The organism is Gluconobacter roseus NBRC 3990 (assembly GCF_006538885.1).
Classification (GTDB): Bacteria; Pseudomonadota; Alphaproteobacteria; order Acetobacterales; family Acetobacteraceae; genus Gluconobacter; species Gluconobacter roseus.
In genome coordinates this window covers 1-461,373 of the sequence record NZ_BJLY01000002.1, presented here as the reverse complement: position 1 = coordinate 461,373, position 461,373 = coordinate 1, and the positions used below count along the sequence as shown (strand labels likewise).

The following is a 461,373-nucleotide window of genomic DNA, read 5'->3' as shown; positions in this document are numbered from 1 at the left end:
CTTTTCTCCCACGCATCGTAGAGGGCATTTTCGTGATCGACGGGGACGAAGCTTTTTTCGAGCATGGTTATCCAGGATAGTCAGAACAGCAGGCGGAAGAACGTGCTTCCACCGCCCTTCTTACTCTCGCGGACGCAGACGGGCAATTTCCGCGCGCACAAGAATTTCAACCAGTGACGGCAGATGAGCATCCAGCCATGTGCGCACCATGCTCCGGACTTCTCCACGGACCATATCTTCAATGGTCAGGCCACTACTGCGGCTGATGACGGTATCGGACGCAAGCGGCTTTGTTCCACTGAAAGCTGCGTGCAGTTCGTCCAGAGAGCGTTCTGCTGCTGCCACAGTCTGAGCATTCATGAGATCATCTTTGCTCTGTTGAGTTTCGGTCTCAGGCGGAGCAGAGGCAACAGACGATGTCATCGTCGTTTCAGCCTCTTTGGACTGTGCAGGAGGTGTGACCATCATGGAGCTATCCAATGTCAGTTCGTCTTCCTGGGATGGCATGTCGGGTGCGTCCTCGGCTGCTGGATGCTGGGCTGCGGCAGGGTCATCGTGAAGAATGCGCCTGATTGAGCTCAAGGCATCTGTCACTGTTGTATCGTCTTGGTGATCATGCTGGACCGAGTCAGAAGATGTCATGGACTGTGAGTATTCCGTTTTACTGAAAAATTTATCGACCAGGCTGATTGATTGCGTAATCGCTCAGACCCCAGAGCTTGTTCTTGACTGCGTTGTAATAGGCTTTTTCGTCATAAAGCGGCACACCAAGTTTCAGGTCGACTGCCGTAAGACGTCCGATCGCTGCCGCAACGGCATAGGAAGAAGTGACAAGATTCGAAAGATGCTGAACGAGCATCCGCTGGGACTGTAGAAGGGTCTGCTGTTGCTGAAGAACTGCAAGGGTCGTACTCGTTCCCACCAGGGCCTGCCGTTCGACACCATCCAGTGCGATTACGTTTGCGGAAATGGCCATACGGTCGCTGGAAATGGACTGCTTGTAAGCCACCATCTGCTGCCAGTTTGAGGCGGCTTTCTGGAGAGCTGTCCTGCGCTGGACATCAACTTCACGATGCGCTGCCTGAGCATCCTGCCGCGCTCCCCGGATTGACGCGTATTCTGATCCACCCTGATACAGAGGTACGGAAAACTGGATTTCTCCATACTTGTTATCCTGCAGCGAATCTCCGTAAGCCTGATTGACCGAACGCTGGTAGTTCAGGCTGGCAGAAACTTTCGGCATGATCTGGGAAATTTGAACAGAGATATTGTCTTTGCGTTGGGCTTCGGTGAAGAGCGCATTGACAACCTGAGGATTATTCTGGACTGCGACGCCAACAGCTTCCTGTTCGCTGTGCACTGGAAGGTTAAGAGGCTGAGGTGCTTCCAGATTGGGTGCTGCAGCAATTCCTATAACCTGAAGATAGGTCGCCTGTGCGCTTTGAAGTGTTCCTTCAGCCTGCTGTCGCTCAGCAGTAGCGCTTGCTAAAGCAGCCTGTGCCTGGGCAACGTCAGTCCGGGTGATTTCCCCGGCATGGAAACGTTCTTGTGTTGCCTCAACCTGTTGCTGCAGTACGTGCTCATTGTTAATAGCGATTTGCAGTAGCTGTTCGTCTTCAATAATCCCGACATAGGCATTGACGACGTTGGTGAAAACATCCTGTTCAGTTTGGATCAGGTGGGCACGTTCAGCCATAATCTGATTAGTGGCGGCATGAACGCTGGCAACGGTTTTTCCACCTTGATAGAGCGGCTGGGTGATGCCAACGGTTCCCAGATACCCAGGCGTCTGATAGCGGCGCGAACTGCCGAGATATCCGCCTGTTGAGGCATAATTGGTACTACCATCATAGTAGGTCAGATTCATGCCGGTCTGGACAGTCGGACGCCAGCCGGCAAGCGCGGTTGGCAGCTGTTCGTCTGTTGCCCTTAGATGTGCCCGCTCTTCACGAAGCGTTGGGTTGGTCAGATAGGCCGTCGCTAGCGCTTCTTGAAGCGTATGCGGGACAAAGTTCGGTGAACCGCTGCCGTCATATTTCTGGGCAAGAGCAGTTCCGCTCAGGAGAAGCGATAGAAGACCAAGCCCGAGTGGAGCCGTCAGTTTCATCGCGCCGTTGCATCCTGAAGTCATGAGTTTTCCTGCTCTTTAAGTATGCATCATATCACAGCATTATGTGAATCAGTCCTTAATAGCCTGTTGAAGGGCAGAAGAAAAATCCTTCTGCAGATCAATTATCGGTCTTGACCCAACGGGCTCCAGAGGGGATATAGCGCCTGTCTCCATCGAGGTCCGGTGGCAGAATGGTGATGTAGCGGACTGCAAATCCGCGTATGTGGGTTCGATTCCCGCCCGGACCTCCAGAGATATCCTCCAGAAATCCAGGTTTGCTTCTATTTTACGGATGAGCTTCTGCATATGCAGCCGCTGCACCAAACAGGCCGGGCTGCGGGTGCGTGATGATCTTGACCGGCATTTCGGTCATCATGGCTTCAAAGCGGCCCTTTGCCACGAAGCGTTCGGCGAATCCGGAATGACCGAGGCTGTCGGCAAGCCGCAGTCCCAGCCCTCCCCCAATGACCACGCCCCGTGCACCATGCGCCAAGGCCAGATCGCCGGAAATGGCCCCTAGACTGAGGCAGAAGCGTTCCAGTGCAGCTGCTGCGACAGTGTCGGAGCCTTCAAGTGCATTTTTCCACAATGTCCGGTTGTCCCGCAGGGTAATGGGCCAGCCCTGCATTTCTGCAATGACTTCGTACAGATTGGTCAGGCCGGGACCTGACACGATCCGCTCGGCGGAAACGCGGCGGAAGCGCAGGCGCAGGGCACTGAGAATTTTGTCTTCCAGTTCATCGAGCGGCGGGTAATCCAGATGGCCGCCTTCGGTCTCCATAACAAAATACTGGTCCTTGCGACGCAGCAGGCAGGCGGCTCCCAGCCCTGTGCCAGGACCGACAATCGTAATGGCGCCTTCGGTCGGGAGATCGATGTCTGGCCCACACAGATGCCGCATATGCGACGAATCGACCTGTGCTACGGCGTGAGCCACCGCGCCGAAATCATTGACGAGCACGAAATTATCGAGATGCAGCCGTGATGCCAGCTGGCTGGGCTGGATGATCCAAGGATTGTTGGTGAGCTTGAGGATTTCACCACTCACCGGACACGCCACCGCAATTCCGGCTTCGCGCGGGAGTGTACGGTTCAGGGAGCGACCGAATGTCTCCCATGCAAGGGCGAGGCTGCCATGGTCTGCACATTTCAGCGTCGTGGCCTCACCCAGTGTGACGACCTTGCCGTCCTCAATGGTCGCAATTGCAAACCTTGCGTGCGTTCCACCGATATCGACGGCTACGATTTCCCTCATGGCACCTCAAATCCTCTGGTGATGCTGACCGATGGCCCGCGCTTTTTCTCATTCGCAGCAGTTGCCTACCGTTCCGGCTGCGTCAAGTTCAGGATATTTTTAAGATTTTCTTCAACGCGCAGGACGCTGCCGCACTTCCGCAGTTCTGAGCAGTCGGTGGACGATGGCGCGTGGCACAATCATCTCGACAAACCTGGCGATCGCGAAGGGCCATGGGAAGAGCAAATGGGCCCGTCCCTGCCCGATGGCGCGGGCAATCATCTGCGCGGCACGGCGAGACGACACCAGAAACGGTCTGGCTCCTTCAAGACGCTGACTCATGGGCGTATCGACATAGCCGGGGGAAATCAGGGTGACAGAGACATGATGCGGGGTCATGGCCGCGTGAAGCGCCGTGCTGAACCGGGCCAGACCGGCTTTTGAGCCACTATAGGCTGTGGCGATCGGCAGGTCGTGGAATGCTGCGACCGAGCCCACGAGTGCGATACGTCCACCTTTGCGAGCGGCCATGCGCGAAGCCATCTCGGTCGCAAGCGTTGCGGGGGTCGTGAAATTAACCAGGGAAATGTTGCGGACTTCCTCGGCCTTTTCCGTGAGCGCGCCTTCAGGGCGGATATCTCCGAGGCCTGCTCCCAAGATCAGGATATCAATTTGCCGCGCATCATCCGTCTTTCGGAGTTCTGCCAGGGCATCGTCCGTCTGGCACAGATCGAGCGAAAGGGTATCGGCCGTTGCTCCCTTGCGCACAACCTGTGCCGCAACTTCGGTGAGACGTTCGGGGTTGCGCCCCCAGAGCGTCAGATGTGTTCCCGGGCGGGCATACTGGAGGGCCAGGGCGGCACCGATGCCGCTCGATCCTCCGGTAATAAGAACGTGAAACGGGGCGCTGGAGGGAGAAACAGAAGCATCTGACATGGGAAACCGCTTTATTCGTGGTCGGATCGGGGCTGGAAGGGTATAGCCCTCCCATGCAACAAGATGCGACCCCGTGCCGTACTGGCACATCACCCCGTCTGACGGGATGTTTTTTTCGATCAGAGGTTCACCTGCCATTATGACACTGCCCGACAGGACTGACATCCCTGCGCCACATGATGATCTTGTGGTCCGGCCAGTGACCACGCGGGCGGACCTCAAGCTGTTCATGACCCTGCCGCGTCGCATCTATGCTGGCATGGCTGGCTTTGTTCCAGCTTTCGACATGGAGCAGGACGACCTGCTCAACCCGAAAAAAGCACCGATTTTCCGTCATGCAAGCATCCGGTATTTTCTGGCCTGGCGCGGCAACACGGCCGTAGGGCGCATTGCCGCGATCGTGGATCATCGTGCCATTAAGCACTGGGGCATGAAGATCGGCTGCTTTGGGGCCCTGGATGCCATTCCGGAAGGAAGCATCGTCAGCGCCCTTCTGGACATGGCACGGAACTGGCTGCGGCTGCAGGGCATGCAGACGATGCGCGGCCCTGTCACACTGAGCGGTAACGGCGAATCCGGCCTGATGATCGAAGGACAGGACCAGCCCCTGATGGTTGCCATGCCCTGGCATCCGCCTCTGCTGGGCAAACTGGTTGAAGAAGCGGGCTATACTCCTGTTGAGGATCTGCTCAGCTACAAGCTCGATCTGGATGACCAGACGGAGTCGCGCTTCAAGGTTCCGGGCGATCTGAAAATCGGTGAAGGCCGGCTGGGCGCCATCGCCATCCGGCGTCTGTCAAAGAAACAGATTGCCCAGCAGGGCGAGATCCTGCGCCAGCTTTACAATGATGCCTGGAGTGACAAGTTCAATTTCGTTCCGCTTCAGGATTACGAAATGAAGGCCATGATCAAGCAGCTTGGCCCGGTCCTTCGCCCGGAACATTACGTCCAGATCGACCAGAATGGTGAGCCTGTCGCCATGGCTCTGGTCGTGCCCAATCTCTATGATATCGCAGGCGATCTTGGTGGTGCTCCCTCGCCTCTCGGCTGGGTGAAGCTCGCCGCGCGTCTGGCAACGCATCGCTTCCATTCAGCCCGTGTCATTCTGCTTGGCGTGACGCAGCGGCTGCGTGGAACGGTTCTGGGAGCGCTTCTTCCGTCACTGGCCATTGCCGAACTGATGCGTCGGAGGAAGTCCCTGCCCTATTCCTGGGTGGAACTGGGCTGGATCCAGGCATCTGACTCCAACATGCGCAATCTGGCCGAGAGTATCGTGCCAGAGCCGTACAAGCGTTACCGGCTCTATGAGCGGGCTATCGAAGATCCCGCCTGAGGCTCTCTACTCACAGGGTGGCTGTCAGAAATGCTGCCAGCCGCCCTGTTCCGGGATAATGTCCCGTCCCTTTGCGTCCAGAACACGCACGCCTGTACCAGAACGTACCGTTCCAATGCGATGGACCGGGATGTTGGCAGCCTGACACGCGGCCTGAAGGGCTTCTGAGCATTCAGGCGCGCATGTGAGAAGCAGTTCGTAATCGTCGCCGCCGCACAGGCGTCGCATGAGCCAGTCATGTCCCAGTGAGGCCGCAGCAGAAGAAACCGGAACGGCGTTCGCTTCAATAACAAGCTGAACGCCTGATTCCTCGGCGATATGGCCGCAGTCCTGAATCAGTCCGTCCGAAATATCCATCGCAGCGCTGACGATACCATGCAGGTGAAGTCCTGTTCTGGGCCGGGGTAGATGATACCGCTCTGCCAGGAAGCCCGATGGATCCCGCAACTTGCCCTGCAGGACAAGCAGCCCCAGAGCGGCATCCCCGATCGTGCCTGTGACCCAGACATCGTCTCCGGGACGGGCGGTGTTGCGACGGAGCGCCGTATTGTGCCGAAGCAGTCCAAATACGGTGGCGGAAAGGACCAACGGTCCGGAAATGGACGTGGTATCGCCACCAATCAGTTGAATGCCATAGACCTTCTGGTCTTCGGACAGTCCACGTGAGAAGGCGGCAAACCAGCTTTCATCATGCCGTCCGCCACGTGGAACCGTGACGTTCAGCGTATAGGCATGAGGCCGTGCCCCCATGGCGGCCAGATCCGAAAGATTGCAGCGCAACAGCTTGCGCCCGAGTGTTTCGGGTGGATCGTCAGGAAGGAAATGGACGTTCTCGACCATGGTGTCGGTCGAAATGGCGAATTCCTCGCCTGCGGGACAGCGCATCAGGGCGCAGTCATCCCGCAGGTCGAGGCTCTCTGGCCCGGCCAGGGGCCGGAAATGACGGGCGATGAAGCCGAACTCGCCTGCTTTCGTCGCTTCGGCCCCTGACGTGCCCGTCATGGATCAGACGTTGCCGTCGCTGCCGCGGCGGCTGAGCGTATCGAGGATACCGTTGACCATCTTGGGCTCGTCTCCCGAGAAGAAGCCGTGAGCGACATCCAGATATTCGTTGATGATGATCCGGTCGGGCGTATCCGTGGCGATCAGTTCAAAGACGGCAGCGCGCAGAAGCGCCCGAAGGACGGGGTCCAGACGCGGAAGCGGCCACTGCTCGGGTAGGACGTCGCTCAGCTTCGCATCAATATCGTCCTGACGGCGCGTAACACCGAGGACGATTTCCTGAAACAGCTTCAGATCGGCATCGGGGATATGTCCATCGTCGAACGAAGCGGTGGAACTGACGCGGCGGTGACGGATGAACTGGCTGATGACGGTTTCCGCCGTGTCGCCGGACTGTTCGCATTGGAACAGTCCCTGGACGGCCGCAACGCGGGCAATGGTCCGGCTGCGGCGCGTCGGGTTCGTGGCGGGGGCGTCGGTGGCGGTCATGGTGTCTCCTGGGAGTCGTCGGGGGATGGTGTGTCCGCATCCCCGGGAATGGGTTTCATGTCGGCGAGGATTTTCGAGAACGCCTCGACCTCGCGGAAGTCGCGGTAGACGCTGGTGAAGCGGACATAGGCCACACCATCCACTTCGCGCAATGCGTCCATCGCAAGCTGGCCGATGCGATGGGAAGAAATCTCGTGTTCCCCGGAAGCCTCAAGCTGTCGGACCAGTCCGTTGACCAGACGCTCCTGACGTTCTTCGGGAACCGGGCGCTTGCGCAGGGCAACGCGGATGGAACGGGCAAGCTTGTCCCGGTCGAAAGGCACGCGCCGTCCGTCCGCCTTGGTGACGGAGAGTTCGCGGAGCTGCACCCGCTCCACGGTGGTAAAACGTTGCGTACATGCCGAACAGACGCGCCGGCGACGGATGGCAACGCCGTCTTCCGTGGAGCGGCTGTCCTTGACCTGGGTATCGTCATGTCCGCAAAAAGGGCAACGCATTCGCGATCCTGAGTGTTCGGGCCTTGTCGTGGCCGGGGAAATGGGAGCACTTTACCGGATGATGCGTTCCGGCCCAAACGGGCTTCGTGAGATCGCGCGCAACACCGGGAGACTGTCGTTGAAACGGGTATCTGTCCTGACCGCCCTCTTTGCTCTTTCCACTGCCTCTGCCATGGCCCAGCAGGTTCCAGCGGCTGCGGCACCGGATGCCGATCATAATGCACAGCGGGTCGTGGTCATGGACGGGACGTTCCGTCCTTCAGCGTATTTTCCGAACCGAGGCGCCGGCTATTTCACGATTCGCAATGATGACAGTGTCGATCACCTGCTGAAGGGCATTTCGTCTCCGCTCTGTCAGAACGTCGTTGCCCATCATACGAACCAGCAGCAGACCGATGGCGCGAATGACCTTTTCACGCATCTGGCCCTGCCGCACAATTCGACGATGATCTTTCCGCGGTCTGGCTACCACATGATGTGCATGGGGATCCGGCAGATGCCAGCGAAGGGAGACAAGGTGCCTTTCACGTTTGATATTCTCAATGGTGGCAGCATCACCGTCAGTTTCACCGTGACCGAGCCTGACGAACTGACCCACGACTGACTTTTCTTTGGTGGGCGTTCAGTGAGCCGTCGCAGGCTCACGGATCTCGCGGAGTACGGTCAGCACTGCGGCGCCGTAGCGGTCCAGCTTTGATGCGCCCACACCTTTGATGGTTCCCAGTTCTTCGCGGCTGACAGGCTGCTCTCGGGCAATGTCACGCAGGACAGAATCATGAAAAATGACATAGGGCGGAATTTCCTGCTCCCGTGCCTCTGACAGGCGCCACTGACGCAGCGCATCGAAATACGATTTTTCGTCTGCTGACAGGCGATCATTTTCCGTATGGCCATCCGAGCCCGCGCTGGCAGTCAGGGCTGCTTTGGCTTCAAGCCTGAGGGCTACGCGTTCCTCACCGCGCAGGATCGGGCGGGCGATCTCGCTCTGCAATGCCAGGCTGCCGTATTCGCCGTGCATCCGGATGGCACCACGTGCGATCAGCTGACGAATGACAGCGCGCCACCACTGCTCACTATGATCCTTACCGATCCCGAACACCGAAAGGTGCTGATAGGCATTGCGCTCGATGGTTTCGTTGAGCTTTCCGCGCAGGACATTGGAGAGCTGGACTGCTCCAAGACGCTGCCCGGTGCGATAGATCGCCGAGAGAACCTTCTGGGCCGCCTGTGTGCCATCGAAGGTCGAGACCGGGCTGATGCAGTTGTCGCAGTGGCCGCAGGGCTGAGGAAGGTTTTCTCCAAAGCACGCCAGCAATGCCTGCGTGCGGCAGCCCGTGGTTTCCGTGAGCGCGATCATGCTTTCAAGCCGCGCCTGCATGACGCGCTTTTCATGATCTGGCGCGCTGGACTGTTCGAGCCAGTAACGGGCCCGGGCCATGTCCTCGCCGCCATAGAGCAGGAGCGTATCGGAAGGTTCACCATCGCGCCCTGCCCGTCCGATCTGCTGGTAATAGGCTTCCGGCGACGAGGGCATGTCCAGATGGACCACGCAGCGCACGTCGGGCCGGTCTATTCCCATGCCAAACGCAATTGTCGCGACGATCACCATTTCCTCGCCTGAACGGAAGCGCAGCAGGGTCGCCCGTTTCTCGACCGAGGACAGACCTGCGTGGAACGGAAGAGCAGTGAGGCCTTTGTCCCGCAGCATTGTCGCGACACGTTCCGTTTTGTTGCGGCTGCCGCAATAGACGATGGAGGCCCCCTCACGATGGCTCTGCAAGGTCTCGAGAAGCTGCCGGCTTTCGCTGGCCTTGGCTCTGGCTTCCACAATCAGGTTGGGGCGGTGAAAGCTCGCCATCAGAACACGCGCGTCGGGCATGCCAAGCGCGTTCAGAATATCATCCCGCGTCCGGGGATCGGCCGTGGCCGTCAGGGCAATGCGCGGCACACCCGGAAACATCTCCGGCAGGCTGGCAAGTGCACGATATTCCGGTCGGAATTCATGCCCCCAGGCCGAAATGCAGTGCGCTTCGTCGATCGCAATCAGCGAGATCTGGCGCTTTGACAGGAAATTCGCGGTTGAGGGCTGAAGGAGACGCTCTGGCGAAATGTAGAGAATGTCGATCCTGCCACCGCGAAGATCGCTTTGCAGTGCATCACGCTCGTCCGGTTCAAGTCCGGAATGCAGGGCTGCTGCACGAACTCCCAACTGTCTCAGGCCAGCAACCTGATCGTCCATCAGGGCAATCAGCGGGGAAATAACCAAGCCCATGCCATCGCGGCAAAGAGCTGGCACCTGATAGCACAGGCTCTTGCCACCACCGGTCGGCATGAGAACAAGTACGTCCTCCCCCCGCATAACCGTCTCTACAGCCTCCTGCTGGAGGCCGCGGAAACCGGGAAAACCGAAAACTTCCGCGAGCACACTTTCAGGCGTGGAAGGCGGATGTGATCCCGGGGCGACGGGAGGGCTGTTCTGCGCCTGCGTCATCCCGGGCGCCGGATCAGTGGCCCGGAACGATGGTGATGGAGACGCGACGCAGGGCGACGTGGGAATCCTCAAGCTCGCTCGGCGTGTACGGCGTCATTTCGATCTTGGCGCCGTTGATCCCGTCATTGCTGAGCTGGGTGGCGACGGTCTGGGCGCGGCTCGTGGCCAGTTCCTTCAGAACCGCGGCGTCACCGTTTGCACCGGCCGAACCCGAGACGCGGACGACGGAGGCATGTTCAGCGCGGGCGGCTGTGGCAGCCTTGGTGACAACAGCCTGTGCGACAGGGCTGAGCGTTACGGATTCACGGTCGAAGAAAACGACGTAGCTGTCACGCGACGGCTGCTGGGCGCATCCAGCCAGCGCAGCTGACAGAACGAAAACCGGGGCCGCGATGCGGACGAAGGAGAGGAAACGTGCCATGGCGTAGCGTCCTGTCAGGGTAAGTAAGCGTGAAGCTGGATCGGCGCGGGCCGGTCAGCACGCACTGGAAATAACCTGTCCGTCCTCGAGGCGCCAGATGCGGTCAAGTTTTTCCATACCGGTCAGACGATGCGCAATCAGCAGGACGCTTCGTCCCTCGGTCGCATTGTTCAGCGTTTCGAGGAAGGCCCGCTCGGTATCAGCGTCCAGTCCGGTTGCCGGCTCGTCGAGAACAAGGATAGGAGCATCGGACAGCAGGACACGGGCCAGAGCGATGCGCCGTCCCTGCCCGCCCGAAAGTTTCGAGCCGCCCTCACCGATCCACGTGTCCAGACCATCCGGAAGCTCGCGGACAACATCAGCGATCCTCGCTTGCTCAAGCGCAGCCCAGAGTGCGGTGTCGGAGACGTCGGTCCGTCCGAGAAGCAGATTGCCCCGAATGGTATCATCAAATAGGTGACTGGCCTGTGACAGCCACGCGATCTGCGAGCGCAGATCGCTGTCACGCAGTGTGGTGATGTCCGTTCCTCCCAGCAGGATCCGTCCCTGTTCCGGGGACGCTGCCTTGAGGATCAGCGCGGCCAGACTGGACTTTCCTGCGCCGGAAGGCCCGATCAGGGCTGCGCGCTCGCCCTGCCGGAGTGTGAGGTTCAGGTCACGAAAGATCGGTGCACGTTCCGCTGTCCAGCGGAACGTCACATTCTCCAGTCGCAGATCCCGTCCAGCCGGAAGTGGCGCGTTGCCTTCCGGAGCCGGGGGAGCGCGGTCGGCAATCTCGACAATGCGTTGTGCCGCGTGACTGACCTGCCCGGTGAGCAGTCCTGCCCGGGCCAACCCTGTCACGCCTTCAAGAGCCGTAATGGCGACGAACAGCGCCGTGATGCCAGCAATGGCTGGAGCCTGTGGAAACAGGATGCCAGCGACCGCACACAGGATAACTGCAATCCCGGCCTTGGCGATCAGGCCCGCGAAACCGTGCATGAGTGCCATACGGGTCTGCTGACGGCGCTGGGCCCTGAACAGGGTTTCCTGACGGTCCGTCACTGCGGCGGCGAGAACGTCCTCAGCGCCGAAAGCCCGGGCTTCGCGGAGGCCGGATGTGAGATCAAGAGCGGCAACCCGGAGGTCGGACTCCGCACGAAGGATGTCCGGACCGAAACGACGGGACAGACGCGCGCCCATCAGAGGCAATATGAATGCGAGGACAGCAAACAGCGCGCCGGTCAGAAGGCCTGCTTCCACCCCGGCCCGCATCCAGACGAGTGTTGCGATCGGAAGTGTCAGCAGGGCTGAAATCAGCGGAACAAGAATGCGCAGATACAGGTTGTCCAGCGTCTGGACGTCGGACACCAGACGCGACAGGAGGTCCCCTGAACGCTGGAAACCTAAGCCCGCCGCAGCGCCACCCGCAAGCTTGCGGTAGAACCAGACCCGCAGGTCCGCCAGCGCGCGGAACATGGCGTTATGGGTGTAGAGGCGTTCGCAATAGCGCAGGACGATCTGTGCCAGGCCTGAAAGACGCAGCAGAAGATAGGCAGCCCCTGCTCCGATCGCGGCACCGGCGACTCGACCACCTGCCTGCCCCATCAGGGCCAGCCCGGCACAGACAGCCAGTTCAGCTATGACAATGCCGGTAATAAGACGCGTATACTGGGGGCGCCAGACCTGCAGAATGCGGGAGAGCGCCGTCTCGCTGTTCGGGTTTGAAACCGGACTGGTTGGCAGCGGGGTGCTCATGCAGCTTCTCCCGTAAAGGCGACAGCGCGACCGCCATCAAGGACAAGATGACGGCCGTGGAACTGGCGGGCCTGAGCGGAATGGCTGCACAGGATGACAGTCCGGCCCCTGGCCAGTTCTTTCAGGCTGATGAGGATTTCCGCCTCTGTTTTCGGATCGAGATGGGATGTTGGCTCATCCAGAAGCAGAAGCGGCGCGTCCTTGAGATAGGCACGTGCAATGGCAATACGCTGTGCCTGTCCACCGGAAAGTCCAAAGCCCCCCTCGCCGATCCGCGTTTCCAGACCATCCGGTAGGGACGACAGATACTGATCGACGGCCGCAGCTGCGACGGCATGTTTCAGATCTTCGGCCGAGGCATCCGGGCGTGCAAAGAGAATGTTTTCCCGGATCGTACCGGCAAACAGAACAGGCTTCTGTCCGATCCAGCTGATCCGTGACGAAATCTGGCGTGGAGACAGGGTCTGCATGTCCTGTCCGTCGAACAGGATACGACCCTGTGAGGGGGCAACGAAGCCGAGCAGCAATTCCAGAAGCGTGGATTTACCTGCGCCAGAGGCTCCTTCAAGGATCAGGGTCGATCCAGCCGGAAGAGCAAAGCTGACATCATGAATAACTGTGCCGCGCTGCTCGTCCCAGGCAAAGGAGACATGCTCTGCAGTCACTGAAATTCCGCCATCCGCATGAACGATATCCGGACCAGCAGATGTCCGCTCGGTCAGCGGTGCGAGTTCATGCATGGCTTCTGCGGCAGCCGTGGCATGGGCCCGGTCCTGATAGGCGGCAGACAGGGCACGGAAGGATGCAAACGCTTCCGGTACCAGCAGAACGGCATAAAGGGCACGGGTCAGAACAGCGTCCGAAGGGTGTCCCATCAGCGTATTGGCCTGTGTCACGACAATCAGCACAAGCGCCACCACCATGGCGACATCAGTCGTGGCCGACGCCACAAAAGCGATCCGCAGAACCTTCATGGTGCGCTGGCGGAGGTCATCGGCGCTCTGGGCCAGAGCCTGTGTCTCACGATCGGTGCCGCCGGACAGGACGATGGTCGCAATGCCTTTCACCCGGTCAAGGAAGCGCGTCTGAAGCCGCGTCATGGCCAGAAACTGCCGGCGGGACGCAACAGCGGTGGCGATTCCGAAAACAGCTTGGAAGATGGGAAGTGACGCACAGCAGGCGGCGAGGATCAGGCCTGCCTTGTGATTTTCCAGATACAGCGCAATGACAACCAGCCATTGTGACACCAGCCACAGCGATGCGGCCGGCAGCCAGCGGGCAAAATAGCCGTCCAGCGCCTCGATCCGATCAACCAGAGTCGCTGCGATGGCCGCACTATGGTGGCGGCGCAGCAAGGCCGGCCCCTCGCCAATGATGCGATCCAGCACCTCACGGCGCAGACGGCGCCGGGCATGGATTCCCGCTGCCGCAGCCGTCATATCCTGCACGGTGGAAAGGATGACCCTCAGCACACAGGCCAACAGGAAAACGGCGATGGCTGGCCCGGTACTGTCCGTATCCCGCGTCAGGACAGACGCCAGCGTTCGTGCCAGTGCCCAAGCCTGCAGCAGTCCCAGCAGGGTCGAGAGCAGTCCTAAAAATACGACGACAGAGGTCCGGGAGCGGCTTGCTCGTCCCTGTGCCTTTACCCACGCTTTTGCGATTGTCTTGTCGGCCTTCATGATCCCTGCATATAGGTCGCAAAAGCTCTACAAGACAGTGCTTCACACAATTCTTGCCGCTTATTTAGATTTTTTCGTGGATTTTCGGGCAGAACCTTGAAGGTGACCGACCTTTACAGGCCCGAGTCTTTTCCGTGACTGATCGCTTTGCGGGCCATCGCCAAGGCCGTAAGCGACGGCTGTTCCGGAACAAAACGCAGGGTATACCAAGTCCCGTTTTCATTGCTGACTATCATCTCGGCGTTGATCTGCCGTGCGAACCCACGGATGAGCTGCATCCCGATGCCTTCCCGACGTGTGCGGGACTCGGTGGCCTGGCCAGCATTGATACCGATGCCGTCGTCTCCGAGCTTCAGTTCGACCAGCCCCTCCTGTTCAGGAGGCGCCGGTATGACCTTGTGCAAGGCGATGACGATGTGCCCTGCCCTGTCCTTCGGGAAGGCATACCGGAGGGCATTGCTCACGACCTCGGTGACGATCAGGGCGATTGGCACGGCCTGATCGGGTGAGATCAGGACATGCTCGATGTCGAGTTGCAGACGGATGCGCGTCTGGGTGTTCATCCCGTTCGCAGACAGTAGAATACTGCAGAGCTCTTCCAGAAAGCTCTGGACGTCCAGCGCAGAGAGGCCGCTCTCGGAATAAAGGTAACGGTGCAGGGTTGCGAGCGCCCTGACACGATCGCGGACGAGACGGAACTCTTCACGGGCTTCATGAGAGCGAATGCGGCTCGCCTGAAGGTTCAGCAGGGACGCGACAACCTGCAGGTTGTTTTTGACGCGGTGATGGATTTCGCGAATCAGCATGTCCTGGTTGCGTGCCGACTGTTCCAGATCCTGTTCGTGTTGGCTCAGTCGCCGCGTTGCCCGAAGGAACGCTTTCTCCAGATGCCGGATTTCCAGCGGTATGGAATGGCTGATCCTTGGTGCGAATGGCGCTCCCCGCCGCCAGTCTGCGACGGCTTGCGCCAGCCTCTCCAGCGGGTCGACCAGAAAGAGCCTTGCGCCCAGGGCAACACCCAACAGCTCAAGAACCAGCAATCCGACAATAAGACTGACCCGGATCAGGAAGATATTAAGCGCGTGGCTCTCTTCTGCCGTGCGCTCGGTCGCAACAATCAGGCTTACAGGGCCATAGGCATTCTGAAAGGCATAGGTGATGCCCCGGCTTGTAAAGACATCATGCAGGTTAAGCGACGACATATCGCGCTTTAGGCGTGCCAATGCTTTAGGCGGTAATGTCGCATCTATTGGGCGATCGGGAAACAGCGAGTAAAGAGAACCATCTGGCATCGCCAGAAAATGCTGGGCATTGTCTGCTGTCCCAAGAAGAAGACGGCTGTCCCCTTTCGGGAGATGACTGCGCTGCCAGCCAAGCGTCCGCACGGCAATAATGTAACCGGAAACGGAATTGTTGCTGAGAATGGGAACAACAAATTTCAGAAGTGGACCGCGATCCCCCTTCAGAACATCAACCCCGACAACAGGAAGCTTTGCAGGCGTCGATGTTAAAGAAGGATCAGCCAGTTCGGGAGAACGGCATATTGCTGCCTCCTGTGTTGAAGCAGGTGGCAGCACGACCGATGGACGTCCTGCAACATCTGTCAGCATCAACAGGCAGTAATGGTGCTGCGAAACCGTCTGGACGAGCGCGAACTCCCGCAGAGCATTACCCGAGGAAATATCGCCATCGGCGAGCATGTCCAGAAGTGTATGGGTCTGATCGAGATCGGTCGTAATTTCCGAAATCGCGAGTTGGGTATCACGTTCGGTGCGCAGGGCCCCGTTACCGACATTCTGCTGATAACTATGCCAAGCGAGAAAAGCAGCGATAATGGCAAGCGGAAGAGTCGTCGCGACGATCAGCGCCATAACCCGGGCGCCGACAGTATCCAGCATCCGGATATGGCGAAGGGCGTTCCGTCTGTACCACAGACGACGCCAGCGCCGCGGACTCAGGTCTGGCAAACCAGACCGGGTAACAGTCACTTGTTTCGGTCTTCCTCGATCAGTCGGAGAAGCTCATCGGGAATCGGCTCGTTTGCAACATCATCAAAAAGCTGATGCAGGCCCCGGCTCAGCCAGATACCAAAAGGCGAGTCCTTCTCCTCTTCTCTGGTATCGCTGACTGAGGACTTCCGCTTGTCTCCTGCGGTCATTGGCTGGTCCTGAACCTTCCTGTGACGTCAGAAGATGCAAATCCTGCACCCCTGATACTGACTATGGCGCGAACTCCGGTTTTCCTTCTGGAGAAGCCGCTATGAGATGAACTGCCAATCCAGTCTTACGAAAACAAGTCGTTTTCTGCAATCGCTGCCAAAGCGCAATGGACGCAGATTCCACTGGTTGTGAGCGATAAGTTCAGGAAAGCATCAGGTCATCAGAGGACTGGCCAGCACGATGACGGGCGTCCATGGCGTCACGCAGAGCCTTGACCTTCACGCGCAGCTTGTCGTTGGTAGGCAGCTCGCCGCTCATCCAGGCTTCCAGTTGACGACGGGCGCGGAACACGCGGCTTTTCGCTGTGCCAACGGCGCAATCTGTTGCTTCAGCCAGAGCCTCATAGCTCATTCCCTGAATCACGACCATGACAAGCGCTTCACGCTGATCGGCCGGGAGACGGGACAGAGCCATGGACAGATCCTTGAGAGCAAGGCTGTCTTCATGCGTTGCCGGGCTGGCAAAGGAAGATGCGGGCACATCGTCAATGTCAGTTGTCTCACGACGCTTGCGGAGATCGGAAATGAAGCGGTTACGCAGAATGCGATGCATCCAGGCCGAAAAGTTTGTTCCCGGGATGAAGCTGTTCTGGGCAGCCAGAGCGTTGCACACGGCGTCCTGTACGAGATCCTCCGCAGCGGCACGATTGCGGGTCAGGGAAAGGGCCTGAACACGCAGCTTCGGAAGAATGGCAATGACCTGATCGTGGAACGTCATGGAACTGACTCCTGATTTCGTTCTGTTTTCATGGGATCAATGAACGGCCGAAAGAAAACGTTGCATCAGACCGGAGAAAATCTTCTGAAGGACGAAGCCGGTTGATCAGATTATGCAGAAAACTGCCAAAAATCAGACGATATTTTTTTCAGATTCAGGTTGCGGATCAGCGCTGTTTTCTGCCGCCAGATCAGCAAGCTGTGCTCTGGCCCGGGAAACGCGGGCTCTCATTGTTCCCGCCGGAACGTTGCAGACACGGGCTGCATCCTCATAGGACAGCTCCTGTGCTCCTACGAGGATGAGGGCTTCACGCAGAAGGTCAGGTAGCTTCCAGAGCAGTTCGCCCAGATCCTGAACCGCATCACGTGCGTGCTGTCGTGATGGTGCCGCAGTGGAAGGCCGCATATCGAATTCGATATCCTGCATGATTTCCTGTTCGCGGCTGCGTCGACGGTTCTGTTCATAAAATGCATTTCGCTGAATTGTGAACAGCCAGGCTTTCAGCGCTGTGCCTTCCTGAAACTGGTCCTGTGCCGCCAGAGCGCGAACAATCGTATCCTGAACAAGATCGTCGGCGGCGGCCGTGTCCCGCGTCAGAAAACGTGCAAAGCCTCGCAGATCCGGCAGGGTCTGGAGCAGGCCCCGATGGAAATTACCTTTTTTCGTAACAGGGCTGGATGGGTGGCCCTCGGGCGCTGGTGTGCTCAGAAGAAGATCCTTCACGCGACATTGCAGGCGACCGGGGTGGCCAGGAAGACTATACGAACATTGGGCATCGTGTCATGATTATTCAACCTTCATAACAAGATGCATCCCACTCGGGATGGGTCGGCAGCTATCTTTTCAGGAGGCCACGGACACATGACTGATCTGGCACGTCAGGAGCTCGTCAAGGCACTTCCATATGCACGTCGCTTTGCCCGCGCGCTGGTTGGTGATCAGGAAACGGGCGATCAGCTTGTGGCCGCGGCCCTGAAAGAGCTGATGGAAAAACCGCCCCGAAGTGGTCTCTCAGCACGTCAGGCCCTTTATGGACTGCTCGTGAACGTATTCATGCGACAGCACGGAGCGGATGCTACGGCAGGTATGCCGTTGCGTCAGCGTGCACTTCTGCTGCTGACCTCGCTGGAAGAACAGTCACTTGCATCCAGTGCACAGGCTCTGGGTATCAGTGATGAAGAAGCCGCGGCCGAGCTGAACAAGGCCCGCCAGGGGCTTCAGGGAATTGCGCAGACCAACGTCCTCATCATTGAAGATGAGCCGATCATCGCCATGGATATTCAGGATCTGGTCGAACGCTGTGGTCACAAAATCGCCGGTGTAGCCCATACTGAGGCAGACGCCGTTGCGCTTGCTGCAAAGACGAAACCCGGCCTTATCCTTGCAGATATCAATCTTGGCGGTGGCGGTGATGGCATGCAAGCCGTGGGACGTATCCTGCGCACCCATGAAGCCCCGGTCATTTTTGTGACTGCCTATCCAGAGCGTCTGCTGACCGGTGAGACGCAGGAGCCCTCCTTCGTCATCACCAAGCCGTTCGAGCCGATGACGCTGGCCGTTGCGACCTATCAGGCCGTGACAGGCGGTGTAACGCCCGTCTGAGAGTTTTATTCGGGCAGAGGCGTCTTGCGGCAGACGTCAGGCTGCGACACATAGGATGCCATGTCGGCACCCATTCTTTCTCTTCAGAACATTACCTACACTCTTGGTGGACGCCCGCTCCTCGATGGAGCAGAGCTAGGCGTTCTGCCCGGTGAGCGGATCTGTCTGGTCGGGCGAAACGGCTCGGGAAAATCCACGCTGCTGAAAATCGCCTCTGGTGATACCATTGCAGACTCTGGCGAGCGGTTCGTCCAGCCCGGAACGAAAGTTCACTATCTGGCGCAGGAGCCGGATCTCTCCGCCTATCCCACTACGTTCGATTATGCGTCTGAAGGCCTTGATGAGACCGAGACCTATCGGGCGCGCTCGATGTTGGCCGAACTCGGCATGACGGGTGAAGAAAGCTGTCAGAACCTTTCGGGGGGCGAAGTCCGTCGCTGTGCCCTCGCCCGCGCCCTTGCAGCCGAGCCGGATCTCCTGCTGCTTGATGAGCCGACGAACCATCTGGACCTTCCATCCATTACCTGGCTGGAAAAAGAGCTCGCTGCCACCCGCTGCGCCATGATTGTCATCAGCCATGACAGACGTCTGCTGGAGACGCTGTCTCGCAGCGTGGTCTGGCTTGAGAATGGTGTCACGCGCCGGCTGGATCAGGGATTTGCCCGTTACGAGAGCTGGCGGGATGAGGTTCTGGAACAGCAGGAGCGTGATGCGCACAAGCTGGACCGCCAGATTGCGCGCGAAGAAGACTGGATGATTTACGGCGTGACCGCACGCCGGAAGCGGAATGTCCGTCGCGTCGGAGAACTGGCAGCACTCCGGGCGCAGCGCCGGGAACTGGCGTCCCGTGGCAAGGGGACGCTGCGTATGGCAGCTACGGAAGCCGAGAGCGCAGGCAAGATCACCATTGCAGCCGAGGGTGTGAACTGGGCCTATGATGACCGCGCCATTGTCCGGAATCTCGATCTGCGGGTCCTGCGTGGAGACCGGCTCGGTCTGGTCGGTGCCAATGGCGCCGGAAAGACAACGCTCCTGCGTCTGCTGACCGGCAAGATGGAGCCGCAGTCCGGAACCGTGAAGATGGGGCCGTCCGTAGCCATGGTCACACTGGATCAGCAGCGGGAAAGCCTTGATCCTGCAAAGACCCTAGCTGAAACCCTTGCGGGCGGCAGCGGAGACATGGTGCAGGTTGGCGATGAGAAGCGTCATGTCGTTGGCTATATGAAGGACTTTCTCTTTCGGCCGGAGCAGGCCCGCACTCCCGTAGGAAAGCTCTCGGGCGGTGAGCGCGGACGGCTTGCACTGGCCTGTGCTTTGGCCAAGCCGTCCAGTCTTATGGTGCTGGACGAGCCGACCAACGATCTCGACCTTGAGACACTGGATCTTCTACAGGATATGCTGGCCGATTATGCGGGCACGGTTCTGCTGGTCAGCCATGATCGTGATTTCCTCGACCGGGTCGCAAGCTCGGTGCTGGTTTCCGACGGTGGTGGAGACTGGATCGAATATGCAGGCGGCTACTCCGACATGCTGATCCAGCGTGGGGATGTTCCGGCCGGACGTGAAACTTCGCAGTCGGAGGCGGAAGAAATTGCGCCAAAATCTGCTTTGAAAACAGAAAAGAAGCCGAAAAAGCTTAGCTATAATGACAAGCGGGCCCTGGATCTTCTTCCGCAGAAAATGGCGGAACTGGAAAAGAAGATCCAGACATACCGTGACGTTCTGGCTGACCCCGGTCTCTATAGCCGGGATGCTGCAAAATTTCAGAAGACCACGCAGCTTCTGGAGGCTGCCGAACAGGATCTGACCCGATCCGAGGAAGAGTGGCTCGAGCTGGAAATGAAAAAAGAAATCCTCGAAAATCAATAATTTGACAGGATAAAATCATTTAGGCTTTCAGGAAGGGATCAGGCCCGAAAGCTCCATGATCTGCCGGGACTGCCGGATGCTGTCCGTCACCCGGATGGCGGCATCCAGTGCCCTGATCCCCGCCTGGGCGTCCACCAGTACGGGCGCACCATGAAGACATGACGCTGCAAAGGCTTCATGTTCGACTGCAAGGTTATCGTGATCCTTCCAGCTTATGGCTTCGCGCCGGAAGCCACCTGTGCCGGGAAGCGGTACGCCGCGCTCACGCCCAATGAAGCTCAATTTGCGCTCCATGAAATCGGCGGACAGATAACCGTCTTGTGAGAAAAGCCGCATACGCCGTTCTGTTTTCAGGGAAATCCGGCTGGCGGTAATCGTGGCTACGCAGCCGTTCTCGAAGCGGACGCGGGCATTGGCGATATCTTCATGCGCACTGGAAACAGCCGCTCCCAGAGCATCGATTTCCGCAATCGGGCTGTCTACGATTGCCAGAACGAGATCAAGATCATGGATCATGAGATCCAGAATGACCGATACGTCCGTTCCCCGCGGCTTATAAGGCGCAATGCGGGTGGCTTCTATGTAAAGCGGCGCCTTGATCCGCTCCGTAATAGCCCGGTGTTCTGCCGAATAACGCAGCAGGTGGCCGACCTGAAGGACCTTGCCGGTGTCCCGGGCAAGATCGGCAAGGGCATGCGCTTCGTCCAGCGTGGCCGCGATGGGTTTTTCGACTAGAACATGCCGTCCGGCCTTGAGAGCCTGACTTGTCAGGGCAAAGTGATACTCGGCTGGTGCAGCGATGATGACGGCATCCACCTGCTCCAGAAGATTTTCATAGCTTGTGGCAATTCCGCAACGAACTTCCCGTGCCACGACCGCCGCGCGGGCCGGATCGGGATCGTAAAGCGCGACAAGCTGTTCGGCCGGGTTTGCGGCGGACTTGAGGGCATGAAACCGTCCGAAATGGCCGGCCCCGACGATGCCGACCCGAAGCTGTTGCGCTGTATTCATGCTAACAGGCTTATCAGCCACGGCGATCCTCGCAAAGACAGTGTGCCCTCAAAGAGGCAAAAGGTTGCATCGGCATGGCGGAAACGGCATGGTCCCGCCCTGAAAATGATCTGAAAAACGATCTGTCCAAATCCGCCGAGGACGTCTCGACCTGATATGATGTATTACAGCCGGCTCAGACTGCTGGGCGTCGCGGGCATCTGCCTGATTGGCGTGCTCCTGTGTCTGCCCAATTTTCTGCGTTCTCCCTCACCGTCCCTGCCCTGGCGGCAGATCCATCTGGGGCTCGATCTGCGGGGCGGGTCCTACCTTCTCCTTCAGCTCGATCTGAAATCCCTTGAGCATGACCGCCTTCAGTCCCTTCAGGATCAGGCGCGCCAGACGCTTCTGGACCGCTCTCTGGGCTATCGCGATTTTGCCCGCGACGATGCAACCGCCAGCCTGAGCTTCATGCCACGTTCGGATGCCGAACGTGATTCCGCGCTCAAGGCCATGCAGTCCCTGCCCCCGGTGGTACCGAACGAGTTCACAACGTCTGAAAAGGACGGACGCATCGTCCTGACGCTTCAGCACGACGCGATGCTGGCTCGTGCCCGTGAAGCTGTGGCGCAGTCGATCGAGATCGTCCGTCGCCGTATTGACGCAACGGGTGCGATTGATCCGAGCATTGCGCGTGAAGGTGACGACCGGATTGTCGTGGAGCTGCCGGGCGTCAGTGATCCGGAGCGGATCAAGAGCCTGCTGGGAACGACTGCCCGTCTGACCTTCCGTCTGCTGGCCCCGAACCCGAGCGTTGCAAGCCCCGGCTCGACGATGCTCGAGGACGAGAGCGTGCATACGCAGGTCGCAGTTCAGGATCATGTCGATGTGGATGGTACGGACCTGACCAATGCGGGCGCCGTGATCGATCAGCAGAGCGGTGGCTGGGCTGTGACGTTCCAGCTCAACAGCGCGGGTGCGACGGCGTTCGGGAACGTGACGCGCGCCAATGTCGGCAAGCGCTTTGCAATCGTGCTGGATAACAAGGTCATCGAGGCTCCGAACATCATCAGCCCGATCACGGCTGGAAACGGCCAGATCACGGGTGGCTTCGATGCCCGCAGTGCGTCTGACCTTGCGCTTCTTCTGCGTGCCGGTGCTCTTCCTGCTCCGCTTTCAGTCGTAGAGCAGCGGACGATCGGTCCGAGCCTTGGCGCAGCGTCCATCCATGCCGGTATCATCAGCCTTCTGACCGGGCTGCTTCTGGTTATCGTGTTCATGGTGCTGTTCTACGGGCGGTTTGGCCTGTATGCAGACGTCGCCCTTTTTGCGAACCTGATCCTGATGGTGGCGATCCTCTCGCTGTTCCAGGCGACGCTGACCCTGCCGGGCATGGCGGGTATGCTGCTGACCCTGGGCATGGCTGTCGATGCCAACATTCTGATCAACGAGCGCATCCGTGAAGAAGTAAAGCGTGGCCGTGGTCCGCTTCAGGCCCTGCAGGCCGGTTTCGACCGCGCGACTGGTACGATCATCGACAGTAACGCCACGGCATTCCTGGCGCATGTCATGCTGTTCGTGTTCGGAACGGGCCCTGTCCGTAACTTCGCCCTGACGATCACCATCGGTATCGTTACGACACTCTTCACGACTCTCCTGCTGTCACGCCTTCTGGTCGTGCGGTGGTACGCCCTCGCCCGTCCCAAAGAACTTCCGGTCTGATCGTCATGCTGTCACGTCCCCTTTTCCGTTTTGTCCGTGACGATCGGCGCATCAACTTCATGCGCGGCCGTCACATGGGGCTGATCGTTTCGGCGGTCCTCTCCATTGCTTCCGTCATCCTGTTCTTCCAGCCCGGCCTGAAGCTCGGACTGGATTTCCGCGGTGGCATCATCGTCGAAGCCCAGACTCCTGGCCCTGCCGATTTCGGCAAGCTGCGCGCAGCTCTCGATCATGCCGGCATTCATCCGGATGCCGTGCAGGCGTTTGGATCGCCGCGGGATGTGCGTATCTCGATCAATGCTCCGGAAGGTGCGGATCGCGAGGCACAGACCCAGAAGCTGGTTGATGGCGTCAAGAGCGCCATTTCGGCTGCCGAACCCGGGACGCAGGTTCTTCGTGCCGACGCCGTAGGCGCCTCGGTTTCGTCCGAACTGTTCCGCGATGGTCTGCTGGCGCTTGGCTTCAGCCTTGCGATGATCCTGATCTATATCTGGGTCCGCTTCGAGCGCGAGTTCGCCATCAGTGCCGTGGTAACGCTCATTCTCGATCTGACCAAGACGGTCGGTTTTCTGGCCATTACGCGCTTCGAATTCGATCTTGTGATGGTCGCAGCCCTGCTCACGATCCTGGGCTACTCCACGAACGACAAGGTGGTGGTCTATGACCGGATCCGCGAGAACCTTCGCAAATACCGCACGATGCCGCTGCGGGAACTGCTGGATCTGTCCATCAACGAGACCCTGAACCGGACACTCGGCACGTCCATGACGGTCTTTCTGGCCGCTCTGCCGCTTGCCCTGTTCGGTGGCAGCACGCTGACCGGTTTTGCAACGGTCATGCTGTTCGGCATTGTAGTCGGAACGTCTTCCTCGATCTTCATTGCAGCGCCCCTGCTTCTCCTTATGGGTGAGAAGCGGTTGCGCAAGGAAACTGACGCAGGCTGATTACGTCTGCTCCAAGCACAAAAAAGCCGGCGTCCCTTAGGGGAGCCGGTTTTTTTTGTGTCTGTTCTGCCGGATTTCGTGGGAGCGGCGGTGTCTTCTGCGGAAGATCTGCCAGCAGGTTGGACAGCGCCTGATCGGCCTGCCGGTTGGCTGACGAGCTTTGCAGCTTCAGGGCGTTCACGGTGGCCTGCTGTGCGGCCTTGTCCAGAGTGACGAGCCGAACCAGTCCCTCGGGGCCAATCTGGCCGGTCATAACCGCACCCCGTGCCATGCCATGTGCAATCAGATAGGCATAAAGACGTGAGTTCAGCGATGGCGGCAGCCCTGTCATGACAGGGCGTGCCACACATCCGGCCAGAAGGCTCCCTGCTACCAGCAATGCGGCCGTAGAGCGCCAGACTGCGGCAGAGGAAGCCTTCAGGTTGTTCATCAGACGCTCTTTTTTGCCAGAAGATCGCGGATTTCCGTCAGCAGAACTTCTTCCTTGGTCGGAGCTGGCGGAGCTGCCGGTGTAGCTTCTTCCTTGCGGTGCAGCTTGCTGAGGATGCGCGTCAGCCAGAAAATGAAGAAGGCGACGATCAGGAACTGGATCACGGCATTCAGGAAGACGCCGATATTAACGGTGACAGCACCCGCCTTCTGGGCTTCGGCCAGAGTATCCTTGACCGGGCCTTTGAGGGTGATGAAGAGGTTCGAGAAATCGACACCTCCCGTCAGCAGGCCGATGAATGGTGTCAGGATATCCTTGACGGCACTGCTGACGATTGCGCTGAACGCAGCACCGATCACGACACCGACGGCAAGATCAAGCACGTTGCCGCGCATGATGAATTTCTGGAAATCGCCAACCCAGCCCGGGGTGTGAAGTGTATGTTTGGTTTCGCTCATATCAAACCTTTCTCGGTATCCGTGAAACCACGGTCGCAGGCCTGACATTCGAGCCTGCACTCATTTCAAGGGATAAACGGACTCATATGATCCAGTAAAGGCCACTTTCATCCGGGAGCGGTTTCCGTTATACGCGCCTGATGATTCGCTCCGGTCGGCATCGGAGCTTTCTTTATGGAGTAGAAATTCATGAAATCCGGCATCCATCCCGACTACCACGAGATCACCGTCATCATGACCGACGGGACTGAGTACAAGACGCATTCCTGCTACGGCGAACCGGGCGCAACGCTGCGTCTCGACGTTGATCCGAAGTCTCATCCCGCCTGGACTGGCGTCCAGCGCATGCTGGATACCGGAGGCCAGGTCGCAAAGTTCAACAAGCGCTTTGCTGGCATCGGTACGCGCACGAAGTAATTCGTCGCCCCTCCTCCCGTCTCCTCTTGAAGGCGGCCAGGTCGGAACCTATCTGGAAAACCAGTCGCGATGCCGTTCGGGTCGCGGCTGGTTTGACCATAGCATTTTGCCATACCGGGAAATGCGCCAGATGATTCCTGCCAGAAGGAGGTTTCAGTGACCTACGATTTTACCCCGCTGTTTCGCAGCGCGATTGGTTTTGACCGTCTTGCCAGAATGGCCGGCAATGTTGCCAACGCCCAGGCAATTCCAAGCTATCCCCCTTACAATATCGAAAAAACCGGCGAGACGAACTACGTCCTGACGATGGCTCTTGCGGGCTTCCGGCCAGAAGATGTGGAAGTTCTTCAGGAAGAAAACACGCTTGTCGTGCGCGGCAGCGTCCCCGAGAACAGCCGTGACCGGGACTGGCTCCATCGTGGCATCGCCACGCGGGCATTCGAGCGCCGTTTTGTTCTGGCCGACCATACGGAAATCGATCAGGCAGATCTGGTGAATGGACTGCTGTCCATTGCCGTTCGTCAGGTCGTGCCGGAAGCTGCCAGACCACGCCGTATTCCTGTCCGGACAGGATCGGAGAACATTGCACCGGCAGAAACTGTGCAGGCAGCCTGAACTTCAGAAAGGGAGCATCCTAAAAGCGCTCCCTTTCTTTTTGGTGCTTGACCACTGCGGCGTCGGTGGCCCATACCCGTCTGCATTATCGCAGAGCATCCAGCAGGTGCCGCGATCATATCCCGGGCGGGATTGGTTCCTCGCCGGATACGCCCGATCGGTGCCTGCGGAAGCCGGCTCCATCCGTGTCCCAGCAAGGAACGCACCGACATGACCCTGCCTTTGATGCCCAAGGCCACGGCCGTCTGGCTGATTGAGAAAACCGGTCTTACCTTTACCCAGATCGCAGAATTCTGCGGCATGCATCCGCTTGAAGTTCAGGCGATTGCAGATGGCGAAGTTGCTGCCGGGATCAACGGCTATGATCCGATCAAGAACCATCAGCTTGCAGAAGCCGAAATCAAGCGCTGCGAGGCAGATACCAACGCACGCCTGAAGATCATGCCGACGGCCAGCCCCGTGAAGCGTCGTGCCAAGGGTGCGCGCTATACCCCGGTTGCCAAGCGTAATGACCGCCCGGACGCCATTGCATTCGTCCTGCGTCAGTTCCCGCAGCTGTCCGAAGCCCAGATCGTCAAGCTGCTCGGTACGACCAAGGACACCATTACGAAGGTTCGTGACCGCCAGCACTGGAACAGCGCGAACATCAAGCCGCGCGATCCCGTGATTCTCGGCCTGTGTACCCAGACCGATCTGCATGCTGCTGTGACAGCCGCCAATGACCGTCTGGCTCGTGAAGGTCATGCACTTCCGGTTGTGGACGCCTATGTGCCAGACAGCGACAGTCATGCCTGATTGCGGCATCCGGACGGCCTTGTGAAGGGCTGGTCCGGATGAATGCCTGACGGGCACTGGTCCGCTGCCCGTCAGGCATGATACTGCAATGAAAAGAGTGGAAAGAATCAGTCTCTCCACAACGCCTGACCGTTCTCCGGGACCGGATGCCATGATGACTGACGACAATGCCATGCTGAAACGTCTGCACGAACTGCGCAGCGAGCATCGCGACCTTGATACCGTCATCGAGCGTCTCGTCCATCATCCCCTTAACCAGCTGCAGCTTCAGCGTCTCAAGAAGCGCAAGCTCCAGCTCAAAGATGAGATTTCGTGGATCGAGACCCGTCTCATCCCGGATAATATTGCCTGAATGAGCCAGATCCTCTCCGCCGACGAAACCCTTCAGGACGACATGCCGATCCGTGTTGGTGTGATCATGGGAAGCCAGTCCGACTGGGATACCATGCGGCACGCCTGTGATATCCTCGACGATCTTGGAATTGCCCATGAGAAGCGGATCGTCTCGGCTCACCGCACGCCTGACCGTCTGGTGGACTATGCAAAGACGGCCCGTCAGCGCGGCCTTCATGTCATTATCGCCGGTGCCGGTGGTGCGGCACATCTTCCGGGAATGTGTTCCGCCTGGACAAGCATTCCCGTTCTTGGCGTCCCCGTGCAGAGCCGTGCCTTGAACGGGCAGGACAGCCTGCTTTCGATCGTGCAGATGCCGGGCGGCGTGCCGGTCGGGACCCTGGCGATCGGCAAGGCCGGTGCGATCAATGCGGGGCTTCTGGCAGCATCAATTCTTTCGGTTTCGGATGGCGAGGTCATGGCGCGTCTGGATGCCTGGCGGGCGACGCAGACTGCGGCTGTTGCGGATGTTCCGGTCGAATGAAGACGCAGGTTTTTGCTCCCGGCAGCACGATCGGGATCATTGGCGGCGGACAACTCGGTCGCATGTCGGCTGTGGCAGCGTCGAAGCTTGGCTTTCATGTCCATTTATTGAGCACTGAAACGCCAAGCCCGGCCACGGAAGTTGCAGCGTCTGTAACTGTCGGAGCCTATGACGATCCGGCGGCGCTTGAGGATTTTGCCTCGCGCTGTGATGTTGTGACGTTCGAGTTCGAGAATATCAGTGCCGAGGGGCTGGCCCTGCTGGAGAAGCACCGGCCGGTGCGACCTGCGGGGGAAATCCTGCGGATCAGTCAGGACCGGATTACGGAAAAGACGCGCCTATTCGAGATTGGCGTCAATCTGGCTCCTTGGCGGGCGGTCAACGGGCCCGAGGATCTGGCAGGGCTTGAGACGCTTGGTTTTCCGCTCATTCTCAAGACGACCCGCTTTGGTTACGACGGAAAGGGGCAGTTCCGGGTGCCGGATGCCGAGGCCCTCGCAGCCCTGAAGGATCTTCCCTACCCGCTCGTTGCGGAGAAGATGATCGATTTCGAGCGTGAGCTCAGCGTGATGGTGGTCCGTGGTCTGGACGGGACCGTGCGGTGTTTCGATACGGTCGAGAACCGGCACCGCAACGGTATTCTGGACGTGACGCTGGCCCCGGCCCGCGTGATGCCGGATCTGGCTCTGCAGGCTCAGGATATGGCGGCCTGCATTGCTGAAGCGCTGGGTCTGGTCGGGATCATGGGGGTGGAGATGTTCCACGCTGCTGATGGCAGCCTCATGGTGAACGAGATCGCCCCTCGCCCGCATAATTCCGGGCACTGGACCATGGATGCGTGTCTGGTGGATCAGTTTGAGATGCATGTGCGGGCGGTGACAGGTCTGCCGCTGCCGCCTGCACGTCGGCACTCCGATGCGGTCATGCACAATCTGATTGGTCCCGAGGACATGGCGCGTGTTCCGGCCATTCTTGCAACGGATGGGGCATCACTGCATCTGTACGGCAAGGCGGAAGCGCGCCCGGGACGCAAGATGGGGCATGTGAACACCATTTTCCCGCACGGTGCCCTCCCGGGCGAACTGGCGCTCGAAGGACTTCTGCCGCCGCGCGGCTGAAGCCTCAGAGCAGGTTGCTACGACGAAAGCTGGTGTGTCGGCCATTGCCGATGATGAAGTGATCCGCGATCGTAACGCCGACCACTTCGAGCGCCGCCTGAACCTGCATGGTCATCTGAAGATCGGCTTCCGAGGGCGTAGGATCGCCGCTCGGGTGGTTATGGACCAGAACGAGTGCGGTGGCGCCAATTTCCACCGCGCGTCTTGCGACTTCCCGCGGATAGACGGGTGTGTGATTGACCGTGCCTCTGGCCTGAGCCTCGTCGGCGATCAGGCTATTCTTTTCGTTGAGAAACAGGATACGGAACTGCTCGATATTCTCCCGCGCCAGACGGGCCGTGAGGTAGTCGAGCAGTTTCTGTTCGTTGTCGAGGACATCTTCCGGTGGCAGACGCGCGCGGTTGTAGCGAAGTGCTGCTTCCTGAAGCACACGGATCATGGGGAGCATATGCATGCCCATATCCGAGATGCTTTCGAGTTCCCGGTCCGTAGCGGACAGGACGGCGGCCAGAGAGCCGAAACGCGCAAAGAGGTTGTGAGACAGCGCGACGCTGCCCGTTTCCCGTCCGGTAAACAGCACGGTCAGGAGGTGTAGCAGGGCTGTATCGTCCAGATGTCGCCCCCGTCCCGTCAGCAGGGCAAGCGGCGGCTCCATTTCTGGAAGAGTATCCGTCAGTGCCGTGATCTGTCGCAGATCGGCTGACGACAGGCCTATCATGCCGTCCGAAAATCCGGTTTTTTCAGTGCCCCTGTCGTCCATCTTACAGCAGCCCTTCCTGACGCAGGCTTGACGGGCGCCCGTCCCCTGCAATGAGTACGTCGTGAAGCGTGATGGACAGGGGACGCATCGCGAAGTCCAGTTGCCGGGCTGATTGTGACAGATCTGCAGAACGGTCTTTAGGACGAATGTGAAAACCGATCAGGGCCGTGGCGTGTAGTGCGAGGGCTCGGATGGCGATGGCGCGGTTGCGGTCCGCAAGAGTTTCAGCTTCGGGCGTGGCTTCATCTGCCAGCAGTCGGTTGCGGTTATCAAGATAGAGCAGCCGGAACTGTCCCGGGATGCCGCCTTCAAGCGCCTGATCAAGATAGGCCATGAGCTGTTCCCAGTTGCTCAGTGTCGGACGTTCGCGCTGTTCGGAAGAGGCCAGCCGTTCGGCTGCAACGCCGGGAAGGCGCAGGACCCTGATGGCGTCATCTTTCAGTCCTGCGGCGCGCAGGGCTTGTGTGGGGGCGCGGAAAACATCCACCAGACTACCGAAATGGCCGATCAGTCCCTTGGCAAGCGGTTTCGTGTCTTTGCGTGGAACACCTGCGAAGAGCAGCATTTCGAGGATTTCATAATCGGCGAGTGTGTTGGCGCCGTTGGCCAGCACGCGGGCGCGCATTCTGGCGCGGTGTCCCTGAGGTCCTGTGCCGCGCGTGAGATCGATCCGGGGATATGTGTTGGCCATGACGGTATCTCACTCTATATCGGGAGGGTGCCGCAAGACCTACCCTCCCCCACTCCCGAGTATCTCTCCCGCCTCAATCCGGAGCAGAGACGTGCCATCGAGACAACCGAAGGACCGCTCCTCATTCTCGCAGGTGCGGGAACGGGCAAGACGCGCGTCCTGACGACGCGGTTTGCCCATATCCTTCTGACAGGCCGCGCCTATCCGAGCCAGATTCTGGCCGTGACGTTCACGAACAAGGCTGCGCGAGAAATGCGCGAGCGTGTCAGTGCGATTCTGGGCGAGCCGGCCGAAGGACTGTGGCTGGGAACGTTCCATTCGATCTGCGCACGAATGCTGCGACGTCACGCGGAATATGTCGGGCTGACGAGTAGCTTCAATATTCTCGATACGGATGACCAGATCCGGCTGCTCAAGCAGGTCATGGAACCGTGGAAGATCGACACCAAACGCTGGCCGCCGAACCAGCTCATGGGGATCATCCAGCGCTGGAAGGATCGCGGGCTGACGCCTGACCGGGTAACGCCGGCCGAAGATTCCGATTTCGCGAATGGTCATGCGCTGGCGATTTACCGGGCGTATCAGGAGCGTCTTATTGCGCTCAATACATGCGATTTCGGCGATCTAATGCTGCACATGACGGAGATCCTGCGCAACCAGCCCAATGTGCTGGCGCAGTATCACCGGATTTTCCGCTATATTCTCGTGGACGAGTATCAGGACACGAATACGGTTCAGTATCTGTGGCTGCGTCTGCTGGCCAAGCGTGAGCATGGACCGTCCAACATTGCCTGTGTAGGTGATGACGATCAGTCCATCTATTCCTGGCGCGGGGCCGAAGTTGAAAACATCCTGCGTTTCGAGAAGGACTTTCCGGGAGCGGAAGTCGTGCGTCTGGAGCGGAATTACCGCTCGACGGCACAGATCCTCGCCGCTGCTGCCGGACTGATCGCTCATAACGAAGGACGGCTAGGCAAGACGCTGCGGCCCGGACGCGATGATGCGCAGGGCGAGAAGGTCCAGATCATCGGGGTACGCGATTCGGACGAAGAAGCGCGGATCGTAAGCGGCGCCATCGAGCGTCTGCGCGGTGACGGGCATCCGCTGTCGGAAATCGCCATCCTGATGCGCGCTGGCTTCCAGACGCGGCCGTTTGAAGAGCGGCTGATGATGATCGGCATCCCGTATCGCGTCGTGGGTGGACTGCGATTCTACGAGCGCTCCGAGATCCGGGACTGTCTCGCGTATCTGCGCGTGCTGTCACAGCCCGCGGACGATCTGGCGTTCGAGCGGATCATCAATGTTCCCAAACGTGGTGTGGGTGCCGTGGCGGTGCAGAAGCTGCATGCTCAGGCGCGTGCACTGCCCGGCCCGCTGACGGCGGCGGTGATGTGGCAACTTCAGGAAGGGCTGCTCAAGGGCAAGTCGAAGGACGCTCTGGACGGTCTGATGGCTGCGTTCCAGCGGGCCAAGGCAACGCTTGAGACTGAAGGCCATGTGGTGGCCGCCGAGCAGCTTCTCGAGGACAGTGGCTATCTTCAGATGTGGCGGGATGACCGCTCCGTCGAGGCGCCGGGGCGTCTGGACAATATCCGCGAGCTTCTGCGGGCTCTCGGGGAGTTCGGGACGCTTCAGGGCTTTCTGGAGCATGTCGCACTCGTCATGGATACCGAGAGCGAGACGTCCGATGACAAGGTCAGTCTCATGACGCTGCATGGCGCCAAGGGACTGGAGTTCGACACAGTATTCCTCCCGGGCTGGGAGGAAGGCGTGTTCCCATCCCAGCGTTCGCTTGACGAGGGCGGGAACCGGGCACTCGAGGAAGAGCGGCGGCTGGCCTATGTGGGGCTGACACGCGCGCGGCGTCGGGCGATCGTGCTACATGCGGCGAGTCGACGGATCTATGCAAACTGGCAGTCCTCGATGCCGAGCCGCTTTATCGAGGAAATCCCGTCCGAATATGTGCAACTGACAGGACAGGCGTTTGAGACACGCCGGCAGGCCGCAGCGGCGCCGTCCATGTTTGCGTCCGGACCGCTGACCAGTACGCGGCCACCGAGCTTTCGGGCGCCGCGCCCAAAAATTCATGATGTGAAGCCAGCGCCGACGGTCGCCATCGGGACCACGGTGTTTCATCACCGGTTTGGTGAGGGCACGGTAATCGGGGCCGATGGGCCGCAATTGCACATCAATTTTGAAAACGGTGGCGTCAAGCGCGTCATGTCAAACTTCGTGGAGATCAGATCGTGATGGCACCCCGCAGCATTGGCCGTCGCCATGCCAGTGCGCTCGAAACCCTGTCCATCACGGTGGAAGAGCCCTTTGTTCCCCTGTTCGAGCAGGCCCTGATGTGTGCCTGCGAGACTGTTGGTATTTTCGAGGCCGATGACGCGCAGAAATACTGGCGTGTGGAAGGCGTAAAGGACACGGGCTTCAAGGAAGACGAGCTCGAAAATGCTCTGACGGTGGCGCGGATGCTGACCGGCTGTGAGGCGGAGCTTGAACGTGTTCCGACAGAATCCGAGGGCTGGCTGGCTCGGACATACGAATCCTTCCCGCAGCAGAATGTCGGCAAGCGTTTTGCCATTCGCGGCACCCATCTGCATGGCGCGCCGGACCAGTCGCGTCTGACGATCACGCTGGATGCAGGAATTGCGTTCGGTTCGGGCGAGCATGGCTCCACGCGCGGGTGTCTGCGGGCGCTGGAAATGGTGGCGTATCGCAAGCCGCAGCGTATTCTGGATATGGGCTGCGGGTCCGGTATTCTGGCGATGGCTGCGGCGAAGCTGCTGCACCGTCCGGTTCTGGCCGTCGATATCGAGCCCTGGTCCGTGCGGACGGCCAAGCTCAACGCGCGGCTGAATGGTCAGGGCAATCTGCTGGACTGCCGTTTTGGCAATGGCTGGCAGACCGAGGCCGTGCGCGCCAAGGCGCCATATGATCTGGTCTTCGCCAACATTCTCGCACGCCCGCTATGCCGGATGGCGCAGTCCCTGGCGCTGAACCTTGCGCCGAACGGGACGGCCATTCTGGCTGGTCTGCTTTACAGTCAAGCGCGGATGGTGCTGGCAGCACATCAGCGTCAGGGTCTTGTGCTGGAGCGTATCCTGCGTGAAGGCGACTGGGCCACGTTGATCCTGCGCCGTCGCGGCTGATGGGTGTGCCGGGATCATTGCCGTTGATCCGGGACGCCGTACCTGATGATCTGCCGGCTATTCTGCGGATCACTAATGATGCCATCGAGAACACCGATGCGCTCTGGATCACGACGCCTTTTACGCTGGAGCAGCGGCGTCAGTGGTTCGAGGACAGGCTGGCGCAAGGCTATCCGGTGCTTGTTGCTGTCGATGCGGCTGGCGTGATTGCGGGATACGGTTCCTATGGGTCTTTCCGGGCCTACGAGGGATATGCGCGGACTGTCGAGCATTCGGTGTATGTGGCACCTAACTATCAGCGCCGGGGCATTGGCCGACTGCTTCTGCGCGCGCTGGTCGAGCGTGCAAAGGCGGCAGATTTTCATGTGATGGTGGCCGGGATTACGGCGGACAACGCGGCGTCCGTCGCCATGCATCGCGAACTTGGTTTCCGGAACTGTGGCACACCGCCTCAGGTTGGACGCAAGCATGGGCGATGGCTTGATCTGCTGTTCATGACGCTCTGCCTTGACGATATTCATACTGTGGAAAAGGACTTTTCATGACCCTGTCCTCCATCCCGCTCAACGAGCGCCCTGCCCTCGTCCGCAAAGCCTGCAAGACACTGGGCGCTGACGGTTTCATCATCCCGCGCGGTGACGAATATCTGGGCGAATATGTTGCCCCCTGTGCCGAGCGTCTGGCCTGGCTGACGGGTTTTACGGGAAGTGCAGGACTTGCGGCGATTCTGCCGGAAACAGCCGCCGTGTTCTCCGACGGGCGTTATACGGTGCAGATGGAAGAGCAGGTTCCCCATGACCTGTGGGAGCGTCGCCATGTCGCGCTGGAACCGCTTTCCGACTGGCTGGCGGAACACGCGAAGGGGCTGAAAATCGGCTATGATCCGCGTCTGGTCAGCCGGTCCATGCTGGCCTCGTGGCAGACGGCTGGCGTGGAGCTTGTCCCGCTGCCGCGCAATCCTATTGATCAGGCCTGGACGGATCGTCCTGCGGCTCCAGCCGGCCCGGTCGTGCCGCAGCCGCTTGAATTCTCGGGCGAAAGCAGTGCGGACAAGCGCCGGCGTCTGGGACAGGCGCTGCAGGCAGCCGGACAGGATGCGGCGGTGATTGCGGATTGCACGTCCCTTGCCTGGCTGCTGAATATCCGGGGGAGTGATGTGCCTCTTACGCCGGTGGCGCATGGTTATGCGATTCTGCATGCAAATGGCTCGGCAGAGTGGTTCGTTTCCTCGGATCGTCTGACAGATGGCGTGACGGAGGTCTGTGGTGATGGCGTCACGGTCCATGCTCCTTCGGAACTGGCAGCCCGTCTGACGGCGCTCAGGGGCCGGACAGTGCGTGTGGATCCGGTGACAACGGCTGTGTGGTTCGACACGACGCTTGCGGCGGCTGGTGCAACGGTCGTGGATGGAACCGATCCCTGCACGCTTCCAAAGGCCATCAAAAACGGGACCGAGCAGGAAGGTTCGCGGAAGGCTCATGCCCTTGATGGCGTGGCCATGGCCCGCTTCCTGTATTCACTAAAAGTCTCGGGAATCGGGCAGCACGAGACGGATCTTGTGACCCGGCTGGATGGTTTTCGTGCCCGTTCCGGCGATTATCGGGAACAGAGCTTTGATGCCATTTCTGCCGTTGGGCCAAATGGTGCTTTCCCGCATTACAGGGCGCAGGTGGGCAAGGATCGCGTTCTGGAAACGGGCAGCGTCTACCTGATCGACAGTGGCGGACAGTATCCGTTTGGCACGACTGACATCACGCGGACGCTCTGGGTGGGGGATCAGGAGCCGCCGGCTCATATCCGCGAGGCGTTCACGCGGGTTCTGAAGGGTAATATCGCCCTCTCCCGCATCCGCTTCCCGCCCGGCACGACCGGTCATCGTCTGGACGTGCTCGCGCGTGCGGCGTTGTGGCAGGTCGGCATGGACTACGATCATGGCACTGGACATGGGATCGGGAGCTATCTGTCGGTCCATGAAGGTCCGCAGAATATCTCGCCTGCTCCCCGTCCGGTTGCGCTTGAAGCTGGCATGATTGTTTCCAACGAACCTGGCTATTATGAGCCCGGACAGTATGGAATCCGGATCGAGAACCTGATGCTGGTGCGGCCGTCTTCTTTCAAGGGAAGCAAGGGGACGTTCCTTGAGTTCGAGATCCTCAGCTATACGCCGATCGACCATCGCCTCATCGACGTCTCGCTGCTCAATGATGCCGAGCTGAACTGGCTGAATGCATATCACGCCGAGGTTCAGGCGCGGGTCTCACCGCAGGTCGAGCCAGAGCTTGCAAACTGGCTGGTGGAAGTCTGCAAACCGCTCGTGCGATAAAGTTGCACGCATAACCTAATTTTTACCTTTCCCGATCATATACAGGACGATGATCGGGAAAGTTCTCTTCTCTGCTGCTGTCACGACGCTTTCGGGCATGCCTACGGCGTTCGCCTATGATGCGTCTTCGGTCTGTCGTGTGGCGGCACAGGCTGCGGAGCAGCAGGCCGGGATTCCGGCGCGTCTGCTTGACGCCATCAGCCGTGTGGAAAGTGGGCGCCGCGATCCCAATGGATCGGCGAATGTCGCTTGGCCCTGGACTGTCAATGCGGCTGGGAAAGGCTATTTTTACGAAAGCAAGGACGAAGCCATTGCGGCCGTGCGGGATTTTCAGGCGCGCGGAATCGTTTCGATTGATGTGGGTTGCATGCAGATCAACCTTCATCATCACCCGGACGCCTTCTTCTCGCTGGACGATGCCTTTGATCCGTTCAGCAATGCCCGTTATGGCGCCCGTTTCCTGTCCGGACTGCACAATCAGCTTCAGGGCTGGCCTGCTGCGACGGCGGCCTATCATTCCCTGACCCCTGCTCTGGGCGCCGAATATGCCCGGCATGTGCTGGCGATCTGGAACGGTCAGCCGGACAGCTACCGGCCGCCAGACTTTCTGCCGCAGGTCGTGATGACGGCAAACGGTCTGCAGGCCATGCTTCCAGAATCCAGACCGCCTTCCTATTTTGCTGCTGGCAGACAGTCCGGATTTTCTCCGCCCTCTGCGCCGCGTACGGGCAATCTACCATCCGTTCACATGGTGTCTTACGCACCGCCGCCTCGCATCATCCATCACCCGATCAGTGCAGCAGGTGGGGGTATGCCGCAGCAGATGGGTCGTAGTCTGGCGTCCTATCGGGCTATGCCGGTCCGGCTGGCCTGGCGTCAGCGCTAATCAGTATCCGGACCAGCCACTTCCCGCTCCGGCATAAGCTCCGCGAGGAGACGCATGATGCCGAGAAATGGGCGCGCTGCCGTCATTGGATGTTCGGGCGCATGCGGCAATTCCAAGAAGCAGGGCCAGAGCCACTATCCGAAAATTCATATCAAACCTGCCTTTACACTTTGAAACCGGCGCTTGCGGCAACCCGTACCATTCTGGTTCGTTTTCGAGCTTCATGACCGGAGAAATATCATGAAGTTCCTGTTCTGCCTGATCCTGGGCGCCATGACCGCCCGCGTGTGGTTTCGCGTTCTGGCCAATACCTATTCACGCCCTTCGCTTATTGGAAGCCGCAGTGCGTGAGTGCCTAACATCAAGTCAGAACAGGTCTGACCTGTCAGGGCTGGAGGCGTCGAGCCAGCCCTGGAGCATGTAGGCTGCGGCCATCTTGTCCACAACTTCGGCGCGACGTCCTCGCGTCATGTCGGCATCCTTGATCAGGAAACGGTTGACGGCGCTTGATGACAAACGCTCGTCCCACAGACCTGCGGGAATCCCGAGCTTTTCCGACAGGGCCTGTGTCCAGTCCGATGCGGCGCGTGCCGCCGGCCCAAAAGATCCATCCAGAGACAAAGGTAATCCGACGACCAGAGCGCCGATATCCTGTGCGCGGACGATCTTGGCCAGTTCCTGCGCATTTTCGCCCAGTTTCCGGCGTTTGAGGCCGATCAGGGGGGATGCCAGCATGAGCGAGACATCCGTCAGGGCGACGCCGATGGTCTTCGATCCGGGGTCGAGACCGAGGACGCGCTGACCGGACTGAAGAAGATTACGGAGATCATGTGGATTGAACAGGGGCATAGCACGGCGTTATGATCCCCCTGACGGCTGAAAAGCCACCATAAAATTTCCTCTTGTTCAGGAATATTCATGTCGCTCGACGCGAAAACGGTTACGCGCATCGCCAGACTGGCGAGGATTGGTCTCCAGCCCGGAGAGGTTGAAACTCTCGGGAAGGACATGGGCTCCATCATTGATTGGGTGGAGCAGCTCAAGGAAGTGGACGTCACGGGCGTCGACCCCATGATCGGCACGGGTCTCGCAAAGCCCCGCCTGCGCGAAGACCGCGTTACGGATGGCAACTGCCGTGACAAGGTTCTTTCCAACGCTCCCGAGCGGGAAGGCCCGTTCTATACAGTTCCGAAGGTGGTCGAATAATGTCCGGCATTCACGATTTTACGCTGGCTTCGGCCCGGGACGCGCTCAAGGCGCGCAAAATTTCTGCAGTCGAACTGACGAACGCCCATATTGACGCGATCGAGCGTCTGGACGGACAGCTCAATAGCTTCATTACCCGCACACCCGATCAGGCTCGCAAGGCTGCCAAGGCTTCCGACGAGGCTCTGGCGAAGGGTGAAGGCGGCAGCCTTTGCGGTATTCCGCTTGGCATCAAGGATCTGTTCTGCACGAATGGTGTCCGCACCACAGCTGCCAGCAAGATCCTCGGCAATTTCGTGCCACCTTACGAAAGCACGGTAACGGCCAATCTGCTCAAGGATGGCGCGGTCTTTCTGGGTAAGCTGAACCTTGACGAATTCGCCATGGGGTCTGCGAACCTGACTTCTGCGTTCGGGCCGGTGGAAAATCCCTGGAAGCGCAAAGACTCTGACGCGAAGCTGGTTCCGGGTGGCTCTTCTGGCGGTTCCGCGGCTGCTGTAGCGGCCGGGCTTGTTCTGGGTGCCACGGGTACGGATACGGGTGGCTCCATCCGTCAGCCGGCGGCCTTCACGGGTATTGCCGGGATCAAGCCGACTTATGGTCGCTGCTCACGTTTTGGAACGATCGCCTTCGCAAGCTCGCTGGATCAGGCCGGTCCAATGGCGCGTAATCTTCAGGACTGCGCCATTCTGCTTGAGTCGATGGCAGGGTTCGATCCGCGCGATTCAACGAGCGTTGATACCCCTGTTCCGCATTATGAAGCGGCGCTCAAGCGCGGTGTGAAGGGTCTGCGCGTTGGTATTCCCAAGGAATATCACGTTGAAGGCATGCCGGCTGAGATCGAGGCACTCTGGCAGCAGGGCATGACCTGGCTGCGCGATGCTGGTGCGGAAATCGTCGAGGTTTCTCTGCCGCATACGAAGTACGGTTTGCCGACCTATTATATTGCGGCTCTGGCCGAGGCGTCGTCCAACCTTGCCCGTTACGATGGTGTCCGGTTCGGTGAGCGCGTCAGTGCCCCGACGCTGGATGGTCTGTATGAAGCCAGTCGTGCCGCCGGCTTCGGGGACGAGGTTAAGCGCCGCATCCTGATCGGGACGCATGTGCTGTCGTCGGGCTATTACGACGCCTATTACCTGCGCGCGCAGAAGGTTCGGACGCTGATTCAGCAGGACTTCCTCAAGGCGTTTGAGAATGTCGATGTGCTTCTGACGCCGACGGCTCCTTCCAGTGCTTTTGCGCAGGACGAAAAGCCGAGCGATCCGGTGCAGATGTATCTCAATGACGTCTTCACGGTTCCTGCCAGTATGGCGGGTGTCCCTGCCCTGTCCGTCCCGGCTGGTCTGGATGCGCGTGGCGTGCCGCTTGGCTTGCAGCTTATCGGTAAGTTCTTCGATGAAGAGACGCTGATTGCGGCTGGTCATGCCATTGAGCAGGCTGCGGCATTCCATCACAGACCCACCATTCATGCAGGAGTGTCGGCATGAGCTATCGTATCACCGGCAGCACCGGCGAATGGGAAATCGTTGTCGGTCTTGAAGTGCATGCCCAGGTCGTCAGTGAGGCCAAGCTTTTCTCCGGCGCTTCAGCGGAATATGGCGGCGAGCCGAATACGCATGTCAGTCTCGTCGATGCTGGTTTTCCAGGCATGCTTCCGGTTCTGAACCGGGAATGCGTGGCGCAGGCCGTCCGGACAGGTCTGGGGCTTGAAGCCGAGATCAATCTGTTCAGCCGCTTCGATCGCAAGAACTACTTCTATGCCGATCTGCCCACCGGATATCAGATCAGCCAGTTCGCCCATCCGATCATCGGCAAGGGCAAGGTTCTGGTTGATCTGGCAGATGGCAGCACGCGCGAAATCGGTGTGACGCGTCTGCATCTGGAACAGGATGCGGGTAAGTCGATCCATGATCAGGATCCGACGCGCTCCTTCATTGATTTGAACCGAGCCGGTGTTGCTCTGATGGAAATCGTCAGTGAACCGGATATCCGTTCGCCTGAGGAAGCTGGTGCCTATCTGCGCAAGCTGCGCCAGATCCTGCGTTATATCGGCACCTGCGATGGCAACATGGAAGAAGGTTCCATGCGTGCCGATGTGAACGTGTCGGTCCGCAAGCCGGGTGAGACCGAGTATCGCACGCGTTGCGAGATCAAGAACGTCAACTCCATCCGTTTCGTGATGATGGCGATCGAGGTCGAGGCACAGCGTCAGATCGAGGTCTGGGAAGCTGGTGGAACCGTCGATCAGGAAACGCGCCTGTTCGACCATGTGCGTGGCGAAACCCGCTCCCTGCGGAGCAAGGAAGATGCGCATGACTATCGCTACTTCCCCGATCCGGACCTGCTGCCGCTGGTGATCGAGCAGGCTTGGGTTGATGAACTCAAGGCGGCTCTGCCGGAACTGCCGGAAGCCAAGCGCGCCCGTCTGGAGCAGGAATACGGCGTCAGCCGTTATGAGTCTTCCGTGCTTTGCGTGGAACAGGCGATCGCGGATTTCTATGAGACTGTGGCGCGTGGTGCGGATGCCCGTCTGGCAGCCAACTGGATGCTGGGAGACTTTTTCGCAGCGCTGAACCGCACGGGGCGTTCGATCGAGAACAGCCCGGTCAGTGCGGAAGGTCTGCGGGAACTGCTGGGTCTGATTTCCAATTCCACGATCAATGGCAAGATCGCCAAGGAAGTTCTCGAAGATATGGTCGAGACGGGTGATTCCGCCTCTGCCATCGTCGAGCGCAAGGGCCTGCGTCAGGTGACTGATACGGGAGCGATTGAAAGCGCCATCCGTGAAATCCTGGCCGCAAACAGCGATAAGGTCGAGGAATACAAGGGCGGCAAGGACAAGCTTTTCGGCTTCTTTGTCGGTCAGACGATGAAGGCCATGAAGGGCAAAGGTAACCCTGCCCTCGTCAACGAAACCCTGAAGAAACTTCTTTCAGAGTAAGACAAAAAAAATGTTCTTGGGGGTTTGACCACAGCGCGGTTACCCCCTAAGAACACTCCTGCATACGCCGTGCGAACCGCGTAAAAGAGCGGAGGGGTGGCCGAGAGGCTGAAGGCGGCGGATTGCTAATCCGTTATACGATGCAAGTCGTATCGTGGGTTCGAATCCCATCCCCTCCGCCAGCGCGATCCAAGAAAATCTAAATTTCCTATTTGAAATCGAAGATCTTTGTTTCAAGGCGCTCAACCTGCGTTCTGAAACAGACGCATCCGAGACTTCATTGTCGTTTGCATTCATGGGGTAATTTTGTTGGCCTTTGGTAATGCCGTTGCCTGCTTCTGCTGATAATGCTACCGAGCAGCGCCGCGGCTTGCAAAAGGATAGATAAGTGAAGCGCCAGTATTTTCCACTTATTGATCTGTTACGTGCTTTTGCTGCGCTTAGCGTTGTCGTTTATCACGTTATTAATCATTTTAACTGGAATGATTTCCCGACCAGTGGACCATTGTGCTGGTTCCGGATTGGATGGATGGGGGTCGACCTTTTCTTTGTGATTTCCGGTTTTGTCATTGCTCTGACAACAATGCGGACATATGATAGAAGTCCAAGCTATTCCCAGTTCTGCAAAACGTTCCTGACCCATCGCTTCGCCCGTATCATTCCACTTTATTACCTGACCTGCTTTTTATCCATAACTGGTTTATTACAGACCAAGGTGCGATCAATGGTGTGAACTGGTCGTTGGGCGCTGAGATGCAGTTTTATCTTCTGATGATGCTGGTCGCGCCTTGGCTTGCAAAAGTACCCTGTTGGCTGATCGCGCTTTTGACGGTTGCGATTTCCTGGTGCTGGCGCGCTGTGGTTTTTCATTTTGCTACGGCACATGGTGCGCCAGACGTCTATCATGAATTTGTTTATGCGACGCAGATGCCGGCCATGTTGGATGAATTCGGCTTTGGTATTCTTGCTGCCCGTTTCGTGACGAGTGATCTGGGTGGGCGCATCATGGACAACAGGTTTTTCTCCAGCCTCTTCTTGCCCGCAGTCGCAGTCGGGTTAGTTCTGCTCGCAAAATTTGTGTTCTGGCGGCAGGCAGATTACTGGCAGTCTGCTCCGATGGTTATTTGTTTCCGTACCCTGCTGGCTACGGCATGTGTCGCTGTCATTCTGCTGGTCTGCAGCATTGGTCGGAGTGACGCATTTTGCAAGTTTATGCGCCCGCTTACCTATATTGGCACGATTTCATACGGGATTTACCTTTGGCATCTTTCAGTCATTCTGCCGCTGCATAATCTTGACTGGATGACGGGTCCACGGTGTGTCTGGATCGTGCTGATAGCGTCCATGATTCTTGCCGCTCTCTCATGGCACTTTTTCGAGCGCCCAATTTATCAGCGTTTCGCGCGAAAGCCTGCACCTGACAAGCCAGCTGTATCTTCTAAAGGGTAATGTCCCGCTGGTATGGACCTGTAGGGCGAAGGCTTTAATGCAGGCAATCTTACGACTTATACAGTCCGTAAGGCTTTTGTCCCTAACGCCAAGCGTGTAGAGGCTATGCCCCATGTCAGGACATTCCATCCCAGTTTATCTGGCGGGGGATCTGGTTTTCCGTCCGGAAGCCCTCTCCCTTTTCGTGCGGCTGAAGTCGATCTGTGCAGAATACGGTCTTGAGGGCGTGGCGCCTTTTGATGGCCAGGCCGAGGCGCGTCTTCTCCCTCCGGGCCGGGAAACCATCCTTGCTTTCGTGCGCGCTGATCGGGATCTGATGGATCAGTGTGCGGCCGGATTGTTCTGTATTGATCCATTTCGTCGTTCGCCTGAAATGGATCCGGGAACGGCGGTTGAGATCGGTTACATGATGGGGCTGGGCAAGCCAATGGAAGCCTATACCGTTGATGGCCGGCTTTATTCCGAAAAGGTTGAGGCGTACTGGCGCGAGGCCTGGCATGAAACTTTGCAGGAACGGCCGGAGAGTGACGCACCGTCTTCAGGCAGTCTGGAAGATCCGGACAAAATGCTGGTTCATTCCGAGGGGCTGCTTCAGAATGGCATGGTTGAAGGCTTTGTCGGCATGACTGGCGGCAGCGTCTCCATTGACCCGGATTTTTTCCAGGCCTTTCGGAGAGCTGCCGAGCGTCTTTCGGGACGACTTCGCAAAAAAAACTGACGTTTCTGGCGTCAGTTTTTTGCGTAAAGGCCCTGCCGACAGCGGGGGGCCAAGCCACAGACATTGCAGACAACGGTCATTGAGGGATCGTCGTTGAATGCACAGGATGCCGGACGTTCCATGGCATAGCCCTGTGGCGGGGGCTCAGTCTGGAATGCAGTAACGATCCGCGTCATCCAGCTCTGGAGTTGTTGTGGAAGTTCGTCATCGTGATGAGACCAGCGCAGGATATCATCGGTTGTACGCCCAATCTGTTGCGCAAGCTGGTCGGGAGACCATTGGGTCACTTGCAGAAAATCAGTCAACGTCACGCCAGGCACGTTACAGCCTTCCGAAAGTGTAAAACAGAAGTCTCCTCTAACGAGCTTCTGTTTTATCGTCAATAAATCATTAAAGTGACGTTGATAAAATAAAGTAACAATGTTTTCAAATGGCAAACATTGCGACATGGAGCTTTGATGTATTTCAGACAGTAACAACTGTATTGTTTGTATGATGCTTAGTCTTGGGCAGTAGTAGATTTAGAAACAGCTTTGCGTTTCAAAAAGCGGCGCAAGCCGTTTTTTCCAATTTTTTCGAGGATCGGAGTACTGAGCCGCAGAAGCCAGGGCATCATCAGGCAGGCATGTCCAAAAATCCCGTCTATTTTTGGTAGGAAAACCTCACGCCCCGCCCCTTTACTGATCTGGACGATCGTTCTGGCAACATTACGGGCAGACAGGGGCTGACTTACGAAATTCAGGACAGATCCACCATCCTGTGTCTCCTGCTGCAGCATCTGTGTGTCGACCGCTGCAAGAAAGATGGAGGAAATCCGTAGTATTCCGGGCTTGAACTCCAGTGCGAGCGATCGGGCAAAGCCTCTGAGGCCGAACTTTGTGGCACTGTAAACCGCACTTCCCTGCAGCGGCATAACGCCGGCAATGGAATTGACGAAAATAATATGACCGTTGGAAGATAGCGCAGAGAGCAACTGACTGGTCATGAGAATGGGCGACGTCAGATTGATTGTCATCTGTGCGTCGAGACTAAAAGACGTGATGTCCTTGGTCAGCTCAGGCTGGATTTTCCCGGCACAGTGAATCAGAAGCCCTATAGGTTTGTTTCGACGCAGGATTTCGGCGCTGATCGACTGAAGACTTTCAGGCTTTGCCAGATCACAGAAAACAGCTTCAAAGCGCCCGTTGCTTCCGGAAAACTGTTCCCTTGCTCTCTCAGGCTGGCGTGTCAGAAGGATGACCTCCCATCCCTGCTCCAGAAGAAGGGCGGCAATTTCACATCCAATGCCACCTGTTCCACCTGTCATGACGGCGAGTGACGATGACATTGCGCTCTTTTTGGCGGAAAAAAGACTCATGTATTACGCAGACCGGTCTGAACTGATGGCATCGTGAAGTGCATGGTCGACTTTCTCAAGAGAATGGCTGCATCTTCATAACGCCACCGCTTTGTATATCCTATGTTTTTGATCTCCATATCCGAAAGTATCAGTGCCACGTCATTACGGCTGACCGGGTTCAGGAGTGTTCCCCGATCAGATTATGTCTATCCCGTGGATCATTTACGACATTGGGAATGGTGGCTGGCCATTGGAGGCAGTAACTCCACCATCTACCGGCATGATAAGACCTGTAATGTAGGCGGCGTCATCACTGGCAAGGAAGGTGATGGCCGCAGCCATGTCATCAGGTTCTCCCAAACGCTGTAGTGGGACGCGTGCCTGAACGCTGGTAACGAACTCCTTGTTCTCAAGTGCATCAGCAGTCATGGCTGAACGCGTGACCGAGGGGCAGATCGCATTGACGCGGACCCCATCCTTGCCGTGATCCATGGCCATGGCCCGGGTCAGGTTTACGACACCACCCTTAGCGACGTCATAATAGGCCGTATTCCAGTCTCCTCTCATCCCTGAGACAGATGCTGTGTTGACGATATTCCCTTTGGTCTCAATCAGCAGAGGCAGGAAAGTGCGACTGACATTAAGTGGGCCGGTCAGCGTCGTGGCGCAGACAGTGCCCCATGTTGCCAGATCACAGTCCAGCACTGTGCCCATGGCAGTCACGCCAGCATTGTTAACAAGGATATCCAACGTCCCGAACTGCGTTTTAACAAAAGCATACAGGGCCTGGACCTGCTCAGGAGATGAGATGTCCGTCAGGGACGCAAAAGCCTGCTGTGAGTCCAATGTCTTCATGACGTCGTCGAGTTTTTGTTTGTCCCGATCAACGAGGATGACCTCCGCGCCCTCTGCCAGAAAACGAAGCGCAGTTGCACGTCCGATTCCGGAAGCAGCGCCTGTTACCAGAACTTTTCGACCCTTAAATCGTGATAAACCCTGAAGAGGCATGAATAGGATTCCTTTATGTCTAGAGACATAAAGTCCAATTCAAAAGAATGGTTGCTGACAGAAATCTAGGGGATGAATTTCACTCAAAAAATTTTGATTTATTTTTCCAGAATAATTCACTTCTAAATTTTAGACTCACCATGCGGCAATGACATTTTCATAAAAATTTTAGGATATTTGAGTGTGATCATGAATCACACTCAAATATTTCTTATAAATCTTTGATATATTTAGCCATGAGGGCGAAAAACGACCTTGGTGCAGCGGTCGGTCTTGTCCCGGAATTTTTCATACAGCGCTGGCCCGTCCTCCAGATTGGAAGACCGATGGCTGATGACAAAGGACGGATCAATTTCCCCTTTCTGGATACGTTCCAGCAAAGGCTTGAGATATTTCTGTGTGTTTGTCTGGCCTGTCCGCAAAGTCAGACCCTTGTTCATGAGAATACCGATCATGACTGGCCCGAGGGCTCCGGCATACACGCCTGGCATGGAAAGAATTCCGCCCGGGCGGCATCCGAGAATAGCCTGATTGAGGGCGAATGGCCTTTCCAGCGTCGTGGCGGAGAGCAGTGCTGACCCGACTTTCTGCATCATGGTATCTGCGCCATGTGCTTCCATACCGACAGCTTCGATGACAGCATCAGGTCCGAGACCGTCTGTCATTTCGACAAGAGCTTCCTGAATGTTCTGGGTCCGAAAATCTATGGTTTCGGCACCTGCAGCCCGTGCCATGGCCAGCCTCTCCGGAACCTCGTCGATGGCAATGACGCGCTTTGCACCAAGAAGAAAGCACGAACGTATTGCCATTTGCCCAACCGGCCCACATCCCCAGACTGCAATGGTCTTTTCGGCTTCCGGAGTGATCTCGCAGTTTTCTGCGGCCTGATAACCAGTGGGAAAAATATCGGACAGGAAAAGGACCTGCTCGTCTTCAAGGCCTTCGGGGACAATGATGGGCCCGACATCCGCGTAGGGAACACGCAGATATTCAGCCTGGCCGCCTGAAAAGCCGCCAGTGATATGTGAATATCCGAACAGGCCGGCAAGAGGATAGCCGAATGTTTCGGCCTGCTGACGCCCGTTAGGATTTGTGCGCTCGCAACAACTCCAGTTGCCCCATTTGCATTGTCTGCATTCACCGCAGGAAATCGTGAACGGAACGACGATACGGTCGCCGACCGAGAGGCGTTTATTGTCTTTTCCAACCTCGACGACCTCTCCCATTGTTTCATGCCCGAGAATGTCTCCACATTTCATGGTCGGCATGAGACCGTCCATCAGGTGCAGGTCAGAGCCACAGATGGCGCAGGCCGTTACCTTGATGATGACGTCACGGCCCTCGATAATTTCGGGGTCAGGAACGCTTTCACAGGTAATCTTGCCCTTTTTCTGCCAGGTCAAAGCTTTCATGAGAGGTCGTCCTGTTCTTGAGAGATACAGGAGAGACGCCCGGTAAGGTTGATAGTTTGGAGGGTTCCTCCCAACAAAACTTGATGCAGGTCTCGGAGTTGTGAGTGAACGATTTCTCCAATGTTACGAATGCTTCTCCTCTCAATTACAGATTTCGATCCAGTATTCCGACGTATCTTCCCGCAAATGTCATCGGAGACGTCATGCAACTCCCCTGCCTTGCGCGGTCTATCCCTTCAGCCGAGGGAGAAGTGTCATGACAAATCGTTGGATTATTTTGCTCGTAGCCGTGGCGATTGCGGCAACTCTGATGATGATGCTGTTGGTGAGGCGCCCGGACCCTGTTACTCCTGCGACAAATCATACGGAGCATGCAGCACCGCAGGCGATGCTCTGGACGAATGACCGCAATAAACGGGTCTGAAACGGCATATTGAGGTTTCAACAAAAACCCGGCCTGTGCCGGGTTTTCTGTATCACCGCGTCAGATTGGGCGGCTCCTGCATGGGAGGAGGGTTTTCTCCGGGCGGCGGATAGGGATTGGGCAACTCGCTAGCATGGATCACGGTCATGGTCGGCTCCCATCGAGGTTGTGAAATATTGTAAAGACCAGCCCTCATCCGGGTTCCCGAGAAAAGATATCGGGTTGAGCCATATGTTGCGCTGCGTCGCTGCGTAGTCGCCCGAAAATGAGCCCAAGGTCAGGCGCCTGATCGATGCAGCCGCTCCTCACCTGAAGCCGCTGCTGACGTTCCTGGTCGGAACAGGCGTCAGGATGTCCGAAGCGTTGGACCTTGAATGGAAGGACGTGGATCTCCGTGGGAAACAGGCAGTCGTCTGGCAGAAGCAAGGAAATGAACGCAGACTGGATCTTGTGCCGGTAGTGATGGAAGCGCTCGAAGCCCTGCCCCACCGCCACGGCCATGTTTTCCGGCCAGTCCAGATCCGTAGGCGATTCAAAGGTGCCGATCCGGAAAGGATCACTGGCGACCGCTACCATAACAACGGCCGAACTAGCGGCGGTCAGATCAAATCAGGCTGGGCGGCCGCATGTCGCAAAGCCAAGCTGCCGGCAAATTCCGTGTCTGGATCCCCAAAGGCGAAACCACAGAACGCCGCGTATTCGTCCCAGACATCACGCCACACGATCTCCGCCATACTTGGGCCACCTGGCACTACTGCCTACACAAAGACCTCCTCCGCCTGAAAGACGAAGGAGATTGGAGCACGATCAATATAGTGGCGCGGTATACGAAGAAGGTGTATCTAAATAAAAAGGCAATATAATATTATTGAATAAGCAAGTTAGTATAAGATTATTTACTATTTTTCTTTGATTTTCCTGCCATAGAAGATACTCTGATCGAGAAAACTTCAGTTAATATATTATCAATATCATTTATATTATTGGTAGATACTATTCCACCAAAATCTTCCCCAAAATCAAAAGTATATTTGGCTTCTTTATCTTCGTAAAAATCAAATAATCTTCCTGCGCGCTCTTTTTTAAAGAAAACAACAAATTTTCCCTTATAGTCCCTATAATCAATACCATCTATCGAATCATATAGCTCGTCCGATTTGCATAAATATGCAAGCCTGCGTTTTGTATGCTCGTATACGGATAGCTCTAATTCAGTTGTGATGATGCCATTGTCCAGTTTTGCTTCAGGTTCTATCTTTTGGTTATCGAGAAGCGGTATGGGCTTCTCGACTTCTTTTTCTTTAGATGGAAGATCAAGTCTTTTAAGTATACGGTTATTAATAAATTCACCAAATGCGCTTTGGGTTAAAGAGATATATTCAGTCATTGCCTTAGCTCTGACATGGCTCATTCCAATGTTTTGCAATAGCAATCTTACGAAAGGCTCGCTTGGTGTAGTAGATAGCTCTTCTATTTGTTGAACCAGATTCTGGAAAACTAATTTTCTTTTTGCTTCTGCTCCGATATTTTCGGGATCAAAGCTATCTTTATGAAGGCTATTCAGTCCCCCTATGACAGAATCTTCGATTTTCCCTTTGGAAATTTCGTTTAAATCGAAAGTCAGAAATGCGTTTGCATCCATCATATTGGGTTCATCTGAATCAGCATAGAATTCGTAAACGAGGCCGTCAGTGATTACTCCCATCTTAACCGTGGGAGCAGCATTGAAATAAGACCGAAGTTGTCCGCGATCATCTTTTAAGGCCGCTCCTCGCGTCTTGCATTCAATTGCTATAACTGGATTTCCAGACTTCATTATTGCAAAATCGACGCGATTTTTATACTTATCAGAAAAATCTGCATTATGTTCAGGACACACTTCGTCAGGGTTCATGATATCGTAACCCAAAAAGCTTAGTAGTGGCAGAACAAGAAACATTTTTGTTCCTTCTTCATTCGTGCATCTAGGAGCTATTCCGACCATACGGCTAGCAAATGACTTAAATTTCTGCCGGAAATCGTCTGACATGATTAATTCCATAAAAGTTATATGTTTATTTTAGGAACGGTAGCACAGTCAGAATTTTCGACAATTCGATATTGTTATTCTTTGTCACTAATCGCAAAAAAGCTGTTCATTAGGAGAGTTTCATTTCCAATACGAGAAACCCTTTTATATTGGGTATAGATTCGGGATGTGTCCGGAATTTGACCTCTTTTTCCTGAGGGAAGTCGATCCGAAATGGGCAAAAATCCTCTCTAGAAAATACAATGAGAGGTAGTAAATATAAATTTTCAGAGATTTAGGATGGTGGGCGCGACAGGGATTGAACCTGTGACCCCTGCCGTGTGAAGGCAGTGCTCTACCGCTGAGCTACGCGCCCATCCGCTGGACCGGCTTCTAGCAAGGGGATGTTGGGCTGACAAGACCTTTTCTTGGGAAGCCGCAGGTCTGTTGCGACTTCCCCTGGTGAAGCGTTCAGAAGCCGAACATGTGATCCAGCGAGAAAGCGCCTTTCCCATTTTCAAGCCCGTGATAACCGAACAGACGGCAGGTCAGGTCACGGATGAGAATGTAGCCGCCCTCCCCTGCATGATCGATCTGGGCGGCTTCGAACAGTTCATGGGGGCGCACCATGAAGGAGCCGTTGGGGGCGATCCGGATGGTTGTCTGTGCAAGGAGTGCTCCGTTTGCACCATGCAGCAGGAGGACCGTCTCGGATGCTTCCGTTCCTTCGACGGAGGCCGGGTGGATCAGGCAGCAGAAGCTGCGCAGTGTGTCATTATCCGTCTTCTGGCCCAGTTTCAGGAACAGGCGCGTGGTCAGGCCCGGCGGGGGACCGGAATAGGACTGCGGCTCCGAGCGCCAAGTCATCAGCGTGTTGAAGATATGGGCGCCGAAGCTGGTTTCAGCGGCGTGGTCGCTTTCCCGGTTCCGATAGCGCATCAGGGCATGGAGCCAGCCATCGGCTTCGCCACCATCGCGAAAATCGTAAACCAGATCCGCATGACCCGGTCGATCCGTCAGGGTATGCAGGGCGACTGCGGTGTCATGGTTGCGCGGCAGATTGCCCAAGAAGTGAGACCCGATTTTTTCGCCTGCCTCGTCAAACAGGTCCAGCCGCACGGGAAGAGACTGGAGTGCTTCGGACATGGGATTGGGCTGGAGGAACGTCTCAAAATGGCTGGGGTCGAGGATCGGGAATGGCAGCAGGAAGCCACGGCCCAGCGACGGTGGGAACTGACGGATGGCGGGGTCAGGTCGCAGATTGTCCCGCTCCACGTTCAGATGGGCGATGCGGGTGCGACCGCGCTGGGTGATTTCATAGCGTGGGCGGACAAGATGCCGACCGGAGCGCATTTCAAGCTGTGCTGGCCAGTGCAAACCGGGGAAAAGCGCACCGACATCAACGGCGACAGTTTCGAACGATCCGACCGGTCGGTCGAGCGGATGCGGCGTGTCTTCACCCATGCGGTTGAAGGTAATGCCGCCAGCCGGGATCGTCGTTGCATGGCTGTTCTGTACCCAGACGGTCAGCGTCTCGTCCTGCTCGGGAGCCGGAAGTGTTGCGTATCGCACGGAGGGCCAGGCATTGGCGTCATGCGTGACGGACAGGCTCGGATCACCATTTTTGCCCCAGCTGTCGAGAGCATATTTGACGACGTCATGGCCGCGCGCACCCAGAACATGGATGAAAAGCTGTCCCGTGAACTCCGGCAGATCAAACCTGTGTCGCACCTCGGCGCTGTCGATCGTGATCCCGGCGCCAGCTTCCGTGACAGGCTGTTCCCATTGGGCCAGCACCTTACCCGCCCCATCGTAGAGCCGCATCCAGTAGCGCAGGTTCTCGGCGGCATAGTTTGACCAGTAATTGGCAGTCACAATCCGGCAGGAAAACTGTGTCGTCTCGCGGAAGAAGGCGAAATTGGTCGCGAAGTTCAGCTTGTCCAGATAGGGGCGCCCCTTGACCAGCATGTCACCCGGCAGGCGCGCCGGAGCAAGGGTGTAAAGGTCCCGGCCATTCATCAGGCCCTTCAGGCGCGTCCGCATCTTCGCATCTTCGAAAGACAGGGCAAGAATGGCATCGGCTTCTGTTGCAGGAAGATCGACAAGGGCGCGCAGTGTTCCGCCGAAGCCGTCCGGCTTGCCGACCTGCTCGGTGTCATGGACATAGACGCAGGTGGGTTTCAGCCCCGGATACAGTGCGGCCAGTGTGCGGGCAGCATCATCGGGGTCGTAGAGGGCGATCGTCCGCCCGGCGAATTCGGCTTCTATCCGGACAAGGGCTTCCGCAGCCAGCGGATGCGCCAGCGCCTTGTAGAGAACATTGCCACCCTGCGGACCAAAGGTGCGGATATCGAGCATACAGGGGCCCTTTCAGAGCTTCAGACGTCGGCGCATTTCTCTCGCCACGAGGGGGGTATCGTCAAGCGGGGCGGTTTCCCAAGGGGGCTGGTCCGGATCGAACCACTTCACACGCCCTGCGCTTTCCAGTGTTTTAACGAAACGGGAGATGCGACTGGAGCGCCCGGGCAGCGGAAGGATCATCACGGATGCGGATGTTGCCGCCGCTTCGGAAATCATCGAGACACTATCGGTCGTGACGGCAATCATATCCGCGCAGGCCAGCATGCCCATATAGGGATTGTCGTCGCCACTTCCTGTCAGGACAGCGATCCCGTGAGGCTCCAGTCGCTCGCGAAAAATGGCGACAGCTTCCGGGTCCGTGCGGCGGGATGGCGTGAGGACTGCCTGCATGGCGTTGCGCATCGTAAAGGCGATGATCCCTTCTGCAATTTTTTCCGCTTCGGCCGGTCCCAGCGTAAAGCGACCATTCGCTCCACCGATCAGAACGGATAGCAACGGACGTTCATCCTGTTTCAGCCGCCCTTCCCACTTGCTACGAGCCAGGTCGAGCTTCTGCGGCGTAACGGGATGAAGCGCATTGCGGGAGATCAAAACATTGTCCCCGCTAATGCCATCATGTGTGTTGGCGATCACCAGATCGAATTTTCCGACCGGCATCCGGGGGTTCTGGATCTGCACGACTGGCAAGCCTTCGCGCTGTGCCACTGCCCTGCCAATCACGCCACCTGTGCCGCCGATACAGATGATGAGGCCGGTATCTTCGGGAATCCTGATCGGATCGACCCTCCGTAGGGGAGATGGCCAGTAACGTGCAGGAAAACGGGACCAGAACGGTTTGATGCGCACGGGACAGAAATCCCATTCAAGATCGGCCTTTTCCGCCAGTCCTGCCCCCTGGGCACGCATGCCGGCGAAGTCCTCCGCGATGATGGTGGCTTTCATGAAGGAACTCCGCAAAAAGGAAGGTATTTCCCGAACTGCGAGAAATTTGGCAAGAAGCGCTCATGACAACGCCACAGACGCCGACCGAAACGCCGACCACCCCTGCCCCGGGATTTGAAGAGCTTGGGCTGATTGCCCCCCTGCTGGCAACTCTTGCCCAGGCTGGACACAAACGCCCGAGCCTGATTCAGGCGCAGGCTATTCCTCCGCTGCTCAAGGGAAGAGATGTTCTGGTCGGCTCCCAGACGGGAAGCGGCAAGACGGCTGCTTTCGTACTGCCGATCCTCCAGAAGCTTCATGAAGAAGGTGCGGCACCCGGCCCGCGTGCGCTCATTCTGGAACCCACCCGTGAGCTCGCCGCCCAGACTGCGTCCGTCTGTCGGCAGCTTGGACGCAGGCTTTCGCTCAAGACACGGGTCATCTGTGGCGGGACGTCGCGCGAGCAGCAGGTCCAGTCCGTCAGCGATGGCGTGGATATTGTGGTTGCGACGCATGGGCGGTTGCTGGATCTGGTCACGCAGGCCGATCTCGTGCTGGAGCATCTGACCTATCTGGTTCTTGATGAAGCCGATCGTCTGCTGGACGAGGATTTTTCTGCTAGCATGACCGCGCTCATTCCGTACTTTCCAGACCAGCCTCCCCAGACCGTCTTCTGTTCGGCGACCCTGCCGGAACCGGTCATGGATCTCGCCAAGCGTGTGACGCGAGATCCTGTTCGCGTGGAAATCACGGCCGAGTCCTTCACGCCGAAGAATATCCGCCAGCGGGCCATTTTCGTTGAAAAAGATGACAAGCCCGAGACCGTTGTGCGTCTTCTGAAGCATTTCGAGGGGCGCAGTATCGTTTTCGCGCGCACGAAGAACACGGTGGATGCGCTTGCCAAGGTTCTGCGTCGGCAGGGCCTTCGGGTTGAAACGCTGCATGGTGACCGTACGCAGGGCGCCCGCAACAAGGCGCTCGACCTGTTCCGTCAGGGACGCGTTCCGGTTCTGGTCACGACCGACATTGCCTCGCGCGGGCTCGATATCCCGGATGTGGATCTCGTGATCAACATGGACATGCCCGAGACGCCTGAGGCCTATGTCCACAGGATCGGCCGGACGGCGCGTGCAGGGCGCAAGGGTGTTGCGTTCTCGCTTATCAATATCGATGAACGCACCTTCCTGCGTGATGTCGAAAAGCACATCGGCTATCGGGTCCGGATCGCAACGGAAGATTCGCTCGACCGCTAGGACGCGTTGCCGCTGGCGAGGATATTCCTTGCCAGATTTTCCCATTCCTGCCCGCTATCGACGTGGGGTCGGATGGGTGGCGGATCTTGGAGAATATGGTCCAGCGCCTTGGCAATCGCTGCCGGATCGGGCTCGCATAGTATAGCCTGTGTATCGTCGGCAAACTGTTCAATCAGGCCGCCAACCCGGGTAGCGACGACATAGCGTCCGCTGGCAATTGCCAAGGCACCCACGCCACTCTGGGACGCCTCGCGATAGGGCAACACTACGATATCCGCCCAAGCCACAAGCTGTGGCAGTTCGTCTTCGGGCACCCAACGGTTTTCGACACTGACATGCGGCAACCCCGAAAGTGCCCGAAGTTCCGGGCTGTCCGGTCCCTGCCCGACGACACAGCATTCGATCGTCCGCCCAACCTGCGGAAGAGCTGCGGCCAGCAGGTCCAGTCCCTTGTATGGTAGCAGACGCCCGAACATCAGGATCCGTGGCGCTCCTTCATGGGCGAACGGTGCCGTAGTTGCTCCGCCAATGAACGGGGGATGTGTAAGAGAGACGACAGGGCAGCGCACTGCATCGGGCCCGGATGTCAGGCTGTTTGCGACATGACGACTGAAAGTAACGATCTGATCGGCATAGCGGATCAGGTGGCGTTGTAAGGTCGCCTGAAAAGGATATCCATCGCCAGGATGAGGCTGTGCGTCATGAATGACCACTATGATCCTGATGGCCGCTAGGTGCAGGACATGCACCATCAGTAGGTCAAGCGGCCCCGGCATGGCGCAGACTGCCACAGTCGGCCGGAAGTTCCTGACGATGCCTGTGAGCTGTTTCAGAAGCCTTGGTGCGCTGAACAGACGCCCTATCAGCCCCCAGATCGAATTGTAGGTCGTGATCTTGAGCACGGCTGTCGGAGCATTGCGGCTGTGCAGGATTTCGGCGCGGTCCGACAGGCAGAGCATAACCTCTGTTTCCGGCAGCCGTCTCAGTCCGTCGGCCAGATCTACCGCAATTCGCGGCCCGGCTCCCCGCCGTCCCCATTGCCAGACCAGAACGCGTTCGGACGGCTTTGTCACGTCCCGACCCCGATGGCTCGGGCCGCGTTCAGGAGCGATGCGCCATTCAGGCGGCTGGCAATCCGATCCGTAGCATTGGAGGCAAGCCGCGCCCGCAGATCCGGATCATCCGCCGCGGTCTGCAGGGCATGCACGGCGGATGCCATATCCGGAAGCGCCCATTTGGTGGCAGGCATATCCCAGATCCCGCGAGGGTCCTGAGCCGGAACCAGTGTATAGGCGACCGGCAGGCCACAGGTTTTATCCAGAAATTCGGTGGTTGCGGACCAGTCCGTCGCAATGACGCACCGGCCGAGCGCCATGGCTTCCGCCACGACCAGTCCGAATCCTTCGCTGCGATGCAGGGACAGGACGATGTCTGCACAGGCCGTCAGGGCGAGTCTGTCAGGCCCGCTGAGCTGTCCGGTTTCGATCCGGATATTGGGCGCGCCTGCGATAGCCGCACGGATCGCTGCCAGATCGTCGGGATAATGCTCGGTATGGCCGATTTTCATGACCAGGAGCCTGTCCGGCCTGTCACCAAAGGCCTCCCGAAAGGCGCGGATGGTTTCAATCGGGCTTTTGCGGACCATGCTGGAGGCAAGGCTGAACGAAACAAGAACAACAACACAGTCTTCCGGCAGCCCGAACGAGGCACGGTTGCGATCTGACGGTTTCTGTTCCGCCAGTCCGACCGGATGCTCGACAACCCTGACCGGTCGCCCCAGCGGGCGCAGGGCATTCGCCGTAAAGCGCGATGGCGCCCAGATCTCATGCACATGGCGCCGGGCATGACGCCATGTTTCGGGCACGACTGGCAGTTCCCAGGCCCAGTAGCCGATGACGCGCCGTCCGGTACGCAGCGTCCGTGGCATGAAGAGCTGGGCATAAGGCAGCATCGGCGCATTCACATGCATGACCAGCGGAGCGCCCGGCCCGGTCGCATCGCCTTCAAGGACCCGCCGGTCGATGTCCCAGGTTGCGCAGGGAATGTTCATGTCCCGCAACGCCCGGACCATCAGCCGCGCCCCCTCGCCTAGGCCGGAACTGCGACTGAATTCCCCGGCCACAATGATCCCGTGTGCGGATACGGCTTTCACGGGCCTGACGGGAGGGACAGCCAGAGCGGTGGCCCAGGCAAAAAAACGTCGCCGGGATTCAGCAGGAAGCCGTTGCCACACTTTGTGAAAAATGGAGAGAGACTGTTTCATCGTCCGTTCAGGTGCCCGTTTCCGCTTCAGGTGTTACTGCTGGCATGCGCCGTAACCTGCGAAAAATCCTGCGGATAACGGAACATGGACGCGCCAAACCAACCTCGGCGAAAAGTGACTTTCGTCAGGCACGGACAAAGAAAAAGGCGTCATTCCCTCTCTGGCGACCTGTCCTTAACGTGCTTACACTACAACCCATGACCGATCCATGTCCTATCCTCAGCGATGCAGGAATGGCTCCGCCGGGTGACCGGATGGGGAATGGAAGGACTTGTTCCGTAAGGCCCAGATATCAGTCAATGGATCGTCAGAGCCCATGAGCTGCAAGGCGGGACAGCGGCACCATCCGCTCCGGATCCGTCAGCCCCGCCTGTCGGAAACACTGCCCGGGATCGGTCGCCCGCCTCCCGTCTTCAAGGTTGCCCTTACACCTCCGGATCTGTCGGCCTGGCGCGCACCGCCTTCGGGTGTCCCCGGTGTCTGGATTTTCGACTCGGGCCGTCCGGGGCCGGAAACCGTCATTACGGCTCTGGTGCATGGAAATGAATATGCCGGTGGCTGGGCGCTGGAAAACCTGCGCAGGCAGGCGCCGGTTCCGTCTTCAGGACGTCTGACCCTGATCCTGGCCAATCTGGAGGCTTTCGAGCGTTTCGATGCCACAAATCCGGTGATGGCCCGTCATGTCGACGAGGATCTGAACCGTCTGTGGCACAACATGCGGCTGAACGGACGGGATCACTCCAGCGAACTTGACCGCGCACGTCAGCTTCAGCCCTTCATTGCGCGCGCCGATCTTCTGCTGGACCTGCATTCCACGCTCTGGCCGTCCGAGCCGCTGTTCATCGCGCCTCCCCGCCAGCGGTCTGCCGAATTTGCCTGTGCCCTGGCGGCGGGCGAAGGCCTTCCCCGGACCGTCCTGACGGATCTCGGCCATCACGGGGGCTCACGCCTGATCGAGCATGCACATTTCATGTCGCCGGGCGGCACGGGACGCAGCTGTCTGCTGGAAGCAGGCCCTCACTGGGAGGCGGCCACCGTTACGGTCATGGAAAGCGCCATCGAGCGCCTTCTGGCGCAAGCCGAGACCATCCATCTTTGCGGACAGGCCACACAGGAGTCCTGCGAGCCTGAAATGGCGGTCGTGACGGACAATATCATCGCCCGGAATGCGGATTTCAGTTTTATCAGGCCATGGGAGGGCGGGGTTACGATCCCGGAAGCCGGAACGCCCCTCGCCCATGACGGGCATGATCTGATCTACACACCCTATGACGAGTGTATGTTGATCATGCCCAATCTTCGCCCCCGCCGGGGGCAGCTTGCGGTCCGCCTGGCCAGACGGACCGCAGCACCGCTCAGGTCTTAGGCAGACGCGCGGTCATAGATCGGGAAGCGGCGGCACAGGGCCTTCACTTCCTCATGCACGCGGGCCGTCACGGCCTCGGCATTATGCTCTTCAAGGGCTGCCGTCAGCACTTCGTCGATCATGCGACCGACTTCGCGGAACTCGGCTTCCCCGAAACCACGCGCCGTCGCCGCCGGGCTGCCCAGACGGATGCCGGAGGTTACGAACGGCTTTTCCGGATCGAACGGAATGGCGTTCTTGTTCGCCGTAATGCCGGCGCGCTCGAGGATGGCTTCGGCCAGCTTGCCCGTCACCTTTTTCGGACGCAGGTCCACGAGGATCAGATGGCTGTCCGTGCCACCCGTGACGATGTCGAAGCCACGGTTCTGAAGCTCGTCCGCCAGAGCGCGGGCGTTGGCAAGAACGCGCTTCTGGTAAGCCTTGAACTCATCCGAAAGTGCTTCACCGAAAGCAACGGCCTTGCCCGCGATCACATGCATGAGCGGACCGCCCTGCAGGCCCGGGAATACGGCGGAGTTCACCTTCTTCGCCAGATCAGGGTTGTTCGTCATGATGACGCCACCGCGCGGGCCACGCAGCGTCTTGTGCGTCGTGGATGTCGTGATGTCGGCAACCGGAACCGGGTTCGGATACAGGCCAGCCGCAACCAGACCGGCGAAGTGCGCCATGTCCACCATTAGATACGCACCGACTTCATCGGCGATCTTGCGGAAACGGGCGAAGTCGATGACGCGCGGATAGGCGGAGCTGCCAGCCACAATGATCTTCGGCTTGTGCTCGCGGGCCAGTGCTTCCATCTGGTCGTAGTCGATCAGCCCGTCCTCGGCGCGCACGCCATACTGCACGGAGTTGAACCACTTGCCCGAATAGTTCGGAGCAGCGCCATGCGTCAGATGTCCACCAGCGGCGAGGCTTAGGCCCAGAATCGTGTCGCCCGGCTTGGCCAGTGCCATGAAGGCGGCCTGGTTGGCATTGGCGCCGGAATGCGGCTGCACGTTTGCGAACTCCGCACCAAACATCTTCTTCAGACGATCAATGGCAAGATTCTCAACGCGGTCTACATCCACGCAACCGCCATAATAGCGCTTGCCCGGAAGGCCTTCCGCATACTTGTTCGTCAGCACTGAACCCTGTGCTTCCATGACGGCAAAGGAGGCCATGTTCTCCGAAGCGATGAGCTCGATGCCATCCTGCTGGCGCGTCAGCTCCTCGTTCAGGATGGTGGCAACTTCGGCATCAACCTCCTTGAGGGGGGCATGAAAGAAACGATTCAGCGTGGACTGGCTGGCGTGTTCCGACATCGTGGTCCATTCTCCAGGGTGAGTTCGGCATGTGACTAGCCCAGATTGCCTGCCTCGGCAAAAACAATCCGCCTATCAAACGAGGATCCTTCATGACCACTCCGCTCTGGCGGACCAAACCCGTATCTTCCGCAGCTGACAGCCAGACTGGCCTCAAGCGTGTCCTCGGCCCGTGGCAGCTCGTTGCCTTGGGCGTCGGTGTGACGATCGGTGCTGGCCTTTTTTCTCTCACGGGCGTCGCCGCCGGCCAGAATGCCGGCCCGGCCGTGACCCTCTCTTTCGTCATCGCAGCGGTGGCCTGCGGCTTTGCGGGACTGTGTTACGGCGAGCTCGCCAGCATGATCCCCTCAGGCGGTTCAGCCTATTCCTACGCCTATGCCTCGATGGGCGAGCTGATCGCGTGGATCATCGGCTGGGACCTCGTGCTGGAATATACCGTGGGTGCCGCTGCCGTTGCGTCCAGCTGGTCGGGCTATCTTGCGTCTCTTCTCGGGGGCTGGGGCCTCCATATTGATCCGCGCCTGCTGGCAACGCCAATGACGCCTGTCACGATGCCGGATGGAAGCATGGCCTCGGCCTGGTTCAACCTTCCGGCTGTCTGCGCGCTTTGGGGTGTCACGGCCCTGCTCATGCGGGGCGTGAGTGAATCCACGACCATCAATACGATCGTCGTCTGTATCAAACTCGCCGTCATCGTCGCCGTGATCGCGGCCTGCGCGCCCCATATCAGCTTTGAGCACTACCATCCCTTCATCCCGCAGAATACCGGCACATTCGGACAGTTCGGCATATCCGGCGTCATGCGGGCTGCTGGAATGGCATTCTTCGCCTATCTGGGCTTCGACATCGTCTCCACCACGGCACAGGACAGTCGCAACCCGGCGCGCGACATCCCGATTGGTATTCTGGGAAGCCTGCTCGTCTGCTCCGTGGTCTATGCCGTGTTCTCGATGGTCCTGACGGGCGTGGTCGATTACCGCGCCATGGCCAATGACCCGAGCCCGGTTGCCACGGCCATCGATGTCGCCGGCATGCCCTGGCTGGCCAGTCTAGTAAAACTCGGCATCACGGCTGGTTACATCTCCGTCCTGTTCGGGCTGCTGATGGGGCAGGCACGCGTCTTCCTCATCATGTCCCATGATGGTCTGCTGCCGCCCGTCTTCTCGAAGCTCAATGCCCGCACCCACACGCCCTGGACGTCCCATCTGATGTTCGCAGCGCTGACCAGCGGGCTTGCCGCGGTGCTTCCGATTGGTCAGCTCGGCAACATGACGTCCATCGGCACCCTGCTTGCCTTCATTATCGTTTGCATCGGTGTCCCTGTGCTGCGCGCCAGATATCCTGATGCGCCGCGACAGTTCCGCGTTCCGGGTGGTCTGCTTGTTCCTGTACTCGGCATTCTGTCCTGCGGTGCGGTAATGGTATCGCTCGACAGGCTGACCTGGATCCGGCTTGTTGTCTGGCTTGCCATTGGACTTGCCGTTTATTTTGCTTACGGCATCCGCAACAGTCGACTTTGCAGACGCGAAAGTTAGGAGCATGATCGGGGGTATGAGCAATGCAGCATACCCCCTCTCCCGTCCGCGGCGTAATCGCCACGATGCTTTCACCCGCCGTCTGGTGCAGGAACATCGCCTGCATGTCGACAACCTGATCTGGCCGATCTTTGTCTGCGAAGGCGAAAACCAGCGCCAGAAGGTTGACTCCATGCCAGGCGCCGAACGTGTCAGCGTGGACAATGTCGTTGAACACGTCCGGCAGGCCGTGGACCTTGGTGTCCCGGCCGTTGCCATTTTCCCGGTGACGCCCATGAGCGTCCGCGATGCCACAGGCAGCGAAGCCCTCAATCCGGACAACCTGATGTGCCGTGCCTCGCGCACCATCAAGGATGCCTTCCCTGATCTGGGTATTATCGGCGATGTGGCGCTGGACCCGTATACCGATCATGGTCATGACGGCGTGATCGAGAACGGCCGTATCCTCAACGACGCCTCCGTCGAGATCCTGCGCCAGCAGGCCCTCAATCAGGCCCGTGCCGGCAACGATATCATTGCCCCGTCCGATATGATGGACGGCCGCGTCAAGGCCATCCGCGAAACGCTCGACGGCAACGGTTACGATACGACGCGCATCATGGCCTACACGGCCAAGTATGCCTCCGCATTTTACGGTCCGTTCCGTGATGCGCTGGGGTCCGGCGATCTCCTCAGCGGAGACAAGAAGACCTACCAGATGGACCCTGCCAATTCCGACGAAGCCATGCGCGAAGTCGAGCAGGATCTGCGTGAAGGTGCGGACATGATCATGGTCAAGCCGGGCATGCCGTATCTCGATATCATCCGCCGTGTCCGTGAGCGCTTCGAAGTGCCAACCTTCGCCTATCAGGTGTCGGGTGAATACGCGATGCTGATGGGGGCCATCCAGAACGGCTGGCTTGATCGGGACCGCACGATCATGGAGAGCCTGATCGCCTTCAAGCGCGCAGGCTGTAACGGCATCCTTACCTATTTCGCTCTGGATGCAGCCCGTCTCCTGCGGGACGAACGCTGAAAAACCGGCAGATACGCGGCGTTCAGTCCTATTACACGGGACTGAATGCTGAAAACATTGCAGCCCGCCTCCTTGAGGAGCGCGGGCTGACAATTCTCGCACAGAGACTACGAACGCCTTATGGCGAACTCGATCTTCTGGCGGCAGATTCTGAATGGCTGATTGCCGTTGAGGTCAAGCAGAGACGCAGCCTGCGGGAAAGTGCGTCATGCCTGACAGCCAGACAGTCTCAAAGGCTGATGGAAGCCTTCAACTATATCCTGCTGACAAAACCGGAGTGGAACAGGCCCAGCACCCGGTTTGATCTGATCGTTGTTGACCCGTCAGGTCAGGCGCGACGCATTCAGGATGCGCTACGCCAGTTCTGAAGGATCAGGTCCGGCGAACGCGGGCGTGACGGTGCGCGGATGCGACTGCAACGCGCGCATGAGCGACAGCATGCGGACGATAGGCGACGTTACGGACAACAGCGTGGGAGTTATTCCAGGCAAGAGCCGTATGATGCGTCGTCGTGCGATGTGCGAGAGCGTGATGAAAAACAACGCGGTGATAAACCGGCGTTGCGGTCAGTGCGTCGAAGGTCAGCTTGCTGGCTTCGTAATCGGTAATGGCCGGACGGGCATGAGCCTTGCCAGCTCCCATGCAGATACCGACACCCATGATCCCAAGAGCAATTCTGCCGACCCAGTTACGCGCCATTGACGTTCGTCCCATCCCGTTCTGATGGAACCAGCCTATGCGCTGAACTCGGGGTTCGACAACCCCTGTTGGGAAAGTTTCCGAAAAAATCAAGGTCCTGCCACTTTTCGCCGCTTCATGGCTGAAATGTGGCAGGAGTAATGCTTAAAAAACGCTGAATTCAGCGCTTCTCGTCATGACAATGCCCAAATCAGGCGTTGGCCGTCGTGATACCCTTGTCGGCCAGAAGAGTCTCAAGCTCGCCGCTCTGGTACATGTCGGTCACGATATCGCAGCCGCCGACGAACTCGCCCTTGATGTAGAGCTGCGGCACGGTCGGCCACTGGGAGAAATCCTTGATGCCCTGACGCAGTTCGGCGCTCTCAAGGATGTTGCAGGTCTCGAACGGAACGCCGAGATGCGTGAGGATCTGCACTACGCGGGCAGAAAAGCCGCACTGCGGGAAGAGCTTGTCACCCTTCATGAACAGCATGACCGGATTGGCGTCGATCAGGTTCTGGATATGCTGGAACACGGTTTCGGACATTGGATTTTCCTTGTTTCGGCAGGGCGGACGAAAAATCCGCGCCTGCTGTCTCAGTGCTCGTCTGGAAAAAAGGACGTCAGCCCCGGCTCTTAAGGGGTGAGCGTCTTGAGGGCCATCGCATGCAGTTCAGTGCCCATGCGGGTTCCGAAAGCATCATAGACCAGTTTGTGCTGCCGCACACGAGAAAGACCACGGAAGGCCTCACTCGTGACCGTGCAGGCATAGTGATCCCCATCTCCGGCGAGATCCTCGATCTCGATCCGGGCATCGGGAATGGCGGCAAGGATCGTGCGTTCGATTTCAGAAGCTGCCATCGGCATGAAAATCAGGCCCCCTCACCCATGAACCGCGGGAAGAATGCGGCATTGATCTCCCGGAGACGCTCGGCACTGACGCGGACAGTGCCCGGAAGCTCCAAATCGGTGCCACCCGAACGTCCCAGGCGCATTGCCGGAACGTTGGCCTTCTCCGCCGCTGCGACAAGGGCTGCGCCATCGGAAGTTGCAATAACGTAGCAGCCCTGGTCCTCACCGAACCAGAAAGCATGCGCCGCAACACCTGCGGGAGCGGCTTCCAGCGTGCAGCCAACGCCGCTCGCCATCACCATTTCCGCCACCGTCACCAGCAGACCACCATCGGCAATGTCATGACAGGCCGCAACCGTACCCGCTGTGATCTGGCTGCGCACGAAGTCACCATTGCGACGCTCGACCGCAAGATCGACCACCGGCGGCGCACCGTCTTCACGCTGGCAGATTTCGCGTAGCCACAGCGACTGCCCGAGTTCGCCGCGGATGGAGCCAACCAGCACCAGATCATGGGCATCCGGCATCGCAAGCCCGATGGACTTGGACGCATCGGCCAGCACACCAAGTGCACCGATGGCCGGTGTCGGCAGGATCGCCTGTGCCTCGCCAGACGGTGAGCGCGTCTCGTTATACAGCGAGACGTTGCCGCTCACGACCGGGAAGTCGAGCGCACGGCAGGCATCGCCCATGCCTTTGATGGCATCGGCAAACTGCGCCATGATTTCCGGACGTTCCGGATTACCGAAGTTCAGGTTGTCCGTCACGGCCAGCGGGGTTGCGCCCGTTGCCGTGATGTTGCGCCATGCTTCGGCTACAGCCTGTGCACCACCCGTCTTCGGATCAGCCTGGCAGTAGCGCGGCGTGCAGTCCGTCGTCAGGGCCAGGCCCAGACGCGTGCCTTCAACGCGCACAACAGCCGCATCGGCCGCACCCGGACGACGGGCCGTATTGCCACCAACCGAACCGTCATACTGGTTCCAGACCCAGGCGCGGGACGCCAGATCCGGGCAACCGATCAGCGTCAGAAGCGCCTTCTCGATCCCTTCCGGATCAGCGGGGGTCTCGATCCGCGCCGGTGCTGTCAGAGGCACAGTCGGACGGTTATAGACCGGAGCCTCATCTGCCAGCGGGGTCAGCGGAATATCAGCCTCGACTTCGCCCTTGTGGCGGATCGTGATGCGCCCCGTATCGGTCAGTTCACCAATGACGGCAAAATCCAGCTCCCACTTCGCGAAGATCGCGCGGGCGACTTCGGTCCGCTCGGGCTTGAGGACCATGAGCATGCGCTCCTGGCTCTCGGACAGCATCATCTCGTAAGCCGACATGTTCGGCTCGCGCTGTGGAACGGCATCGAGATTGAGCTCGATACCCACGCCCCCCTTGCCCGCCATTTCAACGGCAGAAGACGTCAGACCCGCAGCACCCATATCCTGAATGGCGACGATCGCATCCGTTGCCATCAGTTCAAGGCAGGCTTCGATCAGCAGCTTCTCGATGAACGGATCGCCAACCTGAACGGTCGGACGCTTGGATGCGGCTTCCTCGTCGAACTCCGCCGAAGACATGGTCGCGCCATGAATGCCGTCACGCCCCGTCTTGGAGCCGACATACACGACCGGATTGCCCACGCCAGCCGCAGCGGACAGGAAGATCTTGTCCTGCTTGGCCACACCCACCGTCATGGCATTGACGAGCGGATTGCCGTCATACGCCTTGTGGAAGTTGACCTCACCCCCCACGGTCGGAACACCAACGCAGTTGCCATAACCGCCCACGCCACGGACAACGCCATCGACGATGCGACGCGTTCCCGCATGTTTCGGATCGCCGAAACGCAGGGCATTGAGGTTCGCAACCGGACGCGCGCCCATCGTGAACACGTCACGCAGGATGCCGCCCACGCCCGTCGCCGCCCCCTGATAAGGCTCGATGAAGGACGGGTGGTTGTGGCTCTCCATCTTGAAGACGGCGGCCAGACCCTCGCCGATATCCACGACACCTGCGTTTTCGCCCGGACCATGGATGACCCACGGCGCCTTGGTCGGCAGCGTCTTGAGATGGATGCGGGACGATTTGTAGGAGCAGTGCTCGGACCACATGACGGAGAAAATCCCGAGCTCCGTAAAGCTCGGCGTCCGTCCCATGATCGTGACAAGCTTGTCGTATTCCTCGCCGGTCAGTCCGAAAGACTGGGCAAGCTGGGCATCAATCGTCACACTCATCCGACAAGAGCCTCCACAAGGCCTTTGAAAAGCGGCACGCCGTCGGTTGCGCCAATTTCGGGGTCAGTCAGGTTCTCCGGGTGCGGCATCAGGCCACAGACACGGCCATTCTCGCTCAGGATACCGGCGATGGAGCGCGTGCTCCCGTTGGGGTTGGTCGTCCGGTCATCGTCCGAAACCGTGCCGTCCGCACCGCAATAGCGGAACGCCACGCGGCCCTCGCCTTCAAGGCGCTTCAGCGTCTCGGGCGAGGCTGTGTAGTTGCCGTCACCATGGGCGAGTGGCGCACGGAACACGTCGCCGCGCGTCCAGCCCTGCGTATAGGGCGAAGACGCGTTCTCGACCTTCAGGTGGCAGTCCTGCGACAGGAAGCGCAGACCCGCATTACGCAGAAGCGCACCCGGCAGCAGATGGGATTCCGTCAGGATCTGGAAGCCGTTGCAGACGCCCAGAACATGACCGCCCTTGCCTGCGAACGCCTTGACGTCACGCATGATCGGCGAGTGGGCGGCCATGGCACCACTGCGCAGATAATCCCCGAAGCTGAACCCACCCGGCAGCACCACGAGGTCCAGATCCCCCAGAGAGGCCTCCCCGTGCCAGATCAGACGCGGCGCCTGCCCCGTAACCAGCTTCAGGGCATGGACCATGTCGCGCTCCCGGTTCGTGCCGGGAAATACGACGATACCTGCCTTCATTTCTGGCCCTCCGCGGGAGCGGAGGCATGGCACGGATAGGTGTCATGCAGGGCGCGATAGACGGCCTTGCCTGCCGGTTCCGTCAGGGCATCGTTATGCGCATGCAGCCAGGCCACGACCAGACCACGCACCTGCGGTGCAGTCTGCTGGGCCGGAACGCAGAACGCTACCGGAGCGGATTCATCATGCGCGAAGCTGTCGTACTTCTTGGCCCAGGCCTCACCGTCCATCAGACCGGACAGATAGGCATCACACATGCCGATGGACGACTTGCTGGAGCACATCTGGCCCAGAGCCTTGCCCGAAACCTTGGAGACACGCTGCGCGTGAGCCGGGGCTGCAACGAGAGCCGGCGCGGCCACGAGACCGGCCAGCAGGAACATCGTGGAAAGCCGGGTCATGCTGCCACCTCGACGCTGAAATCTTCAATGACTTCATTGGCCAGCAGAGCGCGCGCCATGGCTTCACCCTGCGCCAGTGCATCGGCGGCATTGTCGGCTGGAACTTCAAGCTCGACGACGCGGTTGATGCGGACTTCGCCCAGGCCCTTGAAGCCGAGGGTTTCGAGAGCATGGCCCACGGCCTTGCCCTGCGGATCGAGAACGCCGTCTTTCAGGGAAACAAAAACACGGATTTTCACTGAACTGCCTCCGGACCCTTGAGGTCACCATTCCCGGACTCGGGCAGGATCCCGAGACGCTTTGCCACTTCCTGATATGCTTCCTCGACGCGACCCATGTCACGGCGGAAGCGATCCTTGTCCATTTTTTCGTTCGTCTTGGAATCCCACAGACGACAGTTATCCGGCGAAATCTCGTCCGCCAGAAGGATGCGCATCTCCTCGCCTTCCCAGATCCGCCCAAATTCCAGCTTGAAATCGACAAGCGTGATGCCAACGGCCGTGAACATTCCCATCAGGAAATCGTTCGTCCGGAGCGCCAGCTGGTTCATGTCGTCCATGTCCTGCGGCGCGGCCCAGTTGAAGGCGGCGATGTGCTCTTCAGAGACCATCGGATCGCCGAGCGCATCGTTCTTGTAATAGTACTCGATGATCGTGCGCGGCAGGCGCGTCCCCTCGGGGATGCCAAGCCGCTTGGCCAGAGAGCCCGCCGCCACATTGCGTACCACGACTTCAAGCGGAATGATCTCCACTTCGCGGATGAGCTGCTCGCGCATGTTCAGTCGGCGGATGAAGTGGGTCGGGATGTTGATCTCGTGCAGCTTGAGCATCAGGTATTCACTGATGCGGTTGTTCAGCACGCCCTTCCCGGTGATGATGCCGCTCTTCGCGCCGTTTCCGGCGGTGGCGTCATCCTTGAAGTACTGAACGAGTGTGCCGGGTTCTGGGCCTTCAAAAAGAACCTTGGCTTTGCCCTCATAGAGCTGGCGGCGGCGAGCCATGAGCAATCCTTAGCGTTGCGCCGTCCTGACAGGAAATGCGGACGGCTGGAGCAGCGACGAATTGTGGTTCCATAGCATTGCGGAACCGGAACTGCGAGTGTGCGGGGCGCAGGAAATCCACGCCCCGCAGACCTCTCAGTCAAAGATACGGGCGAAGATACGATCCACGGCGCGCAGATGCTGAGCCGGATCGAACGCCTGATCGAGAATATCCTTGCTGACACGACCGGAGACTTCCGGATCGGCCTCAAGGTTTTCGCGGAAGGTTTTGAAGCCCAGCTTGCCCAGCTTCGTCCATGTTTCCATGGCATTACGCTGCACGATACGGTAGGCGTCCTCGCGCGAAATGCCCGCACGGGCCAGTGTCAGCAGTACTTCGCCGGAATGGACGACGCCGCCGAGGCTCTCCATGTTGGCGATCATCTGCTCGGGATAGACGACCAGCTTTTCCATCATTCCGGCCAGACGGATCAGCGCAAAATCCAGACCGATCGTCGCATCGGGGCAGATGTTGCGCTCGACGGCGGAGTGGCTGATGTCCCGCTCATGCCACAGCGCGACGTTTTCCAGCGCCGGAATGACATGCGAGCGGATCAGGCGCGCCAGACCCGTCAGGTTCTCCGACAGGACAGGGTTGCGCTTGTGCGGCATTGCCGAGCTGCCCTTCTGTCCCTTGTGGAAGAACTCTTCCGCTTCCCGGACTTCCGAACGCTGCAGATGACGGACTTCGACGGCCAGACGCTCGATGCCGCTGGCGATCACGCCGAGCGTGCAGAAGAACGCGGCATGACGGTCACGCGGAATGACCTGCGTGGACACGCTCTCGACAGCCAGACCCAGCTTGTCCGCCACATATTCCTCGATCTCCGGATCGATATGGGCATAGGTGCCGACAGCGCCGGAGATGGCACAGACCGCGATTTCCTTGCGAGCCTGAATGAGGCGCTCGCGGTTGCGGGCGAATTCGGCGTAGTGTCCGGCGATCTTCAGGCCAAAGCTGGTCGGCTCGGCATGGATGGCATGGCTGCGGCCGATCGTGACCGTGTTGCGGTGCTCGTAGGCGCGAGCCTTCAGCGCAGCGAGAACGCGATCCAGATCTTCCAGCAGCAGATCGGCGGCCTGCGTCATCTGGACGGACAGGCAGGTATCCAGCACGTCCGAAGACGTCATGCCCAGATGGACGAAACGGCTGTCGGGACCGACCTTTTCCGCAAGCCAGGTCAGGAACGCGATGACGTCATGGCGCGTTTCGGCTTCGATCTCGTCGATGCGGGCCAGATCCGCATCGGAGAACGCGGCCATGGCGGCGTCGCCCTTCTCGCGGATGGTCTTTGCTGATTCGGCGGGAATGTCACCCCGTTTCGCCATGGCTTCGCAGGCAAGGGCTTCGATCTCGAACCAGATGCGAAAACGGTTGGCGGGAGACCAGATGGCAGTCATCTGCGGACGGCTGTAACGGGGTACCATGGGAACTCCGGATGCGGGGTGGGTCTTTACGGAGGCTGCTTAGACCAAATACGAAGATATTGCACGGACCCCTTTTCGGAAGAATGACACCTTGGCCCCTGACTCTCTGCTTCATGCCCTGATCGCCCTCGGCCAGATCACCCTGATCGACATCACCCTCGCCGGCGACAATGCCGTCGTGATCGGGATGGCCGTCCGCAATCTCGAAGGGCGGCAGCGCCGTCTGGCCATCCTGTTCGGAACGGGTTTTGCAGCCATCCTGCGTGTTGGCCTGGCCCTGCTGGCAACAACGCTCCTTTCCGTGGTGGGGCTGACGCTGGCCGGTGGTTTTCTGCTGCTGTGGGTCTGCTGGAAAATGTACCGTGAACTTCGTGTTGGCGAGCACCACGAGGACGTCGAACCCGCTCCGCCGCGCCTTGGCCCCGCCGTGCTCCGGATTGTGGTGGCCGATCTGTCCATGAGCCTTGATAATGTGCTGGCTGTTGCCGGTGCCGCAGTCGGGCATCCGTGGATTCTTGTTTCGGGGCTTGTGCTCTCGGTCCTGCTGATGGGGCTTGCGGCATCTGTCATCGCCAATCTTCTGGCCCGTTACAGCTGGATCGCATGGATCGGTCTGCTGGTGGTTCTGGGGGTCGCAATCGAACTTATCATCCGCGGTGGCGGAGAGGTCTGGCATCATGTTCTTCCGACATAAGAAAGCCCTCCTGACCGGCCTGACGGCGCTTCTTGCGGCGTCCTCAGGCCTCGCCGCTACACCGTCAGCCCCGCCTGCCCCACCCGTGCGGGATCGGCTGGCGGAATGGCTGGTCCTAGTCGGGCCGGGTGGTACGGGCCTTACGGCACAGCGCTATGCGGATTTTCTTCGCCAGACACCCCAATGGCCGCAGAGAGCCCGGATGCTGTGGCGGTATCAAAACGTGCTATCCCGCACATCCGATCCGCAGATCCTGAACACACTTTGTCCGTTATATCCTCTCACGCTGCCTGCGGCGTTCAGTACCTGCATGGACCATCTGCCGGACGCCGCCTCAATCGCGCGCCGTCTCTGGCTGTCGGGCAATGCCCTGACCGCTGCGGAAGAACAGGTTCTGCTCCAGCGTTTCGGTCAGGTTTTCACGGATGCTGATCAGTGGACCCGCTATGAAGCGCTGGAACTGCGGGGGCAGTTCTCTGCCGCATCCCGCCAGATTGAGCGTCTGCCTGCGGATCAGCTGCCTCTGGCCCAGGCGCGTCTGGCCGAACGTCTGGCTTCGCCCGATGCCGATTCGCGCTTTGCGTCCCTGCCCGCCAATCTGCAATCCGACCCGACCCTGATTCGTTACCGCCTGCGTGCCCTTCGCCGCGGAGACCGACTGGATGAAGCATTTGCCCTGTGGTCTGCACAGGGCGCATCCCTCCAGCAGGCCAATCCTTCGCATGACTGGTCGTCCGAACGCATCAGTCTCGCCCGGGCCCTGTTGCTGGCGGGACGCCCAAAAGAAGCTGCGGAGCTCGCAGACGATACTACGCTTGCTCCCGACACGACGGACCGTCAGGAAGCCGCGCTGCTGAGCGGGATCATCGCCCTGAGGGAGCTTCAGGCCCCGGCCCGCGCGCAGAAATTCTTTGAGCCTCTGCAAAACGCGACCTCGCTCCAGATGCAGGCCCGCGGCTATTACTGGACAGGCCGCGCCCTGCAGGCTGCCAGCCAACAGCAACGGGCTGAAGCATCATTCCGCAAGGCCGCCGCGTTTCCCACAACCTTCCCCGGACAGCTCGCTCTTGCCGCCATGACAGGGGATAACGGGATTCTGACAAGCGGGCAGTCATCCCCGGCCTTCGATAATGCACTGCTACAGGCCCTTCAGTCCCTTCCCGCACCGCAGGCCGGAACACTCAATCGCCCGGACCTGCTTGAGGCGGCCACTGATCTTGTTCAGGCGGGCGATCCCGATCATGCCCGGGATTTCCTCATGATGCTGGAAGTGGTCAATCCGTCGCCCGAGGGGCAGAAAGCTGTCGCCGACGCCGCTGCCAGTCTCGGGGTGGCAGCACCGGAAGTGTTTGCGTCCTACGCTTTGGCCCGCAAGGGAATTGCCCTGTATCCGCAGGGCTTCCCTGATCCTTACCCTTCCGCCTCGACCGTGCCGGAAGGCCTCCTGCCCGCTATCATCCGGCAGGAAAGCGGTTTTGATCCGGATGCGCTCAGCGGAGCGCATGCGGTCGGACTGTTACAGCTTCTCCCGGCTGCGGCGAAGGATGTGGTGCGCAAGGCCCATATGGGGCCAATCAATGTGTCCGCAGCGGCCCTGACCGATCCCCAGACGAACCTGAAGGTGGGCAACGCTTATGTCTCACAGCTTCTGCAGCGTTTCGGGAACGTCATCCCCTATGCGCTGGCGGCGTATAATGCCGGTCCGCACAGGGTGGACCTCTGGCTGAAAGCTGACCCGCCGTCAGATCCGCTCTCCGAAGACGGTCTGCTCGACTGGATCGAGCGTCTGCCTTATCGCGAGACGCGTCTTTACATCGAAAATATCGAGGCAGGCATGATGATCTACCGTGTCAGGAATACCCGTGCCGGATAACGGGATCCGCATACTCGCCGAGCAGGTTCTGGATCATCTGCGTCAGTCCGGCCGCAGACTGGTGACCGTGGAAAGCTGCACGGGTGGATTGATCAGCGCTGCCCTGAGCGACATTCCGGGCTCATCCGACGTACTGGAAGGTGGTTTCGTGACCTACTCCAATGCGCTGAAAATGAGTGCAGTCGGTGTTCCCGAGGCCATTCTGGCTCAATACGGCGCTGTCAGTGTCCAGACTGCCGAGGCGATGGCGACAGGCGCGCTTGAGCATGCGATGGATGCGGATCTCGCCGTCTCAGTGACAGGCATAGCGGGCCCAGGTGGCGGGACCGATCTCAAGCCAGTTGGAACCGTATGCTTCGGACTGGCGCTCCGTTCAGGACCAGTCATAACGGCGCAATGCCATTTCACGGGTGCTCGTAGCAGCATCCGCACCCAGTCCGTCCAGCAGGCTCTCCGGATGGTCCTGAACAGCTGATATAAAAAAACGGCTTCCGAAAAGACGGAAGCCGTATTCGTAGAAACTCGGACAGACCTGAAGTCTGCCTGTTGCTTCAGTTGCCCTGCGTCGGAGCCGGCATCGTGGATGCAGGAGGAGCCGGCGGAGCAGCCTGGAGGCTCGGTGCGGTCGGAACAGCCGTCGGGGCTGCCGGGGGAACGGCGGCGGTCGGTGCCATCGGGGAAACCGGCGTCTGGGCCTGCTGCAGCGAACGGGCGTTCAGGGCGTCCGTTGCGGACTCGCCGTCGGTCTTGTGCTGCTGACCCATCTTGTCGTGATGCTTGCCGTGGTGGTGATGGTGCTCAGCCGCGATGGCGGGAGAAGCTGCTGCAACCAGAGCAGTCAGGGCGAAAGCGCCGAAAGAAATCTTTTTCATAACGTAATCCTTTTCATATCACCATGACGGTGCTTGAGACCTGAAACGGTTCACGCACCGGATGGTTCTTGAAACACTACGAAATTTTACGTCCTTTGGGAAAGGCTTGGTGTCGAAGGGGAATTCTTCGTGCCCTGCGTCCCGTAAATGTCCCGTGCCCGCTTGATGAAGGCGGAGACCATCAGGCGTACGCCTTCATTGAATACGACGCCCATCGCATTCTGCAGAAGCCGTGAGCGGAATTCGAAATCCACGAAGAAATCGACCAGACAGCCTCGTGGATCGGGTGTGAACGTCCAGACGTTGTTCAGGTAACGGAAAGGGCCCTTCTCATAGCGCACGCGGATGCGCGATGGCCGTTCCAGCGTTACGCGGCTGGTAAAGGTTTCACGAAACGGACCAAATCCGATCGTCAGATCCGCCACCAGTTCCTGTTCCGTCTGGGTGCGGATGTTGGCCTTCACGCACCACGGCAGGAACTGCGGATACTTCTCCACATCCGCCACGAGATCAAAAAGCTGGTCCGGCGTGTAGGCGATCAACCGTTGCTCGGCATGTGTCGGCATCAGAGACTTTCTTTCAGACGGCTGTTCCGCGCAGCCTGAAGCTTCGCGAAGTCGCTGTCCGCATGGTAGGAGGACCTGGTCAGCGGACTGGCACTGACCTGAAGAAATCCTTTTGAACGGGCAGCAGAAGCATAGCCGTCAAACTCTTCGGGCGTAACAAACTTTTCGACAGCGGCATGCTTCACGGAAGGCTGGAGATACTGCCCCAGAGTCAGGAAATCGACGTCCGCGATCCTGAAATCATCCATGACCTGAGACACCTCCATCCGCTCCTCGCCAAGCCCAAGCATCAGGCCAGACTTGGTGAAAATGGAAGGATCCAGTTTCTTTACCCCGTCCAGAAGACGGACCGACTGGTAGTAACGCGCACCGGGTCGAATGGTGGGGTAAAGGCGGGGTACGGTCTCGATATTGTGATTGAAAACGTCCGGCCGAGCCGCCACCACGACCTCCAGGGCGCCCTCCTTGCGAAGAAAATCAGGCGTCAGGATCTCGATCGTGGTCTGCGGAGAGGTCTCGCGGATCGCATGGATGACCCGTGCGAAATGCTCCGCCCCCCCATCTTCCAGATCATCGCGGTCTACGGAGGTGATGACGACATGCCTGAGGCCAAGCTTTGCCACGGCCTCTCCGACACGTCGCGATTCATCCGCATCAAGATGCTTCGGCAGACCGGTCGTGACATTGCAGAATGCGCAGGCCCGGGTGCAGATCTCGCCCATGATCATCATCGTCGCATGACGCTGCGACCAGCATTCCCCGATATTGGGACACGCCGCTTCCTCGCACACTGTCACCAGCCCTGCATCCCGCATGAGCGCGCGGGTCTCGTGATAGACGGGATGGTTCGGCGCCTTGACCCGGATCCAGGACGGTTTGCGCTGGATCGGGTTGTCAGGCCGGTGCGCCTTCTCCGGATGCCGGACAGGTGCCTCGCGATGATCGATGGTGATGCGCTGGGACATAGTGCTCAGATATGGAGCGGGCCGTCGAAGGCCGCCAGGGTTGCCTCGTGCATGGTCTCGGATATGGTCGGATGCGGGAAGACTGTTTCGATCAGTTCCGCCTCCGTCAGTTCGCCCGTGCGGGTGATGACGTAGCCCTGGATCATTTCCGTAACCTCGGCACCGATCATGTGGGCGCCCAGAAGCTCTCCGGTCGTTGCATCAAACACGGTCTTGACCATGCCATCCGTCTCGCCCATTGCGACGGCTTTGCCGTTGGCAATGAACGGGAAACGGCCGACCTTCACCTTGTGGCCGGCAGTCATGGCCTTCTCTTCGCTGAGCCCCACAGAGGCGATCTGTGGACGCGAATAGGTGCAGCCCGGAATATTCAGCGGATGGAGCGGCTGCGGCGAACGACCCGCAATCTTTTCCACGCACAGAATACCCTCATGGCTCGCCTTGTGAGCCAGCCACGGAGCTCCCGCGACGTCGCCGATCGCATAGATGCCCGGTTCGCCGGTGCGGCAGAAGCCGTCCGTCACGATATGGGTCCGCTCGACCTTAACCTTGGTGCCCTCAAGCCCCAGATCCTCGACATTGCCGACGATACCGACCGCGCAGATCACGCGATCCACCGTCAGATCGATCTTGCCCGTCGGGCTTTCGATCGTCGTGGAGACCTCGTTTTCACCCTTGTTCAGCGGCCCGACCTTCGCGCTGGTGATGATCTTCATCCCCTGCTTCTCGAAAGCCTTGCGGGCAGCAGCACTGATTTCCGGATCTTCGGCGATCAGGATCCGGTCTGCGACTTCGGCAATCGTGACCTCACTGCCCATGTTCCGGTAGAAGGATGCGAACTCGATGCCGATAGCGCCCGAGCCGATGACGAGGAGCCGCTTGGGCAGTTCCTTCGGCGTCATGGCCTCGCGTGCGCCCCAGATCAGGGTGCCATCCGTCTCCAGACCCGGAAGCTGACGGCCGCGCGCACCCGTTGCAAGGATGACATGCGGCGCCTTGATGGTGGCAACCGCAGCGCCATCCTTGGTGATGGCGACCTGATGCGCCTCGCCAGAACGACCAGCCAGCTTTGCACGACCGTCAAACGTCGTGACCTTGGCCTTCTTCAACAGATGCGCAATGCCGCCGCCCATCCGGCGCGCGATGCTGCGCGAGCGGCCAACGATCTTGGACAGGTCAAATGAGATGTTGTCCGCGGAAAGTCCGAACGTGCCCAGTTCATGCAGCAGATGGTGGATTTCCGAAGACCGCAGAAGTGCCTTGGTCGGAATGCAGCCCCAGTTGAGGCAGACACCGCCGAAATGCGTGCTTTCCACGAGTGCCACGCTCATGCCGAGCTGGCTGGCGCGAAGGGCCGCCACATAGCCGCCGGGGCCGCCGCCAACAACAATCAGATCGAAAGTATCGGACATGGTTCAGACCACCAGAGTGTAAGGGTTCTGCACGATATCGCGCAACGCATTCAGCCATTCGGCCCCAAGGGCGCCATCGACCGCACGATGATCGACCGACAGCGTCGCCGTCATCACGGTCGCAACCGCGATTTCCGAACCGCGCACAACGGCACGCTTTTCGCCGGATGCAATCGCTAGGATACCAGCCTGCGGCGGATTGATGATCGCCGCGAATTCACGAACGCCGAACATGCCCATGTTGGAAATGGAGAACGTCCCGCCCTGGAATTCTTCAGGCTTGAGCTTTCCGGCACGTGCGCGCTTGGCCAGATCCTTGGCTTCAACGCTGATTTCCCGCAGGGACTTGCGATCGGCATCGCGGATGATCGGCGTAATCAGCCCATCCGGGATCGACACGGCCATCGAGATGTCCACGTTCTCGAAATGCAGCGTCTCGGCATCCGTGAACTGGACGTTCACGCCCGGCACCTTTTTCAGAGCCAGAGCGACGGCCTTGATCATCATGTCATTGACGGAGATCTTGAAGCTGTTTTCCTGCGCCGTGGCGTTCAGCTTCGAGCGCAGTTCCAGCAGCGCATCCAACTCGATATCGACCGAGACGTAGAAATGCGGAACCTGCGTCTTGGACTCCGTCAGGCGGCGCGCGATGACCTTGCGCATCGTCGAGTTCGGAACGCGGCGGACCGTCTCTTCCGAAGTCGTGACGGGAGTAGCCGCAGGAGCCGTTTTCGGGGCCGTCTTGGGGGCGTTCGGACCTTTTTCAACATCGCGCTTGAGAATACGGCCATTCGGGCCGCTCCCCGTCAGCGCGCCCAGGGCAATGCCCCGCTCACGCGCCATGCGCTTGGCCAGCGGAGAGACAAAAATTCGCTCGCCCTTGTCCTCGCCCGGAGCCTTCGCCGTCGCGGAAGCAGGTTTCGCCTCCGCAGGCGCCGCCTCGGCCTTTGGAGCCGCTGTTGTCTGCGTGGAAGAGGCTTCGGGAACGGCCTCGCCCTCTTCCACCAGGACAGCGATCGGCGTGTTGACCAGAATGCCCTCGGCGCCTTCCTGAATCAGGATGCGGCCAAGAATGCCCTCGTCCACGGCTTCCACTTCCATGGTCGCCTTGTCGGTCTCAATCTCGGCGATCACGTCACCAGCGGAGACGGTATCGCCCTCGGCTTTGAGCCAGCGGGCCAGTTTGCCCTCGGTCATGGTCGGCGACAGCGCCGGCATCAGGATATCGGTAGCCATCGTTGTCAGTCCCGCAGCTGCTTGCGAACGGCATCCACAACCCATTCAGGTTTCGGAAGCGCCAGTTTTTCGAGATTGGCCGCATAGGGCATCGGCAGGTCGAGCCCGCAGACACGCGCTGGCGGTGCATCGAGCCAGTCAAAGGCCTGCTCGACGGCCACGGTGCAGATTTCCGCACCGATGCCCGCTACCGGCCAGCCTTCCTCAACGGAGACGATCCGGTTCGTCTTCTTTACGCTGCGCACGATCGTCTCGGTGTCCAGCGGACGGATTGAGCGCAGGTTAATGACTTCGGCCGAGATGCCTTCATCCGCCAGGATTTCCGCGGCTTCCAGCGCCACGCCGACCATGATGGAAAACGCCACCAGCGTTACATCCGTCCCTTCCCGCTCGATCTTTGCGCGACCGATCGGCAGAATGAAATCTTCATCCACCGGGCACGGGAATTTCTGACCGTACAGGATCTCGTTTTCCAGAACGATGACCGGGTTCGGATCACGGATGGCCGCCCGAAGCAGCCCCTTCGCATCCGCGGCCGACCAGGGGGCGACGACTTTCAGGCCCGGAATATGAGCATACCAGCTCGCAAAGCACTGTGAATGCTGCGCGCCCACGCGGGCCGCCGCACCATTGGGTCCACGGAACACGATGGGGCAGCCCATCTGACCGCCGGACATGTACAGCGTCTTGGCTGCGGAATTGATGATGTGATCAACGGCCTGAAGCGAGAAGTTCATGGTCATGAACTCGACGATCGGCTTCAGACCCGTGAGAGCCGCACCAACGGCCATGCCCGTAAAGCCATGCTCGGTGATCGGCGTATCGATGACGCGCTTTTCGCCAAACTCTTCCAGCAGACCCTGGCTGATTTTGTAGGCGCCCTGATACTGCGCCACTTCCTCGCCGATCAGGAATACGTCCTCGTCACGACGCAGTTCGGCCGCCATGGCATCACGCAGCGCCTGACGAACGGTGATTTCGCTGGTTTCGCCCCAGTCGCGATCATCCTCGGCCTGTGCCACTTCCGGCGCTTCGGTGATGGCCGGGTCGGACGGTGTCTCGATAGCGACAGGCGCACCGACTGCCGGATCGGAAGACCGCACAACATCATCGGCAGCAGAAGCATCCTCGCCGTCCGCCAGAAGCACGGCAATCGGCGTATTGACCGCGATGTTCTGCGTGCCCTCATCCACCAGCGTCTTGCCGATCACGCCTTCGTCCACGGCTTCGACTTCCATCGTCGCCTTGTCGGTCTCGATCTCGGCAATCACGTCACCGGCCGCAACGGTATCACCGGCCTTCTTGACCCAGCGGGCCAGCGTCCCTTCGGTCATGGTCGGCGAGAGGGCCGGCATCAGAATCAGAGATGCCATGGATCAGGCCTCCACCAGAATATCGGTCCAAAGTTCGGACACGTCCGGCTCCGGACTTGTCTGCGCAAATTCGGTCGCGTCCGCCACGATGGCTTTCACGTCCGTTTCAATGTCCTTGAAGACACTCTCTTCGATGCCGCTGCGCAGCATTTCGGCCTTCAGCGTCTCGATCGGATCGCGCGTGCGGCGCATTTCCTCGACTTCCGCGCGCTGACGGTATTTTGCCGGATCGGACATGGAGTGCCCGCGATAGCGATAGGTTTCCATCTCAAGCAGGAACGGCCCCTTGCCCGAGCGGCAGTATTCCATGGCTTCCTGCGCGGCTTCATGCACGGCAAAAATGTCCATGCCGTCCACCTTGCGGCTGGCAATGCCCCAGGGCTCGCCATTACGCGACAGATCCTTGGAGGCCGAAGCGCGCTCGATGGATGTGCCCATGCCGTAGCGGTTGTTTTCGATCACATAGATGCAGGGCAGCTTGTGCAGGGCAGCGAGATTGAAGCTCTCATAGACCTGTCCCTGAGCGGATGCGCCCTCGCCAAAATACACGATCGAGACCTCATCCGTACCACGATACTTGTTCGCAAAAGCCAGACCCGTGCCAAGTGCCACCTGTGCACCGACGATACCATGACCGCCATAGAACTCCTTTTCACGGGAGAACATGTGCATGGAACCGCCCTTGCCGTGCGAATATCCACCGGAGCGGCCCGTCAGTTCCGCCATGACACCGCGCGGTGTCATGCCCGCCACGAGCATTTGCCCATGGTCGCGATAGGACGTGATGGACTTGTCGCCCTGCTTCATGTTGAGGCCGATCCCGACCACAACGGCTTCCTGCCCGATATACAGATGGCAGAAGCCGCCGATCAGACCCATACCGTAAAGCTGGCCTGCCTTTTCCTCGAAACGGCGAACGAGAAGCATATCCCTGTAAGCGCGCTTCATGGTCTCCGGCGAAAGGGCCGGACCGTTGCTCCGGCTTGAAGCGGACGAACTGTCGTCCATGGCGGTCTCCTGATGGAAATGCACAAAATCCTGCAAGCTCTTAACGGCAGAAGCCTTCAAAAGCCAGACCATGCCCCTGCACTTGCAAAGGCGCTGGCCCACAGGATGTGACGTGAAAAAACGTGTCAGACCGCCACAGCGGGCGGCCTGATCTCAGACGAAACCCAGCAGACGGCGCGCAGCCACACCCGGATCGGGCTCACGCAGCAGACTTTCACCGACCAGAACTGCGCTGGCTCCGACCGCACCGACTTTCATCATGTCGTCCTGGGTACGGATACCACTTTCTGACACAACCAGACGATCGGGCGGCACCAGCGGCGCCAGATCGATCGTTGTCTGAATGTCGGTCTTCAGCGTGCGCAGGTTGCGATTGTTGATGCCGATCAGGAATGTGTCCAGAGCCAGCGCCCGGTTCAGTTCCGCCTCGTCATGGACTTCGAGCAGCACATCCATGTCCAGACCGCGCGCAATCGCAATCAGCTCGGCAGCCTGCGTCTCCGTCAGGACGGCCATGATCAGCAGGATGCAGTCTGCCCCGATCAGACGGCTTTCATGGACCTGCCAGGGATCAAGGATGAAGTCCTTGCGCAGGATCGGCAGGCTGCACGCCTCGCGTACAGCGCGGATATCGTCCGTGTTGCCGTGGAAGCAGGAGCTTTCCGTCAGAACGGACAAGCAGGTCGCACCAGCAGCCTGATATTCCTGTGCAATTTCCACCGGCTTGTAGTCAGGGCGCAGGATACCTGCGGACGGCGAAGCCTTCTTGATTTCGGCAATCAGCCCGACCTGACGATCTGCCGTAAGATGCTGCAGTGCCTGTCCGAAACCCCGCGTCGGTGTCGTGACCTCCCGCGCCCGTGCGGTGATTTCCTTGAGGGACATGATCTGCGAGCGCTGCTCGATGTCCACCCGTGTCCGGGCACAGATCCGTGCCAGAACGTCACTGCGGTCAGCAGCAGTTTCCGCTTCCGGATTCTTGATGGGAGGGGTCGTCGTTTCCGGAACTTCCGGGTCCGGGAACTGTTCCGTTCCTTCAGGCGAATATGTCATCGCCGGTCGATGGTACATGAATGTCATGATCGTCCTGCGTCTGTGGAAGCAATGGAGGGAGCTGACATGCGCGCACGTTCGAGCGCGGCACGGGCAAGGCCCCGGTCGATGGAGTCTGCCGCCAGTCCTACATTGCGACGGAAAGCCGGCGCGTCAATTGCACCGTCCTTCACGATATCGCCGCGTCCTGCCACATGCAGGGCTGCGGCAGCGTTGAGAAGAACCGTATCCCGATAGGCACCACCGGCACCATCGAGCAGGGAAATCAGCGCGGAAGCATTTGTCCGGGCATCTCCGCCCCGGATGGCGGAGATCGGAGCGGCCTGAAATCCGGCCATTTCCGGTTCGATCCCGAATGAAAAAAGCGCATCATTCTGCCAGGCCGAAACCTGAGACGGGCCAGCCAGCGTGAGTTCATCGCTGCCGCCTTCTTCGGTTGAGCCATGCACGACCCAGACCGAAAGACTGCCCAGTGCGCCAAGCGCACGGGCTACGGGTTCGCACCAGCGACCATCAAACACACCGATCAGCTGGTGGCGCACCTGAGCGGGATTGCATAACGGTCCGAGCAGATTGAACAACGTACGAAAGCCTAGTGCTTTGCGCACTGGAGCTGCATGTCGCATGGCTGGGTGATGCTGCGGCGCTGCGAGAAAGACCAGCTTGTCTTCCCGCAGGCGCCTGCCCTGAAGTTCTAGATCATCAGTGGGCGGGATACCCAGAACTTCGAGAACGTCTGTGGCCCCCGTCGCCGAGGACAGGGCGCGGTTGCCATGCTTGGCCACCGGAACACCAAGCCCCGCCAGCACGAAAGCCACGGCGGTCGAGACATTGAGCGTTTTCAGCCCGTCTCCACCCGTTCCACAAACATCGATCGTGCCTTCCGGAACATCCGGAAGAACCGTCATGTGGTGACGGACTGCCTGTACGGCTCCAGTCAGTTCGGCAAACGTCTCGCCGCGCAGTTTTAATGCTGTCAGGAAAGCGGAGAGATGAACCGGGTCGACCTCTCCCGCCATGATGGCATGGAAAGCCCCTTCCGTCTCATGGCTATCGAGCGGCTGTCCGGAGGCCACCTTGTGCAGAGGGACCGTAAAATCCACACTCATTGTCATGCGGCCTGTGAGGTGGAAACCGGGATTCCTGCAATTTTCAGGAAATTGGCCAGAAGATCCCGTCCCGCCACAGAGGCAATGCTTTCCGGATGGAACTGTACGCCATGCACGGGATAATCGCGGTGGCGTATGCCCATGATGATGCCATCTTCAGTCCGGGCATTGATCACGAGGGTTTCGGGAATGCTGTCCGGTGCCAGCGTCAGGCTGTGATAACGCACAACATCCACGGGATTGGGCAGTCCGGCGAAGACCCCTGTGCCGTCATGTTGCACTGCGCTGATCTTGCCATGCATCGGTACGGGCGCGCGCACGACCTTGGCACCAAAGACCTGCCCGATGGCCTGATGTCCCAGACAGACACCAAAGACCGGCACCTTTCCTGCGGCAGCGCGGATCAGGTCGCAGCAGATCCCGGCACCATCCGGCGCACAGGGGCCAGGCGAGATCACGATTGCGGACGGCTTGAGCGCCAGCGCCTCCTCGACACTCAGCGCGTCATTGCGCCGCACGTCACATTCCACACCAAGTGCACCCAGATGGTGAACGATGTTGAAGGTGAAGCTGTCGTAATTGTCGATGAGAAGGATCATGGCAGCAGAATGACCTTCGCGTCTGTTTTCGTCAAATACATCGCAGTGCTCCGGGCGCCTTCAGGCTTTTGAAGCCGTGGTGACCGCGATTTCCGCTGCCCGGAACAGCGCGCGGGCTTTTGCCTGTGTCTCGCGGAACTCGGCGTTCGGATCGCTGTCTGCGACCACACCACAGCCGGCCTGCACATACATGTTCCCGTCCTTGAGAACGGCCATGCGCAGCCCGATGCAGGTGTCCATTTCCCCGTCGGCACCGAAATATCCAACGCAGCCGGAATACGGCCCGCGCCGTGTCGGTTCCAGTTCGTCAATGATTTCCATGGCGCGGATCTTGGGGGCGCCTGTCAGTGTCCCTGCCGGGAAGGCTGCGATAAGTGCATCCATCGCCGTTTTGCCGTCCTTGATGCGGCCGGTCACGGTTGAGGAAATATGCATGACGTGGCTGTAGCGCTCGACGACGAATTTCTCCGGAACCTCGACGGTCCCGAGCTGTGAGACACGCCCCACATCATTACGCCCCAGATCGATCAGCATCAGATGCTCGGCCAGTTCCTTGCGGTCGGCGAGAAGCTCTTTTTCCAGAGCCAGATCCTCGTCGCGGTCCGCTCCGCGCGGACGTGTGCCCGCCAGCGGACGTACCGTGACTTCGCCGTCGCGCAACCGCACGAGGATTTCCGGCGAGGAACCGACCAGAGCGTAGTCCTCAAGCTCCATCACGAACAGGAACGGTGCCGGATTGACGCGGCGCAGGCTGCGATAGAGCGATAGCGGCGATAGCGGGAACGGCGTCGTGAAGCGCTGGCTCGGCACGATCTGGAATGCATCGCCCGCGGCGATATAGTCCTGCGCCTTGCGGACATGGTCCTCGAACTGCTGCTGCGTCATGTTCGAAACTGGTGGCGCCAGTTCCGTGCCGGCTAGCAGCGTCTCGCGCGTATCCCCCAGCGGCGCTGCCAGAGCGGCTCTTGCTTGATCCAGAAGCGCGTGGGCCTCCGCATCCGTCGTCTTGCCCCGCACCGGCACGGCCAGCGTGAGTTCGTCCCGCACAGAATCGAAGACGGCGAACAGGCGCGGACGGATCATGATGCCTTCCGGCAGTCCCAGATCGTTAACCGGCGCGTTCGGCAGGCGCTCCATCTGGCGCACCATGTCATAACCCAGCACACCGAACACACCGCCGATCATCGGCGGCATTCCAGCCGGTAGATCCATCTGGCTTTCGTCCACGATGGTCTTCAGCGTCTCAAGCGGCACGCCATCGACAGGCTTGCCGTCCAGTGTGACCTTCCCGTCCCGGCACTTCCAGACCAGATCCGGCAGAAGCGCGATTACGGAATAACGCCCGCGGGCCGCACCGCCCTCGACGCTTTCGAACAGCAGCCGGTACGGATCGTCCGAGAGTTTCGAAAGCCGCAGAAAGGCCGAGACTGGCGTGAGAAGATCGGCGGCCTCGATGCTATAGACAATACCCATTACTGCGCCCCGTTTCCTGCTGCCGGCGCGGCCGCCGTCACGACCTGATTATAGAGCGCCATGTTGATATGCGACGGCGGAACTGCCTTTTCCATGGCCGCATTCAGGGCGACCGGAATGTCGGAGCGCATGGACTGGACATACTCGCCTGAGAGCTGCCCGCCCAAAGTTTTCATGTCCTCTGCCGAAGCTGGCTTGTCTGCCGTTACATTGACCAGCCAGAACGCGTCCGGCGTCTCGAACATGCCGCTCGTGCCCGGCTTGAGGCCAAAGACGCCGCGCAGGACGTTCTGTGGCAGGCTCTGATCCGGATGAACCCGCGATACCATGACGTCCTGACGCAGGGCTGACGCTTCAGGCTGGCCTTCAAGCGCCTTGCGCAGCGTGCCAGCCTTGGCGGCGTTGAACAGTGCAGTGGCGCGCAGATCAGCGGCATGGTGCTTCTGCTCTGCCGTCCAGGCCTGCACTACCTGATCGCGCACGCTGTCGAACGGCTTGAGTGTGCCCGGATGCACTTCATCGACGAGCAGCGAGAATGCAGTGCCATTCGGGCCGTTGACGACGGCCGGCTGGGCCCCCTTGGCCTGCGTGAAGATCTGATGGACGATCGCCTGACGCAGTGCGGCATCTCCGGGGATCGGCGCGGGCAGGCCATCCTGCGTCATGCCGTTGGAATCCAGCGTGCCAGCGGCCGGGATGGCGCCGAGATCGCTGGGGATCTGCTCCAGCGTCGAGGAGCCGGCGACGGCGTCCTGAAACTGCTTCTGGCGGGCCTGAAGGGCTTCCCCGGCTTCCTGATTCTGGACCTGGGTTTTCAGATCATTCTTTGCCTGCTCGAACGTGGTCTTGTGAGGCGCGATGACAGCGGAGATGTTGAAGACGACCCAGCCCATGCCGGTCTTTTCCGGACCGGAAATCCGGTCTGCCGGAGCGGCAAACGCGACCTTGGCGAGCTCGGGGTTCGGGATGTCGCTCTGACGGACGGATGGCAGCGAGACAGCGGCGGCTTCAGGGAACTTCTTCTGGATGTCGTCCCAAGATATTCCGCCCTTCCAGGCGTTTGCGGCGGCCTCGGCTTTCGCCTGATCCGTGAAGGTCAGCACCTGAAGCGTCCGCGTCTCGGGGACATCATAGGTCCGTGCCTGGAAATCATAGAGGCGGTGCAGGACGTCGTCGGGAACCTCGATCGTCTTTGCGACGCTTTCCGGCGTCATGACAACCATTTTCGCGTGTCGGTATTCCGTCGTGCGGAACATCTGCGGATGGTTGTCATAGAAACGGTGCAGTTGGTCATCCGTCGGTGCGGCCGGGACAGTGCCGCTGGCGAACGGGATCTGCACCAGATCAAACACGCGCTGGCTGGCGTCGAAAGACAGCATCCGCTCCGTCAGGGACGACGGCGCGACAACGGACTGGCCCATGCCCTGCAGAAGCCCGCGGGAAGCAATATCTTCGCGGATGGCCTGAAGCAGCTTGCCTTCGGAGAGCCCGATCCGGGCCAGGCGGTCATTGAAGACGCTGCGGTCGAATTTTCCGGCGGCATTGTGGAAAGCAGGAATGGCAAAGATTTCCTGGCGGACCAGTTCGTCAGGCACCACCATGCCGGCACGGCCTGCTGCAAGTTGGGTCTCGTTCTGGATCACGAGATTTTGAAGCGTCTGGCGGGCGACCTGTTCCACCTCGCCTTTCGGCAGCTTGGATGGATCGGCGAGACCGATCTGTTTGGCAACGACCGGAAGCTGGGCCGAGAGTGCACGGCTGAAATCATCCGGCGTGATGCTGCGCTCACCCACGCGCACCACTTCATTGGAGCTTGCCGTCCCCATGTTGGAATACACGTCCCCGACGCCCCAGCCGATGAAAGCCAGAAAGATCAGCAGCGCGGCGGCACGGCCGGCCCAGGAGTCAACGAAGAGGTGGCGGAGCGTGGTAATCATAGGGTCAGGGCAGATCCGGATGACGGGATGGTGCGGGCACGGAAGGCCCGCTAGAACTTGCGGCACCATAATGTCGTGAGAACGGCTTGACCAGAAGCAGACCGGAACGAGATCTGTCGTTGAGTGTTCTGTTGGTTCGGAGCCTGCGATACCGCAGCCATTTCGCAGTCCGTCCCCGGGACGATGCAAGGAGGAAAAGTGCCCCCATTACCCAGGCTTGTCGTAGGGAACTGGAAGATGCACGGCCTGCGCGAGCAGTCCACGAGATTGGCGCGTGCCGTCGCTGAGGGCGCGCAGTCCCTTCCCGATGATGTCCGGCTCGTCCTGTGCCCTCCCTTTACGCAGCTCTCCAGCGTTCACGGCATCATCAGTGCTGCGGGACCGCAAACGCCTGTCTGTCTCGGGGCGCAGGACTGTCACATGACGTCCTCCGGCGCTCATACCGGAGACATTTCGGCTGAAATGCTGGCCGACCTTGGTGTCCGCTATGTCATTCTCGGTCATTCCGAACGCCGTCAGGCCCATGGCGAGACTGATGCGCTGATTCGCCAGAAGGTCGAGACTGCCGAGGCTGCGGGTCTTGTTCCCATCGTGTGCATTGGCGAGACCATGCAGGAGCGGCTTGAAGGCCGGACGACCACCGTTCTGGCCACGCAGGTCGAGGGTTCCCTGACGGATGGCTTCAGCGGCGTGCTGGCTTACGAACCCGTCTGGGCGATCGGAAGTGGCACCGTTCCGCCGATCGACGAGCTTGAGCGGACCCTTTCTTTGCTGCATGGACTGTTGCAGTCCCGTCTCAAGACGGATGACATTCGTGTCCCGATCCTGTATGGCGGCTCCGTAACACCGGCTCAGGCGCCGACCATCTTTTCCATCGGGTCGCTCGGAGGGGTGCTGGTCGGCAGTGCCAGTCTGGAAGCAGAGCGCTTCCTGCGCATCGCCGAAGCAGCGTCTTTCCGCCTGACGTCCCAACCATTGTCCGGACCCTATCGTTCATGACCACTCTTCTGCTTGCTCTCAATCTGCTGGTCACACTGGCGCTGATCGGGGTGATCCTCATCCAGCGCAGCGAAGGCGGCGGCCTCGGCATTGGCAGCGGCCAGGGCATGGGCTCCTTCATGAGTGGCCGCGGAACGGCAACGCTGCTGACGCGTGCCACATCCGTCCTCGCCGGTATCTTTATGCTGCTGTGCCTGGTGCTGGCCGTCATGAACCGTGGCGCCTCTTCCGGCGTCGGCTCGCATGACATTCTGGCTGAGCCGCCTGCCACCACCCAGACGACTACCACCACAACCCCGGCGGCACCTGCCGCTCCGGCTCCCGCACCCGCTCACTGACCGGGCCTGAAAATCCCCGTTCAAACTTTTTAACGGGGATCTTTCTTACAGACGCGTCTCTCCGCTTCCCCTGCCCCATGTCGGCAGTGTATGAAGACCGCCCATGACGCGTTTCGTATTCATCACCGGCGGTGTGGTATCTTCTCTCGGCAAGGGCATCGCTTCAGCGGCCCTCGCTGCTCTCCTCCAGGCGCGCGGATACAAGGTCCGCATGCGCAAACTGGACCCCTATCTCAACGTGGATCCGGGCACCATGAGCCCGTACCAGCACGGTGAGGTGTTCATTACCGATGACGGGGCCGAAACCGACCTCGATCTCGGTCATTATGAACGCTTCACGGGTGTCCATGCGTCACGTGCTGACAACACCACGACGGGACGGATCTATTCGGATGTGATCGCGCGCGAACGCCGCGGCGACTATTTGGGTGGAACCGTGCAGGTCATCCCGCACATCACGGACGCCATCAAGGACGTCGTGGTCACGGGCACCGACGACTATGATTTCGTCCTCGTGGAAATCGGCGGTACGGTCGGCGACATCGAGAGCCTGCCTTTCCTCGAAGCCATCCGTCAGCTGCGCAATGATCTCGGCCATGCCCAGACCATGTGCGTGCACCTGACCCTCCTGCCCTATATTCCGGCAGCCGGCGAGCTCAAGACCAAGCCGACGCAGCATTCCGTCAAGGAGCTGCAGAATGTCGGTATCCAGCCGCAGATGCTGCTGTGCCGCTCGGACCGTCCCATTCCGGACAACGAGCGTCGCAAGATTGCCAATTTCTGCAACGTCCGTCCGGAAGCCGTTATCGCGGCGCTCGACGTGGACACGATCTATGCCTGCCCCATTTCCTATCACAACGAGGGAATGGATCAGGAAGTCCTGCGCTATTTCGGTCTGCCCTATGACAGCAAGCCGGACCTCTCACGCTGGGAAAAGATCGTCCATGCGATTCGCGAACCCGAGGGGGAAGTCCGGGTGGCCATCGTCGGCAAGTACACGGCCCTGCTTGACAGTTACAAGTCGCTGGCCGAGGCCCTGCTGCATGGTGGCATCGCCAACCATGTGAAGGTGAAGCTCGACTGGATCGAATCGGAAGAGTTCGAGAAGAACGGCAACATTGCCGAGCGCCTGAAGGATGCGGACGCTATCCTTGTTCCGGGCGGCTTTGGTGAGCGTGGTGCGGAAGGCAAGATTCAGGCTGTCCGCTATGCCCGTGAGCACAATATCCCGTTCCTGGGCATCTGCTTCGGCATGCAGATGGCCGTGATCGAATGTGCCCGTTCACTGGCAGGTCTGCCCAAGGCCTCTTCCACCGAGTTCGGTCCCACGGACGAGCCTCTGGTCGGTCTGATGACCGAATGGGCTCGTGGCAGCGAAATGCTCCGCCGTCGTGAAGGTGGCGATCTGGGCGGTACGATGCGTCTGGGTGCTTATCCGGCCAAGCTGGTTCCGGGCTCTCGCGTGGCGGAAATCTATGGCCGCACGGAAATCCGTGAGCGCCATCGTCACCGCTGGGAAGTCAATGCTCATTACAAGGACCGCCTTGAAAAGACCGGTCTGCGGTTCTCCGGCCTGTCGCCTGATGGTGTGCTGCCGGAAGTGATTGAGTACCCGGATCACGCCTGGTTCGTGGCTGTGCAGTACCATCCGGAACTGCTTTCCAAGCCTTTCGACCCGCATCCGCTGTTCGCAGGCTTCATCGCCGCGGCCGTTAAGGAGGCTCACAGCAAGTGAGCTTCCGGATCGGAGACCTTACGGTCGGCCAGGATCAGCCGTTCACGCTGATCGCTGGTCCCTGCCAGATCGAATCCCGCGAGCACGCAACGGAGCTGGCTGATGCCATCTCCGGCATTTGTCGCGAGCTTGGCATCGGGCTGATCTACAAAAGCAGCTTCGACAAGGCGAACCGCAGTTCGGTCAATGCCGCGCGCGGTGTTGGCATGGATGCCGGTCTGGACATTCTCGCTGGCATCCGCGAGCGCTTTGGTGTTCCTGTCCTGACCGATGTCCACACGGCCGAACAGTGCGCGCCTGCGGCCCAGGCCGTGGATGTGCTTCAGATCCCGGCCTTCCTGTGCCGCCAGACGGATCTGCTGCTGGCGGCTGGCGAAACGGGCCGTGCTATCAACATCAAAAAGGGCCAGTTCCTTGCCCCGTGGGACATGGCCAATGTCGCGGCGAAGATCGCGTCCACGGGCAATGAGCGCATCATGCTTTGCGACCGTGGCACGAGCTTTGGCTACAACACGCTTGTGAGCGACATGCGTGGTCTGCCGATCATGGCGCAGACCGGTTATCCGGTCGTGTTCGACGCCACGCACTCGGTTCAGCAGCCGGGCGGTCTTGGTGCATCAACGGGTGGACAGCGTGAGTTCGTCGAGCCACTCGCCCGCGCTGCCCTGTCCATCGGCGTGGCTGCCGTCTTCATTGAGACGCATCAGGACCCGGACCACGCTCCGAGCGATGGCCCGACCATGGTGCCGCTCAGTGAAATGCACGGTCTCCTGACGCGCCTGAAAGCCTTTGACGCTCTGGCGAAGTCCTTCCTGTCCTAGGTGCCGGATGGTGCCAGAGCCGCCAGAAACAGGCTCAGGACTACGATAGCCGTAAGGCCAGTCCGAAGCGGCAGATAGCCTGGGGGAAGAGCGCCTTTCCTCCAGGCTTCCCGCTCCACAAGAAATGTTCCGACAAAACCGATGATTTCCAGTCCGAAACCGGCACGGACATGTCCCAGCACACCCACACAGAGCGCGAGCCATGCCCAGAGCGCAGGGCAGACGCCCAGCACGAGGCGCTGACGGTCCCGCTGTGACGTCCCGCCTACCGTGATGATGTCCGGCCGCTCCATGGCCAGCCCCCAGTGCACGGCTCCCAGAAACGACAGGATGCAGGCCCCGTACGCCAGCAGAATGATCTTCAGATGTGGTAGCGGCGTAAACAGCCCGGCCAGGAAGATCCAGCCGCCGAGCGTCACAAACGGGATCAGTCCGGCGATGCCGAGCACGAAAACGGGAAAAGGAAGGCGCATGTCGTCGTTGACCTCACGGCGTGATTTTGAGACTTGAAATAGCTGTTCCATTCCGAACGGTCACGAGCCACCCCGGTTCACGCATATCCAGGAGAGCTTCCATTGAGCGCCATCGTTGATATCACCTCCCGCGAAATCCTGGACAGCCGCGGCAATCCTACCGTCGAGGTCGAAGTCGAGCTGTCCTCCGGTGCCCGCGGCCGCGCCGCTGTCCCTTCTGGCGCATCCACAGGCGCTCACGAAGCCGTGGAGCTGCGTGATGGTGACAAGTCCCGCTACGGCGGCAAGGGCGTCCTGAAGGCCTGCAGCCACGTTGAAAACGACATTCTCGAAGTTCTTCAGGGTGCCGAATCGGAAGACCAGATCGCTATCGACAATGCGATGATCGATCTGGACGGAACGCCGAACAAATCCCGTCTGGGTGCGAACGCCATCCTCGGTGTTTCTCTCGCTGTCGCCAAGGCTACAGCCGAGGAGCTGGAACTGCCGCTGTACCGTTATGTCGGAGGCGCCTACTCCCATCTTCTGCCGGTTCCGATGATGAACATCGTCAATGGCGGTGAGCATGCCGACAATCCGATCGACATTCAGGAATTCATGATCCAGCCCGTTGGCGCGCCGACGGTTGCTGACGCGATCCGCATGGGTTCAGAAATCTTCGCACGGCTGAAGAAAGGTCTTTCCGAAGCCGGGTACAACACCAATGTCGGCGATGAGGGTGGCTTCGCACCGAACCTGAAGTCTGCTGACGAAGCTCTTGGATTTATTGCTAAATCCGTTGAGGCTGCCGGTTACAAACTCGGCGAGGACGTAACCTTCGCGCTCGATTGCGCTGCCACCGAATTCTATGCGGATGGCCGCTATAACCTGAAAGGTGAAGGCAAGGAATTCGATGCTTCGGGCATGATTTCTTACCTCGAGGATCTGGCCAACCGTTACCCGATCGTCTCCATTGAGGATGGTCTTGCGGAAGACGACTGGGAAGGCTGGGCAGAGCTCACCACCCGTCTGGGCAAGAAGCTTCAGCTTGTTGGTGACGATCTGTTCGTAACCAACCCTGACCGTCTGCGCCGTGGCATCAAGGCTGGGACGGGTAATGCCCTTCTTGTGAAGGTTAACCAGATCGGAACGCTGACCGAGACGCTTGAAGCTGTCGAAACCGCACACAAGGCCGGTTACGCCTGCGTCATGAGCCATCGTTCAGGTGAGACGGAAGACTCCGTCATTGCCGATCTTGCTGTTGCTACGAATTGCGGTCAGATCAAGACGGGCTCCCTCTCCCGCTCCGATCGTACGGCAAAGTACAACCAGCTGATCCGGATCGAGCAGCAGCTCGGCAGCGCAGCCCGTTACGCTGGTCGCGGCATTCTCAAGAACTCCTGAGTTCTGCCAGACGGTCCTGTTTTCCTGTGAGACTGGGCCGTCTTCTTATCCCGGATATGAAAGATATCCGTATCATTCATTGTCTGGTCACAGATGACTGATATAGATTGACGCAGTCATTCAAAACGGAGTTTGCACGACGTGACACTGGTCCGACTCATCAAGCGTGGTGTCCGCGCCGTTGCTCCTCCGGCTTTCTTCCTGTCCCTGACCGTTTATTTCGGTTGGAATGCGCTTCACGGTGCGCATGGCATTCATGCCTATCAGGAACAGACGCAGCTTGAGAAAGACGCCGTTCAGGCCAGACAGGATGCCGAAGACGAGCAGAATGTCTGGCGCCGCCGTGTCGTTGCTCTCAAGGAAAAGGCGCTGGACGCTGATATGCTGGACGAACGGGCCCGCGCTACGATGAACCTGACGCGCAGTGGTGATCTGGTTGTCCCCTACGGCCCGCATGACAAACTGTTCTGAGCAGCGATCAGGAAATCTGTTTCTTTAGATACAAAAAAAGCGGCCAAAGGCCGCTTTTTTTGTGAAGACTGTCTGAACAGTCTTACTTGATCTTGGCTTCGCGGAACACGACGTGCTTGCGTGCAACCGGGTCGTACTTGCGCACTTCCATCTTTCCCGTAGCGGAACGGGCATTCTTCTTCGTGACGTAGAAGTAGCCGGTTTCGGCTGACGAAACGAGCCGGATCTGAATAACGTTGCTCTTTCCCATGATACCCTCGGGCTTTCGCCATACTGATGCCGCTCGAAGGTGTCGATGCAGCATGTTGATCTCTAGATTGGGCGCACCATGCTGATTTGTGCCTCAAAGGTCAAGAGCTTCCCGCACGATTTCGCAGTTTTGCTCTGTTTTCAAAGGCTTTCGCTGCCAGGAAATCTTATCAGTCATCCGTGTGTCCCCTGCTCTTTTGCTTGTGAGGCAACAGAGAGGAACCTATAAGGAACAAATGCAGGATGCGTCTCATTCTGCAGTTTTTACGACCTGCCTCCGCCGAGGCGCATGGGAGCGCCTGTATGCTGACCCGCAAGCAGCACCAGCTTTTGCTATATATCGATGATCATCTTCGCCGGACGGGATATTCCCCCTCATTCGACGAAATGAAGGACGCCCTTGAACTGCGTTCGAAGTCCGGCATCCATCGCCTGATTTCCGCTCTGGAAGAGCGTGGCTTCCTGCGCCGGCACCATCATCGCGCCCGTGCCCTTGAAGTGCTGCGTCTGCCTCATATGGGAACCGAAGCGCCTGCCGCCTCGTCTGCTGGAGCGGGATTTGTTCCGGCTGTTATCAGCCAGCACCAGACAGAGCTCGAAGGGGCTTTCTCCGAGGCCAGTGTGGCCAATGACCGTCAGACCGTCACCATTCCTCTTTATGGGCGCATTGCAGCCGGTCTTCCGATCGAGGCCATGCAGGATGACAGTGACCGCATCGAGGTTCCGATTTCCCTGCTCGGGACCGGCGAGCATTACGCCCTGACGGTTGCGGGCGATTCCATGATCGAGGCAGGAATTCTGGATGGAGATATCGCGATCATCCGCCGGCGTGAGACGGCCGAGAACGGACAGATCATCGTTGCCCTGATCGACGGACAGGAAGTGACGCTTAAGAAGCTACGTCGGCGCGGTTCGATGATCGCGCTGGAGGCGGCCAACCGGGAGTATGAAACTCGCATTTTCCCGGCGGAGCGTGTGCATATTCAGGGGCGTCTGGTTGCACTTTTTCGGCAGTACTAAGTGCCGATCCGAGTAAAATGGCGGCTATAAAAGCCGCCATTTTTTAGGTTACTTTGGGACTGCGGGTATGCCGTGAACCACTTTTACGCTGCCGTCCGGAGCAATCAGCGTGCTCGTGCCGTCCCCGTTCGGGATGACAATGGTCTTGCTTGGGTTCTTGTTCAGGAAATGGCCAGCACTATCTGGGACAGAGGACGGGAGTGTCGGAATGACGTGGCTATGGTCGTGACTCACGCCCTGATGGGTATCAGTGCTCTCGCCGACTGATATGCTCTGTCCCTGCATAAGCTGCGAGCCTGATGCGCCCAGGGCACCTTTGCTACCAATACCGCCCATGAAGGTTTCATCAATGGCGGCGCCACCGAAATAAGTCGCCGGATCGCCCAGGGCATGACTGAATGTGCTGTTTGGGTTTTCCACATCCTTGAGAGTCGGAAGCGGTTGTGGAGGACCCGGCCAGATATTGCCGTTTTCGGGGAAAATCGGAGTTTCAGCGAACTTCTCACCACGTGCACGGTGAATATTTTCACTGTCGCCGTGGGGACCATTGGGATTATCGAGCGCGGTCCATACCATCGTATCCTGGATATACTTGCCCATGCCCGAACAGCCGCTCAGAGCGAGAGGTAGTGCCAGCAGAGCGGCCTTCCGCATTTCTTACTCCCACAAGATCAATAAATGACCTTTAGCGGTCCTTGTCACAGAACGCCAGATGAAGACACTCAGATACAGCTACAATTCTTTCGCCGAACGGCATCAGAAGCTGATCTTGGACGATTTACGTGACTGCCCTGCCATGATGCGTGCCAGACCCGCAGTCAGATAACCCCAGCCGCTGATCACGGTCGGGATGACCGAGAACCAGAGCAAAATCCCACCAATCAGGGTTGCAGGCAGGAAGGAGAGGCCCAGTATTCTGGCCGCGCCATCGCCACCAATCAGGAAGCCGATGGCGACCATCTGGATGCCGGTCTTCCATTTCGCAAGCCGCGTCGATGGCAGCGTCTCCCGCTGGGACGCCATATATTCCCGCAGACCGCTGACCAGGATTTCCCGGACCATGATGATGATGCCCGCGTAAAGCGAGAAGACAGGAAGCTGCGTCAGGCCTGCCAGGGCCAGCAGAAGTGAACCCACCAGCAGTTTGTCGGCGATGGGGTCCATCATCCGGCCTAGTTCAGATAGCTGATGCCAGCGGCGTGCCAGAGCCCCGTCCAGATAATCTGTGATGCACGCGGCCGTGTAGACCACGCAGGCAATCACGTTCGCGGTTGGCGAATGCACGGAGAGCAGCGCGACCAGCACGGGAATGGACGCGATACGTAGCAGTGTCAGAATGTTTGGCAGATCTGTCAGCATTGCGACCAGTCTAGAACAGTTTCCTTCTCTCCGGTATGCGCCAATGTGTCCGCAAAAGATGTATTTTTCGTGTAAATTCTGACAGACGTTCTAATGGCTGCGATCGTCAACCGAAGCCTTCTGGACCCATTCCGGGTGAAAATGCCCGTAGATCGCGGTCGCCGTGCCGGAACTGATGCCCGGCGCATTTTCCAGTTCCTCCAGACTGGCCTGCCTCACCGACTTCGCCGAGCCGAAATGATTGAGCAGTGCTTTTTTCCGTGCGGCTCCGATTCCCGGGACGTCGTCCAGTTCCGAACTCCGTAGCCCCTTGGACCGCCCTGCCCTGTGCGTCGTGATTGCGAATCTGTGGGCCTCGTCGCGTAGACGCTGCAGATAGTAAAGCACGGGATCACGCGGCGGCAGCTGGAATGGCGGCTTTGTTTCCGTAAAGAACCATTCCCGTCCTGCGTCTCGGTCCGGCCCCTTGGCGATGGCGACAATCGGGATTCCGGTCACGCCCATATCGGCGAGAACGGCCCGCACGGCGTTGAACTGCCCGAGGCCACCATCAATGAGAAGCAGATCCGGCCAGTCTTCTGGTCGTTCCCCATTTTCGGGACGACGTCCAAACCGGCGCTCCATCACTTCTCGCATCATGCCGAAATCGTCGCCCGGCGTGACCGGGCCCTTGATACTGTATTTGCGGTAGGCGCGCTTGTTGAAGCCTTCCGGTCCACCCACGACCATGACACCATAGGGCGCCTGTCCCATGATATGGGAGTTGTCGTAGGTTTCGATCCGCTGGGGCGTTTGCGGCAGGCCAAAGACTTCGGCCACACCTTCGAGCAGTTTGCGCTGTCCGGTGTTCTCCGCCAGCTTCCGCTCCAGCGCTTCGCGGGCATTGAGCGCTGCGTGCTCGACGACGTCTTTCTTTTCGCCGCGCTGGGGCCTCAGGATTTCGACCTTCTGTCCCCGCCGGATGCTGAGGGCTTCCTCGACAAGTTTCAGTTCCGGGATCTCGCAGTTCACGAGGATGGTCGGTGGCGGCGGTTTGTTGTCGTAAAACTGGATCATGAAGGCTGACAGCACGTCTGCTGCGCTCTCTTCCTCCAGATGTGCTGGATAAAACGCCCGGTTGCCGTTATTTCGGCCGCCACGGATGAAGAAGATCTGAATGCAGCTCTGGCCGGCTTCCTGCCAGATCGTCATGATGTCGGCATCATTGATCGTGGACGGATTGATTGTGCTGGAGCCCTGAATGCTGGCAAATCCGCGGATCCTGTCACGAATTGCAGCGGCGCGCTCGTAGTTCATGTCCTGCGAGGCCTGCTCCATTTCTGCCGCCAGACGCTGCTGTAGTTCGGTGCTATGGCCCGACAGGAACTGCCGCGTCTCGCTGACCAGTTCGGCGTAATCCGTCTTGGAAATCCGGTCCACACACGGCGCGGAGCAGCGCTTGATCTGGTACAGCAGGCACGGCCGCGTCCTGCTGTTCAGGACCGCGTCCGAGCAGGACCGCAGCAGAAAGCTGCGCTGCACAAGATTCAGGGTCTGATTGACGGCCCAGGCATTCGCGAACGGGCCCCAGTATGTCGCGCCTTTGACCGGTTTGCCACGCTGCTTGGTGATCTGCGGAAACTCATGGCTCTCCGTCAGCATCAGCCATGGATAGCTCTTGTCGTCGCGCAGCAGGATGTTGAAGCGCGGCTTCATCCGCTTGATGTAGTTGGCTTCCAGAAGCAGGGCTTCCGCTTCCGTCCGCGTAATCACGATCTCCATCGACACTGTCATCGACACCATGCGCCGCAGCCGCTCCGGCAGCTGGTTGAGGCGGGTATAGGACGACACGCGCTTCTTCAGGCTCAACGCCTTGCCAACATAGAGAACCTCACCCTTGGCACTCAGCATGCGATACACGCCAGGGCTGTAGGGGATGGTCTTCAGCGCTTCCCGGATGGCTTCCACGCCCTGCTTTTTTTGTGCAGGAACAACGGGTTCGCCATGATCGCTCGCAGGGTCGATGTCGTGTGGAGGAAGGTCGGTCATTCGGCTTCTTCAGTCATCCACTGAACCTGTGGAAAAGTCTGTGGGCTGCTCCGTGACAGAATCATGAAACCCCCGGTTTGCCAGACCTGCCATCAGATTGCCCAATTTTTAATCATGTTTTGCAAGTCATTGAAAACGCTTGCATCTTGCTTTCGTTCCCGGAGAGTTAACTTCACTCTAGAGACAAAGATCGACCGCAAGGTGGTCGTAGAACATGTCAGCGGATCATGGTGGACGAACCGGCTCCTCTTTCCTCCGCCATGATCATGTTCTGTTCTTTCGGAAGGCAGAAGGAATACTCCATCCCGCCCCCGATTAGGCCTGTGTCGCAGCCTTCTCGGCAGTTTCTAGCAGGCGCAGCATGTTACCACCCCAGATGGCAGCAATATCCTTGTCACTGAATCCGGCGGCCTGAAGCGCGCGTGTCACGTTTGCGGTTTCAGTCGCGTCTTTCCAACCCGGGATCCCGCCGCCACCGTCGAAATCGGAAGAAATACCGACATGCTCCACACCGATCCTGTCTGCAATGTACGAGACATGGCGGACCAGATCTTCGACGGTTCCGCCCCCGCCTTTTTTTAGAAACGAGCCCATGGCCGTGACCTGAATCAGGCCGCCTGTCTCTTTCAGGCGATCAAGCTGTTCGTCATCCAGATTGCGCGGATGGTCACACAGGGCGCGCGCGCAGGAATGGCTGGCGAAAACCGGCGTGGTCGAGACTTCGGTGGCCTGCATCATGGTTGACTTGGCCGCGTGGGACACATCCACTAGAACGCCGGAACGGTTCATCTTAGCGATGGCCTCACGGCCCAGATCCGACAGACCCTCGTGAAGGGTTTCGCTATCTTCCAGATCCTTGCGGGGAATGGCGGCATCGGCCAGCGCGTTATGCCCGTTATGGGTGAGCGTCATGTATCGCACACCATATTTGCGGGCGAGTTCAGTAATCCGCTCGGGCTGGCCGCCAAGAGCGTGCCCGTTCTCGATCGCGGGAATGACAGCCAGATCATCTGCTTCATAAGCGGCCCGCACGTCTGCAGCAGTCCGGCACACGCGAACGCCCTGACCGCCTTCGAGGCCGGAAATGACATTCAGCATAGCCTGAACCCGGAACCAGCCTTCGGCATGCCCGTCGTCGTCACGCGGGCCTTGCGGAATATACGCAGCCAGGCACACAGCCCGCAGTCCGCCTTTGCGCGTCTTGGGGACGTTTACCTGCCGGGAGGTTTCCTCTGCCCAAGCATCCTGCCGGTCTGGCCAGGGGATATCGATATGGGAATCAAGGGTCAGGAGCGTGTCGTGAAGATCAGTCATGGTTTGTTCTAGATCGGACGGGAACGCGTCATGCGCAAGAGGGCGCTTGTCAAAACGACCGATCCGGTCGATCCCTTTTTTCATGCGTCTTATTACATGGAATATCAATTCCCTCCGACTCAGGCTGCCTCTGCTGAAGCAGATCGTCGAACAGGAAAACCCGGACATCGTCTGTCTGCAGGAAACGAAAGTCCCGGATCCCCTCTTCCCGGCCCAGGCCCTGACGGGAATGGGTCTGCCCCATCAGGTCTATAAAGGCATGAAGGGTTATAACGGCGTGGCAATCCTGTCGCGGCATCCGCTAGAGAGTGTCGCTGACATGCCGGACTGGTGCAGCCGTTCCGACTGTCGCCATGTGGCGGCCCGTATTGCCACGCCGGCTGGTCCGATCCTGCTGCATGATTTTTATGTGCCAGCCGGGGGTGATATTCCCGACCCTGAAGAAAACGAAAAATTTGCCCACAAGCTCGCCTTCGTGGACGAGGCGACTGGCTGGTTCACCGGCACCCCGCCTGCCCGCAGTATCCTGGTGGGCGACCTCAATATCGCGCCTCTGGAGCATGACGTCTGGAGTCACAAGCAGCTTCTGAAAATCATTAGCCACACCCCACCCGAGATCGAGCGTTTCAAAGCATGGATGGCAACGGGATTTCAGGATGCCATGCGGACGATCACACCAGAGCCCGAAAAGCTCTATACATGGTGGTCATATCGCAACAGGGACTGGAAGAAGTCCAACCGCGGACGGCGGTTGGATCATGTCTGGATGACGCCCGACCTTATGCCGGGTCTGCGTGATGTCCGGATCCTGCGGGACGTGCGCGACTGGGAAAGCCCGTCCGATCACGTCCCGGTCGTGCTGGATTTTGATCCAGCCTGAACCGGAACCTGCCCTGTCAGCTTTCAGGCTGACAGGCTGTCGGACCCGATGACGCCACGTCCTTCCGGATCGAGACGATAACCGCCTCCTTCCGTAATCAGCAGCGATGTGCGGGCCGGATCGGGCTCGATCTTCTGGCGCAGACGATAGATATGTGTCTCGAGCGTATGGGTGGTCACAGCGGCGTTGTAGCCCCAGACCTCATTCAGGAGAACCTGACGCGCCACCGGCCGCTGACCTGCACGGTAAAGATACTTCAGGATCGCCGCTTCCTTCTCCGTCAAACGGATCCGGCGGTTGCGGGCGGTTTCGACCAGAAGCTTGGCGGACGGGCGGAATGCATATGGACCGATTTCGAACACAGCATCTTCGCTGTTCTCGAAAATCCGAAGCTGGGCGCGCAGACGGGCCAGAAGCTCACCAATGCGGAACGGCTTGGCGACATAGTCATTCGCGCCGGCGTCCAGACCGCGCACGACATCATGCTCGTCATCGGATCCGGTCAGGATGATGATCGGCATGCGGACGCCTTCGCGTCGCAGCTCAGCACAGAAATCGCGGCCATCACCATCCGGAAGGGTGATGTCCAGCAGCATGGCGTCATATCGGGCACCGGGCTTTGCAAGAAGCTCACGTGCTGTAGCGACGGAGGTTGCCTCGACAGCCTCCAGCTCGCCACCGTGCTGAAGCTGCTCGGCCAGCAGACGACGCAGTGTATCGTCATCGTCTACAATCAGGATGGGGCGGGGACCTGCCATAGTAACCTGTCTCGTTCTATCACGACGGAAAAGAAGTCACATCCGCAAAGATCGGCGTTCGTAACTCAACATCCAGTCTTTCAGCCTGTGAAGGCAAGGTAAAGAGCTGAATGCTTACAAGTCAGACTATGGCAAGGACAGCGGCAAAAGGAAACAGGATTATGGCTAAAGCTATTTTGAAAACCGCTGGAGACCGCGCTTTTCTTCACTTCCAAGGGGAAATCGTTCCGGCTTTGATTGGTCGGTACGGTCTGACTCTTGACAAGACTGAGGGAGATCTCCGCACCCCCGTCGGGGAACTGCCGCTCAGGCGTATTCTCTATCGTGCGGATCGCACAGTACGCCCAGTTTCCGGCGTCGGATTGCCTGTTGAGCCCATCGCCCCCAATGACGGCTGGTGCGACGATCCATCCCATCCTGACTATAACCGGGCCGTCACTCTCCCTCACCCCGCTTCCTGCGAAAATCTCTGGCGGAAAGACCATGCTTACGATCTCTGCATTGTGATGGGATGGAACGATGCCCCGGCCGATTCGGGACGGGGTTCGGCGATCTTTCTCCATCTGCCATCCGCCAGCGGTTATACCGAAGGCTGTATCGCCCTGGATGAGAAAGACCTGCGTGCGTTTCTGAAAGCCGGTCTCTCGCACATTACGGTGGAGGCACCGGCCTAGGTCTCGTTAAACCAGTTCGGCTGGCGGGGGCACCATGGAGACCATGTAGTCCCCCGCTTGGGGCACGGCCTTGTCGTTGTCCTCGGCCGAGCGGATCAGGATGCCGCCATCACGCCGGACCACGAGGATATCGAGCCTGTTTTCATCCGTACCGAATGACGGAGCGGTCTCTTCCGTGGCTTCCACTGCTACGAACCGCCAGCCCTGCTCGAACAGGGTGTCGAACAGGGTGTAATTCCAGGCAGGCTCGCCGAGGACCTTGCCGCGGGCATCGCGTGATAGACCATGATAGAAGTCCAGCCGCGCCACGCCCGGACTGATCTGATAGACGCGCTGACGCCCCATGGTTGGCGCTAGATGCCCACACACCATTCCGTTATAGATACCGTCCCCTGTCGTCGCGATCAGGTAATCAGCGGGACGTTCCTCGAATGATTCCTGACCATGCTGGGACAGAAGTTCTGCCCGCAGGACGGGAATATCCTGCCGTGTCGCAGGAATAAGCGCGCTGGAGCGGTTGTCCACCAGCAGAACCGGAACGCCAGCCTGCCGCAGGCATCGGGCGAAATTGATGGACCATGCGCTGGCGCCGAGAATGGCGATTGCCGGCTCGTTGGACAGCGTCAGTTTGAGCAGCCTTGCGATGGGACCAAGCGAAAACCCATGCAGGATCATTGTCACCGCAATGACTGCAAACACGGCCGGCATGATAAGGTCGGCGGACTGGTATCCTGCTTCCTTGAGACTGATCCCGGCTTCACCCGCCACGGCCGCCGCCACGATACCGCGGGGCGCAATCCAGCCGACAAACAGCTTTTCCTTCCACGGCATGCTTGTGCCCAGTGTGGAGAGGAAAATGCCCACTGGCCGTACGACAAACAGTACCACGACTGTCAGTGCGAAAATCGGGATGGAGAGCTGCGCCAGAACATCCCGATGCAGATCCGCCGTCAGCATGATGAAGAGAACCGAGACGACCAGAACTACCAGTGATTCCTTCATGCGTCGCAGTTCCGCAACGCCCGGGATCTGAAGGTTTGCCAAGGCCATGCCGAAGATCGTCACCGCCATCAGCCCCGCACCGCCCATTTCGAGATTGCACAGGGAGAAGATCACCAGCGCCATCGAAATCAGCACCGGTGTCTTGAGAATTTCCGGCATCAGATCGCGGGTGAACAGGTAGCGGATCAGATAGGCCGGCAGGATCCCTGCGGACAGCGAGACCGCAATCGCGCCCAGAAGATCGGGCAGTGTATGCGTGAAGAACACGTCCGCATGAACGTCCACATGCAGCATCATCAGCTGAAGCACGACGGCCGCCAGAATGGCGCCCAGCGGATCGTTAACGATGGCTTCCCAGCGCAGGAACGCCGCCACGCGCGGCTGAAGTTTGGCACTGCGCAGCAGCGGCAGAACGACGGTCGGCCCTGTGACGACGACGATCGCGCCGAACAGCATGGACGTGCCCCATTCCAGATGCGCGACATAATGCGCTGCCAGCGAGCCGAGCACCCAGTTGATCGGCAGTGCAAGCATCGTCAGGCGGGCGACGCCCTCACCGGCTTCGCGCAACTGGCGGAAATCCAGCGCCATGCCCCCTTCGAACACCACCAGTGCCACGAGCAGCGACACCAGCGGCCGGAACATCCACCCCATCGTCTCGGACGGATGAAGGATACCCAGCCCAGGTCCGAAGATCAGGCCGAGCGAAAACAGAAGAACAATAGCTGGAAGCCGGAAGCGCCAGGCGACCCACTGGGCCAGCATCCCCGCTCCGAAAGTCGAGGCAATGCCGATGAGAATGTCATATTGCATGGATGTTCGGGACGGGCTCCGCGTTATGGATATGAAGCGGTATCATATCGCACATCACGCTACGCGCCTAAAATGCGGAAGAATGGCCGATCATGACGACCTTGCTCCACCACACTGAAACGGATCTGCTGATCCGTCCCGCCCAATCTTTGGACCGCGAGGGCATCTGGCGGCTTCTGTCCCCCGTTCTTCGTAAAGCCGAGACATATGCCCTGCCCCGCCACTGGGGCAGACGGCAGGCACTGGCGTACTGGATGGATGTCGAGCATCGTGTCTATGTCGCGCAGACCCGAGACCATGAGATCGTCGGGACATTCTATCTTCACGCCAACCAGAAAGGTGGTGGCGCGCATATCGCCAATGCCGGTTTCATCGCCCGGTCCGGATTTGGCGCGGGCCGCCTCATGGCCGAACATGCTCTGGCGGAAGCCGTAAAACTCGGCTTCCGCGCCATGCAGTTCAATTTCGTCGTCAGCACGAACCAGCGTGCCATAGCCCTGTGGAAGTCACTGGGCTTCCGAGTGATCGGCACGCTCCCCGGAGCATTCGATCACCCGTCCCAAGGCTATGTAGACGCGCTGGTTATGTGGAAGGACCTTCTGCCTCCGGCGTCGTAGCCGCGGCTTCAGCCATCCCGGTCGTCTCTTCAGGCTTCACATCCGCCACGACCCGCTCCAACACGCAGGCAAAGAACCCGTCCGTTCCATCCCGTAGCGGCGTCAGCGAAAACTGCGCCTTGTTTCGCAGTTCGGTAGGCAGAAGTTCGGACATCTGTTCTTTCGGCAGACGCACAAAATCCGTGCGACGCTTGAGGAAGGCATCGATCTGCTGTCCGTTTTCGCAGGCCAGAAGCGAACAGGTCGCATAGATCATCCGTCCACCCGGTTTCACCAAAGATGCTGCACGATCAAGGATCTGCGCCTGTTTGATGACAAGTTCCTGAATGTCTTCGGGCGTCAGGCGCAGCCGTGCATCCGGGTTCCGGCGCCAGGTTCCGGTCCCCGAGCACGGCGCATCGACCAGCACCCGGTCGAAGCTGCCTGCTCGACGCTTGGCCCATTTGTCCCCTGACACAAGCAGATGCCGCTCGACATTATGAACGCCTGCCCGACGCAGCCGCTTGACCGCTCCGTCCAGACGTTTCTCATGCACATCACAAGCCACGATATGCCCGCGGTTTTCCATGGTCATCGCCAGTGCCAGCGTCTTGCCGCCCGCACCCGCACAGTAATCCAGAACCCGGTGCTCGCCGCGCGCATCTGCGGCCGCAACCACAAGCTGGCTGCCCTCGTCCTGGATCTCGACCAGACCATCCTTGAACGCCTGCGTCGCCGTGACAGGCTGGCGACCATCAAGTCGCAGACCCCATGGCGAAAGCTTTGTCGGTTCGGCCTGAAGCGATTCGCGGCGAAGCTCGCGGATGGCCGCCTCACGGCTTCCCTTCAGCAGATTGACGCGCAGATCGAGCGTCGGCGTTCCGAGCATGGCTTCCATCTCGTCCGGAAGCCGGTTGCCGAACGTCTCGCGCAGTGCACTGTCCAGCCAGTCCGGATATTCAAGTCGCACCGCAATAGGCTGCTTCTGGGTGGAAAGTTCTTTTCCTTCCAGTCCCTTGAGCGCCATATCTTCACGTGACGTCAGAGGCTTCTGCGCATAACGCTCGCCACTGAACAGCTTGCGGACGTTCTCCATCGTTTCCCCACCAAGGAGAAGCGATGCCGAGCACAGCAGGCGTGGTGAAATATCGCCGGAAATATCCTTAAGATGCCATTGCAGCCGTCTCCAGCCCCGCAGGACGTCCCAAACGATTGTGGAAATGGCTCGCCGGTCACCACCACCGATATAGCGGCGCTCGCGGAAAAAGGCGTTGGCTGTGGCGTCGGCTGGACGGCGGGGCGCGTTCTGGATCGCACAGAGCAGATCGATGGCGCCTGAAAGACGGGCTGCGGGGGTCATAGCGCCCCCGTAGCCCGTTTGGCCTCTCAATGCGAGAGGCTTTGATGCGGGAAGGTTCAGTCCCGGCGGTAGTTCGGGGCTTCCCGGGTAATCGTCACGTCATGGACGTGGCTTTCCCGCAGGCCTGCATTCGTGATGCGGCGGAACATGGTGCGGACCTGAAGATCAGCCACCGTGGCCGAACCCGTATAGCCCATGCCGGCCTTCAGCCCGCCGACGAGCTGATGGATGACCGGGGCCATGCTGCCCTTGTAGGGAACCTGGCCTTCGATGCCTTCCGGAACCAGCTTGAGCGTGTCGCGGACTTCCGCCTGGAAGTAGCGGTCCGCAGAGCCACGGGCCATTGCCCCCAGTGAACCCATGCCGCGATAGGCCTTGTATGACCGGCCCTGATACAGAAACGTCTCGCCTGGGCTTTCATCCGTGCCGGCAAGCAGCGAGCCCACCATGACGACATCCGCACCTGCGCCGATGGCCTTGACGATATCGCCGGACGTCCGGATGCCGCCATCCGCGATTGCCGGAACATCCAGTTCATGACACGCAGCTGCCGTTTCCATGACGGCGGAGAACTGCGGCACACCGACGCCAGCCACGACACGCGTCGTGCAGATGGACCCCGGACCGATGCCGATTTTCACGCAGTCAGCGCCAGCTGCAATCAGGGCGCGTGCGGCCTGTGGCGTTGCAACATTGCCGGCGATGATCTGAAGTCCACTGTGACGGCTCTTGAGCGTTTCCACGGCCGTCAGAACGCCCTGGGAGTGACCATGGGCCGTATCAACGACGATGACGTCCACGCCAGCTTCGGCGAGGGCTGCAGCCCGCTTGAGGCCATCTTCGCCGACGCCGACCGCAGCGGCACAGCGCAGACGTCCCTGGGAGTCCTTGATGGCCAGCGGGTGCGCGATGGCCTTGTCCATGTCCTTGACGGTGATCAGCCCGATGCAGCGCTGGTTTTCGTCAACGACCAGAAGCTTCTCGATCCGATGGCGGTGCAGAAGCGTGCGGGCTTCGTCCGGAGCTGCACCATTGAGGACCGTCACGAGGTTCTCATGCGTCATCAGGTCGCGGACGCGGGTATTCGGGTCGGTCGTGAAGCGCATATCGCGATTGGTCAGGATACCGACCAAGACGCCACTGCCGTCTTCAACAACCGGCAGACCGGACACGCCGTGGCGCACCATGATGGCCTGAACTTCAGCCAAGGTCTGGTTTGGTCCGACCGTGACCGGATTGACGACCATGCCTGATTCGAAGCGCTTGACGCGACGGACCTGCTCGGCCTGCTCCTCAATGGAGAGGTTCTTGTGGATGACGCCCATGCCGCCCTGCTGCGCCATTGCAATGGCCATGCCGTCTTCGGTCACGGTATCCATGGCGGACGACATCAGGGGGATGTTCAGTTCGATGGAGCGTGTCAGGCGGGTCCGGGTCGAGGTCTGCGCCGGTAGGACCGACGATTCAGCCGGTTCGACGAGTACGTCGTCGAATGCCAGCGCCTCGCGGATGCGCTCATTAAGATGTGTTGTGCCGGAAGATGATGTCATGCCCGCTTGCCCCCGTTACGTCATGCGTCGTGACGACGCGATGTGTGTGAACCGGAGACCAAGAGGCCGTCCGGCCGTTGGCGGGTCCTCATAGAGCACTTTACCCCCTGAGGGGAAGTCTCTTTTTTGCGGTATTTTCTGAGGATTTCTTGGCTGGGAGACCTGGATTCGAACCAGGGCTGACCGGGTCAGAGCCGGTAGTTCTACCGCTAAACTATCTCCCAAGCGGTGAGAGGGTGTTTATCAATCGCCCCCATGTGGCGCAAGAGGGATAAGGACATTTTTTTGAAAAAACGGATATTTTTCTTGCGGGTAGGGTCCCGGGGGCCGCATGCTGCTTTTCCAAGGTCCCAGATCACGGGCAAGCGGGAGCCGAAACACATGATAAGGTATGGAACGGATCACAACCTGTCAGGCCCGGTGCCTGTTCATGCGTCTGCGCGACGTACGGGTCCGTTCTTTGGTGCCATTGATCTTGGCACCAATAACTGCCGTCTCATGATTGCGGCGGGAACGCCCAATGGTTTCCGTGTCGTGGACAGCTTCAACCGCTCGGTCCGTCTGGGTGAAGGTCTGCGGGCCAGTGGTCGTCTTGCCGAAGAGTCCATGAAGCGCGCACTGGATGCCCTGCGCATCTGCGCGGAGCGTATGAAGCAGTGGCCTCTTGTCCATATGCGTGCGGTTGCGACGGAAGCCTGCCGTCAGGCGGCCAATGGTCGCGAGTTTCTGGCGCGCGTCCAGCATGAAACAGGTCTTACGATTGACATCATCACGGCGCGGGAAGAAGCGGAGCTTGCGCTAGAAAGCTGCTCTCCCCTTTTCCGTCAGCCGGAGCACAAGCCCGTTCGCGCCGATCGTGGCGTGCTGTTCGATATTGGCGGTGGGTCGACAGAAGTGGCATGGGTCCGGATCGATCCGGAACGCCAGACCCAGACCCTGATCGGCACCACCAGTGTTCCTGTGGGCGTGATTACCCTACAGGAAATGTTCGGTGAAGGTCATGGCGCATCTTATGAAACCATGGTGCAGCACGTTCAGGATTATCTGAAGGGTTTCGAGAATGTTCACCGCATCCGGCGGGAAGTGACTCATGGCAAGACGCGCCTGATCGGCACGTCCGGCACGGTGACCACGCTTGCCGGAGTTGCACTGTCCCTGCCCCGCTACAACCGTACGGCTATTGACGGTCTGACGTTGCCCGGCCTCAGCATGATGGACGCTATTGGCAGTCTGCGCAGTCTGGATCGTGATGAACTCGCGAACCATCCGTGTGTGGGAGCAGAGCGTATGAAACTCGTTCTGCCGGGCTGCGCAATCTTTGAAGCAATTCACCGCCTGTGGCCTGTTGAAGACGTAACGATTGCGGATCGGGGGTTGCGCGATGGGATGTTGCTGCGTATGGCCCGCGATCATGGTCAGCGTTCCGGCAAGGGACGTCACACGACCAGTCGCCATGCCACGCCCCGGTCACGGGGCCCATTCGGGACATATGCCACAATATGAAGCCGCCAAGATCCCGCTCCGGTTCCAGCAAGGACACGGGACCGAAGCGTATTCCGGGCAAGGCCCTGAAAAGCGCCTCCAACCCCGGTGAAAACGACGCAACGCTCGATTCCGCGACGTCACGCACTGCAAGAAACAAGACGGTCTCGCTCAAAACAGCCCGCGGTCGGACCACGGCCCAGCAGCGCTGGCTCAATCGCCAGCTGAACGATCCTTACGTCGCGGCTGCCCGCAAGCAGGGCTGGCGTTCACGCGCCGCCTTCAAGTTGATCGAAATCGACGACCGCTTCAAGCTGATCGAGGAAGGTACGCGGATCATTGATCTGGGTGCGGCTCCCGGCGGCTGGACACAGGTTGCCGTCAAGCGCGGTGCCAAAAATGTTGTCGGGCTTGACCTGCTTCCGGTTGATCCCGTCGCGGGTGCAGAAATCATCGAGGGGGATTTCACCGATCCCGAGATGCCAGACCGACTAAAGGACATGCTGGGCGGACCTGCCGATCTGGTCATGTCCGACATGGCACCGAACACGACCGGGCACGCCGCAACCGACCATATGCGCATCATGGGGCTTGCCGAAGGCGCGCTGGATTTTGCGTTTCAGGTTCTGGCCGAGGGTGGCAGCTTCATTGCCAAGGTTTTCCAAGGCGGTTCGGAAAAGGACATGCTCGCTCTGATGAAGACGGCCTTCGCGAGCGTCAAACACGTCAAGCCGCCTGCTTCGCGCAAGGAGTCCAGCGAGCTTTATGTGGTCGCGACCGGCTTCCGGCCGGAGCGTCTGGCTGAAAGCAGCAAAGCGGTTTGATGGTCCGTCTAACTGTTTCTGGCGTCTGAACGCTGATGGCGCCAGCTGGTTAGTTTCAGGCCCTATTGAGTTTTGGTGGAGGCTTTGTTTTCAGGTTCTGTAAAGAGACTGAAGATAAAAAGTCTATATTGACGAACGACCAGACAGATTGTCTGCAATTGTTTGTTTTTAGAAGCTATGGCTGTCTGCGCGTAGATAATTTCTGCTTGTTGAATGCAGTCATTTTTACAAGCCGTAGTGGTTTGCGCTGGCGTAATAACCTCAGCAATTCGGTTTTAAGATTTTCTCCTTAACCATCTGATTCGACACTATCTTATATTCTAGTGATGCATTCTGAGCCCAATAAAAGAAAGTATGAATTAATACCTCAGAAACAATAGCCTGATTAATAAAATATCTACTATCGGCTATTCATATAAAAATCCTATTTCAAAATTATGAAATTATTTTCCTATCATTGTGGTTGGGTATATTTTCAAATTATATATTTGTAGGATATGTTTCGGAGCAATTCAGCATGGATAAGGGGTGGATACCTTTCCCCTGATGTTGTTTGGGATATGTTTTTGGAAAGTTTCGGATACGATATGGATGCTGCCAATAATTCTTCTGGTGTCGCGAGATCCTGAGTTGTGTGATGCCGGATTGAAGCAGGAAATAGACCACCTGCCTCTTCATCCAACCACCAAAAATAATCCCTGTTCGGTTGAAGTCACTGGTAAAAATGAGTTTTGCCTAGTGCGTCTCGACTCTGTCGCTCTATAAAATAAGGAAAATTATCTTGAATATTATGAAAAATACACTCCGTACTCTTCTGGTTCCTGGGCTATTCTGCCTTGCATCGTGCGGTGGCGGAGAACCTTCCAAAGCCGAAGTTAAAAAATTACTCATCGAAAACGGTATTCAGCAGGCTTTTTTATTCCAGAACCCGACGCAGCAACAGAGAGACCAAGCTATCGCAACTTTGGAAAAGAAGATTGATTTGCAAAGTGTAGCTTGTAAACCTGTTGAAGGTTTCAAGAAAGTCTGGGATTGCACTGTGAATTACATGCTCAACGATGCGCCTCAGTCTGATAAAATGCGCTTCCACAGGCAGAATGATGATCATCTGGCTGTTGCTGAGGTTCCTGCTGGTACAGGAGAATAAAGTAATACTTCGATATGGAAAATCGGTTATAGTTCTTAAACAAACAAAAGCATAAAAAGAATTACATCTGCCTTCCTGTTGTAATTTAAAATAGTCTTCGTCAGGAGACTATTTTATGAAAGATATGAAATGAAAAAGCTCTTTCTCTTCTCAGCATTGGTTTTCTGTCCACTGTCGGTAAATGCTGAAGATGTGCATCAGGCAGCAACCAGGTTTGGTATTGTTGATGGTAGTGAAAGTATCATAAAATTTCATGGAAAAGTGGTTTCTCCAGAAATAGATGGTAATTTTGTAGAGAAAATAACGGAATCTGGTGGGGCAGATTATCTTCTTTTGACCCAAATGGGTGGAAGGTACTGCGATGCAATGTACCTTATAGCGAAGGTGACATCCGCAGGTGTAACCAGCCAGAAAGAGTTTGGAAATTGTTCTGAACCGAAAACACATGTGATTCCAAACAAAAGTATTGTCTTGGACTTCCCTCCTTACCAGAAGGACCCAGCAATTACGGTTGTGTACGATATCCCGACTGGGACGTTGACCCAAAATGGGAAAACAATAAAATAATTATTAGTCTTATTGTTGGATAAATAGATGTACAGATAAGTCATCTGTACATCTATCATTCACACGGAACTCTAACTGCCAAGCTTCTTGCTGAGCCTGAACAAGTTTCTTCTTTTTAAATTAATAGGCCATGCAAGAGGCAATTTCTAGCGCAGCTGTCTTTCAGGCCTGAGGTGGATTGGCCTGCAGGAATGATGTCATGGCGCGCTGTGCGATAGCCGCTTCCTTGCCCAGACGGATCAATTCACCAATCTGTAGCGGATGCCGCAACAGGGAACCCATCAAGCCTGGCACATAGACCGCGCCATCCTTGACGCTGGTCTTGACCGCGGGCGGAAGATCCCGTGTTGCGTCGTCACAGACAACACGCAAAACAGCAAAGGGAACGCCTGCATCGGCAACGACGCCACTCTCCATATCCACTGCCAGGCACTTCGTCTGCGAAAAATACCAGGCTTTTTCCAGACCCAGTTCGACCAGCACATCGCTGTGCAGAATGCCGCCACGTCGGGCATAGGCTGAACCGAATACCTGGCTCAGACCCGGATCGCAGGAAATGTCACGGTCTTCATAGCGGACATGGTCCGCCACGATGACCGTGCCAGGCGCGGCATCTGGTGAAAGGCTTCCCGCACATCCGAAAGACAGAAGCTCAGTCGCGCCTGCTTTCAGCAGACGTTCCACGCCCCTGCGCGCGCCCTCTGGCGTGGCATTGCTCAATGCCACGGGAGCATTCGGCAGAAAACGCCGGATCAGACGCGCTTCCTGTTTCAGACCTGCGAGAACACCCAGCATCAGAACCCGTACTCCACCTTGCCGCTGTTGCTCACACCGAGATTACGGTAGCGGGCCAGCGCAGTCAGCGGGAAGAACTGCTTGTAGCCGTGATAGCGCAGATAGAAGACCTTCGGGAAACCGACAGCGTTATAGGCCTCTTCCTGCCACTCGCCCTTTTCGTTCTGCTGCGAGACCAGATACGCGACACCGCGCTTGACGGCTTCGCTCTCGCGACGACCGACGGCCATGAGAGCCAGAACAGCCCAGGCCGTCTGGGATGGCAGGCTCTTCTTGTACATGCCTGCGGTGCCGCCTTCGTAGGTGGCGCAGTCTTCACCCCAGCCGCCATCAGGACGCTGAACGCTCTCGAGCCAGTTCACGGCGCGCAGAACCATCGGGTCATCATGCGGGACACCGGCGATGTTCAGTGCACACAGGACAGACCAGGTTCCGTAGATGTAATTCGTGCCCCACCGGCCAAACCAGCAGCCTTCCGGCTCCTGCTCGGAGCGCAGATAATCGAGTGCCTTGAGGATAACCGGTCGGTCGTCAGGGTCACCCAGCTGCGCCAGGAAGGAGATGCAGCGTGCAGAGACGTCGGCCGTCGGCGGGTCCAGAAGCGCGCCGTGATCCGAAAAGGGAATATGGTTGAGCAGCTCGTGATCATTGTCGATGTCGAAGGCGCCCCAGCCACCATTCGTGCTCTGCATCCCGATGATCCATTCCCGCGCACGGGAGATGGCTTCACGGTTGCCTTCCGGATCGACACGATGCAGCAGCATGCCGACAACGGCAGTGTCGTCCACATCCGGATAGTAATCGTTCTCGTACTGGAACGCCCAGCCACCGGGACGAAGGTCTGGCGCGTTGATGGCCCAGTCCCCCTTGACGTCAAGGATCTGGTGATCCCGCAACCACTCGGCACTTTTCTTCAGGGAAGCAATGGTTTCTTCGCGTTTGGTCCCAGCCGGTCCGGTTGCGGCTTCCATCATTGCCAGACCGGACAGGCCTGTATCCCAGACCGGCGAGACGCAGGGCTGGCAATAGATCTCGTCGCCATGATCGACCAGAAGATCCTGGATTGCATCCCAGGCGGTCTTTGCGCGCGGATCAGTGTCCGGAACACCCTGCGCGCGATACATCATCACGACATTGGCCATGGCCGGATAAATGGCGCCCAGCCCTCCCCGGCTCAGGCGCGGCTCGATGAAGTCGCTTGCGGCCTTGAGGGCCTTTTTATGAACGCTGCGCGGGATCAGCGGTAGAACCGGACGCAGGGCAGAGTCCAGATGCTTGAAGAGGCGGCCCCATACGGAACGATACGGTCCACGTATCCAGTCTGTGACCTCAGACGGCGGCTTTACGAACAGTTCCTGCACATGAATACCGCGCGGATTGATGGCCTTGGGCCGGAGCGCGTTGAGTACCAGCAGCGGCGCAATGACAGCGCGTGACCAGTAGGACATGTTCCAGACCGAGAAGAACGCCTTGCGTGGCAGGAGCATGAGCTCAACCGGCATCACGGGCGTTGCATCCCACGGAACTTCCCCGAACAGTGCGAGCTGGATCCGCGTGAACACGTTCGTCCGCGCTGCGCCGCCGTGATCGAGAATGGCTTCGCGTGCGATGCGCATGTGAGGAGCGTCAATATCGTCCCCGATGGCCTTCAGCGCGAAATAGGCCTTTACAGTCGCGGAAAGGTCGAACCCGCCGTCATGGTAAAGAGGCCAGCCCCCGTGGTCACCCTGAATGCGGCGCAGATAGACGCCGATCTTGGCTTGTTTCTCCGGGTCGATCCGGTCAAGATAGTGCTCGAGCAGAACATACTCGGCCGGGATCGTGGCATCCGCTTCGAGCTCATAGACCCAGTGTCCGTCCGACTTCTGCTTCCCGCCCAGCGCAGCCTGTGCGCCTTCGATGGCAAGATTGATCTCATCGGGTTCGACGGATTGGCGGGACAAGGTCTCGCTCACGCGGTCCTCCTTTTCCAGAATATCAGAATAGATCAGCATTGCTCGGTTCTCCCGACACAGGCAGTCCTGAAAGGCGGGAGCTGTGTTACAATCATGACAGTGTGAGTGCTCATCACGATCCCGTGTGCTCAATGGCGGACCGGAACCCAAGCGCCGAAACGGCCTGCAGGCCTGACTGGATCGAACCTTCGATTGTCGAGGGCAGTCCTGTCGCAGTCCAGTCCCCAGCCAGAGCCAGATTTACGAGATCCGTTTGGGGTCCGGGGCGCAGGCGGTTCTGCTCGGGCGTTGCGGCGAACGTGGCACGCTTCTCCCAGATCAGACGGGCTGGCGGCATGGCGACCGGAAGCGGCTGCGAGAGCACGGGATCAAGAGCGCGCCTGATCTCGGACCAGATTGTTGCCAGCAGCTCGCTGTTCTTGCGGTCGGCATAACGGTTGGCTGCACTGACAGTGACGGACAGCACATCACCCTTCAGGAAAATCCATTCCGAAATGCCTCCGACCAGTCCGACAAAACCGGCCTGCGCCACGACGCCGCGCGCCTGTACCGTTTGTGGAAGGCGGAAATGCGCGTTGGCGATGCTTTCGAATGCGTCCGGCGCTGGCAACGCTGGCATGAGCGACTGCGCGACAGGGCCCGGTACGGCCATGATGACCTGATCTTCCGGGCCCAGTTCGATAGGGCCGTCCGATGTTTCCAGTGCTGTGGCGCGGCCGTTCTGCTGCGTGATGGTGCTGACACGAACACCTGTGCGCACGTCGCCATGGAAGCGCCTGAGATACGCCACGGCGGGATCGATCAGCGTTTCGGACAGTCCGACTGCCGGGAACCACGGACAGCAGGCCATGCCTCCCTTGGCCAGAGACTTGCGGATCACGTTTCCAAGCAGTTGCGCGCTGCCGGTGTGGATATCCGTATTGAGGACGGAAATCGCGAACGGGATCAGCAGCCTGCGGCTCAACTGGCCAGAACTAAGGCAGGTCTCCACCGTCGTGTCCTCGCCGGCACGCAGGAAGCGCCCCAGTGAAGCCAGTTCGGAGAGTTTCATACCCGGGACGCGCCGCCCTCCCGGAAGGGCCCAGAAGGGAAGCTTTCCTTTCGAAAGGCGCAGCGTCCAGGCGAGGCTGTCCTCGAGGTCGTAATACGGAAAGATCGGCAGGCCCGGACCCGTCAAGGTGTGACGAGCGCCGATGATGTCCAGATAGCGGAATGTCAGATCATTCGCGGACAGGATCAGATGATTGCCGTTGTCGATCCGTGTATCGAGAGACCGGTCATGAAACGAACGGGCCCGGCCGCCACAGGCTGGGCCTGCCTCGTACACCGTGACCCGCGCCTGTGCTGCCAGTTCGACTGCGGCGGAGAGGCCAGCCAGACCGCCGCCGATGATGTGGACATGGCTCATGGGACTTACTTCACATATGCCGCGAGTGTACGGAGCTTTCTCCAGGGTTTGGAGACCTTTGGAGCAATATCAGGCGTTTTCCAGCCGCGTTTTTCCAGTGCGGACAGGATGGGCGCATAAGAGGCGGCCATCATGCGCGCCGGACGCATCGCCCTGCTGTTACACATCTGCATGGCCGCTCTCGCCGCCCGGAAATGGTCCTTTGCCCGCTCGGCTAGGATACGGGCGACATGATCCAGACCATGAGCATAGAGCGCTTCATGTGGGTCTTTGGGAACATCAAACCGGGTCAGAAGCTCGGAGGGAAGATACAGTCTGCCACGGGCTGCGTCCTCCGCAATGTCGCGTAGGATATTCGTGAGCTGAAGCGCACGTCCAAGATGATAGGCCACGCGCCGTGCATTGTCGGACGAGTCACCAAACACGCAGACCGAAAGCCGCCCGACCGCAGAGGCCACGCGGTCGCAATACAGATCGAGCGTCGCCTCATCCGGTGCCACGATCGGCGCGCCGCAATCCATGGCCATGCCGTCGATGACGTCGTGAAAATCCTTGGCCTGAAGCTGGTAGCGGTGAATGGCGACGATCAGGGTGCGGTCGAGCGCATCCGTGGCCACACCTTCATAGAGCCGGTCGATCCGCTGGTGCCAGTCCTGCAGGGCCGCCATCGGGTCTGCGACACCGGCGTCACCGTCCGCGATGTCGTCCACCTGACGGCAGAAGGCATAGACCGCAAACATTGCCTGACGCCGGTCTGCCGGAAGAATGCGCATCCCACGGGCGAAAGAAGTCCCGGAGGCCGTGACGATCCTCTCGACATGGTCCAGATCGGCCTGCGCGCAGGGAAGACCGGAAGAAGCGCGCATCCTGCTGAAAACCATGTCTGACCCCTGTCTCGTTTCAGAAGATCAGGGTTCTAGCCCCAAATCCCCCCGAGACAAAGACGACCTGAACGGAAAGCATGGCCATGCGTTATGGTGATGCCAAAAGGCAACACCTGAAAAGGAGTCTTTCGCCATGCGTTTCCTCGCCCTCGCGACCCCGGTCCTTCTCGCAGGCGCAATACTGGGAGGAACACTCTCAGCGCCATCTGCCATAGCGCAGACCTCATCACCCGCAACCGCCAGCGGTCATGCCGATCATCTTCTGGCCGATGATCATTCCTGGAATGGCACGCCTTACGCCCATTATCCCACGACACGCCCGATGCTCAGCATGATCCGGCTGACGATCCCGGCGCATTCCGCCCTGCCCTGGCATGTCCATCCCTATCCCAATGCCGGATACGTGCTGGAAGGAACCCTGACGATCGAGGATCGGGAAAGCGGCAAAAAGCGGACCTTCCATCAGGGTGAGGCCTTTGCGGAGTCGGTCAACGACGTTCATCGTGGCGTGACCGGAGACAGCCAGACGGTCCTGCTGCTGACCTATGCCGGATCGCCCGGAAAACCTACTTCCATTCCCCTGCCCGGCCAGCAGAAAGAATACTGAAAATATTGTCCGGGCCTGCTTTGACAGGGAAAACGTTTCGGAATTAACATGTTCCGGCCCTAGTCTGGAGTATGGCCCACAATGACCAGTCCCCTCTCTCCCGCCGCCCGTAGCGATCTTCTTGCCCGGGGATATTCCCGGCGCAGCTTCGGCCGAATTGCCACGCTTCTGGCAGCAGGCGCGACCGCACATGCCCTGACGAATTCTGCGAAGGCCGCCATCCTTCCGTCGGGTATCGATTTTGAAGGCATGACGCGTCTTGGCAGCAATGAATGCTGGACAGGACCCTTTCCTGAAGCCGCGCAGGCTGGTGCGTCCTCCGTATTCCAGAGCAACCGCTATGACCCGACTGGTCACATGCGCGACGATCTCATCAAGGCCGCGTCGGACGTCGAGGGGATCCCGCAGACTCATGTCATGACATGGTGCGGCTCATCCGACCCCCTCGCCCGTGCCATCGTCACATTCTGCTCGCCTACCCGTGGTCTTGTAACGGCAGATCCCAGCTATGAAGCGGGTTGGGTCGCGTCGGAATGGCTGAAGATCCCGCTGGCCCGTGTTCCGCTATCGGCAAAGAACGGATACCGCACGGATGTGCGTGCCATGCTGGCCGCCGATCCCAATGCTGGCGTCTATTACATCTGCTCTCCGAACAACCCGACCGGCACGCTGACGCCGCTGCGTGATATTGCCTGGCTGGTTGAGCACAAGCCGAAGGGTTCGGTCGTTCTGGTGGATGAAGCGTATATCCACTTCTCCCATGCCCCGAGCGCTGTCGAACTCGTCAGCAAAAACAAGGATGTGGTTGTCCTCAGAACATTCTCCAAGATGTTCGCCATGGCGGGTATGCGGCTTGGCCTGACATTCGCCAGACCCGACCTGCATGAGAGCATGATGCGCTATGATGGCAAGAGCGCGACCGCGATGCTTCCGGTGCCGGCGATGGCCTGTGGCACGATGAGCCTCACCATGAAATCCGCCATTGATGCGCGTCGTCAGGAGATGGTCGCGGCACGCAACATGACGTTCCAGCACCTGCGCAAGCGCGGCATCCATTTCATTCCGTCAGAAGCGAACATGTTTGTCATCGACTGGAAGAAACCGGCAGAGCCTATCAAGGACGCCTTCCTGCAGCAGAAGGTCGTAATCGGGCGCTCCTGGCCGATCTGGCCGAACGCCTCGCGGATTACCGTAGGCTCGATGGATGAAATGAAGACCTTCTGTACGGTTCTGGACCGGATCATCGCCTGATCCGGTCCAGCCCTGCCGTATGGATCAGCCTGCGGCCGGGAAATAACGCAGGGCCCGGAACAGGGCCTTCGCCCCGTCCGTTTTCGTCAGGGCCACGCGCTCCAGCAGCGGGTCCTGACGACGAAGACGCGCTGCCAGAATGTGGCACAGTTCAACGATGACGGCTGCTTCCAGCCGCATCCGGCGGTCGCGGATGAGATGCGGCAGTGCCCTCGCCTGCCTGTTGAGGCTGTCAACGCCATCGAGCATCCGGTTGAAAACACGCCGGACGCCCGGCTTGCTCCGGACCAGACGCAGATCGTCCACGCAGACGCCTTCTTCTTCCAGCCAGGGCCGCGGCACATAGCACCGGTCGAGGTCTTTCAGGTCCCCTGCAACATCCTGAAGATGATTGACGATCTGAAGCGCGGAGCACAGCGCATCGGATGGAGCCAACGTTTCCTCGGCTTCCCCATGCAGCAGGAGCAGGAAACGGCCGACGGGATTTGCCGAATATTTGCAGTAATGCAGCAGTTCGTCCCAGCTGTCGTAGCGGGTTTTTTCCGCATCCATGCAAAATGCTTCAAGAAGATCCGTCGCCGTGTCCAGTGGGACACCTGTCTTGAGCAGCACGTCGCGCAGTTTGACCGCGGTTTGCGCATCGGCGCGCTGTGGGGCCGTGATTTCTCCGCGGATGACGCCGGCCATTCCCTTGAGGCGGGCGATCTTTTGATCCGGCGTCAGTTCGGTCGTGTCCACCATGTCATCCGCGACGCGCGCGAAATTATAGTAGGTATGGACATAAGGCCGGAGCCGCGGCGCAATCAGGAGTGAGCCAACGGGAAAGTTCTCGTCGGATTTGCCTTTGGCAGAGGTGACGTCTTTCGTCCCCCAGATGCTGTCTGTCACGATGCTTCATCCGTGTAGGAACGATTTTTCCAGCGCACGCCCACTCCGCGATGGTGGTCAATGGCCGATCCGATGGTTGCCGCCATGTAGAAAGCCGCAACGAATGGCAGAGGAATGGCACGCCACAGCGGCAGGCCAAAACGGCGGAGTGTTGGCACGAATGTCAGGCACGAGACCAGATAGGTCAGAAGCCCGACCCGTCGCTCCCGTCCCTTGCCGAACAGGGCCAGATAGGCTGGCAGGAGCCAGATCATGGCCATGCCGATGATCGTTGCGATTAGCAGGACCGGCGAATACCGCAGCTGCACATAGGCGGTCCGGGCAATCATCTGCCAGACATCCTTCATGCCGCGATATGGCCGCACGGACCATGCCAGCGCACTGTGACCCAGATAGAGCCGCCCGCCCGAACGCTTCACATGCGCGGCCAGCGTGCAGTCATCGATCAGGGCGCCGCGCAGGGCGGCGATCCCGCCAATGCGTTCCAGGGCTCGCCGCCGCAGAAGAATGGTGCCGCCCGCCGCACCTGCGATCCGGGAATGCTCGCTGGCAATCCGCGAAAATGGATAGAGCATTGCAAAGAAATAGACGAAAGCCGGGACCAGAAAACGCTCCGCGCTGCTCTCGCAGTTCAGCGCCACCATTTCCGAAACAAGATCCAGATCATCTTCCCGGGCTTTTGCGACCAGTGACGCCAGATGACCCGGCGCATGCATGATGTCCGCGTCGGTCAGAAGGATATAGCCATAGGGGCCGATCCGCGTCAGGGCTTCCTGTTCGCCCTGCTGGACGGCCCAGAGTTTGCCGCTCCATCCCGCAGGGCGCTTTTTGCCCGCGATGACAGTCAGACGCTGGTGCGGATCGGGCAGAGTGCGCGCGATGTCACCCGTTCCGTCCGTGCTTTCATCATCAACAAGAATGACGGAGAGACGGCCGTCATAATCCTGTTCCAGAAGCGAGGTCAGGCAGGCCTGAATGGACTCTGCCTCGTCACGCGCCGGCACCACGACGGCGACATCGGGTGCGGATGCGGGTGTGGGTTTCTGGGGGAGAATGGGACCTTTCTGCCAGAACTTCCCGTGAAACAGCGAAAGATAGATCCAGGCTCCCAGACTGGTCAGTGCAGTTCCGAACAGCATTATTTCATCCGTCCGTGCTGACGGAACCAGGCAATGGCATCTGTCACGGCATCGCGGGCCGGGCGTGGGGAATATCCGAGTTCTTTCTTCGCCTTGTCAGAAGAGAAGAACATGAGCTTCTTGGACATGGCTAGCGTCTCACGGGTCACCCGGGGCTCAATGCCGAACCCGCGTGCGAGCCATTCGGAAACAAGGGCCACAGGGTAAAGCCAGGACTGTTTGAGCTTTATGCCGGGAGGCTTCACACCGGCGATCTGGCTGACCATGCGGAACAGGTCACCCAGCATGATGTTCTCACCGCCGAGAATGTATTTCTCGCCGATCTTTCCCCGCTCAAGCGCCAGGGCGTGACCTTCGGCGACGTCATCGACATGCACGATGTTCAGCCCGGTTTCGACATAGGCCGGCATGTTTCCGCTGGCGCAGTCGAGGATCATCTGCCCCGTCGGCGTCGGCTTGATGTCTCTCGGGCCAACCGGTGTTGAGGGGTTTACGATGATGGCCGGAAGGTTCTTTTCGCGGACCAGGCGGAGGACTTCCTGTTCGGCGCGGTATTTCGAAAGCTTGTAGATCCCGATGACCTGGCTTTCGGAAACCGGCGTGGTTTCGTCCGCCGGCACCCCGTCGCTGCGCAGTCCCAGAGCCGCAACCGACGAACAGTAAATGATCTTTTCGACCCCGGCCTCCATGGCGGCCAGCATCAGATTGCGCGTGCCTTCCACATTGGCCTTCATCATGACTTCCGGATCCGGAACCCAGAGTCGGTAGTCGGCGGCAACATGGAACAGGGTTTTGACGTTCTTCAGAGCCGGGATCAGCGTATCCGGATTGGAAAGATCGCCCACGACGAGTTCAGCATTGAGCTCAGCAATATTTGAACGGTCGGATGTCGGGCGGACCAGAAGCCTCAGGCGGTGTCCACGTTCTTCCAGGACGCGGGCGACGGCGGAGCCGACAAACCCGGTAGCCCCCGTAACGAGTGTGACATCGTTCATGGTGGCAGTGTCTCCTTGGGTCATCAGCAAAAAAGGTAGCAATGTGTGACAGCATAATCCCCCGGGCTTTTCGGGGAAAGCGTCTGCAAGGGTGGAATATTCACCCTGTGTGCGATAGAGCGTGTGCAAACGGCATGTGACGAAGACGTTGAAAAAAACTCTCCCAGTTCTCCTTTCCCTTCTTGGGGTGGCCCTGTTCACCTTCATTGCGGCCAAGGCGGGTATCCATCCCGTCATGGAAGCACTCTCTAAAGTCGGGGTCGGCGGTTTCCTGCTTCTCGCGGCCTTCCAGCTCCTGATCGACATCGGCCTTGGAATTGCATGGCATGCAGCGGTGCCAATGCTGGGCGTACGACGCCTGATCGGGGCACGTCTGGTTCGTGACAGCGCCGGGGCATGTCTCCCCTTTTCCCAGCTTGGCGGAATGGTCATTGGTGTCCGCGCGACGCTCGCCGGTGTTGATCCGCGCACGACCAAAGGGGAAGAGCTGCACTGGCCGGAAGGCGTGGCAGCCAATCTGGTGGACATCACGACAGAAGTGCTGGGACAGATCGCCTTCGTCCTGATCGCCCTTCTCTGTCTGATCGGTCATCATGGTGCCGGAAAATTCGTCTGGCCGCTGATTGGCGGCATGGTGCTGCTGAGCTTGGGTATTGCAGGCTTTATCTGGACCCAGCATCGCGGCGGCGCGATGATCCGCAAAGCCGCGGCTTTTCTTGGACGCCATATCGCTGCCGAATGGCGCGAGGCCCTGATTGGCAATACGGAAACCTTTCAGTCACGACTCGAAGATCTCTGGAGCCGTCCGGACAGGATTTCCCTTGGTGCGCTCTGTCATCTGGTATGCTGGCTGGGCAGTGCAGCCATGACCTGGCTGGCGCTTCAGCTTCTTGGCGCACATGTCGGGTTTTTCTCCTCTGTTGCCATCGAGGGTGTGGTCTGCGGCATCATGTCGGCCGGTTTTCTCGTTCCCGGCGCGCTCGGTGTGCAGGAAGCGGCCTATGTTGCACTGGGCATGATCTTCGGGATCGATGCCGAGATTTCCCTCAGTCTTTCCCTGCTGCGTCGCGGACGTGACATCCTCATCGGCATTCCGGTTCTGCTGGTCTGGCAGATCATCGAAATGCGTCGTCTCCGTCATGAACGCAACGGCTCAACAAAGAAGAGTGAGCCCGCTCAAGTGCCTGCGCGGAAGAAAGGCATTACCCCGGCTGTGACGGCACTCGCTGGCAATATCAAGAAAGAGACCACGTCGCGGGACGGCAAGAAACCCGAAGACAATTCCTTTGCGACGGCTCCGCGAGTCCTATGACACCACTTTTCAGGTCTCTTGCGGTTATTGGTCCGGGACTCATCGGATCATCCGTCCTTCGCCGTGCCCGGGAAACAGGCACCATCGCTGGAACCCTGATTGCAGCGGATACGAGCTCCCGTGTCCTTGAGCGAGTTCGTGAGCTTGATATCGCCGATGTCACGACAGCTGATTTGGCTGAAGCCGCACAGGCAGACTGCGTCATGATCTGCGTGCCGGTCGGCGCGGTGGAACAGGTGGCCCGACAGCTTCTTCCGCATATGAAGCCGGGCAGCATTTTGACGGATGTGGCATCCGTCCGAGGGCAGCTTGGTCCGAAGATTACGGCGATATTGCCCGAAAACGTGGCTTACGTCCCGGGGCACCCGATGGCGGGCACCGAGCATTCCGGCCCGGATGCAGGCTTTTCAACACTATTTGAAGACCGGTGGGCACTTCTGGTACCGCCCGAGGGCGCAGATCAGAACGCTATTACGACGATCGAGAAGCTCTGGACGCTGTGTGGCGCCCGCACGAAGATCCTGACTGATGACGAACATGACCGGATCTGTGCCATGGTCAGCCATCTGCCGCATCTGCTGGCCTTCACGATCTGTGATACGGCCGACAATCTTTCTGACGAATTGCGAGCCGCCGTGCTGGATTACGCAGCCTCGGGTTTTCGCGATTTTACACGGATTGCTGCTTCGGACCCGGTGATGTGGCGGGATATTTTTCTTGCCAACCGCGAGGCCCTTCTGGGCACGCTCGACAGGTTCGTGGCTGATACGCAGGCGATGGCGGATGCGATCCGCAAGGGCGATGAAGCCGGCATCATAAACCGGATCGAGCGTGGGCGTGCGATCCGGCGGACCCTGATTGAAAACCGTCAGGCCTGATACAGGATGTTATTGCTGCGGAGGCATGCCCCCGCAGCAGATAAGGTTTAGGCTGTGACGACACGAAGGGTATTTGTGCTGCCGGAATGACCGTACGGCAGACCTGCCAGAACCAGAACATGGTCGCCCGTCTTGCAGAACTTCATGCTGCGCGCCAGATCGGCAGCCGGGCCAGCAAGGTCCTCGATCCCGTGAGCCGTCTGCTCACGATCCACGACATGCGGGAATGTTCCCCACACGACGCACAGGCGTCGTGCGACGTCCAGTTCTGGCGTCAGGGCGATGATCGGGCAATGGGGCCGCTCGCGGGCCATGCGCATAGCCCCGCCGCCACCACGCGTATGCGACGCAATGGCGCCTGCATGCAGCGTCCGGCTGACCTGCCAGGCGGCCTGAACGATCGCGCACTGAACGCTCTCGTCCGGTACGGGACGCAGCCGGTCCATCCGGATGCGCCATTCGTGATCCTGCTCAACCCGTGCCGCAATCCGGGCCATCATCGAGACGGCTTCGAGCGGATATTTACCAGCCGCACTCTCCGCCGACAGCATGACTGCATCAGCACCATCATAAACGGCGTTCGACACGTCAGAGACTTCGGCCCGGGTCGGGGTCGGGCTTTCGATCATGCTTTCCAGCATCTGTGTTGCCACGATGACCGGACGGCACTGCTTGCGGGCTTCGGCAATGGCACGCTTCTGTGCAACGGGTACTTCCTCCGGGGGGAGTTCCACGCCCAGGTCGCCACGGGCCACCATGATGGCGTCTGACAGATGTACGATGGCCGCCAGATCGTCCATGGCCTGCGGTTTCTCGAGCTTCGTCACGATCGCAGCGCGACCTGCTGCGATCTCGCGCGCTTCCTGCACATCTTCCGGGCGCTGTACGAAGGAGAGCGCTACGAAATCCACGCCAAGCGACAGCGCGAAGTCGAAATCACGGCGATCTTTCTCGGTCAGGGCCGGAATGGGCAGGGTGACGTCCGGAACATTGACGCCCTTGCGCTCGGAGAGCTTGCCGCCGATTACGACAACCGTTTCAAGAAAACCTTCCCCGACATTCGTGACGCGGAGCTTGAGCTTGCCGTCATCCAGCAGGAGATGGCTTCCCTGCTTTGCAGCGGAAATGATTTCAGGGTGCGGCAGGCAGACACGCTCGGTCGTGCCCGGTGTGCGGTCCAGATCCAGACGGAAAGGCTTGCCTTCCTCAAGAATGACCGGGCCGTTTTCGAACACACCAACGCGCAGTTTCGGTCCCTGCAGATCTGCCAGAATGGCCAGCGGATGACCCACTTTCTCTTCCGCAGCCCGGATGGCGGCATGGCGTTCACCATGGTCCTCATGCGCTCCGTGGGAAAAATTAAGGCGGAAGACGTTCACGCCTGCCTGCGCAAGGGAAAGAATCATCTCGGGCGAGGATGAGGCCGGACCCAGAGTAGCGACGATCCGCGTACGGCGGTGATGGGAACTGGATGTCATATACGGCGTCCTCGATCGAAAAATCAGTTTGGTTGAATCGTCTCGCCGGGGAGCAGTCCCCAGAAAAGACGGCGTGGCAGCCAGCCTTCGTAGCCTTTCACGCTGACGCGGCACCATTGAGAGTTCTGCGGGCACAGCTTGATATTGCCGACCGTTCCCTGCTCCAGCACCGCGATGACGCTGCTATCTTCTTCCGGATGGCTCATGAGGAGCACATCATTTTTATGTGCCCGTGCCTCCTCCTGGGTGGCGACACGGGCAAGAATACGGGCATCGGCCTTGCCGATATGGTCTCCTGCCTGCGCACTGGCCTCTCCCGCCTGCGCCTTCACACCTTCGGGAGGAAGGCCGGGGATGACGAAGGTCCGGCTGCCATAGAGCGTTGCCTGATGAACCCAGCCCTTCTGGCCGTCGGAATCTTCCACAAGCCGCCAGACATCGAACTCACGTTCGATTTCCACAGGCAACCCACGGCGATGATAGACCCAGTCGATCGGATACCGGTCTCCGGGTCCACGGCGCATATAGACCTTGTCGGCTCTCAGTGCGGCGTAGCGCGGCAATGGCAGACCCGTATTGCTGCCCTTGTCCGTATTTTCGGGCGCAGGCGGAACTGCCGGTGCCGCAGGCTGGGCCGCTGCCCCTGCTGCGGCACCAGCCGCGCCAGCAGCAGCACCCGCTGCGACTGCCGGAGCGGCATGCTTCAGGGCCGCGTGATGCGTTGCCTTGTGCTTTGCGCCTGATGCCGCGGGTTTCGCTGCTTCCGCCTTGTGGTGTTTCTTGGCAGGCGCATGCTTGTCCGCGGTTTTTTCAGCCGTTTCCCCATGCTTCTTGTGGTGATGGGCAGCCCACGCGCCGGGAGCGGCGAGCAGGACCGTGCCGGCCAGAAGCGCGCGAAGAAGAGCGGAATGGCCTTTGGCAGGACGCAGAGGGAAGACAGACATTCTCATGAGCGCATCCCTGCCAAGGGCCGAGGGTTTCGGCAAGTCATCAAAACGGGAAAGACATCTTAAAAATCGTATGTTTGGGGCAACTTACAGCGCAAGGATGGGATTGTCTCCCGCCAGTTCGAGAAAGCTGACAATTCCCGCAACTGAAACTCCGTCCAGAAGGTCCGTCGGGGGCAGCGAAGCCAGTTTCAGACCGGTCTCACAGGCCATCACGTCTGCGCCGAGTTCCATGATTGCATCCCGAAGCTCGCTGAAGCCCGTTACGCCCTGTGCCGCGAGTTCGGAGTCAGGACGTACGCCCTGAAGTGCGGACCAGTCCTTTGCAAAAGCCAGCACACTGCGTCCTCCGGCAAAGATTGTAACGTCCCGTCCGAGCGACAGGCCCCCAGCTGCGACGATGAGCGCATAATGGGCCCGCTGCCATGAATCGTCGGCCAGAGTCAGGAACATGGGACCACTCATGCCGACGGACCCTCTTCATGATGGGCCGGACAGGCCGGATCCCGGTGCAGCACGAAGCTCTGTAGTGTGCCTGACAGGGCGTCCCACATGGAGACGCGTGTCTCGTCCCGCCCCTCCAGTCCGATGATCTCCCGCATGACTTCAACGGCCATCAGGCTTCCCATGACACCGGTTGCCGCACCCAGAACGCCTGCCTCTCCACAATTCGGAGCAGACGTCCGCTCGGCGTCGGGAAACAGGCAGCGATAGCAGGGACCGCCTTTCTGGGGACGGAAAACTGCAAGCTGTCCGGAAAATCCCTGTACTGCAGCTGAGACCAGAGTACGTCCATGACGGACGCAGGCATCGGAGACTGCCAGCCGTGTGGCAAAATTATCCGTGCCGTCACAGACCAAGTCATAGTGCGGGACGAGTTCATCCAGTGTCGTTTCCGTTGCCCGCATTGGATAAGGGCGGAGTTCCACCAGCGGATTCAGTGCTGCAAGCCGGGCTGCGGCGGCTTCAACCTTGGGGCGGCCGATATCGTCCGTGCCGTAAAGAATCTGACGCTGGAGATTGCTGAGATCCACCTGGTCATGATCGATGATCCCGATATGCCCGACTCCTGAAGCGGTGAGCTGCTGAAGCAGCGGAGCCCCCAGACCACCAGCTCCGACCACAAGAACGGCGGCTTTTCGCAGTCGCGCCTGCCCTGTCGCTCCGACCTGAGGCAGAAGAATGTGGCGGGAATACCGCTCCAGTTCCTGATCGGAAAAATTCATGTCCATGACATGATGATAATTGCTGACTTTCACGGGTGAAAGACGTTAGCGTCACTATCATCCATCACTGTCCTGGTGTCTCACAGGACCCGAACAGAGAAGTCATCATGAAAAACGGTTTTCGCAGGGTCATGCCGCGCGCATGGCAGGGACTTGGGGTCAGTGCCGGTGCTGTTCTGGCAGCGTATGCGGTGTCGCCATATCTGGCCCTATGGGATATCGACCGGGCCATGAGCGGGAACAATCCCTCACGCCTCGCCCCGCATGTTGACTGGGCCTCGCTGAGCCATTGCCTGAAAGAGCAGTTCACGCCCGCGGCGCCGGCTGATGACGATCTTCCGGGCTTTGGAAGCTCATTTGCGGGTCAGGTTGTCTCGAATGCGATTGACACGCACCTCACGCCAGCCACGCTGATGACGACTGCCCATCAGGTGATGCCCCATAGTGCACCAACCGCGAGCTGGCTTGGAATGTGGCATTCCATGCACGCCCATTTCGTCAGCGCGGGTAAATTCGAGGCGAGCCTGGACCAGCCGGGACAGACACCGTTCGTCCTGCACATGAAGTTCGAGCACTGGGGCTGGAAAATCACGCGATTCGAGATGCCTGCTCCGGCTCACGCCGCCTGAAAATTCAAGCGGCCGGAAGGTCTTCTTCCAGCACCGTGATGTGGATGGCGTAGGACACTTCGCCCTCGTCCTCGTCACGGTGCACCGTGCCAATCACTTCCCCAGCCACGGCCAGTTCAACGCTCATGCCCTTGCGGCTGGGCTTGTTGACGGTCAGTTTCGGAGAGCCCAGCAGGCGCTGGAGCGTGGTCTGGAGGCGTGTCACCTCGGATGGGGTCATGTCGGCCATTGATGGCATTCCTGTGCTGCAAGGGAACTGCCCTGTAACCCATCATCCCGCACAAAGGAACCCGCCTCCTCTATCCCCGTCCGGGATGGTGTTGTAGAAACAGGACACTTCACATCTGATTGTGACCTGTTCGTCATGAATCGTTCCGGGTCTGCAGTCTGCTCCCCATGATGCGCAAAGGAGACATGATGCGCCCGGTTTTCACACGGATGGTCGTTGCCCTGACGGCGACCGCGGCCCTCTCGGGATGTGGCTATTTCGATTCCCGCAGTGCTCACAAGGCACAGTACGAAATGGTTGGCATGACGAGCTATGATCTGCAGGCCTGCGCCGGTATTCCGGCTTCCACGAAGAAGCTGAACGATACAACCGAGATCTGGCAATATGACGGGAGCAAGGCCCTTCCGACGATGCCTTCGGATTCCGGATTCATCCCTGTCCAGTCGGCCATCAGCATCTATCAGTCCGCATTTGGCGGCGGCGGGACGGCATGCCGTATGCTGGTCCGCATGGATCATGACCGGGTTTCCGAAGTGCATTACACCGGCAATGACGACGAATATATCGGAACAGACGGCATCTGCTCCATCATCACCCGCGGCTGTGCCCGTCAGCGTGAATCCACGATGCGTCGTGTGAATGGTGGCCCCTTCGGTCCCGTCTCCGGTTTCCACCCGCCGCGTACGCCAGCGCAGAGTGGAACAGCCACTTATTCCGACCAGTCCGGGAAATACGTTCCCAAGTTTACGAACGACGACACCCAGCCGGTTATCCAGCCGGTCAAGTAAGCCTCAAAAAAGGCCGGAATGGTTTCCATTCCGGCCTTTTTTGTCAGCTGTTGATCAGGCTTTTCATTTTTCGGACTGCGGGTCCGAGACCATCGAAAATCGCCTGCCCGATCAGGAAATGTCCGATATTGAGTTCAACGAGGTCGGGCAGCGCGGCAACAGGCCCGACATTGGCATAGGTCAGTCCATGTCCGGCATGGAGTTCCAGACCGCATGCCGCAACAGTGTCAGCCGCCGCCTGCAAGCGCTCCAGTTCATGTGCGCCTCTATGCGCATAGGCCCCGGTATGAAGTTCCACCACAGGTGCACCCAGAGCCGCCGCAGTCTCGATCTGACGGGCATCAGGGTCAATGAACAGAGAAACCCTGATGCCGGCGTCTTTCAGCCGGGCAATCCGGGGTGCAAGGGCTTCCCGCTGTCCTGTGACATCCAGCCCCCCTTCTGTCGTGACTTCCTGACGTTTCTCCGGGACCAGACAGCAGGCATGCGGACGCAGGTCGCAGGCGATCCTGACCATCTCATCGGTCGCGGCCATTTCGAAATTCAGCGGGGCGGACAGGGCCTTAAGGCGCGGCATGTCGGCATCCCGGATATGCCGGCGGTCTTCGCGCAGATGTGCCGTGATTCCGTCAGCGCCTGACGCAATGGCGAGTTCGGCGGCCTTTACGGGATCAGGAAATGTGCCGCCCCGGGCGTTTCGCAGTGTGGCGACGTGATCGATATTCACTCCAAGACGGATCATCACCCTCTCCTCTCCCGATAAATGCTCATTTCGCCAGCCAGACGGATGGCGGCCAGAAGGCTGGACACATCGGCCCGGCAAAAGCCTGTCACAGGCCCTGCAATATCGAAAGCGGTTCCATGATCCGGTGACGTGCGGATGATCGGCAGGCCGAGGGTCACGTTCACGCCTTCTGCCATATCGAGCGTCTTGAGCGGAATGAGCGCCTGATCATGATACATGCAGATCGCGGTGTCGTAATTTGGCCGGGCATTGGCGCTGAACATCGTGTCCGGCGGTAGAGGGCCCTGACAGTTGATGCCCTGAGCCCGAAGCCTGTCGATGGCGGGCTGGATGATTGTTGTTTCCTCCTCGCCCATCATGCCGTGTTCGCCGGCATGGGGGTTCAGTCCCGCAATCGCCAGTCGCGGTGCAGCAATGCCGAAATCCCGCTTCAGAGCTGTGTTTGCAGCCTTTGCCACACTTACAATGCGATCGGTCGTCAGCGTATCCAGGGCCCGCCGGAGCGAAACATGAACCGTCACGGGCACGACCTTGAGCTGTGGCGATGCCAGCATCATGATTTCTTCCCCGGGACAGGCGCAAAGAGCCGCCAGGAACTCCGTATGCCCCGGATAGGGAAAGCCGGTAGCGGCCAGAACATGCTTAGCGATCGGGTTTGTCACAACACCGCCCGCCCGCCCTGCGAGCACATATTCAACCGCCAGACGGATGCTGCTGATCGTCGCCCCGGCGTTACGGGAATCTGGCCGTCCCGGAACGACATCCGCTTCACAGAAGACCGGCAGGACAGGCAGGCTGTCACTGAAAACAGCGCCTGCTTCCTTTGGGCTACCGATGCAGGTGACCGGAACCGCGCTTTCCACCAAGCGTGGATCACCCAGCCAGAAAAACGCCCCCTCGCCCGAAAGCCGCAGCCTTCGCCATGCCTCGACCGCGAGTTGGGGTCCGATCCCGGCCGGGTCTCCTAGCGTCAGGGCAAGCGGTTTCAGGGTTTTCATTGTCAGCCTGCGTTTGCCAGTGCCGCAAGGACCCGCACCCATGAGCGGATGCCCTTATGGAAGGAATCCAGTCCGTACTGTTCGTTCGGAGAATGGATCCGGTCGTCATTCTGGGCAAAACCGATCATCAAGGCATCCAGTCCCAGTGCATCCCGGACTTCGCCCGCAACCGGGATGGAACCACCGGAGCCCACGGTTGCGGCGGGGACGCCCCATTCGTCCGTCAGGGCTTTCAGTGCAGGCGCCAGAAAGCGGCTGTCACGGGAGACTTCAAAGCCGGGCGAACCGCCATGGCCTGTGAAGGTCACGTGAGCATCGGAAGGCAGGGCTGCACGGACATGGGCACGGAAGGTTTCACGGATGCGGTCGGGGTCCTGCCCTGGCACGAGGCGAAAGGACACCTTCGCCATGGCCTTTGCAGGAAGAACCGTCTTGAACCCCTCGCCTTCATAGCCGCCGGAAATTCCATTGATTTCGCAGCTTGGGCGGCACCATGTCTGTTCGATGGCGCTATAGCCCTTTTCGCCAGCCGCGACTGACAGTCCTGCTTCTTCCAGCAGGGACCGGTCATCGGGAAACAGCTTGCTCCACTGTGCCCGCGTCGCAGGTGCCGGATCCCGGATGCCGTCATAGAAGCCGGGCAGTGTCACGCCCCCTTCTGCGTTCCTCAGCGTTGCCAGAGCCTGGCAGAGAACGGCAATCGGGTTCGCCGCAGCATTGCCATACAGACCGGAATGCAGGTCATGGCTGGCGCACTGAATAACCACTTCCTCAGCCATCATGCCGCGCAGAGATGTTGTGATGCCCGGTGTCTTGCGATCTGCCATCCCCGTATCACAGACAAGCGCCACGTCTGCTTTCAGCTCGGCCGCATTTTCCTTGAGGAACGGGAGCAGGTTTGCACCGCCGCATTCTTCTTCACCTTCCAGAAGGACACTGACCTTGACCGGGAGTGAACCCGTCACCTGTTTCCAGGCGCGGCAGGCTTCCAGAAAGGTCATGACCTGACCCTTGTCGTCGCTTGCCCCACGCGCGACGATGACCTTGCGACCTGTGGCGTCTTCGACCAGCCGCGGCTCGAAGGGAGGCGCGTTCCAGAGCGCTTCTGGGTCCGTCGGCTGGACGTCATAATGGCCGTAGAACAGGACGTGCGGTCGATGATCCTTATCCCCGGCAGCCACTTCATGGCCAACAACCATCGGATGTCCCGGAGTGGCCCAGTGGACGTCACGGATGTCAGCCGTCATTCCAAGCTGTTCGAGTTCCCGCTGCATCCACCCGGCTGCTTTCCGGCAATCCGCTGCATGTGCCGGCTGTGTAGAAATGCTGGGAATACGGAGGATTTCGAAAAGACGCGCAACTGAATCGTCCAGATGGGTGTCGACATTCTGGAGAACGGCATCAAGTTGTTTGGAAGGTGTGGTCATTTTGTTCTCCATATTCACTTACCTGATGGCTGGAGACAGCGCGGGAACAAAATCAGCTTGGCTGTCATGTTCACACGCTGCGTTGCGGCCATTATTTTTCTCAGTTACTGCCAGCAGGTATCCGACGTGGCTGTAGCCTGATCGGCGCCGGGGCAAACTTACTATCGGTCTCGGACGGTTTGTAGATCCGCAAAGGCGCCGTTGAAGCTTCAAGAGGGGTTATACCGGCTGCCATGGCGAGAACTTCTTGCAACCCTTCATGGAGACCTGAATGTGCAGCATCATTACGTATCCGGTCCTGCGCTCCATGACTGATCGTATTCCACAGATCCATATCCGTATACAGACGGATCATGGCCTCAGCGAACCTGCCCGGATCATTGAAGCCGCCCGACAGGCAGGTTTTCCCGTCTTCCAGGCCCAGTGTCTGGCAGACAGTTTCTGAAAGAACGGCAGGCAGCCCAGCTGCTGCTGCATCAAGGATCTCACGCGGAGCTGCCGCCAGAACACGTGCGGGCTCTACAAGGATGCGACGTGATCTGTAGAGGGCCTGCATATCGCTTTCGTCAGGGAAAGCTTCCAGCCGCCGATACCTTGTATACGAAGACAGATCGACCTGCTCAGCCTTGTAACCTGCCAGCAGAACGCTTGCGTCCGGGGGAAGAGCGCGATCCAGCTTTGAAAGCACTTCATGGACAAACCAGTGAATACCGTCATGGACCGCATCGCCGCTGGTATGGACGGGCAGAACAAGCAGGATACCCTTACGCTCACTGAACGCGGGCCCTGAAGTTGCCGGAATTGGAGGCGACCCTACGACACGGACATTCGTCAGGCCGAGCGCTTCCAGATTGGCTTTTTCTTCTGCTGTACCTGCAACCACCGACTGCGTCAGCCATGCCTGATCGGTATCAAGTGCGAGTTCGTTCAGGAAACGCTCGCGATCATTCACAACCCCGACAAGCCTGCGATAATGGGATTCCGTGGAATGATTTCCTTGGACATCCACGATCATACCAAGTCTGGGTAGGGACAGCGGGTGCTGTTGCAGGATCGGGGCAGCGCGCTGCAGTGTTTCGATACCTCCAATCCATACATAGTCAAAACATCCTGCCCGTTCTTCCAGAAAATCCGGGAGTTCGGACTGGTCGCAGTCATCCATCAGTTCGATATCAGCAGGGAAATCCAGCGCAGTGGCAACACAGTCATGAAGACTGCCGTCGAGCGGAAAGACGGTTATTTGATATCCGAGCTGGCTGAGGCCGATCATCATATCGCGATGACGAAGATAGGGCGTACCCAGAGCCGTATGGGGCAATCGCTCGCACAGAAACAGGATACCTGGCGAACCACATGCAGAACGCGCCCGCATGATATTGGTGCCTGGAAGTGGTCGTCTTGAAAGCAGCCCTGCAAAGCGGCGCCTCAGCCATGCTTCATTGCGGGCACGTATTTCCGGAGCGACAGCAATGTCTGGAGCTGACCGGTCGAGTACATCCGGGTCATAGAGGATTTTTCCGCCTGCCTGTCGCAACGAGCAGCAGATGGCGATCATCTCGGCTTGCGGGCCAATACAGTCGGAATTCAGGCGGCTATGTTTATGTAATGGAAGACGTCGGCAGAACAGAAGGCCTCCGCTTATGGCATCAACCCATCGGCGAAAGGCGATTTCGGGCTCATTGGCACGCATCCCTTTGCCGAACGGTGTGAACGATGCATTTCTCCACAAAACGCTTCCAGCTTCCCTGACCCTGCTGTCCAGTCCTAAAGACTGGCCACCTACAGCCCAGATATCTGGATTTGCAAAGGCTTCAAGTGCAATTCTCAGGCTTCCAGGAAATGGCTGGATTCCGGCAGGTAGCAGCAGAACGACATCTGCACGCGCGAGTTCAAGTCCGAGCGCGATCTGTTCCGCATGCGTTGTGCGATATGGTGGTCGCACAATATGGATGCCACGGACGAACCTTTCGATCTGGGCCGTCTCGTCTGTAGAGCCTGCATCAATCAAAATGATCTGAAGACTACGATCATTGTTTGCATACAAGGCAGCAAGTGTAGAGAGCGTCTCCTGAAACTGGTTTGATACCGGCATGATGACGGTCACATCCGGTAGAGTTACAGGACGGAAATCCAGCGGCTCGCGAACCAGTGAGGGAATCAGCGTCTGTGCCCGTTGCAGGTCCAGAACCTGACACTGATCCTCCGGTATTTCCGTAACTATATCCTCTAGCGGACTTCCTTGAGATTTGACCCAGAGGGTGAAGATATCCGGTATGCCTGGACGACGCAGGCGGCGTTGGACACCACTTTGCCGGAGAAAGGCTGCAAGATCGACGCCGGTCTGAGGCCGGCGCTTTTCAGCAATACCAAAACGGACAAAATGCTCATATCCGTTTCGGAAACCGCCGCGGGACACGATATCACCCACGTCCGGATACTGTTCTGCGTAAAAAGATTCGCTGAACCATGAATTGGGATCGTAGGCTGTTGGATTGCCGTTGGTGAGGTAATGGTGGAGCGGACTCTGATATCTGTTGTTTTCCAGAGCTTCAGCAACTTCCGGATAACGTTCGAGATACCAGACCGGATCAAAATACCATGAACTGCGCCGCCGTCCGGCTGCAGAAAACCTGATGAACTGAACGAAATCACCGATTCCGAAATCATAGTGCTGTCTCTCGGCCATACTGGCGGCGCGGAAGACCTCCGGATCAAAGAATGCATGGGATTTGCGGTGTTCCTGATCGCCGATCGCAAGGTAATGGTCATAACCGTTGCAGAAACCTTGTGACGCAAGGACGTGCGGGCTCAGGTCAGGATTGCATCTGAAGTAGTTCTCTTCAGAAAAAAGCCAGTGAGGAGAGCGGCTTCTAAAGCCACTCTCACAGTAATGCAGGAAGCCGCTGTCAAAAATCCCCAGATTAATGCCTTCACGGACATCCGGGTTCTGTCGCAGATACCATTCTTCATCGAAGAAACGGTTGGGAGACAGTCCGGCTCTGGCTCCCTTCTCTTTCCAGTGGCGTTCCAGTCCCGCATCGCTCAGATCAAGCTCAGAGGGCTCTCCGCTTTCCTTGGCTTCCGTACGCAGGCGCAGCCCATATCTGGTGCGGTACCATTCTGCATCAAATGTTGCCCACAGGGGCGGTCGATCACCTGCAAAGGCCGGGGATGCAAGGATATGATCTTTCATTGATGCTGGGTCCTCTGGAGCTGCCTGCAGAACGGCTAAAAGGTTTTACCGCTGCTGTGTCCGTCGGCTCTGCCAGAGCGCATGAAAGTCTATGGGTTGGATATTGGGAGATGGGAAACCCGCCTCACGAACGGTGTTCAGCATGGCGCTGCGTGCCGGGGGAAACAGGAAGCGTGGAGCTTCAACCAGCAGCAGGGGCTCGACTGCGTCTTGTGGAATGCGGCCCGTTAGACCGAACAGGCCTGCGTAGGACAGGCTGATTTCATACAGGACTTTCGGATTGGGAGCATCCTGCGTCGGGGCGCTTTCAAAGCCCTGAGCCCGAATAACGAGACTGACTTCGAATGTCGGCTGATCTCCGAGCTGGCGTCCCGTGACATCCACCATCATTCCGATATGAGGCTGAGAAGGAAGATCCCTGTAGACGTCAGGAGTATTCTGCACATCAATGGATAATGCACGGAGGTACTGCGAACCGACAACAAGAGCTGAGGAAGAAGGCAGGGAATCCGAGACATCCAGGTTTTCTGCACTACCCGTCACGGTATCGGTATATGTCTGATCCATTTGCATCCTCATGCGGTCATCAAATCATTCATTTCGTATTGCACTGAAATGCAAGGAAATGTGGCTCTTGGCAGTCTGTCACGATGTGCGTGTTTTGACCAGCGGGACAGTTTTCAGATGAGCTTGCCCCGAAGCATTCCCAGTGCTGGAAGGGGCGTCCAGTTCCGTGGAAGATCCGAACGCTTTATCTTTTCGATCCGATATACGGGAATACTTTGCTTTTCGGTTCGCAGAAACAGGCTGTAGGCGCTGACCTGTCCAACACGCCACTGCCGGTCAGCTTCGGCTTCGCTGTGGGTCATGTAGATGTTTGCGATGACCGTGCGCTTTCCCTGTGACGCAAGAACCGCCCAGAACGTATCACTTTTCGGAAGCGCGGGCCGTAACGGAATGATTTCAGACACTGCAATCCCTTTCGGTGATACGTTGGGAATGATATCGCCACCCTGCGCAATGTCAGCACCGGCGCATGATGCCGCCTGCACAGGACATCATGATTGCTGACAGGGAATCAATCTTCCTGCCCGCACGTCTTGTTGCGCTGCAGGTAGCACGATAGGACCATGTTCATGCTCAGACTGCTCATTCTCGTCATTCTTCTTGCGGTCCTGATCGTTTTTGCCCTGAGCAATACGGATCTGGAACCCATCTGGCTGGTATCTTTCGGCTGGCATCTCTCCATCGGTACGCTCGTTCTAGGCGTTGGTGTCGTCGCCCTTCTGTTCGGCTTCCTGATCGGCCTGATCGGTGACATGCAGCAGCGTTCACGCGCCCGCCGTGCTGAACAGCATGTTCGCACGCTGGAAAGCCAGCTTGTCGAGCTTCATCAGCGTCTGGATCGCCTTCAGAACTCGGTTGGCACCCCCCTGCCCGGCACGGTTCCGGTCCAGCCAGAACAGAAGGTCTGAGTACCAGTATGTCCAACCGCACGAAACTGATTGTTGCTCTTGATACGGCCTCCCGCGCTCAGGCACAGCACTGGGCTGACAGTCTTAAAGATCATGTTGATGCCATTAAACTGGGGCTCGAATTCACCTATGCCTGCGGGCTGGATGCGGTGAAGACGGTTTCTGCAGGGCACAGGCTGTTTCTGGATTTAAAACTGCACGATATTCCCCATACTGTTGCTTCAGGCCTCTCTGCTCTTGCTCCGCTCCACCCGACGCTCACAACAATTCACGCCAGTGGTGGCACGGAAATGATTGCCCGTTCGCGGGAAGCTCTTGAGAATGCTTTCCCTAATGGAACGGACCGTCCGAAGCTTTTGGCAGTCACCGTTCTAACCAGCATGAACGCCGCTGGCCTTCATGAAATTGGCGTTGAGTCTACGCCTCAGGAACAGGTGGTCAGACTTGGAAAGCTGGCCATCAAGGCGGGTGCTGATGGACTGGTCTGCTCGGCCCATGAAATTGCTCCTCTAAGGGATGCGCTTGGTAATGATCCTGTTCTCGTTGTTCCAGGAATCCGGCCTGCGGGCAGTGCAACTGATGATCAGAAGCGCATCATGACGCCTGCACAGGCTGCTCGCGCTGGCGCAGACTGGATCGTGGTAGGCAGACCCATCACAAAGGCAGCCGACCCGGTTCAGGCCGCCAGAGCGATCATGGTCGAACTGGCTGGCGCATGACGGGGGTCAAGATCTGCGGCATCCGCGATACCCGGACTATGGAGCTCTGCGCAGGTCTGAAAGTGGACTGGGTCGGATTTGTTTTCTGTGAGGCGTCACCTAGGTTTGTGACCGCTGAAGAAGCGTTGTCTCTCCACGATAGTGTGCCAGCCTCGAGCGAAGGCGGCCCTTTTCGGGTCGGTCTGTTCGTAAAGCCGGATGACAGGCTGATTGAGCAAACCGTGAAGAAAGTGCCGCTGGATGTTCTTCAGATCTATGACACACCAGCGCGTGCGATAGAAATTCAATCGCGGTTCGAGCGTCCCGTCTGGCGAGCCTGTGGCATTGCCAGTCAAGCCGATCTTCCTACCGATCCGCGACTGTCAGGATACGTCATTGAGGCCCCCCGGCAGGAACAGGATAGTCGCCCTGGTGGCCTTGGACGCACCTTTGACTGGTCTCTGACCCAGAACTGGACATCACCATCATTCTGGATGCTTGCCGGTGGACTAAACCCACTTAACGTCCAGCATGCCATACAAGAAAGTCAGGCGCCTGCAGTCGACGTTTCGTCGGGAGTTGAGGCGTCACCAGGTCATAAATCTTCCGAACTTATTGAAAAATTTGTCCGCAATGCCCGAAAGGGACTTGATCTCATGCGGAAGCTCTCGTAAACACCGCCTCGCTCGACAGGAGAGATGGCCGAGCGGCTTAAGGCGCACGCTTGGAAAGCGTGTGTACGTTAATAGCGTACCGTGGGTTCGAATCCCACTCTCTCCGCCAGATCCCCTTCTCAATCAGTCTCATGTTGTCTCAAAGCCTTGGTATATCCAGCGTTTTGCGCCATTCTCTTGTCTCATTCGTTCTCGTTTTGTCTCATCCTGTCTCGTTCTGGACCGGGTAGACGGCGGGTATAATTTGGAAAGAGACCGGGTAGAGCCAAATGCTGACAGACTCGCAGGTCCGTGCGGCCAAGCCAAAAGACAAAGCCTTCAAGCTCACGGACGGCGGAGGCTTGTATCTGCAGGTGACGCCATCGGGCGGCAAGCACTGGCGTTGGCGTTATGAGATCGAGGGCAAGGAAAAGACCTACACGATCGGATCATACCCGGACGTTCGCCTTCCTGATGCCCGGTCTGAGCGTGATGAGGCCCGTAAGGTTTTGCAGGCCGGTCGGGACCCGGCAAAAGAAAAGAAGCTCCTCAAGGCGATTGGCAAGGTCGATCCTACCCAGACCTTCATTGCGACTGCCCGGGACTGGTTCGCTCAGCGAAAGGATCTCTGGACCGAGCGGCATGCTGCGGATGTGTGGCGCAGTCTGGAGCGCGATGTGCTGCCTTCCGTGGGCCATATGCCGGTCAATGACCTGACACCCCCGATCGTGCTTGCTGTCCTGCGAGAGATTGAAACGCGCGGGGCGGTAGAGTCTGCTCATCGCACCCGCCAGCGCATGTCAGACATTTTCGTCCATGCCATTGCCTGCGGCTACGGGGCAGCGGACCCAGCCGCCATTGTCGCCCCTGCCCTGCGTCCTGTGGTTAGTGGTCGTCAGCCAGCCATCACGGATCTGGATGAGGCCCGCGCCATGATCCGCAAGACCGAAGGCGAAGACGCGCACCCGGTCACGCTCCTCGCGTTGCGGCTGCTGTACCTGACCGCCGTCAGGCCGGACGAACTGCACTATGCGATGTGGGACGAGTTCGAGGACCTGGACGGCCCCGAGCCGCTGTGGCGTATCCCGGCAATTCGAATGAAGAAGAAACGGGAGCATCTGGTACCGCTCTCACGCCAGGCTGTTGAACTGCTCGAAGCATTGCGCCCCCTGTCTGGGCGCTGGCCGCACCTGTTTCCGAATGCACGCCACCCAAAGCAGGTCATGAGCGAGAACGCGATCGGCTATCTGCTGAACAGGGCTGGTTACCATCAGCGGCATGTTCCGCATGGGTTCCGGGCTACCTTCTCAAGCTCGATGAATGAGCGGTTCCCGGAAGACCGGCAGGCCATCGATCTAATGCTTGCCCATGTCATGAAAGACAAAGTGGAGGGCGCCTACAACCGAGCCCTGTTTCCTGCGCGACGTCGAGAGTTGGCGCAGATCTGGGTCGACCTGATCTTGGAGAAGCAAGCTGGCCTCAAAGAATTGGTGAGCACGAGCCGCAAAGCCCGCTCCTTATAGGACGGACTCGCTCTGTTCCTTCCAGGCATCCGTTCCAACGCGGATCAGCTCCTCAATATCGCGCTGATCCCACCGGACTGAACCGGATGACAGGCGCCGCGGCTTCGGAAACTGACCTGCGCTCATGTGCCTGTAGATCGTCGCCCTGCTCCATCCAAGGTGCGATTGCACTTCCTTTACGGTCAGAAGTTGTGAAGTCTCACTCATCCTGATCCTCCGCGCCCGTGACACATTTCGCTTTTATCTTGGCAATCTCCCGCGCCAGTATCCGTTTTGACCAGCGGTCAACTACCCATGATTCCAGCGTTCCTATCCCCCAGAATGCAATTCCAGCGTCCATCATCGGCGGTGAAAAATGGCGCCCTCCAATTCTGAAAACTTCTTCGATAACGACTACACTCCTAACTATGAGGAGGGCAAGGTAACCACTATTCGCCCATGATACCATTCGATAGGGATTGCGCTCTGTATCTGCCTCCCCGCTCATGCCGGGTTTCCTGCGGGCTTCCAGCTCCGGGCCTTAACCGCTTCGTATTGAAGGAAATGCTGGTAGCAGTGTCGCTGCGCTTCATCCGAATATCCAGATGCGGTCAGGCACCCAGACATGAACTGACGGCACTCAAAGGAAAGCGGCAGTGGGGCGAGCCATATCAAGACGTCGATACCAAACAAGGCGGCCATACAGATTGCAAAAACTAGCCCCGATCTATTGCGCTTATCCATCATTCCGCTCCCTCACGTGTAAGGGAGGAATGAGGCAACGGGGTGCTCTCTTTCTCACATGCCCCCTGAACGAGCAGTCTGGCCTGGTCAAAAAGCTCTCGATGCACCTCTTCTCCGAAGCGCTGCTGAACCAGTTGGCACACTCTTCGATGAACAGTGCGCTCGGCCGCGACTGACACAATCTGGAGCTGGGTCTGCGCATTCTGTGCTGCAGCTGCAGCTGCAGCTGCAGTGCGCCGGGCGGCGGCTTCGGTTCGGAGACGCTTCTGCTCCTCGATTTCGTAGGCTCAGGACTCATAGCCAGCAGATGACGGTTGCGGCAAGGCAGATGGCGGAGAAGAATACGGTCGGGCATCTGTCATAGCGTGTTGCAATACGCCGCCAGTCCTTGAGCCTTCCGAACATCATCTCGATGCGATTGCGGCGTTTATATTTTCTCTTGTCGTATTTGACCGGCTTTCCGCGGGATCTCCGTCCTGGAATGCAGGGCTTGATCCCTTTCTCTTCCAGGGCATCCCGGAACCAGTCGGCGTCATACCCGCGATCTCCCAGCATCCATTGTGCTGTAGGAAGACTGTCCAGCAAGGCAGCGGCACCGGTATAATCACTGACCTGTCCTGCTGTCATGAAGAAACTCAGCGGTCGTCCGTTCTGATCGGTGAGCGCATGCAGCTTCGTGTTCATGCCACCTTTTGTCCGTCCGATCAGGCGGCCTGGATCCCCTTTTTTAGCCTCAGGCTCGAAGCCGTGCGGTGCGCCTTGAGATACGTCGCATCAATCATAATCGTCTGCGGCTCTGCCTTGCTAGTAGCCAGACCGTCCATCATCCGGGAAAAGAAACCCATGGCGCCCCAGCGCTTCCAGCGGTTGTACAGTGTCTTATATGGACCGTATTCCCGAGGCGCATTACGCCAGCGCATCCCATTGCGGTTCACAAAAATGATGCCGCTCAGCACACGGCGGTCATCGACGCGAGGTTTGCCGTGGCTCTTGGGAAAGAACGGCCGCAGACGCTCCATTTGTTCGTCCGTCAGCCAAAACAGATCGCTCATCTTCAGTCTCCTTGCAGAGCCTGAATCAGATTTCTGTAATCAAATCAATGGGTCCTGAGCCTAGCGAAGTGCCGTTTTCATAACACCAAGCCTGTTGGTGTTGAAATCTGATCGCCAGCGCCAGCATTTTTATTCCTCCGCTTTTAGGCATTACGGCCATTATGGTCGGCGCGGAATAAGACCTATGCGTGGAGTGAGTGCTAGATTGAAGCCGGAGGGGAGCCTATTCAAATCTGCTCATTCGAGAGAGCGCCGCGTTCAAGCGCTATAAATAGCTGCGATGCTGCCTATAATAAGGTAACACTGTTGTTACGAATGATCCAAAATAGTAAAATAATTCTATTTAGTGGTATCCATAATTACATAGAAATAACTATCCTGTCCGTTCAGGTATTTTTCGGTCAGAGCGACGAATCTTGTAATTTACTTATGTGCATTCAACCAATGAAAATTATGAGAAATTCTAGGTCCGTTTCGGAATGTTTTATAGAATTTCTGTATCTTTAATGTTTTTTTGATGGTTCCGTTGATTGATTCCACATTCTTCCTGATCGTATAAGGCATAAATATTCTCAACAACCTCAATGGTTTGTTGTTTCTCGCCTTTTCCCCAGTGATTATCTGCGAGTTTCAACAAATCCGAAATTTTTGAGCACATGGCAGGCAACTCGCATCGTTTAAAATTGTTAAGGTCAGAAACGCTAGGAACGTTCCGCACACATTGCGGCAAAAAAGTGATCGTGCAAGAGCAACTAAGGCGAATTGCGGTCAAATTTTGTTTCGTGAAAAGGTTTTAAATATATGCAAAATTTGACCAAAATCATTGCGCAAAACGTCAAAGCTCTACGCCTTGAACGTGACCTTACGATCTCAATGTTTGCTACTAAAACCTTTCTATCCGAAAAGTTAATTAGTGAAATTGAAGAGGGTATTCACCGTCCTACCCCTGAAGAACTTCTTCAAATTTCAGAAGCATTCCAGATCTCTCCTTCACGTCTACTATCCGACCATTAAAGAAAAGAGTTTCCCCACCTTGGAGTGTCGCTCGATCAAGGTGGGGAAAAACGAGGCATCGCATTAGGAGTGCTGGGCCAAGGTCACTTTACTTTCAGAACGTTAATAATAGAACAACAAAATTAGAGAATCGAGATTTTTTAGGCAGGGGTTAAATGCGAACAACCGCCTGGAGTGATCCAAGCGGTTCTGCAGATCGAACAACGTTGTTCGGACTTCCTTGCTACTCTCCCCACTGTTTCCAAATCGTTAGCAACTAGCAGCAGAATTTAGCGAAACCAATTGGAAAATTATCCAATGAAATCAATGGTTATCGCTTTTGGTTCAATATGCCATCCTTTGCTTGCCTTATTTCTGACATCATCTGTTGCATTAGGATCGCCAGAAATATGATTTATGGTTTGTACAGGCTGATTTTGACTTTCGCATCTTTACGATTTCCAAAGTAGGTAAATAAAAAAGTTGCGCCGACAAGAAATACTGTTCTCCGGTCACATATATTTTGTATGGTATCCCATTGCATGATAAGGAAAATCCTATGTTAATATTATTAGGAACTCTGGTGTTTTTATTTTTGTTTACTTTAGTATCTTTTAATTTTCATTCAAGCAAGAAAGAGTTCGATTCCCTAAAGAGGGGGCAGTGATTGCAAAATTTATTCATTTTCTAACATTGGGTTAGCATCTTGTTTTCTAAAAGCTTTTTTTCTTCATAAACTTAGCCAGCCTTGTCGTGTAGTATGCCGATAACAGCGACTACCAAAGCGACTAATTGTGCCTCGGCCTTGCTGGTCCACCTCACGAATAAGGTATTTGCTGCATCCAGTGCAGCCATGGCTGTCGCATGCTGGATCGGTCCTGAGCATTGGATATCGGTTCAATGGTTGGATGCGGGTGGACCTACCACTTCCCACATTGCGCTCCCGCTCCTGAACGAGACAGTGCTACGGCCGGTAGATTTTCACCGTGTCACCGCATCCAAGGCGAGCGTAGCAGACTGGCGAGCTGTCAAGGAATGCTTGACGGTTCGGTTTGATGTTACGGCGAAAAAAATCAGACCGGGCATCAAGCCGGGATTTTCAATTTATCAAACTCTATATATCCCTGTTTTCAATAAGATGGCACATAGGTGTGACAGAAACTCTCCCGTCATGAGGAAATTTTCCTAATAAAAACAGGCACTTAGTTGCTCACAGCATCACCTTTGTGTTGACTGTGCGTCACTGGTTCAGTGTCATTATCCGTGATGACTTGCCCCTGCCCTTAACTGCTAGAAGTTGGGCATGAACGATATGGCTAATCTGACCGAGAGGCATGGAAGCTACTATGTGCGCTTCATTGTGCCCAAGGAGCGCTGGCGGGACGTTGGCGCTGTACTAGGCTCAAGCACGGGTCTGCGCAGAGACGTTCTGAAGTCCTTACAGACCAAAGATCGCAAGACGGCTTTTAAGCTGCGTGATGCGGCTCTGGAGGCCATCAGGCGTTCGCTTAATCTCAAGCTGGCTGAGGCTGGATTGCCTCCCCTGCACGGTGATGTGGTCCCGGACTGGATGAGCGAGGACTGTATCTTGTCCGAGGCACTGGAAGTCCGGTGGGAGATAGCATCCACCTCAGACAGGACTGACGGTGGTGACAGGCAAATGGGCCCTACAGACCCCAGACGCCGCCTGATTGAAGGCATGGATACTTTCTGGAAGATCGAGCCGAACAGCTTGAGAAGGCTGGAAAGGCCCCTTCAGGCTATGTGAGGCGCTTCCGGGAAACCGCGGTAGGCGAGCAGCAAACCCTTTTTGCTATCGTGCTCGATAGGTGGATGAAGGATCGTGAAACCTATGCATCTCAAGCCGCCATATCTCTGGACCGCGCTACGCTAAATCACTTCAGCCGCTATCTGGCCGATGTGCAGGATCTTGCAGAGTCGCCTGAGAACCTCATTGGCTTAGGGATGCTTACCCGCAATGCTTCGGGCAGGATGTTTTTCACGTCTTTCAGTGCCGGATAACGCGCAAACGCGGGGCCTGTAATCTCCTGAGGCTAATGCTCTCTCGAACTGCTGGGGGCGTCTTCTGCGGTCATTTCTGAGGAGCCTTGCCAGTCTGCCAAAACGGGACGAATCAGCGCTTGATGGCGTCCCGATGGGTCTCTTCAAGGCCCGGAAGGGCATAGAGATCACCCTCAGTCGCTGGAGAGCAAAGAAGAACCAGAGCAATGGATAGGTAGGACGCCGACCCTAGTTTGTGATCCAGCTCGGCGAGCTTATGCCAATCGCTCGTTAGGTCCGCCTTAGCGCGATTCCACTGCATACTGCTTTGGAGTGACCCCGAAATACCGACGGAACTGATTGATGAGATGGCTCTGGTCATAAAAGCCAACGCTCGTTGCTGTTTGCGCAGCACTTACGCCTTTCGCGAGCAGTGCCTTGGCGTGACCGAGCCGGACTTGTGTCAGGAATTGATGGATGGAAAGTCCAGTCGCAACACGAAAACTGCGCATGAGATGATATTGGCTGATCCCAACGGCCGAAGCGACTGCATCGATGCTCAGGTGTCCGTGAAATTCGTCTGCGAGAAACGCCTGTGCCTTCCGGATATCAGCAGGGCGCGAAACTGCCCTAACCGATCGTCCGGTTCGTTCACCATAACGCGCGATGATATTCCCCAACGCTTCATAGACAGCACATTGCCGCTCGAGCGGATCCAACGATCCTGAAGCAAAGAATGAAGCCTTCAAGAGCCCATCGGCAAGGCCAGTGTTGTGGCGGAGAAGGTCGCGTCCGAAGTCAAAATTTCCTGCTCCCGGCAGGATGTCTGTCGCCAGTGCGTCGACAAACTGGGCAGTCGGATAGAAAGCGCAGTAATCCCATCCCAGATCGCATTCTACAGCTTCGCCAGTGTGCACTTCTCCAGGCGGAATAATCATGACGGTGCCTGGCTCGGCAATGCCTTGATATCGCGCAATGCGGTGGTGTTGAGCGCCGCGAACGAATGCAGCGATGACGAACTGGTCATGGGAGTGGGCGGGATAGCGATAGTCGAAACAGGATGCGCGCAGTAAGTCCATTCCGCCCGGCAGGGTGGAATCGTGCCACAATTTCAACCTGTCTCGTGTCTTCGCCATCAGTCTTTCATTCCAATCAATGCCGTATGACGCATCAGAGCAGGATTTTCCAATGCGGCCCCGGATGCATCGATTAGGCATGATACATAGTATTAGGAGACGAGCTTCCAGATATGAATCAGATTTTATCTCAACGCCCTTTACGCCAGAAGGTCATCGGCATCCTTGGCGGCATGAGCAATCAGGCGACAGGCGAATATTATCGCATGCTCAATGAGCGGCTGAACCAGCATTTCGGTGGCTGGGACAACGGCGAGATCATCATCTCGTCGGTCAATTTCGGGAACATCCAGTATTTCGTGCGCGGGGACCGTTGGGACGAGGCCACGGCCTATCTGGAGGACAAAATCCTGCGGCTCGAAGCGGCAGGTGTTGATGTCATCGCCTGCGTCTCCAACACCATGCACCGTGTCGTAGAGCCTGCCATGGCGGGACGCATGACGCCGTTCATCCATATCGCCGATCCGACCGGTGAAGCCATGCGCAAGGCCGGGATAGGTCGCGTAGCCTTGCTCGGTACGATGCCGGTTATGCAAGCAGAGGCGTTAGGCAAACGCTATCGTGAAAAATTCGATGTAGAGGTGATTCTCCCGAACGAGACGGACAAAGAGCTTGTCGACCGCATCATTTTTGATGAACTGGTGCGTGGTGATCTGAGGCCTGAATCCAAAGCTGAATATCTGCGTGTGGTCGAAGCCCTGCGGGGCGAGGGCGCTGAAGGCGTGATCTTGGGGTGCACCGAGATATTCCTGCTTATCAACCAGTCGGATTTTCCAGACTTCCCCGTCTTCGATACGACCGATCTGCACATTCAGGCTATCGTAGACTTTGTTCTGGCAGGATGACCAGCAACGCTATCGGTTCATGGGAAACGTGCCGGATTTGATCCGGCGAGTATGCGCCGTTGTGCCGAATAAACCTGTCATCGTGGCGGGCCCGCTCGATCGGGTGGAGCGTATTCGCTCCTCCACCTCTAAGGATGCTCTGGGCTTTACGGTTGGAACAGCACTGCTCGACAGCGCTTTTCCTACATCACCCGATTTGGCCCAACAGATCGGCTACGTCCAAACTATTGTTAGATAGCTCTATCGGAAGAAACCAATAAAAAAACAAACCTGGCTCAGGCTTTCACGACATTTTTCGATTACTCCAGCCCTCGTGTGGCCGGTGAATTCATCATTGTTCCGCATGGTGTCGAGCATTGTCCCGAAGCTTTAGGCTCGGGACTTATAGCCAGCAGATGACGGTTGCGGCGAGGCAGATTGCCGAGAAGAATACGGTGGGACATCTGTCATAGCGTGTTGCGACCCGTCTCCAGTCCTTGGGCCTGCCGAACATGATCTCGATACGGTTGCGTCTTTTGTATTTCCGCTTGTCGTATTTTATGGGTTTCCCTCGGAATTTTCGGCCAGGAATGCAGGGTTTGATCCCTTTCTCCTCCACGGCCTCTCTGAACCAGCCAATATCATAGCCCGGTCTGCCAGTATCCATTCGGCTGGTGGGAGATCGTCCAGAAAGGCAGCCGCACCGGTATAATACTGATCTGGCCTGCTTGTCATGAAGAAGTCGAGCGGGGACGTCCGCTCCGGTGGGTGACGGCATGCAGCTTCGTATTCATCCCGCCTTTGGTGCACCCAATCGGACAGCCTGGAGGCTTTTTTTAACCGCAGGCTTGAAGCCGGGCAATGGGCCTTGAGAGAGGTCGCATCAGTCATGATCGTCTGAGGCTCTACCGTGCCGGTAGCCAGTCCCTCCATCATGCGGATGAATATCCTCATGGCACTCCAGCGCTTCCAGCGATTGTAGAGCGTCTTGTGTGGACCGTATTTGCAGGGTGCATCACGCCAACGCAGACCATTTTTTGTTCACGAAAATGATCCCACTCAATACACGGCAATCATCAACACCAGGTTTGCCATGGCTCTTCGGGATAAAAGGGCTGCAGACGATCCATCTGTTCGTCAATCAGCCAGTACAGCTTACTCATCTTCAGTCTCCTCAAGGAGCCTGAATCACATCCTGCCGCCCATATCAATGAGGCCTGAGCCTAGGTCACGCTTCAACGATTTCATGGCAGCCTATAATTTCGAGCGAAGGCTCAAGACCTTGAGCGGCCTTACGAATACGGCTGCAAAGTCTGGATTTCAGAGCCAGAAAAATTCATCATCAATCCAACCCATCAAATCGCAGGGCCAAACACCTAAGCGCAAAAATCAAGCTGTGAGAAATTCAAATAGCGGTTTTTCGACCCCTTCGGATTGGAAATCGGATTCAAAATCAGCGATAGGGCTACATTGCAATTAAGTGAATATTTACGAATTTTAAGCAGAAAGTTGTTTTCCTGAGATTTGCGTCAGGTTCTGGTCAGATTGCTTACATATCTCTTCTTTCAGGCCGAAACGACCATGCGAACTGCGACTGCAGGGAATGGAAATTTCGGGCAAGAGGGTAAGTAACGCCTTGCTCTCTGATCGCAGATTTTCTGGTGTGGAGAGCAGTATGTCCACCGTTGATAGCTACAACACTACATTTAGCCCGACGAGCACGGGCGACCTCAACACTTCAGCGACCGGCCAGAACCTGAGCATGGAAACGGCACAGGAAATGGAGCAAGCCCTGATCCAGCTCCTGCAGGAAATGGAAGCCAGCGGCAACGCCTCGGGTACGGGTTCGTCCGACACAGGATCTTCGACGCCCACACCTGTTGGAAACACGGGCCTGTCCCTGACCGGCAATCTCAGCGATGATATGAAAACGCTGAAGACGCTCGTTGACATGAACGGCACGAACGGAAACACCCTTCAGCAGTACGCCCAGGCTGTTTCGTCAGAAGCCAGCCAGCAGGGTAACGGCCTCGACTCCTCCGTTGCAGGCAATATCGGCCGCAGCCTGTCAGATGGTACCTACGACCAGGGCGGCAGCAGCAATGCCATCAAGCAGGCTCTTCAGGGCAACAGCGTCGATGCGCTGAGCAACAACGTCGACACGATTGCGGACGCCCTGCAGTCCGGCAAGTCCGGATCGGATGAGTTCAACAATCTCAATGCCCTGGCCCGCGAAGCCTCGAACGCCGGCAACAGTAACCTTGCCGATGTCGCGAAGATGCTCGCCAGCGAAATTCAGTCCGGCACGTTCAGCAGCAACTCTGCTGCATCCGAACTGAAGTCCGCACTGGGTTGACGCCTGGCATTCTGCCTGGCGCGCCTTCAGGGCGGCGGGAGAATGCAGAGCGTGTACAGGCGTTCGTTACGAACGTCACGGTTTTCGGGAGTTCATGTGGGCTTCCGGATGGCGCCAGGAGAAAACGGCGCTGTTTTCAGTCACCAACAACGTCATGGAGAATAAAATGAGCGGTTCCATTTCTGCCAGCAGCGACTCAACCATGCAGCAGATCATGCAGGAGTCCGAAGCCATGGAAGACCAGAACCTGCAGAAGCAGGAACAGATGTCTGAAATCTCCAACGCCCAGACATTTGCAAACGACTTTGCCCAGACGATGGAAAGCAACGCGAAGTCCGCCTTCACGAAGGACTGATTTCCGCATCGTCGGACATGGCCTGCATGCCGGGGGCAGACCCCGCCGTGCGGGCCATTTTCCGTTTTTGCCACCAGGAGGATCTGTCCTCCCAAGCAGGGATGCATCATGCTGGTTGTTCAGAACGGATTGCACAGCGATGCCGTCATGACGCTTGGCACGGAGCCTGTTATCATCGGTTCCGGCCCGCAGGCGACCATGGCGCTGCTCGATGAGGGCATCGCAGCGCAGCATGTTTCGATAAAGCCGCAGCCTGAAAGAGCCTTTTTGCTTCAGGCCCTCGCACCGGATGTTGTTGTGAATATGGTGCCTCTCCCGTCTGGCGAGAGCACGATCGTCACAGCCCCTGCGACGCTGCGGCTTGGGCCTGTTTCCCTTCATCTGGGTTCTGATGACATCCTCGCGTCTTCGCCAGAAACGTTTACGCGCGCCGTCGAAGATATTCCCACCACAAAACGGAAAATCAATCCCACCCTCATGATTGTGGGAGGAATGGCAGCAGTCCTGATGCTTGTTGTGATACAGGCGCTGTCGCATTCGGCGCCCCCCGCACGCAGGACAGACATGGCCTCCGTGTCTCACACGCCGGATCCGTCAGCAGCCCAGCCCGTCCCACAGTTGGTCAGCGATGCGGAACTGGGCCATCTCGTCGTGCGAGAGCTGACAAAAAACAATCTTCCCGAGCTGAGGGTCAGTGCCTCTTCCGGCGTCATCATTATTGACGGAAGCCTCTCGGCTCAGGAAATGAAGACGTTCCGCGAGGTTGAAAAATGGTTCGATGCCTCCTTCGGAACACAGGCCGTATGGGTTTCGAACGTCTCGCCCGCCCCGGCCATAGCGCCGGTTGATGTGCCCATTCAGGCCGTCTGGACGGGGAAAAATCCCAATATCGTCGTACATTCTCAGCGCTACCGGGTGGGCACTGAAATTGTCACAGGATTGTCGCTTTTCGAGATACGGAAACATACCGTAATAATGCACAAGGGTTTACAACCTATTAACTTCAATTACTGATCTGCGGTCCCCCGCAGATGAGGCGGAGACAGGACAGATGGTTCAGAGAGTCTGGTCCGAAGGGACTGTCCGTCTCGACCGTGCCCTGCAGGACCTGTCGCTCCAGCATGATGACAGTCTGCTGAACGCCGAAGTTGCCGCCCTTCGCCAGACACTGGCGCCTGAGAACGCGCTGTCCGAAACCATCGACCCACCCACCGTTATCGGCGCGGTCTATGCCCATATCATGCCGCATCTCCGCAACCCGGCGGTTCTTCTGCCATCCCGCAGGCAGGACCTGCTGCGACGGCTGGAAGAACAGGCCTCCTCGCGCTCAAGCTCGGCTCCTGTCGTCCCTGGTGGGCTGGAAACACTCAGACATGAACTTGCGGCTCTGGAGCAGTTGCTCAAGGCGTCCAACAGTCTGATCGGCGGCTGAAATCGTGGAAAGCGATCAACGCGATCTTTTGCTGTCCCTGGCCTATCTCTACATCTGCTGCGGACGGCCCTGGCGGGCTCTGCCCATGTTGCTGCTGGTGCTCGCGCAGCGCACGGGAGATCATGAATGTCTGCGGATGCTGGCGCATGTCTATACCGTCATCCGCCGCGGTGAACTCGCCCTTGTTGTGCTCGACTGTCTCGACAGGCTTGAGACCACTCCCGATCCGGGCAATGCCCTTCTGAGAGCGCGGGCGCTGCATCAGCTTGGTCGGCTCGACGAAGCGCGCACCTGTTTTGCGCACTATACGCGGCACGCTGCGGCATGAAACATCTCGCGCCCTTTTTCCGGGTCATGAGCCAGCGGCAGGATCTGGCACTCGTTCTGGTGCTGGTCCTGACGATCGGCATGCTCATCATGCCGCTGCCTGCGGCCTTTGCGGATGTGCTGATCGGATGCAATCTCAGCCTGTCGGTCCTGCTTCTGATGGTGGCCGTCTATCTGCGGTCGCCGCTGGATCTGACAGCGCTTCCCGGCATGATCCTCGTCTCGACCGTGTTTCGGCTGGCGCTTGAAGTCACGGTCACGCGACTGATCCTCACGACGGCGGATGCCGGGGCGATTGTTGAAACGTTTGGCGAATTCGTCATCGGCGGAAACATCGTCGTCGGTCTCGTCGTTTTCGCCATCGTTACCACGGTCCAGTTCATCGTTGTCACAAAAGGCACCGAACGCGTTGCCGAAGTGGGCGCACGCTTTACACTTGATGCCATGCCCGGCAAGCAGATGAGCATCGACAGCGATCTGCGGTCAGGCGATATCGACGCGATCGAGGCCAGGCGCCGGCGCACGGAACTCGCCAGCGAAAGCGCCCTGCACGGCGCAATGGATGGTGCCCTGAAATTCGTGAAGGGCGATGCGATCGCCGGGCTGATCATCATCGTGGTCAATCTGGTCGGGGGGATCGGCATCGGTGTGGCGCAGCACGGTATGGCGATCGGCCAGGCCATGCAGACCTATACGCTGCTGACGGTTGGCGATGCTCTGATCTCGCAGATTCCGGCCCTTCTGCTGTCCATCACGGCGGCCGTCGTGGTCACGCGCGTGGGCGGTCATGGCATGGATCTTGGCCGCGATATGGCGACCCAGCTTACGGCAAATAGCAGCGCCCTGCGCGTGGCGTCGGTCGTTCTTCTGGCGATGGGGCTTATTCCCGGCTTTCCCAAACCCGTCTTCCTCATTCTGGCGGCAATTTTCTTCTGCGGCAGTCGCCCGGACTGGAAGGGCCTGACGAACCGCGTTTTCCGACGCTCCGCCGAACCGCATCCCGGCGCGCAGGACGATGTCTTCTCCGCCGCCTCACCGGCGGGACAGGCCAGCATGACCCTTCAGGAAAATTTCACCCCCCTGATGGCGATTACTCTCAGCCAGAAGCTGAACGCCACTCTGGACCAGGGACGCCTGACCCGTCTTCTGGCGCGCGTCAGCATGGAAATCGGCAACGATCTGGGCTTCCAGTTTCCCCCGCCTACCCTCCGTCAGCGCGACGGCAGCGGGGAGCTGCGGTTTTCAATTGATCTGGAAGACGTTCCCATCGAGGAGCATGAACTGCGCAGGGATTTCCTTCTGCTGCACGACGATCCGGTTCATCTGGAGCTTGCTGGAATAGATGGCGAGGAAGACGTCGCTCTGCTGACCAATGATCCGTCCCTCTGGGTTCCCTCCGTCAGCGAGGGGCGGCTCCGGGCGGCGGGGATCGGGTTTTACGATCATGCCGGGATCATTGCTTTCCGCTTCCGTGCTGCGTTGCGTCGCCATGCCGGGCGTTTCCTCGGGCTTCAGGAAACGCGGCAGATCGTCCAGCGCGTGGAGGCACAATATGCCGATCTGACGCGCGAGGCCACGAAACTGGTGCCCGTCCAGCGTCTCGCCGAAGTTCTCAGGCGTCTCGTGGAAGAGGACGTGTCGCTGCGCAACATGCGCCTTATTCTGGAAACGCTCGTGGAATGGGGCGAGACCGAAAACAAGGTGCCGATGCTGGCCGAACACGTCCGCAATGCCCTGTCCCGTCAGATCTGCCACCGTTATGCGACGAACCACAGGGCGATCCCCGCGATCGTTCTGTCGCAGGCAACGGACCAGCTTCTGCGGCAGTCCGTCCGCGAGACGCCTGCCGGCTCGTTTCTGGCGCTGGAAGTGGATGCGTCCCAAAAACTTCTGGAGGCCGTCCGCGAGCGTCTGGCCAACGCGCCCGGAAAATCCGGCGCGGAAGCGGAAACCACCAAACCCATCATCGTGTGTTCGGTCGACACGCGACGGTTCGTCAGGGGATTCCTGATCCGGAACGGCTTCGACAACCCCGTTCTCTCGTATCAGGACCTTGCCGACGAATTCCCGGTCCATCCCATCGCGTCCATCGGAACGGACGTGTTCGGGGCCGATGCAGTCATTGCCAGACAACAATGACGGATCAACGGATTTTGCAGGAGAAACGCACATGAGACTGATGATCATGTCCCCCGATAGCGGGTATGCAGACGGCCTTGCCAAAAACCTTCAGAGCGCCGGTTTCGGCGCCGATGTTTTCACGACACTCGACGATGCCAACGAGGCCCTGACGGCCTCGAATTACAGCCTTGTCCTGCTGGATTCCACAAGTAGCGATGGCGTCTACAGCGTCTGGTGGCAGGCGCGCTGTCGCTGTCGCTGCCGGCGACATGACGGCGACGAATTCCTCGTGCTCATCGCCAATTGTCAGGACGAGCGGATCGCAGCCCTCGAAGCGGGCGCGGATGATAGCGTGACGCGTGATGTAAGCCCGCGCGAACTGGTTGCGCGTGTTCGCACCATCATGCGCCGTCCGCGCATCCGGTCGGCAGAGCAGCACCAGTTCAGCGACCTCACCCTCTGTACTGCCACACGCGAAGTGCGGGTCGGCAATCTCGAGCTCACGCTCCAGCGCCGAGAGACGCTGATCCTGGAATCACTGATGCGTCGCAGGGGTCATGTTGTGCCCCGGGCTGGACTTGAGCACGACGTCTATGGCGCGCAGGCCGAGTACTGTCCGAACTCCCTTGAGGTGCGTGTCAGCCGGATCCGGCGGCAACTGGCAAAGGCACGCTCTCTCGTGACGATCGAATCCGTCCGCGGGGTGGGCTACCGCCTTGCAGCACGGCTCGACAAGGACATGGGAATGGCACAGTCGCAGGAACTCACTGCATGACGAACGGGGACAGTTTTTCAGTATGATTTCAGGCCGTTCAATACATCGCACATGGTTCTGGCGAATTGCCCGCACAGGCGCCGCATTGCAGGGATCTTTTCTGCTCATGGGCGCAGTCGGCATCGGGCTGACCACACAAGACGCAGCCGCGCAGGTACAGGCCGCCCGGCACAGCGGGACCATGACGCTGGCTGTCGGAGGAGCGCAGTTGATCCAGCTTCCCCGTGCGGCAGGCAATGTCATGATCGCCGATCCGAAAATTATGGACGTGCAGTACACCGATAATGACGGCCTGTTCATCTTCGGCAAAAAGTCCGGCCATACGACGCTCATTGTGTTGGACCAGAGCGGCCAGAAAATGATTTCCGGCGATGTGACGGTAACATTCAACATGGACGCGATGCGCACCATGATTGCAAAGGAAGGCGGCCGGAATGTCCAGGTCCAGATGTCGCCTGAAGGCGTTGTCCTGTCCGGCTCCGTTCCGGATGCCAAAGCCGCCGCGCATCTTGAGGCGCTTGCCAGACAATACGGCGGAAACGGCGCGAAACTGATCAACCGTCTGACAATTGGCGAGCCGGTTCAGGTCAATCTTGTGGTGCGGGTCGCGGAAGTGCAACGGCAGCTCTCGCAGGATCTGGGCTTTAACTGGACAACGGTTTTCAACGGTGTGGGCTCTTTCGCCATCGGTGCCGCAACGGGCGGACTGAGTGGCGTCCCCAGCGCCATCAAGGCCCTGTCGAGCGCAACCAATGCGCTTTCGGGGAGCTATACGAGCGGAGGGTCTTCCGTGACGGGCACACTGGACGCCATGGCGACGGAGGGGCTCGCGACCATGCTGGCGGAGCCCAACCTCACTACCATGTCCGGCGAGACAGCCAAGTTCCTGTCCGGCGGCCAGTTCCCGGTTCCGATCCCGCAGGGTCTGGGTACTGTCGGGATCACCTACAAAAATTATGGTGTCAGTGTTGATTTTACGCCAACGGTCCTGTCTGACGGGACCATCAGCATGCATGTCGCACCTGAAGTAAGCTCCGTTTCCACCGAAGCGTCGGAAGGTGCGTATTCCATTTCCGGCAGCAGCGTTGTTCCCGCCATCCGCACCAACCGGGCCGATACGACCATCCAGCTTGCCTCGGGTCAGAGTTTTGCCATTGGCGGCCTGATTTCAAACGACGCCAGCAATACCATCTCCAAGGTGCCGGGGCTGGCGGATATTCCAGTGCTTGGATCGCTGTTTCGCTCCACGTCGTTCCAGCGCAACGAGAGCGAACTGCTGATCGTCGTCACGGCCTATATCGTTCACCCGTCCGATCGTGTCCCGGCGCTGCCGACCGATTATATTCGTCCGACATCCGCAATCGAGGCGCTGCTGCTCCGACGCTCGGCGGCCGCTGCAATGGATGGGCCCGATCCCACACGCATGCCCCATCTTCAGGGTGCGGCCGGGTTCCTTTACGAATGAGACACGCGCTTTCCGCCCTTCTTGCACTGTCGCTGGCCGGATGCACATTCAGCGGCACCCGTTCGTCCGGCTCGCCGCCTCCGCTTCTTCTGGGCGTCAACCAGCATCGCATTCCTCTTGATGCCGCCAACGCAGACAGTGCGCTCGATACCGCGCTCACCAGACTGGGCGATCCGCGCGCCGTCCACGCCACGATCAACGGTGCGGACCCGCAGATTACGGCTCTGGTGACGCACGCGCTCGTCCGTGCCGGGGTGGAACCGGCACGGATCCGCATCGTCCATGACGTGTCGGACACGCTCGTCCTCAGGGCGTATGTCGTAGCCCAACCCGATTGTCGTCAGGCCATCCGACCGTCCTGGACCGGAGACAGGTCCGAAAGCCTTTATCCCCTTGGACAGTGCCTTCAGGCGGCAGCGCTTGCGGCGGAAATCGCCAATCCGGGAGATCTGCTAGAGCCCGCACATCTGCAACCGGTCAATGGTGCGAGGTTTGGCCGCATTGTGGAATTGTGGGAGGCGGGAATAGATCGCAATTCGCAGAACAGAACGCCTGCGACGTCGACCTTCCCATCGGCCATGAGCGGCGGCGGAACCGGGGGCAGCAGTTTCACACCAACGACCGGAAGCGACAGCACGGCAGCGCCTTCAGAGGCCACGACACAGAACGATGCGTCTCAGTCCCCCGTTGCGGACGAGGCGGCATCCACGCCCTGAGCGGCGTGCAAGAGCGTATAGAACCGCATATTTTGCTGGATCTGTTCGCTGCTGAGCGCGGCCGAACGTGCGGATTGCCGCGCGTCCGACAATTTGCCTTCAAGAGCGTAAACAATCGCCAGATTTCCGTCGATCGTGGAGAGCGAGGCCGCTGATGCCCCGCGCTCGACGGCCTGTGTCCGGAGGGCCAGAAGCTCGGTGCGCGCCTGCTGCGGCTGCCCCCCCCCCAGAGCTTCCGAAAGGGCGAGATCATTGGCGGCGGCGATGTTGGCGGGGTCGATCCGCAGCGCATCGCGATAACTCTGGCGCGCGCCCTGTGCATCTCCGGAAATTTCATAGGAAATTCCCAGCGCCACACGCAAAGGAGCGGAATTGGGGTTCTGCTGGATTACGGGGAGAAGAACCCCGATCGCTTCCTGTGACCGCTGTGCGGTATTGAGCAACTGGGCGAGCAGCAGCGCAAGACGCACACGCTCGGCAGACGTCGCGTTGGCCTCGGCACCATGAATGGCTTCGATTGCCTCGTTCGTCCGCCCCTGATGCATGAGCGCTTCGGCATAAGGCCCGACATAATCCGGCTGTCCGGGGCGCAGTGCAACGGCCCGGCCGTAAAAGGCTGCGGAAGTGGTCCAGTCTCCGCGTGCGCGCGCACTGTCGCCGACTTTCATCATGGTCTCGGGGTTTCGCGCCGCCTGCCGCTCCCGCGCAACATCCTGTGCGTTATGCGAAGCGTTTGAAACACAGCCGGCAAGAGGAACCGTCAGCGTGAAAGCAAGGACCACAGCATGTGACGGAAAAGAAACCCGCATGAAAAAACTTTCGTAACGAAGCGCAGAACAGGTCTAGAGGGCGCAATCTACCAAATCTATCAGACGCTGACGATTTCAGGACACATCCTGAAATATGGATTTTTTTTGACAGGCGGCAGGAAGCGGGATTTCCGTCAGAATGTTATCGTTACGTGAAAGCGGAACCGTGCTTTGCGAATGTCAAAACCAGATCAGGATAAAGACAGACTGCTCTCCTACAGAATGAAAGCACGCCGATTTGTCCCTCTGTCCCGGTCTTTCAGCATTTCGGTGATGAGCGCAACATTGAATTATGGAGAGAGCCAGAGATGCCCGGTAGAATCGGATCCAGCGAAATTGAGCCCCATACGCCTGTAACCCACGCGGGCGGCAGCACCTCCACCCCGCAGAGCGAAATTACGGGTTTCAACGAAACCCTTCACAACACGGCGCCGAGACCCAGCAGCTCCATTTATTCGCAGAGTTCAGAAATACAGCCTACATCGGTCGCGTCTGAGCATGTGCCTACCGCGCACACCCCTCATACTGAAACCGACACCGTTACCGCAGAACCAAAAGCAAAGCCTGCCAAATCCAAAAGCGACACAGCGAAGGATTTTGGCGATAAGTTCGACAAGATCCTGAAGCCTCTTACCGTCACGCTGGGGTCTACCGCACAGATTGCCAGCCTGATTTCTTTCGGTCAGGCTCAGGAAGCCAAGAACAAGGACTCTTCCAGCAGCTCCAGCGCAACCAGCGCGAAGGACACGGGAACGAGCGGCGACACTTCGGGAACCGATGCCTCCGGCACGACTGGACAACTGCCGGATCTGGCCCCCATTCCCTCGCAGCAGACGTCCTGAAATCTGGGCGCACCTCTCTCCCCGGTCACAATTTCTGACCGGGGAGCAATTTCATATCCGTTCGTCAAAAATGTCCCGATCTATTTCGAGGCTTCCTGAACGGCACTTCCCCGGAAAATCCTGACTGTCCGATGACCTGCGCCCGGTCCGCTGAGGGACTGGATCGTCTGGCTGATGCGATCGCGCAGATCGGGCGGCCCGAAGACGCTGACGGAACGCCCGCGATCATCAGTGTGGACCGAATAATGCGGCTCGAGCATTTTCTTCGCGTCCACAACCCGCATCAATGCCGCATAAGACACACCACCCAGCGGAAAAGACTGTGTGTTCGTCGCGGATGATGGCGTAACGTGCAGCGTGTTGCCGTCATAATACCAGTCCAGCCTGTATTCGGCGGCCAGTGCATTCAGGAATGCCAGCGGCGTCTCGGCGGTAAAGCCAGAGCGCACATTCTCCTGAATGGACGGGTCCACGACGACGCGCAGGTTCACGTCTTCACAGAACTGGGTTAGGACATCGGGCAAAGTCTGATGGATGACCGTATAGCGTCCCTGATCGGGTAGCGGGAGCGGCTCGGCCCGGACGCTGTGCGGCAGTGCCAGCACCACAGAGGCCAGCAGAACGCCGGAAAGAAATCGCCGGTGCAGCATCGCCGTCTTTTCCGAACTGCAATTAGAGTTCTGCTTCATCTGTTCTTCTATAGACCGCGCGCAGAGGCCCGACAATTCTTGCCGGACGCCTGAAAAACACTTTCGGACAGCCCGTTTAAAGGTCAGGTTCAGATCAGCTTTCGCCCCTAGACTTGATTCCGATAGGTCCGGGCCTGTTGCAGGAAATTGTTCGGGGTCGCAGGTATGACAGGCATTACGGGATTGGATGCGACAGCGCTGGCCCAGCGCTCCCTCACCGACCAGACAAGCAACATGGCAGCAGGATCATCTGCGCCCGGCGACGATCAGGTTGCCTTCCTGCAAAGCACACCTGTGCGTCAGACATACGAAACGCAGGCCCTCTCCACGACAGACACACTGGGAGACCAGATCCTGTCCGGACTGGGACGGATCAGCAGCGCTTTTTCAACGCTCAATACGCTGGCGCCGACCGTTATTCCTTCGACAGGGACGGAACATCTGGCGCTCCCGCAGGGTAGCGTCGGAACAGCGGGGCTTTCGGGCACTTCCAGTGTCGCTTCCGCAGGCAAGACGGATGGAAAAACCGCCCCCTTGAACAGTCTGTTCGAGAAAGTCGAGCAGGAGGGGATTGCGATGTACAACGAGGCCCTGACGCGACAGATGGCATTCACCAATTCCGAATTCGAAACCCATATCATCACCGTGTCGTCACAGAACATGACCTCCACGCTGAAGAGCCTCCTTACACAGGGAGGCTGAGACCATGTTCCGTATCCGGCGTCTGTTTCTCACCCTTCCTGTCCTGTCCCTTCTCCTCTCCCTCACCGCGTGTCAGACCGTGCTCTACACTGAGCTTTCGGAACGTGATGCGATGGAGATGATCGCCATCCTTTTGCAGCACGGGATTTCCGCCACCCGTCTGATCGCCAAGGACGGCAGTTCCACCGTGGAAGTGTCGGAACGGCATGTGGCGGATGCTGTCTCCATCCTGCGCAGCAGTCATTATCCCCGCAACGGATATGACAGCATGGACAAGATCTTCCAGCAGCAGGGCATGATCAGCACTCCCATGGCCGAGCGCGCCAAGCTGTATTACGGCATTAGTCAGGAGCTTGGGCACACGCTCAACGATATTGATGGCGTGATTGATGCGCGTGTTCATATCGCGCCTGCCGCGAGCGATCCGGTGACGGGTGTAGACAAACCGGCGACGGCATCGGTTGTCATCCGGTACGATTCCGGAACGGCTGTGTCAGGACTGCTGCCCAAGATCAAGCTGATGGTCGCCAATGCCGTTCAGGATCTGGCCTATGACCGGGTGTCCGTCATTCTTCTGCCGGTCGCGGTTGCCCATCTTGCGCCGGTTCAGACGGAATGGATGAGTCCGCTCGGCTGGACCGGATGGTTTTTCGCTTTCGCCTTCCCTGCCGGATATGGCGCCAGCCTCCTGTGGCGGCGCTTTCGCAGAAAACCTGTTCCGACCACGACGGAACTGGCCATCGTGCCGCGTGAGGCTGCGTGAGTACACCACACGGCATGGGCGCGTCTTCTGGACCAGACTACAGTCAGATGCTGGCGAGTATTCATCCGTCTCATCTGCAACTGCGCCTGCCGATGCTGCAACGTGATACGATCCAGAAACTCCAGACCTGTTCAAGGCTTTCGAACCGCCTGATTGAGATGCTGGACTGTCAGAACCTGCCGCCGGCTCATCTGCCCCAGGACGCGCTGGAAACCCTGGCGCTTCAACCCGATGACGTTCTGCAGAAGGCGGGACGACGTATGGGGGCTGTCGTTCACTGGCGCAGTCTGGCCAAACAGGTGGACCGTCAGGCGATTACGGTCCTTGATGCCGCGTTGGGCGAAGGCGTCAGGCTGTTTGGTATCCGCAACGGGGCTCACTGGGCGCAGGCCGGTCTGTCAATTCCGTCCGCAGGAACACCGACCGAACCCGACACGGACCTTCCCGGCCTCGCAAGAGCCGTCACCGACTGCGGCTGGTCTTGTCTGATCCGATGGCGCGACAGTCTGGCCGGAGATTACGGGCGCCTCGCCACGCTGAAACTGCCCGCAAGGACTCTTCTGCCCGCGGCATCAGGCGCGTACGACCCGATCATCCTGAAGGTCGCGGAAGGGATTGCCACGCATGTCTGAGCGGATGTTTTCGCGGATGCGCCCCTCCACGACGGTTTTGCCTCCCGAGGAAATGAGCGCCTGGTGCGACGCGTCCCTGGCCTATGACACCGCCATCCGAAACGCCACGATGCTGCTCTCCGCTACGCGGAACGCCTATGATGCGGAATGTCGGCGAGGCTATCAGACCGGTCATGACAAAGCCTCCGCGGAAATGGCGCGTCGTCTTCTCGTGACCGATGAAGCGGTTGCAAAAGTGCTCCGGGATTTGGAAACGAACCTTCCGGCCATTGTGACGGATGTCGTGACGGATCTGTTCGGGCGGCTTGATATCGAGAGCGCTCTTCCAGCCGTCATCAGGCATACACTGGGAAAAATCCGGCATGGCACGCTTGCCACGCTGCGGGTGGCATCCGACTGCGCTGACATCCTGCGGCCGGTCGTGGAAGACCTGACGGTCCATAATCCCGGCCTGCGTCTTGAGATCGACCCAATGCTGTCGCCCGGACGGTGTGTGCTGGAGAGCGAACTGGGCGTGGCGGAACTGGGCGTGGACGCCCAGCTTGCCGTGCTACGGGAGCATCTCAGCGCACAGTGGATACAACATGACTGACATCCCGCTCATGCCGTCCTCTCAGGCTCCGGACGACACGGTTTCCGCGAACGGCCTCATGGAGGGCGCGCGTCCGGCTGTGTCTCTCGCCAGTGCGCTGGAAGCGGATTTCGTCCGCCTGCACATGTTTCAGAGGACGGAGAAAACGCAACCCGAGCAGGACCTCCCTCCCGAAGACGCGGAACAGGCCGTTTCCCGTCCCGGTCCCGAAACACAAGACGCCCGAGCCGATCAGTCCGGAGCGTCTCTCATCAAACGCGATCCGGCTTCTGAAAACCCGGCCCCGAAAGACATGTCCCGTCTTTCCGGCGCGCCCGTGGCGCAGGACCGGCAGGCTGATCCTCTGCCCCGGATGCAGGTGAGCCGCGATCCGCCGCAGACAGCCGATCATGTCATCGCGCGAATGAAAACCCTTCTGCCCATGCTTCGCTCACAGGCGGCGGGGATCGACACACATCCGATGCAGGGACGCGTCGTGAGCGCCACTGGAACCATCATCCGTGCCATTCTGCCGAATGTAGCCGTGGGCGATCTGTGCCGGTTGCAGAATCGCGGTCGGGACTGGTCCCTGGATGCCGAAGTGGTAGGGCTGGACGGAAACGAGGTCCTCATGACGCCGATAGGCGGTCTCGAAGGGGTTTCGACGGACACGGAAGTCGTCACGACCGGAGGGCGGCGCAGCTTCCCGGTCGGCGAGCGGCTGCTGGGCCGGGTGCTCGATGCACTAGGCACGCCGATTGATGGTCTGGGACCACTGCCAGCCGGACCATCACGCTCCGTCCATGGCGCACCGCCTCCCGCGATGGAACGTCAGCCAATCGCCCGGCCGCTGCCCGTTGGTCTTCGCGCTCTGGACGGGTTGCTAACTTGTGGCGAAGGCCAGCGGCTCGGGGTGTATGGCGAGGCCGGAGCGGGCAAATCCACGCTGATGTCCGCCATCGTCAAGGGCAGTTCCGCCGATGTCGCGGTTGTGGCGCTGGTGGGCGAACGTGGCCGCGAAGTGCGCGAGTTCGTCGAGCATAATTTGGGGGCGGACGGGCTGAAAAATGCTGTCCTGATCGTCGCCACCTCCGACCGGCCCGCCGCCGAGCGCGTCGTCTGTGCACAGGCCGCCACGACAGTTGCGGAATATTTCCGCGACCAGGGACTGAAGGTCCTGTTGTTCGTGGACAATGTCACCCGTTACGCCCGGGCCCTGCGCGAGATCGGACTGGCTGCCGGGGAACCGCCCACGCGCCGCGGCTTTCCTCCTTCGGTTTTCGCAGCCCTGCCCCAGCTCATGGAGCGCGCGGGTATGGGCGTAAGGGGGTCGATTACGGCGTTTTATACCGTGCTGGTCGAGGACGGGATGGATGATCCGATTGCTGAAGAAACACGCGGCATTCTGGACGGTCACGTCATTCTGTCGCGCGCACTGGCGGCGGCAGGGCACTACCCGGCGATTGACGTCCTGACCAGCCGGTCGCGCGTGATGTCTCTCGTAGCCGATCCCCGTCATCAGGCGGCGGCCATGAAAATCCAGAGCCTGTGGGCGAAATATCAGGAGATTGAATTTCTGTTGCAGGTCGGCGAATACAAGCCCGGCGGTGACGCACTGGCGGATGAGGCGATTGCCAAAATCGGCGCGCTGCGTGGTTTCCTGCGTCAGGGCAACGACGAGCGGACGTCCTTTGCGGAGATGCTGGAATGGCTGAACCGTCTTTGCGCCTGAACCCACAGGCAGCGAAACAGCTTGTGACGCTGCGCCAGCGCCGTGCCGCAGAAGCGCGTCAGCTTCTGTCGGCGGCAACGTCGCAGGCCGATCAGCGTCTGGCGCGTCTCAATCACGCCAGCCAGACCCTGTCCGACCATCAAACACACCAGCTTCGGGTGCAGACGGAGATTGCCGCACGCGCACATAATGCGCCGGTCAGCGCCGTGCTCCTGCGTCGGGATCATGAGCATATCGAAGAGCTGGCCCGTCACGAAAGGTGCCTGAAAGACGGGATCGCCCAAGCCGAACGGGACGTCGAAAAAGCCCGTCAGCTCGCCGCCGCCACACGTCGCCTCCTGATGCAGTACGAACAGCGCGAAAAACAGGCGCGCGACCTGCTGGAGCGCGTTCTGACCGAACGACGCACGGCGCAGGAGCAGCGCGAGGAGCAGGACATCGCAGAGGTCGCCATGATGCGCCAGAGCAGCGCGCAACGCCTGCGCCAGCGCGGTACGACATCACGGTTCAGCGTTCCATGACGCTGTCTCTGCCGCGCGCGATACATCGCCTGACCCCGAGGCCGCTGGGCTATGACGCTGCGACGGCAGGTCTGCTCGGGCGGCACGACTTCGTCCTGCCCGTGGGCGAAGAGCGACTTTCGGTGCGCTTTACGCCGCCGGTCGTCGTCACAGGACAGCGGGCCTCAGGGCAGTGGAGTGCGATCTGTTTTCGGATCGGTGACAGGGAGGGGCAATGTGTTCTCCCTCACGAGAACCTTCAAAGGCTGGTTTCGCTGGCGGAGCCGAAGCCTCGCGCCCCGATGGAAGCGCCGGCGGCCCTGCTGCTGCTTGAGATGTTGCTGGATCAGGGCCTGACCGCACTGGAAGCTACGACAGGCGCGCCGATCCGGTTTACGCGGATCGAACCCGCGCAGCAGGCCCTGCCCCACATGCCCGCGCTTGGCGAGATCGGGTTTGAGGCCCGTTTTGGAAATTCGAACAGTTTCTGCGGCCTCGTGCGCCTGCCTTTGGCGCTGACGCCTGTGCTGCACCGTCTGGCACCGCCGCTTGTGCGCCGGTTTCCCGATCCGCCGGTGATGCTGTCGCTGAGGGTTGGCAGCGTTCTGGTCTCGCCCGCAGAACTCATGGCGCTCGGCCCCGGTTTCGGACTGGTCCTGGGGACGGCGACACAGGTCCGGCATGTCATCGTTGCGGGCGAGGTGCTGGGCGCAGCGGTCCAGCATGACGGCGGCAGGATTGTCTTTGAGGGCGGGTTTGCGCCTCTCGCCCGGATTTGGCCAGCAGATTGGAACAGCATGACTGAAACACCCCCCTCCTTCGCAACCAGCCCGCGCCCGGCCACCCCAGTCGAGGCCGAAGCCTCCGCCATCGAACAGCTTCAGATTCCCCTGACTTTTGAACTGGCGCGGATGCCGGTCTCGCTGGCCGAACTGAGGACGATCGGAGAAGGACATGTGATTGATATCGGCGCGCTCACAGAGCGTTCCGTGTCGATCATGGCCAATGGCCGCCGCATTGGCGAAGGCGAACTCGTGGATCTTGGGCCATCCGTTGCCATCCGGGTGACGCGGATCATCACCGCATGATCGGCTCTACCAATCTCGTCACGGCCCTCGTCCTGACCCTTGGGTTCGGCGTCCTGATCCTCGCGGTCATCACCACCACGTCGTTCGTCAAAATCTCGGTCGTCCTGTTCCTGCTGCGCACCGCGCTCGGCATCCAGCAGTCGCCGCCGAATATCGTGCTCTATGCCATCTCGCTGATCCTCACGCTCTTCATTTCCGCGCCTCTCGGCCACGACATCTACAAGGCGGCCATGGAGAGCGACCAGAAATACGAGACGCTGACGGATTATGTGGATGCCTATGAACGCGTGCAGGCCCCCGTCGCCCAGCATCTGCTCCGCTTCACACAGGCTCCCGAGCGCAATTTCTTCATGAACGCCACCCAGCGCCTGTGGCCCGAAGACATGCGCGACAGCCTGACGCCGGAATCGCTCCCGATCCTCCTCCCCTCCTTCCTGACGGGAGAGCTCAAACGCGCGTTTGAAATCGGCTTCCTGATCTATCTGCCGTTCATCACCATTGACCTCGTCGTCACCACGATCCTGATCGCGATGGGCCTGTCCCAGGTGCAGCCCAACACGATTTCGGTTCCGCTCAAGCTGCTTCTGTTCGTTCTTGCCAGCGGCTGGACACGCCTGCTGCACGGGCTGGTGATGAGCTATGCATAGGTCCTCGAAGCGCGCGCATCGGCAGGAGAACATTGCCTGTGGATGATGCGGCCCTCACGCAGGAACTCTCTTCCGCGCTTTTCCTGTTCGCCTCGATCGCGGGGCCGCCGCTGGCGATTGCGCTGGTCGTCGGGCTTCTGATCGGGCTTCTGCAGGCTGTAACGCAGCTTCAGGACCAGACGATGCCGCTGACCTTCAAGGTCGTCGCAGTCTGCGCGACGCTGGTGCTTATGGCCTCGACACTCTTTCCGCCCCTGCTGGCCTTTACCGAGCATGTCCTGACCGATTTCCCGGCCATGACGCGCTTCTGAACCGTGCCCGCCACTGACGCCCTTGCTGTCATGCAGCAGATCGCTCCCTGGCTGACATCCATCGCACTCGCGATGAGCCGTCCGGCTGGCGCGGCCATCGTCCTGCCCGCCTTTACGCGCATGCAGCTTGGCGGCCCTGTCACGGGCGCCATTGCCTTTGCGCTCGGCATTCCTGCAACGCCGATGATCCATGCCGGACTGCTGGCCGACCCACGATCCATGATGGCGCTCGGGCTTCTGGGCCTTAAGGAAATGGTGATCGGCGTGATTATCGGCTTTCTCATCGGCCTGCCAATCTGGGGCGTGCAGTGCGCAGGCGAACTGCTCGACACCCAGCGCAGCGCAACGCAGGGTCAGGCCGAAGATCCGGGGAGCGGCAATCAGGAGTCCACAACCGCCGGGTTTTTTGCCCTTGCCGTCACGACGCTGTTTGTCCTGTCAGGGGGGCTCAATCTTCTGGCCGATACGCTGCTGTCGTCCGAAATGCTCTGGCCTCCGCTCGCTCTGGCGCTGGCGCCGCAGCCGGGGTTCGGCATGGTCCTGCTGGGCCTGCTTGACCGGCTGGAAACCGTGAGCCTTTCAATAGGCGCTCCCGTCATGCTGGCGATGCTGCTGTGTGAGGCGAGCGTCATTCTGCTGATGCGCGCCATCCCGAAACTGCATCTCTATGATCTTGCCCCGAACCTGCGCAATCTGGTCTTCATCCTGATGATGTTCGGCTACTGCGCCTGGCTCGTATCATACATGAAGCATGATCTTGTCGCCTCGCGGGATGTTCTTGGCACCATGCACCAGTTGCTGAAGCCATGAGTGGCAGCAGCGAGGAAAAATCGCTCCCGGCTTCTGCCAAGAAACTCGCGGATGAACGTCGCAAAGGCCATATCGCCAAGGCTCCCGATCTTCAGTCCGGAGTGGTGACTATCATCCTGATCGGCTGGCTTCTGCTGCGGCGAAACGCGATTGCCGTTCATCTGCAAACGATGATAGATACGGTCGGAAACGCTCTTGCGATGGATTTCAGATCCGGGATCGCAAGCGTGGGTCAGGCCCTCAGGACCATTTGCCTCGAAGATGCCCTGACCCCTCTCGCTCTGGCCATCGTCACGGGCATTCTCGTCAGGCTGCTGACCAATGGCGGGTTTGTTTTCGCACTCGACCCTGTGATGCCGAAATTCGAGAAGATCAATCCGGTTTCAGGGTTCGCAAACCTCTTCAAGGCCCGGACTTTCGTGGATCTGGGGATGTCACTGGTGAAGGTCCTGTTTTTTGGCGGCGCACTGGCGCTTATCATTCATGGTGCGATCGGCGGTCTCGTCCGTGTGCCCGAGGCCGGGATTACTAAACTGCCCCGCATCCTTTCGGCGCTGCTGATGCCGATTTTCGGTGCCGCCTGTATTTTCTACATGGTTTCCGGCGTGATCGACCTGCTGATCCAGCGGCAGATGTTCCTCAAGGAAATGCGGATGACGCCCACCGAGGCGAAGAACGAACGCAAGGAAAGCCAGGGCAACCCACTCATCAAGCGCCAACAGCGTCGCCTCCAGAGCCAGGCCCGTCGCAATACCGCACAGCTTGGCCCGAAGCAGGCCAGCATCATGATCTGCGGAGACGCGATTTGCATCGGTCTGCGCTACAAACCGCCCCAGACGCCTCTTCCGCGTATTGTCTGCCGGGCGCATGGAGAACAGGCCGATATCTATCGCACAATCGCTCAGGAGAACCGCATTCCTGTCGTCTGGGATTATGAACTTGCGCGAAACCTTGTGGAGAAATTCAAGCCCGGCACAACGATCACGCCTGAATTTTTCCAGCCTGTTGCGCGCATTCTTCAGAATCTTCCGTCGTGACGTCATCTGGACGCAAATCAGGCTGACGTCAGCTTCCCATCGTAAACAGACCGTGCAGAAAAACGCGGCCATGAATCCGTTTGCCATGCCCGCTTTCAGCCGCACGATGAGGACGACATGAGCACTTCAATCACGCCCGACACCCAGAGCCTGATCCAGGAACTGATGGCCGCAATGCAGTCCGGAAGCCTCTCTTCCGGGACCGGAAGCGCGACCGGCGCAGGCCAGAGCAACGGGACCCAGAATTCGCAGGAAGAGGCCAAACTTGCGGAAGTCTTTCAGGAACTCATGGCCCTGCTGAAGCAGGGAAATCAGGAAGGCTCGATAAGCCCCGGCTCCGATACGGCAAGCCCGGCCATTTCTCCGGCTGCTGGATCTTCGGCCTCTGCGACACCCGCCACAGGATCCACCTCGTCCGCCACTCCGGCTTCAAGCGACACGTCCAGCCTCGCAGCCACAGCCGTGACGTCCGACACCTCGGGCGTCAGTGCGGGAGACGGCCCCAACACGACCACCATCACAAACACCAGCAATCACGACGAGAAAATAGGCCAGTTTCTCAACGGTGGGTCCACCACCCAGCCCACAGCCGAGATCGACCTCAAACCCGGCCAGACCGGCACGCTGAAATACGAGAATGGCCAGGGCGGCTATGACGCCGAAGCAGACTCGTCCGGCAATTTCCAGTCCACCGCCAGCCGCCTGGAATTCTATGCGGATGCCAAGGGCGTCAATAACGACGATGTCAGCTATATCGACGGACGAAACGCCTCCATCAAGGTTTCTGACGGCAACGGCAAAAGCGCAGGCGATAGCCAGAGTATTGCCAGCGACGCTCCCTCCAATGCGGTCACGAAAGATGCAGCTGGCCGTGCGACCGTGACCGGATGGTATGACGGCTCAACGCAGGACATGAAAGACGGCGGCGCCTATATGGAGTCAAAGCTGGGCACCGGGAACGCCTATATCCATCCGGATGATGATCGCAACGCGACCAGCTCCAATCCGATGACCATGGCACAGGATACAAGCCAGCATTACACGGCGGACTTCGGAGACGCCTGATCCGGCATCAGACAAAATAGCCATGAACCGGGGCGATATTGCCCCGGTTCATGGCTTCTTCTTTCAGAACATCAAACCGGAACGCCACCGGGGTGGCGTAAGCCGCTCCCTCTCAGGCTTCGCCTGTATTTTTGTGCTGCTGCACAATCGGGTCGCCCTGCCCCATGGTGTAAAGATTATAGCCATAATCCGCTGTATCCAGGCCGGTCAGAAGCCCGTTGCCGACTTTCCCGGCAGCACTCTTGAGAATGTCGCCAATGGAGGAAGCCCCCTTTTCCGCACTTTCCGCAACACTTTCGGCCGTGCGGGCCGCTGCTTCCGCTCCATCCACTTCGGGCGCGATTTCGGGAACAAAGAGCAGCGCAGCATCGCTGGCGACGCCTTCAAACATTCCGCCAAGATCTTTCAGACCCTGACTTTTGTTTCCCTTGGCAAACTGGTCGATCATACCGACACCGTCCGTCAGCGGAGAGACGACAGAAGACAGGAAATGACCAACCCCCGTCTCGAATTTGTCCCATCCTTTGGCGCCCTTCGTGCTGCCACGATCAATTGTGCCTTCTCCGAACTCCGCCTCAAAATCCGCAGCGTCCTTCTTTGAGACCTTGCCTGCCCCCATCTGTCCGATCTGGCTTCCGAGCGCTGCTGCGTCCGCATCGGAAAACGCCCCTCTGGAACTGGCAGCTTCCTCGCCCGCAACTTCCAGATCCTGCGTCGTGGCGTTGCCATTCTTCTTGCTGGCATCGCTTGAAAACTGCTGGGCCAGAGAAGGATCTGTTTGTTCCAGATCAGACATGGCCTGCTGTGTCGCGGTCGACAAAGCACCACTTCCCGCCTGAAGAACCGTTTCCTTTCCCGGTCCATCAGACGTTGTGGACTTGATGCCCTTTACGATCTGGGCAATCGGGGACGTATCTTCAAGAAATTTGAGGATCGCATGACCGGCACGGGTCTGGCCGCCCTTGATATAGCTTCCCCCCAGAACCTCTTTCGCCGCGGCCCGCTCCTTCTTGTTGATTCGTCCGCCGCCATTGTTGTTCGCAAGTGACTGGGCACCGGAAATCGCCGCAATCGCCTGACTTTTGGTCAGGTCGCCGTTCTTGTAGGCCTGAAGCTCGTCTTCGACGAGGCTGTTGCCGTTTCCGGACTCTCCCGCAGTCATGATTTTGGAAAACAGGGCCGGATCGCTCTGCTGAAGCGTATTCATCCCCTGCTCTAGATTTTCGTTATACGCTGCGTTCTTATCAGCCTTCTTCCCCGTCTTGGTACTTTCGGTGCCAGCCTGCTCCAACTCACTACCAGAAAGCTGAGCGGCAGTGTCCGTGCTTCCCAACGCAATGGTTCCAATCGCCATATTTGCACCCGATCAAGACAGAGAAATCATTCCCTTCACACACTAAATGCGTATCCTGACGTTAACCTGTCTGTACAAAACCCACCTAGGCTCAGGACCCATTGATTTTTGTAGGGAATTTTGATTCAGGCTCTGCAAGGGGACTGAAAATGAGCGACCTGTTTTGGCTGACGGACGATCAGATGGAGCGCCTGCGACCATTCTTTCCCAAGAGCCACGGCAAACCTCGTGTTGATGACCGCCGCGTGCTGAGTGGCATCATTTTCGTGAACCGCAATGGTCTGCGCTGGCGGGATGCGCCCTGGGAATACGACCCACACAAGACGCTCTACAACCGTTGGAAACGTTGGGGCGACATGGGGATCTTGGCCCGGATGATGGACGGTCTGGCTGCCGGAAAGGCAGAGCCCCAGACGATCATGATTGATGCGACCTATCTCAAGGCACATCGCACGGCTTCGAGCCTGCGGTTAAAAAAGGGGATCCAGGCCGCCTGATCGGCCGCACTAAAGGTGGTATGAACACCAAACTGCATGCGGTTACCGATCAGAACGGACGACCGCTGAGCTTTTTCATGACAGCAGGACAAATCAGTGATTACACCGGAGCCTCTGCTCTGCTGGACAGCCTGCCCATGGCACAATAGATGCTGGCGGACCGGGGTTATGATGCTGACTGGTTCAGGGATGCCCTGGAGGAGAAAGGGATCACACCCTGTATTCTTGGCCGAAAATCCCGCGGAAAGCCCGTCAAATACAACAGGTGGAAATACAAATGCCGCAACCGCATCAAGATCATGTTCGGAAGGCTCAAGGACTGGCGGCGGGTCGCAACACGCTATGACAGATGCCCGAATGTCTTCTTCTCCACCATCTGCCTCGCCGCAACCGTCATCTTCTGGCCATGAGTCCTGAGCCTAAAGCGCCACTGTGATCTGGTAGATCAAGATCGAGATAACACTTGATTGCAGCCGCTCGTCCTTTGAAGTCAGCCAAACTGATGCCCTAAAGACTTTGGGCAGGAAAGCTGGCAAAAGTATCGAAAGTTGGCAGGAGCATCGAGCACATGTTCGCTGGCAGATTAGGTCACGTTAACAAAAGACCTATTGGTCGGGGGCAAGATCTAATTCACTTCCTGCCTGTGTGGTAACGGGCAGAGAGAACAGCCATGGCACGAGGCGATCTGGCGGATCATGAATGGGTGGTGATTGGTCCGCTCCTTCCTTTTGAAAGTGGACGTTGGGCCCGCCCAGCCGGAGATAACCGCCTGTTTCTCAATGGCATGCTGCATGTTCTGCGCACAGGCTGTCCCGGGCGGGACATGCATGAACGCTATGACAAGTGGAACTCGGTCTATGTCCGGTTCCGGCGTTGGGCTGAACAGGGTGTCTGGGATGCTCTTTTACAGACCTTGGCAGATCTGGGACTGACTGATGACTGGCAGCATATGCTCGACAGTACCGTAGTCCGTGCCCATTCATCGGTTACGCGTCGGCTTTACGAGCAAAATCCACGCCCGATGCGACAATCAAGGCCGTCCTCTTGGCTTTGTCCTCACCGGCGGACAGGTCTCGGACTATAAAGCCGTAAATGCCCTGATGGCACTTCCAGCTCCGAAGCCCAGGGCCATGCTGGCTGATCGGGACTATGACAGCGACAGCTTCCGTCAGGACCTGCTGATCCATAGGATCCTTCCGGTTATTTCATCATGCAAAGGCCGTAAAACTCCTCAGCAAACAGACTGGCAACGCTATCGGGAGCGCAATCATATCGAGCGGATGTTCAACAGGCTCAAGCAAATGCGCCATATCGCAGCCCGCTACGACAGACCGGTCTCTCCTTCATCAGTTTCCACAACCTCGCCGCCGCAAGGCGCTGGATTAAATTTTTTGTCAACGCGACCTAATAAATCTTTACAAACACTCAAAACAAGAAGAATAAATAATTTATTACTTTACTCGAAATAGTAAAAAATATTCCATAAATCACGATTTAAAAGACGTTGTATTTCAACACCCATATCATCCCGGTTTCCCTTCCTTGCTGTAACCCTGTCGGGAACCGAGCTGAATGAATGCCATTGTCATCACCGCGCTGAGGCGACCGCTCACCTTTGTCGTCCTGTCGATCATGATCGTGATGCTTGGCGTCATGTCCATTTTCAAGACGCCGACTGACGTCTTTCCGAACATCAACATCCCCGTCGTCTCGGTCGTCTGGACCTATGGCGGGATGCTGCCCGAGCAGTTCGCCGGGCGCATCATTTACAATTACGAACTCAATGTGACCTCGACCGTCGAAGGCATCGAGCACATGGAGTCCAATTCCTATTACGGGCGTGGGATCGTCAACATCTACTTCCAGCCGGGGACCGATATCGGCCCGGCGGAGGCGGATGTCGTCGCCATTTCCCAGACCGTGATCCAGCAGTTGCCGACGCATATTCCCGCACCGATGGTCATGCGGCTTGAGGCCTCGTCCGTGCCGGTCATTTCGCTTCAGATCACGTCCGACAAGCAGACGCCGTCGGATCTGTTCAAGCTTGGCGTTATTTCCGTCCGGCCGCTTCTGGTCACGGTTCCGGGCTCTGTCGTGGCGCATCCCTATGGCGGTATGGACAGCTTCGTGATGATTGCGCTGAACCAGGCGCAGTTGAGGGCGCATCACCTGTCCGCCATGGATGTTCAGGCCGCGATGCGGGACCAGAACATCGTCCTGCCGGCTGGCGATCAGAAGATCGATGCGACCGACTGGATGGTGCAGACCAACGCCACCCCCACCAGCATGAAAGCCATCGGCGACATTCCGGTGAAGCGCGTGGGCAATGCCGTCATCTACATCCATGACGTGGCGGACGTGTATCGCGGCGGCCATCCGCAGACGAACGTGGTTCTCGTCAAGGGGCGGCAGGGCGTGGAGATCGTCGTCATGAAGGGCGGCGGGGCCTCGACGCTCGATGTCGTCAACGGTGTGAAGAACCTGCTTCCCCGCCTGCGTCGTATCCTGCCGCCTGACGTGCATGTCTCGGTCCTGACGGATGCCTCGACCTTCGTGAAGGATTCCATCAAGGACGTCGTGCGTGAAATGGTCACGGCCGCGTTCCTGACGGGTCTCGTCGTGCTGCTGTTCCTGGGCTCCTGGCGCTCGACGATCATTATTGCGACCTCGATCCCGCTGGCCATCCTGTGCTCCATCATCGGGCTGGGCTGGGCCGGACAGTCCATCAATGTCATGACGCTTGGCGGTCTGGCGCTGGCGGTGGGTATTCTCGTGGATGACGCGACCGTCATGATCGAGAACATCGACACCCATCTTGAAATGGGCAAAGGCCTTGAGGACGCCATCATCGATGCGGCCAACCAGATCGTGGTGGCGACCTTCGTTTCCACGACCTGCATCTGCATCGTCTGGCTGCCGCTGTTCGAGCTGGATGGCGTGGCGGGCTTCCTGTTCCGGCCGATGGCGATGGCCATCATGTTCGCCATGATCGCCTCTTTCATCCTGTCGCGGACGCTGGTCCCGACGATGGCGAAATATCTACTGACGGATCACGTCAACAGCGGTCTGCATGGTCAGGAGCATGAGGCGCTTCACATGGACCAGACGGTTGCCGGTGGGCCGCGCAAGGGGTTCCTAGGCCGCTTCCAGCAGTGGTTCGAGCGGGGTTTCACCCGCTTCCGGGAAGGCTACAACCGCATCCTGACCCGCTGCGTCGAGCGGCGTATCGCCTTCGTGGGGGCGTTCCTTGGCGTCTCGCTGCTTTCGCTCGGGCTTTATGCCACGGCAGGGCGGGATTTCTTCCCCGAGACGAAATCCGGCCTTCTGCAGATGCACATGCGTGCGCCTCTGGGCATGCGGATTGAGGTTGCGGGGCGGATCGCGGCACTTGTGGATGACCGCATTCACAAAATCCTGCCCGGCAAGGTCGAGGACATCATCAGCAATTGCGGCCTGCCGGAAGGTCCGCACAACCAGGCTTTCATTCCGACGCCCAGCATCGGAACGCAGGACTGCGACCTGACCATCACGCTCAAGAACGAGGCGTCACCGGTCTGGGATTACCGCCGTCTGCTGCGCAGGGATCTCTCGGCGCAGTTCCCGGGAACGGTCTTTACGTTCCAGCCGGCTGATCTGACGGCCAAGATCCTGAATTTCGGGGCACCGTCTCCGATCGACATTCAGGTTTCCGGCCCCGATATCCGCCAGAACTACGCCTATGCGCGCTCCATCCTCGGTCGGCTCCGGCATATTCCGGGGGCGGCGGATGTCGTGATCCAGCAGACGATGAAGACGCCGACCCTTATGGTTCAGGGCAATCGGACGTTCAGCCAGGCGACCGGCCTGACCGAGGCCGATCTTGCGAACAACGAACTGATGGCGCTGTCGGGAAGCTCCACGGTCGATCCGCAATACTGGCTGGATCCGAGCGACAACGTGACCTTCCCGCTCAACGTCTATGTCTCGCAGGACCAGCTGACCCATCTGACGGACCTGATGACGATCCCCGTGGACAAGGGCGATGGAGACCCGAGCGGAACCCAGACCCAGCTTCTCGGCGCGATCAGTGCGATCAAGGCGACCGGTACGCCGGGTGAGGTCTCGCACTACAACTCCATGCCGGATATCGACATCTATGTGTCGGCGGAAGGCACCGATCTGGGCTCTGTTCTCGATGGCGTGCACAAGGTCCTGAACGACACGGCCAAGACCGTTCCGGCATCCGCTCAGGTGGATGTCCGTGGTCAGGCTACGACCATGCACGGGGCTTACAACCAGCTTGTGCTTGGCCTCGCCGTCTCGGTGGTGCTGATCTATCTGCTGATCGTGGTGAACTTCCAGTCCTGGCTGGATCCGTTCATCATCATCACCGCCCTGCCCGGCGCTCTGGCCGGGATCGCCTGGGCGCTGTTCCTGACCCATACGCGCCTCTCCGTTCCTGCGCTGACGGGTGCGATCATGTGCATGGGAACCGCGACCGCGAACTCGATCCTTGTCGTGTCCTTTGCCCGCGAGCGGATCGAGGAACATGGCGATGCCCTGCGCGCCGCCGTGGAAGCCGGTTACGGGCGTATCCGTCCCGTCATCATGACTGCTCTGGCCATGGTGGTCGGCATGGTGCCGATGGCGATTTCCAACTCCACCAATGCTCCGCTCGGCAAGGCCGTGATCGGTGGGCTGATCGTCGCCACCATCTCGACGCTGCTGTTCGTCCCCTGCGTCTACGCAATCCTCCATAACCGTCCCGCGCGCCACAAGGAGACAGTCTGATGGCCTCCCTTTCCCGTAAGTTCATTCTTGGCGCGGGAGCCTGCGCCGTGGGCCTCTACGTTGCATTTCTCGTCGTCGACCGCGTCCATGCCGTCAGCACTCTGCGCGCCGAAACCAATGCTGGCGCCATTCCTGACGTGTCGGTCGTCTCGCCGCACCGCACCAGCCCGAAAGTGTCCCTGACGCTGCCTGGCAATATCGATGCCTGGTATCAGGCGCCGATTTATCCGCAGGTCTCGGGCTATGTGAAGATGTGGTACAAGGACTATGGCGCGCATGTGAAACAGGGCGACGTTCTGGCCGAAATCAACGCGCCAGCACTCGATGCCGAATATGCGCAGGCCAAGGCCAGCCTTGCGTCCGTCATGGCGAAATACAATCTGGCATCCGTCACAGCGAACCGCTGGCGTGCGATGGGCAAGTCCCAGTCCGTTTCCGGCCAGTCGGTTTCAGTCGCCAATGCGAATGAACAGTCCGCCAATGCCGAAGTGCAGGCTGCGCAGCGCAATGTGGATCATTTCGAGGCGCTCGAACGCTTCAAGCAGCTTGTCGCTCCGTTTGACGGGATCGTCACGGCGCGTTCAGTCAATGTTGGTGATTATGTCCATAATGGTGGCGGTGGCCTGAACGCCACGGGAAGTGCGTCCGAACTCTTTACCGTGGCGGATACGGACAAATTGCGTCTGTTCGTTTCCGTGCCGGAGGTTTTCTCGTACGTCCTGCAGGACGGCATGACCGCGCAGGTTACGGTGCCGCAATATGCGGGCAGGACGTTTACGGCGAAGTATCTGACGACGTCCAAGGGCTATGACCCCAACACGCGCACGGCCATTGCGGAATTCGTGCTCGATAATCCGGGCAATCTGCTCTGGCCCGGCACCTTCGCCTCCGTTGCCCTGACGGCGAAGAACACGGACGCCAATCTGTATGAAATCCCGAGCGGCAGTCTCGTTTTTGAAGAAAAGGGCATGCAGGTCGCGGTCGTGGATGCCACCAGCCATGTCCATTACGTCAATGTTCAGGTGGGGCGCATGGCGGACAGCTCGACGGAGATCCTGAGCGGCCTCAAGCCGACGGATCGCATCATCAACAATCCGCCTGCCGATCTGCTGGAAGGCGATGTGGTGCATGTCGTGACCCCGGCGCGGGGCTATAATGAAAGCGGCTTCGCGTCTGACACGGACTCCTCCGACAATGACGGGGACGAATGATGATCCCAGCCACCTTCCGACGCCTCGCTCTCACCGGTGGATCAGCTCTCGCGCTGATCAGCCTCTCGGCCTGCGATCTGGCCCCGACTTACAGAACCCCAAACTTTGTCGTGCCCTTAAGCTGGCAGGGATAGGCGCCTTTTGCCGTGGCGACCCCTGCGGATACGGCCCTGCCTGCTGACTGGTGGACCATGTTTCAGGACCCGCTGCTGAACGATCTTGAAGCGCGGGCTACGGCTGATAACGGGGATATCCAGGCGGCGGCCGAACGCTTCATTCAGGCACGCTCGCTCGTTGTGGCGGCACGTTCCGAACTGCTGCCCCATGCCAGTCTGGATGCGGGGGCTTCGGACAACAAGCAGTCCGCCGACCGGCTGTTCCGCAATGGCGCCACCCTGACGCAGACCAGCGAGGATTATGGGGGTCTGGTGTCATGGGAGCCTGATTTCTGGTCGTCCATCCGCAACCGCGTGCGGGCGCAGAAGCAGTTCGCCCAGCAGCGCGCCGCCGATTTCGCCATGGCGCGCCTGAGCACGCAGGCCGAACTGGCCCGCGACTACATCCAGCTGCGCGGTTATGACGCGCAGGATGCGATTTATGAGCAGTCCATCGGGTACTATGAGCGTGCCGTCAGGATTACGGAAAATCAGGTCCAGAACCAGGCGGCCCCGCGCCTTGATCTGGCACGGGCGCAGGCGCAGCTTTACACCACGCAGGCTGCCAGGCTGGACATTCAGGCGGCGCGGCAGGTCATGGAACATGCGATCGCGGTGCTGACCAATACATCGCCGTCGAGCTTCCATATTCCCGCCAGCCCAGAGTTCCATTTCATCCAGCCGACGATCCCGACGAACGTGCCTTCAACCCTGCTTCAGCGCCGCCCGGACATTGCGGCGTCCGAGCGTGAAATGGCGCAGGCCAACCGGGAGATCGGCATTGCGCGTGCGGCGTTCTATCCGCATATCGCGCTCAGGCTGAATGGCGGGTTTGAAGCCAACGGATTTGATCTGGCCAACCTGGCCAACTCGCTGTGGACCTATGGCGCGAGCCTGCACATGCCGCTGTTCGATGGCGGACTGCGCCGGGCAGAGCTCCAGAGAACATGGTCGGCGTATCGCGAGACCCGCGATACGTATCGGATGAAGGTTCTCTCCGCGTTCCGCGAAGTGGAAGATGGTCTGTCCCTGACCGAGCGTCTGACGAAGGAGAACGCAGCGCTGGAACAGGCGGTAAAGGCCAATCTCGCGACGCAGAACATGACCATGACGCTCTATCAGGGCGGTGTTGGCACCTATCTTGAGGCCATCGTCAGTCAGGAAAACACGCTGGAAAGCCGCATCCATCAGGTTGAGGTCGCAACCCGACTGTATCACGCGGATGTGGATCTGATCCGCAGCCTTGGTGGCGGCTGGAACGTAAAGGACCTCCCAACCATGGACCAGACCCTGTCCATCGCCCCGCTGCAATACGACAACCTGCACCACCCCAAACCCGTTGGAGACGTCACGGCGTCCCAGCATCCGGAACAGTTCGAAAACCTGACAGCACCTGACGCAACATCCAGTGTCCAGTCCCGCAACTAGAGCCTGTTAAGCTCATGAGCCATTGATTTGAGTTCGGTAATCTGATTCAGGCTTTGTAAGGAAACTGAAGATAAGCGACCTGTACTGGCTAACGGACGAACAGATAGACCGTCTGCGGCCGTTCTTTCCAAAGAGCCACGGCAAACTTTGCGTTGATGACCGTCGAATGTTGAGCGGCATCATCTTTGTAAATCGAACGGCCTGCGCTGGCGCGACGCGCCCCGGGAGTACGGTCCACATAAGACGCTCTACAACCGCTGGAAGTGCTGGGGCGCCATGGGGATCTTTGTCCGGATAATGGGGGTCTGGCTGCCAGGAAGGCAGAGCCGCAGCCCCTCATGATTGATGCGACGTATCTCAGGCACACCGCACGGCTTCAAGCCTGTGGTTAAAAAAGGGAATTCTGGCCGCCTGATTGGTCGCACCAAAGGTGGCATGAACACGAAGCTTTATGTGATTATTGCCATATCAGCGCGTGCGCAGGACGGTTTGGGGCATTTCTGGGCTGCTGGATGATAGATAGCCTGGCTGCTCATCCACGGAACAGTCTCAGCCGGTTCAAACCGCGGAACAACCTCTGTCCCTGGAAACTCAATGCAATCATGAGAAAGAGGGTGACTGGCCCGATTATACCCTGCAGCGCATGAGCTTTTGCGACAGGCAGATGCTGCGCCATCCACAACCAGACAAAAGCCCGTACCGCAAAATAAGCAGCCCAGACCCATGTATACGCCCGAAAAAACTTTTGTAGATCATGCAGGTCTGGGGCAAAAGGTTTACCCTGCCGCTGTTCGGCAATGTCCTGCACCAACGGTTTGCGCCCGAGTGCGCCAATGACAAACATAGCCGCAATCAGCAAGTTGGCGGCAACACTCTCAAACGAAGCCAAAGCGTCTCGTCGTGTCACGATATCCAGTGCGGCCAGTGCCAGAGCCAGCCCGTTGAACAGGCACCAGACCCGCGGAAAGCCCAAAGCACCCTGCCAGCGACGTAGACCGTCAGCCAGAACAAAAGCCAGCACCGCTATCGAGGCATAATGCTCATAGCCAAGCGCGTCACAGCCCCAGAACAGCAGCAATCCGCCGGCTTCGAGCAGAAGGGCCTTTAACGTCGCAGCCCGGCTCATCGCGACAGTTCCCCGGCCAGAAGAACATCCGGCACAAAACTGCCGTGAAAGCCGTCAGGCACACGCTGCGGCAGGATTACGGAAGCAACCGGACCATTGGCGACACGGGCGGCATCAAAAACAGCCACGCACGACGAAGAAAAATCCGGTCGCCAGATCACGCTCAGAAGCCAGCCGTCATCCGGTCTGGCGCAGGAATAGCGCGGCACGAAGACCGGCTCCGAGACCGAAGCCTGCCTTCCGAAATCGAACTGATCGACTGTTCCCTTCCTCAGATCAAGCCGTGCGATAGCCTGAAAGCCCGACTGCTGCGAATAAATGCGGCTTGTACAGTAGATCTGGTCATATTGGCTTCCGGCGAGACGATCATCGATCCGTCCGAATTCGCCACACATATCGTGCAAGGATTCGACCCGCACCGGCGCGTGATCGTTGAGCGCCACGCTCCATCTGCAGGGGCGACCCTGTTTTTGCGAGGGCGGCTGCCCGTCCGGACCAGGAAACAGTGGAGGCGTGTCATACACAAACAGGTCGAAATACAGGCGCTCCTGATCCTCCCATGCATTGGCAATATGAAAGGCGTAAACGGTCGGTGCCTCATACCACCGCACGGTGTCACCACTCCCACCACGTTCCAGCACAGCGAGATAACTGCCCAGATCAGGACGCCACGCAAAGCTGAATGTTTCGACAGACTCCCTGACCAGTGGAAAGACCGGAAGGGCAAAGTGTCGGAGTGTCACGGCTGCATCATGGATCATGCTGCTGAATGGCGCTTCAAAGCGTGTTTCCCAGCTCAGGTAACCAGACCTGTCCAGAGCTCCACAACGGACGGCACGTGATCCCAGCCCGTTCGCAGCGTAGCCAAAAAACACGAGTTCGCCCGTTAGCGGGTCATGTTTGGGGTGCGCCGTGAAAGGACCAGACGGGTAAGACGCGCCAGAACGTGTCAGCGTCGACGGCGCCAGGGCAACCGGTGGGTGTGCTTCTTCCAAGGCCATCAGTGACCCCGCATGGAAGATGGCATGCGTATTGGCTTTCCCAAGAGCATGTTCTGTCTGCGGCAGGACCCAACGGTTGCGGTAGGAACATCGCCCGTCAGCGAACGAGACGGCATGGATCATGCCATCTCCTACGAACCAGTGGCCTTTCGGCGTTCCTGGACGAGGATTGGGGCCATTCCGATACAGCGTCCCTCGCAGGCCAGCAGGCAATTTCCCCTGCCCGGAAAGTCCGCAGGCATCGATTTCCTGCGCGATCGGCGCTCTGTTGGTCACCATCATTCTCTCCGGTCTTTACACCGTAAAGAATGACGAATGAAGAAAGGGCTCGTCAAGTTATTTTTACAGTGTAAATTTACGTCTGGAGGATCAGGATGAAGACGCCCACGAAAAGCAGCTATCATCATGGAGACCTGCAAAAGGCCCTGCTGAACACGGCCCGGCTCATGCTGGAAAAGGACGGCATTGCGTCCCTGAAGCTCAGGGCGATCACCCGGAATGCCGGCGTCTCCGCGACGGCCGCAGCCCCGCATTTCGGCAACCTGACCGGTCTGCTGAGTGCTTTGGCCGCACAGGGTTTCGATGAGCTTTCCGAAGCCATGTCACCCGAGCACGCCAGAGAGCCCCGGGATGTCGGTCTGGCTTACGTCCGTTTTGCAATCGCCAATCCGGGGCTTTTCACACTGATGTTTCGCAGTGATGCCATCGATCCGGATCATCCGGTCCTTGCGACAGCGTCAGAACGGGCTTTTGCCAGACTTGCCGCTCTTCCGACATGCGACCAGTCTGGCATTTCCCCGGAAGCAGCCATGGCCTCTCTCTGGGCGAAGGTTCATGGACTGGCCGTGCTGGCGATAGACGGATTACTAGCACCACTGATCCGGCGCAGCAGCACAGCCCTCACGATCGATCAGCTGGTTGAGGAGGCTTTCCGCTGAAACCCTGTCCGCTTACGCCTACATTTGCGACGAACGAAGCATCAAGTCTGTGACCCGGAAGCGGACGCAGGTTAAAAGGATTATGTGTGGCTGGATCATCGCTCTGACTCTGTTGCTCGTCTGTTAATGTTCGTCCGCCATCGAATATCTTGAATCAGAGCTTCAACTCACAGGAAATAATTGGATGCAGATAACGCTCAGAACGAGATTTCAAACAAATCTTTTCTCAATCATCTGCCTCACGTTAGCATCTCACTCAGTTTATGAATCAAAAATTTTAACATTAGTCTCGGATCGAAAGGAAAGCACATGATTCATATTCCAGGTATTGGTATGGTATTTGGTCCAATATGGAATAGACTTCAAAAAAAGCTTTTCCTCAAAACATTTTTATGGTCTCAGGATAGATATAATGATTGGAGGAGAATGGGAAAATATTGGAAAAATATCGATGAAATGATTGAGTATGACTTTAGAGTGGAAAATGAAATTTTTTGCCAAGATTCTTTGCCATTTAATAAAATCATTTTTCGGAAAAACAAGTTTTTCTCAGCAGATTATTTTTCCATTTTAATAGAAGCCCAATCAGGAAATATAAAATTTCAAGAGCATATTGAAATAAAAAATATGGATGATTCTATATATTATTTCTCTCTTCCGAACATTCCTTTGATGTGGATTGATATTCACGAAGACGCATACTGCACGCAAAGGCTTGATGGTATCACAGTGATAATCGCGGAGGCCAAATATAAAGAAGAATCAGTTGCAAAAAATGTGAAAGGTCCAACCTATCGTCCGTCTGGTATAGATATATTGAATGATAAGTGGGTAGAAAAATGGGAAAAATGGTGGAACCTTCGTGCCATCGAAGAATGCAAACGCAACATAAAATTATTTATTCAGTATAATTTCGTAACAAGTTATAAAATATATCACGTGAATGCAAAGGAAATGAATAATACTAAGAGAAATATCTTATTGCTGCGCGGGATGGTGATTTTCTACATAGCAAATCATATGTTATCGCCAATATTTTGGATTTCTGTTTGGCTGGGAAAGAGAGATTTTTGGGACAGGTGTGAGTAATCACAGGCAGGAAAAGCCATCTACGTCACCCATGCCCGGGGCAGGCTCATCACCGTTTAGCAGTTCTCGCCATGCTCGCCTCGGTCTTTTCCGCATGCCGTTGTAGATAATCAGCGAAACTGTCCAAGCAAACGAATGTCCATCTTCCGCTTGAATCCGGACCTTCCGTTCTCCCTCCAAAGCGGATGCGTCTGCGAGCAAACTCTTCTTATTTGCCGCACCTATAGTACTCATTGAGCCTAAAGCTTCGGAGTACGAGTTTAGGCTTGAAACGAGATGTCACCAAAAAAAAGATACCGGCTCCCGCGCAGCTTCATTGACATATAGGCTGAATACATCCGGCCGGGCATAATGTCCGGCAACATCCAGATCATATTTGGCGCGGATGACGTCATGCAGATCGATATCCGCCGTCAGGATGGCCTCACGGTCATGGACTGGACCGGCAATGATTTCCCCGAGCGGACTGACAATGATGCTTCCACCCCGGATGAGCACCGTCTCCGGATCATCCCCCTGATGACAGTCATAATCCTCCGGAGCATCCGCCCGCGTCATGAACTGACATGCACTCAGAACGAATGTCCGCCCTTCATAGGCAATATGCCGCATGGAAGCATGCCAGATATCACGTTCATCCACCGTGGGCGCACACCAGAGATTGATCCCGCGCGCATACATGCTCTGCCGCAGATCCGGCATATAGTTTTCCCAACAGATTGCAGCTCCGATACGTCCGATCTCCGTGTCGAGCACAGGTATGGTAGACCCATCCCCCTGCCCCCAGACCAGACGTTCGGTACCGGTCGGCATCAGCTTGCGATGCTTGCCCAGGAGCGTGCCATCCGGCCCGAAAAAAAGAGCCGCGCAATACAGCGTCGCCCCATCCCGCTCGATAACTCCGACGACCAGATGCGCAGCCATCTTTGCCGCAAACGATCCGATCCGATCCGTCTCGGGCCCCGGAACAGCAATGGCCGACTTCCAGTACCGCAGATAGTCCTCCCGCCCCTCGGGAAACCGGCTGCCCAGCACGGCGCCAAAGGTCAGCCCCTTCGGATACCCCCCGATATAGGCCTCCGGAAAGACCGCCAGCTGCACGCCTTCAGCGGCCGCAGCCTCGCAATGCGCCGCCATGCGATCCAGTGTGGCTGGCGTGTCGAACAGGGTGCTTCCCGCCTGAATGACGGCAACGCGAAGCTTGGTCATATACGAATCTTTCATACAATCGATGCAGATCAATCCTGACGGATAAACAGTTCTTCGTAGGATCGCGAACGTCCTTCAGGAGATTTCCCCACTCCCCAACGCCAGAGATTTTTCGCATCATCCGAAAAGCGCCAGTAGGCAGCCACGATAACATCGTCGCCCAGCATTTCCAGAATTTCGAATTCCCGTTCCGAGATTTGGCGAACACGGACACTGTCGAACCGGGTACTTCCCCGCAGCGGGCTGACTTCCCCGGTCAGAGGTGTATCGTAATCGAGCGTTCTGACAGGCTGGCTTTTGTCCGTGTCATTTTCGGAATGATAGACCAGGCGCCCATCCCGAAACGTCAGCCAGAGCTTCAGCCTCATATCCGGCGGAAAGTTTCCGTCACTCCATGAAGAGGATGCATTTTCAATTACCCATACGCCGTTGAAAGCTTCAGACATCATAAGATTCCTTTGAAATATTTCTGGAAAAAGACATATCCTGGCACTCGTCGATCTGGCCGAAATATCCTGTCAGGAGACAGCACACTGCCCCGAGGACACCGAGCACGCAGGGTAAGAGAAGTGCTTCAGGCCAGTTCAGTCCTGTTTTAAGAAGATGAGCCGTCAGTACAGGCACAATGCCTGCTGCCAGATTACCGCAGAAGCCAGCCCATCCGACGACTACGGCAGCGTGATGCCGGGTCAGCCCCTGGGCCAGCGTCCAGATCGAAACCTGGCACGGTCCCAGTGCAGCAAGGGCTGCACAGAGGAGTGCAACCGAGGTCAGTGTGCTGTGACACAGTGAAGCCGCTTCCAGACATATCGCACTTGTCGTAGCACCGAGCGCACCGAACAGAACCCGTGCCCGGAACACAGATGCCGTCCGCGCATAGATCCTGTCACTTATAAAGCCGCTAGCAACCACCGAACCGTAGAGGCAGAACCAGGGTAGGCTGAACACCCAGCCCATCTCCCGATACGACAGGTGACGTGCGGACAGAAGGTATTGCGGCAGCGTCACGTGATAGAAGGACTGCACGGCCAGCATGCAAAGATAAAACCCTCCGATGGCCCAGAAGCCCCCCGATCCAGCCAATTGGTGTAGGATGTGCATAGCGGGAAACAGTGAGGGTGACTCTTCCTGATGCCGATACGGACCGTCGCGGAAAAGAAGCAGCCACACGACGCTCAGGATGGCGCCAAGACAGCCGAACACGAACAGACAGCGCTGCCAGCCGAATACCAGCGTGGTTTCGGTCGTCAGGGGACCGGCGATAGTCGAGCCGAGATACAGCGCCCCGAGCAACACGGCATTTCCGCGTGACCTGCGTTCTGGAGCAAACCAGTCGTGGACAGCGACAACGCTGGCACTCCAGTCCGGAGCCTGAAACGCGCCCATGGCCACACGCAGCACGAGAAAAGACACGAATCCGGCTGAAACCGGCATGAGCATCGTCGTCAGGGACCAGAGCAGACAGGCGATCCCTAGTGACCGGCGTGGGCCTAGACGATGCACGAGCCAGCCACTGGGCAACTGCATGATCGCATAACTCCATGACAGGGCGGCAATCACCAGCGAGATATGCACATAATCGAGCCCCAGACTCTGCCCGATCCGGGGAGCTGCCAGAGCAAAGCTGTTCTTGTCGAGCGCCATCATCAGGTTCACGGGGACCACCAGGCCCACCAGAGAAAACCACGGACGCAGCCTCTCTCGCAGGGCTGTCCGCTCCAGCGTCATGCGTCTGCCAGCATTGGGGCCGCAAAACGCCGGTTTTCCAGAACGGGAAGAACGCGACGGGCATGATCCAGCCGTTCATGAAGCAGCGTTGCAAAACCCAGCACAGGTTCCTCGCCCAGAGCCAGTGTTATGACGCCAAGCGGATCGACGACCATACTGGCGCCGATGTTCCGTGGGCCGCATTCTCCCACAGCGATGACATAGCAGGTGTTCTCCAGAGCGCGCGCTACCGTCATGACTTCCCAGTGCCGTTCCTTGGCCGGACCCCGCACCCAGGCCGCAGGCAGAAGCAGAACTTCCGCACCTTGCAGTGCGAGATGGCGGGCCAGTTCCGGGAAGCGGATGTCGTAACAGGTCATCAGACCTACCCGCATCCCGCCGATATCCACAACGGGTGGCAGTTCAACGCCCGGCGACGTAAGCCGGGATTCTTTCATACTAAAGGCATCGTAAAGATGCAGCTTGCGATACAGCGCAATGAAGGTGCCATCCTTCAGAACGAAATGCGTATTGAAGAAACGTCCCTCCCCGTCCGGAACATTCACGCACCCGGCTACGGCAATACCATGGCTCGCCTGCTTCAGCCCATCCATGAAGGGGCCATCGAGAGGCTGGGCGGTCTTGGGCATGATTTCGGGGTCATTGATATCGCGGGCCAGAATACCCTCGGGCAGAAGCAGCAGATCAACACCTTCTATTTTCGAACGTTCGATCAGTTCCAGACATTGCTTCTGGTTGGTTTCCCAGTCCGCAGCGACTGCAAATTGTCCCAGTGCGACTTTCATGATGCCATTCCCTCCTTAGAAGCCATAACTCAGGCGACCGCCGATAAAGCGCGGGGCTCCAGGTACGTGCTGATATGTCGTACTCTGCGACGACGACGTGATGCTGTAATGCCGGTCCAGAAGGTTCGTGACGTAAATCGTGGCGTTCCAGCCCTGCTTCTTGTTCCCGATGGTGGCATAGGTTCCCATCAGGAAATATGGCGGCAGCCTGTAGGCGCCGGTCCCGCCGATCGTCATCGCCTGAGAGTCCCGGTAATTGCCGTTGACGCCCAGATCCGTGAAAAGTCCGTAGGGAAGATCGGCGCGATAAGCGATGCTGCCACTGAGCGTCAGTTTTGGAATCCCCAGATCGGAACCGCGATAATCCGTATAGAACGCCTTGTAGACCCCGGTCGCCACACGGTATGCGTTTACAGCTGGCGTATTGAGCGCATAAAACGAGGTGTAAGAGCCGCGCTCATAACCCATGTTTCCATTGATATAGATATGGGAAACCGGATGGGCTTCGGCACTGAGTTCAATGCCCCAGATCGCCGAATGAGGAACATTTACATACGTTCCGAGCGGACCGTAATTGTTCAGCAGGAAACTCGAAACAACCTGCTGGTTATGGTAATCGTAGTAAAAGGCAGCTCCATTCAGACGCAGCTTTCCCGGTAGCGGATCACTCTTGAAACCCAATTCATAAGATACGAGAGACTCAGGCTTGAATGCTTTGAGCTGAGCCTGTGCCACCGTGTTGTTTGCGGCAAACCCGCCGGGCTTGAATCCCTTGCTAACCTTGAAATACGTCTGAAGATGCTGGGCCAGCTGCACCTGGATGCCGAGCAGCCCCCCCCAGCTGATTGGTCAGTGCACCTTCGGGAGCGAAATTGAGAGTATTCAGACCATATTTTATGGTCCGGAAATTCAGAAGTTGCCGGTCGTCCGACATGTGGTTCAGGCCGCCAAACAACGTGATGGTCTTCGTGATATCGTAATTTACGTTCACGTATTGCGAAAATGCCTGCTGATTCTGATCATAGGAACTCTCCGAGATATAGCCACGGCCCTGATAATCATTGAAATTATTGTAGAATTGCTGCTGCATGCGCGAACGATTGTAATAGGCGCCGACGGTCCAGTGCAGTTTCCCAGGGAGGGTGGAAACCAGTTTCAGTTCCTGTGAGAAAATGTTGCCGTTAACGTTCCGGTAGACGTCTCCCGTCGCAAGTTCGGTTCCGTCCTCGTCAGAATACTCACCCTGCCGCTCTGTTTCGAACGCCGAGACGGCTTCCAGTCGTGCAAAACCCAGCTCCCGGCTAATCCGGAAATCGGCTCCCCAGAAAATATTATCTTCGGAAGGTTTCAGGCTCTCAGAGCGTCCAATAAGCTTTGCAAATCCGGGCTGAATGCCCCAGGCTGTCTGCCTGTAGCCGGAAAACTGCGGGTATTTCTGCCAAGCTGGCGCCAGGTTGATGACCGGATTGCCATTGACCAGTTCAGACAGATCCCGCGTCCAGTGTCCACCCAGAGCGATCACCGTCTTGTCATCCGGCGTCCATTTCAGTTTAGCCCGCAGTGCAGTCTGGTTCTGATCACCAAGATGGGCACCGTTCAGTGGATTATACTGCCAGCCTCCGCCCTGTGTCGTCTGAGCCGCGACCCTAAAAGAAAGGTTTCTGGCGAGTGGTCCTGAAATGAAACCGCTCGTACGGGAGCGGGCATAACTGGCAATATCTTCCGTAATATTCCCATGCCAATCCGGCGTAGGATCATTCGACTGCAGCGAAACTTCACCACCCGTATCTGACATACCGTGCGTAAAACCTACCGGACCCGGCGCGATATCCACATTCGCGATATCGAACATCATGCCGTCCGTCATGGATGAGAACGGGTAGGCTACCCCGTCGAGATAGACCATGACGGACGAAACATTGTTTTCGTAATAGTCATCAAGCCCGACACCCCGCAGATGGTAATTGATGCTCTGCGTCCCTTTGAGGGACTGGACCGTCAGGTTCGGGGCCAGATTCTGAAGATCTGTTACGGACACTACCCGGCGTTCCAGCAGGGTCTGCGCCGAAATTCGTGTGTTGGAATCAGGCTGACGCTGCGCCTGACCAAACGCAAAAAGGTGCCGCCCCTGAACCTGAAGACTTTCATCCCGACCAGCCTGAACCGCAGTTCTTTTCTTCGGTGCAACCGGTAGCGGGGTCTTGCGCACGATATGAGCTTTGGGGCGTTTCGTATGCGTGACTGACGTCTCCGCCAGCGCTGCTGGCATGTAAATGAGACATGCGGTTCCGCAGAGAAGAACTGCTCCGGCCGAAAGGGGGCGTCTCTGCCTGAATGAAGAAGGCATGCTCATCATGTCGTTTCCATCCGTGTCCTGAAAAGAGTCGGTACTGAAATGATTAAGAAGCCTTCCTTTCCCTCGCGCAAATGATATTACGTTATTGGACATTTATTTACTGGAATAACGATGTGGAAGAGTTTAATTCAGATTGGTTCGTAAACCGCCTGCACGACCGCTCTGCCCGGGGCCTTGCACGCCAGATTTCTGCCCTGATCCAGAGTGGAACGCTCCCGGTTGGTACACGTCTGCCTTCGATCCGGGATCTGGCTTTCGGTTTGGGCATTAGTCCAGCTACCGTTTCCATTGCCTGGATCGACCTGCGTAAAAGGGGAATTATTTCCGGACGTGGCCGACGTGGAATGTACGTATGCAACATGTTCCTTTCGCCTCGTCCTGTCAGGCGCACGGCAAGCCTCAGTCGCGAAAACGTCAGTCTTAATCTGACATCCTATACCCCGGATCCCATCCGCCTCCCCCGTCTGTACGATGCGTTTGAGAACCTAAAATCCATTCCCAATCTCAATACTTACGACGACGATACGATTTCTCCGATCCTGCGTACGATCTGCGCTGCAAAATGGCCCTATCCGGCCGAGGATTTTATGGCGACCAACGGTGCCTACAGCGCCCTATTCGATACAATCCAGGCTCTCATTCCTCCAGGATCGACAGTAGCTGTGCAGGATCCCACTCCCATGCGAATTCTGGATATCCTTGATTACCTGAGTGCCTCGATCCTTCCGCTGCAAAGTGATGCCGACGGTATCGTGCCCGCATCGCTGGAGCAGGCCCTGATGAGAAATCCGACGGCGCTATACCTGCAACCGAACATCAATGCCATTACAGGGCAGCGCATGCCGCGCACGCGGCTCCGCGAACTCGCCCAGGTACTCAGGACGTCTCCCTCGACCTGGATCATCGAAGACGACGCTTTTCCATGGTTTTCACCAGTTCCGGCAGAGAGCATTGGAGTATGGCTCGGACCACGCGTCATCCACGTGCGCTCGCTATCCAAGATCCTGGGACCGGACCTGCGATTGGGCGTCGTGTCCGCATCATCCATGATCATCCGCGAGATCCAAGCCTATCGCAGCTTTGGGCCCGCCTGGACAAGCCGTCTGTTGCAAAGCGCCGCCGCCCGACTTCTGGACAACGAAAAAACTCACCAGATCATTCAGGAGAACTATCTGCATTATCAGAAACAGCGTCTTGAAATGGTCTCCGCTCTTCGTCGCAATGGTATCGATAGCCCCATTGGAGAAGGCTTTAGCTTCTGGATCTCAGTCCTGGATGAAGACGCCGCCTGCTCGTATCTAGACTCACAGAACATCCGGGTCTCGGCCGGCCGTCAGTGTTCTCTGCTGGCAGCCCCTCATATTCGCTTTTCGATTTCCCGTCTCACCGGCAATTTCGACCGGATCGCATGCGATATACAACAAGCTGCGACAAAAAATGCACTACAGATAGGCGCCCAAAAATGATCTTCGGCCTAGAACGATAAGAGATCCATAATGGGTTTACGAATAGAAATTCTAAAAAAGTCTTTTATTTTCATAGGTTTCGATATTGGGGGTATTATTTTATTTGGACGACAGAATCTTATCTTCAATCAGATTATTAGGTTATTGGAGTGTTTGACGCTCTCTCCGCCATGCATCGAGAAACCAAATTAAATCAGTCACTTACGACCACTTTTCGGTAGTAGCCTACTACTCGCTCGGTAGTGCCTCATCGGTAGTCCTTCCATGGTGAAGAAGGATGAGGATATGTTCGCCCTGAAAAAAACAGGCGGTAACACATGGTCGGTAAGGCTTTCCATTCCTCGGGATCGCTGGGCCGATGCAGGGCAAGCTTACGGAACCAAATCCGGCATAAAACAGGAAGTCATCCGATCACTCGGGACGCGGGAGAAGCAAGAAGCCCTGAGAAGGCGCGACAAGGCCCTTGCAGCAATGCGAGAGGACTTGGACGCCAAGCTGGTAACGGCTGGCTTCTTGCCTATCCACGGCCATTGGCAGCCTGATTGGATAAATGAGGACCGCCTGCTCACTGAGGCTCTGGAAGCCCGGCGGGAGATCGCGGCCACCTCAGACAGAACGGATGGTGATGACAGGCAAATGGGCCCTACCGACCCCAGACGCCGCCTGATTGAAGGAATGGACTACTTTCTTGAGGATCGGGCCGAACAGCTTGAGAAGGCTGGAAAGGACCCTTCAGGCTATGTGACCCGATATCGGGAGATTGCACTGGGCAAGACCACGCCTATCGGCCCCCTCTTCGACCGTTGGATGCGGGATGTGGAAAGCACGATCAGGCAGCAGACGGCCCGAGGGCATAGGCTGGCCTTTAGGTTCTTTGGGGAGTTTCTGGCTTTTCAGGATGGTGATGCGTGCTCCAGCCAAGACCCGGAAACCCTGATTGCGTCCACAAGCGTGGAGAGTATCACCAAGAGGCGCATAGGCGAGTTTCCCGAATGGCTGGCCCAGCGAAAGAGGCTATCCGCAAAGACCATTCAGAGCCGTATTAGCCCGCTCAAGACCTTCTGGGACTGGCTGGAGCGCAAGGGCTATAGCGAGACCAATCCATGGCTGGGAGCGACTACGGGCCTCAAACGTCGGGCTGAGGTAGAAGAAAAGCAGGACCATAAACGGGAATATACCGAAGCGGAGTTGATTACCCTTCTCCAAGCCAACCCTGACGGACATAGGAGATGGGGTTATGGGGCTGCAATCTTTGATCTGATCCGGCTTGGTCTCCTCACAGGGGCGAGGCAGATGGCGGAGAAGAAGACGGTCGGGCATCTGTCGTAGCGTGTTACGACCCGCCGTCAGTTCTTGAGCCTTCCAAACATGATCGCGATCCGATTGTAGCACTTGCATTTCCGCCTGTCGTATTTGAAAGGTTTTCCGCGGGATTTCCGTCCTGGAATGCAGGGCTTTATCTCTTTCTCTTCCAAGGCATGCCTGAGCCAGTCGGCGCCATAGCCCCGGTCGCCCAGCATCCATTGTGCCGCAGGAAGGCTGTCTAGGAGGGCAGCGGCACCGGTATAATCGCTGATCTGTCCTGCTGTCATGAAGAAGCTCAGCGGGCGTCCATCAGCCAGTACAGGTCGCTCATCTCCAGTCTCCTTACAGAGCCCGAATCGAATTTCCACAATAAAATCAATGGGTCCTGAGCTTAGGCTCAATCAAAAGTACGCATGTATTGAGATTTGCGACGACATGCAGCATGCCATTAAGAAACAGGCGGTTATTTCCGGCTGGGCGGGCCCAACGTCCACGTTCAGGAGGAAGAAGCAGACCAATTATCGCCCATTCCTGATCCATCAGATCGCCTCAGGCCGTGCCCACTCCGCTACGCTGCCTTCATTGAGGCAACCAGTGAATCAGATCTTGCTCCATACCGATAGGTGTTTTGTCAACGCGGCCTAAACACCCAGTTGCTCCCATCATTATATCCCCTCAAAAATGTGCCGTGTGGGCTGAAGACCACCAACCCAGTAAGATAGCTCATGCGGACCCGTCACTTCCCACAATGCCATATCCGCCCGCATACCCTGTCGCAGCATACCCACCTGTTGTTCCAGCCCCAGAGCCCGCGCGCCAACAGACGTCACCGCCCGGAAACTCTCTTCGGGCGTCAGACGAAACAGCGTGCACCCCATGTTCATAACGGTCGTCAGCCCCAGAACAGGGGACGTCCCCGGATTGCAGTCCGTCGCAAGCCCGATACCCACGCCATGCTCACGCAGCAACGCGACAGGCGGGAGCTGCTTTTCGCGGATGAAATAGAATGCGCCCGGAAGCAGCATCGCAACCGTCCCATGACGCGCCATGCTCATGACAGCCTGCTCATCCGCATATTCCAGATGATCCGCAGACAACCCGTGATACCGCGCGGCCAGAACCGTCCCTCCGCCCAGAGAAAGCTGCTCGGCATGAATACGGACGGGCAGTCCGAGCTTCTGGGCCGCCTCGAACAGGATTTCCGTCTGGGCGGGTGAAAAGGCGATCGTCTCACAGAACGCATCCACGCTATCAACCAGCTTTTCTTCATGAAGAACCGGCAGAACTTCCTCGACCAGAAACGTCACATACGCGTCCGCACGCCCCTGATATTCGGGCGGTACCGCATGCGCGCCCAGAAACGTCTTGTGCACACGGACCGGCAATTGCTCGCCGATCGCCCGCGCCACCCGCAACTGTTTGAATTCGTCCGCAAGGGTCAGTCCGTAGCCTGACTTCACCTCCAGCGTCGTGGTGCCTTCGCGGATCATCGTATGCACCCGCTTGAGGGACGCCTCCAGAAGCTCCTGCTCCGATGCCGCGCGCGTCGCCGCAACCGTCGAGAGAATACCGCCGCCTTTGCGTGCAATCTCCTCATAGGACGCCCCGTTCAGCCTTTCCGCGAACTCACGACTGCGATCGCCCGCAAACACGACATGCGTATGCGCGTCGATCAGCCCCGGCGTCAGCCAGCCGCCACGCCCGTCCTCGATCCGGGTGGCCAGATTTTCCGGGACGTCCGGCAGATCCGCCTGCGCGCCAATCCAGCAGATCACCCCGTCGTGCACGCCCACGGCACCGTTGCGGATACATCCATATCCATCCCCGGCCGTGACAAGAGCCTCATCACCCGTCGCAAGATGGACATTGAGCCAAAGGACGTTCCACATGGTTCTTCTCCGAATTGTTCCGGTTATGGTGATATATGTATATACATATCAGTCAATCCCATTATGATCCTGCCCGGAAAACGGAACCCGCTTGCCCAAAGCGCCTTCCCCTCCTGCAACCTGGAATTTCGTGATGACCGAAGTGTTTGCAAAACAGGCCCTCCTGCCACAGGGGTGGCGCCGCCACGTCCAGATCACCATCGCCGCTGACGGGACGTTCACCTCCGTCATCCCCGACAGCACGCCCGGCCCGGATATGCAGCTTCTGGACATGGTCGTGCCCCCGCAGATCAGCCTGCATTCCCACGCCTTCCAGCGCGCCATGGCAGGACTGGCAGAGCGCCGACAGAACCCGGACGACACCTTCTGGACATGGCGCACGCGCATGTACCAGCTCGCGCATCGCATCTCCCCGGAGCAGATGCAGGACGTGGCCGCCTTCCTGTATATGCAGATGCTCAAGGCCGGCTATGCGCAGGTCGCCGAATTCCATTACCTGCACAATGCCGTCGACGGACGCCCCTATGCGTCCCCGGCAGAAATGTCCTCACGCCTCGCCGCAGCCGCCACAGATGCAGGCATCGGCATCACGCTCCTCCCCACCCTCTACGCCCGTGGCGGGTTTGACGGCAGCCCGCTGAACGACGCCCAGAAACGCTTCGCCAGCACCCGGGACACGATCGCCCGCATCCTGTCCGACCTCCAGTCCGACTGGCGCGGTTCACAACTGGTGACAGCCGGGGTGGGCCTGCACTCTCTCCGCGCCGTGGACATCCACACCCTCGGCGACCTGCTTCACGCAGCAGGCCCCGCCGCCCCGATCCATATCCACATCGCCGAACAGCAGCGCGAGGTGGAAACCTGCCTCTCCGCCACGGGACAGCGCCCCGTAGAACATCTGATGAGCCATCTGCCGGTCGATGCCCGCTGGTGCCTCGTTCACGCCACCCATCTCTCGGCCGGGGAAGTCACCGCCATCGCCCGCTCCGAGGCTGTGGCCGGTCTCTGCCCGATCACGGAAGCCAATCTGGGGGATGGCATTTTCCCGTTCGAAGCCTATGTCGCGCAGTCAGGGCGCTTCGGCATCGGCAGCGACAGCAACGTCCTGCTCAGCCCGTGGGAAGAGCTCCGCCTTCTGGAATATGGCCTGCGCCTGCAAAGCCAGAAACGCTGCGTTGCTCTTCCCCCGGAGCGCAAGGGGTCGATCGGCGCATGGCTGTACCGCCAGAGCCTCGCCGGGGGCGCGCAGGCCAGCGGCCTGCCCCTCAGCGGCCTGCAACCCGGCGCCCGCGCCGATCTCTGTGTCCTCCACGAACAAGCCCTGTCCCTGCCCGACCTTCAGAACGACGACATTCTCGACTCCGCCATTTTCGCCACTTCAAGCCCCCCGTCCGGCACGTCATGTGCGCCGGACAATGGCGCATCACCGATGGTCACCACCCCGACGAAGCCCGCCTGACCAGGGCTTTTCATGCAACCCTGCGCACCCTGATGGCTGCCTGAGATTTTCCGGATCACAACCATGACGACCGTTTTCTCCTTTACTCCCGGCACCCTCCCGATCCTGATCACAATCCCCCATGCGGGCGACCGTCTGGCACCGGGCATGGAAGAACGCATGACCCCGCGCGGCAGAAAACTGCCCGATACCGACTGGTACATGGAGCATCTCTACGCCTTTGCGCTCTCAAAAGGGATCGGCATCCTGCGCGCGAACTTCTCCCGCTATGTCGTGGACCTGAATCGAGGCCGGGATGACGCCGCCCTCTATGCCGGACGGCCCAGCACTGGTCTGGTGCCGCTGCTCGGCTTTGACGGACAGCCCATCTATCAGGACGGTCAGGAGCCAGATGCCGACGAAATCGCGGCACGCACGGACCAGTACTGGCAGCCCTATCACGACGCCGTACAGGCCGAACTGACCCGCCTCAGGGAACAGTTCGGATGGGCGATCCTGTGGGATGCCCATTCCATCTGCTCGGAAATCCCCAGACTGTTCGAAGGCCGCCTGCCGGACCTGAACTTCGGCACCAACAGCGGGGCCTCCTGCGCACCCTCACTGGCGGAAGCGCTCCTCGCCCGCGCAGAAACGCTCACCGCCTACACCCATGTCCGCGACGGCCGCTTTAAAGGCGGCTACACAACACGCCATTATGGTCAGCCAGCGGACAACATCCACGCCATCCAGCTCGAAATCGCCCAGTCCACCTATCTCGCCTCCGAGCAGGACCCCTGGCCCATTGACCTTCAGGCCGCCGCCAGCCTCTCGGCCGCCATCGAGCCCTTGCTGGCAACAGCCGCAGACTGGCGTCCGGAAGGCACCTGAGCGTCAGTCGGGGGCAACACAATACAGAAGGCCGCTCCCGTCCGCTTCCAGCCGACCGCCGCCCCCTTCCGGCAGCACCAGATATTCCCCGGCCCGGCAGGTCTGGGGCTGCCCCGACGTCCCTTTAAACACCCAGCGTCCCCGCACGACGACCAGCGCAGCTCCCCCAGACACATCAAAACCCGGCGCACCTACGGCCCGAACCGCCTCCAACCGCCACGGGCGGCCCGCGGAATGCATCAGGTTCACCACCTGAACCGACCCGTCCACCAGAACGGCTTCGACATCCAGATCGCCAGAAAACGTCAGAATGTCCCCGACCCGGACGACTTCCCGCTCAGTCCCGTCCGAAAGACGAAGCCGCACGCCCTGCCCCGTCAGCAGCGCAATCTGCCTCGAAATCCCTGGAAACCGCGAGAAAGCGCCATCCTGCGTAATCTCCGCAACGCTCAGACGCCACTCTTCGCCAGAGACAATGACCCGTGTCAGGCCGCCACCGTTTTTCCATGCCTGCGCGACAAGGTTTTCAACCGGTTGCGGTCCACGGGACAGCGGGAAAAGATTGTCATTTTCCGGATCCGGCTTCATATGGTCATACGCCTGCTTAGGGGTGTGTCTCACATGTAAGTACAACAACCCGGCAGGATCAGAAATGCTCTCCCGCCTACAGAGGGCAGACCAGTCCTCAAGAGAAGAAAAGGCAGCGGGCGCCGTGTCGCAGATCCTGGACAAGACGAAGACCATCGCACGTTACGAGCAGGTGAAAGCCTTCATCATCGAACGGATCGACTGCGGGGAATGGAAAGTCGGCCACCGCCTTCCCTCCGAACATGAGTTCGTCGAACAGCTCGGCATTTCCCGCATGACGATCCACCGGGCGCTGCGGGAACTAACGGCCGAAGGGATCGTCCGCCGGGCACAGGGAGTCGGCACCTTCGTGGCCCAGCCCGCCAAACGCGTCGAACTTCTGGAAATCCGCGACATCATCGACGACATCGTCGCCAGCGGCCATCAGCACCGCGCCGAAGTCATCGCCGTAGAGACGGTGCGCGCCGACAGCGATCTGGCCACAGCGTTCGAACAGCGCCCCGGCACCCGTCTGTTCCGCTCCCTGATCGTCCATTACGAAGACGATGTGCCCCTTCAGCTTGAAGAACGCTACGTCTCTCCGCATTTCGCCCCGGATTATCTGGAACAGGATTTCACACGCATTAACCCGCACCGCCATCTCTACGGCATCGCAGGGCCGGAAGAGATCGAACATGTGGTTTTCGCCGTCACGCCCCCGCAGGACATCTGCACCCTTCTGCAACTCGACGAACCGGAAGCCTGCCTGCAACTAATGCGCCGCACATGGGTCGACGGCCGTGTCGTCATGAAGGGCATCTTCACTTATTCCGGTAACCGCTACAGCTTCGGAGGGCGCTACCGCCCCTAAAGACAACACCCTGAAAAGACAATGCCCGGCGGATTGACGTCCCCGACATGGCGCCTCTAGAGTTCTCTGTTGTATAGACAACCAAGAGACCCGCCGTGACCGAACTCCTGCTCGATCAGCCTTTCTCTCCGCAGGACATCTGCGACATCGCCCGGAACAGAAAAACGGTCCGGCTGTCGCAGGCAGCGCGGCAGCGGCTTGAGGACGCCAACCGGCGCCTGCGCGTTCTGGTCGAGAGCGAGTCCGCCGCCTATGGCCTCAATACAGGCGTCGGCGGCCTGTCGGACACGCGGATCACGCCCGAAAAGCAGTCCACCCTCTCGCGCAAGATCCTCTTCAGCCATGCCACGGGCCTCGGGCCGCCCCTTAGCGCCGAGGCAACGCGCGCCATCATGGCCTGCGCCGTCAACCAGTACTGTCTGGGCTATTCCGGCCTGCGCGCGGAGATCGTCGATCGCCTCGTTGCCCTCCTCAACCACGATTGCCTGCCGATCGTGCCACGGGACGGATCGGTCGGATATCTTACGCACATGGCCCATATTTCCCTGACCCTGATTGGTCATGGAACACTCCAGATCAATGGCACGGAACAGCCCGCCGCCGAGGTGCTGGAACGGCTCGGTTTCACCCCGCTCGTTCTTGAAGCCAAGGAAGGGCTGTGTCTGGTCAACGGCCTGTCCTGCGCCACCGGAATTGCCAGCCTCGTCGCGGAAGAAGCTGCCACCTGCCTCCACTGGGCAGATCGGATCGCCGCCGCGACTTTTGATGTCCTTGGCGGACAACAGCGCGCCTTCGATCCACGCTCGGCAAACCTGCGCGTCCCGCCCGGCCATCGGGCCGTCTCACACACCCTCAACCAGTATCTGGCAGGTTCCGCCCGCCTCGCGGACGCCCGTGGCCAACGTACACAGGACGCCCTGAGCCTGCGCGCTATCCCCCATATTCATGGATCGGTCCATGACGCCCTGACCGGCATCCGCCACACCGTCACACAGGAACTGCAAAGCCTGTCCGACAACCCTGCCATCCTTGAGGACGAAACAGGCATCAGCGCCTTTTCCGAAGCCCATGCCGTCGGCGCCAGCATCGCCCGCGTCATGGATGAAGCAGCCATCGCGCTGGCTTCCCTCGGCGCCGTCTCCGAACGCCGGCTGGACCGCATGGTCAACCCCCTGCTCAGCCCGTTCCCGGCCTTCCTGTCGAGCGATTCCGGAACCGGAAGCGGCTTCATGATCGCCCAATACACGGCCGCCTCACTTGTCAGCGCCAACCGCCGTAATGCTCTACCAGCCAGTCTGGACGGCGGCATTACCTCAGGGCTTCAGGAAGATATTTTGGTGCATGCAACACCCGCCGCCCTCAAGGCGCGGGACGTTATCACCAATACACGCTCCATTCTTGCCATAGAACTGCTGGCCCTCTGTCAGGCCATGGATCTCGCAGACCTCGCTCAGGAAGTCGCTCCTCATACACTGGCTCTCTACAACAGCGTCAGAGCCATTATACCCCTCTATGAAGAAGACCGTCCTTTGGCTACCGATATCGCCCGCCTCGAAGCTCTGATGCAGGAAGGCCCTTCCCGCTGATGCCAGAATTCAGCAGGCTTCGATCAGAGGAGCATCCTGCCCTGCATTCTCTTCGGACTGCCGGATTTCCCTGAGCAGCACCGGCAAGCCGAACGGGATACTGACAACACAGGCCGCACAGCCTGCAATGCCCAGCATCGTAAAGGAGGAATGATCAATGATCAGCCCTCCAAGCGGCGCCCCCAGAGCATATCCCATACGATCCATGCCACCACAGAACGTTCCGGTCCGCCCGGTATGGTCCAGCGCAGCCGCACTCCCGAGCAGCCACGCATAGGACAGCATGGAGCAGTTCCAGTAGATGATGACGCCCGCCGTATAGCTCCAAGAATCCCACGCTGAACACGCAAGAAGACCCCCGACGCCCGTTCCCACGAGCGTCAAAGGCAGAATGATCTCCCGGCGAAGACTGCCGGCCAGCGCTCCGACAACGAAGCTGACCAGAACACTCGACACGATCCCTACCGTCGAGAGAAAGACAATATAGTCGGCTGAAAGATGAATGGCCCGGCCAACGCGTTCGGCAAAAGACCACGCCATACTTGATCCCAGAGACGATCCGACCCAGATAAACAGCAGGGCCGCCCTGCCAGACGTCAGACGCATTTTTTCCGTGCTCTGGCGGGTTGGGAGCGGCGGGGCATGACGCAGCGTCACCATGAAAGGCGCAATAAGCGCAACAATGGCCGCGATACCAACAAACACACCCAGTTCGCCAAAGCTCCGGGTTGCGTAAGGAATGGCATCGATCACCGCAACAAGAACGATAAGTCCCCCACCGTTCGAAATGGCGTACATCCGGTCCGGATTCTTACTCGCCGATGCCGCACAGACATAGGACCGGCCCAGAAATGCCTCTCCCAGCCCAAAGAGAATGGCACAGCCCCATGTCCACACCGATGATGCAGGGCCAGCCGCCGTCAGGAGCGACGAAATGGCCGCCAGCCCTGCCCCCAGAAAAGCTGTCATGACAACCGAAACCCGCCCTTTCAGACGGGACAGCACCATCATGAAAACCGCAAAGGCCATGATTTCGAAAAAGCCGAACATCCCCGCCCGACTGGCGGACTGATGCAGCCCTGACATCAGTGCATCAATCTGAAAGGGCATGACAGATGAACCGAGATAAGCGCATCCGGAGCAGATACTGAGCCCCAGAGCGAGAAGCAGAAGCTGCCGGCCCGGGAAAGAACGGGCCGCGTTTATCCCTGTCATAATGATCGCAGTTATCCTGTCATAATCAAAAAAAGCGCATTCCCGAAAGAATGCGCCTTTGAGGCCTCATTTCTTGTTCGTAATCATGGGCAGGTTCAAGCCCTTTTCATGCGCACAGGAAACAGCAATGTCGTAGCCGGCATCGGCATGACGCATCACACCTGTGGCCGGGTCGTTCCACAGCACACGCCCCAGACGGGCCGCGGCATCTTCCGTCCCGTCAGCTACGATGACCATGCCCGAATGCTGGGAAAATCCCATACCGACACCGCCGCCATGGTGCAGCGACACCCACGTCGCGCCCGAAGCGGTATTGAGCAGCGCATTCAGCAACGGCCAGTCGGAAACAGCATCCGACCCGTCACGCATAGCCTCCGTTTCACGATTGGGACTGGCCACCGAACCACTGTCCAGATGATCGCGCCCGATTACGATCGGAGCCTTCAGCTCTCCGTTGGCCACCATCTCATTGAACGCCAGACCCAGCCGGTGACGGTCCCCGAGACCCACCCAGCAGATCCGGGACGGAAGGCCCTGGAACTGGATTTTCTCCCGCGCCATATCGAGCCAGTTGTGCAGATGCTTGTCGTCCGGAAGCAGTTCCTTGACCTTCGCATCCGTCTTGTAGATGTCCTCCGGATCACCCGACAGCGCCGCCCAGCGGAACGGACCAATCCCCCGGCAGAACAGCGGCCGGATATAGGCAGGGACGAAACCCGGGAAGGCAAAGGCATCTTCCAGCCCTTCTTCCAGCGCCATCTGGCGGATATTGTTGCCGTAATCGAACGTTGGCACGCCCATTCGGTGAAATGCCACCATGGCCTCGACCTGAAGGCGCATGGATTCCCGCGCGGCCTTCTCAACCGCCGCCGGGTCCGTGATCCGCAGCTTCTCCGCCTTTTCCAGAGACCAGCCGGCCGGCAGATAGCCGTTCAGCGGATCATGAGCGGATGTCTGGTCCGTCACCCCATCCGGACGGATGCCACGCCGCACCAGTTCCGGGAAAACTTCCGCAGCATTCCCCAGAAGTCCCACGGAAACGGCCTCACCCTTCGCACAGGCGTCATGAATGATTTCCAGCGCCTCATCCAGATCCTGCACCTGCCGGTCCAGATACCCCGTCTCCAGACGCTTCTGGATACGGGAGGGCTCACATTCCACTGCAAGCATGGACGCCCCTGCCATCACGGCGGCCAGCGGCTGCGCACCGCTCATACCCCCCAGACCACCTGTCAGGATCCAGCGGCCCTTGAGGTCACTACCATAATACTGACGGCCCATTTCAACGAACGTCTCGTACGTTCCCTGAACGATCCCCTGACTTCCGATATAGATCCAGGATCCGGCCGTCATCTGGCCGTACATCATCAGACCCGCCCGATCGAGTTCGTTGAACTTCTCCCAAGTGGCCCAGTGCGGCACGAGGTTGGAATTCGCAATCAATACACGTGGCGCATTGGAATGCGTCCGGAACACCCCAACCGGCTTTCCGGATTGCACAACCAGAGTCTCTTCGTCGCCGAGATCCCGCAGACATTCCACAATCCGGTCATAGCAGTCCCAGTTCCGCGCGGCCCGGCCGATCCCGCCATAGACAACAAGCTCCGAAGGTTTCTCTGCAACTTCCGGATCGAGGTTGTTCATCAGCATCCGCATGGCCGCTTCAGTCTGCCATGACTTCGCAGTGATTTCGGAGCCATGGTCGGCACGGATCACACGATCATTCGACAGGCGGGAAGACACGGAAGGAGAATTGACCATGAGTAAGGTCTCCATTTTCACAGGAACAGAAAGAGGTTTGGAAAAGTTCAGAAGCCGGCCGCTACGGTCATCGCAGTCGTAAATCGCGGCGCGATGTAATATCCGGGAGAACTTCCATCAATAGAGGTCCCGTAAATGCCCCTTGCGGTCTGGGCATCCAACTGGGGCGACGCAATACCGGACAGGACTTTCTCGTCTGTCAGGTTGATGAACGCGACCCGGATTTCCGGATGTTTGACAAACCCGACACTCGGCAGCCGATATCCCAGCGAGAGGTTGAACGTCTTGTAAGCGGGCATTTTCTCGTCGTTCATGAACGTCGAATACTGGGCCCCGGTGTACTTGAACGAAAATGTCCCGAAGAAATTCTTGTAGTCATACACAAGACCGAAAGAGCCTTGGAACGAAGGGCTTCGAACTGCCGTTTTACCAGCCGTCGGCAGATAGTCGTTTCCGACCTGAATATTGTTGTCGATGGTCGCATGAAGATATTCGACGGAAACATACGGGGAGAAGCCATAAAACGGCATCAGCCCGGCTTCGAAATCCACACCGCGGGACGTCTGCCCCCCACCATTGATCGTCGAATAGACGGGGACGTTGTTCACATAACGTAGGCTGGAAACCTGACGGTTCGTGAAGTTGTAGTTGAACAGCGCCAGACTGGCATGAACGATTTTGTCCTGATAGCGATATCCAAGTTCTTCTGAGATCGAATATTCAGGTTTGATTGCCGGGTTACCCTGCGTTGAAACTGCCCCGCCGGAATAGGAATTGTACAGGGTGTCATCAATCGGCATCAATGTATTGGTGCTCGCATTGATAAAGACCTGATTGTGAGAATCAATTTTGTACGTGGCGGAAACACGGGGCAGCGGCTGGAAGTTATTGGCGCCCACATGATACTGCGTACCAGGCAGACCATTGGTTCCCGCCTTGCTCATCATCAGCGTCTTGATGCCACCCACAATCTTCAGGCGATCATTGAGAAGCGAAATCTCGTCCTGCAGATAAAGCGCATTCGTCTGGGTAACGGTATGTTCTTTCTCCGCAAGATATGGCTGACCATTTCCCATGGTCACATTCTGCAGGCTCCAGGCCGAAGCAGCATTCCCGATCGAATCAACCGACGAAAACGGCATCGACAGGTCATCAACGCTATACTGATACCAGTATCCCAGCGTCACTTTCTGAACACCGAACTGGCGTGAAAGCGATGCGTTGAAGCCACCTACGGACTGCACACCCACATAATCGCTTCGTACGCTTCCGCCCGAGGCCTGAGCGTCCGGAATACTTACGGAAACAGGCTCTGTCCCATAATAATTACCATCAGAGGAGAGTGTGGAAGACGCCGGAGAATTCTGCATCGCATACAGGAAATACGGCGTGACATTGAGCTTCACCTTGCCTGGAAGCGTAAAGTCGGAAGGGAGACTCATCATGATCTGCTCCCATTTCCAGCGGTTCTGACGCCAGTAATCTGAGCTTCCGGGTGAAAATGTGCCGTTCCAGGCATAACTCCGCCCTGAAGCCTGCCAGTCAGCAAGTGTCGGGTTCGGATTGTACATGTAGTTCATATCAACATAGGAACCGACCAGCTTCATCTGGTCCCCGTTCGCAAATTCCTTCTTGAACCCGAAATCGATATGTCGGCGCATCTGTCGTCCCGGTCCGAGAGAATTTTTCGCAGTCCCGTTGGAAAAAGAGACATAAGCTGACAGACCGGTATTTCCGATATCCCCGGTATCAAAGCGTCCATAGAAACGCTGCAGGTTCAATGTCCCGTAACTGTAGTCGATCAGGCCGCCCATTTTATGGGCAGGATCGCGCATTGAGGTCGTGACCTGCCCGCCTGACGCATTGACCACAGGCGCGGTAATGGACGACGACCCCTGCGTCAGGCTGACTGAATCAATATCTTCTCCATCGGCCCAGTAGGTCGGATAACCATTGTAAGTTTCGATATCGTTGACAGGCATCCCTTCCCAGACCTGCCCGATCTCGTTCCCACCAAGTCCACGCACGCTGAGCAGGGAATTGGCTGCAAACCCATAAGGATCACTCTGGGAAAGATTGGCGCCCGGAGCAAGCGAAACCGCCTGATAGGCCGTCGTCGTCGAAGCCTGCTTGTTGATATATTCCGAGGTCACGGTGCTGCGCATGTCGCCGCCCGTCTGAACGGCCATCAGACCACCACCCGCAATATGACGGACCTTGCCATACGCTCCATTCTCACCCGCCGCGTGAACGGAGATGACTTCAGAACTCTGCGCGCTGACAGCATGAGGCTTTTTTTTCGTCGAAGCCCCAGCGGAGTGTGTCTGCAGATGGGGATGCGTATGTGTCAGTGATGCAGCCCCTGCCAGTGAGGTCGACGCCATAAACGTCATGGTGGAAAGGGCGACACAAGCATGACGGCGTTTGACGATTGGCATGGCACCTGCTCGGGATTATTTTCGTATCGAAGTCACAATGTCATGTCTGGTTGCATATGCAACTGTTTTATTCCCATAACATGACCAGACATAACAAGGAGAATGGCTATAGAATTTATATTTATGTTATTTATCAGTATTTTATATCCGATAAGTTCGTTCCAAAAAAAATTATCCTGCCCTTCTGGCGTGTCTAAATACGACAATCATTATGCTGGCCACGGTAAGGTGCCCACCCGTACAAACCGCTGAAAAACCTTAGAAATCCGCTATTTTTAGGCAGGAATATCAGATTCTTAGTTTTTGGAATCTCTTCTCCTTTTTGAAACCGTGATCTTTTGATCTGATAAAAGCCTTAACCATTTCCATGTTGTATATACATATGGATCTTGTGGTCAGCGAGCGCTTTAGGCATGCTCTTTTTCAAAATCTTCTGCCCATGAGAGCGCGTATGTCCTGGACCACGGCTGAAACAGGCGATCCCATTTCGCCCTTCGTACAAAAAGCAAGCACCAGCTCAGGCGCGCTCTCTTTCGACATGACCGGCGGACACCGAAGCCTGCTGTTTTTCTTTTCGTCTTCAACTGACCCTGTGGTCGAAAACGTCCTTCAGCAGCTCTCAAATTATGCCAACATCCTGAATCGTAAAGACTGCCTGTTTCTGGGTGTCACTCTCGACGCGGCCGACAGGGAAAAACTCAAAGCCCGGACAGATCTTAAATCGGTCTGTTTCCTTTATGATGCTGACCGCACCTGTCATGATGCATTTGGGGTCACTGCGAATACACACCCAGGCTGGATCGAACTTGATCCGATGATGCGTGTCCTGAGCACTCACCTTCACAGTCCCGGACTGGAACAGCTCCTGTTCCCGGCATTATTGCAAAAGGCCACGGCTCCGCCTCCGCTGCTCAACATGCCTGTTCCGGTACTCATGCTCGACCATGTCCTTGAACCGGCATTCTGTGAGACCCTGATCCAGTATCACCTGTCTCACAATCCCCAACCCTCTCCCATCCTGACTTCTGATGCCGCAGGAAATCCAGTCCGGACCATCGCTTCCAGCTTTAAACGACGACTGGATACCCCCTGCGCCACCGCCAGATCGTTACGGATCTACAGAACCGCATCATCCGCCGCGTCGTACCGGAAATCTTCCGGGCCTTCCGTTTTCAGGCCACGCAAATGGATAGAATGCTGGTCAGTTCCTACGACGCTACTGACAGCGGCTTCTTCGACGCCCACCGCGACAATACGGTCCCCAGCTCCGCGCATCGGCAGTTTGCAGTCTCACTCAATCTGAATGAGGGATACGAAGGAGGAGAGCTGGTCTTCCCTGAATTCGGCCAACAGACATTCAAAGCTCCCGCAGGTGGCGCCGTTGTATTTTCGTGCACCCTCCTGCATGCCGTTCAGCCGGTCACAGCAGGCAGGAGATATGCCTGCCTTCCGTTCGTTTACTAGGCTCTACCACCCAATTATCGTTCACCGAGCCTGACCAATATCGGCATCATCATTGCAAAGAGCTCAGCCTGCGATGAAATGGAACATCGCATATAGATCTGTTTGCGGAACACTTTCACAGTCTGCACACTGACACCCATGAGCTTTGCAATCGAACCGGAGGAATGTCCGCGCAGGATCAGCAAAGCTGTTTGTGACTGACGCGCCGTCAGCACCACTCCGTATGTCTTCCTGAACTGCTCCCAGAACTGCGTCATGGCATTTTCTCCATCACGCACGCACTCACCCTGCTCCTCCGCAAGATCAGACCAGTGTCGAACAGCCAGAGCCTCAGCAACCGGCCGGATTGCCAACGCCTTCTCCCACTCCTCAGGCACGAATTTCCTGCCGGAACTGATATCGCGCCCCAGACAGATATGAATGGATAGTTCAGCAGAGACCCGGACCAGATACGTCATCTCATCCAGAATATTCGTGTCCCTGTAGTATTTCAGGTAGTAATCCGACTGGGAAAAATAGTCCGGAGCAATATCCTCGAGGCGATACAATCCGGAAGATGCGCCTGCCCTGTCCACAACAAAGAATGGATCAAGCAGATAAATGCCTGCGCAGTAGGCACTGTCAAAACTGGCGTGAACGCTTGTCTCTTTCGAATGGGCAAACAGACATCTCGGCCGCCCCTCTCCCACATATGCAAGAACAGTCAGATTATCGATCGGGACACAACTCTCAAACCACGCCACAAACTGCTGTTCAAATGCAGCCGTCATCAGAGCCGAAATGACGGCACCAAGCTGCTGTTCCTGCTGATCTGACACCCGGCTTATACCCCTTTAGGGCAATATACTTCCCATCTGGCAGTACCCTACCATCACGTATCAGAGGCTGCACCCCGGAGCAGCGAATTCGGATGGAAGAGATGCACATGTCGTCCACATTACCCCAGACCACAGATGATATTCTCGCGGCAGATGCACATCTCGTTCAGTCCTGGGCTGATCTCAACGGCCTGAAAGAACCCCATGCACGCACTGCCATCGTCGCTGCAAAAGGCGTCATGGTACGCGACAGCAACGGTCATGAACTGATCGACGGAATTGGCGGCCTGTGGTGCGTCAATGTCGGCCACGGACGCCATGAGATCATCGATGCCATCTCAAACCAACTCTCAACTCTGGATTTTTATTCAACCTTTTACACCTTCACGCATCCCACAGCAGCCGCACTGGCCCGAAAGCTGGCAGAACTGGCACCGGGAAACCTGAACCGCGTGCATTTCTCCACTTCGGGCTCGGATGCCAATGATGGTGCCGTGCGCATCCTGCATCACTATTACGAGCGTCTGGGCAAGCCCAGCAAAAAACTCGTCCTGAGCCGCCATGGGGCCTATCACGGCTCGACCTATCTCTCGATCGCAATGACGACACCAGCCTACTCGAAGGGGTGGTCAAAAGCCGAAGGGATCGTGCACCACCTGAAAAAGCCGCATTACTGGCGCGAGGGCGCGAACATGACGGAAGCAGAATTCACAGACCTGCTCGTCGCAGACATGCGCCACGAAATCGAACGCCTCGGCTCCGAAAACATCGCGTGCTTCATTGGTGAACCCATCATGGGGGCGGGAGGCGTCATCGTCCCTCCCAAAGGATACCACAAACGCATTCAGGCACTCTGTCGGGAATACGACATCAAATTTATCGCGGACGAAGTGGTCACCGCCTTCGGGCGCCTCGGTCACTTCTTCGCATCCAAAGCGGTTTTTGACACCCAGCCGGACATCATCACCGTGGCCAAGGGTGTCACCTCCGGCTACCAGCCCCTCGCCGCCACCATCATGACTGACGAGATTTATGACGTGGTTTCAGGCCCCGATGGCGTCTTCACCCACGGCATGACCTATGCCGGTCATCCCGCCGCCGCTGCCGCCGGTCTGGCCAACATCGCTCTGATGGAGGCTGAACAGATCCCCGAACGGGCAGGCGTAACCGGAAAGATTTTCGAAAACACACTACGTACGCTGGAAGACATCGACATCGTAGGCGAAGTGCGTGGCAGCCACTTCATGATGGGCATCGAATTCGTCAGGGACAAAGCCAGCAAAACTCTCTTTGACACAAAGCTCAACATCGGCATGCTGGTCGCGCGCAAGGCTCAGGAAAAAGGCCTTGTCGCACGCCCTCTGGGACATATCCTGATCCTGTCCCCTCCATTGACCCTCTCGGAAGAACAGATTGCCAAAATCGGGGGGATCCTCCGTGAAAGCATCACAGAGGTCATGAACGAACTTCCGAAAAACTGCCGGTAACACCCGGCACGACCCTCAGTACCCCCATTCGGGATGATAGGTCAGCGCGGGGATTTTGCCCGCCTCTATCTCCCGGATCGTCTGGGCCACATAGGTCGCCTGCATCCTGCACGAAGCCTCCGCCGCAACATGTGGGGTGACGAAAACCTTCGGATGCTCCCAGAACACGGCATCCTTTTCGAGCGGCTCCTGAGCAAAGACATCCAGTACGGCCCCGCGCATGCGCCCTGCATCCAGAGCCGAAACCAGATCATCCGCCACCACCTGATCGCCACGCCCGACATTGATCAGACTGGCGCCGGGCTTCAGATGTGACAGGAATTCCGCATCAATCAGCCCCCGCGTCTGCGGCGTACTGGGCAGAAGATTGACCAGAATATCCGTCTTTCCCAGAAGCTCCACCTTGCCGTCTTCCCCAAAATACAGCGGAATATCCTCAACCGGCCGCGCACGCCGGCACCAGGCCGAAACCTGAAATCCGGCTTTTGCCAGCCTCTGCGCCACAGCCGACCCAAGATTGCCGTATCCCAGAATACCGATCGTGGTTTCTGCACTCGTGCGATATTCAAGATTACGCCGCCAGACTTTCTTTTCCTGCTGCAAGGCCCATGTCCGCGTATCCCGCAGCAGCGCCACGATCGCCCACAAGACATAGTCCGCCATCAGAACTGCGGTCTGGTCTCCGCCCATCCGCACCAGCATGACGTCTTTTGGAAAATCTGGCCGCCCGACCAACTGATTGACGCCCGCCCCACTACACAAAATGGCGCGCATATGCCGCATCTTGGCCATTTCTCCGGGAGCAGGATCCCAGACCAGCGCATAATCAGCCTTTGCCGGATCAAATGTCGGATCAAACCATGAAACCGTCTGAAGGTCAGGCGCTACTTCACGAAAGGCGTTGCGCCAGTTTTCCCAGGCGGCAGGACCTTCAGCGCTGACGGCAAGCGTTACCATTAGATTTCCCCGCAAAATGTCATCACGACCCCAAAACGACTCAGTATTTTATCCAGACCGTTTTGAGCGCTGAGTATTTATCAAAGCTGTGAAGCGAGAGATCGCGTCCGAAGCCGGACTGCTTCATCCCGCCAAAAGGCGTCATTGGAGACAGAGCATCCACTGTATTGATCGACACTGTCCCGGCATTGAGCCCGTCCGATACACTCAGCGCCCGCGTCAGATCCTGCGTCCAAACGGATGCTGCAAGACCATAAGGCGTGTCGTTGGCCAGAGTGACGGCTTCCGCCTCGTCCCGGAAAGTCTGAACAACCAGAACCGGCCCGAAGATCTCCTCGCGCGCAATCAGGGCATCATGCGGAACATCTGCAAAAATCGTCGGCTGGATGTAGGCTTTCGATGCCCCGCGGCTCAACTGGCCGCCCCCAGTCACAAGCCGGCCGCTCTCACGCCCCGCCGCAACAAACCCGGCCACACGGTCCGCATGCTCCGCCGACGCCATCGGTCCCAGCCGGGTGGACGGATCCAGAGGATCTCCGGGAACAAGCATCTCGGCCTTCGCCTTCACGCGTTCGATCATGTCCTGCGCGATCGACTCATGCACCAGCAGACGCGAATTCGCTGAACAGACCTGTCCCTGATTGAAAAAGATCCCCCAGGCCGCCTTCTCCGCCGCCGCGTCCAGATCAGCATCGGGGAAGACCAGACACGGGCTCTTTCCCCCGGTCTCAAGCCAGACCTGCTTCATATTGCTGTCACCGGCATAGCCCTGGAACAGCTTCCCGATTTCCGTCGAGCCGGTAAATGCCAGACAGTCCACATCAGGATGCAGACCCAGCGCACGGCCAGCCTCATGTCCGAATCCTGGCACAACATTCAGAACGCCATCTGGAAGGCCGGCTTCGGATGCAAGTTCCGCAAGACGCAATGCGGAGAGCGGCGACTGCTCGGCGGGCTTGAGTACAACGGAATTGCCTACAGCCAGAGCTGGAGCAATTTTCCAAATCGCCAGATCAAGCGGGAAATTCCACGGAACAACCACGCCCACGACCCCAAGCGGAACCCGCCGCACCATCGCAAGATCCCGCCCACCCGTCGGAGCGATCTCGTCATACAGCTTGTCGATGGCTTCGGCATGCCACTGAAGAATGGCCGCCGCCCCAGGAACATCAATCGTGAGCGTGTCTGAAATCGGCTTCCCGACATCCAGAGTGCCCAGAAGCGCCAGTTCTTCAAGATTATCCCGCAGAAGCTGAGCCCAGCGCAGCAGAACGGCCTTGCGCTCCGCAGGCGTCATCCCGGCCCAGACACCACTCGCAAATGCGGACCGCCCACTGACGACAGCCCGGTCGACATCCTTGGCGTCGCCCCTCGCCACACGGGTCAGAACAGCAGCCGTTGCAGGATTGAGCGTATCAAAACGCTGTCCGGAAACGGCAGGAACAAACCGGCCGTCAGTCCAGCAGTCATTGCGAAAAGACAGCTCGGCAGCACGCTTAGTGTAAAACTCGGTACTTTTCGTCATACGGTCGGCTCTCTTTTTCGTCTCGGAGACATTCCGCGGACGTTCTGCCCGGATATGTCAGACTATAGTTCCCACAGGGCATCCGGCCCGCGCCTGCGCAGCGCGGCAATGTCTTCGAGACCGGCCAGCCCCAGAATATCCACAACTTCCTGAGACAGCGCCCTGATGGCGTTTTCAACGGACGTCTCGCCCCCGGCAGCCAGGGCCCAGGCCCACGGACGCCCTATGGATACGGCCGTCGCTCCAAGCGCCAACGCCATGACAACGTCCCCGCCACGGCGGATTCCACTATCAAGAACGATGTCGCCCTTCCCCGCTACGGCCGCCGCAATCTGCGGCAGAACGTCGAGCGTGGCAGGAGCCGGGTCCATCTGGCGTCCCCCGTGATTGGAGACGATCACACCATCCGCACCCGCCTCAATGGCAACACGGGCATCTTCCGGATGCATGACACCCTTCACAACAAGCTGCCCCTTCCATTCGCTCCTGAGCCATTCAAGGTCTGTGCGGTCGAGCGTGGGATCAATCTGGGCTGCCATTTCCTTGGCCTGCCCCATGATGCCATGTGCGGTGGTATATCCTGCAAGATTGCCGATCGCAGGCGTGCCGCGCCCCACCATGCCCAAACACCAGCGGGGATGAGCAAGCAGCCCCGCCATCTGCATGAGCGTAGGGCGGGAGAGATGACGGAAGCCATTGCGGACATCCCGCTCCCGAACTGGCGTAATGGCCGTATCCACCGTCACGATAATGCCGTCGATGCCGCACTGCGCGGCCCGTGCCAGCATGTCCCGTGTCAGGGCACGATCCCGGAAAACATAGATCTGCGCGAGCGGTGCTCCCCCGACCTTCGCCACCTTTTCCATGGAATCGATAGCGAAGGTAGAGACAGCCATCCCCACGCCACACCGCAATGCCGCCCGCGCTGCGCCTGCTTCCCGGTCAGGATGAAGCATCCCCGCAAAGCCGACCGGCGCCAGCATAAATGGTGCTTTCCACTGCTGCCCGAAACAATGGACGCCCGCATCCACCGTCTCGACGTTCTTCATCCCCCGCGGCACGATGCCCCATTTCCGGAAAGCCGAACGGTTCCGCGCCATGGTCCATTCCCCATGCGCGCCACCATCGACGTAATCCGCAAACAGCCGTGGAAGGCGCCGCCTCGCGGATGCGGCAACACTGGAAAAGACACCGTCATCAAACGGCATATGCAAGAAACTCCGTAAAGGTTTTCATGAGCGCAAACAGCTAAAGGATGCTCTCGGCATCAGGCCGCGCATCATAAACGACCCGCCCCCCAAGCATGGTCATAAGCACGGAGATTTCCGGAATCTGTCCAGGCGGCACATCCGCAGGATCAGAACTCAGCACAACCAGATCCGCCAGCTTCCCGACTTCAATGCTGCCTTCCTGTGCCTCCCGGTGACAGGCAAACGCCCCCGCCGCTGTATAAGCATACAGCGCCTCGGGAACCGTAATGGCCTGCTGCGGAACGAAAGCCGCCCCGCCAGCCAGACTGCGGCGCGTCACGGCCTTGCTGATCCCCCGGAGTGGAGAAAGCGATACGATCGGCCAGTCCGTCCCAAACGCCACGACACTGCCCGCATCCAGAAGCGCCCGGTTCGGGAAAGCCCGCTCCAACTCACTCTCGCGAACCCGCTGGGCCCAGACACCCTGCATCCCCATCCATTCATCGGACGGCGCAACCATGACCGGCTGAAGACACGCAACAGCGCCCAACTCCCTGAATCGGGGAATATCCTCCGCAAATGGGATTTCCACATGCTCGACACGATGCCGCAGCGATCGCGTCATTGCCGGGTCCTGTGCATAAGCATCCAGAGCAAGCTGGATCGCACCACTGCCAATCGCATGCGTCCAGATCTGAAAACCCGCCTCGGAAACCTGCCGAACCGCAGATTTATAGGCCTCAGGCTTCCAGACCAGCGTCCCAGTCTCGTCCGGACGATCCGCATATCCCTGCGGCATGCAGGCGGTATGCGATTCCAGAACTCCGTCCAGAAAGAACTTCACACCATCAAGACTTAGCATCGGGGAATGGTAACGCCGGCGCAAACCCTCAATTTCCGCCAGCCGCTTTTCCGACATCTGCGGCGGGGGCATCTCGACCATGACCCCGATACGACAGGTCAGTTCGCCCAAAGCCTCCATATCTCCCAGAATGGGAAAAAGCCCTTCATCATAAGCCGCGCTTTCGACACGGGTAATCCCGCATCGCGCCATCTCACCCAGCACGCGCTCAAGCCCCTCCCGGACCATCTGCTCATCCATGGGCGGAACATGGGCCGAGACCAGCTTTGCGGCCTCTTCTTTGAGCCACCCTGACGGAGAACCATCCGGCCTCCGGACGATTTCTCCGCCTTCAGGATCCGGCGTAGAAGCATCAATCCCCGCAAGTTCAAGCGCCCTGCTGTTCGCCCATGCCGCATGAGCCATACCCGAACGCAGAAAAACCGGCCGGTCCGGCACGACAGCATCCAGCATCGCGCGGTCAAAACCTTCCGGCGGCAGATCCGGATATCCGTAGCTCCATTCAAGTCCCAGCAGCCAGTCCCGCTCCGGATGCGCGGCCGCAAATGCTTCCACCCTCCTGACAACTTCCGCCATCGTCCTGGCATCCCGCAGACCGATATTGGAAAGATACTCAGCCCCCATCAGCAAGTGAAGATGACTGTCGATAAATCCTGGCAGCACACAAGCACCTCCGAGATCCACCTGTTCCACTTCCCCGGCACAGCTATCCAGAAGCGCATGATGATCGCCAATCCCCGCAATCCGTCCCTCACGGATAAGGATCGCACTCTTGCGCCGCACATTGCCCGGCAACACAACCGTTGCATTGTACAGGATCTTCATGCCCGTTCTCCCCCAGGCAGAACTTTCCGCCGGAACGAACGCTCCGCAAGAATATAAACAGCTGGTGTGAAGATAAGACTGACGACCCAGGAAATATCCACACCACCCAGAAAACGGGCTACGCTCCCGGTGTAAAGATTTGTCGAAAGAAATGGAATCTGAACAACAATTCCTACAACATAACAGGTCAGAGCAGGAACATTGTAATAGCCATAAAGACCACCATCCTTCTTGAAAAAGGATGCAACATCATACTCTCCATGATGAAGAATATAATAATCGGTCAGATTAATGGCTGTCCACGGAATCATCACGGACATCAGAAGCTCCAGAAACTCACTATAAGCTGTCATGAACTGGTCAGCCATGAGTGTTGCCATACCGAACGCAAGCAGCAGAAGAAGAACTGTAACAACAAGCCGCGCGCCTCTGCCATAATGGCGATCCGGCGTGAAGGTCTGCGCCACAGTCAATGTGGACAGCGCTCCACAATAGACATTCATGGCATTCGCTACTGCAATCCCGACTGAAAGTGCCAGAAGAACGGGAACTGTCGTTACGCCCAGGACCGCAGTCAGCGCCTGGATAATATGCGCGCCCCCAGCCACCATCCCGATCGCTGCCCCCAGCCCCATGGCAAGCATCGAACCCGAAACAGATCCCGAAAAACACGCCAGAAATGCATATTTCTCGCTTCTGGGTCCTATCGGAAGATAACGTGAAGAATCAGAAACATACGGCGCATAAGCAATCTGCCACAAAGCGGCAAGCGACAGGGTCCGCAGAATACCCGTCCATTCCCCCTGACCTGCGACCGCCCCATGAACCACGGGATGCACAGATGCCACCTGCCAAAGACAGACGAGCACAGCCGTTCCACAGAGCAGGGTGAGAATACGTGCCGCAATATGAATGACACGATAACCAAGAATGGCAGGCGCCATGGAGAGAAGCTGGATAATCAGGATCGCCGGAAAGCGCCCAAGTCCCGGAAAACAGGCCTGAAGACCTTCTCCGCCCAGAACGAGATTTGAAGCAGCAAACCCGACATACATCAGCACAATGATCGCGGTTACCGGAACGGCTCCAAACAATCCGAACTGACCCCGCGTCTGGATCATCTGCGGCACGCCGAGCCGGGGACCCTGCGCCGCATGAAGCGCCATGAAAATACCACCAACCAGATTGCCGATCAGCAGAGCCAGTAACGCAGGAAACAGGGACAGACCGAACACCGTTGTCGCCAGAGCTCCCGTCACGACCGTCAGCATCATAAGGTTGGGCCCGAACCAGACTGAAAACAGATCCTTTGCAGTCCCATGACGCCGCTCGGGAGGAATAGGGTAAATCGTCTCTGCTTCCAGTGCGCCAATGGTATCCATGGTGCCACTCTCCGTCCTGCTGCCAGTCAATCCGTTGTTCGGAAAAGGCCTGATATTGCCGCAATCCATTGCAACATCAGACCATTATAAAACATATATTCTTCCGCATTGGTAATGTGTTTCTGGTGCATATTTCCCGAAGCCATACCCCGGAAAAAGCTACGCGAAGAACCAGCACCCCGGCCTTTTCATTCCGCCTTCATCATATCTATACCAGAAAGGCGATGTAACGCCCGATTTAAGCCCAAGGGGGAAAGGAAGAGTCTCATGCTTGCCGCTCGCTTCTCCGGGGTCGGAAACATCCGCGTTCTTCCTGTCCAGACCTCTGCAGACCTTCCGGAAGGATCAGTCCGCATCCGGGTCGAAGCCGCCGGAATCTGTGGCTCCGACCTGCATAACTTCCAGACCGGTCAGTGGATCTCCCGCTGTCCCGTCACGCCTGGACATGAATTTTCCGGAATTATTACGCAAATCAGCGGTGACTGTGGCTCCCATACAGTCGGCGAGCACGTCATTGCAGATTCAAGAGTCGGCTGCGGAACCTGTCAGGCCTGCCGGTCGGGTAGGAGAAACCTGTGCCGCAATCTCAGTTTCGTCGGCGAAAGCTGCGACGGCGGGTTCGCACAGGAGGTCATCCTGCCAGCCTCCCAGATCCTGTCCTTCCCCCGCACAATTCCCCTCAGATACGGAGCCCTTGTCGAGCCGCTGTCCGTATCACTGCATGCCGTCAACCGTCTCGATCCAACACCGGAGATACCCGTAATCGTCTGCGGCGGAGGAACCATCGGAGGTCTGGCCGCCCTTCTGCTACGGCAGCGTGGCCATGACGTCTACATCCTTGAACGCAACACAGGCCGGCAGACGCTCCTTGCCGACACCATCGGCAGTATCCCGCTACCGCCCGACGAAGCAGACTGGAACGCCCTGTTCGGCACCGAAGGTCCCGGCTTCATCCTCGACGCCACCGGCTCCACATCCGTTGTGCAGATGGCATGCAGCCGTCTCGCGCCGGGAGGCCGCCTCGTCCTCGCAGGCATTTTCCACCATGCTCCACAGATGGACTTCAATCTCATTGTGGAACACGAACTGGACATCCGGGGCGTCAGCGCCTTCGCCAACGAAATGCCACAGGCCATCATGCTGCTTCCAGAGCTGATCCCAGCTCTTGACCGGCTGGTCACACCGGCTGCGGACCTCACCGATCTGCCAGACCGCTATGCCCACCTGCTCTCAGGCGCAGAAAACCGACTCAAGACCCTGATCGCTCCAAACGGTACGGACGGAACATGGTAGACATGCCCTCACTTTTCTCGCTGACAGGCAAAACAGCTCTCATCACCGGAGGCGGCAGAGGGCTCGGAAAAGCCATGGCGTTCCATCTCGCGCTCTCTGGCGCAAAAGTCTGGATTTCCGGCCGTAACGCCGCAACCCTCGAGGCCACACGCTCCGAAGCCGCATCCTGCGGTCTGGAACTGCATCCGCTCGTCCTGGATGTCAGCAATCTCGGCACAATCCGCAAAGCCTTTTCTCATATTGCCCGTGAGAGTCAGGCTCTCGATATCCTCATCAACAATGCTGGTGACGAAACCCTGCGCGCCTGCGATGACGTGGACGAAGCCCTGTGGGACCGCCTTCTGGATACCAACCTGAAGGGACCGTTTTTCGTGGCACAGCAGGCCGCCCGCCTGATGCGGAACGGGGGCACCATCGTCAACATGGCCTCCCTCACTTCTGCGGCAGGTATCGCAAAAGCCGTCCCCTACAGCGCCTCGAAATCCGGCATCCTCGGCCTGACGCGCAGCCTCGCCGTCGAATGGGCGCCGCGCGACATCCGGGTCAACGCCCTTGCGCCCGGCTACTTCCATACGGACATGACCGACATTTTCTTCCAAGACGACGCATGGCGCGAAAAAATGCTGTCGAACATTCCGCTCGCACGCTTCGGACTGCCGGAAGACCTTGCCGGCCCACTGCAATTCCTCTGCTCCACAGCCTCCGCCTACATCACCGGACAGGTTCTCTATGTGGATGGCGGAACACTCGCCGCTCTCTGATCCTCACACCCCCTGGCTCGAAAGAGATATCCGATGCCTGAAAACATTACGTTCCACGATCTGACCCAGACCGGGACAATCACAGAAGCCCTGCTGCAACGGACAGAGAGTGACCTCTCGGTGTTCTTCGACCGCGTCAAGCCGATCATCGAACGCGTTCGCACCGAAGGCGACGCCGCCCTACGCCATTTCGCACAGGCTTTCGACCGGGTGACCACCCCTGATATGAGCATTAAGGCAACGCCTGAAGAATTCGACGCCGCCTTTGCCAGCATCGAACCCGACGTCCTCGAATCCATCAAATACGGCATCAAGAACATCCGCCGCTTCCACGAGGCCCAGAAGCCCGAGGAAAGCTGGATGATCGAGGTCCAGCCCGGCATCTGGGCCGGCGATCGCAACGTCCCGATCGACTCCGTGGCCTGTTACGTCCCGCGCGGCAAGGGCAGCTTCCCAAGCGTCGTGAACATGACGACCATCCCCGGAAAAGTGGCTGGCGTCCCCCGCCTGATCATCGTGACACCCCCGTCCCCCGACGGCACCGTCGATGCCGGCACTCTCGTGGCCGCCCGCCTGATCGGCGTTGAGGACGTCTACAAATGCGGTGGCGCACAGGCCGTCGCCGCCGTCGCCTTCGGAACGGAAACCGTGCCCGCCTGCGCCAAGATCGTCGGCCCCGGCAGCCCGTATGTCGTCGCCGCCAAGCGACTGCTGTCCGACCGGATCGATCCCGGCATCCCCGCAGGGCCCAGCGAAAGCATCATCCTGACTGATGACAGTGTCGATCCGGTTCTGGCTGCGCTGGACCTCATCATCGAGTCTGAACATGGCCCCGATTCCTCTGCGTGGCTCGTCACCAGCAGCCGCCGCGTTGCCGAAGGCGTCATTGCCGCGCTGCCCACGCACTGGGCCGAAATGGACCCCAAACGCGCCGAGTTCTCCCGCGCCGTTCTGGGCGGCTCCCATGGCGGTGTCATCCTGACGAAGGACTTCAGCGCCGCCGTCGATTTCACGAACGCCTACGCACCTGAACATCTGGAAATCCTGACGGTCGATCCGATGGCAGACCTCGGCCGCATCCGCAACGCTGGCGAAGTCCTGCTCGGCACGGCCTCTCCCGTCACGCTCTGCAATTACGTCCTCGGTCCGAACGCCGTTCTTCCCACGAACCGTGCCGCCCGGACTCACTCCCCGCTGTCGGTCCATGATTTCATGAAGCGCATGTCCTTCGCCCGCGTCTCGCCGGAAGCCTATCCGGAAGCCGCACGCCATGCGGAACGGTTCGCCCGCTACGAGAACTTCTCCGGGCATGCCCGCGCCGTCTCCTCAGCCCGCCCCATGCCGAAGCTTGAACCGCGATGACAGCCGAAACCGCCAGCGCGGCCGAAATCCTTGCCGCAGCCCGAAGCGGGAATTCCGTTCTCGCAAAGGCCCTTTTGTCACGAATGATAGAAGAGGAGTTCGGCTTCCGGATCACGGAAGTCGTTCTCGGCGCGGATGATTACAGCCTGAACTCCGTCAACGGGTTCATGACCCGTGCCGATGGAGAACAGTTTTTCTTCAAGTTCCATCATGAAGAAAACGAGGATTCCGTCCTTCAGGAATTCTACAGGGGCGAAATCCTTCTGGACGCTGGCTTTCCTGTTGATATGCCCGCTTATGTTTGCCGTCGCGTGGGACGGCAGATTCTGCTCTATGCCCGCAAGACCATTCCCAAACTTGCCGATGCCGCCCGCGCGGCCGATCACGGCACGTCTCTGCCCGGCGCGGAAAAACCTGCCCTCATACAGGCCCAGCAGGAACTGGATCAGCTGAGCGCCACGCTCTACCTGCGCTCATGGCACCCGATCACCGCAAAACAGAGCGCGGACGAACCGATCCACCAGCTCTTTCACCATCGCCTCACTTCTCCCGGTCAACCCTTCGGAACGCTCGGAGGTCGGGCGGCAAGGTTCTTCGCCCCGGAACGGGAATTCATCTTCCCCGGCACCGTCCTGACCGGCAGCAAGCTTCTCGAACTGAACTGGGTGATCGACGGCGTCCGCTATGACCGGACCCTGAAGGACTGTTTCCACAAGGCACTGAGCACTCTATCTCCTGAAAGCCTCGCGCGTAGCGGCGGTGTCGTGGCCCACGGAGATGCGCATAATGCCAATGTCTGGTTCAACCCCGACAGCACCAGCCTGACCCTGTTCGATCCAGCCTTTGCCGGGCGCCATATTCCCGCCCTGCTGGCGGAGATCAAGGCCACGTTTCACAACATCTTCGCCCATCCGGACTGGCTCTACCATTCCGCAGAGCTGACATCGACGCCCGAAATCCGGATCAGTAACAACACCGCTTTCGTCACGACACACTGGTCCCTTACGCCCCTGCGGCGCATCTTTCTGCGCGACAAGGCCCGACTCCTGTGGCGCCCCCTTCTAAAAGGACTGGCGGAGCGCAATGCTCTTCCTGCGCACTGGCGCGAAACAATCCGGTCTGGCCTGTTCTGCTGTCCAACCCTGGTGATGGATCTCTGCGCCCGTTCGGTCACGAACCCCACAAGCCGACATACCCCCGCTTCGTCCCTGACAGGACTCGCCATCTCCATGATGTGCGGCGCCGAGCCTGACGGGGAAGATGTGATCTCATGCTTTCTGGGGGCTATCGACCCGGCCAATACAATGCCACAGTGGAACGATATCTGATCCGGCAAGCAGGAAAGATCCATCCTTTATGAGCCCTTTCCAGGACAAGGCAGCCCCGGAGCACACGACGCCGACATTCGCCGTCGAAAACGAAACGATCTTTCCTGTTCCGGAAGACCGCCGACATGGGAACGCCTGGTCGCTCCTGATGGTCTGGATCGGCGCAAACCAGAACATCATGGCCATCATGACAGGCCTGATCTACCCGAATATCTGCCATCTCTCCCTTGGCTGGTCCCTGCTCGCCATTCTGTCTGGCAATCTGCTGGGGGGCATCTTCATGGCCCTTCACGCCGCCCAGGGGCCTCATCTCGGCATTCCCCAGATGCAGCAGACACGCGGGCAGTTCGGCTCGACAGGAAGCCTGCTGATCATTGCCATCATCATCCTGATGTATATCGGCTTCACTTCTACGTTCTTCGCCATCAGCCGAGAACAGATAGTGCAGGTGTTCGGAACTTCCGTCAGCCAGCTCCCGATATGGATTTCCGTCATCGTGATAGGCGCCCTCTGCGCCATCGGCCACGACGTGATCGAACGTTTCATCTCCGGCTTCATTCCTGTCGCCGCCATCACTTTTGTTCTGCTGGCCTTCGCCTATATGTCCGCATCTGGTGGCCATCTCGCCCAGCCGATGTGGCAGTCCCCCACACCCCACGAGTTCCTGACGGCCCTGTCGCTCGGCGTCCTGTGGCAGATCGCCTATGCCCCCTATGTCTCGGACTATACCCGATACCTTCCCTCGGCGACCGGTGAACGGACAGCATTCCTCGTCTGCCTGGCCGGCAGCGTCATCGGCACTGCCTTTCCGACTTTCATCGGCTCCTATATCGGCAGCACCGGCTTTTCGGGAAACATGTACGATGCCGTAAGGCCCTGGTCTCCCTTTCTGCCGATGGTTCTTTTTGCGGTGATGATGGTCTCGACACTGGTCAGCTGCACGATGCAGATCTACTGCGCCGCGCTCTCCTCCCTGACCTTCCTCCAGACCTTCCGCCCCAACTGGACCCCGACTGGCAGGTCCCGCGCCTTTGCTGCCCTGACCCTGTGCCTCTGCTGCGCCGTCATCACCATCAATCTGAGCGGAAGCGTGCTGGAGATCCTCGACAACGTCATCGCACTGCTGCTCGCGGTCCTCTCTCCTTGGACCGCCATCAATCTCGTTGACTATTATCTGGTCCGGCACGGAGCCTACGATATTCCCTCTCTCTTCCGCCATGATGGCGGCATCTATGGCCGCGCCAACCGCCCAGCCCTGCTGTGCTATGCCATCGGCGTCATCGTACAGATTCCGTTCCTGTCAAACGGTCTTTATACCGGCGCACTCGCCCGCGCCCTTGGTGGGATCGATGTCTCCTGGATCATCGGCATCCTCGTGCCCGGCGTGCTTTATCTGGCTCTGGCGCGGCACAGAACCTGATATTCCGCCCCCGCAAAAGCCTTCTTCGGTTTTTCCGAAGCGCTTCCCCATACATCCCTTCTTTAACTTATCGCATCGAATTGCGACCATTGCTTTATCGCACCAAACTCGCATCAGGCGCGAAGAGTTTGAGGAAACAGTTCCATGCCCGTCCACACCCGAATCCGCCCCTTCAATACCAAGGCAACCTATCCCGAACAGAATCTCGACAATGATCTCTGTCAGGCCGTGGTTGCAGGAAACACCGTCTATGTCCGCGGACAGGTCCCCCAGGATCTCGACACGCGTGAAAATGTCGCCGTGGGCGACCCGGTGGGGCAGGCCCACAAGGTCATGGAAAACATCGCGCTCCTCCTGAAGGAATCAGGTTCCGAGCTGTCCCATATCTGCAAGGTCACGGTCTATCTGACTGATATCCGCTACCGCGAAGCCACCTACCGTGTCCTGGGACAGCACCTCAAAGGCGTCTTTCCCGTTTTTACAGGGCTGGTCGTCGTCGCTCTCGCCCGGCCCGAATGGCTGATCGAAGTGGACGTCATCGCCGTGATCCCGGACTGAACATACACCCTTCTTCAGCCCCTCCTCCCTAACGCAAGACCCGCATCATGCAGGTCATTCATGCCGAGGCACTGCCATGCAGACGAAATCCCTGCTTTCACGCCATTGTTTGCTTCTTTCCTCGACAGTTCTCCTCCTGGGAGGAGGCACGAAAACTGCCTTGGCAGCCACAGTCAAACACAGCGCCTCGGCTCATAACGCCCAGTCGGCGGCAACCCTGGCGCATGCCAAACGCACCTCCGTGGAAAACACGGGCCCCGGCGAAACAATCAGCGTTTCGGTCAGCCGCCACAGACCGGGCGGAGGCCTGATCAAGCGCGAAACCGCCGCCCGCTCCGTTAGCACCATATCCCACGAATTCATCGCCAAGCAGTCCCCCGCCTCCAACACCCTGGCCCTCGTCAATCTCTCTCCAGGCGCCAACGTCGCCATGGGAGATCCCTTCGGCGTCACCGATCAGTCCGCCGTCAGTGTCCGCGGCCTCAATCAGCAGGAAATCGGCTACATCTTCGAAGGCGCGCCGATGAATGACCCGGACAATTACACTCCCAATTCGTCGGAGTGGGTGGACAGTGAGAACATGGAAAGTGTCCAGCTTCAGCAGGGCGCGCCTGACATTGAAATGCCGACCGTTTATTCTGCGGGCGGGACGATGAATGTGCGGATACGCAATCCTGAATACAAACGTTCGGGGCAGGTTGATGTCAGCTATGGCACCCATCAGATGAACCGGCAGTTCATCCGTTACGATACCGGCGAGATCGGGAATACCGGTCTTCGTGCGTTTGCTTCCTTTTCGAACCTGACCAGCCGGGCGTGGCGTGGGCCGGGACGGAACAACCGTCGGCACATGGATTTCAAGGTTATCAAGGACTGGGCGCCGGAGAGCTATACTTCCCTGTCCTTCACGTACAACAACGAGAGTACCGCCTGGTACAGCACGCCTTCGCTCTCGGCATGGAACAAGAGCGGGCTTGGTGGCGGGATCAATCTGGATGGGACCTACAAGTTCGGTGATTCAAATTACTACAAGGGATTCCAGACGAACTGGACGGATTATCTGCTGAGCAGTCAGTCCCATTTCAAGCTGAATCAGCAGTTTTCCCTCGATGTCACCCCGTATTTCTATCACGGGTCGGGAAATTATCCGCTTGGCGTTTATACGGTTCCGACCAGCGGGACGTATTATGACGGCACGCAGCCGATTAATGGCCAGCTTGCGGGGAACACCTATTCCCAGGATGGCAATGTGGCCGCCAAATGGGACTGGTATGGGCGTGAGAGCTATACCGGACTGAATGCGGCCATGCATTACGATGCCGGGATCAATCATCTGGTGTTCGGGGCCTGGTATGGCTACAGCGACATGAATGTCAGCGAGCCGTTCTCGGGTCTGGACGAAGCCGGGAATGTTTCGAACTCGCTGCTCAAGCTGACGGACGGCACCGTCCTCAATGGCTGGCGGTATCACACGATCACACAGATGGTCGGGCTGTATGTCGGGGATGAGGTGCGGCTGCTTAATGACCGGCTGCATATCAATGTTGGCTTCAAGGAAGTCATGACCGCGCGCAATGGCACGCTACAGCAGCCTGGGCCGCAATATGCAGTCGGCTACAACTCGGCCGAACCCCTGCCGCGCATGTCGATCAGCTACAAGGTGAATGACAACATCCAGCTTTTTGCCAATGCGACGACGAGCTTCCGTGTTCCCATGGGGTCGGCATTCTACAACCAGTATAACAGCCCGTATGATGCAAGCCTTTACCAGACGGCCAATACGCATCTGAAGGACGAATACAGCATCGCCGAAGAGCTGGGCGCCCGGTACCATAACCGGTGGGTCATGGGCTCGGTGACGCTGTTCAACTACAACTTCGTCCATCACGCCATCAATGAATACATCAATGCCGTGCCCTACTTCCTCGACGCGGGCGGGATGACGTCACGCGGCGTCGATGCGGAACTCGGCTTTACGCCCTGGCATCATTTTTCGCCTTATGTCTCCGGTGAATATCTCTACGCCACCAATGACAACAACATCACGATCGGTGGTGTGACCTATGCAACGAAGGGCAAGATTGCGACTTCAGCGCCGCGCTGGATGGCGGCCATTGGCGTTCAGTATGATGACGGGACATTCTTTGGCAGTGTGTCCATGAAATATGTCGACAAGGAATACGGTACGTTCATGAATGATGAGCGTATCCCCGGTCACAAGCAGGTGGACCTGATGCTGGGAGCCCGTACCCATGACATCGGCTTTTTCAAGAAGCCGAACATCCGTCTGAACATCGTCAATCTGGGCGACACGCATTACCTGTCCGGCGTTTACAGCACTGGCGCTGTTGCGGGGACGTCCAATTACTACGTTGCACCTTCCTTTGCCTGCCTTGCGACCGTCTCCACAGGTTTCTGATGAACCGGATGTTCAGGAAAACACGGGTTTGACCATGCATAATGACCTGCCCCAGTCCTTTGACTTCATCGTTGTCGGTGCCGGCTCGGCGGGGTGCGTTCTGGCGAACCGCCTCAGTGCCGATGGCCGGTTCCGTGTCTGTCTTATCGAGGCTGGCAGCAGTGACCGGACGCCAAGAATAAAAATCCCGGCGGGAACGCTCACCCTCTACAAGAGCAGGCGGTTCGCCTACCAGTTCTTCTCTACGCCTCAGGAGCATCTTGCGAACCGTCGCATCCATGTTCCACGCGGAAAGGCACTGGGGGGGTCCACCACCCTCAACAGCATGATCTATATCCGTGGTGACCGCACGGATTACGACCACTGGCAGGCGCTTGGCTGTACGGGATGGGGATGGGACAGCGTTCTGCCGGAATTCCGGGATCTCGAACACTGCCACCGTCATCTTGACCCGGCTTTTCACGGCTTCAGGGGCGAACTGGATGTCACGACGCCCCGGGATGTTAATCCGCTGTCACGCAGCTTCGTGCAGGCCGGGGTCAGTGCCGGTCTGCCTGAAAACTCCGACTTCAATGGTGCGCAGCTTGAAGGCGTCGGGATCTATGATGTCACCCAGCGTGATGGCTATCGGCTCAGCGCCTATCGCGCCTTTGTCCATCCGATCCTGAACCGGCCGAATTTCACGATGATTGCCGATGCTCAGGTGCGCAATCTTGTTCTTGAGGCGGAGGTTGCGCGAGGGATTGTGATCGTTCAGGGCGGCGAAACACGGCTGCTGCGGGCGGAACGGGAAATCGTGCTCTGCGCAGGGGCCATCGGTTCCCCCCAGATCCTGATGGCATCGGGGATCGGGCGGAGCGAAGACCTCATTGCGGCAGGTATCTCGCCTGTTCATCATCTGCCGGGCGTCGGACAGAACCTTCAGGACCATCTGGACGGGCTTGTCACGGTTCGCTCGACCGATCACAGGACGCTGGGTTTTTCCGGGCGCTCCCTGCCGGCGGTGCTCAAATCGCCGTTGAAATTCCTCTTTGGACGCAAGGGGTGGCTGACCACCAATTATGTCGAGGCAGGCGGATTTGCCCGTACGCCCCTCGCCTGTGACAGCGTTCCCGATATCCAGTTCCATTTCGTACCGGGATATCGCAGCCCGCGCGGGCGGCTGTTTGAATGGGGGCATGGCATTGCGATCCATACCTGCGTTCTGCGGCCTAAAAGCCGTGGCAGCATCAGGCTGGCGACGGACGGTTCGAACAGGCCGGTCATTGATTTCAGTTTCGCATCGGAACCGCGCGATCTTGAGGTGCTCTGCGAAGGTATCCGATATGCCCGCAGGATTCTGGAACAGGCCGCATTTGATGGCACACGTGGAACGGAAATCGCGCCTGGAAAAGACGTGGTGAGCGATGGGCAGATTCTGGATTATCTGCGGCAGAGTGCTGCGACGGTTTTTCATCCGGCGGGGACGTGTCGCATGGGCGTGGATGAGGATGCGGTTGTCACGCCCCGTCTGAAGCTGCGCGGGATCGAGGGCCTGCGCATTGCGGATGCCTCGATCATGCCGACACTGATCAGCGGGAATACCAGCGCGCCCAGCATGATGATCGGGGCAAAGGCGGCGCGGATGATTCTGGAAGATGCCTGAAGGGGCGTCCTCCAGAAAAAAGGAGGCCTTACTGGTCCCCCGGTACTCCATAGGACGGTGCGGAGAGCGGATTGAGACCGCGGGTTACGTAATCACGCATCTGGGGCTGCCAGAGCGTCCAGAGATGGCGCAGATCCGCAATGGGGGCGTCACTCCAGTCTACCCTCAGATCCACCAGCGGCCAGCTCTGTTCTTCCACCACCATCAGTCCTGCGGAATGAACGGGGCCAGCCTCACCGCCTGCTTCGAGTCCGGCCTCCATGGCAAGGATCAGCCTTTCCGCCAGCTCCATGGACGGGCTGGAGGCGTTGAAGGCCTCTTTCATGATCTGCGGGACGTCCGGCCGGGACAGCATATTGCCGGCTGCGGCGACATTCGTTCCCGAAGCTTCGGCATGGCAGCCGAGCACGTTCTCACCGGCCCATAAGGCCGTGTTGCCCTGCCGGTCCAGAATGACAAGCTGACGGAACTCACGAAAGGTATTACCGCGCACCAGAATATCCCGGCATTCGCTGGCTGTTGCCCCCTGCTCCAGCAGGTCCAGCCCTGCGGGGCCAAGGCGGGGGTCCGTGATGTTCTGGGTTGCCACGACACCAACCCTGGCGCGGGCAAAGGCGCAGCGGCTGGCGACGGCCGGCGAGGAGGACGAAACGGCCATCCCGAACTGACCGGTCCGCTCACAGCGGGCGACAATGGAAAATGTCATCGGCGGTGCCTTTCATGAAAAGAGCGGCGTGCTGCGCCGCTTATCGTCTGAGATGTTCAAGGACCCCGTTCAGGAAACGCTCTGCGTCCGCCAGTTCGGGCAATGTGATGTATTCGTCGGCCTTGTGTGCGCGTGCAATCGAGCCCGGGCCGCAGACAATGCAGTCCATCCCCAGTTTTTCGCCCAGCAGCCCTGCTTCTGTTCCGAAATCGATGACGCTGACCTGGTTGCGGCCGGCTTCATGCAGGGCAAGGGAGCAGATATCGCTTGAGGGGGATGCGTTCAGGCCGGGATAGGAATTGATGATCCGGAGTTCGACTTCGCCACCACCAAGGTTTTCAACAGCCTTCCGGGATGCGTTTTCCAGCCATTCCAGATAGGGCGCGTCTTCATATCCGGGCAGCAGGCGCAGTTCTGCGGTGATCGTACACAGATCCGGCACGATGTTGAGAGCGGCACCTCCTGAAATCAGTCCGGCCTGCACGGTGGAAAACGGAACTTCGAAACGCCCGTCATGCCGTTCGGTCTGCCGGATGTGTTCCTGCAGGCGGGAGAGTGCCTCGACCATGTTGCTTGCCAGTGTGATGGCGCTTTTCCCGAGAAACGGGTTTGCCGAATGGGCCGCCTGCCCGCGGCAGATGATCTCGAAAGCGATCTTGCCCTTATGGGCGACGGCAACCTGCATCCCGGTCGGTTCGCCGACGATGCATCCGGCGACCTGAAGATCGCCGTCTTCGCGGATGCCCTCGATCAGGGAGCGTACCCCCAGACAGCCCAGTTCCTCATCATGCGAGATCGCAAGGTAGAGTGGCCGTTTCAGAGGAGGATGGTCTTTGCGGCCAGCCTTGCGGGCAAGGTGCAGCATACAGGCCAGAAAGCCTTTCATATCGCTGCTGCCACGACCGTAAAGCCGGTTTTCCCGCCGGGTCAGGACGAACGGGTCCGAGGACCAGTCCTGCCCGGTGACGGGGACCACATCCGCATGGGCGGACAGGACGATACCTTCCGCTTCCTGCGGTCCGACTGCGGCAAACAGGCTATAGCGGCCGGGGGCGTCTCCGGGAACGCGGCGTATCCGGGCCCCGGAGGCCAGAAGATGCGCTTCGATCCAGTCGATGATTTCACCGTTCGGCAATCCGCAGACGCTGGGAAAGCCGACGAGCGACGAGAGGATGGTCTCGATTTCGGAGACGGACACCGGGCGCCTCCGCCGTCAGCCTGCCAGAGCCAGACGACGGTCCGCGATATACTCTCCAAGGTAATCCGCATCGTGCCAGACTCCCCAGATGAACGGAGAGGCACGTCGTGACAGCCATGCCAGACCAAGGAAGTAGAGGCCCGGTTCGATGGAGACGCCGCGGTCGTGGCGCGGGGCCCCGCGGGTATCAAAGACGTCGATGTCGATCCAGCTGAAATCGAACTTGTAGCCAGTGGCCCAGATAACGGTTTTGATGCCGGCCTTTTCCAGATCGAGGCTCAGGATGGGGTCTGTGACGCAGGACGGAAATGCTCCGATAGCGCGTGCTTCCGGCTCTTCGGGGAGATCCAGTCCGTGCGCCTCGACATAGGCATCCGCGGCATCGAGCATTGAAAGGTAGTTGGCGTCGCCCCCTTCGATGTTCTTCTGAAGATCCCTGGCAAACTGGAGGCACCCGTTCTCAAAGGACTCGGTTCTGCCAACCAGGGTCATGCCGTTGGCTGCGAGATTGCGGAAATCAACCGTGTGGCCGCCATGCGCGCCGCTGACTGCGATGGTAACGTGTTCCGTATCCGGGCTTGGCACTTTCATGTCCCACAGTCCGAGAACGCCGAGCCACCATACGAAATCACGGCCGCGATAACGACGGGGCGGACGGTCATGGGGGCCAACGGACAGCCAGACGTCACGGCCGGAGGCGCGCAGTTCGTCCGCAATCTGGGAGCCGGATGAGCCGGCTCCGATGACCAGCACTCCGCCTTCAGGGATCTGCTGCGGATTTTTGTAGGTGTTCGAGTGCATCTGGAGCACGTCAAAATCCGCAGGGATGATCTTGGGGAAAGACGGCTTCTGGAACGGGCCTGTTGCGACTACGACATTCTTTGCCTTGATGGTTCCGTCTGCGGTTTCGGCTTCAAATCCCAGACCGTCTGCAGCTTTTTTGAGATGACGTATTTCGACCCCACAGCGGACCGGCATATCAATCTGCCCGGCATAGGCTTCAAAATATTCGACAAGCTGAGCCCGAGGAGCAAATCCGTCAGGAGCGGTTTTGTCGAATGTTCTGTTGGGAAAACGGTCATGCCAGGCTGGTCCGTTGGCAACCAGGGAATCCCAGCGCTCGGCACGCCATCTCTGGGCGATCTTGCCGCGCTCGACAACGAGATGTGGTACACCTCTTTTGCCCAGGTGCTCACTCATGGCCACGCCGGCCTGGCCAGCACCAATGATGAGGGTATCGACGGTTTCCGTTGTCATGCTGGACATTTCCTACTGGACTGACAGAAGAATTCTTCCACAACTCAGGAAGACCTCTCCGTTGTTGTATGGAAACGATATGCCTTGAGAAACAATCGAATTGATTATCGTTGCTTAGTCTTTTCCTAAGAGTTTTTGGGCGCGCTGCATCGGAAAAACCAGAAACTGCATTTGATAAATCCGTCTTTCCTGTCCTGGGCGCAGTCTCTAAAGGGTGAAGAATTCTGGAATTTCAGATCATCTTGTTCAGGAACCGATCCCATGACCGCCAATGACGAGAAACAGGCCCGGATTGATCTTGCTGCAGCCTTCCGCCTTGCTGCCCGGCTTGGCATGCATGAAGCTGTTGCCAATCATTTTAGCGTTGCAGTGTCTTCGGACGGGTCACGTTTTCTCATCAATCCAAAATGGCGGCATTTTTCACGGATTCGGGCGAGCGACCTTATTCTGGTCGATACCAAAGACCCTGAGAACATGGCGGCGCTCGATCTGGACCCAACCGCTTGGGCAATTCACGGGCAGTTGCATCGTCTGAATCCCACAGCCCGGGTGGCCATGCATCTTCACCCCATCTACAGCACGACAGTTTCCACCCTTAAAGATCCTACCATATTGCCCATTGATCAGAACACGGCCCGATACTTCAATCGTGTCGCTGTTGATACTCAATATGGTGGTATGGCGGATAGTGAGGCTGAGGGGGCCCGTCTGTCCTCTCTGCTGAAAGACAAAACAAGACTGATGATGGGCAATCATGGCGTTATGGTCGTAGCGCCTACCGTTGGGGAAGCGTTCGACGACATGTATACGATCGAGCGCGCCTGCCAGATCCTGATCACTGCCTATTCTACTGGCCGTGAGCTTTCTGTGCTGTCGAATGATGTTGCTGAGAGAACGGCCCGTGACTGGGAAAAAATCACGGATTTTTCCATCAGGCATTTCGAGGAAATGAAACTTATTCTCGATCAGGAAGAGCCAGATTACGCCGAGTAGCCTAACAGCTTTGAAATAGACATTGCTTTATTGAACAGAGCAACTGCTTCTGGATCAAAGCGGACTCATGCCCGGAATTGCATTATCGGAGATGGATGACCGGCAGTGGTCAGCAAAGAGGTCCAGCAGACGGGATTTGCGGACGCCCTGCCAGGTTGCCATTCCGATAACCATTGGGCGATGATCACCTGACAGCTTCACACGCACAACCTTTTTCCCGTCAAGCGCCATATCTGAACATGGGCGGACATTTGCAAGCGTATATCCGTATCCGTTGGCAACCATCGTCCGGACGACTTCCTGTTCAGCGGTTCGGGCGTAGATGTTGGGTTCCAGATCCTCACGGTGATAAAGCGCGTTGAAATACTGTCTGCTGAGGGGGAGGTCCAGGAAAATCATCGGCTCTGCAGCAAGTTCGGCCAGCTCTACAGATGTACGTTGCGCCAGATGATGGTTTTCGCTGACCAATACATGTGGCGGCAAACTTGCCAGAGGCGAAAATTCAATTCCAGGCGGAAAATGAAGATCGTAGGTGATCGCAATATCAATCTCAGCCTGCTTGAGTTTTTCAGCAAGCCATTCGTGATTCGAGGCTACCTGTGTGAATTCCGCAGCTGGATATCTTGCACAGAAACTATGTACAAGTTCAGGCATGATCATTGGCGCAAGTGTGACCATTGCGCCGACTGAAAGAGTGCCTCGAACCTGATCAGTGGTCTCTGCAGCCAGAGAATAGAGATTTTCGGCCATACATAAAATATGCTTGGCCTCTTTCATAAGAATTTGGCCAACAGAAGTCAGGGAAAGCCCCTGCGCGTGATGCCGAATAAAAAGCTGGACATTCAATTCGATCTCAAGATGAGAAATAGCCGTAGAGATCGAGGGTTGAGAAATTGAGAGCCGTTCGGAGGCATGTCGAATCGAACCTGCTTCTCCCGCTGCAACAAAATATTCTAACTGACGCAATGTATAACGCATAACAAGATTATAGCCCACCATGCTGAAAATTCATAATCAGAAAGCGACTGTTACGATAAGGCAGATAACAAAGAAGAAGACGGTGAGGAATCTATCATGGCGTGTATGCGATACGGCGCCAGTCCGTTTTCGTAGGCTCAGGCCCCATTGATATGGGCGGTCGGATGAGATTCAGGCTCAGTGAGGAGACTGAAGATGAGTAACCTGTACTGGCTGATGAACGAACAGATGGAGCGTCTACGGCCCTTTTATCCCGAAAAGCCATGGCAAACCTGGTGTTGATGACCGTCATGTGTTGAGTGGGATCATTTTCGTGAACAGAAATGGTCTGCGCTGGCGTGATGCACCCTGCAAATACGGTCCACACAAGACGCTCTACAATCGCTGGAAGCGCTGGAGTGCTCTGGGGGTATTCATCCGCATGATGGAAGGACTGGATACCGGCAAGGCAGAGCCTCAGACGATTATATTGATGTGACCTCTCTCAAGGCACATCGTACAGCTTCGAGCCTGCGGTTAAAAAAAGGGGCTCCAGGCCGTCTGATCGGGCGCACCGAAGGCGCGATGAATACGAAGCTACATGCCGTCACTGACCGGAGCGGACGCCCGCTCGATTTCTTCATGACAGCAGGCCAGATCAGTAATTATACCGGTGCAGCTGCCTTTCTGGGCGGCCTCCCTCCAGCCGAATGGATGCTGGCAGACCGGGGCTATGATATTGGCTGGTTCAGGGAGGCCGTGGAGGAAAAAGGAATCAAGCCCTGCCTTCCGGGCCGGAAATCCCGAGGGAAACCCATAAAATACGACAAGCGGAAAGACAAAAGACGCAACCGTATCGAGATCATGTTCGGCAGGCTCAAGGACTGGAGACGGGTCGCAACACGCTATGACAGATGCCCCACCGTATTCTTCTCGGCGATCTGCCTCGCCGCAACCGTCATCTGCTGGCTATAAGTCCTGAGCCTAAGATCGCCGCGCCGCCGTTACCCCTCAATATCTTCATGGCCAGTCGCTGACCAATCGCCTTTCCATCGTTCGTGCCTCCGCATGGGTGACCCAGCAGCATAGGCCGGATGATTTCCGACGCGTCAGGCGGGAGGCAGCAGTATCGGACCGCGTGGTAAGCTCTACATCGACGAGGCGCCTGATAAGGTCGGTGCCCCCCGATAAGCAGAACGAGCGTTGTCATCGCAGAATCAGATTTGTGATGGCGTCGGTGATCTTACCGAAGGGTGGCTTAAGCAACGTTGCCGCATTGAAACACCCTTGTCGGTATACACCACGGGCATGGGTAAGCGCGATGAAGCCTTCCTTTCCATGATACGCCCCGATACCACTGTTCCCTACGCCACCAAACGGCAGATCGTCCTGCACGTAATGCATCAATGTACCGTTGATGGTGATATTTCCCGAAACTGTGCGCTTTAAAAGCCTGTCGCGTTCAACACGGTTGTCGCCAAAATAATATAGGGCCAGAGGCCGGGGACGCGCATTGATGAAGGAAATTGCTTCATTAAGGTTTCTATAGGTCAGCACAGGCAGGACAGGCCCAAAAATTTCTTCTTGCATGACCGCCATTTCAGGTTTGACGTTCAGTATGAGAACCGGGGCAAGGACATGGTTGGCGGCTGAATCGTTCCCCATCCGGATAATCTGGGCGCCATGCTCCTCAGCATCACGGATCAAACCGCTCAGCCGCTCATAGTGATGCTGATTGAGAATGGCCGTATAATCGGGTGATCCTACATAGCCGCCCGGATATAGTTTTTTCACAGCGTTCTGCCAGGCGGTGGCAAAAGCGTCCCTGTCGTCTTCGTGAACCAGCACATAATCCGGTGCGATGCAGGTCTGTCCGGCGTTGGTCAGCTTGCCGAACGCTACCCGGTTTGCCACCCGCTGTATGGAAAAACCCGGTTCGATCACCACGGGAGACTTGCCGCCCAGTTCCAAGGTAACGGGGGTCAGATTGCGTGCCGCCGCCTCTGCGACTTTCTTTCCAACCGTCGTGCTGCCAGTGAACAGGATATGATCGAAGGGCAGAGCCGAGAACGCGGCGCCCACTTCGCCGTCTCCTGTAACGACGGAAACCTGCTCCACCGGAAACACGGCCCGAACGATCTCGCTGATCACCTCCGATGTGGCCGGTGTGAATTCCGATGGTTTGAGCATGACACGGTTACCGGCTGCAATGGCCGTCGCCAGTGGAACAAGAGCAAGGGAGACCGGATAATTCCACGGGGCGATAATCCCCACAACGCCCACCGGTTGCCGGATCACCCAGGCGCGACCGAACTGGAAATAGGCCGAGACGTGCCGGCGTTCCGGTTTCATCCAATGTCTCAGATGTGCGATCATGTAATTGATCGACTGCACCAGCGGGATCAGTTCCACGATGGCGCTTTCCCGCTCCGACCGCTGGCCAAAATCGGTTTTCAGGGCGCGTACGATCTTGGTACGTCGCTTCAGGATTTCGGCTTTCAGACGGCGCAGATCGGTCCGGCGCTGTTTCAGATCAGGTGGTCCGGTATTCAGGAAAGCGGCACGCTGGCAGTCGAGAATACGGTGCAGGTCAGCAGGCGTAACATCGGACATTACGTCCTCCATGTTTACAGGAGAAACTTGTAACGGCAAAATATGAAGCACGACGATCTGGTGTCAATGAAAGTTTCTTCTGTAAACATGAGCCTCGCGAATGAGTGAACCCAAGGACCGCCCTTACCATCACGGTGATCTGCGCCGTGCGCTGATTGACACCGCGCTTGCCATGCTGGCCGTAGACCAGAACTGGGCCTTCACCCTGCGGGAAGTGGCGCGACGTACAGGCGTCAGTCACGCAGCACCCTACAAGCATTTCCGTGATCGCGAGGTGCTGTTGCGGGAACTGGCACGGATTGGTTTCGTCAGGCTTGAGGAGACCATGACAGAGGCCATGTCCCCAGCTATGCCTTCCACGCGCGCGCAATTCGTGGCCGCAGCGCAGGCCTGCATCGGGTTTGCGTGTCAAAATCCTGCTCTTTATCGGCTGATGTTCAGTTCCGATGCCGACAAGACGATGGATCCGCAGCTTCATGAGGCGGCCATGAGCACTTTCGGGATTCTTCTGGGTCTTCTGGACAAGGGACAACGCAACGGAAGCTTCCGGCCGGTTGCTGTCAGCGCTCTGGCGGCGGCAAGCTGGGCGCAGGTACACGGCCTGGCCATGCTGGAGATCAATAAACAGTTGCTTGAAGAGAAAGTCGGGTCATCGCCTGTCCCAGCTGCACTGGACGTGCTGCTTGATGGCATGTGCTGCACAGATTGATCGGGCCACCGCGCGACGTTCGCCTTCCGGAGCTGGTAATGCTTTTACCTGATGCCCGAGATGAGGCGACTACAGCCTATCTGTTGCCATTCACAGAGCAGATAGGCTGTTTGGGGAGGGAACGGAAGGCCCGCTATCGGCCTTGGGGAGTCAGGGGCACACACATCATCGAACTCCTCCTGACCATAAAGGTCTGAAGGAAAGCGTCATCTGCCTTTCTGCTCCCTCCCGATCAGTTCCAGACCCTCTTCATAGGTCGTGACAGAAAACTCTGGGAAATGATGCTTGAATTTCGCTGAATCAAAAAGATTGTCCTGTTCATAACGCGGGAGCAGTTCTCTGATCTCCCGGACCTGTTTTGAAAAAATGCCTGCGATGATCAGCGGCCACTTCCCTATGACCGAATAAGCAGGCGTCCGTCCGAAGGCCCTGCTCGCCATGGCGACAAATGTCTTATAGGTCGGCCGGTCATCACAGCATGGGAGATGCCAAGTCTGCCCGAAGGCAGCCGGTGTATTGCCCAGGGTTGCCAGTGCACGGCTCGCATCCGGCGTCCAGATGAGAGTTCGGCGCGTATCGTCACGGACAGGAACCAGAGGCCTTTTGCCGGTTTTCAGCCTGTCGATAATCAGGGCATTGGTAAAGCTTTGTGTTTTCCCCGGGCCATAGAATTCCGGGGCACGGGCGATGAGCACGGGAATGTCTCCCCGCGCCATTTCTTTCAGGACCATGGATGCCATTGCGGCGCGGACCCGCCCTTTCTGGCCAACGGGAGCGAAGCGGGTTTCTTCCGTCTGAAGCTGATTGTCCTGCGGATACATGTAGGTATTGTCGAAATAGGCAAAGCTGGCGCCAGCAGTCCGGCAGGCCTGCAAAGCATTCTTCAGCATGACGGGAAACCGGTCTTCCCAGAGTTTGCTGTCCGGAGGCAGACCGGCTGTGAAATAGACGATGTCGCTGCCTTTCACCGCTTCGGTTGTCTGTCGGACGTCCATCAGGTCCGCAGCCATAAGAGTGTCGTCTTCATTGACCTTGCGGGGGTTGCGGCTCACCAGGCGCAGGTCACGCGTATGATAATGATTCAGGCTCCGCGCCAGTTCGGTGGCGATCTGACCGTTTGCGCCAAGAATTGTCTGCATATGTCTTAGCCTCTGGTTGTCTGACAGATGAGGGACATGCAGCTTAACGTTCGAGTCAGATTTAAGGTCAAACAGGAGATTGACCTTCAGCCAGGCTCGAACGTTACAGGATGGGTGTTTGAGTACCCTGCCACATGAAAGGGACCCGTCATGAACCGCCGTATCCTTCACGTTGCCACCAACGTCGCTCATTTCGACAATCCTGCTCATCCTACCGGATTGTGGCTGTCGGAACTGACCCATGCTTGGGATGTGTTTGCTGCCAAAGGTTTTGAACAGCACATTGTCAGCCCTCGGGGCGGGAAGGTTCCGCTTGAACCCAAGGCTTTGAAGTGGCCCCTGTGCGATCAGTCGGCCAAAGCCTGGCTGAACGATCCGGTAAAAATGGCTTTACTGGACTCTACGCAAAGCCCTGATGATTTGCGGCCCGAGAATTATGATGCGATCTACTTCACCGGTGGTCACGGCGTGATGTGGGACTTCCCGGACAGTGAAGGTCTTCAGGCCATCACCGACGCGATCTGGGAAAAGGGCGGCGTCGTATCCGCTGTCTGTCATGGATATTGTGGGCTTCTGAACATCCGGCGTGCGGATGGTTCTTTTCTGGTGGCCGGCCGAAAGATCACCGGTTTTTCATGGACCGAGGAGAAACTGGCAGGTGTTGCGCGCGAAGTTCCTTATAATGCGGAAGCACAGGTGAAGGCACGGGGCGCGATTTACGAAAAGGCACTCCTGCCATTCATGTCCCATGTCGTGAGCGATGGTCGACTGGTAACAGGGCAGAACCCCTTTTCCGCTAGGGCAACGGCAAGGAAAGTCGTGGCGCTTCTGGATAAGGTTTAACGGGATGCCGTCTTTTTGCGGCGGCCAGGGCTTACAGACTGACGGCGGTCCTTTGTATCCAGAAGGCGGATATCGCCCGACGTAACGTCAAGGGCTTCGGGGTGGTCCGCAAGCATGTTCGTCAGGACACGATGCGCATTGGCTGCACAGTCCATGTCGTCGGGACGCTCCTGAATATCCTCAATCAGACGGAGCAGATGTGCTCTGCTCTGCGTCAGGCGCACCTGAAGCGCTTCGATATCTACGATCTTGCGGGTCAGGGCATCCATCAGCGCAGCATGATCCCAGTGTGTCAGATCAGAGGGCAGCAGGGTGCGGATTTCGTCCAGTGTAAACCCGGCCCGCTGCGCTGTGGTGATAAGACCCAGGATCATCACGGCCTGCTGCGGATAGGTCCGGTATCCGTTGGGACGACGCGCGACCGTCTTCAGGAGTCCGATGCGCTCATAGAAGCGGATGCGCGAGGGTGTCAGTCCACTTTGCTGTGCCAGTTCTCCAATCTTCATGATTTACCCCCGGTCATGAACGCAGCTTGACCTTGAAGTTAGCTTCAAGGTTAGGCTCTGACCAGTATCCCGTTATTGATCAGCCAGGAGGCGTATCATGTCCTTTGTCACCACATCTGACGGTGTAGAGATTTTCTATAAGGACTGGGGATCGAAGGATGCCCAGCCGATTGTTTTCCATCATGGCTGGCCGCTGAGCGCCGATGACTGGGACGCGCAGATGCTGTTCTTCCTGAGCAGGGGATTTCGCGTTATAGCGCATGACCGTCGCGGTCACGGACGGTCGGCACAGGTAAGCGATGGTCATGACATGGACCATTACGCAGCCGACGCCTCGGCTGTTGTGGAACATCTCGATCTGCAAAACGCCATCCATATCGGACATTCAACAGGCGGCGGACAGGTTGTCCGCTATGTCGCGAAATATGGTCAACCTCAGGGGCGTGTTGCCAAAGCTGTGCTCATCAGCGCAGTGCCGCCTCTGATGGTGCAAACGGACCGCAGTCCTGAAGGTGCTCCGATTGAAGTTCTTGACGGACTGCGGGCCAGACTGGCAGCCAATCGGGCACAGTTCTTTCTCGATGTTCCCACAGGACCGTTCTACGGCTTCAACCGCACGGGAGCTGAGGTTTCCGAAGGGGCGATCCGCAACTGGTGGCGTCAAGGCATGATGGGCAGCGCCAAGGCCCATTACGAGGGTATCAGGGCCTTCTCCGAAACGGATCAGACCGAGGATCTGAAGGCCATCACAGTGCCGGTGCTTGTGCTGCAGGGCGATGATGATCAGGTCGTACCTTACAGAAACGCGGCTGTCCTGCAGGACAGACTGCTTCAGGACAGCACGCTGAAAATCTATCCCGGTTATCCGCACGGCATGCACACGACACATGCAGACATCATCAATGCCGATATTCTGGCGTTTGTTACCGATTGAAGGCCACTCCGCACAATCTCATTTTTAAAGATCGGCAGGTGTCAAGTTTGTCTTTTCGCCTGCCTCATCCTGAAGTCAGATATGTAAATATTTACTCTAAATGACCGTTTTCTGATCACAGTACATGCTGCTTGTTGGCGTCCTGCGGCCAATTTTGGAAGTAAGCAAACCTGTGCCTTGCGCCTTTATTATTGCCATTAATAAATCATCACTTTGCCCGAGAATATAAACGCCACAACCGTTATATTCTGGTTATGAGCCCGATCCCAACGCGGAATACTATTTTTAGTATAACGGATAGCGAAGATATAATTCTATAATAAATAACATTTAATCAAGTATAACATATATGAAATATATTTGTCATCAAACTATTACACGACATCACAGATCCGCGAACATAAGGTTCGCCGCGTTATCACCGTCCGAATTTTACATTCCTGATGCCGGAAAAACGCGAAATGAAAAAGAATGGTGTCCTGCTCACCACCTGCCTGAGTTCATTAATCTTTTACAGTGCCAATGCGGCTCCACTGCCTGCAAAACCAGCCGTGCACGGAAGTACTTCCCGGCCCAAGTCATCCGCACAAAAACCTGTCCGCAAAACCAGCGGTACTGACTCTGCAATTTCAAACAAACCAGAATCAATTGTCGTTCTTGGCTCCGGTGCCTCCCGTGAGACACAAACCCTGTCTCATACCGCCCTGCAGGAAGTTGCTCCTGGCACAAGTCCTCTCAAGACGCTTTCCAGACTTCCCGGCGTCATGTTCACGTCATCAGACCCGCTGGGTTCTTATGAATGGTCGCAGCAGATCATCATCCGTGGGTTTGACCAGAGCCGCCTGGGCTTCACGATGGATGGCATTCCGCTCGGAAATCTTGCCTATGGCAATGATAACGGCCTTTCGATCGGGCGCGCCCTGCAGACCGAAAACAACGGACCAGCCACGCTCGCCCAAGGCGCCGGATCGGTCGGCGTCGCTGCATCAAACGATCTTGGTGGCGCACTCGAATTCACGTCCATTGATCCCAGCACGAAATATGGTGTGGACGTTGCGGGAACGGTTGGATCTTACGGAACCTGGCGCACATTCGCCCGCGTCAATTCCGGCACATTACCAGGCGGGGGCCGACTGTACGTTTCGTACAATTATCAGGATGCCAACAAATGGAAGGGTGATGGCATTCAGCAACAGCAGCAGGCCAATGCCAAGTACATTCAACCGTTGGGAGAAAAGGTCAAGCTGACCCTTTTCGGCGACTACAGCCAGCGCGCGGAAAATGATTACCAGGATCTGTCCCTGCAATTGATCAACAGCAAGGGCTATAACGTCGATAACGTCACGAACAATTATGGTCTGGCCAAGCAGATCGCCACGGCTTACCAGACAGGTACGGCCTTCCCACAGGGCATCAGCAATCAGGATCAGTCCTATTACAACTCTGCCGGCCTGCGCCAGGACGCACTGGGCTATGGACGTCTGGATTTTGACATCACCAGCCGCCTCAAGGGCTACGCGACAGTTTACGGACATACCAATACCGGCGAGGGCATTTACGCGACACCTTACGAACCAACACCGGACTCATTGGGCGGTTCGCCTCTTTCAGTGCGTACCACCGAATATGATATCCACCGTGAAGGCTTCATCGGTGGCCTGACATACAAGATTGCCCACCACACGATCGAAGGCGGGTTCTGGTTTGAAAACAATGATTTCGAACAGGCACGCCGTTTCTATCCATTGAGCGCTGACAAATATACCGGCAGTTCTGTCCACTGGTTCCGCAACAATCCCTTTGCAACCCAGTGGCAGAGTGCTTTCAATACCAAAACCTATCAGTTCCACCTGCAGGACACCTGGCAGATCACGCCGGCCTTCAAGCTGAATTATGGCTTCAAATCGCTGGTCGTCGATAATCATGGCCGCCAGCTTGAAGGCAATTATATGGGAACACCTGTAGCCAATACCTATGCTTCGGGCTCCATCACCTCAGCGAACGGGTTCCTTCCGCAGCTCGGTGGCAATTACCGGATTAACCGTCACAACGAAATCTTTGCCGATTTTGCCCGGAACATGGCAGCGTTCGATAATTCCACGACAGGCGCAACCAGCCCGTTTGCCATGACGACCGCAGCGTATGCAGCGGCCAAAAATTCGCTGCATCCGGAAATGTCCTACAGCGAGGAAATCGGCTACCGCTATCACGATCATCGCATCCAGGCGTCCCTGACCGGCTATTACATCGAATTCGAAAACCGGCTGGCATCCATTTCGCCTGTCTCGAGCGGAACGAACGTGCAGGGTTATGCCAGCATCCTGAGCAATGTGGGTGGTGTCACGGCACGCGGCATCGACGCAGCGTTCAATTACCATTTCACCGATAACTGGTCGATTTACGCCTCCTACGCCTACAACCAGTCCACCTATGACGACAACCTAACGACCGGCGGCGTGACATACGCGACCAAGGGCAAGAGCGTTGTCGCCATGCCGCGCAATCTGGCCAACGTGCAGCTCAGCTACGACGACGGCTCGATTTGGGGCAATGTCGGCATGCAGTATCAGGGCCGCAGAACCTACACTTACACGAACGACCAGTGGATCAAACCGAACGATATCTTCAACCTGAATGTCGGCTATCGCTTCCACAGCCATAACTGGGTGCTGCATGGTCTGGATGCCCAGATCAACGTCACCAACCTGTTCGACAAACGCTATGTCGCCACCGTCGGCAGCACGGGCTTTGCCGTCAGCGATCCGACCGGCAGCCTGCAGACGCTTCAGGCCGGAGCACCCCGTATGGTGTTCTTCACCCTGCGCAAGCACTTCTTCTGATCGCCCGCTTTTACGGATGACGCCCTGATGCCACGTTCCCCCAGCCGTCGACAGTTTCTCCGGTTCGGTTCCGCCACTGCGGCGGCAGCCCTCCTGCCCGAGAACCTGAAGCGTGCGCTCGCCATCGCGCCGCACACCGTCACAGGCACGATTCAGGACGTGGAACATGTCGTCATCCTGATGCAGGAAAACCGGTCTTTCGATCACTATTTTGGCTGTCTCCAGGGGGTTCGCGGCTATGGCGATCCCCGTGCCGAACATCTGCCGGATGGCAGCAGTGTCTTTGCCCAGCCGGACGGAAAAGGAGGTACCGTCCTCCCGTTCCTGTTCAACACGGCCCATACATCCAGCGCCTGCCTCGCCAGCCTCGATCACAGCTGGAAAGGGACGCAGACCGCATGGAACGACTGGAATACATGGATCTCCCACAAGGGGCCCATGACCATGGGTCATTTCACACGCGCGGAAATTCCCTACTATTACGCCCTCGCCGACGCCTTTACGATTTGTGACGCCTATCACGCCTCCATTTTCGGCCCCACCAATCCCAACCGTCTTTTCCTGTTTTCCGGAACAAGTGGTCTGGCCGTCGGCAATTCCGGCAAGCAGGCGATCGAGAATGTGGATGACGGGAACTGGTCGGCCGATATGGCCCATGACCATCCCGATTTTACACCCTTCCGCTGGGAGACTTACCCGGAGAAGCTTCAGGACGCGGGCGTTTCCTGGCGGGTTTATCAGGAATATGACAATTTCGGCGACAACCCGCTGGCCTCCTTTGCACAGTTCCGCAACCTCGACCCGACATCCTGGCAGTACCGCGGGGCGCGTCAGATCGTGCCCGGTTCCACCGAAGCCGACATGCACACCACCGAAGGCCGCTATCTTGTGGCCGAATTTGAACGCGACGTCTCGGAAGGCCGCCTGCCACAGGTTTCATGGATCGTACCGCCGACAGCTCTGAGCGAACATCCCAATGCTCCGCCTGGATACGGCGAACATCTCATTTCCCGGCTCATGGACGTCTTTGTCCGTCATCCCGAAGTCTGGTCGCGCACCGTCTTCATTCTCAATTATGACGAGAATGATGGCTTTTTCGATCATATGCCGCCCCCCATCCCTGCCCTGACGCCGGAACAGGGTGGCGGAACGGTTCCGACATCCGGTGAGGCATACCACGAAGTCCCGGTTGGATTAGGGCCGCGCGTGCCTGCACTTATCATATCGCCCTGGACAAAAGGCGGCTGGGTTAATTCGCAGGTTTTCGATCATACGTCCGTTCTGCGCTTTCTCGAAGCCAGATTTGGAGTCAGGTGTCCGAACATCACGCCGTGGCGTCGAAGTGTCTGCGGCGACCTGACTTCGGTTTTCGACTTCGCGCAGACAGATCGGACATGGACTGCGGACCTGCCCCGTACGGACTCCTATCTGCCAGACACGCGCCGGTCCTGTCAGCTTCCCCATCCCGTAGTCCCGACGATACAAAGGCTGCCCCGCCAGGAAGCGGGACAACGTCGCGCACGGGCTTTACCATATCAGCTGCAGGCAGACCTCCTCTCACCACAAACCCTCAGTCTGGAAAATACGGGCGCACAGGGAGCCGTATTTCGCATTCGCACAGATGGGATCACGCGTCATTACACGCTCGACGCCCAGACGAGCCTGTCCATTCCCCTAACACTCTCCGATCATGACGCAGTCACGCTCCACGGCCCTAACGGTTTCTATCGCCGCTGGCAGGGAAAGGAACTTCCGGAAACCACGCTCCGGCACGATCCGCACCTGGATGTCCTGCTTCTGTCGCTTAGCAATACGACGCACGCACCCAGGATTTTTCATATCAGGGAGGAATACAGCGCCTCCGAACGAACAGTCGCCCTGCCTCCTGACAGCACTCTGACCACACAATGGTCCATTGCAGCAGCGGCACACTGGTATGAGCTGACAATTCAGGCAGCCGGGGCCTTTCAGACAACAATAAAACTGGCTGGTCATATCGAAAACGGACAACCGAGCCTGACAGATCCACAAATGTCTATGTCGGCTGGACAGCTTTCCCAGTAAAAACTGGTCAAAACCGGGAGAGGCAGGTGCTAGGCGTTTCGTTCAGTATGCTGAGCCACGGAAGCTGCCTTGGTCTGAGGTTCAGCGACTGAAGGGCTTTCCGGTTACATGCTCCTGTCAGGCTGTTCTGGAAATAGACACTTTCCTCACCCAGGAGATGAAGAGCTTTTCGCTTGTCGAGACAGGGAGGAGCACTGGCACCGATCCAGTCTGCATAAGCTGGCAGCCAGTCAGACATTTTCGTCGGCTGGTTATCTATAACGTTGTAGATACCGGCTGGCGCAGTTAGGGCCGCAACGGTTGCCTGTGCAGCGTCATCCACATGAATAAATGAAAACGTGCTGCTCCCCCTGCCAATCAGCGAGACATCTCCTCGAAGAAGATGGCGACTGAAAGCACCGTCAGGCCAGTACCATGTACCGGGGCCATAGAAGAACCCATAGCGCAACCCGATCCCTTCCATCTCCTGTGTACTTGAAACCCGCTGCTCCAGCAGGGCATACATGCGTGCACTGGCACCGATAGTCCCTGGAGCATTGATCTTCAGCGGCGACGCTTCTGTTGCAAGTCCGTCTCCGCCGTCCAGATAAAATCCGGACAACTGCTGGACGTAACGTTGCACCTGAAATGTCCGGGCTGCCTCGAAAAGATTGCCACCGCCTTCCAGCCGCAGTCGGCAATCAGCAGGCAGGCGCTGCGGCAGATCGAAAGGACTGGACGGCAGGGAAGTCAGCTGGTCGATCACCACGTCCGGACGGATCTGCTTGATGAGTCCAAAAATATTGGCACGATCAAGGGCATTACCTGTCACAGGATGAGCACCAAGCTTTTCTATCGTTTCCAGGCTGTCGGGACGATGTGCCAGCCCCCAGACCTCATGCCCGGCATTGCGCAAACGGCTGATCAGCGGACGACCCAATGCGCCACTGGCCCCGGCTAAAAAGACCTTCATGGTGTCATTATTCCTGGAAGTCAGTTTGCCGGAAAAACGAATGGAGCGGTTTTGTCTTTGACGAAAAACGCAAGGAAACGCGCTGGCTCCGTCTGACTGGCATTGCGGCCAACAAGATGGATGTCGTTTGGACCTTCAAAGAAGCTCTGCCCTTCTTTCAGGGTTACAGGTGTGCCGCCTCTGACCTGCATGGTGATGCTTCCCTTCAGGACATACACAAAGACGGAAGCATTATGCCGGTGGATCGGATCAGAACCTCCGGGCGCATAATCGACCGTCAGCATGGCGCCTTCCTTGCCGGGAATACCCGGCAGGTCATGTGCCAGAAGAGGAGTGACTTTGGTCGCTGCATGCACAGAGCAGGTCCAGAAACCCGCAGTGACAGCGACCAGAGCAATAAATTTACGCATTTGCAATGTTCCTGTTGGGAAAAGAGATGTCATGGTCACGAGGCGCCCGATCGTTTCCGTTGTCTGACTTTGCTGGTTCGACGGGTCTGGACACGTTCATCGAACCACGCCTGCGCGTCTCCAAGAAACGGAGAAGGCGCCTTATCCCGGACGGATCGGGCCAGATCGGCCAGGGAAATCTGCGCCAGTTCCTGACGCATGGCCTGCTCGGCTCGCAGCATGACGCCGTTAATTCCGCAGACACCCTGCGTTGCCCACTTGGGCGGTTGCTCATCGAAGAGAGCGCAGCGACCACGGATTTCCTGGCAGTTGAACAGGGTTTTCCGGCCCTCAACGGCATCCACTACCGCCAGCATGCTGATCCCGTCAGCAGGACCGGCCAGTTTGTAGCCCCCTCTTAAGCCCTCTGCCGCGATGAGCAGGCCCGCCTTTTCCAGTTTTGGGAGCAGCTTGGCGATATAAGCTGCTGGAATTTCCTGTAGTTCTGCGAGGTCGAGACTGCTGACAGGTTCGGGATTATCAACCAGCCAGAGCAGGCTGTGCAGGATGTATTCGGTGCTTGCGCCATAAAGTGCCATACGCGGACTTTATAAGTCCGCGTTCTGATTCGCAAGGCGCTGTAATGGTCATTCTAACCCGGTAGCTCCCTTCGAACTCGGAGATCTTCACGGATAACGGCTAGTGCTTTGAGAGCAGTGACCCGATGAGCGCATAGACGGCTTTCACCCGGGCTTCATTCGGATAATTTTTGTTAGCCAGGACAACTATGCCGATATTTTCACCGGGCAGGATCGCAATATAGCCACCAAAACCGTTCGTTGACCCGGTCTTGTTCAGGAGAACGTTTTTCTGAGGAGAAAGCGGTGGATTCAGTTTCTGTTCTGGCTGTGGTTTCATGATGAAGTCATAGCTATTCCCCAGTGTCATCTTCTGCAGATCAGTGGGCCAGGCGTATTGCTCCCAGATCATATCCTGCGTGAAAAATGCTGTTCTGTACTGCCCTTCATGGGTTCGTCTGATGGCCTTACGCACGTCTTCCGAAGCAGCCCCCTGCCCCATCTCCACATCGAGCACCTTCAGCATGTCCCGGGCGCTCGATTTTATACCGTAGGCTTCATCAGCCAGAACGCCAGTGTTCATTCGGATTGGGGCATTGGTCTTGCGGGCATATCCCCATGCGTATCGGGCCATTTCGCTCTCTGGCACGTCGATCCAGGTATGCTGCAATCCGAATGCTGGAAAAAGCACGTCCTGCACGGCGTGTTTATAGTCGGAGCCCATGGCCCTGCCCGCGATGTAACCGAGCAGTCCGATGCTGATGTTGGAATAGCTTCTTGTTCCTGGCTTCGGCGGATGCCAGTTCTTCAGCCAGATAACCAGTCCATTAATGTCGGCTATGCTGTCTGGCACCTGCAGGGGCAGTCCTCCCGAATGGTGCGTTGCCAGATCCATGAGGGTCAGTTGATCGCCTATCGAGCAGGCATCTGAACAGAGATGATGTGCTACCGTGTCATTCAGTCTGAGTTCACCGCGTTCCTCAGCCAGTGCTGCAAGCGTTACATTGAAAATTTTGCTCATTGAACCGAGCTCAAACAATGTGTCAGGCGTAGCAGGCCGGTGATCGGCCCGTGATGCTAATCCCGCGGTATAAAATTCATGTCTGCCGTTTCGGGTAACGCCGATAACAAGACCGGGTATGTCGTATTCCTTGATCAAGGGCTGGAATGCAGCCCGCGCCTGCTCAGCAAAACTGCCAGCTTTTGCAGACGATATACCTGAAGCAATCACAGCCACAGAGAGCGCCATCAGGTACGACCGCTTATTCATCCATATGCTCCATATCTGGAATTCTCTAAGGCGCTCGTGAAAATACAGAGCATTCTGGGGCAAACTTGTGGCTTTTATGCAATCAGAGGATCCGCTTTCGCGTTCATGTCAGAGATCTAAGAGGTTATGATGCTTTCCCAAAAGCCGACATTAGGTAAGCGAACCGCGATAGACCGAGACTGAGGTCCGTATGACCGCAGATCTTGCCACGAGAGCGTTACAACGCGCTATTGCCTTGCGTCCGCTACCACTAGGCTGCATCCATCATGCGGATCGTGGCAGTCAGTATTGTTTTCAGAGGCGTACCGGAAGCTCCTTTCTGCTCATACTTTCTCATGTCTATGAGCAGAAAAGGAAACTGCTGGAATAATGTAGTGACGGAGGGTTTCTTCAAGACCTTTGATCAATGGAGTTCAAATCAAAATATAGCCGTCAGTGACAAGACCCTCAATGCCACCGGAACCTTCTATACGTCTGATCTGGAACGCATTGCCATAAAAATGTTGGCATACAGCATGCGCATAACAATGTTTGATGATTATGGCGGTATGAATAACTATAACTTCGAGCAGGATGATCTTTCCGGTTACCAACTCTATCTCGCCGTCCCGGCTGCGACCGATTTTCCTGAATGGGCTGAAATCTGCGAAGGTAAGAGGGCTATCGAGATGTACGCGAACAATTACAATCTCGACACGGCTCAGTCGAAGAGCCTTCAGATCACCATTCACTCCGTCAGCTAAAGAAAGTCTGAGAATGCCCAATCCGTGGGAGGGAACTGCCGGCTTCCTGTTTTTTGCGACAGACCGGTTCGTCGCCGTGGCCGCGTTGATGAGGTGTGGCTGGGGCTTTATTTCGCCAACCGGTTGGTGCGCGCATACGGCGACACCAGCGTCCAGAGAGTGGCTGATCGAGAATATTGATCATGCCATGAGGACAAGCGAAAATCTGCAAGGTACAGAAATCCAACGTGACCGTGAGAAACGTGAGGCGCTGAGCGCACTTGGTCTCGAACGAAATAACGCCCTATAGGCCGAGATCCGCAAGGCTTATAAATATCACACCCCGGCCAACGCGCGCGCGTCAACCTGGATGGTCGCTGTCGGCCTTGAAAAGAACAGAAGCAGAATACATGTTAGAGCGATTATAAAAAGGCGAAATGGCACCTGGGAATCATGGGAAAGTCCCCACACGTCCAAACGCATCTTCCTGCCTCTCGACGCGACCGCAGAAGACATCACAGACGCGACGCTGAAGATGCTGACCCTGAGCACGCTGCGGGGTCAGACAATGCAGGAAGCCGCCGCAAACCCTGAAACGTGAGGGAGCCCTTATTTTCCACATATGTTTTGAAGCGTTATGTCGCCTTCCGGAAAGACAGCCTGACCTAAAAGCTATGTGTAAGGACATCGGTGACGTCCGCTGTCCTGCTATTATTGTCAGATAGACGACCTTCCGCTTCCCCCCTGATCTGCCTGTACGCTCAGTGACGCAGGAGCAGACAGGCGGCGGCAGCCCTCATCCCGGACATAGGAATGCCTTAGCCATGTTACTAAAAATGGACACTTCCGAAACGAAACGGCTGCCAAGACAAATGCCGGGACCTCATTGAGATATGCAGGATCAGTTTCCTTGAGGCGTATAGTTCTGCCACAGCCATAACAGGGCTTCGGGCAATGTCTGCTCAATCGTAGGGCCGTCCACATGACCAGCATTACGCGACAGAACGAACTGGTAATCATACCCTTTTGCAGACAGCACACGGGCCATGTTTTCGCTGGCCAGTACCCAGTCATGCATGCCATCGGGCATGGCCGGAGCAGGATAGAACAGATCCCTGTCTCCTGCCTCGAACCAGAAGCGGATCGGCTTGCGCGGGGCATTGGGGATAAGGGCTGCACCAGGCTGACTGCCTGTTGCCGTCGGGTTGCCTGCCCATGGTGAATGATACTGCCATGCCCCACCCGGCATTGCATCAGCATGCGGCCATTGCTGGTTCGTCAGCGTAGGAGAATAGGCCAGTACACGATGGTACAGTTCCGGATGGAACCATGCCATACCGAATGCCGCGCCGCCGCTTGAACTGATGCCCATCGTGGCGCGACCATCAGGGTCATGGGTCAGGGCAACGCCGGCATGCTGCTGTACCAGCGGCAGGACCTCATGCTCAACCCATTCAGCATAAGTGCCTGACACCGTGTCATATTCCCGTCCACGCTCGCTACCCTGTGCATCCTGTCCGCCGGACCCGATACCAATCGCGATCAGGGGGGGGGGGAGCCGATGGCTGGCGATCAGCACATCCAGGACTGCGAACAGGTCACGACCGGGATAAATACCATCTGCGCCGCCATCACCGAATACAAGAAACGGTGCTCTGGTCCCTGGTTTGTACTGAACAGGCACATACACATCCACCTGTCGTATCCATGGACCCGAATGGCTTTCTGTCAGCCGCAGGTTGGATGGATCGCCGGGAGCGGAACGGGACGTGTAGATCGCGCCATTAGGACAGTTGTCGGGGTCGTCACGGACAATGCCAGGATTAAACAGGACGCTGTGTCCGGACTCCATGGTGAAGGATACAATCCGTCCGGAAGGTACATTTGCCGTCATGGCAAACTCGGGTGCAAACGGATGGGTTGGTCCCAACACGAAATTGCCATTGGCTGTGTCTGACGGCACGGCCCTGTCGGGCAAATCGTGTGCGGGTGGATAGTGTGGGTTATGCGGATCACGCCGGGGCGACATATTGTCAGTCGTCAGTGCCGAAAGATCAATGAAGAATGGTGCCAGGGGATATGTTGTATTGGCGGTCGGCGGTGGCGGAATGTGCAGGGACTGGCAATCGGCATGAGCGGGGAAAACAGGCATCGCAAGACAAACTGTCCAGACTGCCACAAAGAAGGAAACCGGTATTCTGAAGTCCGATGCCAAGAGTTTGTATCCCGTCCTGCATTAAAAACTGCGTCTTTAGGCAAGCACGATACCCGTTCCATATCCACCCTTCACAAAACACTGTTAGGCTCAGGACTCATAGCCAGAAGATGACGGTTGCGGCGAGGCAGATGGCTGAGAAGAAGACGGTGGGGCATCTGTCATAGCGGGTTGCGACCCGCCGCCAGTCCTGGAGGCGGCCGAACATGATTTTGATGCGGTTGCGTCTTTTATATTTCCGCTTGTCGTATTTGATTGGTTTTCCGCAGGATCTCCGTCCCGAAATGCAGGGCCTGATCCCTTTTTTCTTCAGGGCATCCCTGAACCAGTCAGCATCATACCCCCGGTCCGCCAGCAACCACTGTGCCATGGAAAGGCTGTCCAGCAGAGCAGCGGCACCGGTGTAATCACTGACCTGTCCCGCCGTCATGAAGAAGCTCAGCGGTCGTCCGCTCTGATCCGTGATCGCATGCAGCTTCGTGTTCATGCCACCTTTTGTCCGTCCGATCAGTCGCCCTGGATCCCCTTTTTGAGCCGCAGGCTCGAAGCCGTGCGATGTGCTTTGAGATAGGTCGCATCGATCATGATGGTCTGAGGCTCGGCCTTCGTGGCAGACAGGCCATCCATCATCCGCATGAAAATGCCCATGTCGCCCCAACGCTTCCAACGGTTGTAGAGCGTCTTGTGTGGACCGTATTCCCGGGGGCATCACGCCAGCGCATCCCATTGCGGTTCACAAAAATGATGCCGCTCAGCACACGGCGGTCATCGACGCGAGGTTTGCCGTGGCTCTTGGGAAAGAACGGCTGCAGACGCTCCATTTGCTCGTCCGTCAGCCAAAACAGATCGCTCATCTTCAGTCTACTTGCAGAGCCTGCATCAGATTTCCATAATCAAATCAATGGGTCCTGAGCCTAGCACAGAACCCGGGTTTTGCCGGTTCGGTCTTGCGGCAAGTTTGTCGGGATACGGGCGGTCGGCCGTTCCAATAGGTAGACAGGATGTGTCTTACGATGCCGAAGACCGCGAGCCCGTGATGAGAATATCGACGAGGCGTTTCGCACTGCCTTCCCAGCCGGGACCGGCCGAGAAATTTGAAACGCCCGCCAGAGCGCGGAGCAGATCCAGAGGATCGATGTCGGCGCGGAACTCACCGGCGGCGATGGCGGCGGAAACAAGGCTGTTGACCGCGGCTTTGAGAACGTCCCCGGAATGCGCATAGAGCGCCCCTGTTCCCCCAACCAACCCGTTGAGTGCTGGGGCGATGACCTGCTTGGCGGCGATGTAATCCACGAACAGTCGCATCCATGCGCGCAGTGCCTCCACGGGTGGATGCTGCGCGGCCAGCACGGGAGCCGCTTCAGCAAGGCGATCCAGTTCAGCGCGATAGACCGCTTCGATAAGAGCGTCGCGATTGGGAAAGTGCCGGTAGAGCGTGCCGATGCCCACGCCCGCGCGCCGTGCGACTTCATCCAGAGGAATGTCCACCTCACCCACCGTAAACGCGGCTTTGGCCACGTCTAGGAGCTGTTGCCGGTTGCGCTGTCCGTCGCTGCGCGGTCGGCGACGGGGTTTTTTCACGTCGGTCACCTGTCCTCCTCTTGTTAAACGGAGTTATGCTCCGTATATCCAAAGCGGAGCGATGCTCCACATAAGATATTCCATGCTGCTTCGGCAAGGAATGGATGCACCATTTCAGGGAGTTCCACCCATGACTCAGATTTTTGGCGCAACCTCAACAACTGATGATGTTCTCTCCGGCGTGTCCCTGAAGGGCAAGCGCGTTCTCGTGACCGGCGTTTCCGCCGGATTGGGTGTCGAAACAGCCCGGGCACTGGTGGCTCATGGCGCGCATGTCGTGGGCGCGGTGCGCGATCTTGCAAAAGCGGAGCACGCAACCAATCAGGTCCGCGAGGCTGCGTCGCAGGGAGGCGGTGCGTTCGAACTTACCGCGCTGGACCTTGCGGATCTGGCGAGCGTGCGCGCCTGCGCCGATCGTCTGAACGCGCAAGGCGCCCCCTTCGACCTGGTGATTGCCAATGCGGGCGTCATGGCCACGCCGTTCGGACATACGAAAGACGGGTTCGAGACGCAGTTCGGCACCAACCATCTGGGACATTTCGTCCTGATCAACCGGATCGCCGGACTGCTGCGCGATGGTGCACGGGTGGTTACTGTGTCCTCGGCAGGACATCGCTTCGCTGACGTTGATCTGGACGACCCGAATTTCGACCATACGCCTTACGTGCCATTCGTGGCCTATGGACGCTCCAAGACTGCCAATATTCTCTTTGCCGTCGCCTTTGATGCCCGGCATCGCTTACGGGGCGTGCGGGCAACGGCAGTTCACCCCGGTGCAATCATGACGGAACTGGTGCGGCACATGGCGCCTGGCGAGATTGACGCCATGGCAAGCCAGATCAACGAACAGGCCATCGCCGAGGGTCATGAGCCGCTCCAGTTCAAGAGCATCCCGCAGGGTGCTGCAACCTCGGTGTGGGCCGGCGTCGTGGCTGATGCCGATGCAGTGGGTGCGCATTACTGCGAGGATTGTCACGTCAGCGATGTGATCCCGGACGACCAGCCGATCAGTCTGGTCAATCCAGGGGTCCGCGCCTACGCTCTCGATCCGGCACACGCCGAGGCCCTGTGGACAAAGAGCGAGGAAATGGTCGGGGAACGCTTCGCCTGACACGTTCGCAGGAACAACATTTCGGGTCAGCACAGGCTCACAGCTGTGCCCGGGACGCCGACGGCCACCGTAAGCCGTCGGCTCCCTCTCTCCATGAGGATGTCCATACTCGTGCGCATTATCGTATTCGGCCTGCTCCTGTCGATCGTGATCCTGAATTGGTTATGGCCCTTCCCTCTTCCAGTTGCCGTGAAACTTCTGGTGGCCGTCTTCGTCATCGTGGCGTCGCAATTCCAGTTCTGGAGCAGGCTCTCTTCCGGTTCGATATTCGCACCGGAGTTCCCGAAACCGCTTATCATCCTGTTTAACTGGGCGGTCGGAACAATCCTGTTTCTCACGCTGTTTCAACTCGCACTCGATCTCGGCGCGCTAACGGTTGCGCTGGTCAGGTGGCAGCCGGTTCATATCGGCACCGAAGCCCGCGTCGCGGTAGGTGGACTGGCCGGGCTGCTCGCGGCCATCGGTGTCATCAATGCGCTGCGAGTACCACAGGTCAGGGATGTGACTGTAACCATACGCGGATTGTCCCCGTTGTTCGACGGATACCGACTGCTCCAGTTGAGTGATCTGCATATTACGCGGCTCTTCTCCGCGGGATGGGCTGCCCGTGTCGTAGCGCGCGCCAATGCGGCCGATGCCGATCTGATCGTCGTGACGGGGGATTTCATCGACGGGTCGGTGGACATGCGCCGTGCCGATGTCGCACCGCTCGCGGAGCTGCGCGCGCCCGATGGCGTACTGGCCGCTCCGGGCAATCATGAATATTTCTTCGATTATGCGGCCTGGATGCGCCATCTGTCGGCACTGGGCTTCGATATGCTGGAAAACCAGCACAGGGTGATTACGCGCGACACGGCCCATCTGGTGATCGCCGGCGTGACGGATCGCTCGGCACGCGGGCACGGTCAGATGGGACCGGATCTTGACGCCGCACTGGCGGGCTGTCCTGCTCATGCACCGATTGTGCTGCTCGATCATCAGCCTGGCGACGCCCGGGCCGCGGCGGCTCGGGGTGTGGCGCTTCAGCTCTCGGGCCATACGCATGGGGGGATGATCCGCGGCCTCGACCGGCTCGTAGCACGGGGCAATAACGGCTTTGTCTCCGGACGCTACCAGGTGGGCGGCATGACGCTCTACGTCAGCAACGGAACCGGTCTATGGCCCGGCTTTGCGCTCCGTCTGGGCGTGCCGCCCGAGATCACGCGGTTTCATCTGCAGGCAGGATAAGGTCCAAGGCTGGCTAACAATTTCTTTCGGGTGCTGGGTCATTTAGGTCACCGCGAGTGTCCCGCTATACATTTGAAGAACGGCAGGAAACGTCCTGTGGGCACTCTAAATCGGAGACCTGCTTACCCAAAAAACGGCCGTAGCTCTAGATCATGCTTCGCAGCACACTATCACGGCGGATGAGACCATGAAACAGCGCGGCCCCAATATGGGCCAGAACCAGTCCGAAGAGCGCAAACGCCAGAACTGAGTGAGCAGAACGAAGCCAGGACCAAAGCACGGGATTATGGGGTAGGATTGATGGAAGAAGAACGGACTGACCCCATAGCGGAATGGGAAATCCGCCTGCTGAAAGCATTCCCCATCCTACAAGCGGCAGTGCAATCATGAGCCCATAAAGCAGGAGATGTGAAGCCGTAGCGGCCCATCTTAAAAGACGCGGCATATCATCCGGGAGGGGCTGTACAGAGGATCGCAGGCGATTTCCCAGACGCAGGATTGCCAGCACAAGGATCGCGATGCCCAGAGGGCGATGCAGTGTTACCAGCCGGTGATAATTTGGTCCGACTGAAGACGCCATGAACAGACCGATAAACAGCATCGCCAAAATCATGATGGCCATCAGCCAGTGCAAGACGCGCGACAGAAGCGGGAAGGATGCCATGCAGCTCATGATTTTCTGCCTTCAGATGTCTGGATCAGGCTGGGCGTCACAGCGCTTGGGCTACGTTTTTCGCCAGAGCGGAGTGAAAATGAGCGCATATAAACGGCTGAGCGGACCTGAAGGATCGGATCATCCGACGGCTGAATGCCTGGCGGTAAAATGAGAGGATCAAAGGTTATGCCCGTACAGGGACCGCCCTCCTCGCTTTCGATGGAGTTCAGGGTCAGGGTTCCGGCATCAACAGTCTGGTCGTCCTGTGCCCAGATCTGGCTGGGATCGTTGATGACATCATGTGCACCCGCCACGGTTATCACCAGATGCCACTGCAGAGGATGGTCGTGAATGTCACCAATCAGCTTGCGGAACAGATAGTCACGATCACCCGTTTTTCCGTCACCGGGCTCAACGGACTGCATCGGGATCATGGCCCAACGCACCGCTGTTCTTGTACCGTCTGCAGCGACCAGCACAAAGCTATCAAGACTGTGAAACGTATCGTCTGCAAAGCCTGATGAAACAAAGCGATGGGTATTCTCGTCAGCCGCAGATTTGAGCCAGGGATGCGTCATGCCGAACGCTTTCATGCGGGCCGGATCAGGCTTTCCGGTGGCAGGATCGATCTGCTGCGAGGCAAAGAAATCCGAGACGTCACGCGCATCACGCAGTGGCAGAACTGGCGGATCATTCATACCCGTTCGCCATTCCGGTGCATCAGGGGGCATCAGCCGCAGCGCCATGCTTCGCACAGTGACGGCGCTATCCGGCGCATAAGGCTGCCCCACGGCAAGAGCAAACCGCCCAATAACCGGCACATGCTGCTCATGGAAAACGGCCGCGCGTGACAGATGCGAAGCGTCCCCACTTGCATCAAACCAACCGCTGACACAGACGCCCTTGGCGTAAGCCCTTCGGAAGCCATGCCCGTAGCTTCCGGCATCATGCAGTTCTCCCATCAATCGGTCCTGTGTTACACGACCGGGAGAAAAACAGCCGCCAGCCCACAGGAAGGCCAACGCCAGTGCTGCAGGTCCAGCGACAACACTGAGCCAGCGGAGGACCAGCATGGGTGGGCGTGCAGGTTTTTGAGCCATAGTTTTCGATCCGATGCGGTTATTTCCCGCAAAGACGTCAGGCACACTGGCTTTATTCCCGACAAAACACGCTATCGAAAAATATTTTCGGTATTTCCCTGTTTGATAGGGAATAAAACGATCTCCCAGACCGTCCTTGTCTGTGAACGTGATCCTGTGAAAGGCGAAGACGGAGTTGAGTGATGAGGCGCATCTCAGGTTACAGGCCGCCATTCCGGCGTTGAGACGATATGCACGGGTCCTGACCCGTGATCCGTCTCAGGCAGACGATCTTGTACAAGACTGTCTGGAGCGTGCCCTTACGCGACTACACCAGGTTCGCGGCCAGTCTGACCTGCGTCCGTGGCTGTTCACGATCGCGCATCGCCTGAATGTCAATCACTGGCGCCGTTTCCGGCGCTTCATGTCATGGGCGGAAACGACAATGCCTGAGCCATTGCAGGAGCCCGGGCAGATCCCTCATCTGGAGTGGCGGGAAGTCGTGCAGGCATTTGGACATCTGTCGGATGATCATCGACAGATTATGCTGCTGGTCGGTGTTGAAGGACTGCAATACGGAGTGGTTGCGGAAATTCTGGACCTGCCGATCGGGACCGTCATGTCCCGCCTTTCCCGGGCACGTGCTGCCCTGCACAGTCTTGTTGAACATGAGGAACGTCCGACGCTCCGGAGAGTCAAATGACACAGCCTGATTGCCCCGTAACCGAAGAGGATCTGCAGGCTTGGATTGACGGCTTTCTGCCTCCCGAGCGGCTGCGAACCGTCGAGACATGGCTCGAAAGTCATCCTGAGATATTGCAACGTGTCATGGCATGGAGGCACGAGCGTGACGCACTCCGTGCCGGGCTGGATCCGGAACTCGAGCAGCCTGTGCCAGCGCGCTTCACCATTTCAAACCTGCGGCAACGGAGCGCCATACCTTCCAACATACCGCGAATGGCGGCCTCCATCGTCCTTGCGCTGTCGATAGGGTTTGGCAGCGGATGGTTCCTCCGTGATCGCCGCGTGCCTGTCGGGTTGGCCGCCGTTGAGCAGGAAGCGACAATCGTACGTGAGGCCAGTAAGGGCAGCACGATTACGCAAAGCAACATTGCACAGCTCGCAGCATGGGGCGGAAAAATGCTGGGGCGCCCGGTACAGCCACCGGATCTGTCCGCGGCGGGCTATCACCTTGTGGGAGGACAACTGGTCACGACGGATCATGGGCCGGCCTGTGTCTTCTTCTATAGGGATACCAGCGGTGCCCGGATCTCCCTGTTTGTACGTCCCATGTATAACGTGGACGTTAATGCCCCCATGCGTCCGATGCGTCATCTGCCGGGCTATCTCTGGGCTCAGAACGGACTGGGAGTTAGTATGGTGGCAGATACATCCACGAGCAGCCTGCACACTCTGGCGGACCATGCCCGCGATCTGATGGCAAAAGCCAGCTAAGGAGCTACGCGTTCTCAGGCTTTCAACGATTATAGAGCGTCTTGCCTGCCCCTCTCGAGGATCATCCTACCTGTATAAGCCGCTTTGATTTATAAAAACGATAGCCGTTCAGGACACGGCGATTATTAACACGTGGCTTGCCACGGCTCTTCGGGAAAAGGACGCAAAGGATCCATCTGTTCGTCCATCAGACAGTATAGTTCGTTTATCTCCCCTTTCCTCGCAGAGCCTGAATCAGGGTTTCCAACTTGATCACAAGGCCCAGAACAGGATCAGGCCAGCTTTCTATTGCCAGCATATTTCAGGCGACCATATCGAAAGGCGCATCCGCGCATGCGTTCGCCTCATCGATCGTCAGGAGGAGCCTGACTCGCTCTGCGACAGGGCGCTTTGAGAGTGGTGGTGAGCGATGAAGGATTTTCTCGGCATCATCCCACCCGGGAAAATGCTTTCCCTTCAGGAAAACAACAGCACCTGTCGGAGCCTCCTGCACGGTACGCCCCTCATCCCCTGTCCACTGAACGCCCGGCCCCACATAGGTTCGAAGCAGACGCAGATCGACACAGTCCACGTGGAATTTCCGGCAGCTGTCTGTGGTGATTTTTTCCAGCCGGACGCGCAGATTCTGGTGTCCTGAAACATGCCTGTAGAGTTCAGCAAGCTCCATCATGTCGGCCATCAATAGGCGCGGCCCTTCTTTGAGGTACGCTTCCGCCGCCTGTTTCAGGACCGGAGACATGTCCATCCGGTGCATTTTAAGACTGCGATTGGGAGACAGGATGCCTCTGAATGGCAACAGGTGCTCCAGGTGACAGCGTGTCGGGCAGGCAGACGTGAAAGAATGAAAGCGCATCAACTCTGCTCTTTCCCTAGGATCTTTTTCTTATGTCAGCCTATCGGTCGCTCTTTACCGCCCTCCCCGCTTCGTGCGCCAGATGCGCATGGAGCGCGTCAATAAAGACCCGAACCTTTGATGAAAGGCTGCGATGCGCCGCATAGACCGCATGCGCCTCGACGGTTTCCGTTTCAAAATCCGGCAAAAGACGCACAAGTAAGCCTGCTTCTATGGCATTTCGGGCCAGGAAGTCTGGAAGGCGCCCTACTCCCACGTCGCTCTCCAACAGGATCTTCAGAACTGCCGGTTCTGGCACGACAGACCCAACGGGCACGGGTATCGTTTCAATCTCGTCCCGTACATTGGTAAAGCGCCAGGTCTCGGGATGGTCTGTCCAACCCAGAAGAGTATGGGAACTCAGATCGGACGGGGTCTCAGGGATGCCATGCTGCCTGAGATAGGCCGGACTGGCACACGGCCATAACGCAATTATGCCAAGACGGCGGGCAATCAGATCAGAATCTTCAAGAGCACCGATCCGAATTGCCACGTCGACGTCTTCGCGGGCCACATCCACGATGCGGTTCTCCGTCTGCAGATGCACCCGGATTTCCGGAAACTGCCTGAGAAAATCTGGAATCATTGGTGCGACGAGACCAAGCGCAAAGGTCATCGCAGCGTTGATCCGCAACATCCCACATGGCTGACCGCTTACGCCATCAAGAGCAGCTCTGGCGTCTTCAAAATCGTCAATGATGCGGCGGGCATGCGGAAGAAGCATTAACCCCGCTTCCGTCAGACGCAGTGCCCTGGTGCTGCGTTCGAAGAGCTTTGCGCCGATCTCGTCCTCCAGTCGGCACAAGGCGCGACTGAGCGTCGATTTCGGGACAGCCATCATGCGTGAAGCACCGCTCAGACTTTCCGTTTCTGCGACACGTATGAAACAGCGAAGATCCTGCAAATCCATGGTCAGCGTTCCGTATCTGGAACACACTGTCTACACCATCGGATCTGGTTCCGGGACAGGGAACGTCCTAGCGTTTCCTTCCGACTGGAGACTACCAATGTCAGACCCCATCATTCTTGTCACAGGCGCAACCGGCCATCAGGGCGGTGCCACCATTGCTGAATTACTGCGTCGTGCGAGGCCATGGCGTCTTCGGGCGCTGGTCCGCACGCCCACCTCGTCTCGCGCGCTTGCCCTGGCGCAACAGGGAGTTCAGGTGGTGCAGGGCGATCTGGACAATGAAGCCTCGCTCCGTGCGGCTCTGAAGGACGTGTATGGCGTACTGTCTGTGCAATCTCCCATGAAGATCGGACCGGCCGGCGAAGAACGTCAGGGCAAACTGCTGGCAACGCTGTCGGCCGAACTGGGTGTGCAGCATTTCATCCAGTGCTCGGCAGGGGGCGTGGACCGTCACAGCGGAGTTCCACATTTTGAGAGCAAACTGGCGATTGAACAGCATATTACAGTGCTTGGTCTGCGTGCGACAATCCTGCGTCCTGCCGCCTTTATGGAAAACTTCAGCACCTTTGTCTTTCGCACGACAATGCTTTCGATGATGAAAACCTATCTGGCGGCTGACCAGTCCATGCAGGTTGTCTCTGTCAGGGATGTCGGATGGTTCGCCGCCGAAGCTTTCAAAAAACCCGCAGACTATCTCGACCGGGCCATCGAACTGGCAGGAGACGCCGTCACTGTCCGGGACGCCGCGCTGACCCTTCGCCATTCAGGCAAAACACCTGTGATCTTCTTCACGCTTCCCCCTGCCCTTCGCACCCGACTGCCCGAGGATTTCCGGCTGATGTTCGAATGGATCGCCCGCGACGGCTTCCATGCCGATATTCCCACCCTGAAACATATTCATCCCACGCTGCTGAGCCTCTCCGACTGGGCAAAGCAGTCGTGACAGAAGGAACCAGTGTGCGATCAGGCCATTTCCTCTGAAGAACAGCATCAACTGGCAATAATTGCCTGTTCAGACTTCACGGAGTGAACTTAAGAACAATGACTTTACCTGAAAATCAAAAGCCGAACGCGCCACTGGTTCTGACTCTGGAAATGGAGAAATCGGCACAGGACTGGGCGCAAAGCATGCGCGAGCGCCATTTTCCAAAGGAGCGCAATATTGTCCCCGCGCATGTCACGCTTTTTCATGCGCTTCCTTCCGATACAGCCGATATTATCTGTGCATATTTCACCCGGCCCCGGCCAACACCATCGATTAGAATTGACGCACCTTTCCTGCTGGGGCGAGGTGTCGCCTATCGCATTGCTTCTCCAGAAATGCAGCAGATCCGCGCAGAACTCGCGGCGCTGATCCCAGCGGAGCGCCGCACTCCTCAGGATCGTAAGTCATGGCATCCTCACCTGACCATTCAGAACAAGGTCTCTCCCCAGCAGGCTCGTGAATTACTGAAAGATCTTTCCAGGGAATACAAAGCCTGCCAGACATATGCAGTAGCTTTGCGGTTATGGCGCTATCTCGATGGGCCTTGGGAACTGTTGTCCCGATTACCCTTTACTATTACGAAATAGTATTCAACAATTAACTTACATTCATGGAGCGCGACGATAGATGTCCAGAAGGGTCTCTTATTCCTCGACCTGGACAGGATTCACTTTCCGCAGCTTCAGGATCTGTTTGACCGTTTTTACGTCGAAGCTGGCCGATTTGGCCTCGCTGAAAATGTCCTTGATGTCCCCGGCAAGAGTCTTTTATTTCTCCTGCAGCCCCTCCACCCGTTCGATCATGAACCGCAGCAGGCTACCGGACGAGTGAACCTTGCCCTTTCGCGCCTTGACCGAGATCACACAGACCGCGGCGGCGGCCTCGTTGCCGTCTCATGACACCGCAGGTCTGACGCCAGGCATGCGATAAAAATGCCGGGAGACCCGGTAAGCAGTGCAACGTTCAAGCAGATGCATTGTATCGCAACCCATTACGATAGAAGAGCCATTACGAAAATCAGACACGGCATCAAGGCTGTCGTGCTATTGCAATGGCGCGACGCAATGAAGCAGTCGTACGGTCTGCATTGAACAGATCGCCGATATGATCCTGGGCCCGTTTTCCCAGCCTCTGGCATGTATCAGGATCAGCATAAAGGGCACTGATACGTTCAATCTGGCTGGCTTCATCATCTACAACGAGCGCAGCAAGAGAAGAGGGCAAATTCAGCCCTTCGGCCGCGATTGAAGTCATGACGCAGGGTATGCCAGCCAGAAGACTTTCCAACACCTTCCCCTTGATTCCTGCCCCAAATCTCAATGGCGCCACCGTCAAGCGAACATGATCAAATACGTCTCTATCAAGATCTGTAACGTGACCCAAAACACGAACACCTTCAGGCCACGACAGATGACATGGCAGATGCGGGCCTACCAGCCAGAGTTCGCGTTCAGGGTCTGTGGCGCGCAGCTCCGGTAGGACGTCACGGGCGAACCAGATGGCGGCATCAAGGTTCGGCGCATGACAATAATTCCCGATGAAGGCGATATGCCGCCTTACCGCAAAATCCGCTTTCTGCTCCCGTTTATGCACCGCCCATGGAACACAGACAACACGCGCTTGCGGAACGGCATGGCGGAGCCACTCGGCCTCTACAGGTGAATGTGTCAAGACGGCATCGGCCTGCCAGGCGGTCGTGCATTCCTCAAGGCGGGTTCTTCTGCTGAGCGCGTGGAGTTCGGGGCGTTTTTCGGTCTCGGCCTGTCCCGCGATGCGGCGGTGGTGCAGATCGGCGACGCTGTAGAGCACCGTGGCACCTGGCTGGTGATGACGGGCGAGGCTCAGATATCGAGAGGCCGTGCCGATCCGGTGCAGATAGATCAGATCGAACGCGCCGGACTGGCGCCGCAAGATTTCTTCTACCGAGGCGTAATGCGGGGCGCGCCAGATTGTGAAGCCTTCCGCTTCCAGCGCGTGCTGCACACCGGCTGGCGGAGAGAGGTCATCGGCAGCGACAAGGCTGACATCGTAGCCGAGCGCCTGAAGTGCGCGGGCGTGGGACAGCAGGGCCTGTGAGCCCGCGTCCTGCCCGGCCACCGGCAGGTGTTCGTCAATGATCAGCGCGCGCGGGGCCCGGGGTTTTATGTCGATTTCGGGCCCGTGCCGACGGGCCAGTCTGCGGTAATGGTCATGTTGTTCCTGACCGCCCTGCGCACGGGCGTGATCGGTCAGCAGGTCGTCGGCGACCTGTGCGAGAAAGGCCAGGATGTTCTCGCGCTCGGCATTCGTCTGGGCACCGCCTGCGACCTGTCGCAGGAGTTCGCGCAGGTCGTCGTCGAATGTGCCAGTGGCTTCAAGGACGACAGGGGAGCCGATCAGTTCCGTTCCGTCGGCTTCGCGGCAGACCTGAATGATGTGCCGTTCATGGGCACTCAAGGGTGCGGGGATCAGAAGATCGAAGCCGAAGCGGCCGTCCCCAAATCCCGCCTGTTTCAGGTCAGGACGGTGCTGGTTGGCGATGACCCGCGCAATCAGCCTGCCGTTATCGAGAACCTGCAGGGCGGCGGGGTCTCCGCTCTCCCCCGCCTGCGCCCAGCCCGCGATCCGTCGGCGCGTTGCAATGTCCAGATAGCCGGGCAGCACGGTGGGGCGCGCTGGGATGACATACGGCTCGGCCATCAGCTCTTCAGGCCGCCAGACGGACGGGGGGCGCACCCAGGACCGGCTCGACGACGAGGGCGGCAAGCTGCGCTTCGGACAGGCCGCCGATGAGGTCGATGTCGAAGGCGTGGAAGCCGTCGCCCTTTCCGGCTGCTTGCAGATCCGCACGGTGACGGTCGGCCGTCACTTCGCACAGGACCAGTTCACCTGTGCGAATTCTCAGGCGCAGTCTGCTATGAGGGCGCAGGGCATCGCGCGCCCAGCCCGCGACCCGACCGCGCGTGGCGAGATCCACGTAAAGCTCGATCGATGACGTGTCGAGACGCGGGGATGCGGCATCCAGTCTGCGGCGGATGGCTTCGAGCTCTTCCCCGCTCTCCACACGCGGGGCGCAGTAGCGGGCGGCGACGGGTTCGGCGTCGGGGTAGAGTTCGGCGTATTCGCGGGCGTTGTGGAACATTCCACGGCTGCCATCATCGATGAAGGTTTCGGATGCGGCCCCTTCAGCGAAGATGATGTCGTGGGTTTCCAGTTCGATATGGATGTATTCGACGACATCGACCTGTTCGGCCTGTGTGATGGTCCGGCCATTGACCAGCGCGTGGGCGGGAACCAGCACGCCGTCGAGGAACATGGCGTGCAGCGGCGAAATGACCAGATCGCGGCGCGGCAGCCCCTTGCCCAGAGCGCCTGCGGCAATGCGCACGGGCATGATATCGCTGCGACCGGCGGCAAAGCGGCCGTCATAGGCGCGGCGTCCGATCCAGCGGATCGGGCGGATGGCGCCATCGCGGGTGATAAGGCGGTCTCCGATTTCCAGCGTTTCGACCGGGCGTTCTCCCGTTTCGGTCAGGATGGCCGTGCCGGGACAATAGCAGGGCGTGCCTTCCGCCGTAACGGTCAGGCCGCCTGCACTGTCGGCGCCCAGAACGAAGAAGTCTGCTGCGTAATCGCCGGCGAAGGTCAGGGTTTCGCTGGTCCTGCCGTCCGTAACCGTGACGAGGGTGTTGCCACCGGAGGTGACGCTGCTCAGGGTTGCAGCGGACCCCATGCCTTGCAGATCGATCGTGTCGTCCGCTTCGAAACCGGAAATGACGGCCTGCACGCCATAAGCCGTGGAGGACGGGGCGACGCTCTGGATCAGGGTGCCCGCACCGGCAAATTCCAGGCTTCCCGTGACCGAGGCCTTGGGGGACAGGAGATCGAGCGTGCCACCGTCTTTAAGGACGGTATTGTTGGTGACGGAATTGCCATCGATGGAGAGGCTTCCCCCGTCGAGCGTGATCCCGGTTGCCGTGATGCCCTTGATGGTAATGTCGACCGTCCCGCCCGACAGCACGGTTTCATTGCTGGTCGAAGCGCCGGAGGTGGCCAGTGTCTGCGTGCCGTAGACCGTGCCGCCCGATGCGTGGCCGGTGATGTTTTCCACACCGCCCGCCGAGATGACCGAGCCGCTGTCCGTGCCTGCGACGTCGAGCATGCCGCCGGACAGGACGGTGGCGCCGACGATGGTGCCTCCCGCGCTGACGGTCAGGGTGTCACCGCTGAAGACCACCGCGCCGGAGAGTGTGGCTCCGCTGGAGACGACGTTTGAACTGTCGCTGCCGGACGAGGCGGCGGATGAGGTGGTGAGTTCGACGCCGTCCGTGCTGTCTGCTGAAAGTGTGAGGGACGCTGCGAGTGCGCTGCCTGCGAAGGTGAACTGCTGGCTGACCGAGCCGCTGCTGAGGGTGGCGATTGTGTTGCCGCCGCTGACCGTTGTGTTCAGCGTCGTGCCGGTTCCCATGACCCTATCGTCGATGACGTCTGCGGCGCCGAAACCCGAAATCGTGGCCAGCGTGCCGTAGCCGGAACTTGCGATGCTGTCGATCTGAAGCGTGCCCTGCCCCGAGAACAGTACCGTTCCGGACAGGGTGGCCTTGGCGGATTCAAGTTCGATGGTGCCGTCGGAGAGAATGGTGGTGTCCGTTGCTGCGGCGTTACCGTCGATCGAGAGGATGCCGCCGTTGTTCAGCGTAATACCGCTGGCCTGGGCGCCCTTGATCGCCAGGGCGACCGAGCCGCCGTTATAGACGGTTTCGTCCGATACGCTGGCCCCAGCAGCGCTGACGATCTGGATGCCGTCAATCTGCGTCCCGGAAACCGATCCGAGGACGGTTTCGGTAGCACCATGGGCCAGGACGCCGCCGGATGCGGAACCGCCTGCCGAAATCGTGGCGGAGCCGCCGGACAGGATGCTGGCGTCAGTGGCCGTGCCGCCCGACTGCACGACGATCGAGCCGCCGTTGGAAATCGTAGCGGAAGTGCTTGAACCACCACTGGCGACCGTGACCGCGCTGGCGGTGGAGGTATCGGTCGGGGCGAAGGAGACACCGCGGATATTGGTATCGGCTGCTGCGGTCATGAGGGGCGTGAAGCTCTCATCCGCAGGAGCGGTCGTCGCATCCAGCTCGTCGGTGATGGTGAAGAGATAGGTCTGGTCGAGATCCCCGACCGTTGCGTTCGTGGCGTAGAGAACGACCTCGTCCCCTTCCACTTCGCCCGTCAGTCCGATCAGACCCGTGGTTCCGTATGTGGATGTGTTCGAGACGAGATTGAGTCCGACCGAGAGGGTGTAATCGAGGGTCCAGGCGGTGCCGTTATAGGTCCATTTCTGCAGGCCGCCATCGCCGACGCCGCCTGCCTTGGGGTTGCCGCTATCGGCCACATACAGGACGGTCGGGCTTGCGAAGAAATAGGATTCCGGGCTGAGGCTGACCGTTGTGCCGACTGCGGAAGCGTTGAGGGAGTTTTCTTCGGCGGCCGTCAGGGGGACCGAGCCGTCGATGGCGGGCAGGACTTCGGACTGCGTGGCCGAGACCGGGAGGGTTGTGCCGTAACTGGCGATATTGGACGTCCCGCCGCTGCCCTGTGTGCTGTCACGCGAGACGTAGAGGACGCCGTTGACGATCTCGGTCACGCGGGTGTCGGTGGAGGTGTCGATGGCGGTTGCAACGCTGGCGCCATCGTCCGCGTAGAAGACGCCCTGGGTCGTATCGCCCTTCACGCCCTGGCCGGTGATGTAGAACGAGGTTCCGTCCACCGTGGCGACGCTGCGGATGTTGTTGGTGTTGAACACGCCGTACAGGGCCGTACTGGTATCGACCGTTCCGTCATAGCTGATATCGGCGATGACGCGGGGAACGGCTGTATAGCTTGTTCCAGTCAGGCTGGTGGACTGGGCCAGACGGGCATCGCCGTAAACGGCCGCGCCGCCTGCATTATAGGTTGCGGCATTGATGCCGTAACCGCCGATAACAAGGGATTCTCCGTCCTGCGAGAGCTGGAGTTCGCCTTCGGACGATGATCCGTATTCACCTGAGACTGCATATTCCGTAACACCATCGACCACCGTGGTCGTCTGGGGCAGGACCATCGTGCCGACGACTTCACCAGTGGTTGTGATCTCTTCCAGCGTAATGGGAGACGCCTGATTGTCCGTATAGGTGCCACTTCCGTCACCATCACCGACTACGCTGATGACAAGATCGCCTTCAGTGAAGGATTTTAGCGTCGAGGACATGCAGGGTCTTCCATTCCGGGATTTATGAACATCCCGTTACTCCAATGTTCCCTTGTCAGTGTGTGAAATTAATTTGACATGGTTCGAAACAAGCCGAACTCACGACTAACTGCCAAGACAGGACAATTAGCGCTTCTGTGATCTGCCATCTCTATAGAAGACAGGCCAAACGCCACCGCGTCGGCATCGCCTGTCTGAGATGGAACTGTAAGTGCCACTCAGGGCAAGCCAGACGTCAATGCGTTCTTTTCCCCACACATCAATGGCAGTCTGTGTAATTTCCAACAAAAAACGGGCACGGTTCTCGATCGATCCGCCATAGTCATCCGTGAGATGATTGGTCCCGTTTGGACATGGCTTTCCTTTGGAGGGATCTGTCTCAGTCTTGGGGGGCCAGAGCTTCGATACGGACAATGCCGCGTTGCACGGCAGGTCGGCTCTCGATATCCGCATACCAGCGGGCGACATGAGGCGTGTTGTCGAACTGAGGCCAGAGGCATGAAAGAACAGCTGCTCAAAAACACGGGCACGAAACGCCATTCAGGAGGCCGATGAAGCGGAACTTCCCGCCAAAGGAGCAGGTCTGTCGGGCGGATTGCAGGTCTCGGCGGCAACGACATTTGCAAGGCTGCATATCATTTTGGAGTTACTGCGGTTTCTGCTGGACCATCCTCAGCTGACCGTCGAATCATTTTTGATGACCGGATTATCAATCTCGTGGCGGAAGGCGTCGATATTTCCCTGCGGATAGGGACACGCGCGGATTCCACGGCAATCGCCCGAAAGATCGCGACAGGACGACGCTCGGTCCTCGCCACCCCTTCCAATCTCGAACGGGCAGCCGCCCTTCGGTTTCGGCAAATCCGGCGAACCACGAGGCGATCATGGATAGCCAGTTGCTAGAGCGCATGGTCATAGAAACAAAAGACGTCCTTAAAACTGTGGATTGTGATCAGCCGTAATCTCGACCCCCATTAAGTAGTGGGCAATCCCGCTGAGGGTCTTCCGCCTTTCTGCCTGAGAGAACAGTGGCGTACCGATCAGTAATTCATCGGGTCTGTGCCGCTCCACGAAAGCCAAGATGTCTTGTGCAACGCTTCCTGCCGTTCCTGCAAACGTATAGCGCAGCGTGTTGTCGAGCAGACGTTGCTCCTGACTGCTCCAAGAAACTGACCGTGGGGCCGGAAAAGTTGTTGGTCGGCCCTGACGCAGTGCAATGAAATGCTGCTGCAGAGATGTGGCGGCCTGCTGCGCTTCAGCGTCTGTTTCCCCAATCACTGCGTTGATACTGAGCATGGCATAAGGTTTTTGTAGCCGCTCAGAAGGTTCGAAGTGTTTCCGGTAAAGAGCCACGGCCTCTTCCATCAGGTCAGGGGCAAAGTGACTGGCGAATGCAAATGGCAGTCCCATAATGGCCGCCAGATGGGCGGAGAACAGGGAAGATCCCAGCAGCCATACCGGCACAGTCAGCCCGGCACCCGGTACCGCAAAAACGCCCTGCCCCGGTTGCGGCTTCTCGAAATAATGCAGCAACTCGACAACGTCCTGCGGAAAGCGCTCGGCGGAGGTTGGATCACGACGCAAAGCACGCATGGTCGCCTGATCGGAGCCAGGGGCACGTCCAAGCCCGAGATCAATCCGGCCCGGGTAGAGGGATTCCAGTGTCCCAAATGCCTCGGCAACAGCCAGCGGAGCGTGGTTCGGCAGCATGATTCCGCCTGCCCCCACCCGGATGGTTTTCGTAGCCCCTGCCACATAGCCGATTACAACTGCAGTTGCGGCGGAGGCAATGCCCGGCATCGCATGATGTTCGGCCAGCCAGAAACGTCGAAAACCCAGACTTTCCGCATGCCGCGCCAGATCCGCACTGCGATTAAGTGCATCGGCAGCCGAGCCGCCTTCAGTGATGAATGCGAGGTCTAGAACTGAAAGTGGGATCATGTGGAAGGCCCTGTCAGCAGTTTCCCATACAGGTGGGGTGGATTGTGGAACGTGCCAACCAGAAAAAGGCAGACCTTCTGAACGCATATCTTTGCAAGCTTAAGCCTCCATAAAATGTGATTTCCTGAAGAGGTCAAAGGGCAAACCTCACAAAGAATAGTCCTTTTAAAACATTTTATATGTGATAATAGCCAAAAGATAACAGATTCTAATGCTGGAACGTCGCCTCTCTACAGGCGGACCAGTTTATCTTTAGCGGTCAACAAGACCTTGCGAGGCAATCCGTGGCTAAATCCGACCCCATCGTCCAGCTTCCGGACGGCTTTTACCTGAACCGTACACCCCTGCTCGCTTTCGGCCTGTTGTGTTGTCTGTTCTCACTATGGGGCTGCGCCATGAGCCTTAATGACGTGCTGATCGGGCAGTTCCGCAAAGCCTTCATGCTGTCGGATTTTCAGTCCGCACTTGTGCAGTTCTCGTTTTACATCAGCTATTTCGTGCTGGGCATTCCAGCCGGCATGATTATCAAGCGTTTCAGCTATAAATGGTCGATCCAGCTGGGCCTGCTTCTATATCTTATTGGCTGCTGTCTGTTCTTCCCCGCTGCCCATTTCGCGACATATCAGATTTTCTTCGTGGCTCTTTTTGTTGTCGCAGCCGGACTAGTCTTTATTGAGACCGCCGCCGATACATACTGCACCCTTCTCGGCCCTCCGGGACGCGGAACGCACCGCCTGAATTTCGCCAGCGCCTTTCAGCCGATCGGCGCCATTCTGGGGTCCAGCATGGGGGCCTACCTGATTTTCAGGGACGGCGACCTTTCACGCGAGCAGCTCTCCGCCATGCCAGCCGCGCAGGCCTGGCAGCATCAGCTTGGCATGATCCACGCCACTCTTGAACCCTATGTCTACATTCTCGGCGTTCTGCTGGTCGTCATGGTCGCCATCGGCCTTACACGTTATCCGGCCTGTAAAGGCCGCGATCAGCAGCGCAGTCACGAACTTGACACGACCGGTGCCCTGAAACGGTTGTTCGCCAACAGGCGCTTCGTCCTCGGGATCCTGACGCAGTTCCTGTATGTCGGCGCACAGGTCGGCGTCTGGAGCTTCATCATCCGGCTTTCCATGCGACTGGGACATATCAATGAGCGGCAGGCTTCCGTTTACCTGATCGCATCATTCTGTGCGTTCTTTATCGGCAAGCTGGTGGCCAATTTCTTCATGCGGCACGCCCGCCCGGCGCGGGTTCTGTTCGTTTACAGCCTGCTCTGCATCGTCGCGTTGGGTTATGCCGTTATGGTTCACGACTTTACGGCTGTGTATGCCGCCATTTTCGTCAGTGGACTGCTCGGCCCCTGTTGGCCAACAATTTACGGACTGACCGTCGATGAACTCGGCCACGACCGTGCCTATGGCGGGTCAATCCTGGTCATGAGCATCAGCGGCGGCGGTATTCTCCCACTTCTGCAAGGCTATATCTCGGATGCGACCGGCGGAAACATGCAGCTTGCCTATATCGTACCGATGGCATGCTTCATCGTGATTGCCATGTTCGCGGCATACTGCATGAAAACCAACGATGAACCAGCAGAGCAGATCGTCTTTGACGCCACGCTCTAGCAACGCCATTTCAGGCAGAAGCCGTTGCACGGTCACCGCCTGCTTTCCGGAAGCGTTCCTCAAGGCCGCGTCGAGCGGCCTTGACAGCATCCGGCAACGGCTGTCCGTCTGCCAGTGCCGCAGCCAGACCGCTGGCCAGCTGACATCCCGTTCCCCTGAGATCGAACGGATAGCGAATGGAACGGAAGGACAAAGGAGAGCAGTTCGCCTGATAAAGAATATCCGTTGAATATGTTGAGTGGCCGTTATGCCCCCCCTTCAACAGAACGCTCTGGCAGCCTCGATCCAGAAGTGCTCCCGCAACGTCATCCGGTTTAGTAGCCTGATGCAGCCCCAGTGCCGATTTCAATGCTGCCAGTTCCGGCAGGTTTGGCGTCAAAACAGTCGTCCGGGGCAAAAGCAGGTTCAGAAGAGCCTGAATCCCTTCTGGCTCCAGCAGGGCACGTCCTGAACTGGAACAGAAAACCGGATCCAGAACGACTGGCACATTGGGAAGACAGGCTGCCACAGTCCGGACAAGGCCTGCATTGCACAGGGCACCAATCTTGATGGCCCCAATCCCATCCTCCAGCGCAGCCTCAATCTGAGCAGCCAGCAACGCTGGTGAGACAGGATTCACAGCCAGCACCGTGCGATCTGTCTGCGCCGTGACAGCCGTAACGGCAATGCGTGCCGTCAGGCCAGCGTCATGGACAGCGAGCAGGTCACGGGCAATGCCGGCCCCTCCACTGGAATCCATCCCGCCGATCAGAAGAACGGGACGCGTCATCGCCCTGTTGTCGCAATGAACGCGACAGCGTCGCTCTGCCCGGAAAAGCGTTTTGCAGCCCGCCATGCCCGCAGGCCACTGGAACAGACGAATACGGTTCTTCCCGCCTTCACATCCAGCATTTCCGGACGCTCGATCGGCCCACGAATGGCCCATTCCACGGAAGGCGGTCCCTTTTCATCCCTGCTCCGGAGATCGAACACGCGATCGGCTTCAGTGATCTCTTCAAGCCCGAGAATGAAGGGGCCCTCCTCTTCCGGCGCGGGCGCGCCATCAAAGCGAAAGGAAGAACTCCGCCAGTGTTCCAGATCCAGACTGATGATCTGACCCAGCGGAGAAGGCTGCATTTCCAGCAGGATCGACAGCGTCATCTGCGCCTGTATGGCGCCCAGCGCCGCCACGGCTGGCCCCAGCACTCCGGCCTCCGAGCAGGTGGGAAGGCTGGCAGGAATATCGGGAAAAACGGCGCGATAACCGGGGGCACTACCACAGAATCCTCCCACATAACCGGACTGCCCCAGCACCGAGGCGCTGACGAGAGGCACACCTGCCTCAAGGCAAAGGTCAGACAGCATATAGGTCACGGCCACACTGTCCGCTGCATCAACCACAACGGAAATACCCGGCAGAAGACAGCGTGCAGAGGCCGGTTCCAGACGCCGGACGATGGGTATGATCCGGCAATCCGGATTCAGGCCCTCCAGTCGTTTTGCCACGCAGAAGACTTTCAGTCTGCCGATATCTTCCATGCGGAACAGGGTCTGCCGATGAAGATTGCTTTCATCCACACGGTCATGATCCACCACCGTGATCCTGCCGCACCCGGCTCCAACGAGTGCTGGCAGAACGGTCGCCCCGAGCCCCCCGGCACCAACAACCAGAACATGCGCATCCAGAAGACGCTTCTGGTCAGCTTCGCCCTGCGGGAAGAGGCCGACCTGCCGCAAGTACCGGTTCATCGTACATAGGCCCGCGTCGCGGCGACCCATTCCCGGCAGCGGGCAGCCGGGTCCTGCGCCATTTGGATATCCGTCACCACGGCGGCGCTGTCCGCCCCCGCGGCAAAGACCCCGGGGAGGCGCTCGGGTGTCAGGCCCCCAATGGCGACAAGCGGCGTCTGACCGGCACGTTTCTTCCAGTCGGCCACCCGTTCCAGCCCCTGCGGCCCCCATTTCATTTTTTTCAGAAGGGTCGGATAAACAGGCCCCAGGGCGACATAAGCTGGTTCGTAAGACAGGGCCCGTTCGAGTTCCGCCGGATCATGAGTGGACAGACCGAACCGGATCCCGGCATCTCGAAGCGCGGTAAAATCTGCCGTTTCCATGTCTTCCTGACCCAGATGGACGAAATCGCATCCCAGTTCCATCGCAAGGCGCCAGTAGTCGTTGATGACAAGCTGGGCGCCGTGGCGCTCACACAGATCACGGGCATGACGGATCTGGCAACGGATTTCCGCTTCCGGTTTGTCCTTGAGGCGAAGCTGCACCAGCCGCACACCGCAGGGCAGCAGCGTTTCAAGAAGCCCGACTTCCCCGACCAAAAGATAGAACGGATCAAGCGTCATCATGCCAGCTCCGCCAGACCGAAAACGGGCGTCGAGGCGCTGGCCATGTCCCGCTCCAGCATGAGTCCAGCCTGATGGCCTTCCCGTCCCGCCTGTATGGCGCGCCCGAAGGCCCGCGCCATCCCCACAGGATTGACCGCCTTCGCCACGGCGGTATTGAGCAGCACGGCATCAAATCCCAGTTCCATGGCCTGCGCGGCCTGACTGGGGGCACCGATCCCCGCATCCACGACCAGCGGAACATCCGGGAAATGTGCCCTCATGGTCCGCAGTCCCTGAAGGTTCCGCAATCCCTGCCCCGAACCGATGGGCGCGCCCCAGGGCATCAGGACTTTGCAACCGGCCTCAAGCAGCTTTTCGCCCACGATCAGGTCCTCGGTCGTGTAGGGAAAGACATCAAACCCCTCCGCACACAGCACGCGCGCGGCCTCGACGAGCGCGAACGGGTCGGGTTGCAGCGTGTCGGCATGACCGATCACTTCCAGCTTGATCCATGAAGTTCCGAAGACTTCACGTGCCATCCGGGCCGTGGTTACGGCTTCCCGAAAGGTGTGACAGCCCGCCGTGTTGGGCAACAGGCGGCATCGGCTTTTCGCCAGAAGATCACGAAACGCCCCTCCGGCCGCCCCTTCGCGCCTCAGTGAGACGGTAATGACCTCCGCGCCGGACGCTTCAATCGCCTCCAGCAGGACCTGCGGCGACGGGTATTGCGCAGTCCCGAGCATCAGACGGGACGTCAGATCGACACCATAGAACATGGTCAGCCTCCCTGCATTGGTGAGAGGACCTCAACCTTCACGCCATCATTCAACGGGGTTCCGGAACGAAGGGGACGGGCAATAAAATCACCGTTTACGGCCGTGGCCACGCAGGGGGATTCGAACCCCTGCTCGCTCAACAGATCCGCCAGTGTCCGGGCCTGCGTTTCGATGGTCTGGCCGTTCAGATCAATCCGCATGGGCGTGAAGCTCCGCAAGTTCCGTGGCCAGTTGCTCCGCGCAGACAGGCGCCATCAGAAAACCGTGGCGATACATCCCATTCACATGGATGCGGTCTGCAGCGTGACGAATGGCCGGAATATTGTCAGGAAAGGACGGACGCAGCCCTGCGCCCAGTTCCAGGATTTCCGCTTCGGCAAAACCGGGATGAAGCGTATAGGCCGCCGAAAGCAGTTCCATCGCAGCGCGCGCCGTCACACCTCCGCGACGCGCACTTTCCACCATGGTCGCACCGATCATGTAGCGTCCGTTTTCGCGCGGGACGATGTAACAGGGGAAACGTGGATGCAGCAGGCGCACGGGCCGCGTCAGTGTCACGTCCGGCGCGTGCACGATCAGCATTTCGCCCCGGACACCGCGCAGATCGGCCAGTTCGTCATGGGACGCCACCCCCCGACAGTCCACGATCCGGCCCCGTGGCGCCCCGGTCCGGAACGACACGCCTCTGCTTTCCAGACTGCTTTTTAGGCTGGAAAGCGCGTGTCGCGGATCCAGATGCGCTTCGCTTGAAAAGAACAGCCCCCGTGCGAAACGCCCTGCCAGATCCGGCTCCAGATCCCCTGGAGACACCCAGTCATGCTCCCGCGTCGCCCGCGCAAAGCGCTCCAGTTCGGAAACATCCCGCGGCGGTGCGACAACGAGCGTGCCACGCCGCACGACGTCGGGCACATGCGCAGCCCACCAGTTCACGGAAGCCTGCCCTTTTGCCACGATCAGTTCCGGCGCACTTTCCCCTTCGCAGAAAGGCGCCAGCATTCCCCCCGCAAACCGTGACGCCGGTTCCGGGGCGCCATCCGGGACGATGACTTCCACGTCAAGGCCCCGATCGGAAAGGGCCATGGCACAACATAGTGCCGTAACCCCTCCCCCCAGGACGGAATGGATCATTCCGTCGGTTCCGTCACAGGCACATAGAGCTGCCCGCCTTCACGGAATTTTTCCGCCATCTGCTCCATGCCGTCCTGCTTTTCCGCTGCGGCACGGATGTCATGCGAAATTTTCATCGAGCAGAATTTCGGCCCACACATGGAGCAGAAATGGGATACCTTATGCGCCTGCTTGGGCAGGGTCTCATCATGCATGGCACGGGCGGTATCGGGATCGAGACCCAGATTGAACTGGTCCTCCCACCGGAACTCGAACCGCGCCCGCGACAGGGCGTCATCCCTCATCTGTGCGCCCGGATGACCTTTGGCGAGATCCGCCGCATGGGCTGCGAGCTTGTAGGTGATGACCCCTGTTTTGACGTCATTCCGGTCCGGCAGACCCAGATGCTCTTTGGGCGTGACATAGCAAAGCATCGCCGTGCCGAACCAGCCGATCATGGCGGCGCCAATAGCCGAGGTAATGTGATCGTAACCGGGAGCGATATCGGTCGTCAGCGGACCAAGCGTATAGAACGGTGCCTCGTGGCAGTGCTCAAGCTGCTTGTCCATGTTGGCCTTGATCTTGTGCATCGGGACATGGCCCGGCCCTTCGATCATGACCTGACAGTCCTTGGCCCAGGCAATTTTCGTCAGCTCGCCGAGCGTCTCAAGCTCCGCAAACTGCGCCGCATCATTGGCATCGGCAATCGAGCCGGGACGCAGACCGTCCCCAAGCGAGAACGACACATCATAACAGCGGCAGATGTCACAGATCTCTTCGAAATGCTCGTACAGGAAGCTCTCGCGGTGATGATGCAGGCACCATTTCGCCATGATGGAGCCACCGCGCGACACGATCCCCGTCACCCGTCGGGCCGTCAACGGGATCATGTGAAGCCGGACACCCGCATGGATGGTGAAGTAGTCCACGCCCTGCTCCGCCTGTTCGATCAGCGTGTCGCGGAAGATCTCCCATGTCAGGTCTTCCGCAATCCCGCCAACCTTTTCCAGCGCCTGATAAAGCGGAACCGTCCCGATTGGCACTGGGGCATTCCGGATGATCCAGTCACGAATGTTATGGATGTTGCGGCCTGTGGAGAGATCCATAACGGTATCCGCGCCCCAGCGGATGGACCACACCATTTTTTCGACTTCTTCTTCCATCGAAGACGTCACGGCCGAATTGCCGATATTGGCGTTGATCTTCACCAGAAAGTTGCGACCGATGATCATCGGTTCGAGTTCGCGGTGATTGATGTTGGCGGGAATAATCGCCCGTCCTGAGGCAATTTCCTGCTGGACAAATTCCGGTGTCACAAAATCCGGAATGCTGGCTCCGAAATCCTCGCCGTCCCGCTCTTCCTTCAGCGCCTGCCTCCGGCCGATATTTTCCCGGATGGCGACGAATTCCATCTCAGGCGTAATGATGCCGGCACGGGCATATGCCATCTGGGTCACAGCACGATCCCCTACCGCCCGCAGGGGGCGGCGCTGGTTCGGGAATGCAGGCGTCAGCCGTTCTCCCTCCGCAAAACCGTTATCAGCCGCCGTAATCGTGCGACCGTCATACTCCTCCACATCGCCACGACTGCGAAGCCAGTCGCCGCGACTGTCCGCAAGACCTTTCGCAATGTCGATGCTGATGGCGGTGTCAGTATAGGGCCCGGAACTGTCATAGACGTTCAGCGGACATTCGTCCGAAACCTCAATCTGCCGCATGGGCACCCTGATGTCATAGAGCGTGCCCTGAACATGGACCTTGCTGGAAGCTGGCAGAGGACCTGTCGTAATGGCCGGAATGGAAGCGTTCATATGGTGTCTCCTCAAGCGCACTCGAAAAGACCCAGGGAGAACGTGAAGCAGAAAGGGAGCCGCCGTCCCCTGTGCACACAAACACAAGCAGGGCCGGATCGGCCCGATAGGCGCTTTCCCATACGGTGATGGAAATGAGTGCCCTTCGGTCTTCCTACGCCAGTATCAACTGGGTCAGGTTCAAAGGGTCGCTTCACCGTGTAGCCGGTTTCCCGACAACACCAATCAGCCTCTCAGTCCCTTAAGGCGGGACCCCCCTGACGAGCTGTGATGGTGAGGGAGAAATGAAAGAAAAGCAATAGTGCGAAATGGAGCGCTCTGCCTTTCGAGGTTCGATGACCAAAGTCTTCGGCTATGGTCTTTCTTGACAGCATGACGACCTGCGACCGCCAGAAGCATCAAGCATCTACTGTTCCATCAGGATGAGCAGCCGATATGTGCGGCAGACCGTCATAGGTATATTCAGGACATTATCCGACGCAATTCATATCTCACGGCATTGTTCGATGATTGCAAACCTCACTGTTCCCTGGCCTGATATTACATTGGAATCATCGTAATATAGGGCGATGATTGCCACTTAAACTTCCGCCATTCTGGCATTATTCTTTTTAAGGTGCTCTATCGCTCTTTATCTTATACTGTATTGACAAAAGATCTATACGGGCTGCCTGAAATCTAATTCACTTCCTGCCTGTGGGGATAGGGGGTAGAGAGACCAGGCATGGCACGAGGCGATCTGACGGATCAGGAATGGGCAATACTGGGTCCGCTTCTGCCGCCTTAGCGCGGACGTTGGGTGCGACCCGCCGGAGACAACCGACTGTTTCTCAATGCCCTGCTGCAACCCTCGGTAGAGTTGGGGCTGACCGATGACTGGCAGCATATGCTTGACAGCACCGTAGTCCGTGTCCATTCGCAGGCCACTGGAGCAAAGAGAGAGGCTCACTCGGAAGGTTCTGGTCGATCACGCGGCGCCCTTACAAGCAAGGTCCACGCCCGATGCGGCAATCAGGAACGTCCTCTTGGCTTTGTCTTCACCGGCCGGCAGGCCTCGGACTATAAAGCCGTAAATGCCCTGATAGTACTTCCGGCTCCAGACCCCAGGGCCATGCTGGCTGATCGGAGCTATGACAGCGACAGTTTCCGCCAGGAGCTTCTAATCCATGGGATCCTGCCGGTCATTCCATCACGCAAAGGCCGCAATGCTCCACAAAACACTGACTGATGGCGTTACAGGGAGCGCAACCGCATCAAGCGGATGTTCAACCAACTCAGGCAGATGCGCCGCATCGTAGCACGCTATGACAAGACCGCTTTGTCATTCAGGAGTTTCCTCAACCTCGCCGCCGCAAGGCTCTGGATCAGATCTTTTGTCAACACGACCTAAGCCCTCGATTGGCGTGGCCGCCCATGGAAGGACGAATTTCGTAAGGTAATCAACGCGATGCGCTTTCTTGTTGTGTCAGGCTGCGGCGGGTGCGTATTGCCTATCTACTTCGGGTACTGACGCATGGTCTATGGCTGGTTCAGCAACTGACGCGACGGTTCCTGTTCCAAACCGTTCATGATGTTGAACTGATGCTCGACCGGGAGCATGAGCAAGCATCTGTTCGCTGATGGCGCCTATGACTGCCTGAAGTTTATGAACAAGGCGGTTCACCTGGATTTCAGCGTGGAGATCACCCGCCGCCGCGACGGAGCAATAAGTTTCGAAGTGCTGCGGCGAGGCAGATTGCCGAGAAGAATGAAGAATACGGTGGGGCATCTGTCATAGCGTGTTGCGACCCGTCTCCAGTCCTTGAGTCTCCCGAACATGATCTCGATACGGTTGCGTCTTTTGTATTTCCGCTTGTCGTATTTTATGGGTTTCCCTCGGGATTTCCGGCCCGGAATACAGGATGTGATCCCTTTTTCCTCCAAGGCCTCCCTGAACCAGTCAGCATCATAGCCCCGGTCTGCCAGCATTCATTCGGCTGAGGGGAGACCCTTTAGAAGGGCAGCCGCACCGGTGTAATTACTGATCTGGCCTGCTGTCATGAAGAAGTCGAACGGACGTCCGCTCCGGTGGGTGACGACATGCAGCTTCGTATTCATCGCGCCTTTGGTGCGCCCGATCAGACGGCCTGGAGCCCCTTTTTTAACCGCAGGCTCGAAGCTGTGCGATGTGCCTTGAGAGAGGTCGCATCAATCATGATCGTCTGAAGCTCTACCTTGTCGGTATCCAGTCCCTCCATCATGCGGATGAATACCCCCAGAGCACTCCAGCGCTTCCAGCGGTTGTAGAGCGTCTTGCGTGGACCGTATTTGCAGGGTGCATCACGCCAACGCAGACCATTTTTTGTTCACGAAAATGATCCCACTCAATACACGACGGTCATCAACACCAGGTTTGCCATGGCTCTTCGGGAAAAAGGGCCGTAGACGATCCATCTGTTCGTCCGTCAGCCAGTACAGCTCACTCATCTTCAGTCTCCTCACTGAGCCTGAATCTCATCCGACCGCCCATATCAATGGGGCCTGAGCCTAGCCGAGAGGACTTTCGAATAGATGAGCCTTTAGGGCTGCTCGTATGGGCTTACAAGCGCTACGTCGACTTGTCACAGGCCATGATCTTCGTCGCCATGAGGGCCAATCTCATGTACAGAAATGCTTACTCCTGAGTTCTAAATAGGCGCTCAAATTCAGTTCTTATAAGGAATCTAAATCGAGCTTTTTTGTGTGAATCTTATATACATCTTTGAAAATATCATTTTTTAATCCTTGATTAAAGGTAAGGATGTGCGAGCCAAAGAACCTTTCAAAACCTGATTTGATGTTATATAATTTAGAAAAACATAATTTAAAGGAAATTAAATATGTCGAAAAATGAAGAAGTTGCAGTCATTTACCGTACTCATTACTGGAATGAGGACACAGAATACCTTGCGCGAAAGCTATATGGGCAATCTCTAGGGTATCAATTTTTTGTAACCTGCGACGAAACCAACAAAACAATCGATGTCGGAAATTTCAATAAAATTTCGCATACTAATGACCCGGCTTCTTTGGGATTAAAGCCTAAATCAGGACATGAACCAAATTTATGGTTTGATGCTGATTTTGTATTTTATTATTTGGTAAGGAGTCTTCCAAAGGTAAAATACTTTTTTTTAATAGAAAATGATTGCTCTCTAAATATCAATCTCGAAGAACTAATAAAAGGTGTTGTGGAAAAAGATATAGATTTAGTTGGACAAATATTTGATCCAAAGGAAAATGACTGGCCGCAGAAAACTATTGATTGCTATTATGGAGAAGTAAAGCAAATGTTGTTTCCATTTGTTATGCTATCCAGAAAACTTATACTTAAATTATACGAGGAGAGACTGAGAATAAAAAGTATGTATGACTCTGATACTGCCAGTTATTCGTGGCCTTATTGTGAGGCCTTCATATCTAGTTATGTATATTCAACAGGCGGCTTTAAAGTTATAAATCTGAATGATCTTTACGACATGTCGAGATATAAGTTTAGACCTCATAATTATATCTATAGTGGAATATCCAATATTCCAAATTCAATAATTCACCCTGTTTTAGGTAAAGATTTTTTAAAAAAGGCTCTAGAAGTCCTGAATGTTTCGGAGATATTTGATCCGGATTCTGATTTATCAAAAAATCTCGAAACATTTCCTTCTGAAATTTCCATTCCTCTATTATCTGAAGCAATATTGAAACTGAAATCGCCGCAAAAAGTTGATAGCTTCTGGCAGTTAGCTTTGAAGCGGCGGTGGATTCAATCGATGCCGCGCAAAAATATTGCATTTGCAAAGCCAGCTCTCCAATCCTCCGTATCAGAATGGTCTATGGAAAAAGAATTAGACAAAGATGCAAGACTTGTAACGGAAGCCTTCAATCATAGTACGATGTGGAATCATACTGCGATTGAAGAAAATCCATGGTGGCAGGTGGATCTTGAGAGTTCAGAGCGAATAAAAACCATATTGATATATCCTCGTCACTATTTATACGAAAGAATGAATCGGTTTATCATTTCTATTTCTGATGATGGATTAAATTGGAATGAAATTTATTCAAAAAATGATGATCAGCCTATTTATAGAGGAGAAGATATTGGGTTTGTAGTTGATTTAGATGAATATTATACAACACGTTTTATCAAAATGACGCTCCCTGGGGAATCAGCAATACACTTGACTTCCTTTGAGGTTTTTGAATAGCCGAAAGGAAGCGTATTTTCCTTGATGGTAGCTTGTATTGAGTTTGGAGAAGTATATGACCTTCTGTGTTGTGGGCGCTGGATTTAGCGGTGCTGTCATTGCTCGGCATTTAGCTGAATCTGGCCATGAAGTCGTAGTTGTAGATGAGCGCCCTCATATCGGCGGGAACTGTTATACAGAACGTGATTCTGAAACCGGCGTGATGGTGCATAAATATGGGCCTCATATTTTCCATACATCGGATGAACGAACATGGACTTACATACAAAAATTTGGGACTTTCATTCCCTATGTGAACCGTGTGAAGGCTATATCACGCGCACATGTCTACACTCTTCCCGTTAATCTTCTGACCATTAATCAGTTTTTCGGCACGACAATGGGGCCGAAAGAGGCACGAGCTTTCATTGAAAAGAAAGCTGATAAATCCCTGCACAATCCTCGATCTTTCGAGGAGCAGGCTTTGAGTATGATTGGTGAAGATCTCTATCGTGCATTTTTCTACGGTTATACACGCAAGCAATGGGGGGCTAGAGCCCACACAGCTTCCTGCATCCATTCTCAAGCGTTTACCCTTGCGCTTTAATTATGATGACAATTACTTTAACCATAAATATCAAGGGATGCCAAAAAATGGGTATACTGACATAATAAAGAATATACTTAATGTTAAAGGAATTGACGTACGGCTGGGATGCTCTTTTGAAGACCTGAAAGAAAATTTCCAACACATTTTTTATACTGGGCCTATTGACCGATATTTCGAATTTCGTCTTGGTCGCCTAGGATATCGGACCTTAGATTTTGAACGCTTTGTAGATGACGGCGATCACCAAGGTACTGCAGTTATTAATTATTGTGACGAAGAAGTACCCTATACTCGCATTTCAGAACACAAGCATTTTGCTCCCTGGGAGCAAGAGAACTTTTCCAAGACAGTCTGCTTTCGTGAATATAGTCGTTTGGCAGGCGAGAATGATATTCCCTACTATCCTATTCGCCTCGTCAATGAAAAGAAGATGCTTGAAGATTATATTACTCTAGCGCGAACGAAAAAGAATATATCGTTCATGGGACGACTAGGGACATATCGCTATCTAGATATGGATGTTACTATTAAAGAGGCCTTGGAAGCATGCGATGTGATTGATAAGGCGTTGCAAGAAGACAATTTCACACTTCCAGCTTTTTTTGTCGATCCTGAGTAATTAAATTTTTGCATCTACGATCACAATTGTGAAAAATAGTTGTGATAGAGGAAGGCAGTGTGTCCACACTGTCTTCCTTGGAGAACTGCATGATATCTTAATTGTTAGATGTGTCTGGATTACACAGATGGCATTTTATCTTTTTTGCAGGGTTTGAAACTCACAATGCAGGAGAGTCACAATGTGCAACTTGTATACCCAGACGTCTTCCCAAGATGAAATCCGAGCCATTGCGCAGGTTCTTAGCGATCATACGGGTAACCTTCCGCCAATGCCGGATATCTATCCGGACTATGCAGCACCGATCGTTCGTAACGGCAAGCATGGCAGAGAACTCGTTCTGGCCCGATGGGGCATGCCGTCTCCTGCGTTTGCCTTGAAGGGCCGGAAGGTCGATCGGGGTATTACAAACATCCGCAATACGGCATCTCCGCACTGGCGGCGCTGGCTTGGCGTCTCCCATCGTTGTGTCGTGCCGTTCACGGCTTTTTCTGAACAGTCACGCCAGAAAGACGGATCATTTCGTCCTATATGGTTTGCAGCGGATGAAACCAGACCGTTGAGATTTTTTGCAGGGATCTGGACTTCATGGACATCCGTGCGGAAACTGAAGGAAGGAGAAGTGACAGCGGATCTGTTTGGTTTCCTCACAACCGAGGCCAATGGCGTTGTAGCGCCTTATCATCCCAAAGCCATGCCAGTCATTCTCCAGAACCGTGAAGAAATCGAGACCTGGCTGACCGCCCCAACTCCAGTTGCGCTGGAACTGCAGAGGCCATTGGCGGACGGTGCACTTGAGGTGCTCTAAAAAGAAACGTTCCTTATTCTTCTGCGTGACCGAAATCGGATGTACGACGGTTTTGGCCTTTTCGCGAACCATGACTGAGAGCAGCCTGAATCCGGTCTATCAGTTCTGATCGTTGATAGGGTTTTCCCAAAACCTCAAAACTGTTGTTCTCCGGAGCATTCAGAGACATTTCGTCGTTGTAGCCTGTCGTCAGAATGACGGGCGTGTCTGGACTCAATACCGTGATTTTCTCCGCGAGCACCAGACCATTGGGGCCGCCCGGCATAATGACGTCAGAAAAGACAGCATTGAAAGGCTGTTCTTTGGAAAGCGCCTTTTCGAAAACATCCAGTGCTTCTACGGCATTCTGAGCGATGGAGACCTGATATCCGGTTTCCATAAGGGATTCCGCAGCAAACTGGGCGATATCAGAATTGTCCTCCACAACCAGAATACGTGGAGAATTCGGAAGTTCTGCAACGGGATGGGCTTTGTAGCCTGTATGGCCTGCAGCAGGTTCGGCACGCTCCTTCGGTGTATGGACCGGAAAAATCATACTGATGCTTGTGCCACGCTCGGGCTCGCTTTCAATCTCCAGACGTCCCCCCGACTGCTGGACAAACCCCTGCACCATCGCCAGCCCCAGCCCGGTTCCCTGCCCTGATGGTTTTGTCGTGAAAAACGGCTCCGTGGCCCGCTGGACAATATGCCGAGGCATGCCCTGCCCTTCGTCCATGACGGTCACAATGACATAATCACCCGGCTTGAGACGACGTGCTTCTGCGTCTCCGTTCAGATGAATCAGTTTTGTCCTGATCGTAATGGAATCGCCTGCCGAGGAAGCAGCCCGTGCGTTGGAAATCACGTTCAGCAGGGCCATTTCGAAGTAATTCGCGTCCAACCTGACGTTCGGCAGCCTGAGCTGCAGATTAAGATATAAGGCAATCTGACTTCCGGCAGATGTCTCGATCAGCTCCCTGAAGGAATTGATGAGACTGCTCAGATTGTTTTCGGTCGGATCAAGTCTGTTCCGGCGTGCGAAGGACAGCAGCTGGCGCGTGAGCTTTGCGCCACGATCTGCCGCCTGCTCGGCAATCATGTGCTGTCGGTCAAAGGCCTGATGATCCAGGCGTTTTTCTTTCATCCGCTGCAGACTGTTATTCAGGATCTGCAGCAGGTTATTGAAATCATGCGCAAGTCCGGCTGTAAGCTGCCCTATGGCCTCCATTTTCTGCCCCTGCCGGAGGGCCATCTCACTCTCTCGGCGCTTTGAAACGTCAAGCTGGCTGGCAAAGAAGTAAATGAGCTCGCCATGTTCATCAAAAACAGGGCCCATGAACACAGCATTCCAGAAAGGTTTTCCGTTCCGCCGGTAATTGAGGATTTCCAGAGCAACCGGTTTGCGATCAGCAATCGCCTCTCTCAATTGCCGGACATCATTAGGATCGGTTCCCGCCCCCTGCAGAAAGCGACAGTTCCGTCCCACGACTTCACTGGCCTCATATCCGGTCAAATCCAGAAAGGCGTTGTTGGCAAAAACAATGGGACAGTCAGGCAACCTTGGGTCCGCCAGAATCATGGGCATTCTGGTCATTTCGACCGCTGCGAAGAAGACGTTGCTCCTGTTTTCCAATGTCGGATCGCTGATGGCCGCCTGAGCCCAGTGACGGGGCTCCAGATCGCCCAGGGCTTCCAGATCTTCACTGGAGGGTTGCCTCGCTGATGCCTGAGAAAACGGCAAGTTCTCAGAATTTTTATCTTGGGTGTTCATGATGCACGCCAGCGAGGTTGAAGCAATTTGAACTCTGTTCATGTCACGAACCGGCCATTAACATCAATGAAACTAAAGGAAATTTTTGGGTAAATATTAAGGTCCTGCAAAAATCAGGCCCGATACAATGCAATACAGAGCGTTTTCAATCAGAGAACCGCCCCTGAAAGACACTTCATTTCCATTTCCTGTCCACACTCGCTGCAATATAAATATGCTGGCGTAAGCAAAGCCGATACAGTCGCCATTTTCACTAACAGGGGCGGTGCTAACGCGCAGTCGTCGACTCGGGATTATTTTTCCGATTCTAAAATTTTCCTTATGCCATTTGTCTGCGAATAAGGTTGAAGGTTCGTCTGCCCTGTCCGCATACTCGGCAAAATGATGCTGTTCTCTTTTCCGACTTCTATATGACAGGCCAGCAAAGATCCCTGTTCGGGCTTGCAGGGATCATTACCCTTTCCTTTGCCACAGAAATGAACGAGCAGGTTTCTGCCCAGGCACTGCCGGACATTGCCGGCGCCCTGGGGCTCAGCATGGACTCCCAGCGCTGGTTTTCGAGCCTCTATGTGACGGCCGAAATCATCGGAATGTCGGTGTCACCATGGCTTGCCGTGACCCTGACCCTGCGCCGGTTTTCATTTTTCGTGGCAATCCTTGCAGTTCTGGCGTCCAGCCTTATTCCGTTCACCTCGACCCTGTCCCTGCTGTATATCCTGCGTGTCTTTCAGGGGCTGGCCGGTGGCTTTACCGTTCCTCTCCTGATGACGATCGCCCTGCGTGTCCTCGCCCCGCCCATACGGCTTTATGGTCTGGCGGCCTATTCCCTGACTGCCACGTTCTTTCCCAATCTCAGCATGACATTCGCCGGATTGTGGACTGATCTCGTGGACTGGCGGTTCGTCTTCTGGCAGTCGATCCCGCTCTGTACCCTGTCCTTCCTGCTGCTGTGGTATGGCATGCCGGTTGATCCGCCGAAGCATGAGCGGTTCTGGAAGTTTGACTGGAAGGGCTTCCTGCTGATCGTCTTTGGAATGGGTTCTTTCTCGATCATGCTCCAGATGGGCGACTGGATGGACTGGTTCAACAGTCCCTTCATCTGTGTTCTGGGGTTGATGAGCCTTGTCTGCATCCCGCTTTTTGTCCTGAACGAGTGGTTCCACCCCCTTCCCCTGTTCAAGTTCCAGCTCCTTGGCCGTCGTAACTTCGCCTATGGAGCCAGCACTCTACTGACCTTCGTCGTCATTTCCCTGTCGTCTTCCACTCTGCCAGCGTCCTTTCTGCAATCCGCCGCGGGTTACCGTCCGGAGCAGATCTATCCTGTCACGCTCGAGATCGCGGGTCTCCAACTGGTGATGCTGCCCCTGATGGCGGTCGTGCTGAACAAGACCTGGGTTGATTGCCGCATTGTCAGCTTCATCGGCATGACCTGCATCCTGACCGCGTGCATCGGTGATTTCTTCCTCACCTCCAACTGGAACCGTGATCAGTTCTATCTGTGGCAGGGGTTGCAGGGCATTGGGGACGCTATGATCGTCATGCCTTTGCTGATGATGTCCACAAACACGCTTGATGCTTCGGAAGGACCTTTTGCTTCGGCCATGGTCAATACGCCGCGTGCCGTCGCGGAAGCTGTCGGGATCTGGCTGCTCCAGCTCATGCATCGTGAACGCGGCTCGCTTCATTCAGACCGGATTGCCGATCGTCTTGGTCAGGTCCGCTACAGCCTGGTGCAGGGAAACAACCCTGTTCTGCAACGTCCTGCTCCTCTCACACCCTCCGGCCAGCCTGCTTATCCCGGCAGCATGACCGCTTTGCATGCCCAGATGACCCGACAGACCACAACCCTGACCTTCAGCGATGACTGGGTCGTGCTCGGCAGCCTCGTCGTGTTTCTGATGATCTGGGTCTGCGTACTTCCGGTTCGAACCTATCCCCCCCGTATCGTGTTTCAGTCGAAATAACTTCAGAAGCCTTCCCGCCAGGCGGCAGGGAAAGAAAGGAATTGCCGCAGAATGGCGGATCAGAACGACAAATCTTCCCCAAACCCCCAGGAAGAGGAGAAGAAAAAGAAGCAGGACCAAAAGCACCGTACCATCACCCGCTGGCTGTTCATCGGCGGCGGCTTGATCGTCCTGATCTTTGTTGTCGTCGTTCTGGCCATTATTTTCGTGCCCAACCGCCATGTCTGGACTGATGACGCCTATGTCACGGCGCATTACACCGTCGTCGCCCCCCGTATCGCTGGACAGGTCATTGCCGTGGACGTGACGGACAATCAGCCTGTGCGGGCCGGACAGGTGCTCGTCGAGCTGGATCCTCATGATTACCAGACCACACTGGACCAGAGCCGTGCGACGCTCGTCCGGGATGAGGCGCTCGTGCAGGACGCTGCCGCCAGCGTGATACGGCAGCCTTCGATCATTGATGAGAATATCGGGGAAGCCGCCCGCATTCGGGCCCAGCTCGTTTTCGCCCGTCAGAACGACCAACGCTATACCAATCTGGCCCGTACGGGCGCCGGCTCCACGCAGGAACATCAGCAGTCCACGGCCAATTTGCGCGAGATGGAGGCCACGCTCCAGTCCCTTGAAGCGCGTATTGCGGCTGCCCGCGCCCAGATCCCCATCCTTCAGGCCCGTCACAAATCCGCGCAGGCGACGGTGGAGATGGATCGCGCCCATGTTCATCAGGCCGAACTGAACCTGTCCTATACCAAGGTCCGCGCACTGGAAGACGGCATGATCGGTGAACGCAGCGTCCAGACCGGAAACTACGTTGCTCCGGGTGCCGCGCTGATGGCGCTCGTCCCACTCGACCAGATCTGGATCCGCGCCAATTACCGCGAACTTGCCCTGCATCACATGCGCCCCGGCCAGCCCGTCAAAATTCACGTGGACGCCTATGACATGACCCTGAACGGGATCGTGGACAGCATTCCGCCAGCCTCGGGCGCCGTCTTTGCCCCGATTGCACCGGAGAATGCGACCGGAAACTTCACCAAGATCGTCCAGCGTCTGCCGGTCAAGATCATTCTTGCACCGAATCAGTCGCTCGCACGTCTGCTGCGGCTTGGTTTCTCCGTGGAAACTACCGTCGATACCAATCTTGATAATGTCACGGCCGAACAGCTTCAGAGCCCCACGAGTGTGACGGCGCCGCCACCATCTTCCACCCCGGTCGTTACACCATGAAATCCCGGTCTGTTTCCGCATTGCTGACCGGAAGTCTGGTGCTCTCGGCCTGTGCCATGGGACCGAATTTCCATCGCCCGACCATGAACGCTCCCGCCAGTTGGGGACCCGAGCCTTCCAGCGGAAGTCAGACCTATGCGGGGGCTGTCGATACGCAGTGGTGGCAAAGCTTCCATGATCCCGAACTGAGCAGCCTTGTCAGTCGGCTCGGACAGCAGAACCTCGATTTGCAGATCGGCGCCGAACGTATCAGCGAAGCCCGTTCGCAGATGAAGGTGGCTGCATCCGCGGGCCTCCCGCAAGCCAACTGGTCCGGCTCCTACGCCTATCGGCAGCTCAGCAAGCAGGGCATTTTTTCCCTTGCCGAACCGCGTCCCGGTTCGAGCATGAACTTCAATCTGTATGAAAACGTCCTGAGCACCAGCTGGGACCTGGATCTGTTCGGCACCATCCGCCGCAGTGTCGAGGCCCAGCGGGCGAATGAGACAGCGACCCTTGCCGCGCGTCGCGCCACGGCCCTCGCAGCTGTCAGCGACCTGGCGACAAGCTACATGCAGCTCCGTGGTATCCAGCAGCAGCAGGCCATTCTTCGCTCAAACATTGCTCTTGCCCGGACGAGCCTGAAGCTGGTGCAGGACCGCTTTGCCAATGGCGTCGCCACAAATCTGGATGTCTCACAGGCTGCTGCACAGCTTGCGAGCATGAGCGCGGATCTGCCCGGTCTGGAAAACTCGGAAGCGGCTCTTATCAACGCTATCGGCCTATTGCTGGCAGAGCCGCCCCGCGCCCTCGAAGCCGAACTGGGACCTGCTTCCATTCAGCCCCCCCCTTCCCGCCAGCGTTCCCGTGGGGCTGCCGTCAGAACTGACCCGTCGCCGCCCGGACGTGCTTCAGGCTGAAGCTCGGCTGCATGCCGCGACTGCCGAAGTCGGTGTGGCCACGGCGGCTTTTTATCCGGACATCACGCTCGCCGGGAACATGGGCACGGAGTCCTTTTCCGCTGCCGATTTCTTTTCCCTGCCCGCAAAGCAGTTCAGCGTTGGTCCCACACTGAATGTTCCGGTTTTCGAGGGTGGGCGGCTGATTTCAACACTTCAGTTCCGCAAGGCGGCGCAACGTGAAGCCGTGCTGACCTGGCGCAATACAGTTCTGAATGCCTGGCGTGAAGTCGATGACGCCATGACGGCCTATGCCAAGGCACAGTCCACGCACAGCCTGACGGAGCAGTCTTTCTTCCAGAACAGGGCTGCCTTCAACGCCGCGCGTGAACGCTACCAGCAAGGGGCCACTGATTATCTGAACGTCGTGGCAACAGAGGCGGCCCTGCTTTCCAGCCAGTCTGCCCTTTCCATCAGTCAGACGCGGACGGAAACGACGCTTGTGGCGCTTTACCGCGCTCTGGGTGGGGGATGGCAGTATGCCGAAACGCCTTCATCGGCGTCCCATTCATGACTCTGCCGGTTTGCAGGATTTTCAGCGCTAAGCTCAGGCGACCCGGCTGATCCGGTCCGCGCCCCAGACATAGGCTGATGATCCATCTGCAAACAGGCCGCTGAACGCAGGATCAGAAACATCCAGTCCGCCTGTATAGGACCCAAGCGCTGGCAGAATGAGACGGTCCGGCCCTTTCACGAAGCAGGAGCGGCTCATGGCATGCCCTCTGATCCGCATTCTGATCTTTGGATGCAGATGCCCGGCGAGTTCTGCTTTCCCCATGGGAACTGTTTCAGACGGGATATGCCGCAGGATCAGATTGCCGGAACGATAGTCTTCAAGCCATTCACCCGCGATCTCAGGAACTGGAAGGGCGTCGTGATTGCCCGTGATCCACAGCAAGGAAGTCTGTGAGGCGATCGTCCGGAGCATCGTCTTTTCAATATTTAGGAGACGTTCTCCGGCTTTGACATCATGAAAACTGTCTCCAAGCGCAATCAGAAGCTGGGGCTTATAATCCTTTACGAGGCGCTGCACCTTCTCCAGCGTTGAAACCGTATCTCCGGGCGGAAGCAGGAGGCCGCGTGTCCGGGCGGAAGTCCCCTTCCCCAGATGCAGATCCGCCACTACAAGCGTCTGCGTCTCAGGCAGGAAGACGGCACCGCCCGCAAGGAGCCATATCCGCTCGTCTGCGAGTTCGATTTCCCGAAATGTCATGGTGTTGCCGCCAGTTCATAAAGCCTGTCCGCTTCCGCCAGAAGATAATCTTCACCTTCCCCGCCGCGAATTTTCTCGCGTCCCTGTTCAAGCAGAACGGGCACCGCAAGCGGCGAGACATGCGGAAGGCTGACATGTTCGATATGCCCCTGGATACGCTCCAGCATGTCTGACAGGCGGGCCAGATCGGTCAGGCCTTCAGCAGCCTGCAAACGTGTAGCCCGCAGAAGAATATGATCGGGATCGTATTTCCGCAGAACGTCATAAAGCAGATCGCTGCTGATCGTCATCTGGCGTCGGTTTTTCTCCCGTCCCGGATAATTCCGCTCCACAAGCCCGGCAATGATGGCAACGTCCCGGAATGTGCGCCGCAGCATTGAGCTTTCATCCAGCCATTCCGTCAGACCGCCTTCCAGCAGGGTTCTGCTGAACAGATCGGTTATGGAACCGGGCGGATGAACACACCAGCAGGCCACCATGTAGTCGTTGGCCACAAATCCCAGTGGTCCTTTTCCCGTGTCTTCCAGCCTTTTGGTCAGCAGAAGTCCAAGCGTCTGATGCGCGTTCCGCCCTTCGAAAGTATATGCCACCAGATAGTGCCATCCACGATGCGGGAAGGTCTCGACCAGAAGCTGATCCGGTTCAGGCAGACGGGAGCGCTTTGCCTGCAAGGTCAGCCAGTCCCGCACGGATGGTGGCAGAACGTCCCAGGATGACGGCGCATGCAGTATTTCCCGGACATGTCGGGCCAGACCGGGTGAAATGGAAAGCTGGTTTCCGCCATAGACCGGCACTCGGGGGTCCTTGCCGCGACCCCGGGCGGCCTGCACGGTGGTATCCTGCATTCCCAGAAATTCAAGCAGTTCCCCGCCCAGCAGGAACGTGTCTCCCGGGACAAGCGTCGAGGCGAAATACTCGTCGATTTCCCCGAATGTCTTGCCGCGCCGAGATTTGACGCGAAGCAGCGGCGTATCGACGATCGTTCCGATATTCATCCGGAACTGACGGATGATCTGCTCATTGCGGACCCAGAGCTGCCCCACTGAATCCCGGAAAAGGCGCTGGTGACGGTCATAGGCCTGCAACGCATAGCCGCCGTCTTCGACAAAGCGGATGATGTCGTCAAAATCGGTGCGTGATAGCTGGCTGTAAGGTGCCGTGCGCCGGACTTCTTCGTAGAGCGCGTCCGGAAAGAACGGGCCTGCACAGGCCGTGACCAGAACATGCTGGGCCAGCACGTCGAATGTTCCTGCACGCGGCGGGGTACCATCCAGCTCATGGCGGAGAACCGCTTCTCTGGCAGCCTCACATTCCAGCACTTCAAACCTGTTGGCCGGTGCGAGAAGCGCACGCGAGGGCTCGTCCATCCGGTGGTTGGCCCGGCCAATTCTCTGTGTCAGGCGGGAAATCTGCTTTGGCGCCCCCACCTGAATGATCTGGTCCACCGCACCCCAGTCCAGTCCCAGATCGAGCGAGGATGTCGCGACAACCGCACGCAGAGCGCCCTGTGCCATGGCCTCTTCGACCTTTGCCCGTCTCGTCGTATCCAGACTGCCATGATGCAGCCCGATCGGCAGGTTTTCCGTATTGTCTTTCCACAGGGCCTGAAACAGCAGTTCCGCCTGCGCCCGGCTGTTGACGAAGACGATGGTCAGGCGGGCGGCGGCAATCGCTGTCAGGATTGCAGTGGCGCTTCCCAGACCGGTCCGGCCCGCCCAGGGCAGATACCCCCGCTGATCCGGCAGGAGCACATGAACGTCGGGACGCACTCCGTCTTCCGCCGTGACAATCCGCACGCCTGACGCATGCCCTGTCGGAGACACCCACGCCGCAATGGCGGAAGGGTGCGCCACCGTTGCGGATAATCCACTGCATCGCATTGCAGGTGCAAACGTTCGCAGGCGGCTGGCACACAGGGCGAGTTGATCGCCCCGCTTGGTGCCGGCCAGCGCGTGGACTTCATCAATGATCAGGGCGCGGAGCGTGGAAAAATATTCAGCAGCGTCCGGGTATGACAGGAGCAGCGCCAGACTTTCCGGCGTCGTCAGGAGAATATGTGGTGGATTTTTCTGCTGTCTTTTCCGGCGGGCTGCGGACGTGTCTCCGCTGCGGACTTCAATGCGGACGGGAAGGCCCATCTCCATGATCGGACGGGACAGGCTTTCTGCGATATTGGTTGAAAGCGCTTTGAGGGGACTGACATAGATCGTGTGCAGCCCGCCTTCAGCATAAGAGCCTTTTGCCAGCTCGATGAGACTGGGCAGGAAGCCTGCCAGTGTCTTTCCGCCGCCGGTTGGCGCGATGAGAAGTGCGGAAACCCCGTCTTCCGCCGCCTGCAGCATGGCCAGCTGATGAGGCCGTGGGGTCCAGCCCTGTTGCAAAAACCAGGACTGGAAAGGTTCGGGAAGATGGATGCTCATTTCTTCAAGGAACGCATACGTGTTTCGCGGGTTCTTTTCCTGTTCTCGAGGAGTTGACGGAGAAGACTTGGGTGGACTGGCTTGAACTGAAACCGGAGGGCCTTTTCTGTGTCCCCGGTGAATTCTACATCGACCCGCTTCAGCCGGTGGCCCATGCCGTCATTACCCATGGTCATTCCGATCATGCCAGACCGGGCCATCAGCACGTCACCGCCACGCCGGAAACCCTGTCGATCATGCGCCTGCGCATGGGCGAGGATCGCGCCGGGGAAAACCAGCAGGCTCTGGAATATGGAGAAGTCATATCCGTTGGCGCGGTAAGGCTCTGGCTTGCGCCAGCGGGACATGTGCTGGGCAGCGCCCAAATCGTCATGGAGTATCAGGGACAACGCGCCGTCGTCAGTGGCGATTACAAGCGGGCTCCCGATCCGACCTGCACGCCTTTCGAAGTCGTCCCCTGCGATCTGTTCGTGACGGAGGCGACCTTCGGTCTCCCTGTCTTCCGGCTACCCGATCCTGCGCATGAAATCGGAAAACTGCTTCATGACGTCCGCCTCTTTCCGGAGCGGACGCATGTCGTGGGCTGCTACGCGCTCGGCAAATGCCAGCGCCTGATCGCACTGCTTCGGAATGCGGGATATCACGAGCCGCTCTGGCTTCACGGCGCTCTCCTGCCGATGTGCAGCCTGTATGAGGGTTTTGGTATCCAGCTGGGAGAGCTGAAATCTGCCACTGCGGCAAAGAAAGGCGAGATGCGCGGCGGCATTGTGCTGGCGCCCCCTTCTGCCATAGCCGACCGATGGGCGCGGCGCCTGCCGGATCCTGTTGTGTGTCTGGCGTCCGGCTGGATGCATGTCCGGCAAAGGGCGAAGGCGCGCGGGGTGGAGCTTCCTATGGTCATCAGCGATCATGCGGACTGGGATGCCCTGCTGGATACGTGTCAGGCGACGGGAGCAAAGGAAATCTGGGTGACGCATGGCCGTGAAGAAGCGCTGATCCATGCTTTGGGAAAACTTGGAATCCGTGGCCGCGCCCTTCGGTTAATTGGTTATGAAGAAGACGATGAGCAGGCAGAAGAGGACGCCGTGGCATGATCGAGTTTGCCACCCTTCTGGAACGTCTGGCCTTTACGCCTTCGCGAAACATGAAGCTTGCTCTGCTGAAAGAGTATTTCGCCATGGCGCCCGATCCGGACCGGGGATACGCTCTCGCGGCAATGGCCGGAAGCCTGTCGTTTGCGGCGGCCAAACCGGCCATGCTCCGGGCCCTGGCGATGGAGCGGATCGATCCCGAACTCTTTGCCTGGTCTTATGACTATGTCGGAGACCTTGCGGAAACGGTTGCATTGATCTGGCAGCCCGAAAGCGAGACGCATCAGAGCGAGGCCGCCCCCGGTCTGGCGGAGGTCGTGCATACGCTGGATCGCCTGCCCAAGGCAGATGTACCAGATGTTCTGAGACGATGGCTCGATGCCTGCGATGCCTCATCACGCTATGCGCTTCTCAAGCTCATCACCGGCTCCCTTCGCGTCGGCGCATCGGCCCGGCTGGCGAAAACGGCACTGGCCGAACTGGCTTCCGTAGCGCCCGACGACATCGAGGAAGTCTGGCATGGACTGAAGGCCCCCTATGGTGCCCTTTTTGCGTGGATTGAAGGGAAAGGCCCGAAACCGGATGCGAAGGATGCGCCTGTTTTCCGCCCCCCCATGCTGGCCCAGCCTCTGGAAAATGTTGATCTTGCCGCATTCGATCCAGCCGAATGGCGGGCGGAATGGAAATGGGACGGCATCCGCGTCCAGCTTGTCTCGGCCCCGCAGGGTGAGCGTGTCTATACCCGGACGGCCGAGGATATCGGCAAGGCCTTTCCGGACGTGCTGGCCACAATGCAGGATCTGGGCAGCAGGGTCGTTCTGGATGGTGAGCTTCTGGTGGTGCGAGATGATGTTGTCGCATCCTTTGCCGATCTCCAGCAGAGACTGAACCGCAAATCGCCCACGGCCTCCATGCTGCGTGACATGCCCGCCGGGATCAGACTGTATGACATCCTGTTTGAAGATGGTGAGGATCTGAGGCCTCTGCCTTTCGACATCAGAAGGCAAAGACTGGAAAGCTGGTTCGCACGCCTCAATCCACCGCGGATGGTCCTGTCCGATCTCATTGCGTTCCGGAACTTCGAAGATCTGGCCAAACTCCGCGACAGCGCGCGGAGTGAAGGTATTGAAGGGCTGATGCTCAAGAAAGCTGACAGCCCCTATTTGCCCGGTCGTCCCCGCGGTCCGTGGTGGAAATGGAAACGCGAGCCTCTGACCGTTGATGCGGTGGTCATGTACGCGCAACGCGGTCACGGTAAACGCAGCAGCTTCTATTCCGACTACACCTTTGGCCTGTGGCGCACAGTCGACGACAAGCGGGAGCTTGTGCCGATCGGCAAGGCCTATTCAGGCTTTACGGATGAGGAGCTCAAGTTCCTGGACAAATGGATCCGCGACCACACAACCAAGCGTTTTGGCCCGGTTCGGGAAGTCGCGCACGGGCTGGTTCTCGAAATCGCTTTTGATGCCGCGCAGTATTCCAAGCGCCATAAAAGCGGTGTGGCGCTCCGTTTCCCACGGGTCGCCCGCATCCGGACCGACAAGCCCGCAGAGGAGGCCGATACGCTCGAAGACTTCATCCATGCGTTTCTGTAGAACGGAGCACCGCTTCCTGAACCGTAGCCCTCTATCCTTTCGCCACGATCATTTTCTTTCTGACCATCAATCCGACGATCAGCAGAAATGCCAGAAACATGAAGCTGCTGCTGACATTCAGGCTGGCACTGATCGACTTCTTGTAAGCCTCCCTCACCTCCTCATGCATGGCAGGAGAAAGCGCCTGCACCGCCGCCATGCCGTTTTCCAGAAAGGCGGAGACATCGATCTTTTCCGGCAGGGCATAAAGATTGTTGCGCAGGGCCAGTGCCATCACGCCTCCCGACAGCGCAACGCCCAGCGAACCTCCCAGCGAACGGATGAACGCCATCATCGCCGTGGCAATGCCCAGTGCGTTACCCGGCACGGCATTCTGGATGATGACCGTGGCATTGGGCATGCCAATCCCCATTCCGACGCCAAGCCCCCCAAGACAGAGCAGGAACGAGAATGCCGGCGCGCCATGCCGCGCACAAAACGCAATCATGGCCAGCGCCAGAAACTCGATCCCGACGCCAAGCACCAGCAGAAGCTCGTACTTTTGCGTTCTGGACGAGACATAACCGCCTGCAATGGAGCTGATCATCATCGTACCGACCTGTGGAAGCATCATCAGGCCGGATGTGGCAGGCGTTTCTCCCAGCACCAGCTGATAATACAGCGGAAGGAAGATCATCGAGCCCATCATGGCAAATGACATGATGCCCGTCGCCGCCACACAGACGGAAAAATCGGGAATCCGCAGCAGGCCCAGACTGACCAGAGGTTCAGGAGCACGTCGCTCCTGCCAGAGAAACAGCAGGAAAACTGCCGTACTCAGTGCCAGAAGAAGAAAGGTCAGCGGTGACGTCCAGGACAGGGCCGTCCCGATGGAGTTGAACAGAAGCAGGAATCCGGCCGTCGCAACACTGAGCAGCCCCGCCCCCAGATAATCGATACGGGGACGCTTCTCCGCCCCGCCCCCGGGCAGGCTCAGCATGATCAGAGCAAAAGCAAAAAGCCCGACCGGCAGATTGACCAGAAAGACCCAGCGCCATGACAGGGCACTGGTCAGCACACCGCCGAGGAAAGGACCCGTCACGCTGCTGACGGCGAATGCGCCCGTGAAAAGCCCCTGATACTTTCCGCGCTGCTGCGGGGTGACCATGTCACCAATCACCGTCTGCGACAGGGTCATCAGGCCGCCTGCCCCGATACCCTGAAGACCCCGGAACAGGATCAGCTGCCACATGCTCTGGGCCACGCCACATAGAAGCGAGGCAAACAGAAACATCCCGATGCTGAACCCGAGCAGAGGCCGCCGCCCGAACATGTCGGACAGTTTGCCGTAGAGCGGCGTGGCAATAGTTGAGGTCAGCATGAACGCCGTTACCACCCAGGACATATGCGCCAGCCCTCCCAGATCACTGACGACTGTGGGAAGAGCCGTTGAGACGATGCTCTGATCAAGCGCCGCCATGATCATGGTCAGGATAAGGCCCGCAAAAACGCGGATGCGCGTCGAGGACGAGTAGACGGACGCGTTCTCAGTCGAAGCAGATTGCACAGACAAGTTCCATAATCATCAAGACGCCGGTTGCGTTGTTTCCAACGAAAAATAGAGCGTTCCGATGCACGGTCTGTCGTCAGATCGCAACCTGTCTTCTTTATCTTCGCGATACCGCAACACAGCTGCAGGGATTGATGAACCACGCTTCCGTTACGTTAGAACAGGCTTGAGGGAACATCAGAATTACGAAAGCGTTACTGTTGCACGGGCTTTTCCGCCACTTTGTCAGAAGCGTGTCTGTGCATGAACCATCGTCTCCTGAAAACCACATTCTATGGCGCTGCGGCGTCATCCGGGGCTGCGTTGCTGCTCAGTCGGATGCAGACAGGCTCATATGGTCCGGGCGCCAACTGCACGTCCCACTGGCTTCATGGCGATGAAGCTGCTGACGTCAAAAATCTGGATGGACGCCATTCGGGGATCGGGATCGCCACAAATGCAGGAGCGACCCTGTTCTGGGCGCTGATTTACGGTGTATCTCTTGGACGAAAACCCGGCGTTCTGCGGGCCACGCTTATGACGCTTGCTCTGGGACCGGTGGCCTGTCTGATCGACTACAAGGCCACGCCAAAACGGTTCACCCCGGGATGGGAACTTGTCTTTTCGAAAAAGAGCATGGCGCTGATTTACTTTGCCATGGTGCTTGGAATGGCATTTGGCGCATTCTCGACGGCACCCGTGCAGTCCGGCGGTCAGGAGAAACAGTCGTGACCGTGCGCATCCATGATGGGATGGAAGCTGATGCCCGCCGCACTCCGCTTGAAGGCGGCGTTCTGGGCTGGGCAGCCGTTGCCATGCTGGGTGTCTGTCTGATTGCACTGCATGTCCTGCCCAGGACCTGCAGACCCTTTCTGCAGCGCTTTGTGCGGATCTGGACCGCTGGCCTGTTCTGCTTCTTCGCAGGTGTCCATCGCGGTGCAAGCTTTTACAATCCCAAAGGCCCGCAGCTCTCCGATCCTGTCATTTTTCTGATCATGCATTTCTTCGGGCTTGGCGTTGCCATGTCTCCGCCACGGCTTTCCGGGAGGCTGGCGATGGCGGGAACGCTCGCAACACTGGCAGGAGATGTCCATCTTGCCCGACAGGACCGTCTTCCGCGTTTCTTTGTCCGCCTGCGTCCAGCCCAGCTTCTGACAGCCTTCATTCTGATCGCGCTACTCGCCCGTACCACTGAAAAAGAGGATTGATCTTATGAATCAGGATTTCAAAAACGGTGATCGCGTCAGCTGGAAGAGCCACGGCGGCGAGGCGCACGGGCATGTTGTTAAGAAGATCACGAAGCCCATGACGATCAAGGGCAGCAAGATTGCAGCTTCGGAAGACAACCCCGAATTTCTGGTCGCGACCGATAGCGGAAAACGCGCTGCGCATAAGCCATCCGCACTTAAAAAACAGCCGTAACGGCAGACCTGGATTATGACGCGGTGGCCCGGTCAGTGTCTCTGGATAAAGGGCCCCGCTGCCCAATGCGTGCAGGAACCGACTGTTTCCGCGCGCCCCCTCCTGATCATGATGTAAAGCAATCCGTTCCCATGTCCCGCTGACATGAAAATGTCGCAGACAGATTACGTCTCTGATGCTTGCGAGACTGAACCGTCTCGTCTACCAAAGACTAACTGTCCTGACACTGATCAGACGCTCGTAAGGAGACACCGCATGGCTACGAAACGTTATGGGGGACGTCCTGATACCAGGATGTCCGAAGAGCTTGATGCCCTGATCCTCCAGACGGCCGTGCATCTTTTCGGAGAAAAGGGATACGCCGCGACCTCCATGGAGCAGATTGCCGCAGTCGCGCAGGTCGGGAAGCAGACGATCTATCGCCGGCATTCCTCAAAGGAAGTGCTGTTTAAGACTGTCATTACTGAACTCGGGCAGAGCCTTATGGGGGCTGCGGCACCGCCGGAAGAGATGGTGGCGGAAAACCCCCTCCTTGCCCTGCGCAAGACGATGCGGATGCTGCTCGATCTTGTTCTCCAGCCTGAAGTCATCGCCCTGAGCCGTACCTTCATCGCGGAAGGTTGGCGTTTCCCCGATCTCGTGGAACATGCGGGGGCCCATATCTTCGAGCCGCTGGAAAAGCTGACCTTCACGCTGCTGGGGGCGCTCGAAGAGGCCGGACTGCTGAAAGAAATTTTCGGCCGGGAAGAGACGAGCCGAACATTGTCCGCACTACTTCTGAGCTGGCCACACCAGCAGAGGCTCTTTGGCCGCGAAGTGCTGAAAACTGCGGAGGAACGTGACCGGTATCTCGAACACTCGTGGAATGCCGTCATGGGTGGGATCCTTTCGACACCGCCATCTTATGACAGTATGGAACCGGCCCGATGACAGGTCGCACGTGCAGATTACCCCTGATGATGAGCAGCGGTTTTCTGCTCGTTCTGGCCGCCTGTCACAAACACACACCGCCGCCCGATACCCGTCCAGTTCGCTCCATCGTGATTCAGCCGGTCACCAGCACGACAGGGGAGCCCCTCACCGGTCAGGTCGCCCCCCACCGCAGCGTAGCGCTGTCGTTCCGTCTTCCAGGAAAAATCGTGGAGCGGAGCGTCAGTGTCGGCAGTACCGTTCATGCCGGGCAGGTCGTAGCGCGATTGGACGAGGTCTCTGCACGACAGACCCTTCAGGCCGCGACCGCGGATGTCGAAGCTGCGAAAGCCGACCTCGTGCAGATGGAGACGCTCCGTCATCGCGCCACCGCGCTTCTTCCGGTCAAGGCGATCTCGAAAAATGATTATGACGATGTGACCCGCCGTTACCACTCGGCCCAGAGCGCCGTGCAGTCAACCGAGGCGCGGATGGGCATTGCACAGGAAAGTGTGGACCATACCCGGCTGACCGCGGATGCGGACGGGATCGTTACCGACCGGCTGGCGGAAGTCGGAGAAGTTGTTGCCGCAGGCCAACCGGTGCTGCGCGTTGCGGAGAGTGGAGAGCGGGACGTGCAGTTCGACATCCCTGCTTCTCTTCTGCGCTCGAGGAACCTGACAGGAGAAACGCTGTCCGTCTGTCTGGATGCCGATATGACGGTCTGCACCCAGGCACAGCTTTATGAAATTGCGCCCGATGCGGACCCGCTGACACGAACCTATCGCGCCAAAGCGCTCCTGCACGCCCCTCCCCGTGACATGACTCTGGGTTCTGTTGTGATTACCCGTATGGTGCAGCCGGACCGACAGGAAATCCGCCTGCCACCGGCAGCCCTGACGGCACAGGATGGCAAAACCGCAGTCTGGATTGTCGCCCCCGGTTCATCGACCGTCTCTCTCCGGCAGATCGAAATTGCCCGTTATACGGCCACTGACGTGCTTGTCGCGTCAGGTCTGAAGGCTGGAGACCGCGTTGTTACGGCCGGTGTGCAGGCGCTTTATCCAAACCAGAAAGTCACGCTGCTGAATGACGCCGATGTCCGACCGTAAGCCTTCGACGCCTGGCGGTCTGAACCTGTCCAGCTGGTCGATCAACCATTGTGCTCTCGTCCTGTTCTTCATGATCCTGATCGGAGTGGCGGGTTTCCGGTCCTATTTCGATCTGGGACGGAACGAAGATCCACCGTTCACGGTCAAAACCATGGTCGTGCAGGCCATGCTTCCCGGTGCATCCGTCGAGGAAACGACGCATCTCCTGACGGACCGCATCGAGAAGAAACTGCAGGAAACACCGTATTTCGACTACGTCAAAAGCTATACGGTCGCAGGAAAGACCACGATCCTTCTCAACCTGCTGTCGGGAACACCCAAGGCCAAGGTTCCGGACATCTGGTATCAGGTCCGCAAGAAGGTGGGAGACCTCAAGGTTTCCCTGCCATCCACAACCGTGGGGCCGTTTTTCGATGACGAGTTCGGCGATACCTACGGCATCATCTATGCCTTCACTGCGCAGGGATTTTCGCATCGTGACCTGAGAGATTATGTCGAGACGGTCCGGGACGAGCTTCTGCACGTGCCGGATGTCGCCAAGATCGACACGCTCGGCGCTCAGGACGAGAAAATCTACGTTGATTTCTCCAGCCACCAACTGGCACGTCTGGGGATCAACAGCGCGATGATCGCCTCGTCGCTTCTGGCCCAGAACGCCCTGATGCCGTCAGGCACGCTCGATACCGGAACCGAACAGATCCGCATACAGCCTACCGGGCGGTTCAATTCGGTCGAGGACATCAGGAATGTCACGGTCTATGCGGGAAACCGCAAGATCCGTTTGGGCGATATCGCCACAATCACCCGGTCCTATTCCGATCCGCCGCAGACGATGTTTCGTGTGAACGGTCAGGACGCCATCGGTCTGGCGATTTCCATGAGCGCGGGTGGCAACGTGCTTGCGATGGAAAAGAACATTTCCGCGACCATGGCCGAACTGCATGCGCGGATGCCCGTGGGCATTGAAGCGCATCTTGTCGCCAATCAGCCCAAGGTTGTGAAAGACGCGGTCGGGGACTTTACGGAAGCCCTGTTCGAAGCCATTGCCATCGTTCTGGGCATCAGCTTCCTCAGCCTTGGCGGGCGTGCTGGCACCGTCGTGGCCTTCTGCATTCCGTTTGTTCTGGCCGTCGTCTTCACCTGCATGAAGATCTTCGGGATCGACCTTCAGCGCGTCTCTCTAGGCGCGCTCATCATTGCGCTTGGCCTGCTGGTCGATGATGCCATGATCACGGTTGAAAGCATGGTCAGCAAGCTGGAGGAAGGCTGGACCCTCGCCCGTGCTGCGACCTTCGCCTACACATCCACAGCCTTTCCCATGCTGACGGGCACGCTGGTGACGATTGCGGGCTTCGTCCCGGTCGGTTTCGCACGCAGCGTTGCCGGTGAATATACGTTTTCCCTGTTCGCTGTTGTTGGGCTTGCACTGATCGTCTCGTGGTTCGTGGCTGTTCTTGTCGCCCCTTTGATCGGGGTAACAATCCTGCACGAACATCCCGAAGCAACGGCAGGGACAGCAGAGCCCCGCCCCCCGGGACGCATTCTGACCACATTCCGGCGCTTTCTGCTGCGGTCAATGCGCCACCCGCGTGTGACGGTCTTCGTCAGCCTCGGCGCACTGGTCGTCTCCCTCCTGCTTCTGCCGCTTGTCCCGAAACAGTTCTTCCCGGCTTCGGACCGGCCCGAACTGCTGGTGAACCTGTCTTTGCGGCAGGGAGCGTCCATCAAGGCAACCGCAGATGTCTCGCGTCAGCTTGACGCTCTGCTCCGCAATGATCCGGACATCGATCACTGGAGCTCCTATGTCGGGCGCGGTGCCATCCGGTTCTACCTGTCTCTGGACGAACAGCTTCCGAACGACTTCTTTACCCAGACCGTGATCGTCGCAAAGAACGCGGCTGCCCGTGAACGCATCCGTCATCGGCTGGATGAAACTCTGAGCCGCCAGTTCCCGGAGATCGTGCATGGACTGTTCCCACTGGAACTCGGGCCGCCTGTGGGCTGGCCTGTGCAGTATCGTGTCAGCGGCCGCGATCCGGACAGGGTCCGGGATTACGCACAGCAGGTCGCCCGGATCATGGATGAAAGCCACAACCTGCGTCTGATCAATTTCGACTGGGGCGACCCGGCCCGGAAACTGCGGATCGATGTCCGTCAGGAAGATGCACGACGTCTGGGACTGTCCTCCTCTGCCATTGCTCTGGCCATCAATGCAACGGTCACGGGCATGACGGCCACACAGGTGCGGGACAACATCTATCTTGTCGATGTCGTGCTGCGAGCCAATCGGGATGAAAGGCTGTCGATCGAACAGCTTCGCAATCTCGATATCCGCCTGCCCAACGACCTGACCGTCCCTCTCTCGTCGGTTGCAACAGTCGCCTATGTGGAAGACTATCCGCTGATCTGGCGCCGTGACCGGCTGCCCACCATGACCGTTCAGGCCCAGCTCCAGAACGGTATGCAGCCGGATGCAGCGGTCTCGGCACTGGCCTCGAAAATGGCTGTGTTCCGTGCGCAGCTTCCGCCCGGCTATCATCTGGCTGTCGGTGGAACCGTTGAAGAGAGTGCCAGATCACAGGGATCTGTGGTGGCTGTCATGCCAGTCATGGTCCTGATCATGATGGCCGTACTGATGATCCAGCTGCAAAGCTTCAAAAGGCTTGCTCTCGTCCTGAGTGTTGCACCATTTGGCCTGATCGGTGTCGTGGCGTCCCTCCTGCTCACGCAGCATCCCATGGGCTTCATCGCCATGCTGGGGCTGGTTGCGCTGATTGGCATGATTATCCGCAACTCCGTCATCCTCGTTCATCAGATCGAGATCGAGCAGCAGAACGGAAAGTCGGAATGGGACGCTGTGGTCGATGCCGCGATGATCCGTTTCAGGCCGATCATGCTGACGGCCGTTGCGGCCATCCTTGGCATGCTCCCGATTGCCTCAAGCGTGTTCTGGGGTCCGATGGCCGACGTCATCATGGGCGGTCTGGCTGTTGCCACTGTCCTGACCCTGATCTTCCTGCCCTCGCTTTATGTGATGTGGTTCCATGTCCGCGATCCGGACTCTGTTCCGGCCAAAGGGGCTGCATGATGCGTCAATGGCTTCTTCTTGTCCCCCTGTTGGTCGGTGGCTGCTCCTGGCTGGCCCCGGACTATAAACGTCCGGCCGTTGCCCTGCCCGCGACATGGGGTAAAACGACGTCCGTCGCACGCGACGACCGGACCTGGTGGCTCAGCTACGGCGACCCGGTTCTGGATCAGCTGATCCAGAACGCCCTGCATGACAGTGACGAGATCGCCCTTGCGGGGAACCGGCTGATGCAGGCCCGGGCGCAGTATGGATATGCGTTCGCCAACCAGCTCCCCATGCTGTCAATCGCAGGCGCCGATGCCTACGGACAGTTTGCAAATGGCCGTGTCAGTGCGCTGAACCAGAGCCTTCATTTTCCCAACAAGATGAGCAATCTGGGCTTCGTCGGCGGGATGCTGACATACGAGCTGGACCTGTGGGGCAAGAATGCAAGCCTCAGCAATGCGGCAAAGGCAGGCGTTCACGCAGGTGTCTATGCCATGGATGCAGCACGGCTTTCCGTGGTCGCAGGTGTTGCAAAACTCTACTTCAGCCTGCGTGCGCTGGATGAAGATGTGGCACTCCTGAAAGAAACGATCCAGACGCAGGACGATCTACTGGCCTTGGTCCAGCGCCAGTATGATGTGGGGGCAACGGATGCGCTGACCCTTGAGGGTGTCAGGGAAAGGCGCGATGCCGTCCATGAACTCCTGCCGGATATGGAAGACCAGCGGGACCGGGCGGAGAGCGCTCTGGCGGTCCTGATCGGAGAGTCTCCGCAGGATATTGTGCAGAGCAAGGTCCCGCGAGGTCGCGATATCGGGGACATGACCGTTCCGGAACCGGCGCCGTCTCTCCTGCCCTCCGAACTTCTCGAGCGCCGGCCGGATATCGCGATGCACGAACAGATGTTGATCGCGAGCAATTTCAATATTGGCTTCGCACGTGCTGCATATTTTCCGTCCATTTCTCTCGCCTCGCTGGCCGGGGTGAATAATGTCGATATCGACAATCTGTACCGGGCCACCGGTCGCGCCTGGACGCTTGGTGCGGCCATGGCAGCGCCGGTTCTGGATTTCGGACGCACGGAAAGCGGCGTCCGGCTGGCAAAAGCCGGAAAAAACGAACAAGTGATCCTGTATCAGCAATCCATCCGCTCGGCCTTTAAGGAAGTCCGCGATGCGCTTCTTGCGCAGAAAACCGCTTTGGAGCGTGAAGAAGATGCGACCGGCCGCGAGACAGCAGATCAGAAGCGGCTCCATCTGACAACGCTGCGTATGGATCAGGGATATGCGAGCCAGGTCGATGTGCTGACCGCCCAGGCCGTATTCCAGCAGTCTCGGCTTGCACATGTTTCAGCCCGGCTTCAGCGGCTGGATGCCTCGGTCGATCTTTACAAGGCGACCGGAGGGGGATTTCATACGCCCATGGCAAAAACAGCCGTCTCCCAATGAAGAAGGTCCTACTCTCTCTGTCGGCGCTCCTGTGCCTTGAAGGATGTGCCGCCCCCATTTCCGTCCGGCAGCTCTCGCTGACAGCGGCTTATCAGGACCGTAACGAAAGCGCTCTGGCGGGAAACCGTCTTACCAACCTGACACGTACAGTTCTGCAACGCGGAAACCTGCTTCCCCTATGGCAGGCCCATCCGGCCCAGGCGCTTCTCGAACTGCAGCACCGGACCCGCAGGCATTTCTATACCAGTACGCTGGAGGATCAGCTCTTCGCGCTGGCAGAACTGAATTATTTTCAGGGACGGCGCCATCGGGACCGGGGCGCCTTCATGGCCGCAGCCCTCTATGCCTACGCCTACATCAATCCCGATGGTACGGCGGACGCACGGCCCAGCCCCTATGACATCCATCTGAGACAGGCCTGCGACCTGTACATGTTCGGGCTGACAGAGGCCCTTGGAACACCGGTCAATCTCGTCTCACAGCAATGGCGCCTGTCCTCCGGTCCGGTCGATATCTCCATCGATCCGGCGCAACTGCGCTGGCATGGTCATGATGTCACCGACATCCGCCCCGTCTCCCGTTTGGCTGTCAGTGGTTTTGAAAACATCTATCGGCAGAAGGGACTGGGCGAACCGGTTGGCGCCCTTCCCCATCTGACGAAGCAGGAAAACCAGTCCTTCCAGATCGCCAATTCCCTGCGCGTGCCGATGAACCTGATGCTGGTCATGAGCACGCCCCGCCAGCAGATCCTGTCGGATCATATCTCTGCCAGCTTTCAGCTTACGCCGATTGACGAGACTATTGTCGGAGAGCACGCGCCGCTCCAGTTCGACCAGACGACAGCCCGCGCTGAAAGCCTGAATGATGCGATGGACTGGTCTGTCGAATACCGCGGCTTTCTGGACGGCCGCCTGTTCAATCAGGGGGACCGTCTCCAGCTTCTGACCATCGAGCCCCATCAGGCCGGTCATCGGCCGGTCGTGCTGGTGCATGGCACGGCTTCAAGCGCAGCACGCTGGGCAAACATGGTCAATGACCTGATGGAAGATCCAGTCATCAGGAACCATTACGAATTCTGGTTTTTTTCCTACGCGACCGGCAATCCCATCCCCTATTCCGCATTGCAGCTCCGTCAGGCTCTTGAAAAGGCGGTAGCGCAGCTTGGTGGCGCAAAGGCAGATCCGGCTCTTGGGAAAATTACCCTGATCGGTCACAGTCAGGGTGGCCTTCTGGCCAAGATGCTGGTCGTGAATACAGGAGACAGGCTCTGGAACGGCATGGTCTCGGTGCCGCTTGATCGCCTGAAACTGCGTCCTGCTGACGAGACGCTCCTGCGCGATGCTCTCTTCCCTAAACCGCTTCCTGAAGCCCGGAGCGTGGTCTTCATTTCCACGCCCCAGCACGGAAGTTATGTCGCCGGACTGTCTGTCGCACAACTCGTGGGGCGGCTCGTCACATTCCCGGTGTCGGTTCAGGAAGTCGTCCGGGCCGTCTTTGCCAGCTCTCCGGAGACCCGTAAGCTGAACATGCGGCCATGGCGCGTTGGCAGTGTCTATGGCATGTCGCCGCGCAGTTCGTTCATCCGATCCCTCGCCGCCATTCCCGTCGCACCAGGTATCGACAGCCATTCGATCATTCCGGTCCTGGGCAACGGCCCTCTGAAAACGGCTGACGACGGAGTGGTCACATATGAGAGTGCGCATGTTCCGGACGTGCAGTCCGAACTCGTGGTTCGCCATTCTGGCCATTCGACGCAGTCCAATCCGGTTACGACGGCCGAAGTTCGGCGCATCCTGATTGAACAGCTTGAAAAAGATGGAACCGTCCCACCGGACACGGATACATGCGGAAAAGGAACAGTCACCTCTCTGGGAGGCAGTTACACGCCGTTGCCTAAGGGTGAACCTCAATGAGCGTGAAGATGCCTTTCCGCTGGAAACACGCGGGAAAGACTGCGGGGCGTATCACACCCATCGTCTTTGTGCTCTTTGGAACTGCTGCACTCTATTACTCTACAATTGAGCCTGACGGGCTACGCCTTGCCCTGACACTGCTTTTTCCACTGCTCGTGGTTTGTGCTTATCGTCTGCCCAATTCGCTGGCCCGCCGAACCGGTGTCGGCGTCCTCTGCGCAGCGCTCAGTCTTTGGTACGTCACCGATCCGCCACGTAATGATCGGGAATGGCAAGGGGAATACGCTATTCCTGCCGATGTCGTGATGGACGGCGGCTTTGCCCATATCCATCATGTCCGGAACTTCATCTACCGGACGACGCAGGATTACACGCCCCGTTACTACGATGCGACCTACAATCTGAATGACCTTTCATCCGTGGATCTCGTCACGTCCTATTGGGCGGGAAATGCCATTGCGCATGTCTTTCTGAGCTTCGGCTTCCGTGACGGACGGCATGTCGCCATTTCCATCGAAACACGGCGCCAGAAGAAGTTCCAGTATTCGACCATCGCCGGTTTTTTCCATCATTACGAGACGTTTTACGTAACCGCGGATGAGCGCGACCTGATCGGTGTACGGACCGATGTGCGTCACGAGCGCGTCTATCTCTACCGCCTCAATCTTTCGGCGCCGGCGCGCAGACGGCTTTTCGAAAGCTATCTGCGTGAGATCCATACGCTGGTCCATCATCCGGCCTGGTACAACACTCTGACAGATAACTGCACGACAGGCATCCTGACCCGTGCGCAGGCTCGACTAAGATACAGGCTGGACTGGCGGGTCCTGCTTAGCGGATACACAGCGTCTCTGGCCTATGATCTGGGCCTTCTGGATACGCAGTTGCCTTTCCCAGAACTCAAAAAACAAAGCCGCATTCACCGTCCGCTCAATGCATATCCTGACGCGGATTATTCCGATGCAATCCGCCGCAGCCTGCCACGAAATGACAGGTCCGTGGATTGAGTCTTTCAACTGTGGATTATTTTTCAAAGTGCCATATGGCTACAGGTTCGGGATGCCAGACTTCCGTTTCCCATCCAGCCCGCTATGCCTTCGAGCAGATGCTGCATGTTCTGACGGGTTTCCTCAAACCCGCCCCCCGGGCTGCAATGTTGCCGAGTTAAGATAGAGGGAGCGGCAGATCTCAACCTGCAACGCATGCATGTTCTGCTCAGGCCGTCCGTAATACTGCGTGATATAGCCCCCTGCATAAGGAGTGTTGCGCCGGATGGAATATCCTCTGTTTTCAAGCAGGGCTTCGACAAGCTCTGTAATGTCCGGATTACAGCTCTTGCCGTGCACATCCCCAAGAACGATGTCGCACGGGCGTGTATAGGGCAGCTTTGGCATTGAATGTGTCTCAAGCAGAACCGCATACCCAAAGCGCGCATGCATCTCACTGAGCAGAGCTGCAAGCGCCTCATGATAAGGTAGCCAAGCGGTCTCAAGCCGCGCCTTTATCTCGGACGGATGAAGGGACTGTCCATAGATCTGCCGTCCATGCGAAACATAACGTGGGATAACCCCGAAACCTGCCCTCACCTTGGCCGTGAGAAGAACTTCATCCTCGGGAGGTTTCGGGTCGAACATTCCGGCATCCACCTCCCGCCAGTCCCGGTTTACATCGCACCAGACACGCGGGAATGCCGCACAGATCAGTGTGGCCCCAAAATCCGGTGCCGTCTCAAACAGCCGATCTACGAACCGGTCTTCACTCTGCTGGAGTTCATGAAAAGGGAGTGCCGCACTCCCAAGAAACTCTGACGGATAATTCCGCCCGGAATGTGGGGATGAAACAAGCAGAGGAATCGCGGTATTCCGCGGTCTTTCCACTCTAAAAGACGTCAGAGGCAAAGGAGGTCGCATATTTTTTTCATATTTCGCTCCGGAGGGGGTTGCAAGGTTTTCCGGAGACAGCTAGAAACCGCCTCACCGGACCGGGGGCGCATAGCTCAGCGGTAGAGCACTACCTTGACATGGTAGGGGTCACAGGTTCAATCCCTGTTGCGCCCACCACTCGGTCCGGCAGAAAACCAACAGTTTTCTGAGACTTATGCATTGGACTACCATCCTTTGCTTTAGAGTCTAGCACGCTACTAGCACGCAAATTGAGATTTTACCATTGATCGGGCTGCCACCCGGTCAATGGTGCTTGCGACTTCGTCAATAGCCTGTTTGGCATTTGCGAGAAAGTCTGGACGTACGTGTACGTAACGGCCCGTCGTCCTGAGATTCGGCATTGCATGCCCCATTAGGGAAGCGACCTCAATTTCAGGAACACCACGGGTAATAAGCTCGGTCGCCATCGTATGACGAACCGTATAAGGCACAATCTCTTCTGAAAGGCATGCCGCTTCGCGCGCAGCTCGCCATGCGCCATTAATCTTGAGAATCGGTTTGCTCTTGTATGTTACAAGATGACCAATCGGCACATCTTCAATCCAGGACTTCAAAAAATTAGGGATCGGAATGCGCGGACGTCTCTTTTTGGTTTGCATACGTCCTGTAGGATTGAGGTCTATGACGCCATAACGTAAATCACATTGCTCACGCGTGAGCTGCAAGAGGGCTTCCGGACGAGACGCAGTTCCAATAAGAAGCGCAAGAAACATGCGAAGATGAGGTGGCATATCCACTTCCCAGAAGCGGGCCATCTCTTCAATTGTCATGATTCGTTCGCGCCCGCTGCCTTCGGGGGGCAACACAATCGGAATTTGACGGTCAATTTCGCCATTCTTCCAGGCCCAATTCACCCCGGCAGCGGCGATCCCCATGACACGACGCGTGTAGCCAGCAGAATACCCCTTTCTGCGCAAACATGACGCAATTCTGCGCTGCTCAGCCACGGTATAGCTAGCAACGGACGCACCTGGCTCCACATGGTCGAGCATCAGCTCCAATGCCCGTCTATTAGGGCCTGCACTTCGCGTTTTCTCACTATGATTTTTAAAATAACGCATAAAAACCGAAGCTAAACTCGCCTCAGACGTTGGTTCATTCTTCCTCTTCGCGTTTTCCGTCACATATTCTGCAAGCTTTAACTGCGCCTCTTGAAAAACATCTGTGCCAAGAGATGCTCGTTTTGTTTGTCTGGTTTTCGCATCGTACCAGCAGGCACACCATGCCTTTGAGTTAGGGCGCTTTCCGAGAAAGAATTGCCCAATTCGGAAGACAGTATCGGCCTGGGGCATCTTTCATTCCTTGCAAGATAATCCGTCAGGTGAACGTCAGAATAACGTACACGGGCACGAATTTTTAGATAACCAATCCGGCCTTCATGTCTCTCACGTCGCAGCGTAATTGTAGAAACGCCTAGACGAGATGCTGCCTCACTTTCTGTAAACAAAAGATAACTCGGCATCATTCAGGCTTTACGCGCAACGTCGCTTCTGAAAAATTTTCTTCTTTGCCCAGCTCTTTTTGAAGAACGCGCCTTGCGCGTTCTCGAAAAACTTGCAGCGACATAGAGAAGATTTCACCATAGCATTCCAAAAATGCCTCATGAATGGACTCATAAGACCATTCTTCTTCACGTAAGCGTCGCAATTCATTGACGTGGCGCACAAGAAGCGATCGGGAGGCACGCGCGCCTTTCGGAATAGGTAAATTGGGATTTTTCTTAAGAACACACATATCGTTGCTATTTCTTCTAAAAATAACTCACAGAACAAGATAAAACGTTATATTGAGTTTTTATTCGTGTCAAATCTATATTATTTCTTTACTTAACGAATACTTTCCTTCTTTCCTTCTTTCCTTCTTTCCTTCTTTCCTTCGTTCATGAGCGTCGGGAGATAATACGCTGCGATCCTGCGTGCAGTGCGCCTTAATCGTGCGTCCACTATGGGTTTGAAGTGTCATGATTAATCGGGAAAGGTTTGGCGAGACCAGCTTGCCTTGTTTGCTGAGAGCGGACTGACCCAAACTGCTGTTTGCAGTCAGAATGGTCTCAGCGCAAAAGTTCTTCGGCGCTGAGTGGGCCGGCTCGATTTTGTCTGGCCACCAACGATGAGGAGACTGACGGCCCTGGTCGTCGTTCATCGAGACTTTCAGGCACAGTCCCAGAGTATCTTGAATAGATACAGTCAGAATTAAGTGGGTCGATGGATTTTGTCTTAAATGTGTACTCACGCGTGCCTCGACCGTGGTCAGACACTGCGATTGGTAATATGGTTGGGAAATGACGCGTCCTGATCCCTTCACAATTCCAGAGTGGAAAGCGTTGCACCGCGAAGCATCTCTGGTCAGTCAGATACTTGGCTCTGGTGCAAGCGCATTAAGTCGTGCGAGTTATGGAAGCGGATTTGGCGAATACTATACTGCCTTCTTCGGACTTTCGGTTGGAATTGAACGGCTGGCAAAGCTTATATTGGTTGCCAATTACGCGCTGGAGAATAACGGAGCGCTTCCAGGTCAGTCGGTTGTTCGCAAATATGGCCACAAATTGAAGGAGTTGATAGCGCAGGTCGATATGATTGCGGAAAAGCGCGGTATCACCGTACCTCACATCGGCCCTGGCCAACCTATCTGCACTGCTGTCATAAACTGCCTTGACGCATTCTTAGATGCCTCCAAGGGCCGCTACGCCAACTTCGAAGCGATAGGCAATCCTTTATTTGACCCAGCAGACGAACCCGTCAACAAATGGTGGACTGAAGTTGTTGAGCCAATTCTCAATAATCATTATCGAGGGAAGAAACGTGAAGCTGTTGTAAAGAGACGCGCAGCTCAATTCGGAACGATGCCCGATTGCAACATGTCTGTGCTGTTCACAGATGAGACCGGAAACGTGATGTCGGACGCGACGACTGCCTCAGAACGCACTGGACAGACGAAATGGGCGCAGCGGTACGGACGCTTTTACACGCTTTCGGTTGTCAGATGGCTCTCCTACATTTTCGATGAAATGACCCATATGGCTGGCTACCAACCGGGGCAGGAAAGCCTATTCGGACACTATGAATTTTTCCAAACCTACATGGTCAATAATCATTTATTACTAAATCGCAAGGTCTGGCCTCTTACCTAGACTTGATACGGTTTAGTGCTTGGCAGAAGTGATTATGTCACTTTTGCGGGGTATCTGTAGGAGCTTTGATTTTCGGCGAGATTGATCCGGACATCGCCTTTTACCGGCTCGGTTGATCTTCTGCTCCACTCGCGCGGCATATCTGATATTGCGAGAATACAAACTTAAGGGGATAACCATATTTAATGGGCACCTGCACACCAAATGTTCCCATCCCCACTTAGTGTCCGGTCTGGGAACAGTGGCCTTGTAAGTCCAATGACCAATATGAGGCGTAACCAGCCGTCAATTGTGCAATCCTCGGACGCTTACCTTCTTCCCTTCTTGAAAAATTCCTCTCGAGATGTAGCAGTAAATATTTATCCTCTCTTCTGCCGTTATCGGCTACCGAAAGGCAGAAGAGATGGCATACCGCCCTTTTCCTCGATCAGTTTGCTCAGATAGCTGACATTGCCTTGCTGCATGTCTGCAGTGAGTTCACCAGCCAAAGGACGCTCATAACCGTTCAAACGGCGCGCCTGGCTGTACGTCCGGTTGATAGATCGTATCTCTTGGTCAAGCCCCTGGACGCTCTCTCCACCAAACCGCCGACGCACATAGGGCATCGTGCCTGGCACAAGCCCCTTTGCCTTGTAGGTCTCCTGTAGCTGCTCCTGGCACTGGAACTTGCGTGTTAGCGTCATGTGCCGGCATTGCCGCTGCTCATCGGCTTTCATGGCCGCCTGTGTCGCCTGCCACTCTGGATCTATGACCTGCGCGTGAGCCGCGCGGATCTCGCCCACACCCAACCCGGCCACCACTGCGGCCAACAATAGAACCTGTCTCATATCAGTCACTTGACGCTGTAAAAGCCTGCAGCTTTTGCAGATGCTTGAGATTCTTTTCAGCAATGTCGTTCTCGACTTCCAGTTGCCGGATGTGCTGCTGAAAAGCCATGTCCGCCGTGGTCTGCTGTAACTGCAAGCTGGCGTCATTCTGATGCAACGCAGTGGACTGCTCGGCCGCGATGAGCTGCGTGGACACCCCCACATCATCATCCCCTAAGTCAGCCAGAGCCTCGTCCTGTCGCTGCATCGCCTGGGCCGATGCCTGACGATACTCGTTCACTGACGCCAGAGACGCGGCCTCCCGCATGGACTGGTTGGTATCACGGGCCGCCCGATCGTATCCGGCATCTGTCGGGCTGTCCGATGCCAGACCCATCAGGCTGGCCGCACTCGCCTGGGCGCTGGTGCTTCCCGGAAGATTGTAGGTGCTGGAAAGAACTTCTCTCGCTTCCTGAGAGAAATTCCCACTAAACCCGTTCAGTGAATAAAGATCACTCAGGTCATCCGTGACGCTCTCAAGGCGGGAAATATCGGAATCCAGTGATCCGCCTCCCAATGAAGCGATATTAGCCAGACCTTTAGCGTTCTGTATTTCCTGCGCCGCCTGCTCTAGCTGTTCGTAATACTGCTCTCCCTGCATGTAGTACTGTTGCCCTTGTTGCAGATAGGACTTGGCAGCTTCAAGATAGCCCAGGTCGGTACTAACTTCGGTCTTTGGATCGGTCACTATGACCTGCGCTTTTGCATCAATGGATATGCTGCACAGCGCAAAAATCGTGACTGCCAAAGCACCTTTGAACATATTTACGGTCATATTTTTTGCACTCCCGCGCATATCCTCAGTCATGTTCATGGCGCGTTTTCTGTGTTCAACCGGCATATTTAAGCGGCAATAATATAACCGCTTAAATACACTTTCAGTTTGAGAAATCCGCGTACGAATCGTAACACAGAAATTAAAAAATAAGGTAGTGTCAAAATACATATACACTGCTTTGACACTTCCCATTAATGTATCGTGATACATTAATGGGCCTATACTTTATTCTCGCAATACCCCGACGTGAGTGCGTGACCAGAACGCGAGAGGCGTTCAGAAACGTTCGTTTTCGTTCAAATACGTTCGCAAAAGGTCGAAAACGTTCGATAACCGTCGATTTCGTTCGGATTCCGTCGAATACGTTTGAATTTTATATAACTTGTTGATTTATAATGATATTTAATAAGAAAACCCACCTCTCGCGAGATGGGTTGTATACTTCATATAAAATAAGCGGAATCCGAACGGCAGGCCGTTCGAATACTTCATAACTTGAACATCCTATGAAAATTTACTTGATGGGCAGAATCAAGGTGAGGCATCCTGCCTTGGCAGGGCCTCCACGTCCTGCATGCGCGTTGATTGACATACGCGGGGCGGCTGGATGCCGACACCCGATCCTCACATGGAAAGCCGTAATGCGTGCCGGTCGCTGGCATACCGAAAGAACCGGCGTTCCGGTTCCTGATTCTGGTCATCGAAATCGTATCCCTCGTGGTCGATCTTCGATGCCCGCCAAGCATCAGGACCGACCTTCGCCATCCTTCCGGTGCTGCGCCAACAGCACCCCACCAATCCGGCCCCATGAAAGGAGAGGGCCAGGCTGCAAACCACCACCTCAGCACGTCACTTCGTATTGCCGCCCCAGTCGGGGCACGCCTGCCGTCTAACCATCGGCAAGCAGGGTGCGGCCTAACCAGCCCCACCCGATCTGTTGCTGTAGCCGGATGCCTTTAATCGGGCTCGTCCGGTTGCAACGGGCGCTCGGGGGTGAAACTCCCCCGTTCGATCCAATCCGATCTTTGACATTTCAAGATGAAGATGGGCGACGCGGACACGGCCACCCCTGCCGGTTTCGGCAAGGGGTGAGCCTGTCAGATGGGAGAAACGGTATCCAGTCCGTTCCACGGGCGGCAAGGGATTGTCGAACGTGTGCCGCGCAGGTGGGCGACGGCATGGCGGGAAACCGTCATGGGCCTCAGAGGGGAAACCTGGATGAGGCGGTACCAGGGGGCGCAAGCCGCTTGGATCGTCGGATAGCTCAAGCCTGTAACGGCGTTCAGTAGGACGCTGCGCGGAGAGAAAGTGCGAGTGCCGGGGCTTACAGTGTCCCGGTGGGTAAAATTGGAAACCATGATGTGAGTAAGGGAGACGCTTTGGATGTTCGGTCCCCCCAAATTGGCTGTGCCTTGGCACAGTCGAAAGGCTCCGTGAGCCTAGCAGTCATGGTGAGATGCTCGCGTACTGCTCGCTAAAATCCGTCTGAATAACGCGGGAAGGTCTAAGGGCTGCTCGGGGTGGTTCCTGAGCGACAGTCTATGACCGGGAGCGGGCTTAGTAGAGTGAAAATCCCCTTCGCGGTTTATCCGAAGCGTTGGGAAGAGGCAGGGATTTCGAGGGTGGTTCCTCGTCCTGTCAAAGTCTCGAAAGGTCCATGCGACAGAGAAGCAATACAGAGGGTGCTTGGCGGCACCCGGTGACGATGTTCCTGATCATCGTGGATGGTACCATGATCGACCGAGAGAAAAGGGAATGTTGGTCGCATTCCCTTTAAAACTGACAATTATTCAACAATCAGCAATCAATTCACATGCAGCAATAAGGAGATAATCTTATGAGGATGTCGAGTTCTGTACGTCGGGTAACCGGCAAAGCCTGCGGTAAAAGAGGACGACCCTTTCTTGGGACCTGCGCGTTGCGCAGGCAGTCCTTCGGCTGCCCCGTTGGGAACAGCTGACCGATCAACAGGTCAGAGGGAGAAGCATTAATTTGCTTCTCCCCCTTCCGGTTACTCTTGCATGGCTACCAATTTTTCCTTCACTCTATTTATGCCTCCTACGCGGTTGCACAATGAGGCCCGGACCAGCCCCCAACTCTCTGGGCCTCACCTCGGGGCATTCCAAACAAAAGAGAGGAAGCAAGTTGAAGTCCGCCCCAACAGCCGCAGGCTTCTTTGAGTTGCTCCGCTGAGGATGGTTACTATGAGCTGGGAATTTTGTTAAAGAGCCACGTGATTTCGGGTGGCTAAATTGAGTATATTCGAATGGTCCAAAGCGTTTTTGAGATAAAGAAAAACATAATCAACCCTCGCAAAATTGCCCGCGTTTATCTCCGTGTAAGTACTGAGGAACAAGATTTGCGGAGGCAGGAACGAATTATCGAGGATGCTCGAGCAGCGGGGTGTTACATTGCTGCCGTATATAGGGAGAAAGCCTCCGGTGCTCGTCCTGATCGTCCTGAACTAATGAGAATGATTTCAGATCTTCAGCCTGGCGAACTAATCATCGCAGAAAAGATGGATCGTATCAGCCGTCTACCGCTGGCTGACGCTGATCAACTTGTCCAAAGCATTCGGCAGCGGGGAGCAAAACTCTCTGTCCCTGGCCTCGTAGATCTCTCTGAGGTTGTTTCAGAAAGCGAGGGCATCGCGAGAATTGTTTTGGAAGCAATGCAAGATATGCTTCTCCGACTTTCTCTCCAAATGGCCCGTGAGGATTACGAAGACCGACGAGAACGTCAGAAACAAGGAATTGAAAATGCGAAGGCGTCTGGTCGATACAAGGGGCGAAAGCCTAATGTAAAAATTCACGAGCAAATTATCGCCCTTCGGAGAAGCGGAAGTAGTATATTGGAAACAGCGCGGCAGCTTGGCTGCAGCCCCAGTCATGTTAAAAAAATCTCCGTTAAATACAGAAAGACAAATATAGAACCATTATAAGACCTCTCTTTTTAGAAGTATTTCCTTCTGAATTTCGCAATTATCTTAATAATAAAATTAAGGGAGTGGTAGCAGTCTTTCAAAATCAAATAATTACACACGCGGTGTAATTCGAGCCGCAGTGCGGATATCAGCAATAGTCACGCCTAATGCTTGGAGATTTTGACGCATTTCATTGAATACAGGTGCATCACGCTTTGGATCGCTGATCGTTAAGATCGCAGTGAAAGGCACCCCCTCATCAGGTATTTTTACGCCAGCACGTTCAAGATATTCGACAGAAAGACGCCAATTTGAAGAGCTGCCCACCCCTCGCGGGAAGGTCTTCCCGTAAACTTTAGTCGGCCCCCACTTGAGATCATGCTCAATCCTTTCAGCTTCTGTCGCGGCCATATTGCGCTTCGGTGGCACATAAAGAGATTCAAGGCGACCCGCCCACCCGCCATCCTCTTTTTCCTGCTGCAACATCGCATCAATGTTGACGCGTACAAACTCAGCGCCAAAATTGGGATCGAGCGGCGGCGTCGATACAAGCGTTAAACGAGCGCGCCCTCGGCAATTTCCTCCAGATCTCACTAGCGAAGCCGGCCAAGGAAAACGAAAGTTAATCTGCTGGCCCTTTTTGATTCGTGAAGCGAAAACTAGCGTAATCGAATGATCATCGCTTTCTAGAATACGACTTGCAGAGGGCGGCATACCAAAGCCTACCAAATGCCGTGCTACTGGACTGAGCTCTTTTACCTGTAAAATCTCAGGAATTTCAGCACCATGGATGAGGAGTCCAATCAACGTCTCCCTCGAAACGTGCCCCTCAATTGCATGATCAAGCGCTGCAGCAATTTTTGCAACTAGCGGGGCGGCATAACTAGTTCCGCAGCCGTCAGTTATATTGCCATCAGGTAAAATCGAGAAGAGCCCTGAGCCGAGTATTGAATCGGGAGTTCCCGATCCGCCAATATGAGCAAGGTCGGGTTTTACACCAGCTCGTAGGCCCGGCCCCCTGCAACTATACCGCGCGGGTGCGTAAGCTATATTTTTATCCTGATCAGGCGGATTAAGCGCCCCTACTGAAACATTACGGGCGCTTTCAGCAGGTATTTGCAGTTTATCATTTTGGGCGAGGGCAAGGCCCGCAAGCGCAGTAGTCGGATCTTGCGCCCATTCGGCACGCATGTCCTGCGGCTTCGTGTTTCCGGCTGAAACAAAAACGATTACATCGTTATCTTCAGCAATCCGATCAAGGCGCGCGGCATACTGACTATATGCTTCGGGTGCAGCAGGCTGGGTAATGTTAAGACTCATGTTAAAGATGCGCACGCCATGACGAGCATTCGCATCTGCGACCGCCGAACTCATTTCATCGAAAAACTCCGGCAGACCTCCTGGATAGTAGGTAGCAAACGCTCCAGTTGACGTAGCAGGAAAAACAGCTACGTCCACAAGTTCAGTGCCATCTTGCTCAGGACAAATTTCCTTACCATTTAAAGCACCACCCGCGACTACAAGACCGCCTATGAAAGTGCCGTGTTTATGATCAATATCTGCATCGTCTAATACCTCCCACCGGTCGATGACCCAGTCGGATAAAGCATTACTAATACCGCCATCGATAACACCTAATTTCGGGTAAGAACGATGGCTATCATGGGTCGGGCATGACAGATTTTTTGGACGCGCACGCCTATTTGTTGATACCTGACCTGACTGCAGGACTATGCCAGGCAGACTAATTCGTCGCACTAAAGGATGGTTATCGAGGAACGTAAGGAGTTCAACATGCAGCTTAATTTCAGAGTTGAATGGCGCTAAAGGCCGACGACGTTCACCACTCTGTGAATCAAAAATCAGCAACACTGCACCGGCAGTATCGTGAATGACACGTACTGATAGGGTCGGTTGATTAGCGCGCACATCAACCAATCGCTCAACCGAAACACCAAAACCAAGCGCAGTAAATCCCCTCAAAAACGACTCAATCATTTGGCGATTAGCCGTATCTAGGCTGTCCCAATCACTGCGTGGAGGAATATTTTTAAATAGCTCGACCTGATAGCCCGATCCAGTCAACGGATTGGACAACCAAGAAACCGCTTCATTAACTGAAAAATTGCGCCTATCGGTCGGACCGTAGAGTTCGATACTTTCAATAGCTCCAACCTCGCTCCTACGCCTAGAAGGGTTTGGTACTTCCTTAAAAGTTTGAGAGTTTATCTTTGTACGAGTGCCATCCTCCGCTTTCTCCATTTCAGCCGCAACCTGACGAAGGGACGCAGGCTTAACTTCAATTATCATTTCACCGAGATCCGCCCCACCTACGACGGGAACTCGATCGGGAGAGAGTAGCGCTATCATCGGCCGATGTATCTTAGCCCAAGCCTTAGGGCGAAGAACCACTTTAGCAAACCCAACTGCACCAGTAGGCTGAACAGAAAGGGTCTTTGAGGCTGCATCTAATTGATGAATCAACATATCCCGATGCAGTACGAAATCCTGGTCGCGGTAGGCAAAGAAATCCTTATGTTCTCCTCCTCCGCCTGCCGCGCGACCTTCTTCATAATTTTCTGGATTAAGTATAATTTGAACAGGATTAGCCATGATTAATGTCCTTCATCATTTTTTTGGGCTTTGCCAATTTGACGGCTAACTGTTGATTTATCTTTTCCTGCGATTTCACCAATATCGGCCATTGTAAAGCCTAGAACAGGATCATCCCGCATCGCTCTAAATAAATTTGTCGGCTCGTCTAATAATAATGCGCGACGTTCGCTTTGGACGCGTGCAGCATTAAGCGTCGCGAATTGACGCAACGTGCTCAAAAGGTCGAGACGCTCAGTGGTGCGTAAGCTCATAGCTTTCTTATAAGTACGCACAAGCGACTCAATCTCAGCACCAGTCGCACCTTCCGTGAACCAGGCAATCAACCGCAAATGACTGTCAGGAGCTTTGATTGGTGGCATAAACTGCGTAGCAATAGCCATACGCATTGCAAAGTCAGGCTTTGGAACCTCCAGTTGGACCTCAAAGCGTCGCCAGACAGCAGCGTCAAGCAACTTTGGATGATTGGTGATACCAATTGTAAAGCCTATGTCCCGACGTACATCGAGGTTTTGCAATAGCGCATTAACTACACGCTTGATCTCGCCGACCTCCTGTGGGTCGTCACGTACTTTGGCTATGGCATCAAATTCGTCTAAAAGTAAAACGCAACGATAGCGATTTGCAAAACTGAACAAATTTCCAATATTGCGTGCCGTTGTGCCTAAAAAAGATGAGACTAGTCCATCTAATTTAACTAAGACTACAGGCAGCTTAAGTACGTGCGCCATCCAAAGCGCGAGCCGCGTTTTACCAGTTCCTGGCGCTCCATAAATAAGACAAGTCTTCGATGGTGCAATGTCTAGTTCTGAAAGAACATCGAAATTCGTCCACTCTTCTAGAATTGTTGTAATTGCTTGGGAAACAGTTGAATTAAACAGCGGCGCGCGTGGAGATATTTCATTAGGGAAGATGATGTCCGCAAGCGCGGCCGCTGTTTCGCGGTCGACCGGCACTGGCGTGTTGGGCGCGAGTGTTTCTCCAACCCATTGAGCGCGAGAGCGCTCAATCCGGCTCGGTGCAACTTCTCGGGCACGCTGCGCGGCAGTCAGGATGCCTGCAATAGATGCGGCCTGCTTTTCATCACCGTCCTTTTTCAAGGCATCACGAAGTCGCTCAATCTGCTTACGAACCGCAGGCGAAGCCTCGGCCATTGCAGTTCGGCAAAGCGCCTGAATGATTGGGAAGTGGTCCAAGTAAGAAAATCCTCTAACGGTGCGTCTACCTTTATTTTTAATGCATATATGCGATTCTCGGTTGCACTTCAATCGCTATATGATGCAGAGAATTGGAAAATTGATGTGATTGGAGGAGAAATTTTGGGCTGAAAAGTTGCATATCAAACCCAAAATCTGATCTCTCGGCTTATCCTTGAATTTCTGCAGCTACTCCGCCCAACTCTTCTCCCTTGCGGCAGACTGCGCAGTTAGGCGTGCTGACTAAAACCTACTGACTTCTCTACGCTCCACTCCCTTGAGTGAAAATTCATGGAGAAGGGGTGCCAGAGACACAACAAGATTGCATGCTCAAAATCCTGAAACGCACAAGCGATTGAAAAAAATCAAAACGTTTTTTTAGTCACCTTCGACTATTCTTGCTGGATTGAATTAGCGGGGATGCGCTTCCCACCCTTCGATGATTTCGATCCACTCTCTAGGTGAAAGCTGGCTTGGACCGTGCGGTTCCGGATATCGACGTCCTGAAAGCAGTCGCTCTCCCTTAATATATATATCTCTGGACGCCTTCTGTGCCACCCTGTCACTTACAACCCGCACGCCACGGAAAATGGCGCGGGCCATATGCTTTCCTGCAGCGCGCACTTGATCGGTGGCCTTGATAAGCAACTTGTAGGTATTGCTCGTTCTCACCCATCGACCTTCAACCCGCTTGCGTCTGCGGGTTCGCTCGATCAGCCCAAGCTCATATCCCCGTTCAAGTGCACGGATAACCGTACGCACGGAATACCGACAGGCCTGCGCGATGGCATCGTGACTGGGATAAAGGCCGCCCGCCCCGAAGAAGGTGGCGAGCGTCATGAGCACGGCTTTTTCAGATGGCTTCAGCTTATGGTCAAAATAGAGGCTCAGAACCTGCTTACGAAAAGCCGTTTTAACAGAAGCATGGCGGCTCATCGCTCTGCGCTCCCGGTCGAAACCAGAATGCGATGGAAAAAACTTACCTGAAGAGTCCGGAGATCCGTGACAACAAAGCCAGTATCTAGTACGCTACTCGCACGCATTGCACGATTTTTCCTTGATCGTGCGTGCCGTTTTTGAGCGTGTTTGACTCTGTAAGTCTCTGATTTCGTTGGGGTCAGCCGGTTTTGACATGGTAGGGGTCACAGGTTCAATCCCTGTTGCGCCCACCACTCGGTCCGGTAAGAAACCCCTTGAAGACATTGAACTTTTAGCGGTCCTTTCAGCCGGTGACGCTGACTAGCATGGGTCGTTCAAAGTCGATTGGTACCGTATAGAGCCGGACATTGCCGAGCAAATCCGTGCACTCTTTCCAGCATCTGCGCACTCATGCAACTCGAGCACTGAGGGTTCAGTCACTGATACCCAGCCATTCGAGTATCTCCCCCCGATAAGCATCCGGCATTACCTTGGCGTAGCGCGTGACCGTCGTGATGTTGCCCCATCCCCCGTCAGCCTTGAGACGCATGAGATCTTTGTGCAGGCAATATTGCCAGCTTGCCCATGTGTGACGGGCATCATGCGGTAGTGACATCCGGGACAAATACGCTCTTCGGTTTCTCCTGCCCCTTGGGTGTCCAGACGCGCATGTGCCTTAGAAGACCTGCTTTGCGGCAAGCCACCGACCATCCGGACTTGATCTGGCCACCGCTGATGCGCCTATTTCCCGAATAGGCTTGCCCGATTCCCTGCCCTTCGTTTCTCGACTTCTAGGCACGAACAGGACGAAACACGCGGCTATCCTGCTTTACTACGGTTCGATCCGTATTAACGAAGGTGGGTGTCTGACAAGATGCCCGAGCGGCATCTACGCCATTGCTGAAGAGATCATCGCCAGAAATTTCAGCGATAAGACACTAATGGACATGGTGCTGATGAAAGGGCCGACAAATGCTGACATCAAGCAGCAGATCTAGCCGCCTGCACCTGCTCCTCAGCCGGCGTCCACGCCATAATGCCGCGACAGAAGCAGCCGGCCAACCGCCAACCCAATGGTGTTTCTGCAAGCATTCGCATAGGCCTCGTCTGGCGCGCAGATGATTTCTGGCCTGCTAAGTTCACGTTGGCGCCGTATCGCGTTGGTCGCCAACTCGATCAGCAGATCGAGCAGTTCATTGAACAGGCGCCGCAATTCTTTGCTCAGAAGCGGTTACAGCAGCAGGGCGGAACTGATCTGAATCCAGCAGCAGCTTGCGCAAGCTGATATGGCGGAAACGCTGGCCCGGATCGAGCCGATCAGAACAGAAACCACAACGCTCGGGTCAATGTCCAGACGGCACGCCAGATAGCGGACAATGACAGCGCCCGCGTCATAGTCAAAGTTGGTGACCAGCAGTTCGAGCAGGCCCAGACCATGATGCAGCTGGTGAAAATTCCCGATGAACAGGCGTGATTTTCTTAAGCTGAATACTCAGGTAGCCTATCCGTGGCCGGTCGAGCAACTCATGCCGGACGATGTGTCTGACCTGTCACTTGATGAACAGATCTATTCCGCAACGTTCATTGGGTCATTCGTGATTGGCCGCGACGAAATCGGAGACGAGTTGTGAAAAAAATCTTTATCGCATTTACGGCTATAATAGGCATCACAGCTCACACCTATGCCGCGCCCTCTGGGATGGATTGGCGTAATGAGCGACGCCCGACCGATACCATGCTTCAGCAGTTCGATACGCTGAAAGCCAATCAGCGCGACCTAGATACAATGTCCAGGATACTTAGAGGGAAGGTTAATGCAACTAATGGCATCTTGAAAAGCCCAACGATCAATAACGGCACGAGCATCGGAACTGATATCAAAGCTGCGCTTGCTGCTGTGGGCCCTGCAGGAGCGATTTCACGCACTCTGAGTGATTTCTTCTCTGATGTTCTGGATGTGCGAGACTTCGGGGCCTTCTGTGACGGTATCCATAATGATACCGTTGCGGTTCAGTTTGCCCTCAATGCCGCTACGTCGCCGCTTCGCCTTGGGTCTACGCTTCGTTTCCATGGCCGCTGTATCGTAAACTCTGCTGTCTCAGCTACAATTTCAAGCTCAGCAGGGCTTCGAATAGAAGGTGAAGGCGCTGAGATCATATCGCACGGCAATGATGTGTTTAAATTTTCAAAAGCCGTCGCTTCAGGAAACGCGCTTTTCATCCGTGATCTGCGCTTCACAAACGCGAAATCGACGCCTAGCGGAACCATGATTACTATTGACGGATCTCAGAATGGGGTAGGGTCTTCGCAGAATGACCATCTAGAAAGCTTGGACTTCTACAACCCGGGTATAGGTATTCTACTTGTTGGCGCAGCGAATTACTACATAGCTAATATCAATGACATGGTTACAACACCCGGGGCCTCTTATGGCCTCATCCTGAACGGACCAAAGATTGGTACCTCGCAGTATTTCACCACCAATGGAACAATTGATGGGTGGTTTCAGGCAGCGGGCCGCTTCTTGACGATTTCAGGCGGGATACAAGGACTGAACATCACCAATGTTCGACAGCTTGTCGGCAATGACTGGGCAATCTACGAACAGAGCGGTGTGGCTGTCGAGGTTATCAACATCACCAATAGCTACTTCGAAGCAAACAATGGTGGTATCAGTCTCCCTGATGCGTTCTCTATTAACATTACGGGAAATACATTTGATACCTCGGCTACCATTCGGTCTCCAACATGGCAAGCTATCGTAACGGGTAAGAACAACGAAGTCATCAGCAACAACCAGATTTTTGACGCTCGTGAAACCACGTCTCCTCTAATCTCAGTTCAAGGCATGGGGAACACCATCACAGGCAACACGCTTTTTGGTCTATCCAAAACCAGTGCCTGCATTGCGCTCAACACAGATGGGGGTCTTGACGCAAATGGAGCATATTCCGTTATATCGAATAACGCGTGCTGGCAGGCGGCCGGAATCAACATTACCGGAGCACATACTTCCAACGTAACGGGATCTGGGAATGTATTCACAAAGGATGGCTTAGAACAGACTGCAACCTTCGGCCCTATCAAGACATCCGCTAATATCGATCTGGATGGGTCTTCCCTAACCTTTTTTGATACGGTCTCCAAGGGTATTTCCCTGCATTATGATGATGCAGTGTTTAATAAAGCAGGTGCTTTGGTCACAGTTAGCGTAAATGGGAAGTCAGGCAGCTTGTTCCTTGACGGACATATCGGTGTTAGCGGCGGTTCGCATGTGTGCCTCAATTACGAATGCTCGCGCTATATCTATGAAGATGTGGGCAGCTCGAAAATCAAGGTTGCAAACACCACGAACGGCGACGTATTTTCGATTGACGATAAGGGTAATATCATTGCCAAAGGCACCGTGACCCAAAACGGGGTGCCTTAAGTCTCGCCCGAGGCTTAGGACTATTCCATGATGCACAAAGCCGCCTCACAAGCGGGTTTTTCTTGTACTAACCTTTTGTTCGACTATCACTAAATAATGTAGTCTGGCGCGCAGACGGCAGTCCGCAGGGCGTCGATTACGTCGAGGTTGGGAATGACCAGACGCCGACCGAGGCCAAGAAAGGCACTGTCAAGCGCGATCCAGCCCAAGTCAAAGATACCATTGAGCGCACCATGACGGAGGCGGACCAGAGAGTCAGAACCCTCGCATGATCGAAACTTCCGTGCGGCTCCGGCTGCTGAAACCCGCTCCACCATCCTGGATGGAGACGCGCATGTACCGTCCGAAGCGGGTGCGCCGGCCGATGATGGGAGCGATAAAGGCGAAGCAAAGCCTAAGAAAAAGTCTGCTCCCAATGCGGAGGGGCCTGCAAACGATGATGACGCCGACAAACCGGATCTGAGCAGAAATATCGTGAGCTCCACCGCGCTTCTCGCCATGTGTAAAGGAAGTCTGGGGCAACACGCCGAATGCCGTAAAAGCAGACATGGCGCGACTTATTCGTGAGAATAAGGCCGAGATTATCCAGTTCCACGAGATTCGACAGGCATGGAGTACGGTCTAGAAGTACGACCAGAGGAAAGGAAGACATTCGGGCATCTGCCATAGCGTGTTGCGACACGCCGCCAGTCCTTGAACCTTTTGAACATAATCTCGATGTGGTTGCGGCGTTTGTATCTGCGCTTGTCGTATCTGATGTATATTGCTCGGGATTTTTGTCATGGAAGGCAAAGCTTTATTCCTTTTTCCTCCAATGCATCCTTGAGCCAGTCGGAATCATAACCTCGTTCTGCCTTGGGAAGGCTATCCAGAAAAGCAGTCACCCCCGTATAATCACTGATCTGGCCCGCTGTTATGAAGAAACTCAACGGTCGTCCGTTCCGGTCTGTGTCGGCATGCAGCTTCGTGTTCATGCCACGTTTCGTCCATTCGATCAGTCACCTTAGACCCTTCTTTTTACCCGCAGACTCGAAGCCGCGCGGTGGGCCCTGAAATAGGTCGCATCAATCATAACAGTCTACAGCTCTGCCTTTGCGGCAGACAGGCCATCCATCATCTGCATGAAAATACACACGGCGTCCCAGTGGTTGTAGAGGGCCTTGTATGGCCTACCCCCTAGGGCTCATCACGCCACGGCAAGCCGGTCCGATTGACAAAAATGATGCCGCTCAGCTCGTGACAACCATCAACGCGGAATCTGCCGTGGCTCTTCGGGAAAAGGGGCGCAGACAATCCATTTATTCATTCGTCAGCCAATACGGGTCGCTCACTTCTACTTTCCCTATAGAGCCCGAATAAGATTGGTCACTCAAATCAATGGGTCCTGAACCTAAACCCAGAATAGCAAAATTCTTTTTATCTTTATGACATAGATCTTGTCGGGATGATCTGTACTTTAGGCGGAGCAGAATGTTCCGGCGAAAGTTCCTGTTCGAGATGCGTTTCAAGTTCTTCCAGAGTCATACCTTTTGTTTCTGGCAGGAACTTCATGACGAACAGAAGGGAGCAAAGATTAATGAGTGCGAAGACATAAAAAGTCCACGACCCAGCCCAGTGAAGCATGATCGGAAACACAAAGGCCACTGTTGCATTGAACATCCACTGGGCGGCTACAGAGAGCCCGGTCAGAACACCACGAGCGCGTAGCGGGAACAGTTCCGACATCAGCAGCCAATATAATGGCGAGACCATCATCTGGATGAAGAGAAGTGCGAACAGGATGCAGCCCAGCGCTACCGCGCTTTCAACCGTTGCGCCATGCAACAGGAGCAGAGTGCTTCCCAAGCCGAAATGCGCCACGATCACCGCGCAAAGCCCCAGCGTCATCATGATGCGACGAGGATAACGGCTTATCATCCAGATCCCCAGTAAGGTGGCACCAACGGCGACAATACCGTTTCCGATGGTTGCTACCAGCGCGGCCTCGGTGCCCAGACCGGTTTGGTGCAGAATGATCGGCGTGAAATACATGAAGGCGTTCACGCCCGTAAACTGCGCGGCAAATCCAAGCCCGATACCGATCAGGAGCAGTCTTCTGATCCAGGTCTTCCCAAAAGCTTCCCGCCAGCCCATCTGGTCGGAGGATTCATCCTCCTGAGCGGAAATCTCGGACATTTCCTTGCGCACCTGCCGAGGCGTGGACCTGATGAGTTGCAAAACCGCTTCGGCTTCATCCATGCGGCCCCGGCTTGCGAGCCAGCGCGGAGAACGTGGGACAAAAAACAGCCCTACCCCCAGAAGAACCGCCGGAACTGCTGCGATTACAAGCATGGTTCGCCAGATTGTGGGAGATTCCGAAACCTTGGCCAGTATGGCGTTGAGGATATAGGCGATCAGCTGGCCGGTAACGATCATCATCTCGTTCTGGCTGACAAGACGCTCGCGGCGGCTGGAATGTGCCATTTCAGAGATGAACATGGGGACTAGGGCAGAAGCCCCGCCTACTGCAAAACCCAGGATCGCACGCATGGCCACCATGATTGCCACAGATGGTGACAGGGCTGTCCCGACTGCTCCGATTACAAACACAACAGACAGGACAATCAGACTGTCCCTTCTGCCGTAACGGTCCGCCACATGGCCACAGACGAGAGACCCAACCGCTGCACCGACGATAAGAGCAGACGTGACAAGCCCTTCCGTGAAAGGCGTCAGACCCAGGCCGCCCTGCGCCGGTGGGCGCAACATGAACGGTAAAGCTCCGGAAATAACACCGGTATCGTAACCAAAGGCGAGTGCGCCCATGGTGACGACCATCACGATATTCGTCACGAACTTCTGTTCGGGAGTAAGTTTTGCCATTCGTGACCCGACAGCTTGCGCGTCGTCCTCCTTCATGCAGCCTTGAACAATACTGAATGCTGGGTGTCCCTGTTGGAAAACCCGCAGAACAACAGAACGCCCTTCAGGAGAAAAGTTTTCCCATTAAAAGAAAAACCGCCTGAAAAGGATGCTTTTTCTTCTTGGAAACAATGATCTGGGATGATGACTCTCATGTGAATGCCATCTCCACCGAGACAGACAGAGTTCTCGACAACAATACGGTTATCTGCACTTACAATTCAGACTAAACATAATTCTGGTCTTGCTTCTAAAGATCGCGCATGGTCGGGACGGTTTCTATCCCGCACCGATATTGTTAATGAATGAAAATTGACGCAATCAGGCCAAAAACAAGGCCGCAGACCGCTATCAGTGTTTCGAGTACGGACCATGTTTTGAGCGTCTGGGGAACTGTCAGCCCGAGATATTCCTTCAATTGCCAGAACCCTGCGTCATTCATCGGCCCAAAGGTGACCGATCCTGCCCCTGTGACGAGAACCATCAGTTCCGGCGAGACACCTGTTGAACGCGCAAGAATAGGGGCGACGATCCCGGAGGCTGTGGCCATGGCAACCGTGGACGAACCGCAGGCAACCCGGACAATGGCAGCCAGCATCCAGGCCAGAACCAGCAGTGGCACATGAGCTCCAAGGGCGGCATCCGTAATCGATTTGGAAACACCACTATCCACCAGAACGCGACCAAAGCCACCGCCGGCACCCACAAGAAGCATGATCAGGGCCGTCGGACCGAGACATTCATTTGTAAATCGCAGAATGGTTTCGCGTGAAAATCCCCGGGCCTGCCCCAGCACATAAAAGGACAGCACCGTCGCCAGCAAAAGGGCAATATCCGTATTCCCGACAAAGCGCAGAATGGCGCCCAGGGTCGTGTCAGGCGCAATAATGCCCTGAGACATGGACCCTGCGAGCATCAGGAAAACGGGCGACAGGATGGTGAAAACCGTAATGCCAAAGCCGGGCAGACTGGCAGGAGGCTCGCTGTTCACGAACTGCTGGGCCAGAGGATTGACGCCAATCGGCACAACCCTCGCCGCCGCAAAACGACCGAAAAGCGGCCCTGCAATCACGGCAATCGGCGTTCCGATCAATACCCCCAGCAGAATCGTTAGTCCGATATTGGCATGATAGGCGCTCAGAGCCAGAAGCGCCGCTGGATGGGGAGGAATGAGTGCATGTGTAATGGACAGCGCCGCACCCATCGGAAGGGCAACCCGCAGCAAAGGTGTGTCGGTTCGGTCTGCCAGAACGAAAGCCAGCGGGATCAGCAGGACAAATCCGACCTCGAAAAAGACCGGAAGGCCAACAAGAAGCCCGATCAGCATCATGGCCCAGTCAACGTGACGACGTCCCGAGATGTTCGAGATCGTCAGGGCGATACGATCAGCCCCGCCAGATTCGGCGAGCATCTTCCCCAGCATGGTGCCGAGCGCAATGACCGTCCCGACATGCCCCAGGACGTGCCCTGCCCCCGCCTCGAACGACCCCACCACCTTGTCCGCTGGCATCCCGGCGACCAGCGCCAGAAGGATAGAGACGGAAAAAAGGACGATGAACGGATTGATCCGAAAACGGGCAATGAGGGAGTTCATCTGATGATAACTTCCCTGTGACATGTCCGACAGGATCACCGTTACTTAACGAAAACCCTTCTGTCCCCCAACACGGCAGACAATGCCCATAACACAAATTTCGTGACAGGACACAGTCATTAAGTCCGAAACATTAAAGTGATATACTGATGCCGCCATCCACCATTAGCATATGCCCGTTGACGAAGCTCGAGGCCGGGGATGACAGGAACACGGCTGCCCCTACCAGCTCCTCCACCTGTCCCCATCGTCCGGCGGGCGTGCGCTTGTTCAGCCATGCGGTAAACTCTTCGTCCGATACGAGTTTTTCGTTCATTTCCGTTGCAAAATACCCGGGAGCAAGGCCGTTGATCTGAAGACCATGCCTGGCCCAGTCCGTCGCCATGCCTTTCGTAAGGTTCTTAACCGCCCCTTTGGTCGCCGTGTATGGCGCAATTCCGGGACGTGCGAGTTCACTCTGTACCGAACAGATATTGACGATCTTGCCCTGCCCGCGCGGGATCATGTGGCGCGCAACAGCCTGTCCCACAAAGAAAACGGCGTTGAGATTGGTTGAAATGAGATCATCCCAATCCTTGCGCTGAAACTGCTCCAATGGCGCACGACGCTGTATTCCGGCATTGTTGATCAGAATGTCGATCGGGCCCAGCTCACGCTCGATCGTCTCGATCCCATCAATGACCGCATCCTGATCCGTAACATCGAAGACCGCAGTACCGGCTTTCAGTCCATCAGCATCAAACTGCTGCTTCGCCGCATCAAGAGCGTCCGCATGACGGCCATTCAGCACAACCTTCGCACCATAACGCGCCAGTCCTTGCGCCAGAACCAGACCGATCCCACGGGATGCCCCTGTCACAAGAGCGCGGCGGCCGGAGAGCGAAAAAAGGTCAGGATGGATCATGTCTGTCTTCCTTGAGCAATCACTGGTCTTCTATTCGTAACAGCCAGATCACGTCATGGATCCACAACTCCGCGTGCCTGCAACACATCATGGTGTGGACCTCAACTTTCATGAGGAAATTTTCTTATACCTGTCTGGACACCCTCAGTGTTATATGTAACAGAACAATTGATAGTTTATATCGTTCGAATGTGATTTTCTGAGTCCAGTCGAACAGTTTATGGTCTTCCGGGTATGGCACTTTCCCATGCCTGTTCTGTGTCTATTGCGATCTGGATGTGGCTTTATGGATCTTGTTCTGGGAATTGATGTTGGAACAGGGAGCGCCCGCGCTGGCCTTTTCACGCTGGACGGACAGAAGAAGGCCTCCTTTGTCCAGAAGATCCAGACATGGACACCACGCGCTGACTATGCCCAGCAGTCTTCGGAAAACATCTGGTCTGCGGTCTGCACCGCCACGCGCAGCGCGCTGGCGGCACTGAAGGAACCTGGTCAGGTTGTTGGTATTGGTTTCGATGCAACCTGCTCTCTTGTTGTGCTCGACAAGAACGGACAGGGACTTTCGGTCGATCCGGACGGCGCTCCAGGACAGGATATCATTCTCTGGGCCGACCATCGCGCGATTGAAGAAGCACGCGAGATCAATCGCGGCGGTCATGATGTCCTGCGTTATGTAGGCGGCACGATTTCTCCGGAAATGGAAACGCCGAAGCTCCTCTGGCTGAAGCGTCACCTCCCACAGATTTATGAACAGGCAGGTCACTTCTTTGACCTCCCCGATTTCCTGACCTGGCGCGCTACCGGTTCCCTGTCCCGCTCGGCCTGTTCGACAGCGTGCAAATGGACCTACCTTGCGCACGAAAACCGCTGGGATGAAGAGTATTTCCAGTCTGTTGGACTGGAAGACCTCACAGATGGCAATTTCGCGCGCATCGGGAATGACATTCGTCCTCTTGGCGGTATTCTTGATGCGGGCTTGAGCGATAAAGCCGCGTCGGAAATGGGATTGCAGCCCGGCATCCCCGTTGGCGTCTCCGCTATCGATGCCCATGCCGGGGGACTTGGGCTTCTCGGGCTTGATACCGAAAGCTCTCTCTCGGACACGCAACTTGAGCGCTCAATAGCATTGATCTGCGGAACGCCGAGCTGTCACATGGCGGCCTCGAAAAATGCGCGTTTCGTGCCCGGCGTCTGGGGGCCGTACTGGGATGCCATGCTTCCGGAGATGTGGCTGAATGAAGCCGGCCAGTCTGCAACAGGCGCCCTGATCGACTTCATCATTTCCAGCCATAGTTTCGGGACCACGGTCAGGCAGGACGCCGAAAAGACGGGCACCAGTGTATATGCCCTGCTGAATGCCCGGATCGAGGCTCTGGAACGCGGCAAACTGCCCGGTACCATTACAGCCGGGCTCCATGTGCTTCCGGATTTTCACGGAAACCGCTCCCCCCATGCTGATCCGGATCTGACAGGGATGATCAGCGGCCTGACCCTGTCCGATACCCTTGACGATCTTGCGCGGCTGTATCTCGCGACGCTGCAGGGCCTTGCCTATGGCACGAAGGATATCATCGAGGCCCTCAATGCGCAGGGCTACCGGATCGACACGATTTTTGCGACCGGCGGCAGTACCAAGAACCCGGTCTTCCTGCGCGAGCATGCCAATGCAACGGGATGCCGCATCCTGTTGCCCGCCGAGCCGGATTCCGTCCTGCTCGGCGCGGCCATCCTCGGCGCGGTCGCAAGCGGGACATACAACGATCTGCGGCAGGCCATGGCGCAGATGAGCCACGCGGGAGACGAAATCCTCCCGGATGATCGCGTCGCAGCCTACCACGCCGCCAAGCGCAACATCGCCCATGACATGCTCGCCGCCCAGCTCACCTGGCGTCAGCAGATGCGCGACGTTCTGGAAAAGGAGGGCACCTGCTGAAGCCAAGCCCCATCCGCTTCTCCTGCCTTCCTCCTGCTTCCGCTGCCGTGCCCATTCAGCACCAGCCTTTTCCAGAGGTTCACATTCCATGTCCCGTCTGAAAACAACCCGTACAACCCTTTGCACACTCGCACTTCTGCTGACCGGCTCTGCCCTTTCCGGCGCAAACGCGGCCGGAACCCTGACCATCGCGACCGTGAACAACGGCGACATGATCGTCATGCGGCAGCTTTCGAAGGAATTTGAGAAAGCCCATCCGGACATTCACCTGAACTGGGTCACGCTGGAAGAAAACGTCCTGCGTCAGCGCGTGACGACCGATATCGCCATGAAAACCGGCCAGTTCGATGTCGTCACCATCGGCAATTATGAAGTGCCGATCTGGGCCAAGCAGGGCTGGCTCACCGAGATCAAGCCCGATGCTGCCTATGACGTGAACGACGTCCTGCCTGCCGTCCGCGACAGCCTGACAGTCGATAACAAGCTCTATGCCCTGCCCTTCTACGCCGAAAGCGTGATGACCTATTACCGCAAGGACCTGTTCCAGAAGGCCGGGCTGACGATGCCGGATGCCCCCACCTACGACCAGATCCGTCAGTTTGCCGACAAGATCACGGACAAGGGCAATCAGGTCTACGGCATCTGCCTGCGCGGCAAACCCGGCTGGGGCGAGAACATGGCGTATGTGTCCTCGCTCGCCAACACGTTCGGCGCGCAGTGGTTCGACATGTCTTGGAAGCCGACCATGACGTCCGATGCCTGGAAAGCGACCCTGAACTGGTATGTCTCGGCCCTGAAGGCTGACGGCCCTCCGGGTGCCACCTCCAACGGCTTCAACGAAAACCTGGCTCTGTTCGCCAGCGGCCATTGCGGGATCTGGATTGACTCCACCGTCGCCGGCGGCCTGCTGTTCGATCCCAAGCAGTCGCAGGTTGCGGACAAGGTCGGCTTTGCTCCCGCGCCCAAAGGCCCTTATGGCAAAGGCCCGACCTGGCTGTGGGCCTGGAGCCTCGCCGTTCCTGCCAGTTCGCATCAGAATGCGGATGCCCAGACATTCATCACATGGGCAACCTCCAAGGATTACGTGAAGCTGGTCGCCGCACAGAAAGGCTGGGTCGCCGCTCCTCCGGGAACGCGCGCCTCCACCTATGCTGCGCAGGAATATCTCAAGGCAGCCCCTTTCGCCTCCTTCGTCCTGAACGCCATCAAGACGGCTGATCCGAACGGCCCGACCGCGCAGCCCCGTCCTTATACGGGTGCACAGTTCGTCGGCATTCCGGAGTTCCAGGCCATCGGCACGCAGGTCGGCCAGACGGTCGCTGCCACCCTGTCCGACCAGATGACGGTCGATCAGGCTTTGACATCCGCCCAGTCCTCGATCACCCGCGCGCTCCGCCAGTCCGGCCGTGCGCGCTAACGCGACCCGCTCAAGGTAGAATGCCATGCAGGTTGTTCTCGATCACAGCCCGCCCGCAGGGGCGAGCGTCCGGAGCGGGAAAAGGACAGGCTTCCTGCTCCTTTCCCCCTCCGTCCTGATCCTTCTGGTCTGGTCGATCGTCCCACTCGTCATGACGCTGTGGTACTCGGTGCAGAACTATAGCCTCGTTGACCCCACGCTGCATGGCTTCGCGGGGATCGACAATTACTGGTACCTGCTGACCGACCCCGATTTCCTGCATTCACTGCTCAATACGCTCGTGCTGGTCGCGGGCGTCCTGATCATCAGTGTCGGTGGCGGCACCCTGCTGGCCGTCCTGTACGATCAGGAGTTCTTCGGGCGCGGCATTGCCCGTATTCTGGTCATCTCGCCATTCTTCATCATGCCGACGGTCTCCGCCCTGCTGTGGAAGAACCTGATGCTGCACCCGATCTATGGCGTCTATTCCGCCATGATGCGGGCTGTGGGTCTTACGCCGATCGACTGGCTGGCGCGCTTTCCGCTCCTGACCGTCATGATGATCGTCGCGTGGGAGTGGCTGCCCTTCGCGGTCCTCATTCTACTCACGGCCGTGCAGTCTCTGGACGGTGAGCAGCGCGAGGCGGCCCGCATGGACGGAGCAGGCCCGGTTGCGCGTTTCCGCTACATCATCCTGCCGCATCTGGGCCGCGCGATCAGCGTCGTAGTCATGATCGAGACGATCTATCTGCTGACGATTTTCGCCGAAATCTCCGTCACCACAGCCGGCGGTCCCGGCGTCGCCTCCACCAATCTCGCCTATCTGATCTACTCCCGCGCCCTGCTTCAGTTCGACGTGGGCGGCGCATCGGCTGGCGGCGTGATTGCCATCATCATCGCCAATATCGTTGCAATCTTTCTGGTGCGCGCCGTAGCCCGCAATCTGGAGGCCTGACATGGCGCTCAAGACAAAGACCAGCACCCGGATCGGCGTCACCATCCTTGGCTGGGGCATTGCGCTCTGGCTGTTCTTTCCGATCTTCTGGATGTTTCTCACGAGCTTCAAGAGCGAAGTCCAGGCGATTTCCACGCCGCCGAAGCTGTTCTTCATGCCTACGCTGAGCAGCTATGCCGAGGTGTTTGAGCGCGCAAGCTACTGGCATTTCACGTTCAACACCGTGATTGTCTCGGTGGGTGCAACGGCCATTGCCATCGCACTGGCCGTCCCGGCGGCTTACTCGATGGCCTTCATGCCCTCTAAGCGCACACGCGGCACCCTGCTGTGGATGCTCTCGACCCGTATGCTGCCGCCTGTTGGCGTGCTGGTTCCGATCTATCTTCTGGCCCGCAATACCCACCTGCTCGACACCTGCACCGGTCTGGCTATCGTGGACATGCTGACGAACCTGCCGATCATCGTCTGGATGCTCTACACGTTCTTCCGCGAAGTCCCGGCTCCGATCCTGGAGGCAGGCCGGATGGATGGCGCCACGCGCTGGCAGGAAATGACGATGGTCCTCCTGCCGCTCGCCCTGCCCGGCATCGCATCCACGGCCCTGCTGTCGCTCATCCTGTGCTGGAACGAGGCCTTCTGGTCCCTGAACCTGACCTCCTCGCACGCAGCCCCGCTGACAGCGTTCATCGCATCCTTCTCCTCTCCGGAAGGACTGTTCTTCGGCAAGCTCTCCGCAGCCTCGACCCTGGCCGTCGCACCGATCCTCGTTTTCGGCTGGATCAGCCAGAAACAGCTCGTCCGCGGCCTGACCTTCGGAGCCGTCAAATGACGCGGATCCCGGCTCACTTCACCCAACATTCCTGCACAAACGGGGCCTGACCCATGGCGACTGTCGAACTCAAGAACCTCCGCAAGACCTATCTGACGGAAGAAATCATCAAGGGCATTTCCCTCTCGATCGAAGACCGCGAATTCGTGGTGTTCGTCGGCCCGTCAGGCTGCGGAAAATCCACGCTTCTGCGCATGATCGCAGGGCTTGAGGACATCACCTCCGGCGATCTCCTGATCGACGGCCAGCGCATGAATGATGTCGAACCTGGCAAGCGTGGTCTGGCGATGGTCTTCCAGTCCTATGCGCTCTACCCGCATATGGACGTGTACAAAAACATGGAGTTCGGCCTCAAACTGGCCGGAATGCCGGAAGCCGAGCGCCGCGAAAAGATCGAGCACGTCGCCCATACACTCCAGCTCGAACCCTATCTGCACCACAAGCCCGGACAGCTCTCCGGCGGCCAGCGCCAGCGCGTCGCCATCGGTCGCGCCATCGTCCGCAACCCCAAGGTATTCCTGTTCGACGAGCCGCTCTCAAACCTCGATGCCGCCCTGCGCGGCCAGATGCGCGTGGAACTCTCCGCCCTGCATCGCAAGCTCGGCGCCACGACGATCTACGTCACGCATGATCAGGTCGAAGCCATGACCATGGCAGACAAGATCGTCGTCCTGCAGAAAGGCGTGGTCGAACAGATCGGCTCTCCGCTCGAACTGTACCATCACCCCCGCAACCTGTTCGTGGCCCGCTTCATCGGCTCCCCGCCCATGAACTTCTTCCCGGCCATTTTCCAAGGCGGAGATGCCGCGGGCTCCAGCGTCCAGCTTCGGGACGGCTCGACCCTCTACGTGCCGGTCACATCTCCCGGCATTCTGCCGGGCACAAAGGTGACGGTCGGCATCCGTCCCGAACATGTCGAACTGGCACCTTCGGGTCCGAACAGCGGCACTGTGGAAGTCATCGAACGCCTTGGCGCCATCACGCTCGTCCATGTCCGCATGTCGGATGGAGAAATCATTGTCGTACAGACGGACGGCGCGGTTCTGACGGATGTGGACACCCATGTCAGCCTGACCCTCCCCCCGCAGAACTGCCACCTTTTCGCCCCTGACGGTCTGGCTTTCGAAGCCTGCCGCCGTCATCCGCTCGCTGCCTGATTTTAGGAACCGCATCTCATGTATATGGAAAAACTCCGCCTCGATAACCGCGTCGCCATCGTCACCGGTGGCGCACAGAATATTGGTCTGGCCTGCGTCACCGCTCTCGCCGAAGCTGGAGCCCGGGTCATTATCGCCGATCTCGATGAAGCCATGTCGGCAAAGGCCGTGGAAGACCTGCGCATGGAAGGACATGACGTCAGCAGCGTCGCCATGGACGTCACGAAAACGGACAGTGTGCAGAACGCCATCCGAAGCGTTCATGAGCAGGAAGGCCGTCTGGACATTCTGGTCGCCTGCGCGGGCATCTGCATTTCCGAGGTCAAGGCCGAGGATATGACGGATGGCCAGTGGCTCAAACAGGTCGATATCAATCTCAATGGCATGTTCCGCTCCTGTCAGGCGGCAGGCCGTATCATGCTCGAACAGAAGAAAGGCGTTATCGTCGCGATCGGCTCGATGTCCGGCCTGATCGTCAACCGCCCGCAGCAACAGGCCGCCTACAACGCATCAAAGGCCGGCGTTCACCAGTATATCCGCTCGCTGGCCGCCGAATGGGCGCCCCATGGCATCCGCGCCAATGCCGTCGCTCCGACCTATATTGAAACGACCCTGACCCGCTTCGGTATGGAAAAGCCGGAACTCTACGACGCCTGGATCGCCGGAACCCCGATGGGCCGCGTGGGCCAACCCGACGAAGTTGCTTCCGTCGTGCAGTTTCTCGCCTCCGATGCAGCCAGTCTCATGACGGGCGCGATCGTCAACGTGGATGCCGGTTTCACCGTCTGGTGAGCCGCATGATCCGGGCGCTGTCAGGGCGCCCGGACCCCTCTGGCAAATCCCGTTACACTCGGTTTCTTAGACGAAATATTTCAGGGTCTCATTTTCGCCGCAGTCTACTTGCAACTCACTCGCAATAGCGATACCTGCCTCTGATCACGCGCCAGCACGAACAGTCATTGAGGTCGGGTATGCACCGCAGCAGGATTCTTTACGCGATACCCCTCTCCCTCGTCATGAGTGGAGAAGTCTTCGCAGCCGACCAGACCACCACAGCCGAACAACCGCAGCGGTCAGGCAGCAAAAAACCCGTCACGACGGAAACACAGGCCAAGACCGTCGAAAAACTCAAAGTCCATGCTCGCAGAGCCTCGACGCTGGCCTCGTCCGCGACCAAATCGGACACACCGCTGATCGAAACGGCCCAGTCGGTCACGGTCATTACCCGCAACGAGATGGACATCCGCAATGTCCTGAACCTCAATCAGGCTGTGCGTTATACCGCCGGCATTACACCGGATCTGCGCGGTGGCGGCGTTGGCAGCCGTTATGACCAGTTCGCCCTGCGCGGCTTTTCCGCGCCCACATTTCTTGATGGCCTGAAGCTGCAGGACAGCCCCACCGGCTATGCCGTCGCCCAGACAGACACGTCGCGTCTGGATCGGGTCGAGATCCTCAAAGGCCCGGCCTCCGCCCTTTATGGCCAGTCCAGCCCAGGCGGCCTTGTCGCGCTGTCCAGCAAGATCGCCACCGATCAGCGTTCCTATGGCAGCGTCAATGCGACCGGCGGCATGTTCGATCTGTATCGCGTGGATGCCGATGTCGGCGGCTATGTGACGGATAACGGCTTTGTCCGCTACCGCGTCAACGGCACGGTCAACGGGCAGCACAGCCAGCTCAGCCGCACTGGAAGCCGCCGCTTCTCCATCAGTCCGTCCTTTACGTTCGGTGGCGATGGCCCTACGACGCTGACGATCCTCGGCAATTATCAGTACGATCCTGAAAATGGCACCTATGGCGGTGTCCCGCTCGTCGGCTCGCTCAAACGCGCATCTTTTGGGTATCTGCCCCGCAATTTCTATGACGGCGACTCATCATTCGAAAAATACAACCGCCGCCATGGTGCCATCACCTATATCTTCAATCACCGCTTCAACAATGACTGGAGCTTCAGCACGCGCGGGCGCTACGACGACATCAAGACCCAGTACCGCAGCGTCTATGACAGCGGTTATTATGTCTCGGACGACACGCTCGCCCGCTCGGCCATTGCTACCAATGAACACACGCATAACCTGACCTTCGACAGCCAGTTCAAGGGCCATGTCCGGACCGGCCCGCTGCGTCACAGCATGATGTTCGGTTTCGACTACATGCAGCAGAGCGCCTCGGAAGTCGGCTATTATGGTTCTGCGCCTGATCTGAACGTGTTCCACCCGAACTATCAGATGGCCATTCCTACTCCCTCGCCCTGGGTGAACTACAATACCGACTCCCATCAGGCCGGCATCTATGGGCAGGACGAGATCCACTGGCGCCGCCTGATCCTGACGGGCAGCATCCGTAACGACTGGTACCGGTCCCACCAGACCGACAACATGTACAACACGACGACCAACCAAAGCCCGAGCCAGATCACCTGGCGCGCCTCGGGACTGTATCATTTCGACTTCGGCCTCTCGCCCTATATCAGCTACTCGACATCGTTCCAGCCGCAGTCCGGAAGTGTTTCGACGGATGGCGGCAAGACCGTGCGTCAGGCCAATCCGTCCCTCGGCAAGCAGCTTGAAGGCGGCCTGAAATACCAGCTTCCGGGCACCTCACTGCTTCTCACGGCCGCAGGCTTCCATATCGAGCAGACCAATGTGCTCGTTGGTGTTGGCAACACGGGCTACAGCGCCGAAAGTGGACTGGTCCATTCGGATGGTTTCGAGTTTGAGGCCCATGCCGAGCCGTTCCACAACCTCGTCCTGACAGCAGCCGTCAGCATCCAGAAGGTCCATGACGACTCAACCGGCAAGCCGCTCATCCAGTCCGGGAAAGGCAATGCCTCGCTGTTTGCGTTCTATACGATGCCGTCCGGTCCCGCGAAGGGCCTCGGCTTCGGCGGCGGCATGCGCTATTCCAATAAATCCTATGGTGGTGAAGCATCTTACGGGAGTGTCTGGGTGCCACAATATGCCGTGTTCGATGCCTCCGTGCGGTACGATCTCTTCAACCTGTCTCACAGCCTGCGCGGCTGGAATGTGGGGGCAAGCGTCCGCAACCTCTTTGACAAGAACTTCGTCGCCAACTGCCTGAGCTATGCCTCCTACGGTCAGGAATACTGCTACTACGGAGAGCGCCGTAACGCGCAGGCCAATATTGGCTTCAGCTGGTAAACCAAAGCCCGAAAGACCCACAAGCTACGACATCGCCCTGCGCCTCGTCGTAGCGTTACCGGTCGGTTACGCCCTCTCCGCGCTGGCGGGGATCTGCATCGCCTTCTGGCTCCCCCTTTCCAGAGCAGACGCCGCCATGGCCGGGATCTTTCTCGGCCTGATCCTCTGGCCCGTCATTTTCATGGCGTCCTTCGATTTCAGCAACATCCGGCGACTATCAGCAGGACTGGTTGTATTGGCGGTTCTTCTGGCCGCTCTGGCTTTCGGTGGCGGCTGGCGTCCATGAGAAACACCTTCCGCGCCTCCATGGCTCTGGTCCACACCACACTGGGCCTCATCACCGGCTGGGTTCTGTTTGCCATCGCGCTTTCAGGCACACTGAGCGTGTTCCGGCAGGAGATCAGCCTCTGGGCCAGACCGGAGCTCTCCACTTCACGCCCTGATCCCCTTATCGCAGACGCCCACGCGCTGGACTGGCTGAGCCACAATGCCCCTGCCGCAAACGCCTGGTATGTTGCAAGCACCAATGACCGCAGCCCTGTCGTCACCGCGCTCTGGCCTGATGCAAAAGGCACCTATATCCAGCGCGTCCTCGATCCCATAACCGGTAGTCCCGATGGCATCAGGGATACGCTGGGCGGCGAGTTCTTCTACCGTTTCCATTTCGAGCTTCAGCTTCCCTATCCCTGGGGCCGGCTGATTGCGGCAGTTGCGGCTCTGGCACTTGTTGTCGGGCTGGTCACTGGGATCATCATCCATCGGCGGATTTTCGCGGATTTTTTCACGTTCCGTCCGTCACGCGGCCAGAGAAGCTGGCTGGACATGCACAACCTGCTGGGCGTCGCTGCCCTGCCTTTCCATCTGATGATTTCACTGACCGGCGCCGTAACACTCGGCTCCCTGCTCCTACCCTGGAGCACGCAGGCCCTCTACCGGCACGATCTGACCGCGTCCTACACCGAACTGAACGCAGCCCTCTATTCTCGCCCCCCCCAGCGGATACCCGGCCCACCTCGCACCAGTCCTGCCAATGTTGCAGGAAGCCGACAGACGGTTCGGTGGGACAGGTCTGGAACAGATCTATGTGTTCAACCCGTCCGACCAGAAAGCTCTGGTCACGATGATTGCGGGCAATACCGGGACTGTCAGCACCGCATCACATGTCATTACCTTTGATGGCCCTTCAGGCCAGATCGTCAGGGAGCATATCGAGAACCGTCCTGTGATCGGGGCCTATACCTTCCTGTATGGGCTGCATGTCGGGCGGTTTGCGCCTGGCCTGACCCGCTGGCTTTATTTCCTGTCCGGCCTTGCACTTGCTGCCGTCATCGGGAGCGGCATGCATCTGTGGACGCTCAAGCGGCTGCGTCGCCCCCACCATCTAGGGCGCCTGATTGTCGCTCGGATGAATGTTGGCGTCCTGATGGGTACCCCGCTCGCCTTCTCCGCCTTCTTCATCGCAAACAGGCTTCTTCCCGTGACGATACATCACCGGGCCCATATCGAAGTGGTAAGTGTATTCGCGATCTGGGGCGCTGCCCTGCTCTACACGCTCCTGCGGCGTCCGGACCGAAGCTGGCCGGAACTGCTCGGTGGTAATGCCCTGAGCTGCCTGCTGGTCGCCCTGCTCAGCCTGCCCTGGCAAAGCCCGGCAGTTGCCGGCGTCAGTATGACGGCACTTACCCTGTCGGGAGCCTTTGCCTGCGCCATGGTCCGCACGGCACGGAAAGCAAGATGAGCTGGATTTCGCTCCTGTGCGGACAATGCGCCATGCTGATTCTGGTCGCGGGTTCCATACGGGGAAACCGCGTATTCTGGCATGACAGGCTGATGGATGGGCAGCGACTTATCCTGAAATCCTGCGCAACAGCCGGTCTGCTCTTCAGCTTTGCTCTTCAGGTTTCATCTAATGGCCCACCCGTTTTAGTGGTCGTCGAGTGGGTTCTGCTTCTGGGGCCCGAAATCATGATCGCAGCTCTCGCCTGCTCGCTGTGGGAGCGCAAACCGCGATCATGACGCGGAGGGTACTCAGCCAGCCATCGCCGGATCGCTGAGTGTCGGCTGCCCCGTCTCCATCCGGCCCCCAAGAACCTGTCTGAAGTCGGGATCTGCCGGCGATGTCAGCGTCACATCGTACCACTGATGAGTGGCCGACAGATCCAGCCTGATCTCATGATGACCGCCAGCTTTCACAACAACCGTTCGCAGCGGTCCGGCATTCCCTGTCCGATACTGAATGCTCAGCGGAACCTTTCCACCATTGCTCAGTGAGAGAACAATTCCGGGCGCCTTTCCCTTGCCGCCGATTTCGTACCGGCAGGCCGACCGTAATGCGACCCGGTCATGATGCCCGCGATAGGCCCTGTAAAAGCCATTGGGCGCATGAACCGCAACGTCATACAGTCCATCCACGACCGGCAATGTGACATCCAGCGTATCTCCAGCAGCCACCGCGTACGTTCCTACCTGAAGATCCCGGCCGCCATTGCGATAGTCATAGATATTGAACGGCGCACCGGCGGACCGCTGTCCATGAACCGTCTGCCCGGACCGCAGCGTCAGGCCAATCCGGCCCTGTCCCACGTCCAAACCACCGTCACAATAGAGTTCATACGGGAGGGCACAGGCCGGGCGCGTCCCCGCTTCCTGACGCACTGCCCTGTGCAACAGCTCTGGCTCGGCCCTGAGTGCCGCGATTTCATCAGTGGACAGGGAATGGAAACCACCCGGCATGGGACGATCCCGCGCGTCCTCGATTGCCCGCAGATGCGTGTTCCGGTCCAGATAGTCCAGCGATGGTGCCGGTTCATCATGAGGCTGGAAGCAGGACGTCAGATCGCCACAGATGGCCCGACGCCATGGAGAAATGTTGGTCTCGCGCACCGGCGTGCCGAACTTCTTCTCAACGAAATACTCCAAGAACTGCAATGTTGAACTGTGGTCAAAGAGTTCGGAATTGACCCGCCCGCCCCGGCTCCACGGAGATGCCACGACCATCGGCACGCGGAAACCGAGCCCGATCGGTCCGCTGCGGGCAAGGCGCTCCGGCACACCGCGGCGGGTTTCATCTTCCGCCGTCGTATATTCCAGCCCGTCCGGACCAATCGCTGCCGATGAGCGACCCGTCTCCGGACGCTGGGGGTTTGGTGCGGCGTAGGAACAGCAGTGATCGAAATACCCGTCATTTTCATCATAGGTCAGGATGAAAATGGTCTTCTTCCAGATTTCGGGATTTTCGGTCAGGATATTCATGACCTCCGAGACATACCAGGCTCCGTACCAGGCTGAGGTCGGATGATCGGAGAAATGCTCGGGGGCCGCCATCCACGACACGGCCGGAAGCTGGCCCGTCCGCACATCCTTGCGAAACTGGTAAAGCACGTCCCCTTTCGGCGCCTTCATTCCCTTTGCGTCCGGGTCGTCCGCAAACGCCAGGTCTTCGAGCGTGTGGTAGTCGGGATCGGCCCGGTTGGTTACAAAGGCCTTCATGAAAATCGCACACTCTTCAGGCGTCAGCTGCTCGTATCCTTTCGCGGATTTCTGACGGCGGCGCAGAACCTCCATCAGGGCCTTGGCTTCGACCAACTGTTCCGCCCGGTTGCCGGATACGAGCATTTCAAGCTTCTCAAGCCGGTTGATATGCTCCGAACACTCCCTGATCCGTTCCTCGATCCATGCTCCAAAGCCCGGATTGGAGCTGACATTGAAGCTGTCGAAACATTCCAGCACGTTACAGCCAAAATTGGACAGCCAGGAACGCTCTGCCGGCGACAACCCGCCCGTTTGACTGATCTCGTTCTGGTAGAACTTCCACGATACCCCGACCTTCTCCAGCCGCTCCGGAAAGGTCGTCCAGGTCATGCCGCCTTCAAGGATTTCCGGATTGCGCATATAGACGTTCGACGCCGTATTCTGCTGATCGCGCACGGTTCCGGTCCAGAAAATGAGCCGGTTCGGCGTCGTGCTGGTCATTGCGCCGCAGTAATTCTGGTCGCAGACCGTAAATGCATCAGCCAGTGCATAATAGAATGGCAGATCCTCACGGGTATAATACCCCATGGTCAGCGGATACTGTTTGTATTCCTTCTTGTAAGGTCGCTTGACGTCAGTCCAACGATCATGGTGCCCCCCCATTCCAGGCATCGACCTGACTGTCACGCGAATGGGGGATCGAGCCCATCCACGTAACCTTCGTATCATGGATGTTCAGGCGCCAGGGCGTATAGGTCTCGCCGCTTTTGCCCGACTGCACAAAGACGGAACTGCCGTTTTTCTGGCGTATCGCCCGTCTGTCGTTGAAGCCACGAACGCCAGCCAGCGTGCCGAACATATGATCGAAGGAGCGGTTTTCCTGCATGAGAATGACGACATGCTCGGCATTCAGATAGGTCGTGTCCGGATCGGGGGCGATGGCATAAGCACGACGAATGGCGGCAGGCAGGCCTTCAGTTGCAGCAGCGGCGCCACCGAACAGGGCATATTTAAGGAAAGTTCTGCGAGTGGACATATCAACTGTTGCCTGAAACCGTAGGAACGCATCTTGCGCAAAAAGAAGGTAATCCGGGCAGCACTAACCGCCCTTGCCTCTCAATTCATCCCACAGTTCGGCAACTTCATAAAAACTTCATTCCGCAACAAAGAATGAGCGGACACAGGACCGTTTTGCCGATCCCATGCCCGCTCATCCTAATCAATGCGAAAGCTGCGTACTGTTCCGCGATCAGAAGTTGATCGAAGTCTTTACGTAATACATTCCGCCGTTGAAGCCATAAGGAGAGTAAGAAGCATACTTCGCCAGACCCTGCTGTGTATTGGAAATCGAGGACGGCACACGTGTCGGGTACTTGTTGCCGATATTGTTGGCACCCACACCGATCGTCCAGCGCGGCAGGATCTTGTAGTCCACTTCAAGATTGGTCAGCAGAGCCGGGTTCTGCATGAACGGCACGCTGCCCGGACCCGTCGGGGCAGCCATGTAGATGATCGAACCGTAACGCATTTCCTGCACAAACACCGACCATTTGCCATAGGTCCAGTTCACGCTGATCTGCTCACGGTTCTTCGGCGCCGAGTGCAGTACGACCTGCTTGGTATACTCGTTGACAAAGTTCTCTCTTGCCGAACGGATTTCCGTATCGGCGAAGTTAATGCCCATTGCAAACCGGAACTGACCCAGATGCTGCGTATGGAGCGTATAATCGGCGCTGAAATCACCACCGAAAGTCTGGGTGTTGTAGAGGTTGGCGTAGTAGGACAGTGACGTCGCGCTCTCGAGATTGTTCTGTGCGAGCAGGTTCATGAGCACGGAATCATTCGAGTTCACGCTGTAGGTCTTGGTGCTTCCCAGACGGGAATTGATGGCGATGTAATAAAGATTTCCCGTCACATGGAAATCATTCACCGGCGTCGCATCAAGTCCGATGCTGTAGCTGCGGGAATACTCGCCCTTCATGCTGCCCGAGCCAAGATACTTGGCAATCGTGCTGTTGGCCGGGACCTGATCGACCGTATAGCCAGGGTAAGGCGCCGAATAGAAATAGGACATCTCGCCCAGCGTCGGCGGACGATAGCCTGAGTTGATGTTAGCGCGCACAGCCCAGCGCTTGGTGAAGTTGTATCGCGTGCCGACCGATCCGGTCTCAACAGTCGCCAGGTTGTTATAGCTGGCAACACGCCCGCCCAGCGTCCATTCCCACTTCTTGGTCAGATAGAAGTCGAGATTGGCGAAACCTTCATAGACATCGCGGTTCTGATTGGTCACAGCCATCGGAACGTTACCCGGATGGTCAGTGGCGCCCAGCCCTTCCCAGGAGGCGGTCTCACCTTCCGTCATCTGGAACGTGTCATGCCGGTACTCGGCACCGAACTTCAGATCGATCGGCCGCGGCAGCAGGCCCGTATGAAAGGAGCGTGACCCACGGATGCCGCTAGTCAGTTCGGTCGCGATGGACGAACCGTCATAGAATGAGGTCTGGGTGCTGTCCGGCAGGGAGACGTTCTCGGAATCCTTGGTGCCGTATTTCTGCGCATCGCGCCCGAACGTCACATACGCATCCCACGCGAAACCGAACTTGTGAGTGCGGATACCATTATCCGTCTCAAAGTCGTACTGGTCCATCGTGATGTAAGGCTGATTGCCGTTGGGATACAGATCGGTATTGATCCACATATCCGAATCCGCAGCGCTCCGATACGTCTCAGCCACATTGGCGCGGCGGTGCGAGAACGTGGATGTGCTGTAGGCGCTGAACCCATGCCCCAGCGGGAGAGACATGTTCTCGCTCAGTGTCTCAAGCGTGGATTTCGGAATACCAAGCCCGCGCTGGACGTCGCGGTTCGCGGTCTCGTTGCGGGAATCACTGAACAGCGTGCCGTAGAAATCCCCACCACGCGTCGTGGGAAGCTGATGCGTCACCTGAGCCGCAAGGTCGAGATAGCCGCCGTTATTGCCCAGGGCCATGCCATAATTGGCCGAGCCATCAAGCCCCTGACCGTCACCGGCATAATAACCGCTGTTCTTGAAGTTGATGCTGCCACCATGCGTATCGCGCTTGAGCACGATATTGACTGCGCCTGCGATGGCATCCTGCCCGTAAAGCGCCGAAGCCCCTTCCGTGATGACTTCGATATGATCAATGGCGGAGACAGGAATCAGCGAAATATCGCTTGGCTCACTGCCCCAGTTCGTACCGGCATTGGAATTGAAATTCGCACCGATATGGCGGCGGTGACCGTTGACGAGGATCAGTGTATCGTCCGGAGACTGCCCGCGAAGCTGCATCGTCTGGACAAACGCACTCGCGCCACCGCCCGGCAGAGCCGCGGTCGTGATCGCAGGGTTGGCCTGCGCCAGAGCGGACAGGACATTGCTCTGACCCGTCTTGAGAAGTTCGGCGCCCGTCACCACGGTCACCTGCGTCGTGCTGTGACGCGCCGTTACCGGTGAGAAGACGGAGTTCGTCTGCCGTCCACCGACGCGGATACTTTCAGTTGCTTCAGCCTGAAGCGATGTCGGAGCGCGATGGACCGGTGCTTTACTCCGCACAGGAGCAGCGTTCGCACTCTTCTTGATGACCTTGTGGTGTTTTACCGGCTCGGATGCTGCAGTCGATGCTGCAAGAACGATATCCGGCATGAATGCGCCCAGTGCAGCACTTGCGACCAGACAGAGTTTCCAATTTGACCCAATCAACATTGCATCCCTCTCAAGTCGCCGGAATCCCGATACGAAAGCATGAGTTTATGGTACGGATACGTTATGTTTTGGCGTCATATGGATTAGTTATATTCCAATTTCGCAACGAGGACGCATGAAAATTACGTCTCAGGGCAGACAGCCGGAAGATAGAGTGCTCTACCGCATGAGCTTAAAAAAACCGCCATATTCCTGTAACTTTATTGACGCCCCTCCCCGATAGGCAGACTATCGGGGCAGGTTTGTTTACCCGAGGAGATGGATCAGTTGGATATCAGGCGTCTGCAGGCCTTCGTAAAGATCATTGACCTCGGCAGCATTTCACGCGCTGCCGACCTGCTGAACATCGCCCAGCCAGCACTCAGCCAGCAGCTCGCGGCGCTTGAAAGTGCGTTCCGCCAGAAGCTGGTGATCCGCAGCAAGAGCGGCGTTACCCCGACCATCGCCGGATCCGTCCTCTACCGCCATGTCCAGATCCTGAGCAAGCAGTTCGACCGGGCCATGGTCGAGATCACGCAAGGCGATGGTCCGCTTGTCGGCAAGGTTTCCGTAGGTCTTTCTCCTTATAGTGCCGGTTCCACGCTTTCCGTCGAGCTTCTGCGCCGTATCCGCGAGGACCTTCCGGGTATCATCCTGCATCTGACCGAGAGCTTTGACGACATCTACAGCGAACTCGTCATGACCGGCCGTCTGGATATGGCGGTCATTCATGGCTCCGGCCCCATGAAAGGCGTCAGCTTCACGCCGCTGATGAAGGAAGAGTTCTTCCTTCTCGCCCCCCATGCACTTGAAATCCCCCACGACAGCGATGATGCGGTCCAGCTTGCAGACGTTACGGACATTCCACTTCTGGTCCCTCCGAAACACAACTTTGTCCGCAAGGCCATCGACATGGCCTTCATACGCAAAGGACTGGAACCGACTATCGTTGCGGAGATCGAAGCCCTGACAACGCTTCAGGGTGCAATTCAGGAAGGGATCGGCAGCACCATCCTTCCTTGGTCGGTCGCCAGCCGCATTGCGGTCGAGGGCAAATCGCGGATCTATGCCCTGCGCAATCCTGTCATCAGCGAGAACGTCTCGCTCTGTATTCCGGAACTCGTACCTGAAACCGAAGCCTCGGTTGCCGTGCGGGAACGCCTGATCGACCTTGCCCGGGCCATGGCGTCATCGCACAACTGGCCCGGAACGCACCCGACTACATAGTGGCCGCACTCGCCCTTCCGACATTGGGCTGCGTCAGGAACTCAGGCCGCAGCAGATGGGCAAGCTCTGTCTCGGACAGCAGTTTTTCCTGAAGCACAAGTTCGGAGACCGTCCGGTTCTCCGACAGGGCCCGTCGGGCAATCTGCGAGCAGGTGTCATATCCCAGTACGGGCACGAGCGCGGTGACAATGCCGATGTTCCGCTCGAACAGGTAACGGCACTGGTCGGCATCCGCGGCGATGCCGGCAACGCATTTCGTTGTCAACAGCGTCACCGCCGAGGTCAGCGTCTTCAGGGACGAAAACAGGCAGTATCCGATCATGGGCTCAAACGGATTTAGCTGGAACTGCCCGCCTTCGGCACACATGCCAAGCGTGACATCATATCCTGCGACGAGATACGCAATCTGATTGACGGCCTCCGGAATGACCGGATTGATCTTTCCGGGCATGATCGATGATCCCGCCTGCACGGCTGGCAGCGTGATTTCGCCAATGCCTGCCCGTGGCCCGCTGGAAAGCAGGCGCAGATCGCTTGAAATCTTGGACAGCTTGAGCGCAAGCCTCTTGAGGACACCCGAAAACAGGACGAAAGCCCCAACGTCCGAAGTCGCCTCGATCCTGTCAGCGGCGCCCGCCACAGCCAGACCAGTCAGCTTGCCAAGTTCTGCGACAACGGCGTCCGCATAACGCGGATCGGTATTCAGCCCCGTCCCGATCGCCGTCCCGCCCAGATTGACTGTCAGGAAAGTTGCGGACTGATCCCTGATATGGCGGATTTCCGTCTCGATTGCATGCTGAAAAGCTCTGAATTCCTGCCCGAGCGTCATGGGTACGGCATCCCGCAACTGCGTCCGCCCGACCTTCAGGATGGAGGCAAACTCATCGGCCTTCTTCCCGAATGCGCAGGCCAGATCTTCCAGCGCAGCCAGCAGGGGCCCTGTTGCGGCCAGTACGCCAAGCCTCAGTGCCGTGGGATAGACGTCGTTGGTGGACTGCGCCATGTTCACATGGTCATTCGGATGCAGAATGCGGTAATCGCCGGGCTTCTTTCCCTCCAGTTTCAGCGCCACGTTGGCGATCACTTCATTGACGTTCATGTTGGTGGACGTTCCCGCCCCACCCTGCATGGCATCCACGATGAAACTGCCGCGATAGTCATCGCTCTTCAGCAGAGCCTCGCAGGCTGCCTCAATCAGGTCGGCCCGCTTCTGATCCAGATATCCGAGCGCCCTGTTCGTGCGCGCCGCAGCCTGCTTGACCGTCACGAAAGCGCGGATAAACTTGGGAAAAGCACCAATCGTTTCACCGCTGATCGGAAAGTTCGCTGCAGCCCGGCTGGTATGAACGCCCCACAGCGCTGTCGCCGGAATCCGGACGTCTCCCAACAGGTCTTTCTCGACGCGGAAACCGGCTGGTGGCGGCATATCCGTCTGCTGTGGCATCATGTCGGTCAGAGCGTCTGACTGGAGTGCAGATGGCGTCATTTCGGATATCCAGAGCTGTAATTGAACCAGAGTACGACCCTTCGCCAAAAGGATCTGCAGAAGTCTTGCAACTCCTGACTGAGCGCGAGCCTATTATTGCGACTTCGATTCAACCCCATATGATTGTGATATAGGGTCAGACAATTTTCGGCAGTATCTCGACGCCATCGAAACGACTTACGATACCTCCATTCGCGCACGCGCCCTTAACCCATGCGGCAATGGAGACCCATCGATGCCCGGTTTTGCTGATCGACTGAACGGAATTGGAGTTTCGGCCTCTGCCGCCATGACGGACAAGGCCCGCGAACTCAAGGCGGAAGGTCTGAAGATCGTCAGCCTTTCTTCCGGCGAGCCCGATTTCCCGACCCCTGACCATGTCGTGGACGCTGCCATTGCTGCGGCGCGTGGGGGGGACACGAAATATCCGCCACAGGACGGTAAACCCGCGCTCAAGAAGGCCGTGCAGGCCAAGTTTCTGCGGGAAAATCATCTTGACTATGCGCTGGACGAAATCCTCGTTGGTAATGGTGCCAAGCAGATCATTTTCGATGCCATGATGGCGACCTGCAATGCAGGAGACGAGGTCGTTCTCGCCTCTCCTTACTGGATCAGCTATTCCGATATTGCCCGCCTGTGCGGCGCAAAACCGGTACAGGTCCCCTGCCCGGCCGAAGACAATTTCCGCCTGTCCGCCAAAGCGCTGGACGCGGCCATCACGCCGAAGACCAAATGGCTTCTGCTGAACTTCCCCAACAATCCGACCGGTGCCTGCTGCCCGCGTGAGGACATGGAAGAAATCGCCGCCGTTCTCCTGAAACATCCGCATGTCTGGATCATGACGGACGACATCTACGAGCACCTGATCTATGACGATTTCGAGTTCTGCACCATCGCCGAAGTCGAACCCCGTCTGAAAGATCGCGTGCTAACGGTCAATGGTGTCTCCAAGGCCTATGCCATGACCGGCTGGCGTGTCGGATATTGCGGCGGCCCGCGTGATCTGATCGCCGCCATGAACAACATGCAGGGCCAGTCAACAAGCGGCATCAACACCATCGCCCAGGCTGCCGCCATTGCCGCCCTGGAAGGTCCGCAGGATTTCCTGAAGGAGCGTGCCGCGGAGTACCAGTCCCGCCGCGATCTGGTGGTTGGTCTGCTGAACGAGATTCCCGGCGTGACCTGCCACACGCCGCAGGGCGCGTTTTACGTCTATCCGGAGATCGGCGCCTGCCTCGGCAAGACCACGCCGAAGGGCCGGCATCTCGCAACAGACGCTGATTTCGTCATGGCGCTTCTGGAAGAAAAGCAGGTTGCATCCGTCCAGGGCGGCGCCTACGGCATGAGCCCGTTCTTCCGCATTTCCTATGCGACCGACCGGGAAACGCTGAAGGAAGGCTGCCGCCGCATCGCAGACTTCATCGCGTCCCTGACCTGAACGAAAAACGAGGAAGCCTCACGGCTTCCTCGTTCTATAGACCCGATATGCTTTACCGCGATCAGACAGTCGGCTCGATCCGTACGACAACGGCACCATAGCCGGTCAGCACACCATCCTGTCCGACAACCTCCACGACCGTTCCCTCGATAGGAACCGTAACCGGAACCTGCAGGGTTCCGATCCGCATCTGGGCCACAACATCGCCCTGCCGTACCAGCGTTCCGATTTCCGCCAGTTCCGTCAGCGCCAGCACTCCGAAATAAGGTGCCTTGACCGCCAGATCCGTCTGCATTGCCTCAGCAGGCGCTGACGGGACGCCAGAAGTCGGCACATGTGATGCAGAAGCAGAAGCATCCACGCGCAGAAAGCATCGCGCGCCCTTGCCGTCTGAAAGCTCGATCGTCTCCAGCCCTGCCTGAACCAGCAGATCTGCAATCCGTGCGAGATCGTCTGAAGACGGGATTCCTTCAAACACCGGTACCTGATTTTCCACTGTGCTCATGATGGTGACCTCTCTGCCAGCCAGCGTTCGAGATAGTGGATATCGACGCCACCCTCCTGAAACTGCGGATCAGCCAGCAGATCCTGATGCAGCGCGATATTGGTCGAAATACCCTCGACCCGCATCTCGGCCAGCGCCACCCGCATCCGGGCAATCGCCTGTTCACGCGTTGCCCCATAGCTGATGATCTTGCCGATCAGGGAGTCGTAGTAAGGCTGAACCGTGTAATTGCTGACCACATGCGTATCGACGCGAATACCCGGCCCACCCGGAAGATCCCACCGCGTCACCGTTCCCGGAGACGGCATGAACGTTGCCGCATCTTCCGCATTCAGACGGCATTCGATCGCATGGCCCTGCATCAGGATATCTTCCTGACGCAGATCCAGCGTCTCACCCTGCGCGACCCGAAGCTGCTGCGCCACGATATCAATACCGGTCGTCTCTTCCGTAATGGGATGCTCGACCTGCACGCGGGTATTCATCTCGATAAACGCGAAGATCCCGTCTTCATACAGGAACTCGAACGTCCCCGCCCCGCGATAGCCAATCTGGCGGCAGGCCTGAACACAGCGCTCCCCGATTTCGGCGATCGTTTCGGGCGGAATGCCGGGCGCCGGTGCTTCTTCCAGAACCTTCTGGTGACGCCGCTGCAGGGAACAGTCCCGTGCCCCGAGCCACAGCGCGGTGCCATGCGTGTCACACAGGACCTGGATTTCCACATGGCGCGGCTTCTGCATGTATTTTTCAAGATACAGCGTCGGATTGCCGAAAGCCTGCTGGGCCTCCTTGGCCGTCAGGGCCACGGCATCATCCAGTTCGTCCACACTGTGAACGACCCGCATGCCACGGCCACCGCCGCCGCCGGATGCCTTGACGATCACCGGAAAGCCAACCTCAAGCGCGATAGCCCGGACCTCTTCCGCAGAAGACGGCAACGGCCCGTCGGATCCCGGCACGCAGGGCACACCCGCATCGCGCATGGCCCGCTTTGCCGTAATCTTGTCGCCCATCATGCGGATGGAGGCACCCGTGGGTCCAACAAAGGTCAGACCGGCCGCTTCCACCGCATCCGCAAAATCCGCATTTTCAGAAAGGAAGCCATATCCCGGATGAATGGCCCCCGCTTCCGTCACCTTCGCGGCAAGAAGCAGGCCTTCCATATCGAGGTAGCTTTTGGAAGCTGCCGCCGGACCGATGCACAGCGCCACATCCGCTTCATGAACGTGACGGCTGTCCGCATCCGCTTCCGAATAGACGGCGACGGTCTCCAGTCCAAGCTGACGACAGGCGCGCTGTATCCGCAGGGCAATTTCCCCGCGATTGGCAATCAGAACTCTTTTGAAACGCTGCATGTCACTCATACCAGGCGGAACAGAGGCGTTCCCATGTCAACTTCCGTGCCGGCAGCCACGAGGATCTCTTCAACCATACCCGCAGCCGTCGCGCGGACCGGATTGAAAACCTTCATGGCCTCGAGCAGCCCAACCTGCTGCCCTGCCTCGACCTTCTGACCGACAGTGACGTAAGGCGGCGCATCCGGCGACGGAGCGAGGTGAAAGACACCGTAGGACGGCGCGGTGATGAGGGTCTCGGCTGCCTTGGGTGCTGTCGTCACGGGCGATGGAGCCGGTGATGCGACAGGGGTCTTTGCCTCTACCGGAGCCGGAGCGGTCGCCACAGGCGACACACCTGTCTTTCCACCACCCTTCGCAAGACGGATCCTGCGACCGTTTTCCTCAATCTCAAGCTCCGCAATCGGAGCCTGAGCCATGAGATCGATCAGGCGTCTGATCTGTGAGATATCCACTGATATCAGGCCGGATCAGAGGTTTTCTTCGCAAAGTTCAGACCGCCCACGACCTGCATCGTCGGCAGCACTTCCATGAAGCTGACATTCATGCGCTGGGGAGCCAGAACCGCAAACACCACCGAGTTGGCAATGTCTTCCGGCAGCAGGGACTCATACTCGTCAAAGAAGCGCTTCTTTGCCTCGGCCATGTCTCCAATCAGACGGCCGAAAACTTCCGTTTCCACACGAGCCGGCGAGACTTCCGTCACCCGGATGTGACGGCCGAACAGATCACAGCGCAACTGCTGGGACAGCGAATGCACACCGGCCTTCGTCGCATGATAGACCGTATTGCCGCCGGCAAAGGCATAGTGACCGGCAATGGAACTAATGTTCACGATATGCCCGCGATCCCGCTCGATCATTCCCGGCACCACCAGACGCGTCAGCTGCAGGACGGCACGCAGGTTCACGTCCACCAGAGCGTCGATGTCCTCAGGCGTCGTCTTGGTGATGTTGCCCGTGCGGGACTGGCCGGCATTGTTGATCAGGACGTCCACTTCCAGACCGGCGATCAGTGCCTCAAGCCCTGCCTGATCCGACACGCTGACAGCATGGGGAATGCAGCCCGTTTCGCTGGCCAGCGTCTCAAGGCGCTTCGCATCGCGGGCCAGGGCATGAACTTCAATGCCGCTTTCGCTCAGCCGCCGAACAATGGCAGCGCCGATGCCGGAAGAAGCGCCAGTAACGAGAGCGGTGCGGTAAGGAGTATTGCTCATGCGAGTGAGACCCATTGCTGGAGGACAGGAAGAGACCGCCGTCAGCGCCGCATGAAATACGGAACATCCGGCAGGAGTATTATTCCGACGCTAATGGAGTTATTTCATAAACACCAAGAGCCGTTCGTTCTTGCCCCATAACATAATCCGATGGAACCCTCGCTCGACCCTTAAGAACCATAAGATTATCCGATGCCCTCAAACGCCGAATTGCTCTGGTCATCATCTGCATGCCGGTCATATCGTTTCGTTACCGCCTCAAAAGCGGCTTTGAGACAATGAGACGGAACCGTCACAGCCCGGGAACTGCATGTTTTGACCGCAGACACGCTCCTCACACCGGACCGGCATCACGCCACCAACGCCCCGGTCATCAGCATGATGGGTACACGCGCCATGCTGTTCGAAGCCCCCGGCGAATTCACCATGCGGCAGCAGCAGCGGATCTGGGCCCTCATCGCCCATACCGAAAACCGCCCCGACATCCAGGAACTTGTCCCCGGCGTCACGAACCTGCTCCTGATCTTCACCCATGCCCCCGAGCATCCTGAACAGATCGCAGACTGGCTCCGGAACGCCTGGGAGACGCTCCCGCCCCGCCAGATTGAAGGACGGCTCTTCGAAGTGGGTGTACAGTATGGCGGCGCGCTGGGTGACGATCTGGCGGCGGTTTCTGCCCATACGAGCCTGCCTCCAGAAGAGGTCATCCGGCTTCATCATGAAGGCGAATACACGGTCTGTGCCGTGGGAAGCGCACCGGGTTTCGGTTACCTGCACGGGCTGAATCCCCGCATCGCGACGCCGCGGAAATCCGTGCCCTCCCTCAACATGCCGGCAGGAACCGTGACGATTGGCGGGATGCAGGCCGGAATTTCCGCGCTGACTGGTCCCAATGGCTGGAATTCCATTGGCTATACGGAAATCTGCCTTTTCGATCCGCATCGCAGTTCTCCTTCCCTCTTTGCCATTGGCGATCGTATCCGCTTTTACCCGGAGAGCATTGAGCTGTGATCACGATCCTCGAGACCGCGCCCCTGAATACAATTCAGGATCTGGGGCGCCCGGGATATCGGAATCTCGGTGTCGGCAGTTCGGGCGTCATGGACCCCTTGGCCCTGAAAGTCGGGAACATTCTTCTGGGTAACGAGCCGGGTGCTGCCTGCATCGAGCTTCAGACCTACCCATTCATCATCCGGTTCGAGACACCGACCAGTTTTGCTGTTACGGGCATTGATGCGCCGCTGACACTGGACGGCGTGCCTGTGCTTGCATGGTCTGTCGAGACTGCTGCTCCCGGACAGGTCCTTCAGGTTGGCATCCCGAAAAAGGGTGCCCGGGGCTATGTCTGTGTAAGCGGCGGTATTGACGTGCCCGTTGTGCTCGGCTCACGCAGCACGCAGCTCCGGGGCAGCTTCGGTGGCATCGAAGGACGTTTTCTGGAAGCCGGGGACGAGCTTGTAACGCAGCCTGCAACGGGACATCTCTCCGGCTACGGCGCGGTCCCCCCTGCCCGCATCCTTGATACAGGACCGTGCGAAGAAAAAACCGTGCTCCTGCGCGCGATCCCCGGAACGGATTACGCCCGTTTCACGGAGGATTCCCGCGAGCGTTTCTGGAACCATCCCTGGCGGATCACGCCACAGAGTAACCGTGTCGGTTATCGCCTCAGTGGCGCGCCTCTGACTTTGCATGATCGGGTCGAACTGCGGTCCTACGGCATCATTCCGGGGATCGTGCAGGTTCCGCCAGCCGGCGAACCCATTGTTCAGCTTGCAGATGCCAACACAGCAGGTGGCTATCCGCGGATCGCAACTGTCATCGAAGCCGACCTCTGGCGCCTGGGTCAGGCCCGGATCGGGACAGCCATCCGCTTTGTGGAATGCAGCCACGAGGCCGGTGTTGAAGCCGAACAGCCAATCAGCCACTACCTTGATGATCTGCGCCTGATGGTGGCCCATTACCGCGCGTCCTGTCAGTCACGAAACGGCGTCAAATCCGGAGGCAAAGCATGAAGATCGATCTCAATTCCGATATGGGCGAAGGCTTTGGTCGCTGGCGGATCGCGGATGATAACGGGCTGATGGATGTCATCTCGTCCGCAAACGTGGCCTGCGGCTTCCATGTCGGTGACTACGCGATCATGAACCGGACCGTTCAGCTCGCCAAGGAAAAAGGCGTCGGGATCGGCGCACATCCGGGCCTGCCCGATCTCATGGGATTTGGTCGTCGTGCCATGTCCATCTCGGATGCCGATATGGAAGCCATGATGGTCTACCAGATCGGAGCACTTCAGGCCGTTGCCGCCCTGCACGGCCATCGCGTAACCCATGTCAGCTACCATGCCGCCTTTGGGAATATGGCTAATGCCGATGAAGGGCTCGCATTGCGGCTTGCCCGCGCCATTGCGGCTCTGGACAGGGAACTGACGGTGTTCTGCATGCCCGGACAGCTTACCGAGCGTGCGGCGGACAAGGCTGGCATCCGCGCCCAGACCCTTTTCCTTGCAGATCGTGCTTATACAAGCCTCGGCACCCTTGTGCCTCGCGGGCAGCCCGGTGCCGTCATCCACGACCTTGATGCCGTCCGGGCACGTGTCAGACAGTTCCTTGAGGACGGCTCCGTCACGACTTCGGTCGGTTCACGGCTTGAAGTGAAGGCGCAGTCCATTCTGGTGCACAGCGATACTCCGGGATCGCTGGAACTGGCCAAGGCCATTCGTTCGGAAATTGAAGCGACCGGCGCAGTCCTGACGCCAGCCTTCCAGCTGCATGACTGACAGCCATAAGAAATTCTTATTACGCCGCCGGAAGTTCCTATAGCCGGATTTCGCAAACATGCATTACGTTTTCATAACGTAGCAGGAGATCATTCCTGCATCAGTTTCGGGCCTGTTATAAAAGCACTGCTGCGTCAGTATCGTGCATCGGGGTATGAGTTAAAATGAAGCATGATCTGAAACGCGGTGCAGTGCTTCTGGCTTCAGCCACGTTTTTCGTTGCGGCCCTGAATGCACTGCAGAAACTGACAGGCTCGAGACTTCCTGCTCTTGAAATCATATTCTTCCGCAACCTGTTTTCGCTTCCCTTTGTTCTTCTGATTGCTTCCAGAACGGGGATTATTCTCAAGACGCATCACTTCGGTGGCCATCTCATCCGCTCCGTCGTAGGCCTGATCAGCATGATCATGGTCGTCATCACCGTGACGCGTCTGCCACTGGCGGAACAGCAGGTCCTTTCCTACACACAGCCCCTGTTTCTGGTTCTGCTCTCGATCCCGCTGCTGCATGAACGTCCGTCCCTGCAGCGCTGGATTGCGGTGCTGATCGGGTTTGCCGGCGTCGTGGTGGTTGCTCTCGGGAAAGGGCTGCTCAACACGGACGCAACATCCGTCTCCACCGTCATCTATCTGCTTGCGCTGGCCCAGGGCGCCGTCGGTGCGCTGACGACCATGCAGATCCGCCAGCTTTCGGCCACGGAAGCCAGTACAACCATCTCGCTCTGGCAGGCCATTCTCATGACCGTCATGACCGCAGCCCCGCTCCCGTTCATCTGGGTCACGCCTGGCTGGCAGGACGCCCTGTGCCTGGTGGTTGTGGGGGCGTTCGCAGGCATTGCCCAGGTCCTCCAGACGGAGGCCTTTGCCTCCACGCAGGTCTCAGCCATCGGGCCCTTTGCCTATACGGGCCTGCTCTGGGCCGCGATCATCGGCTGGTTTGGCTTTGGCGAAGTTCCAAGTGCTGCCATGGCTCTGGGTGCACTTCTGATCATCGGATCCGGCATCTGGATGCTGCGTCATGACCGGGCTTCGAAAGCAAAGACAACAGTAACCGCAACAGTCGAAGCGGCCGAGGGCTCCTGACCACTCGTCCGTTTTCTCTTTCCATCAAGTCCTGATTTCAGATTCCATCCGAAACGACAGAAATTCCCGGAGAACGGCAGCGTGACAACAGCCCAGGCCACAACCTCCATATCCCGAAAACGTAACGTTCCGTCTCGCTACATATTCTTTTTTCTTGTCTTCTTGATGTATGTCATCAGCTATGGCGACCGCGCAGCCCTCTCCATCGCCCTTCCCACGCTGGGTAAGGAATTCACGCTTTCTCCCGTACAGATGGGATGGGTCTCGTCCAGCTTCCTGTGGTCGTATTTCCTGCTGAACCTGCCCTCAACGATGCTTCTGGACCGCAAGGGAGCGCGCCTGATCGGCAGTCTGGCTGTCTCACTCTGGTCTTTTGCCATGCTTCTGGGCGGGATGGTTCATAACATCACGCAGTTTCTGATGACCCGTGTTCTGCTTGGTGTTGGTGAAGCCCCGACCTTCGGTGTCGGCGCCACTGTCGTCCGCAACTGGGCACTTCCGAAGGAGCGTGGCTCCGTCATGACGGTCCTGCTCACTGGCATGCAGCTTGGTCTGGCTGGCGGCACGATCGCCGGTGCCTATCTGATTGACCTGTTCGGCTGGCGCTTCGAGTTCATGGCGCTTGGTGTCATCGGGCTGATCTGGGCCGCGATCTGGTGGAAAATCTATCGTGCCCCGGCCGAGAAAGCCGCCGCCCCTGCCCACGCTCCTTTCTCTTTCACCGCTGCCCGGAACCTTTTCCGTTCCCCGTCTTTTCTGGGCATTCTCGTTGTCCAGTGCACCCAGAACTACCTGAACTTTCTGGTCATGTCCTGGATGCCGCTTTACCTCATCCACGAACTTCATATCGATATTACGGGAACAGGAACGCGAACGGCGCTCTGTTATCTGTCCGCAGCACTTGGCGCCGTCATTATCGGGCGTGTTCTTGAACACATCACGTTCCGCAACGGTATTCACCCGCCTTATCGCCGGTTTATCGTGGCCATCTGCCTTGCAGGCGCCGCCATAATCGGCTTCCTCCCGCATTTCCATACCATGACGCCGATCCTCCTGATCCTCGGAGGCTCGCTTGCCTGTCTGATCGCAGCAAACGGGGCCAACACAGCACTGCTGACGGACCTGATCGAAGATGGGGACAAGATCGGAACGGTGACCGGCGTCACCCTGACCTGTAGCAATTCTCTGGGACTGTTTGCCCCGATCGTTACAGGGTACATCGTGTCTTATACGGGCCGTTTTGATATGGCCTGGTATATGTGCTCGGCCACGCTGATTGTCGCGGGGCTTCTTTCGCTTCTGCTGGTCCGGGCGCCAATCTCAATGCATCGCCCATAGTCAAATCTGAAACTGCCAGAAACACGAAACGGCCTGCATCCTGCCTGTTGTCAGCAGAATGCAGGCCGTTTTTCGTTAGCAGACCTTAGTTTCCGAGCGAACGATCCACGGAACGGCCAGCGCGTTCAACCGGACCCTTCGGCGGGTCTACCGTATCGCGAACCTTTTCCCCGAAGGTCCGGTGATGCTCACACGCCGTCAGGGTAACGCAGGATACTGAGAGAGCCAGCAGAAGCAGGATTGATTTACGCATACAGACGATCCTTGGAAAGCGGTTAGGCCTGATGAAACGGCGCTGTCCGCATTCAGTTCCCTCCATGGAACAAACAGGAATGTATACTTGCTCAGGGTCGAGCCATTTTGGCGCCAGCCCTCTAGGGGAAGCGCAATACCGCTTTCTGATGCTATCGTAAGATAGGCGACACTGATCTGCAAAGAGTGTTCAGAAAGCGATGGATACCAGACATGCCCGCCAAAGCGGGCAATACAAATGGGCTCTGTCGCAAAACAGTCATGTTACAATGATCGCATCTCCGCATTGACTCCCATAAATTTAGAAAAGGTAAACAACCCATGGATCAGTGATGTCTGATATGACTCTAGGCTCCTCAACGGAGGTCCATTCCCCATCACGCCCGAACATGAGCGGAGGCAATAAGCCCCTTCATGTCGCGCTTTTCTTCATGGTGCTGATCGGCGCGCTGGGGTTTGCGGCGTTCAGCATCCTGCACGACATGCATTCGGTCGGTGAAGGGGCGCTGGCGACGGGCACGTTCGTGATGCTCGGTATTGCCCTGATCATCGCCCTCGCCTTCGAGTTCGTGAATGGCTTTCATGATACGGCGAATGCTGTTGCGACGGTCATCTATACGCGAAGTCTGCCGCCGCTCGTCGCTGTCATCTGGTCCGGGTTCTGGAACTTCCTCGGGGTCGCACTCTCAACCGGTGCGGTGGCTTACAGCATCGTGACGCTCCTGCCGGTGGAACTGATCCTCCAGGCCGGAAGCAGCGCGGGTTACGCCATGATCTTCGCTCTGCTGATCGCGGCCATCGTCTGGAACCTTGTCACCTGGGCCTTCGGTATTCCCAACAGTTCCTCCCATGCGCTCGTCGGCTCGATCATGGGAGTCGGTCTGGCCAACCAGCTGATGTCACCGACCGGGGCTGCCACGCAGGGGGTTGACTGGGGACAGGTCGAAAAAGTCTTTTCCTCACTGCTTTTCAGCCCCATCTGCGGGTTCGCCATGGCCGCGCTGCTGCTGCTCGTCATGAAGCTTCTGGTGCGCAACAAGGCGCTGTATCGGGCACCTGAAGGCGACACTCCGCCGCCGCTGTGGATCCGCGCGCTACTGATCTTCACCTGCACCGGTGTTTCTTTCTCGCATGGTGGCAATGACGGACAGAAGGGCATGGGTCTGATCATGTTGATCCTGATTGGTGCGGCTCCCACGGCCTATGCGCTGAACCGGGCAATGCCGGAAAGCGCCATGCCGGCCTTCATCCAGTCCTCCGCCGAAGCCGAAAAGATTTTTCTGACCCACGCGCCGAGCCCGTCAGTTTCGCTGACCGCAGAGAATGCGCGTGAGATTGTCGGTGAGGGTCTGCGAGCAAAGTCCATTGCGTCGTCCACAACCTATGATGCGCTGGCCGTTCTGAGCAACGACATCTCCACTTCGGTCAGGACCTATGGTTCCATGAAGGCCGTTCCTGCAGCAGCCGTGCCGAACGTCCGTACGGACATGTATCTGGTCGCAGATGCCATCCGCGTCATGGGAGAGGCCGAGGGCTTCAGCCCGGCGGAAAAGAAGTCCCTGAAATCCTTCCAGTCCGAACTGTATCACGGCACCCGCTTCATCCCGCTCTGGGTCAAGGTCTCTGTCGCCATTGCTCTGGGACTTGGCACGATGGTCGGATGGAAGCGCATCGTCGTGACGGTCGGCGAGAAGATCGGCAAGACGCACATGACCTATGCCGAGGGCGCATCGGCTGAAATCGTAGCCATGACGACCATCGGTCTGGCTGAAGGTTATGGCCTGCCTGTTTCCACGACGCATATCCTGTCCAGTGGCGTTGCCGGGACGATGGCGGCCAATGGCTCCGGCCTTCAGTTCTCCACATTGCGCTCCATGGCGCTCGCCTGGGTCACCACCCTGCCCGCCGCCATGGCCATTGCGGGACTGCTTTACGTCCTGTTCCGTCAGATCTTCTGAGCAGACCTGAACACATCGTGCGGGTTACATATCCGCACGATGCTGCTGATACAGATGCCAGCTCAGGAGACAATGTGCATTGGGTGTATGGCGTGGCATCTCGTCCAGCGACACGATGCAGACCGTCGTATGCTCGTGCTCATTGGCCAGCCCGCCCTTGCGATCGATCAGGTCCCGAAGTTCAGCCCGGCCAAGAACAATATCGACCGCATAAAGCATCATTTCCTCGCTGCTCCCACCGGGGGACAGAAGCACAGGCGTTTCGCGCAGTCTGAATGGCTTGCTGACCTTCAGGTGCAGTCCCGTCTCTTCCTGCAATTCGCGGATGGCAGCAATTTCGGCGGTCTCATCATCAATCACGCCAGCCGGAAGGGCCGTTACCATCTGCCCTGCCGGAAGCCGCGCTTCCCGCACCAGAATGACGTATTTCTCAGCAGGCGCTTCCTTTACGCTGACAACCGGCATGATGGAGACTGTCGCATCCCGCAAAACGGCACAGCATGGCATCTTCGCGCCGTTATTCCAGGCATCGGCTTCAACAACAACAAACCCGACGCCCGAGCCGAACATCAGCACATCACGAACAAAGACGGAGTGAAGGTCAAAATGCGTACGGGTCTTGCTGATCCATTCTGAAAACAGTCTGGCGTTCAGAACTTTCTGCTGGATGTCCTTGGAAATCGTCTCAGCAAACTGAACCGGAATATCCTGTATCGTCATAACCGCCCCCTGTCTTTCGCCCTGCGGGAAATAAGGGGCATGTCTCCTTTAGTTCCGACAGGGCAATTCCTCTGACAGACAGAACCGGTCAGGTCTTCACAGGGTTCCCATAAGAACAGCCGTATCGATCATCCTGTTCGAGAAGCCCCATTCATTATCGTACCAGCTGCAGATATGGACCATCTCTCCATTATGGATGAGCGCAGTCTGCGTAGCATCGAAGCTGGATGAGGCCGGACTGTGATTGAAATCGCTGCTGACCAGCATGCCATCGCTGTAATCCAGAATCCCTGCCAGCGCTCCTGCAGCGGCATCATGAAAGACGGCATTGACCTCATCGACCGTGGCAGGCGCACGCGTAGGCAGGAAATCCAGCGCCACCATCGAGACATTCGGTGTCGGAACGCGAAGCGACGATCCGACGAGCCTCCCCTTGAGATGCGGCAGAACCAGACCGATGGCCTTTGCAGCGCCCGTCGAGGTTGGAACCATGTTTAGACCACCCGCACGGGCCCGCCGCAGGTCACGATGCCTGCGATCCACGATCTGCTGGTCGCCGGTGTAGGAATGAACCGTCAGCATGTAACCGCATTCCACACCGAACGCCTCGTCCGCCACCTTGACCAGCGGCGCCAGACAGTTGGTCGTGCAGGAACCATTCGAGACAACCGTCATGTCCGGTTTGAGGACATCATTATTGACGCCGTACACGATCGTCGCATCCACATCGCTGGCCGGAGCGGAAATGAGAACTTTCCGCGCCCCTGCCTGCAGAAGGGGCGCTACGGCCTCTTTTGACGTAAAGAGGCCAGAGCACTCCATGACAACGTCCACATCATCCAGATGAATGGCAGCAGGATCACGCTCCGAGGAAACGCGGATCGGGCCGTAGGTGCGACCCTGCGCATGGATCGTCAGCTGGTCTCCTTCAAGCTCGACCTTACCCGGAAACCTTCCATGGATGCTGTCATAGACAAACATATGGATCTTGTCCTCGACGCTCCCCGGACCATTGATGACAACGGGAACAATGTCGGTCCGTCCGCTCTCGATAATGCTTCTCAAGGTCAGACGCCCGATACGTCCAAATCCATTGATCCCGATCTTGACTGCCACGATACCGTCTCCGTTTGGTGCCCCGATGTCAGGGCCTGTCCTTTTGTGAATGAGGGGAGGCCTGCGATTACAGGCCGATACGATTGAGAGGCTTTCCGGCCATGAGATTCCGCTCGATCTGCTCAAGCGATACGCCACGGGTTTCCGGCACGAACTTCATCGTCACGAAAATGAAGATGAGATTGAGCAGGGCGTAGAGCCAGAAAGTCTGGGCACTTCCCAGTGTCGTCAGAAGCGAGAGGAAGGTCAGACCGACAATCATGTTGGTGCCCCAGTTGGTGAAGGTCGAGCACCCGATGCCGAAGTCACGCCCCTTCATGGGTTGCACTTCGGAGCACAGGATCCACACCAGCGGCCCGGCGGAAAATGCAAACCCGACGATGAAGCACAGCAGCATCGCAACAGCCGCGTAACGCGCCAGATCGCTGTTGCCCGTGCCAAAATACAGCAGGATTCCGACCGTAAACATGCCGAGCGCCATCATGATGAAGCCCGCGATCAGCATGGGCCGACGGCCCCAGCGATCGACATACCCAATGGCGATGAACGTGGAGAGCACATTGACCAGTCCCACGATCACCGTGCCCCACAGGGCGGCACTGGTGCCGAAGCCGGCCATCTCGAAGATATGCGGCGCGTAGTACATGACCACGTTGATGCCGGTGAACTGCTGGATTGCCTGCAGGGCTACACCCAGATAGACAGCGCGACGGAAATTCGGGTTTCTCTTGAAGAGCGTATAGCCGCCATCGGCCTGTGCGAGCTGATCGCGGATTTCGACGATCTCGTCCCGCGCATGCGTGTCATTGCCGCGCAAACCGTGCAGAACATCGAACGCCTCATCATGCCGCCCCCGCAGAACCAGCCAGCGCGGGCTGTCCGGCAGGAACAGGACGCCGATCAGGAACAGTACTCCAGGGACGCCCACGATCCCCAGCATCCAGCGCCAGGACCCCGAATAGGCCAGGATCGCATCGGAGATGAACGCGACCAGAATGCCCACCGTAATCATGAGCTGATAGACGGAAATCAGGGCCCCGCGATGCTGCTGATGCGCAATTTCCGAAATGTAGAGTGGAGCGGTAAAGCTCGCGACGCCAATCGCCAGTCCGAGGACCACGCGTCCTGCGATCAGGACCGGAACGGACGGCGCCAGCGCGCAGAGTGCCGACCCGGAAATGAAGAGCAGTGCCGAGATGATCAGCAGCTTTTTGCGGCCCAGAATGTAGGACAGCCGTCCACCAAACAGGGCCCCAAGCGCTGCTCCGACCATCATGCCGGAGACAATGCACTCCTTGCCGAAATCATTGACCTGAAACTCGATACCGATGAATTTCAGCGCTCCGGATATGACACCCAGATCCAGCCCGAACATCAGACCTGCCACCGCAGCCAGTGTGGCTACCAGGGCACTTCTGCCGTTGAGTGAAACGCGCGGAACGCTCTCTACGACGCCAACGTCACTCATAACCGTGTTCCTTTTCTTGGTCTTCTTCTGTGATCGGAAGAAACACTTCGGCAGCCATGGATTCCGAGTTCTGCATGGATGCCGTTACTTTGATCTGGTCTTTAGAACTCACATATTCGGATAATTTGGTCCGTCCCCGCCCTGCGGCGGCGTCCAGACGATGTTCTGTGACGGATCCTTGATGTCGCAGGTCTTGCAGTGCACGCAGTTCTGGAAATTGATCTGAAAGCGTGGCTTCCCCGCGTCCTCGACAATCTCATAAACCCCGGCCGGGCAATAACGCTGCGCGGGCTCGGCATAGACCGGCAAATTTACCGTGATCGGAACATCAGCGTTCCTGAGCTTCAGATGGCACGGCTGGTTCTCATGGTGATTGGTGAATGAAAACGCCACATTGGTCGTCCGGTCGAAGCTCAGCTTTCCATCCGGCTTCGGATAGGCAATTGGGGGAAAATCTGCCGCCTTTCCGGTCGCCGCCGCATCCGTCTTATGATGATGCATTGTTCCGAACAAAGGCGCCCCGGTCAGCGATGCCGTCCACATATCCAGACCACCCAATACGATCCCGCCCGCCAGACCGTATTTTTCCCAGAGCGGCTTGACGTTGCGGACAAGCTTGAGATCCCGGCCCACGGGCCCTTCCCTCAATGCAGTGTCATAGGCCGTGAGTTCATCGCCGCTCCGGCCATCCCGGATCGCCGCATGAGCGGCCTCTGCCGCATGCATCCCCGAATAGATAGCGTTGTGGCTGCCCTTGATCCGCGGAACATTCACAAGCCCGGCAGAACAGCCCAGAAGCGCGCCACCGGGGAAAACGACTTTCGGAATGGACTGCCATCCCCCTTCGGAAATGGCACGGGCGCCATAGGCGATCCGCTTTCCGCCTTCCAGCAGGCCCGCCATCAGCGGATGATGCTTGAAACGCTGGAACTCGCGATACGGGTCGAGATAGGGATTTTCGTAGCTCAGATGCACGACAAACCCGACACAGACCTGATTATTGTCGAGATGATAGATGAACGCACCACCACCGGCATTGCGTCCCAAAGGCCATCCCATCGTGTGAACGACCGTGCCGGGTTTGTGCCGGGCCGGGTCCACTTCCCAGATTTCCTTCAGACCAATCCCGAATTTCTGCGGGTCCCTACCATCCGACAGGCCATAATGCCTCATGATCTGTAGCGCTAAAGATCCCCGCGCGCCCTCGGCAATCAGCACATACTTCCCTGCCAGGATCATGCCCGGTTCGTAATTCTCGCCCGGCGTGCCATCAGCATTCCGTCCGAACTCACCGGCAACCACACCCCGGATCTCGCCCTTCTCGCCATAAACAAGCTCACTGGCCGCCATGCCGGGAAAGATCTCGACACCCAGCCCTTCTGCCGTTTCGGCCAGCCAGCGACAGACATTTCCCAGCGAGACGATGTAGTTGCCGTGATTGTTCATGAAGGGCGGCATGAGCCAGTTGGGCAGACGTGTCTGTCCCTTCTCGCCCAGGACATAGAAACTGTCCGTCTCCACCGGCACGGTGATCGGCGCGTTCATCTCCCGCCATTTCGGCAGCAGGACATTGAGCGCGCAGGGATCAATGATCGCGCCGGAGAGAATGTGGGCGCCAACCTCGGATCCCTTGTCCAGCACGACGACGGACAGGTCCGGATCAAGCTGTTTGAGACGGATGGCCGCGGACAGGCCTGCCGGGCCGGCACCGACGATGACGACGTCATAATCCATGCTTTCGCGTTCAGTGGCCGTCATGACTTTTCTCCCTGTCCGAAGGTGATCCCGAGGCTGCGCATGGTCAGATCTTTGCTGTCAGTTCGGGCAGGATGGTGAACAGGTCCCCCACCAGCCCGTAATCGGCGACCTGGAAGATCGGCGCATCCTCGTCCTTGTTGATCGCCACGATGATGCGGGAGTCCTTCATCCCTGCGAGATGCTGGATGGCGCCCGAGATGCCGACCGCAAGGTAAAGATCCGGCGCCACGACCTTGCCGGTCTGTCCGACCTGCCAGTCATTGGGCGCATATCCAGCATCAACGGCCGCACGGCTGGCACCAACTGCCCCGCCGAGCTTGTCCGCAAGGCTCGTGATGGTGTCGAAATTCTCTTTCGATCCGATACCACGGCCACCGGAGACGATGATTTTCGCCGAGGTCAGGTCCGGACGTTCGGAGGCGACCGTCTTGTCCTCGACCCACTGCGACAGGCCGGGATCGGCTGGGGCAGTGACGACTTCGACAGCGGCACTTCCGCCAGCCTGTGCTGCCGTGAAGGCCGCTGTACGGACCGTGAAAACCTTTACGGGATCGGAAGAACGGATCGTCTGGATCGCATTGCCGGCATAGATCGGCCGCTCGAACGTATCCGCGTCCTGAACGGCCGTCACCTCCGACAGGACCATCACATCCAGCAGCGCAGCAACACGCGGCAGAACATTCTTGGAAAACGCGGTCGCACCAGCGGTGATGTGGCTGTAGTCTCCAGCCAGCGAGACGATCAGCGCGCTGACAGGCTCGGCAAGGCCGTGTGCCAGAGACGCATCATCCGCCAGAAGAACCTTCGACACGCCCGCCAGCTTTGCCGCCTCGTCGGCCGCAGCCGCGCAGTTCTCACCCGTGACGAGAACATGCACGTCACCCAGCGTGGCAACCGCCGTCAGGGCCTTGGCGACAATATCCGTCCCAAGACGGCCGTCATTGACTTCGGCAAGTAGCAGAACAGACATCAGAGGACTCCTGCTTCATTCTTCAGTTTCGACACCAGTTCATCGACGGACCCGACCTTCACGCCAGCATGGCGCTGCGGAGGCTCGACCGTCTTGAGAACCGTGAGACGCGGACGGACATCGACGCCAAGCTGCGCAAGCGACACTTCTTCAAGCGGCTTCTTCTTGGCCTTCATGATGTTGGGCAGCGCCACATAGCGGGGCTCGTTGAGACGCAGGTCCGTCGTCACCACGGCCGGAAGCTTCAGCTTGATGGTCTGAAGACCGCCATCGACTTCACGTGTGACCAGTGCCGAACCGTCCTCGACTGTAACAGACGAGGCGAACGTGCCCTGCCCCCAGCCCAGCAGGGCAGCGAGCATCTGGCCGGTCGCATTCATGTCGTTGTCGATCGCCTGCTTGCCCGCGATCACGAGGCCGGGCTGTTCGTTCGCCACAACCTTACTCAGGATCTGAGCCACCGAAAGCGGCTCCAGATCGACATTTACATCGTCGGTTGCCGTCACGAGAATAGCCCGGTCCGCGCCCATCGCAAGAGCAGTCCGCAGCGTGTCCTTGGCCTGCGCGATACCGATGGAGACGACGACCACCTCGGTCGCCACACCCTTTTCCTTGAGACGAATGGCCTCTTCGACCGCGATTTCGTCAAAGGGGTTCATGGACATCTTGACGTTCGCCAGATCGACGCCAGACCCATCCGGCCGGACGCGGATGCGGACGTTGTAGTCGACGACCCGTTTCACAGGGACGAGGATCTTCATGATACTCTCCGTTCTCAGCAGATATCGCGGAAGCGCTGTACCATCACATCCAGCACTTTGGCCGGATCGCGCTTCCACCAGTTGTTTGCAGAAAAAATCTCGACTTCGCAGAACCCGTCATATCCCGCGCGTTCCACACCTGAGCGCAGGCCCCTCAGGTCCGCCACGCCGTCCCCCATCATTCCGCGATCCAGCAGAAAATCCGTGGTGGGAACCAGCCAGTCACACAGATGGAACCCCATGATGCGCGTCCCTGCCCGCTCAAGCTGGCGCGGAAGATCGGTGTCCCACCACACGTGATAGACATCGACCGCCACACCCAGCGTGTCGGAGTTGAGGGCATCGCAGATATCCAGAGCATCACGCAGCGTCGGCAGGCAGGAGCGATCGCCGCCATACATCGGGTGCAGCGGCTCCAGAGCCAGCTTCACGCCCCGCTCAGATGCATAGTCCAGCACCGCAGACAGACGGTCTATGACGATATCGAGGCTCTCCCTCACCCCCTTGGTGCCGGGTTCGACACCGCCCACCACGATGGTCAGGATCTTGCCTCCCAGATCGGCGGTCTCGTCGATGGAACGGCGGAAATCATCTACGACCGCCTGCCGTCCATGAGGTGCGAGAGGTCCCACAAGAAACGGCGAACGGCACAGACCCACGACTTCCACTCCGGCCTGCCGGGCGTACTGCCCGATGGCCGAAGCCCGGCCCTGAAGTTCCGGACGCCAGAAGACGATGCCGCCGATGCCACGCTCGGCGCAGGCGTCAATCGTCCGTTCAGCAGACCATCCGGCCCCTGCCCCCGGCATGTTATGGCCGAGGGTTGCGGTGTTCAGGGCCAGCGCGGAATGATCGTGGGTGAAGTCGCGCATCAGTCGGCTCCATAGAGCGACAAAAGCGACTTCATGCGGCGGACGGCCAGTTCCGGATTACGGAACAGCCCGCAGCCATCCGCCAGCCGAAAGATCTCCGTGAAATACGGCAGAGGCCGCATGGACTGCGCACCACCCAGCATGATGAAGTGATCCTGAAACCCGTTCAGCCAGGCCAGGAACACGACGCCCGTCTTGTAATACTGGGTCGGCGCCTTGAAGATCACCCGGGCTAGCGGAACGGTGGGATCCAGCGCCGCGTGGAAAGCGGCGTTATCGCCTTCGCCGAGTTTGCTCACTGCATAGGCGGCCAGCGGCGCCAGCGGATCGAACACCCCCAGAAGCGCATGGCTGAAGCCCTGCTCGTCGCCTTCGATCAGTTCCGGGTAGTTGAAGTCGTCCCCGGTATACATTTTCACGCCGGCCGGAAGCAGACGGCGCATCCGGATTTCCTTTTCCTTGTCCAGAAGGGAAATCTTGATGCCGTCCACCTTGGAGACGTTCTGTCCGATCATTTCCAGCACGGTTTCCAGCGCCTGATCAAAACTGTTCGTACCCCAGTATCCGGCCAGAGCAGGGTCGAACGCCTCTCCTAGCCAGTGCAGGACGACCGGTTCATCGCAGGCCGAGAGAACTTCGCGGTAGACGCGCAGATAGTCTTCCGATCCCTTCGCCACCCGGACCAGTGCCCGGCTCGCCATAAGGATGATCCGGCCACCAACGGCCTGGATGGCTTCGACCTGCTCCAGATAGGCGCGGATGACCGCATCCACATCCCGCACGCCTGCTGGATCCAGATGGTCGGTTCCGCAGCCATTGACCACATCGGCGTCCGGCAGTTCCGCCTTCGTCCGGCGGATCAGTTCCAGCGCCATCGGCCAGTCCAGCCCCATGCCGCGCTGGGCCGTGTCCATGGCTTCGGCAATGCCCAGCCCCAGACCCGCGAGATAGCGGCGAAATTCCATCGTCCGGTCCCAGTCGATAGCGCCGGGCCCGGACGGGGCGTTCGCCGTATAGGGATTGGCGACGACATGGGCCGCGGAATAGACGATCCGCGCCGGATTGCGACCCAGTGTTCCTGTCGGCGCTGGTGTTCCGATCAGGTGATAGTCCGTCTTCCGGCCGGTTTCATCGGGAAGAATGATTTTCATGACCGTTCTCAGAAACGCGGCACAAGCATTCCGGCATCTGCCGAAATCACCTGGCCTGTGGTGTAGGGAAGTCCACCCGAAGCGAGGGTAGCGATGATGCCGCCCATGTCTTCGGGTTCGCCGACGCGTGGCAGCAGGGTCAATCCGTCCAGCGCACGCTGGCGGTAGTGCTCGATCACGGCTGCTGTCATGTCGGTTGCGATCAGGCCGGGCTGGACGTCATAGACTGCGATGTTTTCCGGCCCGAGCCGCACGGCCAGAGCCTTGGACACCATCGCCGCAGCCGCCTTGGACGCACAGTATTCGGAGCGCTGGACCGCCACTGCCGTGGCATTGGACGACGTGACATTCACGATGGAATGAAACACGCCCTCAGTCCGCGGACGGGACAGGAGCAGCTTGGCGAAAGCCTGCGAGAGAAAGAACAGCGCCTTGGTGTTCACCGTCAGGCAGCGGTCCCAGCTTGCCTCGCTCACATCCAGCAGGTCGCCGCGCTGAAGGACACCGACGCCGGCATTGTTCACGAGCGTCGTCAGCGGCCCGAGCTCGGCCTCGACCTGCGCCAGCCGCTCCGCATGAACGGAGAGATCCGTGATGTCGAATGGGAGCGCCATAACGCGCGCTCCGCTTTCGGACAGCCGGCTGACGGCCGAGCGCAGTTCCTCGTCATCGAACGGTCCATTGACCGCTAAAGCGAAGCCCCGTTTCGCCAGAGCCTGCGCCGCAGCGAAACCGATACCCCGTGAGGAACCGGTGACGAGAGCGACCTGTTTCATGCCCGTGCGCCTTTACGAAGCAGTTCACGCGCGATGATCATGCGCTGGATCTGGTTTGTGCCCTCATAGATCTGGGTGATCTTGGCATCGCGGTACAGACGCTCGACCTCAAAGCCACGGATATAGCCCGAGCCACCAAAGACCTGCACGGCATCGGCCGTCCGGGCGACCGCCATGTCACCCGCAAAGCACTTGGCCATGGAGCATGAGCGCGTGGCGTCCTGTCCGCGATCGATCTTCGTAGCCGCTGAATGGACCAGAAGCCGTGCAGCCTCGATGTCCTTGGCCATATCGGCCAGCAGCCACTGCACGCCCTGGAACTCGGAGATATGCTTGCCGAACTGCTTGCGCGTTCCGGCGTAATCCACAGCCGCTTCGAGCCCGGCCTGAGCAATACCGACAGCGAGTGCCGCAATGCCGACGCGCCCCCTTGTCGAGCACGCTCATCATCATGTGGAAGCCACGGTTCATCTCGCCCAGCAGCGCATCGCTGCCCAGACGGACGTCCGAGAAATCGAGCGCGCCGACCTGGCTCGCCCGCTGGCCCATCTTGTGTTCCTTGGGGCCGCGCTCGACGCCCTTGGCATGCAGATCCACGATGAAGATGGACATGCCGCGGTTACCCGCTTCCTTGTCGGTCCGAGCCAGAACAAAGCCCGTATCAGCGACCGGCGCGTTATGGATCCAGATCTTACCGCCATTGAGGACCCAGCCGTCCCCGTCGCGCACGGCGGTGGTGCGGATGCCGGAGACGTCAGTCCCGGCCTCGGGCTCCGTGATACAGTAAGCGACCTTGCGTTTCATGGAGAGAATGTCGGGCAGCATCTTCTGCTGCTCCGGCGTTCCGTGACGCACGAGAAGTGTGGAGATCAGCTCCACCAGACCGCACTGGTCGGCCACGCTGGCATAGCCGCGGGACAGTTCTTCCATCACGACCGCATAGGTCAGCGTATCGAATCCCGGTCCACCGAGTTCTTCGGGCACAGCGATGCCGAACAGGCCCAGCTTGCCCATTTCTTCATAGATTTCTGCCGGGAAGCGCTCCTCACGGTCCAGCGCCTCGGCGGCGGGACGGATGACGTTATCCACGAAAGACCGTGTCGTTTCGCGGACTTCTTCCTGCATTTCGTTCAGAAACATAGCCGACTCCACATAAGTAACTAACTAGATGGTTACCTGAAATTCTGTTAAAGACTACGGCTTTCGCCACACTCACCGATCAATCATTATTGAAGGTTTCTGAGCCGTTCCTAGCGAACCAGTACGGCTCTGAAATCATTGACATTCGTCCCGGTTGGACCCGGAACAAACAGGTCTCCCAGCGCCTCGAACGCGGTATAGGCGTCGTTCTCCATCAGAAGATCCGCAGGGTTGAATCCCTTTTCCCTCAGGCGTTCCATACTGACACCATCGGCAAAGGCCCCGGCATTGTCTTCCGAGCCGTCAATCCCATCGGTATCCGCCGCCAGAGCCGAGAACGGCAGGCCTTCCGCCGCCAGCGCAAAAGCCAGAAGAAACTCGGTATTGCGCCCTCCCCGGCCGCCCTGCCCGCGTATGGTTACGGTGGTCTCTCCCCCTGACAGGATGACGACAGGCCGTCGGAAAGGACGTCCCCTCAGGATGACTTCCCGAACCAGTGCGGCATGAACCTTGGCGACGTCCCGGGCCTCGCCTTCGATCGCATCCGACAGGATCACGGGATAAATCCCCGCCTGCCGCACTTTCTCCGCCGCCGCTTCCAGCGACAGATGCGCCGAGGCGATTACGCGCACTTCGTTCCTGCTGAAGACCGGATCAGTCGCCAGCGGTGCGCGCCCCTCTTCCCCATCCAGCCAGGACTGGATCTTGGCTGGCAGGCGCAGTTTCCACGTTTTGGCGAGACGACGCGCATCCTCGCGCGTTCCCAGATCCGGCACCGTGGGCCCAGAGGCCACCTGTGCAGGATCATCAAAAGGTACGTCCGACACCACCAGAGACACGACCTTTGCGGGAGCCGCCGCAGCCGCAAGACGCCCGCCCTTGATGCCCGACACCTGCTTGCGGATGCTGTTCATGACGGAAATCGGTGCACCTGACGCGAGCAGGACACGGTTCAGTTCGGCCTCGTCCTCAAGCGTCATGCCCAGCGGCGGGGATGGCAGCAGAGCCGATCCGCCCCCACAGATGAGCGCAACAACAAGATCATCCGGCCCCAGCCCTTTTACCGCTTCGAGAAGCGCTTCCGTGGCTTTCAGCCCTGCTTCATCCGGCACGGGATGCGAGGCCTCCAGAACCCGGATGGACTGCGTCGGGCAGACATTGCCGTAACGCGTGACCACCACACCGCTGAGTGGCCCTTTCCAGACGCGCTCGAAAGCCGCCGCGAGCTGGGCTGCGCCTTTTCCCGCGCCAACCACAACCGTTCGGCCCTTCGGGGGCTCTGGCAGATGCGCCGCTAGGATCTGCTCCGGCTCGGCCGCGCCAACGGCCGCGTCGAAGAGTCCTGTCAGAAACATGCGGTCCTGAAGCATCATGGTCAGTTCCTGTCTGTCCGTCTGGCGCGAGGGGTGAAAATCACAGGGTCAGTCCCATGGGTTCGTCACGGAACAGAGCCGCGTCCATGTCCTTCAGATCGGGCAAGACTTCGAGGTGAGCCGTTGCCTGATCCAGAATGTCCCGCTGCAAGTCGATCCCCGGCGCGATTTCAGTGACCGTCAACTTGCCATCCAGCAGCCTCAGAACGCAACGCTCCGTCACATAAGTGATCTCCTGCCCCGTTTCGGTGGCACGCGCGCCGGAAAAGCTCACCTGCGACACTTCGGGCACGATTTTTGCGATCTTGCCTTCTTTATCGATCACCAGACGCCCGTCCTCGATATGCATCTTGGCTCCGGCATTGAAATTACCCGAGAAAATGATGCGCTTGGCCCGTGCCGTGATATCGACGAACCCACCGGCTCCCGCCGTGCGATGCGGTGTGGCGGCGAGGCGACTGACATTCACCGAGCCATTTTGTCCGATCTCAAGGAAGGACAGCAGGGAGCAGTCAAAACCACCCGCCTGAAAATAGGAAAACTGGTGAGGTGACGCGACAAAGGCCTCGGCATTACTGGCGCATCCGAACTTGAAGTCGAGCAGCGGGATGCCACCCACGGCGCCCTGTTCGATCACCCATGTCACAGCGCCATGACGCCCTTCTTCCAGCAGGATACGTGGAACGTTTGCCGAGATGCCGAACCCGATGTTCACCGCCCAGCCCTGTTTCAGCTCCTGCGCCACGCGACGGGCCATGACTTTGGACGGACCAAAGTCCGGAATATCGAACGTCGAGAGCGAACGGAAAATCTCACCAGAAATGGCGGGATCGTAAGCCGTAGCCGTTGTCTGGAGCTGCTCCGGCGCTTCGACGATCACGTCCACCAGAATACCCGGAACCTTGACGTCATGGGGCTTGAGCGTGCCCTGCGCCGCCACACGACGGACCTGCGCGATCACCAGACCGCCATTGTTATGAGCCGCCAGAGCCATTTCCATGGCACCGAGAGTGGCCCCTTCCTGCTCAAAGGTCAGGTTGCCATTTTCGTCCGCCGTCGAGCCACGAATGATGGCCACGTCTGGGCGCAATGCGGGGAAGTACAGCCAGTCCTCGCCCTCGAAATCCATGTGATGGACGAGCGGGTTCAACCGGGCCGTCTCATTCATCGCGCAGCCGTCGCGCTTCGGGTCTGCGAAGGTATCAAGCCCGACCTTGGTCAGGACGCCGGGGCGCTTTGCCGCTCCTTCCCGCAGCATGTCAAAAATCACGCCGGACGGAACATTATAAGCGGCCAGATCTTCTGCCTGGATGCGCTGCCAGATCAGCGGCGGCTCGGCATTGCTCGGCCCTGAGGGATAGGACCCGCCGATGATCTTCGTAATCATACCCGGACGGGCGAGATGGTCCACGCCCTTGGTCCCGAACATGTCGCCTGCGGCAATCGGATGGACGGTCGTCAGCTTTGCGGGCGACTTCGTGGCTTCATAACGCTGTCCAAGGGCCTCCAGAACCGCATCGGGACACAGAAGCCCCGATGAGGAATTGACGGCGACTGTTGCTCCGTCCTTGATGAGGCTTACCGCCTCGGCCGCTGTCCTGACTTTGGTCATGTCCCAATGCCTTTGTATCTAACTGGTTAGTTACCAGAAATCCGGTTAAAAAAGCTCAGCGTGACTGCGCGACTTTTCTAGTGTCTGTAAGTGTTGAAAATACGGGGACGCCGCTGCTCAGGCGTTCCCCTGGATGAAATCTGCGGCCCGCTCACCAATCATGATCGTGGCAGCATTGGTGTTGGATCCCAGCAGCGAGGGCATGACGGAGCTGTCACAGATCCGGATCCCTTCCAGCCCATGGACCTTCAGGCGCGGATCCACAACGGCCATGTCATCGCGACCCATCTTGCAGGTGCAGGTCGGATGATAGGACGTGCGACCGTGCTGCTTGGCGTAGTCGCGATACATCTGTGCCGTAGGCTGTTTACCGCTAAAGAAACACGTTTCCTTGATATGCTTCTGCAAGGAAGGCTGGGAGAACATCTCGTAGCTCAGCCGTACCCCTTCCGCAGAAGTCTCGAGATCAGCCGGATCACCAAGGAAATTGGGATCGACCATTGGATTGAGCCTCGGATCTGCGGAACGCAGCCGCACTGTTCCGCGGGATTTTGGCCGCAGTACATAGCTGTTCAGCGTAATTCCCGAAGCGCCTTTCGTACGGACGTGACTCCTGCTTCCGCACCAGCTCCGGCAAGGAAATGGAACTGAAGGTCAGGAATGTCGGAAGACGGATCAGAGTACCAGAAGGCTCCCCCTTCAACCACATTCGACGCGACAGGCCCCGACTTGAACATCGTATATTCAAGGCCAGCCCAGAGCATCCACTGAAGCTTCCTGTACCGGTCGAAACTCTCGTCAGTCTTGAGTTCGGCCACGATATCCACGCCAAAATGGTCCTGAAGGTTCTCGCCCACACCCGGCAGATCCTGCACGACCGAGATGCCATTCTCACGCAGATGCGCCGCAGGTCCGACACCCGACAGCATCATTAGCTTCGGTGTTCCGATGGCTCCGGCTGTGACAACGATTTCCTGCGTCGCTTCGGCCGTGTTCAGGGTGCCATTGGCAATATACTGCACACCCGTTGCCCGCGCCCCATTAAAGACGATCTTCAGGACCAGCGCGCGTGTCACAACCGTCAGGTTCTTCCGCCCCAGAGCCGGACGCAGATACCCCACAGCCGTCGAGCAGCGCCGGTTGTTCCGGATCGTCATCTGGTAGATGCCAGCCCCCTCCTGCGAGGCGCCATTGAAATCGGGATTGTAGGGCAATCCCATTTCCTGACAGCTCTGGACGAATGCACGGCTGGTCGGGTTCGGGTCTGCGAGGTTGGAAACCCCGAGCGGCCCATTCGTCCCGTGCCAGTCACCAGCGAAAATCGCATTGCCTTCAGAGCGGATGAAATATTTCTGGACGTCCCGGAAGCTCCAGCCATCTGCGCCTTCCGCGGCCCACCGATCGAAATCGGATGGGTGCCCGCGGGTGAAAACTTCCGCGTTAATTGACGATCCGCCACCCAGGACACGACCCTGAACATAAGGAATCTGCCTGTTATTCGCGTGCTTCTGCGGCTCGGTCAGAAGATCCCAGGTATGCGGGCCGGTGGTCATCTTGGCGAAGCCGACCGGCATGTGAATCAGAGGATGAGTATCCCGCCGGCCTGCCTCGATGAGACAGACACGGACGGAAGGATTTTCGGAAAGGCGGGCTGCGAGAACACAGCCAGCCGAACCGCCACCGACAACGATGTAATCAAAACCGCTCGTCATTACGAAATCCAGTGCGAACGTTTGCCAGTCTCGATATGGACAGATTTGATCTGCGTATATTCCTCAACGCCGTACAGACCGGCCTCACGGCCCCAGCCCGACTGCTTGAAACCACCCAGCGGAGTCTCCGGACCACCGCTCATAATCGTGTTGACCCAGAAGCGACCGGCGCGAACACGACGGGTCACCGCAAGCGCTTTGTCTATATTTTTGCTCCAGACCGATGCGGCCAGGCCGTAAACCGTGTCATTGGCGATCGAGATCGCTTCATCGACGGTATCGAAATGGAAGCAGGCCAGAACCGGGCCGAAGATCTCGTCACGTGCGATGCCCATGGAAGGCTTCACATCCGTGAAAAGCGTTGGCTGGATATACTGCCCCTTGCCGAAATCAACGGCGCCGCCACCACAAAGCAGCCTGGCGCCTTCTGCCTTGCCCTTGGCGATGTAGTCCAGAATGGTCTTGTTCTGCGCTTCCGTCGTGATGGCGCCGATCTGCGTCTCCGGATCGAACGGGTCGCCAACGCGGATCTTCTCCATTTTCGCCACGACAAGGCGCTCGAACTTTTCGGCGATGGACCGCTCGACAATCAGGCGGCTCGAAGACACGCAGCACTGCCCAGTGTTGAAGCTGATCCCGAAGGCCACGGCATCAGCCGCATCTTCCAGATCACTGTCGGCAAACACGACAATCGGGTTCTTGCCACCAAGCTCAAGGCCAAGCTTCTTCAGATTGCTGTCAGCCGCCGCATGGATACAGGACTTGCCAACGCCCGTGGAACCCGTGAAGGACAGCATGTCGATATCCTGGTGCTCGGTCATGGCCTGCCCGACCGTGCGTCCCGTCCCGGTCACGACGTTGAAAACGCCCTTCGGCAGCCCGGCATCGGCAAGAACTTCCGCCAGAAGAAGCGTTGTGGCGCTCGTGACTTCGGCAGGCTTGACGACCAGTGTGCAGCCGGATGCAAGAATGAACGGTGCACGCTCACACAGGATCATGAACGGGAAATTCCAAGGCGTAATCAGGCCAACAATCCCGATCGGTTCCCGCAGGACCATACCGAACATGCCCTCGCCCAGATTATTGAACGTATCGCCATGCAGCAGGCGGGCAGCACCGGCAGCCATCTCGAAGCAGGCGACACAGTGATCAATCTCGCTCTTGGCCTGGCTGATGGGTTTGCCGTTTTCGAGCACTTCCCAATAGGCAATCTCGTCACGACGCTCGCGCAGAAGTCCCGCGACTTTCAGAAGAACCGCGGCACGCTCCGCTGCCGGCAGGCCGGACCAGCTTCCGTTTTCAAAAGCACGACGGGCAGCAGCCACGGCCTCATCAAGGTCCTCGCGGGTACAGCGTGGAATACGTGTGACAGGCACATCATGAGCGGGCGATGAACGGTCGAAAAAATCCCTACCGGTGCGCCATTCTCCATCAATAAAGAAGCCGAATTCGCGAGGCTTTAACGGTAAAGTATTCTTCTTTGAGACAACATTCATGAGTCTTCTTCCTGCTAATTTTGGGCCTGTTCCATCATGTCTTCGATGCAAAACCCGAATTTCTACGTCTCGAACTCAAGAACCCTAATAAATACTGCTACAGACAGTTCTGAATTACAGATTCCCTCACCTGCATTTGACCAGAGGCTTCGGGGTTCCAGCTTCCTAACGCGTAATGCACCATGTAGTTACTTACACATATCGCAGGGGTGCACCAGCATGAAATCACGTTACGTTGATATTTTTTCTCATTTTGTGTGTGATCTTTTGCGGCGCTTCCATTTTATGGCAGTTTCCCGCAAAGAGAGCGCTCCTATTGAGTGCGGAACAGGCGACTGATGCCCCCTGAGAAAAAAAGAATGTCCATCTCCGTAAAGACGCGTGTCAGGGACGCGGAAGCCACGAAACTACGCATTCTCGAAGCCGCAAAAAAAGAGTTTTCAAAAAATGGCCTCGAAGGCGCCCGGGTCGATGCAATTGCCCTGGATGCAAAAGCCAACAAGAGGATGCTGTATCACTATTTCAAAAGTAAGGATGGCCTCTTCAGGACAGTGCTGGAGCGGGAATATCTGAATATCCGGACGGAGGAGACAAAACTCGATCTGGAAAATCTTCCCCCCAGAGCTGCGCTTGAAACGCTCGTCCGTTTCACCTGGGAGTATTACATCAAAAATCCCGAGTTCATCACACTGGTTAATAGCGAAAACCTCTGCCAGGCTGTCCACATCAAGAACTCCCCTACGCTGAGAACGGTCAGTCAGAAATTTATCCGCCGTATTCAGGCCCTGCTGGATCGCGAGGTGCGGGAAAACGTCTTTCGCGAAGACATTGATGCGGCACAGCTCAACATCACCATCGCCTCGATCAACTATTATTATTTCACGAACCGCTTCACGGGCGCGGTAATCTTCGAGCGGGATTTCACATCTCCGGAAGCCTTACAGGAAAGAATTACCTTCAATATTGAAACGATCTGCCGCCTTGTCTGTAAGAATTAAACCCAGTTTACAAACTGTGTTAATTATATAAGGGCTTTGAAAACGGTCTGAATTCAGGACATCATCAGACCCGATATTGAATTCCTGTTACAATTTATTTTCCTGCAAACCGATTTTTCTCTTGCAGTCACGGGCGATTTAACGTCTATCTGGTGTTGGCAGGTGCTCCTGAGCGGGTTTTCGACGCATGTTGCGTCATTCGTTCCCCTTAAGAGTTATGATTTCGTGCGTATCTTGTGCACGACTGCTATTGTTAAAAAGGAGCCTCGTTATGGCAACAGGCACCGTAAAATGGTTTAACTCCACCAAGGGCTTTGGTTTCATCCAGCCTGACAACGGTGGCCAGGATGCGTTCGTTCACATCTCTGAACTCGAGCGCGCTGGAATGCACACCCTTAACGAAGGTCAGCATGTCTCTTACGAGCTCGAGTCTGGCCGCAACGGCAAGACGTCGGCAGTGAGCATCAAGGCAATCTGATTGCCCTGCTGTACATTCCGATGTGCAGAAAGCCGCCCGTCAGGGCGGCTTTTTTTATGCCTGCTCGCCTAAACTTTCTGTTCCTTCGCAGTTCTGCCCGCACGCTCGATCATGTCCAGCAACGCATCGGCAGCAGGGCTTCGATAACGCTCTTTGTGCCGCAACCCATAGAAAAAGCGGGTTTCCAGCACGTCGGACGCAGCATGCAGTGTTCCGGCCAGAAGCGCTGGCGCAACCACCAGCGACGACAGGGCACCGATCCCTGCCCCTGCCTCAATAGCGGTCCTTACGCTTTCGTTTGACGGAAGAACGAGACTGATATCCAGTTCTTCCGGGAGGATATCGAGGCTTCGAAGATAATGTTCCAAAGTGGCGCGCGTCCCGGAACCGGGCTCCCGCATGACCCAGGGTTGAGCTTTTAGCCAGTCTTTCCCTATGGGCTCGGAAACCCTGTCTTCCGCCTGCACGATGATGAGATGATCTTCACCAAGAGGCCACTGTGCCAGTGCCGGATCATCGACGATGGCTTCCACAATCCCCAGTTCAGCCTCACCTTCCCTGACTTTTCGCGCTGCTTCTTCAGTGTTGCTGATCGCGAGTTCTACGGTGATCTGCGGATATTTCCTGTGGAAAGCGACCAGAATGGGAGGAAGCCAGTAGGCCGCCGTCGTCTGGCTGGCCACGGCTTTCAGCGTGCCCCGTTTCAACCCGCTGATATCGTCGAGAATATGCTCTGCCGCTGTCGCCTGGGCGATGACTGCGCGGGCTTCCGGCAGAAAAAGACGCCCGGCCTCGGTCAGACGGATGCCCCGTCCCACCCGGTGAAACAGTTTGACCCCATAGCGTCCTTCCAGAGCGGCAATCGCAGCCGAGACTGCTGACTGGGTCACATTCATCGCCCGGCTTGCAGCGGTGACATGTTCGCGCTCGGCAACAGCGATGAAAAGACGGAGCTGATCAAGGGTCATGATGGTCTGATAGCACAATTCATCGCTTTTTTTGATTGGAATCAGCAAAATTATGCGTTGGAACGATGGTTTTACGATCTCCTAAATCGTCACGATCAAGGAGAGAGTATCGTGAAGTCCATATCGCGCCCGGGATATCATTCGCCATTCCCATCCATTGCTCTGACAAATTCCCGTATTCCGGGGATTAGTCTCTGCATTGGAATTACGGTTCTGGCTTACGGTCTCGAAGGTCTGGAGCGGGCGGTTACAGGCAAGGCATTTCTTGAAGCACTCAATCTTGCACTGGTTGCTGGCGTTGTCTTCCGCTCCTTTTACAAACCGGCAACATCTTTTCAGCCGGGTATAAAATTCTGCTCCAAGACACTTCTCAACATCGCCATCGTCATCTTGGGCACGACCTTCAGTCTGCAGGCTGTCCTCTCTGCCGGGCCGGAACTTCTGCTGTCTGTTATGGGTATGGTGATTTTCAGCCTTGTTTTCACCTGCTGGGCCGGACGGCTGAACGGTCTTTCGCCAACCCAGACGCTTCTTGTGGCCTGCGGCAATTCCATTTGCGGCAATTCCGCAATCATGGCGGCAGCACCCGCCGTTCATGCCCGTGACGAGGATGTTGGCGCGACGATTGCCTTTACCGCAGCAGGAGGCCTTGCGGTCGTGCTCGGACTGCCGTTCCTGCTGTCCTGTCTGCACATGCCAGACATCGCCAAAGGGGCCGTTGCGGGGCTGACAGTTTATGCCGTCCCGCAGGTCATGGCGGCGGCTTTTCCTTTCGGACCGGCAGCATTGCAAATGGGAACGCTCGTCAAGCTGATGCGCGTGCTGATGCTTGGTCCGGTCTGCATCGCTCTTTCATTTCTGGACGGTCGAACAGACCGGAACGACCCCACTTTGGTCACCACCCGTCCCGGCCAACGTCAAAAGCTGACCTCCCTCGTGCCGTGGTACATCATCGGCTTCATGCTGATGGTGATCATCCGCTCATTCGATGCCATCCCATCAGCCCTGATTGCGCCTCTCAGCCAGACAGCCACTTTCCTGACCATTCTGGCAATGGCAGCGCTTGGCCTGGGGATTGATATCCGCTCCGTCTTCCGGGCCGGCCGCCCGCTGGTGCTGACAGTGCTGATGTCTCTCACAGGCCTTGTCAGCACCAGCCTTCTGCTGGTCCGGCTTTTGATGTGCCACTGAGGCAACAGGCGGTTCAGTTCTGCTGCTGGTAAACCTGTCCGTATCGGTTAGCCAGATAGGCATCGAGGGGAATATCTTCCTGGCGGACAAACCCGCTGGTCGGAATTTTTCCTTCGGCAAGCAGATCCAGAACGGCACAGATTGAGCCTGCCGTCGTCAACTGGATGGCGGTACGATAGCCGCCCATGAAGTCCCGCGCCTGAATGGTCCGGGCCAGCGTTTCCTGATGCTGTCTGCCATGACGCGTGCCCGTGACGATGACCGAGAGTACCACCAGATCCTGAGACGTCCCCGGAATGGCATGCGTGAAAATATCCTGAAGGATATGGCGGCGTTCTGACAGGCGCAGATCCGACAGCAGCACCTTCATGATGTCGCGATGGCCCGGATAGCGCATGGTCCGGTAATTGAGCTCGCGAACCCGCCCTTCATAGGTCTCGCACAGCGATCCAAGTCCGCCTGATGTGTTGAAAGCTTCGTAGAGGACCCCGTCCACACCGAGCGTTTCCATGCCATCGAGCGCAGGAACAAGAGCACGCTTTCCGTTCACAATGGCTTCGCAGGGCTCGATATATTCGTTGATGAGGCCTTCCGTGCTCCAGGTCAGGTTGTAGCCTAGAGCATTGGACGGGAAACGTGGCAGGGCACCGACGCGCAGCCGGATCGTATCGACCTCATCGAAATGCCCGGCCAGATCATGCGCAGCAATGGAGACAAAGCCCGGCGCCAGACCGCATTGCGGAATGAACGCTGTTGATGCGCCCTCGGCCAGTGCCCTGACGTCCTTTGTAGAGGCGACATCCTCGGTCAGGTCCAGATAATGCACGCCCGCCACTACTGCCGCTTTGGCGACGGTCCGCGTCAGATGGAAGGGCAGTGCGGAAAGGATGGCAAACTGTCCTGCAAGCACTGCGGGATCGAGGCCGTGTGCGATATCAGCCGTCTGGCGCACGATTCCTTCCGGCAGTTTCAGGCTCTTAAGATAATCCGCGTGACAGTCGAGCAGCGTCACTTGGTAGCCACCGTGATGGAGAAGCTCTGCGATGGCCGAACCGATCTTGCCTGCGCCTGCGACTGTAACCTGCTTCATCGTGATGATCCTGTTCCGGAAGTGTTATGGAAATGATCATGACCGAAGACGACGGATCTCAAGCGGCAGGCTGACGGCAAAAAGCCGTTTCCATCGGCAGAATGCCGGATATAACAGGCAGAATGACGGATCAGATCGACCAGGCCCTTCTCGATATCCTGCGCCGCAATGCGCGCACCCCTACTGCTGCGCTGGCCCGCAGACTGGGGATATCCCGCACCACACTGCAGGGGCGCATTGAGCGTCTGGAACGGCAGGGTCACATCCGGGGCTATACGCTTCTAGAAAGTCCGGATGACGATCTGGTACGCGCGCATGTTTCGATCGTCATCACGCCGCGCCATAGCCAGAAGGTGGAGCGGGATCTGAAAATGCTGCCGGAACTCCGGGAACTGCATGCCGTCAGCGGAGCCTCGGACCTGATTGCCCTTCTTGGCGCGTCAACGACTGAAAGCATCAACAGGGCGATTGACGATATCGGGCAGCTGGACGGCGTGGAACGGACCGTTTCGGCGATCATCCTCTCAACGCGCTTCAGAAAGGGAAGCTGAAACCGCGGTACATGTTGTCCTGCTTCAGGCAGGTTTAATAGCAAATAATTCGAAAGAATATCCGGCAAGGCAGGCTCTGATTTCCGGCTCTGCATTAGAAATCTATTGATTTCATTATTTTCCGCTGGTCACTGTTTCTGAAAAATTCCCTTCCCCGATCATCACGGAGCCCTGATGCAGACGCCTCTTTCCACTTCAGACGCCATTACGGTCCGTGATCTGCGGAAAACCTATCGTATCCGCGAAGGAGGAAGCTGGCGGGGTAAAACGCGGGACATTGTTGCGCTGGACGGGATTTCCTTCTCCGTGCCCAAAGGCCAGATCGCAGGCTTCATCGGTCCGAACGGCGCGGGAAAATCGACGGCGATCAAGATCCTTTCCGGTATCCTGCGTCCGAGTTCAGGAGAGGTGCAGGTCAACGGGCTGGTTCCGTGGACAAACCGTGTGGCTCATGTGGCGCGAATTGGCGTCGTGTTCGGTCAGCGGACACAGTTGTGGTGGGATCTTTCGGTTGGTGAGGGTCTCGCCCTTCTGCGCGACATTTATGGCGTCGAGCCTGAGCGTTTCGCCCGCAACCGCGCCCGTCTGGCAGATGCGCTCGATCTTGGCGGGATCATGGACCAGTTCGTGCGTCAGCTTTCGCTTGGGCAGAGAATGCGTGCGGAAATCGCGGCGTCCCTCATTCATGATCCGGACATTCTCATTCTCGATGAACCGACAATCGGGCTGGACGCACCGTCCAAGCTCGCCGTGCGGGCGTTTGTCCACGAACTCTGCCGGGACCGGGGTACTACTGTTCTGCTGACGACCCATGACATGCACGACATTGAAGCTCTCGCAGAGCGCGTGATCGTCATCGGCCATGGTCGCATTCTGGCAGATAGTCCGTTCGAGGATCTGCGGATGACAACCCTGTCCGAGCGTATTCTCGAACTCGATTTCCATGATACGCCCCCCGAACTGACGCTTCCCGCCGGCGCCAGCGAAACCGCGCGCGAGCCCCACAGTATCACGATCACTTTTGACCCGCGCCAGATCCCTGCCCCGGCTCTCGTCGCGCATGTCGGCCATTTACCCGGCCTCGACGATCTGCGGATCAGCCGCCCTTCGATCGACGAGATCATCACGCGCTTCTATGCGGATCACCCAGCATGAGCCTGCGCCCTTATCTCACGGCCTTCGGTCTGCAATGGAAGATCGGCCTGCGATACCGCATCGCTGTCGTCGCCGGACTGGTGGCGCAGATGTGGTTCGGCGCCGTGACCCTGATGGCCTACGCTTCTGTCTATCATGCGGCTCCGGACGTGCAGGCCCCACTTTCGTTGCGACAGGCCATGACCTATACGTGGATCCAGCAGTCGCTTTTCACGCTTCTGCCGCTTGGCTGTCTGCCTGCGATCGGAGACGCCGCCCGGACAGGTTCCATCGTCTATGACCTGCTTCGGCCAGTCGATATGTGGAACTGGTGGCTGTCTGCCAGCCTGGCGCGACTGCTAGGGAACGCCGTGCCTCGCGCGGTCTTGCTGGCCTGCGTGGCCGGGCCGCTGGCCATGATTGTCGGTCTGGGGGCCTGGAGCCTCGCACCCCCTGCGAGCCTGATATCCGCAATCCTTGCCCTCGTTTCCATTGCGCTCGGCGCACTGCTGTCCGCCACCATCGTCATGGGCTGGAATATCCTCACGGCCCGTACGCTTTCGCCGCTGGGAAGCTACGCGGTTGGGACGCCTCTGGCGGTCCTGCTGTCCGGGATGCTGCTGCCCCTGCCGCTTTATCCTGACTGGATCCGCCCGTTCCTGCTTGTGCAACCTTTCGCCGGCATCACCGACATTCCGATCCGTATCTATCTCGGAACGCCCATTCCCGGTGGCGTTGCAACAGGTCTTGGCCTGCAGATCTTCTGGCTTGCAGCCCTGACACTCCTTGGACGGTTGTGGATGCGTCAGACCGTGAACCGGCTGGAGGTGCAGGGTGCCTGACATGCCACATTCCCCTTCCCGCACACTCGGCCCGGTCGGGCTGTATCGGCGGATGGCCGGCGCCTCAATCGTGGCGCAGCTGCGCTATCCCGGGACGTTCATAATCCAAGCCATCGGCAATTTCGTTACGACGCTCCTCAGCTTCTTCGGTATCTGGAGCCTGTTTCATCGCTTTGGCAGCATCGCGGGATGGGATATCGGCACGGTCGCCGCTCTGTACGGTCTGGTGAACGTGGCTTTCGCCGTGGCCGAAACGCTGGGGCGGGGGTTCGAGGTCTTTGGCGGGGAATATGTCAGGACTGGCAGTTTCGACCGCCTGCTCCTGCGTCCGCGCTCGACGCTGCTCCTGCTTCTGGGACACGAACTGCGCCTGCGTCCGATCGGACGCTTCCTTCAGGGGCTTTTTGTGCTTGTTGCCGGTTTGTGGCTCGCCCCGCATGTGCAGTGGAGCGCGCTGCTCGTGCTGCCCTGGGCCGTTGCGGGCGGGGCGGCCATGTTCCTTGGCGTCCTGATCGGACAGGCAGCCCTGTGCTTCATCACCGTTGAAGGTCTGGAAGTCGTCAACGTCCTGACCTATGGCGGTGTGGAAGCCGGACAGTACCCGCTGACCATGTTCGGCCGCTGGCTGCGGCGCTTCATCACCTTCGTCCTGCCGCTCGCTGCTGTCTGCTACTACCCGGCCCTGTTCTGCCTCCACCATCCGGACCCGCTCGGTCTGCCGATCTGGATCGGTGCTCTCTCGCCAGCCGCGGGATTCGCGTTTCTCGGCGTCATGGTTTTCGCCTGGCAGCGGGCCGTGGCCGGATATGTCTCCAGCGGAAGCTGATCTTTCCAGAGTTACGATATGGTCCCCATCAGCGACACATGGGCTGCGATGATCTTCCAGCCCTCGGGCGACCGGAACCAGGTCTGGCTCTGTCGCCCGATCCGGTCCGACCCGATCCGCTGGAACTCCAGATCAACCGTTGCCACGTCTTTTCCAATGGCTGTCACCACCCGCCGCAGAACTTCACGCGGCGGAGAACCGCCAGTCCTGTTCCGGCGGAAGGCCTGGATCTCGTCAAACCCGTAAAGATTTTCGCCAACCCCATAACGCACCGTCTCAGCGCCATTGTAAAAAAGCGCGTCCAGTTCCAGCAGCGCGTTCTCCCCAAGGGCTTTTTCGTAACGGTCCGACATGGCCGTCACTTCGTTGAGGACGCCCTGATCGTTCAGAACGGGATATTCGGCTGGGTTCATGGTCATTCTCCACAAGTCATGTCTGTAAGAGAACACCAGATCGTTCAAAAGAACCACCATCCTGCGGATCGATCAAAGGCATTGACCTTTCCGGAAGTCGGGAGCCAATAGTCGGTCAGACCCTGCATTTCCATGCGCTTTACTCCCATTCCCGTCACGAGTAGGTTTCTGTCATGCGTTACGTCCTTCTTCCCGGCCTGCTTCTTCTTGCCTCCTGCTCCGCAGTGCCATGGGTGACAGGACATACCGACAGCAAATGCATCCGTGAGCAGATGCTGACCGGCGCCAATGGCAATGACAATCCCTTTGCGACCGCCGCCAATATCTGTGCGGCCAAAATTCGCAAGGATAATGGCGGCCATGACCGCCCGCTGGACGTGCGCGACGACATGACGCTTCAGGCCATGGCAGAAAATCCGGATTACAACACAACCAGTCTTTCATTCGTGCCGCGCAATTCAAAGACCCGCATCCCGGGCGGTATCCGCAACATCAATATCGACTGAAGGCGCAGGTCAGCATTTCTGCTGGCCGCCTTGCCCCATGGAGGAATGAGTTTTCATGTTCAGCCACATCATGCTGGGGAGCAATGACATTGCCCGCTCCAAGAAATTCTATAATGCGACCCTTGGCGTTATCGGCTGCAAGCCCGCGGAACCCAACGACAAGGGCCGCCTGGCTTATGTTCATGCCGGTGGCCGTCTGATCATCACCAGGCCGCTGAACGGAGAACCTGCCACGGCCGCCAATGGCGGGACGATCGGTTTCGCGATGAACAGCGCTGAACAGGTCAATGCCTGGCACAAGGCTGGCGTGGAAAACGGTGGTGAGGCCATCGAAAATCCGCCCGGCATCCGTCACACGTCGATGGGCGACCTGTATCTGGCCTATCTGCGCGATCCGGATGGCAACAAGCTCTGCGCGATGTACAAGGCCGCCTGAAACCAACCAATCCCGGCAGCAAGGTTGTCTGCCGGGCTGCCCTGCGGCATGAAAGGGGCCAACACGTCCTTTTCCCTGCCACAGGTTTTTCCAGATGTCCGAACATACTCCCATTGGTCTCGAAAACAGTGCAGCGCCGGTCACGGCTCTCACCCATTCGGGCAATTTCCACGTCGATGAGACCATGGGCTATGTCATCCTGCACTATGCTCTCGCCCCGCATGGCGACCTGCGCGCGCGCGTTCTTGACGAAAAATCTGTCGATCGCCTGACCTTCATCCGGACCCGCAATCCGGACATCATCAAATCGGCCGATATCGTCTTTGACGTCGGCGGTCTCTATGACCCCCCACATGGCCGCTACGATCACCACATGAAGGACAAGCCGCTGCGCGAAGACGGCACGCCCTACAGCGCCGCCGGTCTGCTGTGGAAGGATTACGGTCACGCTGCCATCCGCAATATCCTGAAGACCCCGGTTGATGACGCGACTGTGGATCTGATCTGGAAGAGCCTCGACAAATCCCTGATCCTGCCGATCGATCAGGACGACAATGGCGTGGTCAAAATGGGCAAGCTCTCGCTGGCGGATATCGTCTCCGCCTGCAGCCCGCCTTGGGACACGGCCGAAGTCTATGGACGGCAGGAAGCGCGCGCCCGTGAATCGCTTGGTTTCGCAAATGCCGCTACGGCCGTCGCATCGCACCTGACCAACGTGGTGGATCGTGTCCGCGCCAGCCTCAAGGCGACGGACCGCGTTCTGGCAGCTTATGAAAATGCTGAAGACAAGCGCATCCTCGTCATGGGCACCGGCATGCCGACCGAAAAGGTCATTTTCGAGCATGAGTTGCCGGTCGTTTATGTGGTCTCTCCTGCCGGCCCGGAACAGTGGAACGTCAAGGCCGTCCCGCCCGTTCGCGGCGATTTCGGGCAGCGCGTCTCCCTGCCAGAAGCTTGGGGCGGACTGGAGCGTGAAAAGCTGACCACAGTCTCCGGTGTCTCCGATGCCGTGTTTGCCCACCCTGCCCGTTTCATCTGCGGGGCGGGAAGCCGTGAAGGCGCCATCCGCATGGCACAGCTGGCACTCCAGATCGCCGGGGTTTGAAATAAAAGGGGGACGCGATGACAGATCCTCGCGCCCCCCTTCCTGTATTTTTTCCAGTCAGACCAGAAGATAGAAAACCGCTGCCGCCACACAGACCGTTACCGGCAGTGTCAGCAGCCATGCCATGACGATCTTCGTCAGCATCTTCTTATTGATCCCCGACCCGGCAGCCACCATCGTTCCGGCAACACCGGACGTGATGATGTGCGTGGTCGAGACCGGCAGACCGGTATAGCCAGCCGTCATGATCAGCCCGGCGCCAACGACTTCTGACGCCGCACCCTGTGCCGGTGTCAGATGTGTTGTGCCGATCCCCTCACCCAGTGTGCGGACAATGCGCTTGTAACCGACCATCGTTCCGATACCGAGGCACAGCGCACTCAGCAGACGCACCCAGCCGGGCGCATATTCAACGGTCGGGCGCAGTTCGGCAGCGAGATGGGACGCGAGTTTCTTATCGGCATCCGAGGCAGCCGGGTTGGCCGCAACAGAACGCAGGCCGGACAGAACCTGATACACATCGCCGCGCAGTTCTGACGGCGCTTCGGCCGGTTCGCCCGTCTGGGAAAGACGGTGGATTGAGGCAACGGCATCTCCCTTGAACGAGTAGCGATCATACTGCGTCACCAGCGGCAGGGCCTGCTGCGCATCCTGACGAATCTGCTCGATACTGACCGGAGAAGCCGGGTTGAGCGCGAAGGCGGCAGGCATGATTCCGATGATCGTCAGCATGATGAGGCCGATGCTTTTCTGACCGTCATTGCTACCATGGGAGAAGCTGACCAGCGTGCAGGTCAGGACCAGCACGGCCCGAACGATCGGGTTCGGTTTCTGCTCCGGCATGGGCGCCTTGTACATTTCCGGCATCTTTACGAGGGATTTGATGAGGAAATACAGCAAAAGCGCGCCGACAAAGCCCAACAGAGGAGATACGGCAAGCGCACTCAGCACCTTCCAGATCTGGCTCCAGTCCACACTGTGGCCGAGTTCGCGGGCATGAACAAAGGAGTCACCAATCGCAATGCCGACCAGCGATCCGATGACACAGTGCGAGGACGAGTTCGGAATCCCGAACCACCAGGTCATCAGGTTCCAGGCCAGGGCGGTCCCGAACAGCGCGACCAGCATCGGAACGGCCGGGTTGCCACTGGGAGGCGAGAGAACATCCGGCGGCAGAAGCTCCACGAGCGCGTAAGCGACGGAAATGCCGCCCAGGATCACGCCCAGAAGGTTCATCAGTCCCGACCAGACGACTGCGACGGTCGGCTTCAGCGAATTGGTATAGATGACGGTTGCAACGGCATTGGCCGTGTCATGAAAGCCATTGGCAAATTCAAATACACAGACCAGAACAAAGCACAGGCACAGCGCAATGAGCGAAGCAGCCGAAGAAGGATCAAAATGGAGCATAGTGTCCGGTTTCCGTTATTTTGAACCCCGCCTTAATCCATCTTAATCAATTTTGATTGTGACGTTTCTGCTTTTCATAAAATCTTCACAACAACTAACCTCAGCTTTTTGCACAGAAGAATTTTACTGAATAAGCGCTTTGACAAGCGCCTTGAGGGCCTTCTGTGCTGCCTTAGATCCCCATTCTTTCAAAAGTTCTTTCGCCTGTGGCCGTTTCGAAAGCGCTTCCGCTGTCTCCCGGATCGGCGGCATGGCACTGACATGATCCTTCAGCGAGGCCGGAAGAGCAGGAAACGGATCAATATTTACCAGTTGGGTCAGCAGAGCCACGCTCGTGATTTTGCAGGTTGGATGACGCGTGTTCAGACAGACATAGGCTCCGGTTCCATTGGCTGCCGGATCGTAGATTGCTTTCCATGTCACGGCTGGAACCGGGATACGGCCTTTTCCGAGAGTTCGGATATGATCCGGATCATATCCGGGACCAGTTACGACGAAGATTTCCCCTTCCTGCCGCGCCCATCCCCTCACCGCACTTTCTACCCCTTCCCAAGGGCCACGGTTCAGCTCCGCCGTCTGCGGAACGATGTTCGAGAGTAGGAATGACTGCTGTTGCGCTTGAACTCCCGCTTCATCGCCACTCGGCGTCATGTGACCGCGGTCGTAACCTGAAGATCGATAATCCTCGAGCGAAGCGCGCATGGTAAAGGGCAGTCGTGTATCGACGAAAAAACTGCCCTGACGGCGTGTCCGGTCTGCAATTTCCAGATTTTCTTCCGTCAGATCCTCGGCTGACCAGAGAGGGCCTTTGCTGCCTTCCGAAACAAGAACGGCATAACCGGAATTGCAGAGCTGCACCGTGCCAATCCGGGCTGTTTCCAGCAATACCGCAGGTGCGGCCCCTTCCGCGAACATTGCCGGACACGTGTCGGCCTTCGCCGGCAGCACGAAAAAGGAAGCCAGAACCGGAAGATACAGAAAATATTTCAACAGCGTCTCACATGCCCGGTCTTACATCATCCGTTCCGGGTTAGCCCGGTGTTAATGGATCATCTTCCTCCATACAACTGATTGATTTTACAATTCGTTTTTATGAACCTCGCATGACGGCCGCAATCACGTGCTGCGCTCCATCATCCTGTAGAAGCACTGGAGCATCCTTTGTCAGGCGGTTCCCGTTCTCGACAATCTCCAGGGAGCCACGGCTGACATGCTCCGGATTTGTGACCTCAATCCGGTAGGTGGCCGTCTTCCAACGCAGGGTGACTTCAAAGCCCGGCCATTCCGGCGGAATGCAGGGCGACAGGAACAGTTTGCCATCCTCAATCCGCACGCCTAGCAGGATCTCTGTACCCACGCGCTGCATCCATCCAGCGGAACCCGTATACCAGGACCACCCTCCCCGTCCGACATGCGGGGCAGCGGAATAGACATCCGCAGCAACGACATAAGGCTCCAGCCTGTACCGTTCAGCAGCAGCGGCATCACGGGCATGATGCACCGGATTGATCGTCGCAAACATCTCATGAGCGGCCGCGCCATCTCCCAAGAGAGCCGTCGCCATGACCGTCCAGAGCGCCGCATGGGTGTATTGCCCTCCGTTTTCCCGCACACCGGGCGGATATCCGCGGATATAGCCGGGATCGGGCTCAGACGTATCAAACGGTGGCGTCAGCACCATGATGATCTCGTCATTCAGCCGGACCAGCTGTTCCCGGACAGCCTGCATGGCCCGTTGTGCCCTCTCCGGGTCACCCATTCCGTAAATCACGGCCCAGGACTGTGCAATTGCGTCAATCCGTCCCTCCCGGTTCAGATGACTTCCCAACGGGCTGCCATCATCGAAATAGGCACGGAGATACCAGTCCCCGTCCCAGGATTTTTCCAGCGCGCCCTTCAGATCCTCAAGTGCCTTTTCCCACAGCGTCACATGCCCCTGATCGCCCCGAGCTTCTGCCAGCGGGATGAACGCTTTCAGTGCCGATGACAGGAACCAGCCAAGCCAGACGCTTTCTCCACGCCCTGCTTCGCCGACACGGTTCATCCCGTCGTTCCAGTCTCCGGTGCCCATGAGTGGCAGGCCGTGAGTGCCCCATTTCAGGCTGTGATTCAGCGCCAGCGCACAATGCTCGTAAAGCGAGGCTGTCCGTTCCGTCGTTTCCGGCTGGAGGAACCGTTCATGTTCGTCCGCAGCAAGCACGGGAGCGCCCAGAAATGGCACTTCCTCATCCAGAACGGACCTGTCACCGCTTACACGTACGTATTGTGCCACCGTGAAGGCCAGCCATGCGCAGTCGTCGGAAATCCGCGTCCGCACACCGTTGCCTTTCTGGGGCAGCCACCAGTGTTGCACGTCCCCTTCCACAAACTGCCGGGATGCCGCACGGAGCAAATGCTCCCGGACCAGCGCAGGGACAGACGTGACAAGCGACATCCCGTCCTGAAGCTGATCGCGGAAGCCATAGGCTCCACTTGCCTGATAAAAGCCCGCCCGGGACCAGATGCGGCTCGACAGTGACTGATACAGCAGCCAGCCGTTGAGCATGATGTCCATTGCCCGGTCGGGGGTGCGAACCTGAATGGCGTCTGTAACTGACCGCCAGCCCTGCTTTACCTCTTCAAGCACGGTATCCAGATCAGCAGTCCGGTATTTCGTCACCAGCTCCCGGGCATGTTCAGTATTTCTACCCTGTCCCAGCAGGAAAACGATCTCAGCTTCACCGCCCGGCGGCAGGGTCATGACACTCTGCAGAGCCGCGCATGGATCGACACCAGCCCCGATGATCCCTGCAAGATCACCGCCCTGTATAATCGCGGAAGGTGCAGAAAGGCTTCCATTGCGACCTATGAATGCCGCCCGGTCATCCATGCAGGATGTCTGACGTCCCTGGAAATCCGCAAAGGCCACGCAGTCTCCAAATGTGTCGCCCCAGACATTCCGCGCCAGAACAGCACCGGTCTGCGCATCAAGTTCCGACGTCACGAAAGGCGCTGACGACGAACGGGCACGTCCCAGCACCCATTCCACATAAGCCGTTACACGCAGCGTCCGCGTATGAGACGACCGGTTTACCAGATGGAGCCGGGAAATTCTGACCGGATCATCCTGCGGTACATATTGCACAATTGTGCTGGCAATCCCTCCCGCGACCCGTTCAAACCGGCTGTATCCCCGCCCGTGATACGCGACATAAACCGCAGCTTCGTCATGGCAGACCGCGGCAAGCGGCGACCAGAAAACCTGATTTTCCTCATCACACAAATAGAAGGCCTCTCCGGTCGGATTACTGACCGGATCGTTGCTCCAGGGCGTCAGTTGGTTTTCGCGGCTGTTGCCCGACCATGTATAGCCACTGCCCTCCGCCGAAACCTGAAATCCGAAATGCGGGTTTGACACCACATTGATCCACGGAGCCGGCGTCGTACGCCGCCCACGCAGGATCACGGCATATTCCGTGCCCCCAGTCGTAAAACCGCCATGCCCGTTTGCGAGTTCGAGTTCCGGTAGAGATGGCGCCTCTCCCGAGGCCCTGTAGGCCCGGCAGAATGAGCCTTTTGCCGTCTCCACCTTCCCGTAACGGGCCGCTTCCGCCTGGGTAAGCTGGTATTGCAGGCTGCCGCCTTTGCCGGACAGCACCACGCGCGCCGCAGAAAACAGGAGTTCCTTCACGGCAGCAGACATCAGACTGCCCCTGAGCAGACGGACCGCTCCGGCACCTCCACCCATCGATGACGAGCGCACAAGGGTTTCGAGCGCCTGCTGAAGCTCCTGTGCATAAGACGTCTGATGCTCATTCAGGATGACGACATCGACCGCCAGCGCCTTGATGCGGAAATATTCATGCGCCCTGAGCACCGTGCGCGCGAGTTCGAAGTCCTCGCTTTCGCTTACGACGAGCAGCAGGATTGGCAGATCACCGGAAATGCCCTGCCCCCAGAGATCGGTCTGCTGTCCCGCACCACGTCTGATACGCTCGGGCGACGCCCGCAGCATCGGGCCTGCATATAGCAGTGCTCCAGCCAGCTGCTGGAACAAATCTGCCTGTGTCGGCCGGATATCAAGATGCCGCAGCTGGACCTGTGCATGTGTCCAGGCGAGTGTCAGCGCGCGGTCAAGATCCGCCGGGTCCTGATGCCGCTCGATGCTCTCCATCAGTCCGGCACGCGTGGAGGAAACGATCGTCCAGAATGACAGCTTGCGCGTGGCACGTGACGGAATGCTCAGTCGGCAACGCGCCGCAAAAACAGGGTCCAGTACGGTCCCAGTACTGCCGGACAGTTCCGTTCGTCCCTGCAACTCACAGGGGGTCCGAAGATCACGGCCACGCCCCACAAACCGCGCCCGATCCGTCTCGATCGACAATGCACCACCACCGACGATCAGGCAGGCAGCCCAGATTTCCTGTTCACCCGGGCTGCGACGCCGCCGCGTTGCGATGATGACGCGACGGGATGGAAGATATTCCGTCTGGACAAACATTTTTGCAAAGGCTGGATGCGCCAGATCCGCATCCTGCGGGCACAGCGCCAGTTCGACATAGGACGTCACCTCGATCTCAACCGGTGCAAGACCCGTATTGCTGACGGCAACGCGGCGCAGTTCAGCGTCATCTTCCGCCGAGACCAGCACATCCATTGCTGTCGTCAGTTCACCATCCTGCCGCAGATATGTGGCCCGGTCTTCCCGGAACTCGACACTCGAATGATCCGCTTCAACGCCGCAGGGCTGGAGACCCGCCGACCAGACGCGGCCGCGGCCGATATCCTTGAGATAGATATAGCTCCCCCAGTTATCGAGCGTTCCATCTTCACGCCACCGCGTCACTGCTTGCCCATCCCACCGACTATAGCCGGAACCCGCGGCCGTCAGCATGACGCTGTACCGGCCGTTCGACAGCAGATGCGTGACAGGTGCTGCACGGACATCCAGCGTAATGTGACGACCACCGGGCGCCTGACCTGTGGAAACAGGTGGCGGAAGCAGTTTTTCCTCTTTCAGCGGTCTCGTGATGGCGCCACCGGTCGGAGCGCGCTCCTGTAGCAGGAGTTCGGCCGCGCCGATCATGGGCTCCGCATGAAAGCGCCTGCGCATGACCCCTTCCAGCACGCTGTCTGCGAATGCCAGAATGGACATCCCCTGATGATGCGCCATGTAGGACTGGATGATCGCAACCTTTTCGCCGGGCTGAAGACGCTCCTTCGTATAATCAAGCGCTTCGTAAAATCCGAAAGCCCCCTGGGCCCCGAGCCCCTCAAGGCGCAGGAAATTCGCCACTGCTTTACGTGCATCGACCATTGCAGCCAGCGCCGTTGCGTAGGGTGCAATTACGAGGTTCTGGGCAAGCCCGCGCTTCATCCCGAGGCCCGGTACGCCGAAATTGGAATACTGATAATTGTAGTCCAGATCGCGCGCGTTATAGGCTGATTCCGAAATTCCCCAAGGCGTTTCACGCGCCTGCCCATATTCGATCTGGCGCCTGACGATTTGCCGGCTGGTGCCTTCGAGAAGACTGTCAAACGGGGCCGCCATGATCAGCGACGGCATGAGATATTCAAACATGGAGCCCGACCAGGACACCAGCGCTTCTCCACGCGCTACGGCCGCTACAGGCCGCCCCAGCCTGAACCAGTCCCGCGCTGGAATATCGCCTTTTGCGACTGCGAAAAACGCCGCCAGCCGGGCTTCCGATGCCAGCAGATCGTAGCAGTTGTCATCCAACGTTCCGTCATTGACGATAAAGCCGATGGACAGCAGCCCACGCTCCCGGTTACGCAGAAATCCGAACTCCATATCCAGCGCCATGCTGCGGGCCTGCGTCGCCAGCTCCTGCAACAGCGTGATGGTCCGTGTTCCGGCGCCATTATCCTTCTGATCGCTGCGTATGGCGTGCTGGGCAGCATGAAGCCAGAACAGGACATTCTCTGCTCCTGTCATGCAAACCGCATCCTTCTCGGACGTCCTGCGTTCCGCCATTCCGCTCAGGTGCCGGAGGGTTTCCTCGACATGCGTGACGAGGACACCAAGCCTTTGCTCAACGAAGTTCTCTCCTACGGCATTCTCTGCCAGTTCATGCAGAAGAGCATGAATGTCATGGGCGATGTCCTCCGAACGGAAGACGTCACTACCGGACATCAGTTCCTCTTTCGCCAGGTTCAGGGCATCCTGAACGCCAGAGCGCCACCCGTCCGGGGAACGGCCCTTACGCTGCCACTCCATAAGCGTCTGACCCAGAGCAATGAGATGCCCCGCCAGGTTGCCGCTGTCCACGGTCGAGACATAAACCGGCATCATGACGGAAAGATCTTCCGTGCTGTACCAGTTGTAGAAATGCCCCTTGAAGCGTGGAAGCCGCGCCATCGTGCCGAGCGTTTCGCGCACCCGCTCCACGGCCTCGGTCATGCCGATCCAGCCAAAATCATGCGCAGCGGTAACGGAAAGAAGGTAGAGCCCCATATTCGTTGGCGACGTCCGCCGAGCCAGCAGACCTTTCGGTTCTTCCTGAAAATTATCGGGCGGCAGGAAATGATCGGATGCAGTAACGAAGGTTTCGAAATACCGCCATGTCCGCCGGGCCTGCATACGCAGAAACGTGGTTTCTTCAGCAGTCGCCTCAAGCCTGCGGGCGGACACGTTGTACTGGCTTGCCTTCCACGCCATGAGAGGTGACAGAGCCCAGATACAGGCAAAAGGCAGCATGACGAGCCAGACACCCGGCGCCATAAGCGGCATCAGTCCGAACGCGATAATTCCAAGAAGAATGGCGCCGCCCATCTGGCGCACATATCCTACAATACTCTCGCGCGGTGCCTCCGCTGCCTGCGCGGCCGTTACCCATTGCAGGAGATGCCTGCGCGTGATGAATACGCGCACAAGTGTGCGGACAATCGCGTCTCCCATCAGGCAGGCCTGATCGGCAAGAAACACGAGGCAGAGCCCGGTCGTCAGGACCGTCCGTTTCAGATCCGCACCCAGCAGGGCAAGATAGCTGTCCACCGTTTCACCCTGCCGGTACTGGAAGGCGTCAATCAGCAGCGGCAGAACGGCCGGAATGGCTACGGTTGCCACGATGCACGAGGTCCAAACGAATGCGTCATGCCCCCCAAGCATCCATCCGGCGAACAATGCCGCCACAGCCATTGGCGCTGAAAGACTGCGCCTCAGATTGTCCAGCATCTTCCAGCGCGCAATACCGGTCATGGGATTGGGACGCATCCCAATTGTCGGGAGCCTGCCCATCCAGGAGAAAATCCATGGCAGTAGCTGCCAGTCTCCCCGCGTCCAGCGATGCAGCCGGGACGCCGACACCAGATAATCCGTCGGAAATTCCTCAATGACCTCAACATCGGTGACAAGTCCGGCCCTGGCAAAGACGCCTTCGAACAGGTCATGGCTCAGAAGCGTTTCTTCCGGCACGCGTCCTGCCAGAGCTGCCTCAAAGGCATCAACGTCATAGATCCCCTTGCCCGCAAAAGACCCTTCGGAAAACATGTCCTGGTACAGATCTGAGACGGCAGCCGTATAAGGCTCGATCCCATTGGGGCTCGAAAAGACCCGCTGAAACAGCGTGCTGCTCCGCGTTTTTGGCAGCGAAGGCGTCACACGTGGCTGAAGAATACCGTATCCTTCAACAACGCGCCCAAGTTCCTGGTTGAAGCTGGCCCGGTTGAGAGGATGGGCCAGTTTTCCGACCAGACGACGCACCACTTCGTAAGGCAGGCGCGTGTCGCTATCGAGCGTGACAATATATCGTACATTCTGCGGGATGTGCTGTCCTGCAAGCGGTATGAAGCTCGTATCCGATGCCCCGCGCAGAAGCCGGTTCAGTTCATGCAGCTTGCCGCGTTTACGCTCCCAGCCGATCCATTTCCCCTCACCTGCCGCCCAGATACGGCGCCGGTGCAGGAGCAGGAAGCGATCCGCCTCCTGATCCGGAGAACCATAAGTCCGGTTTAGTCGCGCGATCCCCTTGACGGCCTGTTCCAACAGGTCTTCATCTCCCGCCCGATGTTCGGAATCGCAGTCCGTCCAGTCCGTCAGAAGCGCAAAGCTGATATCTCCGTCCCGGCTGGCCAGATAATGCTTTTCCAGCCGATCCACCATTTCCGAAACTGCCTCTCGCCGCGTCAGGAGCGTTGGCACGACAACCATCGTGCGCAGCTCTGGAGGAATGCCTGCCTTGAGCTCCAGCGCCGGAAGTTCGGAGACCGTGATGGCCCACATCAGGAACCGGTTCATCCCTGAAACCACAGCATCCGAAGCCGGAATAAATCCAAGGATGAGCAGCAGGAGGAAAGCGCGTCCCGGTAGGTAAGCGTTCATGAGCGAGAGGAATCCGGACAGCAGAAGCAGCGTCAGGAGCGTAACCGCGACGCTGTATCCGGTAATTCCCAGCTTCCGGCAGGCTTTTCCGATCTGCACACGCAGGGGCGCGCGGAATGACAGTTCTTCTTCCAGAGCGGAGCGCCCTTCGGCAATCAGGTAATATCCGGGGTCCGTCCGCCTTGGATCGACGCTCTCTCCCAGTCGCGCATCTTGGGCTTTTGCGACCGCAAGACTGGCAATATCGCATTCTGAAAACCGCGATCCCTTCGCCAGTTTTTCGACCGCACGGCAGTACAGATGCCGGGTCGTGAAATCCATTCCGGAAAACTGGCCATGGGCAGACAGTATCCGACTGACCAGACTGACGTCTTCGACAAGGTCATTCCAGTCAGTTGTTGTCGTTAACCTGATACTGTTGATGATATTGCGGATCGTCGCATTTAGTGCGCCCTGTTCCTGCATTTCAGCATGGACGACCGTTTCAAGGTCTGTCCCTCTTTCCTGAAGCACACCGTCAAGCCACAGAAATGCTGGGTCTTTCTGGGGATCATGTCCCCGTAGGCGATGCGCAAACTGAACAAGAAATTCAGGCGTAAGCGTCGCGGTCTCGACACCTGCCAGGACACGCATGGTCTGTGCTCCGCTTGCCCCACCACTCTCCATCAGCGCATCAGCCAGCACATCCGCTTTCTCACGCGCCTGCAGGTCGTCACTGATTTTCTGGGAGATGCGACGCAGGTTTTCGATCAGGACGATCCGGATATTGATCGGCACCGCCCAGAGTTCGCGGATGAGAAGCGGCTGCGTCTGCTGATATGTTTCAAGGAAGCCGCGGATTGTTGTAATATCGATATGGCTATCGGTATGTGCTGCCAGAGCCCAGGCGATTTCGAACACCCGTGGAAGCCCGGCAAAGACGCCATCAACCAGTTTCGGAAGGTCGCGGTAATATCCGGCAGGCAGTTCGACCTTGATGGTCTGGATCTGCATGTCCATCAGGTAATAGTTGTCGATCAGCCATTCAGCGGCAGGCGTCAGCTGTTTCCCCTGCTCGGAGGCATGAGACAGGGCAATATTGGCTTTCTGCAGAACGCGCGCATCGTCGTTCAGACGCGCAATAAGCGGGTTCCCATATCCCGATAGCACAGTCTCAGCATGTGAAGCCGCCAGACTGTGAGCATGCAGACGCATACGGTCCAGTCCAAACAGATCTGCCCGGATGGGATTTTCATTTGCCCAGCAGTGGTAAGAAGCACTCTTGCCAGTTGGTGACTTCAGAAATCGTGGCATGTCCGATGCCAAAACTTTCTGAATTCTGTTTAGTTCTGCTGCGATCGACATCTGTATTGCCTTCACATAAAGGACGGAAAACCATCCAGCTGCCGGAAACAGAGATAAGAACAATATTCTTGATCACAGGTTCTTATATTACGCTTTATATTTTAATCACTTTTTCTTTCCATGAAGGTATTAGATATGAATATTTAAGTTTCTGTTTTCTCTCTATGTCATATTGTTTCGCGGACATTTGTTACACCATTCATCCCAAAAGGATGAAAAGTATTGAGAGAGGCTGGGGTGTGATGATTTTAGATTTGATGAATGAGATTAGCTCTATGTTGGGAGCGGCGCAGACAGCTCATGCCTTGATTTTCTATGCGTCAGTGCTGATCTGCTCCAGGAACAGAAAACGGGTGCGTATTATAGAGAATGTTGGTGATTGAGATGCGCATTCTTGCGATTGATATTTAAGACAAACCATGCTTTTCAATAAAATCCTCTTGGTATTTAATCTGCAAGCCATCGCGCAGTCTGGCCCCGTCACTGGGCACGGCATCTGTCGCTTCCCAGTTCCGGCTCAGCCTGACCTTAGGTCAACCTCCAGTAGCCTATTGTGTCATACTTACGAACACCAGAAACCATTCCCGGCGAGTTAGAGCCCCAGTTCAGCAAGACCCGGATGGCTGTCCGGACGGCGTTTTTCCGGCCAGTGAAATAAACGGCTGGAAGCCAAAATAGGCTGATCGTTAATTGAAGCGACGCGGTAATGCATCAGCCCGCTTTCATCGAACTCCCAGTTCTCGTTTCCATGGGACCTGAACCACTGCCCGGACTGATTTTGCCACTCATAGGCGAAGCGGACTGCAATCCGGTTGTCCCGAAACGCCCAGAGCTCCTTGATGAGCCGATATTCCTGCTCTCGTTCCCATTTCCGCGTCAGAAACGCGACAATTTCCTCTCGACCATGGATGAAGTCCGAACGATTTCGCCACTGACTGTCGGGCGTATAGGCCAGCGCCACTTTTTCAGGGTCCTGACCATTCCAGGCGTCTTCCGCGAGGCGGACCTTCTGGGCAGCGGTTTCGGCATTGAAGGGAGGCAATGGGGTCGGGACATTGGAGATTCCGCCTCTGGTTCGCGAATGGATCACGGGCTGATCCGATAGCTGTCAGTGTTTTCCACAAGAGCATTTGACGAAAGGACAATGATCCCTCATTTCAGGACATGCCCATACGGATCGGTCTTCTGCTTTATCCCGACTTCCAGCTGCTCGACGCTGCCGGAGTAACTGCGGCCTTCGAGATTGCCGGCGCATTGGGAGACACGGCGTACGAAATAATACCCCTGTCCCGGCACGGAGGTCTGGTCCGCTCGTCTTCCGGCATGGCGCTTGAGAGCACCCTGCTCGCGGCGGCGGGATCCTTCGACACGCTTATCGTTGTCGGGGGCGAAGGTCATAAACAGGCCATGTCCTGCCCGGAATTGCAGGCCTTCATCCGCCATCAGGCCGACACGGCAAGACGGATCTGTAGTGTCTGTACAGGTGCTTTCCTGCTGGCAGCGGCCGGTCTTCTGGACAGGCGCCGCGCCACCACGCACTGGCAACAGGCCGATGCCCTGAAAACACGATTTCCGGAAGTCAGGGTCTCGGCAGATGCCCTCTATGTGCATGATGGTCCGGTCTGGACGTCTGCAGGCATCAGCGCAGGCATCGACATGGCTCTGGCGTTGGTAACCGAAGATCTTGGTACAGACATCGGACATCGGACGGCCCAGCAGATGGTGGTTTTCTATCACCGTCCCGGAGGCCAGTCCCAGTTCTCGGCACTTCTTGAGATGGGGAGCACGCAGGAACGCTTTGCCGAGCTTCTGGGATGGATCCGCTCCAACCTTCAGCAGCGCCTGACCGTAGATGTCCTTGCCGGTCAGGTCGGCATGAGCCCACGGAATTTTTCACGCAGCTTCCGGTCAGCCGTAGGCATGAGCCCCGCCAGAGCGGTCGAACGGCTGCGTCTGGAAGCTGCACGGGAGCGTGTTGAACGCTCTACGCTTCCTATCGAAACCATTGCCGTCATGACTGGCTTCCACGATCCCGAACGGATGCGGCGCGCCTTCCTGCGCGAGTTTCACCAGCCACCTCAGGCTGTCAGGAGAAATGCCAATAACAGTCCGGGCTGAACACTGCTCAGGTAGTCCTCATTGCCTCATCTGGGCAATGATAGCATCAAACAGAGCCCAGTTGTCGTCCGACAGTGTCAGCATTGCCGCTACAGGATTTTCCGACAGCTGAAGGAGTTCAAAGGCATCGGGATGAGAAGCATAATGGGCAGATGGATACGATAGCGATGCCTGTTTCTCAGTCCTGCCACCTATAATTGAGGCGCTACCTGGGTAGCAAAGAGTTCCAGTGACCGAAGAATGAAATGGTGTTCAGGGTCAACGGAATGAACCTGAATAGCGATTTCAGTCGCATGATCGAGCGTTCTGTCTTTTGACAGGGAGGCCAAGACATCGTCCGGTGTTCCTAGATGAACATCAAACGTCCGGATCAGGGTCTCGATGTTCGTATCGTCAATCGTATGCCCCGCTGCTCTGAACTTTTTCACCTGCCGCGACAGACCTTTTCTGGCCAGCTGGAAGGCTTCTTCGCGATCATCTGCGACGAAAACCGAGCGTGAGGCGAGGATCCGGGGTGCCTGCCCCGATGGCAGCGCTTCAAGATATGCTTCAACGATTGGCAACTGAAGATCCGACAGACTCGCACCCGGTCGTCCGGGAGGGCGCGGCTGCGTCCGGGACAGCAGCAGCCCGTCGCTGTCTTCTCCTGCCTTTTTCCCACCAAATGCCGAAAATGTTGCCTGCCAGCTTCGCTTTTCAAGTCCCGTCCCGGGCGGCCAGAGATGGTTGCCGCCAGAAAGCTCTTCACCTTTCCAGGCAGATTTGACCGTATTCAGGTTACGGTTGAAGGTTGAATGACGATCCTCAAAACGCTCCCCGAATGCCGAATAGGACGCTGGCGTTCCCCCTGAGCCGAACCCGACTTCCAGCCGTCCCTGTGACAGGATATCGGTCACGACCGCGTCTTCTGCCACGCGCACAGGATCTTCCATTACGAGAGTAACCACTCCCGTCCCCAGACGGATACGGGACGTATTCGCCGCAACATAGGACAGGAAAGGAAAAGGAGACGGAAGTCCTCCTTCATCACCATGGAAGTGATGCTGCGCCACCCAGGCGCTTTTAAAGCCATAAGCCTCTGCGGCCTTGATCTGTTCAAGCGCCAGCGCATATCGCTGGGCAGCCGGGACGGCATCCAGAAGACGCGTGAAGAATCCGAACTGTTTTCGTGACACGGTCGAAATCGCTTTCAATATGTTCCCAATACGGCCGGACGCAGGATGGAGTATCTTTCCATGCATCCGCAATAATGACCTTTTCCCGCAGAAATTCTTAGTCCTGTTTTTCCACCGGAAGGGTCGGATACCCCAGAGACAGCATCAGTCTGTTCGCCCAGTTGAAAAACGAGGACGCGTTGATCAGATCGAAAATTTCCGCATCATTAAAACCGGCCTGGCGCAGAACGCGCACATGCACGTAGGAAAAACCCATGGGCGTTTCCGAGATCTGACGGGCCACTTCCGCGACAAGAAGCCATGTCTCCGTTGCATCCACTGGCAGGCTTCCGGTTGCAAGCAAGACGGCCAGCGCCTCGGCTGAGCCGCCCTGTCGTTCGCTGAAACGGGCATGAACAGACGCGCAGTAGATGCAGCCATTGAACCGTGAGACAGCCGTTGCTGCGAGTTCACGCTCCCTGCGCGGAAGTCCACCAGCCGTGTTGTAAAAGATGTCCTTGTCGCTGCGGGTCCGCGCGCCGAGGACCTGCGGATCACGCGCCAGCAGCATGAAATACGGAGACTTGGCGCGGGCGCGGTCCACCAGCCCTTCATAATGAACTTCCGTCAGTTCACTTTCTTCAAGCGGCGGAAGCCAGGGATGCCAGTCCAGAAGGGCCGTGGTGAAAAGGGCAGGTTCCCGGTGATCCTGGGAGGATGCGTTCTGTTGGATAATGCTCATGGTGTGCTCTCCGGAAGACCCTGACCTACGGCGGGGCCGGCATGACGCAGAACTGTCAGGCCATGAATGATCCTGACCTGAAAAGTGAGAAACGAAACGAGCTGGGACAGCGTCACGATGGCCGTTTCGCTCCATCCGGCCTTCTGCAGGGCCTCAAGTGCACCGGCCGATGCGTCACGCGGATGATACACAAGAAGATGCGCATGCTTCAGAGCGACAGACAGTCGCTTTCCGATTTTCTCAGCAGAAACATCGAACACAAGGCCATTGAGATCTTCCGTAGACAGTGCCCCTTTCGGGTAAGCCCCGTAAGGCCCTCTTGTCCTGCCATCACGTACGAACTGCCTGATGGCGGCGGAGAGAGCACCACCTTCGCCGCTCCGTTCCAGAAGGCCCAGATACAGGTGATAAATGTCCTGTTCCCCATGCAGGCCTGCGACGAATGAGGCGACGGCCAGGCGCTCTGTCCTTGAAAAGCTCCCATCTTGCTCCGGATTGAGTAGAAGCGCCGCGCTTTGCTGGGCATTATCACGCAGGACGTTGCGTCCACGCCTCAGAGTATCGAGCCATGATCCGCTCTCGATCCCAACGATATAGTCGATAAGGTCCTGAGCTGGCTCGGCTTCAAATGAAAATCCTGTACTCATCGGATCACCCCAAAAACAATGAAATGGAAGGGAGGATCAAAAAACATATCCGACCTTCGCATAGTAATATCCGCCCTCATATCCGCCAGGAGCGGTCGTCGGATACTTGATGGTTCCCTGGGTTTCAGAGAGTGTGCTCTCCTTCACCCGGGTCGGAAATTTATTGAACAGGTTGTTGGCCCCCGCCGTCAGGGTAAAACCGTGTCCCATCTGCGCACTGAACGCAATATTGGTCTGAACCTGCGGACGAATATGCGTCCAGGTCGAGGACGGATCGCCGCTGTAGTTGATCCATTCCACCCCGGCATAACGCTGCTCCTGCACGTACACATTATACCGTCCCTTGGACCAGTTCAGGGCAAAGGACTCCTTGTTCTTGGGAGAAGCCCTCAGAAGATTGTTGCGCGAAAGGCTGTCGTAATAGGTCTGCCCCAACTGCTGCAGAACTGCGGGCGTGGCAGCGTAGCGGGTGACTTCCGTATCAGCCACATTGGCCTGCACACTTCCGATCAGCACACCCCAACGCGCCGCAAGCGGAAACTGATAGCTCAGCTTGGCCGTAAAACCATTAGTGGTCGTATTGCCAATATTGGTCATGTAATTGACGAATATCCTGTCCGTCGGGCTGCTCGTAATGCCCTGTGCGTAAAGGAATTCGTTCATCTGGGTTCCGGAAAACTCCGTGGTGCTCTCAATCCGGTCGTTGATATCGATACGATAGCCATCCAGCGACAGATGAAGCGCATCAAGCGGAGACCAGTCGAACCCGATATCGTAACTGCGGGAGGTCTCACCCTTAACGCCCGTGGCACCCAGAAGCCTGGCGACGGGATCGAATGACGAAAGATTTTCTGTCACCTGCCCCGGACCAGTGGATGTCGCATTGTAATGAACGGCCCCCAGAGTGGGCGCACGATAACCCGTGTTGACGCTGGCACGCAGCGCAAAACGTTTGCTGAAATTATACCGCATCCCGATGGAGCCGGTCGGCGCCGCACCCTTATCGGAATAGCTGACAGCGCGCCCCCCAATCGTCATTTCCCATTTTTTCGTCAGGAACAGGTCCAATCCAACGTGCCCGTCGAAAATATCACGTGACCAGTTGCCAGCATTCTGAGGTTCAAACCCGGCATAGCCCGCTGCTCCGGAGCTTGGCTGAACGCCCGTCTGCCCCACAAGCACGGGACCGGTCGCCCAGGACTGATAGTCACCCTGACCGATCTGATAGGTATCGTGCCGGTACTCAAGACCAAAGTTCAGTTCCGCAGGTTTGGCGAGACGAGGAACATCGAATTTTTTCGAGAACTTTGCGCCGCCGATCAGTTCGGATGCAATCAGCTGGCCCTGATGGAAATTCGTCTGACTATCAACACCAAACGTCGGGTTTTCATCATTTTCAACATCTTCGTTCACCCGCTCACGACCAAAGGACGCATAGGTATTCCAGGCCAGCCCGTCATGAAGAACACCACGGAGGCCGCCATTGACCTGAAAATCCAGCTCATCGAATATTTCGATTGGCGAATATCCGTTCGGATAAAGCTCGCGTGTCGTATTGTTGTTGGCTGGGCCACGGAAAAACCCGATGCGATCCGTCGAACGATGCGCCAGCGTTCCGGTCGCATAGCCCTCCACCTGATCTGTAATGGGGATATGCCCGTTAAAGCTGAACACTTCCGCAAGAGATTTGCTGACACCTTCGACGCGATTGACGTCCTGCCCGACGCGGCGCTGCATCTCCGCATCCTGCGGCAGGGAGTAGAGATTGGCCGTATTCAGGGCATCACGATGACTGGGCAGCTGGTTCAGAACCTGCCAGGCGATATCGATACCGCCGCCCTGATTGCCTATCTTGCGTTCAATATCGCCATAAGCCTCAACGGCCTGACCATCTCCAGCATAATATCCACTGTTCATGAGATTGACGGTTCCGCCATTTCTGGCCCCGGATTTGAGAACAATATTAATGGCGCCTCCGATGGCATCCTGTCCGTAAAGAGCCGTAGCACCCTCCGTAATGATCTCGATATGGTCGATTGCACTGAGGGGAATCAGGCTCAGATCCGCCGGCTGGGTCCCCTTCGCAGGGCCATCTCCCCAATTTCCAATGGCGCTGATATGGCGCCGGACGCCGTTGACCAGAACGAGGGTCTCATCGGCGTTCAGGTTCCTCAGAATGACAGTCTGGGTTGGGGTCGTGGAATAGGCGCCCCCACCCCCACCCGGAGGCGCGTTAAGCTCCGGGGATGTCTGCTGCAATGCCGCGATGACATTGGTCTGCCCGGTCTGAAGAAGCTGGGTCCCCGTCACGGTCGCAACCCGCACCGTACTTTTCGTGGGTGTGGAGACCCGAAAAGCAGAAGCAACATTCTCCCTACTTCCCCTGGCTACGACCTGTTCTACAGCGCCGTGATCTTCCACATCCCTCGAGCTAACGGGATGTAATTCTGCCCCAGGAAGCGTCTGACGTGCAGATACATGGCCTTCAGGACGTGCCTGCGCCACCTCAGCAGTCTTGCGACTTTCCTTATGACTTCTCCGGACCGACCGTTCATCATCGGTATGCTTTGTTCCATCCGATGCGACAGCCACAGGCGCTACGCCCAGAGACAGAAGCAGGGTGGTAGCAAGCGTCACAGGACGTATGCCTGCATACTGCAGGCGATCATAACTCCGTCTGTACAGCATCTCTATTTCACTACCAAGAATGATGTTATTCTAGCAACGAATCACTAGAGAGAAAAGTTCCTAATAATTTCTGGTACACAAAAAACATCGTTGCAAGTTATTAATTTCAATTAACTATTAGTTTTAGTTTTTATAAATACCCTACAAAACCAAAGATTTTTCTATGCACCATGGCCAAAAAGGAGCGTGTCACACCTGAAACAGACAGGAAATTTTTCTGATTTTGTTGCCAGCCCTTGTCCATAATCATCATTTCAAGATAGCATATTATTAATTAACACTAATATCTAATGTTAATTATGCTCCTCTTTCTGCCTGCAACCACATCATTGCGAAGGTAAAAATGCCGGTTCCCGCTGCCTCACCTCTCCGGTCGCTGCCCGCGGGCCTGTTTGTGCTGATCTGCGCGCTTTCCATGCCCGGCGCAGAAAGTCATTCCCGAAACAGAACCATCACGTATCTGGACCCGCAGGAGCACACGAACCTTTATCCTCCCGCTGGAGGATTTTATCCCAATGGTGGAATTCTGAGCCAGATTACTGACCGTCTGACCTGGCAGGACCCTGCGACGCTGGAAATCAGGCCATGGCTGGCAACGGACTGGTCCATGAATGAGAATGATACGGAATACACGTTCCATATCCGTTCCGGTGTCACGTTCTCGGATGGATCACCGCTTGATGCGCAGGCCGTGGCCCTGAATTACCAGACCTATGGAAAAGGTAACCCAGCGCTGCATTTTCCTGTTTCAGAGGCGATCAGCAATTTCGACCGCGCAGAGGTCATTGATCCTCTCACTGTAAGATTTCACTTCACCCATCCCGCGCCCGGCTTCCTGCAGGCCACCTCCGTTCTGGGATCGGGGATCGTCTCACCGGGCACCCTGCATCACTCTTTTGACGAACTGGGAACAGCCACCAACATCATCGGCTCCGGCCCCTTCATCGTGTCGGCAGATATTCCGGGCAAGGAAGTCGATCTTTCTGCCCGCAAGGATTACAGCTGGGGGCCGGAAAACCGTCCCGCCCGGGCAAAGACGGACCAGATCAAGATTCTGATCGTGCCAGAAGACAGTATCCGTGTCGGTGCACTTCTGGCTGGTCAGGCGGATATCATCCGTCAGGTCGAGGCGTATGATGAAGAACAGATCAGACACGCCGGATACGGTCTCCATGCGCCCTCGACCCGTGGTGTAAACACCGGCATCGCCTTTCGTCCCGACAACCCCCTTGTGAGGGACATCCGCGTTCGCAAAGCCCTGCTGCACGGAACCGACCGACAGGAAATCGTTACTGTTCTCTATTCAGAGAACTATCCTCTGGCACGTTCCGTGCTGTCGTCGAAAGCTGCCGGATTTGTGGATCTTTCGGAGAAACTGAAGTTTGATCCGGTCCTTGCCGGTCAACTGCTCGATAGCGCGGGATGGAGACGCGGCGAAGACGGCCTGCGCTACAAGGACGGTCATCCGCTGCGTCTTGGAATTCACATCTCTCTCCCTCATCCGCAGAACAAGACAATGCTTGAGCTTTTGGCGCAGCAGTGGCGCCGGCTGGGCGTTGAACTCGACATCATGTCTGGCTCGGCCGCAGGTGTGTTGCTCGACAACCTTGACCCGCAGAGAACCCCACTGACTGTTTCGGAAGTCGGCCGGGCAGATCCTGATGTGCTGAAAAGCGAGTTTTTCCCCAGAAACCGGGATACCCTTTTGCAGAAAGGGGGGCAGAGCAACAAGGTGCAGCATTTTCAGGACGAGACCCTGAACGCAATGCTGCTCGATATCGCCTCCCAAACCGATCGCGCCGAACGTCTGAAACAGGTCGTTGCGGTACAGGAATACCTGATCGACATGGCTTATGACATCCCGCTGTTCGAGGAGCCACAGGTCTATGCCACCTCTCCAAACCTGATGGGCCTCGGATTCGAAGCCGTTGGACGGCCTGTCTTTCAGAATGTGGAACTGAACCGTCCATGAGCAGCCTCCGACATACCGGCATACAGCTCATCCGTGCCCTTCTGATCCTGTGGGGGGCTTTCACGGTGACGTTCTTCCTGCTGCAGATGATGCCTGGCGATGCCGTCATGGTTCGGTTCATGGATCCCGAGCTTGGCCTCTCCCCCGAGCAGATCGAAGCCATGCGCGTTCTCTACAGCGGATCTTCAAGCCCCGTGTTCCAGTATCTCCATACCATCCTGCGCATGCTTCACGGAGATTTCGGATATTCCGTCCAACTCGGCGTGCCTGTCCGGACCCTGATCGTAGCCGCATTGCCCGTCACCCTGCGCCTGGCCGTGGTGGGGTTTATCCTCTCGCTTGTCTGGACGCTCCTGATTGCCGTTGGAGCCAGCCTTCTTCCGGCTCGCCCGCTGCGTCAGGCTTTTCAGGCGATCCCCGGATTCTGGAGCGCAATCCCCCTCTACTGGTCAGGGATATTCATCATCCAGGTTCTGTCCTTCAAACTTCGTCTTCTGCCCGTGGTGGGCGTAGGCCCTTGGGAGGGAGTCATTCTTCCGGCCCTTGCCGTCAGTCTGCCGATCGCAGCTCCACAGGCCAAGCTTCTGCTTCAGCAGATCGAGGAAACCGGAAGACTGCCCTTCGTCATGGCCATCCGCACCAAGGGCGCCAGTCAGCGATCCGTCTTCTTCAGGCATATCCTGCCCAATTCCGTCACACCGTGCCTGACGATGGCCGGTCTTTCCTTCGGTGAACTGATTGCCGGGGCCATCGTGACAGAAACCATTTTTGGGCTGAACGGGCTGGGACGTCTCACCCGCGATGCTGTGTCCGGACAGGATGTCGCGGTCCTGCAGGCTGTTGTCATGATCGGCGCCACAGGCTTCGTGGCCGCCAATCTGATGGTTGACCTCCTGATTCCCCTGATCAATCCGAGCCTGCGTTCCTCAGCAGGATGGAAGGAAAAATCCGGACCATGAAGCGCTTCTTCCTCCCCGGCCCGGAAAGCATCCTGTCCATCGGGGTTCTTGCTGTTTTCGGACTGGCAATTCTCTTCCCGTCCGCCCTGACCCACAGTGATCCCGCAACAGGCGTTGCAAAAGACCATCTTCTGGCCCCTGACTGGACGCACTGGTTCGGAACAGATCAGCTCGGCCGCGATGTTCTGACGCGCATCGTCTATGGAGCACGGGAAACGCTGCCAGCGGCGCTTCTGGCAACCCTGACTGGCGTGGTTTTCGGCGCTTTCATCGGCGGCCTGGCAGCCCTATCCACTCCGATTGTGGATGCGGCGCTCTCAGGCATCATTGACGTGCTTCTCTCCATTCCGGAACTGCTTTTGGCTTTGACCGTCGTGATCCTGACAGGTTTCGGCCCCGTTCATGCCGCCGTAGCCGTCGGCATCAGCCAGACCGCAAGCTTTGCACGGATCATCCGCAATCTGGTCCGCAGTTTGCGCGCCATGCCCTATATTGAGGCCGCGCGCCTGTCGGGAACGGGATTTGGGGGTCTGATCTGGTGGCACTTCCTTCCCAATGCGTTCCGCCTGGTTCTGGGACTGGCGGTTCTGCGTTACAGCATGGCGATCCTTTCCCTCGCCACGCTCGGCTTCCTTGGCTATGGCGCCCCCCCCTCCAACGCCGGAATGGGGACTGATGATTGCGGAAGGCCGCGACTATCTGGCGACCGCCTGGTGGATGACTACCTTTCCCGGTCTGGCCCTGCTGACCGTCGCGTTTGCAACCAACCGCCTCAGCCACGCCATGACACGCCCGAGGGGACATCAGCCATGAACACGCAGCGTCCTGTTCTCGATGTCAGTCATCTGGGCATTTCCTATGACGGGAAACCGGCCGTGGAAAACATCTCTTTCCAGACATTGCCCGGTCAGACGCTGGCGCTGATCGGGGAATCCGGGTCGGGAAAATCAACCATTGCCAAAGCGATCATCCAAATGCTGCCGCCCAGCGCCCGCCTTATGCACGGCACCATCACCCTGAACGGCATCTCCCTTCCAGACACAACACCACGCGGCCTGAATGCCATCCGCGGCCGCCAGATCGGCTTTATTCCGCAGGATCCCTCCAGCTCGCTTGATCCGCGTCTTCCCGTTGGCAGGCAGATTGAAGAGGTGCTTCGCCTTCATACGTCCCAGAGTCGGTCAGAAAGACGGGAACACGTCCTGCACCTTCTGGAGCATGTTGGCTTTTCCGAACCCGAACGTCGCTTTTCACAGTTCCCACACGAGCTGTCAGGCGGCATGAAGCAGCGCGTACTCATTGCCATTGCCGTAGCCCTTGCCCCTCCGCTCATCATTGCCGATGAGCCGACAAGCGCATTGGACGTCACCATTCAGAGCCAAATTCTGGACCTGCTTGACCGTCTGCGGGAAGAAAGCGGATCCTCTGTGCTGATGATCACCCACGACCTGGCCGTTGCACGGGATCGCGCGCACGACATGATCGTCCTACGGCATGGCCAGATCGCAGAGCAGAACACGACCCGTAATCTGTTCGAGAATCCTCGGTCTTCTTATACCAGAAAGCTGCTCGCCGATTCTCCTGCTTTCCATTCACGTTCAGCAACGCCGGATCGCCCTGTTTCAGGCACGCAACCGACCATTCAGGTTAAAGATCTTACGATCGCATATGGCTCACGAACTGCTGTCAGTCACATTTCATTCGACGTGCAGCCCGGAACGACGCACGGTATTATTGGAGAGTCAGGATCCGGCAAGACGACGCTCCTGCGATGCCTGATGGGGCTCATCCCCCCGCAATCCGGTTCAGTTCATGTTCATGGCAAAGACATCTTCTCCGAGACGTCCGAAGAACGCCGACAGCGTCTGCGGAACATGCAACTCGTTTATCAGAACCCCTGGAGTTCTCTGGATCCACGACTGACAATCCGTCGCATTATTGAAGAGCCTCTGCGCAATTATTTTTCTGAAGGGCAGACCTGGCGTCAGGCACGTCTCCATGACCTTCTGGAACGCGTGCATCTGCCGCTGACCCTTCTGGAGCGTTATCCTTCGGAAATATCCGGCGGCCAGTGTCAGCGCGTTGCCCTAGCGCGCGCGCTGGCAGCCCAACCTGACATCCTTGTGCTGGATGAATTCGTCTCCGCACTGGACGTGACAGTGCAGGCCCGGATTCTGGAACTTCTGTCCGAATTGCAGAAAGAACTCAATCTGACCTTCGTGTTCGTCTCTCACGATCTGGCCGTTGTCAGACAGATTGCCGATACGCTCTCCATCATCCGATATGGAAAACAGGAGGAATATGGGGAGGCGGAACAAATTTTCAGGGAACCTGCCTCCTCATATACGCAGATATTGCTCCAATCCATTCCAGGACAAAAACATTCTAAAGCGCAGAGATCAGTTTTTTAAAGGAATGACAATATTTCCAAAATGTTCAAGCTCCGAATTCGCAAAAAAATCCAAGATTGTAGTGAAGGAGGTGATCGCAAATCTGCCATAGCGTGTGGCAACTTGCTCTACTCCCGTCAGGCTATTCCGGAAAGATTAAGGAGTGGCAGCGTCTCGCAACATACTACTACAGACGCCGGATCGTCTTCTTCTCAGGTGCCTGCCTTGCTGCAACCATTATGTTCTGGCCATGAGTCCTGAGCCTGAAATTTTCTTTTCATAACGAAGACATGGATTTCCATATCAAGTAATTACCGAAGTGTATTCGTTCATACTGAAATATTAAATTCTATTTTTCAATTTTTATGGAAACGACCTGTATCCTTTGTTGTTTGTCATAAAACGACATAATGAAAACGAGGAAACATGATCGGCCCAGATCCCAGAGATGCCGGTAGTCTAGGCAAAAGTGTTCTTCTTTTTTCTCCCCTGGGCCTTTTATTCCTGAGCGGATGTGAGACTGCCGGAATTTCCTTCCTGGCACCTGCCGGGCCTATTGCTGCTCTGCAGCATCACTGGTTTGAAGTCATTCTCATCGCGCTTGCCATTGTCATTCTGCCGGTCCTGGTGGGCGTTCCGTTCTGCCTCTGGCGATATCGTCTTGGAAACAAAAACGCCCCTTATCGTCCAGACTGGCAATATACGCTTTCGCTGGAATATCTCGTATGGGGCATTCCAGCTGTTATCGTTCTGATGCTCGCAATCCTGATCTGGGGCGCGGAACGACGCTATAGTCCCCAGACACCCATCAATTCCCAGACGTCACCACTGGAGGTTCAGGTTGTCGCCCTGAACTGGAAATGGCTGTTCATCTATCCGGCTGAACATGTGGCGAGCCTTGATACACTGGCCCTCCCGGTCGGTCGCGAGGTCAGGTTTTCACTAACCAGCGACAAAAGCATGCAGTCATTTTTTATCCCTGCTCTTGGCAGCCAGATCTATGCAATGGCCGGAATGGTGACCACGCTTCATCTCCGGGCCGATCAGCCAGGCCGCTATCTTGGTGAAAACACCCAGTTTAACGGCATGGGTTTTCAGGACGAAAAATTTACGGTGATCGCCCTGCCCGACGCGGCATTCAGAAACTGGGTGACGACCGCCCATCAGAGTCCCCTTGCCCTGAACGACGCAACCTACCGGACCCTGCTTCGGGATGGGAACGACCATCAGGCCGTGTCCATGCTCACCAAGGACCAGATGCCCCCTTCCGATCCTTTACAGCCTCAGGGCCTGCATTTTGCCAACGTGCCGCCTGATTTTTTCCGAAACATTGTCAATCACGTCCACCAGCCACCTGTCTCTCAAATCACGGTTCCGCAATGATCCCTCATCCCGCTCTAAAAGTGGCCATGCCATGACTTCATTTCTGTTCGGAAAACTAAGCTACGGCGCATTTCCGTTCTACAGCCTGATCGCGACTTTTGCCGCGTCCATCGTCGTCATCGGCGCGATCGGAGTAGCAGGGTTTATCACCCGGATACGCGGATGGCCTGCGTTATGGTCGAAGTGGCTGACGAGCCTCGATCACAAACGCATCGGCATCATGTACATCGTGGTCTCATTCGTCATGCTGGCACGCGCCATCGTTGAGGCTGTCCTGATGCGGGCACAGCAGGTTGTTGGCTATCGATCTTCAGGCTTTCTGCCTCCCGAACATTTCGCGCAGCTTTTTACGACGCATGGCACCATCATGATTTTCTTCATGGCCATGCCGTTCCTGATCGGGCTCTACAATTTCGCGATGCCTCTTCAGATCGGAGCGCGCGATGTTTCCTATCCCCTGCTGAACTCCATCAGCCTGGCATTCACCGCATCCGGCGCTGCCCTGATGATGATTTCTCTGTGTCTCGGCAAATTCTCGACAGGCGGATGGAGCGGATACCCCCCTTATACCGAATTGCAATTTAGTCCTGACGTCGGCGTCGATTACTGGATCTGGGCTCTGACGCTGAGCTCCATCGGCAATACGATGACCGGCATCAATTTCGCCGTGACAATCTACAAGAAACGCGCACCGGGGATGTATCTTTTCAGAATGCCCCTCTTCAGCTGGACAGCGCTCTGCGTGTCGATCCTGATGATCTTCGCCATGCCGCCGCTGACCGTTGCCACACTCATGCTTGCCCTGGACCGGTATGCCGACATGCATTTCTTCACCAACGGACAGGGCGGGAACATGATGAATTACATCAACATGTTCTGGCTGTTCGGACATCCGGAAGTCTATATTCTTATTCTTCCGGCATTCGGTGTCTATTCGGAAACGATTGCGACATTTTCTTCCAAAACCCTATACGGCTATACGTCTCTTGTCTGGGCGTCGGTTTCCATTGCCGTTCTGTCTTTTACCGTCTGGGTCCATCATTTCTTTACCATGGGACAGAGTGGCGATATCAATGCCGTGTTCGGCATCGCAACCATGCTCATTGCCATCCCGACCGGTGTGAAAATCTATGACTGGATGCTGACGATGTATCGTGGACGCATCCGCATGAGCGTGCCGATGTTATACGCCAGTGCCTTTATGATCCTGTTTGCTGTTGGTGGTGGCGCTGGCGTCCTTATGGCTAATCCGGGATTTGACTATCAGGTCCATAATACGCTGTTTCTGGTGGCGCATTTCCACAACATGCTCATCCCCGGCCTGCTCTTTGGCATGCTCAGCGGCTATCATTACTGGTTCCCCAAGGCATTCGGTTTCCGCCTGCATGAAAAATGGGGCCGAGCCATTTTCTGGCTCTGGAGCATAGGTTTTGTCTTCGCCTTCATGCCGCTCTACGCACTGGGAATGCTTGGCATGCCACGGCGCAGTCAGGAATATTTCGAGCCTGTTTATCTGCCCTATACAATCGTGGCGATGATCGGTGCTTTGCTCATCACCGGCGCCCTGATCTGCATGGTTATTCAACTTGTTGTCAGTGTCCGTGAACGTCATGCCACCAATGTCTTTGTCGGTGACCCCTGGGACGGCCGGACGCTGGAATGGTCCGTCTCCGCCCCTCCTCCGGAATATAATTTCGCAACCCTTCCGAAATTCGATGATCGCGATGCGTTCTATGTCGATAAATGCAATGGCCATGCCTACCACGCGCCCGACACCTACGAGCCCATTACCCTGCCTGCCAATTCCCCTCTGGGCCCGGTGACATGCATGACCATGGTTGCAACAGGCTTTGCGCTGACATGGCATATCTGGTGGCTGGCCGTTCTGGGGATACTGGTCTTTGCCGGCGGGGTAATTGCTCGCAGCTTCAATCGCCATACAGAACAGACCATCAGCGCTGATGAAGTCCGTGACATCGAAACACGCTGGCTGAAAGCCGTGCATGAAACGTCGCCAGTTCCGGTTGAAGCCGAATTTTCCAATCTGAATCGCGGGCGTGCCGCAGGAGCGCTGAAATGACCGGCCTGACATCCGCTGCTTCACACGGCGCCCACTCCGATGAACAGGGCAGTTCGTCCCGTCATCCCGGCCTGAACCTGCACCAGCACGATCCTCAAGCCCATGACGCAGCGGAAGAACTGCTGTTCGGCTTCTGGATTTTCCTGATGAGCGATCTGGTCATCTTCTCGATGCTGTTTGCGACCTATGGAACGATGCTGAATTCGCTGGCAGGCGGCCCGGGCCCTCACCAGCTTTTCGATCTTGGCAGCACAGCCATTGAAACAGTCGTTCTCCTGACCAGCAGCCTGTCGTTCGGCATGGCAACGCTGTCCATGAAATACGACGCTTCAGCACGCAAAACCGGATTATGGATTTTCGTTACCCTGCTTCTGGGACTGGTTTTCCTCGGTTTCGAAATACATGATTTCAGCGAAATGATTTCCAAGGGCGGCTTCCCGTCGCGCAGTGGCTATCTCTCATCTTTTTTCGCTCTGGTCGGCACGCACGGACTGCATGTAACGGTGGGCTGCATCTGGCTTGTGGTCATGCTCGTCCAGTTGCGGGTCTTTGGCCTCGACAGCTGCGTCAAGACGCGAATTCTTCGCCTCGGCCTGTTCTGGCACTTCCTGGACATCATCTGGGTTGGAATCTTTTCCTTCGTGTATCTTTTGGGACTGGCACCATGAACCGGGAATCAACACAGGCACGTCATCAGTACATTACAGGGTTTGCTCTTGCCCTGTTCCTTTCAGCCATCCCGTTTGGACTGCTGGCCACTGGGACCATATCGCGCAGCACTTTATTGTGGACCATCGGACTGAGCGCCATTGTGCAGGTTTGCGTACATTTCTACTATTTCCTGCATATTGACCTGAAGCGCTCTCACCGCGACGACCTGCAACTGATTCTGTTTACCGTCCTCATCATCTTTCTGATGGCAGGCGGTACGCTCTGGATTATCGGCAATCAGCACTCAATGATGATGTAGGAGTACATGACATATTGAACATCAGGCTCAGTTAACACGCACCATTTCTCTTAGATTTTTTTTAGTATTCCTGTCAGGAACCTATGTCCGTCCGAACCGTCTGCTGAAATATCAGGGACAGGAAGGCTGCCTATGACTTTTATCCGGACACAGCGATCTGGCTTCCATGGAAAAGGGCTATCCTTTCTACTGGGGCTCGCGGTCTGGATGAACATGATGCCACCCGCAACGGCCCAGGCCGCCCCTGATCCGGAAACCGTCTTTGCACAGGCGGCCAAGGAAGGCCCCCAGAACGAAGCGATTGAAACACCGGATCAAGCCGCGATGCTTGTCCGCCCGCTACAACCCTCCACATTTCTTGTGCCGGGCACGAGCCCCTATCAGACAGCCCATCTGCTTGGCGACTGGGGCGGAATCCTGCCTTTTCTGCATCGGCACGGCATTCATCCTTACCTGAATTATCTTGCCGAAGCCGCCGGAAACCCTATCGGAGGGATGCGGCAAACAGGTGCATATGCCCATCAGATTTCCATAGGCGCTGATCTGGACTGGTATCAGATCGCCCATATCAAAGGCCTCAGCACGCATTTCCTGATGGTCAACCGTGAGGGAAACAACCTCAGCAGTGCTCTAGGCAATCTGTTTGATGTGCAGGAAATATGGGGAGGTGGGGGGGACGTTGCCCGTCTTGTCTACTTCACATTCGAACAGTCTTTAGCTCAGGGCCGCGTCAATATCATGGTTGGCCGTATGCTGGCCGGAACCGATTTTGCCGCCTCAGATCTCTATTGCGGCTTCCAGAATCTGGGCCTTTGCCCCAATCCTGAATCGCTCTTTCTCAATTCCCGTACCAGTGGCGGTGGCTATCAGATTTTCCCGTACAGCTCATGGGGAGGCCATATCAGGGTTCGGCCTTTGCATAATGTCTACATACAGGGCGGGGCCTTCGAAGAAGATACGTCCAACCTGATCGGTGCCAGCGGATGGGACTGGAGTACTTCAAAAGCAACAGGCGTCCTGTTCCCCTTTGAGATCGGATTTACGCCCTGGTCAGGCCCACATGGATTGCCTGGTCATTACAAAATTGGTGGTATGTTCGATACGGCATCCCATCCCGATTACCTTTACCAGAGCCAGATAGCCGCTGGTGCCACGCCGACAGTCGGTAAAACCAAGCGAGGTATTACCCAGATCTATGCCCTCGCGGACCAGATGATCTATCGCACGGGCCCGGGCACCACTAGTGGCATTGTCCTTTTAGGCGGCTTCGTATGGTCAGACCGCGCAACGGCAATGATCGATCGGTTTGGTTTTGGTGGAGTTTCTACAACCGGTCTCATTCCAGGACGGAAAATGGACCAGATCAATTTTCTTGCACTTTATGGCAAGATCAATTCAAGGATTGGCGGATCGGAAGCAATAACCGCTGCAAAAACCGGAAAGGTAACCCCGGGTATCCAGTCAAACGAAGTCGATCTTGAGTTTGATTACGCAGCGACTCTGACAAAAGGTCTGATCATGATGCCAAACATACAATACATTATACGGCCAAATGCAGTCTCATCTTACCCGAATGCACTCGTGTTCGGGTTGCGAACCAATGTAACTTTTTAGTCTTTTTTGTTTAACAACAGAGTTATCACGTTAAGGTTGGAGCTGAGTTACTGGATACCGGACGATGGTAGCTTAGTGGAACAGATCTATCCCCAGACTGACAGGTATTTTTCCAACACGACCCAAGCAATAAATTCTGTCGCCGTGCACCGTGATTTTGCTATCTCAGCGCATCCTCAAGCAGGTCTTCAAGAGACAGGCCCTCGCCCTGACTGCTCAGCAATACATCGAGAAATCCATCAATCGCCAGAACGGCCAGCCCATGAACCTTTCCCCACAGGGCGGCGCGCGTTCCAGCCTGCGTCCGTTGCGGCTGCTGCCCGCCAAGACTGTCGATCAACCGGGTCAGCATCCCCGATGTCCGCGCCCGGGCCGCAGCCAGTGCGGGCTCGTTCCGGTCGATCACGTCACTGCGGAACATCAGCGTGAACAGGCCGGGATTGAGAATGGCAAACCGCACATAAACCAGCCCCACAGCATGCGCACCCTCTTCCAGAACGGGCTCCAGAGCCGCAGCCAGCTCCTCGTAACCTACTGTCGCAAGAGCACTCAGCAACCCCATCAGGTTCCCGAAATGCGGCGTCGCAGCTGCTGAAGACACACCGGCATGTCGCGTGATGGCCCTCAGGCCGAGCGCCGAAATCCCCTGCTCCTCAAGAAGCATTCGCGCAGAGGATAGAAGCCCTGCCCGCAGGTCTCCGTGATGATACGTCTTCTTCGCCTTGTGCAGCGTCATGCCTTGTCCTCTCCCGGTCACCCGGCCCGTCATCGTCCTTGACAACCCCGTCGCAAAATAATCTTATCACTGATAAGTTTACGCCCGTAAGGCGGTCAAGCAGAGACTACCCCAAAAAGGATGCACCATGACCTTCCGCCATTCTTCCCCTGCCATTGCAGGCCTGACCGCAGCGCTGTGCATCGCCGCTGCCCCCTTCAGCGCACATGCAGAAACGCCGTCAGCACAACCCCATCCAGGCAGCATCACCTCGGTCGAAGTGCTCAATCCCGCTTTCAGTCTGCCTGATGCCGGGCGTGCCCTGAAAATCACATATCTGTCCACGAACGGTGTTACGGACAAAGGTTTGGTCCCCGTCACCGCGGAAGTCATCCTGCCCGTCGGCACACCACCGGCCGGTGGCTGGCCCATCGTCGCCTGGGCCCACGGCACCGTAGGCGTTGCGGATCACTGCGCGCCCTCGAACAATCCCTGGACCGACCGTAACCGCCGTTACCTGTCGGAATGGATGAAGCGTGGCTTTGCCGTGGTGGGGACCGATTATCAGGGGCTAGGCACGCCCGGCACGCATGCCTATCTCAACACGCGCGTCGAGGCCTACAGCCTTCTGGATGCCGTGAGGGCTGCGCTCGGCAATGTTCCGGGGCTTCAGAACAAAATCATGATCGTCGGACAGTCGCAGGGTGGTGGCGCGGCCTTTGCTTCGGCTGCATTCTCCTCGACCTATGCTCCTGAACTCGGCATCCGGGGAACTGTCGCCACAGGCGCACCCTACATCACGCCGGAACTCATACAGCAGATGATCGCCGCTCCCGCATCCGGTCATACCGAAGCCGCCTATAATCCCGTGATGGTCTACACGCTCTATCTCGCCCGGGGACAAGCTGAATACGATCTTACCTTCCGACCGGAAGATGCTTTTACGCCAAAAGCCATGTCCGCCTATCAGGCCGGCGCCAATCTCTGTGTCTATGAGCTGACGGACAAGGTGAAACAGGATGGCCTCAACTTCGGCAACTCGCTGAAGCCCGGTTATTCCAAGGCACTGGCGCCTGCATTGGCCGCCATGAAATACCCGACCCTCAAACTCTCGCAGCCGCTTTTCATGGGCACTGGCGAACTGGACCGCGACGTTCCACCTGCCCTTCAGCACGGTCTGGTCAAGGCCGCCTGTGCTGCCGGAACAACCGTTCAGGCCCATGTCTACAAGGGTCTGAACCACGATCAGACAGTCAATGCTTCGCTGGCAGACTCGGCAGCTTTCACAAAAGCCGTTATGGACAGGCAGCCCGTCACACCGGAATGTAACCCCACCCCGGAATGATACCCAGGACCATATGAGGTCCGGCCCGGCAGGACAGCGTCACACACCATCCTGCATTCCACAGAAAGGAAAACAGGATGTTCTTCCGACGTTCAGCTCCGATAAAACTCCTGATCCTGCTGCTCCCCGCAGCAAGGCAGGCACAGGCCGCGCCTCCCACGAACAATTACGCTGCCTCGGCCCGCAGCATGGCTTCGGTCTCTCCGACCCTCGTCAGCGTAGTCGGCAGCCGCCCTTCCCGCATCTCCCAACAACTGGAAGCCTCATCCCGGACGTTCCGGATCGAACCGGGTGGCATTGTCCGTTCCGATGATGGGCAGGCCATCCCCGCCGGATGCCCGGCACGCCCGGAGCCTCTGGCTCATCAATACGTGGCAGGAGGCGTGCCAGCGGAGCCGCAGCTGAAAGGCCATGCCGGAAACAGGGGTTCCAACCCGCAAAATGAGACGGTTCGTATCGGCGTCAGTCGAACAGGACCGCCCTCTGCGTCTTCTTCGGACGTGCTGGTGGATGCCTCATTCGGGCCCAAAGGCGTGTATGTCTCACCACGCCCCTGCGAAAATGGAAAGCTTTCAGACAGAGCGCGGATTCTGGACGCCGCAGCATCACTTGCGACAGCCAGCGGGAACCCGTTTGCCCTTGCAGGCAATCGTTCGGACCTCACTGAGGCTGGCAAAGCCCATGCCGAGGGATTGGATATCGTGCTGGAAGCAGGACCGGTATCACAATGACATTGCGCCCCTATCTTGCACTGGGAACGATCGGACTTCTGGTTTCAGCGCCTTCGGGCAATGCGCAGATTTTTTCCGGACGACAGAATGCTGCGACATCCCGACCCGTCTCACAGCAGCTTTTCGGTCTTCCCGGCCTGAGTGACACGACATCACCCCAGGAACCGAGACGAAACGCCGGCAGTTTTCCCACAACGCAGGCGGATGATCCGGCAGTCCGGGAGCATCTTTCCGACCAGCCTCTGCTTCCATCCCTGAATGGTCTTGTCATTGAGGAAAAGGGCAGGAAAACCGATCCTGATCAGGGAAGCGCCGTGACAACCCGATCCGTTCCGCTGCTGGACGAGGACAGCTTTCGCAGGAGCCTGATTCCCTATCTCCACAAGCCGGTGAGCGCCCGGACGTTTTACGATATCGGGCAGCTCATCACGGCGCGTTTCCGCAAGGAAGGCCGTCCTTTCGTAACGGCGGTCGTGCTGCCACAGCGTGTGCAGAACGGCATCCTGCATGTAACGGTTGTCGAATACCGCCTTGGACGGATTGACGTCAGGGGCAACCGCTGGTTCTCCGACCGGGTCATCCGCGAAGCCAGCAATCTGGTCTCCGGTCAGACGCTGTCTCTGCGGGGATTGCAGACCGACCTGTCCTGGATGAACGGCAATCCGTTCCGCACGGTAGACATGATCTACCATCCGGGTGCGACGTCGGGTGTGACGGATGTGACGCTTCAGGTTGCGGACCGCTTTCCCGTCTATGTGTTCGGATCATTCAACAATCAGGCCGATCCGACACTGGGGCGGGTAAACTGGAGCGCCGGTGCCACCTGGGGCAATGTTTTCGGGCTGAACCATACCCTGTCCTACCAGTTCACCCGCAGTCTGAGTGCGCGCTACAACATGCATCTGGGCAGCTGGGAAATCCCCCTGCCCTGGCGTGACAAGATCATCGTATTCGGAACCTATAGTGAGTCTGCACCAGAAGCCGCCTGGCCACTGCGCAACTCAGGCTATTCCGCCCAGACCTCGATCCGCTATCTCCATCAGCTTCCCCATCTTGCCGTCACTTCGGGGATCGGCCTCGATACGCTTCTGCATGCGGGGTTTGACTGGAAACTGACCAACAGTGACCAGTTCTACGTCAGTTCTCCCGTCATGCTCGGCAAGTCGGATACCGATCAGTTTGTTTTGGGGACGGATACGACGGAGACAGATACCTACGGCCAGACGCATCTGGTCAACGAGACCTTTTATGGTCCCGGCGGGCTGACAGGGCATGACAACCTGAAAAGCTACGCCACCATCTTTCCGTCTGCGCGCACAAACTACGTCTATGACCGTTTTCAGATTTCCCGAACAACCAATCTCCCATATGGGTTTTCATCACTGACCGTCGCCACGGCTCAGGCCACCACACATAATCTGCTGTACAGCGAACAACTGGAGGCCGGCGGTATGGGAAGTGTCCGGGGCTACTACGTCAATACGGCGCTCGGAAGCCGGGGCATGCAGGCGAGCGAGGAACTCAAACTGCCATCGTTTTCGGTCAGCCAGCAGCTCGGGCTGGGAGACGACTTTTCAGATAACGAGACCATCGGCGGATTTTACGACTGGGGTGAGAACTGGAATGGCCGTACCCAGTACACGACGTCGCACAAGACGGCCCTTGCCAGTCTTGGCGTGGATCTGAATGCCAAAATCAATCGTATCGCCAACGTGTCCTTCGACACGGGCTGGCGCCTGCGCCCTGCTCCGACATCGCGCAAGAAAGGCGCGTTTTCGGACTTCAATGTCGTCTTCGGCTTCTGACATGTATCCGGGCGTTCCAGGAGAACCCAGCTAAGTCGAAAACACCTTCAATATTTTGCATTCGCTGTAGATCTAGCTCAGACCAATCCGAAAACAGTGTCAGGGAAACATCAGGCATGACGATCTACCTTTGGGTTCTGCTAAAAGTCATTATCGGAATGACCGTCATCATCGGTTACCTTAATACCACCGGCAGAAACCAGATTTCCATGATGACATCCGTCGATCTTGTAGGAAATTTTGTACTGGGCGGCGTGGTGGGCGGCATTATTTACAATGATACACTCCCTATCACGCATTACATCGCACTACTCTTCATCTGTGTAGGTGTGATGGTTTTTTATAATTACGTCTCACGAAAGATCGGATTTTTGAGAAAAGCGACCATTGGCCAGCCCATACCCATTATTCGTGACGGGAACTTCATCATGGAGAACCTGAAACAGAATGCCAATCGGATCGATTTCAACGACGTTGCCACAGCGTTACGTATGCAGAACATATTCAGTTTTGAAGGTATCCGCTACGCCCAAATCGAAACCACAGGCCATGTCAGCGTAATCTGTGATGATGACGTATTTCCATCAGTTTTTCTGGTTTTGAAAGGTGACATTGTCAAAGACGCACTGGATAATATGGACCGTTCCGAAGACTGGCTTCACCGGCAGCTTGCACATCTCGGCTTTGACAGGATGGAGAAAGTCTTTCTGGCCCAATGGATCCATGACCACATTCTCGTTGTCGGAATGGATGGTCGTACTGTCACCAGCAAGAAACCAGTTCGGCAGGTCTCTTCGTCAGGCATTGCATCACATGACTTCACAGCCAGTAATGAATTCAATCCTGCGGCCTCTTATGGACCGGCCAGTTAAGAGCAGGCCTTGATGATATTGCTTCCTTAGAATGGTTTTATTGCCAGTAAGCGCTGTTCTAAGTGTATTGCCCATAACAGGCACGAAGTACCAGCATACAAGAGCAATCTGACGTCATGATCCGGCCTGAAGCGGAATCTTTCGGGCGCTGGTAGAACCATGACGATAAACGGTTATGCGTAAACCATTGTGAATAGACCAATTTAATAAGCCTCTCCTGAAGGTGATAGGCCTAAAATGCTGATTGAAACGTTTTCTTCTTCACCCGCCCTTTGTGGAAGAAAGACACGATGAAGCGTTTTTACAATCACCGCGACACCCTTGTGGCTGAAGGCATTGACGGATTTCTGAGATCATCGGCAGGTTCTCATCTCTGCCGGCTTGAAGGACATGACAACATCCACGTCGTTTTCAGGAAAGAATGGGACAAATCAAAAGTCGCGATTGTTTCTGGTGGCGGGTCCGGTCACGAACCAGCCCATGCAGGCTTCGTCGGAAAAGGCATGCTGACCGCCGCTGTCTGCGGTGCCCTCTTCGCCTCCCCCAATGTTGACGCCATCCTTGCTGCGATACTGGAAGTGACCAGGGAAGCAGGCTGTCTGCTGATCGTCAAGAATTACACCGGTGATCGCCTGAATTTCGGCCTTGCGGCAGAGCAGGCACGTCTTCTAGGAAAGAAGGTCGAACTCGTCATCGTAACTGATGACATAGCACTGGGCCGCGGTCCCCATGCCCGGGGGATTGCCGGAACGGTTCTTGTCCAGAAGATTGCAGGACATGCTGCAGAAACAGGGGCCGGTCTGGCGGAAGTCAAACAGGCTGCCGCTGAAGCCATCAATACCACGGTCTCACTTGGTCTCTCCCTGTCCGACGTCAATGTTTATGACCCGGAGCATGAAACGCGGCTGAATGAAGACGAGGCCGAACTGGGTCTGGGGATCCATGGAGAACCCGGCACTGAGCGTATCGCCGTAGACAGACTGGACGCTTTGGTCGCAAAGGCAGCAGACACTCTCGTCACATATCTGACGAGTGAAAAACAGGCCGTCATGGTCAACATGCTGGGCGCGGTTCCGGTGCTGGAAGCTCAGGCCATCGTGGATTCACTTTCCAGAACCAGCCTTGCAGAGCGCATTGACGTTCTGATCGGTCCGGCTCCCATGATGACGTCCCTGGATATGTATGGTTTTTCCCTGTCTGCTATTCCAGCGCAGCCAGACTTCATCGAGGCTCTGAAGTCTCCGGTCGAACCATGGGCCTGGCCGGGTATTGCTCCATTTGGGTCTCTTCAGACCAGACCGACCCCGACCCTGCCTGATACCTTCGCTTATAAGCCTTCATCCAATGCCTATATTGAAAATTTTATCACGCATGGAGCCAGGATTCTTATCGACAATGAAAAGGATCTGAATGCGCTTGATGCCCGGATCGGCGATGGCGACGCAGGCTCGACCTTTGCTGAAGCCAGCCGCATTATTCTGAAGAACATCGCCCGCCTGCCTCTCGCATCTCCACAGGAACTCTGCGAAACGCTGGGACGGCTTCTGGCACGTAATGCCGGTGGCTCAAGTGGCGTTCTGTTGTCCATTATGTTTGCAACGGCTGGGCAGAAGAAAGACTGGCGTGACGGGCTGGTGGCTGGCTTGGAGCGCATGCAGAAATATGGCGGGGCCTCTCTGGGTGATCGGACAATGCTTGATGCTCTGATCCCTGCTGTAACCGCGCTTCAGGCCGGTAGTCTCCAGCAGGCAGCCAAGGCTGCCCGTGAAGGCGCAGATGCAACACGCGCAATGCCTGCCAAGGCTGGCCGTGCAGCCTATGTTCCACAAGATCAGCTCCGGAATATTCCTGATCCGGGAGCAGAGGCTATCGCCCGTCTGCTGGAAGGGCTTTCGAAGCTCTCCTGAAAACAGATGGTGCCCTCCGACTATTGCAGACCATTCCGCGTCTGAGGCTGCGCTCCATCTTATGGCTTTCCAAAAAGCAGCTTTAAGACTCAAAAAGGGATGCAACCCATCCCTTCACGGCTTCGTTATGTGACCACAGAAGTTTGTTTCGTAACATTGCCACAGCATGAAGAGGGTATTGCTCCTATGTCAGCTTACCAAACGCTTAAAGATGCCATTGAGAAAAAGAGCGCTGTTACTTTCACGTTTCATGGCGAGGCGGGATTTGGATCCCCTCATTCCCTGGGAACGGGAGATGGTGAAGAGAGGGTCCTGCTCTATCGCGGTGATGATGCACATGAAAAAGAAATCCCGCCGCAGGGAAAATGGAGTTGCATCAGGGTTCAGGATCTGACCGGCGTTCATCTCCTTCCCACCATCCCATTTCATTCAGGTCATCCAGATGAAAGCCATCTCAAGGGACTGCATAAGATCGATGTGTCTGTCTGAACCCAGATAAATCAAACGTCATATTTCCCAGGTTTAGGACTCATAGCCGAAATATGACGGTTACAGCGAGACAGATACCCGAGAAGAAGACGCTCGGGCATCTGTCTTGGCGTGTTTTAACACGCCGCCATCCCTTAAGCCTTTTGAACATGATCCCAATGCAGCTGCGGCGTCTGTATTTTTGCCTGTCGTGCTGGACTGATTTTCCATCAGAGGCAACGGCGCCGATATCATTGCTGATCTGACCTGCTGTTGTAAAAAATTCAGCGATTATTCGTTCTGATCGGTGACCGCATGCGGTCGCTCAGGTGTCCTAGGCTCTCTTTTATAGCCGCGAGTTTGGAGCCGTGCGGTATACCTTGAGGTCAGTCGCACCACAGAGAACTTAAAAACCAGGAATGTATACGAGGCGTTCTCAGCCGAGACTGAAAATTATCCCGTCCCGAAGGGCAGTCAGGCGCTACAGAAAACGACAGGAGAACCGCCCATTATTACGATAAAAAATCTGACTCTGGGCGCAGTTCTGACAGCTGTAATGTCAGTTCTCTCACCATGCGTCGCGGCGTCCCGCCCACTCCCTCCCATCGCCCACACGGACATGGAAAACAGCTCTCATGCCGTTTTGTCCGCACGCGGTGTTGTCGCGGCGCTGGATGTCAGGCGCACCGCAAAATGCACTGTCCCGGTGATTTGGAGCGACGCTGACACCAGCCCGACTTCCCCCTGCAGCACGGCGTTTCTGACCCTCCGAACGCCCGGTGATGCCCATTCCCATCCCGTCTCTTTTCCACTGGCACCCTATGGGACTGAAGATGACGGATTGGTGCAGCTGAAAATGTCGCTCCGACAGCTGGATGCGTCGTCGAGATTTCCGCAGATCATGGTGTCTGCTTACACTGGCGGGGCGCATTGCTGTTCGCTCACATCCATTTTTGATCTGCGCCCTGACGGGCAATGGGCTCATCTTGAACTGGGGGCGCTGGACGGCGATGGCGAACCGGATGTCTTGGACATTGCCGGGAACGGGCAGGAAGAAATCCTGACAGTCGATCAGTCTTTTCTGTATGCCTTTGCGTCTCATGCGGGTTCGGAAGCCCCTGTTGTGATCTCACGGTACCATGATGGCGTGCTTGAAAATGTCACCCGCGATCCGGCTTACCGGAATTATCTAAGGGATGATCTGGCCAGCAGACGACGCAACTGGATCCATGGCGGACGTTTCGAACCCAACGGCTTTCTGGCTTATGAAGTCGCAACCAAAGCCAATCTGGGCGAATTTGCCGAAGGCTGGCGTGACATGCTGGCGCATGCCCAGTCCACAAAAGCGTCCGGCTTCGGCCTGTCAGCATGCGACCTCAAACCTGCAGCAGAGAAACAGAACGGCCGTGGCTGCTCCCCGCAGGAGAAAGAGCTTCTGCCTTTCCCACAGGCTCTGGCCGTTTTCCTCCAGCAAAACGGCTACATCACGCCAGAACAGGTCGCCTCTGTAACCGAAACCCGAAAACCCGTTTCGGCCGAGCCGCAGCCAGTGCCTTCCACTTCCGAATCAGCGCAAAGCAACAATCCGCCCCCGTCTTCTGCCGCGGCCAAGCCACCTGAAACGGATCAGGCAGTCCCACCTTCGGGACTTGTTGCAAAATCCGGAGCGCTCTTTCCCGTTCTCGCAGGCCTCGGACTGGCGCTGTACCTCGTCCCGCTCCTGATTGCCTATCGCCGCAATACGCCCAATCAGCACCGTGTCGCCATGATCACCATCCTGCTGGGCTGGACGATCATCGGCTGGATTGCGGCACTGGTCATGGCGCTTTCACAGCCTGCGCGCAAAAGATAAGCGTCAGTCAGTGTCCCTTGCCGGTCTGCGGCACTCTGGCCTCACGGAGGGTCATGCCGCAGATCGCATCCCTGAAACGGCTTTTGGGTGTGCCGATCCGCTGGGACAGATAGATGCCGGTATGACCGGAACAGACATAGGCGACGAAGCAGCCGGTCGCGAAATAGACGATATCCGCCCCACCAAACAGTTCGACACCCATCAGCATGCAGGCCACCGGCGTGTTCGCGGCACCGGCGAAAACCGCCACGAACCCGACAGCCGCCAGCAGATCAACCGGGACATGCAAAAGCGGCGCCAGAACGTTTCCCGTTGCTGCCCCGAGAAAAAACAGCGGCGTGACTTCCCCGCCCTTGAACCCCGTCGCCAGCACGGTGACCGTAAAGACCAGCTTCCAGAACCAGGACCAGGGATAAATGTCAGGGCCGAAGAAGCTGACGATGGATGCTCCGCCCGGTTCCGGAGGCAGGACGCCCAGCCCCAGATAATCCCGGCTTCCAACCAGCGCGACCAGCAGAATGGTCAGGATGCCGCCGATGGCCGGACGCAGCCATGCCGTAGGGCAAATTTTTTTCATGACAGCGGCCAGACGGTGCACACTCTCGGCAAAAATCCGGCTCATCAGGCCGAACGCCACCGCCGCTACCGCAATCCTCACCACCAGTCCAAGATCGACGTGAGAAACCGAACCATCCGAATTCAGGGTGCCCTGAAACACGAGCGGATAGGACGCATGATGGATCCCCCAGGCACGACAGGACCAGTCCGCGATAATGGATGACAGGGCAGTAGGAACAAGGAACCGGTAGTCAACCTGTCCCAGTGTCAGAACTTCCAGTGCAAACACCGCACCTGCGATGGGTGTTCCGAACACGGCGCCAAACCCTGCAGCAATACCGCAGGTCAGCAGAACGCAGGTTTCCGGACCCCGCAGCCTGAACAGCCGGGCCGTGGCACTGGCCAGACTACCGCCAACCTGTATCGCCGTCCCTTCCCGCCCGACAGAAGCCCCGAACAGATGGCTTACGACCGTTGCGAGCAGAACGAGCGGCGCCATCCGGAGCTGAACCCCCGCCCCCGGCTTATGGATCTCGTCCACAATCAGGTTCGCACCGGCCTCAACATCCCGACCGAACCAGAAATAGCACAGCCCGACAGCCACCCCGGCGACCGGAAGGCCAAACAGCAGGGTCGGATGGTCGATCCGGCAGGATGTAGCGAGTTCCAGAAGCCAGAGAAACAGCGCACAGGCACTGCCGATGCAGACCGACAGCACGGCCAGAATGCCACTCAGGCAACACAGTGCGATGATACGGGACAGTACGGGCTGATTCTGAACTTCACGCATAACGAACGCAATTCTCCTGTCGTGTCCTGATGGACGTTTGACAGGAATCATCAGCTTCCGGGTGAAGCGGTTCGACCGGGAACGGTCAGGCAGAATCCATTGCCCTCTGCATCGAAAAGAGCCCGGCGCTCCCTGATCTGTCAAGTCTCGAGCGCATTCCAGATGACAAGGTTTTTAGGGACGGACACTTTCCCGCATGACAGGGCTATGCCACCGTAACCGTAACAAAAGCGAACGGCCTGTTCCGTTGCCCCATCCGACTGTTTCAAGGAATTGCGTTTGATGCGCCGCCTTCTCGTTCTGACAACCCTGCTTGCAGGACTACCCCTCGCGCTTCCCGCCCATGCCGAAGGAACGTTCTCCTTCGACACCACACCGGGCCAGCTGCCGAAAACCGTTGTGCCCACGGACTACATCATCGATCTGACGACGGACATGGAGCATCTGACGCTTCAGGGCGATGAAATCGTCCGGGTCGAGGTCAAGAGCCCGACCGCCGACGTCACGCTCAATCAGGCAGGCCTCAAACTGGCCAGCGCGTTGCTGGACAATTCGCAGAAGGCCGAGATCCGTCAGGATGATGCCGCCGAAACCGTCACCCTGCACTTTCCGACACCCGTTCCAGCCGGCGTCCACACGCTGGCGATCAAGTATTCCGGTCCGATCCTGAAAACGCCGAACGGCATCTATATTGACGACTACACCGACCCGACAGGCAAGCCGAAGCGGATGCTGGTCACGCAGTTCGAAGTCGCGGACGCACGCCGGATGTTCCCAGGCTGGGACGAACCCGCCTTCAAGGCAACCTATCAGTTGAACGTGACGCTGCCTTTCGAATACGCGGCTGTCAGCAACATGCCAATCATCGGCACGACGCAGCAGGATGAAAAGACGAAGCGTGTCTCTTTCAGCCCGACGCCCCGCATGTCGAACTACCTGCTCGCACTGGTGGCCGGTGACATGGCCTCCGTCGACGGCAAGGCTGACGGCACGCCCATCCGCGTTTTTGCCCCAAGCGGCCTTGAAAGCCAGGGCACCTACGCTCTGGGTGCTGCCGAGAAGATCCTGCCCTATTACAACGAGTATTTCGGCATCAAATACCCGCTGCCCAAGATGGATATGCTAGCCATCCCCGGCAACTATCAGGCAGGCGCAATGGAGAACTGGGGCGCGCTGACCTATATCGACAACGTCCTGCTGTTTGATCCGAAGAACAGCACGCCGCGCACCCGCGAATTGATCTATGAAGTCGTTGCGCATGAAATGGCGCATCAGTGGTCCGGCGATCTGGTGACCATGGGCTGGTGGGACAATATCTGGCTGAACGAAGGCTTTGCCTCCTGGATGGAGATCAAGGCAACCGACAAGATGAACCCCGACTGGGACATCTGGCCGCGCCAGCACGAGACCCGCGAAGCCACGATGGCCACGGACGCCCTGTCCACGACCCATCCGATCCAGCAGGTCATCCACAATGTGAGCGAAGCCAATTCCGCATTTGACGGGATCAGCTACGGCAAGGGCGAGCTGGTCATCCGCATGATGGAAGGCTGGCTTGGCGAAGATCATTTCCGCGACGGAATGCGCGCTTATATGAAGGCCCATGCCTTTGGCAACGCGACCAGTCAGGATCTGTGGAACGCGCTCTCCGGCACGTCGGGACAGGATGTCGGCAAAGTCGCCCGCAGCTTCACCGAACAGCCTGGTATTCCACAGGTCAATGTCGCGGCGGTCTGCAAGAATGGCCAGACAACCTATACCCTGACGCAGAGCCGCTTCACGATCCATGACCCGAATGCGAAGGCCCTGACCTGGAACATTCCGGTTGTCGCAGGCGGTCCCGGCCTTGAGACCCGCAAGCTGGTGCTTGGTGCCGAACCCGCCACCTTCACCCTGCCCCGCTGCAATGCGCCCCTCAAGCTCGATCTGGGCGAGAGCGGGTATTACCGCGTGCATTACGACGACGTGGCCTTCGCTCCGATCGCCGCATCGATCTCAAAATTTGCTCCCGTGGACCGCGCCAACATCCTCGGCGACCAGTTCGCGCAGTTCCGGGCCGGGCATGGCGCGCTGTCCTCCTATTTCGACCTCGTGGACCGGCTGACGGCCGCGCATGAGACCGACATCGCCACGCTTGAGGAAATCATCGGCAAGCTGGAAGCGCTTGATTTCTATGAAATCGGCAGCCCGGATCGCCCTGCGTTCCAGGCCTATGCCCGCAGCCGCCTTGCCCCGGTCCTGAAGCGTCTCGGCTGGGACCAGAAGCCGCATGAGAGCGTGCTGGACACGATGCTGCGTCCGTCCGTCATCTCGGCGCTCGGCACCTTCAATGACCCGGCCGTGCTGACTGAGGCCAAGCGTCGTTTCGCGATCTGGCTGAAGAACCCGGCCTCCCTGCGTCCCGATCTGGTCGGTACGGTCTCGGCCCTTGCGATGAAGCATACCGACGCCGCAACCTACGAGATCATGGCCAAGAAAGTCCGTGACACCCAGGCGACCGAACTCAAGCTCCGCCTCTTCCAGGCCCTCGCCAATGCCTCCGACCCGGACCTGATCCGTCGCAACGTGGAACTGGCCTATAGCGGCGCCATTCCGGACGGCCGTATTTCCATGGCACTGTCACAGGTCGCCTCTGCCAGCGAAAATCCGGACCTCGTCTGGAAGCTGGTCCGCCAGCACGAGGCCGAGATCCGCACGCATCTGGCCCCTTGGTCACAGGACGGGTTCCTGCCGGCCATCGCAGGACATTCCAACAATCCGGACATCCTGGCCGAGCTTCAGAAGGATCCGTCTTCCAGCAAGACGACTGGCGCGAAGATTGCCACGGCCCATGCCCTCAACACCGTTGCCGCCCGTCAGGAAGCGGTTCAGGCGACCCAGAGCCAGATCCACGACTGGCTTGCCGCCCACGCCCACTGACACAACACCCAGGCGAGGCGGAAAAGATCTGCCTCGTCCCTGTCCGGGGCGGTCAAACTGTTATAGGGATGGCGCTCCCGTTTTACCGCCACCGGACCATCCTGCCCCATGCTTCAGATCGAAAACCTTGTCTTCAACGCCTGGGGACGACAGTTCTTCAATCGTGCAAGCGCCAACCTGCCCAACCCGTCCAAGGTGTCTCTGGTCGGCCGGAACGGCGTCGGGAAATCCACCCTTTTCAAACTGATCAAGGGCGAGCTTCAGCCGGATTCCGGTGAGATCGTCATCCCCCGTGCCGCCCGCGTGGCGACCGTGGATCAGGAACACCCCGCCACCCCCATCAGCCTGATCGACACGATCCTCGCCGCCGACACCGAACGCGCAGCCCTCATGGCTGAGCTGGAAACCGCCGATCCGGAGCGGATGGGCGATATCTGGATGCGCCTGATCGAAATAGACGCCGACAGCGCGCCCTCTCGAGCGGCGGAAATTCTCAACGGTCTGGGCTTCTCAACCGCCGATCTCGATCGCCCGATGGCCGAATTCTCCGGCGGCTGGCGGATGCGTGTGGCACTCGCTGCCGCGCTATTTGCAGAACCTGACCTGCTGCTGCTCGATGAGCCGACGAACTATCTCGATCTCGAAGGCGCCCTGTGGCTGGAAGCGCGCCTCGCCCGCTATCCGCATTCCGCGCTCATCATCAGCCATGACCGCGAACTGCTGAACAATTCCGTCGATTTCACACTGCATGTCACGGAAGGCAAGCTGGAACTTTACACCGGCGGCTACGACGATTTCGAGCGCCAGCGTGCGGAGAAGATCCGCCTGCAAAGCGCCACCCGCGCCAAGCAGGAAGCCGAACGCGCCCATCTGCAGTCTTTCGTAGACCGCTTCAAAGCCTCGGCCGCCAAAGCCGCCCAGGCCCAGAGTCGCGTCAAGCGCCTCGCCAAACTGACGCCAATCGAAACCACGATCGAGGCTTCGGTCTCGCCGTTCCTGCTGCCCTCGCCCGCCCGTCCGCTGGCACCGCCCCTGATCAGGCTGGAAAACGTCGAGGTCGGCTATGGCGACGATCCCGCCATCCTGCGCGATCTGAACCTCAGGCTGGACGTGGATGACCGTATCGGCCTACTGGGCGTCAACGGTGCCGGCAAGTCCACTTTTGCAAAAATGATCGCGGGCGCTCTCGAAGTGCGCTCCGGAGAGGTCTCACGCTCCCCCCGCATCGAGGTCGGCTGGTTCCACCAGCACCAGATCGAGGCGCTCGACCCCGAACAGACCCCGCTCGACATCATGCGCGAAGCCCGTCCGACGGACAGCGACCAGTCCCACCGCTCCCGCCTGGCGCAGTTCGGCATCCATTTCGAAAAGCAGGGCACCAAGGTCGAGGCGCTCTCGGGTGGCGAGCGCGCGCGCCTGCTCCTGAACATGGTGGCCATGGCCGCCCCGCATCTGCTGATCCTCGATGAACCGACCAACCATCTGGACATCGACAGCCGGCGCGCCCTGCTGGACGCCCTGAACAGTTACGAAGGCGCGGTCATCCTCATCACCCATGACCGCTCGCTCATGGAACTGGTTGCGGATCGCCTCTGGCTCGCGGCAGACAACCAGATCGTCCCCTTCGATGGTGACATGGACGATTACGCAAAATTCGTCATTGAACGCGCCCGCGGCGGAACATCAGCACCATCCCAAAGTGCTGCAAAGGAAAAGCGCTCAAAGGGAAAGAAAAAGAAAACCAAATAGGAAAATAACAGCCTTATTATTAACGCCTTCTGTATTTGAATAATTCATCCGGGCTTCCCAACTCTCGTCTGAAAACCGCAAACAACGGGAAGGGCAAGCCCAAATATACTTTCATCAGGCGTGATAATCTGTGATCCCAGCGCATAAATAATGTGTAATTTTTGTTATTTTTGCGCTGAATCAATTTTCAAACTTCCGTGAAAGCGTAAGTTTCTGCCCTACGGACAGTTTCTGTCAGCGTGCTTGGTATGCTTTTGCGGAAACTGACAGAATTCCTTGAATGGACTTTAGGAAGGGCGGAATGTGTCTCCTTTTGGTGGCCTGACAATCGCGGGAAATCGCTTACCCAGACGATACAGACTGCTACTGGGCGCCATATTCTTCATCGGCTCCCCCGTTACGGCATTCGCACAGAGCGCTGATGATAAGGAACTGGCCGCAATTAAAGCCGAGATGCGGATGCTTGAAGGTCGCCTTCAGGCTATCGAGCAACGCCGCCATGCCGGTGCATCTTCACAGACTGCCCGTTCAACGCCCTCCAAAGCCTCTATCGTCCGCAAAGCTCCATCAAGAGTTGAAACAGCGCGCGTCACTACGACACCGCACGCGGCAACTAAAAACGCACCCATTTATCCATCCGCGCCCGCGACCAGCGGGATCGTGCCTGTTTCAAGCAATGGCTTCGCGCCTCCTGTCGTTGCTGGTGGTCCCGCAACAGTTGCTCCAGCAACTCCAACCGTCCATCAGACGCCTCCTCCGCTGTTCCAGTGGCTGGGTAATCAGCGCAACGAAGCGCATCGGACATCCATTGACCTGTCATCGTCGAGCCCACTTGCCATCACCCAGACGGAAGTGGATCACCTTCCGCCTGTCTTCCAGATCGGCAACCTGACGGTCCGGCTGGGCGGATTTGTCGATTTCTCCAATATCTGGAGAAGCTCGAACATGACGAGTGGGCCTGCGACGGCCTGGAACAATTTTCCTTACGCCAACAGTCCCAATCACGGGTTGAGCGAAGAACGTTTCTCGGCGCAGCTTACGCGTTTCTCCACACTTCTGGAGGCCAATCCGACCAAATCCGTTCGCCTTCAGGCTTATGTTGAAAGCGATTTTGGCGGGTCAGGCGGGACGACCAACAGCGTGCAGATCAACGGCTATACGCCCCGTCTGCGGCAGGGCTATTTCACGTTCACGCAAAAGGACTGGGGCCTTCATGTCCTGATGGGGCAGGCATGGAGTCTGACGACCAACTATGCCAAGGGTGTTATTCCCCGTCAGGAACAGTTGCCTGCCGTTACGGATAACAACCAGATCCCAGGCATTACCTTTACCCGTGTCCCGCAGATCCGTATCGCCAAGGACTGGGATAAGAAGTACTGGCTGGCTCTGTCGATCGAAGACCCTCAGGCAACAGTTGGTTTCTCCGATGCGCTCAGCTCCGGTGGCACCCTGCCTGCCAGTTACGGACGTCTGGCGGGGCCGCGTGTCTATTACGCCAATAGTGGTGGTGTTCTGCTGAATCCGAACACGCAGTACAGCTACAATCCGGCGCCTGATATCGTGCTCAAGACGGCGGTCGATACGTCATTCGGCCACTATGAAGTCTTTGGTCTGGCCCGCTGGTTCCGTGGTCTTGTGCAGCCGGCAGGCGAAAACCATACCCACAAAAGCACCCAGTTCGGTGGTGGCGTGGGCGCAGGCATGACCGTGCCGCTCGGGACCGACAAGCTTCAGCTGACCGGGAACGTTCTGGCCGGTCAGGGTGTCGGGCGCTACGGGCCCAGCCTCATTCCCGATACGACGTTCGATCACAACGGCAATCCCAGCCCGATTCCGGAAATCATGGGCTCGCTCGGCCTGGTCGGGCATCCGGCGCGGTCCGTGCTGCTTTACACCTATGGCGGTGTGGAGAGCGCAGGACGTCGCACCTATATGGGCGCCGATGGCTTCCAGCATGGCTATGGCGCAACAGATCTGAACCTGTCCGGCTGTGAATACGAGTTCGGAACATGTTCTGCCCAGACCAGAACACTTGCCTCCCTGACAACGGGCGGCTGGTGGCATTTTCTGGACGGCCATTACGGCAGTGTCATGGGTGGGCTTCAGTACACGTACATCCGGAAGTTCGCCTTCAAGGGCAATGACGGCGCGGATCATGCCGTCGATCCCACGGCTTATGGACATACGGTGTATGTGACCTTCCGTTATTATCCTTTCCAGCAATAATATCTGGTGAAACATTCAGATTACCTGAAAAATCATTCCATCAAACGGACAACTATCCTTCCAAGACTTTTGCGCCCTCACAGTCATGGTTCCCGGTCTGACAGGCCATCCATGACACACTGGAGAATTTCATGTCTGGCACAACAACACAGGCGCCTCCCAAGCCCCTGAATCCGTCACCGTCGCAACCGCAGAAACTTCAGCCGCTTTACGTGCTGTCCTGGTTCCTGTGCGCGCTGTTCTATTTCTATCAGTATGCCATCCGTTCCGCTCCCGGCATCATGCAGGATGAGCTGACGCAGGCCTGGGGCAACAGCCATCTCGGCCTGATGATCGCATCCTATTACATCGTCTACGCACTGATGGCCCTTGCCGTGGGCGTGCTGCTGGACCGCTACGGCGCCCATGCCATCATGCCGATGTTCATTGCTATCACTGGCGTGGGCTGTCTGATCTTTGGCCAGGGCAGCCTGGTTGCGGGCATTGGCGGCTACATCATTCAGGGTATCGGCGCGATCTGCGCGTTCGTCGGCGCATCTTACGTTGCCGCGCGCTACCTTCCGGCCCGGACGCTGGCACTTTTCGTGGGTCTGACGCAGTGCATGGGTATGGCTGGCGCTGCTTTCGGCTCCAAGCCGACACGTATCCTGATTGATCCGCATGGTTCTTTCCACATCCCCTGGCAGTCGGTCTGGCTGGGCTTTGGTGTGATCGGACTTCTGCTCGCCGTGGCGGTCTTTTTCGTCATGCCGCGCGATACGGGTGACAGCGCCCAGCACCATGGCGATTTCTCCGTGGCCAACCTGCTTCGTCCGTTCAAGATCATCTTCTCCAACCCGCAGAGCTGGATCGCCGGTCTTGCTGGTGGCCTGCTCTTCGTGCCGACCACGATCGGTGCACTGGGCTGGGGTGCTCTGATGCTGAGCAAGGGCGAACACACGACGATGGGCTTTGCCGCCACGGACGTCTCAATGGTCCCCATTGGCTGGGTCATCGGCTGTCCGCTTCTGGGCTGGATTTCCGACAAAATCGGCCGCCGCAAGCCTGTCCTGATCGGCGGTGCGCTGGTGCTGCTGGCGGCATCGCTCTGCGCGCTCTATGTCCCGGTCGGCGTCCTGCCACATTATACCGTAGCCTTGGTTATGGGCATTGCGTCAGGTGCGGCCATGATCCCGTTCTCCTCGATGAAGGAAGTCAATCCGCCCGAGGTCAAGGGAACGGCGGCTGGTGTCATGAACTTCCTCGTGTTCGGCACGACAGGCATCATGTCGCCGCTCGTTTCCGCCCTGATGGGCAAGGATGCGCCGGAGACGATGGAACAGTTCCATACCGCCTTCCTGCCGCTGGTCGTTGGTATCGGAATTGCCATTCTGCTCGGCTTCCTGCTCAAGGAAACCGGATGGAAGGTCCGCAAGACGTCCTGATTTTTCCGGACAGCCCGAAAAAGGAAACGGCCCACTCTCGTGGGCCGTTTTTTTATGCGCGTTATTTTGCGGCAGTCTTCTCAAACGCCCCGGCAATCGTCAGCGTCACGTCATCGCCGACATAGGGGACATATTTCTTCACGCCGAAATCGCTGCGATGGATCGTCGCTTCAGCCTGAAAGCCGACCGTATAGGCCTTGTCCATCGGATTGACGCCTGCGCCCACGAAATGGACATGCAGGACTTCCAGGTGCGTGACGCCATGCAGCGTCAGGTTGCCGGTCACCAGGGCCTCATCCGTGCCCGTGCGGCGGACCTGCGTCGAGACGAAGGTCGCATCCGGATATTTTGCGACATCGAACCATTCACTGTTCTTGAGTTCGCCGGTCAGAACCGTGCTGGTGGTCGAAATGCTCGAAACCGGGATGGTCACGTTCAGGTGCGAGGCCTCGGGATGGGCCGTATCAAGCTGAAGCGCACCGGTGACGCCAGAGATCTGGCCGGAATAATAGGTGAAGCCGAAATGCAGCACGGAGAAGCCGATCTGCGTATGACTGCTCTCGACCGTATAGGCGCCGGACTGCACATCGGCAGGGTTGGCGGCATAAGCCGTGGACGACAGAAGGACGAGAGCGAACGCAGCGCCCGCGCTCCTGAGAAGACGTGTTTTCATGATGTCATGATCTTTCTGGGTAAAGTGAGTTGAGGACATCAGCCAAACCGGAAACCTGACAGGGCCTTCCCCATGACGATATCGTTGTAATCACGATGACCTGCGTCGGTTCCCGCGGCTCCCGCAGCGAACATCAACGGCAGGAGATGTTCCGGCTGAGGATGGCACTCCCGCGCAAACGGGGCGTGCTCCCAGTCCAGCAGGCTCTGTGTGCGACGAGCGGGCGGAGCCTCGATCGCCTGCTGAAGCCAGGTGTCGAACGCGACAGATTGCGCATCCGACACGCCATCGGGGCGCATCAGATGGCGCATGTTGTGGTAAGTCATGCCCGTGCCCACGATCAGGATGTTTTCGTCCCGCAAAGGCGCCAGAATTTCCCCGAGTTTCAGGACGCCTGCGGCATCCAGCGATTCAGGCAGGGAAATCTCCACAACCGGGATATCCGCATCGGGAAATGCGAGCATGAAGGGAATGAACACCCCGTGATCCAGCCCCCGCGTGGCATTTTCCGTACAGGCCACGCCACGCGTGCGCAGCAGATTACGGATTTTCCCCGCCACGGTTGGCGAGCCCGGCACGGGATATTCCAACTGATAGGTGTGGGGCGGAAAGCCGTAATAATCGTAGATCAGCGACGGATGGGCTGCTGATCCGACGACCATATCCGACGTCTCCCAATGACCGGACATGACCACAATGGCCTCCGGACGACATGGCAGGGAGGACCCTACAGACCGGAGATAGGCCGCCATGCGGTCCCATGTCGTCCCCCACTCCATGAAGAAGCACGGGCCACCTCCATGCGGCAGGAAAAGAACGGGTTGCCGCATAGTGTCCTGATCTTTCAGGGTCATGGTGAGTGCCTCCGTTCCGTGCGATGGGACTGATCTTGCCACCCTCACCCGAAAAGAATAATTCCCTGATCCGGGATAGGATCTGACACCAGGAGTGTGAAGTGAATGCTTGATCGTTTCACGGGCATGCAGGTTTTTGCAAAGGTCGTGGCTCAGGGCAGCTTTTCGGGAGCCGGGCGCTCGCTGGGTCTGTCGCAGACGATGATCACGAAACATATTGCCGCTCTGGAAAGCCGGCTGGGGATCTCGCTGTTCCATCGCAGCACACGCAGACTGTCTTTGACGGAACCAGGGCGTCTCTTTTTCATCCGCAGTCAGAAAATCCTGACGGATCTGGAAGAGATGGAACAGGAAGTCTCGGCGGAAAACCAGGAGCCGCGCGGACTGCCGCGCCTGAATGCGCCGGTCTCGTTCGCCATCCGGCATGTCGGGCCGATCCTGCCGGAATTCAGCCGCCGCCATCCCCTCGTCACGGTGGAACTGGGGCTGGATGACCGGCGGATTGATCCGATTACCGAAGGATGGGATCTGACGCTGCGCATCGGACGGATGCCATCGAGCGCGCTGCGGTCACGCCGGCTGGCGCAGGTCGATTTCGTGGTCTGCGCAGCGCCATCCTATCTGGAAGAGTACGGCACACCGCAGACTGTCGCCGAACTCCAGAACCACCGCTGTCTGGGCTATACGCTCGGCGACGAGATCAGCAGTGCGCGCTGGAGCTTTGGTCTGAACGGCGAGCGCACGGTTCCGGTGAGTGGTCCCATGCATGCCAATAACGGAGATATCCTGCGCGAAGCTGCCGTAGCCGGACAGGGCATTATCTACCAGCCGACATTCATCGTTTCGGATGAGCTGAAATCAGGCCGGCTGGTTCCCCTGCCGCTTGATGTGCCCGTCATGACAGGGCCGGAACTGCATGCCGTCTATGCTCCGACGCCGCATGTCCCACTCAAGATCCGGGCGATGATCGATTTTCTGGTTGAACACTATGGGCCGGTTCCGCCCTGGACGATCTGACGGAACCGGGAAAAATTGCCTTCACTGAACCGTAGTCGGAGCGGTTTTCTGGCGGATTGCGGCAAATTCCGAACCGGCCTTCCATTGTGGCCAGTCATGCGAGAAGGCCACGTCATGCCCGACTTTCCACACGGCCCAGACGTCCTGCGCTGCACCACGCACATCCCAGTCCGGGCTCCAGGCGTCACAGGCCTGATGGTAGCAGGCCATGTAGGCCGTCAGCCATTTGCCACCCGCTTCCGTTCCACCTTTCAGAAGATCGAACTTGCCCGCCATATCCATGACAGCAAGAACCGGCACGCCGGCACGCGCGAAGGGCAGATGATCCGCGCGATAGAATGCGCCACGCTCGGGCATGGCTTCCGGCTGCGCGGTACGCCCCTGAAGAGCCACGGCGGCCGCGAACTGTTCCTGAAGCGTGTCCTGCCCTGCCCCGATGATGAAGGCGTTATGCGCAGGCCCTGCCATCTGGAGCACGTCCATCGTCAGATTGGCAGCAGTCTTGTCCAGCGGCGCCAGAGGATGGGCGACGTACCAGCCTGAACCCAGCAGACCGCGCTCCTCACCCGTCCAGGCGGCAAAACGGATGGTCCGGTCGGGTTTCGGTCCGGCCTTGAAGGCCCGGGCGATTTCGAACAGGGCGGCAATTCCCGAGCCATCATCGATCGCGCCGCGACGGATAACGGTATGGCCCTGCGCGTCCGTACTTTTGCCGTAAGCGTCCCAGTGGGCACCGAACATGACCGTCTCATCCGGATATTTCGCGCCCGTGATCTTGGCGATCACGTTCTGGCTTTGCAGACGATCGAATGTGACCGGCAGATCGGCAAAGAACGTCGTGTGCTTCAGCGTGACGGGACGGAAGCTCTCGGAACGAGCCTTGATGCGCAGGGCCTCAAGATCCAGTCCGGCCTGCTGGAACAAGGCGGCCGCGGCCTTGCCCTCAAGCCAGCCCTGCACGGGAACGGGCCGGCTTTCGGTGGCGGCATGTTCCACGTCATACGCCTCACCCCCCGGTGCCACGACCGTACTCCAGGGGTAGGATGCGGCCGCAGTCTCGTGAATGATCAGGGCAGCGACGGCACCACGGCGAGCAGCTTCCTCGTATTTATAGGTCCAGCGACCGTAATACGTCATGGTCTTGCCGCCGAAGCGACCGGCGACGGGTTCACCGGGAGCCGCATCGAAATCGGGATCGTTGACGAGGAAAACCGCAACCTTGCCCTTCAGATCGACACCCTTGAAATCATCCCAGTGGCGCTCCGGCGCATGTACGCCATAGCCTACGAAAACCATCGGGGCGTCTTTGACCTGTAGCCGGTCCTCCGGCAGCAGCGTCGCGAGATAGATGCCCTGTAGCTGGATCAGGGGGAGCGTTTTGCCGCCGGTCCGGGCACTGATGGAACCGTTCGCGGTGGTTCTGGTGCGGATCATAGGGACAGTCTGCGTCCATCCGCCATTTTCGCCAGCCGGCTCAAGCCCCAGAGCCTTGTACTGCGCGATCAGCCAGGGAACCGTGACCTTTTCCCCTTCCGTTCCGGGAGCACGCCCCTCGAACCGGTCGGACGCCAGGATCTTCATCGTCTCCGACATGCGCGACGGGCTGATATCAGCGGTCGGTTCGGCATATCCCGTAAGAGGCGCAAACAGATCAGCCGCAAGAAGAGCAGCAAAGAGCAAACTGCGATGGGATGGCGTTTTCTGTTTCATGACGGGACAGTCCTTTCTGTTGCAGCTTCAGGGGTGGAATACCGGTTCCGGGTTTCCCCTGAGCCTGGCAGTCACGACGACAGATGTCCCGCCCTGAAATAAAAAGTTGGGAAGGAAGAAACGGCCTCCTTCCCAACTGTGATTACTTGCCCTGTTCGGAAACAAGACCGCGATGCACCAGCATCGGGGTGATATCCGGGTCGCGGCCGTAGAAGGCGCGGAACATCGGGCCGTAATCCATGGTGTGTCCCTTCGAGAGGATCATGTCACGGAAACGCTGACCGTTTTCACGTGTCAGACCACCATGCTCCTGGAACCAGGAGAACACGTCCTGATCCAGCATTTCTGTCCACAGATAGGCGTAATAGCCGGCGGAATATCCGTTGGACCAGATATGCAGGAAGTAGCTGGACCGATAGCGCGGCGGAACGGCTGCAACATCCAGCCCTGTGCTGTTCAGCGCATCACTCTCAAACTTGTCCACGTCCTGACGCGGCGCCGTCGCGGGCAAGCTGTGCCATTTCATATCCAGTTCGGCTGCGGCCACAATTTCGCCCAGCGCATAACCCTGATTGAAATGTGCGGCCTTGCGGATCTTCTCGACCAGGGCCTTGGGCATCGGAGCGCCGGTCTTGTAGTGCCGGGCGTAATGCGACAGCACCTTCGGATCCAGCGCCCAGTTCTCATTGAACTGCGAGGGGAACTCCACGAAGTCGCGCGCCACGCTCGTGCCGGACAGCGACGGATAGGTCTGGTCCGCGAACAGCCCGTGCAGGGCATGGCCGAATTCGTGGAACATGGTCGTCACGTCGTCAGACGTGATGAGCTGCGGCTGACCGGGGGCCGCCTTGGTGAAGTTGGCGACATTATAGATGACGGGCTTCGTCCCAAGCAGTTTGGACTGCCCGACGAAGTTGGACATCCACGCACCGCCGGACTTGTTGTCCCGCTTGAAGTAATCGAAATACATCAGGCCCAGCGGAGAGCCGTCCTTGTCATGGACTTCAAAGACCATGACGTCAGGCTGATAGACGGGGATATCCGTCCGCTGCTGGAACGTGATCCCGTAAAGCTGGTTGGCGGCAAAGAATACGCCATCCGTCAGGACCGTCTTCAGCTCGAAATACGGCTTGATTTCATCCTGATCGAGATTGTACTTCGCGCGGCGCACCTTGTCCGAATAATGCTCCCAGTCCCAGGGCTTCAGATCGAACTTGCCACCGTCCTTGTGAATGGCTTTCTGAAGGACTTCGGCTTCGCGCTTCTGTTCCGCAACCGTGGCCGGGACGAGCTGCTGCATGAAGTTTTCCGCAGCTTCCGGCGTCTTGGCCATCTGATCGTACAGCGTATAGGCAGCGAAATTCGGGTAGCCGAAGAGTGCGGCTTTCTGCGCACGGAGCTCTGCCAGTTCGGCGATCGTGGCGCGGGTGTCGTTCTCGTCGCCCTTCTCGGCGCGGGTCCAGCTCTGCTCAAACAGGGCCTGACGGGTTTCGCGATCCGTCAGGGAAGATAGGGCCGGCTGCTGCGTCGTGTTCTGAAGGGGGATGACCCATTTTCCGGTCAGTCCACGCTCCTGCGCGGCCTTGGCGGCTGAAGCGATCGTGTTGTCATCCAGACCGGCCAGCGCCTTTTTGCTGTCCACGACCAGGGCGCCGTTCTTGGCGCTGGCAATCAGCTTCTGCTCGTACTGCGTCTCAAGATTGGAAAGGCGCGTGTTGATCGCGCGCAGCTTCGTCTTGTCTGTCGCGGAGAGCTGTGCGCCGGCATGGACGAACTGCTGGTAGTAGATGTCGAGAAGCTGGGCCTGTTCGGGCGTCAGATTGAGTTTCTCGCGGCGGTCATAGAGGGACTTCACGCGGGCGAAGAGCTTCGCGTTCAGATAGACCTCATCTTCATGGGCGGTCAGCCGGGGTGCTTCCTGGCTCTGCACCTTGTCCAGCGTATCGTCGGTGTTGGCCTGATAGACACCGTAGAACGTCATCTGCACGCGATTGAGGGTCTGGCCCGCGCGTTCCATGGCGGCAATCGTGTTGTCAAACGTCGGCGCTGCGCGGTTCCCGGCAATCGCCTTGATCTCGCGCAGATGCTCGGCCATTCCGCGCTCGAAGGCCGGGGCATAATCGCTGTCCGTGATCTGGTCGAAACGGGGGGCCTGATAGGGCAGCGTGCTTGCCGAAAAGAACGGGTTCGTGGAAGCGGCATATGCTTCCGTCGCAAGGGGAAACACCGAAACCGCAAGAACTGCCGCAAGCCTGAAATTGAAAGCCATGAAATCGCCTGTAACAAACATGATGATGCCGAACCGTATGGTGTTCACGACATGTCGTCAAACCGCTGATTTCCTTCCCTGAAACGCTGGGAAACCTGCCAATTGCTGCTTGACGCCATTTTCTCCTTGGTGCGTGCGAATGCGTCTCCCTAGACCGGCAGGGTGTATTCACACAGCCGCCTCCCCGGGGCGGTTTTTTCATAGCCGGAGATGACAATGGACTGGACATCGCTGTTCCAGACAATCCTACCCTATCTGCCTGCCAGATATGCGGGTGATATTGTTTCAATCATTACATTTCTCATTGCGGCGGCCGCACTAACTGTCCGCTTCTGGAAGCCGCCTGCAAGCACATCGAAACTGCTTCCGCTTTTCCGCATCGTGAGTGCTGTCGCGCAGGCCAAGGGCTGGAATACCAGCGCGTATCAGCCTGGAGCGAAGGCCATTATGGTGCCGGTTGGATCCTCACGCACAGAAGAGTCCGCAAAGCTGGAACTGGATACGACCTCGACACATCCGAAGGCTGGTGAACCTCCCCGCCGGGCAGAATGATTTCCCGGCAGACGGCCCGTCTGCCCGAACACAATTTCATTTTCATATTTCATGGCCGCCTTTGAGCGGCTTTTTTTATTTCTGGAGCCCTATTTGATGCGTAATCGTATTATTGCCCTGAGCCTTGGCACTATTCTTCTGGCCTCTACGAGTGCCTGTACCACGACCGGCAGCACGACCACTTTCAATACCCAGGCCCTCAGCAACGATGCCGCAGCCATTGCCTATGCGGTTCAGGCCATTGAGAGCATTCCGGATCTGGAAAGCCATCTGTCCGCCAGCGACAAGGCACAGTTCGACAATCTGATTGCCCAGATCAAGAGCGTCACGTCGCAGGTCGCCGCCAACTCCAACGGCTCCATCACGGTTTCTACCGGAAAGGACTGGGCGAAGAGCCTCGGGACGGATCTTCAGACCCTGCTGGCCATCGCCACGCCGATCGTAAAGGTCTACTCGCCGTCCGCTGCGACCTACATGAGCACCGTGCAGGCCATGATCCCGCTGATCGAAGCCCTTGCCGGTGTAACAGCCACTCCGTTTGCAGCGCCCGCGCAGTCCCCGGAACTCGTCCGCGCCCGGATCTATCAGGGCGTCTGACGCGCGCCCTCGTCCAACAGGAGCGGTTCATTACGAGCCGCTCCTTTTCTGTCTGTCTGCCGGAGTTGCCCATGTCCCGATGCCTTGGAAAACGTGCGCCCAAACATGATCTGCGAACTTATCGTCTGGCCCCCATGCTGGCCTCACGCCTTCCTGAAGTCCCGCTCCAGAAAGACTGGTCGGAAGGTGTGCCGTATCAGATGTGGGGGAATGACCGGTATGGCTGCTGCGCGTTTGCGGCCCATGCGGCCCTGACGGCAACATGGACCCATGCCGCACAGGGGCTGGTCGTGCTGTCCACGGACATGGTGCTGAACAATTATGCGGCCGTTACCGGCTTTGATCCGCAAACCGGCGCGCGCGACAACGGGACGATCCTGCTGGATGAATTGAACTTCTGGCTGCGGGAAGGACTTCACCGTCCGGGGCAGACGCTGGATTACCTGACGGCCTACGGCACGATCGATCCGCAGGACTGCAACGGAATCCGCCGTGGCATCTGTTATCTCGGTGGTGTTCTTGCCGGTGTTCAGGTGCCGCAGGGCTTCATGGACCTTCCGCTGGGTGCGATATGGGATTGGAACGCCATTTCCGACAGGACGCCGGTGGGTGGCCATGCCATTGCTCTGGTTGGGTACAACCCTGAAGGACTTTTCTTCAATACCTGGGGCACACGGACATTCATGCCGTGGGATACCTTCACGAAGATTGCCGACGAAGCCTACGGACTGCTTTCGCGCCAGAACTGGCTCGGCATTCCCGGGACATCGCCGAATGGCGAAGGTTTTGATGCGCTTCTTGCGGAAGTGAGGGGTGTATGAGCGTCACGTCCCGCCTTGCCTGCCTTGGGCCTTCCGTGCTGGCGCTCTCCCTTCTCAGTGCATGCTCTGCCGGATCCCCATCTCCTGTCACGATCAGCGAAGCCATTTCAGGGATCCAGACAGATCTGACGAAGACAGGCGTTGTCAGCACGTCCCATATTCAGGACTGGACGCCGGAACAGATCAGCCTGTTCGACACGAACGTCCGGACCCTGCAATGCATTCAGCACGTTCCGGATCCGGTCGTGGCCATGATTTCCGGTCCGGTTACGCTCTCCCTGTCCGGAAGCTTCACGTCCTCGGGCAGCTTTTCCGTCAGCAGTTCCGGGGCCATTCCCGTTTTCGGTCTCCAGGCAGATGCAAGCCGCATGAAAGGCCAGACATTAGGCCTGCCAGTTCAGTTCGTACCGCTATCCGCACTACCCGACGCCGAAATGGCGCGGGAAGTCGGATATGCCGGAGATCTGCTCGCACAGAGCGATACAGTCCGTCAGACCGAAGGGGCACGCATCGCAGCCAATCGTGATGCGCTGTCACAGCATGTCCGGACGCTGATCGGCACCTTCTCCGAACCATGCTCCAAGGAGACGGTCCATCCCTTTGTTGGTGTTCCGCGCCAGCCCTAGACAGGTGCGGAAAGGCCCAGTGCCTTTCCTGCTGCAGTAGCGATGTCATGCCGAAGCTGCACAACGCTTTGTCCACCCGCAGGATGGACGCGATTGGTCAGGATCAGCACATAGCTGTCGCTGTCCGGGTCAATCCACAGTGAGGTTCCGGTAAAGCCCGTATGGCCGAACGACCGGTGAGAAAATACATCGCCTCTCGGGGACGAGTAATGGGTGTTGATATCCCAGCCGAACCCGCGAAGTTCGGTTTTCCCGGCCGGCTGCTGTGGCGTGGTCATGAGCAGCAACGTGTCCTGTCGCAGCGGAAAGCGGCTTGGACGCCCCTTGAGCCGATCAAGGAGAGCCTGCGCGTAAACCGACATATCGCTCGCGTCTGAGAAAAGCCCAGCATGACCAGCCACGCCACCCATCCTGCGTGCCGTGGGATCATGAACGACGCCACGCAGCATGACGCCGTGCTCGTCATACTGCGTAGGTGCAATCAGAGGCTGCAGATCCGATGACGGCCGGTAGCCGGAAGCTGTCATCCCCAGCGGATCGAGAATATTGAGACGGACATACTGATCGAGCGGCAGGCCGCCCAGTTTCTCAACCAGCAGGCCGAGCATGATATAATTGACATCGCTGTAGACAAATTTCGCGCCTGGCGGGTTGATCAGCGAAGACGTCATGGCGCGCTGCACACCTTCAGTCTTGCCGGTCCATGGATCGTTCAATGGAACATCCGGCGGCAGGCCGGAATAATGGGTCAGAAGCAGGCGGACCGAAATGTCCCCCTTCCCGTTACAGGCAAACTCCGGAAAATACTGACTGACCCTATCATCGACCCGCAGTTTCTGCCGCTCGACCAGTTGCATGATCGCCAGCGCCGTCATGGTGGGCTTGGTCAGGGACGCCATGTCGAAATGCGTGTCCCATGTCAGTGGTTCAGGCGCCGGGACCAGGGCCCGCTTTCCGTACACGAACCGGTGCACGATCTGCTCGTCATGTCCGATGGCGACCACAGCGCCCGGAGCCTGCCCTTTGCGGATTGCATTACGAACCAGGCCGTCCACCTCGTCGAACCGCCCTCCTGATCGGGCGCAGGCGGCGACCTGTGTAACGCACAGGGCTGCACTGCCAAGCAGAAAATGCCGTCTTTGCAGAGAGACATGTTGTTTCATGGAGGGCATGTTCGAACCAGTTTCCACTTCTTCCTGACCCTTATGCTGTTTTTTCTGAAGACTATCCGTTTTTTTCGAAGACGCAACAGATTGCCCGTTCGCACCATTATTCATGGTTTCAGAAAAATTTCTCCTGTATGAACGCCCCTCATCCTACCGGTAGTTCTTCAGTGAGAGTGTGGTCATTTGTCTGAAAAACGTCTGGTCCTGCGTCCATCAACGAACAGATTCCCAGCCTACGCCCTGTCACTGATATTTGGTCTTTTTCAGGCGCTGACCTGCTTCCCGTTATCCCTGATACAGGGACACGTCCCGGCCTCCGTCCAGAATAGCCGTGATGATTTCTTCCAGCATATCATTGGCCAGATCTATTACCTGCAACAGGAATGGCAGTGGCCGCTCCTGACGGCCTGGCGGCTTGATGCACCCTTCGGCACCAATATCGCCATGACGGACAGCATCCCGCTGGCAGCCCTGCTTCTGAAGCTCGTCCATCCGCTTTTCCCGAACATGCTGCAGGGCGTGACGCTGTATCTGGCGCTTTGCTGGACGCTTCAGCCAGTCTGCGCGGTGTTTGCCTTACGATCGCTGGGTGAAAAGCGACTGCTTCCCGCACTTGCCGTCGGCGTTTTCAGTGCGTGTTTTCCGACCTTTCTTGCCAGACTGGGTCACGCTGCGTTGTGTGGTCACTGGATCCTGCTTGTGGCGATCGGGCTCTATTTCAGGGCAACACGACCCGGTGCGGATTCCAGGCCAGTATGGGTGCTCGCCATTCTGACAGCTTTGACTCTGCTGGTGCATCCCTATCTCATGGTCATGACAGGGGCCGTGCTTGGCGCCGTGTCTCTAACGCTTTTGCTGCGAAACAGAGACTGGAAGACCTGCACAGGCTCTCTTCTCGCCACCGTCGCATCCGGAACAGGCATTATCCTTCTTGGTTCTGTCCTCGGATACTGGGGCGGTGCCAGCGGTGGTGGATACGGGTTCTATTCCATGAACCTTGCCTCTCCGTTCTGGCCGGTGCATTCCACCCTCTTCCCTGCAGTGCCGCAGACATGGGTAGAGGCGACGGGCGGCCAGTACGAGGGATATCAGTATCTTGGTGCTGGCGTCCTGTTCGTACTGGCGATGGTTATATTCACACGCAAAGGACGGTCGCTGCTCGCGTCTTTTCCCAAACAGCATGCCGGTCTTCTTCTGGCGTGTCTGGCGCTGACCGTCATTGCCATTTCAAACCGGATCTATCTTTTTCATATTCCGGTTCTGCTGACGCATCTCAGGGTACCCGGAGCGGAGCAGATGCGTTCGTCAGGGCGAATGTTCTGGCCGGTTGCGTATCTGATCATGCTTGGAGCGGTTTACGGTCTGTGCCGTGCCTGGCCGCGTGCCTGGCCACTTCTCATGCTCGCGGGGATAGCATTTCAATGGTGTGATACGCGGGAGATGCGTACCAACGATCATCAGGTTGAAATGGCTCTCCTTGCCCCGGCAACCCCGAAAGATAGTCAGATTCTCTCACTTGTCCGGCCTTTTGACAAGATCGAAATCCACCCTCGACTGGAATGCGATGGCGTCAACGCACCTTACGTCTTGCCTCTGATCTATGCTGCGGCCCGGCAGAATGCTGCTGTAAACACGATGTATACAGCAAGATCCACACCAGAAGCCGCCTGTCGGCTCTGGACTGAACAGCCTCACCCGCTGAGCTCCCATACGCTGGTGGTTCTGCCCGGCACATCGCAGCGCGCGGGAGCCATTCGCTGGACAGACCTTCAACACGCCCGATGCGGCATAGGTGATGGTGCCACGTTCTGTGTTTCAGCCACATCCACACTTCCCAAAGGACTCTCCCCTGTTCCTGAAGCGCCTGACCTTCCCTTGGATCAGGAGATCATTACCTCAGGTCCGCGGTTAAGGAACGAGGAAATTCTGGAAAGTGGATGGTCAGGCCTGGAAGACTGGGGAGTATGGAGCGAAACGCCTGATCCCTCGCTGTATCTGCATCTGCCAGAAGATGTCCATACGGCGGATATCATACTGCGGATGCACGCCGCGCCAGGTACGACCCAACATGTGGGAGTCTTTCTGAACGGAGTGGAAATCAGGCAGTGGACCATGAGCCCTGAAGACGCGGACTATGAGGCGAATATCGCTGTTCCTCCAGCGTCGAAAGCCCTACGACTTCAGCTGAAAATCAATAATCCGGTTCACATCGGAAAAGACCCGCGCCTGCTGGGGTTTGGCCTTCTTCAGCTTAAAATCCACAAACTGAATTAGACATTGCAAGACAGGGCACAGAATTAAAAACTGCGTTTTCAGTAGGTCCGGCGCAGCACATAGATAGGCCGCTGCTTCGTCTCCATATAGATCCGACCGATATATTCGCCCAGCATGCCAATACTGATGATCTGCACACTGCTAAAGAAAATAATTGCCACGAACAGTGAAGCATAACCCGGCACGGGGTTACCCCAGATAATGGTCCGGAACACGATAAACAGGGCATAAAGGATGGCGACTAAAGCACCTAACGTGCCCAGATACGTCCATAGCCGGATGGGAACAGAGGAGAAGCTGGTAAAACCCTCCAGCGCGAAATTCCATAAGGAATAGCCGGAAAACTTTGTCATTCCCGCCGCTCTCGGCGCCCGGACATAATCAATGGTAACAGTCCGGAACCCGACCCAGGCGAACAGGCCTTTCATGAACCTCTGACGCTCCGGCAGTCTCCTGAGAGCGTCCACTACACAGCGGTCCATGAGCCGGAAATCTCCTACATTTTCCGGAATCTGGATATGGGCAAGCCGGTTATGCAGCGAATAAAACCAAGACGCTGTCTTGCGCTTGAGGACACTATCAGTGGACCGGTCAATCCGTTTCCCCAGCACGACTTCTGCCCCGTCGCGCCAGAACTGAAGCATCTGCGGTATAATTTCAGGCGGGTCCTGCAGATCGGCATCAATGATGATGACAGCATCTCCAGTTGCCGCATCAATGCCTGCCGTCAGAGCTGCTTCCTTGCCGAAATTGCGTGACAGTTCGAGGACACGAAAACGTCTGTCATTTTCCGAAAGCGCGATCAGTTCGTGCAGGGTACCGTCACTGCTGCCATCATCTACACAGATGATTTCCCAGTCCGTCTCGGGAATATCTTCAAGAACCGGCAGAATACCCTGCACGAAATAGCTGATGGCGGCTTCTTCGTTATAGAAGGGGACGATCAGAGACAGCTGTCTGGCCATACAGTTTTTCGGATTCCAAATCGTGATGCGGAGAGCATATCAGAAACAGACGGGCAGAAACCCCAGATAATTATGGATCAGTCGCTCGAACGTTCATAAGCATTGATCTTTTGCCCCCAGCCGATAAGGTGCCGGTTCAGGAAGACCTGAAAGTCTCCATCGTAACCCGCCCGCAACCGTCAGCCAGTTGTTTTCAAGTGTCACGTCCCGCCAGCCTTTCCGCTCTTTTTCAGCATCAGGAAATGTCAGGATCGGAAATGCAGAGTTCATGACAGACAGGACCGAGACGGGATCACCACCAGCCACACAGTCAGGGAACGACCGGACGCCCCAATGGCATCTGCAGGGTGAACAGAATGCGCCCGTCATGGTTCTGAGCGGAACATGGCAGGCCCGGACCGGCAATATTCCGGTCTTTCCAAAAGACGGGCTGAAAAAGGCCTCGGGCGCCCATCTCTCGTTCCAGACATCCGACGTTCAGGGCTGGGATACCGGGCTGATCGCTTTTTTGTGGGATCTCAAACGCGTCGCCCATGACGCCGGCATCAGTCTGGACATGCAGACGCTTCCGGGACCGATGCGACAGCTTCTGGAACTCCTGCCCGAGGCACCTGACGAACCTGTCCATCACAAGAAAGTCCGTCAGCCGTTTCTGGAGACCATCGGGACTCATACCATCGCGGCCGTGACCGAAGTCGGCGTGGTGTCCGAACTCGGTGCCCTGACGGTAAAAGGCGCGGTCCAGACTGTTCTTGGTCGCAGCCGGATGCGCCTGATTGACCTTCTGACCAATACCGCCGATGCGGGCCCTTATGCCCTGCTCATCGTAGGGGTCGTCAATTTTCTGATCGGTGCCATCCTGGCATTTGTTGGCGCCGTCGAACTCCAGAAGTTTGCGGCTGGCATCTACGTCGCAAGCCTTGTGGGGATTGCGATGGTGCGCGAAATGGCCGCTGTCATGACCGCCATCATCATGGCCGGACGAACGGGTGGCGCCTATGCCGCGCGGATTTCCACCATGCAAGGCAATGAGGAAATCGATGCCCTGAACGTTTTCGGCATCCCGACCTCGACGTACCTGATCCTGCCTACGGTCCTCTCGCTCATCATTACGATGCCCTTCCTGTACCTCTACGGATGTCTCATCGGCATGCTGGGCGGGTTCGTCGTGGCCATTTCCATGCTCGACATCACGCCGGCAGGGTATTTCCATCAGACCGTGACCGCGTTCGGCATCGGCCAGTTCATTTTCGGATTTACCAAAAGTCTCGTTTTCGGCGCCTTTATCGGGCTGACAAGCTGTCGGATCGGCCTCAAGGCCGGACGCTCGGCCGCAGATGTCGGCATCGCCGCGACACGTGCTGTTGTCGTCGGCATCGTGGGTGTCATTGCAATTGATGCCATCTTCGCCGTCATTGCCGATGTGCTGGGGATCTGATCGATATGCCTGACCAGACCGTCCTTTCCCTTCGCGACATCACGCTCTCCTTTGGCCCGAAGGTCATCCAGAAGAACATCTCGCTCGACGTCCACAAGGGCAGCATCTTCGCTGTCATGGGCGGATCGGGCTGTGGCAAGAGCACGCTCCTCAAGAGCATGATCGGCCTGCTGCGTCCCTCGGCGGGCGAATATCATGTCGGTGACGAGAACTACTGGGCCGGAAACGAAGCGCATCGCACGGATCTGAACCACCGCTTCGGCGTCCTGTTCCAGAGTGGCGCGCTGTGGAGTTCCATGACGATCGGCGAGAACATCGCCCTGCCCCTGCAGATGTTCACGGATCTCAAACCCGATGTCATCCGCAGGCTCGTGGAGCTGAAACTGGGTTTCGTCGGCATGTTGCAGGCGATTGATCTCTATCCGTCGGAAATCAGCGGCGGGATGCGCAAACGTGCCGGTCTCGCTCGTGCCCTGGCACTCGATCCGGACATCCTGTTTTTCGACGAGCCCTCCGCCGGCCTCGATCCGATCACCTCCGCCCGGCTTGATGACCTGATCCTGAACCTGCGGGACGGGCTTGGCGCGACGATCATCATCGTAAGTCATGAGTTGTCGAGCCTGTTTCATATCGCGGATGACGGCATCTTTTTGGACGCCAAGACGAAAACCCCGATCGCCCGCGGCTCACCCCGTGATCTGCGCGATCACTGTACCGATCCACAGGTGCATGCCTTCATGCACCGTGAACGCGACGAAGAAGGAAACACGTGATGAACAGGCAGGCTCTTGTCGGCGCTTTCGTCCTCGGAGGGACTGGCCTGATTGTCGCGGCATTCGTCCTGTTCGGCAATTTCCACCCCTTTTCCCGGACGGAAAAGGCCGTTCTGGTATTCCATGGCGCCTCGTCCGGGCTGGCCGTGGGATCTCCGGTCACATTCCGGGGCGTTCAGGTGGGTGCTGTGGACCGCGTTGTCATCGAGTACAATCCGACGACGAAAGACGCCTATATTCCGGTTTTCGTCACGATGCGTCCGGATAATATCGTTCTGACGAACAGCAACATTCATCATCGTCCGAGCATGGAAGATCTTGTCCAGCAGGGTCTGCGCGGTGAAATGAACCTCAAGAGCTTCGTCACCGGCACATCCGAAATCGATCTGGATTTTGCCCCCAACACGCCCGCGGTTCTCCATCCTGAAATTGCCCACATCACGGAAATCCCGACCAAGCAGTCCACGATTGAAGCCATGACCAAGAGCCTTCAGGACCTGCCCCTCAAGCAGATTGGGGAAAACGCAGATGCCACCCTGGCCTCTGTGCGCCGGCTGTCGGACCAGCTCGATCGGGATCTGCCGGCACTGGTCCAGAGCATCCATGAAACCTCGGATCATAGCCGCGATATGGTCGATGCCGCCCGCAAGATGGTGACGGATCTGGAGCCTACGCTGACCCACACGCTCGTCAGTGTGGACCGGCTGGCCAGCACCGGGACGAACCAGCTTGATGCGCGCGGCCGCGAGCTGCACGCGGTCCTGCTGAACAGCAACGCCGCCGTTCAGCAGGCCACAAAAAGCCTCGCCAATCTTGAGAGCATGACCTCTCCGCGCTCCACCGATCGTGCCAATCTTGAAGCGAGCCTGCGGGACATTGCCGCGGCCGCCTCTGCCCTGCGCGGATTTGCAACGGATGTCGAACGCAATCCGCAGCTTCTGCTGACGGGACGGCGCCCATGAACCGACAGTTCCGCCTCCCCCAGGTTTTTCCGGAGATCCGACCCGTGACACGGTTCATGACACGATCCGCAGCGCCCTTCGCTCTGCTGGCCCTGGCCGCCCTGTCAGGCTGCGCTGCACCGCCCATGCAATTCTATACGCTCGGGGCACCGGCCATTGCGCAGGTGAATGCTACGCTCCCGGCCACGGCTCCGGTCCTGGACGTGTCGCATGTGACACTACCGGATTATCTGGACAATCAGGACATTCTGACCCGCCACGGCGATCAGCTTGACCGCAGTCCCAATGGGCGCTGGGGAAGCAGACTGTCACAGGGTGTGACGGATCTTCTGGCAGCCCATCTGGGTCGGGACTGGTCCAGCTATATTGTGACCACACAGCCGCTTGCCGAGACGCCAGCCCTGCGCCTTGCAGTCAATATCAGCCGGCTGGACCTCGACAGCAACGGTCAGGGCTCGCTGGAAGCTGACTGGGCGATAATCCCTTCGGATGAACATCAGCCTGTCCTGCGCAGCCGGGGCTCTTTCACGGCACAGGGCAGCATCGCGACGGATGCCAGCAAAGTGGTTCTGACGCGCGCGCTTGTCGAGCAGCTCGCGGCACGAATTGCCAGCACGCCTCCCCATTCCTGAAAGACAGACCCTTCCACCGAGGCAATAATCGCCCTATTTTCCGTGATCCTGCGCCCTGAGGCTGCATGTTCGCGGAGCGCCTGATGAAAACCCTGCCTATCTTCATGGCCGTTCTCACAGCTGGCTGTTCGGCATTGCTCTGCCCGGCTTCTGCCCGGGCCGAAGGCGCTCGCGATACGCTGTCGATCGGTCTGGCGATCGAACCGCCCGGGCTGGATCCAACGCGCGGCTCCAGTGAAGCCATAGGCATGGTAACGTATGGCAATATTTATGAAGGCCTGATGCGGCTGAATGAGCATGGTGCGCTCAGGCCGCTTCTGGCGCAGAACTGGAGCGTGTCTTCAGATGGCCTGATCAATGATTTTACGCTGCATAACGGCGTCCATTTCCATGACGGGACAGAACTGACCTGCGAGAGCGTAAAGTTTTCGCTGCTTCGTGCAGGTGCAATGGGCAGCACCAATCCGAACAGGGCCGTTTTCAGCCGGATTGCCGATATATCCTGCCCGGACAGCCTGCACGTCCGGATCAGGCTCCACCATCCCTATGGCAGTTTTCTCTATCAGCTGGCCGGGAACGACGCGGCCATTCTCTCACCGGCATCCGTGGATCAGAACATCAGTCACCCAGTCGGGACCGGGCCATTCGTCTTTGATGAATGGCGCCGGGGAGATCACCTGACCCTGCGTCGCAATCCGGATTACTGGGGCAGCAAACCGGCGCTGAATTCCGTCACGTTTCGCTTCATGCCCGACCCGCTTTCGGCCAGCAACGCGCTTCTGGCCGGAGAACTCGACGCCTACCCGTCCTTCCCCTCCCGTGAAATCCTGAGCCGCTTTTCCGGGAACAGGCGGCTTGAAGTCGTCAGGGGCAGCTTTCCCTTCAAGGCGATTCTGGCCCTCAATAATGCCCGCCGCCCATTCAATGATCCGCGTGTCCGGCAGGCCATTGCACAGGCCGTCGACCGCAAGGCCCTGATCCAGGCCGTGGCAGAGAGCGACGCAACCGTTCTCCAATCGCACATGGCCCCGGACGATCCGGATTACGTCTCCCTGCCCGACCGTTATCCGTATGATCCGGAACATGCCCGCGCGCTCCTGAAAGAGGCGGGTGTCAGTCCTGGCACACATCTGACCCTGACCTTCCCGCCAATCGGCTATGCCCGTGACAGCAGCGAACTCATTGCTGCCTATCTGGAACAGGTCGGGCTGACCGTAACGCTCCAGCCTGTAGAATGGCCGGCCTGGCTGGGCCGGGTTTACGGACAGGGCCAGTTCGACATGACCGTCATCGCCCATACCGAACCGCATGACATCAACATCTATGACCGCACGCCTGTTTATTTCCATTATCACAGCCCGGTTTTTCACGATCTGCTGGAGCAGTATGAAGCCACCGCAGACACGGCCCGCCGTCATGAGCTCTCCGTACAGATGCAGGAACAGCTCGCCACAGATGAGCCAAATGTCTACCTTTTCTCGATCCCTCGCCAGACCGTGATGGACAGACGCATCAGGGGAATATGGGCCAACCAGCCCATCGCCGGCTTCCCGGTTGCCGACGTATTCTGGGCACCATGATCGGTGTCACAATCCTGCGCATGGTCTCCGGGCGCGTGATGCTGCTGTTTGTCGCAAGCCTGATCATCTTCGCCGCCATGAACCTGCTGCCCGGCGATCCGGCGACTGTCATGCTCGGACTGGATGCGAGCCCGGAGAGTCTTCTGGCACTCCATCATCAACTGGGGCTGGATACACCCCTGCCCGCACGATATGCGCACTGGATCAGCGGATTTCTGCATGGAGATCTGGGCCGGAGCTATATCTATGATGTTCCGGTTAGCAGCCTGATCGTCGAGCGTTTGCAGAGCAGTCTGCCTTTGATCTTCCTTGCCATGCTGCTCTCCCTTGGAGCGGGTATCCCCATCGGCGTCATCGCAGCTGCAAACCGGGGAAAAGCGCTTGATCTTGGCCTAATGGGAGTGCTTCAGCTTTTCAAGTCCATTCCGGATTTCTGGCTGGCGATGATGATGACGTTCCTGTTCTCCCTGATCCTGCACTGGCTGCCCGCAAGTGGTTTTCCGGGGTGGGAGAACGGATTTTTTCCGGCCATCAGGGCGCTCATTCTTCCCGCTATCGCCCTGGCCATCCCGCAGGCGGCCATCACTGCCCGCTTTATGCGCTCATCCCTGATCGAAACGCTGTCGCAGGATTTCATCCGCACGGCCCGCGCCCAGGGCTATAGCAGGCGGGGTACCCTCTGGCGCATCGCCCTGCCCAACGCACTGATCCCGGTCCTGACGCTGGCTGGCATCCAGCTGCCAGTCCTCGTGACAGGCAGCATCATCGTCGAGAGTGTCTTCAGCCTTCCCGGCTGCGGAAAACTGCTGCTGGAAGCCGTCAACCAGCGTGACATTCCCATCGTACAGAATCTTGTCATGATGATCGTGACCGGCGTGATGGTTCTAAACTTACTCATGGCAGCCCTTGTGCGCTGGCTGGATCCGCGTCTTGGGGAAGAATGCTCATGACGGCACGGTGGAATCATACCCTCTGGGCGGGTGGCATTCTGCTTGCGGCCGTCCTGCTTCCCGCTGCCGTTATTGCAGTGTTCAATGGCGATCATGCTCCCGGCATCGATGTCATGCACCGCTATGCAACACCGTCTCTGTCGCATCTGCTGGGAACAGATCCTTTCGGCCGTGATCTCATGGTCTATGTGCTTCTGGGCGCGTTCAACAGCATGATGATCGCTGCGATGGCCGTTGCCCTTGCGATGGTTGCCGGAACAGTGCTGGGGCTGATTGCCGCCGGGAGTCCTGAACCATCTCCGTCCGGATCGACCCGCATCATCATGGGGATCGCCGATCTGGGGCTGGCGTTTCCACCCGTCCTGATCGCCGCTTTACTCGTCACAGCCCTCGGAGCCTCCGCATCCGGCGAAATCCTCGCCATCGCCCTGTTTGGCCTTCCCGCCCAGATCCGGATCACCCGACAGGCCGCGCGCTCCATCCTGATCCAGGACTATATCGCCGCCTCCCGACTGGCCGGTCGCGGCACGCTCACCATCCTACGCACGCACGTCCTGCCCAATATCCTGCCTTTGCTTACGGTACAGGCCACGTCCTCGCTGGCGCTGGCCCTCCTTTCCGATGCCGGACTGTCCTATCTCGGTCTCGGAGCTCCCCCACCACTCCCTGATCTGGGACGGGCACTGGCGTCCTACCAGATCCACGTTTTCGATCATCCGATGCTGGTCGCCGTACCGGGACTGACGATCATGCTGCTCGTGCTGGGTTTCAATATTTTCGGTGACGGATTGCGGGATAGTCTGGACGCTGCGCATCAGGAGCCTGCTCCATGACCGCCGTACTCCACGTCAGGGCGCTGGATGTTCAGGGCCCCGCGCGTCCGATCCTCCACCCGCTCTCTTTCATCCTTGAGCCGGGGAAAATTCTTGCCGTCACGGGAGAGTCCGGTTCGGGAAAATCAACGCTTGCCCTCGCCCTGATGGGATTGCTGCCACCCGGTTTTCAGGCGCGTGGGCAGATTGATTTTGAAGGAACAGATCTTCTGGCGCTGTCCGAACCGGAATGGTGCCGGATCCGGGGCAGAAAACTGGGCATGGTGTTTCAGGAACCCATGACGGCGCTCAACCCGACCCGACGCATCGGGGCGCAGATCGCCGATCCGTTCCGCCTTCATACACCGCTGACCAGACCCCGGATCCATGCCGAAACACGTGTCCTGATGGAGCAGACCGGCCTGCTGGACGCGGGCGTCAGCGAGCGGGCCTATCCGCATCAGCTTTCCGGCGGCCAAAGACAGCGCGTGCTGCTAGCCATGGCGCTAGCCTGTCAGCCCAGTATTCTGATCGCAGACGAGTTCACCACAGCTCTTGATGCCCGCACCCAGTCCGCCATGATGGCGCTCGTTACCCGTTACTGCGAGACGCATGGCATGGCGGTCCTGATGATTTCCCATGATCTCGGGCTGGTCCGCCGTCATGCCGATCAGGTTCTGGTCCTCAAAGACGGAGCCTGCGTCGAGCAGGGCCCGACCGCATCTGTATTCGACGCGCCTGCCCATCCCTACATACAGGCTTTACTTGCAATGTCCCTTCACGGCGCGGCGCGCACACCGCTGACGCCCCTTCCCGTCTTCAGGGCCCCGGCATGAGCCCGATCCTTCAGGCGCGCGCTGTGACATACGGGAAAATGGACCGCCACATCTTTCCGTTCCTGCGCCGCGAGAGCAGTCCGATCCTGAAAGAGATCAGTCTCGATCTGCAAGAAGGCCAGACACTCGGCATTATCGGCGCATCCGGAAGCGGAAAGTCCACCCTGTGCCGCATTCTCAGCGGCCTTGTTGCACCCGATGAAGGCCAGGTCCTGTATCAGGGGCAGGATCTCGCAACAGCCCCGGTGCAGGTCCGGAAAGAAATCCGCCCTGCGATCCAGATGATCTTTCAGGACCCATACGGCGCCCTCGATCCGCGCCAGACTGTCCGTGACATCGTGGGCGAACCGCTCGATCCCGCGCCTGATCGGGACGCCCGTATTCTGACGGCGCTCAAAGAAGTTGGTCTGTCTGCCGATATGGCCGATCGCTATCCCAGAGCCTTTTCCGGCGGCCAGCGACAGCGGATTGCCATCGCCCGCGCCCTGATCACCCGTCCATCCGTCATCATCGCCGATGAAGCCGTCTCGGCGCTGGACGTGTCAACGCAGGCTATCGTCCTGAATCTGCTGCTGGACCTACGGCAGCGCCATGGGCTGGCATATGTTTTCGTCAGTCACGATCTGGCCGTCATCCGCCATCTGTCGCACCATATCGCCGTTCTGGATCAGGGCCGGATCGTGGAATCCGGCCCGGCGTCCGATATTCTGGATACGCCCACCCAGCCCGCCACAAAGGCGCTTCTTGAAAACACCTACTGACCCGCGAGGCGTCATGACCAGCCTGAACCTTCTCACCGACATTCCCGGCATCCGCGTCGGTCATAGTCAGAACCTGACCCTTCGCACGGGGGTAACGGCGATCCTGTTCGATCGCCCCGTCATCGCCTCCGGCAGTTTCCCGGGCGGCGCCCCGGCCCTGCGGGAAACCGCTCTGCTGGAACCGGAAAATATGGTCAATCATATCCACGCGCTCGTCCTGTCAGGCGGCTCGACCTATGGGCTGGACGCAACAACGGGAGTTCAGGCCTGGCTGCGCGAGCAGTTCGACAACGCGCCTCTGCCGCCGGGCACCATCCGCGTCCCCATCGTGGTGCAGGCCAGTCTTTACGACCTTCCTGCGGGCGGACAGACGACATGGGGCCGCTATTCGCCCTACGCCGAAATGGGCCATCAGGCCGCGACCAGCGCCCGAAGCGGAGCTTTCACACTGGGCACGGCTGGCGCAGGAACAGGCGCGACAACCGCCACACTGCGCGGGGGGCTGGGCTCGGCGAGCACGATCACACCCGCCGGGCACCGCGTGGCCGCGCTGGTCGCCGTCAATGCCGTCGGAACAGCCACAATCGGCGACGGGCTGCATTTCTGGAGCGCGCCTTTCGAGCAGGGTAACGAATTCGGCGGTCTGGGCATGCCGGCGCATCTGAGCGCAGAAGATTTGCGCCTGCGTTCCAAATGGGCCTCCGTCACTGGCACCACGATCGGCCTCATCGCCACGGACGCCACCCTCACCAAAACACAGGCGAAACGCCTCGCTATTCTGGCGCAGGACGGCGTGGCACGCGGCGTGTTTCCTGCCCATCTGCCTCTGGACGGGGATGCCATGATCGGGGTCTCGACCTGCAAAAAGCCAGCTCCGATGGGTCAGGAATGGACCGAAATCCTCCATGCCGCCACGCAGGTCACGGCCCGCGCCATCGCCCGGGGCGTGTACGAGGCGTCCCCTCTTCCCGGCGGCGCCGCGCTCCCGACATGGCACGAACGTTTCGGATCCAAAGATACGCCATAAAAATGATCTGACCCTCATTTCATATATTTTATTCAGGATCGTATATGATTATAGAACTCAGACCGAGTGTCGTGTCCGAGGCTGAGTCCATGTCAACTTTTGTGCCGTCCTATCCTGTCCGCTCCTCCCTTCGTCAGGCCATCGCCGCAGACATGCGCAGGCCCGAAGCAGAGTGCATCCTTCCCCTGATCGAACAGGCCACACTGACCGAAACGGAACAGCAGAACACGTTTGACGTCGCCCGCCATCTGACCCGTACGCTGCGGACGCAGCGTCGCCCGGGCGGCGTCGAGGCGTTAGTGCAGGAATTCTCGCTCTCCTCCGCCGAGGGCGTCTCCCTGATGTGTCTGGCCGAGGCACTCCTGCGCATTCCGGATGCCGCCACACGCGACGCCCTGATCCGCGACCGGATCGGCCCCGGAGACTGGCTTTCCCATGTCGGCGGCAAAAAATCCGTTTTCGTGAATGCGGCCTCGTGGGGGCTGATGCTGACGGGCAAGCTGACCAACGACACGGATGAAGGTCTCGCCGCCGCGCTGTTCCGCCTCGTCGGACGTGGTGGGCAGCCACTGGTCCGCCGTGCGCTCGACATCGCCATGCGCATGATGGGCGAGCAGTTCGTCATCGGCGAGACCATCGAAGAAGCCCGCAAGGTCAGTACCGAACCTGAAGAGCGCGACTTCAAATATTCCTACGACATGCTCGGCGAAGCGGCGATGACGGAAGCCGACGCCCTGCGCTACCGCCGTGACTATGAGCGCGCGATTGACGTGATTGGCCAGACCGCACGCGGTGCGAATGTCTATGAGAAGGCCGGAATTTCCATCAAGCTCTCGGCCCTGCACCCACGCTATGCCTTCGCCCAGCGCGAGCGCGTCCTGAAAGAACTCGGCCAGACGCTGAAAGACCTCGTCATTCAGGCCCGCCGCTATGACATCGGCATCAATATCGACGCCGAAGAAAGCGAACGTCTGGACCTCTCGCTCGATCTGATCGAAGATTTGTGCCACTGCCCGGAACTGGACGGCTGGAACGGCATCGGCATCGTCGTGCAGGCCTATGGACGCCGCGCCCCGAAGGTTCTGGACTATCTGATCGATCTCGGCCGCCGCAGCGGACATCGCCTTATGATCCGTCTGGTGAAGGGCGCGTACTGGGACAGCGAAATCAAGAAGGCGCAGGTCGAAGGCCAGACGGATTTCCCGGTCTATACGCGTAAATGCTACACGGATGTCAGCTATATCGCCTGCGCAAAAAAGCTTCTGGCGGCGCGTGATGTCGTCTTCCCGCAGTTCGCAACCCATAATGCCCGCACGCTGGCCACGATCTACACATTGGCCGGCCTGAACTTCCAGATTGGCGACTACGAATTCCAGTGCCTGCACGGCATGGGCGAGACGCTTTATAACGAAGTCGTCGGCCCGCAGAAGCTCAACCGCCCGTGCCGTGTGTATGCCCCGGTCGGCTCGCATGAGACGCTGCTGGCCTATCTGGTGCGCCGCCTGCTGGAAAACGGCGCCAACTCGTCCTTCGTCAACCAGATCGGCGATGAGAGCCTGCCCATCGAGACCCTGATCGCCGATCCGGTCGCGCTCGCAAAAGCCGTCCAGCCACCGGGCGCCTCACACCCGTCCATCGCCCTGCCGAAGGACCTGTTCGCGCCCGAACGCACCAATTCCCGCGGACTGGACCTGACCGACGAACACACCGTCACGGCCCTGGCCGAAGCCGTCTGTGCCTCCGAAAAACAGACGCTAGAAAACCTGTCCTGCTCGGGTGCGACGCAGGAGATCCGCAATCCGTCCAACCATTCGGACAGGATCGGCAGTGTCCGTTTCGGAACCGAAGAGGATGTCCGCAAGGCCATTGATGCCGTCGAAAGCGAAGGCGCAGCATGGGCAGCTCTATCCGCCGACGCACGAAGCACCAGGCTCGATCGCGCGGCCGACCTGCTGGAAGAGCATCAGAGCGAACTAATGGCCCTCTTGGTCCGCGAAGCAGGCAAGTCCTATGCCAATGCGCTCTCCGAAGTCCGCGAGGCCGTTGATTTCCTGCGATATTACGCAGTTCAGGCCCGCGAAACGGCCCAGGCCGGTAGCAGTGCACCGCTCGGCGTCGTCGCCTGTATCAGCCCATGGAACTTCCCTCTCGCCATTTTCCTGGGACAGATTTCGGTTGCACTGGCGGCTGGCAACACGGTCGTCGCAAAACCGGCAGAGGAAACACCCTTCATTGCCCTGCGCGCCGTTGCCCTTCTGCGCGAAGCCGGCATTCCGGAAAGCGCTCTCCGACTGGTGCCGGGTGCTGGCGAGACTGGCGCGGCCCTTGTGGCCGATCCGCGGATTGCCGGCGTGATGTTCACCGGCTCCACCGCCGTGGCGGGCCTGATCGCCAGCACTCTGGCCGGACGCACCGGCGCGGACGGGCAGCCCATTCCGTTCGTGGCCGAGACCGGCGGCCAGAACGCCATGATCGTGGACAGCTCCGCCCTGACCGAACAGGTGGTCGCAGACGTTCTGGTCTCGGCCTTCGACAGCGCAGGTCAGCGCTGTTCCGCCCTGCGCGTCCTGTGCGTACAGGAAGACTGCGCCGATCGCGTCCTGACCATGCTCCGTGGCGCCTTGGAAGAACTGCGCGTAGGCAATCCGGCGGAACTGCATACGGATGTCGGCCCGGTCATTTCGGCTGAAGCCCAATCCGGGATCCAGACCTATATCGACGCATCCCGCGCGCAGAACCGCGCCGTCTGGTCCCTTCCCCTTCCGAACGCGGCATCGAACGGCACATTCATCGCCCCGACCATCATCGAGATCGACAGTCTGGCGGATCTCAAAGGCGAAGTCTTCGGACCGGTCCTGCATGTCCTGCGCTTTGAAGCCAGCGGCTTCGAGGCCCTGATCAATGCAATCAACCAGTCCGGCTACGGCCTGACTTTCGGTCTGCACACAAGGATCGAAAGCCGCATGGCGCATGTCACATCACGCATCGAGGCCGGGAACCTCTACGTCAACCGCAACATGGTCGGCGCCGTTGTGGGCAGCCAGCCATTTGGCGGCGAAAAGCTGTCCGGTACCGGTCCGAAAGCCGGTGGTCCGCTGATCCTGCGTCGCCTGATGAGCATCGCCCCGGCCCATACGGACTGGGAAAACCAGGAACTGCCAGAGCCCGCACGACTGTTCCTGTCCTGGCTGATGCGAACAAGCTTCCCGCTCTATCAGACAATCGTGGACGCCATGCAGCACGGCATGTGCGGCGCCACGCGTGAACTGCCCGGCCCGGTCGGCGAAACTAACCTGTACCAGCTTCTGCCGCGTGGCGCCGTCCTGTGCATCGCCAGCAACCGCGAGACCATGCTCCGCGCCGTGGGCCTCGCCCTGAGCGGTGGAAACACGGCCTTCGTTCAGGGGCCGAATGTGGCTTCGGACTGGGTTTCCGACCTTCCCGATGCGCTTGCACTGCATATCCGCCGCACGCAGGGCGGGCGTGTTGCAGGATGTCGGACGATCCTTGCGTCGCCGGAAGAAAAGCAGATGGCGGAACAGGCCCGTGCGGCCCTGTCGCGTTCGGGCATGATCGTGCAGCTCTACATGCTTGACGCGAAAAGCCCGATCCGGCCTGAATGGGTGCTTCAGGAAAAGGTCGTCAGCACGAATACGACGGCCGCGGGCGGCAATGCCAGCCTGATGACCATCGGATAACGGTCCTGTCCGGCATGGCCGTTCGCGCCGGCCATGCTAAGAGGACTGCCTCTCAACTGACGGACGACCCCATGCGCGCTGCCGAGCCGAAGTTTACACCTGTTGATACGAAAAGCGGCTCGGCCTCGCTCGAAATCGCGGACGCCCTGCGCCGTGCCATCACGGACGGCATCCTGACCGATGGCCAGCCGATGCGACAGTCGGAGCTTGCCCGCAATTTCGGCGTCTCCACCATCCCGGTCCGCGAAGCGCTCAAACAGCTTGAGGCGGAAGGCCTGATCGCCTTCCTGCCCCATCGCGGCGCCGTGGTCACCGGACTGAGCGAGGCGGATATCCTGGAATATTCGGACATCCGCGCCTCGCTGGAAAGCATGGCGGCCGGACTGGCCATGACGTCCCTTACCCGTGTCGATCTGGCGCGGATCGAGGACGCCTATGAGGCCTTTGTCAGCGGAACAGGCGGCACCCAGGGGATGGAGCAGTCCGGACGTCTGAACTGGGAATTTCACGGTGCCATCTATGCCGCAGCGCAGCGTCCGCGACTGTACAGCATGATCCACGACCTGCATTCCCGGCTCGACCGCTATATCCGCGCCCATCTGGAACTGCCGGGGCGGAAAGCCGCGACCGACGCCGAGCATTTCCAGATCCTTCAGGCCTGCCGCGCCCGCGACGGCGAGGAGCTCGGCCGCCTGACGAAGCAGCATATTCTCGAAGCCGCCTCCCTGTCGCTGGACGTCATCCGCGAGCGGACAACGCCCTGATCCTCACCGCGCCGGATTGACCGCAACCAGCGTCGCAGGTTCCCGCTCGTCATACCAGAGATGCAACGGGCCATCCGCATGGAAAAAGCCCGGAATGCTGTTGATGATATGGGCGATCTGCTCCAGACACGACACCAGACGGACACGGTACAGACCTTCCATTCCGGAAGCCTCGCCCGCCCCGATTAACCCCGCAGCGGCCATGAGAGATGCAGCCGTCCCGACAGGATCCCGCCGCAGGGTCCTGAAGGACGCCAGCGCCACATCCAGAGCCTCCCTTTCGTGAGCACTCAATCCCGCCGGTTCCACGGCCTGCCGCAGGCGGATCAGCAGACGTCCTAGGGACAGAGCAGCAAACGCGCCATCGACATAGCCCTGACGGTCGATGGGAGACGCCACCAGAGACAGCCGCATCAGCAGGATGGAGACCTTCTGGATCTGCGTCCCCTCCCACACCATCCAGGATGGCACCTTCGCGGCAGGCCGGGCCGAAAGGTTCTGGAGGCTGCGGCCAAGGGAAATGACGAGCCGCGAGGCATAAAGCCGCTGATCGGCCGGCATGATTACGCGGAACACCAGAACCAACAGCGCGCAGCCCATCAGGATGGCGAGCCAGGTGTTGATGAGCGTGATATCGTCGGGAACCATGCTGTTCGTTATCATCAGTTGCATGGCCAGAAAGACCGTATAGCCGAACGCCCCCACCCCGTAACGCGGATGGAACTGGAGCCACACGCCCGGCAGCATGCAGGCACAGACCGAGAGCCAGAGCATAGGATAACCGTCCACGCGCGGAAGTGCTGCGATATGGCACAGCCAGCAGGCCGGAACCGACAGCGCCGTCCCGATCGCCATCGGCAGACTGGCCCGTGCCGCCGAAGGGGCAGTAGACAGCAGGCTCGACGCCGCCACGACATACATGATCATCATCGGCCCGGTCGGGAAATAGGTGATGTACCAGATCATGCAGGCCAGAAAGGCGATCAGCATCCCACGCAACCCGTTATAGATCGCCGACATCCATTCCAGATAAGGCAGCACCCGGACGCGGACATGCGGGCCACGCGGGCTGGACAGGTCCAGGACCGTCTCGCGAAGCTGGAGGAGAATGTCGCGGACATTATCGACAGATGCCTGAACCGCAGGCGATGTCGCCGCCCCCTCCAGAACCTCAAGCCGCCCGAGCGACTCTTCCAGACAGGCCAGAACGCCCTGCGGCCACTCGATCCATCCGGCGGTTTCCGTCAGGGCGAGAAGCTCGGTCAGCGTATCGCGGATTTCACGATGAACAGGTGCCGAAAGCGGATTCGCTACCCCCAGGTTGCGCCAGTACGGGTGATAGGACGCGACAAGCCCTGTCATGCGACTGACGGCGAGCCGATATCCCCGCACCCCGGCATGAATATCGGGATTGTCCGTCGCGGCGTATTCTATGGCAGGTCCAAGCCGTGCCAGCTGCCCCAGAAGACGCTGCCGCCCGTCATAGATTGTCTGCGGAAGGCTCCTGAAAGCCCCTTCAGTCCCAACAGGTTCCGAGCTCGGAGCATCCTGCGCATCGGAGCGGTCCATCAGTCCTTCATGAAACACCAGGGCATGGCGGATCGTTTCGCGAAACGCCCCCGAAAGCGCATCCATCGTGCCCTGACGCCGACGCGGCGACGTCACCATGAACACCGCCGCCGTCACAACGATTCCAAGTGCCACGTCCGACACGCGCATCATGGCGGACATGAAAATATTCTCGGGATGCGCAAACGCAGGAACGGCTACGATGATGATCGTGTAACCCGCCAGAACGGCCGCATAAGCCCGGAAATAGCGCAGGCATGTCGCTGTCATGCAAGCCAGGCCCACAAAGGCCGACAGCACCATGAAATACAGGACGGCGGACTGCACGAACATCGCCATGACCGCCGTGCTCAGGGCCGCGCCGATCACCGTCCCGGTCATACGCCACACACTCTTGGAGACCAGTGCGCCCACAGTCGGGTTCGCGACGATCAGGACGGTCGTGACCGTACTCATCGGCGATTCCAGCTGGATCATGAACGCGAGAAAGAGCGCAATGCCGATGGACAGGAACACCCTGGCTGTAAAAGCCGCCGTTGAGACGAAATTCTGCCACCGCAGGCTGTTGCGGTCGAAAGAAAGAAGCTGGCGAAAAGGATTGCGCATGGCGGATCCGGAAAATCAGGAGGAAGAAAAACCGGACAGGGAAACTCTTCCTTCCATCATGCCGAGCTGGCTGCGCAGCAGTTCGGCCGCATCGTCGGGAAGCCCTTCGGTCAGCCGGGCTTCCAGTTCCGCCGCGATCCGGTGAAACTGATTGCACCGCTCACGTCCGGCCGCTGTAAGGGTCAGAAGATTGGACCGCCTGTCCTGCGGATCGGGCTCCCGCGAGATCAGGTTCTCTGCGCCCAGATGGTCCAGCACCCGCACGAGCGCCGAGCTGTCTACGCCCATGACGGAGGCCAGATCGCTCTGCTTCATCCCGTTTCCCATCACCATCAGGTATGCCATGGGCCGCATGGTCGCGAGGGTCATGCCTTCAGGCCGCAGAAGACGATCCAGTTGCGCCCGCCACAGGCTCGACAGGCGCAGGACATGGAAGGTCAGTCCCATGTCATGAAAACTGCTGTCCCGAAGGATGGACGGATCATACTGGACAGCCATTTTCTGGTGACACCTCATCTGTTGACATATCAACTGATTACATGACACTATCAGAATTGAAAACAGATCAGGTTGACATTTCCGTCAGGAAGTTCAGTTTTTGATCGAAATCACCTGCCGACGCCCCCTGACCTGAAGGGG

403 protein-coding genes, 6 tRNA genes, 17 pseudogenes and 2 riboswitches (1 of these 428 only partly in view) are annotated in these 461,373 nt (G+C 57.8%); of the genes and pseudogenes, 222 read left to right on the top strand and 204 right to left on the bottom strand.

What is annotated here, in order from left to right; all coding sequences use genetic code 11:
* The 3 genes from GRO01_RS06110 to GRO01_RS06100 all read right to left on the bottom strand — a co-directional run.
* Positions 1–65: the 5' portion of a valine--tRNA ligase gene (locus GRO01_RS06110; protein WP_062510323.1), read on the bottom strand. Its footprint begins 2,602 nt before the window's first position; only the first 65 of its 2,667 coding nucleotides appear in the window; the start codon lies at positions 63–65; its stop codon lies off the left edge, out of view.
* A 55-nt stretch (positions 66–120) separates the two neighbouring features.
* Entirely contained in the window at positions 121–507 is a 387-nt protein-coding gene (locus GRO01_RS06105) for a DUF2497 domain-containing protein (RefSeq protein WP_231490369.1), read from the bottom strand.
* 166 nt (positions 508–673) lie between these two features.
* The gene (locus GRO01_RS06100) at positions 674–2,107 is read right to left on the bottom strand and encodes a TolC family outer membrane protein (protein WP_062510328.1); all 1,434 of its coding nucleotides are present in this window, start codon (positions 2,105–2,107) and stop codon (positions 674–676) included.
* A gap of 180 nt (positions 2,108–2,287) precedes the next feature.
* On the opposite strand from GRO01_RS06100, the gene GRO01_RS06095 reads away from it, so the two are divergent.
* Positions 2,288–2,361: transfer RNA gene (locus GRO01_RS06095), tRNA-Cys, on the top strand.
* 35 nt (positions 2,362–2,396) lie between these two features.
* Here GRO01_RS06095 and glk read toward each other — a convergent pair.
* On the bottom strand, positions 2,397–3,365 hold the full coding sequence (gene glk, locus GRO01_RS06090; protein WP_062510330.1) for a glucokinase: 969 nt from the start codon (positions 3,363–3,365) through the stop codon (positions 2,397–2,399).
* Positions 3,366–3,476: 111 nt separating this feature from the next.
* On the bottom strand, positions 3,477–4,280 hold the full coding sequence (locus GRO01_RS06085) for an SDR family NAD(P)-dependent oxidoreductase (protein WP_062510596.1): 804 nt from the start codon (positions 4,278–4,280) through the stop codon (positions 3,477–3,479).
* A 139-nt stretch (positions 4,281–4,419) separates the two neighbouring features.
* On the opposite strand from GRO01_RS06085, the gene GRO01_RS06080 reads away from it, so the two are divergent.
* Positions 4,420–5,613, top strand: a complete 1,194-nt coding sequence (locus GRO01_RS06080; RefSeq protein ID WP_062510332.1) for a hypothetical protein — start codon at positions 4,420–4,422, stop codon at positions 5,611–5,613.
* 24 nt (positions 5,614–5,637) lie between these two features.
* Here the strand turns inward: GRO01_RS06080 and thiL are convergent, their stop codons facing one another.
* Genes thiL through nrdR form a run of 3 tightly spaced genes read right to left on the bottom strand, consistent with a single transcriptional unit; the run spans position 5,638 to position 7,601 of the window.
* The gene (thiL, locus tag GRO01_RS06075; protein ID WP_062510334.1) at positions 5,638–6,615 is read right to left on the bottom strand and encodes a thiamine-phosphate kinase; all 978 of its coding nucleotides are present in this window, start codon (positions 6,613–6,615) and stop codon (positions 5,638–5,640) included.
* A gap of 3 nt (positions 6,616–6,618) precedes the next feature.
* A complete protein-coding gene (gene nusB, locus GRO01_RS06070; protein WP_062510336.1) occupies positions 6,619–7,104 on the bottom strand; it encodes a transcription antitermination factor NusB in 486 nt (161 codons plus the stop codon).
* The gene (nrdR, locus tag GRO01_RS06065; RefSeq protein WP_062510338.1) at positions 7,101–7,601 is read right to left on the bottom strand and encodes a transcriptional regulator NrdR; all 501 of its coding nucleotides are present in this window, start codon (positions 7,599–7,601) and stop codon (positions 7,101–7,103) included. The genes nusB and nrdR overlap by 4 nt, the downstream gene beginning before the upstream one ends.
* 118 nt (positions 7,602–7,719) lie before the next feature.
* Here nrdR and GRO01_RS06060 point away from each other — a divergent pair, with 118 nt between their 5' ends.
* Positions 7,720–8,205, top strand: a complete 486-nt coding sequence (locus GRO01_RS06060; RefSeq protein WP_062510599.1) for a copper chaperone PCu(A)C — start codon at positions 7,720–7,722, stop codon at positions 8,203–8,205.
* An 18-nt stretch (positions 8,206–8,223) separates the two neighbouring features.
* Here the strand turns inward: GRO01_RS06060 and recQ are convergent, their stop codons facing one another.
* The 8 genes from recQ to GRO01_RS06025 form a co-directional block, all read right to left on the bottom strand.
* Positions 8,224–10,092, bottom strand: a complete 1,869-nt coding sequence (gene recQ, locus GRO01_RS06055; protein WP_062510340.1) for a DNA helicase RecQ — start codon at positions 10,090–10,092, stop codon at positions 8,224–8,226.
* Positions 10,093–10,105: 13 nt separating this feature from the next.
* A complete protein-coding gene (locus GRO01_RS06050) occupies positions 10,106–10,513 on the bottom strand; it encodes an OmpA family protein (protein WP_062510343.1) in 408 nt (135 codons plus the stop codon).
* Positions 10,514–10,567: 54 nt separating this feature from the next.
* Positions 10,568–12,250, bottom strand: coding sequence for a thiol reductant ABC exporter subunit CydC (gene cydC, locus GRO01_RS06045; RefSeq protein WP_062510345.1), 1,683 nt, complete (start codon positions 12,248–12,250; stop codon positions 10,568–10,570).
* Positions 12,247–13,932 (bottom strand): thiol reductant ABC exporter subunit CydD, encoded by a 1,686-nt coding sequence (cydD, locus tag GRO01_RS06040; protein ID WP_062510347.1) that lies wholly within the window; start codon positions 13,930–13,932, stop codon positions 12,247–12,249. The genes cydC and cydD overlap by 4 nt, the downstream gene beginning before the upstream one ends.
* Positions 13,933–14,045: 113 nt before the next feature.
* Positions 14,046–15,920, bottom strand: coding sequence for a sensor histidine kinase (locus GRO01_RS06035; RefSeq protein ID WP_231490373.1), 1,875 nt, complete (start codon positions 15,918–15,920; stop codon positions 14,046–14,048).
* Positions 15,917–16,090 carry a NepR family anti-sigma factor gene (locus tag GRO01_RS13305; protein ID WP_167494578.1) on the bottom strand — a complete coding sequence of 58 codons (174 nt, stop codon included), beginning with the start codon at positions 16,088–16,090 and terminating at the stop codon, positions 15,917–15,919. Before GRO01_RS13305 ends, GRO01_RS06035 begins: the two co-directional genes overlap by 4 nt.
* A gap of 202 nt (positions 16,091–16,292) precedes the next feature.
* Positions 16,293–16,868 carry a sigma-70 family RNA polymerase sigma factor gene (locus GRO01_RS06030; protein WP_062510352.1) on the bottom strand — a complete coding sequence of 192 codons (576 nt, stop codon included), beginning with the start codon at positions 16,866–16,868 and terminating at the stop codon, positions 16,293–16,295.
* A gap of 132 nt (positions 16,869–17,000) precedes the next feature.
* Positions 17,001–17,507 (bottom strand): sigma-70 family RNA polymerase sigma factor, encoded by a 507-nt coding sequence (locus GRO01_RS06025; protein WP_062510602.1) that lies wholly within the window; start codon positions 17,505–17,507, stop codon positions 17,001–17,003.
* Positions 17,508–17,729: 222 nt separating this feature from the next.
* Between GRO01_RS06025 and GRO01_RS06020 the strand changes: the two genes are divergently transcribed.
* Together GRO01_RS06020 and GRO01_RS06015 are read left to right on the top strand one after the other, a co-directional pair.
* Positions 17,730–18,470 carry a response regulator gene (locus GRO01_RS06020; protein WP_062510354.1) on the top strand — a complete coding sequence of 247 codons (741 nt, stop codon included), beginning with the start codon at positions 17,730–17,732 and terminating at the stop codon, positions 18,468–18,470.
* Between the two features lie 60 nt (positions 18,471–18,530).
* Entirely contained in the window at positions 18,531–20,339 is a 1,809-nt protein-coding gene (locus GRO01_RS06015; protein ID WP_062510356.1) for an ABC-F family ATP-binding cassette domain-containing protein, read from the top strand.
* Between the two features lie 27 nt (positions 20,340–20,366).
* Here GRO01_RS06015 and GRO01_RS06010 read toward each other — a convergent pair whose 3' ends face one another.
* Positions 20,367–21,350: a Gfo/Idh/MocA family protein gene (locus GRO01_RS06010; protein WP_062510358.1), complete on the bottom strand. Its 984-nt coding sequence runs from the start codon at positions 21,348–21,350 to the stop codon at positions 20,367–20,369.
* 159 nt (positions 21,351–21,509) lie between these two features.
* On the opposite strand from GRO01_RS06010, the gene secD reads away from it, so the two are divergent.
* Positions 21,510–23,051, top strand: a complete 1,542-nt coding sequence (gene secD, locus GRO01_RS06005) for a protein translocase subunit SecD (protein ID WP_062510605.1) — start codon at positions 21,510–21,512, stop codon at positions 23,049–23,051.
* Between the two features lie 5 nt (positions 23,052–23,056).
* A complete protein-coding gene (secF, locus tag GRO01_RS06000; protein ID WP_062510360.1) occupies positions 23,057–23,995 on the top strand; it encodes a protein translocase subunit SecF in 939 nt (312 codons plus the stop codon).
* On the opposite strand, the gene GRO01_RS05995 is transcribed toward secF, so the two are convergent.
* Together GRO01_RS05995 and mscL are read right to left on the bottom strand one after the other, a co-directional pair.
* On the bottom strand, positions 23,952–24,425 hold the full coding sequence (locus GRO01_RS05995; RefSeq protein ID WP_231490375.1) for a hypothetical protein: 474 nt from the start codon (positions 24,423–24,425) through the stop codon (positions 23,952–23,954). The two genes, secF and GRO01_RS05995, sit on opposite strands and share 44 nt — an antisense overlap.
* Positions 24,425–24,883: a large-conductance mechanosensitive channel protein MscL gene (gene mscL, locus GRO01_RS05990; protein ID WP_062510362.1), complete on the bottom strand. Its 459-nt coding sequence runs from the start codon at positions 24,881–24,883 to the stop codon at positions 24,425–24,427. Before mscL ends, GRO01_RS05995 begins: the two co-directional genes overlap by 1 nt.
* Before the next feature lie 189 nt (positions 24,884–25,072).
* Between mscL and rpmE the strand changes: the two genes are divergently transcribed.
* The 6 genes from rpmE (at position 25,073) to GRO01_RS05960 (ending at position 28,705) form a co-directional block, all read left to right on the top strand.
* Positions 25,073–25,300 carry a 50S ribosomal protein L31 gene (gene rpmE / locus GRO01_RS05985; protein ID WP_062510364.1) on the top strand — a complete coding sequence of 76 codons (228 nt, stop codon included), beginning with the start codon at positions 25,073–25,075 and terminating at the stop codon, positions 25,298–25,300.
* 156 nt (positions 25,301–25,456) lie between these two features.
* On the top strand, positions 25,457–25,915 hold the full coding sequence (locus GRO01_RS05980) for an Hsp20 family protein (RefSeq protein WP_231490378.1): 459 nt from the start codon (positions 25,457–25,459) through the stop codon (positions 25,913–25,915).
* Between the two features lie 210 nt (positions 25,916–26,125).
* On the top strand, positions 26,126–26,710 hold the full coding sequence (locus GRO01_RS05975; protein ID WP_062510366.1) for a DUF1013 domain-containing protein: 585 nt from the start codon (positions 26,126–26,128) through the stop codon (positions 26,708–26,710).
* 151 nt (positions 26,711–26,861) lie between these two features.
* Positions 26,862–27,062: a YdcH family protein gene (locus tag GRO01_RS05970; protein ID WP_011253895.1), complete on the top strand. Its 201-nt coding sequence runs from the start codon at positions 26,862–26,864 to the stop codon at positions 27,060–27,062.
* Positions 27,063–27,587, top strand: coding sequence for a 5-(carboxyamino)imidazole ribonucleotide mutase (gene purE / locus GRO01_RS05965; RefSeq protein ID WP_083541392.1), 525 nt, complete (start codon positions 27,063–27,065; stop codon positions 27,585–27,587).
* Positions 27,584–28,705, top strand: coding sequence for a 5-(carboxyamino)imidazole ribonucleotide synthase (locus GRO01_RS05960; RefSeq protein WP_141306877.1), 1,122 nt, complete (start codon positions 27,584–27,586; stop codon positions 28,703–28,705). The genes purE and GRO01_RS05960 overlap by 4 nt, the downstream gene beginning before the upstream one ends.
* 4 nt (positions 28,706–28,709) lie before the next feature.
* Here the strand turns inward: GRO01_RS05960 and radC are convergent, their stop codons facing one another.
* Positions 28,710–29,465 carry a RadC family protein gene (radC, locus tag GRO01_RS05955; protein ID WP_062510370.1) on the bottom strand — a complete coding sequence of 252 codons (756 nt, stop codon included), beginning with the start codon at positions 29,463–29,465 and terminating at the stop codon, positions 28,710–28,712.
* A gap of 1 nt (position 29,466) precedes the next feature.
* Positions 29,467–30,156 carry a JAB domain-containing protein gene (locus tag GRO01_RS05950; protein ID WP_062510372.1) on the bottom strand — a complete coding sequence of 230 codons (690 nt, stop codon included), beginning with the start codon at positions 30,154–30,156 and terminating at the stop codon, positions 29,467–29,469.
* A 27-nt stretch (positions 30,157–30,183) separates the two neighbouring features.
* Here GRO01_RS05950 and GRO01_RS05945 point away from each other — a divergent pair, with 27 nt between their 5' ends.
* From GRO01_RS05945 to GRO01_RS05925, 5 genes are read left to right on the top strand one after another with little or no spacing between them, the layout of a single operon-like run.
* Entirely contained in the window at positions 30,184–32,406 is a 2,223-nt protein-coding gene (locus GRO01_RS05945) for an ATP-dependent helicase (protein WP_062510374.1), read from the top strand.
* The gene (locus GRO01_RS05940) at positions 32,406–33,311 is read left to right on the top strand and encodes a 50S ribosomal protein L11 methyltransferase (protein ID WP_062510376.1); all 906 of its coding nucleotides are present in this window, start codon (positions 32,406–32,408) and stop codon (positions 33,309–33,311) included. Before GRO01_RS05945 ends, GRO01_RS05940 begins: the two co-directional genes overlap by 1 nt.
* Before the next feature lie 23 nt (positions 33,312–33,334).
* Positions 33,335–33,856, top strand: coding sequence for a GNAT family N-acetyltransferase (locus tag GRO01_RS05935; RefSeq protein WP_371857380.1), 522 nt, complete (start codon positions 33,335–33,337; stop codon positions 33,854–33,856).
* Complete coding sequence (locus GRO01_RS05930; RefSeq protein ID WP_062510380.1) at positions 33,853–35,634, top strand: aminopeptidase P family protein; 1,782 nt, start codon at positions 33,853–33,855, stop codon at positions 35,632–35,634. Before GRO01_RS05935 ends, GRO01_RS05930 begins: the two co-directional genes overlap by 4 nt.
* A gap of 49 nt (positions 35,635–35,683) precedes the next feature.
* The gene (locus tag GRO01_RS05925) at positions 35,684–36,520 is read left to right on the top strand and encodes a transglycosylase SLT domain-containing protein (RefSeq protein ID WP_062510382.1); all 837 of its coding nucleotides are present in this window, start codon (positions 35,684–35,686) and stop codon (positions 36,518–36,520) included.
* Between the two features lie 366 nt (positions 36,521–36,886).
* Here GRO01_RS05925 and ruvX read toward each other — a convergent pair whose 3' ends face one another.
* On the bottom strand, positions 36,887–37,369 hold the full coding sequence (gene ruvX / locus GRO01_RS05920; protein WP_062510384.1) for a Holliday junction resolvase RuvX: 483 nt from the start codon (positions 37,367–37,369) through the stop codon (positions 36,887–36,889).
* 69 nt (positions 37,370–37,438) lie between these two features.
* Here ruvX and gatC point away from each other — a divergent pair, with 69 nt between their 5' ends.
* The 6 genes and pseudogenes from gatC to GRO01_RS05885 all read left to right on the top strand — a co-directional run bounded on the left by gatC (position 37,439) and on the right by GRO01_RS05885 (position 42,834).
* Positions 37,439–37,726, top strand: a complete 288-nt coding sequence (gene gatC, locus GRO01_RS05915; RefSeq protein ID WP_062510386.1) for an Asp-tRNA(Asn)/Glu-tRNA(Gln) amidotransferase subunit GatC — start codon at positions 37,439–37,441, stop codon at positions 37,724–37,726.
* Positions 37,726–39,213 (top strand): Asp-tRNA(Asn)/Glu-tRNA(Gln) amidotransferase subunit GatA, encoded by a 1,488-nt coding sequence (gene gatA / locus GRO01_RS05910; RefSeq protein WP_062510388.1) that lies wholly within the window; start codon positions 37,726–37,728, stop codon positions 39,211–39,213. Before gatC ends, gatA begins: the two co-directional genes overlap by 1 nt.
* Positions 39,210–40,667 (top strand): Asp-tRNA(Asn)/Glu-tRNA(Gln) amidotransferase subunit GatB, encoded by a 1,458-nt coding sequence (gene gatB / locus GRO01_RS05905; RefSeq protein WP_062510390.1) that lies wholly within the window; start codon positions 39,210–39,212, stop codon positions 40,665–40,667. Before gatA ends, gatB begins: the two co-directional genes overlap by 4 nt.
* A gap of 90 nt (positions 40,668–40,757) precedes the next feature.
* Positions 40,758–40,849: transfer RNA gene (locus GRO01_RS05900), tRNA-Ser, on the top strand.
* A gap of 206 nt (positions 40,850–41,055) precedes the next feature.
* A pseudogene (locus tag GRO01_RS05890) lies at positions 41,056–42,116 on the top strand (acyltransferase family protein).
* Positions 42,117–42,228: 112 nt separating this feature from the next.
* Positions 42,229–42,834 (top strand): nucleoside 2-deoxyribosyltransferase, encoded by a 606-nt coding sequence (locus GRO01_RS05885; protein ID WP_062510395.1) that lies wholly within the window; start codon positions 42,229–42,231, stop codon positions 42,832–42,834.
* 11 nt (positions 42,835–42,845) lie between these two features.
* Here GRO01_RS05885 and GRO01_RS05880 read toward each other — a convergent pair whose 3' ends face one another.
* The 4 genes from GRO01_RS05880 to GRO01_RS05865 form a co-directional block, all read right to left on the bottom strand.
* Positions 42,846–43,283, bottom strand: coding sequence for a hypothetical protein (locus GRO01_RS05880; RefSeq protein ID WP_231490380.1), 438 nt, complete (start codon positions 43,281–43,283; stop codon positions 42,846–42,848).
* 50 nt (positions 43,284–43,333) lie between these two features.
* A complete protein-coding gene (locus GRO01_RS05875) occupies positions 43,334–44,140 on the bottom strand; it encodes an SDR family NAD(P)-dependent oxidoreductase (RefSeq protein ID WP_231490391.1) in 807 nt (268 codons plus the stop codon).
* Between the two features lie 255 nt (positions 44,141–44,395).
* Entirely contained in the window at positions 44,396–45,181 is a 786-nt protein-coding gene (locus GRO01_RS05870; RefSeq protein WP_062510398.1) for a meso-2,3-butanediol dehydrogenase, read from the bottom strand.
* Between the two features lie 230 nt (positions 45,182–45,411).
* Positions 45,412–46,593, bottom strand: coding sequence for a zinc-dependent alcohol dehydrogenase (locus GRO01_RS05865; RefSeq protein WP_062510400.1), 1,182 nt, complete (start codon positions 46,591–46,593; stop codon positions 45,412–45,414).
* Between the two features lie 256 nt (positions 46,594–46,849).
* Here GRO01_RS05865 and GRO01_RS13300 point away from each other — a divergent pair, with 256 nt between their 5' ends.
* From GRO01_RS13300 to GRO01_RS13725, 3 genes and pseudogenes are all read left to right on the top strand, one after another.
* Positions 46,850–47,017, top strand: coding sequence for a hypothetical protein (locus GRO01_RS13300; protein ID WP_156053216.1), 168 nt, complete (start codon positions 46,850–46,852; stop codon positions 47,015–47,017).
* 285 nt (positions 47,018–47,302) lie between these two features.
* A pseudogene (locus tag GRO01_RS13730) lies at positions 47,303–47,446 on the top strand (tyrosine-type recombinase/integrase); the annotation flags it as partial.
* A gap of 236 nt (positions 47,447–47,682) precedes the next feature.
* Positions 47,683–47,880, top strand: a complete 198-nt coding sequence (locus GRO01_RS13725; protein ID WP_264787539.1) for a tyrosine-type recombinase/integrase — start codon at positions 47,683–47,685, stop codon at positions 47,878–47,880.
* 29 nt (positions 47,881–47,909) lie between these two features.
* Here GRO01_RS13725 and GRO01_RS05850 read toward each other — a convergent pair whose 3' ends face one another.
* The 4 genes from GRO01_RS05850 to GRO01_RS05835 all read right to left on the bottom strand — a co-directional run bounded on the left by GRO01_RS05850 (position 47,910) and on the right by GRO01_RS05835 (position 52,328).
* On the bottom strand, positions 47,910–49,046 hold the full coding sequence (locus GRO01_RS05850) for a type I restriction endonuclease (RefSeq protein ID WP_167494577.1): 1,137 nt from the start codon (positions 49,044–49,046) through the stop codon (positions 47,910–47,912).
* A gap of 280 nt (positions 49,047–49,326) precedes the next feature.
* Positions 49,327–49,401 (bottom strand) — tRNA-Val (locus GRO01_RS05845).
* Between the two features lie 95 nt (positions 49,402–49,496).
* The gene (locus GRO01_RS05840; RefSeq protein WP_062510408.1) at positions 49,497–51,383 is read right to left on the bottom strand and encodes a hypothetical protein; all 1,887 of its coding nucleotides are present in this window, start codon (positions 51,381–51,383) and stop codon (positions 49,497–49,499) included.
* A 12-nt stretch (positions 51,384–51,395) separates the two neighbouring features.
* Complete coding sequence (locus GRO01_RS05835; protein ID WP_062510409.1) at positions 51,396–52,328, bottom strand: mitochondrial fission ELM1 family protein; 933 nt, start codon at positions 52,326–52,328, stop codon at positions 51,396–51,398.
* 62 nt (positions 52,329–52,390) lie between these two features.
* Here GRO01_RS05835 and GRO01_RS05830 point away from each other — a divergent pair, with 62 nt between their 5' ends.
* Positions 52,391–53,560 (top strand): DEAD/DEAH box helicase, encoded by a 1,170-nt coding sequence (locus GRO01_RS05830; protein WP_062510411.1) that lies wholly within the window; start codon positions 52,391–52,393, stop codon positions 53,558–53,560.
* Here GRO01_RS05830 and GRO01_RS05825 read toward each other — a convergent pair.
* On the bottom strand, positions 53,557–54,633 hold the full coding sequence (locus tag GRO01_RS05825; protein ID WP_062510414.1) for a glycosyltransferase family 4 protein: 1,077 nt from the start codon (positions 54,631–54,633) through the stop codon (positions 53,557–53,559). The two genes, GRO01_RS05830 and GRO01_RS05825, sit on opposite strands and share 4 nt — an antisense overlap.
* Entirely contained in the window at positions 54,630–55,823 is a 1,194-nt protein-coding gene (locus tag GRO01_RS05820) for a glycosyltransferase family 4 protein (RefSeq protein ID WP_062510416.1), read from the bottom strand. Before GRO01_RS05820 ends, GRO01_RS05825 begins: the two co-directional genes overlap by 4 nt.
* 316 nt (positions 55,824–56,139) lie before the next feature.
* On the opposite strand from GRO01_RS05820, the gene GRO01_RS05815 reads away from it, so the two are divergent.
* Positions 56,140–57,189 (top strand): M14 family metallopeptidase, encoded by a 1,050-nt coding sequence (locus GRO01_RS05815; RefSeq protein WP_062510418.1) that lies wholly within the window; start codon positions 56,140–56,142, stop codon positions 57,187–57,189.
* Here the strand turns inward: GRO01_RS05815 and glyA are convergent.
* Entirely contained in the window at positions 57,186–58,490 is a 1,305-nt protein-coding gene (glyA, locus tag GRO01_RS05810; RefSeq protein ID WP_062510420.1) for a serine hydroxymethyltransferase, read from the bottom strand. The two genes, GRO01_RS05815 and glyA, sit on opposite strands and share 4 nt — an antisense overlap.
* Positions 58,491–58,582: 92 nt before the next feature.
* On the opposite strand from glyA, the gene GRO01_RS05805 reads away from it, so the two are divergent.
* Genes GRO01_RS05805 through GRO01_RS05795 form a run of 3 tightly spaced genes read left to right on the top strand, consistent with a single transcriptional unit; the run spans position 58,583 to position 61,408 of the window.
* Positions 58,583–60,025: an APC family permease gene (locus GRO01_RS05805; protein WP_062510422.1), complete on the top strand. Its 1,443-nt coding sequence runs from the start codon at positions 58,583–58,585 to the stop codon at positions 60,023–60,025.
* Positions 60,026–60,041: 16 nt separating this feature from the next.
* Positions 60,042–61,040 carry a porphobilinogen synthase gene (gene hemB / locus GRO01_RS05800; RefSeq protein WP_062510614.1) on the top strand — a complete coding sequence of 333 codons (999 nt, stop codon included), beginning with the start codon at positions 60,042–60,044 and terminating at the stop codon, positions 61,038–61,040.
* Positions 61,037–61,408 (top strand): YraN family protein, encoded by a 372-nt coding sequence (locus tag GRO01_RS05795; protein WP_306414169.1) that lies wholly within the window; start codon positions 61,037–61,039, stop codon positions 61,406–61,408. The genes hemB and GRO01_RS05795 overlap by 4 nt, the downstream gene beginning before the upstream one ends.
* Positions 61,409–61,412: 4 nt before the next feature.
* On the opposite strand, the gene GRO01_RS05790 is transcribed toward GRO01_RS05795, so the two are convergent.
* The 9 genes from GRO01_RS05790 to purB all read right to left on the bottom strand — a co-directional run bounded on the left by GRO01_RS05790 (position 61,413) and on the right by purB (position 68,361).
* Positions 61,413–61,754, bottom strand: a complete 342-nt coding sequence (locus tag GRO01_RS05790; RefSeq protein WP_244926371.1) for a hypothetical protein — start codon at positions 61,752–61,754, stop codon at positions 61,413–61,415.
* 175 nt (positions 61,755–61,929) lie between these two features.
* Positions 61,930–62,265: a Grx4 family monothiol glutaredoxin gene (gene grxD, locus GRO01_RS05785; protein ID WP_062510429.1), complete on the bottom strand. Its 336-nt coding sequence runs from the start codon at positions 62,263–62,265 to the stop codon at positions 61,930–61,932.
* Positions 62,266–62,354: 89 nt separating this feature from the next.
* Complete coding sequence (locus tag GRO01_RS05780; protein ID WP_011253808.1) at positions 62,355–62,585, bottom strand: BolA/IbaG family iron-sulfur metabolism protein; 231 nt, start codon at positions 62,583–62,585, stop codon at positions 62,355–62,357.
* 5 nt (positions 62,586–62,590) lie between these two features.
* Positions 62,591–64,795, bottom strand: coding sequence for a phosphoribosylformylglycinamidine synthase subunit PurL (gene purL / locus GRO01_RS05775; protein WP_062510431.1), 2,205 nt, complete (start codon positions 64,793–64,795; stop codon positions 62,591–62,593).
* Positions 64,792–65,493: a phosphoribosylformylglycinamidine synthase subunit PurQ gene (gene purQ, locus GRO01_RS05770; RefSeq protein WP_062510433.1), complete on the bottom strand. Its 702-nt coding sequence runs from the start codon at positions 65,491–65,493 to the stop codon at positions 64,792–64,794. The genes purL and purQ overlap by 4 nt, the downstream gene beginning before the upstream one ends.
* The gene (locus GRO01_RS05765) at positions 65,490–65,894 is read right to left on the bottom strand and encodes a Rap1a/Tai family immunity protein (RefSeq protein ID WP_062448247.1); all 405 of its coding nucleotides are present in this window, start codon (positions 65,892–65,894) and stop codon (positions 65,490–65,492) included. Before GRO01_RS05765 ends, purQ begins: the two co-directional genes overlap by 4 nt.
* Positions 65,891–66,133 (bottom strand): phosphoribosylformylglycinamidine synthase subunit PurS, encoded by a 243-nt coding sequence (purS, locus tag GRO01_RS05760; RefSeq protein ID WP_062448244.1) that lies wholly within the window; start codon positions 66,131–66,133, stop codon positions 65,891–65,893. The genes GRO01_RS05765 and purS overlap by 4 nt, the downstream gene beginning before the upstream one ends.
* Positions 66,130–66,894, bottom strand: a complete 765-nt coding sequence (purC, locus tag GRO01_RS05755; protein ID WP_062497937.1) for a phosphoribosylaminoimidazolesuccinocarboxamide synthase — start codon at positions 66,892–66,894, stop codon at positions 66,130–66,132. Before purC ends, purS begins: the two co-directional genes overlap by 4 nt.
* 135 nt (positions 66,895–67,029) lie before the next feature.
* Complete coding sequence (purB, locus tag GRO01_RS05750) at positions 67,030–68,361, bottom strand: adenylosuccinate lyase (protein ID WP_062510435.1); 1,332 nt, start codon at positions 68,359–68,361, stop codon at positions 67,030–67,032.
* Positions 68,362–68,452: 91 nt separating this feature from the next.
* Between purB and GRO01_RS05745 the strand changes: the two genes are divergently transcribed.
* The 3 genes from GRO01_RS05745 to GRO01_RS05735 are packed head-to-tail and all read left to right on the top strand — an operon-like array spanning position 68,453 to position 71,403.
* The gene (locus tag GRO01_RS05745; RefSeq protein WP_062510436.1) at positions 68,453–69,055 is read left to right on the top strand and encodes a YjbE family putative metal transport protein; all 603 of its coding nucleotides are present in this window, start codon (positions 68,453–68,455) and stop codon (positions 69,053–69,055) included.
* A complete protein-coding gene (locus GRO01_RS05740) occupies positions 69,039–70,928 on the top strand; it encodes a transglycosylase SLT domain-containing protein (RefSeq protein ID WP_083541398.1) in 1,890 nt (629 codons plus the stop codon). The genes GRO01_RS05745 and GRO01_RS05740 overlap by 17 nt, the downstream gene beginning before the upstream one ends.
* A complete protein-coding gene (locus GRO01_RS05735; protein WP_062510438.1) occupies positions 70,903–71,403 on the top strand; it encodes a CinA family protein in 501 nt (166 codons plus the stop codon). The genes GRO01_RS05740 and GRO01_RS05735 overlap by 26 nt, the downstream gene beginning before the upstream one ends.
* Before the next feature lie 76 nt (positions 71,404–71,479).
* Here GRO01_RS05735 and GRO01_RS05730 read toward each other — a convergent pair whose 3' ends face one another.
* From GRO01_RS05730 to GRO01_RS05675, 12 genes are all read right to left on the bottom strand, one after another.
* On the bottom strand, positions 71,480–71,800 hold the full coding sequence (locus tag GRO01_RS05730; RefSeq protein ID WP_062510441.1) for a hypothetical protein: 321 nt from the start codon (positions 71,798–71,800) through the stop codon (positions 71,480–71,482).
* An 86-nt stretch (positions 71,801–71,886) separates the two neighbouring features.
* A complete protein-coding gene (locus GRO01_RS05725; protein WP_062510443.1) occupies positions 71,887–72,366 on the bottom strand; it encodes a type II toxin-antitoxin system RatA family toxin in 480 nt (159 codons plus the stop codon).
* The gene (gene lipA, locus GRO01_RS05720; RefSeq protein ID WP_062510445.1) at positions 72,366–73,331 is read right to left on the bottom strand and encodes a lipoyl synthase; all 966 of its coding nucleotides are present in this window, start codon (positions 73,329–73,331) and stop codon (positions 72,366–72,368) included. Before lipA ends, GRO01_RS05725 begins: the two co-directional genes overlap by 1 nt.
* A gap of 5 nt (positions 73,332–73,336) precedes the next feature.
* Positions 73,337–74,743 carry a dihydrolipoyl dehydrogenase gene (gene lpdA, locus GRO01_RS05715; RefSeq protein WP_062510446.1) on the bottom strand — a complete coding sequence of 469 codons (1,407 nt, stop codon included), beginning with the start codon at positions 74,741–74,743 and terminating at the stop codon, positions 73,337–73,339.
* Positions 74,744–74,746: 3 nt separating this feature from the next.
* The gene (locus tag GRO01_RS05710) at positions 74,747–75,979 is read right to left on the bottom strand and encodes a pyruvate dehydrogenase complex dihydrolipoamide acetyltransferase (RefSeq protein ID WP_062510447.1); all 1,233 of its coding nucleotides are present in this window, start codon (positions 75,977–75,979) and stop codon (positions 74,747–74,749) included.
* A gap of 5 nt (positions 75,980–75,984) precedes the next feature.
* The gene (locus tag GRO01_RS05705) at positions 75,985–77,352 is read right to left on the bottom strand and encodes a pyruvate dehydrogenase complex E1 component subunit beta (protein WP_062510448.1); all 1,368 of its coding nucleotides are present in this window, start codon (positions 77,350–77,352) and stop codon (positions 75,985–75,987) included.
* 3 nt (positions 77,353–77,355) lie between these two features.
* Positions 77,356–78,360: a pyruvate dehydrogenase (acetyl-transferring) E1 component subunit alpha gene (gene pdhA / locus GRO01_RS05700; protein ID WP_062510621.1), complete on the bottom strand. Its 1,005-nt coding sequence runs from the start codon at positions 78,358–78,360 to the stop codon at positions 77,356–77,358.
* Positions 78,361–78,513: 153 nt separating this feature from the next.
* Complete coding sequence (gene trpC / locus GRO01_RS05695) at positions 78,514–79,440, bottom strand: indole-3-glycerol phosphate synthase TrpC (RefSeq protein WP_062510449.1); 927 nt, start codon at positions 79,438–79,440, stop codon at positions 78,514–78,516.
* On the bottom strand, positions 79,437–80,528 hold the full coding sequence (gene trpD, locus GRO01_RS05690) for an anthranilate phosphoribosyltransferase (RefSeq protein ID WP_062510450.1): 1,092 nt from the start codon (positions 80,526–80,528) through the stop codon (positions 79,437–79,439). Before trpD ends, trpC begins: the two co-directional genes overlap by 4 nt.
* Positions 80,525–81,121 carry an anthranilate synthase component II gene (locus GRO01_RS05685; protein WP_062510452.1) on the bottom strand — a complete coding sequence of 199 codons (597 nt, stop codon included), beginning with the start codon at positions 81,119–81,121 and terminating at the stop codon, positions 80,525–80,527. The genes trpD and GRO01_RS05685 overlap by 4 nt, the downstream gene beginning before the upstream one ends.
* 60 nt (positions 81,122–81,181) lie before the next feature.
* A complete protein-coding gene (gene trpE / locus GRO01_RS05680; RefSeq protein ID WP_062510454.1) occupies positions 81,182–82,594 on the bottom strand; it encodes an anthranilate synthase component I in 1,413 nt (470 codons plus the stop codon).
* Positions 82,594–84,531: a peptidyl-prolyl cis-trans isomerase gene (locus GRO01_RS05675; RefSeq protein WP_062510456.1), complete on the bottom strand. Its 1,938-nt coding sequence runs from the start codon at positions 84,529–84,531 to the stop codon at positions 82,594–82,596. The genes trpE and GRO01_RS05675 overlap by 1 nt, the downstream gene beginning before the upstream one ends.
* Positions 84,532–84,714: 183 nt before the next feature.
* On the opposite strand from GRO01_RS05675, the gene tpiA reads away from it, so the two are divergent.
* The 4 genes from tpiA (at position 84,715) to kdsA (ending at position 88,424) form a co-directional block, all read left to right on the top strand.
* Positions 84,715–85,530 (top strand): triose-phosphate isomerase, encoded by an 816-nt coding sequence (gene tpiA / locus GRO01_RS05670; RefSeq protein WP_083541407.1) that lies wholly within the window; start codon positions 84,715–84,717, stop codon positions 85,528–85,530.
* Entirely contained in the window at positions 85,527–85,868 is a 342-nt protein-coding gene (secG, locus tag GRO01_RS05665; RefSeq protein ID WP_062510460.1) for a preprotein translocase subunit SecG, read from the top strand. Before tpiA ends, secG begins: the two co-directional genes overlap by 4 nt.
* A gap of 103 nt (positions 85,869–85,971) precedes the next feature.
* The gene (locus tag GRO01_RS05660; RefSeq protein WP_062510462.1) at positions 85,972–87,603 is read left to right on the top strand and encodes a CTP synthase; all 1,632 of its coding nucleotides are present in this window, start codon (positions 85,972–85,974) and stop codon (positions 87,601–87,603) included.
* On the top strand, positions 87,600–88,424 hold the full coding sequence (kdsA, locus tag GRO01_RS05655; protein ID WP_062510464.1) for a 3-deoxy-8-phosphooctulonate synthase: 825 nt from the start codon (positions 87,600–87,602) through the stop codon (positions 88,422–88,424). The genes GRO01_RS05660 and kdsA overlap by 4 nt, the downstream gene beginning before the upstream one ends.
* Here the strand turns inward: kdsA and GRO01_RS05650 are convergent.
* Complete coding sequence (locus tag GRO01_RS05650; protein ID WP_062510625.1) at positions 88,421–88,897, bottom strand: DUF3429 domain-containing protein; 477 nt, start codon at positions 88,895–88,897, stop codon at positions 88,421–88,423. The two genes, kdsA and GRO01_RS05650, sit on opposite strands and share 4 nt — an antisense overlap.
* Positions 88,898–88,999: 102 nt before the next feature.
* On the opposite strand from GRO01_RS05650, the gene eno reads away from it, so the two are divergent.
* Positions 89,000–90,280, top strand: a complete 1,281-nt coding sequence (gene eno / locus GRO01_RS05645; protein WP_062510466.1) for a phosphopyruvate hydratase — start codon at positions 89,000–89,002, stop codon at positions 90,278–90,280.
* A 141-nt stretch (positions 90,281–90,421) separates the two neighbouring features.
* The gene (locus GRO01_RS05640; RefSeq protein WP_062510468.1) at positions 90,422–90,751 is read left to right on the top strand and encodes an FtsB family cell division protein; all 330 of its coding nucleotides are present in this window, start codon (positions 90,422–90,424) and stop codon (positions 90,749–90,751) included.
* An 82-nt stretch (positions 90,752–90,833) separates the two neighbouring features.
* Here the strand turns inward: GRO01_RS05640 and rpmG are convergent, their stop codons facing one another.
* Positions 90,834–91,001 (bottom strand): 50S ribosomal protein L33, encoded by a 168-nt coding sequence (gene rpmG, locus GRO01_RS05635; RefSeq protein ID WP_011253780.1) that lies wholly within the window; start codon positions 90,999–91,001, stop codon positions 90,834–90,836.
* 302 nt (positions 91,002–91,303) lie between these two features.
* Here rpmG and lexA point away from each other — a divergent pair, with 302 nt between their 5' ends.
* On the top strand, positions 91,304–92,020 hold the full coding sequence (lexA, locus tag GRO01_RS05630) for a transcriptional repressor LexA (protein WP_062510628.1): 717 nt from the start codon (positions 91,304–91,306) through the stop codon (positions 92,018–92,020).
* Positions 92,021–92,068: 48 nt separating this feature from the next.
* On the opposite strand, the gene GRO01_RS05625 is transcribed toward lexA, so the two are convergent.
* From GRO01_RS05625 to GRO01_RS05610, 4 genes are all read right to left on the bottom strand, one after another.
* Entirely contained in the window at positions 92,069–92,674 is a 606-nt protein-coding gene (locus GRO01_RS05625; RefSeq protein ID WP_062510470.1) for a hypothetical protein, read from the bottom strand.
* A 102-nt stretch (positions 92,675–92,776) separates the two neighbouring features.
* Entirely contained in the window at positions 92,777–93,379 is a 603-nt protein-coding gene (gene pgsA, locus GRO01_RS05620; RefSeq protein ID WP_062510472.1) for a CDP-diacylglycerol--glycerol-3-phosphate 3-phosphatidyltransferase, read from the bottom strand.
* A gap of 90 nt (positions 93,380–93,469) precedes the next feature.
* Positions 93,470–95,407 (bottom strand): excinuclease ABC subunit UvrC, encoded by a 1,938-nt coding sequence (gene uvrC / locus GRO01_RS05615; RefSeq protein WP_062510474.1) that lies wholly within the window; start codon positions 95,405–95,407, stop codon positions 93,470–93,472.
* Between the two features lie 315 nt (positions 95,408–95,722).
* A complete protein-coding gene (locus GRO01_RS05610; protein ID WP_062510631.1) occupies positions 95,723–96,721 on the bottom strand; it encodes a dipeptidase in 999 nt (332 codons plus the stop codon).
* An 82-nt stretch (positions 96,722–96,803) separates the two neighbouring features.
* On the opposite strand from GRO01_RS05610, the gene GRO01_RS05605 reads away from it, so the two are divergent.
* Entirely contained in the window at positions 96,804–97,601 is a 798-nt protein-coding gene (locus tag GRO01_RS05605; RefSeq protein ID WP_062510476.1) for an exodeoxyribonuclease III, read from the top strand.
* Between the two features lie 23 nt (positions 97,602–97,624).
* On the opposite strand, the gene GRO01_RS05600 is transcribed toward GRO01_RS05605, so the two are convergent.
* On the bottom strand, positions 97,625–98,359 hold the full coding sequence (locus GRO01_RS05600; protein ID WP_062510479.1) for a response regulator transcription factor: 735 nt from the start codon (positions 98,357–98,359) through the stop codon (positions 97,625–97,627).
* Between the two features lie 161 nt (positions 98,360–98,520).
* On the opposite strand from GRO01_RS05600, the gene GRO01_RS05595 reads away from it, so the two are divergent.
* Positions 98,521–99,033, top strand: a complete 513-nt coding sequence (locus GRO01_RS05595; RefSeq protein WP_062510481.1) for a L,D-transpeptidase family protein — start codon at positions 98,521–98,523, stop codon at positions 99,031–99,033.
* Between the two features lie 6 nt (positions 99,034–99,039).
* Here the strand turns inward: GRO01_RS05595 and GRO01_RS05590 are convergent, their stop codons facing one another.
* Positions 99,040–100,848 (bottom strand): cation:proton antiporter, encoded by a 1,809-nt coding sequence (locus tag GRO01_RS05590; protein ID WP_062510483.1) that lies wholly within the window; start codon positions 100,846–100,848, stop codon positions 99,040–99,042.
* A 92-nt stretch (positions 100,849–100,940) separates the two neighbouring features.
* Here GRO01_RS05590 and GRO01_RS05585 point away from each other — a divergent pair, with 92 nt between their 5' ends.
* The gene (locus GRO01_RS05585) at positions 100,941–101,465 is read left to right on the top strand and encodes a GNAT family N-acetyltransferase (protein WP_083541399.1); all 525 of its coding nucleotides are present in this window, start codon (positions 100,941–100,943) and stop codon (positions 101,463–101,465) included.
* Here GRO01_RS05585 and GRO01_RS05580 read toward each other — a convergent pair.
* The 3 genes from GRO01_RS05580 to GRO01_RS05570 all read right to left on the bottom strand — a co-directional run bounded on the left by GRO01_RS05580 (position 101,431) and on the right by GRO01_RS05570 (position 104,578).
* A complete protein-coding gene (locus tag GRO01_RS05580) occupies positions 101,431–102,804 on the bottom strand; it encodes an RsmB/NOP family class I SAM-dependent RNA methyltransferase (protein ID WP_062510485.1) in 1,374 nt (457 codons plus the stop codon). The genes GRO01_RS05585 and GRO01_RS05580 overlap by 35 nt on opposite strands.
* Positions 102,805–102,860: 56 nt before the next feature.
* A complete protein-coding gene (gene guaB / locus GRO01_RS05575; RefSeq protein WP_062510487.1) occupies positions 102,861–104,354 on the bottom strand; it encodes an IMP dehydrogenase in 1,494 nt (497 codons plus the stop codon).
* A gap of 150 nt (positions 104,355–104,504) precedes the next feature.
* Positions 104,505–104,578, bottom strand: a tRNA-Gln gene (locus GRO01_RS05570).
* Positions 104,579–104,735: 157 nt separating this feature from the next.
* Between GRO01_RS05570 and GRO01_RS05565 the strand changes: the two genes are divergently transcribed.
* The 4 genes from GRO01_RS05565 to GRO01_RS05550 all read left to right on the top strand — a co-directional run bounded on the left by GRO01_RS05565 (position 104,736) and on the right by GRO01_RS05550 (position 108,374).
* The gene (locus GRO01_RS05565; RefSeq protein ID WP_062510489.1) at positions 104,736–105,857 is read left to right on the top strand and encodes a Ppx/GppA phosphatase family protein; all 1,122 of its coding nucleotides are present in this window, start codon (positions 104,736–104,738) and stop codon (positions 105,855–105,857) included.
* The gene (locus GRO01_RS05560; RefSeq protein WP_062510491.1) at positions 105,854–106,660 is read left to right on the top strand and encodes an RlmE family RNA methyltransferase; all 807 of its coding nucleotides are present in this window, start codon (positions 105,854–105,856) and stop codon (positions 106,658–106,660) included. Before GRO01_RS05565 ends, GRO01_RS05560 begins: the two co-directional genes overlap by 4 nt.
* A 781-nt stretch (positions 106,661–107,441) precedes the next feature.
* Positions 107,442–107,807, top strand: coding sequence for a hypothetical protein (locus GRO01_RS05555; protein ID WP_141306873.1), 366 nt, complete (start codon positions 107,442–107,444; stop codon positions 107,805–107,807).
* Positions 107,808–107,936: 129 nt separating this feature from the next.
* A complete protein-coding gene (locus GRO01_RS05550) occupies positions 107,937–108,374 on the top strand; it encodes a hypothetical protein (protein ID WP_062510495.1) in 438 nt (145 codons plus the stop codon).
* 162 nt (positions 108,375–108,536) lie between these two features.
* Here GRO01_RS05550 and GRO01_RS05545 read toward each other — a convergent pair whose 3' ends face one another.
* The 4 genes from GRO01_RS05545 to hpnD form a co-directional block, all read right to left on the bottom strand.
* Positions 108,537–109,169: a phosphorylase family protein gene (locus GRO01_RS05545; RefSeq protein WP_062510497.1), complete on the bottom strand. Its 633-nt coding sequence runs from the start codon at positions 109,167–109,169 to the stop codon at positions 108,537–108,539.
* Complete coding sequence (gene shc, locus GRO01_RS05540; protein ID WP_083541400.1) at positions 109,169–111,163, bottom strand: squalene--hopene cyclase; 1,995 nt, start codon at positions 111,161–111,163, stop codon at positions 109,169–109,171. Before shc ends, GRO01_RS05545 begins: the two co-directional genes overlap by 1 nt.
* Before the next feature lie 73 nt (positions 111,164–111,236).
* Positions 111,237–112,532 (bottom strand): hydroxysqualene dehydroxylase HpnE, encoded by a 1,296-nt coding sequence (gene hpnE, locus GRO01_RS05535; protein WP_062510499.1) that lies wholly within the window; start codon positions 112,530–112,532, stop codon positions 111,237–111,239.
* 5 nt (positions 112,533–112,537) lie between these two features.
* Entirely contained in the window at positions 112,538–113,413 is an 876-nt protein-coding gene (hpnD, locus tag GRO01_RS05530; protein ID WP_062510500.1) for a presqualene diphosphate synthase HpnD, read from the bottom strand.
* Between the two features lie 136 nt (positions 113,414–113,549).
* On the opposite strand from hpnD, the gene GRO01_RS05525 reads away from it, so the two are divergent.
* Both GRO01_RS05525 and GRO01_RS05520 read left to right on the top strand, forming a co-directional pair.
* Positions 113,550–114,023: a cupin domain-containing protein gene (locus tag GRO01_RS05525; RefSeq protein WP_062510502.1), complete on the top strand. Its 474-nt coding sequence runs from the start codon at positions 113,550–113,552 to the stop codon at positions 114,021–114,023.
* An 81-nt stretch (positions 114,024–114,104) separates the two neighbouring features.
* Positions 114,105–115,274, top strand: a complete 1,170-nt coding sequence (locus GRO01_RS05520) for a pyridoxal phosphate-dependent aminotransferase (RefSeq protein WP_062510504.1) — start codon at positions 114,105–114,107, stop codon at positions 115,272–115,274.
* Between the two features lie 24 nt (positions 115,275–115,298).
* On the opposite strand, the gene hpnC is transcribed toward GRO01_RS05520, so the two are convergent.
* From hpnC to hpnA, 3 genes are read right to left on the bottom strand one after another with little or no spacing between them, the layout of a single operon-like run.
* Positions 115,299–116,162, bottom strand: a complete 864-nt coding sequence (gene hpnC, locus GRO01_RS05515) for a squalene synthase HpnC (RefSeq protein ID WP_083541401.1) — start codon at positions 116,160–116,162, stop codon at positions 115,299–115,301.
* Positions 116,159–117,301, bottom strand: coding sequence for a glycosyltransferase (locus GRO01_RS05510; protein ID WP_062510508.1), 1,143 nt, complete (start codon positions 117,299–117,301; stop codon positions 116,159–116,161). Before GRO01_RS05510 ends, hpnC begins: the two co-directional genes overlap by 4 nt.
* The gene (gene hpnA / locus GRO01_RS05505) at positions 117,301–118,296 is read right to left on the bottom strand and encodes a hopanoid-associated sugar epimerase (protein ID WP_062510510.1); all 996 of its coding nucleotides are present in this window, start codon (positions 118,294–118,296) and stop codon (positions 117,301–117,303) included. Before hpnA ends, GRO01_RS05510 begins: the two co-directional genes overlap by 1 nt.
* Before the next feature lie 136 nt (positions 118,297–118,432).
* Between hpnA and GRO01_RS05500 the strand changes: the two genes are divergently transcribed.
* Together GRO01_RS05500 and GRO01_RS05495 are read left to right on the top strand one after the other, a co-directional pair.
* Entirely contained in the window at positions 118,433–119,608 is a 1,176-nt protein-coding gene (locus tag GRO01_RS05500) for an HpnL family protein (protein WP_062510638.1), read from the top strand.
* Positions 119,605–120,486 (top strand): prephenate dehydrogenase/arogenate dehydrogenase family protein, encoded by an 882-nt coding sequence (locus tag GRO01_RS05495; protein ID WP_062510512.1) that lies wholly within the window; start codon positions 119,605–119,607, stop codon positions 120,484–120,486. The genes GRO01_RS05500 and GRO01_RS05495 overlap by 4 nt, the downstream gene beginning before the upstream one ends.
* A 47-nt stretch (positions 120,487–120,533) precedes the next feature.
* Here the strand turns inward: GRO01_RS05495 and pyk are convergent, their stop codons facing one another.
* The 4 genes from pyk to GRO01_RS05475 form a co-directional block, all read right to left on the bottom strand.
* Positions 120,534–121,964, bottom strand: a complete 1,431-nt coding sequence (gene pyk / locus GRO01_RS05490; RefSeq protein WP_062510514.1) for a pyruvate kinase — start codon at positions 121,962–121,964, stop codon at positions 120,534–120,536.
* A 23-nt stretch (positions 121,965–121,987) separates the two neighbouring features.
* Positions 121,988–122,914: an SH3 domain-containing protein gene (locus tag GRO01_RS05485; RefSeq protein ID WP_174787411.1), complete on the bottom strand. Its 927-nt coding sequence runs from the start codon at positions 122,912–122,914 to the stop codon at positions 121,988–121,990.
* Between the two features lie 84 nt (positions 122,915–122,998).
* Entirely contained in the window at positions 122,999–123,376 is a 378-nt protein-coding gene (locus GRO01_RS05480; RefSeq protein WP_062510518.1) for a DsrE family protein, read from the bottom strand.
* Complete coding sequence (locus GRO01_RS05475; protein ID WP_062510640.1) at positions 123,373–124,143, bottom strand: HesA/MoeB/ThiF family protein; 771 nt, start codon at positions 124,141–124,143, stop codon at positions 123,373–123,375. The genes GRO01_RS05480 and GRO01_RS05475 overlap by 4 nt, the downstream gene beginning before the upstream one ends.
* A 101-nt stretch (positions 124,144–124,244) precedes the next feature.
* Here GRO01_RS05475 and GRO01_RS05470 point away from each other — a divergent pair, with 101 nt between their 5' ends.
* Positions 124,245–124,766: a DUF2939 domain-containing protein gene (locus GRO01_RS05470; RefSeq protein ID WP_062510520.1), complete on the top strand. Its 522-nt coding sequence runs from the start codon at positions 124,245–124,247 to the stop codon at positions 124,764–124,766.
* A gap of 4 nt (positions 124,767–124,770) precedes the next feature.
* Here the strand turns inward: GRO01_RS05470 and GRO01_RS05465 are convergent, their stop codons facing one another.
* Entirely contained in the window at positions 124,771–124,995 is a 225-nt protein-coding gene (locus tag GRO01_RS05465; RefSeq protein ID WP_011253749.1) for a DUF3126 family protein, read from the bottom strand.
* 188 nt (positions 124,996–125,183) lie between these two features.
* Here GRO01_RS05465 and GRO01_RS05460 point away from each other — a divergent pair, with 188 nt between their 5' ends.
* Positions 125,184–125,783: a hypothetical protein gene (locus GRO01_RS05460; protein ID WP_062510642.1), complete on the top strand. Its 600-nt coding sequence runs from the start codon at positions 125,184–125,186 to the stop codon at positions 125,781–125,783.
* A 43-nt stretch (positions 125,784–125,826) separates the two neighbouring features.
* On the opposite strand, the gene GRO01_RS05455 is transcribed toward GRO01_RS05460, so the two are convergent.
* From GRO01_RS05455 to GRO01_RS13370, 6 genes are all read right to left on the bottom strand, one after another.
* A complete protein-coding gene (locus tag GRO01_RS05455) occupies positions 125,827–126,525 on the bottom strand; it encodes a pyridoxine 5'-phosphate synthase (RefSeq protein ID WP_062510522.1) in 699 nt (232 codons plus the stop codon).
* Positions 126,525–127,526: a 4-hydroxythreonine-4-phosphate dehydrogenase PdxA gene (gene pdxA, locus GRO01_RS05450; RefSeq protein ID WP_062510524.1), complete on the bottom strand. Its 1,002-nt coding sequence runs from the start codon at positions 127,524–127,526 to the stop codon at positions 126,525–126,527. Before pdxA ends, GRO01_RS05455 begins: the two co-directional genes overlap by 1 nt.
* A 2-nt stretch (positions 127,527–127,528) precedes the next feature.
* Positions 127,529–128,953 (bottom strand): M20/M25/M40 family metallo-hydrolase, encoded by a 1,425-nt coding sequence (locus GRO01_RS05445; protein ID WP_062510526.1) that lies wholly within the window; start codon positions 128,951–128,953, stop codon positions 127,529–127,531.
* A gap of 100 nt (positions 128,954–129,053) precedes the next feature.
* Positions 129,054–132,146, bottom strand: coding sequence for a glycosyltransferase (locus tag GRO01_RS05440; RefSeq protein WP_062510528.1), 3,093 nt, complete (start codon positions 132,144–132,146; stop codon positions 129,054–129,056).
* 45 nt (positions 132,147–132,191) lie between these two features.
* Positions 132,192–132,713, bottom strand: coding sequence for a protein-export chaperone SecB (locus GRO01_RS05435; RefSeq protein ID WP_062510530.1), 522 nt, complete (start codon positions 132,711–132,713; stop codon positions 132,192–132,194).
* 113 nt (positions 132,714–132,826) lie between these two features.
* Positions 132,827–133,198: a hypothetical protein gene (locus GRO01_RS13370; RefSeq protein WP_306414165.1), complete on the bottom strand. Its 372-nt coding sequence runs from the start codon at positions 133,196–133,198 to the stop codon at positions 132,827–132,829.
* Between the two features lie 84 nt (positions 133,199–133,282).
* Between GRO01_RS13370 and GRO01_RS05425 the strand changes: the two genes are divergently transcribed.
* The 5 genes from GRO01_RS05425 to GRO01_RS05405 all read left to right on the top strand — a co-directional run bounded on the left by GRO01_RS05425 (position 133,283) and on the right by GRO01_RS05405 (position 136,495).
* Positions 133,283–133,621 carry a LapA family protein gene (locus GRO01_RS05425; RefSeq protein ID WP_062510645.1) on the top strand — a complete coding sequence of 113 codons (339 nt, stop codon included), beginning with the start codon at positions 133,283–133,285 and terminating at the stop codon, positions 133,619–133,621.
* A gap of 8 nt (positions 133,622–133,629) precedes the next feature.
* Positions 133,630–134,340: an orotidine-5'-phosphate decarboxylase gene (gene pyrF / locus GRO01_RS05420; RefSeq protein WP_062510532.1), complete on the top strand. Its 711-nt coding sequence runs from the start codon at positions 133,630–133,632 to the stop codon at positions 134,338–134,340.
* The gene (locus tag GRO01_RS05415) at positions 134,337–134,993 is read left to right on the top strand and encodes a phosphoribosylanthranilate isomerase (protein ID WP_062510535.1); all 657 of its coding nucleotides are present in this window, start codon (positions 134,337–134,339) and stop codon (positions 134,991–134,993) included. Before pyrF ends, GRO01_RS05415 begins: the two co-directional genes overlap by 4 nt.
* 18 nt (positions 134,994–135,011) lie before the next feature.
* Positions 135,012–135,102 (top strand) — tRNA-Ser (locus GRO01_RS05410).
* Positions 135,103–135,262: 160 nt separating this feature from the next.
* On the top strand, positions 135,263–136,495 hold the full coding sequence (locus GRO01_RS05405; RefSeq protein ID WP_062510537.1) for a tyrosine-type recombinase/integrase: 1,233 nt from the start codon (positions 135,263–135,265) through the stop codon (positions 136,493–136,495).
* Here the strand turns inward: GRO01_RS05405 and GRO01_RS05400 are convergent.
* The 3 genes from GRO01_RS05400 to GRO01_RS05390 all read right to left on the bottom strand — a co-directional run bounded on the left by GRO01_RS05400 (position 136,490) and on the right by GRO01_RS05390 (position 138,270).
* Complete coding sequence (locus GRO01_RS05400) at positions 136,490–136,702, bottom strand: helix-turn-helix transcriptional regulator (RefSeq protein ID WP_062510539.1); 213 nt, start codon at positions 136,700–136,702, stop codon at positions 136,490–136,492. The genes GRO01_RS05405 and GRO01_RS05400 overlap by 6 nt on opposite strands.
* A complete protein-coding gene (locus tag GRO01_RS05395) occupies positions 136,695–136,982 on the bottom strand; it encodes a hypothetical protein (protein ID WP_062510540.1) in 288 nt (95 codons plus the stop codon). The genes GRO01_RS05400 and GRO01_RS05395 overlap by 8 nt, the downstream gene beginning before the upstream one ends.
* Positions 136,983–137,512: 530 nt before the next feature.
* A protein-coding gene (locus GRO01_RS05390; protein ID WP_141306871.1) for an IS5 family transposase occupies positions 137,513–138,270 on the bottom strand; the annotation gives its coding sequence in 2 pieces (ribosomal slippage) (positions 137,513–137,949 and positions 137,949–138,270; 759 coding nt in all).
* Between the two features lie 801 nt (positions 138,271–139,071).
* Here GRO01_RS05390 and GRO01_RS13820 point away from each other — a divergent pair.
* Positions 139,072–139,284 (top strand): helix-turn-helix domain-containing protein, encoded by a 213-nt coding sequence (locus GRO01_RS13820; RefSeq protein ID WP_083541296.1) that lies wholly within the window; start codon positions 139,072–139,074, stop codon positions 139,282–139,284.
* A gap of 1,282 nt (positions 139,285–140,566) precedes the next feature.
* Positions 140,567–141,031, top strand: a complete 465-nt coding sequence (locus GRO01_RS05380) for a hypothetical protein (RefSeq protein WP_062508282.1) — start codon at positions 140,567–140,569, stop codon at positions 141,029–141,031.
* A 535-nt stretch (positions 141,032–141,566) separates the two neighbouring features.
* On the opposite strand, the gene GRO01_RS05375 is transcribed toward GRO01_RS05380, so the two are convergent.
* On the bottom strand, positions 141,567–142,400 hold the full coding sequence (locus GRO01_RS05375; RefSeq protein ID WP_062508278.1) for an AraC family transcriptional regulator: 834 nt from the start codon (positions 142,398–142,400) through the stop codon (positions 141,567–141,569).
* A gap of 113 nt (positions 142,401–142,513) precedes the next feature.
* On the opposite strand from GRO01_RS05375, the gene GRO01_RS05370 reads away from it, so the two are divergent.
* Positions 142,514–143,245, top strand: a complete 732-nt coding sequence (locus GRO01_RS05370) for an aspartate/glutamate racemase family protein (RefSeq protein WP_062508276.1) — start codon at positions 142,514–142,516, stop codon at positions 143,243–143,245.
* 382 nt (positions 143,246–143,627) lie between these two features.
* Here GRO01_RS05370 and GRO01_RS05365 read toward each other — a convergent pair.
* Positions 143,628–144,387 (bottom strand): annotated as a pseudogene (locus GRO01_RS05365) (IS5 family transposase).
* A gap of 512 nt (positions 144,388–144,899) precedes the next feature.
* Between GRO01_RS05365 and GRO01_RS05355 the strand changes: the two are divergent.
* The 9 genes from GRO01_RS05355 to GRO01_RS05315 all read left to right on the top strand — a co-directional run bounded on the left by GRO01_RS05355 (position 144,900) and on the right by GRO01_RS05315 (position 152,771).
* Positions 144,900–145,580 (top strand): hypothetical protein, encoded by a 681-nt coding sequence (locus GRO01_RS05355; RefSeq protein ID WP_141306869.1) that lies wholly within the window; start codon positions 144,900–144,902, stop codon positions 145,578–145,580.
* Between the two features lie 166 nt (positions 145,581–145,746).
* Complete coding sequence (locus tag GRO01_RS05350) at positions 145,747–145,935, top strand: hypothetical protein (RefSeq protein WP_141306867.1); 189 nt, start codon at positions 145,747–145,749, stop codon at positions 145,933–145,935.
* Between the two features lie 108 nt (positions 145,936–146,043).
* Positions 146,044–146,949: a SctD/MshK family protein gene (locus GRO01_RS05345; RefSeq protein ID WP_062508272.1), complete on the top strand. Its 906-nt coding sequence runs from the start codon at positions 146,044–146,046 to the stop codon at positions 146,947–146,949.
* Positions 146,950–146,986: 37 nt separating this feature from the next.
* Positions 146,987–147,367 (top strand): hypothetical protein, encoded by a 381-nt coding sequence (locus GRO01_RS05340; protein WP_062508269.1) that lies wholly within the window; start codon positions 146,987–146,989, stop codon positions 147,365–147,367.
* A gap of 4 nt (positions 147,368–147,371) precedes the next feature.
* Entirely contained in the window at positions 147,372–147,695 is a 324-nt protein-coding gene (locus GRO01_RS05335) for a tetratricopeptide repeat protein (RefSeq protein WP_062508267.1), read from the top strand.
* A complete protein-coding gene (gene sctV / locus GRO01_RS05330; RefSeq protein ID WP_062508265.1) occupies positions 147,692–149,833 on the top strand; it encodes a type III secretion system export apparatus subunit SctV in 2,142 nt (713 codons plus the stop codon). The genes GRO01_RS05335 and sctV overlap by 4 nt, the downstream gene beginning before the upstream one ends.
* Before the next feature lie 31 nt (positions 149,834–149,864).
* Positions 149,865–150,590 carry a winged helix-turn-helix domain-containing protein gene (locus GRO01_RS05325; protein ID WP_062508262.1) on the top strand — a complete coding sequence of 242 codons (726 nt, stop codon included), beginning with the start codon at positions 149,865–149,867 and terminating at the stop codon, positions 150,588–150,590.
* A gap of 22 nt (positions 150,591–150,612) precedes the next feature.
* On the top strand, positions 150,613–152,055 hold the full coding sequence (locus GRO01_RS05320) for a type II and III secretion system protein family protein (RefSeq protein WP_062508260.1): 1,443 nt from the start codon (positions 150,613–150,615) through the stop codon (positions 152,053–152,055).
* Positions 152,052–152,771: a hypothetical protein gene (locus GRO01_RS05315; protein WP_062508258.1), complete on the top strand. Its 720-nt coding sequence runs from the start codon at positions 152,052–152,054 to the stop codon at positions 152,769–152,771. The genes GRO01_RS05320 and GRO01_RS05315 overlap by 4 nt, the downstream gene beginning before the upstream one ends.
* Here the strand turns inward: GRO01_RS05315 and GRO01_RS05310 are convergent.
* Positions 152,732–153,580, bottom strand: a complete 849-nt coding sequence (locus GRO01_RS05310; RefSeq protein WP_141306865.1) for a tetratricopeptide repeat protein — start codon at positions 153,578–153,580, stop codon at positions 152,732–152,734. The two genes, GRO01_RS05315 and GRO01_RS05310, sit on opposite strands and share 40 nt — an antisense overlap.
* Positions 153,581–153,888: 308 nt before the next feature.
* On the opposite strand from GRO01_RS05310, the gene GRO01_RS05305 reads away from it, so the two are divergent.
* On the top strand, positions 153,889–154,422 hold the full coding sequence (locus GRO01_RS05305; protein WP_141306863.1) for a hypothetical protein: 534 nt from the start codon (positions 153,889–153,891) through the stop codon (positions 154,420–154,422).
* Between the two features lie 80 nt (positions 154,423–154,502).
* Here GRO01_RS05305 and GRO01_RS05300 read toward each other — a convergent pair whose 3' ends face one another.
* A complete protein-coding gene (locus GRO01_RS05300) occupies positions 154,503–155,111 on the bottom strand; it encodes a hypothetical protein (protein WP_141306861.1) in 609 nt (202 codons plus the stop codon).
* Between the two features lie 165 nt (positions 155,112–155,276).
* On the opposite strand from GRO01_RS05300, the gene GRO01_RS05295 reads away from it, so the two are divergent.
* The 12 genes from GRO01_RS05295 to GRO01_RS05240 all read left to right on the top strand — a co-directional run bounded on the left by GRO01_RS05295 (position 155,277) and on the right by GRO01_RS05240 (position 164,969).
* Complete coding sequence (locus GRO01_RS05295) at positions 155,277–155,813, top strand: hypothetical protein (protein WP_062508252.1); 537 nt, start codon at positions 155,277–155,279, stop codon at positions 155,811–155,813.
* A gap of 4 nt (positions 155,814–155,817) precedes the next feature.
* Positions 155,818–156,576 (top strand): type III secretion system inner membrane ring lipoprotein SctJ, encoded by a 759-nt coding sequence (sctJ, locus tag GRO01_RS05290; protein WP_062508250.1) that lies wholly within the window; start codon positions 155,818–155,820, stop codon positions 156,574–156,576.
* Complete coding sequence (locus tag GRO01_RS05285) at positions 156,573–157,208, top strand: hypothetical protein (protein WP_141306859.1); 636 nt, start codon at positions 156,573–156,575, stop codon at positions 157,206–157,208. The genes sctJ and GRO01_RS05285 overlap by 4 nt, the downstream gene beginning before the upstream one ends.
* On the top strand, positions 157,201–157,800 hold the full coding sequence (locus GRO01_RS05280) for a hypothetical protein (RefSeq protein WP_062508246.1): 600 nt from the start codon (positions 157,201–157,203) through the stop codon (positions 157,798–157,800). Before GRO01_RS05285 ends, GRO01_RS05280 begins: the two co-directional genes overlap by 8 nt.
* A complete protein-coding gene (locus GRO01_RS05275; RefSeq protein WP_231490153.1) occupies positions 157,793–159,511 on the top strand; it encodes a FliI/YscN family ATPase in 1,719 nt (572 codons plus the stop codon). The genes GRO01_RS05280 and GRO01_RS05275 overlap by 8 nt, the downstream gene beginning before the upstream one ends.
* A complete protein-coding gene (locus tag GRO01_RS05270) occupies positions 159,487–160,032 on the top strand; it encodes a hypothetical protein (protein WP_141306857.1) in 546 nt (181 codons plus the stop codon). The genes GRO01_RS05275 and GRO01_RS05270 overlap by 25 nt, the downstream gene beginning before the upstream one ends.
* Complete coding sequence (locus GRO01_RS05265; protein WP_062508242.1) at positions 160,029–161,099, top strand: FliM/FliN family flagellar motor switch protein; 1,071 nt, start codon at positions 160,029–160,031, stop codon at positions 161,097–161,099. The genes GRO01_RS05270 and GRO01_RS05265 overlap by 4 nt, the downstream gene beginning before the upstream one ends.
* Complete coding sequence (gene sctR / locus GRO01_RS05260; protein WP_062029803.1) at positions 161,096–161,746, top strand: type III secretion system export apparatus subunit SctR; 651 nt, start codon at positions 161,096–161,098, stop codon at positions 161,744–161,746. Before GRO01_RS05265 ends, sctR begins: the two co-directional genes overlap by 4 nt.
* A 38-nt stretch (positions 161,747–161,784) precedes the next feature.
* The gene (locus GRO01_RS05255) at positions 161,785–162,057 is read left to right on the top strand and encodes an EscS/YscS/HrcS family type III secretion system export apparatus protein (protein ID WP_062029805.1); all 273 of its coding nucleotides are present in this window, start codon (positions 161,785–161,787) and stop codon (positions 162,055–162,057) included.
* Positions 162,058–162,060: 3 nt separating this feature from the next.
* Positions 162,061–162,867, top strand: a complete 807-nt coding sequence (gene sctT / locus GRO01_RS05250; protein WP_141306855.1) for a type III secretion system export apparatus subunit SctT — start codon at positions 162,061–162,063, stop codon at positions 162,865–162,867.
* Entirely contained in the window at positions 162,864–163,904 is a 1,041-nt protein-coding gene (locus tag GRO01_RS05245; RefSeq protein ID WP_062508238.1) for an EscU/YscU/HrcU family type III secretion system export apparatus switch protein, read from the top strand. The genes sctT and GRO01_RS05245 overlap by 4 nt, the downstream gene beginning before the upstream one ends.
* A gap of 117 nt (positions 163,905–164,021) precedes the next feature.
* Positions 164,022–164,969 carry a hypothetical protein gene (locus GRO01_RS05240; RefSeq protein ID WP_062508236.1) on the top strand — a complete coding sequence of 316 codons (948 nt, stop codon included), beginning with the start codon at positions 164,022–164,024 and terminating at the stop codon, positions 164,967–164,969.
* Positions 164,970–165,081: 112 nt separating this feature from the next.
* On the opposite strand, the gene GRO01_RS05235 is transcribed toward GRO01_RS05240, so the two are convergent.
* On the bottom strand, positions 165,082–166,323 hold the full coding sequence (locus tag GRO01_RS05235; RefSeq protein WP_141306853.1) for a hypothetical protein: 1,242 nt from the start codon (positions 166,321–166,323) through the stop codon (positions 165,082–165,084).
* A 149-nt stretch (positions 166,324–166,472) separates the two neighbouring features.
* On the opposite strand from GRO01_RS05235, the pseudogene GRO01_RS05230 reads away from it, so the two are divergent.
* The 7 genes and pseudogenes from GRO01_RS05230 to GRO01_RS05205 all read left to right on the top strand — a co-directional run.
* Positions 166,473–167,230, top strand: a pseudogene (locus GRO01_RS05230) (IS5 family transposase).
* Positions 167,231–167,490: 260 nt separating this feature from the next.
* Positions 167,491–167,904 carry a transposase gene (locus GRO01_RS13815; RefSeq protein ID WP_371857379.1) on the top strand — a complete coding sequence of 138 codons (414 nt, stop codon included), beginning with the start codon at positions 167,491–167,493 and terminating at the stop codon, positions 167,902–167,904.
* A complete protein-coding gene (locus GRO01_RS13565) occupies positions 167,792–168,289 on the top strand; it encodes a transposase (protein WP_231490151.1) in 498 nt (165 codons plus the stop codon). Before GRO01_RS13815 ends, GRO01_RS13565 begins: the two co-directional genes overlap by 113 nt.
* Before the next feature lie 103 nt (positions 168,290–168,392).
* Positions 168,393–171,590, top strand: coding sequence for an efflux RND transporter permease subunit (locus GRO01_RS05220; protein ID WP_062508229.1), 3,198 nt, complete (start codon positions 168,393–168,395; stop codon positions 171,588–171,590).
* On the top strand, positions 171,590–172,801 hold the full coding sequence (locus GRO01_RS05215) for an efflux RND transporter periplasmic adaptor subunit (RefSeq protein ID WP_024716543.1): 1,212 nt from the start codon (positions 171,590–171,592) through the stop codon (positions 172,799–172,801). Before GRO01_RS05220 ends, GRO01_RS05215 begins: the two co-directional genes overlap by 1 nt.
* Positions 172,801–174,384: pseudogene (locus tag GRO01_RS05210) on the top strand (efflux transporter outer membrane subunit). Before GRO01_RS05215 ends, GRO01_RS05210 begins: the two are co-directional and overlap by 1 nt.
* A gap of 70 nt (positions 174,385–174,454) precedes the next feature.
* Positions 174,455–174,870 (top strand): annotated as a pseudogene (locus GRO01_RS05205) (transposase); the annotation flags it as partial.
* Between the two features lie 46 nt (positions 174,871–174,916).
* Here GRO01_RS05205 and GRO01_RS05200 read toward each other — a convergent pair.
* A complete protein-coding gene (locus GRO01_RS05200; RefSeq protein ID WP_062508227.1) occupies positions 174,917–175,510 on the bottom strand; it encodes a DUF3159 domain-containing protein in 594 nt (197 codons plus the stop codon).
* Positions 175,507–176,790, bottom strand: a complete 1,284-nt coding sequence (locus GRO01_RS05195) for a carotenoid oxygenase family protein (protein ID WP_062508225.1) — start codon at positions 176,788–176,790, stop codon at positions 175,507–175,509. Before GRO01_RS05195 ends, GRO01_RS05200 begins: the two co-directional genes overlap by 4 nt.
* A gap of 95 nt (positions 176,791–176,885) precedes the next feature.
* On the opposite strand from GRO01_RS05195, the gene GRO01_RS05190 reads away from it, so the two are divergent.
* Positions 176,886–177,449, top strand: coding sequence for a TetR/AcrR family transcriptional regulator (locus GRO01_RS05190; RefSeq protein WP_062508223.1), 564 nt, complete (start codon positions 176,886–176,888; stop codon positions 177,447–177,449).
* Positions 177,450–177,758: 309 nt separating this feature from the next.
* Positions 177,759–178,538, top strand: a complete 780-nt coding sequence (locus GRO01_RS05185; RefSeq protein WP_062508221.1) for a hypothetical protein — start codon at positions 177,759–177,761, stop codon at positions 178,536–178,538.
* 279 nt (positions 178,539–178,817) lie between these two features.
* Here GRO01_RS05185 and GRO01_RS05180 read toward each other — a convergent pair whose 3' ends face one another.
* The 6 genes from GRO01_RS05180 to GRO01_RS05155 form a co-directional block, all read right to left on the bottom strand.
* Positions 178,818–179,747: a nitrilase-related carbon-nitrogen hydrolase gene (locus GRO01_RS05180; RefSeq protein ID WP_062508298.1), complete on the bottom strand. Its 930-nt coding sequence runs from the start codon at positions 179,745–179,747 to the stop codon at positions 178,818–178,820.
* A gap of 29 nt (positions 179,748–179,776) precedes the next feature.
* Positions 179,777–180,115, bottom strand: a complete 339-nt coding sequence (locus tag GRO01_RS05175; RefSeq protein ID WP_141306851.1) for a hypothetical protein — start codon at positions 180,113–180,115, stop codon at positions 179,777–179,779.
* Between the two features lie 70 nt (positions 180,116–180,185).
* Complete coding sequence (locus tag GRO01_RS05170) at positions 180,186–181,475, bottom strand: MFS transporter (RefSeq protein WP_062508215.1); 1,290 nt, start codon at positions 181,473–181,475, stop codon at positions 180,186–180,188.
* Positions 181,472–182,260: a deaminated glutathione amidase gene (locus GRO01_RS05165; RefSeq protein ID WP_174787409.1), complete on the bottom strand. Its 789-nt coding sequence runs from the start codon at positions 182,258–182,260 to the stop codon at positions 181,472–181,474. The genes GRO01_RS05170 and GRO01_RS05165 overlap by 4 nt, the downstream gene beginning before the upstream one ends.
* 15 nt (positions 182,261–182,275) lie before the next feature.
* Entirely contained in the window at positions 182,276–183,076 is an 801-nt protein-coding gene (locus GRO01_RS05160) for a TonB-dependent receptor domain-containing protein (RefSeq protein WP_141306849.1), read from the bottom strand.
* Positions 183,036–184,529, bottom strand: a complete 1,494-nt coding sequence (locus GRO01_RS05155) for a TonB-dependent receptor plug domain-containing protein (protein ID WP_167494576.1) — start codon at positions 184,527–184,529, stop codon at positions 183,036–183,038. The genes GRO01_RS05160 and GRO01_RS05155 overlap by 41 nt, the downstream gene beginning before the upstream one ends.
* A 158-nt stretch (positions 184,530–184,687) precedes the next feature.
* Here GRO01_RS05155 and GRO01_RS05150 point away from each other — a divergent pair, with 158 nt between their 5' ends.
* Entirely contained in the window at positions 184,688–186,082 is a 1,395-nt protein-coding gene (locus GRO01_RS05150; RefSeq protein WP_083541290.1) for an aminotransferase-like domain-containing protein, read from the top strand.
* A gap of 264 nt (positions 186,083–186,346) precedes the next feature.
* Entirely contained in the window at positions 186,347–187,411 is a 1,065-nt protein-coding gene (locus tag GRO01_RS05145; protein ID WP_244926370.1) for a phage integrase SAM-like domain-containing protein, read from the top strand.
* Here the strand turns inward: GRO01_RS05145 and GRO01_RS05140 are convergent.
* A pseudogene (locus GRO01_RS05140) lies at positions 187,318–187,701 on the bottom strand (transposase); the annotation flags it as partial. The gene GRO01_RS05145 and the pseudogene GRO01_RS05140 overlap by 94 nt on opposite strands.
* A 351-nt stretch (positions 187,702–188,052) precedes the next feature.
* Positions 188,053–189,276 carry an imidazolonepropionase gene (gene hutI / locus GRO01_RS05130; RefSeq protein ID WP_062508205.1) on the bottom strand — a complete coding sequence of 408 codons (1,224 nt, stop codon included), beginning with the start codon at positions 189,274–189,276 and terminating at the stop codon, positions 188,053–188,055.
* 133 nt (positions 189,277–189,409) lie between these two features.
* Here hutI and GRO01_RS05125 point away from each other — a divergent pair, with 133 nt between their 5' ends.
* Together GRO01_RS05125 and hutG are read left to right on the top strand one after the other, a co-directional pair.
* Positions 189,410–190,735 carry a formimidoylglutamate deiminase gene (locus GRO01_RS05125; protein WP_231490144.1) on the top strand — a complete coding sequence of 442 codons (1,326 nt, stop codon included), beginning with the start codon at positions 189,410–189,412 and terminating at the stop codon, positions 190,733–190,735.
* 63 nt (positions 190,736–190,798) lie between these two features.
* Positions 190,799–191,602: an N-formylglutamate deformylase gene (gene hutG / locus GRO01_RS05120; RefSeq protein ID WP_062508203.1), complete on the top strand. Its 804-nt coding sequence runs from the start codon at positions 190,799–190,801 to the stop codon at positions 191,600–191,602.
* Between the two features lie 3 nt (positions 191,603–191,605).
* On the opposite strand, the gene GRO01_RS05115 is transcribed toward hutG, so the two are convergent.
* Positions 191,606–192,190, bottom strand: a complete 585-nt coding sequence (locus GRO01_RS05115) for a HutD/Ves family protein (protein ID WP_062508201.1) — start codon at positions 192,188–192,190, stop codon at positions 191,606–191,608.
* A gap of 124 nt (positions 192,191–192,314) precedes the next feature.
* On the opposite strand from GRO01_RS05115, the gene hutC reads away from it, so the two are divergent.
* Complete coding sequence (gene hutC, locus GRO01_RS05110; RefSeq protein ID WP_051400805.1) at positions 192,315–193,040, top strand: histidine utilization repressor; 726 nt, start codon at positions 192,315–192,317, stop codon at positions 193,038–193,040.
* A gap of 95 nt (positions 193,041–193,135) precedes the next feature.
* Positions 193,136–194,626: an HAL/PAL/TAL family ammonia-lyase gene (locus GRO01_RS05105; protein ID WP_062508199.1), complete on the top strand. Its 1,491-nt coding sequence runs from the start codon at positions 193,136–193,138 to the stop codon at positions 194,624–194,626.
* A gap of 9 nt (positions 194,627–194,635) precedes the next feature.
* Here GRO01_RS05105 and GRO01_RS05100 read toward each other — a convergent pair whose 3' ends face one another.
* The 3 genes from GRO01_RS05100 to GRO01_RS05090 form a co-directional block, all read right to left on the bottom strand.
* Positions 194,636–195,736 (bottom strand): hypothetical protein, encoded by a 1,101-nt coding sequence (locus GRO01_RS05100; protein ID WP_141306843.1) that lies wholly within the window; start codon positions 195,734–195,736, stop codon positions 194,636–194,638.
* A 171-nt stretch (positions 195,737–195,907) separates the two neighbouring features.
* Complete coding sequence (hutU, locus tag GRO01_RS05095) at positions 195,908–197,584, bottom strand: urocanate hydratase (protein ID WP_141306921.1); 1,677 nt, start codon at positions 197,582–197,584, stop codon at positions 195,908–195,910.
* Between the two features lie 65 nt (positions 197,585–197,649).
* The gene (locus GRO01_RS05090; protein WP_062508193.1) at positions 197,650–200,040 is read right to left on the bottom strand and encodes a TonB-dependent receptor; all 2,391 of its coding nucleotides are present in this window, start codon (positions 200,038–200,040) and stop codon (positions 197,650–197,652) included.
* Positions 200,041–200,491: 451 nt separating this feature from the next.
* Here GRO01_RS05090 and GRO01_RS05085 point away from each other — a divergent pair, with 451 nt between their 5' ends.
* Positions 200,492–201,343, top strand: a complete 852-nt coding sequence (locus GRO01_RS05085; RefSeq protein WP_141306841.1) for a hypothetical protein — start codon at positions 200,492–200,494, stop codon at positions 201,341–201,343.
* Complete coding sequence (locus GRO01_RS13810; protein ID WP_083541286.1) at positions 201,226–201,504, top strand: 2OG-Fe(II) oxygenase; 279 nt, start codon at positions 201,226–201,228, stop codon at positions 201,502–201,504. Before GRO01_RS05085 ends, GRO01_RS13810 begins: the two co-directional genes overlap by 118 nt.
* Before the next feature lie 14 nt (positions 201,505–201,518).
* On the opposite strand, the gene GRO01_RS05075 is transcribed toward GRO01_RS13810, so the two are convergent.
* The gene (locus GRO01_RS05075; RefSeq protein WP_062508189.1) at positions 201,519–202,322 is read right to left on the bottom strand and encodes a helix-turn-helix transcriptional regulator; all 804 of its coding nucleotides are present in this window, start codon (positions 202,320–202,322) and stop codon (positions 201,519–201,521) included.
* Between the two features lie 107 nt (positions 202,323–202,429).
* Between GRO01_RS05075 and GRO01_RS05070 the strand changes: the two genes are divergently transcribed.
* Positions 202,430–203,809 carry an aminotransferase class III-fold pyridoxal phosphate-dependent enzyme gene (locus GRO01_RS05070; protein WP_062508296.1) on the top strand — a complete coding sequence of 460 codons (1,380 nt, stop codon included), beginning with the start codon at positions 202,430–202,432 and terminating at the stop codon, positions 203,807–203,809.
* 15 nt (positions 203,810–203,824) lie between these two features.
* Here GRO01_RS05070 and GRO01_RS05065 read toward each other — a convergent pair whose 3' ends face one another.
* The 5 genes from GRO01_RS05065 to GRO01_RS05045 form a co-directional block, all read right to left on the bottom strand.
* The gene (locus GRO01_RS05065) at positions 203,825–204,766 is read right to left on the bottom strand and encodes a 2-hydroxyacid dehydrogenase (protein ID WP_062508187.1); all 942 of its coding nucleotides are present in this window, start codon (positions 204,764–204,766) and stop codon (positions 203,825–203,827) included.
* Between the two features lie 40 nt (positions 204,767–204,806).
* A complete protein-coding gene (locus tag GRO01_RS05060; RefSeq protein WP_062508185.1) occupies positions 204,807–206,291 on the bottom strand; it encodes an aldehyde dehydrogenase in 1,485 nt (494 codons plus the stop codon).
* 62 nt (positions 206,292–206,353) lie between these two features.
* Positions 206,354–207,499, bottom strand: coding sequence for an alpha-hydroxy acid oxidase (locus GRO01_RS05055; RefSeq protein ID WP_062508184.1), 1,146 nt, complete (start codon positions 207,497–207,499; stop codon positions 206,354–206,356).
* A gap of 40 nt (positions 207,500–207,539) precedes the next feature.
* Complete coding sequence (locus GRO01_RS05050) at positions 207,540–209,168, bottom strand: amidohydrolase (protein WP_062508182.1); 1,629 nt, start codon at positions 209,166–209,168, stop codon at positions 207,540–207,542.
* Positions 209,165–210,550 carry a purine-cytosine permease family protein gene (locus tag GRO01_RS05045; protein ID WP_083541285.1) on the bottom strand — a complete coding sequence of 462 codons (1,386 nt, stop codon included), beginning with the start codon at positions 210,548–210,550 and terminating at the stop codon, positions 209,165–209,167. Before GRO01_RS05045 ends, GRO01_RS05050 begins: the two co-directional genes overlap by 4 nt.
* A gap of 267 nt (positions 210,551–210,817) precedes the next feature.
* Here GRO01_RS05045 and GRO01_RS05040 point away from each other — a divergent pair, with 267 nt between their 5' ends.
* The 8 genes from GRO01_RS05040 to GRO01_RS05005 all read left to right on the top strand — a co-directional run bounded on the left by GRO01_RS05040 (position 210,818) and on the right by GRO01_RS05005 (position 221,336).
* A complete protein-coding gene (locus GRO01_RS05040) occupies positions 210,818–211,843 on the top strand; it encodes a zinc-dependent alcohol dehydrogenase (RefSeq protein ID WP_062508181.1) in 1,026 nt (341 codons plus the stop codon).
* Positions 211,844–211,845: 2 nt separating this feature from the next.
* The gene (locus GRO01_RS05035) at positions 211,846–212,604 is read left to right on the top strand and encodes an SDR family NAD(P)-dependent oxidoreductase (RefSeq protein WP_141306837.1); all 759 of its coding nucleotides are present in this window, start codon (positions 211,846–211,848) and stop codon (positions 212,602–212,604) included.
* A 33-nt stretch (positions 212,605–212,637) separates the two neighbouring features.
* Positions 212,638–213,966, top strand: coding sequence for a histidinol dehydrogenase (hisD, locus tag GRO01_RS05030; RefSeq protein ID WP_062508178.1), 1,329 nt, complete (start codon positions 212,638–212,640; stop codon positions 213,964–213,966).
* The gene (locus GRO01_RS05025) at positions 213,963–215,294 is read left to right on the top strand and encodes a hypothetical protein (protein ID WP_062508176.1); all 1,332 of its coding nucleotides are present in this window, start codon (positions 213,963–213,965) and stop codon (positions 215,292–215,294) included. The genes hisD and GRO01_RS05025 overlap by 4 nt, the downstream gene beginning before the upstream one ends.
* Positions 215,295–215,322: 28 nt before the next feature.
* Positions 215,323–216,714, top strand: coding sequence for a purine-cytosine permease family protein (locus GRO01_RS05020; RefSeq protein WP_141306835.1), 1,392 nt, complete (start codon positions 215,323–215,325; stop codon positions 216,712–216,714).
* 144 nt (positions 216,715–216,858) lie between these two features.
* The gene (locus tag GRO01_RS05015; RefSeq protein WP_062508172.1) at positions 216,859–217,272 is read left to right on the top strand and encodes a RidA family protein; all 414 of its coding nucleotides are present in this window, start codon (positions 216,859–216,861) and stop codon (positions 217,270–217,272) included.
* Between the two features lie 160 nt (positions 217,273–217,432).
* On the top strand, positions 217,433–219,691 hold the full coding sequence (locus tag GRO01_RS05010; RefSeq protein WP_231490142.1) for a TonB-dependent receptor: 2,259 nt from the start codon (positions 217,433–217,435) through the stop codon (positions 219,689–219,691).
* Positions 219,692–219,719: 28 nt separating this feature from the next.
* Positions 219,720–221,336, top strand: coding sequence for a GMC family oxidoreductase (locus GRO01_RS05005; protein WP_197032596.1), 1,617 nt, complete (start codon positions 219,720–219,722; stop codon positions 221,334–221,336).
* A 28-nt stretch (positions 221,337–221,364) separates the two neighbouring features.
* Here the strand turns inward: GRO01_RS05005 and GRO01_RS05000 are convergent, their stop codons facing one another.
* Genes GRO01_RS05000 through GRO01_RS04990 form a run of 3 tightly spaced genes read right to left on the bottom strand, consistent with a single transcriptional unit; the run spans position 221,365 to position 224,497 of the window.
* Positions 221,365–222,042: a DUF1028 domain-containing protein gene (locus GRO01_RS05000; protein WP_062508168.1), complete on the bottom strand. Its 678-nt coding sequence runs from the start codon at positions 222,040–222,042 to the stop codon at positions 221,365–221,367.
* A 40-nt stretch (positions 222,043–222,082) separates the two neighbouring features.
* Positions 222,083–223,240, bottom strand: coding sequence for an acetylornithine deacetylase (gene argE / locus GRO01_RS04995; protein WP_062508166.1), 1,158 nt, complete (start codon positions 223,238–223,240; stop codon positions 222,083–222,085).
* Positions 223,241–223,255: 15 nt separating this feature from the next.
* Complete coding sequence (locus GRO01_RS04990; protein WP_062508290.1) at positions 223,256–224,497, bottom strand: flavin-containing monooxygenase; 1,242 nt, start codon at positions 224,495–224,497, stop codon at positions 223,256–223,258.
* A gap of 261 nt (positions 224,498–224,758) precedes the next feature.
* Here GRO01_RS04990 and GRO01_RS04985 point away from each other — a divergent pair, with 261 nt between their 5' ends.
* A complete protein-coding gene (locus GRO01_RS04985; protein WP_062508164.1) occupies positions 224,759–225,490 on the top strand; it encodes a class II aldolase and adducin N-terminal domain-containing protein in 732 nt (243 codons plus the stop codon).
* 54 nt (positions 225,491–225,544) lie between these two features.
* Here the strand turns inward: GRO01_RS04985 and GRO01_RS04980 are convergent, their stop codons facing one another.
* Positions 225,545–226,489 carry a LysR substrate-binding domain-containing protein gene (locus GRO01_RS04980; protein WP_231490139.1) on the bottom strand — a complete coding sequence of 315 codons (945 nt, stop codon included), beginning with the start codon at positions 226,487–226,489 and terminating at the stop codon, positions 225,545–225,547.
* Between the two features lie 174 nt (positions 226,490–226,663).
* Between GRO01_RS04980 and GRO01_RS04975 the strand changes: the two are divergent.
* A pseudogene (locus GRO01_RS04975) lies at positions 226,664–227,422 on the top strand (IS5 family transposase).
* A 231-nt stretch (positions 227,423–227,653) separates the two neighbouring features.
* Here GRO01_RS04975 and GRO01_RS04970 read toward each other — a convergent pair.
* On the bottom strand, positions 227,654–229,060 hold the full coding sequence (locus tag GRO01_RS04970) for a coniferyl aldehyde dehydrogenase (RefSeq protein ID WP_141306833.1): 1,407 nt from the start codon (positions 229,058–229,060) through the stop codon (positions 227,654–227,656).
* A gap of 100 nt (positions 229,061–229,160) precedes the next feature.
* Here GRO01_RS04970 and GRO01_RS04965 point away from each other — a divergent pair, with 100 nt between their 5' ends.
* A complete protein-coding gene (locus GRO01_RS04965) occupies positions 229,161–229,769 on the top strand; it encodes a TetR/AcrR family transcriptional regulator (RefSeq protein WP_062508161.1) in 609 nt (202 codons plus the stop codon).
* A gap of 206 nt (positions 229,770–229,975) precedes the next feature.
* Here GRO01_RS04965 and GRO01_RS04960 read toward each other — a convergent pair whose 3' ends face one another.
* Positions 229,976–230,908 carry an SDR family oxidoreductase gene (locus tag GRO01_RS04960; RefSeq protein WP_062508159.1) on the bottom strand — a complete coding sequence of 311 codons (933 nt, stop codon included), beginning with the start codon at positions 230,906–230,908 and terminating at the stop codon, positions 229,976–229,978.
* A gap of 150 nt (positions 230,909–231,058) precedes the next feature.
* Here GRO01_RS04960 and GRO01_RS04955 point away from each other — a divergent pair, with 150 nt between their 5' ends.
* On the top strand, positions 231,059–231,751 hold the full coding sequence (locus tag GRO01_RS04955) for a type 1 glutamine amidotransferase domain-containing protein (RefSeq protein WP_062508157.1): 693 nt from the start codon (positions 231,059–231,061) through the stop codon (positions 231,749–231,751).
* On the opposite strand, the gene GRO01_RS04950 is transcribed toward GRO01_RS04955, so the two are convergent.
* Positions 231,748–232,257: a MerR family transcriptional regulator gene (locus tag GRO01_RS04950; RefSeq protein WP_062508155.1), complete on the bottom strand. Its 510-nt coding sequence runs from the start codon at positions 232,255–232,257 to the stop codon at positions 231,748–231,750. The two genes, GRO01_RS04955 and GRO01_RS04950, sit on opposite strands and share 4 nt — an antisense overlap.
* Before the next feature lie 97 nt (positions 232,258–232,354).
* Between GRO01_RS04950 and GRO01_RS04945 the strand changes: the two genes are divergently transcribed.
* From GRO01_RS04945 to GRO01_RS04935, 3 genes are all read left to right on the top strand, one after another.
* On the top strand, positions 232,355–233,191 hold the full coding sequence (locus GRO01_RS04945; RefSeq protein WP_062508153.1) for an alpha/beta fold hydrolase: 837 nt from the start codon (positions 232,355–232,357) through the stop codon (positions 233,189–233,191).
* Positions 233,192–233,634: 443 nt separating this feature from the next.
* Positions 233,635–236,031, top strand: a complete 2,397-nt coding sequence (locus GRO01_RS04940) for a TonB-dependent receptor (protein ID WP_371857378.1) — start codon at positions 233,635–233,637, stop codon at positions 236,029–236,031.
* 27 nt (positions 236,032–236,058) lie between these two features.
* Positions 236,059–238,095, top strand: a complete 2,037-nt coding sequence (locus GRO01_RS04935) for a phosphocholine-specific phospholipase C (protein WP_062508151.1) — start codon at positions 236,059–236,061, stop codon at positions 238,093–238,095.
* A 7-nt stretch (positions 238,096–238,102) separates the two neighbouring features.
* Here the strand turns inward: GRO01_RS04935 and GRO01_RS04930 are convergent, their stop codons facing one another.
* From GRO01_RS04930 to ampC, 4 genes are all read right to left on the bottom strand, one after another.
* Positions 238,103–239,047 carry an NAD-dependent epimerase/dehydratase family protein gene (locus GRO01_RS04930; protein WP_062508149.1) on the bottom strand — a complete coding sequence of 315 codons (945 nt, stop codon included), beginning with the start codon at positions 239,045–239,047 and terminating at the stop codon, positions 238,103–238,105.
* Positions 239,048–239,067: 20 nt separating this feature from the next.
* On the bottom strand, positions 239,068–239,457 hold the full coding sequence (locus tag GRO01_RS04925) for a cupin domain-containing protein (RefSeq protein WP_062508147.1): 390 nt from the start codon (positions 239,455–239,457) through the stop codon (positions 239,068–239,070).
* Positions 239,458–239,492: 35 nt separating this feature from the next.
* Positions 239,493–240,035 (bottom strand): RrF2 family transcriptional regulator, encoded by a 543-nt coding sequence (locus tag GRO01_RS04920; protein ID WP_062508145.1) that lies wholly within the window; start codon positions 240,033–240,035, stop codon positions 239,493–239,495.
* A gap of 100 nt (positions 240,036–240,135) precedes the next feature.
* Positions 240,136–241,284, bottom strand: a complete 1,149-nt coding sequence (gene ampC, locus GRO01_RS04915) for a class C beta-lactamase (RefSeq protein WP_062508143.1) — start codon at positions 241,282–241,284, stop codon at positions 240,136–240,138.
* A 187-nt stretch (positions 241,285–241,471) separates the two neighbouring features.
* Here ampC and GRO01_RS13560 point away from each other — a divergent pair.
* From GRO01_RS13560 to GRO01_RS13405, 3 genes and pseudogenes are all read left to right on the top strand, one after another.
* Positions 241,472–241,682, top strand: a pseudogene (locus tag GRO01_RS13560) (DDE-type integrase/transposase/recombinase); the annotation flags it as partial.
* Entirely contained in the window at positions 241,659–242,027 is a 369-nt protein-coding gene (locus GRO01_RS13805) for an endonuclease toxin domain-containing protein (protein ID WP_062508141.1), read from the top strand. The pseudogene GRO01_RS13560 and the gene GRO01_RS13805, both read left to right, overlap by 24 nt.
* A gap of 13 nt (positions 242,028–242,040) precedes the next feature.
* A complete protein-coding gene (locus GRO01_RS13405) occupies positions 242,041–242,316 on the top strand; it encodes a hypothetical protein (protein ID WP_062508140.1) in 276 nt (91 codons plus the stop codon).
* Between the two features lie 591 nt (positions 242,317–242,907).
* On the opposite strand, the gene GRO01_RS04905 is transcribed toward GRO01_RS13405, so the two are convergent.
* The 3 genes and pseudogenes from GRO01_RS04905 to GRO01_RS04895 form a co-directional block, all read right to left on the bottom strand.
* Complete coding sequence (locus tag GRO01_RS04905; RefSeq protein WP_141306828.1) at positions 242,908–244,158, bottom strand: alpha/beta hydrolase; 1,251 nt, start codon at positions 244,156–244,158, stop codon at positions 242,908–242,910.
* A gap of 160 nt (positions 244,159–244,318) precedes the next feature.
* Positions 244,319–245,075 (bottom strand): annotated as a pseudogene (locus tag GRO01_RS04900) (IS5 family transposase).
* A 154-nt stretch (positions 245,076–245,229) separates the two neighbouring features.
* Complete coding sequence (locus tag GRO01_RS04895) at positions 245,230–245,811, bottom strand: TetR/AcrR family transcriptional regulator (RefSeq protein ID WP_062508134.1); 582 nt, start codon at positions 245,809–245,811, stop codon at positions 245,230–245,232.
* A gap of 121 nt (positions 245,812–245,932) precedes the next feature.
* On the opposite strand from GRO01_RS04895, the gene GRO01_RS04890 reads away from it, so the two are divergent.
* Entirely contained in the window at positions 245,933–246,913 is a 981-nt protein-coding gene (locus GRO01_RS04890) for an SDR family NAD(P)-dependent oxidoreductase (protein WP_062508132.1), read from the top strand.
* A gap of 111 nt (positions 246,914–247,024) precedes the next feature.
* Entirely contained in the window at positions 247,025–248,140 is a 1,116-nt protein-coding gene (locus GRO01_RS04885) for a metallophosphoesterase (RefSeq protein WP_141306826.1), read from the top strand.
* A gap of 145 nt (positions 248,141–248,285) precedes the next feature.
* On the opposite strand, the gene GRO01_RS04880 is transcribed toward GRO01_RS04885, so the two are convergent.
* A complete protein-coding gene (locus GRO01_RS04880; protein WP_062508129.1) occupies positions 248,286–248,813 on the bottom strand; it encodes a cytochrome b in 528 nt (175 codons plus the stop codon).
* The gene (locus tag GRO01_RS04875; protein WP_062508128.1) at positions 248,810–249,895 is read right to left on the bottom strand and encodes a catalase family peroxidase; all 1,086 of its coding nucleotides are present in this window, start codon (positions 249,893–249,895) and stop codon (positions 248,810–248,812) included. Before GRO01_RS04875 ends, GRO01_RS04880 begins: the two co-directional genes overlap by 4 nt.
* A gap of 175 nt (positions 249,896–250,070) precedes the next feature.
* Here GRO01_RS04875 and GRO01_RS04870 point away from each other — a divergent pair, with 175 nt between their 5' ends.
* Both GRO01_RS04870 and GRO01_RS04865 read left to right on the top strand, forming a co-directional pair.
* The gene (locus tag GRO01_RS04870; protein WP_062508126.1) at positions 250,071–250,577 is read left to right on the top strand and encodes a sigma-70 family RNA polymerase sigma factor; all 507 of its coding nucleotides are present in this window, start codon (positions 250,071–250,073) and stop codon (positions 250,575–250,577) included.
* Positions 250,574–251,329 (top strand): anti-sigma factor family protein, encoded by a 756-nt coding sequence (locus tag GRO01_RS04865; protein ID WP_062508124.1) that lies wholly within the window; start codon positions 250,574–250,576, stop codon positions 251,327–251,329. The genes GRO01_RS04870 and GRO01_RS04865 overlap by 4 nt, the downstream gene beginning before the upstream one ends.
* Before the next feature lie 301 nt (positions 251,330–251,630).
* On the opposite strand, the gene GRO01_RS04860 is transcribed toward GRO01_RS04865, so the two are convergent.
* Together GRO01_RS04860 and GRO01_RS04855 are read right to left on the bottom strand one after the other, a co-directional pair.
* Positions 251,631–252,182: a DUF1826 domain-containing protein gene (locus GRO01_RS04860; protein WP_062508122.1), complete on the bottom strand. Its 552-nt coding sequence runs from the start codon at positions 252,180–252,182 to the stop codon at positions 251,631–251,633.
* A gap of 40 nt (positions 252,183–252,222) precedes the next feature.
* Positions 252,223–253,131 carry a LysR family transcriptional regulator gene (locus tag GRO01_RS04855; protein WP_062508120.1) on the bottom strand — a complete coding sequence of 303 codons (909 nt, stop codon included), beginning with the start codon at positions 253,129–253,131 and terminating at the stop codon, positions 252,223–252,225.
* A 97-nt stretch (positions 253,132–253,228) separates the two neighbouring features.
* On the opposite strand from GRO01_RS04855, the gene GRO01_RS04850 reads away from it, so the two are divergent.
* Together GRO01_RS04850 and GRO01_RS04845 are read left to right on the top strand one after the other, a co-directional pair.
* Positions 253,229–254,074, top strand: a complete 846-nt coding sequence (locus GRO01_RS04850; RefSeq protein ID WP_062508118.1) for an NmrA/HSCARG family protein — start codon at positions 253,229–253,231, stop codon at positions 254,072–254,074.
* 98 nt (positions 254,075–254,172) lie between these two features.
* A complete protein-coding gene (locus GRO01_RS04845) occupies positions 254,173–254,703 on the top strand; it encodes a 2'-5' RNA ligase family protein (protein ID WP_083541280.1) in 531 nt (176 codons plus the stop codon).
* Positions 254,704–254,760: 57 nt separating this feature from the next.
* Here the strand turns inward: GRO01_RS04845 and GRO01_RS04840 are convergent.
* From GRO01_RS04840 to GRO01_RS04810, 5 genes and pseudogenes are all read right to left on the bottom strand, one after another.
* Positions 254,761–254,919, bottom strand: a pseudogene (locus GRO01_RS04840) (DUF2312 domain-containing protein).
* A gap of 226 nt (positions 254,920–255,145) precedes the next feature.
* A complete protein-coding gene (locus GRO01_RS04830) occupies positions 255,146–256,795 on the bottom strand; it encodes a glycosyltransferase family 4 protein (RefSeq protein WP_062508116.1) in 1,650 nt (549 codons plus the stop codon).
* Between the two features lie 7 nt (positions 256,796–256,802).
* Positions 256,803–260,339: a Hint domain-containing protein gene (locus tag GRO01_RS04825; RefSeq protein ID WP_062508114.1), complete on the bottom strand. Its 3,537-nt coding sequence runs from the start codon at positions 260,337–260,339 to the stop codon at positions 256,803–256,805.
* Between the two features lie 126 nt (positions 260,340–260,465).
* Positions 260,466–260,792, bottom strand: coding sequence for an oxidoreductase (locus GRO01_RS04820; protein ID WP_231490155.1), 327 nt, complete (start codon positions 260,790–260,792; stop codon positions 260,466–260,468).
* Between the two features lie 480 nt (positions 260,793–261,272).
* Positions 261,273–262,280: an LLM class flavin-dependent oxidoreductase gene (locus tag GRO01_RS04810; protein ID WP_062508112.1), complete on the bottom strand. Its 1,008-nt coding sequence runs from the start codon at positions 262,278–262,280 to the stop codon at positions 261,273–261,275.
* Positions 262,281–262,564: 284 nt separating this feature from the next.
* On the opposite strand from GRO01_RS04810, the gene fucP reads away from it, so the two are divergent.
* Positions 262,565–263,899, top strand: a complete 1,335-nt coding sequence (gene fucP, locus GRO01_RS04805) for an L-fucose:H+ symporter permease (protein WP_062508110.1) — start codon at positions 262,565–262,567, stop codon at positions 263,897–263,899.
* A gap of 10 nt (positions 263,900–263,909) precedes the next feature.
* On the opposite strand, the gene GRO01_RS04800 is transcribed toward fucP, so the two are convergent.
* The 7 genes from GRO01_RS04800 to thiC are packed head-to-tail and all read right to left on the bottom strand — an operon-like array spanning position 263,910 to position 269,908.
* Positions 263,910–264,668, bottom strand: a complete 759-nt coding sequence (locus GRO01_RS04800) for a hydroxymethylpyrimidine/phosphomethylpyrimidine kinase family protein (protein ID WP_062508108.1) — start codon at positions 264,666–264,668, stop codon at positions 263,910–263,912.
* Positions 264,665–265,627: a HesA/MoeB/ThiF family protein gene (locus tag GRO01_RS04795; protein WP_062508106.1), complete on the bottom strand. Its 963-nt coding sequence runs from the start codon at positions 265,625–265,627 to the stop codon at positions 264,665–264,667. The genes GRO01_RS04800 and GRO01_RS04795 overlap by 4 nt, the downstream gene beginning before the upstream one ends.
* On the bottom strand, positions 265,624–266,235 hold the full coding sequence (locus tag GRO01_RS04790) for a thiamine phosphate synthase (protein WP_062508104.1): 612 nt from the start codon (positions 266,233–266,235) through the stop codon (positions 265,624–265,626). The genes GRO01_RS04795 and GRO01_RS04790 overlap by 4 nt, the downstream gene beginning before the upstream one ends.
* Positions 266,232–266,990, bottom strand: coding sequence for a thiazole synthase (locus tag GRO01_RS04785; protein WP_062508102.1), 759 nt, complete (start codon positions 266,988–266,990; stop codon positions 266,232–266,234). Before GRO01_RS04785 ends, GRO01_RS04790 begins: the two co-directional genes overlap by 4 nt.
* A gap of 2 nt (positions 266,991–266,992) precedes the next feature.
* A complete protein-coding gene (gene thiS / locus GRO01_RS04780) occupies positions 266,993–267,190 on the bottom strand; it encodes a sulfur carrier protein ThiS (RefSeq protein WP_062508100.1) in 198 nt (65 codons plus the stop codon).
* Positions 267,180–268,118, bottom strand: coding sequence for an FAD-dependent oxidoreductase (locus GRO01_RS04775; protein WP_062508098.1), 939 nt, complete (start codon positions 268,116–268,118; stop codon positions 267,180–267,182). Before GRO01_RS04775 ends, thiS begins: the two co-directional genes overlap by 11 nt.
* Complete coding sequence (gene thiC / locus GRO01_RS04770) at positions 268,115–269,908, bottom strand: phosphomethylpyrimidine synthase ThiC (RefSeq protein ID WP_062508096.1); 1,794 nt, start codon at positions 269,906–269,908, stop codon at positions 268,115–268,117. The genes GRO01_RS04775 and thiC overlap by 4 nt, the downstream gene beginning before the upstream one ends.
* 134 nt (positions 269,909–270,042) lie before the next feature.
* Positions 270,043–270,177, bottom strand: a riboswitch (TPP riboswitch).
* Between the two features lie 617 nt (positions 270,178–270,794).
* On the opposite strand from thiC, the gene GRO01_RS13800 reads away from it, so the two are divergent.
* Together GRO01_RS13800 and GRO01_RS13795 are read left to right on the top strand one after the other, a co-directional pair.
* Complete coding sequence (locus GRO01_RS13800; RefSeq protein WP_197032594.1) at positions 270,795–271,136, top strand: transposase; 342 nt, start codon at positions 270,795–270,797, stop codon at positions 271,134–271,136.
* Between the two features lie 177 nt (positions 271,137–271,313).
* Positions 271,314–271,637 (top strand): annotated as a pseudogene (locus GRO01_RS13795) (IS5/IS1182 family transposase); the annotation flags it as partial.
* On the opposite strand, the pseudogene GRO01_RS04760 reads toward GRO01_RS13795, so the two are convergent.
* Positions 271,568–272,374 (bottom strand): annotated as a pseudogene (locus GRO01_RS04760) (IS5 family transposase). The pseudogenes GRO01_RS13795 and GRO01_RS04760 sit on opposite strands and share 70 nt — an antisense overlap.
* Positions 272,375–272,766: 392 nt before the next feature.
* On the opposite strand from GRO01_RS04760, the gene GRO01_RS04750 reads away from it, so the two are divergent.
* The 3 genes and pseudogenes from GRO01_RS04750 to GRO01_RS04740 all read left to right on the top strand — a co-directional run bounded on the left by GRO01_RS04750 (position 272,767) and on the right by GRO01_RS04740 (position 276,147).
* Positions 272,767–274,131, top strand: coding sequence for a discoidin domain-containing protein (locus tag GRO01_RS04750; RefSeq protein ID WP_083541336.1), 1,365 nt, complete (start codon positions 272,767–272,769; stop codon positions 274,129–274,131).
* Positions 274,132–274,186: 55 nt separating this feature from the next.
* Positions 274,187–275,339, top strand: a pseudogene (glf, locus tag GRO01_RS13790) (UDP-galactopyranose mutase).
* Between the two features lie 181 nt (positions 275,340–275,520).
* Complete coding sequence (locus GRO01_RS04740; protein WP_062508832.1) at positions 275,521–276,147, top strand: SOS response-associated peptidase; 627 nt, start codon at positions 275,521–275,523, stop codon at positions 276,145–276,147.
* Positions 276,148–276,160: 13 nt separating this feature from the next.
* Here GRO01_RS04740 and GRO01_RS04735 read toward each other — a convergent pair whose 3' ends face one another.
* Positions 276,161–277,939 (bottom strand): PAS domain-containing protein, encoded by a 1,779-nt coding sequence (locus GRO01_RS04735; protein WP_244926368.1) that lies wholly within the window; start codon positions 277,937–277,939, stop codon positions 276,161–276,163.
* Between the two features lie 368 nt (positions 277,940–278,307).
* Between GRO01_RS04735 and GRO01_RS04730 the strand changes: the two genes are divergently transcribed.
* The 4 genes from GRO01_RS04730 to GRO01_RS13550 are packed head-to-tail and all read left to right on the top strand — an operon-like array spanning position 278,308 to position 282,543.
* Positions 278,308–279,861: an MFS transporter gene (locus tag GRO01_RS04730; protein WP_062509049.1), complete on the top strand. Its 1,554-nt coding sequence runs from the start codon at positions 278,308–278,310 to the stop codon at positions 279,859–279,861.
* Between the two features lie 51 nt (positions 279,862–279,912).
* Positions 279,913–281,091 carry an HlyD family secretion protein gene (locus GRO01_RS04725; RefSeq protein WP_062508836.1) on the top strand — a complete coding sequence of 393 codons (1,179 nt, stop codon included), beginning with the start codon at positions 279,913–279,915 and terminating at the stop codon, positions 281,089–281,091.
* Positions 281,088–281,990 (top strand): TolC family protein, encoded by a 903-nt coding sequence (locus GRO01_RS13555; protein WP_231490223.1) that lies wholly within the window; start codon positions 281,088–281,090, stop codon positions 281,988–281,990. Before GRO01_RS04725 ends, GRO01_RS13555 begins: the two co-directional genes overlap by 4 nt.
* Positions 281,938–282,543, top strand: coding sequence for a TolC family protein (locus GRO01_RS13550; protein WP_231490225.1), 606 nt, complete (start codon positions 281,938–281,940; stop codon positions 282,541–282,543). The genes GRO01_RS13555 and GRO01_RS13550 overlap by 53 nt, the downstream gene beginning before the upstream one ends.
* A gap of 33 nt (positions 282,544–282,576) precedes the next feature.
* Here the strand turns inward: GRO01_RS13550 and pdeM are convergent, their stop codons facing one another.
* Both pdeM and GRO01_RS04710 read right to left on the bottom strand, forming a co-directional pair.
* Positions 282,577–283,242, bottom strand: coding sequence for a ligase-associated DNA damage response endonuclease PdeM (gene pdeM, locus GRO01_RS04715; protein ID WP_062508838.1), 666 nt, complete (start codon positions 283,240–283,242; stop codon positions 282,577–282,579).
* Positions 283,239–285,662 (bottom strand): ligase-associated DNA damage response DEXH box helicase, encoded by a 2,424-nt coding sequence (locus GRO01_RS04710; protein WP_083541337.1) that lies wholly within the window; start codon positions 285,660–285,662, stop codon positions 283,239–283,241. The genes pdeM and GRO01_RS04710 overlap by 4 nt, the downstream gene beginning before the upstream one ends.
* A 71-nt stretch (positions 285,663–285,733) precedes the next feature.
* Here GRO01_RS04710 and GRO01_RS04705 point away from each other — a divergent pair, with 71 nt between their 5' ends.
* Entirely contained in the window at positions 285,734–286,756 is a 1,023-nt protein-coding gene (locus tag GRO01_RS04705; RefSeq protein ID WP_062508842.1) for a ligase-associated DNA damage response exonuclease, read from the top strand.
* Positions 286,753–288,348: a cisplatin damage response ATP-dependent DNA ligase gene (locus GRO01_RS04700; RefSeq protein WP_062508844.1), complete on the top strand. Its 1,596-nt coding sequence runs from the start codon at positions 286,753–286,755 to the stop codon at positions 288,346–288,348. Before GRO01_RS04705 ends, GRO01_RS04700 begins: the two co-directional genes overlap by 4 nt.
* A 31-nt stretch (positions 288,349–288,379) precedes the next feature.
* Here the strand turns inward: GRO01_RS04700 and GRO01_RS04695 are convergent, their stop codons facing one another.
* Positions 288,380–289,894 carry an MDR family MFS transporter gene (locus GRO01_RS04695; protein WP_062508847.1) on the bottom strand — a complete coding sequence of 505 codons (1,515 nt, stop codon included), beginning with the start codon at positions 289,892–289,894 and terminating at the stop codon, positions 288,380–288,382.
* A gap of 246 nt (positions 289,895–290,140) precedes the next feature.
* Between GRO01_RS04695 and GRO01_RS04690 the strand changes: the two genes are divergently transcribed.
* The 9 genes from GRO01_RS04690 (at position 290,141) to GRO01_RS04650 (ending at position 300,760) form a co-directional block, all read left to right on the top strand.
* Positions 290,141–290,608: a hypothetical protein gene (locus tag GRO01_RS04690; RefSeq protein ID WP_174787407.1), complete on the top strand. Its 468-nt coding sequence runs from the start codon at positions 290,141–290,143 to the stop codon at positions 290,606–290,608.
* A complete protein-coding gene (locus GRO01_RS04685) occupies positions 290,605–291,084 on the top strand; it encodes a hypothetical protein (protein ID WP_062508849.1) in 480 nt (159 codons plus the stop codon). The genes GRO01_RS04690 and GRO01_RS04685 overlap by 4 nt, the downstream gene beginning before the upstream one ends.
* A gap of 4 nt (positions 291,085–291,088) precedes the next feature.
* Entirely contained in the window at positions 291,089–291,298 is a 210-nt protein-coding gene (locus tag GRO01_RS04680) for a hypervirulence associated TUDOR domain-containing protein (protein WP_062508851.1), read from the top strand.
* A 255-nt stretch (positions 291,299–291,553) separates the two neighbouring features.
* The gene (locus GRO01_RS04675; RefSeq protein WP_062508853.1) at positions 291,554–292,228 is read left to right on the top strand and encodes a TetR/AcrR family transcriptional regulator; all 675 of its coding nucleotides are present in this window, start codon (positions 291,554–291,556) and stop codon (positions 292,226–292,228) included.
* Positions 292,225–293,319, top strand: coding sequence for an efflux RND transporter periplasmic adaptor subunit (locus GRO01_RS04670; protein WP_231490227.1), 1,095 nt, complete (start codon positions 292,225–292,227; stop codon positions 293,317–293,319). The genes GRO01_RS04675 and GRO01_RS04670 overlap by 4 nt, the downstream gene beginning before the upstream one ends.
* Positions 293,297–296,407, top strand: a complete 3,111-nt coding sequence (locus GRO01_RS04665) for an efflux RND transporter permease subunit (protein ID WP_062508855.1) — start codon at positions 293,297–293,299, stop codon at positions 296,405–296,407. Before GRO01_RS04670 ends, GRO01_RS04665 begins: the two co-directional genes overlap by 23 nt.
* Positions 296,404–297,840 carry an efflux transporter outer membrane subunit gene (locus GRO01_RS04660; RefSeq protein ID WP_062508857.1) on the top strand — a complete coding sequence of 479 codons (1,437 nt, stop codon included), beginning with the start codon at positions 296,404–296,406 and terminating at the stop codon, positions 297,838–297,840. The genes GRO01_RS04665 and GRO01_RS04660 overlap by 4 nt, the downstream gene beginning before the upstream one ends.
* A complete protein-coding gene (locus tag GRO01_RS04655) occupies positions 297,837–299,753 on the top strand; it encodes a lipase family alpha/beta hydrolase (protein WP_062508859.1) in 1,917 nt (638 codons plus the stop codon). Before GRO01_RS04660 ends, GRO01_RS04655 begins: the two co-directional genes overlap by 4 nt.
* An 8-nt stretch (positions 299,754–299,761) precedes the next feature.
* Positions 299,762–300,760: an Lnb N-terminal periplasmic domain-containing protein gene (locus tag GRO01_RS04650; protein ID WP_062509056.1), complete on the top strand. Its 999-nt coding sequence runs from the start codon at positions 299,762–299,764 to the stop codon at positions 300,758–300,760.
* A gap of 123 nt (positions 300,761–300,883) precedes the next feature.
* On the opposite strand, the gene GRO01_RS04645 is transcribed toward GRO01_RS04650, so the two are convergent.
* Positions 300,884–301,663 (bottom strand): N-formylglutamate amidohydrolase, encoded by a 780-nt coding sequence (locus GRO01_RS04645; RefSeq protein ID WP_231490229.1) that lies wholly within the window; start codon positions 301,661–301,663, stop codon positions 300,884–300,886.
* A gap of 75 nt (positions 301,664–301,738) precedes the next feature.
* On the opposite strand from GRO01_RS04645, the gene GRO01_RS04640 reads away from it, so the two are divergent.
* Positions 301,739–301,813: transfer RNA gene (locus GRO01_RS04640), tRNA-Val, on the top strand.
* 80 nt (positions 301,814–301,893) lie between these two features.
* On the opposite strand, the gene GRO01_RS04635 is transcribed toward GRO01_RS04640, so the two are convergent.
* Both GRO01_RS04635 and GRO01_RS04630 read right to left on the bottom strand, forming a co-directional pair.
* On the bottom strand, positions 301,894–302,988 hold the full coding sequence (locus tag GRO01_RS04635; RefSeq protein ID WP_062508861.1) for a tyrosine-type recombinase/integrase: 1,095 nt from the start codon (positions 302,986–302,988) through the stop codon (positions 301,894–301,896).
* Positions 302,989–303,157: 169 nt separating this feature from the next.
* Positions 303,158–303,430 carry a hypothetical protein gene (locus GRO01_RS04630; protein ID WP_141306822.1) on the bottom strand — a complete coding sequence of 91 codons (273 nt, stop codon included), beginning with the start codon at positions 303,428–303,430 and terminating at the stop codon, positions 303,158–303,160.
* A 547-nt stretch (positions 303,431–303,977) separates the two neighbouring features.
* Between GRO01_RS04630 and GRO01_RS04620 the strand changes: the two genes are divergently transcribed.
* A complete protein-coding gene (locus tag GRO01_RS04620; protein WP_062508865.1) occupies positions 303,978–304,826 on the top strand; it encodes a hypothetical protein in 849 nt (282 codons plus the stop codon).
* Positions 304,827–305,203: 377 nt separating this feature from the next.
* Here GRO01_RS04620 and GRO01_RS04615 read toward each other — a convergent pair whose 3' ends face one another.
* Together GRO01_RS04615 and GRO01_RS04610 are read right to left on the bottom strand one after the other, a co-directional pair.
* Positions 305,204–305,653, bottom strand: a complete 450-nt coding sequence (locus GRO01_RS04615) for a hypothetical protein (protein ID WP_062508867.1) — start codon at positions 305,651–305,653, stop codon at positions 305,204–305,206.
* Between the two features lies 1 nt (position 305,654).
* Positions 305,655–306,506 (bottom strand): hypothetical protein, encoded by an 852-nt coding sequence (locus GRO01_RS04610; protein ID WP_244926367.1) that lies wholly within the window; start codon positions 306,504–306,506, stop codon positions 305,655–305,657.
* Positions 306,507–308,736: 2,230 nt separating this feature from the next.
* On the opposite strand from GRO01_RS04610, the gene GRO01_RS04605 reads away from it, so the two are divergent.
* The gene (locus GRO01_RS04605; RefSeq protein WP_062508869.1) at positions 308,737–309,411 is read left to right on the top strand and encodes a recombinase family protein; all 675 of its coding nucleotides are present in this window, start codon (positions 308,737–308,739) and stop codon (positions 309,409–309,411) included.
* 93 nt (positions 309,412–309,504) lie between these two features.
* Here GRO01_RS04605 and GRO01_RS04600 read toward each other — a convergent pair whose 3' ends face one another.
* From GRO01_RS04600 to GRO01_RS04585, 4 genes are all read right to left on the bottom strand, one after another.
* Complete coding sequence (locus tag GRO01_RS04600; RefSeq protein WP_083541339.1) at positions 309,505–312,006, bottom strand: S8 family peptidase; 2,502 nt, start codon at positions 312,004–312,006, stop codon at positions 309,505–309,507.
* 2 nt (positions 312,007–312,008) lie between these two features.
* Positions 312,009–313,202, bottom strand: a complete 1,194-nt coding sequence (locus tag GRO01_RS04595) for an AAA family ATPase (protein ID WP_062508873.1) — start codon at positions 313,200–313,202, stop codon at positions 312,009–312,011.
* A gap of 411 nt (positions 313,203–313,613) precedes the next feature.
* Positions 313,614–314,138, bottom strand: coding sequence for a helix-turn-helix domain-containing protein (locus GRO01_RS04590; protein WP_062508875.1), 525 nt, complete (start codon positions 314,136–314,138; stop codon positions 313,614–313,616).
* 415 nt (positions 314,139–314,553) lie between these two features.
* Complete coding sequence (locus tag GRO01_RS04585; protein ID WP_231490233.1) at positions 314,554–314,736, bottom strand: site-specific integrase; 183 nt, start codon at positions 314,734–314,736, stop codon at positions 314,554–314,556.
* Between the two features lie 420 nt (positions 314,737–315,156).
* Here GRO01_RS04585 and GRO01_RS04580 point away from each other — a divergent pair, with 420 nt between their 5' ends.
* From GRO01_RS04580 to GRO01_RS04575, 3 genes are all read left to right on the top strand, one after another.
* On the top strand, positions 315,157–315,405 hold the full coding sequence (locus GRO01_RS04580) for a UBA domain-containing protein (RefSeq protein WP_062508879.1): 249 nt from the start codon (positions 315,157–315,159) through the stop codon (positions 315,403–315,405).
* A 175-nt stretch (positions 315,406–315,580) separates the two neighbouring features.
* A complete protein-coding gene (locus tag GRO01_RS13295; RefSeq protein ID WP_156053204.1) occupies positions 315,581–315,751 on the top strand; it encodes a hypothetical protein in 171 nt (56 codons plus the stop codon).
* The gene (locus tag GRO01_RS04575) at positions 315,748–317,550 is read left to right on the top strand and encodes a hypothetical protein (RefSeq protein ID WP_062508881.1); all 1,803 of its coding nucleotides are present in this window, start codon (positions 315,748–315,750) and stop codon (positions 317,548–317,550) included. Before GRO01_RS13295 ends, GRO01_RS04575 begins: the two co-directional genes overlap by 4 nt.
* A 581-nt stretch (positions 317,551–318,131) precedes the next feature.
* Here GRO01_RS04575 and GRO01_RS04570 read toward each other — a convergent pair.
* The 4 genes and pseudogenes from GRO01_RS04570 to GRO01_RS04555 all read right to left on the bottom strand — a co-directional run bounded on the left by GRO01_RS04570 (position 318,132) and on the right by GRO01_RS04555 (position 322,949).
* Positions 318,132–318,881 (bottom strand): annotated as a pseudogene (locus GRO01_RS04570) (IS5 family transposase).
* Between the two features lie 91 nt (positions 318,882–318,972).
* Entirely contained in the window at positions 318,973–320,448 is a 1,476-nt protein-coding gene (locus tag GRO01_RS04565; protein WP_083541340.1) for a sugar porter family MFS transporter, read from the bottom strand.
* Between the two features lie 301 nt (positions 320,449–320,749).
* Positions 320,750–322,045 carry a GntT/GntP/DsdX family permease gene (locus tag GRO01_RS04560; RefSeq protein ID WP_231490235.1) on the bottom strand — a complete coding sequence of 432 codons (1,296 nt, stop codon included), beginning with the start codon at positions 322,043–322,045 and terminating at the stop codon, positions 320,750–320,752.
* 133 nt (positions 322,046–322,178) lie between these two features.
* The gene (locus GRO01_RS04555; RefSeq protein ID WP_062508887.1) at positions 322,179–322,949 is read right to left on the bottom strand and encodes an SDR family oxidoreductase; all 771 of its coding nucleotides are present in this window, start codon (positions 322,947–322,949) and stop codon (positions 322,179–322,181) included.
* Between the two features lie 286 nt (positions 322,950–323,235).
* Between GRO01_RS04555 and GRO01_RS04550 the strand changes: the two genes are divergently transcribed.
* The 11 genes from GRO01_RS04550 (at position 323,236) to GRO01_RS04505 (ending at position 334,396) form a co-directional block, all read left to right on the top strand.
* Positions 323,236–324,882 carry an FGGY-family carbohydrate kinase gene (locus GRO01_RS04550; protein WP_062508889.1) on the top strand — a complete coding sequence of 549 codons (1,647 nt, stop codon included), beginning with the start codon at positions 323,236–323,238 and terminating at the stop codon, positions 324,880–324,882.
* Positions 324,883–324,970: 88 nt separating this feature from the next.
* Positions 324,971–326,299 (top strand): ABC transporter substrate-binding protein, encoded by a 1,329-nt coding sequence (locus GRO01_RS04545; protein ID WP_062508891.1) that lies wholly within the window; start codon positions 324,971–324,973, stop codon positions 326,297–326,299.
* A 25-nt stretch (positions 326,300–326,324) separates the two neighbouring features.
* Complete coding sequence (locus GRO01_RS04540; RefSeq protein WP_062508893.1) at positions 326,325–327,233, top strand: carbohydrate ABC transporter permease; 909 nt, start codon at positions 326,325–326,327, stop codon at positions 327,231–327,233.
* Position 327,234: 1 nt separating this feature from the next.
* Positions 327,235–328,062 (top strand): carbohydrate ABC transporter permease, encoded by an 828-nt coding sequence (locus tag GRO01_RS04535; protein WP_062508894.1) that lies wholly within the window; start codon positions 327,235–327,237, stop codon positions 328,060–328,062.
* Positions 328,063–328,115: 53 nt separating this feature from the next.
* Positions 328,116–329,219, top strand: coding sequence for an ABC transporter ATP-binding protein (locus tag GRO01_RS04530; RefSeq protein WP_062508895.1), 1,104 nt, complete (start codon positions 328,116–328,118; stop codon positions 329,217–329,219).
* Positions 329,220–329,237: 18 nt separating this feature from the next.
* On the top strand, positions 329,238–330,011 hold the full coding sequence (locus GRO01_RS04525; RefSeq protein ID WP_062508896.1) for an SDR family NAD(P)-dependent oxidoreductase: 774 nt from the start codon (positions 329,238–329,240) through the stop codon (positions 330,009–330,011).
* Positions 330,012–330,190: 179 nt separating this feature from the next.
* Positions 330,191–332,380 carry a TonB-dependent siderophore receptor gene (locus GRO01_RS04520; RefSeq protein WP_062508897.1) on the top strand — a complete coding sequence of 730 codons (2,190 nt, stop codon included), beginning with the start codon at positions 330,191–330,193 and terminating at the stop codon, positions 332,378–332,380.
* Entirely contained in the window at positions 332,364–332,666 is a 303-nt protein-coding gene (locus GRO01_RS04515) for a hypothetical protein (protein ID WP_062508898.1), read from the top strand. The genes GRO01_RS04520 and GRO01_RS04515 overlap by 17 nt, the downstream gene beginning before the upstream one ends.
* The gene (locus GRO01_RS13785) at positions 332,663–333,556 is read left to right on the top strand and encodes a PepSY-associated TM helix domain-containing protein (RefSeq protein ID WP_307722788.1); all 894 of its coding nucleotides are present in this window, start codon (positions 332,663–332,665) and stop codon (positions 333,554–333,556) included. Before GRO01_RS04515 ends, GRO01_RS13785 begins: the two co-directional genes overlap by 4 nt.
* A complete protein-coding gene (locus GRO01_RS13780; RefSeq protein WP_307722787.1) occupies positions 333,465–334,118 on the top strand; it encodes a PepSY-associated TM helix domain-containing protein in 654 nt (217 codons plus the stop codon). The genes GRO01_RS13785 and GRO01_RS13780 overlap by 92 nt, the downstream gene beginning before the upstream one ends.
* Entirely contained in the window at positions 334,115–334,396 is a 282-nt protein-coding gene (locus GRO01_RS04505) for a hypothetical protein (RefSeq protein ID WP_062508900.1), read from the top strand. The genes GRO01_RS13780 and GRO01_RS04505 overlap by 4 nt, the downstream gene beginning before the upstream one ends.
* 12 nt (positions 334,397–334,408) lie before the next feature.
* Here GRO01_RS04505 and GRO01_RS04500 read toward each other — a convergent pair.
* Together GRO01_RS04500 and GRO01_RS04495 are read right to left on the bottom strand one after the other, a co-directional pair.
* Positions 334,409–336,887, bottom strand: a pseudogene (locus GRO01_RS04500) (phosphocholine-specific phospholipase C).
* 213 nt (positions 336,888–337,100) lie between these two features.
* Positions 337,101–339,575 (bottom strand): TonB-dependent receptor plug domain-containing protein, encoded by a 2,475-nt coding sequence (locus tag GRO01_RS04495; RefSeq protein WP_062508901.1) that lies wholly within the window; start codon positions 339,573–339,575, stop codon positions 337,101–337,103.
* Between the two features lie 267 nt (positions 339,576–339,842).
* On the opposite strand from GRO01_RS04495, the gene GRO01_RS04490 reads away from it, so the two are divergent.
* On the top strand, positions 339,843–340,781 hold the full coding sequence (locus GRO01_RS04490) for a LysR substrate-binding domain-containing protein (protein ID WP_062509059.1): 939 nt from the start codon (positions 339,843–339,845) through the stop codon (positions 340,779–340,781).
* Here the strand turns inward: GRO01_RS04490 and GRO01_RS04485 are convergent.
* The gene (locus GRO01_RS04485; RefSeq protein ID WP_083541343.1) at positions 340,774–342,267 is read right to left on the bottom strand and encodes an aspartate ammonia-lyase; all 1,494 of its coding nucleotides are present in this window, start codon (positions 342,265–342,267) and stop codon (positions 340,774–340,776) included. The two genes, GRO01_RS04490 and GRO01_RS04485, sit on opposite strands and share 8 nt — an antisense overlap.
* A 235-nt stretch (positions 342,268–342,502) precedes the next feature.
* On the opposite strand from GRO01_RS04485, the gene GRO01_RS04480 reads away from it, so the two are divergent.
* Positions 342,503–343,705 (top strand): pyridoxal phosphate-dependent aminotransferase, encoded by a 1,203-nt coding sequence (locus tag GRO01_RS04480; protein ID WP_062508902.1) that lies wholly within the window; start codon positions 342,503–342,505, stop codon positions 343,703–343,705.
* A gap of 61 nt (positions 343,706–343,766) precedes the next feature.
* On the opposite strand, the gene GRO01_RS04475 is transcribed toward GRO01_RS04480, so the two are convergent.
* Genes GRO01_RS04475 through GRO01_RS04460 form a run of 4 tightly spaced genes read right to left on the bottom strand, consistent with a single transcriptional unit; the run spans position 343,767 to position 346,781 of the window.
* Positions 343,767–344,210, bottom strand: coding sequence for a hypothetical protein (locus GRO01_RS04475; RefSeq protein WP_062508903.1), 444 nt, complete (start codon positions 344,208–344,210; stop codon positions 343,767–343,769).
* Positions 344,207–345,574, bottom strand: a complete 1,368-nt coding sequence (accC, locus tag GRO01_RS04470; RefSeq protein WP_062508905.1) for an acetyl-CoA carboxylase biotin carboxylase subunit — start codon at positions 345,572–345,574, stop codon at positions 344,207–344,209. Before accC ends, GRO01_RS04475 begins: the two co-directional genes overlap by 4 nt.
* Positions 345,571–346,020 carry an acetyl-CoA carboxylase biotin carboxyl carrier protein gene (gene accB, locus GRO01_RS04465; protein WP_062508907.1) on the bottom strand — a complete coding sequence of 150 codons (450 nt, stop codon included), beginning with the start codon at positions 346,018–346,020 and terminating at the stop codon, positions 345,571–345,573. Before accB ends, accC begins: the two co-directional genes overlap by 4 nt.
* 5 nt (positions 346,021–346,025) lie before the next feature.
* Positions 346,026–346,781, bottom strand: a complete 756-nt coding sequence (locus tag GRO01_RS04460) for an SDR family oxidoreductase (protein WP_141306820.1) — start codon at positions 346,779–346,781, stop codon at positions 346,026–346,028.
* A gap of 378 nt (positions 346,782–347,159) precedes the next feature.
* Between GRO01_RS04460 and pxpB the strand changes: the two genes are divergently transcribed.
* The 5 genes from pxpB (at position 347,160) to GRO01_RS04435 (ending at position 351,977) form a co-directional block, all read left to right on the top strand.
* Positions 347,160–347,792 (top strand): 5-oxoprolinase subunit PxpB, encoded by a 633-nt coding sequence (gene pxpB, locus GRO01_RS04455; RefSeq protein WP_083541354.1) that lies wholly within the window; start codon positions 347,160–347,162, stop codon positions 347,790–347,792.
* A complete protein-coding gene (locus tag GRO01_RS04450; RefSeq protein WP_062508913.1) occupies positions 347,789–348,793 on the top strand; it encodes a 5-oxoprolinase subunit C family protein in 1,005 nt (334 codons plus the stop codon). Before pxpB ends, GRO01_RS04450 begins: the two co-directional genes overlap by 4 nt.
* Entirely contained in the window at positions 348,790–349,557 is a 768-nt protein-coding gene (locus tag GRO01_RS04445) for a LamB/YcsF family protein (protein ID WP_062508915.1), read from the top strand. Before GRO01_RS04450 ends, GRO01_RS04445 begins: the two co-directional genes overlap by 4 nt.
* A gap of 164 nt (positions 349,558–349,721) precedes the next feature.
* Positions 349,722–350,639, top strand: a complete 918-nt coding sequence (locus GRO01_RS04440) for a DMT family transporter (RefSeq protein WP_062508917.1) — start codon at positions 349,722–349,724, stop codon at positions 350,637–350,639.
* Positions 350,640–350,804: 165 nt separating this feature from the next.
* Complete coding sequence (locus GRO01_RS04435; protein WP_141306818.1) at positions 350,805–351,977, top strand: MFS transporter; 1,173 nt, start codon at positions 350,805–350,807, stop codon at positions 351,975–351,977.
* Between the two features lie 85 nt (positions 351,978–352,062).
* Here GRO01_RS04435 and GRO01_RS13290 read toward each other — a convergent pair whose 3' ends face one another.
* Positions 352,063–352,230 (bottom strand): hypothetical protein, encoded by a 168-nt coding sequence (locus GRO01_RS13290; protein WP_165919968.1) that lies wholly within the window; start codon positions 352,228–352,230, stop codon positions 352,063–352,065.
* A gap of 331 nt (positions 352,231–352,561) precedes the next feature.
* On the opposite strand from GRO01_RS13290, the gene GRO01_RS04430 reads away from it, so the two are divergent.
* Complete coding sequence (locus GRO01_RS04430) at positions 352,562–354,187, top strand: inorganic phosphate transporter (protein ID WP_062508921.1); 1,626 nt, start codon at positions 352,562–352,564, stop codon at positions 354,185–354,187.
* Positions 354,188–354,211: 24 nt separating this feature from the next.
* Here GRO01_RS04430 and GRO01_RS04425 read toward each other — a convergent pair whose 3' ends face one another.
* The 15 genes and pseudogenes from GRO01_RS04425 to GRO01_RS04360 all read right to left on the bottom strand — a co-directional run bounded on the left by GRO01_RS04425 (position 354,212) and on the right by GRO01_RS04360 (position 371,112).
* Positions 354,212–354,907 carry an NUDIX domain-containing protein gene (locus GRO01_RS04425; protein WP_062508923.1) on the bottom strand — a complete coding sequence of 232 codons (696 nt, stop codon included), beginning with the start codon at positions 354,905–354,907 and terminating at the stop codon, positions 354,212–354,214.
* Between the two features lie 96 nt (positions 354,908–355,003).
* Entirely contained in the window at positions 355,004–356,023 is a 1,020-nt protein-coding gene (gene gap / locus GRO01_RS04420; protein ID WP_062508925.1) for a type I glyceraldehyde-3-phosphate dehydrogenase, read from the bottom strand.
* Positions 356,024–356,090: 67 nt separating this feature from the next.
* Positions 356,091–357,491, bottom strand: a complete 1,401-nt coding sequence (locus tag GRO01_RS04415; protein ID WP_062508927.1) for a sugar porter family MFS transporter — start codon at positions 357,489–357,491, stop codon at positions 356,091–356,093.
* Between the two features lie 108 nt (positions 357,492–357,599).
* Positions 357,600–359,249, bottom strand: a complete 1,650-nt coding sequence (locus tag GRO01_RS04410) for an electron transfer flavoprotein-ubiquinone oxidoreductase (protein WP_062508929.1) — start codon at positions 359,247–359,249, stop codon at positions 357,600–357,602.
* A 43-nt stretch (positions 359,250–359,292) separates the two neighbouring features.
* Positions 359,293–360,219, bottom strand: coding sequence for an electron transfer flavoprotein subunit alpha/FixB family protein (locus GRO01_RS04405; protein ID WP_062508931.1), 927 nt, complete (start codon positions 360,217–360,219; stop codon positions 359,293–359,295).
* Positions 360,219–360,980 carry an electron transfer flavoprotein subunit beta/FixA family protein gene (locus GRO01_RS04400; protein WP_062508934.1) on the bottom strand — a complete coding sequence of 254 codons (762 nt, stop codon included), beginning with the start codon at positions 360,978–360,980 and terminating at the stop codon, positions 360,219–360,221. Before GRO01_RS04400 ends, GRO01_RS04405 begins: the two co-directional genes overlap by 1 nt.
* Positions 360,981–360,994: 14 nt before the next feature.
* Complete coding sequence (locus GRO01_RS04395; RefSeq protein WP_062508936.1) at positions 360,995–361,852, bottom strand: sugar phosphate isomerase/epimerase family protein; 858 nt, start codon at positions 361,850–361,852, stop codon at positions 360,995–360,997.
* Positions 361,852–363,003 (bottom strand): dihydrodipicolinate synthase family protein, encoded by a 1,152-nt coding sequence (locus tag GRO01_RS04390; RefSeq protein ID WP_141306816.1) that lies wholly within the window; start codon positions 363,001–363,003, stop codon positions 361,852–361,854. Before GRO01_RS04390 ends, GRO01_RS04395 begins: the two co-directional genes overlap by 1 nt.
* A gap of 8 nt (positions 363,004–363,011) precedes the next feature.
* On the bottom strand, positions 363,012–363,779 hold the full coding sequence (locus GRO01_RS04385; protein WP_062508938.1) for a 3-ketoacyl-ACP reductase: 768 nt from the start codon (positions 363,777–363,779) through the stop codon (positions 363,012–363,014).
* Positions 363,776–364,919 (bottom strand): annotated as a pseudogene (locus GRO01_RS13775) (acyl-CoA dehydrogenase family protein). Before GRO01_RS13775 ends, GRO01_RS04385 begins: the two are co-directional and overlap by 4 nt.
* Before the next feature lie 110 nt (positions 364,920–365,029).
* Positions 365,030–366,292 (bottom strand): glycerate kinase type-2 family protein, encoded by a 1,263-nt coding sequence (locus GRO01_RS04375; protein ID WP_062508940.1) that lies wholly within the window; start codon positions 366,290–366,292, stop codon positions 365,030–365,032.
* 40 nt (positions 366,293–366,332) lie between these two features.
* Positions 366,333–367,904, bottom strand: a complete 1,572-nt coding sequence (locus tag GRO01_RS04370) for an acyl CoA:acetate/3-ketoacid CoA transferase (RefSeq protein ID WP_062508943.1) — start codon at positions 367,902–367,904, stop codon at positions 366,333–366,335.
* 117 nt (positions 367,905–368,021) lie between these two features.
* Positions 368,022–368,405, bottom strand: a complete 384-nt coding sequence (locus tag GRO01_RS13535) for a GMC oxidoreductase (RefSeq protein ID WP_231490242.1) — start codon at positions 368,403–368,405, stop codon at positions 368,022–368,024.
* Between the two features lie 71 nt (positions 368,406–368,476).
* On the bottom strand, positions 368,477–369,616 hold the full coding sequence (locus GRO01_RS04365; protein WP_231490244.1) for a GMC family oxidoreductase: 1,140 nt from the start codon (positions 369,614–369,616) through the stop codon (positions 368,477–368,479).
* Positions 369,616–371,112 (bottom strand): aldehyde dehydrogenase family protein, encoded by a 1,497-nt coding sequence (locus GRO01_RS04360; protein WP_062508945.1) that lies wholly within the window; start codon positions 371,110–371,112, stop codon positions 369,616–369,618. The genes GRO01_RS04365 and GRO01_RS04360 overlap by 1 nt, the downstream gene beginning before the upstream one ends.
* A gap of 359 nt (positions 371,113–371,471) precedes the next feature.
* Here GRO01_RS04360 and GRO01_RS04355 point away from each other — a divergent pair, with 359 nt between their 5' ends.
* Positions 371,472–372,110, top strand: a complete 639-nt coding sequence (locus tag GRO01_RS04355) for a TetR/AcrR family transcriptional regulator (RefSeq protein WP_167494573.1) — start codon at positions 371,472–371,474, stop codon at positions 372,108–372,110.
* A gap of 271 nt (positions 372,111–372,381) precedes the next feature.
* Positions 372,382–372,588 carry a cold-shock protein gene (locus tag GRO01_RS04350; protein ID WP_024717199.1) on the top strand — a complete coding sequence of 69 codons (207 nt, stop codon included), beginning with the start codon at positions 372,382–372,384 and terminating at the stop codon, positions 372,586–372,588.
* A gap of 68 nt (positions 372,589–372,656) precedes the next feature.
* Here the strand turns inward: GRO01_RS04350 and GRO01_RS04345 are convergent, their stop codons facing one another.
* On the bottom strand, positions 372,657–373,556 hold the full coding sequence (locus GRO01_RS04345) for a LysR family transcriptional regulator (protein WP_062508948.1): 900 nt from the start codon (positions 373,554–373,556) through the stop codon (positions 372,657–372,659).
* 120 nt (positions 373,557–373,676) lie between these two features.
* On the opposite strand from GRO01_RS04345, the gene GRO01_RS04340 reads away from it, so the two are divergent.
* Complete coding sequence (locus GRO01_RS04340; protein ID WP_062509061.1) at positions 373,677–374,747, top strand: YeiH family protein; 1,071 nt, start codon at positions 373,677–373,679, stop codon at positions 374,745–374,747.
* 13 nt (positions 374,748–374,760) lie between these two features.
* On the opposite strand, the gene GRO01_RS04335 is transcribed toward GRO01_RS04340, so the two are convergent.
* Entirely contained in the window at positions 374,761–375,837 is a 1,077-nt protein-coding gene (locus GRO01_RS04335) for a saccharopine dehydrogenase family protein (RefSeq protein WP_062508951.1), read from the bottom strand.
* A gap of 122 nt (positions 375,838–375,959) precedes the next feature.
* Here GRO01_RS04335 and GRO01_RS04330 point away from each other — a divergent pair, with 122 nt between their 5' ends.
* From GRO01_RS04330 to GRO01_RS04315, 4 genes are all read left to right on the top strand, one after another.
* Positions 375,960–376,388: an Lrp/AsnC family transcriptional regulator gene (locus GRO01_RS04330; protein ID WP_062508952.1), complete on the top strand. Its 429-nt coding sequence runs from the start codon at positions 375,960–375,962 to the stop codon at positions 376,386–376,388.
* A 174-nt stretch (positions 376,389–376,562) separates the two neighbouring features.
* Positions 376,563–377,543, top strand: a complete 981-nt coding sequence (locus GRO01_RS04325) for an ABC transporter ATP-binding protein (protein WP_062508954.1) — start codon at positions 376,563–376,565, stop codon at positions 377,541–377,543.
* The gene (locus GRO01_RS04320; protein WP_062508956.1) at positions 377,540–378,364 is read left to right on the top strand and encodes an ABC transporter permease; all 825 of its coding nucleotides are present in this window, start codon (positions 377,540–377,542) and stop codon (positions 378,362–378,364) included. The genes GRO01_RS04325 and GRO01_RS04320 overlap by 4 nt, the downstream gene beginning before the upstream one ends.
* A gap of 1 nt (position 378,365) precedes the next feature.
* Positions 378,366–379,190 (top strand): ABC transporter permease, encoded by an 825-nt coding sequence (locus GRO01_RS04315; RefSeq protein WP_062508958.1) that lies wholly within the window; start codon positions 378,366–378,368, stop codon positions 379,188–379,190.
* 11 nt (positions 379,191–379,201) lie between these two features.
* Here GRO01_RS04315 and hpxZ read toward each other — a convergent pair whose 3' ends face one another.
* Positions 379,202–379,603 (bottom strand): oxalurate catabolism protein HpxZ, encoded by a 402-nt coding sequence (gene hpxZ, locus GRO01_RS04310; protein ID WP_062509062.1) that lies wholly within the window; start codon positions 379,601–379,603, stop codon positions 379,202–379,204.
* A 173-nt stretch (positions 379,604–379,776) separates the two neighbouring features.
* On the opposite strand from hpxZ, the gene GRO01_RS04305 reads away from it, so the two are divergent.
* The 3 genes from GRO01_RS04305 to GRO01_RS04295 all read left to right on the top strand — a co-directional run bounded on the left by GRO01_RS04305 (position 379,777) and on the right by GRO01_RS04295 (position 381,650).
* On the top strand, positions 379,777–380,109 hold the full coding sequence (locus GRO01_RS04305; RefSeq protein WP_062508960.1) for a hypothetical protein: 333 nt from the start codon (positions 379,777–379,779) through the stop codon (positions 380,107–380,109).
* Positions 380,110–380,164: 55 nt separating this feature from the next.
* Positions 380,165–380,545, top strand: coding sequence for a VOC family protein (locus tag GRO01_RS04300; RefSeq protein ID WP_062508962.1), 381 nt, complete (start codon positions 380,165–380,167; stop codon positions 380,543–380,545).
* A gap of 94 nt (positions 380,546–380,639) precedes the next feature.
* Complete coding sequence (locus tag GRO01_RS04295; protein ID WP_062508964.1) at positions 380,640–381,650, top strand: MYG1 family protein; 1,011 nt, start codon at positions 380,640–380,642, stop codon at positions 381,648–381,650.
* Positions 381,651–381,707: 57 nt separating this feature from the next.
* On the opposite strand, the gene GRO01_RS04290 is transcribed toward GRO01_RS04295, so the two are convergent.
* The 3 genes from GRO01_RS04290 to GRO01_RS04280 form a co-directional block, all read right to left on the bottom strand.
* Positions 381,708–383,060 (bottom strand): inorganic phosphate transporter, encoded by a 1,353-nt coding sequence (locus GRO01_RS04290; RefSeq protein ID WP_062508966.1) that lies wholly within the window; start codon positions 383,058–383,060, stop codon positions 381,708–381,710.
* Between the two features lie 123 nt (positions 383,061–383,183).
* On the bottom strand, positions 383,184–384,050 hold the full coding sequence (locus GRO01_RS04285) for a DNA/RNA non-specific endonuclease (RefSeq protein WP_062508968.1): 867 nt from the start codon (positions 384,048–384,050) through the stop codon (positions 383,184–383,186).
* Between the two features lie 100 nt (positions 384,051–384,150).
* Positions 384,151–392,574 (bottom strand): GH36-type glycosyl hydrolase domain-containing protein, encoded by an 8,424-nt coding sequence (locus tag GRO01_RS04280; RefSeq protein ID WP_231490246.1) that lies wholly within the window; start codon positions 392,572–392,574, stop codon positions 384,151–384,153.
* A 77-nt stretch (positions 392,575–392,651) separates the two neighbouring features.
* Between GRO01_RS04280 and GRO01_RS04275 the strand changes: the two genes are divergently transcribed.
* Positions 392,652–393,107, top strand: coding sequence for a hypothetical protein (locus GRO01_RS04275; protein WP_141306812.1), 456 nt, complete (start codon positions 392,652–392,654; stop codon positions 393,105–393,107).
* 209 nt (positions 393,108–393,316) lie between these two features.
* On the opposite strand, the gene GRO01_RS04270 is transcribed toward GRO01_RS04275, so the two are convergent.
* Entirely contained in the window at positions 393,317–393,811 is a 495-nt protein-coding gene (locus tag GRO01_RS04270; protein ID WP_231490261.1) for a nuclear transport factor 2 family protein, read from the bottom strand.
* Between the two features lie 77 nt (positions 393,812–393,888).
* Here GRO01_RS04270 and GRO01_RS04265 point away from each other — a divergent pair, with 77 nt between their 5' ends.
* Complete coding sequence (locus GRO01_RS04265) at positions 393,889–394,842, top strand: GlxA family transcriptional regulator (protein ID WP_062508970.1); 954 nt, start codon at positions 393,889–393,891, stop codon at positions 394,840–394,842.
* A 191-nt stretch (positions 394,843–395,033) separates the two neighbouring features.
* On the opposite strand, the gene GRO01_RS04260 is transcribed toward GRO01_RS04265, so the two are convergent.
* The 4 genes from GRO01_RS04260 to GRO01_RS04245 form a co-directional block, all read right to left on the bottom strand.
* Entirely contained in the window at positions 395,034–396,017 is a 984-nt protein-coding gene (locus tag GRO01_RS04260) for a putative FMN-dependent luciferase-like monooxygenase (RefSeq protein WP_062509067.1), read from the bottom strand.
* Between the two features lie 97 nt (positions 396,018–396,114).
* Entirely contained in the window at positions 396,115–396,738 is a 624-nt protein-coding gene (locus GRO01_RS04255) for a peroxidase-related enzyme (RefSeq protein WP_062508972.1), read from the bottom strand.
* Positions 396,735–397,385 (bottom strand): CMD domain protein, encoded by a 651-nt coding sequence (locus GRO01_RS04250; protein WP_062508974.1) that lies wholly within the window; start codon positions 397,383–397,385, stop codon positions 396,735–396,737. The genes GRO01_RS04255 and GRO01_RS04250 overlap by 4 nt, the downstream gene beginning before the upstream one ends.
* A gap of 36 nt (positions 397,386–397,421) precedes the next feature.
* A complete protein-coding gene (locus tag GRO01_RS04245) occupies positions 397,422–399,710 on the bottom strand; it encodes a TonB-dependent receptor plug domain-containing protein (RefSeq protein WP_231490249.1) in 2,289 nt (762 codons plus the stop codon).
* Positions 399,711–400,416: 706 nt separating this feature from the next.
* Here GRO01_RS04245 and GRO01_RS04240 point away from each other — a divergent pair.
* From GRO01_RS04240 to GRO01_RS04200, 8 genes are all read left to right on the top strand, one after another.
* Positions 400,417–402,045 carry a TIGR04028 family ABC transporter substrate-binding protein gene (locus GRO01_RS04240; protein WP_062508976.1) on the top strand — a complete coding sequence of 543 codons (1,629 nt, stop codon included), beginning with the start codon at positions 400,417–400,419 and terminating at the stop codon, positions 402,043–402,045.
* Positions 402,042–403,004 (top strand): ABC transporter permease, encoded by a 963-nt coding sequence (locus GRO01_RS04235; RefSeq protein WP_062508978.1) that lies wholly within the window; start codon positions 402,042–402,044, stop codon positions 403,002–403,004. The genes GRO01_RS04240 and GRO01_RS04235 overlap by 4 nt, the downstream gene beginning before the upstream one ends.
* Positions 403,001–405,415, top strand: coding sequence for an ABC transporter ATP-binding protein/permease (locus tag GRO01_RS04225; RefSeq protein WP_231490251.1), 2,415 nt, complete (start codon positions 403,001–403,003; stop codon positions 405,413–405,415). Before GRO01_RS04235 ends, GRO01_RS04225 begins: the two co-directional genes overlap by 4 nt.
* 405 nt (positions 405,416–405,820) lie before the next feature.
* Entirely contained in the window at positions 405,821–406,777 is a 957-nt protein-coding gene (locus GRO01_RS04220) for a cytochrome ubiquinol oxidase subunit II family protein (protein ID WP_062508979.1), read from the top strand.
* 31 nt (positions 406,778–406,808) lie between these two features.
* Positions 406,809–408,857: a cbb3-type cytochrome c oxidase subunit I gene (locus GRO01_RS04215; RefSeq protein ID WP_083541347.1), complete on the top strand. Its 2,049-nt coding sequence runs from the start codon at positions 406,809–406,811 to the stop codon at positions 408,855–408,857.
* Entirely contained in the window at positions 408,854–409,525 is a 672-nt protein-coding gene (locus GRO01_RS04210; RefSeq protein ID WP_062508981.1) for a cytochrome c oxidase subunit 3, read from the top strand. The genes GRO01_RS04215 and GRO01_RS04210 overlap by 4 nt, the downstream gene beginning before the upstream one ends.
* The gene (cyoD, locus tag GRO01_RS04205; protein WP_062508983.1) at positions 409,522–409,827 is read left to right on the top strand and encodes a cytochrome o ubiquinol oxidase subunit IV; all 306 of its coding nucleotides are present in this window, start codon (positions 409,522–409,524) and stop codon (positions 409,825–409,827) included. The genes GRO01_RS04210 and cyoD overlap by 4 nt, the downstream gene beginning before the upstream one ends.
* A 132-nt stretch (positions 409,828–409,959) precedes the next feature.
* Positions 409,960–411,441: a carbohydrate porin gene (locus GRO01_RS04200; protein WP_083541348.1), complete on the top strand. Its 1,482-nt coding sequence runs from the start codon at positions 409,960–409,962 to the stop codon at positions 411,439–411,441.
* Positions 411,442–411,601: 160 nt separating this feature from the next.
* Here GRO01_RS04200 and GRO01_RS04195 read toward each other — a convergent pair whose 3' ends face one another.
* Positions 411,602–412,177, bottom strand: a complete 576-nt coding sequence (locus tag GRO01_RS04195) for a TetR/AcrR family transcriptional regulator (protein ID WP_062508985.1) — start codon at positions 412,175–412,177, stop codon at positions 411,602–411,604.
* Positions 412,178–412,304: 127 nt separating this feature from the next.
* Between GRO01_RS04195 and GRO01_RS04190 the strand changes: the two genes are divergently transcribed.
* The 7 genes from GRO01_RS04190 to GRO01_RS04155 all read left to right on the top strand — a co-directional run bounded on the left by GRO01_RS04190 (position 412,305) and on the right by GRO01_RS04155 (position 421,136).
* Positions 412,305–413,501: an alpha/beta hydrolase gene (locus tag GRO01_RS04190; protein ID WP_062508987.1), complete on the top strand. Its 1,197-nt coding sequence runs from the start codon at positions 412,305–412,307 to the stop codon at positions 413,499–413,501.
* A 77-nt stretch (positions 413,502–413,578) separates the two neighbouring features.
* Positions 413,579–414,232 carry a hypothetical protein gene (locus tag GRO01_RS04185; RefSeq protein ID WP_062508989.1) on the top strand — a complete coding sequence of 218 codons (654 nt, stop codon included), beginning with the start codon at positions 413,579–413,581 and terminating at the stop codon, positions 414,230–414,232.
* Positions 414,229–416,037, top strand: a complete 1,809-nt coding sequence (locus GRO01_RS04180; protein WP_062508990.1) for a ShlB/FhaC/HecB family hemolysin secretion/activation protein — start codon at positions 414,229–414,231, stop codon at positions 416,035–416,037. The genes GRO01_RS04185 and GRO01_RS04180 overlap by 4 nt, the downstream gene beginning before the upstream one ends.
* A 116-nt stretch (positions 416,038–416,153) precedes the next feature.
* Positions 416,154–416,909, top strand: a complete 756-nt coding sequence (locus tag GRO01_RS04175; RefSeq protein WP_062508992.1) for a DUF421 domain-containing protein — start codon at positions 416,154–416,156, stop codon at positions 416,907–416,909.
* A 290-nt stretch (positions 416,910–417,199) separates the two neighbouring features.
* Positions 417,200–418,816 carry a dihydroxyacetone kinase subunit DhaK gene (locus GRO01_RS04170; protein ID WP_062508994.1) on the top strand — a complete coding sequence of 539 codons (1,617 nt, stop codon included), beginning with the start codon at positions 417,200–417,202 and terminating at the stop codon, positions 418,814–418,816.
* A gap of 129 nt (positions 418,817–418,945) precedes the next feature.
* Entirely contained in the window at positions 418,946–419,305 is a 360-nt protein-coding gene (locus GRO01_RS04165) for a hypothetical protein (RefSeq protein WP_371857377.1), read from the top strand.
* A gap of 835 nt (positions 419,306–420,140) precedes the next feature.
* A complete protein-coding gene (locus GRO01_RS04155; RefSeq protein WP_167494572.1) occupies positions 420,141–421,136 on the top strand; it encodes a superinfection immunity protein in 996 nt (331 codons plus the stop codon).
* Positions 421,137–421,143: 7 nt separating this feature from the next.
* Here GRO01_RS04155 and GRO01_RS04150 read toward each other — a convergent pair whose 3' ends face one another.
* Positions 421,144–422,484, bottom strand: coding sequence for a voltage-gated chloride channel family protein (locus GRO01_RS04150; RefSeq protein ID WP_062509000.1), 1,341 nt, complete (start codon positions 422,482–422,484; stop codon positions 421,144–421,146).
* A 34-nt stretch (positions 422,485–422,518) separates the two neighbouring features.
* A riboswitch (Fluoride riboswitch) is annotated at positions 422,519–422,597 on the bottom strand.
* Positions 422,598–422,766: 169 nt separating this feature from the next.
* Between GRO01_RS04150 and GRO01_RS04145 the strand changes: the two genes are divergently transcribed.
* From GRO01_RS04145 to GRO01_RS04130, 4 genes are all read left to right on the top strand, one after another.
* The gene (locus GRO01_RS04145) at positions 422,767–425,403 is read left to right on the top strand and encodes a M1 family metallopeptidase (RefSeq protein ID WP_231490253.1); all 2,637 of its coding nucleotides are present in this window, start codon (positions 422,767–422,769) and stop codon (positions 425,401–425,403) included.
* A 108-nt stretch (positions 425,404–425,511) separates the two neighbouring features.
* Positions 425,512–427,152: an ABC-F family ATP-binding cassette domain-containing protein gene (locus tag GRO01_RS04140; protein WP_062509003.1), complete on the top strand. Its 1,641-nt coding sequence runs from the start codon at positions 425,512–425,514 to the stop codon at positions 427,150–427,152.
* Between the two features lie 303 nt (positions 427,153–427,455).
* Positions 427,456–429,378 carry a hypothetical protein gene (locus GRO01_RS04135; RefSeq protein ID WP_083541351.1) on the top strand — a complete coding sequence of 641 codons (1,923 nt, stop codon included), beginning with the start codon at positions 427,456–427,458 and terminating at the stop codon, positions 429,376–429,378.
* 131 nt (positions 429,379–429,509) lie between these two features.
* The gene (locus GRO01_RS04130) at positions 429,510–430,802 is read left to right on the top strand and encodes an MFS transporter (protein WP_062509005.1); all 1,293 of its coding nucleotides are present in this window, start codon (positions 429,510–429,512) and stop codon (positions 430,800–430,802) included.
* A gap of 61 nt (positions 430,803–430,863) precedes the next feature.
* On the opposite strand, the gene GRO01_RS04125 is transcribed toward GRO01_RS04130, so the two are convergent.
* The gene (locus GRO01_RS04125) at positions 430,864–431,475 is read right to left on the bottom strand and encodes a YceI family protein (protein WP_062509007.1); all 612 of its coding nucleotides are present in this window, start codon (positions 431,473–431,475) and stop codon (positions 430,864–430,866) included.
* Between the two features lie 38 nt (positions 431,476–431,513).
* Positions 431,514–432,329, bottom strand: a complete 816-nt coding sequence (locus GRO01_RS04120) for a DODA-type extradiol aromatic ring-opening family dioxygenase (RefSeq protein ID WP_062509009.1) — start codon at positions 432,327–432,329, stop codon at positions 431,514–431,516.
* Between the two features lie 105 nt (positions 432,330–432,434).
* Here GRO01_RS04120 and GRO01_RS04115 point away from each other — a divergent pair, with 105 nt between their 5' ends.
* Positions 432,435–433,346 (top strand): LysR family transcriptional regulator, encoded by a 912-nt coding sequence (locus GRO01_RS04115; RefSeq protein ID WP_062509012.1) that lies wholly within the window; start codon positions 432,435–432,437, stop codon positions 433,344–433,346.
* Positions 433,347–433,367: 21 nt separating this feature from the next.
* Here GRO01_RS04115 and GRO01_RS04110 read toward each other — a convergent pair whose 3' ends face one another.
* Both GRO01_RS04110 and GRO01_RS04105 read right to left on the bottom strand, forming a co-directional pair.
* Entirely contained in the window at positions 433,368–435,056 is a 1,689-nt protein-coding gene (locus GRO01_RS04110) for a M28 family metallopeptidase (RefSeq protein WP_062509014.1), read from the bottom strand.
* A 142-nt stretch (positions 435,057–435,198) separates the two neighbouring features.
* On the bottom strand, positions 435,199–437,325 hold the full coding sequence (locus GRO01_RS04105; protein ID WP_062509076.1) for a M3 family metallopeptidase: 2,127 nt from the start codon (positions 437,323–437,325) through the stop codon (positions 435,199–435,201).
* Positions 437,326–437,541: 216 nt separating this feature from the next.
* On the opposite strand from GRO01_RS04105, the gene GRO01_RS04100 reads away from it, so the two are divergent.
* The 4 genes from GRO01_RS04100 (at position 437,542) to GRO01_RS04085 (ending at position 439,921) form a co-directional block, all read left to right on the top strand.
* Positions 437,542–437,877: a hypothetical protein gene (locus GRO01_RS04100; RefSeq protein ID WP_062509016.1), complete on the top strand. Its 336-nt coding sequence runs from the start codon at positions 437,542–437,544 to the stop codon at positions 437,875–437,877.
* Between the two features lie 96 nt (positions 437,878–437,973).
* Positions 437,974–438,474, top strand: coding sequence for a hypothetical protein (locus GRO01_RS04095; RefSeq protein ID WP_141306810.1), 501 nt, complete (start codon positions 437,974–437,976; stop codon positions 438,472–438,474).
* Between the two features lie 71 nt (positions 438,475–438,545).
* A complete protein-coding gene (locus GRO01_RS04090; protein ID WP_062509019.1) occupies positions 438,546–439,295 on the top strand; it encodes a C1 family peptidase in 750 nt (249 codons plus the stop codon).
* Positions 439,292–439,921, top strand: a complete 630-nt coding sequence (locus tag GRO01_RS04085; RefSeq protein ID WP_062509021.1) for a hypothetical protein — start codon at positions 439,292–439,294, stop codon at positions 439,919–439,921. The genes GRO01_RS04090 and GRO01_RS04085 overlap by 4 nt, the downstream gene beginning before the upstream one ends.
* Here the strand turns inward: GRO01_RS04085 and GRO01_RS04080 are convergent.
* A complete protein-coding gene (locus GRO01_RS04080) occupies positions 439,918–441,084 on the bottom strand; it encodes a serine hydrolase domain-containing protein (protein ID WP_371857376.1) in 1,167 nt (388 codons plus the stop codon). The two genes, GRO01_RS04085 and GRO01_RS04080, sit on opposite strands and share 4 nt — an antisense overlap.
* A 186-nt stretch (positions 441,085–441,270) precedes the next feature.
* Between GRO01_RS04080 and GRO01_RS04075 the strand changes: the two genes are divergently transcribed.
* Positions 441,271–443,361 (top strand): DUF6311 domain-containing protein, encoded by a 2,091-nt coding sequence (locus GRO01_RS04075; RefSeq protein ID WP_062509023.1) that lies wholly within the window; start codon positions 441,271–441,273, stop codon positions 443,359–443,361.
* A gap of 38 nt (positions 443,362–443,399) precedes the next feature.
* On the opposite strand, the gene GRO01_RS04070 is transcribed toward GRO01_RS04075, so the two are convergent.
* Together GRO01_RS04070 and GRO01_RS13285 are read right to left on the bottom strand one after the other, a co-directional pair.
* Positions 443,400–444,326, bottom strand: a complete 927-nt coding sequence (locus GRO01_RS04070; protein WP_062509025.1) for a glycosyltransferase family 2 protein — start codon at positions 444,324–444,326, stop codon at positions 443,400–443,402.
* A 93-nt stretch (positions 444,327–444,419) separates the two neighbouring features.
* Positions 444,420–444,596, bottom strand: a complete 177-nt coding sequence (locus GRO01_RS13285) for a hypothetical protein (RefSeq protein WP_156053206.1) — start codon at positions 444,594–444,596, stop codon at positions 444,420–444,422.
* Here GRO01_RS13285 and GRO01_RS04065 point away from each other — a divergent pair.
* From GRO01_RS04065 to GRO01_RS04010, 12 genes are all read left to right on the top strand, one after another.
* Positions 444,595–445,764, top strand: coding sequence for an MlaE family ABC transporter permease (locus GRO01_RS04065; protein ID WP_062509027.1), 1,170 nt, complete (start codon positions 444,595–444,597; stop codon positions 445,762–445,764). The genes GRO01_RS13285 and GRO01_RS04065 overlap by 2 nt on opposite strands.
* 5 nt (positions 445,765–445,769) lie before the next feature.
* On the top strand, positions 445,770–446,537 hold the full coding sequence (locus GRO01_RS04060) for an ABC transporter ATP-binding protein (RefSeq protein ID WP_062509029.1): 768 nt from the start codon (positions 445,770–445,772) through the stop codon (positions 446,535–446,537).
* Positions 446,537–447,499, top strand: a complete 963-nt coding sequence (locus tag GRO01_RS04055) for an MlaD family protein (RefSeq protein WP_062509031.1) — start codon at positions 446,537–446,539, stop codon at positions 447,497–447,499. The genes GRO01_RS04060 and GRO01_RS04055 overlap by 1 nt, the downstream gene beginning before the upstream one ends.
* Before the next feature lie 56 nt (positions 447,500–447,555).
* Positions 447,556–448,131: a PqiC family protein gene (locus GRO01_RS04050; RefSeq protein ID WP_062509080.1), complete on the top strand. Its 576-nt coding sequence runs from the start codon at positions 447,556–447,558 to the stop codon at positions 448,129–448,131.
* Between the two features lie 83 nt (positions 448,132–448,214).
* Positions 448,215–449,711 carry an ABC transporter substrate-binding protein gene (locus GRO01_RS04045; RefSeq protein WP_083541356.1) on the top strand — a complete coding sequence of 499 codons (1,497 nt, stop codon included), beginning with the start codon at positions 448,215–448,217 and terminating at the stop codon, positions 449,709–449,711.
* Positions 449,708–450,661 carry an ABC transporter permease gene (locus GRO01_RS04040; protein WP_062509033.1) on the top strand — a complete coding sequence of 318 codons (954 nt, stop codon included), beginning with the start codon at positions 449,708–449,710 and terminating at the stop codon, positions 450,659–450,661. The genes GRO01_RS04045 and GRO01_RS04040 overlap by 4 nt, the downstream gene beginning before the upstream one ends.
* Entirely contained in the window at positions 450,658–451,494 is an 837-nt protein-coding gene (locus tag GRO01_RS04035; protein ID WP_062509081.1) for an ABC transporter permease, read from the top strand. The genes GRO01_RS04040 and GRO01_RS04035 overlap by 4 nt, the downstream gene beginning before the upstream one ends.
* Positions 451,491–452,309: an ATP-binding cassette domain-containing protein gene (locus GRO01_RS04030; RefSeq protein WP_062509035.1), complete on the top strand. Its 819-nt coding sequence runs from the start codon at positions 451,491–451,493 to the stop codon at positions 452,307–452,309. The genes GRO01_RS04035 and GRO01_RS04030 overlap by 4 nt, the downstream gene beginning before the upstream one ends.
* The gene (locus GRO01_RS04025) at positions 452,306–453,070 is read left to right on the top strand and encodes an ABC transporter ATP-binding protein (protein WP_062509037.1); all 765 of its coding nucleotides are present in this window, start codon (positions 452,306–452,308) and stop codon (positions 453,068–453,070) included. The genes GRO01_RS04030 and GRO01_RS04025 overlap by 4 nt, the downstream gene beginning before the upstream one ends.
* A 13-nt stretch (positions 453,071–453,083) precedes the next feature.
* Entirely contained in the window at positions 453,084–454,097 is a 1,014-nt protein-coding gene (locus GRO01_RS04020) for a P1 family peptidase (RefSeq protein WP_062509039.1), read from the top strand.
* Between the two features lie 89 nt (positions 454,098–454,186).
* Entirely contained in the window at positions 454,187–457,795 is a 3,609-nt protein-coding gene (gene putA / locus GRO01_RS04015) for a bifunctional proline dehydrogenase/L-glutamate gamma-semialdehyde dehydrogenase PutA (protein ID WP_141306807.1), read from the top strand.
* Between the two features lie 71 nt (positions 457,796–457,866).
* Positions 457,867–458,559, top strand: coding sequence for a GntR family transcriptional regulator (locus GRO01_RS04010; protein ID WP_062509043.1), 693 nt, complete (start codon positions 457,867–457,869; stop codon positions 458,557–458,559).
* A 3-nt stretch (positions 458,560–458,562) separates the two neighbouring features.
* Here GRO01_RS04010 and GRO01_RS04005 read toward each other — a convergent pair whose 3' ends face one another.
* Together GRO01_RS04005 and GRO01_RS04000 are read right to left on the bottom strand one after the other, a co-directional pair.
* Complete coding sequence (locus GRO01_RS04005; RefSeq protein ID WP_062509045.1) at positions 458,563–460,734, bottom strand: FUSC family protein; 2,172 nt, start codon at positions 460,732–460,734, stop codon at positions 458,563–458,565.
* A gap of 15 nt (positions 460,735–460,749) precedes the next feature.
* Entirely contained in the window at positions 460,750–461,232 is a 483-nt protein-coding gene (locus tag GRO01_RS04000; RefSeq protein WP_062509047.1) for a MarR family winged helix-turn-helix transcriptional regulator, read from the bottom strand.
* Positions 461,233–461,373 lie beyond the last annotated feature (141 nt).

Bases quoted from the DNA above. Each gene is read 5' to 3' on its own strand.
- GRO01_RS04875 (WP_062508128.1), bottom strand. From the start codon at position 249,895: ATGGCTCAAAAACCTGCACGCCCACCCATGCTGGTCCTCCGCTGGCTC.
- GRO01_RS05055 (WP_062508184.1), bottom strand. From the start codon at position 207,499: ATGCCGTTTGATGACGGTGTCTTTTCCAGTGTTGCCGCATCCGCGAGG.
- GRO01_RS05050 (WP_062508182.1), bottom strand. From the start codon at position 209,168: ATGAAGATCCTGTACAATGCAACGGTTGTGTTGCCGGGCAATGTGCGG.
- hemB (WP_062510614.1), top strand. From the start codon at position 60,042: ATGAGCAATGCAGCATACCCCCTCTCCCGTCCGCGGCGTAATCGCCAC.
- GRO01_RS04940 (WP_371857378.1), top strand. From the start codon at position 233,635: ATGCCGGAAAAACGCGAAATGAAAAAGAATGGTGTCCTGCTCACCACC.
- purL (WP_062510431.1), bottom strand. From the start codon at position 64,795: ATGAGTGTGACGATTGATGCCCAGCTTGCCCAGTCTTTCGGACTGACC.
- GRO01_RS04855 (WP_062508120.1), bottom strand. From the start codon at position 253,131: ATGGATTTGCAGGATCTTCGCTGTTTCATACGTGTCGCAGAAACGGAA.
- cydD (WP_062510347.1), bottom strand. From the start codon at position 13,932: ATGAAGGCCGACAAGACAATCGCAAAAGCGTGGGTAAAGGCACAGGGA.
- GRO01_RS05520 (WP_062510504.1), top strand. From the start codon at position 114,105: ATGACCAGTCCCCTCTCTCCCGCCGCCCGTAGCGATCTTCTTGCCCGG.
- GRO01_RS06050 (WP_062510343.1), bottom strand. From the start codon at position 10,513: ATGGCACGTTTCCTCTCCTTCGTCCGCATCGCGGCCCCGGTTTTCGTT.
- pxpB (WP_083541354.1), top strand. From the start codon at position 347,160: ATGATGGGTACACGCGCCATGCTGTTCGAAGCCCCCGGCGAATTCACC.
- GRO01_RS04215 (WP_083541347.1), top strand. From the start codon at position 406,809: ATGACTTCATTTCTGTTCGGAAAACTAAGCTACGGCGCATTTCCGTTC.
- GRO01_RS04330 (WP_062508952.1), top strand. From the start codon at position 375,960: ATGACGGATCAGATCGACCAGGCCCTTCTCGATATCCTGCGCCGCAAT.
- GRO01_RS05455 (WP_062510522.1), bottom strand. From the start codon at position 126,525: ATGATCCGTCTTGGAGTGAATATCGATCACGTCGCCACACTGCGAAAC.
- GRO01_RS05970 (WP_011253895.1), top strand. From the start codon at position 26,862: ATGATGACTGACGACAATGCCATGCTGAAACGTCTGCACGAACTGCGC.
- GRO01_RS04020 (WP_062509039.1), top strand. From the start codon at position 453,084: ATGACCAGCCTGAACCTTCTCACCGACATTCCCGGCATCCGCGTCGGT.
- GRO01_RS13815 (WP_371857379.1), top strand. From the start codon at position 167,491: ATGGCACGAGGCGATCTGGCGGATCATGAATGGGTGGTGATTGGTCCG.
- GRO01_RS04945 (WP_062508153.1), top strand. From the start codon at position 232,355: ATGTCCTTTGTCACCACATCTGACGGTGTAGAGATTTTCTATAAGGAC.
- GRO01_RS04785 (WP_062508102.1), bottom strand. From the start codon at position 266,990: ATGTTCTATGGTGTCGATCTGACGTCCCGTCTGATGCTCGGGACTGCG.
- GRO01_RS04655 (WP_062508859.1), top strand. From the start codon at position 297,837: ATGAAGAAGGTCCTACTCTCTCTGTCGGCGCTCCTGTGCCTTGAAGGA.
- GRO01_RS04480 (WP_062508902.1), top strand. From the start codon at position 342,503: ATGCCCGGTTTTGCTGATCGACTGAACGGAATTGGAGTTTCGGCCTCT.
- GRO01_RS04400 (WP_062508934.1), bottom strand. From the start codon at position 360,980: ATGAAGATCCTCGTCCCTGTGAAACGGGTCGTCGACTACAACGTCCGC.
- GRO01_RS04365 (WP_231490244.1), bottom strand. From the start codon at position 369,616: ATGACGAGCGGTTTTGATTACATCGTTGTCGGTGGCGGTTCGGCTGGC.
- GRO01_RS04185 (WP_062508989.1), top strand. From the start codon at position 413,579: ATGTTCTTCCGACGTTCAGCTCCGATAAAACTCCTGATCCTGCTGCTC.
- GRO01_RS04095 (WP_141306810.1), top strand. From the start codon at position 437,974: ATGCGTAATCGTATTATTGCCCTGAGCCTTGGCACTATTCTTCTGGCC.
- GRO01_RS04390 (WP_141306816.1), bottom strand. From the start codon at position 363,003: ATGAAAATCATTCTTCCCGATGAAACCGGCCGGAAGACGGACTATCAC.
- GRO01_RS04065 (WP_062509027.1), top strand. From the start codon at position 444,595: ATGACAGACAGGACCGAGACGGGATCACCACCAGCCACACAGTCAGGG.
- gatB (WP_062510390.1), top strand. From the start codon at position 39,210: ATGAGCTATCGTATCACCGGCAGCACCGGCGAATGGGAAATCGTTGTC.
- trpE (WP_062510454.1), bottom strand. From the start codon at position 82,594: ATGGGTATTGTCTATAGCATCGAGGCCGCCGATCTTCTCACGCCAGTC.
- GRO01_RS04445 (WP_062508915.1), top strand. From the start codon at position 348,790: ATGAAGATCGATCTCAATTCCGATATGGGCGAAGGCTTTGGTCGCTGG.
- GRO01_RS04010 (WP_062509043.1), top strand. From the start codon at position 457,867: ATGCGCGCTGCCGAGCCGAAGTTTACACCTGTTGATACGAAAAGCGGC.
- GRO01_RS05835 (WP_062510409.1), bottom strand. From the start codon at position 52,328: ATGAAAGCCACCATCATCGCGGAGGACTTCGCCGGCATGCGTGCCCAG.
- GRO01_RS05325 (WP_062508262.1), top strand. From the start codon at position 149,865: ATGAGACTGATGATCATGTCCCCCGATAGCGGGTATGCAGACGGCCTT.
- GRO01_RS04170 (WP_062508994.1), top strand. From the start codon at position 417,200: ATGAAGCGTTTTTACAATCACCGCGACACCCTTGTGGCTGAAGGCATT.
- GRO01_RS05585 (WP_083541399.1), top strand. From the start codon at position 100,941: ATGACGACCTTGCTCCACCACACTGAAACGGATCTGCTGATCCGTCCC.
- GRO01_RS04845 (WP_083541280.1), top strand. From the start codon at position 254,173: ATGACTTTACCTGAAAATCAAAAGCCGAACGCGCCACTGGTTCTGACT.
- GRO01_RS05090 (WP_062508193.1), bottom strand. From the start codon at position 200,040: ATGCCAATCGTCAAACGCCGTCATGCTTGTGTCGCCCTTTCCACCATG.
- GRO01_RS05880 (WP_231490380.1), bottom strand. From the start codon at position 43,283: ATGTCGCAATGTTTGCCATTTGAAAACATTGTTACTTTATTTTATCAA.
- GRO01_RS04115 (WP_062509012.1), top strand. From the start codon at position 432,435: ATGCTTGATCGTTTCACGGGCATGCAGGTTTTTGCAAAGGTCGTGGCT.
- GRO01_RS05395 (WP_062510540.1), bottom strand. From the start codon at position 136,982: ATGAGCGGGGAGGCAGATACAGAGCGCAATCCCTATCGAATGGTATCA.
- purQ (WP_062510433.1), bottom strand. From the start codon at position 65,493: ATGAAGGCAGGTATCGTCGTATTTCCCGGCACGAACCGGGAGCGCGAC.
- GRO01_RS04410 (WP_062508929.1), bottom strand. From the start codon at position 359,249: ATGACGGCCACTGAACGCGAAAGCATGGATTATGACGTCGTCATCGTC.
- GRO01_RS04220 (WP_062508979.1), top strand. From the start codon at position 405,821: ATGATCGGCCCAGATCCCAGAGATGCCGGTAGTCTAGGCAAAAGTGTT.
- GRO01_RS05475 (WP_062510640.1), bottom strand. From the start codon at position 124,143: ATGGACATGAATTTTTCCGATCAGGAACTGGAGCGGTATTCCCGCCAC.
- GRO01_RS04565 (WP_083541340.1), bottom strand. From the start codon at position 320,448: ATGAAGGAGGACGACGCGCAAGCTGTCGGGTCACGAATGGCAAAACTT.
- GRO01_RS05730 (WP_062510441.1), bottom strand. From the start codon at position 71,800: ATGAAAAAGATTTCTTTCGGCGCTTTCGCCCTGACTGCTCTGGTTGCA.
- gatA (WP_062510388.1), top strand. From the start codon at position 37,726: ATGTCCGGCATTCACGATTTTACGCTGGCTTCGGCCCGGGACGCGCTC.
- GRO01_RS05265 (WP_062508242.1), top strand. From the start codon at position 160,029: ATGACGCTGTCTCTGCCGCGCGCGATACATCGCCTGACCCCGAGGCCG.
- radC (WP_062510370.1), bottom strand. From the start codon at position 29,465: ATGGACGACAGGGGCACTGAAAAAACCGGATTTTCGGACGGCATGATA.
- GRO01_RS05950 (WP_062510372.1), bottom strand. From the start codon at position 30,156: ATGGCCAACACATATCCCCGGATCGATCTCACGCGCGGCACAGGACCT.
- GRO01_RS04120 (WP_062509009.1), bottom strand. From the start codon at position 432,329: ATGACCCTGAAAGATCAGGACACTATGCGGCAACCCGTTCTTTTCCTG.
- GRO01_RS05560 (WP_062510491.1), top strand. From the start codon at position 105,854: ATGAAGCCGCCAAGATCCCGCTCCGGTTCCAGCAAGGACACGGGACCG.
- GRO01_RS13785 (WP_307722788.1), top strand. From the start codon at position 332,663: ATGAGAAACACCTTCCGCGCCTCCATGGCTCTGGTCCACACCACACTG.
- GRO01_RS04610 (WP_244926367.1), bottom strand. From the start codon at position 306,506: ATGAACATGACTGAGGATATGCGCGGGAGTGCAAAAAATATGACCGTA.
- GRO01_RS05565 (WP_062510489.1), top strand. From the start codon at position 104,736: ATGATAAGGTATGGAACGGATCACAACCTGTCAGGCCCGGTGCCTGTT.
- GRO01_RS05200 (WP_062508227.1), bottom strand. From the start codon at position 175,510: ATGAGCCGGGCTGCGACGTTAAAGGCCCTTCTGCTCGAAGCCGGCGGA.
- GRO01_RS05315 (WP_062508258.1), top strand. From the start codon at position 152,052: ATGAGACACGCGCTTTCCGCCCTTCTTGCACTGTCGCTGGCCGGATGC.
- GRO01_RS05275 (WP_231490153.1), top strand. From the start codon at position 157,793: ATGACTGACATCCCGCTCATGCCGTCCTCTCAGGCTCCGGACGACACG.
- GRO01_RS04030 (WP_062509035.1), top strand. From the start codon at position 451,491: ATGACCGCCGTACTCCACGTCAGGGCGCTGGATGTTCAGGGCCCCGCG.
- GRO01_RS05830 (WP_062510411.1), top strand. From the start codon at position 52,391: ATGACAACGCCACAGACGCCGACCGAAACGCCGACCACCCCTGCCCCG.
- GRO01_RS05460 (WP_062510642.1), top strand. From the start codon at position 125,184: ATGCGCCCGGTTTTCACACGGATGGTCGTTGCCCTGACGGCGACCGCG.
- secG (WP_062510460.1), top strand. From the start codon at position 85,527: ATGACCACTCTTCTGCTTGCTCTCAATCTGCTGGTCACACTGGCGCTG.
- GRO01_RS04905 (WP_141306828.1), bottom strand. From the start codon at position 244,158: ATGCCTGTTTTCCCCGCTCATGCCGATTGCCAGTCCCTGCACATTCCG.
- GRO01_RS05940 (WP_062510376.1), top strand. From the start codon at position 32,406: ATGGCACCCCGCAGCATTGGCCGTCGCCATGCCAGTGCGCTCGAAACC.
- GRO01_RS04540 (WP_062508893.1), top strand. From the start codon at position 326,325: ATGCAGGTTGTTCTCGATCACAGCCCGCCCGCAGGGGCGAGCGTCCGG.
- GRO01_RS05045 (WP_083541285.1), bottom strand. From the start codon at position 210,550: ATGGATACCATTGGCGCACTGGAAGCAGAGACGATTTACCCTATTCCT.
- GRO01_RS05480 (WP_062510518.1), bottom strand. From the start codon at position 123,376: ATGAGTGGTCCCATGTTCCTGACTCTGGCCGACGATTCATGGCAGCGG.
- GRO01_RS05960 (WP_141306877.1), top strand. From the start codon at position 27,584: ATGAAGACGCAGGTTTTTGCTCCCGGCAGCACGATCGGGATCATTGGC.
- GRO01_RS04820 (WP_231490155.1), bottom strand. From the start codon at position 260,792: ATGCGGATATCGAGAGCCGACCTGCCGTGCAACGCGGCATTGTCCGTA.
- GRO01_RS05840 (WP_062510408.1), bottom strand. From the start codon at position 51,383: ATGCTCGATATCCGCACCTTTGGTCCGCAGGGTGGCAATGTTCTCTAC.
- GRO01_RS04725 (WP_062508836.1), top strand. From the start codon at position 279,913: ATGGCGGATCAGAACGACAAATCTTCCCCAAACCCCCAGGAAGAGGAG.
- GRO01_RS04865 (WP_062508124.1), top strand. From the start codon at position 250,574: ATGACACAGCCTGATTGCCCCGTAACCGAAGAGGATCTGCAGGCTTGG.
- GRO01_RS04350 (WP_024717199.1), top strand. From the start codon at position 372,382: ATGGCAACAGGCACCGTAAAATGGTTTAACTCCACCAAGGGCTTTGGT.
- GRO01_RS04040 (WP_062509033.1), top strand. From the start codon at position 449,708: ATGATCGGTGTCACAATCCTGCGCATGGTCTCCGGGCGCGTGATGCTG.
- GRO01_RS05155 (WP_167494576.1), bottom strand. From the start codon at position 184,529: ATGCCAGCAGCGCTGGCGGAGACGTCAGTCACGCATACGAAACGCCCC.
- accC (WP_062508905.1), bottom strand. From the start codon at position 345,574: ATGAGTGACATGCAGCGTTTCAAAAGAGTTCTGATTGCCAATCGCGGG.
- GRO01_RS04200 (WP_083541348.1), top strand. From the start codon at position 409,960: ATGACTTTTATCCGGACACAGCGATCTGGCTTCCATGGAAAAGGGCTA.
- GRO01_RS05370 (WP_062508276.1), top strand. From the start codon at position 142,514: ATGAATCAGATTTTATCTCAACGCCCTTTACGCCAGAAGGTCATCGGC.
- GRO01_RS05065 (WP_062508187.1), bottom strand. From the start codon at position 204,766: ATGGTAACGCTTGCCGTCAGCGCTGAAGGTCCTGCCGCCTGGGAAAAC.
- GRO01_RS13285 (WP_156053206.1), bottom strand. From the start codon at position 444,596: ATGAACTCTGCATTTCCGATCCTGACATTTCCTGATGCTGAAAAAGAG.
- GRO01_RS04735 (WP_244926368.1), bottom strand. From the start codon at position 277,939: ATGAACAGAGTTCAAATTGCTTCAACCTCGCTGGCGTGCATCATGAAC.
- GRO01_RS05310 (WP_141306865.1), bottom strand. From the start codon at position 153,580: ATGCGGGTTTCTTTTCCGTCACATGCTGTGGTCCTTGCTTTCACGCTG.
- lipA (WP_062510445.1), bottom strand. From the start codon at position 73,331: ATGTCCCAGCGCATCACCATCGATCATCGCGAGGCACCTGTCCGGCAT.
- GRO01_RS04795 (WP_062508106.1), bottom strand. From the start codon at position 265,627: ATGAACCGGTACTTGCGGCAGGTCGGCCTCTTCCCGCAGGGCGAAGCT.
- hpnE (WP_062510499.1), bottom strand. From the start codon at position 112,532: ATGAGCCATGTCCACATCATCGGCGGCGGTCTGGCTGGCCTCTCCGCC.
- GRO01_RS06015 (WP_062510356.1), top strand. From the start codon at position 18,531: ATGTCGGCACCCATTCTTTCTCTTCAGAACATTACCTACACTCTTGGT.
- GRO01_RS04475 (WP_062508903.1), bottom strand. From the start codon at position 344,210: ATGAGCACAGTGGAAAATCAGGTACCGGTGTTTGAAGGAATCCCGTCT.
- GRO01_RS05220 (WP_062508229.1), top strand. From the start codon at position 168,393: ATGAATGCCATTGTCATCACCGCGCTGAGGCGACCGCTCACCTTTGTC.
- tpiA (WP_083541407.1), top strand. From the start codon at position 84,715: ATGCAAGGAGGAAAAGTGCCCCCATTACCCAGGCTTGTCGTAGGGAAC.
- GRO01_RS05675 (WP_062510456.1), bottom strand. From the start codon at position 84,531: ATGATTACCACGCTCCGCCACCTCTTCGTTGACTCCTGGGCCGGCCGT.
- GRO01_RS05280 (WP_062508246.1), top strand. From the start codon at position 157,201: ATGTCTGAGCGGATGTTTTCGCGGATGCGCCCCTCCACGACGGTTTTG.
- GRO01_RS04125 (WP_062509007.1), bottom strand. From the start codon at position 431,475: ATGAAAACACGTCTTCTCAGGAGCGCGGGCGCTGCGTTCGCTCTCGTC.
- GRO01_RS04100 (WP_062509016.1), top strand. From the start codon at position 437,542: ATGGACTGGACATCGCTGTTCCAGACAATCCTACCCTATCTGCCTGCC.
- pdeM (WP_062508838.1), bottom strand. From the start codon at position 283,242: ATGACATTTCGGGAAATCGAACTCGCAGACGAGCGGATATGGCTCCTT.
- GRO01_RS04265 (WP_062508970.1), top strand. From the start codon at position 393,889: ATGCCCATACGGATCGGTCTTCTGCTTTATCCCGACTTCCAGCTGCTC.
- GRO01_RS04035 (WP_062509081.1), top strand. From the start codon at position 450,658: ATGACGGCACGGTGGAATCATACCCTCTGGGCGGGTGGCATTCTGCTT.
- GRO01_RS05295 (WP_062508252.1), top strand. From the start codon at position 155,277: ATGACAGGCATTACGGGATTGGATGCGACAGCGCTGGCCCAGCGCTCC.
- nrdR (WP_062510338.1), bottom strand. From the start codon at position 7,601: ATGCGTTGCCCTTTTTGCGGACATGACGATACCCAGGTCAAGGACAGC.
- GRO01_RS04335 (WP_062508951.1), bottom strand. From the start codon at position 375,837: ATGAAGCAGGTTACAGTCGCAGGCGCAGGCAAGATCGGTTCGGCCATC.
- GRO01_RS04605 (WP_062508869.1), top strand. From the start codon at position 308,737: ATGGTCCAAAGCGTTTTTGAGATAAAGAAAAACATAATCAACCCTCGC.
- GRO01_RS05100 (WP_141306843.1), bottom strand. From the start codon at position 195,736: ATGCCCTTTCAGATTGATGCACTGATGTCAGGGCTGCATCAGTCCGCC.
- GRO01_RS13290 (WP_165919968.1), bottom strand. From the start codon at position 352,230: ATGCGTAAATCAATCCTGCTTCTGCTGGCTCTCTCAGTATCCTGCGTT.
- GRO01_RS05355 (WP_141306869.1), top strand. From the start codon at position 144,900: ATGTCCACCGTTGATAGCTACAACACTACATTTAGCCCGACGAGCACG.
- lexA (WP_062510628.1), top strand. From the start codon at position 91,304: ATGCTGACCCGCAAGCAGCACCAGCTTTTGCTATATATCGATGATCAT.
- GRO01_RS06085 (WP_062510596.1), bottom strand. From the start codon at position 4,280: ATGTCAGATGCTTCTGTTTCTCCCTCCAGCGCCCCGTTTCACGTTCTT.
- GRO01_RS05070 (WP_062508296.1), top strand. From the start codon at position 202,430: ATGTCGTCCACATTACCCCAGACCACAGATGATATTCTCGCGGCAGAT.
- GRO01_RS05190 (WP_062508223.1), top strand. From the start codon at position 176,886: ATGAAGACGCCCACGAAAAGCAGCTATCATCATGGAGACCTGCAAAAG.
- GRO01_RS04520 (WP_062508897.1), top strand. From the start codon at position 330,191: ATGCACCGCAGCAGGATTCTTTACGCGATACCCCTCTCCCTCGTCATG.
- GRO01_RS05975 (WP_062510366.1), top strand. From the start codon at position 26,126: ATGACCCTGCCTTTGATGCCCAAGGCCACGGCCGTCTGGCTGATTGAG.
- GRO01_RS05305 (WP_141306863.1), top strand. From the start codon at position 153,889: ATGCCCGGTAGAATCGGATCCAGCGAAATTGAGCCCCATACGCCTGTA.
- GRO01_RS05115 (WP_062508201.1), bottom strand. From the start codon at position 192,190: ATGAAGCCGGATCCGGAAAATGACAATCTTTTCCCGCTGTCCCGTGGA.
- GRO01_RS04080 (WP_371857376.1), bottom strand. From the start codon at position 441,084: ATGAAACAACATGTCTCTCTGCAAAGACGGCATTTTCTGCTTGGCAGT.
- GRO01_RS05040 (WP_062508181.1), top strand. From the start codon at position 210,818: ATGCTTGCCGCTCGCTTCTCCGGGGTCGGAAACATCCGCGTTCTTCCT.
- ruvX (WP_062510384.1), bottom strand. From the start codon at position 37,369: ATGCCCCTGTTCAATCCACATGATCTCCGTAATCTTCTTCAGTCCGGT.
- GRO01_RS05025 (WP_062508176.1), top strand. From the start codon at position 213,963: ATGACAGCCGAAACCGCCAGCGCGGCCGAAATCCTTGCCGCAGCCCGA.
- nusB (WP_062510336.1), bottom strand. From the start codon at position 7,104: ATGACCGCCACCGACGCCCCCGCCACGAACCCGACGCGCCGCAGCCGG.
- GRO01_RS06100 (WP_062510328.1), bottom strand. From the start codon at position 2,107: ATGAAACTGACGGCTCCACTCGGGCTTGGTCTTCTATCGCTTCTCCTG.
- GRO01_RS04025 (WP_062509037.1), top strand. From the start codon at position 452,306: ATGAGCCCGATCCTTCAGGCGCGCGCTGTGACATACGGGAAAATGGAC.
- GRO01_RS05470 (WP_062510520.1), top strand. From the start codon at position 124,245: ATGAAAAACGGTTTTCGCAGGGTCATGCCGCGCGCATGGCAGGGACTT.
- GRO01_RS05145 (WP_244926370.1), top strand. From the start codon at position 186,347: ATGGTGAAGAAGGATGAGGATATGTTCGCCCTGAAAAAAACAGGCGGT.
- GRO01_RS04750 (WP_083541336.1), top strand. From the start codon at position 272,767: ATGTCGAAAAATGAAGAAGTTGCAGTCATTTACCGTACTCATTACTGG.
- GRO01_RS05170 (WP_062508215.1), bottom strand. From the start codon at position 181,475: ATGACGCTGGAGCGGACAGCCCTGCGAGAGAGGCTGCGTCCGTGGTTT.
- GRO01_RS05780 (WP_011253808.1), bottom strand. From the start codon at position 62,585: ATGCCGATGGCAGCTTCTGAAATCGAACGCACGATCCTTGCCGCCATT.
- GRO01_RS05060 (WP_062508185.1), bottom strand. From the start codon at position 206,291: ATGACGAAAAGTACCGAGTTTTACACTAAGCGTGCTGCCGAGCTGTCT.
- GRO01_RS04085 (WP_062509021.1), top strand. From the start codon at position 439,292: ATGAGCGTCACGTCCCGCCTTGCCTGCCTTGGGCCTTCCGTGCTGGCG.
- GRO01_RS04495 (WP_062508901.1), bottom strand. From the start codon at position 339,575: ATGTTGATTGGGTCAAATTGGAAACTCTGTCTGGTCGCAAGTGCTGCA.
- sctV (WP_062508265.1), top strand. From the start codon at position 147,692: ATGAAACATCTCGCGCCCTTTTTCCGGGTCATGAGCCAGCGGCAGGAT.
- GRO01_RS06010 (WP_062510358.1), bottom strand. From the start codon at position 21,350: ATGAATACAGCGCAACAGCTTCGGGTCGGCATCGTCGGGGCCGGCCAT.
- GRO01_RS04195 (WP_062508985.1), bottom strand. From the start codon at position 412,177: ATGACGCTGCACAAGGCGAAGAAGACGTATCATCACGGAGACCTGCGG.
- GRO01_RS05345 (WP_062508272.1), top strand. From the start codon at position 146,044: ATGCTGGTTGTTCAGAACGGATTGCACAGCGATGCCGTCATGACGCTT.
- purC (WP_062497937.1), bottom strand. From the start codon at position 66,894: ATGGCTCGCCGCCGCCAGCTCTATGAGGGCAAAGCCAAGGTTCTTTTT.
- GRO01_RS04460 (WP_141306820.1), bottom strand. From the start codon at position 346,781: ATGAGCAATACTCCTTACCGCACCGCTCTCGTTACTGGCGCTTCTTCC.
- GRO01_RS05015 (WP_062508172.1), top strand. From the start codon at position 216,859: ATGCCCGTCCACACCCGAATCCGCCCCTTCAATACCAAGGCAACCTAT.
- sctR (WP_062029803.1), top strand. From the start codon at position 161,096: ATGATCGGCTCTACCAATCTCGTCACGGCCCTCGTCCTGACCCTTGGG.
- hisD (WP_062508178.1), top strand. From the start codon at position 212,638: ATGCCTGAAAACATTACGTTCCACGATCTGACCCAGACCGGGACAATC.
- GRO01_RS04585 (WP_231490233.1), bottom strand. From the start codon at position 314,736: ATGTCACTACCGCATGATGCCCGTCACACATGGGCAAGCTGGCAATAT.
- GRO01_RS04560 (WP_231490235.1), bottom strand. From the start codon at position 322,045: ATGAACTCCCTCATTGCCCGTTTTCGGATCAATCCGTTCATCGTCCTT.
- GRO01_RS04315 (WP_062508958.1), top strand. From the start codon at position 378,366: ATGCCACATTCCCCTTCCCGCACACTCGGCCCGGTCGGGCTGTATCGG.
- GRO01_RS13295 (WP_156053204.1), top strand. From the start codon at position 315,581: ATGAACAGGCGTGATTTTCTTAAGCTGAATACTCAGGTAGCCTATCCG.
- purB (WP_062510435.1), bottom strand. From the start codon at position 68,361: ATGGTACCCCGTTACAGCCGTCCGCAGATGACTGCCATCTGGTCTCCC.
- ampC (WP_062508143.1), bottom strand. From the start codon at position 241,284: ATGAATAAGCGGTCGTACCTGATGGCGCTCTCTGTGGCTGTGATTGCT.
- guaB (WP_062510487.1), bottom strand. From the start codon at position 104,354: ATGACATCATCTTCCGGCACAACACATCTTAATGAGCGCATCCGCGAG.
- GRO01_RS04295 (WP_062508964.1), top strand. From the start codon at position 380,640: ATGTCCGAACATACTCCCATTGGTCTCGAAAACAGTGCAGCGCCGGTC.
- GRO01_RS04375 (WP_062508940.1), bottom strand. From the start codon at position 366,292: ATGATGCTTCAGGACCGCATGTTTCTGACAGGACTCTTCGACGCGGCC.
- GRO01_RS13305 (WP_167494578.1), bottom strand. From the start codon at position 16,090: ATGACCGCAGGAGACAAGCGGAAGTCCTCAGTCAGCGATACCAGAGAA.
- GRO01_RS06105 (WP_231490369.1), bottom strand. From the start codon at position 507: ATGCCATCCCAGGAAGACGAACTGACATTGGATAGCTCCATGATGGTC.
- GRO01_RS05765 (WP_062448247.1), bottom strand. From the start codon at position 65,894: ATGACCCGGCTTTCCACGATGTTCCTGCTGGCCGGTCTCGTGGCCGCG.
- GRO01_RS04545 (WP_062508891.1), top strand. From the start codon at position 324,971: ATGTCCCGTCTGAAAACAACCCGTACAACCCTTTGCACACTCGCACTT.
- GRO01_RS04710 (WP_083541337.1), bottom strand. From the start codon at position 285,662: ATGAGCATCCATCTTCCCGAACCTTTCCAGTCCTGGTTTTTGCAACAG.
- GRO01_RS04650 (WP_062509056.1), top strand. From the start codon at position 299,762: ATGCCTTTCCGCTGGAAACACGCGGGAAAGACTGCGGGGCGTATCACA.
- GRO01_RS04850 (WP_062508118.1), top strand. From the start codon at position 253,229: ATGTCAGACCCCATCATTCTTGTCACAGGCGCAACCGGCCATCAGGGC.
- GRO01_RS04660 (WP_062508857.1), top strand. From the start codon at position 296,404: ATGATGCGTCAATGGCTTCTTCTTGTCCCCCTGTTGGTCGGTGGCTGC.
- lpdA (WP_062510446.1), bottom strand. From the start codon at position 74,743: ATGTCCGATACTTTCGATCTGATTGTTGTTGGCGGCGGCCCCGGCGGC.
- GRO01_RS04730 (WP_062509049.1), top strand. From the start codon at position 278,308: ATGACAGGCCAGCAAAGATCCCTGTTCGGGCTTGCAGGGATCATTACC.
- GRO01_RS05875 (WP_231490391.1), bottom strand. From the start codon at position 44,140: ATGACAGGTGGAACAGGTGGCATTGGATGTGAAATTGCCGCCCTTCTT.
- thiC (WP_062508096.1), bottom strand. From the start codon at position 269,908: ATGAACGCTTCCATTCCGGCCATTACGACAGGTCCTCTGCCAGCTTCC.
- GRO01_RS04985 (WP_062508164.1), top strand. From the start codon at position 224,759: ATGACCGCCAATGACGAGAAACAGGCCCGGATTGATCTTGCTGCAGCC.
- GRO01_RS04590 (WP_062508875.1), bottom strand. From the start codon at position 314,138: ATGAGCCGCCATGCTTCTGTTAAAACGGCTTTTCGTAAGCAGGTTCTG.
- GRO01_RS05625 (WP_062510470.1), bottom strand. From the start codon at position 92,674: ATGCGGAAGGCCGCTCTGCTGGCACTACCTCTCGCTCTGAGCGGCTGT.
- GRO01_RS05375 (WP_062508278.1), bottom strand. From the start codon at position 142,400: ATGGCGAAGACACGAGACAGGTTGAAATTGTGGCACGATTCCACCCTG.
- GRO01_RS04920 (WP_062508145.1), bottom strand. From the start codon at position 240,035: ATGGCACTTTATGGCGCAAGCACCGAATACATCCTGCACAGCCTGCTC.
- GRO01_RS04645 (WP_231490229.1), bottom strand. From the start codon at position 301,663: ATGCGACCTCCTTTGCCTCTGACGTCTTTTAGAGTGGAAAGACCGCGG.
- GRO01_RS05165 (WP_174787409.1), bottom strand. From the start codon at position 182,260: ATGAAAGTCGCACTGGGACAATTTGCAGTCGCTGCGGACTGGGAAACC.
- GRO01_RS05605 (WP_062510476.1), top strand. From the start codon at position 96,804: ATGCGTCTTATTACATGGAATATCAATTCCCTCCGACTCAGGCTGCCT.
- GRO01_RS04980 (WP_231490139.1), bottom strand. From the start codon at position 226,489: ATGGTGGGCTATAATCTTGTTATGCGTTATACATTGCGTCAGTTAGAA.
- GRO01_RS04830 (WP_062508116.1), bottom strand. From the start codon at position 256,795: ATGGCCGAGCCGTATGTCATCCCAGCGCGCCCCACCGTGCTGCCCGGC.
- glk (WP_062510330.1), bottom strand. From the start codon at position 3,365: ATGAGGGAAATCGTAGCCGTCGATATCGGTGGAACGCACGCAAGGTTT.
- GRO01_RS05085 (WP_141306841.1), top strand. From the start codon at position 200,492: ATGTCCTGGACCACGGCTGAAACAGGCGATCCCATTTCGCCCTTCGTA.
- GRO01_RS04150 (WP_062509000.1), bottom strand. From the start codon at position 422,484: ATGCGTGAAGTTCAGAATCAGCCCGTACTGTCCCGTATCATCGCACTG.
- GRO01_RS04060 (WP_062509029.1), top strand. From the start codon at position 445,770: ATGCCTGACCAGACCGTCCTTTCCCTTCGCGACATCACGCTCTCCTTT.
- GRO01_RS05270 (WP_141306857.1), top strand. From the start codon at position 159,487: ATGGCTGAACCGTCTTTGCGCCTGAACCCACAGGCAGCGAAACAGCTT.
- GRO01_RS04880 (WP_062508129.1), bottom strand. From the start codon at position 248,813: ATGAGCTGCATGGCATCCTTCCCGCTTCTGTCGCGCGTCTTGCACTGG.
- GRO01_RS05180 (WP_062508298.1), bottom strand. From the start codon at position 179,747: ATGACCAAGCTTCGCGTTGCCGTCATTCAGGCGGGAAGCACCCTGTTC.
- GRO01_RS04405 (WP_062508931.1), bottom strand. From the start codon at position 360,219: ATGTCTGTTCTGCTACTTGCCGAAGTCAATGACGGCCGTCTTGGGACG.
- GRO01_RS05580 (WP_062510485.1), bottom strand. From the start codon at position 102,804: ATGACCCCCGCAGCCCGTCTTTCAGGCGCCATCGATCTGCTCTGTGCG.
- GRO01_RS04355 (WP_167494573.1), top strand. From the start codon at position 371,472: ATGTCCATCTCCGTAAAGACGCGTGTCAGGGACGCGGAAGCCACGAAA.
- GRO01_RS04775 (WP_062508098.1), bottom strand. From the start codon at position 268,118: ATGATCCATTCCGTCCTGGGGGGAGGGGTTACGGCACTATGTTGTGCC.
- GRO01_RS04175 (WP_062508992.1), top strand. From the start codon at position 416,154: ATGACGATCTACCTTTGGGTTCTGCTAAAAGTCATTATCGGAATGACC.
- GRO01_RS04860 (WP_062508122.1), bottom strand. From the start codon at position 252,182: ATGCGCTTTCATTCTTTCACGTCTGCCTGCCCGACACGCTGTCACCTG.
- GRO01_RS04675 (WP_062508853.1), top strand. From the start codon at position 291,554: ATGGCTACGAAACGTTATGGGGGACGTCCTGATACCAGGATGTCCGAA.
- GRO01_RS05930 (WP_062510380.1), top strand. From the start codon at position 33,853: ATGACCCTGTCCTCCATCCCGCTCAACGAGCGCCCTGCCCTCGTCCGC.
- GRO01_RS04005 (WP_062509045.1), bottom strand. From the start codon at position 460,734: ATGCGCAATCCTTTTCGCCAGCTTCTTTCTTTCGACCGCAACAGCCTG.
- GRO01_RS04145 (WP_231490253.1), top strand. From the start codon at position 422,767: ATGCGCCGCCTTCTCGTTCTGACAACCCTGCTTGCAGGACTACCCCTC.
- GRO01_RS04600 (WP_083541339.1), bottom strand. From the start codon at position 312,006: ATGGCTAATCCTGTTCAAATTATACTTAATCCAGAAAATTATGAAGAA.
- GRO01_RS04555 (WP_062508887.1), bottom strand. From the start codon at position 322,949: ATGATCCATCCTGACCTTTTTTCGCTCTCCGGCCGCCGCGCTCTTGTG.
- GRO01_RS05125 (WP_231490144.1), top strand. From the start codon at position 189,410: ATGACCGAAGTGTTTGCAAAACAGGCCCTCCTGCCACAGGGGTGGCGC.
- GRO01_RS04965 (WP_062508161.1), top strand. From the start codon at position 229,161: ATGAGTGAACCCAAGGACCGCCCTTACCATCACGGTGATCTGCGCCGT.
- GRO01_RS05465 (WP_011253749.1), bottom strand. From the start codon at position 124,995: ATGGCCGACATGACCCCATCCGAGGTGACACGCCTCCAGACCACGCTC.
- gatC (WP_062510386.1), top strand. From the start codon at position 37,439: ATGTCGCTCGACGCGAAAACGGTTACGCGCATCGCCAGACTGGCGAGG.
- GRO01_RS04320 (WP_062508956.1), top strand. From the start codon at position 377,540: ATGAGCCTGCGCCCTTATCTCACGGCCTTCGGTCTGCAATGGAAGATC.
- hpnA (WP_062510510.1), bottom strand. From the start codon at position 118,296: ATGAACGATGTCACACTCGTTACGGGGGCTACCGGGTTTGTCGGCTCC.
- GRO01_RS04505 (WP_062508900.1), top strand. From the start codon at position 334,115: ATGAGCTGGATTTCGCTCCTGTGCGGACAATGCGCCATGCTGATTCTG.
- GRO01_RS04690 (WP_174787407.1), top strand. From the start codon at position 290,141: ATGAACCATCGTCTCCTGAAAACCACATTCTATGGCGCTGCGGCGTCA.
- GRO01_RS04950 (WP_062508155.1), bottom strand. From the start codon at position 232,257: ATGAAGATTGGAGAACTGGCACAGCAAAGTGGACTGACACCCTCGCGC.
- GRO01_RS04440 (WP_062508917.1), top strand. From the start codon at position 349,722: ATGAAGCATGATCTGAAACGCGGTGCAGTGCTTCTGGCTTCAGCCACG.
- GRO01_RS04955 (WP_062508157.1), top strand. From the start codon at position 231,059: ATGAACCGCCGTATCCTTCACGTTGCCACCAACGTCGCTCATTTCGAC.
- GRO01_RS04395 (WP_062508936.1), bottom strand. From the start codon at position 361,852: ATGCGCGACTTCACCCACGATCATTCCGCGCTGGCCCTGAACACCGCA.
- GRO01_RS05815 (WP_062510418.1), top strand. From the start codon at position 56,140: ATGAGCTGCAAGGCGGGACAGCGGCACCATCCGCTCCGGATCCGTCAG.
- GRO01_RS04525 (WP_062508896.1), top strand. From the start codon at position 329,238: ATGTATATGGAAAAACTCCGCCTCGATAACCGCGTCGCCATCGTCACC.
- hpnD (WP_062510500.1), bottom strand. From the start codon at position 113,413: ATGGTTTTCAGCAGGATGCGCGCTTCTTCCGGTCTTCCCTGCGCGCAG.
- GRO01_RS05740 (WP_083541398.1), top strand. From the start codon at position 69,039: ATGTTCTTCCGACATAAGAAAGCCCTCCTGACCGGCCTGACGGCGCTT.
- GRO01_RS04670 (WP_231490227.1), top strand. From the start codon at position 292,225: ATGACAGGTCGCACGTGCAGATTACCCCTGATGATGAGCAGCGGTTTT.
- GRO01_RS05185 (WP_062508221.1), top strand. From the start codon at position 177,759: ATGATTCATATTCCAGGTATTGGTATGGTATTTGGTCCAATATGGAAT.
- GRO01_RS04000 (WP_062509047.1), bottom strand. From the start codon at position 461,232: ATGGCTGTCCAGTATGATCCGTCCATCCTTCGGGACAGCAGTTTTCAT.
- GRO01_RS05595 (WP_062510481.1), top strand. From the start codon at position 98,521: ATGGCTAAAGCTATTTTGAAAACCGCTGGAGACCGCGCTTTTCTTCAC.
- GRO01_RS05685 (WP_062510452.1), bottom strand. From the start codon at position 81,121: ATGATCCTTCTCATCGACAATTACGACAGCTTCACCTTCAACATCGTT.
- GRO01_RS04290 (WP_062508966.1), bottom strand. From the start codon at position 383,060: ATGCTCCATTTTGATCCTTCTTCGGCTGCTTCGCTCATTGCGCTGTGC.
- rpmG (WP_011253780.1), bottom strand. From the start codon at position 91,001: ATGGGAAAGAGCAACGTTATTCAGATCCGGCTCGTTTCGTCAGCCGAA.
- secD (WP_062510605.1), top strand. From the start codon at position 21,510: ATGTATTACAGCCGGCTCAGACTGCTGGGCGTCGCGGGCATCTGCCTG.
- GRO01_RS06030 (WP_062510352.1), bottom strand. From the start codon at position 16,868: ATGACGTTCCACGATCAGGTCATTGCCATTCTTCCGAAGCTGCGTGTT.
- pyk (WP_062510514.1), bottom strand. From the start codon at position 121,964: ATGACATCCAGTTCCCATCACCGCCGTACGCGGATCGTCGCTACTCTG.
- GRO01_RS13555 (WP_231490223.1), top strand. From the start codon at position 281,088: ATGAAATCCCGGTCTGTTTCCGCATTGCTGACCGGAAGTCTGGTGCTC.
- GRO01_RS05590 (WP_062510483.1), bottom strand. From the start codon at position 100,848: ATGCAATATGACATTCTCATCGGCATTGCCTCGACTTTCGGAGCGGGG.
- GRO01_RS05865 (WP_062510400.1), bottom strand. From the start codon at position 46,593: ATGAAAGCTTTGACCTGGCAGAAAAAGGGCAAGATTACCTGTGAAAGC.
- GRO01_RS05350 (WP_141306867.1), top strand. From the start codon at position 145,747: ATGAGCGGTTCCATTTCTGCCAGCAGCGACTCAACCATGCAGCAGATC.
- GRO01_RS05175 (WP_141306851.1), bottom strand. From the start codon at position 180,115: ATGAGGCTGAAGCTCTGGCTGACGTTTCGGGATGGGCGCCTGGTCTAT.
- GRO01_RS05610 (WP_062510631.1), bottom strand. From the start codon at position 96,721: ATGACTGATCTTCACGACACGCTCCTGACCCTTGATTCCCATATCGAT.
- GRO01_RS05240 (WP_062508236.1), top strand. From the start codon at position 164,022: ATGAGCACTTCAATCACGCCCGACACCCAGAGCCTGATCCAGGAACTG.
- GRO01_RS04050 (WP_062509080.1), top strand. From the start codon at position 447,556: ATGACACGATCCGCAGCGCCCTTCGCTCTGCTGGCCCTGGCCGCCCTG.
- GRO01_RS04415 (WP_062508927.1), bottom strand. From the start codon at position 357,491: ATGAGTGACGTTGGCGTCGTAGAGAGCGTTCCGCGCGTTTCACTCAAC.
- GRO01_RS05705 (WP_062510448.1), bottom strand. From the start codon at position 77,352: ATGGCATCTCTGATTCTGATGCCGGCCCTCTCGCCGACCATGACCGAA.
- GRO01_RS04155 (WP_167494572.1), top strand. From the start codon at position 420,141: ATGTCGCTCCGACAGCTGGATGCGTCGTCGAGATTTCCGCAGATCATG.
- GRO01_RS05215 (WP_024716543.1), top strand. From the start codon at position 171,590: ATGGCCTCCCTTTCCCGTAAGTTCATTCTTGGCGCGGGAGCCTGCGCC.
- GRO01_RS04425 (WP_062508923.1), bottom strand. From the start codon at position 354,907: ATGACGATACAGGATATTCCGGTTCAGTTTGCTGAGACGATTTCCAAG.
- GRO01_RS04280 (WP_231490246.1), bottom strand. From the start codon at position 392,574: ATGCGTCTGCATGCTCACAGTCTGGCGGCTTCACATGCTGAGACTGTG.
- GRO01_RS04930 (WP_062508149.1), bottom strand. From the start codon at position 239,047: ATGAAGGTCTTTTTAGCCGGGGCCAGTGGCGCATTGGGTCGTCCGCTG.
- GRO01_RS05790 (WP_244926371.1), bottom strand. From the start codon at position 61,754: ATGGGACGAACGTCAATGGCGCGTAACTGGGTCGGCAGAATTGCTCTT.
- GRO01_RS04890 (WP_062508132.1), top strand. From the start codon at position 245,933: ATGACTCAGATTTTTGGCGCAACCTCAACAACTGATGATGTTCTCTCC.
- GRO01_RS05000 (WP_062508168.1), bottom strand. From the start codon at position 222,042: ATGACATTTTCCATTGTCGCCCGCTGTGAGCGGACCGGTCAGTTCGGG.
- pdhA (WP_062510621.1), bottom strand. From the start codon at position 78,360: ATGGACGACAGTTCGTCCGCTTCAAGCCGGAGCAACGGTCCGGCCCTT.
- GRO01_RS04090 (WP_062509019.1), top strand. From the start codon at position 438,546: ATGTCCCGATGCCTTGGAAAACGTGCGCCCAAACATGATCTGCGAACT.
- GRO01_RS04615 (WP_062508867.1), bottom strand. From the start codon at position 305,653: ATGAGACAGGTTCTATTGTTGGCCGCAGTGGTGGCCGGGTTGGGTGTG.
- GRO01_RS04580 (WP_062508879.1), top strand. From the start codon at position 315,157: ATGCCGCGACAGAAGCAGCCGGCCAACCGCCAACCCAATGGTGTTTCT.
- GRO01_RS04105 (WP_062509076.1), bottom strand. From the start codon at position 437,325: ATGGCTTTCAATTTCAGGCTTGCGGCAGTTCTTGCGGTTTCGGTGTTT.
- GRO01_RS04110 (WP_062509014.1), bottom strand. From the start codon at position 435,056: ATGAAACAGAAAACGCCATCCCATCGCAGTTTGCTCTTTGCTGCTCTT.
- pgsA (WP_062510472.1), bottom strand. From the start codon at position 93,379: ATGCTGACAGATCTGCCAAACATTCTGACACTGCTACGTATCGCGTCC.
- GRO01_RS13820 (WP_083541296.1), top strand. From the start codon at position 139,072: ATGCAAAATTTGACCAAAATCATTGCGCAAAACGTCAAAGCTCTACGC.
- cydC (WP_062510345.1), bottom strand. From the start codon at position 12,250: ATGAGCACCCCGCTGCCAACCAGTCCGGTTTCAAACCCGAACAGCGAG.
- GRO01_RS04140 (WP_062509003.1), top strand. From the start codon at position 425,512: ATGCTTCAGATCGAAAACCTTGTCTTCAACGCCTGGGGACGACAGTTC.
- GRO01_RS04045 (WP_083541356.1), top strand. From the start codon at position 448,215: ATGAAAACCCTGCCTATCTTCATGGCCGTTCTCACAGCTGGCTGTTCG.
- recQ (WP_062510340.1), bottom strand. From the start codon at position 10,092: ATGACGCAGGCGCAGAACAGCCCTCCCGTCGCCCCGGGATCACATCCG.
- GRO01_RS04210 (WP_062508981.1), top strand. From the start codon at position 408,854: ATGACCGGCCTGACATCCGCTGCTTCACACGGCGCCCACTCCGATGAA.
- GRO01_RS04360 (WP_062508945.1), bottom strand. From the start codon at position 371,112: ATGAATGTTGTCTCAAAGAAGAATACTTTACCGTTAAAGCCTCGCGAA.
- trpC (WP_062510449.1), bottom strand. From the start codon at position 79,440: ATGACATTCATGTACCATCGACCGGCGATGACATATTCGCCTGAAGGA.
- trpD (WP_062510450.1), bottom strand. From the start codon at position 80,528: ATGACAATGAGTGTGGATTTTACGGTCCCTCTGCACAAGGTGGCCTCC.
- pyrF (WP_062510532.1), top strand. From the start codon at position 133,630: ATGTCCAACCGCACGAAACTGATTGTTGCTCTTGATACGGCCTCCCGC.
- GRO01_RS04825 (WP_062508114.1), bottom strand. From the start codon at position 260,339: ATGTCCTCGACGCTAAAATCCTTCACTGAAGGCGATCTTGTCATCAGC.
- mscL (WP_062510362.1), bottom strand. From the start codon at position 24,883: ATGAGCGAAACCAAACATACACTTCACACCCCGGGCTGGGTTGGCGAT.
- GRO01_RS05440 (WP_062510528.1), bottom strand. From the start codon at position 132,146: ATGAAAGATCATATCCTTGCATCCCCGGCCTTTGCAGGTGATCGACCG.
- GRO01_RS05885 (WP_062510395.1), top strand. From the start codon at position 42,229: ATGTCAGGACATTCCATCCCAGTTTATCTGGCGGGGGATCTGGTTTTC.
- GRO01_RS05035 (WP_141306837.1), top strand. From the start codon at position 211,846: ATGCCCTCACTTTTCTCGCTGACAGGCAAAACAGCTCTCATCACCGGA.
- GRO01_RS05425 (WP_062510645.1), top strand. From the start codon at position 133,283: ATGCTCAGACTGCTCATTCTCGTCATTCTTCTTGCGGTCCTGATCGTT.
- GRO01_RS05545 (WP_062510497.1), bottom strand. From the start codon at position 109,169: ATGCTGGGTGTTCTCGCAGGTCTGAAACAGGAAGCGCGTCTGATCCGG.
- GRO01_RS06080 (WP_062510332.1), top strand. From the start codon at position 4,420: ATGACACTGCCCGACAGGACTGACATCCCTGCGCCACATGATGATCTT.
- pdxA (WP_062510524.1), bottom strand. From the start codon at position 127,526: ATGAAAACCCTGAAACCGCTTGCCCTGACGCTAGGAGACCCGGCCGGG.
- GRO01_RS05870 (WP_062510398.1), bottom strand. From the start codon at position 45,181: ATGCCTCTTCAGGGTTTATCACGATTTAAGGGTCGAAAAGTTCTGGTA.
- GRO01_RS05550 (WP_062510495.1), top strand. From the start codon at position 107,937: ATGAAAAAGCTCTTTCTCTTCTCAGCATTGGTTTTCTGTCCACTGTCG.
- GRO01_RS05300 (WP_141306861.1), bottom strand. From the start codon at position 155,111: ATGAAGCAGAACTCTAATTGCAGTTCGGAAAAGACGGCGATGCTGCAC.
- GRO01_RS05445 (WP_062510526.1), bottom strand. From the start codon at position 128,953: ATGACCACACCTTCCAAACAACTTGATGCCGTTCTCCAGAATGTCGAC.
- GRO01_RS04385 (WP_062508938.1), bottom strand. From the start codon at position 363,779: ATGAAACAGGTCGCTCTCGTCACCGGTTCCTCACGGGGTATCGGTTTC.
- GRO01_RS05245 (WP_062508238.1), top strand. From the start codon at position 162,864: ATGAGTGGCAGCAGCGAGGAAAAATCGCTCCCGGCTTCTGCCAAGAAA.
- GRO01_RS05435 (WP_062510530.1), bottom strand. From the start codon at position 132,713: ATGGATCAGACATATACCGATACCGTGACGGGTAGTGCAGAAAACCTG.
- GRO01_RS04680 (WP_062508851.1), top strand. From the start codon at position 291,089: ATGAATCAGGATTTCAAAAACGGTGATCGCGTCAGCTGGAAGAGCCAC.
- GRO01_RS04530 (WP_062508895.1), top strand. From the start codon at position 328,116: ATGGCGACTGTCGAACTCAAGAACCTCCGCAAGACCTATCTGACGGAA.
- GRO01_RS04225 (WP_231490251.1), top strand. From the start codon at position 403,001: ATGAAGCGCTTCTTCCTCCCCGGCCCGGAAAGCATCCTGTCCATCGGG.
- GRO01_RS05820 (WP_062510416.1), bottom strand. From the start codon at position 55,823: ATGAAACAGTCTCTCTCCATTTTTCACAAAGTGTGGCAACGGCTTCCT.
- purE (WP_083541392.1), top strand. From the start codon at position 27,063: ATGAGCCAGATCCTCTCCGCCGACGAAACCCTTCAGGACGACATGCCG.
- GRO01_RS05020 (WP_141306835.1), top strand. From the start codon at position 215,323: ATGAGCCCTTTCCAGGACAAGGCAGCCCCGGAGCACACGACGCCGACA.
- GRO01_RS04190 (WP_062508987.1), top strand. From the start codon at position 412,305: ATGACCTTCCGCCATTCTTCCCCTGCCATTGCAGGCCTGACCGCAGCG.
- GRO01_RS04055 (WP_062509031.1), top strand. From the start codon at position 446,537: ATGAACAGGCAGGCTCTTGTCGGCGCTTTCGTCCTCGGAGGGACTGGC.
- GRO01_RS05405 (WP_062510537.1), top strand. From the start codon at position 135,263: ATGCTGACAGACTCGCAGGTCCGTGCGGCCAAGCCAAAAGACAAAGCC.
- GRO01_RS04300 (WP_062508962.1), top strand. From the start codon at position 380,165: ATGTTCAGCCACATCATGCTGGGGAGCAATGACATTGCCCGCTCCAAG.
- GRO01_RS04180 (WP_062508990.1), top strand. From the start codon at position 414,229: ATGACATTGCGCCCCTATCTTGCACTGGGAACGATCGGACTTCTGGTT.
- GRO01_RS05600 (WP_062510479.1), bottom strand. From the start codon at position 98,359: ATGGCAGGTCCCCGCCCCATCCTGATTGTAGACGATGACGATACACTG.
- GRO01_RS05660 (WP_062510462.1), top strand. From the start codon at position 85,972: ATGACGCGTTTCGTATTCATCACCGGCGGTGTGGTATCTTCTCTCGGC.
- GRO01_RS04370 (WP_062508943.1), bottom strand. From the start codon at position 367,904: ATGACCAAAGTCAGGACAGCGGCCGAGGCGGTAAGCCTCATCAAGGAC.
- GRO01_RS05995 (WP_231490375.1), bottom strand. From the start codon at position 24,425: ATGAACAACCTGAAGGCTTCCTCTGCCGCAGTCTGGCGCTCTACGGCC.
- GRO01_RS04810 (WP_062508112.1), bottom strand. From the start codon at position 262,280: ATGATCCCACTTTCAGTTCTAGACCTCGCATTCATCACTGAAGGCGGC.
- GRO01_RS04935 (WP_062508151.1), top strand. From the start codon at position 236,059: ATGCCACGTTCCCCCAGCCGTCGACAGTTTCTCCGGTTCGGTTCCGCC.
- GRO01_RS05380 (WP_062508282.1), top strand. From the start codon at position 140,567: ATGAACGATATGGCTAATCTGACCGAGAGGCATGGAAGCTACTATGTG.
- GRO01_RS04635 (WP_062508861.1), bottom strand. From the start codon at position 302,988: ATGCCCCAGGCCGATACTGTCTTCCGAATTGGGCAATTCTTTCTCGGA.
- GRO01_RS04800 (WP_062508108.1), bottom strand. From the start codon at position 264,668: ATGACGCGTCCCGTTCTTCTGATCGGCGGGATGGATTCCAGTGGAGGG.
- hpxZ (WP_062509062.1), bottom strand. From the start codon at position 379,603: ATGAACCCAGCCGAATATCCCGTTCTGAACGATCAGGGCGTCCTCAAC.
- GRO01_RS04990 (WP_062508290.1), bottom strand. From the start codon at position 224,497: ATGACAACGGAAACCGTCGATACCCTCATCATTGGTGCTGGCCAGGCC.
- GRO01_RS04130 (WP_062509005.1), top strand. From the start codon at position 429,510: ATGTCTGGCACAACAACACAGGCGCCTCCCAAGCCCCTGAATCCGTCA.
- GRO01_RS04250 (WP_062508974.1), bottom strand. From the start codon at position 397,385: ATGAGTACAGGATTTTCATTTGAAGCCGAGCCAGCTCAGGACCTTATC.
- GRO01_RS05400 (WP_062510539.1), bottom strand. From the start codon at position 136,702: ATGAGTGAGACTTCACAACTTCTGACCGTAAAGGAAGTGCAATCGCAC.
- GRO01_RS05525 (WP_062510502.1), top strand. From the start codon at position 113,550: ATGCGTTTCCTCGCCCTCGCGACCCCGGTCCTTCTCGCAGGCGCAATA.
- GRO01_RS04620 (WP_062508865.1), top strand. From the start codon at position 303,978: ATGACGCGTCCTGATCCCTTCACAATTCCAGAGTGGAAAGCGTTGCAC.
- GRO01_RS05710 (WP_062510447.1), bottom strand. From the start codon at position 75,979: ATGGCTACCGATATCCTGATGCCGGCGCTGTCGCCGACCATGACCGAG.
- rpmE (WP_062510364.1), top strand. From the start codon at position 25,073: ATGAAATCCGGCATCCATCCCGACTACCACGAGATCACCGTCATCATG.
- GRO01_RS04970 (WP_141306833.1), bottom strand. From the start codon at position 229,060: ATGTCCGATGTTACGCCTGCTGACCTGCACCGTATTCTCGACTGCCAG.
- GRO01_RS04485 (WP_083541343.1), bottom strand. From the start codon at position 342,267: ATGACGCCATCTGCACTCCAGTCAGACGCTCTGACCGACATGATGCCA.
- GRO01_RS05925 (WP_062510382.1), top strand. From the start codon at position 35,684: ATGATCGGGAAAGTTCTCTTCTCTGCTGCTGTCACGACGCTTTCGGGC.
- GRO01_RS05805 (WP_062510422.1), top strand. From the start codon at position 58,583: ATGACCACTCCGCTCTGGCGGACCAAACCCGTATCTTCCGCAGCTGAC.
- GRO01_RS05725 (WP_062510443.1), bottom strand. From the start codon at position 72,366: ATGCCGACACATGCCGAGCAACGGTTGATCGCCTACACGCCGGACCAG.
- hutG (WP_062508203.1), top strand. From the start codon at position 190,799: ATGACGACCGTTTTCTCCTTTACTCCCGGCACCCTCCCGATCCTGATC.
- thiL (WP_062510334.1), bottom strand. From the start codon at position 6,615: ATGACGGGCACGTCAGGGGCCGAAGCGACGAAAGCAGGCGAGTTCGGC.
- GRO01_RS05195 (WP_062508225.1), bottom strand. From the start codon at position 176,790: ATGGTGACCAACAGAGCGCCGATCGCGCAGGAAATCGATGCCTGCGGA.
- putA (WP_141306807.1), top strand. From the start codon at position 454,187: ATGTCAACTTTTGTGCCGTCCTATCCTGTCCGCTCCTCCCTTCGTCAG.
- GRO01_RS04960 (WP_062508159.1), bottom strand. From the start codon at position 230,908: ATGCAGACAATTCTTGGCGCAAACGGTCAGATCGCCACCGAACTGGCG.
- GRO01_RS04070 (WP_062509025.1), bottom strand. From the start codon at position 444,326: ATGGCCAGACAGCTGTCTCTGATCGTCCCCTTCTATAACGAAGAAGCC.
- sctJ (WP_062508250.1), top strand. From the start codon at position 155,818: ATGTTCCGTATCCGGCGTCTGTTTCTCACCCTTCCTGTCCTGTCCCTT.
- GRO01_RS04235 (WP_062508978.1), top strand. From the start codon at position 402,042: ATGAGCAGCCTCCGACATACCGGCATACAGCTCATCCGTGCCCTTCTG.
- GRO01_RS04740 (WP_062508832.1), top strand. From the start codon at position 275,521: ATGTGCAACTTGTATACCCAGACGTCTTCCCAAGATGAAATCCGAGCC.
- GRO01_RS04240 (WP_062508976.1), top strand. From the start codon at position 400,417: ATGCCGGTTCCCGCTGCCTCACCTCTCCGGTCGCTGCCCGCGGGCCTG.
- GRO01_RS05850 (WP_167494577.1), bottom strand. From the start codon at position 49,046: ATGTCAGACGATTTCCGGCAGAAATTTAAGTCATTTGCTAGCCGTATG.
- GRO01_RS04435 (WP_141306818.1), top strand. From the start codon at position 350,805: ATGTATGTCATCAGCTATGGCGACCGCGCAGCCCTCTCCATCGCCCTT.
- GRO01_RS13300 (WP_156053216.1), top strand. From the start codon at position 46,850: ATGACAAATCGTTGGATTATTTTGCTCGTAGCCGTGGCGATTGCGGCA.
- GRO01_RS04345 (WP_062508948.1), bottom strand. From the start codon at position 373,556: ATGACCCTTGATCAGCTCCGTCTTTTCATCGCTGTTGCCGAGCGCGAA.
- hutI (WP_062508205.1), bottom strand. From the start codon at position 189,276: ATGTGGAACGTCCTTTGGCTCAATGTCCATCTTGCGACGGGTGATGAG.
- GRO01_RS05510 (WP_062510508.1), bottom strand. From the start codon at position 117,301: ATGCTGTTCGGAACTGCACTGACCAGTCTGGGAGCCTGGATCTATCTT.
- secF (WP_062510360.1), top strand. From the start codon at position 23,057: ATGCTGTCACGTCCCCTTTTCCGTTTTGTCCGTGACGATCGGCGCATC.
- cyoD (WP_062508983.1), top strand. From the start codon at position 409,522: ATGAACCGGGAATCAACACAGGCACGTCATCAGTACATTACAGGGTTT.
- GRO01_RS05495 (WP_062510512.1), top strand. From the start codon at position 119,605: ATGACACCACTTTTCAGGTCTCTTGCGGTTATTGGTCCGGGACTCATC.
- GRO01_RS04305 (WP_062508960.1), top strand. From the start codon at position 379,777: ATGCGTTACGTCCTTCTTCCCGGCCTGCTTCTTCTTGCCTCCTGCTCC.
- GRO01_RS05485 (WP_174787411.1), bottom strand. From the start codon at position 122,914: ATGAGAATGTCTGTCTTCCCTCTGCGTCCTGCCAAAGGCCATTCCGCT.
- GRO01_RS04325 (WP_062508954.1), top strand. From the start codon at position 376,563: ATGCAGACGCCTCTTTCCACTTCAGACGCCATTACGGTCCGTGATCTG.
- GRO01_RS04255 (WP_062508972.1), bottom strand. From the start codon at position 396,738: ATGAGCATTATCCAACAGAACGCATCCTCCCAGGATCACCGGGAACCT.
- GRO01_RS05650 (WP_062510625.1), bottom strand. From the start codon at position 88,897: ATGCGCCTTCCTTTTCCCGTTTTCGTGCTCGGCATCGCCGGACTGATC.
- GRO01_RS13800 (WP_197032594.1), top strand. From the start codon at position 270,795: ATGCTTGACAGCACCGTAGTCCGTGTCCATTCGCAGGCCACTGGAGCA.
- GRO01_RS05235 (WP_141306853.1), bottom strand. From the start codon at position 166,323: ATGGCGATTGGAACCATTGCGTTGGGAAGCACGGACACTGCCGCTCAG.
- GRO01_RS04665 (WP_062508855.1), top strand. From the start codon at position 293,297: ATGACGCCGATGTCCGACCGTAAGCCTTCGACGCCTGGCGGTCTGAAC.
- GRO01_RS13535 (WP_231490242.1), bottom strand. From the start codon at position 368,405: ATGGTCGATCCCAATTTCCTTGGTGATCCGGCTGATCTCGAGACTTCT.
- GRO01_RS04550 (WP_062508889.1), top strand. From the start codon at position 323,236: ATGGATCTTGTTCTGGGAATTGATGTTGGAACAGGGAGCGCCCGCGCT.
- grxD (WP_062510429.1), bottom strand. From the start codon at position 62,265: ATGTCCGAAACCGTGTTCCAGCATATCCAGAACCTGATCGACGCCAAT.
- GRO01_RS04790 (WP_062508104.1), bottom strand. From the start codon at position 266,235: ATGATGACGCTTGATCCGTTCTATCTTTTGGTCGGGGAAGTCGGGCTT.
- GRO01_RS06020 (WP_062510354.1), top strand. From the start codon at position 17,730: ATGACTGATCTGGCACGTCAGGAGCTCGTCAAGGCACTTCCATATGCA.
- thiS (WP_062508100.1), bottom strand. From the start codon at position 267,190: ATGCGGATTGATCTGAACGGCCAGACCATCGAAACGCAGGCCCGGACA.
- GRO01_RS04630 (WP_141306822.1), bottom strand. From the start codon at position 303,430: ATGTGTGTTCTTAAGAAAAATCCCAATTTACCTATTCCGAAAGGCGCG.
- GRO01_RS05340 (WP_062508269.1), top strand. From the start codon at position 146,987: ATGGTTCAGAGAGTCTGGTCCGAAGGGACTGTCCGTCTCGACCGTGCC.
- GRO01_RS05415 (WP_062510535.1), top strand. From the start codon at position 134,337: ATGACGGGGGTCAAGATCTGCGGCATCCGCGATACCCGGACTATGGAG.
- GRO01_RS04535 (WP_062508894.1), top strand. From the start codon at position 327,235: ATGGCGCTCAAGACAAAGACCAGCACCCGGATCGGCGTCACCATCCTT.
- GRO01_RS04700 (WP_062508844.1), top strand. From the start codon at position 286,753: ATGATCGAGTTTGCCACCCTTCTGGAACGTCTGGCCTTTACGCCTTCG.
- GRO01_RS05150 (WP_083541290.1), top strand. From the start codon at position 184,688: ATGATATTACGTTATTGGACATTTATTTACTGGAATAACGATGTGGAA.
- GRO01_RS13810 (WP_083541286.1), top strand. From the start codon at position 201,226: ATGGATAGAATGCTGGTCAGTTCCTACGACGCTACTGACAGCGGCTTC.
- GRO01_RS13405 (WP_062508140.1), top strand. From the start codon at position 242,041: ATGCCCAATCCGTGGGAGGGAACTGCCGGCTTCCTGTTTTTTGCGACA.
- GRO01_RS04925 (WP_062508147.1), bottom strand. From the start codon at position 239,457: ATGCGTAAATTTATTGCTCTGGTCGCTGTCACTGCGGGTTTCTGGACC.
- GRO01_RS05320 (WP_062508260.1), top strand. From the start codon at position 150,613: ATGATTTCAGGCCGTTCAATACATCGCACATGGTTCTGGCGAATTGCC.
- uvrC (WP_062510474.1), bottom strand. From the start codon at position 95,407: ATGACCGACCTTCCTCCACACGACATCGACCCTGCGAGCGATCATGGC.
- glyA (WP_062510420.1), bottom strand. From the start codon at position 58,490: ATGTCGGAACACGCCAGCCAGTCCACGCTGAATCGTTTCTTTCATGCC.
- GRO01_RS04430 (WP_062508921.1), top strand. From the start codon at position 352,562: ATGTCTGATATGACTCTAGGCTCCTCAACGGAGGTCCATTCCCCATCA.
- shc (WP_083541400.1), bottom strand. From the start codon at position 111,163: ATGCTGATCTATTCTGATATTCTGGAAAAGGAGGACCGCGTGAGCGAG.